The organism is Streptomyces sp. NBC_00328 (assembly GCF_036139655.1).
Classification (GTDB): Bacteria; Actinomycetota; Actinomycetes; order Streptomycetales; family Streptomycetaceae; genus Streptomyces.
Genome location: NZ_CP108013.1, coordinates 3,392,331 through 3,853,703, shown reverse-complemented (window position 1 = coordinate 3,853,703; position 461,373 = coordinate 3,392,331). Strand labels below are relative to the sequence as shown.

Annotated in this window: 376 protein-coding genes, 9 tRNA genes and 9 pseudogenes (1 of these 394 cut by a window edge); 217 read left to right on the top strand and 177 right to left on the bottom strand. The window is 71.1% G+C overall.

What is annotated here, in order from left to right:
• A protein-coding gene (locus OG485_RS16840; RefSeq protein WP_328669183.1) for a D-2-hydroxyacid dehydrogenase family protein crosses the window boundary here: on the bottom strand, positions 1-284 show its 5' portion. It extends 676 nt beyond the left edge of the window; 284 of the gene's 960 nt are visible here — the first part of the coding sequence; the start codon lies at positions 282-284; the stop codon falls past the left edge of the window.
• Between the two features lie 129 nt (positions 285-413).
• Between OG485_RS16840 and OG485_RS16835 the strand changes: the two genes are divergently transcribed.
• On the top strand, positions 414-1,001 hold the full coding sequence (locus OG485_RS16835) for a hypothetical protein (RefSeq protein WP_328669182.1): 588 nt from the start codon (positions 414-416) through the stop codon (positions 999-1,001).
• Positions 1,002-1,032: 31 nt separating this feature from the next.
• Positions 1,033-1,782, top strand: a complete 750-nt coding sequence (locus OG485_RS16830) for a YcnI family protein (RefSeq protein ID WP_328669181.1) — start codon at positions 1,033-1,035, stop codon at positions 1,780-1,782.
• Between the two features lie 97 nt (positions 1,783-1,879).
• Here the strand turns inward: OG485_RS16830 and OG485_RS16825 are convergent, their stop codons facing one another.
• From OG485_RS16825 to OG485_RS16810, 4 genes are all read right to left on the bottom strand, one after another.
• Complete coding sequence (locus tag OG485_RS16825; protein WP_328669180.1) at positions 1,880-3,286, bottom strand: thioester domain-containing protein; 1,407 nt, start codon at positions 3,284-3,286, stop codon at positions 1,880-1,882.
• 257 nt (positions 3,287-3,543) lie between these two features.
• Positions 3,544-4,011, bottom strand: coding sequence for a single-stranded DNA-binding protein (locus OG485_RS16820; protein WP_328669179.1), 468 nt, complete (start codon positions 4,009-4,011; stop codon positions 3,544-3,546).
• A gap of 132 nt (positions 4,012-4,143) precedes the next feature.
• Positions 4,144-6,327, bottom strand: a complete 2,184-nt coding sequence (locus OG485_RS16815; RefSeq protein ID WP_328669178.1) for a YfjP family GTPase — start codon at positions 6,325-6,327, stop codon at positions 4,144-4,146.
• A 5-nt stretch (positions 6,328-6,332) separates the two neighbouring features.
• Positions 6,333-7,979 (bottom strand): dynamin family protein, encoded by a 1,647-nt coding sequence (locus OG485_RS16810; protein WP_328669177.1) that lies wholly within the window; start codon positions 7,977-7,979, stop codon positions 6,333-6,335.
• Positions 7,980-8,250: 271 nt separating this feature from the next.
• On the opposite strand from OG485_RS16810, the gene OG485_RS16805 reads away from it, so the two are divergent.
• Positions 8,251-8,326 (top strand) — tRNA-Arg (locus tag OG485_RS16805).
• A 313-nt stretch (positions 8,327-8,639) separates the two neighbouring features.
• Positions 8,640-9,113, top strand: a complete 474-nt coding sequence (locus OG485_RS16800; RefSeq protein WP_328669176.1) for a GNAT family N-acetyltransferase — start codon at positions 8,640-8,642, stop codon at positions 9,111-9,113.
• Between the two features lie 94 nt (positions 9,114-9,207).
• On the opposite strand, the gene OG485_RS16795 is transcribed toward OG485_RS16800, so the two are convergent.
• From OG485_RS16795 to OG485_RS16775, 5 genes are all read right to left on the bottom strand, one after another.
• Entirely contained in the window at positions 9,208-11,292 is a 2,085-nt protein-coding gene (locus OG485_RS16795) for a TerD family protein (protein ID WP_328669175.1), read from the bottom strand.
• 351 nt (positions 11,293-11,643) lie between these two features.
• Positions 11,644-11,928: a DUF1876 domain-containing protein gene (locus OG485_RS16790; RefSeq protein WP_326790949.1), complete on the bottom strand. Its 285-nt coding sequence runs from the start codon at positions 11,926-11,928 to the stop codon at positions 11,644-11,646.
• A gap of 311 nt (positions 11,929-12,239) precedes the next feature.
• Positions 12,240-14,819, bottom strand: a complete 2,580-nt coding sequence (locus tag OG485_RS16785) for an Ig-like domain repeat protein (RefSeq protein ID WP_328669174.1) — start codon at positions 14,817-14,819, stop codon at positions 12,240-12,242.
• Between the two features lie 371 nt (positions 14,820-15,190).
• The gene (locus OG485_RS16780) at positions 15,191-15,526 is read right to left on the bottom strand and encodes a tyrosine-type recombinase/integrase (RefSeq protein WP_443048711.1); all 336 of its coding nucleotides are present in this window, start codon (positions 15,524-15,526) and stop codon (positions 15,191-15,193) included.
• A 305-nt stretch (positions 15,527-15,831) separates the two neighbouring features.
• Entirely contained in the window at positions 15,832-16,113 is a 282-nt protein-coding gene (locus tag OG485_RS16775) for a hypothetical protein (protein WP_328669173.1), read from the bottom strand.
• Positions 16,114-16,562: 449 nt separating this feature from the next.
• Here OG485_RS16775 and ettA point away from each other — a divergent pair, with 449 nt between their 5' ends.
• From ettA to OG485_RS16760, 3 genes are read left to right on the top strand one after another with little or no spacing between them, the layout of a single operon-like run.
• Entirely contained in the window at positions 16,563-18,227 is a 1,665-nt protein-coding gene (ettA, locus tag OG485_RS16770; protein WP_328669172.1) for an energy-dependent translational throttle protein EttA, read from the top strand.
• A gap of 6 nt (positions 18,228-18,233) precedes the next feature.
• A complete protein-coding gene (locus OG485_RS16765; protein ID WP_328669171.1) occupies positions 18,234-18,644 on the top strand; it encodes an acyl-CoA thioesterase in 411 nt (136 codons plus the stop codon).
• On the top strand, positions 18,641-19,354 hold the full coding sequence (locus OG485_RS16760; protein WP_328669170.1) for a hypothetical protein: 714 nt from the start codon (positions 18,641-18,643) through the stop codon (positions 19,352-19,354). Before OG485_RS16765 ends, OG485_RS16760 begins: the two co-directional genes overlap by 4 nt.
• A gap of 71 nt (positions 19,355-19,425) precedes the next feature.
• Here OG485_RS16760 and OG485_RS16755 read toward each other — a convergent pair whose 3' ends face one another.
• A complete protein-coding gene (locus tag OG485_RS16755; RefSeq protein WP_328669169.1) occupies positions 19,426-19,830 on the bottom strand; it encodes a globin in 405 nt (134 codons plus the stop codon).
• Between the two features lie 130 nt (positions 19,831-19,960).
• Between OG485_RS16755 and OG485_RS16750 the strand changes: the two genes are divergently transcribed.
• Positions 19,961-20,953 (top strand): methyltransferase domain-containing protein, encoded by a 993-nt coding sequence (locus tag OG485_RS16750; protein ID WP_328669168.1) that lies wholly within the window; start codon positions 19,961-19,963, stop codon positions 20,951-20,953.
• Positions 20,954-21,070: 117 nt separating this feature from the next.
• On the opposite strand, the gene OG485_RS16745 is transcribed toward OG485_RS16750, so the two are convergent.
• From OG485_RS16745 to OG485_RS16680, 14 genes are all read right to left on the bottom strand, one after another.
• Complete coding sequence (locus OG485_RS16745) at positions 21,071-22,393, bottom strand: FHA domain-containing protein (RefSeq protein WP_328669167.1); 1,323 nt, start codon at positions 22,391-22,393, stop codon at positions 21,071-21,073.
• An 82-nt stretch (positions 22,394-22,475) separates the two neighbouring features.
• On the bottom strand, positions 22,476-23,822 hold the full coding sequence (locus OG485_RS16740; protein ID WP_328669166.1) for a VWA domain-containing protein: 1,347 nt from the start codon (positions 23,820-23,822) through the stop codon (positions 22,476-22,478).
• Between the two features lie 99 nt (positions 23,823-23,921).
• Positions 23,922-25,364: a protein phosphatase 2C domain-containing protein gene (locus OG485_RS16735; protein WP_328669165.1), complete on the bottom strand. Its 1,443-nt coding sequence runs from the start codon at positions 25,362-25,364 to the stop codon at positions 23,922-23,924.
• Positions 25,365-27,893: a serine/threonine-protein kinase gene (locus OG485_RS16730; protein ID WP_328674499.1), complete on the bottom strand. Its 2,529-nt coding sequence runs from the start codon at positions 27,891-27,893 to the stop codon at positions 25,365-25,367. It abuts the gene before it with no gap.
• A 232-nt stretch (positions 27,894-28,125) separates the two neighbouring features.
• The gene (locus OG485_RS16725) at positions 28,126-29,460 is read right to left on the bottom strand and encodes a hypothetical protein (protein WP_328669164.1); all 1,335 of its coding nucleotides are present in this window, start codon (positions 29,458-29,460) and stop codon (positions 28,126-28,128) included.
• A gap of 69 nt (positions 29,461-29,529) precedes the next feature.
• Entirely contained in the window at positions 29,530-30,567 is a 1,038-nt protein-coding gene (locus tag OG485_RS16720; protein ID WP_328669163.1) for a glutamate ABC transporter substrate-binding protein, read from the bottom strand.
• Positions 30,568-30,581: 14 nt separating this feature from the next.
• A complete protein-coding gene (locus tag OG485_RS16715) occupies positions 30,582-32,018 on the bottom strand; it encodes a hypothetical protein (RefSeq protein ID WP_328674497.1) in 1,437 nt (478 codons plus the stop codon).
• Between the two features lie 331 nt (positions 32,019-32,349).
• Entirely contained in the window at positions 32,350-33,363 is a 1,014-nt protein-coding gene (locus OG485_RS16710; RefSeq protein ID WP_328669162.1) for an N-acetylglucosamine kinase, read from the bottom strand.
• Complete coding sequence (locus OG485_RS16705; protein ID WP_328669161.1) at positions 33,360-34,625, bottom strand: 6-phospho-beta-glucosidase; 1,266 nt, start codon at positions 34,623-34,625, stop codon at positions 33,360-33,362. The genes OG485_RS16710 and OG485_RS16705 overlap by 4 nt, the downstream gene beginning before the upstream one ends.
• Positions 34,626-34,627: 2 nt before the next feature.
• Positions 34,628-35,521, bottom strand: a complete 894-nt coding sequence (locus OG485_RS16700; RefSeq protein ID WP_328669160.1) for a carbohydrate ABC transporter permease — start codon at positions 35,519-35,521, stop codon at positions 34,628-34,630.
• A 3-nt stretch (positions 35,522-35,524) separates the two neighbouring features.
• A complete protein-coding gene (locus OG485_RS16695) occupies positions 35,525-36,466 on the bottom strand; it encodes a carbohydrate ABC transporter permease (protein WP_328669159.1) in 942 nt (313 codons plus the stop codon).
• Positions 36,467-36,476: 10 nt separating this feature from the next.
• A complete protein-coding gene (locus OG485_RS16690; protein ID WP_328669158.1) occupies positions 36,477-37,817 on the bottom strand; it encodes an ABC transporter substrate-binding protein in 1,341 nt (446 codons plus the stop codon).
• An 82-nt stretch (positions 37,818-37,899) separates the two neighbouring features.
• Positions 37,900-39,111: an ROK family transcriptional regulator gene (locus OG485_RS16685; RefSeq protein WP_328452384.1), complete on the bottom strand. Its 1,212-nt coding sequence runs from the start codon at positions 39,109-39,111 to the stop codon at positions 37,900-37,902.
• A gap of 254 nt (positions 39,112-39,365) precedes the next feature.
• Positions 39,366-40,202, bottom strand: coding sequence for a hypothetical protein (locus tag OG485_RS16680; protein ID WP_328669157.1), 837 nt, complete (start codon positions 40,200-40,202; stop codon positions 39,366-39,368).
• 464 nt (positions 40,203-40,666) lie between these two features.
• Here OG485_RS16680 and OG485_RS16675 point away from each other — a divergent pair, with 464 nt between their 5' ends.
• Positions 40,667-41,218, top strand: a complete 552-nt coding sequence (locus OG485_RS16675; RefSeq protein WP_328669156.1) for a hypothetical protein — start codon at positions 40,667-40,669, stop codon at positions 41,216-41,218.
• 248 nt (positions 41,219-41,466) lie between these two features.
• Here the strand turns inward: OG485_RS16675 and OG485_RS16670 are convergent, their stop codons facing one another.
• Positions 41,467-42,582, bottom strand: a complete 1,116-nt coding sequence (locus tag OG485_RS16670; protein WP_328669155.1) for a mechanosensitive ion channel family protein — start codon at positions 42,580-42,582, stop codon at positions 41,467-41,469.
• Positions 42,583-42,852: 270 nt separating this feature from the next.
• Here OG485_RS16670 and OG485_RS16665 point away from each other — a divergent pair, with 270 nt between their 5' ends.
• Positions 42,853-43,389 (top strand): HNH endonuclease, encoded by a 537-nt coding sequence (locus OG485_RS16665; RefSeq protein ID WP_326787747.1) that lies wholly within the window; start codon positions 42,853-42,855, stop codon positions 43,387-43,389.
• 199 nt (positions 43,390-43,588) lie between these two features.
• Here OG485_RS16665 and OG485_RS16660 read toward each other — a convergent pair whose 3' ends face one another.
• The 4 genes from OG485_RS16660 to OG485_RS16645 all read right to left on the bottom strand — a co-directional run bounded on the left by OG485_RS16660 (position 43,589) and on the right by OG485_RS16645 (position 49,547).
• Positions 43,589-44,929 carry an FtsX-like permease family protein gene (locus tag OG485_RS16660; RefSeq protein WP_328669154.1) on the bottom strand — a complete coding sequence of 447 codons (1,341 nt, stop codon included), beginning with the start codon at positions 44,927-44,929 and terminating at the stop codon, positions 43,589-43,591.
• Positions 44,926-45,645: an ABC transporter ATP-binding protein gene (locus OG485_RS16655; protein WP_328669153.1), complete on the bottom strand. Its 720-nt coding sequence runs from the start codon at positions 45,643-45,645 to the stop codon at positions 44,926-44,928. Before OG485_RS16655 ends, OG485_RS16660 begins: the two co-directional genes overlap by 4 nt.
• Positions 45,642-46,175, bottom strand: coding sequence for a PadR family transcriptional regulator (locus OG485_RS16650; RefSeq protein ID WP_328669152.1), 534 nt, complete (start codon positions 46,173-46,175; stop codon positions 45,642-45,644). The genes OG485_RS16655 and OG485_RS16650 overlap by 4 nt, the downstream gene beginning before the upstream one ends.
• A gap of 153 nt (positions 46,176-46,328) precedes the next feature.
• On the bottom strand, positions 46,329-49,547 hold the full coding sequence (locus OG485_RS16645) for a beta-N-acetylglucosaminidase domain-containing protein (RefSeq protein WP_443048710.1): 3,219 nt from the start codon (positions 49,545-49,547) through the stop codon (positions 46,329-46,331).
• 322 nt (positions 49,548-49,869) lie between these two features.
• Here OG485_RS16645 and OG485_RS16640 point away from each other — a divergent pair, with 322 nt between their 5' ends.
• From OG485_RS16640 to OG485_RS16630, 3 genes are read left to right on the top strand one after another with little or no spacing between them, the layout of a single operon-like run.
• Entirely contained in the window at positions 49,870-50,139 is a 270-nt protein-coding gene (locus OG485_RS16640; RefSeq protein WP_328669150.1) for a hypothetical protein, read from the top strand.
• Positions 50,139-52,292, top strand: coding sequence for a 4-alpha-glucanotransferase (gene malQ, locus OG485_RS16635; RefSeq protein WP_328669149.1), 2,154 nt, complete (start codon positions 50,139-50,141; stop codon positions 52,290-52,292). The genes OG485_RS16640 and malQ overlap by 1 nt, the downstream gene beginning before the upstream one ends.
• Positions 52,293-52,348: 56 nt before the next feature.
• Entirely contained in the window at positions 52,349-52,588 is a 240-nt protein-coding gene (locus tag OG485_RS16630; protein ID WP_328669148.1) for a hypothetical protein, read from the top strand.
• A gap of 86 nt (positions 52,589-52,674) precedes the next feature.
• Here the strand turns inward: OG485_RS16630 and OG485_RS16625 are convergent, their stop codons facing one another.
• Positions 52,675-53,163: a DUF1203 domain-containing protein gene (locus tag OG485_RS16625; RefSeq protein WP_328669147.1), complete on the bottom strand. Its 489-nt coding sequence runs from the start codon at positions 53,161-53,163 to the stop codon at positions 52,675-52,677.
• Between the two features lie 112 nt (positions 53,164-53,275).
• On the opposite strand from OG485_RS16625, the gene pepN (OG485_RS16620) reads away from it, so the two are divergent.
• Positions 53,276-55,855: an aminopeptidase N gene (gene pepN, locus OG485_RS16620; protein ID WP_328669146.1), complete on the top strand. Its 2,580-nt coding sequence runs from the start codon at positions 53,276-53,278 to the stop codon at positions 55,853-55,855.
• A gap of 98 nt (positions 55,856-55,953) precedes the next feature.
• Here the strand turns inward: pepN (OG485_RS16620) and OG485_RS16615 are convergent, their stop codons facing one another.
• Positions 55,954-56,973, bottom strand: a complete 1,020-nt coding sequence (locus tag OG485_RS16615) for an aspartate-semialdehyde dehydrogenase (RefSeq protein WP_328669145.1) — start codon at positions 56,971-56,973, stop codon at positions 55,954-55,956.
• Positions 56,974-57,283: 310 nt separating this feature from the next.
• Here OG485_RS16615 and OG485_RS16610 point away from each other — a divergent pair, with 310 nt between their 5' ends.
• The gene (locus OG485_RS16610; protein WP_326787758.1) at positions 57,284-57,805 is read left to right on the top strand and encodes a sigma-70 family RNA polymerase sigma factor; all 522 of its coding nucleotides are present in this window, start codon (positions 57,284-57,286) and stop codon (positions 57,803-57,805) included.
• 1 nt (position 57,806) lies between these two features.
• Positions 57,807-58,610, top strand: coding sequence for a hypothetical protein (locus OG485_RS16605; RefSeq protein WP_328669144.1), 804 nt, complete (start codon positions 57,807-57,809; stop codon positions 58,608-58,610).
• Positions 58,611-58,788: 178 nt separating this feature from the next.
• Here the strand turns inward: OG485_RS16605 and OG485_RS16600 are convergent, their stop codons facing one another.
• Together OG485_RS16600 and OG485_RS16595 are read right to left on the bottom strand one after the other, a co-directional pair.
• Entirely contained in the window at positions 58,789-62,112 is a 3,324-nt protein-coding gene (locus tag OG485_RS16600; protein ID WP_328669143.1) for a S8 family serine peptidase, read from the bottom strand.
• Between the two features lie 244 nt (positions 62,113-62,356).
• Positions 62,357-62,926, bottom strand: a complete 570-nt coding sequence (locus OG485_RS16595; protein WP_328669142.1) for a CGNR zinc finger domain-containing protein — start codon at positions 62,924-62,926, stop codon at positions 62,357-62,359.
• A gap of 109 nt (positions 62,927-63,035) precedes the next feature.
• Between OG485_RS16595 and OG485_RS16590 the strand changes: the two genes are divergently transcribed.
• The 3 genes from OG485_RS16590 (at position 63,036) to OG485_RS16580 (ending at position 67,325) form a co-directional block, all read left to right on the top strand.
• Positions 63,036-63,944, top strand: coding sequence for a pyridoxamine 5'-phosphate oxidase family protein (locus OG485_RS16590; RefSeq protein WP_328669141.1), 909 nt, complete (start codon positions 63,036-63,038; stop codon positions 63,942-63,944).
• A 299-nt stretch (positions 63,945-64,243) separates the two neighbouring features.
• On the top strand, positions 64,244-66,028 hold the full coding sequence (locus tag OG485_RS16585) for a TIGR03767 family metallophosphoesterase (RefSeq protein WP_328669140.1): 1,785 nt from the start codon (positions 64,244-64,246) through the stop codon (positions 66,026-66,028).
• 91 nt (positions 66,029-66,119) lie between these two features.
• Positions 66,120-67,325 carry a serine hydrolase domain-containing protein gene (locus tag OG485_RS16580; protein WP_328669139.1) on the top strand — a complete coding sequence of 402 codons (1,206 nt, stop codon included), beginning with the start codon at positions 66,120-66,122 and terminating at the stop codon, positions 67,323-67,325.
• Here the strand turns inward: OG485_RS16580 and OG485_RS16575 are convergent.
• The 3 genes from OG485_RS16575 to pepN (OG485_RS16565) form a co-directional block, all read right to left on the bottom strand.
• Complete coding sequence (locus tag OG485_RS16575; RefSeq protein WP_328669138.1) at positions 67,322-67,888, bottom strand: cysteine hydrolase family protein; 567 nt, start codon at positions 67,886-67,888, stop codon at positions 67,322-67,324. The two genes, OG485_RS16580 and OG485_RS16575, sit on opposite strands and share 4 nt — an antisense overlap.
• A 170-nt stretch (positions 67,889-68,058) precedes the next feature.
• Positions 68,059-69,114, bottom strand: coding sequence for a hypothetical protein (locus tag OG485_RS16570; protein ID WP_328669137.1), 1,056 nt, complete (start codon positions 69,112-69,114; stop codon positions 68,059-68,061).
• A gap of 328 nt (positions 69,115-69,442) precedes the next feature.
• Positions 69,443-72,037, bottom strand: coding sequence for an aminopeptidase N (gene pepN, locus OG485_RS16565; RefSeq protein WP_328669136.1), 2,595 nt, complete (start codon positions 72,035-72,037; stop codon positions 69,443-69,445).
• A gap of 192 nt (positions 72,038-72,229) precedes the next feature.
• On the opposite strand from pepN (OG485_RS16565), the gene OG485_RS16560 reads away from it, so the two are divergent.
• Both OG485_RS16560 and OG485_RS16555 read left to right on the top strand, forming a co-directional pair.
• Complete coding sequence (locus OG485_RS16560) at positions 72,230-72,898, top strand: mycothiol-dependent nitroreductase Rv2466c family protein (protein ID WP_328669135.1); 669 nt, start codon at positions 72,230-72,232, stop codon at positions 72,896-72,898.
• Positions 72,899-73,026: 128 nt separating this feature from the next.
• Entirely contained in the window at positions 73,027-73,653 is a 627-nt protein-coding gene (locus OG485_RS16555) for a histidine phosphatase family protein (protein ID WP_328669134.1), read from the top strand.
• Between the two features lie 68 nt (positions 73,654-73,721).
• Here OG485_RS16555 and OG485_RS16550 read toward each other — a convergent pair whose 3' ends face one another.
• The 6 genes from OG485_RS16550 to OG485_RS16525 form a co-directional block, all read right to left on the bottom strand.
• Positions 73,722-74,615, bottom strand: a complete 894-nt coding sequence (locus tag OG485_RS16550) for a TauD/TfdA dioxygenase family protein (protein WP_326787775.1) — start codon at positions 74,613-74,615, stop codon at positions 73,722-73,724.
• 86 nt (positions 74,616-74,701) lie between these two features.
• Positions 74,702-76,087, bottom strand: a complete 1,386-nt coding sequence (locus OG485_RS16545; protein WP_328669133.1) for an LLM class flavin-dependent oxidoreductase — start codon at positions 76,085-76,087, stop codon at positions 74,702-74,704.
• Positions 76,084-76,884: an ABC transporter ATP-binding protein gene (locus OG485_RS16540; RefSeq protein WP_328669132.1), complete on the bottom strand. Its 801-nt coding sequence runs from the start codon at positions 76,882-76,884 to the stop codon at positions 76,084-76,086. Before OG485_RS16540 ends, OG485_RS16545 begins: the two co-directional genes overlap by 4 nt.
• Complete coding sequence (locus tag OG485_RS16535; RefSeq protein WP_443048919.1) at positions 76,860-77,858, bottom strand: ABC transporter permease; 999 nt, start codon at positions 77,856-77,858, stop codon at positions 76,860-76,862. Before OG485_RS16535 ends, OG485_RS16540 begins: the two co-directional genes overlap by 25 nt.
• A 128-nt stretch (positions 77,859-77,986) precedes the next feature.
• On the bottom strand, positions 77,987-79,087 hold the full coding sequence (locus tag OG485_RS16530; RefSeq protein WP_328669130.1) for an ABC transporter substrate-binding protein: 1,101 nt from the start codon (positions 79,085-79,087) through the stop codon (positions 77,987-77,989).
• A gap of 548 nt (positions 79,088-79,635) precedes the next feature.
• On the bottom strand, positions 79,636-80,877 hold the full coding sequence (locus OG485_RS16525) for an ROK family transcriptional regulator (RefSeq protein WP_328669129.1): 1,242 nt from the start codon (positions 80,875-80,877) through the stop codon (positions 79,636-79,638).
• Positions 80,878-81,441: 564 nt separating this feature from the next.
• On the opposite strand from OG485_RS16525, the gene OG485_RS16520 reads away from it, so the two are divergent.
• Positions 81,442-82,026, top strand: coding sequence for a biotin transporter BioY (locus OG485_RS16520; RefSeq protein ID WP_328669128.1), 585 nt, complete (start codon positions 81,442-81,444; stop codon positions 82,024-82,026).
• A gap of 182 nt (positions 82,027-82,208) precedes the next feature.
• Here the strand turns inward: OG485_RS16520 and OG485_RS16515 are convergent, their stop codons facing one another.
• Positions 82,209-82,928: an LPXTG cell wall anchor domain-containing protein gene (locus OG485_RS16515; protein ID WP_328669127.1), complete on the bottom strand. Its 720-nt coding sequence runs from the start codon at positions 82,926-82,928 to the stop codon at positions 82,209-82,211.
• 230 nt (positions 82,929-83,158) lie between these two features.
• Between OG485_RS16515 and OG485_RS16510 the strand changes: the two genes are divergently transcribed.
• Entirely contained in the window at positions 83,159-85,072 is a 1,914-nt protein-coding gene (locus OG485_RS16510) for a protein kinase domain-containing protein (protein WP_443048918.1), read from the top strand.
• Positions 85,073-85,157: 85 nt separating this feature from the next.
• Here the strand turns inward: OG485_RS16510 and OG485_RS16505 are convergent, their stop codons facing one another.
• Positions 85,158-86,645 carry an amino acid permease gene (locus OG485_RS16505; protein ID WP_328669125.1) on the bottom strand — a complete coding sequence of 496 codons (1,488 nt, stop codon included), beginning with the start codon at positions 86,643-86,645 and terminating at the stop codon, positions 85,158-85,160.
• A 258-nt stretch (positions 86,646-86,903) separates the two neighbouring features.
• On the opposite strand from OG485_RS16505, the gene OG485_RS16500 reads away from it, so the two are divergent.
• Together OG485_RS16500 and OG485_RS16495 are read left to right on the top strand one after the other, a co-directional pair.
• Positions 86,904-87,398, top strand: coding sequence for a ribose-5-phosphate isomerase (locus OG485_RS16500; RefSeq protein ID WP_328669124.1), 495 nt, complete (start codon positions 86,904-86,906; stop codon positions 87,396-87,398).
• 162 nt (positions 87,399-87,560) lie between these two features.
• Complete coding sequence (locus OG485_RS16495; protein ID WP_328669123.1) at positions 87,561-88,370, top strand: Fpg/Nei family DNA glycosylase; 810 nt, start codon at positions 87,561-87,563, stop codon at positions 88,368-88,370.
• Positions 88,371-88,489: 119 nt separating this feature from the next.
• Here the strand turns inward: OG485_RS16495 and OG485_RS16490 are convergent, their stop codons facing one another.
• Positions 88,490-89,719 carry a GNAT family N-acetyltransferase gene (locus tag OG485_RS16490; protein WP_328669122.1) on the bottom strand — a complete coding sequence of 410 codons (1,230 nt, stop codon included), beginning with the start codon at positions 89,717-89,719 and terminating at the stop codon, positions 88,490-88,492.
• Between the two features lie 171 nt (positions 89,720-89,890).
• Between OG485_RS16490 and OG485_RS16485 the strand changes: the two genes are divergently transcribed.
• Together OG485_RS16485 and OG485_RS16480 are read left to right on the top strand one after the other, a co-directional pair.
• The gene (locus OG485_RS16485) at positions 89,891-91,063 is read left to right on the top strand and encodes a PP2C family protein-serine/threonine phosphatase (RefSeq protein WP_328669121.1); all 1,173 of its coding nucleotides are present in this window, start codon (positions 89,891-89,893) and stop codon (positions 91,061-91,063) included.
• A 58-nt stretch (positions 91,064-91,121) separates the two neighbouring features.
• Entirely contained in the window at positions 91,122-91,577 is a 456-nt protein-coding gene (locus OG485_RS16480; RefSeq protein WP_328669120.1) for an HD domain-containing protein, read from the top strand.
• Between the two features lie 87 nt (positions 91,578-91,664).
• Here the strand turns inward: OG485_RS16480 and OG485_RS16475 are convergent, their stop codons facing one another.
• Positions 91,665-92,849 (bottom strand): acyltransferase family protein, encoded by a 1,185-nt coding sequence (locus tag OG485_RS16475; protein WP_328669119.1) that lies wholly within the window; start codon positions 92,847-92,849, stop codon positions 91,665-91,667.
• A 645-nt stretch (positions 92,850-93,494) separates the two neighbouring features.
• On the opposite strand from OG485_RS16475, the gene OG485_RS16470 reads away from it, so the two are divergent.
• The 8 genes and pseudogenes from OG485_RS16470 to OG485_RS16435 all read left to right on the top strand — a co-directional run bounded on the left by OG485_RS16470 (position 93,495) and on the right by OG485_RS16435 (position 100,626).
• Positions 93,495-93,689, top strand: coding sequence for a hypothetical protein (locus OG485_RS16470; protein WP_010986847.1), 195 nt, complete (start codon positions 93,495-93,497; stop codon positions 93,687-93,689).
• Positions 93,690-94,519: 830 nt separating this feature from the next.
• Positions 94,520-95,107: an ALF repeat-containing protein gene (locus tag OG485_RS16465; RefSeq protein ID WP_328669118.1), complete on the top strand. Its 588-nt coding sequence runs from the start codon at positions 94,520-94,522 to the stop codon at positions 95,105-95,107.
• 228 nt (positions 95,108-95,335) lie between these two features.
• A complete protein-coding gene (locus tag OG485_RS16460) occupies positions 95,336-96,112 on the top strand; it encodes a hypothetical protein (RefSeq protein WP_328669117.1) in 777 nt (258 codons plus the stop codon).
• Positions 96,113-96,343: 231 nt separating this feature from the next.
• Positions 96,344-96,645 (top strand): annotated as a pseudogene (locus OG485_RS16455) (transposase); the annotation flags it as partial.
• Positions 96,646-96,958: 313 nt separating this feature from the next.
• On the top strand, positions 96,959-97,990 hold the full coding sequence (locus OG485_RS16450) for an FUSC family protein (protein WP_328669116.1): 1,032 nt from the start codon (positions 96,959-96,961) through the stop codon (positions 97,988-97,990).
• Positions 97,991-98,409: 419 nt separating this feature from the next.
• Positions 98,410-99,255: pseudogene (locus tag OG485_RS16445) on the top strand (replication initiator); the annotation flags it as partial.
• The gene (locus OG485_RS16440) at positions 99,248-99,460 is read left to right on the top strand and encodes an excisionase family DNA-binding protein (protein WP_328669115.1); all 213 of its coding nucleotides are present in this window, start codon (positions 99,248-99,250) and stop codon (positions 99,458-99,460) included. The pseudogene OG485_RS16445 and the gene OG485_RS16440, both read left to right, overlap by 8 nt.
• Positions 99,461-99,615: 155 nt before the next feature.
• On the top strand, positions 99,616-100,626 hold the full coding sequence (locus OG485_RS16435; protein ID WP_328669114.1) for a tyrosine-type recombinase/integrase: 1,011 nt from the start codon (positions 99,616-99,618) through the stop codon (positions 100,624-100,626).
• Between the two features lie 66 nt (positions 100,627-100,692).
• On the opposite strand, the gene OG485_RS16430 is transcribed toward OG485_RS16435, so the two are convergent.
• Positions 100,693-100,766: transfer RNA gene (locus OG485_RS16430), tRNA-Gly, on the bottom strand.
• A 151-nt stretch (positions 100,767-100,917) separates the two neighbouring features.
• Here OG485_RS16430 and OG485_RS16425 point away from each other — a divergent pair.
• From OG485_RS16425 to OG485_RS16400, 6 genes are all read left to right on the top strand, one after another.
• Positions 100,918-100,994: transfer RNA gene (locus tag OG485_RS16425), tRNA-Pro, on the top strand.
• Between the two features lie 201 nt (positions 100,995-101,195).
• Positions 101,196-102,581, top strand: coding sequence for a trigger factor (gene tig / locus OG485_RS16420; protein WP_328669113.1), 1,386 nt, complete (start codon positions 101,196-101,198; stop codon positions 102,579-102,581).
• 504 nt (positions 102,582-103,085) lie between these two features.
• Complete coding sequence (locus OG485_RS16415; RefSeq protein WP_328674493.1) at positions 103,086-103,691, top strand: ATP-dependent Clp protease proteolytic subunit; 606 nt, start codon at positions 103,086-103,088, stop codon at positions 103,689-103,691.
• Between the two features lie 116 nt (positions 103,692-103,807).
• Positions 103,808-104,488, top strand: coding sequence for an ATP-dependent Clp protease proteolytic subunit (locus OG485_RS16410; protein ID WP_328452471.1), 681 nt, complete (start codon positions 103,808-103,810; stop codon positions 104,486-104,488).
• Positions 104,489-104,648: 160 nt separating this feature from the next.
• Positions 104,649-105,935, top strand: coding sequence for an ATP-dependent Clp protease ATP-binding subunit ClpX (gene clpX, locus OG485_RS16405; protein WP_151471405.1), 1,287 nt, complete (start codon positions 104,649-104,651; stop codon positions 105,933-105,935).
• 204 nt (positions 105,936-106,139) lie between these two features.
• The gene (locus OG485_RS16400) at positions 106,140-106,415 is read left to right on the top strand and encodes a hypothetical protein (protein WP_328669112.1); all 276 of its coding nucleotides are present in this window, start codon (positions 106,140-106,142) and stop codon (positions 106,413-106,415) included.
• 75 nt (positions 106,416-106,490) lie between these two features.
• Here the strand turns inward: OG485_RS16400 and OG485_RS16395 are convergent, their stop codons facing one another.
• The gene (locus tag OG485_RS16395) at positions 106,491-107,453 is read right to left on the bottom strand and encodes a hypothetical protein (protein WP_328669111.1); all 963 of its coding nucleotides are present in this window, start codon (positions 107,451-107,453) and stop codon (positions 106,491-106,493) included.
• Positions 107,454-107,590: 137 nt separating this feature from the next.
• Between OG485_RS16395 and OG485_RS16390 the strand changes: the two genes are divergently transcribed.
• The 13 genes from OG485_RS16390 (at position 107,591) to OG485_RS16330 (ending at position 128,466) form a co-directional block, all read left to right on the top strand.
• Positions 107,591-110,215, top strand: a complete 2,625-nt coding sequence (locus OG485_RS16390; RefSeq protein ID WP_328669110.1) for a valine--tRNA ligase — start codon at positions 107,591-107,593, stop codon at positions 110,213-110,215.
• Positions 110,216-110,553: 338 nt separating this feature from the next.
• The gene (folC, locus tag OG485_RS16385) at positions 110,554-112,089 is read left to right on the top strand and encodes a bifunctional tetrahydrofolate synthase/dihydrofolate synthase (RefSeq protein ID WP_328669109.1); all 1,536 of its coding nucleotides are present in this window, start codon (positions 110,554-110,556) and stop codon (positions 112,087-112,089) included.
• Between the two features lie 5 nt (positions 112,090-112,094).
• The gene (locus tag OG485_RS16380; RefSeq protein ID WP_328669108.1) at positions 112,095-112,466 is read left to right on the top strand and encodes a DUF4233 domain-containing protein; all 372 of its coding nucleotides are present in this window, start codon (positions 112,095-112,097) and stop codon (positions 112,464-112,466) included.
• A gap of 294 nt (positions 112,467-112,760) precedes the next feature.
• The gene (gene ndk, locus OG485_RS16375) at positions 112,761-113,174 is read left to right on the top strand and encodes a nucleoside-diphosphate kinase (RefSeq protein WP_108999420.1); all 414 of its coding nucleotides are present in this window, start codon (positions 112,761-112,763) and stop codon (positions 113,172-113,174) included.
• A 440-nt stretch (positions 113,175-113,614) separates the two neighbouring features.
• Positions 113,615-114,634 carry a rod shape-determining protein gene (locus OG485_RS16370; protein WP_328669105.1) on the top strand — a complete coding sequence of 340 codons (1,020 nt, stop codon included), beginning with the start codon at positions 113,615-113,617 and terminating at the stop codon, positions 114,632-114,634.
• A 217-nt stretch (positions 114,635-114,851) separates the two neighbouring features.
• Positions 114,852-115,790: a rod shape-determining protein MreC gene (gene mreC, locus OG485_RS16365; protein WP_328669103.1), complete on the top strand. Its 939-nt coding sequence runs from the start codon at positions 114,852-114,854 to the stop codon at positions 115,788-115,790.
• Between the two features lie 18 nt (positions 115,791-115,808).
• Positions 115,809-116,480 carry a rod shape-determining protein MreD gene (gene mreD, locus OG485_RS16360; protein ID WP_328669102.1) on the top strand — a complete coding sequence of 224 codons (672 nt, stop codon included), beginning with the start codon at positions 115,809-115,811 and terminating at the stop codon, positions 116,478-116,480.
• A gap of 196 nt (positions 116,481-116,676) precedes the next feature.
• Positions 116,677-118,935: a penicillin-binding protein 2 gene (mrdA, locus tag OG485_RS16355; RefSeq protein WP_328669099.1), complete on the top strand. Its 2,259-nt coding sequence runs from the start codon at positions 116,677-116,679 to the stop codon at positions 118,933-118,935.
• A gap of 34 nt (positions 118,936-118,969) precedes the next feature.
• Positions 118,970-120,166, top strand: coding sequence for a rod shape-determining protein RodA (rodA, locus tag OG485_RS16350; protein ID WP_328669097.1), 1,197 nt, complete (start codon positions 118,970-118,972; stop codon positions 120,164-120,166).
• Positions 120,167-120,338: 172 nt separating this feature from the next.
• Entirely contained in the window at positions 120,339-121,850 is a 1,512-nt protein-coding gene (locus OG485_RS16345) for a CYTH and CHAD domain-containing protein (protein WP_328669095.1), read from the top strand.
• Positions 121,851-121,984: 134 nt separating this feature from the next.
• Complete coding sequence (locus tag OG485_RS16340; protein ID WP_328669093.1) at positions 121,985-123,949, top strand: TIGR03960 family B12-binding radical SAM protein; 1,965 nt, start codon at positions 121,985-121,987, stop codon at positions 123,947-123,949.
• Positions 123,950-124,830: 881 nt separating this feature from the next.
• Complete coding sequence (locus OG485_RS16335) at positions 124,831-126,195, top strand: glutamate decarboxylase (protein ID WP_328669091.1); 1,365 nt, start codon at positions 124,831-124,833, stop codon at positions 126,193-126,195.
• A 285-nt stretch (positions 126,196-126,480) separates the two neighbouring features.
• Positions 126,481-128,466 carry a hypothetical protein gene (locus OG485_RS16330; RefSeq protein WP_328669089.1) on the top strand — a complete coding sequence of 662 codons (1,986 nt, stop codon included), beginning with the start codon at positions 126,481-126,483 and terminating at the stop codon, positions 128,464-128,466.
• Positions 128,467-128,557: 91 nt separating this feature from the next.
• Here OG485_RS16330 and OG485_RS16325 read toward each other — a convergent pair whose 3' ends face one another.
• Positions 128,558-129,031 carry a VOC family protein gene (locus OG485_RS16325; RefSeq protein ID WP_328669086.1) on the bottom strand — a complete coding sequence of 158 codons (474 nt, stop codon included), beginning with the start codon at positions 129,029-129,031 and terminating at the stop codon, positions 128,558-128,560.
• Positions 129,032-129,130: 99 nt separating this feature from the next.
• Positions 129,131-129,838, bottom strand: coding sequence for a hypothetical protein (locus tag OG485_RS16320; RefSeq protein ID WP_328669083.1), 708 nt, complete (start codon positions 129,836-129,838; stop codon positions 129,131-129,133).
• Positions 129,839-130,071: 233 nt separating this feature from the next.
• On the opposite strand from OG485_RS16320, the gene OG485_RS16315 reads away from it, so the two are divergent.
• Positions 130,072-130,560 carry a potassium channel family protein gene (locus OG485_RS16315; RefSeq protein WP_328669082.1) on the top strand — a complete coding sequence of 163 codons (489 nt, stop codon included), beginning with the start codon at positions 130,072-130,074 and terminating at the stop codon, positions 130,558-130,560.
• Between the two features lie 33 nt (positions 130,561-130,593).
• On the opposite strand, the gene OG485_RS16310 is transcribed toward OG485_RS16315, so the two are convergent.
• Positions 130,594-132,024: a DUF2252 domain-containing protein gene (locus OG485_RS16310; RefSeq protein ID WP_328669080.1), complete on the bottom strand. Its 1,431-nt coding sequence runs from the start codon at positions 132,022-132,024 to the stop codon at positions 130,594-130,596.
• Between the two features lie 114 nt (positions 132,025-132,138).
• Positions 132,139-132,465, bottom strand: coding sequence for a carboxymuconolactone decarboxylase (locus tag OG485_RS16305; RefSeq protein WP_328669078.1), 327 nt, complete (start codon positions 132,463-132,465; stop codon positions 132,139-132,141).
• A 341-nt stretch (positions 132,466-132,806) separates the two neighbouring features.
• Between OG485_RS16305 and OG485_RS16300 the strand changes: the two genes are divergently transcribed.
• The gene (locus OG485_RS16300; protein WP_328669076.1) at positions 132,807-134,147 is read left to right on the top strand and encodes a hypothetical protein; all 1,341 of its coding nucleotides are present in this window, start codon (positions 132,807-132,809) and stop codon (positions 134,145-134,147) included.
• Between the two features lie 216 nt (positions 134,148-134,363).
• On the opposite strand, the gene OG485_RS16295 is transcribed toward OG485_RS16300, so the two are convergent.
• Together OG485_RS16295 and OG485_RS16290 are read right to left on the bottom strand one after the other, a co-directional pair.
• A complete protein-coding gene (locus OG485_RS16295) occupies positions 134,364-134,537 on the bottom strand; it encodes a hypothetical protein (protein ID WP_326787821.1) in 174 nt (57 codons plus the stop codon).
• 230 nt (positions 134,538-134,767) lie between these two features.
• Positions 134,768-135,499 (bottom strand): hypothetical protein, encoded by a 732-nt coding sequence (locus OG485_RS16290; RefSeq protein ID WP_328669074.1) that lies wholly within the window; start codon positions 135,497-135,499, stop codon positions 134,768-134,770.
• 313 nt (positions 135,500-135,812) lie between these two features.
• Between OG485_RS16290 and OG485_RS16285 the strand changes: the two genes are divergently transcribed.
• From OG485_RS16285 to OG485_RS16230, 12 genes are all read left to right on the top strand, one after another.
• Complete coding sequence (locus OG485_RS16285) at positions 135,813-137,042, top strand: hypothetical protein (RefSeq protein WP_328669073.1); 1,230 nt, start codon at positions 135,813-135,815, stop codon at positions 137,040-137,042.
• Between the two features lie 48 nt (positions 137,043-137,090).
• Entirely contained in the window at positions 137,091-137,879 is a 789-nt protein-coding gene (locus OG485_RS16280; RefSeq protein WP_328669071.1) for a TIGR03936 family radical SAM-associated protein, read from the top strand.
• Between the two features lie 262 nt (positions 137,880-138,141).
• Positions 138,142-142,230, top strand: coding sequence for an Rne/Rng family ribonuclease (locus OG485_RS16275; RefSeq protein ID WP_328669070.1), 4,089 nt, complete (start codon positions 138,142-138,144; stop codon positions 142,228-142,230).
• A 267-nt stretch (positions 142,231-142,497) separates the two neighbouring features.
• Positions 142,498-142,818, top strand: a complete 321-nt coding sequence (gene rplU / locus OG485_RS16270; protein WP_164320786.1) for a 50S ribosomal protein L21 — start codon at positions 142,498-142,500, stop codon at positions 142,816-142,818.
• Positions 142,819-142,834: 16 nt separating this feature from the next.
• Positions 142,835-143,089, top strand: a complete 255-nt coding sequence (rpmA, locus tag OG485_RS16265) for a 50S ribosomal protein L27 (protein WP_037618784.1) — start codon at positions 142,835-142,837, stop codon at positions 143,087-143,089.
• Positions 143,090-143,279: 190 nt separating this feature from the next.
• On the top strand, positions 143,280-144,716 hold the full coding sequence (gene obgE / locus OG485_RS16260) for a GTPase ObgE (RefSeq protein WP_326787826.1): 1,437 nt from the start codon (positions 143,280-143,282) through the stop codon (positions 144,714-144,716).
• Between the two features lie 403 nt (positions 144,717-145,119).
• On the top strand, positions 145,120-146,631 hold the full coding sequence (locus OG485_RS16255) for an FG-GAP-like repeat-containing protein (RefSeq protein WP_328669053.1): 1,512 nt from the start codon (positions 145,120-145,122) through the stop codon (positions 146,629-146,631).
• A gap of 279 nt (positions 146,632-146,910) precedes the next feature.
• Positions 146,911-148,461, top strand: a complete 1,551-nt coding sequence (locus tag OG485_RS16250; RefSeq protein WP_328669051.1) for an alkaline phosphatase D family protein — start codon at positions 146,911-146,913, stop codon at positions 148,459-148,461.
• 81 nt (positions 148,462-148,542) lie between these two features.
• On the top strand, positions 148,543-149,754 hold the full coding sequence (locus OG485_RS16245) for a hypothetical protein (RefSeq protein WP_328669049.1): 1,212 nt from the start codon (positions 148,543-148,545) through the stop codon (positions 149,752-149,754).
• A gap of 193 nt (positions 149,755-149,947) precedes the next feature.
• Positions 149,948-151,447: a bifunctional cytidylyltransferase/SDR family oxidoreductase gene (locus OG485_RS16240; RefSeq protein ID WP_328669048.1), complete on the top strand. Its 1,500-nt coding sequence runs from the start codon at positions 149,948-149,950 to the stop codon at positions 151,445-151,447.
• 169 nt (positions 151,448-151,616) lie between these two features.
• Positions 151,617-153,722 (top strand): hypothetical protein, encoded by a 2,106-nt coding sequence (locus OG485_RS16235; protein WP_328669047.1) that lies wholly within the window; start codon positions 151,617-151,619, stop codon positions 153,720-153,722.
• Between the two features lie 220 nt (positions 153,723-153,942).
• Positions 153,943-155,166, top strand: a complete 1,224-nt coding sequence (locus OG485_RS16230) for a glycosyltransferase family 2 protein (RefSeq protein ID WP_328669046.1) — start codon at positions 153,943-153,945, stop codon at positions 155,164-155,166.
• A 108-nt stretch (positions 155,167-155,274) separates the two neighbouring features.
• On the opposite strand, the gene OG485_RS16225 is transcribed toward OG485_RS16230, so the two are convergent.
• Both OG485_RS16225 and OG485_RS16220 read right to left on the bottom strand, forming a co-directional pair.
• On the bottom strand, positions 155,275-156,444 hold the full coding sequence (locus OG485_RS16225) for a phospholipase D-like domain-containing protein (protein WP_328669044.1): 1,170 nt from the start codon (positions 156,442-156,444) through the stop codon (positions 155,275-155,277).
• Positions 156,445-156,515: 71 nt separating this feature from the next.
• Positions 156,516-157,256 (bottom strand): S1 family peptidase, encoded by a 741-nt coding sequence (locus OG485_RS16220; protein WP_328669043.1) that lies wholly within the window; start codon positions 157,254-157,256, stop codon positions 156,516-156,518.
• A 335-nt stretch (positions 157,257-157,591) separates the two neighbouring features.
• Here OG485_RS16220 and proB point away from each other — a divergent pair, with 335 nt between their 5' ends.
• The 5 genes from proB (at position 157,592) to OG485_RS16195 (ending at position 162,921) form a co-directional block, all read left to right on the top strand.
• Entirely contained in the window at positions 157,592-158,698 is a 1,107-nt protein-coding gene (gene proB, locus OG485_RS16215) for a glutamate 5-kinase (RefSeq protein ID WP_328674491.1), read from the top strand.
• Between the two features lie 365 nt (positions 158,699-159,063).
• Positions 159,064-159,531 (top strand): hypothetical protein, encoded by a 468-nt coding sequence (locus tag OG485_RS16210; RefSeq protein ID WP_387302233.1) that lies wholly within the window; start codon positions 159,064-159,066, stop codon positions 159,529-159,531.
• Positions 159,532-159,592: 61 nt separating this feature from the next.
• Positions 159,593-160,879 (top strand): glutamate-5-semialdehyde dehydrogenase, encoded by a 1,287-nt coding sequence (locus OG485_RS16205; protein WP_328669041.1) that lies wholly within the window; start codon positions 159,593-159,595, stop codon positions 160,877-160,879.
• Positions 160,880-161,115: 236 nt separating this feature from the next.
• Positions 161,116-161,730, top strand: coding sequence for an SCO2584 family spore wall biosynthesis protein (locus tag OG485_RS16200; protein ID WP_443048709.1), 615 nt, complete (start codon positions 161,116-161,118; stop codon positions 161,728-161,730).
• Positions 161,731-161,853: 123 nt separating this feature from the next.
• Entirely contained in the window at positions 161,854-162,921 is a 1,068-nt protein-coding gene (locus OG485_RS16195; protein WP_328669038.1) for an SCO2583 family membrane protein, read from the top strand.
• Between the two features lie 75 nt (positions 162,922-162,996).
• Here OG485_RS16195 and OG485_RS16190 read toward each other — a convergent pair whose 3' ends face one another.
• Entirely contained in the window at positions 162,997-164,169 is a 1,173-nt protein-coding gene (locus tag OG485_RS16190; RefSeq protein ID WP_328669036.1) for a M48 family metallopeptidase, read from the bottom strand.
• A gap of 70 nt (positions 164,170-164,239) precedes the next feature.
• Between OG485_RS16190 and OG485_RS16185 the strand changes: the two genes are divergently transcribed.
• From OG485_RS16185 to OG485_RS16140, 10 genes are all read left to right on the top strand, one after another.
• A complete protein-coding gene (locus tag OG485_RS16185; RefSeq protein ID WP_328674861.1) occupies positions 164,240-164,431 on the top strand; it encodes a hypothetical protein in 192 nt (63 codons plus the stop codon).
• 127 nt (positions 164,432-164,558) lie between these two features.
• Positions 164,559-164,720 carry a hypothetical protein gene (locus tag OG485_RS16180; RefSeq protein WP_037618764.1) on the top strand — a complete coding sequence of 54 codons (162 nt, stop codon included), beginning with the start codon at positions 164,559-164,561 and terminating at the stop codon, positions 164,718-164,720.
• Positions 164,721-164,788: 68 nt separating this feature from the next.
• Entirely contained in the window at positions 164,789-165,520 is a 732-nt protein-coding gene (nadD, locus tag OG485_RS16175) for a nicotinate-nucleotide adenylyltransferase (RefSeq protein ID WP_328669033.1), read from the top strand.
• Positions 165,521-165,537: 17 nt separating this feature from the next.
• Positions 165,538-167,361 (top strand): LCP family protein, encoded by a 1,824-nt coding sequence (locus tag OG485_RS16170; RefSeq protein ID WP_328669031.1) that lies wholly within the window; start codon positions 165,538-165,540, stop codon positions 167,359-167,361.
• Positions 167,362-167,487: 126 nt separating this feature from the next.
• A complete protein-coding gene (gene rsfS / locus OG485_RS16165; RefSeq protein WP_326787839.1) occupies positions 167,488-167,931 on the top strand; it encodes a ribosome silencing factor in 444 nt (147 codons plus the stop codon).
• Positions 167,928-168,614, top strand: coding sequence for a histidine phosphatase family protein (locus OG485_RS16160; RefSeq protein ID WP_328669029.1), 687 nt, complete (start codon positions 167,928-167,930; stop codon positions 168,612-168,614). Before rsfS ends, OG485_RS16160 begins: the two co-directional genes overlap by 4 nt.
• A 116-nt stretch (positions 168,615-168,730) precedes the next feature.
• A tRNA-Ala gene (locus tag OG485_RS16155) sits at positions 168,731-168,803 on the top strand.
• 461 nt (positions 168,804-169,264) lie between these two features.
• A complete protein-coding gene (locus OG485_RS16150) occupies positions 169,265-169,438 on the top strand; it encodes a hypothetical protein (RefSeq protein ID WP_261702676.1) in 174 nt (57 codons plus the stop codon).
• A 3-nt stretch (positions 169,439-169,441) separates the two neighbouring features.
• Positions 169,442-169,675 (top strand): hypothetical protein, encoded by a 234-nt coding sequence (locus OG485_RS16145; RefSeq protein WP_037618755.1) that lies wholly within the window; start codon positions 169,442-169,444, stop codon positions 169,673-169,675.
• 615 nt (positions 169,676-170,290) lie between these two features.
• A tRNA-Ala gene (locus tag OG485_RS16140) sits at positions 170,291-170,363 on the top strand.
• 137 nt (positions 170,364-170,500) lie between these two features.
• On the opposite strand, the gene OG485_RS16135 is transcribed toward OG485_RS16140, so the two are convergent.
• A complete protein-coding gene (locus OG485_RS16135; protein ID WP_328669022.1) occupies positions 170,501-172,117 on the bottom strand; it encodes an NADH-ubiquinone oxidoreductase-F iron-sulfur binding region domain-containing protein in 1,617 nt (538 codons plus the stop codon).
• Positions 172,114-173,397 (bottom strand): cytochrome b/b6 domain-containing protein, encoded by a 1,284-nt coding sequence (locus OG485_RS16130; protein WP_328669020.1) that lies wholly within the window; start codon positions 173,395-173,397, stop codon positions 172,114-172,116. The genes OG485_RS16135 and OG485_RS16130 overlap by 4 nt, the downstream gene beginning before the upstream one ends.
• A gap of 407 nt (positions 173,398-173,804) precedes the next feature.
• Here OG485_RS16130 and leuS point away from each other — a divergent pair, with 407 nt between their 5' ends.
• The 8 genes from leuS (at position 173,805) to holA (ending at position 185,376) form a co-directional block, all read left to right on the top strand.
• Positions 173,805-176,696 carry a leucine--tRNA ligase gene (leuS, locus tag OG485_RS16125; RefSeq protein WP_328669018.1) on the top strand — a complete coding sequence of 964 codons (2,892 nt, stop codon included), beginning with the start codon at positions 173,805-173,807 and terminating at the stop codon, positions 176,694-176,696.
• Between the two features lie 125 nt (positions 176,697-176,821).
• Entirely contained in the window at positions 176,822-177,553 is a 732-nt protein-coding gene (locus tag OG485_RS16120; protein ID WP_328669016.1) for a hypothetical protein, read from the top strand.
• A 72-nt stretch (positions 177,554-177,625) separates the two neighbouring features.
• Positions 177,626-178,471 carry a DegV family protein gene (locus OG485_RS16115; protein WP_328669014.1) on the top strand — a complete coding sequence of 282 codons (846 nt, stop codon included), beginning with the start codon at positions 177,626-177,628 and terminating at the stop codon, positions 178,469-178,471.
• Between the two features lie 129 nt (positions 178,472-178,600).
• Positions 178,601-179,875, top strand: coding sequence for a helix-hairpin-helix domain-containing protein (locus tag OG485_RS16110; protein ID WP_328669013.1), 1,275 nt, complete (start codon positions 178,601-178,603; stop codon positions 179,873-179,875).
• Between the two features lie 251 nt (positions 179,876-180,126).
• Positions 180,127-182,778, top strand: a complete 2,652-nt coding sequence (locus OG485_RS16105; RefSeq protein ID WP_328669011.1) for a ComEC/Rec2 family competence protein — start codon at positions 180,127-180,129, stop codon at positions 182,776-182,778.
• Between the two features lie 4 nt (positions 182,779-182,782).
• The gene (locus OG485_RS16100; RefSeq protein WP_328669009.1) at positions 182,783-183,604 is read left to right on the top strand and encodes an arylamine N-acetyltransferase family protein; all 822 of its coding nucleotides are present in this window, start codon (positions 182,783-182,785) and stop codon (positions 183,602-183,604) included.
• A 100-nt stretch (positions 183,605-183,704) separates the two neighbouring features.
• Positions 183,705-183,950: a hypothetical protein gene (locus OG485_RS16095; protein ID WP_328669008.1), complete on the top strand. Its 246-nt coding sequence runs from the start codon at positions 183,705-183,707 to the stop codon at positions 183,948-183,950.
• Positions 183,951-184,389: 439 nt separating this feature from the next.
• Positions 184,390-185,376 carry a DNA polymerase III subunit delta gene (gene holA, locus OG485_RS16090; RefSeq protein WP_443048708.1) on the top strand — a complete coding sequence of 329 codons (987 nt, stop codon included), beginning with the start codon at positions 184,390-184,392 and terminating at the stop codon, positions 185,374-185,376.
• 381 nt (positions 185,377-185,757) lie between these two features.
• On the opposite strand, the gene rpsT is transcribed toward holA, so the two are convergent.
• Complete coding sequence (rpsT, locus tag OG485_RS16085) at positions 185,758-186,024, bottom strand: 30S ribosomal protein S20 (RefSeq protein WP_261702665.1); 267 nt, start codon at positions 186,022-186,024, stop codon at positions 185,758-185,760.
• Positions 186,025-186,339: 315 nt separating this feature from the next.
• Here rpsT and lepA point away from each other — a divergent pair, with 315 nt between their 5' ends.
• Both lepA and OG485_RS16075 read left to right on the top strand, forming a co-directional pair.
• Positions 186,340-188,208: a translation elongation factor 4 gene (lepA, locus tag OG485_RS16080; protein ID WP_328669007.1), complete on the top strand. Its 1,869-nt coding sequence runs from the start codon at positions 186,340-186,342 to the stop codon at positions 188,206-188,208.
• 225 nt (positions 188,209-188,433) lie between these two features.
• Positions 188,434-190,305, top strand: coding sequence for an AMP-dependent synthetase/ligase (locus OG485_RS16075; RefSeq protein ID WP_328669006.1), 1,872 nt, complete (start codon positions 188,434-188,436; stop codon positions 190,303-190,305).
• Positions 190,306-190,418: 113 nt separating this feature from the next.
• Here the strand turns inward: OG485_RS16075 and OG485_RS16070 are convergent, their stop codons facing one another.
• Entirely contained in the window at positions 190,419-191,006 is a 588-nt protein-coding gene (locus OG485_RS16070; protein WP_328669004.1) for a response regulator, read from the bottom strand.
• A 415-nt stretch (positions 191,007-191,421) separates the two neighbouring features.
• Here OG485_RS16070 and OG485_RS16065 point away from each other — a divergent pair, with 415 nt between their 5' ends.
• Both OG485_RS16065 and hemW read left to right on the top strand, forming a co-directional pair.
• A complete protein-coding gene (locus tag OG485_RS16065) occupies positions 191,422-193,518 on the top strand; it encodes a SpoIIE family protein phosphatase (RefSeq protein WP_328669002.1) in 2,097 nt (698 codons plus the stop codon).
• A gap of 206 nt (positions 193,519-193,724) precedes the next feature.
• Entirely contained in the window at positions 193,725-194,963 is a 1,239-nt protein-coding gene (hemW, locus tag OG485_RS16060; protein WP_328669000.1) for a radical SAM family heme chaperone HemW, read from the top strand.
• Positions 194,964-195,025: 62 nt separating this feature from the next.
• On the opposite strand, the gene OG485_RS16055 is transcribed toward hemW, so the two are convergent.
• Together OG485_RS16055 and OG485_RS16050 are read right to left on the bottom strand one after the other, a co-directional pair.
• Positions 195,026-195,832 (bottom strand): DUF3097 domain-containing protein, encoded by an 807-nt coding sequence (locus OG485_RS16055; RefSeq protein ID WP_328668998.1) that lies wholly within the window; start codon positions 195,830-195,832, stop codon positions 195,026-195,028.
• Positions 195,833-195,901: 69 nt separating this feature from the next.
• A complete protein-coding gene (locus OG485_RS16050) occupies positions 195,902-196,648 on the bottom strand; it encodes an MBL fold metallo-hydrolase (protein WP_328668996.1) in 747 nt (248 codons plus the stop codon).
• Positions 196,649-196,826: 178 nt separating this feature from the next.
• On the opposite strand from OG485_RS16050, the gene hrcA reads away from it, so the two are divergent.
• The 10 genes from hrcA to OG485_RS16000 all read left to right on the top strand — a co-directional run bounded on the left by hrcA (position 196,827) and on the right by OG485_RS16000 (position 207,852).
• Complete coding sequence (gene hrcA / locus OG485_RS16045) at positions 196,827-197,843, top strand: heat-inducible transcriptional repressor HrcA (protein WP_326787891.1); 1,017 nt, start codon at positions 196,827-196,829, stop codon at positions 197,841-197,843.
• Positions 197,844-198,980, top strand: a complete 1,137-nt coding sequence (gene dnaJ, locus OG485_RS16040; protein WP_328668994.1) for a molecular chaperone DnaJ — start codon at positions 197,844-197,846, stop codon at positions 198,978-198,980.
• Between the two features lie 121 nt (positions 198,981-199,101).
• Positions 199,102-200,196, top strand: a complete 1,095-nt coding sequence (locus OG485_RS16035; RefSeq protein ID WP_328668992.1) for a nitronate monooxygenase — start codon at positions 199,102-199,104, stop codon at positions 200,194-200,196.
• Positions 200,193-200,942: a 16S rRNA (uracil(1498)-N(3))-methyltransferase gene (locus tag OG485_RS16030; RefSeq protein WP_328668991.1), complete on the top strand. Its 750-nt coding sequence runs from the start codon at positions 200,193-200,195 to the stop codon at positions 200,940-200,942. Before OG485_RS16035 ends, OG485_RS16030 begins: the two co-directional genes overlap by 4 nt.
• A 51-nt stretch (positions 200,943-200,993) precedes the next feature.
• On the top strand, positions 200,994-201,386 hold the full coding sequence (locus OG485_RS16025) for a VOC family protein (RefSeq protein WP_328452625.1): 393 nt from the start codon (positions 200,994-200,996) through the stop codon (positions 201,384-201,386).
• 145 nt (positions 201,387-201,531) lie between these two features.
• The gene (locus tag OG485_RS16020; RefSeq protein ID WP_328668987.1) at positions 201,532-202,095 is read left to right on the top strand and encodes a hypothetical protein; all 564 of its coding nucleotides are present in this window, start codon (positions 201,532-201,534) and stop codon (positions 202,093-202,095) included.
• Between the two features lie 73 nt (positions 202,096-202,168).
• A complete protein-coding gene (locus tag OG485_RS16015; protein WP_328668985.1) occupies positions 202,169-205,381 on the top strand; it encodes a S41 family peptidase in 3,213 nt (1,070 codons plus the stop codon).
• Between the two features lie 103 nt (positions 205,382-205,484).
• Positions 205,485-205,862, top strand: a complete 378-nt coding sequence (locus OG485_RS16010) for a histidine triad nucleotide-binding protein (RefSeq protein ID WP_328668982.1) — start codon at positions 205,485-205,487, stop codon at positions 205,860-205,862.
• A 6-nt stretch (positions 205,863-205,868) separates the two neighbouring features.
• A complete protein-coding gene (locus OG485_RS16005; protein ID WP_328668981.1) occupies positions 205,869-206,774 on the top strand; it encodes a ribonuclease Z in 906 nt (301 codons plus the stop codon).
• Between the two features lie 85 nt (positions 206,775-206,859).
• Complete coding sequence (locus tag OG485_RS16000) at positions 206,860-207,852, top strand: adenosine deaminase (protein ID WP_328668979.1); 993 nt, start codon at positions 206,860-206,862, stop codon at positions 207,850-207,852.
• Between the two features lie 55 nt (positions 207,853-207,907).
• Here the strand turns inward: OG485_RS16000 and OG485_RS15995 are convergent, their stop codons facing one another.
• On the bottom strand, positions 207,908-209,233 hold the full coding sequence (locus tag OG485_RS15995) for an MFS transporter (RefSeq protein WP_328668977.1): 1,326 nt from the start codon (positions 209,231-209,233) through the stop codon (positions 207,908-207,910).
• Between the two features lie 433 nt (positions 209,234-209,666).
• Between OG485_RS15995 and OG485_RS15990 the strand changes: the two genes are divergently transcribed.
• The 5 genes from OG485_RS15990 to OG485_RS15970 all read left to right on the top strand — a co-directional run bounded on the left by OG485_RS15990 (position 209,667) and on the right by OG485_RS15970 (position 214,137).
• Positions 209,667-210,770 carry a carbohydrate kinase family protein gene (locus tag OG485_RS15990; RefSeq protein ID WP_328668976.1) on the top strand — a complete coding sequence of 368 codons (1,104 nt, stop codon included), beginning with the start codon at positions 209,667-209,669 and terminating at the stop codon, positions 210,768-210,770.
• 141 nt (positions 210,771-210,911) lie between these two features.
• The gene (locus OG485_RS15985; RefSeq protein ID WP_328668973.1) at positions 210,912-211,970 is read left to right on the top strand and encodes a PhoH family protein; all 1,059 of its coding nucleotides are present in this window, start codon (positions 210,912-210,914) and stop codon (positions 211,968-211,970) included.
• Between the two features lie 12 nt (positions 211,971-211,982).
• Positions 211,983-212,480, top strand: coding sequence for an rRNA maturation RNase YbeY (ybeY, locus tag OG485_RS15980; RefSeq protein ID WP_328668970.1), 498 nt, complete (start codon positions 211,983-211,985; stop codon positions 212,478-212,480).
• Complete coding sequence (locus OG485_RS15975; RefSeq protein WP_328668969.1) at positions 212,477-213,781, top strand: hemolysin family protein; 1,305 nt, start codon at positions 212,477-212,479, stop codon at positions 213,779-213,781. The genes ybeY and OG485_RS15975 overlap by 4 nt, the downstream gene beginning before the upstream one ends.
• Positions 213,778-214,137 carry an MmcQ/YjbR family DNA-binding protein gene (locus tag OG485_RS15970; protein WP_328668968.1) on the top strand — a complete coding sequence of 120 codons (360 nt, stop codon included), beginning with the start codon at positions 213,778-213,780 and terminating at the stop codon, positions 214,135-214,137. Before OG485_RS15975 ends, OG485_RS15970 begins: the two co-directional genes overlap by 4 nt.
• 27 nt (positions 214,138-214,164) lie before the next feature.
• On the opposite strand, the gene OG485_RS15965 is transcribed toward OG485_RS15970, so the two are convergent.
• Positions 214,165-215,661, bottom strand: coding sequence for an MFS transporter (locus OG485_RS15965; RefSeq protein ID WP_443048917.1), 1,497 nt, complete (start codon positions 215,659-215,661; stop codon positions 214,165-214,167).
• Positions 215,662-215,865: 204 nt separating this feature from the next.
• Between OG485_RS15965 and OG485_RS15960 the strand changes: the two genes are divergently transcribed.
• Both OG485_RS15960 and OG485_RS15955 read left to right on the top strand, forming a co-directional pair.
• Entirely contained in the window at positions 215,866-216,687 is an 822-nt protein-coding gene (locus OG485_RS15960; RefSeq protein WP_328674486.1) for a helix-turn-helix transcriptional regulator, read from the top strand.
• 43 nt (positions 216,688-216,730) lie between these two features.
• Positions 216,731-217,084, top strand: a complete 354-nt coding sequence (locus OG485_RS15955) for a cytidine deaminase (RefSeq protein WP_328668966.1) — start codon at positions 216,731-216,733, stop codon at positions 217,082-217,084.
• An 88-nt stretch (positions 217,085-217,172) separates the two neighbouring features.
• On the opposite strand, the gene era is transcribed toward OG485_RS15955, so the two are convergent.
• The gene (gene era, locus OG485_RS15950; protein ID WP_328668965.1) at positions 217,173-218,165 is read right to left on the bottom strand and encodes a GTPase Era; all 993 of its coding nucleotides are present in this window, start codon (positions 218,163-218,165) and stop codon (positions 217,173-217,175) included.
• 260 nt (positions 218,166-218,425) lie between these two features.
• On the opposite strand from era, the gene OG485_RS15945 reads away from it, so the two are divergent.
• Positions 218,426-219,733 carry an ammonium transporter gene (locus OG485_RS15945; RefSeq protein WP_328668964.1) on the top strand — a complete coding sequence of 436 codons (1,308 nt, stop codon included), beginning with the start codon at positions 218,426-218,428 and terminating at the stop codon, positions 219,731-219,733.
• Positions 219,730-220,068 carry a P-II family nitrogen regulator gene (locus OG485_RS15940; RefSeq protein ID WP_328668963.1) on the top strand — a complete coding sequence of 113 codons (339 nt, stop codon included), beginning with the start codon at positions 219,730-219,732 and terminating at the stop codon, positions 220,066-220,068. The genes OG485_RS15945 and OG485_RS15940 overlap by 4 nt, the downstream gene beginning before the upstream one ends.
• On the opposite strand, the gene OG485_RS15935 is transcribed toward OG485_RS15940, so the two are convergent.
• The 4 genes from OG485_RS15935 to OG485_RS15920 all read right to left on the bottom strand — a co-directional run bounded on the left by OG485_RS15935 (position 219,962) and on the right by OG485_RS15920 (position 224,367).
• Positions 219,962-220,987, bottom strand: coding sequence for a WxL protein peptidoglycan domain-containing protein (locus OG485_RS15935; RefSeq protein ID WP_328668962.1), 1,026 nt, complete (start codon positions 220,985-220,987; stop codon positions 219,962-219,964). The two genes, OG485_RS15940 and OG485_RS15935, sit on opposite strands and share 107 nt — an antisense overlap.
• Before the next feature lie 123 nt (positions 220,988-221,110).
• Positions 221,111-222,439: a beta-xylosidase gene (locus tag OG485_RS15930; protein WP_328668961.1), complete on the bottom strand. Its 1,329-nt coding sequence runs from the start codon at positions 222,437-222,439 to the stop codon at positions 221,111-221,113.
• A gap of 316 nt (positions 222,440-222,755) precedes the next feature.
• Positions 222,756-223,232: a hypothetical protein gene (locus OG485_RS15925; protein ID WP_328668960.1), complete on the bottom strand. Its 477-nt coding sequence runs from the start codon at positions 223,230-223,232 to the stop codon at positions 222,756-222,758.
• A gap of 292 nt (positions 223,233-223,524) precedes the next feature.
• Positions 223,525-224,367 (bottom strand): helix-turn-helix transcriptional regulator, encoded by an 843-nt coding sequence (locus OG485_RS15920; protein WP_328668959.1) that lies wholly within the window; start codon positions 224,365-224,367, stop codon positions 223,525-223,527.
• 119 nt (positions 224,368-224,486) lie between these two features.
• On the opposite strand from OG485_RS15920, the gene OG485_RS15915 reads away from it, so the two are divergent.
• On the top strand, positions 224,487-225,365 hold the full coding sequence (locus OG485_RS15915; RefSeq protein ID WP_328668958.1) for an NAD-dependent epimerase/dehydratase family protein: 879 nt from the start codon (positions 224,487-224,489) through the stop codon (positions 225,363-225,365).
• 39 nt (positions 225,366-225,404) lie between these two features.
• On the opposite strand, the gene OG485_RS15910 is transcribed toward OG485_RS15915, so the two are convergent.
• The 4 genes from OG485_RS15910 to OG485_RS15895 all read right to left on the bottom strand — a co-directional run bounded on the left by OG485_RS15910 (position 225,405) and on the right by OG485_RS15895 (position 229,453).
• Positions 225,405-226,667: an MFS transporter gene (locus tag OG485_RS15910; RefSeq protein ID WP_328668957.1), complete on the bottom strand. Its 1,263-nt coding sequence runs from the start codon at positions 226,665-226,667 to the stop codon at positions 225,405-225,407.
• Positions 226,664-227,968, bottom strand: coding sequence for a GH1 family beta-glucosidase (locus tag OG485_RS15905; RefSeq protein WP_328668956.1), 1,305 nt, complete (start codon positions 227,966-227,968; stop codon positions 226,664-226,666). Before OG485_RS15905 ends, OG485_RS15910 begins: the two co-directional genes overlap by 4 nt.
• Positions 227,969-228,060: 92 nt before the next feature.
• Positions 228,061-228,327: a protealysin inhibitor emfourin gene (locus OG485_RS15900; RefSeq protein WP_328668955.1), complete on the bottom strand. Its 267-nt coding sequence runs from the start codon at positions 228,325-228,327 to the stop codon at positions 228,061-228,063.
• A gap of 55 nt (positions 228,328-228,382) precedes the next feature.
• Positions 228,383-229,453: a M4 family metallopeptidase gene (locus OG485_RS15895; RefSeq protein ID WP_328668954.1), complete on the bottom strand. Its 1,071-nt coding sequence runs from the start codon at positions 229,451-229,453 to the stop codon at positions 228,383-228,385.
• A 320-nt stretch (positions 229,454-229,773) separates the two neighbouring features.
• Between OG485_RS15895 and leuA the strand changes: the two genes are divergently transcribed.
• The 6 genes from leuA (at position 229,774) to OG485_RS15865 (ending at position 238,170) form a co-directional block, all read left to right on the top strand.
• The gene (gene leuA, locus OG485_RS15890) at positions 229,774-231,525 is read left to right on the top strand and encodes a 2-isopropylmalate synthase (protein ID WP_328668953.1); all 1,752 of its coding nucleotides are present in this window, start codon (positions 229,774-229,776) and stop codon (positions 231,523-231,525) included.
• A 185-nt stretch (positions 231,526-231,710) separates the two neighbouring features.
• On the top strand, positions 231,711-232,406 hold the full coding sequence (locus OG485_RS15885; protein WP_326787922.1) for a TerB family tellurite resistance protein: 696 nt from the start codon (positions 231,711-231,713) through the stop codon (positions 232,404-232,406).
• A gap of 158 nt (positions 232,407-232,564) precedes the next feature.
• Positions 232,565-234,646, top strand: coding sequence for an MMPL family transporter (locus tag OG485_RS15880; RefSeq protein ID WP_328668952.1), 2,082 nt, complete (start codon positions 232,565-232,567; stop codon positions 234,644-234,646).
• Positions 234,647-234,746: 100 nt separating this feature from the next.
• Complete coding sequence (locus OG485_RS15875) at positions 234,747-236,090, top strand: sensor histidine kinase (protein ID WP_443048916.1); 1,344 nt, start codon at positions 234,747-234,749, stop codon at positions 236,088-236,090.
• Complete coding sequence (locus OG485_RS15870; RefSeq protein WP_328668950.1) at positions 236,087-236,764, top strand: response regulator transcription factor; 678 nt, start codon at positions 236,087-236,089, stop codon at positions 236,762-236,764. The genes OG485_RS15875 and OG485_RS15870 overlap by 4 nt, the downstream gene beginning before the upstream one ends.
• A gap of 188 nt (positions 236,765-236,952) precedes the next feature.
• Positions 236,953-238,170, top strand: coding sequence for a sialidase family protein (locus tag OG485_RS15865; RefSeq protein WP_328668949.1), 1,218 nt, complete (start codon positions 236,953-236,955; stop codon positions 238,168-238,170).
• Between the two features lie 53 nt (positions 238,171-238,223).
• Here OG485_RS15865 and OG485_RS15860 read toward each other — a convergent pair whose 3' ends face one another.
• The 5 genes from OG485_RS15860 to OG485_RS15840 are packed head-to-tail and all read right to left on the bottom strand — an operon-like array spanning position 238,224 to position 244,874.
• On the bottom strand, positions 238,224-239,159 hold the full coding sequence (locus OG485_RS15860; protein ID WP_328668948.1) for a dihydrodipicolinate synthase family protein: 936 nt from the start codon (positions 239,157-239,159) through the stop codon (positions 238,224-238,226).
• The gene (locus tag OG485_RS15855; protein ID WP_328668947.1) at positions 239,159-240,259 is read right to left on the bottom strand and encodes an ABC transporter ATP-binding protein; all 1,101 of its coding nucleotides are present in this window, start codon (positions 240,257-240,259) and stop codon (positions 239,159-239,161) included. The genes OG485_RS15860 and OG485_RS15855 overlap by 1 nt, the downstream gene beginning before the upstream one ends.
• A gap of 31 nt (positions 240,260-240,290) precedes the next feature.
• Positions 240,291-242,267 (bottom strand): dipeptide/oligopeptide/nickel ABC transporter permease/ATP-binding protein, encoded by a 1,977-nt coding sequence (locus OG485_RS15850; protein WP_328668946.1) that lies wholly within the window; start codon positions 242,265-242,267, stop codon positions 240,291-240,293.
• Positions 242,267-243,226 (bottom strand): ABC transporter permease, encoded by a 960-nt coding sequence (locus OG485_RS15845; protein WP_328452685.1) that lies wholly within the window; start codon positions 243,224-243,226, stop codon positions 242,267-242,269. Before OG485_RS15845 ends, OG485_RS15850 begins: the two co-directional genes overlap by 1 nt.
• Positions 243,227-243,245: 19 nt before the next feature.
• A complete protein-coding gene (locus tag OG485_RS15840; RefSeq protein ID WP_328668945.1) occupies positions 243,246-244,874 on the bottom strand; it encodes an ABC transporter substrate-binding protein in 1,629 nt (542 codons plus the stop codon).
• A 270-nt stretch (positions 244,875-245,144) separates the two neighbouring features.
• On the opposite strand from OG485_RS15840, the gene OG485_RS15835 reads away from it, so the two are divergent.
• From OG485_RS15835 to OG485_RS15820, 4 genes are all read left to right on the top strand, one after another.
• Positions 245,145-245,885, top strand: coding sequence for a FadR/GntR family transcriptional regulator (locus tag OG485_RS15835; protein ID WP_328674485.1), 741 nt, complete (start codon positions 245,145-245,147; stop codon positions 245,883-245,885).
• 161 nt (positions 245,886-246,046) lie between these two features.
• On the top strand, positions 246,047-246,457 hold the full coding sequence (locus OG485_RS15830) for a protein-tyrosine phosphatase family protein (RefSeq protein WP_328674482.1): 411 nt from the start codon (positions 246,047-246,049) through the stop codon (positions 246,455-246,457).
• A 137-nt stretch (positions 246,458-246,594) separates the two neighbouring features.
• Positions 246,595-247,998 carry a sensor histidine kinase gene (locus tag OG485_RS15825; RefSeq protein ID WP_328668944.1) on the top strand — a complete coding sequence of 468 codons (1,404 nt, stop codon included), beginning with the start codon at positions 246,595-246,597 and terminating at the stop codon, positions 247,996-247,998.
• On the top strand, positions 247,995-248,681 hold the full coding sequence (locus OG485_RS15820; protein ID WP_328668943.1) for a response regulator transcription factor: 687 nt from the start codon (positions 247,995-247,997) through the stop codon (positions 248,679-248,681). The genes OG485_RS15825 and OG485_RS15820 overlap by 4 nt, the downstream gene beginning before the upstream one ends.
• Before the next feature lie 22 nt (positions 248,682-248,703).
• Here OG485_RS15820 and OG485_RS15815 read toward each other — a convergent pair whose 3' ends face one another.
• Both OG485_RS15815 and OG485_RS15810 read right to left on the bottom strand, forming a co-directional pair.
• On the bottom strand, positions 248,704-248,898 hold the full coding sequence (locus OG485_RS15815) for a DUF397 domain-containing protein (RefSeq protein ID WP_328668942.1): 195 nt from the start codon (positions 248,896-248,898) through the stop codon (positions 248,704-248,706).
• Positions 248,880-249,713, bottom strand: a complete 834-nt coding sequence (locus tag OG485_RS15810) for a helix-turn-helix domain-containing protein (RefSeq protein ID WP_328668941.1) — start codon at positions 249,711-249,713, stop codon at positions 248,880-248,882. The genes OG485_RS15815 and OG485_RS15810 overlap by 19 nt, the downstream gene beginning before the upstream one ends.
• A gap of 242 nt (positions 249,714-249,955) precedes the next feature.
• Between OG485_RS15810 and OG485_RS15805 the strand changes: the two genes are divergently transcribed.
• The 5 genes from OG485_RS15805 (at position 249,956) to OG485_RS15785 (ending at position 252,834) form a co-directional block, all read left to right on the top strand.
• Positions 249,956-250,114, top strand: a complete 159-nt coding sequence (locus OG485_RS15805; protein ID WP_328668940.1) for a hypothetical protein — start codon at positions 249,956-249,958, stop codon at positions 250,112-250,114.
• Complete coding sequence (locus OG485_RS15800) at positions 250,111-250,335, top strand: hypothetical protein (RefSeq protein ID WP_328668939.1); 225 nt, start codon at positions 250,111-250,113, stop codon at positions 250,333-250,335. The genes OG485_RS15805 and OG485_RS15800 overlap by 4 nt, the downstream gene beginning before the upstream one ends.
• A gap of 149 nt (positions 250,336-250,484) precedes the next feature.
• Complete coding sequence (recO, locus tag OG485_RS15795) at positions 250,485-251,231, top strand: DNA repair protein RecO (RefSeq protein WP_328668938.1); 747 nt, start codon at positions 250,485-250,487, stop codon at positions 251,229-251,231.
• A 116-nt stretch (positions 251,232-251,347) separates the two neighbouring features.
• On the top strand, positions 251,348-252,193 hold the full coding sequence (locus tag OG485_RS15790) for an isoprenyl transferase (protein ID WP_328452698.1): 846 nt from the start codon (positions 251,348-251,350) through the stop codon (positions 252,191-252,193).
• A gap of 74 nt (positions 252,194-252,267) precedes the next feature.
• Positions 252,268-252,834, top strand: a complete 567-nt coding sequence (locus tag OG485_RS15785; RefSeq protein WP_328668937.1) for a YcxB family protein — start codon at positions 252,268-252,270, stop codon at positions 252,832-252,834.
• 36 nt (positions 252,835-252,870) lie between these two features.
• Here OG485_RS15785 and OG485_RS15780 read toward each other — a convergent pair whose 3' ends face one another.
• Genes OG485_RS15780 through OG485_RS15765 form a run of 4 tightly spaced genes read right to left on the bottom strand, consistent with a single transcriptional unit; the run spans position 252,871 to position 255,992 of the window.
• Positions 252,871-253,287, bottom strand: a complete 417-nt coding sequence (locus OG485_RS15780; protein ID WP_326787939.1) for a Fur family transcriptional regulator — start codon at positions 253,285-253,287, stop codon at positions 252,871-252,873.
• Between the two features lie 58 nt (positions 253,288-253,345).
• A complete protein-coding gene (locus OG485_RS15775) occupies positions 253,346-254,245 on the bottom strand; it encodes a metal ABC transporter permease (protein WP_328668936.1) in 900 nt (299 codons plus the stop codon).
• Positions 254,245-255,030, bottom strand: a complete 786-nt coding sequence (locus OG485_RS15770; protein ID WP_328674480.1) for a metal ABC transporter ATP-binding protein — start codon at positions 255,028-255,030, stop codon at positions 254,245-254,247. Before OG485_RS15770 ends, OG485_RS15775 begins: the two co-directional genes overlap by 1 nt.
• Positions 255,030-255,992: a metal ABC transporter substrate-binding protein gene (locus tag OG485_RS15765; protein WP_328668935.1), complete on the bottom strand. Its 963-nt coding sequence runs from the start codon at positions 255,990-255,992 to the stop codon at positions 255,030-255,032. Before OG485_RS15765 ends, OG485_RS15770 begins: the two co-directional genes overlap by 1 nt.
• Positions 255,993-256,189: 197 nt before the next feature.
• On the opposite strand from OG485_RS15765, the gene OG485_RS15760 reads away from it, so the two are divergent.
• Positions 256,190-257,572, top strand: coding sequence for a glycine--tRNA ligase (locus OG485_RS15760; RefSeq protein WP_328668934.1), 1,383 nt, complete (start codon positions 256,190-256,192; stop codon positions 257,570-257,572).
• 135 nt (positions 257,573-257,707) lie between these two features.
• Here OG485_RS15760 and OG485_RS15755 read toward each other — a convergent pair whose 3' ends face one another.
• From OG485_RS15755 to OG485_RS15740, 4 genes are all read right to left on the bottom strand, one after another.
• On the bottom strand, positions 257,708-258,760 hold the full coding sequence (locus tag OG485_RS15755; protein ID WP_328668933.1) for a chitinase: 1,053 nt from the start codon (positions 258,758-258,760) through the stop codon (positions 257,708-257,710).
• 166 nt (positions 258,761-258,926) lie between these two features.
• Entirely contained in the window at positions 258,927-259,133 is a 207-nt protein-coding gene (locus OG485_RS15750) for a hypothetical protein (RefSeq protein ID WP_328668932.1), read from the bottom strand.
• 115 nt (positions 259,134-259,248) lie between these two features.
• Positions 259,249-260,643, bottom strand: a complete 1,395-nt coding sequence (locus OG485_RS15745; RefSeq protein ID WP_328668931.1) for a M14 family zinc carboxypeptidase — start codon at positions 260,641-260,643, stop codon at positions 259,249-259,251.
• A 233-nt stretch (positions 260,644-260,876) separates the two neighbouring features.
• Positions 260,877-262,307, bottom strand: a complete 1,431-nt coding sequence (locus tag OG485_RS15740; RefSeq protein ID WP_328668930.1) for an MFS transporter — start codon at positions 262,305-262,307, stop codon at positions 260,877-260,879.
• A gap of 101 nt (positions 262,308-262,408) precedes the next feature.
• On the opposite strand from OG485_RS15740, the gene OG485_RS15735 reads away from it, so the two are divergent.
• Positions 262,409-263,446 (top strand): helix-turn-helix transcriptional regulator, encoded by a 1,038-nt coding sequence (locus OG485_RS15735; RefSeq protein ID WP_328668929.1) that lies wholly within the window; start codon positions 262,409-262,411, stop codon positions 263,444-263,446.
• 45 nt (positions 263,447-263,491) lie between these two features.
• On the opposite strand, the gene OG485_RS15730 is transcribed toward OG485_RS15735, so the two are convergent.
• Positions 263,492-264,955: an MFS transporter gene (locus OG485_RS15730; RefSeq protein WP_328668928.1), complete on the bottom strand. Its 1,464-nt coding sequence runs from the start codon at positions 264,953-264,955 to the stop codon at positions 263,492-263,494.
• 96 nt (positions 264,956-265,051) lie between these two features.
• On the opposite strand from OG485_RS15730, the gene dusB reads away from it, so the two are divergent.
• Positions 265,052-266,218, top strand: coding sequence for a tRNA dihydrouridine synthase DusB (gene dusB / locus OG485_RS15725; RefSeq protein WP_328668927.1), 1,167 nt, complete (start codon positions 265,052-265,054; stop codon positions 266,216-266,218).
• A gap of 103 nt (positions 266,219-266,321) precedes the next feature.
• Here the strand turns inward: dusB and OG485_RS15720 are convergent, their stop codons facing one another.
• On the bottom strand, positions 266,322-268,259 hold the full coding sequence (locus OG485_RS15720; protein ID WP_328668926.1) for an amylo-alpha-1,6-glucosidase: 1,938 nt from the start codon (positions 268,257-268,259) through the stop codon (positions 266,322-266,324).
• Complete coding sequence (locus OG485_RS15715) at positions 268,256-269,863, bottom strand: MGH1-like glycoside hydrolase domain-containing protein (protein ID WP_328674479.1); 1,608 nt, start codon at positions 269,861-269,863, stop codon at positions 268,256-268,258. The genes OG485_RS15720 and OG485_RS15715 overlap by 4 nt, the downstream gene beginning before the upstream one ends.
• 161 nt (positions 269,864-270,024) lie before the next feature.
• Here OG485_RS15715 and OG485_RS15710 point away from each other — a divergent pair, with 161 nt between their 5' ends.
• The 5 genes from OG485_RS15710 (at position 270,025) to OG485_RS15690 (ending at position 279,260) form a co-directional block, all read left to right on the top strand.
• Complete coding sequence (locus tag OG485_RS15710) at positions 270,025-271,257, top strand: ROK family transcriptional regulator (protein WP_328668925.1); 1,233 nt, start codon at positions 270,025-270,027, stop codon at positions 271,255-271,257.
• A gap of 653 nt (positions 271,258-271,910) precedes the next feature.
• On the top strand, positions 271,911-274,652 hold the full coding sequence (ppdK, locus tag OG485_RS15705) for a pyruvate, phosphate dikinase (RefSeq protein ID WP_328668924.1): 2,742 nt from the start codon (positions 271,911-271,913) through the stop codon (positions 274,650-274,652).
• Between the two features lie 525 nt (positions 274,653-275,177).
• Positions 275,178-275,618, top strand: coding sequence for a hypothetical protein (locus tag OG485_RS15700; RefSeq protein WP_328668923.1), 441 nt, complete (start codon positions 275,178-275,180; stop codon positions 275,616-275,618).
• A gap of 359 nt (positions 275,619-275,977) precedes the next feature.
• Complete coding sequence (locus OG485_RS15695; RefSeq protein WP_328668922.1) at positions 275,978-277,657, top strand: LCP family protein; 1,680 nt, start codon at positions 275,978-275,980, stop codon at positions 277,655-277,657.
• Between the two features lie 97 nt (positions 277,658-277,754).
• Positions 277,755-279,260 carry a hypothetical protein gene (locus OG485_RS15690; RefSeq protein WP_328668921.1) on the top strand — a complete coding sequence of 502 codons (1,506 nt, stop codon included), beginning with the start codon at positions 277,755-277,757 and terminating at the stop codon, positions 279,258-279,260.
• On the opposite strand, the gene OG485_RS15685 is transcribed toward OG485_RS15690, so the two are convergent.
• Positions 279,227-280,219: a hypothetical protein gene (locus tag OG485_RS15685; RefSeq protein ID WP_328668920.1), complete on the bottom strand. Its 993-nt coding sequence runs from the start codon at positions 280,217-280,219 to the stop codon at positions 279,227-279,229. The two genes, OG485_RS15690 and OG485_RS15685, sit on opposite strands and share 34 nt — an antisense overlap.
• Before the next feature lie 706 nt (positions 280,220-280,925).
• Between OG485_RS15685 and OG485_RS15680 the strand changes: the two genes are divergently transcribed.
• Positions 280,926-281,855 (top strand): oxidoreductase, encoded by a 930-nt coding sequence (locus OG485_RS15680; RefSeq protein ID WP_328668919.1) that lies wholly within the window; start codon positions 280,926-280,928, stop codon positions 281,853-281,855.
• 45 nt (positions 281,856-281,900) lie between these two features.
• On the opposite strand, the gene nirD is transcribed toward OG485_RS15680, so the two are convergent.
• The 3 genes and pseudogenes from nirD to OG485_RS15665 all read right to left on the bottom strand — a co-directional run.
• On the bottom strand, positions 281,901-282,263 hold the full coding sequence (nirD, locus tag OG485_RS15675; RefSeq protein ID WP_328668918.1) for a nitrite reductase small subunit NirD: 363 nt from the start codon (positions 282,261-282,263) through the stop codon (positions 281,901-281,903).
• Positions 282,260-284,878, bottom strand: a complete 2,619-nt coding sequence (nirB, locus tag OG485_RS15670; RefSeq protein WP_328668917.1) for a nitrite reductase large subunit NirB — start codon at positions 284,876-284,878, stop codon at positions 282,260-282,262. Before nirB ends, nirD begins: the two co-directional genes overlap by 4 nt.
• Positions 284,878-285,335, bottom strand: a pseudogene (locus OG485_RS15665) (NAD(P)/FAD-dependent oxidoreductase); the annotation flags it as partial. The gene nirB and the pseudogene OG485_RS15665, both read right to left, overlap by 1 nt.
• Positions 285,336-285,681: 346 nt before the next feature.
• On the opposite strand from OG485_RS15665, the gene OG485_RS15660 reads away from it, so the two are divergent.
• Entirely contained in the window at positions 285,682-286,464 is a 783-nt protein-coding gene (locus OG485_RS15660) for a sulfite exporter TauE/SafE family protein (protein WP_328668916.1), read from the top strand.
• A 169-nt stretch (positions 286,465-286,633) separates the two neighbouring features.
• Here the strand turns inward: OG485_RS15660 and OG485_RS15655 are convergent, their stop codons facing one another.
• From OG485_RS15655 to OG485_RS15645, 3 genes are all read right to left on the bottom strand, one after another.
• The gene (locus tag OG485_RS15655; RefSeq protein ID WP_328668915.1) at positions 286,634-287,257 is read right to left on the bottom strand and encodes a class F sortase; all 624 of its coding nucleotides are present in this window, start codon (positions 287,255-287,257) and stop codon (positions 286,634-286,636) included.
• Positions 287,258-287,423: 166 nt separating this feature from the next.
• Positions 287,424-287,942, bottom strand: a complete 519-nt coding sequence (locus tag OG485_RS15650) for a hypothetical protein (protein WP_326787963.1) — start codon at positions 287,940-287,942, stop codon at positions 287,424-287,426.
• Between the two features lie 713 nt (positions 287,943-288,655).
• Positions 288,656-290,299 carry a M4 family metallopeptidase gene (locus OG485_RS15645; protein WP_328668914.1) on the bottom strand — a complete coding sequence of 548 codons (1,644 nt, stop codon included), beginning with the start codon at positions 290,297-290,299 and terminating at the stop codon, positions 288,656-288,658.
• Positions 290,300-290,474: 175 nt separating this feature from the next.
• On the opposite strand from OG485_RS15645, the gene cutA reads away from it, so the two are divergent.
• The 3 genes from cutA (at position 290,475) to OG485_RS15630 (ending at position 291,729) form a co-directional block, all read left to right on the top strand.
• Complete coding sequence (cutA, locus tag OG485_RS15640) at positions 290,475-290,801, top strand: divalent-cation tolerance protein CutA (protein WP_328668913.1); 327 nt, start codon at positions 290,475-290,477, stop codon at positions 290,799-290,801.
• Complete coding sequence (locus OG485_RS15635; RefSeq protein ID WP_328668912.1) at positions 290,798-291,277, top strand: gamma-glutamylcyclotransferase family protein; 480 nt, start codon at positions 290,798-290,800, stop codon at positions 291,275-291,277. Before cutA ends, OG485_RS15635 begins: the two co-directional genes overlap by 4 nt.
• Positions 291,278-291,537: 260 nt before the next feature.
• A complete protein-coding gene (locus OG485_RS15630; protein WP_328668911.1) occupies positions 291,538-291,729 on the top strand; it encodes a twin-arginine translocation signal domain-containing protein in 192 nt (63 codons plus the stop codon).
• Positions 291,730-291,822: 93 nt separating this feature from the next.
• Here OG485_RS15630 and OG485_RS15625 read toward each other — a convergent pair.
• Positions 291,823-291,999, bottom strand: a pseudogene (locus OG485_RS15625) (molybdopterin-dependent oxidoreductase); the annotation flags it as partial.
• Positions 292,000-292,713, bottom strand: coding sequence for a SanA/YdcF family protein (locus OG485_RS15620; RefSeq protein WP_328674477.1), 714 nt, complete (start codon positions 292,711-292,713; stop codon positions 292,000-292,002).
• Between the two features lie 283 nt (positions 292,714-292,996).
• On the opposite strand from OG485_RS15620, the gene OG485_RS15615 reads away from it, so the two are divergent.
• From OG485_RS15615 to OG485_RS15595, 5 genes are all read left to right on the top strand, one after another.
• Positions 292,997-293,917, top strand: coding sequence for a sirohydrochlorin chelatase (locus OG485_RS15615; RefSeq protein ID WP_328668910.1), 921 nt, complete (start codon positions 292,997-292,999; stop codon positions 293,915-293,917).
• An 82-nt stretch (positions 293,918-293,999) separates the two neighbouring features.
• Complete coding sequence (locus tag OG485_RS15610) at positions 294,000-295,442, top strand: deoxyguanosinetriphosphate triphosphohydrolase (RefSeq protein ID WP_328668909.1); 1,443 nt, start codon at positions 294,000-294,002, stop codon at positions 295,440-295,442.
• A 93-nt stretch (positions 295,443-295,535) separates the two neighbouring features.
• Positions 295,536-296,801: an NAD(P)/FAD-dependent oxidoreductase gene (locus tag OG485_RS15605; protein ID WP_328668908.1), complete on the top strand. Its 1,266-nt coding sequence runs from the start codon at positions 295,536-295,538 to the stop codon at positions 296,799-296,801.
• A gap of 146 nt (positions 296,802-296,947) precedes the next feature.
• A complete protein-coding gene (gene dnaG, locus OG485_RS15600) occupies positions 296,948-298,852 on the top strand; it encodes a DNA primase (RefSeq protein ID WP_328668907.1) in 1,905 nt (634 codons plus the stop codon).
• 226 nt (positions 298,853-299,078) lie between these two features.
• Positions 299,079-300,383, top strand: a complete 1,305-nt coding sequence (locus OG485_RS15595) for an RNA polymerase sigma factor (RefSeq protein WP_328668906.1) — start codon at positions 299,079-299,081, stop codon at positions 300,381-300,383.
• Between the two features lie 236 nt (positions 300,384-300,619).
• Here the strand turns inward: OG485_RS15595 and OG485_RS15590 are convergent, their stop codons facing one another.
• From OG485_RS15590 to OG485_RS15575, 4 genes are all read right to left on the bottom strand, one after another.
• On the bottom strand, positions 300,620-302,548 hold the full coding sequence (locus tag OG485_RS15590; RefSeq protein WP_328668905.1) for an ABC transporter ATP-binding protein: 1,929 nt from the start codon (positions 302,546-302,548) through the stop codon (positions 300,620-300,622).
• The gene (locus tag OG485_RS15585) at positions 302,548-304,281 is read right to left on the bottom strand and encodes an ABC transporter ATP-binding protein (RefSeq protein ID WP_328668904.1); all 1,734 of its coding nucleotides are present in this window, start codon (positions 304,279-304,281) and stop codon (positions 302,548-302,550) included. The genes OG485_RS15590 and OG485_RS15585 overlap by 1 nt, the downstream gene beginning before the upstream one ends.
• 169 nt (positions 304,282-304,450) lie before the next feature.
• Positions 304,451-305,905 (bottom strand): FGGY family carbohydrate kinase, encoded by a 1,455-nt coding sequence (locus OG485_RS15580; RefSeq protein ID WP_328668903.1) that lies wholly within the window; start codon positions 305,903-305,905, stop codon positions 304,451-304,453.
• Between the two features lie 160 nt (positions 305,906-306,065).
• On the bottom strand, positions 306,066-306,371 hold the full coding sequence (locus OG485_RS15575; protein ID WP_328668902.1) for a YtxH domain-containing protein: 306 nt from the start codon (positions 306,369-306,371) through the stop codon (positions 306,066-306,068).
• A 144-nt stretch (positions 306,372-306,515) separates the two neighbouring features.
• On the opposite strand from OG485_RS15575, the gene OG485_RS15570 reads away from it, so the two are divergent.
• The 4 genes from OG485_RS15570 (at position 306,516) to OG485_RS15555 (ending at position 308,620) form a co-directional block, all read left to right on the top strand.
• Positions 306,516-306,588: transfer RNA gene (locus OG485_RS15570), tRNA-Asn, on the top strand.
• 5 nt (positions 306,589-306,593) lie between these two features.
• A tRNA-Asn gene (locus OG485_RS15565) sits at positions 306,594-306,666 on the top strand.
• A 165-nt stretch (positions 306,667-306,831) separates the two neighbouring features.
• Positions 306,832-306,908 (top strand) — tRNA-Ile (locus OG485_RS15560).
• 638 nt (positions 306,909-307,546) lie between these two features.
• On the top strand, positions 307,547-308,620 hold the full coding sequence (locus tag OG485_RS15555; RefSeq protein WP_443048707.1) for a helix-turn-helix domain-containing protein: 1,074 nt from the start codon (positions 307,547-307,549) through the stop codon (positions 308,618-308,620).
• Between the two features lie 93 nt (positions 308,621-308,713).
• Here OG485_RS15555 and OG485_RS15550 read toward each other — a convergent pair whose 3' ends face one another.
• The 8 genes from OG485_RS15550 to OG485_RS15515 all read right to left on the bottom strand — a co-directional run bounded on the left by OG485_RS15550 (position 308,714) and on the right by OG485_RS15515 (position 316,400).
• A complete protein-coding gene (locus OG485_RS15550) occupies positions 308,714-309,493 on the bottom strand; it encodes a D-Ala-D-Ala carboxypeptidase family metallohydrolase (protein WP_328668900.1) in 780 nt (259 codons plus the stop codon).
• Positions 309,494-309,537: 44 nt separating this feature from the next.
• Entirely contained in the window at positions 309,538-309,951 is a 414-nt protein-coding gene (locus OG485_RS15545) for a hypothetical protein (RefSeq protein ID WP_328668899.1), read from the bottom strand.
• 33 nt (positions 309,952-309,984) lie between these two features.
• Positions 309,985-310,377, bottom strand: coding sequence for a hypothetical protein (locus OG485_RS15540; protein ID WP_328668898.1), 393 nt, complete (start codon positions 310,375-310,377; stop codon positions 309,985-309,987).
• A gap of 34 nt (positions 310,378-310,411) precedes the next feature.
• Entirely contained in the window at positions 310,412-311,752 is a 1,341-nt protein-coding gene (locus tag OG485_RS15535; protein ID WP_328668897.1) for a GH25 family lysozyme, read from the bottom strand.
• Positions 311,753-312,071: 319 nt separating this feature from the next.
• Positions 312,072-312,308, bottom strand: coding sequence for a hypothetical protein (locus OG485_RS15530; RefSeq protein ID WP_328668896.1), 237 nt, complete (start codon positions 312,306-312,308; stop codon positions 312,072-312,074).
• Positions 312,309-312,770: 462 nt separating this feature from the next.
• Positions 312,771-313,520: an SDR family NAD(P)-dependent oxidoreductase gene (locus OG485_RS15525; protein WP_328668895.1), complete on the bottom strand. Its 750-nt coding sequence runs from the start codon at positions 313,518-313,520 to the stop codon at positions 312,771-312,773.
• A 132-nt stretch (positions 313,521-313,652) separates the two neighbouring features.
• The gene (locus tag OG485_RS15520; RefSeq protein ID WP_328668894.1) at positions 313,653-315,338 is read right to left on the bottom strand and encodes a GAF domain-containing protein; all 1,686 of its coding nucleotides are present in this window, start codon (positions 315,336-315,338) and stop codon (positions 313,653-313,655) included.
• A 24-nt stretch (positions 315,339-315,362) separates the two neighbouring features.
• A complete protein-coding gene (locus tag OG485_RS15515) occupies positions 315,363-316,400 on the bottom strand; it encodes a rod shape-determining protein (RefSeq protein ID WP_328668893.1) in 1,038 nt (345 codons plus the stop codon).
• Positions 316,401-316,781: 381 nt separating this feature from the next.
• Here OG485_RS15515 and OG485_RS15510 point away from each other — a divergent pair, with 381 nt between their 5' ends.
• Positions 316,782-320,423 (top strand): S8 family serine peptidase, encoded by a 3,642-nt coding sequence (locus OG485_RS15510; RefSeq protein ID WP_328668892.1) that lies wholly within the window; start codon positions 316,782-316,784, stop codon positions 320,421-320,423.
• A gap of 154 nt (positions 320,424-320,577) precedes the next feature.
• Here the strand turns inward: OG485_RS15510 and OG485_RS15505 are convergent, their stop codons facing one another.
• Together OG485_RS15505 and OG485_RS15500 are read right to left on the bottom strand one after the other, a co-directional pair.
• Positions 320,578-321,969, bottom strand: a complete 1,392-nt coding sequence (locus OG485_RS15505; protein WP_328668891.1) for a carboxyl transferase domain-containing protein — start codon at positions 321,967-321,969, stop codon at positions 320,578-320,580.
• Positions 321,962-323,551 carry an acyl-CoA synthetase gene (locus OG485_RS15500; protein WP_328668890.1) on the bottom strand — a complete coding sequence of 530 codons (1,590 nt, stop codon included), beginning with the start codon at positions 323,549-323,551 and terminating at the stop codon, positions 321,962-321,964. Before OG485_RS15500 ends, OG485_RS15505 begins: the two co-directional genes overlap by 8 nt.
• Positions 323,552-323,849: 298 nt before the next feature.
• Between OG485_RS15500 and OG485_RS15495 the strand changes: the two genes are divergently transcribed.
• Positions 323,850-324,494, top strand: a complete 645-nt coding sequence (locus tag OG485_RS15495) for a toxin-antitoxin system, toxin component (RefSeq protein ID WP_328668889.1) — start codon at positions 323,850-323,852, stop codon at positions 324,492-324,494.
• Positions 324,495-324,556: 62 nt separating this feature from the next.
• Here the strand turns inward: OG485_RS15495 and OG485_RS15490 are convergent, their stop codons facing one another.
• The gene (locus tag OG485_RS15490; protein ID WP_328668888.1) at positions 324,557-325,651 is read right to left on the bottom strand and encodes a MerR family transcriptional regulator; all 1,095 of its coding nucleotides are present in this window, start codon (positions 325,649-325,651) and stop codon (positions 324,557-324,559) included.
• 283 nt (positions 325,652-325,934) lie between these two features.
• Here OG485_RS15490 and OG485_RS15485 point away from each other — a divergent pair, with 283 nt between their 5' ends.
• Positions 325,935-326,810, top strand: a complete 876-nt coding sequence (locus OG485_RS15485; RefSeq protein WP_328668887.1) for an ATP-grasp domain-containing protein — start codon at positions 325,935-325,937, stop codon at positions 326,808-326,810.
• 150 nt (positions 326,811-326,960) lie between these two features.
• Here the strand turns inward: OG485_RS15485 and OG485_RS15480 are convergent, their stop codons facing one another.
• The gene (locus tag OG485_RS15480) at positions 326,961-327,590 is read right to left on the bottom strand and encodes a hypothetical protein (protein ID WP_328668886.1); all 630 of its coding nucleotides are present in this window, start codon (positions 327,588-327,590) and stop codon (positions 326,961-326,963) included.
• A gap of 164 nt (positions 327,591-327,754) precedes the next feature.
• Between OG485_RS15480 and OG485_RS15475 the strand changes: the two genes are divergently transcribed.
• The 7 genes from OG485_RS15475 to arfA all read left to right on the top strand — a co-directional run bounded on the left by OG485_RS15475 (position 327,755) and on the right by arfA (position 335,528).
• Positions 327,755-328,528: an IclR family transcriptional regulator gene (locus OG485_RS15475; protein ID WP_328668885.1), complete on the top strand. Its 774-nt coding sequence runs from the start codon at positions 327,755-327,757 to the stop codon at positions 328,526-328,528.
• On the top strand, positions 328,525-329,421 hold the full coding sequence (locus OG485_RS15470; protein ID WP_328668884.1) for an SMP-30/gluconolactonase/LRE family protein: 897 nt from the start codon (positions 328,525-328,527) through the stop codon (positions 329,419-329,421). The genes OG485_RS15475 and OG485_RS15470 overlap by 4 nt, the downstream gene beginning before the upstream one ends.
• Before the next feature lie 231 nt (positions 329,422-329,652).
• Positions 329,653-331,011, top strand: coding sequence for an extracellular solute-binding protein (locus OG485_RS15465; RefSeq protein WP_328668883.1), 1,359 nt, complete (start codon positions 329,653-329,655; stop codon positions 331,009-331,011).
• On the top strand, positions 331,008-331,949 hold the full coding sequence (locus OG485_RS15460) for a carbohydrate ABC transporter permease (protein ID WP_328668882.1): 942 nt from the start codon (positions 331,008-331,010) through the stop codon (positions 331,947-331,949). Before OG485_RS15465 ends, OG485_RS15460 begins: the two co-directional genes overlap by 4 nt.
• Complete coding sequence (locus OG485_RS15455; RefSeq protein ID WP_328668881.1) at positions 331,946-332,809, top strand: carbohydrate ABC transporter permease; 864 nt, start codon at positions 331,946-331,948, stop codon at positions 332,807-332,809. Before OG485_RS15460 ends, OG485_RS15455 begins: the two co-directional genes overlap by 4 nt.
• An 18-nt stretch (positions 332,810-332,827) precedes the next feature.
• On the top strand, positions 332,828-333,796 hold the full coding sequence (locus OG485_RS15450) for an arabinan endo-1,5-alpha-L-arabinosidase (protein WP_328668880.1): 969 nt from the start codon (positions 332,828-332,830) through the stop codon (positions 333,794-333,796).
• 229 nt (positions 333,797-334,025) lie between these two features.
• On the top strand, positions 334,026-335,528 hold the full coding sequence (arfA, locus tag OG485_RS15445) for an arabinosylfuranosidase ArfA (RefSeq protein WP_328668879.1): 1,503 nt from the start codon (positions 334,026-334,028) through the stop codon (positions 335,526-335,528).
• Here the strand turns inward: arfA and OG485_RS15440 are convergent.
• From OG485_RS15440 to OG485_RS15395, 10 genes are all read right to left on the bottom strand, one after another.
• The gene (locus tag OG485_RS15440; RefSeq protein WP_328668878.1) at positions 335,525-338,518 is read right to left on the bottom strand and encodes a beta-galactosidase; all 2,994 of its coding nucleotides are present in this window, start codon (positions 338,516-338,518) and stop codon (positions 335,525-335,527) included. The genes arfA and OG485_RS15440 overlap by 4 nt on opposite strands.
• Before the next feature lie 262 nt (positions 338,519-338,780).
• On the bottom strand, positions 338,781-339,572 hold the full coding sequence (locus tag OG485_RS15435; protein WP_328668877.1) for an intradiol ring-cleavage dioxygenase: 792 nt from the start codon (positions 339,570-339,572) through the stop codon (positions 338,781-338,783).
• Positions 339,573-339,944: 372 nt separating this feature from the next.
• Entirely contained in the window at positions 339,945-341,642 is a 1,698-nt protein-coding gene (locus OG485_RS15430) for a pyridoxal phosphate-dependent aminotransferase (protein ID WP_328668876.1), read from the bottom strand.
• Between the two features lie 161 nt (positions 341,643-341,803).
• The gene (locus OG485_RS15425; RefSeq protein ID WP_328668875.1) at positions 341,804-342,949 is read right to left on the bottom strand and encodes an aldose epimerase family protein; all 1,146 of its coding nucleotides are present in this window, start codon (positions 342,947-342,949) and stop codon (positions 341,804-341,806) included.
• A 56-nt stretch (positions 342,950-343,005) separates the two neighbouring features.
• Positions 343,006-344,250 carry a multiple monosaccharide ABC transporter permease gene (mmsB, locus tag OG485_RS15420; RefSeq protein ID WP_328668874.1) on the bottom strand — a complete coding sequence of 415 codons (1,245 nt, stop codon included), beginning with the start codon at positions 344,248-344,250 and terminating at the stop codon, positions 343,006-343,008.
• On the bottom strand, positions 344,247-345,797 hold the full coding sequence (mmsA, locus tag OG485_RS15415; protein ID WP_328668873.1) for a multiple monosaccharide ABC transporter ATP-binding protein: 1,551 nt from the start codon (positions 345,795-345,797) through the stop codon (positions 344,247-344,249). Before mmsA ends, mmsB begins: the two co-directional genes overlap by 4 nt.
• Before the next feature lie 32 nt (positions 345,798-345,829).
• The gene (gene chvE, locus OG485_RS15410; protein ID WP_443048706.1) at positions 345,830-346,942 is read right to left on the bottom strand and encodes a multiple monosaccharide ABC transporter substrate-binding protein; all 1,113 of its coding nucleotides are present in this window, start codon (positions 346,940-346,942) and stop codon (positions 345,830-345,832) included.
• Between the two features lie 139 nt (positions 346,943-347,081).
• On the bottom strand, positions 347,082-348,083 hold the full coding sequence (locus OG485_RS15405; protein WP_443048705.1) for a hypothetical protein: 1,002 nt from the start codon (positions 348,081-348,083) through the stop codon (positions 347,082-347,084).
• Between the two features lie 85 nt (positions 348,084-348,168).
• A complete protein-coding gene (locus OG485_RS15400; RefSeq protein WP_328668871.1) occupies positions 348,169-349,173 on the bottom strand; it encodes a zinc-dependent alcohol dehydrogenase in 1,005 nt (334 codons plus the stop codon).
• On the bottom strand, positions 349,170-350,327 hold the full coding sequence (locus OG485_RS15395) for a mandelate racemase/muconate lactonizing enzyme family protein (RefSeq protein WP_326788006.1): 1,158 nt from the start codon (positions 350,325-350,327) through the stop codon (positions 349,170-349,172). Before OG485_RS15395 ends, OG485_RS15400 begins: the two co-directional genes overlap by 4 nt.
• A 253-nt stretch (positions 350,328-350,580) precedes the next feature.
• Between OG485_RS15395 and OG485_RS15390 the strand changes: the two genes are divergently transcribed.
• Positions 350,581-351,333, top strand: coding sequence for an SCO2400 family protein (locus OG485_RS15390; RefSeq protein WP_328668870.1), 753 nt, complete (start codon positions 350,581-350,583; stop codon positions 351,331-351,333).
• A gap of 229 nt (positions 351,334-351,562) precedes the next feature.
• On the opposite strand, the gene OG485_RS15385 is transcribed toward OG485_RS15390, so the two are convergent.
• A complete protein-coding gene (locus OG485_RS15385; RefSeq protein ID WP_328668869.1) occupies positions 351,563-352,024 on the bottom strand; it encodes a MarR family winged helix-turn-helix transcriptional regulator in 462 nt (153 codons plus the stop codon).
• Positions 352,025-352,133: 109 nt separating this feature from the next.
• Here OG485_RS15385 and OG485_RS15380 point away from each other — a divergent pair, with 109 nt between their 5' ends.
• The 3 genes from OG485_RS15380 to OG485_RS15370 all read left to right on the top strand — a co-directional run bounded on the left by OG485_RS15380 (position 352,134) and on the right by OG485_RS15370 (position 356,803).
• Positions 352,134-353,156 (top strand): NADP-dependent oxidoreductase, encoded by a 1,023-nt coding sequence (locus OG485_RS15380; RefSeq protein ID WP_328668868.1) that lies wholly within the window; start codon positions 352,134-352,136, stop codon positions 353,154-353,156.
• Positions 353,157-353,304: 148 nt separating this feature from the next.
• The gene (locus tag OG485_RS15375; protein WP_328668867.1) at positions 353,305-354,123 is read left to right on the top strand and encodes an EI24 domain-containing protein; all 819 of its coding nucleotides are present in this window, start codon (positions 353,305-353,307) and stop codon (positions 354,121-354,123) included.
• A gap of 217 nt (positions 354,124-354,340) precedes the next feature.
• Positions 354,341-356,803, top strand: coding sequence for a beta-glucosidase (locus OG485_RS15370; protein WP_328668866.1), 2,463 nt, complete (start codon positions 354,341-354,343; stop codon positions 356,801-356,803).
• An 88-nt stretch (positions 356,804-356,891) separates the two neighbouring features.
• On the opposite strand, the gene OG485_RS15365 is transcribed toward OG485_RS15370, so the two are convergent.
• Together OG485_RS15365 and OG485_RS15360 are read right to left on the bottom strand one after the other, a co-directional pair.
• The gene (locus OG485_RS15365) at positions 356,892-357,866 is read right to left on the bottom strand and encodes an aldose epimerase family protein (RefSeq protein ID WP_328668865.1); all 975 of its coding nucleotides are present in this window, start codon (positions 357,864-357,866) and stop codon (positions 356,892-356,894) included.
• A 10-nt stretch (positions 357,867-357,876) separates the two neighbouring features.
• The gene (locus OG485_RS15360) at positions 357,877-358,779 is read right to left on the bottom strand and encodes an SGNH/GDSL hydrolase family protein (protein WP_328668864.1); all 903 of its coding nucleotides are present in this window, start codon (positions 358,777-358,779) and stop codon (positions 357,877-357,879) included.
• Positions 358,780-359,087: 308 nt separating this feature from the next.
• On the opposite strand from OG485_RS15360, the gene OG485_RS15355 reads away from it, so the two are divergent.
• Positions 359,088-359,582 carry a DUF3145 domain-containing protein gene (locus OG485_RS15355; protein ID WP_326788014.1) on the top strand — a complete coding sequence of 165 codons (495 nt, stop codon included), beginning with the start codon at positions 359,088-359,090 and terminating at the stop codon, positions 359,580-359,582.
• Between the two features lie 108 nt (positions 359,583-359,690).
• Here the strand turns inward: OG485_RS15355 and fabF are convergent, their stop codons facing one another.
• The 5 genes from fabF to OG485_RS15330 all read right to left on the bottom strand — a co-directional run bounded on the left by fabF (position 359,691) and on the right by OG485_RS15330 (position 364,671).
• Positions 359,691-360,962 (bottom strand): beta-ketoacyl-ACP synthase II, encoded by a 1,272-nt coding sequence (gene fabF, locus OG485_RS15350; protein ID WP_328668863.1) that lies wholly within the window; start codon positions 360,960-360,962, stop codon positions 359,691-359,693.
• 127 nt (positions 360,963-361,089) lie between these two features.
• Entirely contained in the window at positions 361,090-361,338 is a 249-nt protein-coding gene (locus OG485_RS15345; RefSeq protein ID WP_261702511.1) for an acyl carrier protein, read from the bottom strand.
• A 75-nt stretch (positions 361,339-361,413) separates the two neighbouring features.
• Positions 361,414-362,445, bottom strand: a complete 1,032-nt coding sequence (locus OG485_RS15340) for a ketoacyl-ACP synthase III (protein ID WP_328668862.1) — start codon at positions 362,443-362,445, stop codon at positions 361,414-361,416.
• 13 nt (positions 362,446-362,458) lie between these two features.
• Positions 362,459-363,376, bottom strand: coding sequence for an ACP S-malonyltransferase (locus OG485_RS15335; protein ID WP_328668861.1), 918 nt, complete (start codon positions 363,374-363,376; stop codon positions 362,459-362,461).
• 89 nt (positions 363,377-363,465) lie between these two features.
• Complete coding sequence (locus OG485_RS15330; RefSeq protein WP_328668860.1) at positions 363,466-364,671, bottom strand: PucR family transcriptional regulator; 1,206 nt, start codon at positions 364,669-364,671, stop codon at positions 363,466-363,468.
• Between the two features lie 162 nt (positions 364,672-364,833).
• On the opposite strand from OG485_RS15330, the gene OG485_RS15325 reads away from it, so the two are divergent.
• Positions 364,834-365,490: a pirin family protein gene (locus OG485_RS15325; RefSeq protein ID WP_328674473.1), complete on the top strand. Its 657-nt coding sequence runs from the start codon at positions 364,834-364,836 to the stop codon at positions 365,488-365,490.
• Between the two features lie 91 nt (positions 365,491-365,581).
• On the opposite strand, the gene OG485_RS15320 is transcribed toward OG485_RS15325, so the two are convergent.
• Together OG485_RS15320 and OG485_RS15315 are read right to left on the bottom strand one after the other, a co-directional pair.
• Positions 365,582-366,403 (bottom strand): serine hydrolase domain-containing protein, encoded by an 822-nt coding sequence (locus tag OG485_RS15320; protein ID WP_328668859.1) that lies wholly within the window; start codon positions 366,401-366,403, stop codon positions 365,582-365,584.
• Between the two features lie 18 nt (positions 366,404-366,421).
• Positions 366,422-366,892: a GNAT family N-acetyltransferase gene (locus tag OG485_RS15315; protein ID WP_328668858.1), complete on the bottom strand. Its 471-nt coding sequence runs from the start codon at positions 366,890-366,892 to the stop codon at positions 366,422-366,424.
• A 96-nt stretch (positions 366,893-366,988) separates the two neighbouring features.
• On the opposite strand from OG485_RS15315, the gene OG485_RS15310 reads away from it, so the two are divergent.
• Positions 366,989-367,456: a MerR family transcriptional regulator gene (locus tag OG485_RS15310; protein ID WP_328668857.1), complete on the top strand. Its 468-nt coding sequence runs from the start codon at positions 366,989-366,991 to the stop codon at positions 367,454-367,456.
• A 138-nt stretch (positions 367,457-367,594) separates the two neighbouring features.
• Here OG485_RS15310 and OG485_RS15305 read toward each other — a convergent pair whose 3' ends face one another.
• The 3 genes from OG485_RS15305 to OG485_RS15295 all read right to left on the bottom strand — a co-directional run bounded on the left by OG485_RS15305 (position 367,595) and on the right by OG485_RS15295 (position 370,902).
• Complete coding sequence (locus OG485_RS15305) at positions 367,595-368,458, bottom strand: DUF4429 domain-containing protein (RefSeq protein WP_328674471.1); 864 nt, start codon at positions 368,456-368,458, stop codon at positions 367,595-367,597.
• 66 nt (positions 368,459-368,524) lie between these two features.
• Positions 368,525-369,733 (bottom strand): alpha/beta hydrolase, encoded by a 1,209-nt coding sequence (locus OG485_RS15300; RefSeq protein WP_328668856.1) that lies wholly within the window; start codon positions 369,731-369,733, stop codon positions 368,525-368,527.
• Positions 369,734-370,233: 500 nt separating this feature from the next.
• The gene (locus OG485_RS15295; protein WP_328674468.1) at positions 370,234-370,902 is read right to left on the bottom strand and encodes a TetR family transcriptional regulator; all 669 of its coding nucleotides are present in this window, start codon (positions 370,900-370,902) and stop codon (positions 370,234-370,236) included.
• Positions 370,903-371,148: 246 nt separating this feature from the next.
• On the opposite strand from OG485_RS15295, the gene OG485_RS15290 reads away from it, so the two are divergent.
• Together OG485_RS15290 and OG485_RS15285 are read left to right on the top strand one after the other, a co-directional pair.
• Positions 371,149-372,768 carry an MFS transporter gene (locus OG485_RS15290; RefSeq protein WP_328668855.1) on the top strand — a complete coding sequence of 540 codons (1,620 nt, stop codon included), beginning with the start codon at positions 371,149-371,151 and terminating at the stop codon, positions 372,766-372,768.
• Between the two features lie 113 nt (positions 372,769-372,881).
• Positions 372,882-373,184 carry a small hydrophobic protein gene (locus OG485_RS15285; RefSeq protein WP_326788025.1) on the top strand — a complete coding sequence of 101 codons (303 nt, stop codon included), beginning with the start codon at positions 372,882-372,884 and terminating at the stop codon, positions 373,182-373,184.
• A gap of 184 nt (positions 373,185-373,368) precedes the next feature.
• Here OG485_RS15285 and OG485_RS15280 read toward each other — a convergent pair whose 3' ends face one another.
• Complete coding sequence (locus tag OG485_RS15280; RefSeq protein WP_328668854.1) at positions 373,369-374,148, bottom strand: potassium channel family protein; 780 nt, start codon at positions 374,146-374,148, stop codon at positions 373,369-373,371.
• An 88-nt stretch (positions 374,149-374,236) separates the two neighbouring features.
• Positions 374,237-376,984: a pyruvate dehydrogenase (acetyl-transferring), homodimeric type gene (gene aceE, locus OG485_RS15275; protein WP_328668853.1), complete on the bottom strand. Its 2,748-nt coding sequence runs from the start codon at positions 376,982-376,984 to the stop codon at positions 374,237-374,239.
• A gap of 465 nt (positions 376,985-377,449) precedes the next feature.
• Here aceE and OG485_RS15270 point away from each other — a divergent pair, with 465 nt between their 5' ends.
• From OG485_RS15270 to OG485_RS15245, 6 genes are all read left to right on the top strand, one after another.
• Positions 377,450-377,878 carry a DUF3052 domain-containing protein gene (locus OG485_RS15270; RefSeq protein ID WP_326788028.1) on the top strand — a complete coding sequence of 143 codons (429 nt, stop codon included), beginning with the start codon at positions 377,450-377,452 and terminating at the stop codon, positions 377,876-377,878.
• 184 nt (positions 377,879-378,062) lie between these two features.
• On the top strand, positions 378,063-378,521 hold the full coding sequence (locus tag OG485_RS15265) for a peroxiredoxin (protein ID WP_328668852.1): 459 nt from the start codon (positions 378,063-378,065) through the stop codon (positions 378,519-378,521).
• Between the two features lie 114 nt (positions 378,522-378,635).
• Positions 378,636-379,211, top strand: coding sequence for a TerD family protein (locus tag OG485_RS15260; RefSeq protein WP_261702495.1), 576 nt, complete (start codon positions 378,636-378,638; stop codon positions 379,209-379,211).
• Between the two features lie 103 nt (positions 379,212-379,314).
• On the top strand, positions 379,315-379,890 hold the full coding sequence (locus OG485_RS15255; protein ID WP_328668851.1) for a TerD family protein: 576 nt from the start codon (positions 379,315-379,317) through the stop codon (positions 379,888-379,890).
• A gap of 136 nt (positions 379,891-380,026) precedes the next feature.
• Complete coding sequence (locus OG485_RS15250; protein WP_328668850.1) at positions 380,027-381,175, top strand: DUF475 domain-containing protein; 1,149 nt, start codon at positions 380,027-380,029, stop codon at positions 381,173-381,175.
• Positions 381,176-381,271: 96 nt separating this feature from the next.
• Complete coding sequence (locus tag OG485_RS15245; RefSeq protein ID WP_328668849.1) at positions 381,272-382,009, top strand: TerD family protein; 738 nt, start codon at positions 381,272-381,274, stop codon at positions 382,007-382,009.
• A 46-nt stretch (positions 382,010-382,055) separates the two neighbouring features.
• Here the strand turns inward: OG485_RS15245 and OG485_RS15240 are convergent, their stop codons facing one another.
• Positions 382,056-382,958 carry a TerD family protein gene (locus OG485_RS15240; protein WP_328452888.1) on the bottom strand — a complete coding sequence of 301 codons (903 nt, stop codon included), beginning with the start codon at positions 382,956-382,958 and terminating at the stop codon, positions 382,056-382,058.
• Positions 382,959-383,138: 180 nt separating this feature from the next.
• Here OG485_RS15240 and OG485_RS15235 point away from each other — a divergent pair, with 180 nt between their 5' ends.
• The 3 genes from OG485_RS15235 to OG485_RS15225 are packed head-to-tail and all read left to right on the top strand — an operon-like array spanning position 383,139 to position 387,732.
• Positions 383,139-384,308, top strand: a complete 1,170-nt coding sequence (locus OG485_RS15235) for an HpcH/HpaI aldolase/citrate lyase family protein (protein WP_328668848.1) — start codon at positions 383,139-383,141, stop codon at positions 384,306-384,308.
• Between the two features lie 44 nt (positions 384,309-384,352).
• Positions 384,353-386,878 carry a phosphoribosyltransferase gene (locus OG485_RS15230; RefSeq protein ID WP_328668847.1) on the top strand — a complete coding sequence of 842 codons (2,526 nt, stop codon included), beginning with the start codon at positions 384,353-384,355 and terminating at the stop codon, positions 386,876-386,878.
• Positions 386,878-387,732, top strand: a complete 855-nt coding sequence (locus OG485_RS15225; protein WP_328668846.1) for an HAD family hydrolase — start codon at positions 386,878-386,880, stop codon at positions 387,730-387,732. The genes OG485_RS15230 and OG485_RS15225 overlap by 1 nt, the downstream gene beginning before the upstream one ends.
• Before the next feature lie 532 nt (positions 387,733-388,264).
• On the opposite strand, the gene OG485_RS15220 is transcribed toward OG485_RS15225, so the two are convergent.
• Positions 388,265-388,492, bottom strand: coding sequence for an FmdB family zinc ribbon protein (locus tag OG485_RS15220; RefSeq protein WP_328668845.1), 228 nt, complete (start codon positions 388,490-388,492; stop codon positions 388,265-388,267).
• 369 nt (positions 388,493-388,861) lie between these two features.
• Between OG485_RS15220 and OG485_RS15215 the strand changes: the two genes are divergently transcribed.
• The 3 genes from OG485_RS15215 to OG485_RS15205 all read left to right on the top strand — a co-directional run bounded on the left by OG485_RS15215 (position 388,862) and on the right by OG485_RS15205 (position 393,589).
• The gene (locus OG485_RS15215; RefSeq protein WP_443048704.1) at positions 388,862-390,895 is read left to right on the top strand and encodes a transglycosylase domain-containing protein; all 2,034 of its coding nucleotides are present in this window, start codon (positions 388,862-388,864) and stop codon (positions 390,893-390,895) included.
• A 93-nt stretch (positions 390,896-390,988) separates the two neighbouring features.
• Positions 390,989-392,284, top strand: coding sequence for a hypothetical protein (locus tag OG485_RS15210; protein WP_443048703.1), 1,296 nt, complete (start codon positions 390,989-390,991; stop codon positions 392,282-392,284).
• 207 nt (positions 392,285-392,491) lie between these two features.
• Positions 392,492-393,589 carry an amidase domain-containing protein gene (locus OG485_RS15205; protein WP_328668844.1) on the top strand — a complete coding sequence of 366 codons (1,098 nt, stop codon included), beginning with the start codon at positions 392,492-392,494 and terminating at the stop codon, positions 393,587-393,589.
• Positions 393,590-393,891: 302 nt separating this feature from the next.
• Here OG485_RS15205 and OG485_RS15200 read toward each other — a convergent pair whose 3' ends face one another.
• Both OG485_RS15200 and OG485_RS15195 read right to left on the bottom strand, forming a co-directional pair.
• Positions 393,892-395,343 carry a hypothetical protein gene (locus OG485_RS15200; RefSeq protein WP_328668843.1) on the bottom strand — a complete coding sequence of 484 codons (1,452 nt, stop codon included), beginning with the start codon at positions 395,341-395,343 and terminating at the stop codon, positions 393,892-393,894.
• 75 nt (positions 395,344-395,418) lie between these two features.
• A complete protein-coding gene (locus OG485_RS15195) occupies positions 395,419-396,228 on the bottom strand; it encodes a DUF4097 family beta strand repeat-containing protein (protein WP_328668842.1) in 810 nt (269 codons plus the stop codon).
• A gap of 340 nt (positions 396,229-396,568) precedes the next feature.
• Here OG485_RS15195 and OG485_RS15190 point away from each other — a divergent pair.
• Positions 396,569-396,643, top strand: a tRNA-Val gene (locus tag OG485_RS15190).
• Between the two features lie 94 nt (positions 396,644-396,737).
• Here the strand turns inward: OG485_RS15190 and OG485_RS15185 are convergent.
• Positions 396,738-397,783, bottom strand: a pseudogene (locus tag OG485_RS15185) (tyrosine-type recombinase/integrase); the annotation flags it as partial.
• Entirely contained in the window at positions 397,783-398,010 is a 228-nt protein-coding gene (locus OG485_RS15180; RefSeq protein WP_328668841.1) for a helix-turn-helix domain-containing protein, read from the bottom strand. The pseudogene OG485_RS15185 and the gene OG485_RS15180, both read right to left, overlap by 1 nt.
• An 828-nt stretch (positions 398,011-398,838) precedes the next feature.
• On the opposite strand from OG485_RS15180, the gene OG485_RS15175 reads away from it, so the two are divergent.
• Positions 398,839-399,480, top strand: a complete 642-nt coding sequence (locus OG485_RS15175; protein WP_328668840.1) for an SIMPL domain-containing protein — start codon at positions 398,839-398,841, stop codon at positions 399,478-399,480.
• On the opposite strand, the pseudogene OG485_RS15170 reads toward OG485_RS15175, so the two are convergent.
• Positions 399,477-400,242, bottom strand: a pseudogene (locus OG485_RS15170) (helix-turn-helix domain-containing protein). The gene OG485_RS15175 and the pseudogene OG485_RS15170 sit on opposite strands and share 4 nt — an antisense overlap.
• Positions 400,242-401,039, bottom strand: coding sequence for an alpha/beta fold hydrolase (locus tag OG485_RS15165; RefSeq protein ID WP_328668839.1), 798 nt, complete (start codon positions 401,037-401,039; stop codon positions 400,242-400,244). Before OG485_RS15165 ends, OG485_RS15170 begins: the two are co-directional and overlap by 1 nt.
• 36 nt (positions 401,040-401,075) lie before the next feature.
• Between OG485_RS15165 and OG485_RS15160 the strand changes: the two genes are divergently transcribed.
• The 5 genes and pseudogenes from OG485_RS15160 to OG485_RS15140 form a co-directional block, all read left to right on the top strand.
• Positions 401,076-401,696 (top strand): TetR/AcrR family transcriptional regulator, encoded by a 621-nt coding sequence (locus tag OG485_RS15160; protein WP_328668838.1) that lies wholly within the window; start codon positions 401,076-401,078, stop codon positions 401,694-401,696.
• Between the two features lie 503 nt (positions 401,697-402,199).
• Positions 402,200-402,700: a hypothetical protein gene (locus OG485_RS15155; RefSeq protein ID WP_328668837.1), complete on the top strand. Its 501-nt coding sequence runs from the start codon at positions 402,200-402,202 to the stop codon at positions 402,698-402,700.
• A 196-nt stretch (positions 402,701-402,896) separates the two neighbouring features.
• On the top strand, positions 402,897-403,400 hold the full coding sequence (locus tag OG485_RS15150) for a hypothetical protein (RefSeq protein ID WP_328668836.1): 504 nt from the start codon (positions 402,897-402,899) through the stop codon (positions 403,398-403,400).
• Positions 403,401-403,593: 193 nt separating this feature from the next.
• Positions 403,594-404,223: a hypothetical protein gene (locus OG485_RS15145; protein WP_328668835.1), complete on the top strand. Its 630-nt coding sequence runs from the start codon at positions 403,594-403,596 to the stop codon at positions 404,221-404,223.
• Positions 404,224-405,626: 1,403 nt separating this feature from the next.
• Positions 405,627-405,929 (top strand): annotated as a pseudogene (locus tag OG485_RS15140) (questin oxidase family protein); the annotation flags it as partial.
• A gap of 36 nt (positions 405,930-405,965) precedes the next feature.
• Here OG485_RS15140 and OG485_RS15135 read toward each other — a convergent pair.
• Positions 405,966-407,128, bottom strand: a protein-coding gene (locus OG485_RS15135; protein WP_328664961.1) for an IS3 family transposase whose coding sequence is annotated in 2 segments (ribosomal slippage) — positions 405,966-406,841 and positions 406,844-407,128 — 1,161 coding nt in all. Because the reading frame shifts where the segments join, the coding sequence is not laid out codon by codon here.
• 71 nt (positions 407,129-407,199) lie between these two features.
• On the opposite strand from OG485_RS15135, the pseudogene OG485_RS15130 reads away from it, so the two are divergent.
• A pseudogene (locus tag OG485_RS15130) lies at positions 407,200-407,904 on the top strand (questin oxidase family protein); the annotation flags it as partial.
• Between the two features lie 333 nt (positions 407,905-408,237).
• On the opposite strand, the gene OG485_RS15125 reads toward OG485_RS15130, so the two are convergent.
• Together OG485_RS15125 and OG485_RS15120 are read right to left on the bottom strand one after the other, a co-directional pair.
• Positions 408,238-409,452, bottom strand: coding sequence for a hypothetical protein (locus tag OG485_RS15125; RefSeq protein ID WP_328668834.1), 1,215 nt, complete (start codon positions 409,450-409,452; stop codon positions 408,238-408,240).
• 766 nt (positions 409,453-410,218) lie between these two features.
• Positions 410,219-410,365 (bottom strand): hypothetical protein, encoded by a 147-nt coding sequence (locus OG485_RS15120; RefSeq protein WP_328668833.1) that lies wholly within the window; start codon positions 410,363-410,365, stop codon positions 410,219-410,221.
• A gap of 370 nt (positions 410,366-410,735) precedes the next feature.
• Between OG485_RS15120 and OG485_RS15115 the strand changes: the two genes are divergently transcribed.
• The 4 genes from OG485_RS15115 (at position 410,736) to OG485_RS15095 (ending at position 414,406) form a co-directional block, all read left to right on the top strand.
• On the top strand, positions 410,736-411,284 hold the full coding sequence (locus OG485_RS15115) for a GIY-YIG nuclease family protein (RefSeq protein ID WP_328668832.1): 549 nt from the start codon (positions 410,736-410,738) through the stop codon (positions 411,282-411,284).
• 705 nt (positions 411,285-411,989) lie between these two features.
• On the top strand, positions 411,990-412,787 hold the full coding sequence (locus OG485_RS15105; protein WP_443048702.1) for a maleylpyruvate isomerase family mycothiol-dependent enzyme: 798 nt from the start codon (positions 411,990-411,992) through the stop codon (positions 412,785-412,787).
• 575 nt (positions 412,788-413,362) lie between these two features.
• Complete coding sequence (locus tag OG485_RS15100; protein WP_328668831.1) at positions 413,363-413,758, top strand: hypothetical protein; 396 nt, start codon at positions 413,363-413,365, stop codon at positions 413,756-413,758.
• A 183-nt stretch (positions 413,759-413,941) separates the two neighbouring features.
• Positions 413,942-414,406, top strand: coding sequence for a DUF6221 family protein (locus tag OG485_RS15095; RefSeq protein WP_328668830.1), 465 nt, complete (start codon positions 413,942-413,944; stop codon positions 414,404-414,406).
• Positions 414,407-414,538: 132 nt separating this feature from the next.
• On the opposite strand, the gene OG485_RS15090 is transcribed toward OG485_RS15095, so the two are convergent.
• The gene (locus OG485_RS15090; protein WP_328668829.1) at positions 414,539-414,829 is read right to left on the bottom strand and encodes a hypothetical protein; all 291 of its coding nucleotides are present in this window, start codon (positions 414,827-414,829) and stop codon (positions 414,539-414,541) included.
• 319 nt (positions 414,830-415,148) lie between these two features.
• Between OG485_RS15090 and OG485_RS15085 the strand changes: the two genes are divergently transcribed.
• Complete coding sequence (locus OG485_RS15085; RefSeq protein ID WP_328668828.1) at positions 415,149-415,373, top strand: cold-shock protein; 225 nt, start codon at positions 415,149-415,151, stop codon at positions 415,371-415,373.
• A 251-nt stretch (positions 415,374-415,624) separates the two neighbouring features.
• A complete protein-coding gene (locus tag OG485_RS15080) occupies positions 415,625-416,719 on the top strand; it encodes a hypothetical protein (RefSeq protein ID WP_328668827.1) in 1,095 nt (364 codons plus the stop codon).
• Positions 416,720-417,049: 330 nt separating this feature from the next.
• Here the strand turns inward: OG485_RS15080 and OG485_RS15075 are convergent, their stop codons facing one another.
• Positions 417,050-417,316, bottom strand: coding sequence for a hypothetical protein (locus OG485_RS15075; protein ID WP_328674860.1), 267 nt, complete (start codon positions 417,314-417,316; stop codon positions 417,050-417,052).
• Between OG485_RS15075 and OG485_RS15070 the strand changes: the two genes are divergently transcribed.
• The gene (locus tag OG485_RS15070) at positions 417,256-417,513 is read left to right on the top strand and encodes a DUF3761 domain-containing protein (RefSeq protein ID WP_328668826.1); all 258 of its coding nucleotides are present in this window, start codon (positions 417,256-417,258) and stop codon (positions 417,511-417,513) included. The genes OG485_RS15075 and OG485_RS15070 overlap by 61 nt on opposite strands.
• 36 nt (positions 417,514-417,549) lie before the next feature.
• Here OG485_RS15070 and OG485_RS15065 read toward each other — a convergent pair whose 3' ends face one another.
• Complete coding sequence (locus OG485_RS15065) at positions 417,550-417,882, bottom strand: hypothetical protein (RefSeq protein ID WP_328668825.1); 333 nt, start codon at positions 417,880-417,882, stop codon at positions 417,550-417,552.
• 254 nt (positions 417,883-418,136) lie between these two features.
• Between OG485_RS15065 and OG485_RS15060 the strand changes: the two genes are divergently transcribed.
• The 4 genes from OG485_RS15060 to OG485_RS15045 are packed head-to-tail and all read left to right on the top strand — an operon-like array spanning position 418,137 to position 421,564.
• On the top strand, positions 418,137-418,601 hold the full coding sequence (locus OG485_RS15060; RefSeq protein ID WP_328668824.1) for a MarR family winged helix-turn-helix transcriptional regulator: 465 nt from the start codon (positions 418,137-418,139) through the stop codon (positions 418,599-418,601).
• Entirely contained in the window at positions 418,598-420,025 is a 1,428-nt protein-coding gene (locus OG485_RS15055) for an MFS transporter (protein ID WP_443048701.1), read from the top strand. The genes OG485_RS15060 and OG485_RS15055 overlap by 4 nt, the downstream gene beginning before the upstream one ends.
• Positions 420,026-420,027: 2 nt before the next feature.
• The gene (locus OG485_RS15050; protein ID WP_328668823.1) at positions 420,028-420,615 is read left to right on the top strand and encodes a hydrolase; all 588 of its coding nucleotides are present in this window, start codon (positions 420,028-420,030) and stop codon (positions 420,613-420,615) included.
• A gap of 37 nt (positions 420,616-420,652) precedes the next feature.
• On the top strand, positions 420,653-421,564 hold the full coding sequence (locus OG485_RS15045) for a LysR family transcriptional regulator (RefSeq protein ID WP_328668822.1): 912 nt from the start codon (positions 420,653-420,655) through the stop codon (positions 421,562-421,564).
• 124 nt (positions 421,565-421,688) lie between these two features.
• Here OG485_RS15045 and OG485_RS15040 read toward each other — a convergent pair whose 3' ends face one another.
• The gene (locus tag OG485_RS15040; RefSeq protein WP_328668821.1) at positions 421,689-422,603 is read right to left on the bottom strand and encodes a ketopantoate reductase family protein; all 915 of its coding nucleotides are present in this window, start codon (positions 422,601-422,603) and stop codon (positions 421,689-421,691) included.
• A 141-nt stretch (positions 422,604-422,744) separates the two neighbouring features.
• Complete coding sequence (locus OG485_RS15035; protein ID WP_328668820.1) at positions 422,745-423,518, bottom strand: MBL fold metallo-hydrolase; 774 nt, start codon at positions 423,516-423,518, stop codon at positions 422,745-422,747.
• A gap of 102 nt (positions 423,519-423,620) precedes the next feature.
• Here OG485_RS15035 and OG485_RS15030 point away from each other — a divergent pair, with 102 nt between their 5' ends.
• Positions 423,621-423,851, top strand: a complete 231-nt coding sequence (locus OG485_RS15030) for a DUF2277 domain-containing protein (protein WP_328668819.1) — start codon at positions 423,621-423,623, stop codon at positions 423,849-423,851.
• A gap of 157 nt (positions 423,852-424,008) precedes the next feature.
• On the opposite strand, the gene OG485_RS15025 is transcribed toward OG485_RS15030, so the two are convergent.
• From OG485_RS15025 to OG485_RS15015, 3 genes are all read right to left on the bottom strand, one after another.
• The gene (locus tag OG485_RS15025) at positions 424,009-424,638 is read right to left on the bottom strand and encodes a DedA family protein (protein ID WP_328668818.1); all 630 of its coding nucleotides are present in this window, start codon (positions 424,636-424,638) and stop codon (positions 424,009-424,011) included.
• 200 nt (positions 424,639-424,838) lie between these two features.
• Positions 424,839-426,509, bottom strand: a complete 1,671-nt coding sequence (locus OG485_RS15020) for a DUF7800 domain-containing protein (RefSeq protein WP_328668817.1) — start codon at positions 426,507-426,509, stop codon at positions 424,839-424,841.
• A 155-nt stretch (positions 426,510-426,664) separates the two neighbouring features.
• Complete coding sequence (locus OG485_RS15015) at positions 426,665-427,309, bottom strand: HNH endonuclease family protein (RefSeq protein WP_328668816.1); 645 nt, start codon at positions 427,307-427,309, stop codon at positions 426,665-426,667.
• 481 nt (positions 427,310-427,790) lie between these two features.
• On the opposite strand from OG485_RS15015, the gene OG485_RS15010 reads away from it, so the two are divergent.
• Both OG485_RS15010 and OG485_RS15005 read left to right on the top strand, forming a co-directional pair.
• Positions 427,791-428,372, top strand: a complete 582-nt coding sequence (locus OG485_RS15010; protein WP_326788064.1) for a TMEM165/GDT1 family protein — start codon at positions 427,791-427,793, stop codon at positions 428,370-428,372.
• Positions 428,373-428,921: 549 nt separating this feature from the next.
• On the top strand, positions 428,922-429,584 hold the full coding sequence (locus tag OG485_RS15005; protein ID WP_328668815.1) for an HAD-IA family hydrolase: 663 nt from the start codon (positions 428,922-428,924) through the stop codon (positions 429,582-429,584).
• 397 nt (positions 429,585-429,981) lie between these two features.
• On the opposite strand, the gene OG485_RS15000 is transcribed toward OG485_RS15005, so the two are convergent.
• Complete coding sequence (locus tag OG485_RS15000) at positions 429,982-431,385, bottom strand: peptidoglycan-binding protein (protein ID WP_328668814.1); 1,404 nt, start codon at positions 431,383-431,385, stop codon at positions 429,982-429,984.
• Between the two features lie 167 nt (positions 431,386-431,552).
• On the opposite strand from OG485_RS15000, the gene OG485_RS14995 reads away from it, so the two are divergent.
• Complete coding sequence (locus OG485_RS14995; RefSeq protein WP_443048700.1) at positions 431,553-433,730, top strand: DHA2 family efflux MFS transporter permease subunit; 2,178 nt, start codon at positions 431,553-431,555, stop codon at positions 433,728-433,730.
• A gap of 3 nt (positions 433,731-433,733) precedes the next feature.
• Here OG485_RS14995 and OG485_RS14990 read toward each other — a convergent pair whose 3' ends face one another.
• The gene (locus OG485_RS14990; protein ID WP_328668813.1) at positions 433,734-434,255 is read right to left on the bottom strand and encodes a GNAT family N-acetyltransferase; all 522 of its coding nucleotides are present in this window, start codon (positions 434,253-434,255) and stop codon (positions 433,734-433,736) included.
• A 180-nt stretch (positions 434,256-434,435) separates the two neighbouring features.
• Here OG485_RS14990 and OG485_RS14985 point away from each other — a divergent pair.
• Positions 434,436-435,056, top strand: a pseudogene (locus OG485_RS14985) (hypothetical protein); the annotation flags it as partial.
• A 272-nt stretch (positions 435,057-435,328) separates the two neighbouring features.
• Positions 435,329-436,141 (top strand): hypothetical protein, encoded by an 813-nt coding sequence (locus OG485_RS44030; RefSeq protein ID WP_443048699.1) that lies wholly within the window; start codon positions 435,329-435,331, stop codon positions 436,139-436,141.
• A 265-nt stretch (positions 436,142-436,406) separates the two neighbouring features.
• On the opposite strand, the gene OG485_RS14975 is transcribed toward OG485_RS44030, so the two are convergent.
• A complete protein-coding gene (locus tag OG485_RS14975; RefSeq protein ID WP_328668812.1) occupies positions 436,407-436,862 on the bottom strand; it encodes a J-domain-containing protein in 456 nt (151 codons plus the stop codon).
• A 120-nt stretch (positions 436,863-436,982) separates the two neighbouring features.
• On the opposite strand from OG485_RS14975, the gene OG485_RS14970 reads away from it, so the two are divergent.
• On the top strand, positions 436,983-437,378 hold the full coding sequence (locus OG485_RS14970) for a hypothetical protein (protein ID WP_328668811.1): 396 nt from the start codon (positions 436,983-436,985) through the stop codon (positions 437,376-437,378).
• Between the two features lie 33 nt (positions 437,379-437,411).
• Here the strand turns inward: OG485_RS14970 and OG485_RS14965 are convergent, their stop codons facing one another.
• On the bottom strand, positions 437,412-438,083 hold the full coding sequence (locus OG485_RS14965; RefSeq protein WP_328668810.1) for an O-methyltransferase: 672 nt from the start codon (positions 438,081-438,083) through the stop codon (positions 437,412-437,414).
• A gap of 159 nt (positions 438,084-438,242) precedes the next feature.
• On the bottom strand, positions 438,243-439,628 hold the full coding sequence (gene proP, locus OG485_RS14960; protein ID WP_328668809.1) for a glycine betaine/L-proline transporter ProP: 1,386 nt from the start codon (positions 439,626-439,628) through the stop codon (positions 438,243-438,245).
• A gap of 443 nt (positions 439,629-440,071) precedes the next feature.
• Between proP and OG485_RS14955 the strand changes: the two genes are divergently transcribed.
• Positions 440,072-442,126, top strand: coding sequence for a bifunctional glycosyltransferase 87/phosphatase PAP2 family protein (locus OG485_RS14955; protein ID WP_328668808.1), 2,055 nt, complete (start codon positions 440,072-440,074; stop codon positions 442,124-442,126).
• A gap of 235 nt (positions 442,127-442,361) precedes the next feature.
• Here OG485_RS14955 and OG485_RS14950 read toward each other — a convergent pair whose 3' ends face one another.
• On the bottom strand, positions 442,362-443,606 hold the full coding sequence (locus OG485_RS14950) for a cytochrome P450 (protein WP_328668807.1): 1,245 nt from the start codon (positions 443,604-443,606) through the stop codon (positions 442,362-442,364).
• A 306-nt stretch (positions 443,607-443,912) separates the two neighbouring features.
• Here OG485_RS14950 and OG485_RS14945 point away from each other — a divergent pair, with 306 nt between their 5' ends.
• The gene (locus tag OG485_RS14945; RefSeq protein WP_328668806.1) at positions 443,913-445,082 is read left to right on the top strand and encodes a steroid 3-ketoacyl-CoA thiolase; all 1,170 of its coding nucleotides are present in this window, start codon (positions 443,913-443,915) and stop codon (positions 445,080-445,082) included.
• Between the two features lie 91 nt (positions 445,083-445,173).
• On the opposite strand, the gene OG485_RS14940 is transcribed toward OG485_RS14945, so the two are convergent.
• From OG485_RS14940 to OG485_RS14910, 7 genes are all read right to left on the bottom strand, one after another.
• Positions 445,174-445,860, bottom strand: coding sequence for a YoaK family protein (locus OG485_RS14940; RefSeq protein WP_328668805.1), 687 nt, complete (start codon positions 445,858-445,860; stop codon positions 445,174-445,176).
• Positions 445,861-446,229: 369 nt separating this feature from the next.
• Positions 446,230-446,649: a transglycosylase SLT domain-containing protein gene (locus OG485_RS14935; protein WP_328668804.1), complete on the bottom strand. Its 420-nt coding sequence runs from the start codon at positions 446,647-446,649 to the stop codon at positions 446,230-446,232.
• Positions 446,650-447,028: 379 nt separating this feature from the next.
• Complete coding sequence (locus OG485_RS14930; protein WP_328668803.1) at positions 447,029-447,889, bottom strand: ECF transporter S component; 861 nt, start codon at positions 447,887-447,889, stop codon at positions 447,029-447,031.
• On the bottom strand, positions 447,886-449,601 hold the full coding sequence (locus OG485_RS14925) for an ABC transporter ATP-binding protein (protein ID WP_328668802.1): 1,716 nt from the start codon (positions 449,599-449,601) through the stop codon (positions 447,886-447,888). The genes OG485_RS14930 and OG485_RS14925 overlap by 4 nt, the downstream gene beginning before the upstream one ends.
• Positions 449,598-450,950 carry an energy-coupling factor transporter transmembrane component T gene (locus tag OG485_RS14920; RefSeq protein ID WP_328668801.1) on the bottom strand — a complete coding sequence of 451 codons (1,353 nt, stop codon included), beginning with the start codon at positions 450,948-450,950 and terminating at the stop codon, positions 449,598-449,600. Before OG485_RS14920 ends, OG485_RS14925 begins: the two co-directional genes overlap by 4 nt.
• Positions 450,951-450,959: 9 nt before the next feature.
• Positions 450,960-451,616, bottom strand: coding sequence for an SCO2322 family protein (locus tag OG485_RS14915; protein WP_328668800.1), 657 nt, complete (start codon positions 451,614-451,616; stop codon positions 450,960-450,962).
• Entirely contained in the window at positions 451,613-452,851 is a 1,239-nt protein-coding gene (locus tag OG485_RS14910; RefSeq protein WP_328668799.1) for a prenyltransferase/squalene oxidase repeat-containing protein, read from the bottom strand. Before OG485_RS14910 ends, OG485_RS14915 begins: the two co-directional genes overlap by 4 nt.
• 310 nt (positions 452,852-453,161) lie before the next feature.
• Here OG485_RS14910 and OG485_RS14905 point away from each other — a divergent pair, with 310 nt between their 5' ends.
• Complete coding sequence (locus OG485_RS14905; protein WP_328668798.1) at positions 453,162-453,824, top strand: phosphotransferase; 663 nt, start codon at positions 453,162-453,164, stop codon at positions 453,822-453,824.
• A 219-nt stretch (positions 453,825-454,043) separates the two neighbouring features.
• Here OG485_RS14905 and OG485_RS14900 read toward each other — a convergent pair whose 3' ends face one another.
• Positions 454,044-455,123, bottom strand: a complete 1,080-nt coding sequence (locus OG485_RS14900; RefSeq protein WP_328668797.1) for an MBL fold metallo-hydrolase — start codon at positions 455,121-455,123, stop codon at positions 454,044-454,046.
• A gap of 193 nt (positions 455,124-455,316) precedes the next feature.
• Between OG485_RS14900 and OG485_RS14895 the strand changes: the two genes are divergently transcribed.
• Positions 455,317-456,774 (top strand): aldehyde dehydrogenase, encoded by a 1,458-nt coding sequence (locus OG485_RS14895; RefSeq protein WP_328668796.1) that lies wholly within the window; start codon positions 455,317-455,319, stop codon positions 456,772-456,774.
• Between the two features lie 2 nt (positions 456,775-456,776).
• A complete protein-coding gene (locus OG485_RS14890) occupies positions 456,777-457,010 on the top strand; it encodes a ferredoxin (protein WP_326788086.1) in 234 nt (77 codons plus the stop codon).
• Between the two features lie 107 nt (positions 457,011-457,117).
• On the opposite strand, the gene OG485_RS14885 is transcribed toward OG485_RS14890, so the two are convergent.
• Entirely contained in the window at positions 457,118-457,819 is a 702-nt protein-coding gene (locus tag OG485_RS14885) for a TetR family transcriptional regulator (RefSeq protein ID WP_328668795.1), read from the bottom strand.
• 239 nt (positions 457,820-458,058) lie between these two features.
• Here OG485_RS14885 and OG485_RS14880 point away from each other — a divergent pair, with 239 nt between their 5' ends.
• From OG485_RS14880 to OG485_RS14870, 3 genes are read left to right on the top strand one after another with little or no spacing between them, the layout of a single operon-like run.
• Complete coding sequence (locus tag OG485_RS14880; protein WP_328668794.1) at positions 458,059-459,525, top strand: glycosyltransferase family 4 protein; 1,467 nt, start codon at positions 458,059-458,061, stop codon at positions 459,523-459,525.
• Complete coding sequence (locus tag OG485_RS14875) at positions 459,519-460,286, top strand: class I SAM-dependent methyltransferase (protein ID WP_328668793.1); 768 nt, start codon at positions 459,519-459,521, stop codon at positions 460,284-460,286. Before OG485_RS14880 ends, OG485_RS14875 begins: the two co-directional genes overlap by 7 nt.
• Positions 460,283-461,365 (top strand): prenyltransferase/squalene oxidase repeat-containing protein, encoded by a 1,083-nt coding sequence (locus tag OG485_RS14870; RefSeq protein WP_328668792.1) that lies wholly within the window; start codon positions 460,283-460,285, stop codon positions 461,363-461,365. The genes OG485_RS14875 and OG485_RS14870 overlap by 4 nt, the downstream gene beginning before the upstream one ends.
• Positions 461,366-461,373: the final 8 nt, after the last annotated feature.

Sequence of the window (461,373 nt, the reverse complement as noted above, 5' to 3'; positions counted from 1 at the left end):
CCGTGCGCCTCGGCGGCGGCGTAGTCGATCGCCGAGTTGCGCATCCCGGAGGCGATCAGCAGCTTCAGCCGCGGCAGCCGGGCCAGCAAGGACGCCGGGAAGGGCACGCGTTCGCGCAGTGTGACGACGATGTCGAAGTCCGCCAGCGCGGCCGCCAGCGCGTCCTCGTCACCGAAGTGCCGGTCGAAACCCGTGACTTCCACGGTGTCCGCGACGGGCGACCAGTCGGCGATCCGGGTCGCGACGCTCTGATAGTCGTCCAGCACGGCACAGCGAAGACGCATGTCGGGTCCCTCCCAGGCTCAGCCGGACCCTACCCGAGCCGTGGTACGCGGAGCCGGGCGGACCACGACGGCGGACCGCGGGGGGAAGCCGCGACGGTCACTCCCTCCCCATGGCAGTATCTGGGCACTATGAATGCGTCGCCGGCGGTACGGAGTCTGCGCGCCGCGGTGTTCGCCGTCCTGTGCGTGCTGCTGGCCGCCGGGGGGCACGCGCTCGCCACCGGGCAGGCGCCGCCGCTGTGGGCGGAGGGCGCCGGACTGCTGGCCGTCTTCGCCACCGGCTGTGCGCTGGGCGGCCGCGAACGGTCCCTGTCCGGGATAGGCGGCGCCATGCTCGTCGCGCAGGCGGGACTCCACCTCGGCTTCGGGGCCGCCCGGCCGCGCATGGCGATGAACATGCACGGGATGCACATGGCGTACCCGGCCGCACACGCCCTGACCCCGCACGCCACGGCCGCGCATGTCGCCGCCGCTCTGCTGGCGACCTGGTGGCTGCGGCGCGGCGAGGCCGCCCTGTGGTCCCTGCTGCGCCGGGCCGTGACGTTCGTCCCGGGGCTCGCCGCATGGTGGAGGACGAGGACGGGACCGTCTCCGGTACGGCCGTACGGAGATGTCGTGCGCCGGAAGGCCGTCGAGCCGTGGCCGCTCGGCCGGCCGCTGCTGCGTCACGCCGTCTCGCGCCGGGGACCGCCGGCAGGGCCCGCTCACACGCCCTGACCACGTTTCCCTTCAGTACGGAGTTCCCCTGATGTCCCCGATCAGCACCACCCTGCGCCGCACCGGCACCGTCGCCGCCCTCGCCGCCGCCGGCGTCCTGACCGCCGCGGGCGCGGCCTTCGCGCACGTGACGGTCCACCCCGAGAGCTATGCCAAGGGAGCCACGGACGGCCTCCTGAGCTTCCGTGTCCCCAACGAGGAGGACACCGCCAGCACCACCAAGGTGCAGATCTTCCTGCCCACCGATCACCCGGTCCTGGGTGTCCTTGTCACCCCGCAGGCGGGCTGGACCGCGAGGGCGACGACCGTCAAGCTGAAGAAGCCCGTCAAGACGGACGACGGCACGATCACCGACGCGGTCTCCGAGATCACCTGGACCGGCGGCCGGATCCGCCACGGCGAGTTCCAGGACTTCCAGGTCGCCTTCGGCCAGCTCCCGGACGACGTCGGTCAGTTGACCTTCAAGACGCTCCAGACCTACTCGGACGGCAAGGTGGCCCGCTGGATCGAGCAGCCGCAGAAGGGCGAGGAGGAGCCGGAGAGCCCGGCTCCGGTGCTCACCCTCACCGCCGAGGGCGCGGCAGAGAAGCCCGCTTCGGCCGGGACAGGGGCCTCCGGTTCCGACTCGTCCTCGTCCTCGGCCGCCGCTGAATCGACCGCGAGCGACAAGAGCAGTGACTCCACGGCACGCGCCCTGGGCACCGCGGGTCTGATCGTCGGCGTTCTCGGTCTGCTCGCGGCGGCCTTCGCCGTCGTACGCATCCGGAAGGCCCAGCCCTAGCCCGTACTGACGCCGCTCCCTTGGTGCGGCCGCCGCTCCGTCGACTTCCGTCGGCGGGGCGGCTGATCACCCCGGTCCCGGCCCAGGTGCCGGGACGTCAGACCTGCGGCGGTGTCTGCTTCCTGCCGACGAGGACCACCACGGCACCGCCGATCACGACGAGGGCGATGGCCGCGCCCGCGATGACCGGAGTCAGTCCGGAGCCGCCGGTCTCGGCGAGGTCGGTGCCCCCGCCGGCGCCTCCCACCGACGCCGGGCTCGGCTCGCTGAAGGTCTGGGCCGAGATGCCGCTCGGACCGCCCTGGGTCTTGCAGTCCAGGATGCCCTTGAACCGCTGCCCGCCGCCGTCCGCGGCGCCGATCGTGAAGTCGTACGCCTGGTCCTCCTGCAGCGGGATGAGGAGCGTCTCGGATATGCCCGCCGCGATGGTGTGCTCGACGCCCATCAGCTCGAACGTGAACGCCGCGTCGCCCTTGTTCGCGGCCGTGATGTCCACACCGCCCTTCGAGCAGTTCTTCTGGGCGGACAGGGCGGGTACCGCACCCTTCGCCGCCCATTTCGCGCTCGCCGTCGCGGAGACGGTGGACTCGCTGGAGCCGGCGAGGATCTGTGTCTGGCTGCGGGTCTCCGAGGTGAAGGTGCGGCCGACCGGCACCGTCGTCGAAGCCTGCACGGTGAGAGAGGTGGAACCGTCCGCGCCGTCCTTCGGCACGTCGAAGAAGAGCCGGCTCCCGTTGATGGCGGAGGTGATCGCCCTGCCGTCCCGGTCGACGACCTTCACACCGCCGGCGGCGATGTCCGTCGGCGGTGTCACCGTCACGCTGCCGGCGTTGGTGTGCACCGTGACCGGGCCGAGCCGCTCACCGGGGTGGCCGGACACCGCCGCGGGGGTGAGCGTCAGCGAGGCCTCGGGCTCCGCCAGGTCCCGCGCGTTCTTGTGCAGATAGTCCGCGAGCTTCTCCGCCTGCGGGTCCGCGGCGTCCACGTCGGCGCCGTCCGAGTACCGCCAGATCGCCACCTGGGTGCCTGCCGCCGCGTCCTGCTCGGTGAGACCGGTGGCACCGGCCTTCTCGGCGAGCGCCGCCAGGTCGTTCACCTGCGGGTAGGAGTTCTCGAGGATCCAGCGGATCCGGCCCGCGTCCTTGTTGCCGCTCAGGGATGTGCCGCTCCAGGAGGTCTCCTGGTATCTGGAGTCCCGCTGCGTCGGGTTGTGGAGGTCGATGCCGTAGGTCTGCAGCATGCCGCCGTTCTCGACGGACATCTCGAACAGGCCGGCCGAGACCCAGGAGTCCTCGCCGTTCTCGTGAATGACCGCCGACCCGTACGTCTTCAGGTCCCCTATGGTGGCGGTCGCTCCGCCCTGGCTCTGCGGGATCTCCTCCGCGACGGCCGTACCGGCTGCGGCGAGCGTTCCCGTTGCGGCGAGCCCCCACACCAGGGCCGCGGCGGCGAGACGGGCTGCCCGTCGTCCGCGCGCGGACAACACCGAGAACGCAGATGACACAGAATTCCCCTTCGCGCAGGACCCTTTGACATGGGGGACGGTCCCGCCAGCAGAATCAGAAGCCCCGAGAGCTGTGTTCGGCATCCTAAAGAAGCGCCGCATCGCTCCCCCCGGTCCTGTCGTCCGATAACCGATCTGACTCGGAATCGTTATCGCGATCACTTCGTGAGCTGCGCCTATCGACAAATCCATAGGGACTGTTCGTCATGTATTTGTCGATAGGCCGCAGTTCGGTCAGGCCGTCGCCCTCGCTGACATCACGTCACCCCGGCCGGTTCCGGACGTGATGGGGACACGCCCTCCGGCGGGGCGTCCGGGACCGACTCCCAACTGGGCTCGGGGTGCTGCGCCGCCGCCGGCTCGCCCTCCTTGGACGGACGCCGGAAGGCTGACGTACCCCGGGAGAGATCGTGGCCGATCGCCACAGCGTCGATGTCCGCCGACGTCCAGCTCTGCCCGTCGCGGGTCTCGGTGCGCACCTTCAGCCTGCCCTGCACGATGACGGGATCCCCCACCGACACCGAGGCTCCCACGTTCGTGGCGAGCGCGCGATTGGCCCACACCGTGAAGAAGTTGGTGTGCCCGTCCGTCCACCCGTTCTTCTCGCGGTCCCAGTACCGCGAGGTCACCGCCAGCCGGAACCGCGCCGACGCGCCGTTCGCCAATTCCCGGTACACAGGCCGTGTCGCCACGTTGCCCACCGCGCACACCATCGTCTCGTTCATCGTGAATCCCTCCCGTGCGGATGCGTCTGCCGCGGCGAACGCATGCGCTGCGATCGCCGCGGGATCAGACTGCCTCCGCCCGGCCGGGCCCGCTGGGCGCTGTGGGCCGACGGACGGTTGTGGAAAACCGCGTCACCCGACCGGGGTACCCGCCGTCGCCGTCCCCATGACCCGCCCGTACTGCTCCCGCACCTCGCGATACCGCAGCAACTCCGCCGCCACGGGATCCAGCACCCGGGCCCTTCCGCAACCGGCGGCCGCCTCGCGCAACCGTCTCTCCGCTTCCAGGCCGTAGCGCCGCGCCGGCCCGCGAGCCGCCATCCTGCCGGCCCACTCGACGGCCGGGCCGCCGACGATGCCCGACACCATCAGCAGCACCGGAACCCCGAGATTCGGAGACATGACCCCGATGATCTGGCCCACCAGCCAGAGCCCGCCGATGACCTGGACGATCGTCATCGCGGCCTGCGCCAGCACCGCGACGGGCCACCAGCCGGGCCTCGGCGGCCGTCCCGCCGGTGCCGCCGCGCGCGCCGCCATGTCGTCCAGCGCCTCGGACAGCCCCTGCGCGCCCCGTACGGCCGCCTCGCGCACCGCCAGCGCCCAGGGCGCGGGAAGCCCGTACGCGGCCCGGTCGGCCACCGTCCGCACCGCCTGTTCGACGCGCTGGCGGGCGGTGGCCTCCTCGTCCGCCGGAGCGCGCACGGGCAGACGCCCGGTCGGGGGTTCGCGCCGCTCCAGATACCAGCGCCACAGCCGCAGCCAGGGCGTGCCGCAGGCGCGGTTGGCGTTGCGGCGCCAGGACCGTTCGGCGGCCTCGCCGGCCGCCACGGCGCCGACCGCGTCCGCGAGCCGGTCCGCGAACTCGTCCCGCGCCTCCTCGCTGAGCCCGACCCGCCATCCCGTCGCGTAGACGGGCCGCAGCCGTGCGGCGGCCGCGTCGAGATCGGCTGAGATCCGTCGTGCGGCGGCGCCGCGTTCCGCCACGAACTGGCCGAGACACTCACGCAGTTCGGGGACCCCGGCCCCGGTGAGGGCGGACAGGGAGAGGACGGTGGCGCCCGGCTCGCCGTACTCGCCGAGCGCGACGCCGTCCTCGTCGAGCAGCCGCCGCAGATCGTCCAGCACCTGATCGGCGGCCTCGCCGGGGAGCCGGTCCACCTGGTTGAGGACCACGAAGGTGACCTCCGCGTGCCCGGCCAGCGGCCGCAGATAGCGCTCATGGAGGACGGCGTCCGCGTACTTCTCCGGATCCACCACCCAGATGACCGCGTCGACCAGCTTGAGAACCCGGTCCACCTGCTCGCGGTGCTGGACGGCCGCCGAGTCGTGGTCGGGCAGGTCCACCAGGACCAGGCCACGCAGCTGGGCCTCCGCCTCCGTGCTCTGCAACGGCCGTCTGCGCAGCCGCCCCGGGATGCCGAGCCGGTCGATCAGGGTGGCCGCGCCGTCGCTCCAGGTGCAGGCGACGGGGGCCGAGGTGGTCGGCCTGCGTACGCCGGTCTCCGAGATCGCCACGCCCGCGAGCGCGTTGAAGAGCTGCGACTTGCCGCTGCCCGTGGCTCCGGCGATCGCGACGACGGTGTGCTCCCCGGAGAGCCTGCGGCGGGCCGCCGCCTCGTCCAGGACCCGGCCCGCCTCGGCGAGCGTTCCGCTGTCGAGCCGGGCGCGGGAGAGGCCGATCAGTTCACGGAGCGCGTCCAGGCGCGAGCGCAGCGGCCCGTCGTACGCGAGGGGCGCAGGCACCGACGGGACGGCGGCCTTGGCCTCCGCCGACGGCGCCTGGTACCGGGCCGGGGCCGTCTCGGTCACGCGTCGCGCGATGAGGCCGTCGTCCCAGACGGGGCCGTCCTCCGGGTGCGCCGGGTCGTCGCCCTCCCCACGCGCGCGGGACTCCGTTCCTGACGCGTCCTGGGAGCCTCCCTGTCCGGCCGTACCGTCGCTCCGCGCTGCCTTGCCGCCGTCGCCCCCCTCGTCACCCCCTCCGGCCTCCCTGGTGCCCTCCAGGGGCCGGGCCCCGGAACCTGCCGCACCGGCCCGGCCGTCGTCCGGGCGGCTTTCCTGAGAACCACTGGCGCCCCCGGTCGCCCCGTCACGGTCGTCGCGGTCGTCGAGGTCGGTGCGCTGGTCGCCCGAGGCGCCTGTTCGGGAAGGGGCGCCCGCTCGGGAAGGGGCGTCTGCTCGTGAGGGGGCGTTTTCGCAGACGCCGTCCTCGGAGTGGTCCTCCGCGGGACGGCCGTTCTCCGGACGACTGTCCTCGGGACGTCCGTCTCCGGGACGGTCGGCTTGATCCGTGTGGTCAGTGACGGCAGTCACCGCGGTCACCTCTCCTTCTGCAGTACGGACAGCGCAGCGATGAGTTCGGCCTGGGGTTCCGGATGGACGTCGAGCGCTTCGAGGGGTGCGAGCCGGCGCTCGCGTTCGGTCTGGAGGGCCTTGTCGATGAGGTCCGTGAGCAGCCGGCCGCCCTTGTCGCGCAGCCGCAGCGCGCCGTGGGCCCCGATCCGCTCGGCCAGTCCCTCACCCGCGCTGCGCGCCCTGCGCCCGCCCAGGAGCGCGGTGGCGACCAGCGCGGCCACCACCGAGGAGTCCGGCGCGACACTCTTGTCGAGGCCGCGCACCTCGTCCTCGGCGTACTCCTCCAGGACGCGTCGCCAGCGTCGTACGGCCAGGCCGATCCGGTGCTCCGCGCTCTCCAGCGCCGGATCACGGTCCGTCAGCCCCGGAGCGCCCGAGGCCGGTTCACGGCGCCAGGCGTCGTCCACGCGTTCGTCGGCGGCCGCGACGGAGCACAGCAGCAGGGCGGACAGGCTTTCCACGAGCGCGTCCAGCAATTCCTCGGCGGTGCAGTCGAGGGGATAGGCGCGCCAGCGCTTGAGGGCGTCCCCGGAGAGCACGGCCCCGGCCTGCAGACGCCCCTTCGCGCGCGCGTGCTCGCTGTCGTACGCCCCGTCGACGGCCGCGGTGAGCCGTGTCGCGGCGGCGTACTGCGCGGCGGTGGCACTGGCCAGTTCCGGCATCCGCGCCTTCAGGGAGTCGAGGACGCCATGGGCCGTACGGGCCATGGCCCCGTGGCGGGCTCCCGGGTCCTGGGCCTGGTGCGTGAGCCACGTACGCAGCGGTGCGACGGCCGTGGCGGGCAGCAGACCGCCGCCCCAGGCGGACTCGGGCAGTTCGGGCACGGTGAAGCGGGGTGCCTCGCCTAGTCCCGCCTTGGCGAGCAGCGCACCGTACTGCCGCGAGACCTCGGACACCACCTGGTGCGGCACCCGGTCCAGGACCGTCACCAGGGTCGCCTTCTGCTCCTTGGCCGTACGCAGCAGATGCCACGGCACCGCGTCGGCGTACCGCGCGGCCGTCGTGACCATCACCCAGATGTCGGCCGCGCAGATCAGTTCGGCGGCCAGCACCCGATTTTCGGCCACCAGGGAGTCGACGTCGGGCGCGTCGAGGATGGCGAGACCGCGGGGGAGCGTGTCGGCGGTCTCGATACGCAGCACCCGTTCCCCGCGTTTGACGCCGGCGGGCAGATCGTCGCCGGGCTCTTGATGGGGCATCCACACGCGCGTGAGCTGGGGCAGTACACGCATGCCGCTGAACCAGTGATGGTCCTCCGGATGGCACACCAGCACCGGGGTACGGGTCGTCGGGCGCAGTACGCCCGCTTCGCTGACCCGGCGCCCCACAAGGGAGTTGACGAGGGTGGACTTGCCGGCGCCGGTGGACCCTCCGATGACGGCGAGAAGGGGTGCTTCGGGTTCCCTCAACCGGGGCACCAAATAGTCGTCGAGCTGTGCGAGCAGTTCGTCGCGGTTGGCACGCGCTCGTGGAGCCCCTGCCAGGGGCAGCGGAAAGCGTGCGGCGGCGACACGGTCGCGCAGGGCGGAAAGTGCGTCGAGCAGCTGAGGCCGTACGTCCAAGGTCACCACATGCGAAGAATGCCCAATTTTAGAGTCTTTCTGAAGCATATGGGTATGTCTGCGCGCCGACAGGACAGACGGGGCGGAAGGGATGACTGGGGCGCAGGCATAACGAGTGCACAACACCCGATGCGCGAGACGCCAAAAGCGGTGCACGATTCGTACCCGCCTGCGATTATCAGGACCGCTTCACTGAACCTCCACATCGAGCCACGGAGGCGCAGTATGCGGGGCAGGGATGCGGGAGCCCTATCCTTGTCCCCGGCAAGGTCACGGATCCGCCCACACCCGGGCACCAGGACACAGGCCGACACACCCGGCCCCCGTAGCTCAGTGGATAGAGCAGGCGCCTTCTAAGCGCTTGGCCGCAGGTTCGAGTCCTGCCGGGGGCGCCAGTCTCCGCCCTCCCTTTGGGGAGGGCTTTTTGCTGGTCAGAGCATGTTTCGCCCGATACGGCGAGACCCCGAACGCCTTCCCGATGATCAAGGGATGGGTCCGGGGTCGCACGGCTGTCACCGGGTTTTCGCGGGTGGCCCTGTCGAACACGTGTCGAAGTTCCCGGCGGGAGACCTCAGTCCGCGGCAGGTGGCTCGGGAAGATCCCCGGCGGCTTCGAGGCGCCTTTTCAGGTCAGGAAGCTGCTGACCGATCCGGCGGGAATCCCGCCTGTCTCTGGATCGAGTCTTTGCTGGGCCTGTAGGTTCCCGGCGTGAGTGATGACGGCAAGACTCGGATCCGATTCGCGGAGAATGCGGATGCAGCCCTGATCGCGCGCATCCACATGACCTCTCGGTCGGCGACCATGCCCTACCTGCCCCCGCAGAAGCGCAGTCACGAGCAGGTGACCAGATGGGTCCAGGACGTCCTGCTCAAGCTGTGTCGCACTTGGGTCGCAGTGCGTGATGCCGAGATCATCGGCTACGCGGCTCTCGACGGCGACATGCTCGAACACCTCTATTTGCGCCCGGACGTCCGCCGGCAAGGAATCGGCACGCTACTGCTCGATGAGGTCAGGCGGCACAGCCCTGACGGGGTGTCCCTGCACGTCTTTCAGCAGAACACCGATGCCCGCGCGTTCTACGAGAGCCACAGTTTCACCGTCCTCGACACCAACGATGGTGATCGCAATATGGAGAACCTGCCCGACATGACGCTTCGCTGGACGCCGAACAGCGTCCAGTAGTGCGTACCGACCGGACGGGCCAGAGGCTCACGCCGCAGCGGACATGGTTGTGCCTGCCGCGTATTGCCGGGGCCGCCCCGTCCGGTCGCTGGGCTCAGCCCGTCGTCGCGCCGTCCTTGGAAGGTGTACGGCGGGATGTCGTACCGTCCAGGTGGACCACCACCCCGGTGTAGAAGCGGTGTACCGCGTCGTCGACGCTGCGGATGAAGCCCGACTCCGCGTTCCCGCGCGTGCTTCCCATGCTCTTGAGGAGGGACAGCCGGAACCCGGTGATCCGGGAGGCGGGCTCCTTGGGCAGCATGTCGGCCGGCTCGGGGCGGAGGCGTTCGAGCGTTCCCCGGGGGCCGGCCGCTTCCCCTTCGACGAGGGTCTCGACGTGAAGATCCGCCGGCGCCTCGGCCAGGCGCCGGACCAGCCGCTTCGCCCACGACAACGGGTAGCCCTGCTCGGGTGCCGGGATCTCGATCGAGGTACGGAGCTTGCCCGTACGCAGGTCCGCGCTGATCGCCAGGACGCCGGGCGTCCCCTCGATGCGCAGCTCCGACTGAAGCCGCCCGTCGAGACAGAGCTGATCCGCGAGAAGGCCGCGCAGAGCCTTGGGATCGGTTCCGCGTCTGGTGCGCTGGACAGGCAGTACCTTCTGGCCCAGTTCGCCGCCCAGCCGCAGGCAGACCTGGCGTACGAGGCGTTCCCAGCTCTCGACGACCTCCAGCGCGCGCGAGTCTCCCTGGCACAGGGTCTCGTCGTCGATCCCTTTGCGTACCGGCACCCAGGCCGGCCCCATGTTCTGGAAGCCGTGGCAGCCGGAGTTCTCGTGCCGCAGATAGTGCAGCAGTTCCTGGAGGAGCCAGGCGTGCGCCGCGTTGCCGACGCCCTCGTGCCTGATCAACAGCTGCGCCTGATGGGCGACTTCCGCCCACGACAGGTGCCACAGGGCCACCTTGTGCTTGCGCCTCTTGTCGATCTTGACTTCGACGAGCGGGCTGCCTTCCAGCGCGACGTCGTTCGACAGGGTGATCACGGCCTCGTAGCCACGGCGCGCGGCGATGTCCATGTACGCCTGGACCTGCTCGGCCTTGAGCGCGCTGCCGTTGGTCTTCGTCTCGACCAGGGCCGTCCACAGCTTGCCGGCCCGTTCGACCCGGATCACTCCGTCGGGGCGACGGGGGGTGTCACCGTGCGGCAGGGTGACCTCGGTGAAGGTCTCCATGCGGCCGGCCGGTGCTCCGAAGGCGGCGGTGAGTCTCCTGCCGAATTCCGGCACCTGAGCCATCACGGACAGCAGTACCGAGGTCGCACGCGTTTCGCGCTCCCGGTCGCTCTTGAGCGCCGACGCAGGGAAGAGCCGCGCGTCCCTCCACGACTCGTTCTCGGCCAGCGTCCTCTTGACCGCCTTGGGCAGGGTGACCTTCTTCTTGGCCGTACGAGGCCGGGCCGTCGCCTTCGTCGGCTGGGTCTCGGTTTCCGGCCGGCGAGGGGAGGGGACCGCCGCCGGCGTGTCTCGCGGCTGGGGTTCACCGGCCGATGCCGATGCCGATGCCGATGCCGATGGCGATACCGACTCCGATGCCGGCGCCGTCGTGTCCGGCTGATCGTCGTCGGCTGCCTCGTCCAGTGCCGCCTCGGCCGCCGCGTCGTCGTCGATGTCGACCCCGAAGTCCGCGGCCAGACCGGCGAGACCCGCGTCGTAACCCTGGCCGACGGCACGGAACTTCCACTCCTCGGCCCGCCTGTACAGCTCGCCGAAGATGATCGCGCTCACCGAGTCGGCGTCGTCGATGGCGAAGTGGAGGAGTTCCTCACCTCCGCCGTCCGCCAACGCCAGCTTCACGCGGTCCAGTTCACCGAAGCGGGCGCCTTCGTAACGGCTGGCGGCCAGGACGATGCGATCGACTTCGGGGGACACCGCGGTCAGGTCGAAGCTGATCCGGTCCTCGTCGCCGTCCGCCGTCGGCGTCTTGCCCAGGAGCTGCACGCTTCCGTCCGCGGCAACCGGGTTGTTGTAGAAGCAGAAGTCGGCGTCGCTGCGGACCTTGCCGTTCGCGTCCAGCAGGAGGACGGACACATCGGCGTCCCCTTCACCGGTCGAGCTTCCCCAGCCCAGGCTGACGATCACCGAGTCGGTGTTCTCGCTCAGAGCGGCGAGCGAAACATTCGACCCTTTGACCATTTCACGCATGAATCCCCCCAGAACAATGCAACTCGGTGTGCCGACACCCCCACCCGGCCGCCTGGTGCCCGGCGTTGCGCGGTGATCGGTGCGCGGGTGACTGTAGTGCCCACGAAACCGTATATGGAGGAGTCGCGCAGAATCTGTGCGGGATTCGTGGAAACGTCCTTAAGCTGTCCGCCCTGGTCGGCCTCGGGGCAGGCGACGATCGGCCTCGGGGGCAGGCGACGCCCCCGGACGACACCCCGGAAAACTCCGGCAGGCCCAGGGGGCCGGAGCGGAACAGCTCGTGACGGGTCGTGCTCGCGCGACAGCTCCGGGGAGTCCAAGGGCTCCGGGGGAGCGGAGGGCGGCCCCCGGTCACCTCAGCGTGTGGGACGTCCTGCCCGATGCCGCGTCGATCTCGTCGTGGGCCTTGGTCAGCAGTTGCATGGCGAGCTCGTTCAGGGCCCTCGCGCCCGCGACCTCCTCGCCGACCCTGGGCTGGTTCGAGTCGGACGGGTGGCGGCTGGCGTATCCGTGGGCGCGTACCTCGCTGCCGTCGGGGAGCCGCAGCAGGGCGGCCGCACGGGTGCGGTGGTCGTCCTCCTGGAATTCCATCTCGACATGCCAGCCGACCGTGGTCCGTGCCTGCATCGCTGTCATCTGTGTCATCGCGATCACCTCCGAAGGCGCTTCCCCCTGGTGAAGCCCTCAGCGGACTGGTTGAGCCCCTGGAAGAGCGGACTGGTTGAGCCCCTAGGAGAAGTGTCCTCCTCGGGCGGGCCGGGCACGAGGCGAGGGCGCGGAGGGTCACACGGGGTGGCGCGCCGGTGCCTGTGCGGCGGCGGCCGGTGACGTTCGGCTACCGGAAACGGCCCCTCGCCAGCGGGTTTCCCGTCGACGAGGGGCCGTGTCGGGCGGCTTGGGCCGTCTCCGGGCCGTCGTGGGTGTGAGCGACGGCCCGGAGACGCAGGTCAGTTGGTGAAGTACATGTACTTCCAGGAGCTGTAGGTGGTGGAGTTGACGTCGTCGCCGGAGGAGTCGTTGATGTAGGCCGACCGGATCCGGACGCGCGTGCCCGCCTTGTCGAAGGTGCCGAGGTCGAGGACGCTCTTGCCGTCGGCGCCCAGTTCGGAGTACTCCTCGTAGCCGCGGATCCACTGGCCCTCGACGTAGACGTCGATGTCCAGCCGGTAGTGGCGGCCCGGGTAGGAGCTCATCGCGGTGGTGAACAGCGGGGCCGTGTTCTTGTGGTACCAGTAGTAGGTCGAGGAGTTCGCGCTGACCTTGGCCGTCTTGTAGTACTTCGCCAGAGAGGTGGAGACATTCACCTTGGCGTACGCGGTGACCTTGACCGACTTCGGGGCCGTGCGGGCGTCACCGGCGAAGACCGCGGAGATTGTGGTGTCCCGCTTCATGTCCACCACGGCGGAGACGTTTCCGCTGGAGTTGACGGTCGCCTTCTTCACCAGGACGTTGGGCTTGTCCGAGCCGTAGGGGTTGGCCCAGATCTCCACCGTGCGGCTCTTGTAGGTGGTGCCCAGGTGCGCGGTGAAGGTGACGTCCTTGTCGTACGAGTACACCGTGCCGTTGTTGTTCAGGCTCAGCGTGGTGGCGGTCCGGGAGACGGCCACCGTGTCGGAGCCCGAAGCCGCGGCGCGGGTCGCGTCGCCCGCGTAGGAGACGGCGTACTTCACGTCGCCGCCGGCCGGCGGGGTGTCGGTGAAGGAGAAGGTGCCGTCCGCCTTGGTCTTCACCGAGGCGAGCGTCTTGCCGGAGGGCGACTCCAGGTCCGTGCGCTTGACGGTGAGTACCGTGCCGGCCGGCAGCGCCTCAGCGTTGGCGACCTTGCCGGTGACGGTCAGTGACTTGGCGCGGGTGGCCGTGGCGGGCGCGCTCACCGTCACCGTGGTGGCGGTGCGGGAGACGGCCACGGTGCGTGTGGTGGACGCCGGGGCGTGGCCGGTGTCGCCCGCGTAGGAGACGGTGTACTTCGCGTCGCCCTCGGCGGCCGGGGTGTCGGTGAAGGTGAAGGTGCCGTCCTCGGCGGTCGTGACCGGGGCCAGTGCCTTGCCCGACGGCGACTGCGTGTCGGTACGGGTGACCGTCAGCGACGTCCCGGCCGGCAGCGGGTCGCCGCCGCTGACTTTTCCGGTGACCGTCAGCGACTTGCCGGGAACCACCGAGGAAGGCGCGCTCACCGTCACCGTGGTGGCGGTGCGGGAGACGGCCACGGTGCGTGTGGTGGACGCCGGGGCGTGGCCGGTGTCGCCAGCGTAGGAGACGGTGTACTTCGCGTCGCCCTCGGTGGCCGGGGTGTCGGTGAAGGTGAAGGTGCCGTCCTCGGCGGTCGTGACCGGGGCCAGTGCCTTGCCCGACGGCGACTGCGTGTCGGTACGGGTGACCGTCAGCGACGTCCCGGCCGGCAGCGGGTCGCCGCCGCTGATCTTCCCGGTGACCGTCAGCGACTTGCCGGGAACCACCGAGGAAGGCGCGCTCACCGTCACCGTGGTGACGGCCCTGGTCGGCGCGTTCAGCGTGTTGAGGCGGTACGTGCTGCCGTTCTCGGTGACCGCGAAGAGGTGGTCGCCGTCCGGCTCCCACGCCAGCCCGTCCGGGACCAGGGTGCCGGAACCGGTGTCGGTGAACTCGTACTTCCGGACCGGCTCGGTGGTACCGGGCTCGAATATGTAGACGTCCGGCTCGTACATGCCGTCGATGCCCGCGGCGACGGTGCCGTCCGCGGCGATGTCGACGGCGTTCGGGTAGGCGTCGGTCGGGTAGCTGCCGACTTCCTTCAGGTCGGTGGTGGACAGGACCTGGTGCTTGTAGGGCCAGCCGCTGGCCGTGACGACCTGGTCGCCGTCGGGGGTCACCGCGAGGTCGCGCAGGTTGCTGCCGGCCTCTCCCTGGGCCAGGAGCCTGGGAGCGTCCGGGCCGGAGACGTCATAGGTCGCCACGGCGGAGGGGCTGAGGCCCGGGACGCCCGCGGCCAGCACGCCGGGCGTGGCCGGGTTGGACGCCAGTCGGGGCGCGTAGTACCAGCGGGTGCTGCTGTCCTGGGCCACGGCGAGGACAGCGTCCGGGCCCGAGAGGTCGAGGGAGCCGATGTTCCCGCTCGCCGCCGTGCCGTAGCCGAACCACAGCTTCCCGCCGGCGCGGGCGAGCGTCGCCGGGGCGTCCGCGGTGCCCGTCGAGTAGCGCGCGGACTCGGTGAGGCCGGCCGTGTCGATCGCCGCGATCTCGTCGCTGCCCGTGACGGCCACGTACAGCGTCTGCGAGTCGGCCGAGAGCTCCAGGCCGCCGGCCTGCGGCAGCGAGCCGAGCGTCCCGACGACGTTGCCGCTGTAGTCGGTGGCGACGACCTTGCCGCCGGTCCGGTCGCTGACGAAGACCCGCTCGTGCACGCTGTCCACGACGACGTCGGCGACGGAGGCGACGGGAAGGACGGCGTCGCCGTCGGCGTGGGCGGCCGTGGACCCGAGGCCCGTCAGCGCCGCGGAACTGAAGAGGACGGCGAGTGCCGTCGCGGTGGAGATCCTGCGGTTGCGCAAGGTGGTTCAAACCCCCATGAGCCGTGGGAGGCCGCGCGTCACCGGAGGCTGGAAGGCGCCGGGCGCGGCATGCTGCGGATGCCTCTGACACGGGTGTGACCATGGAACCGCCGGAATGGTTGTGCGCGGGAAGATGAGACTCCGGGGCTTCTCCCACGGCGGTGACCGTTCCTCACCGGCCCGGCAGACCGATGGCGACCGACAGCGACGGGTGGGCCACGGACGACAGCGGCGGAGCCCCAGGTCGGAGGCACCTGACCGAACGGGTTTCCCCCCGAGGGGTAGCCGTCAGGCAAGATGGGGTGTTACTTGCCGAACGAGAGCATGAAACAGCCCCTCACCAGCGGGTTTCCCGTCGATGAGGGGCCGTGTCAGGCGGCTTGGGCCGTCTCTGGGCCGTCATGGGCGTGACCGGCGGCCCGGTACATCGCGCTGATGGTCCGGGCCCTGGTCTCGCTGCTCGGCATCAGGTGCGTGTACACGCGGAGGGTGAAGCCCGGGTCACTGTGCCCGAGGTACGGACTCAGCGCCTTGACGTTCTCCCCGGCGTCCAGAAGCACCGAGGCGTAGAAGTGCCTCAGAGCGTGCATTCCGTGCTCTCGGGCCGGCGCGTACCGCTGGCCCTTCTTGGGGGTCGGGATGATGCCGGCCGCGGCGAGCGCGGGCTTCCACCGCTCGTCATTGAAGCCGTTGCCAGGGGGAGACACCCTCTGTGGCCGGGGCGGTCGGCTCCACGCCTTTGGGCAGCCACCATGGGGCGAGCCTCGAAGATCATGGCCCCGACGCCGTGCTTTACCGGGCAGGTCCACAGACTGCCCGACTCGCCGGAAGCTTACGGGGCCATGATCACTCGCCCCATGGCGGCTCCCGCCCGAAGCCGTTCCGCCGACCTCATTCCCGAAGGCTCAGGCCGAGGACCTTTCCCCGGGGCGAGTGCCCGCCATGAATCGCGACTCCACCGGTGTAGATGGACGACCCACCCGGCGGAGAGGGAGAAGACCGGTGGCCTGGCTCAGAGCGCCAGGAAGTCTCCGAGCTGCTCCACCGTGTTGATGAGGGCAGCGTTCGATGGGTCGACGATGTTGTTGGCGACAGGGTTGGTGTTGCCGTTGTGGTTGCTGAGCAACCCGTCGTTTCCGCTGTTGGCACCTTCGTTGCTGCTGGCGATCTGGCTGACTCTGACGTCGTCCCCGGGCTTGGGGTAGGGGTCGGCCGACGCGGGTGCGGCAGCGGCAAGGGCGAAGGCGCCGACGACGGCCGCGACTCCGAGGGTTCGACTGAAGATCTTGGTCATGCCCGGGGAACGACTGTTGCGCGAGGATGGACACGGGACTGGGGGACGGATCAGGCAGTCGTCACCTGCTTGGCTCCGTACACCTGGGACTGTGCCCGTGCCCCTCCTGTGCCCGTTCGGGCCACGGTCCTCAACGCCTCGACAACCTCATCGTCAGTCACCGGCTCAGCTCTCAACCCGGGGCGGTGGAGGCCATGGCTTCGAGGGGCGGAGTCAAACGATCACTCGCCGATGCCGGCCGACGCTCGATCGCTGGGCCGTCCCTGGGCCGTGCGAGGGTGCCCGGCAGCGAGCGACGGCGACAGCCAGTGACAGGTGAGCTACGAGCAGGGGCGGCGAACGGCCAGGCCAGGCCCCCGGGACTGAACGCGTTTCCCCCGAGGGGTAGCCGTCAGGCAAGATGGGGTGTATCTGCCCACTGCCGATTTCAAGCGTCCGGACGGTTTCTCTTGGCTGAGTTCATTTACACCATGCGCAAGACGCGCAAGGCGCACGGCGACAAGGTGATCCTCGACGACGTCACCTTGAGCTTCCTCCCGGGTGCGAAGATCGGTGTGGTCGGTCCGAACGGTGCCGGTAAGTCCACCGTTCTCAAGATCATGGCGGGCATCGAGCAGCCCTCCAACGGTGACGCGTTCCTGTCGCCCGGCTTCAGCGTCGGCATCCTCATGCAGGAGCCGGAGCTGGACGAGTCCAAGACGGTTCTGGAGAACGTCCAGGACGGTGCCGCCGAGCTGATGGGCAAGCTCAACCGCTTCAACGAGGTCGCCGAGCTGATGGCGACCGACTACTCGGACGCGCTCATGGAGGAGATGGGGAAGCTCCAGGACGACCTGGACCACTCCAACGCCTGGGACCTCGACGCGCAGCTCGAGCAGGCCATGGACGCGCTGGGCTGCCCGCCCGGCGACTGGCCGGTCACCAACCTCTCCGGCGGCGAGAAGCGCCGCGTGGCGCTCTGCAAGCTGCTGATCGAGGCTCCGGACCTGCTCCTCCTCGACGAGCCCACCAACCACCTCGACGCCGAGTCGGTGAACTGGCTGGAGCAGCACCTCACGAAGTACGCGGGCGCCGTCGTCGCCGTCACTCACGACCGGTACTTCCTGAACAACGTCGCCGAGTGGATCCTCGAACTGGACCGCGGCCGCGCGATTCCCTACGAGGGCAACTACTCCACGTACCTCGACAAGAAGTCCACCCGCCTCAAGGTCGAGGGCCGTAAGGACGAGAAGCGGCAGAAGCGCCTCAAGGAAGAGCTGGAGTGGGTCCGGTCCAACGCCAAGGGCCGTCAGACCAAGTCCAAGGCCCGCCTCGCCCGTTACGAGGAGATGGCGGCCGAGGCCGACAAGATGCGGAAGCTGGACTTCGAGGAGATCCAGATCCCGCCGGGCCCGCGTCTGGGCTCCATCGTCGTCGAGGTCAACAACCTCTCCAAGGCGTTCGGCGACAAGGTCCTCATCGACGACCTCTCCTTCACCCTGCCGCGCAACGGCATCGTGGGCGTCATCGGCCCGAACGGCGCGGGCAAGACCACGCTGTTCAAGATGATCCAGGGCCTGGAGACGCCGGACTCCGGCGCGATCAAGGTCGGCGAGACGGTCAAGATCAGTTACGTCGACCAGAGCCGCGCCAACATCGACCCCAAGAAGACGCTGTGGGCCGTCGTCTCCGACGAGCTCGACTACATCAACGTCGGCCAGGTCGAGATGCCGTCGCGGGCCTACGTGTCCGCCTTCGGCTTCAAGGGCCCGGACCAGCAGAAGCCCGCGGGTGTCCTCTCCGGTGGTGAGCGCAACCGGCTGAACCTGGCGCTGACCCTCAAGGAGGGCGGCAACCTGCTGCTCCTCGACGAGCCCACCAACGACCTCGACGTGGAGACCCTGTCGTCGCTCGAGAACGCGCTGCTGGAGTTCCCCGGTGCGGCCGTGGTCATCTCCCACGACCGCTGGTTCCTGGACCGGGTCGCGACGCACATCCTCGCGTACGAGGGTGAGTCGAAGTGGTACTGGTTCGAGGGCAACTTCGAGTCGTACGAGAAGAACAAGGTCGAGCGGCTCGGCGCGGATGCCACGCGCCCGCACCGCGCCACCTACAAGAAGCTGACCCGGGGCTGATCGACCTTGCGGCACATCTACCCCTGCCCGCTGCGCTGGGCGGACATGGACGCGTACGGCCACGTCAACAACGTGGTGTTCCTCCGCTACCTGGAAGAAGCCCGTATCGACTTCCTGTTCCGCCCGGAGAAGGACTTCAAGCAGGGGTCCGTGGTGGCGCGCCATGAGATCGACTACAAGCGGCAGCTGGTCCACCGGCACGCGCCGGTGGACATCGAGCTGTGGGTGACGCAGATCCGCGCGGCGTCCTTCACGATCACCTACGAGGTCAAGGACCCCGATCAGGTCTACGTCACGGCCTCGACGGTGATCGTGCCGTTCGACTTCGAGCATCAGCGCCCTCGCCGGATCACGGCCGAGGAACGCGACTTCCTGGAGTCGTACCGCGACGACGAGGACGAGGCCGTCGCGGCATGACCGTCCTGCACCTCGCCGACGCGGGGGAGGCGGCGGATCTCGCCGCCTTCCTCTCCCGGCTCGTCCACTACGACCGCGCGGCCGCCGTGCGCCTGAAGGCGCACGGCACCACGCTCGCGGTCTTCGGCCGGCCGCCGTCGTTCGAGGTCCTCGCGATCCGCACGGCACGGCTCGCCAAGCCGTACGAGAACGGGCTCGACGTCACCCTCGACGTGACCGTCTCCGCCGGGGAACTGCTGGAGTCCGTCGAGGAGCAGGCCGCCACCGTCGGTGTCCCGGCCCCCGTCACCGGGCCCCCGTGGGCCGGCGTCCTGCCGCCCCGCGGCGGCTGGCGGCCCGAGCCGGGACTGCCCGGCCCGGACGCCGTGCGGGCGAAGGTCGCCGCGGCGGTGGCCGAATTCCGGTCGCGCACCGAGGAGTTGGCCCCCGAACTGCGCACCCGTGCCGAACTCGACCGGGTCGGGCGGGAGATATGGTCCCGGCCGATCGGTGACACCGGACTTCCCGTGCGGGCCGCGCACGCCGCGCAGGCCCTGGGATTCCTGCGGCCCGTGCCGCCCGCGCCCGCCTCCGCCGGGGGACAGGTCCGCTCGGGCGACAGCCCGTTGGCGCTGTACTCGTCCGGTGCGTGGCTGCGCCTGCGGACGCCGTTCGGCTCGATCGCCGTCCGCCGGGCGGGACTTGGCTCGCTGGGCGTCAGCGTTCACTGATACCTGAGCACCGCGCACCGAGCACCGAGCGCCCCAGTCCGGCCCGCGGTGTCCGGCGCGGGAGCCGGCGGTCAGCCGGCCGTGTTCACCATCGACGCGGCCGCGTACGTCAGGTAGTTCCACAGGGTGTGCTCGTGCTCCTCGGAGAGGCCGAGCTCGTCGACGGCCACCCGCATGTGCTTCAGCCAGGCGTCGTGCGCCGCCTGGTCGACCTGGAACGGGGCGTGCCGCATCCGCAGCCGGGGGTGGCCGCGGTTCTCGCTGTACGTCGTCGGGCCGCCCCAGTACTGGATCAGGAACAGCGTGAGGCGCTCCTCGGCCGGGCCCAGGTCCTCCTCGGGATACATGGGCTTCAGCAGCGGATCCCCGGCGACACCCTCGTAGAAACGGTGTACGAGGCGCCGGAAGGTCTCCTCGCCGCCGACCTGCTCGTAGAAGGTCTGCTCCTGAAGCGTGCCGCGCCGAATCTCTTTCACGTCCCCATGTTCTCAGACGGTGCGACCGAGGACTCAAGGCTTAGGTCCACACATGGCGGTCGGAGGCGGCGGTTCCGGGCCGGGCGGGCCGGCGCTCGCCTCGTGGCCCTTTCGGCAGCACAGTGGAGGTATGGGCGCGCACGCTCTCGAAACCGGTCCCGGCCCCGACGACCTCGCCGACGCGGCGCGGGCGTCCCTGGTGCGCGTGATCGAGCGGAGCGGGGCCTGGGAGAGCGATCCCGTCTGGCGGGAGGCCTTCGAGGCCGTCCCGCGCCACCTGTTCGTGCCGTACTACTACCTCGGCGGGATCGGCGGCTACGAACGTCTGTGGGGCGAGGACCCGGACCCGCTGGTCCGGGACCGCTGGCTGCGCGGCGCGTACGCGGACGCCCCGCTGGGCACCCGGGTACGGGACGGGGAACTGGTCTCCTCCAGCAGCCAGCCCTCGCTGATGGCCAAGATGCTGGCCGAGCTGGAGGTACGGGACGGGGACACGGTCCTGGAGATCGGCGCGGGGACCGGCTACAACGCGGCTCTGCTCGCGTACCGTCTCGGCGACGGCCCGGTGACCACGGTCGACCTCGACGTGGAGATCACGGAGGCCGCTCGCCGGCATCTGGACATCGCCGGGTACCACCCGACCGTCGTCACCGGCGACGGAGCGCGCGGGGTCCCCGAGCGCGCCCCCTTCGACCGGATCATCGCCACCTGCACGCTCACCACGATCCCGCGCCCCTGGCTGGCCCAGTGCGGCCCCGGAGCCCGCGTCCTCGCGCCGCTGGCCACCGGCCTGATCGCGCTGGAGGTCCGGGACTCCGGTCATGCCGAGGGACGCTTCCTGCACACGTCCGCCTTCTTCGTGCCGCTGCGCGGTGCCACCCGGCCCGGACCGGAGCCGGAGCCGGCCCGGACCGGCGGGGTGCCGCGCCGGGCCCGCGGCCACGATCTGTTCCGTTTCCTGCTCGCCCTGACGGCGGGCCGCCTGGACCCGCAGGACGCCTACACGCTGTGGGAGCGCGAGGGGCAGCCGCAGCGTGAGCGGTACGGGGTCACGGTCGGCGAGGAGGGCGCGCGGGCGTGGCTGGACGACCCCGAGGGGCCGTACACCTGGCCGCTGCCCTGAGCCGCGCGCCCGGGGGTCCCGAGCGTCCGGGGTCCCGAGCGTCCGTGAGGCGCTCAGGGGGCGGCCCCTGCACGGGAGACCTGCCGGGCCACGGTGCCGGGCCCGGCAGGACGGTGCTCAGCCGCGCCGGATCGTGATCGTCGTCCAGGCGCCCACGTGCACCCGGTCGCCGTCCTGAAGCGGCACCGGCACGAACGGCTGGATGGGCTCCTCGCCGCCGTTGACCGTGGTCCCGTTCGTCGAGTTCTGGTCGACGACCGCCCAGGTGCTGTCGGGCTGCTGGACCAGGACCGCGTGCTGGTGCGAGACACCCGGGTCCTCCGGGGGCACCGACAGGTCGATGTCCGGGGATTCGCCGGTGGAGTGCCGGCGGCGGCCGATGGTGATCTGGTTGCCGAGGAGCGGACGCTGAAGCTCCGGCGAGTACGCGGGCAGGTTCAGGCCCGCGGCCTCGGGACCGGAGCGCTGCATCATCGCCATGAAGTACTCGCGGTCCGGGGCGATGGTCGCGCTCCAGGACAGCGACTGCTGTTGCTGTTGCTGAGGCTGCTGGTAGCCGGGACCGGGCGGAGCCTGGGTGGCGCCGGGCTGCTGGTAGCCGTAGCCGCTCGCCTGGCCCGGGCCGTTCGGGCCGCCCTGACCGCCCTGACCGCCGGGCGTGCCGGACGACGGCGGGGGGATCACCCAGTCGTCCTCACCGCCGCCGAAGGCCGGGCCGCCGGGCTGCGGGCCGCCCTGCCGCGGCGGTCCGCCCTGGGTGAAGGGCGGCGGGGAGGGCTGCTGGGTGTAGGCCTGCTGCGGAGCACCGGGGCCGCCGGGCGCGGACGGCGCCGCCTGGCGCGAGGGGTCGCCGTAGCCCTGCTGGGGGTCGCCGAAGCCCTGGGGGCCGCCGTACGGCTGGGCCCCAGGGCCCGGCGGGATCGGTTCGGCGGGCCGGTTCATCTGCGAGGGCCGCGAGCTCTGGTACTCGAACGGGTCGTGACCGGGGCCACCGGCGCCCGGTCCGCCCTGCTGTCCTGGCCCGCCCTGCTGTCCCGGCCCGGGCTGCGGGAACCGCGGCGCCGGATTCTGGCCGCCGGGACCGCTGGGAGCGCCGTACGGCGACTGCCCGCCGGGAACGCCCGGACCGCCGGCCGGCGGACGCGGTGCCGCCGGTGTGTACGAGGTGGCGGTGTTGGTCAGGAAGTTCCACCGGCACTCCTCGCAGAACGGCGCGGCGCCCTCACGGGGCGTACGGCACTGCGGGCAGAACTCGGGGTTGGCGTCCGGCACGCCGGACCGGCCGCCGGGGGCCGGCGGCGGCGAACCGGGCGCCGGGTATCCGTAACCGGCGCCGGGCGGCGGCGGAGGGAGCGGGGGCACGGTACCGGCCATGCGGTGACCGCAGACCTCGCACCAATCGTCGGAATTCGACTGGTGTCCGTTCGGGCATGTCGGCATGTCGGTCCTTCCCCCTTCCCTTTTCCGGTCGTATGACCGGGTTTCTCCGGATCCCAGCGGGAACCGGGCTCGCTACTTCCCGCTACTTCTTTACACGAACAGTCTTTGTGGACCGTGTCTCGAGGGTCATCTCGTCGGCCTCCGCGACACGTGCTTTCAATCGCACAGTACCTGCCGCGACGTCGACGACGTCCACCACCTTCGCGAGCAGTTTCGCGGTATCGGCGTTTCCGGAGGCTCCGGCGAGTTGGACGGCCCGTCCCAGCTTGGCCGTTGCTCCGTCGACATCTCCCGCTTTGCGAAGATCCAGACCTTGTTGGATGACCTGTGCCAGTTCGGCCTGACCGGTGTAGTGCGCGACCTGCGGATTGATGGAGGTCGAGGCGGTCATGTCGTCGGTCCACACGGCCCGTACGAGCCCCTGCGCGCCGAGGTTCTGCACGCTGCCGTCGCTCTGCGGGATCACCAGCGAGACCCGGGCGGCCAGCATCTCCTGGCCGATCCCGGCCGTCGGGACCTGGACGCACACGTGGTAGTCGCGGGACTCGTCGCCCCAGGAGCCCGTCGGGTAGTCGCCCGCTCGGGGTCCGGCCTCGGTGCGCCGGTCCGTCAGGTCCCCGACCGTGGGCGCCACTTGCTTGACGAACTTGATCTCGGTGCCGACCGGCGTCCACACCCGCAGGGCCACGTCGGCGACCTCCTTGCCCATGGCCGTCTCCATCATGTGCGTGAAGTCGGCGGAGAGGGCGGCGGGGTCGGCGACGATGTCGGCGGTGCCGAGCAGCGCCGAGGCGATCCCGGTGACCTCCTTGACCTCCCAGTCGGTGCCGACTCCCCGCGCGTCGCAGGTGAAGCGTCCGGCACAGGAGTCCAGCGCGGCCCGCAGGTCCTCGGGCGACTCGTGTTCGTTGCGGCCGTCGGTGAGCAGGATGCCGTGCCGGATCGACACCTCCGCGGAGGACAGCAGCCGGTCGGCGAGCCGCAGCCAGGTGCCGATCGCCGTACCGCCGCCCGCGCTCAGCTTGCGCAGCGCCTGTTTGGCCTGGTCGCGGGTGGAGGCGTCCGCCACGGCGAGCCGCCCGTCACCCGGGTAGACCTCCTTGGCGACGTGTGTGCCGCCGATCACCGCGAAGTGGACCCCGTCGCGCAGGGTGTCGATCGCGGCGGCCGTCGCGTCGCGGGCGTTGCGCATCTTGGCCGGCGGGTAGTCCATCGAGCCCGAACAGTCGACCATGACCGCCACGGCGGCGTCCGGTCCCTGGCCCGGCGTGTACAGGTGCGGCGCGGCGACCGCGCTTCCCACGGTGCCGCCGCCGGTCGCGCTCACCGTGACGATCGCGTTGACCTCGCGACCGCCCTCCGGCAGGTACTCGTTCTGGTAGACGTCGACCGAGAACTGCGGCACGTTCGACTTCGAGAAATTGGCCATGCCTTTTTGTCCCCCTCGGGCCTCCGCCCCCGGCGGAGGTGCTGACTGTGTGCGGACCGGTCCCCTCCGGTCCGCGGCCGCCCCCGTTCGTTCGCGGCCTCAGGCCGATCCTGCCCCCTGGGAGGGGGCGGGGAACGGCAGGACGGCCACTGTTACGTTGTCGTGGCCCCCGCCGTCCAGGGCGTGGCCGACCAGAACCTGGGCGCTCTGCAGCGGCCTCTCGGCCGCGTCGAGGGGAACGGCCTCGGCCATCTCCTCCGCCGACTCCGCGTAGTTCCACAGTCCGTCGGTGCACACCACGACCACACCCGGCCGGTCCGGCTTGAACGAGACGGTGTGCGGCTCCAGTTCGTAGGCGTCGGCGCCGAGCCAGCCGGTGATCGCGTGGGCGCGCTCGTCGGCGTACGCCTCCGCCTCGTTCATCAGGCCCGCGGCGACCATCTGCGCGGCCCACGAGTCGTCCTCGGTGAGCCGGGCCGGCATTGAGGAGCGGTCGACGGGAACCCAGTAGACCCGGCTGTCGCCGACCCAGCCGACGATCAGCAGGGTGGGCGTGACGACGGCGCCGACGATGGTGCAGGCGGGCGCGTTCACGTGCGGAGCGTGCTCGCCCTGCGCGGTGGACGGATCCGCCAGCGCGTTGACGGCCTCCGAGGCCGCGACGATCGCCTCGTGCATGGCCTGCTGCGGGTGCGTGCCCAGCGGAAGGGCCGCGAGGATCGACTCGTTCGCCGCGTGGGAGGCGGCGAGCGAGGCCTCGTCGGGGCGGGTCGCGGAGGAGACCCCGTCGCAGACGATCGCGACGACCACGGGGGAGCCGTCGGGCAGTGCGGTCGAGGAGATCGCGAACGCGTCCTCGTTGCGGTGGTGGCGCAGACCACGGTCGCTGACCGCGGCGACCGCGCCCAACTCCTGTTCCATGTGGTCCCGTTCCCGTGGCTGCGCGTGCCCGCAGTGCTCGCAGTAGCCGTCGGTGTCCACCTGGCCCGAACGGCAGGCCACACACAGCTTGGCGCCCGCGGGGGGAACCGGGAGGTCGCCGGTCCGGGGATCGGCGGGCACCTCGCGTTCCGGGCCGTCGGCCGGAGGGGCGAGCGGGTACTCGTCGGGCTCCGAGGGCCGGTCGAACCGTACGCCCGAGGGCTGCCCGGCGGGCCGCTTGGCTCCGGCCGGCCGGACGGCCGCCGGATCCCCCTCGGGGTGCTCGGAGTGCTCGGGGTGCTCGGAGCTTTCGGGGTGCTCCGGATGCGGCAGTTCGGAACCACCCGAATCGGTGCCCGGGATGTCGGCGGCGCGGTGGACCGGCGCGGGCGTGTCCGTGCCGCCGGCCTCGGGTGCCAGGGGCCAGTCCATGGACGGGGCGGCCGGCGGTGGGCCGGCCGATGTGCCGTTCATGGCGATCGTGGGGTGATCCCGCGGCGGTGCGGACACCGTCGACAGGTCGTAGCCGCAGGCACCGCAGAAACGGTCAGCCGCGTCCAGCGGCTCCTCGCAACTGGGGCACCGCGAAAGGGCCGTCGGCTGGGGCATCTGGGACATCAATCACACCCACGTCCGGGGGCGGTAACGGTTTGCGCGTTCCACCAGGTCGATCCTTTCCTCGCCGCCCCGCGCGAGCCGGGCCAGCGTCCGGTACGAACGTTCGAGGCCGAAACGGAGGCCACGTTCGTCCAACTCGCTGCCGAGCAGCGCGGTTCCGCGTCCGGAAGCCGGAGCGGAACCCTGGCTACCGGAGAGTACCCAGTCCAGCGCGCAGCCGAGGACCTCCGTCGACAACTGCTCGCGCCGCACCGCGTCCAGACCGAAGCCGTCGAGCGCCTCCACCTGCCCGGCCGCCGCCGTCAGATCGTCCAGGAGCGGCGCCGCCGTCTCCGTGACCGGCCGCTGCCGCAGCCGCGCCCGCACGGCGGCGACCCGGGCCGCCGTGTAGTGGATTGACGACTCCGGCACGGATTCCAGGGTACGTACGGCACCACGGCGGTCCCCCGCCGCGAGCTGCACCCTGGCCAGCCCGAACGCCGCGCTCACATAGCTGGGGTCGGTCGTCCACACCAGCCGGTAGTACTCGGCGGCGTTGTCGAGCTGGCCGAGCACCTCCGCGCACACGCCGAGGGCCAGCTTGGGCGCGGGCTCGCCGGGGAAGGCGTCGTAGACCGCGTCGAAGGACAGCGCCGCGATCTCGTTCTCGCCGGTCGCCAGTGCCGTGACGCCGCGGTACCAGACCACCCGCCAGTCGTCCGGGTGATCGGCCTCCAGCGCGTCGACGGCCGAGCCGGCCTCGCTCGGTTCGCCCATCTCCAGGCGGGCCCGCAGTTCCCGCAGCCGCAGCTCCGGGGAGGCGGCCGGCGCCGCCCGCAGCGCGGCGATCAGCTCCGCGGGCGCGGACGCGATGAGCCCCGCGAGGAAACCGGCGTTCGGGTCGCCCGGGTCCACCCGCGGCACGGGCAGGGCGAGCGCGGTGGCCGCCGCCGCGACGGGCCTGACCAGGGTGGCGGAGGCGGGCGGACCGGGCGGCAGCGGCCCGGTCCCGTTCGTCCCCGCGGGCAGCGCGGCCGCGCCCTTCCTCGCCCGTACGGGGACCACGCGGGCCCCCAGCCGCGACACGTCCTCGGCGGCCTTCCCGAACAGCTCGGTGTCGGTGACCCTGGTCTCCGGCCCGAACAGGGTCGACAGCGCCGGCCGCGCCCGCCCCGTCTGGAGCGAGACCACCTCGCGCAGCACGCCCGTCAGCTGCTCGGACATCTCCTGCGCCGAGGCGAAACGGCGGGCCGGGTCGGGGTCGGTGGCCCGGACGAGAAGCCGGTAGAACGACTCGTACTGACGGAAGACCTCGATGTTGTCCGGGTCGGGCAGGGAGTCCACGAAGACGTTCGTGTAGCCCTGGAAGTCGAAGGCGAGGACGGCGAGCGTCCGGGCGACCGTGTAGAGGTCGGAGGCGACCGAGGGGCCCACCTCGGCCACCTCGGGGGCCTGGTAGCCCACGGTGCCGTAGATGGCCGACTCGTCGTCGTCCATCCTGCGCACCGCGCCCATGTCGATCAGCTTGAGCTGGTCCTCGGTCTGGATCGCGTTGTCGACCTTGAAGTCGCAGTACAGCAGGTTGCGGCTGTGCAGATGGCCGAGGGCCTCCAGGGCCTCGATGCCGTACGCGCAGGCCTGCTCCACCGGGAGCGGATCGCGCTTGCCGTCCGCCGTGCGGCGCCCGTTGGCCAGCTCCTTGAGCGACTTGCCGCCCACGTACTCCATGACGATGTACCCGTCCAGCGAACCCGTCCGCTGGTCGAGGTGCTCGACGAAGTTGTAGATCCGCACGATGTTGGCGTGCTCGATCTCCGCCAGGAAGCGCCGCTCGGAGATCGCGGCCGCCATCGCGTCCTGGTCGCCCGTGTCGAGCAGACCCTTCAGGACCACCCACCGGTCGGACACCGCGCGGTCGACGGCGAGGTACACCCAGCCGAGCCCGCCGTGTGCCAGACAGCCCATCACCTCGTACTGGCCGTGCACGATGTCACCGGTGCGCAGCTTCGGCACGAACGAGTACGGGTGGCCGCACTTCGTGCAGAACCCCTCGGTGCGGCCGGGCACCTCGCCGCGTGAACGCCCCACCGGCGCACCGCAGTCGGAGCGCGAACAGAACCGTTTGCGCTCGGGCACCTCCGGGTTCTCCAGGACCATCCCGCGCGGGTCGGGCCGCGGCACCCCGGGGACCTCGACGAGCCCGGCGCCGAGGCGGCCCCGCCCGGAGGAGGACGCCGCCGAGCCGGAGCTGCGCACCGACACCGAACGGCCCGTCGACCGGCCCGACAGCGACCGCGACAGGCGGCCGGAGACCGAGCGCCGCGACTGCGAGGAGCGCGACGACGTACGTGACGACGTACGCGAGCTGGAGGGTGAGCCGCCGCGCACGCCGATGCTGTCGGAGCCACGCGAACCACGGCCGCCCCCGAGGGCGCCGGACGACGCCGGACCCGTCGCACCGGCTCCCGGGCCGCTCCCGGACCGGGAGGACCCCGGCGCCGGTACGGCCGGGGCGAGGCCGCACGTGTCGCAGTACAGCTCGCCGCCTCCCATGTCCTCGTACGACCCTTCGCAACCGGGCCGACCGCACGTGAGCGGCTCACCCGCCGGCTGTCCGCCCGCACCCGCACCCGGTCCCGGCGCCGGTACGGCCGGGGCGAGGCCGCACGTGTCGCAGTACAGCTCGCCGCCTCCCATGTCCTCGTACGACCCCTCGCAACCGGGCCGACCGCACTTGTTCCGCTCACTCACCGGCTGCTCGCTCACACCGCATCCCCTTCAGCGCTCACGCGTCGGGCCCCCTCCGGTCCGCACGGTCCTCGGGCCCGCTCCGCTCGGGCACCTGCGGGCTCAGCAGCTCGGCCGCCGCCCGCTGATAGCGCAGCACCGCCTCCTCCGCCACCCGCAGATCACAGGGGGCGCTCCACAGCATGCGCCGGGCCGCGTCGTAGCGCTCCACCAGGAACGGGTCCTCGGCGAAGCCGTGCCGGGCGACCTTCGCCTTGTACGCGTCGAGGCGGCCGCGCAGCTCCGCACGGACCGCCAGCGGCTGGGTGACCGCCGTCAACGACTCGCGGGCGCGCAGGAGTTCGTCCTCCGCCTTCTCCTCCAGCGCCTCCAGGAGCGGCGAGAGGCGGTGCCACTGCGCGTGCCTGCGGTACTCCGCGGCCGTCGCCAGCTGCTCCTGCAACGCCGTCGGCGGACCGCTGACGGCCGGCACCTCGGAAGCGGCGATCTTCGCGAGGACCTCGCCGCGGGCACTGCGCGCCTCGGCGAGCGTCCGGTCCGCGCGGCTGAGCACGTCCCGCAGCTTCACCAGCCGCGCCTCCGCGTCCTGCCGCACGGTGAGCACCGCGTCGATCTCCCGGCGCACCTCCTCCAGGGCGCGCGCCTCCCGGTCGTACACCGTGGTGTCCGGGCGGCCGCCGCCCGGGGCCGAACTCCCCTGCGCGGGAACCCAGAAGCCGAGCGGGTCGGAGACCACCCGCTCGCGCAGGGCGGTCAGGGTCCGGGTGATCCGCTCCAGGTCGTCGCCCGAGGGGTGCTCGCCGGGACGCACGCCCACGGAGTGCGCGAGCGCGCGGGTGCGCTGGAGCTCCGCGGCCAGTAAATCTATCCGGGCGGGCAGCGCGGACCACACGGCGTCCGCGGTCACGACCATGTCGAGCGAGGCCGCGTACAGCTCGTTCATCCGGTCCACCAGGGCGGCCAGCGAGAACCGCTCGCTGAGCTTGCCCGTGCCGGCCAGGGTCGGCGCGTTCGCGGTGGCCGTGGCCGAACCGGCGACCGTGATGCCCGAACCGCGCAGCAGCTCGGTCAGTTCGACCAGATCCTCACGGCTGGACCAGCGTCTGCGGGAGCGGATCTCGCGCGCGGAACGCAGCGCGTCCGTGTAGGCGTCGAAGTACGCCCACAGCAAGGTGATCGACGCCTCCGCGACCGCCCAGCGCTCCTTGGTCGAGCCGGTGAGTTCGGCGCCTTCCAGGAGTCTGCGGCCCGCGTGGTCCTGAAGGGCGAGGAGCGAGGTCTCGATGGCCTCGTGCTCCGCGCCGAGGCGCGCCAGCGCACGGTCCGCCTCGTCCCGGTCCATCACCGGCCCGGGGGGTCCCGTGACGCCCATCGATCACCTCTCGTTCTCGTGCGGTTCCCGGCGGCTCGGTAGGTGCGGCCGGGTAACTCTCCAGTCGTATCAGGTCGGTTGCCTGTACTGGGCATCGGGCGGGATCTTCGAGGGGGAGTTGGGCCCGAGGGTCGGGGCGAGCCATTTGTCGTACGACTGCCGCCAGCCGTCCTTGCGGTAGTCGGCGAGGACCTGGTTGACCCGGCGTACCAGGTCGTCGTCCGAACTCTTCTTCATCGCCACGCCGTAGAACTCGGTGGTGAAGATGCCGCCCTTGAGCTCGACCGAGGGGTCCTGGGCGGCCTGGCTCGCCGCGAGCGCGCCGTCCGTCACCACCACGTCGGCCTCGCCGAGCTGGAGACGCACCAGACAGTCGAGCTGGTTGGGCACGGGAGGGCTGACGACGGCGGAGGAGACGAGCCCGCCGTGGCCCTGGTCCGCCGTCAGGCGCTCGTTCGCGGTGGACTTCGACGCCGAGCAGATCCTCTTGCCGGCGAGGCTCTTGTCGTACCCGGTGACATCGGAGGTCACCGGGGCGAGCACCTGCTGGCCGGTCTTGAAGTAGGGCGCGGAGAACGCGACCTGCTTGAGGCGGTCGCAGTTGATCGTCATGGTGCGCACGACCATGTCGACCTTGCCGTGCTGGATCGCGGGGATGCGCTGGCTGGTCGGAATCGCCCGGAACTGGACGGCGTTCTCGTCACCCAGGATGTTCTTGGCGATCGCGTGGACCAGGTCGATGTCGAAGCCCTCCAGGTCACTGCCGGACTTCGGGTTGTTCGGGTCGCGGTAGCCCCAGTGGTAGCTGTTCTGGTCGACGCCGACGATCAGCCGCCGGTCCTTGCGGTTCTTGATGGCGTCGATCGTCGGCCCGTCCGCGCCCGACGGGGCCGGGCTCAGGTTCTGCGGGTTCTGCGAGTCGATGCATTCGGGGGCCTTGGCCTGCGTGCCCCGGGCCACGCCCTGTCCGCCGACACCCGTGCCGCCGTCCCCGAGCGTGGAGTCGGGCAGCAGCAGCGCGAGGACCAGGGCCGTCGCACAGGCGAGCGCCATCGCGCCCACGCCGCCCCAGCCCTTCAGGCTCGCCCTCAGACGTCGTGCGATCATCGCCGCTCCCCCTCTCACCGGTACTCCGAAAGCCTGCGGCCGATGCCGAGCACGGCGCCCGCGCCGGCCAGCACGGCGAGGACGGCGGCGCCGACCGGGAGGCCGGTCATGGCGCCGAGGCCGTCGTTCGCCGCCCGCTGGAACTCGCTCTCCTCGTGCGTCAGCGCGTCCCTCAGGTTCGTGTCGACGGCGTCGAAGCACTCACCCGTGGGCTTCTTGTCGGCGGAACCGATGACCCGGTCCAGCGCGAGCTGGTACTCGCCGTTGTTGTCGGCCTCACGGGCTTGCGCGTGACGCTGCTTCCAGACCTTCATGCTGGCTGTCGCGGTCTGTACAGGTTGCTCGCCCGACCGGTCGTCCGCGAGGGTCGCCGCCTCGGCGAGGCCCTGCGTGAGCGCCTTCATGTCCCGGCCGAAGTCGTAGTCGTACAGGTCGACACTTGTCTTGTCGGGCAGGAGCTTGGTCTCGGCGCCCCGGCTGACCAGGGTGAGGTTCTCGTTGCCGCGGGCCTTCAGGGACGCGATCTGGGCGCTGTGCAGCACGTTCAGGGAACGGACCCCGTGGTCGTAGGACTCGTTCAGCCCGGACCGGGCGACCGTGTGCCCGACGGTGAGCCACAGCAGCACGACCAGGGACGCCCCGGTGGCGGCGGCCATGCCCTGGTTCAGCACCCGGTTCGTACGGCGGTAGTTGCGCCGCTGGGCCCAGGCGAGGGCGCCGAGCGCGAGGAGTCCGAGGGCGATCGCCGCCCACGGGTAGGGCTTGGCGTCGGCGTAGTCGGCGCTCAGCCGCTGGTTCTCCCGGTTGTAGAGCTGCTGGGCCTTCGGGAGCATCTCGTGCTGCATCTTCTCGTTCGCGTACCGCAGATACGCGCCGCCCAGCGGGTAGCCCTGCCGGTTGTTGGCGCGGGCCCGCTCGATCAGGCCCTTGTACTGGGGCAGCAGCTCGTTGAGCTGGGAGATCGTCTTGGCCGCGGAGGAGCCCGGCTCGGAGCTGTTGGCCGCGGTGATCAGCTTCGCGGCCGCTGTCCTGATGTCGTCCTCGTAGCGTTTGCGGGTCTCCTGAGACTCCTGACCTCCCGCCAGGAAGCCGCTGGAGGCGGCGGTGTTGGCGTCGGCGAGCGAGCGGTAGATGTCGGCGGCGCTCGCGCTCAGCGGCTGGCTGCTGTGCAGCACGTTGTCCGCGGCGGCCGAACGCTCCGTCATCTGCCAGGCGGTGACCGCACCGAACGCGACGACCAGCAGGGCGAGGAGGGCGCCGATGATTCTCAGCCGCCCCGGCTCCGTCGTCGCCGCGGCGCGCAGCCGGTCCACACCCTCGGCCCACGCCGTGCGCCGAGGTGCCGCGCCGGGAGCCGGGGGAGCGTTCCGCGGGGCCCCGAACCCGCCCTGGGGAACGGGGGATCCGCCCGGCGGCCGGGGAGATCCGGACTGTGCCGGCACGGCCGGCATCGTGGGCGTGCCCTGCCCCGGTGGCGTCGCGCTGCCCTTCGGCGGGTGTGTCACTGTCGACCTCCCCCATGGTCATCCGCTCGGTCGCGCTCACCGCGGAACACGGTGGGCGCGGCCGGCCGGTGTACGTGCACGGCGGCAAGTATCGCCGCCCGTACCGGCATCCGCACAGGCCTTGCCTGGATCTTGTTCGGATCACGGCGCAGCACGATTCCCCCGTGCCACCCCCCTTCTCATGAACACGTGTTCCGGATCCGTTTGGTTCCCGCCCCTTCGCACCAGGTCATGGACGGTCCCGGGGCCCTGGACGCCGGCTGCCCCGCTGACCTCCTCACCCCCGTTCGTAGAACGCCCGTACGCGCGCGTGGATCCCGCCCGCGGCCCGTACGTGGTCCAGGCCCAGGAGTGCCGCGCCCAGGACCGGCGGGGCGGTGACCACCCGGGGGACCGCCTTGGGCGCGCGGACGGCCAGGACCTCGTGGACGCGGTCGTCGAGGAGGGGATGGCGGGCGGCGAGGATGCTGCCGCCGAGGAGGACCGGGGTCTCCTCGGCGAGCAGTCCGAGGCGTGTCAGGGCCACCGTCGCCATCGCGGCCACCTCGTCCGCGAGCCGGTCGACGAGTCCGCGGGCCACCGGGTCGCCGTCCGCCGCCGTGGCGAACAGGACCGGGGTCAGCTCGTGGCGCCGCGCGTTCGGGATGTGCTCCAGGTGCAGCGCCTCGATGAGCGCGTACATGGAGTCCAGGCCGAAGTGCGCGGGCAGGGTGCGGGCCAGGGCGGTGTCCCCGCCGCGGCCGTCCTCGGCCCGCGCCGCGTGCCACAGGGCCTCCTCCGCCAGGCCCCAGCCGCCGCCCCAGTCACCGGAGATGCGGCCGATGGCGGGGAAGCGGGCGGTGCGGCCGTCCGGCCGCATGCCGACACAGTTGATGCCGGCCCCGCAGACCACGGCCACACCGCGCGGTTCGGCGATCCCGGCCCGCAGGACCGCGAAGGTGTCGTTGCGCACCTCCACCCCGGCGCCCCACGCGCGTGCGTGCAGCGCGGCCGCCAGCTGCTCCTCCTCCACCGGCAGATCGGCGTTGGCGAGGCAGGCGGAGACATGGCGGACGGAGGTGACGCCCGCCTCGGCGAACGCCCGCCGTACGGCGTCGGCGACCGCGTCCACCGCCGTCTCGACGCCGACCGCCGGGGGCCGGAACCCGCCCCCGCGTGCCGTGCCTGTCACCGTGCCGTCCGATGCCACCACGGCGACGTCGGTCTTGCTGTTCCCCGCGTCGATGGCCAGCACGAGGCCCGCGGGTCCGGACCCGGCGGCCGTCCCGGCACCGGTTTCCGTCGACGTCATGCCCACGCGAGGTGCTCCCGGTTGTGCGCGATCAGCTGGTCGGTCAGGGTGTCGGCCAGGGCGTACTGGCCGACCAGGGGGTGGGCGAGCAGCGCCCGGAAGACCCGGTCGTGTCCGCCGCGCAGGGCGGCGTCCAGGGCGAGATCCTCGTACGCGGTCACGTTCGCCATGAGACCGGCGTAGAGCGGGTCCACGGCCGGCACCGGCAGCGGGGCGGGCCCCTTGGCGCCGACCGCGGCCTGCACCTCGATCACCGCGTCGTCCGGCAGGAACGGCAGGGTTCCCCGGTTGTACGTGTTCACCACCTGGTAGGGGCTGCCGCCCCCGCCGAGCAGCGCGGCGGCGAGGTCGACGGCCGCCTCGGAGTAGTACGCGCCGCCCCGCTTCGCCAGCAGTTCCGGCTTCTCGTCGAGCGCCGGATCGCCGTACATGGTGAGCAGCTGCCGCTCCATCTCCGCCACTTCGGCGGCGCGGGAGGGCTTGGTGCGCAGTTCCCGGACGACCTCGTCGTGCGCGTAGAAGTAGCGCAGGTAGTACGAGGGGACCACGCCGAGGCGCTCGACCAGGGAGAGGGGCAGGCGCAGGTCCGCGGCGACGGTGTCGCCGTGCTCGGCGAGCAGCCGGGGCAGGACGTTCTCGCCCGCGGGGCCGCCCAGGCGCACACCGGTCTCCCAGGTGAGGTGGTTGAGGCCCACATGGTCGAGATGCACATCGGTGGGGGAGACCCCCAGCAGTCCGGCGAACTTCCGCTGGAAGCCGATCGCCACGTTGCACAGGCCGACCGCCTTGTGGCCCGCCTGGAGCAGGGCGCGCGTCACGATGCCCACCGGGTTGGTGAAGTCGATGATCCACGCGTCGGGGTTGGTGCGGCGGACCCGCTCGGCGATGTCCAGCACCACCGGAACCGTGCGCAGCGCCTTGGCCAGGCCGCCCGCGCCGGTCGTCTCCTGCCCGACGCAGCCGCACTCCAGCGGCCAGGTCTCGTCCTGTTCGCGGGCCGCCTGGCCGCCGACGCGCAGCTGGAGGAGTACGGCGTCGGCGCCCTCGACCCCCGCGTCCAGGTCGGCGGTGGTGACGATCCGGCCCGGGTGGCCCTGCTTGGCGAAGATCCGGCGGGCCAGGCCGCCCACCAGTTCCAGGCGCTCGGCGGCCGGGTCGACGAGGACCAGTTCCTCGACGGGCAGGGTGTCCCTGAGCCGGGCGAAGCCGTCGATGAGTTCGGGGGTGTAGGTCGACCCTCCGCCGACCACGGTGAGTTTCATGGTTAACCCTTCACTCCGGTGAGCGTGACGCCTTCGACGAACGCCTTCTGCGCGAAGAAGAACACGAGGATCACGGGGGCCATGACCAGGACGGTCGCGGCCATGGTGAGATTCCAGTCGGTGTGGTGCGCGCCCTTGAACGACTCCAGGCCGTAGCTCAGCGTCCAGGCGCCCGGGTTCTCGGACGCGTAGATCTGGGGGCCGAAGTAGTCGTTCCAGGCGTAGAAGAACTGGAAGAGCGCGACGGCCGCGATGCCGGGCTTCGCCATCGGCAGGACGACCTTCAGCAGGGTCCGCAGATCCCCGCAGCCGTCGACCTTGGCGGCGTCCAGGTACTCGTTGGGGATGGTCATCAGGAACTGGCGCAGCAGGAAGATGGAGAACGCGTCCCCGAACGCCATCGGGATGATCAGCGGCCACAGGGTGCCGGACAGGTCGAGCTGCTTCGCCCAGAACAGGTACATCGGGATGATCACGACCTGCGGCGGCAGCATCATCATCGAGATGACCAGCATCAGCGACAGATTCCGGCCGCGGAAGCGGAACTTGGCGAGGGCGTAGGCGACCGGGATCGACGAGACGACGGTGAGCACCGTGCCGAAGCCGGCGTAGAGCAGCGTGTTCTTCCACCAGGTGAGGAAGCCCGGGGTGTCGAAGACCTTCTTGTAGTTGCCCCACTCCCAGGTGTGCGGGATCAGGTCGCGGCTGAGCGCCTGGGTGTCGCTCATGAGCGAGGTCAGGAACACGAACACGAAGGGCAGGACGAAGAAGAGGGCGGCCGCGACGCCGAGGGAGTGGACCGCGATCCACTCCAGGAGGGCCCTGCGGCGAGCGGTCCGCTCGGCGGGGGAGACGGCGGTAGTCAACTCCACCGGTGTGTCGAGTACTTGGGTCATCGGTCAGTCACCTGCCTGGATGAGACCGCCCCGGCGCCGCATCAGGAACGCGGTGAACACCATGGACAGGGCGAACAGCACGAGCGCGACCACACAGGCGGAGCCGTAGTCGAAGCGCTGGAAGCCGAGGTTGTAGACGAGCTGGGGCAGGGTGAGCGTCGACTTGTCGGGGTAGCCGGGCTCGAACTGCGTGCCGGCGCCCTGGATGACGCCCGAGGCGACCTTCCCCGCGATCAGCGGCTGCGTGTAGTACTGCATGGTCTGGATGACCCCGGTGACCACGGCGAACATCACGATGGGCGAGATGTTCGGCAGGGTGACGTACCGGAAGCGCTGCCAGGCCGAGGCGCCGTCCAGTTCGGCGGCCTCGTACTGCTCCGTCGGTACGTCCAGCAGGGCGGCCATGAAGATGACCATCAGGTCGCCGATGCCCCACAGGGCCAGCAGGGTCAGGGCGGGCTTGGACCAGGCGGGGTCGTTGAACCAGCCGGGGGCGGTGACGCCGGCCTTCTCCAGGATCGAGTTGACCGGCCCCGTACCGGGGTTGAGCAGGAAGGCGAAGGCCATGGTGGCGGCCACCGGCGGGGCGAGGTAGGGCAGGTAGAACAGGGTGCGGAAGACACCCGTGCCCGTCCTGATCTTCGTGATCAGCAGTCCGACGCCGAGCCCGAACGCCACCCGCAGGGTCACCATGACGAGGACCAGCCACAGGGTGTTGCGCAACGCGGGCCAGAACAGCGGGTAGTTCTCGAAGACGTAACGCCAGTTCTTCGTCCCGCTCCACGTCGGCGGCCTGAAGCCGTCGTAGTGCATGAAGGAGAAGTAGACGGTCGAGATCAGCGGGTAGGCGAAGAAGACCGCGAAACCGATCAGCCAGGGCGACATGAAGGCGAGGGTCCGAAGCGCCGACCTGCGGCGCTTGGAGGCGAGCGTGACAGTACTCATGTCCGTGCGGCTACTTCGCCTGCGCGATGTCCGTGTCGATCTGCTTGGCGGTGGATTCCAGGCCCGCCTTCAGATCCTTGGCCCTGCCGCTCTCGTAGTCGTATCCGAACTGCTGGAGCGTCACGAGGTAGGTGCCGCCGTTGACGGACGCAGGGGTCGTCGTCGAGTCCGGGTTCGAGGCGATGTCCAGGAACGTCTTGAACCGTGGGTCGTACTTCAGCTTCGGCGACTTCAGGGCCGCGAGCGTGGAGGGCACGTTGTGGATGTCGTTGGCGAAGCCGACCACCGCGTCCGTGTCCGTGGCCATGTACTTGATGAGCTCCCAGGCCGCGCCCTGCTTCTTGCTGGTGGACGCGACGCCCGCGATGGTGCCGGTGATGTAGCCCTTGCCGTACTGGTCCGCCCGGTCGTCCGGGACGGGCAGCGGGGCGACGCCGATCTCGAAGCCGGGCTTGGCCTCCTCGGTCATGCCGAGCCGCCACTCGCCGTCGAGCTGCATGGCCACCTGACCGGTGTGGAACGGGTGCTTGGGGCCCCACTCGTCACCGAGCTTGGAACGGTAGGTCTCCAGTTTCCTGAAGCCGCCGAGCGCGTCGACCAGCTTCTTCTGGAGGGTGAACCCGGCGGTGAAAGCGGGGTCCTTGGCGATGTTCGACTTGCCGCTGCTGTCGAAGTACGTCGGCGAGAACTGCCCGAAGTAGTGCTCGGTGGTGGACTCCCAGCCGTGGTAGTTCGGCATGAAGCCGAGCTGGGAGTAGGAGTCGCCCTTGGTGATCGTGAGCTTCTCGGCGTCCTTCTCGAACTCCGACCAGGTCTTCGGCGGAGACGTGATCCCGGCCTTCTCGAAGGCGGTCTTGTTGTAGTAGAGCCCGTACGCGTCACCGAGGAGCGGCACCGTGCAGCGGTTGCCGTCGAACTGGGTGTACTCGTTCATCGCCTTCGGGAAGGTCGCCTCGGGGTCGATGCCCGCCTGCTTGAAGAGGGGGTTCAGGTCGACGAAGGCGCCCGACGAGCAGAACTTGCCCACGTTGTTGGTGGTGAAGGAGGAGACCACGTCGGGGGCCTTGTCGCCGCCCGCGCGCAGCGCCTGGTTGATCTTGTCGTCGGTCATGTTGCCGACGACGTTGACGTGGATGTTGGGGTGCGCCTTCTCGAAGCCCGCGACCAGCGACTTCACGGCCTCGACCTCGTTCGGCGCGCTCCAGCCGTGCCAGAAGTTGATCGTCTGTTCCTTGGAGGCGTCATCGCCGAAGCCCTCGTCGTCGGACTGGCCGGTACAGGCGGTGGCGAGGAGGGCTATCGAGGCGGAGGCGGCGAGCGCGACAGCCGCCTTTCGGGATATTCCGGGCATGGCGAGATCTCCCTGCGAAGGACGGGGCGGGACAGGAGGGGGTGTGGGTTTGGGGCGGTGGGCGTTGCGGGGTGGAGCGGACTCAGCGGGAGGTGTCGAAGACCTCGTCGCGGGTGGCTGCCAGGGCGCTCTCCAACGCGCCGCGCAGCACGGGGTGTTCGTGTACGTCGCCGACGACGAGGCGCGGCCGGGACGCGGCCAGCTCCTCCAGTTCGGCCTGGACCAGGGCGCGCAGCGGTTCGCCGCCCGCGGTGAGCGAGGCGCCGCTGAGGACGACGAGTTCGGGGTCGAGCACGGAGACGAGGGAGGCCAGACCGGTGGCGAGTCCGGTCGCGTACATCTCCAGGAGCCGCCGGTAGGGGCCCGCGTCGACGGCGGCGGCCCGTTCGACGACGGTGGCCGCGACCTCCGTGTACGGGCCCGTGGGCAGGTCCTGGATGCCGAGTTCGCGGGCCAGCTTGGGGATGGCCTGGGAGCCGGCCAGCTCCTGGTAGCCACCGCTGTTGGCCCGGGTCACCTGGCGCACCAGGGGCGCGCCGGGCACCGGCAGGAAGCCGACCTCGCCCGCGCCGCCGGTCCAGCCGCGGTGCAGCCGGCCGCCGAGGACGAGGGCGGCGCCGAGACCGCCCTCGTTCCACAGCAGGACGAAGTCCTCGTGGCCCCGGGCGGCGCCGAGCCGCTGCTCGGCGATGGCGACGAGGTTGACGTCGTTCTCGTACTCGACGGGCATCGGCAGTGCCGCGGCCAGCTCGTCGAGAAGGGCGGGGGAGTGCCAGCCGGGCAGGTGGGAGGCGTAGCGCAGCCGGCCGGTGTTGGGGTCGAAGGCGCCGGGGGTTCCGATGACCAGGCGGCGGACGTCGTCCCGGGCGAGCCCGGCGGCCTTCACCGCGCCGTCGAGGGCGTCGGTGACCTGGCGTACGACGGGCTGGGAGGGGCGGCGGCCGGGGGTGGGCAGTTCGTACGCGCCGACCGTGCGGCCGGTGATGTCGGCGACGGCGGCGAGGACGCGCTCGGGGGTGACGTCAAGACCCGCCGCGTGGGCGGCGCCCGGGTTGACCTCGTACAGCTGGGCGCTGGGGCCCGGCCGGCCCTCGCTGGTGCCGGTGGCCAGGACGAGTCCGGCGGCTTCCAGACGGGCGAGGAGCTGTGAGGCGGTGGGCTTGGACAGCCCGGTGAGCTTCCCGATCCGGGTCCGCGAGAGCGGTCCGTGCGCGAGCAGCAGATCGAGGGCGGCGCGGTCGTTCATCGCGCGCAGGACGCGCGGGGTGCCCGGCGTACCGGCGGATCCTGCCATGTCTGTCGCCACCTGCCCTTCTTGACCGACCAGCTTCCCAGGGGTGCCGTCGGGAAGTCCACCGTAAGATCATTGTTAGGAAAGTTTCCTATTGCTGATGCGAGGAAAGTAGGCCGGAGGAGGCGCGGGCGTCAAGAGCAACCGCCGCCCCGGCGGCGCAGTCGTCGCCGAAACGCACGGAGCCGCCCTCGCGGCGGACGGGTTCGTCTGCTGCGAGGGCGGCTCGGGCGGGCGGGAGGCGGCCCCGGCCTCGGTTACTTCACGTCGACGTAGTCGCCCGTGGCCGTGGCGGTGCCCGTGGTGGCCGTGCCCGCGAACAGGTAGCGGTACGTGCCGTCGGCCGAGGCCTTGACCGTGGTGCTCAGGGCGCCCGCGGTGCCGGAGGTCACCGTCTTGACGGTCTTGTAGGCGGTGGCGCCCTTGGCCTTGAACTGGAGGGCGGCCGGCTGCCCCTTGTAGCCGGTGTACTTGCCGGTCGCCCAGTCGGCGCGGGTCAGCGCGCCCTTGACGGTGAGGGTGGCGCCCTTTTTGACCGGCTCGGGAGTGGCGTTGGCGGTGAGCTTGGCGGCGCGCTTGACCTGCGTGGAGCCGGGAACCCCCCACATGTCGTAGCCGAACTGGATGCCGACGTGGTTGTCGGAGTCGTCGTTGTCCGAGGTGCTGTTGCTGTAGAAGCCGGCCACCTTCCAGGTTCCGGCGTCCGCCGCCTCGTAGAGGTACTCGTCGGGTTCGACGTAGATGGCCTCGGTGCAGGACTGCGTGACGGTCGTGGCCGTTGTGGCCGTCGTGGTGCAGATCGGGGCGTTGTCCGGCCCCAGCTCGTTCTCCTGCCGCGCGAGCGACGCCCCGCGGTACAGGAGGATGCCCGCGACGCTCTTCATGTCGTCGATGACGAGGTCGGCCGGGCGGACGAAGGTGTACGTGACCGGGACCTTCACCGTATTGGTGGTGCCGACGACGATCGCCTTGCCGTTGTTGACCACCACGTTGGAGAAGGTCAGGTCCGGCGTGGCGGCCGACGCGGTCGGCACGGCCAGGGCGGACACGGCCAGGGCGCCGGAAACGGCGGCGCCTATGGCGTACTTGCGCATGGATTCCCCACATTCGAGGCGGGGCCCTGGGCGTTGAGCTCCAGAACAAGGGCCCGCTGTTGGGGCGACAGTAGACGGTTGAACGATGTGGCCGGAATACGGGGGCCGTGTGAAGGAGACCGCGCCCGCGGGCGCGCGTGGGGTGGGTGCGGTGGTGCTGCCGGCGCGTCAGTGGCGGGGCGCTCCGGGGCCATCACGGCTTCGTCACGATCGGCCGGTGTGTGGTGGGACGATGTGCGGGGCTTTGCGGCGATACGACTTCTTGAGAACGGGCGCCCGGCCGCTCGCGTGACGGTGGCTCAGGCGCTCCGGAGCCACCATCACAGGATCTCCTTCTTATGATCCGCCGCATGAAAGCGAACCGTTCGGCGTGGGCTGTGGCGACCTGTCTGGTCGCGGCTTTCGTCGTGTCGTGCGGGGGCGGCGATGGCGTGAATCGTTCGGCTCCAGGGGGACGTTCCCGGGTGGCACCCTCGACGTCCAGCGCCTCACCGGACTGCTCCAAGGCCTCCATACGGTGGGGCAAGGTGACGGTGGGCGAGAAGCTGATCGCCGTGTCGCAGTTGGTGACGGTGAGGGAGGGCCAGAAGCGCGGGTGGTCCGAGATCGCGCCCCATCACGTGCGGACAGTGACGTCCCGTATCGAGGCGGGCAGTACAGATGTGCCGACGCGGCGCATCTTCGCCTCGCTGGAGAAGCGGCTCGGGTACGACTCGCCGACCTTCAAGAGGCCGGGGGCATCGACGTCCGCCCGGCCGGAGAAGGATGAGCTCGGCCGTGTCGACTACCTCGGGCATCCCGGGCGATATGTCGAAGCCGCGGGAGTCAGGGTCGTCGACGCGAGCTTCGCCCTCGACTGCTCGGGCACCCACGGCGTCACCGGCACACCGGTCTACGGCACCCTCACCTCGTGGTACGGGAACAGCGGGGCCTCGATGGAGTGCGGGATCGTGCCGGACGGGACCAAGTGGTTCCGTGAGGCGTACGACATGGTGTGCCCGGGGGGTCACTCATGAATTTGATGAACGGGCGTGGGCTGTCCGGCGACTTCTTGGCCTGCGGAGTGGACCCCAGCGAGGAGCCCTGGTTCCGGGAGGCGTACCAACTGACCTGCGGTCCGCTCAGTCGGTGAGGAACGGGGCCGTGTCGAGGGTCGGGTTTGCGGGTCCGCTCGCATGGACGAAGGGGCGGCACCCGGATCACCCGGGTGCCGCCCCTCTCACGTACAGCCGGAGCTGTCCCGGCCTTTTGACTGCAGCCGGCCCTACTTCGGTGCGCCCGACGGGGCCGGGGCCGAGCCGGGGGCCGGGATGGGCGCGGTCGCCACCGACTGGGCGGACTCCGTGTTGGCGAAGACAGACGGGGCCGCCACCGCGGCCGCCGGGTCGAGGGGATCCTCCTCCGCGGGCGCGGTGGGGCCGCCCACGATGCGGATCTGCGCGGCGTCGAAGGCGCGCTTGATGCGCCAGCGGAGTTCGCGTTCCACGGAGAGGGCCTTGCCGGGCATGGTCTTGGCCGAGACCCGGACCACCATGGAGTCGAGGAGGACGCTGTCCAGGCCCAGGATCTCGATCGGGCCCCACAGCCGCTCGTTCCAGGGCTCTTCCTTGCTGATGGTCTCGGCGACCTCGCCGATGACGGCCCGGACGTGGTCCAGGTCCTCCGAGGCACGGACCGTGACGTCCACACCCGCCGTCGCCCAGCCCTGGGAGAGGTTCCCGATGCGCTTGACCTCGCCGTTGCGGATGTACCAGATCTCGCCGTTGTCACCGCGCAGCTTGGTCACCCGCAGACCCACCTCGATGACCTCGCCGGAGGCCACGCCCGCGTCGATCACGTCGCCGACGCCGTACTGGTCCTCAAGGATCATGAAGACGCCGGAGAGGAAGTCGGTGACCAGGTTGCGGGCGCCGAAACCGATCGCGACACCGGCCACACCCGCCGACGCGAGCAGCGGGGCCAGATTGATCTCGAACGTGCCGAGGATCATCAGCGCGGCCGTGCCCATGATCAGGAAGGACGCGACCGAGCGCAGGACCGAGCCGATGGCCTGGGAGCGCTGACGGCGGCGTTCCACGTTCACCAGCAGACCGCCGAGCGCCGTGCCGTCGACGGCCTGGGCGGTGCGGCTCATCCGGTCGATGAGCTTGGTGATCGCCCGGCGCACGAACACTCTCAGTACGGCCGCGATCACCAGCACCAGCAGGACACGCAGGCCTATGGCCAGCCAGGTCGACCAGTTCTCCTCGACCCAGCTCGCCGCGTGGGTCGCACTCTCCTGGGCGTCCTGAAGCGTGGGGGTCACCGAACCGGTCGACGTCGAGGGGGACGGCGACGGGGCCGGATCGGCGGCCAGGGCCGATAGGACGGGCAGGGACACAGCAGGTACCTCCAGGCGTAGCGGTCTGCCCGCGGCGGGGACAGAAGGGGTGCCGTCCGGGCAGAACCACCACACTAACGGGGCATCGTGTGTGGATCGTTGCCATGTTCAGGGGAGAGACCGTACTCACCTGGGGATGTAGGGGGTGTGGTCGAAAACACTCCCAGCCCGTTACCGGGACATGGTGGCGCCATCACCAGGCATGAGGGGAGACTGACTGCAGATCGTCCCGGCGCGAGCCACGCGCCGCCGGCGTACAAGGAGGCATCCGTGCCGCACGTCCTGGTCCTCAACGCGTCGTACGAGCCGCTCGGCGTCGTACCGCTCCACCGCGCGCTCGTCCTCGTCCTTGAGAACAAAGCCGTCTCTCTCGAGGAATCCGGCGCCTTCATGCACAGCGCGACCGTTACTGTCCCCGCACCCAGCGTGGTCCGGCTGAAGAGGTTCGTTCGGGTCCCTTACCGCGGGCCCGTCCCGCTGACCAGGCGAGCTCTGTTCGCCCGCGACGGCGGCCGGTGCATGTACTGCGGTGGCGTCGCAACCAGCGTCGACCACGTCATCCCGCGCTCACGCGGGGGTCAGCACGCCTGGGACAACGTGGTGGCGTCCTGCCGCCGCTGCAACCACACCAAGGCCGACCGCCATCTGGTCGAGATCGGATGGCGCCTGCGCCACAAACCCGCCCCGCCGACGGGGCTCGCCTGGCGCATCATCGGAACCGGGCACAGGGACCCGCGCTGGATGCCCTACCTGCAACCGTACGGCGCGGACGACGCCATGGCCCGGATCGACGGCATCTCAGCCTGACGATCCGGGCTTTTGTGTTGGCGGCGCCAGCTCCGGCCGCCACCGCTTCCGGTGTCGGGAGGACCCCCGTGCCTCCCGACCGCCGGCACCCGTGCCGCACGGGCGTTCGCGCGTGCCAGGGCGTCGCCCGCCTGCCGGGCGACGCCCTGGCCGCGGGCTTCACGGGAACTCCGGGATGCCCGCGGCAGGGCGCGCGCGGTCACGCGTGACGCAGCTCCGCCGGGCGCACCGAGCGGCGCAGCAGGGGCAGCGACGTGGCCGCGGCCAGCAGACAGGCCGCGTAGACCAGCACGGGCACGGCCAGGGGCAGCACCGGCACGAATCCGGCGCCCGCGAGCTGCCCGTACCAGACACCGATCGCCAGGCCCCCGGCACCGGCCAGCGCGATCGCCGGGGCGAGCGGCAGGGCCGTCTCCAGGAGCAGGGCCCTGCCGAGCACGGCCCGCGGCACCCCGGCGGCGGTCTGCGCGGCGAGGCCTCGGCGGCGGGTGGCCAGCGATTCCGCGGTCCCCACGGCCAGAGCGGACAGCGTGATGGCGAGGGCGACCAGGATCGCGGCGCCGGTGAGGTCGAGACCGGTGGTGTAGAACGACACGTCCACGGGGAGCGAGTTGCGGTCACGCCCGGTGAGGGCGTCGAGCAGCACCTGCCGCACGCCGACGAAACCCGTCCCCACGACGGTCACCAGCAGCACCGCCGCATGGGTACGGGCACCCGCCCAGGGGTCGTCCCGCAGCCGTTCGGCCGCGATCAGGACCGCCGGGTTCCCGGTCCGCTCCGCGAGCACGCGGCCCGTGAACCGGGCGCTCGCCCCGGCCGCCCAGATGGCCCCGGCGCCCGTGACCATCACCACGCCGAACACGAACAGCGGGGTCGTCTCGAACCCGCCGAAAGTGCGCGGAGCGAGGGCGGTCCCGGTGAGAAGCATCACGACAGCGGTCGCGAGGACGGCCAGGCCCGGACGCCGTCCGGCGCTCGGGCGTACCCGGCGCACCCAGCCGAGCGGCGAGGCCACCACCCGGCGCAGGGCGAGGGCGCTCACCAGCGCACCCAGCACGGGCACGGCGAGCGCGATTCCCGCGAAGCCGGCCCAGACGACGGCCGGCGGGTTCTGCCACTGGCGCAGCAGGACCCCGGCGGAGACGGCGGTGGCGACGGCCGAGCCGGTCAGGCACGCGAGACCCGCCTCCAGGGCGGCGATCCGCCGCACCTGTGCCGGGCCGGCCCCCGCCAGGCGCAGCGCGGCCAGCCGCCGGTCGCGGTGCACGGCCCCGACGCGGGCGCACTGGCCGAGGAAGCCGAGCACCGGCACCAGCAGGAGCAGCAGGGTGAGGACCACGCCCGCCCGCTCGCCGGGCTGTCGCAGCAGGGCGTGGGCGGGGGGCATGGCGTACCGCCCCTGGAGCGAGGAGATGGCGACGGCCGCCAGGCAGAGCCCGGTGGCCATGGCCGCCCCGACGGCCGTCAGCGCGATCCGCCACCCCTCGCGTCGGTCCGAGCCGCGGGTGAGGAGCAGGGCGATCCGGAAGTCGGTCCTCACCGGGACACCTCCCCCGCGGCCGCGGCAGCCGGGGCCGCCTGCAGGGTGCCGGAGCCGGTCACGACCCCGTCGCGGAGCGCGATCTCCCGGTCCGCGTACGCCGCCACCTGGGCGTCGTGCGTGATCAGCAGGACCGCTGTGCCGGTTTCCCGGACGGTATGGATCAGGGCGGTCATCACCTGCTCCCCGGCGAGGGAGTCGAGCGCGCCGGTCGGCTCGTCCGCGAAGACGGCCTTCGGGGCCGTCACCAGGGCCCGCGCCAGCGCCACCCGCTGCGCCTGCCCGCCGCTCATCTCGCCGGGCCGCAGCGCCTCCTGCCCTCGTACGCCGAACCGCTCCAGCCACTCGCCCGCCCGCTCCCGCGCTGCCGCGCGGGAGGTGCCGGCGAGCAGCAGGGGCAGCGCCACGTTGTCGGCGGCGGTCAGCTCGGGAATCAACTGGCCGAACTGGAACACCACCCCGAAGTCCGTGCGGCGCAGCTCGCCGAGCCGTTTCTCGGGAAGCAGGTCGAGACGCTCGCCCCCGTACTCCACGGTGCCGCTGTCGGGCTTCACGATGCCCGCCAGGCAGTGCAGCAGCGTGGATTTACCGCTGCCGCTGGCCCCGGTGACGGCGAGGACCTCGCCCGCGGCCAGGTCCAGCGAGGCACCGCGCAGCGCCGGGGTCGGACCGTGCGCCTTGACCAGGTCCCTGGCGGTCAGAAGGGGGGTGCTCATGCTGTGTCGACCTCCGCGGTCAGGGTGGTGAGCCGGGCCGCCGTGGTCGTCATCCAACGGAGGTCGGCGTCGAGGTGGTTGAGGGCGTAGTCGGCCGACAGGACGGTCGCGAGGCCGGCGCCGGGTGCCGTCTTCACCGCCGTGAGCTCGCGCATCCGCGCCATGTGCGCGGCGCGCTGCGCCAGCAGATAGCCGGCCGGGTCGGCCGAGGCGAGGATCGAGACGACGACCTTGGCGAAGATCTCGTTCGTCACGAAGGGCGCGGGCGGTGCGATCTCGCCCGCCCAGCGGGTCAGTTCACGCGTTCCGTCCCCGGTCGAGCGGTACAGGGTCCGCTCGGGACCTCCGTCCGAGTCGGTGCCGTCGACCGCGGCGAGGCCGTCGCGGACCAGCCGCTGCAAGGTCGTGTACACCTGCCCGTAGGCCAGCGGGCGGGCCTGCGGGAAGCGTTCGTCGTGCCGTCGCTTGAGGTCGTACCCATGGCTGGGCCCTCCGGCGAGCAGCCCCAACAGGATGTGACGGGTGCTCATGGAGATCAGTATGCACTCAAGATATGTACTGAGTGAATAGCTGGAGCCGAAAAGCTGGAGCGCGAAAAGCCGGACGCGAGTTGCCGAGGGGTGCTGGGGAACGCCGGGGAGGGCGAAGGACCGCCGGGGAGCGCCGAGAACCGCCGAGGGGCGTCAGTCCGTGACCGCGACCGCGTACGCCTCCGCCGACCACAGCGAGTACCCGTACGCCGTGGCCCGCCGCATCCCCTGGACGCGCAGGTAGCGGACGTCGCTCTCGTCGAAGCGGAGGGACTCCCGGCCGCCGCGGCTGTCGTTCACGGTCGTCGCGGTGCGCCACACGCGGCCGTCGGCGGAGACCTGGACGCGGTACGCGGACGGGTGGGCGTCCTGCCAGGTCAGCACGAGCCGGCCGAGGCGCGCCGGCCCGGCGAACCGCACCTGCCACCAGGCGCCGTCGTCCACGGGGGAGGACCAACGGGTCGCCGGGTCGCCGTCGTTGGCCGCCGAGGCCGGGAAGTCGGGGGTCTCGTCGGCGGACGAGGAGGCCGCCGCGGTGCGGGCGAGGTCGGGGCCCGCCGTGCGCGGGAAGGCACGGACGGTCAGTGTGCGGGTCTGCGAGCCGAAGGCGACCGTCACCTCGTACGTGCCCGACGGCGTTCCCGGCGGGACCGTGACCTCGACGACGCTGTCGACGACGGCGCCGCGCGCCAGGGTCGGCGAGGGCCGTGAGACCTTGACCTTGATGCCCTCGGGGGCCCGCGCGGTCAGCTCACCGCTGACGCCGGTGGGACGAAGTGACGTCAGCCGGGCCGTGATCCGCTCCGTGCCGCCGATCTCCACGTCCGCCGTGGGGCGGGCCAGGTCCAGTGCCGCGGCGGGCGTGTCGGCGAACCACGGCACGAGATGGCGGACCTGCGAACGCGCGGGGCCGACCACCCGCAGCGCGTCCACGAGCACGCCTGCCGTACCGATCTCCGCCGCTCCGAGCTCCGTCGCGCCGCCGGAGGCGAGGGCGCCGAGGTACCGCCAGCCCTCGCCCGGTACGTGCGCCTCGATGAAGCCCGTCACGCCGGGGTCGGTGAGCACGCTCACGTCGGTGAGGGTGCGGGTGCGCGGGAGCTGGACGACGCTGCCGTCCTGCCCGCCGTCCTCCGTCGCGCCGTCGCCCGGCGCGGTCCCGTCGTCGTCCGCGGCGCCGCCGTCGCCTCCGCCGGTCTCCGCCGTGCCCGGGGCACCGGTTTTCGCGCCGCCGTCCCCCGCGGCTCCGTGGCCCTTCGGGGCGTCGTGGCCGGCGGAGGACCCGTCGTCGATGCCCGCCCACTTCACGTACGCCGTGCGGGCCCGCGTCAGGAACGGGTCGAGCACGCCCGTGCCGACCGTCACCTCGCTCGCCGCGAGCTTCGCGCGCAGCCCGTTCAGCGCGCGGTACGCCGTCCACGCCGCCGTCGCGTCACCGTCCGACTGGGCTTCCAGCAGCGCGACGGCCGTCTCACCGGCCTCGCCGTAGCGCGCCAACTGCTCGGTCCAGGGCTTCACCTCGGTGGCGACCGGGCGGCCCGCCAGCCGCTCGGGGGTCTCGCGCATCACCGCGAACGCCGCGCTCAGCCGCTCGGCCGCGCGCTCGCCCGCGGCCCGGTCCGTGCCCGTCCGCGCCTGCCAGAACGCCTCCATGAGCGGGCGCAGATAGGCCGACTCCTGGCCGCCGAGGACGGAGGACGCCTCGTTCCCGGCCAGCGCGCGCAGCGCGTCCGCGCTCCGGGCGTTCCCGCCCGCGAGATCCTCGATCGCGGCCTCCCAGGACTCCTGGGGCCGGTAGTCCCGCGGGTTCCACGCGTAGTCGGCCGCTGTGAACAGCGGGATGCGGGAGGCCTCCGCCTGGGGCATCGCGTTCGCGAGCAGAGCCGCCGAACCCGTGGCCACCGCCGGGTCGCGCCCCTGGTAGGGGCCGAGGAACACCCGGTCCTGCGCGTAGTCGTTGACGGGGTAGTTGTCCATGGTGACGAGCGGGTGGCTGCCGAACACCGAGCGGGTGCGCGCCAGTTCGCCGCCGGTGATGGTCTTCGGCACGACACCGATGCCCGTCCACGCGACCTCGACGTTCCGGTCCAGGGCGCCCGCCAGCTTCCGGCGGTAGTCGGTCGAGCCGTCCTCGTAGTACTCCGTCGGCATCAAGGACAGCGCGGCCACGTCCGGGTGGCGGGCGGCGAGATGCCGGGCCACGGCGTTCGCCACCCGTGCCTGCGCCTTCGCCGCCGCCTCGGAGCCGGAGCCGAACGCGTCCGCGTCCGCCCCGCAGTGCCACTCGGTGTAACTGACGTCCTGGAACTGGAGCTGGAAGGCCCGGAACCCGAGCTCCCACATGGCGTCGAGCTTGCGCGTCAGGGCCTTCACGTCGGCGTCCGAGGAGAAGCACATCGCCTGCCCGGGGGTCACCGCCCAGGCCAGCGTGACGTGATTGCGGCGCGCCCGCTCCGCCAGGTCCCGGAAGCGGGCGCGCTCCCCGGCCGGGTACGGCTCACGCCAGCGCGCCTGCCGGAAGAGGTCGTCGCCGGGCGCGTACACATAGCGGTTCTGCTTGGTCCTGCCCATGAAGTCGAGCTGCGCGAGACGCTGTTCCGGGGTCCACGGGCTGCCGTAGAACCCCTCGGTGACGCCCCGCACGGCGGTGCCGGGCCAGTCGCGGACGACGGCACCGGCGATCCGGCGGTCGGCGCCGAGAAGCCGGCCCAGCGTCTGCACCGCGTGGAACAGGCCGTCCTCGCCGACTCCCGCCAGGGCGACGGTGTCCCGGCCGTCGGTGCGGCCGACGGCCAGCCGGTAGCCGCCGGAGGGGAGATCGGCGCGGGGCGCGGCGCCGAGTGCCGTGAGCGCCCGCTCCAGGGAGCCCGACGCGGCGCGCGCGCCGGTGAGGGAACCCGCGCCCGCCCGGCCGGTGTCCGCCGGTTCCGTGCCCAGGCGCAGCACCAGCGCGTGCGCCGGGAGCGCGTCACCGTCACGCGCCGTCGTGATCGTGCGGGCGCCGGCCCGCCGCAGCAGTGCGCGCAACGCTTCGAGGGCGTACGGGTCGAGGTCGAGGTCGCTGTCCGGGGCGTACGTGGTGATGCTCACGCCGGGGGCGTGCGGGGTCAGGGTGACGCCCGGGGCGTACGAACCCGCCGGGCCCGAGCCGCCGGAGGTGCCCGGCGCCGGGGTGACCAGGACGACCTCGTCCGTGACCGTGACCGCCGTGCCGTTCGCGCGCAGCGACTGCGGGCGGGGCCAGACGGCGGGCACTCCGCTCCCGGTGGTCTCGCGGTCGTCCGCGGAGGCGGCCGGACCGTGTGCCGCCGCGACGGCCGCGGGGGTCGCACCGAACGTGCTCGCGACCACGGCGAACGCGAGTGCGGTCACTCCTTTTCCACGCCCGAGTCGCACGGTTCCCCCTCGTGGCCCGCCATCTCGGCTGCGGCTTAGGTGTGCGGTCGAGCCCACCATTCGGGTGGTGAAGGTGTCAACGAGAGTGGCCGAAGTGCCGGGATTACCCCAGCCTGGAGGCGTGGCCCAGGCCCGTGGGGCGGCGACGGAGTGTGACCGGAAGCACGTTGTCCGCCCGTGTGCGTCTGCCGTCGCGCCCACGGGGTAGGGCTGCGGTGACCGCCAGGGGCATCCGTTTCCGGCACGAACCGCCGGAATGCCCCCGGCCGCCGTATCCGACCTCGACAAGGAGGCCCCCGTGGCCGCATCGGCACACCTGCTCCTCACGGCCCTGTCCGAACACGCGGCGGAGCCGTCCGTCCCCGGCCCCCGCGCGGGCCGGGCGGCCGCCGAGCCCGAGGGCGCCCACCTGTGCCTGCTCAGCTCGGAAGGCGCCTGCTCCGCGGCGCCGCTGACCAGCGAACCCCCGCTGCCCGACGCCGAGCCGCTGACCAGTGAGCCGCCGCTCGCGGACGCCGCGCATCTGACGAGCGAGCCCGTCTCGACCGGCGCCGCGTCGGGGGTCTGATGGCACCCACCTGGCCCGCCGAGCCGCCGTCGGCATCCGAGCCGGCGCCGCGGACGCCCCTGTCCGAACTCGCCGAACTGCACGGTGTCGCCCCCGAATACAGCCCGTCCCCCGGCCGCACCGTCGCGGCCCCGGACACCGCGCTCGTGGCGATCCTGGCGGCGCTCGGCGTCGACGCGAGCACCCCGGACGCCGTCCGGACCGCCCTCGCGCTGCACGAGGCCGAGGCCGCGAAGCGGCTGCTGCCGCCGACCCTGGTGTGCTGGGGCGGACTCGTCCCCGCCGAGGTCGCCGCACTGCCGGACGGCACCCGCCTGCGCGTCACCACCGAACAGGGCGAGTCCCGGACCTCCGCCGAGAACCTCCCGCCCGGCGTCCACGGCCTGCACGCCACCGCCCCCGACGGCCGCGCCGCCACCGCCCACCTCGTCGTCGCCCCCACCCGGCTGCCCGCGCCGCCCGGACGCGCCCACGGCCTGCTCGTCCAGCTCTACTCCCTGCTCTCCCGCCGCTCCTGGGGCATGGGCGACCTCGGCGACCTCGCCGAACTGACCGCCTGGGCGGGGCGGGCGCTGGGCGCCGGATTCGTCCAGGTCAACCCCTTGCACGCGGCCGTACCCGGCGACCCCACCGACCCCTCCCCGTACCGGCCCTCCTCCCGCCGCTTCCCCGACCCGGTACACCTGCGCGTCGAGGACATCCCCGAGTACCCCTACGCCGAGGACCAGGACCGGCTGCGCACGCTGCTGGAGCGCGCCGAACGGCTGCGCGACTCCGTACTGCGCAAGGGCGCGCTCATCGACCGCGACGCCGTGTGGGAGCTGAAGCGCGAGGCGCTCGCCGTGGTGCGCACCGTGCCGCTCGGGCCCGGACGGCAGGCCGCCTACGCCGACTTCCTCGCCGAGGAGGGCCAGGCGCTGGAGGACCACGCCACATGGTGCGCGCTCGCCGAGGCGCACGGCTCCGACTGGCGGAACTGGCCCGTGGCCCTGCGCGACCCCCGCTCGCCCGCGACCGCCCGCGCACGGGCCGAACTGATGGACCGGGTCGACTTCCACAGCCGGCTCGCCTGGCTCACCGAGGCCCAGCTCGCGCGCGCCCAGCGTTCCGCGCGCGACGCGGGCATGTCCGTCGGGCTCGTCCACGACCTCGCGGTCGGCGTCCACCCCGACGGAGCCGACGCCTGGGCCCAGCAGGAGTACTTCGCGGCCGGCATGTCCGTCGGCGCGCCCCCCGACGCCTTCAACGCGCGCGGCCAGGACTGGGGCCTGCCGCCCTGGCGGCCCGACCGGCTCGCCGCCTCCGGATACGCCCCCTACCGCCGCCTGCTGCGCGCGCTCCTGCGCCACGCGGGCGCCCTGCGCATCGACCACGTCATGGGCCTGTTCCGGCTCTGGTGGATCCCCGGGGGGCAGCCGCCCACCGAGGGCTCGTACGTCCGCTACGACGCCGAGGCGATGCTCGCGATCCTCGTCCTGGAAGCCTCGCGGGCCGGAGCGCTGGTCATCGGCGAGGACCTCGGCACGGTCGAACCCGGGGTGCGCGAGACGCTCCAGGAACGCGGAGTGCTCGGCACCTCGGTGCTGTGGTTCGAACGCGACTGGGACGGGGACGGACTGCCCCTGCCGCCCGACGACTGGCGTGCCGACTGCCTGGCCACCGCCACCACCCACGACCTGCCGCCCACCGCGGCCCGGTTCACCGGCGAGCACGTCGAACTGCGCGACCGGCTCGGCCTGTTGACCGGCTCCCTCGACACGGAACGGGCGGCCGCCGCCGCGGACGTCCGCGACTGGCTGGCGCTGCTCTCCCGGCTGGGACTGCTGCGCGGCCCGAGCGGCGGGGCCCCCGCCTCCGTGGAGGAGGCCGAGATCCAGGCCGTGCACCGCTTCCTGGTGCGCACCCCGGCCCGTCTGATCGGCGTCTGGCTCCCGGACGCCGTCGGCGACCGCCGCCCGCAGAACCTTCCCGGCACCTGGGACGAGTACCCCAACTGGCGCCTGCCCGTGGCCGACGCCGAGGGCCGCCCGGTGACCCTGGAGGAGCTGTCCGCCTCGCCCCGGCTGCACGCCCTGATCGACGTGGTGCGGGCGGAGACCGGCCGGACGGCCGCGCCCGGTGGCCCTCCGGACCCGCCGCGCCGTGCCCCGTGACCTCCGTACGGCACCCCGGACGCGCGGCCCGGTCGGGTGTTCGCTACGTTTGCACCGTGGACAAGAAGAACGCTCTGCGCGCCGGTGCCCTGGCGGCCGGTACGACGCTGATGATGCTGCTCATGTCGTCCCCCGCGCTCGCGCTGACCCGCGACGACGGCGACGACCCCGGCTCCGGCCTGAGCGTGATCGAGACGCTCGGCCTCTACGTCGTGCTGCCGATCGCGCTGTTCGCGGGCATCACCGCCCTCGTGATGGTCCTGGACAAGTCCCACAAGCAGCCGAAGCAGGGCTGAGCCCCGCTCGGTCCACACCGGCTCTCCGTCGAGGGAGTCCGCGCGCCCACCGGCGCGCGGACTCCCTCGACGCGTTTCCCGGGGCCTCAGCCCCGCCGCACCTCGTACAGGAAGCAGCCGTACTCCACCGCCCGTACATGGACCAGTGCCACCTCCGGGTCCGCGAACGCCTCGGCGAACGCCTTCGTGAAGGTCTCGTCGAACGCGGACGGCGCCTCGACCATTCGGCCGTCCAGGATGTGCCCTTGGGCCGAGTAGCGGCGGACCGTTCGGTGGGCGTTCGTGAACGGGAGGGCGTCCGTGGCCGGGCCCGCGCACACGTCCGCGTGGACGAAGACCGGGCCCGTCTCGTCGTAGGGACCGGGCTCGGCGCCGGTCCGCTCCGCCCAGCGGCGCAACGGGGCGTAGGAGACCAGGGCGACGCGCTCTCCGGGCTCGCTGCGGCGCAGACAGCAGCGCAACGGGGATCCGCCCTCCTCGTCGGTCAGCGGGACGGGCCGGCGGCCCGCGTCGTCGGTGGCGCGGAGCTCCTTCAGAACGGCCGCGCCGATGGGCTGTGCGGTGTACGTCGTCATGTGTCCAGGCTTGCGCCCGCGACGGCCCGGCACCGGCGGGAAACGGACATCGCGCTGTGTGCGGGTCCCGTGGAAGGATGACGCAACCCACACATAACGAGGAGATGACCGCGTGCCTGGCACAAACCTGACCCGCGAAGAGGCGCAGCAGCGCGCGAAGCTGCTCACCGTTGACTCGTACGAGGTCGATCTCGACCTGTCCGGCGCGCAGGAGGGCGGCACCTACCGGTCCGTGACCACGGTGCGCTTCGACTCCGCCGAGACCGGCGCGGAGTCCTTCATCGACCTGGTGGCCCCGGCCGTCCACGAAGTCACCCTCAACGGCGACCCGCTCGACCCTGCCGAGGTCTTCAAGGACTCGCGGATCGCGCTGCCCGGGCTTCTTCAGGGGCGCAACGTCGTCCGCGTCGTCGCCGACTGCGCGTACACCAACACCGGTGAGGGACTGCACCGGTTCGTCGACCCCGTCGACCAGCAGGCCTACCTGTACACCCAGTTCGAGGTGCCCGACGCGCGACGCGTCTTCGCGTCCTTCGAGCAGCCCGACCTCAAGGCGACCTTCCAGTTCACCGTGAAGGCGCCGAACGGCTGGACGGTCATCTCCAACTCGCCGACCCCGGAGCCTAAGGACGACGTCTGGGTCTTCGAGCCGACGCCGCGGATCTCGACGTACATCACCGCCCTGATCGTCGGCCCGTACCACTCCGTGCACAGCGTGTACGAGAAGGACGGGCAGACCGTCCCGCTCGGCATCTACTGTCGCCCCTCGCTCGCCGAGTTCCTCGACTCGGACGCGATCTTCGAGGTCACCCGGCAGGGCTTCGACTGGTTCCAGGAGAAGTTCGACTACACCTACCCGTTCACGAAGTACGACCAGCTCTTCGTGCCCGAGTTCAACGCGGGCGCGATGGAGAACGCCGGCGCGGTCACCATCCGCGACCAGTACGTCTTCCGCTCCAAGGTCACCGACGCCGCGTACGAGCTGCGCGCCGAGACGATCCTGCACGAGCTGGCCCACATGTGGTTCGGCGACCTCGTGACCATGGAGTGGTGGAACGACCTGTGGCTGAACGAGTCGTTCGCCACCTACACCTCCATCGCCTGCCAGGCCTACCACCCCGACAGCCGGTGGCCGCACTCCTGGACCACGTTCGCCAACTCCATGAAGACGTGGGCGTACCGGCAGGACCAGCTGCCCTCCACCCACCCGATCATGGCCGAGATCCGCGACCTCGACGACGTGCTCGTCAACTTCGACGGCATCACGTACGCCAAGGGCGCCTCCGTCCTCAAGCAGCTCGTCGCCTACGTCGGCATGGACGAGTTCTTCAGCGGCGTCCAGGCCTACTTCAAGGCCCACGCCTTCGGGAACACCCAGCTGTCCGACCTGCTCGGCGCCCTGGAGCAGACCTCCGGACGCGACCTCGGCACCTGGTCGCAGAAGTGGCTCCAGACCGCCGGGATCAACATCCTGCGGCCCGAGATCGAGACCGACGCCGACGGTGTCATCACCTCCTTCGCCGTCCGCCAGGAGGCCCCGGCCCTGCCCGCCGGCGCCCAGGGCGAGCCGACGCTGCGCCCGCACCGCATCGCGGTCGGCCTGTACGAGCTCGACGGCGACAGCGGCAAGCTGGTGCGCGACGAGCGCATCGAGCTGGACGTCGACGGCGAGCTGACCGCCGTACCGCAGCTCCTCGGCAAGCGCCGCCCCGCCGTGATCCTGCTCAACGACGACGACCTGTCGTACGCCAAGGTCCGACTCGACGAGGACTCGCTGGCGTTCGTCACCGAGCACCTCGGCGACTTCGCGTCCTCCCTGCCGCGCGCCCTGTGCTGGGCCTCGGCCTGGGACATGACCCGCGACGCCGAACTCGCCGCCCGCGACTACCTGGCGCTGGTGCTCTCCGGCATCGGCAAGGAGTCCGACATCGGTGTCGTGCAGTCGCTGCACCGGCAGGTGAAGCTCGCCATCGAGCTGTACGCCGACCCGACCGCCCGCGAGGCGCTGCTGACCCGCTGGACGGACGCGACGCTCGCCCACCTGCGCGCGGCCGAGGCCGCGAGCGACCACCAGCTCGCCTGGGCGCGCGCCTTCGCGGCGACCGCGCGCACGCCGGAACAGCTCGACCTCCTGGAGGCGCTGCTCGAAGGCCGCGAGACCATCGAGGGCCTCGCCGTCGACACCGAGCTGCGCTGGTCGTTCGTGCAGCGGCTCGCGGCCGTCGGACGCTTCGACGACGCCGAGATCGCCGCCGAGTACGAGCGCGACAAGACGGCGGCCGGCGAGCGGCACGCGGCCACCGCCCGGGCGGCCCGTCCCACCGAGGAGGCGAAGGCGGAGGCGTGGGCCTCGGTCGTCGAGTCCGACAAGCTCCCGAACGCCGTGCAGGAAGCGGTCATCGGCGGCTTCGTGCAGGCCGACCAGCGTGAGCTGCTGGCCCCGTACACGGACAAGTACTTCTCCGTGGTCAAGGAGATCTGGGACGCCCGCTCGCACGAGATCGCGCAGCAGATCGCGACCGGCCTCTACCCGGGCATCCACATCGCCGAGGAGACCCTCGCGCGGACGGACGCGTGGCTGGCCTCGGCCGAGCCCAACGCGGCCCTGCGGCGCCTCGTCTCGGAGTCCCGCTCGGGCGTCGAGCGGGCCCTGAAGGCGCAGGCGGCGGACGCGCGGGCCGCGACCGCCTAGTGCACTAGCAGGCGGACGCGACGCGTCGCGACAGAACCCGAGGGGGCGGGCACCGGTCGGTCGGTGCCCGCCCCCTCGGGCGTGTGTGGGTCCGGGCGTCAGCCCTCGTTGAGCTCGGCCGCCACCAGCTCCGCGATCTGGACCGCGTTCAGCGCGGCACCCTTGCGGAGGTTGTCACTGGAGACGAACAGCGCGAGGCCGTGCTCGACGGTCTCGTCCGGCCGGATGCGCCCGACGTAGGACGCGTCCTTGCCGGCGGCCTGGAGCGGGGTCGGGATGTCCGAGAGGACGACACCCGGGGCGCCCGCCAGGAGCTCGGTGGCGCGCTCGGCGGAGAGCGGGCGGGCGAAGCGGGCGTTCACCTGGAGGGAGTGGCCGGAGAACACCGGGACCCGGACACAGGTGCCGGAGACCTTGAGGGCGGGGATCTCCAGGATCTTGCGGGACTCGTTGCGCAGCTTCTGCTCCTCGTCCGTCTCGTTCAGACCGTCGTCGACGACCGAACCCGCGAGCGGGAGCACGTTGAAGGCGATGGGGCGCTTGTAGACCTGCGGGTCGGGGAAGTCGACCGCCTCGCCGTCGTGGGTCAGCAGGTCGGCCTCGCCGACGACCTTCAGGGCCTGGCCGTGCAGCTCCGCCACACCGGCGACGCCCGAGCCGGACACCGCCTGGTAGGTGGCGACGACCAGCGCCTCGAGGCCCGCCTCCTCGTGCAGCGGCTTCAGGACCGGCATCGCGGCCATCGTCGTGCAGTTCGGGTTGGCGATGATGCCCTTGGGGCGGTCGGCGATCGCGTGCGGGTTCACCTCGGAGACGACGAGGGGTACCTCGGGGTCCCTGCGCCAGGCGGAGGAGTTGTCGATCACGACGGCGCCCTGGGAGGCGACCTTCTCGCACAGCGCCTTGGAGGTGGCCCCGCCCGCCGAGAACAGCACGATGTCCAGGCCCGAGTAGTCCGCCGTGGAAGCGTCCTCCACCGTGACCCCGTCGACGACCGTCCCGGCCGAACGGGCCGAGGCGAACAGACGCAGTTCCTCGACCGGGAAGTCCCGCTCGACGAGGATCTTGCGCATGGCTGTGCCGACCATACCGGTGGCTCCGACGATTCCGACCCTCACGGCGACTCCCTTGACGTGCGTTCTACGTGGTCCAACGCTTCCATCATGCGTCTGACCCGGGCCCGCGTGTCCAATCCTTTCACCGCGCCGCTCACGACGTGGGACGCCGGGACACGCGCCGAGGTGCCCGATCCTGCGGCCTCCGGGCGTCCGGGTACGAGGAAATCGCCCGGCGACGCGGGGTGACCGCAAGCCGTACGGTGTGGGCGCGGTCACGGCACGGGCCCGGTGTGACGTACGACTCGAACCGGGCCGAACGTTTTGGCCCGCACCGGCGTCGTAGAGGGGACGCGGGGAGGGGAGGGGTGCTGTGCTGCGCAGAAGGACACGTCGGGCACCGGGGGCGGACGACCCCCTGGACGCGACGCAGGAACGCCGGGTACGGGCGGTGCTCGCGCTCGGCGGCGTACCGCAGGCGGACCTGCCGGACGGGGTACAGCAGGTCCGGCTGCGGTTGCTGGAGCGGGCCGCCAAGGGGGACGAGGCGCCGCGGGACGTGTCCGCCTGGGCGGCGGTCGTCGCCTCGAACCTGGCGATGGACTGGCACCGGGCCAAGCGCCGGCAGGAGCGGCTGGGGGAACGGCTCGCCTCGCTGCGCCAGCCGGCGCAGCCCTCGGACGAGGAGTCCAGTGTGCTCTCGCTGGCCGTCGCCCAGGGCCTGGACGAACTGCCCGACCCCCAGCGCCAGGTTCTCGTCCTGCGGTTCTACGCCGACCTGCCGGTGCGGGACATCGCCGACGAGCTCGGCATACCCGAGGGCACGGTCAAGAGCAGGCTGCACACGGCGGTCCGCGCGCTGCGCGCCCGCCTGCACGAGGACGAGGTGGTGTGACGTGGCCGAGTACGAAGGTGTGGACGCGCTGATGGCCGCGATCACGGACGCCGAACTGCCCGAGGGCGCGCGCGACGACATCGTGTTCATGGCCGAGCACCGGTCGGCCGCCGCGGACGTCGAGGTGCTCCGGGAGCAGCTGGTCGTCATCGGTGACGCGCTGGCGGACACCGGGCTGCCGGCCGGGCCGGTCCGGGCGTCCCAGAAGCCGGGGAGGTCCGGGAGGTCCGGGAAGGACCGGCGGGCCGGGGGGCCACGGGCGTCCGGGGGCGGGCGGCCCGGCGGCGCCCCGAAGAAGCGCTTCCGGCCCTCGCGTGCCATGGCCGTCGGCACGCTGGCGGCGGCCGCGGTGGCCACGCTGGTGGTCGGGACGGGCTGGCTGGCCGCGACCGGCGGGTCGCACGGAATGAACCGCAACTCGGCCGCCTCCGACGCCAAGGCGCAGGACAGCGGCGGCTCGGGCTCGCTCAGCGCCCCCGGCTACATCGCCTGCTCCCGGCTCATCGTGGAGGGCACGGTCACCGATGTGGTCGCGGTCCCCGGTGCCGAACAGGACCGGATCACCCTGGACGTCTACCACTACTACAAGCCGGCCACGGGCGGGAAGAAGGTCACCTTCCTGATGGACCGGGCCGTCGACCCGCGGCTGCACCAGGGTGACGAGGTCCTGATCGGCATCCAGCGGCACGCCTCGACACCCGACATCTGGACCACGGGGGAGCAGCAGATCGCCCGCGACCGGTCCTGGATCGTCAAGGCGCTGCCCGAGTCCCGGGGGATGAGGTGCGCCACCGACGAGCGGTGACCCGCGGTCCGGGCCGGGCGGCCCAGCAGGGACGGCGGGCCGGCGGGGGCACGGGAAGGGCGGTCCGGCGGGGGGGGGCAGGGCGGTCCGCGGGCGGGAGGCACGCGAAGGGGCGGGCGTCCGTTCCCGGACGCCCGCCCCAGATCCCCGGCCGCTCGCGCGGCCGGGCGTCACACCGCTACGGCGTGACCTTCTCGATCTTCACGCTGCCGAGGCCCGCGACCGTGCCGCGCGCGTTCACCAGCTGGACCTGGCCGAAGAACTCGCGTCCCTCGGGTGCCGCCGCGGCGGCGGTGACCGAGCCGGACACCGTGGCCGAGGCGCCGGTGGCGAGCTTCACCGGGGTGGAGTCGTCGACCGTGACCGTGCCGAGCGTGCTGGAGAAGAACACGTCCTGGTAGTCGTACGCCGTCGAGCCCGACGGGACCGCGTAGCCCGCGACCTCGATGGTGTACGTACCGGCGGCGGGGGAGGCGATGGAGACGGCCTCCTCCGAGTCACCGTCCGCGGACTGTCCGACGACGGCCCCGGCGGCGTTGTACACCGTCAGGTCGAGGTCGGCGGCGTTGTCCGAGACGTTCCCGATGACCACGTCCAGCGACGCGGCGCCCGCGGGCACCTCGACCGTGGTGGTCTGCGTCGCGCCCTCGGTGATGGTCGGCCGCGCGTTCTTGGAGGAGCCGAGCGGACCGCCCTTCAGCCTGCCGTCGATCGCGGCGAAGTTGTTCGTCACCTTCCAGGAGGCGGTGGCCGGGGTGCCGACCTTGGCCTCGGGGACGGTCACGACGGCCGGGTCGAAGGCCGCGCCGAGCACGGCGACATCCAGCTTGTACGGGTTGTCGAGCAGCGGCGAGGTGCGGCGCGCCTCGACCTCGATCTCCCAGACGCCGGACTGCGGGTCCGCGTACGAACGCACGTCGGGCTTGCAGCCGTTGCCGTCGAGGTAGTTGTTGTAGCAGTACGGGGTGCTGGTGTTGTCGACCGGAACGCCGTACGGGTGGATCGCGATGAACCGGGTCTGGCTCTTGTCCTTCAGCCCGCCGATCGCGACCTCCAGGGACTTGGCGCCCTCGGGGACCGTCACGAAGTACGAGGTGGTGCTGTTGCGCTGCACCGAACTCGACGCGCTGTAGGTGTACTTCAGCGGCGAGGAGACGACGACGGTCGAGAGGATCTGCTTGTCGACGCCCTCGGTGCGCGGGTCGTCGACCTCCAGGATCGCGCTCTTGAGCCCGGCCGACTCCGGCGCGGCCTGGACCTTGACGGTCACCGGCTGGTTCAGCGGGAGGTACACCTCGTCCTTGCCGAGGATCCGGAAGGTGCCGCCGGCGTTGTTCTCGAAGGAGAGCTCGTGCCGGACCGGCCGGGCCGAGCCCGACGTACGGGTGACGGTGATGTCGTACGTCTTGCGCTGGCCCGCCTTGAGGCCGCCCTCGCGGTCGTACAGACCGGTACCGAAGCCCGGTGTCTTCAGCGCGAAGTCGATCGCGGTGTCGACCGGCGCCTTGACGGTGTAGTCGGAAGACGCGGCGTCGTGGGCGGCGGCGCCGTCCTTGATGGAGTCCCAGGCGTCACCGATGTCGATGAGGCCCGCACCCTCCTCGTACGCCTGGACACCCTTGATGTGGTGGGCCGTCGAGGTCAGCGCGGTGCGCAGGGTGGCCGGGGTGAGGCTGATGCCCTTCTGCTTCGCCGCGCTCAGCAGCAGCGCCGAGGCGCCCGCGGCCTGCGGGGACGCCATCGAGGTGCCCTGGAGCATCGAGTAGCCGGCCGGGAGAGTGTAGCCCGCCTCGGCGACCGGGGAGCCCGGCAGCCAGGTCTGGGTGGAGTTGATGGAGGCGCCGGGCGCGCTCAGCGTCGGTGTGAAGCCGCCGTCCTCACGCGGGCCGCGCGAGGAGAAGGGCAGCATCGCGTACTTCTTCTCGACCTGCGAGCCGTAGTTGGCGGCCCAGGTCTCCTTGGAGATGGTCGCGCCGACCGAGATGACCTTGTCGGCCAGGCCGGGGTCACCGATCGTGTTCGCGCCGGGGCCGGAGTTGCCCGCGGAGATCACGAGCTGGACGCCGTAGGTGTCGATGAGACGCGTGTAGAGCTCGGAGCGCGCGTTGTTGCCGTCGTTGAGCGCGGGCAGACCGCCGATGGACATGTTGACGATGTCCACGCCGCGGTTGGCGACGAGGTCGATCATGCCCTCGGTGAGCGCCACGTTGGTGCAGCCGCCGGTCCAGGTGCAGGCACGCGAGGAGACGATCTTCGCGCCGGGCGCGGCGCCGTTCATCTTCCCGCCGAACAGGCCGTTGGCGGAGGTGATGCCCGCGACGTGCGTACCGTGCTCGGACTCGATGACGCCGATGTTGACGAAGTCGGCCTTCTTGCCGACCCAGGTCCCGCCGTACGGGTCCATGGGGACGTCCTTGCGGATCTCCACGACGAACGGCTGCCGCTCGACGACGTCCGTCGCCGGGTTGTCGGTACCGAAGTAGCCGATCTGGTAGCCGTCCTTGTACGGCTTCATCGGCGTGTCGTCGGTGAAGTCGCTGTTGTTGTTCAGGTCGACGGTCACGGTTCCGGCCACCGGGTCGTAGAGCACGCCCCAGACGTCGGTGGTGTCACCGTCGCGGTTCGCGTCGCCCGCGGCGTCGCCGCCCGCCGTCGCCGACTCCCGGAACGTGCTGATCTCGTACGAACCCGCCGGCGCCGTCCACGTCTTCCCGCCGTACGTGAAGGTCGGCCCGGCCACGGGGGTGATCATCGGGCGCCAGGTCGCGTCGCTGTCGAGGATCGGGTCGGTCGAGGTGACCCAGTCGACGATCTTGCGCTCGCCGGTGGTGGTCTTCTGCAGCGCGGGGTGGCCCAGGTCGACGCCGGAGTCCAGGATGCCGATGGTGACGCCCCGGCCGTCCGCCTTCGGGTGGTCGTCGACGAAGTCGACGGCACCCGTCTCGAAGGACGGGTTGTACGGGTTCTCGGCGGGGGTCTTCTTGCCGGGACCGGAGTAGGCGGCGGCCGTCGAGTTGTTGCTGCCGTGCTTGGCCGTGTCGGCGCTCGGGGTCGGGTCGTCCAGCGCGATCTCCTGGCGCAGATCGATCCCGTGCACCGAGGAAAGCTTCGCGGCGGCGGCGATGGCCGAGTCCGCCCTGCCCGTCGGGACGGTGGCGCGGACGTAGCCGAGCTTGTCGTCACTGCGGCCCACCGAGCCGCCCTTGACCGCGTCCAGCTCCTTGGCGACCTGCTCGGTCTGGCCGGGAGCCGTCGCGATCATCATCGTGACGTTCTTGTCGCCGTTGGCCTTGGCCTCGGTCAGGAGGTCGGCGTCGGTCGAACCGAGTTTGGCGGCGGCGGACTTGGTGCCGGGGTCGGCCGTGGGCGCACCCGTGTCCGCGGAGAAGGCCATGGGTATGGGCCCGGCCGCGGAGAGCGCGGCCACCAGGCCCGCTGCCATGGCCAGGCGGGCCACGCGTCTCGCGCCCGATATCGGGGCGCGCTGAGGGTCGGAGGTCATCTGCATCCCTTGGAGGTAAAGGAACGAGCGTGGAACGGCCGGTTCCGGCGGTTCTTGAGGGACCGGTCGCATCAGTCCGGAATGTGAACCCGGATGACCGCTCAGCTTTACCCAAGGGGCAGTTGTTTGGGGAGAGTTGACCGTGGCGGGATACAGCCATGGCGTACTTCCGCCATGCGTCACGTCGGAGATCGTGTGCTATAGGCGGATATCCCGAGGAGAGTGGATGTCTCGCTTTGTCGATTCAGCTCTCTTTTGTGCGCGCGTAGTGGCGGGACGCCTTCGCGCGGTTACCGCAGGCCGCCATCGAGCACCAGCGGCGGGTGCCGTTCCGTGAGGTGTCGAAGAAGTGCAGCACGCACGCCTCGTGGGCACAGCGGCGGATGCGGTCCGGAGCGGCCTGGAGCAGTTCCAGGTAGTCGCGCGCGGCGAGCCAGGCCGGGCCCCAGGCGGGGTCGTCGAACTCCGGTGTCCCGCCCGGCCCTTGGTCGGTCAGCGTCAGGCGGACGCGCCCGTGCGCGAGGACGGCGTCGACGCGGGCGGCGGCCTGCGCCGGGAACCGGGAGCCCGGCCGGCCGGCCTCGCCGTGGGGGGTGTCGACCGCGGCGCGCAGGGCGTCGCGGGCTTCGAGCGTATGCCGCAGGACGGTGTCGTCGGCCGGGAAGCCGAGCCCGTTGCCCGCCAGCCACACCGCGAGGCCCTCGGTGTCGGCCAGCAGGTCCCGTACCGCGCCCTCGTGGACCCAGCGGGTGTTGAGCAGGTCGAGCGAGACCGGCTCGCCGGTGAGGGGGCGGGGGTCGGGGCTGGTGGACATGGGGTCTCCCTTCGCGACTAACCCCTCAAGGGTAGGTCACCGGTTGACGTTCTTCATTCTAACCTCTAACGTGGATGACAAAGGTTAGCCTCTTCCATCTGGAGGCGTCATGACGTATCACTCCGGTTCGCGGGCGATCCAGGACCGTGTCGGCGTCCGGGACCTCGCCGATCATGTGGGCCGGTCCGTAGGCCAGGGCATCCGCCCGGTGGTCGCCGCGTTCCTCGAACTCCAGCCCATGCTCGTCGTCGGCGCGGCGGCCCCCGAGGGCGCGACGGAACGGGAGCGCGGCGCCGGGACGGCGGGCGGCGGGGTATGGGCCTCGCTGCTCACCGGGGAGCCGGGATTCGTACGGGCCACCGGGGCCCATCGGATCTCGGTCGCGGGCGGCCCTGCGGCGGGCGATCCGCTCACCGCCGCGCTCACCACCCCGGGCACCGCCGTCGGCACCATCGCACTCGACCCGCGCACCCGTCGCCGTATGCGTCTCAACGGCCGGGTCGGACCGGCCCCGCGTGGCTTCGCCGTCGAGGCCGACCAGGTCTTCGCCAACTGCCCCAAGTACCTCCAGAAGAGGCAGACGTACGAGACGGTGACCGGCCGCACGCCGGGTGTTGCCCAGCGTGGCAGCGAACTCACCCCCTCCCAGCGGGAGTTCGTCGAGGCCGCCGACACCTTCTTCCTCGCCACGGTCCACGCGCGCGGCGCCGACGCGAGCCACCGCGGCGGCAACCCCGGCTTCGTGCGTGTCGACGCGCCCGGCGAACTGAGCTGGCCCGACTACCCCGGGAACTCCATGTTCCTGACCCTCGGCAACCTCGCGGCCGATCCGCGCGCCGGTCTGCTCTTCCTGGACTGGACATCGGGAACGGTGCTCCAGCTCACCGGTACGGCCCGCACGGAGTTCACCCCCGACGGCGAACGGACCGTCCGCTTCACCCTCGCCCAAGCCGTCGAGACGTCCGCCGCCAGCCCGCTGCGCTGGTCCGCGCCCGCGTACTCGCCGGCGAATCCGTGAACGGGCGGGAGTCGCCGTGAACGGGCAGGCGTGGCCGTGAACGGGCGTGCGCCGCCACCGGATCCACCTCCCCTACCCCGCAAGATGAACGCGGAGTGACCCTCCACCGGCCGTTCGGACAGGACTCCATGGACGCCCAGGGTCCGCGAAGATCGACGTACGGTGATCGGCGTCGCCCGTTGCCGTCCAGTTAACGCGCAGGTCATCCCCAGTGCCAACGATCCAGTACAAGCGGGGAGTTCGCCAGTCGAGCGCCCCGCTGCCACTGCCGACGCGTTCGCACTCGGGGAGACCGCGCCATGCCGCGCATACGCTCTGTCGCCACCGTACCCGCCCTCAACCGCCGCACCCTGCTGGCCGCCACCGGAGCGGTGTCCCTCTCCGCCGGGATCGGTCTGGCCCTGCGCCCGCAGTCCCCGGCGCACGCGGCGACGGCCGCCCAGGCGCCCGTCGCCGACTCCGTCGCCCACGACGAGGGCCAGTTGACCACGGCCGGCCCGAAGGGACCCGCCGCGCTCGCCCCCTACACCCGCGGCACGACCCTGGGCTCCGTCGCCACCCCCCGCTCCGGCTCCACCGGGTACCGCAGACTCGGCGACGGCGCAGGCTGGAAGCGCGTCGTGCGCGACGAACTGGCCGCGGCCAAGACGGGCCGGGCCGACCGGCGCACCGCGCTCGCCGCGTTCGTGCAGCTCACCGACCTGCATCTGATCGACGCCCAGCACCCGCTGCGCCTGGAGTATCTGCGCTCCCAGAACAAGAGCGCCTGGCGCCCGCAGGAGGCGCTGACCGTCGCGGGCGCGGTCTCCCTGATCGAGCGGGTCAACTCCCTGCACGGAGCCCCCGCCACCGGAACCCCGCTGCACTTCGTCATGACCACCGGGGACAACACCGACAACAACTCCAAGACGGAGCTGGAGTGGTTCCTGAAGGTCATGAGCGGCGGCCGCATCACCCCCAACAGCGGTGACCCGCGGCACTACGAGGGCGTCCAGGCCAGCAACCTCAAGACCTACTGGCAGCCCGACGCCGCCCTGCGCGACGCCGACAAGCAGCTCGGTTTCCCGCGCATCCAGGGCTTCCTGGCGGCGGCCGTCCGCGAGGTGCGCAGCCCCGGCCTGAAGCTGCCCTGGTACTCCACCGTCGGCAACCACGACGCGCTCCCGCTCGGCTGCTACGGATCGCGCGGCGACTCCTACCTCACCGAGTTCGCCGTCGGCGGCAAGAAGCTGATGTCGCTGGGCTCGGCGGAGGCCACCACGCTCGCCAAGACCATCAAGAACGGCAGCAGCCCCAAGGGCGACGCGTTCCGCGACCTGCTCAGGGCGCACGCCCGCGAGATGCGCTCGGTCACGCCCGACGAGAAGCGCGCCCCGTTCACCCCCGCCGAGTACATCAAGGCGCACCTCGACCCGGCGAACACCGGACCGGGCCCGATCGGCCACGGCTACTCCTCCGCGAACCTCTCCGCGGGCACCCAGTACTACACGTTCCGGATCGCCGAGGACGTCATCGGCGTCAGCCTGGACACCACCGACCCCGGCGGCCACTACGAGGGCTCCATCGGCACGGCTCAGCTGCGCTGGCTGGAGAAGACGCTGCGCGACAACGCGGACTCGTACGTCATCGTCTTCAGCCACCACACCAGCAAGACCATGCGCAACACCCACGCCGACCCGGCCCACCCGGCCGAGGCGCGGCACGGCGGCAGCGAGGTCGTCTCCCTGCTCGCCCGCTTCAGCAACACGCTGGCCTGGGTGAACGGACACACCCACAAGAACGAGATCATCCCGCACGCCGCCGCCGGCAACCGCTCCTTCTGGGAGATCTGCACCGCCTCCCACGTCGACTTCCCCCAGCTCGCCCGGGTCATCGAGCTGGTGGACAACAAGGACGGCACGCTCTCGCTGTTCACCACCCTCATCGAGTCCGCGGCCCCGCACGCCACGGACTTCTCCGACCTCACCCAGACGGGCCTCGCGGCGCTGTACCGCGAGCTCTCCTTCAACGCCCCCGGCGCCCGCACCGACCTGTCGGGCACCTCACGCGACCGCAACACCGAGCTGATCCTGAAGAAGGGCTGAAAAGGGATCAACCCGCGCGGCCCGGGCAACCTGCCGGCCGTGCCCTCGGGTCCCTCCCGTCGACCGAGTCCCACAGCGAGACGGGGAAGACATGAGGGTTCGTACGGCACTGGTGGGGGCGATCGCCGCGGGGATCGCGGTGACGCAGGCGGGCATCGCCGCGGCGGCGCCCACGAAGGACGGCCACGCGCCGACACGACAGGCACTGGAAGCGGCCGTGCACGACGGTGTGCCGGGGGTGACGGCGACGGCCGTGGACCGGCACGGCACCTGGTCGGCCACCGCGGGCGCCGGAGATCTGAGGACCGGCGCACCGCGGTCCACGGCCGACCGCTACCGCGTGGGCAGCATCACCAAGACGTTCATCTCCACCGTCCTGCTCCAGCTCGAGGCCGAGGGGCGGCTGTCCCTGGACGACACCGTGGACACCTGGCTGCCCGGCGTGGTGCGCGGCAACGGCAACGACGGCACCGGGATCACCGTCCGCCAACTCCTCAACCACACCAGCGGGATCTTCAACTACACGGCCGACGACGGCTTCGGCGCCACGTATCTCACCAAGGACGGATTCCTGCGGCACCGCTACGACACGCTGACCCCCGAACAGCTCGTCGCCGTCGCCCTGTCCCACAAGCCGGACTTCGCGCCGGGCACGTCCTGGAACTACTCCAACACCAACTACGTCCTGGCCGGCATGGTGATCGAGAAGGTCACCGGCCGTTCCTACGCCTCGCAGATCCGCGACCGGATCATCAAGCCCCTCGGCCTGCACGCCACTTCGCTGCCGGGCACCCGGGTCACGCTCCCTTCGCCCAGCAGCAGGGCGTACTCCAAACTGGCCGAGACCGCGACGGGGCCGACCTACGACGTCACCGCGCTGAACCCCTCCTGGGCGTCCTCCGCGGGGGAGATGATCTCCGACGGCTCCGACCTGAACCGCTTCTACACCGCACTCCTGCGCGGCAGGCTCCTGCCGCGCGAGCAGCTCAGGGAGATGCGGACGACGGTCGCCGTCGACGGCGTCCCGGGCATGCGCTACGGACTCGGCCTCCTGGAGGGGGAGCTGAGCTGCGGCGTGCGTGTCTGGGGCCATGACGGCGGCATCCACGGCTCGTCCAGCGTGGCCCTCACCACCGCGGACGGCCGCCATTCCCTCGCCTTCAACTTCAACGGCGACTGGGCGGGCGACGCCGAAGCCGTCGTCGAGGCGGAGTTCTGCGGGAAGCGGCCGCCCGCGACCGGCCCGTCCCCGGACCGGTCCGGGAACCCGTCCCAGGGCCTGTCCGACAGGCTCTAGGCGACGGCTCCGGCGGCGAAGCTCACCTTCGCCGTCTCGACGGTGTCCCCGCGCCGGCCGGGCGCGCGCTGCTCCTTCCAGTACAGGTTGGTGTGGGCGACGACCTCGGCCGGGGTGGGGGCGCCGTACGCGGTGAGGTCCTCCGTGGTGTGGGCGTCGCCGACCAGCGTGACGTCGTACCCACGGGTGAAGGCGCTGTGGAGTGTGGAGCGGACGCACATGTCGGTCTGGGCGCCGGTGATCACGACATGGCCGACCGCACGCTCGGCGAGCAGGTCCTCCAGGTCGGTGGCCTCGAAGGAGTCGCCGTAGTTCTTGTGGACGACGGGCTCCGTGTCCTCGCGGACCAGCTCCGGCACGTACTGCCAGGACTCGCTGCCGTACTTCATCTGATCGTCGGAGTGCTGCACCCAGATCACCGGCACCGCCTCGGCGCGGGCCCGGGCGACGAGCGTGTCGATGTTCGCGATCACGGCCGCGAGATCGTGGGTGCCGTCCACGGCTCCGTGCTGCATGTCGATCACCAGCAGCGCTGTCTTCGGGCGGTCGGGCAGGGTCGTCATCACGCTCTCCTGTCGTTGGTCCGGCTCGTCAGGGCAGGTGCGTCCGGCCAGGGAACTCCTGTCGGCCCCACAGTAGATCGGGGCACTGACAACGCCGCCGGAACGCGGGAGCAGGTCCGCGCGAACAGCACGTGGGCCTCGTTCCTCACCTCCGGGCGCGGCCCTGTCCGTCACGACCGGGGCAGCACCACGACATGCGCGGCCGGATCGCGGTCGTCCGCGGCCATGAGCGCGGTCCGCACGATCGTGGCCTGCTGTTCCATCGCGTCCCTGAGCTTCCGCGGGGTGACGTGGACGACGGTGATGCCCAGCCGCTCCAGGTACTCGCGCCTGCGGGCCTGCTCGGATCCCTGGGCGTCCGCGTCCTGGAGCGGGGTCCGGGTGACCAGCTCGACGGCCACCGCCTGCTCGGGCCAGTACGCGTCGAGGCCACCGAGGTGGGGGCCTCCGGGCAGCCGCAGGTCGACGTTCCAGACCGGGTCGGGCAGTCCGTGCTCGAAGACCATCCGGTACAGACGGTGTTCCGCGATCACCCTGCCCTCCGCCACCAGCGAGTCCACGGCGTCCACCACGTGCGGGCGGTCCAGCAGCCGGGCCGCCGTCAGCTCCTCCACGACCGAACGCGGTTCGCAGTGGCCGCGGCGCACCGCCTCCGCCAGCAGCTCGCGCACCGCCTCCGCGTCGGTCAGCTCCGCGACCGCGTCGGCCAGCGCGCGGGGGACGGCGGCGACCGGGACCCCGGCCACGAACGTGGGCTCCGGCAGCACGGTGGTGCGCACGATGCTGACGCAGCCGGTCGAGCGCACCCGGCGCAGCCGGGGGACGAGCACGTCGATCGTGTTGAGGGAGGGCAGCGGCGGGACACAGGAGAAGCCGTGCAGGGCAAGTGCCGCCAGACCGGTGATCAGCGCGTCCGCGGAGGGCCGGTGGCCGCGCGGTTCCTCGGAGCACGGCTGGACGGGGACGCGGGGTGCCGTGCGGGCGGAGGGGGGACGCGCGGTGTAGAGCAGCGCCGCGTGCAGCCGCTCCTCGGGGGTGGGAGGGCCGGGACGCAGAAGGAAGACGCCGGGAAGGATCCGCTGCCAGGGGCCGCCGGGCCGGCACCGCTCGTTGACGTCCGCGGCCGTCACCTGGCGGTCGCGTAACTGGGCGGTGGTCAGGATCCGGTGCCGTACGGGGGACGAGTGGCGCAGGGTGCGGGGGGAGTTGGGGGTGCGGTTGCTCATGGTCCGGGGTCTTCCGCCGGGGAGCCGTCTTCTAACCGCTGTTACCCGCTCGTCGACGAATCGGGACAAATGCGCCTTCTGGTGCGGCTGTTCGACTACCGGAAGACGCTGGTCCGGAGGCGGATCGGTACGGGTCACGGGTCTGGATACATGCATTTCGTAACCAGTGTGCGCATCGGATCAGCTCACCGCGAAGAGCGCTGGACGTGCCCACCGCGAAGGGCACTGGACGTGCCCATGGCGAGGGGCGCCGGACGTGCCGCCGCGGAGGGCGCCGGACGCCGTGGCGCCGGTGCCCTCCGCGGTGCGGTCCGCGTGGTGCGGGTGATCAGCCCGCGGCGGCGATGTCGCAGGCCTGCCCCCGCAGTGCCCGCGCCAGATCGTCCCGGGACTCCAGCACCAGCCGGCGCAGCGCCGGCGGCGCGTCCTCGTGCGCCGCGAGCCAGGCGTCCGTCGCCGCCAGGGTCTCCGGGGAGTCCTGGAGCGCGGGGAACAGTCCCCTGACCACGTCCATGCCGATCTGGATGGAGCGCTCCGCCCAGACGCGGTCGATGGCAGCGAAGTACTTCGCGGTGTACGGCTCCAGCAGGTCCCGCCGTGACGGCTGGCCGAAGCCGGAGATCGTCGCCTCGACGAGGGCGTTGGACAGCGCGTCGGACTCCACGACGGCCGCCCAGGCCTGGGCCTTGACCGCCGTGGAGGGCCGGGCGGCCAGACAGCGGACCTGGTGCCGCTTGCCGGACGCCGTGTCGTCACGGGCGAGTTCGGCGGCGAGGACGGACTCGTCGGCCACGCCCCGCGCGGCCAGCGGCTCCAGGAACGCCCAACGCAGCTCCTGGTCGACCTCGAGGCCGTCGATCTTCGCCGTCCCCTCCAGCAGACCCTGGAGCAGCTGGAGGTCGGACTTGCCGGAGGCGACGGTGGCGAAGAAACGGGCCCAGGCGAGCTGGTGCTGGCCGCCCGCCTCGGCCAGCCGCAGCTCCTTCAGCGCGCCCTCGGCGAGCAGCGCCTCGCCCTGCTCGCGCCAGTCGGGCGCCGCGTAGTTGACGAGCGCGGAGTTCGCCCAGGCGTGCAGCATCTGCAGGACGCCGATGTCGGACTCGCGGCCCGCGAACCGCAGCACCAGGGCGATGAAGTCCCGGGCGGGCACGATCGCGTCGCGCGTGAGGTTCCACAGCGCCGACCAGCACAGCGCCCGGGCGAGCGGGCCCGTGATCTCGCCGAGCGCGTCCCGCAGCGTGGCCAGCGAGCCCTCGTCGAAGCGGATCTTGCAGTACGTGAGGTCGTCGTCGTTGACGAGGACGAGAGCAGGGGCCTCCGCGCCCGCCAGCTCGGTGACGACCGTGCGCGGCCCGTCGACGTCCACCTCGGCGCGTGCGTACCGCACGAGCGGGCCGTCGCCGTTCTCGCGGCGGTACAGGCCCACCGCCACGCGGTGCGGGCGCAGTTCGGGGTGCGACTCGGGCGCCTCCTGGAGCACCGCCAGCTCGGCGACGCTTCCCTCCGCGTCCAGGATCACCTGCGGGGTGAGGGAGTTGACGCCCGCGGTCTGGAGCCAGGACCGGGACCAGGTGGCCATGTCCCGTCCGCTCGTCTCCTCCAGGGCCGACAGCAGATCGCCGAGGCGGGTGTTCCCGTACGCGTTCCGTTTGAAGTAGCGGCGGGCGCCCTCCAGGAAGGCGTCCTGTCCGGCGTACGCCACCAGCTGCTTCAGGACGGAGGCACCCTTGGCGTAGGTGATGCCGTCGAAGTTCAGCTTGGCGTCCTGGAGGTCACGGATGTCGGCCGTGATCGGATGGGTGGACGGGAGCTGGTCCGCGCGGTAGGCCCAGGCCTTGCGACGGTTGGCGAACGTGATCCAGGCGTCGGTGAAACGGGTCGCGCCGACGTTCGCGAACGTCCCCATGAAGTCGGCGAAGGACTCCTTCAGCCACAGGTCGTCCCACCAGACCATGGTGACCAGGTCGCCGAACCACATGTGCGCCATCTCGTGCAGGATGACGTTCGCCCGCGCCTCGTACGACGTCTGCGTCACCTTGCCGCGGAAGATGTACTCCTCGCGGAAGGTGACGAGACCCGGGTTCTCCATCGCGCCGAGGTTGTACTCGGGCACGAACGCCTGGTCGTACTTCCCGAACGGGTACGGGTAGTCGAAGTGGTCGTGGAAGAAGTCCAGCCCCTGCTTGGTCACCAGGAACACGTCGTCGGCGTCGAAGTGGGGGGCCAGGCCCTTGCGGCACATCGCGCCGAGGGGGATCTCCAGCGTCGTACCGTCGTCGAAGGTGCGGGAGTAGGAGTCCGTCACATAGTGGTAGGGGCCCGCCACGACCGCCGTGATGTACGTGGAGATCGGCTTCGTCTCGGCGAACTTCCACACACCGTCCGCGAGTTCGCCGACGCCGTTGCTCCAGACCGTCCAGCCCTCGGGGGCCCGTACCTCGAAGCGGAACGGCGCCTTGAGGTCGGGCTGCTCGAAGTTCGCGAAGACGCGCCGGGCGTCGGCGGGCTCGTACTGCGTGTACAGATACACCTCGCCGTCCTCGGGGTCGACGAAGCGGTGCATGCCCTCGCCGGTACGGGAGTAGGCGCACCGGGCGTCCACGACGAGCTCGTTCTCGGCGGCGAGGTCCTCCAGCCGGATCCGGGAGCCGTCGAACACCTCACCGGGGTCGAGGTCCCTGCCGTTGAGCGAGACGGCCGTCACACCCGGCGCGAGCAGGTCCGCGAAGCTCGCCGCGCCCGGCTCGGCGCAGCGGAAGCGGAGCGTGGTGACCGAGCGGAAGGTGCGGGGCTCGCCGGCCGCCGCGCCGGGCTCCGGCTCCCCGACGGCCGAGCGCAGGTCGAGGAAGACGTCGTAGCTGTCGACGGACAGCAGTGCCGCCCGCTCCTGGGCCTCGTCGCGGGACAGATTCTCACCGGGCACGGCTGCACTCCCTCATGGCGTCATAGACATGTGCGAACAGGGCCGATCCTGCCATGTGCTCCTTACGGCGGGCGCTGCGACGGCGCAGACACAGGGGAATCCCTAGGACCCGTCGGAATCGCACAGACACACGGGAATGGCGTGGGCGAGTGCCGGTGTTGCCAAGGGAAACACCGCGTTCCTAGGAGAGCCATGCCCGAGCAGACCGCTCAGACCAGTTCCGGCAAGACCCCCGTCGACTTCTGGTTCGACCCGCTGTGCCCCTGGGCCTGGATGACCTCGCGCTGGGTGCTGGAAGTGGAGAAGGTCCGCGACATCGAGGTCCGCTGGCACATCATGAGCCTCGCCGTACTGAACGAGCCCAAGCTCGACGAGCTTCCCGACCACTACCGCGAGATGCTCGCGACCACGGCCTGGCAGTCCGTCCGGGTGGTCACCGCCGCCTGGCAGAAGCACGGCGACGACGTCCTCGGACCCCTGTACACCGCGCTCGGCACCCGCTTCCACAACGACGGCAAGGGCCCGACCAAGGAGGCCATCGCCGGCGCCCTCGAAGAGGTCGGACTCCCCGCGGACCTGATCGACTACGCCGACCAGGCGGACTTCGAGTTCGACGCCGAGCTGCGCGCCTCCCACAAGGAGGGCATCGAGAAGGTCGGCCAGGACGTCGGCACCCCGGTCATCGCCGTCCCCGGCTCCGACGGCGAGCAGCTCGCCTTCTTCGGCCCGGTCGTCACCCCGGCCCCCAAGGGCGAGGAAGCCGCCAAGCTCTGGGACGGCACGCTCATGGTCGCCTCGGTACCGGGCTTCTACGAGATCAAGCGCACCCGTACGGCGGGACCGGACTTCAGCAACCTGTAGGCACCGCGGACACCGGGCCCGGTCCCGCGCGGACCGGGCCCGGTGACGGGCCGTGTCGTGTCCGGCCGGGGGCCGGGACTTCCGTGGCGCACCCACGGGGCCCGGCCCGACCTGGATACTGCGGCCTCATGAGTACAACGAGCCGCAGTACGACCCTCCTCCTGGCCCGGCACGGGCAGACCGTCTGGAACGCGGAGAGCCGCTACGCCGGAGTGAGCGACGTCGGCCTCACCGAGGAGGGCCGCGCCCAGGCGGAGGCCCTCGGCCGCTGGGCCGCCGCGCACCCCGTCGACGCGATCTGGACCTCGACCATGTCCCGCGCCGTCGCCACCGCCGAGCCCGCGTGCCATGCCCTCGGGCTCGCCGCGCAGCGCGAACCCGGCCTGCGCGAATGCGACTTCGGGGTGCTGGAGGGCCGCACGTTCGCCGAGTTCGAGCTGGAGAACCCCGTCCGGGCCAAGGCGTACCGCGCCGACCCGGTGTCCTACCCGTTCCCCGAGGCGGAGGATCCGCGCGCGGCGGCGGCCCGGGGAACCCGCGCTCTGCGCCGCATCGCCGAGACCCACCCCGGCGAACGCGTGCTGGTCGTCGCCCACGACACCCTGCTGCGCCTGGTGCTGTGCACCGCGCTGTCCATCCCGCTGGGCGAGTACCGCCGCGTCCTGCCGGGCCTTGGCAACGCGGCGGTCACCGAACTCCGGGTGGAGGACGGGTCGGCCGCCCTGCTGTCGTTCAACGTGCCGTGCGGGATCTGACGGGACGGCCCCCGCGCGGGGGATCCGCGCGGGGGCCGTCGTCGCCCGTCACATGAGCCGGGACGGCGTCACCCGGCCACCGACGTGTAGTGCGAGGCGTCGCCCGTGATCGAGTGGCTCTCCTTGCCCTCGATGCCGACCGGCACGTCACCGGCGACCGTCACCCGGTGCAGACGGCGCGGCAGGTCGTCGTAGTTGTCGATCGCGTAGTGCTGGGTGATCCGGTTGTCGAACAGGACGAGCTGGTTCGGGGACCAGCGCCAGCGCAGGACGTTCTCGGGCCGGGTGACGTACGCCTGGAGCAGGTCGAGGATCTTGCGGGACTCGCCGACCGACAGCCCGGCGATCCGCTGCGCGAACCCGCCGATGAACAGGCCGCGTTCACCGGTCAGCGGGTGCACCCGGACGACCGGGTGCACGGTGCGGAACTTGATGGACGTGAACTGGGCGCGCTGCGCGGCCTGTTCCTCGTCGATGTTCTCGTCCGGCACCGCGTAGTCGTAGTCGTTGGTGTGCTCGGCCCACAGGGTGTCGGCGAAGGCGCGGAGCGGTTCGGGCAGATCGCGGTAGGCGGCCGCGGAGTTGGCGATGAGCGTCTCGCCTCCGTACGGCGGGACGGTGATGCTGCGCAGCGTGCTGGCCTGCGGCGGGTTGAGCACGAAGGTCACGTCGGTGTGCCAGTGGTTGGCCCGGCCCCGCTCGCTGTCGACGGGCAGCACGTTCGGGGCGCCGTCGACGGCGGGCACGGTGGGGTGCGCGGTGGTGAGGTCGCCGAAGTGGCGGGCGAAGGCCTGCTGGCCCTCGTCGTCCAGGTCGACGTCGTCGAAGACCAGCGCCTTGTGCTCGTTGAGGGCGGTGCGCAGGGCGGCGGCGGTGATGTCGTCCAGGGGCTTGGAGATGTCGACGCCCAGGACACGGGCACCGATGTGCGCGGTGACCTTCTGGATCTCGATGTCGGACATGGGTACGGGTCCTCTCGGTTCGGCGGTTCGGCGGTTCGGCGGTGCGGGGGTTCGTCGGTTCGACGGTTCGGGCAGGTGTGAGTGGGTCAGGCGAGGGCGGACGCGATCGCCGGCACCGGCGCGGGGGGCGTGGGCGCCGTCGTGGTCGCGTACCGGTTGGCGGGGCGCGGGAGGCCGTAGCGTTCCCGCAGGGTCTGCCGGGGCCCGTACTCCCGGCGGAGCAGACCCCGGTCGCGCAGGATCGGCACCACGTGGTCCACGAAGAGGTCGAGCCCCGACGGCAGCACGGCCGGCATGATGTTGAATCCGTCGGCGGCGCCGCCGCGGAACCACTCCTCGATCGCGTCGGCGACCTGCTCGGGTGTGCCGGCGAAGGTCAGATGGCCCCGCCCGCCGCCGAGCCGGCCGATCAGCTCGCGGACGGTGAGCCGCTCGCGCCGGGCGAGCTCCACGACGAGGGTGTAGCGGCTCTTGGCCCCCTCGATCGCGCTCTCCGGCGGCAGGCCGCCGGGCAGCTGCGCGTCGAGGCGGAGGGTCCCCGGCTCCAGGTGGAGCAGGTGCTCCAGACGGTTCACCCCGTGCTCGTACACGATGTGGTCCTCCAGGACCCGCTCGTGGGCGCGCGCCTCCGCCTCGGTCGAGCCGATGACCGGGACGATGCCCGGCAGAACCTTGATGTGGTCCGGGTTCCGGCCGGCCCGCTCGGTACGGGACTTGAGGTCGGCGTAGAAGTCCTGGGCGTCCGCGAGGGTCTGCTGGGCGGTGAACACCGCTTCCGCGTACCGGGCCGCGAACCTTTTGCCGTTCTCCGAGGAGCCCGCCTGCACGAGAAGCGGGTGACCCTGCGGTGTGCGGGGCACGTTGAGGGCGCCCTCCACACTGAAGTACGTCCCCTTGTGACGGGCGGGATGGATCTTGCCGGGGTCGCCCCAGACTCCCGCCGCCTTGTCGGCGACGACGAGGTCGTCCTCCCAGCTGTCCCAGAGCTTGAGCGCCACGTCCAGGAACTCGGCCGCGCGCTCGTAGCGGGTGGCGTGCGCGGGCTCGTCGTCGAGACCGAAGTTGCGGGCGGCCTCCGCGCCCGCCGTGGTCACGATGTTCCATCCCGCGCGGCCGCCGCTGATGTGATCGAGGGAGGCGAGTCTGCGGGCCAGGTTGTAGGGGGAGTTGTAGGACGTGGAGGCGGTGGCGATCAGGCCGATGTGCTCGGTCGCGGTGGCCAGCGCGGTGAGCAGGGTGATGGGTTCGAGCGCCCCGGACGGGCGCTGGCCCACGCTGTTGAAGAGGACCGGGCCGTCGGCGAGGAAGAGGGAGTCGAAGGTGCCGCGTTCGGCGATCCGCGCGAGACGTACGTAGTGGGCCGTCTCGACATGGGCGTACGGGTCGCTCTCCGGGAGCCGCCAGGAGGCCTCGTGATGGCCGGTGTTCATCAGGAAGGCGTTGAGATGGAGCCGGCGAGGGCTGGTGGTCACAGGTGCTTCTCCTTCTGGTGCGCGGACACGTCCTGCCCGGCCGCGCCGTTCGCCGGCGCCCCTGTCAGGTCCTCGGTGACCCCGAGGGCGTTCAGCAGCCGCTCGCGGTATTCGCCGAGCAGCGGATCGCGGTAAGAGCGGGGGTGCGGGCGGTCGATGGTCAGGTCGACGCCGATGCGGCCGTGGTCGAGCACGAGCACCCGGTCGGCCAGCACGATCGCCTCGTCCACGTCGTGCGTGACGAGCAGCACGGACGGCCGGTGGCGCTCCCACAGTTCGCGCAGCAGCACATGCATACGGATCCGGGTGAGCGCGTCCAGAGCTCCGAACGGCTCGTCGGCCAGAAGCAGTTCGGGTTCCCGGACGAGCGAGCGGGCCAGGGCGGCGCGCTGGGCCTCGCCGCCGGACAGCTCGTTGGGCCAGGCCCGTTCGCGCCCCGCGAGTCCCACCTCGGCGAGGGCGGAGCGGCCCTTTTCCGCGGCCTCCCGGCCGTCCGCGCCCAGCAGGACGTTGTCGAGGACGCGGCGCCACGGCAGCAGCCGGGAGTCCTGGAAGACGACGGACACCCGGTCCGGGGCGGTGAGTTCCCCGCTCCCGGCCACGCCGTGGTCGAGGCCGGCGATGGCGCGCAGCAGTGTGCTCTTGCCGGAGCCGCTGTGGCCCAGCAGGGCGGTGAACTGGCCCGCCGGGAGGTCGAGGTCGACGTGGTCGAGCACCGTGCGGCCCTCGAACGACCGGGTGAGTCCGCGCAGTCGGACCGTGTGGGAGCGGGTCAGCTGCTGAGTGTGCGTCGCCACGACAGCACCTTTCGTTCGATGAGACGAACCGCGCTGTCGGAGACGAGCCCGAAGATGCCGTAGATCAGCAGGCCGACGAGGATGATGTCGGTCCGGCCGTAGTTCTGGGCCTGGAACATCATGTAGCCGAGGCCGCTGGTGGCGTTGATCTGCTCCAGGACGACCAGGGAGAGCCAGGAGCCCGTCACCCCGAGCCGCAGCCCGACGAAGAAGCCGGGCAGCGCGCCGGGGATCACGATCTCCCGGACGAAGCGCAGCCTCGACAGCCCCTGGACCTCCGCGAGTTCCACGAACCGGTGATCGATGCCCGACAGGGCGGAGTGCAGGTTCAGATAGATCGGGATGTAGACGACGATGGCGATGATCGCGATCTTGAAGGTCTCGCCGATGCCCAGCCAGAGGATGAACAGCGGTATCAGACCGAGGGTCGGGATCGCCCGGTTGAGCTGCACGGTCCCGTCGATCAGCGCCTCGCCGACCCGGCTGAGCCCGGACGCGAGGGCGAGCAGGACGCCGGCGGTCAGACCGAACGCGAAGCCGTATCCCGCGCGCTCCAGGGACGTCAGCACGTCGGTGGGCAGCGTGCCGTCGGTCCACAGATGACCGGTGGTCTTCAGCACCGTCCAGGGCGCGGGGATCGCGCCGGGATCCAGTTGTCCCGCGGCGGACGCCACGGCCCACAGGGCGAGGAACAGGGCCGGACCGATGAGCCGCGAGGCCGGCAGCCGCTTGCCGGGCGCGAGCCCGCGGCGCCGGGCACGGGGAGCCCGCCGGAACCGGCGACCGCCGGTTCCGGTCCCGTCGGCGGCGTTCGCTTCGAGTACGTCCGTCCCGACCGCTTCCGTCTCGGCCGCTTCAGCCTCGGCCGGTTCCGTCCTGTCCGGTACGGCCGCAGCGGTGGCCGACGGCGATGCGGTGCCGGTTCCGGCGTCGGTCGCGGTGTCGTCCGTGGCAGCCGTCGACGGTGAGGGCAGGGTGGTCCCGGCCGACGGTGAGGGATGTGGGGCCCCGGTCGAGGTCCGGTCCGTGGCGGTGGTCGCGGTCTGGTCCGTCGCGGTGGTTGCGGTCCGGTCCGTGGTCGTGATTCTGGTCGTCATGGCCGTCACCTCCGGTATTCCGCGGTCACGGCCTTGGCCGCGATGCCCTCGAAGCGCCGGTCGAAGAGCGAGTCGACCTTGAACCCCTTCACGAAGCCGCCCTCCGCCAGCAGATCGGCGGTCTCCTGCTCCCACTTGACGGCCTCGTCCCAACTCGGCGGGAACAAGGGCTTGTTGGCGAGCTCGGTGATCGACTGGGCCTGCGCGAGCGTCAGGTTCTGCGTCTTGACGTAGAACTCCTCGTTCCAGGCGTCGGGGTGCTCGTACGCCCACACCTGGCCCTTCGCCCAGCGCGGGATGTACGCGGCGACCGCAGCCGCCTTCGCGTGGTCGGCCAGCACCGACGACGGCGCCCAGAGCAGGTTGAGCAGGTCCACCACGTCGGTGTCGATGGTGTGGGCGCCCTTGGACCCGTACTGCTTGAGATAGGCCGGCGCCTGGCTGTTGGCGAGCGGGGCGATGTCCACCTGGCCCGCCTGGAGCGCGGTGAGGAACTGGTTGCTGGTCAGCGGCACGAGGTTCACGTCGTCGTAGGCGAGGCCTGCCTGCTTCAGGGCGCGCAGCAGCACGACACCCTGCGCCTGGCCCTGGGAGAAGGCGAGCTTCTTCCCCTTGAACCCGCGCACGTCCCGGATGTCGCTGCCGGGCTTGGTGGCGAACAGGTAGTTGGGCTTGCGGGTGAGGTTGATCGCGACGATCTTCGCGTCGAAACCCTGGAAGTGCGCCTGGATCGGCGGGATGCCCGCGTTGTTGCCGACGTCCAGGGACTTGGAGCGGAAGGCGTTGATGACATCGGGACCGGCGCCGATGTTCACCCAGTCGGAGACGGCGAACGGCAGATCGGCCAACCCCGCCAGCTTGAACTGGAGTTCCTGGACACCTTGGTAGGAGGCGATCGAGAGCTTGGTGCCCTGCGGCACCTTGGCGGACAGGGGCGCCGACAGGTCCCCCTGGGACCGGCTGCCGGCCGCACTGGCACCGGCGCATCCGCTCAGTCCGGCCGCGGCCGCGACACCGATGAGGGTGGACAGGAACACGCGCCGGTCGACACCGGACGCGGACAGGGGCGAGGAGGAGCGCGTTGACCGTGCGGACAGTGGTGGCATGGAAGAACTCCGGAGATTCCAAGTGGCGGGAGAGCGCGCGAAGTTCCGGGCAGGGCGAAGCCGGAAGGGACGCAAGCGCGCCGAAAGGACACACGCCGGTGGCGTGGCGGAGGAGACGGGTGACCGAGGCGACGACGGACGGACGGCCCGCGTGACGGAGGGCGTCGGCCGGCCGGCCGGCCCTTGGCGGGGCGGTGTGACGCGTGAACGCGTGACGACGGCCGGGAGACCCTCGGGTCGAAGGCCGCGGAGCACACCCGGGCGCTTCGGCGGACCAGTCGGAGAAGCGGTCGGCCGGAGAAGGGACCGGCCGGTCGACGGATCAGCGCGTCAGCGGATCGGCGTCTCGGAGGATCGGTGACACGGTTCCGCTGACGAAGCGTCAGCGGCGACCGGTCAGCGACAAGGGGTCAGCAACAACGTGTGCGTGCGACCCGCATCAGGTCGACCACACGGCACTTGGTGAGCGGAACCTGCACCCGCGCGCTGCTCATGCCCTTGATGCTCCTGTCCGGGAACGAGCCCTGTCAACATTCCGACTTTCTGAATTAATTAGCGCCTGGTGGGCAGTCCGAAGGGCCCGGCCGCGAGCCCGGGGAACCCAGCGGATCGCGGTAAAGGACGTCGAGAACGACCGACCCGCCCGCCACGGCGAGCACCGAATCGGGGAAGCTGGTGGGGACGACCGCGGACGCCCGCTCCGGACCCACCGCCTCGCGCAGCGCGCCGAGGCAGTCCTCCCGGTGTATGGCCCCTATCTCGGTGACGACGACCGTCTCCGGGTTGAGCACGTCGAGCAGCAGCCCCGCCGCCCGCCCGACCATCCGGGACCGTTCCGTCAGCAGTCCCACGGCCAGCGGATCGCCGGAGGCGGCCGCGGCGACCACATGCATCGGATTCGAGCCGTCCGTGACACCGCGCTCCCGGGCCCGCCGGCACAGCGTCCGTTCGCTCAGCTCGGCCTGGAGGCACCCCGTCCGGCCGCAGTCGCACCGCTCCGACCCGCCCGACAGGGGCAGATGGGCGATCGAGCCGGCCTGCGAGCGAGGTCCGTAGTGCACCTGGTCGTGGGTGGCGAAGGCGGCGTCCACCACGTTGCCGACGAAGAGATGCAGCACGCTCCGGCTGCCCCTGGCCCGACCGAACAGCCGCTCCCCGTTGACCAACGCCCGCGCGTGGCCGTCCACATGGACCGGAAGCCCCGTGCGCGCGCCGACGGCCTCCCGGACGGCCACGTCACGCCAGCCCAGCAGCGGGTGCTCCACGATCGTCCCCGAGTCCGGGTCCACCCAGCCGCCGGCCGCCACACCGATGCCGAGGGCGGTACGGCCGGGGACACCGGCGAGGAGAGCGGTGACGGCGTCGGCGGCGTTCGCGAGAACGAGGCCCGGCTCGGTGCGGTCGTGCCGCAGACGCCTCTCGGCGAGAACCCGTCCGCGCAGGTCGAGCAGCGCTACGGTCGTGTACGGCACGGCCACGTGCACCCCGCCGACCACGAAACGGGAGTGGTCAAGGTCGACCGGGAGATGCGGCCGCCCGACCCCGCCCGACCGCCGGGGTGCTGCGGCCTCCTGGATCAGGCCCCGCTCGGTGAACCGGGCGCAGTAGTCGGTCACCGACGCCGGGGAGAGCCCGGTCAGCCGGGAGATGGTGCTGCGCGCGACCGGCCCGTGCTCCAGCACCGACCGCAGGATCACGCTGGCGCTCGCCCGGCGCCGGTCGAGCACGGGGGAGGGGGAAGGAGAGGGAGAGGGAGTGGATGTGGAAGGAGGTGCCACCGTACTGGCCATGGAGTTCATCCTCGGGAGCTGGTCCGGCCGAGCGCCGTCACGTACGCCACGCCGCAACGGGTGCGGCATGCGCCTGGTGTGGTCCGCTGTGGTCTCGTCCCGGCGGGCCGGATCCGCTCCGTCCCGCCTCAGGAGGGGCGGCGACAGGTGGCAGTGCCCTGGCGTCGCAGGTCGACATAGCGACGCGACGCGAAGTTCAGGGCCTGGGGAACCATGGGGTGAAGGGTAGGGGTTGGCCCGGGGACCTGCCAGGAACGCCCAAGGACCGGACACTCCGCCCGCCCGACGACGCGACGCCCGATGGGGCCTTTGGTGAGTCTCCACAGTCCCGGCCCCGAACCGTCCCGTTGCGCAGACGACTTCACCTCAGTGACCAGCATCACCTTCGGGCAGGTGTACCAGGCACTCTTTGTAAGGAGCCCACCAAGCCCCGGATCCGCGCTTTGTCGATCGCTGACGGTGATCACCCGTGGACCCCTGGGATAGCGTCGCCGTGTTCCCACCTGTCCTTCCCCCGGGTCCTCCCATGGGCCGAGGGGGTAACCCCTGTTCGCCGGAGTCCTCATGAGCACCGCTGTCGCCACGCCCTCCCGACCCGGCGAGGTCCTCGCCGACCTTCTTCCGGCCTCCCGCGTCCGTGACGCCGCCCTCGTGCTCGGCGGTGCCGCACTCACCGGGCTCGCCGCCCAGATCTCGCTGCCCGTCCCCGGTTCCCCGGTGCCGGTGACCGGCCAGACCTTCGCCGCGCTGCTCGTCGGCACGGCGCTCGGCGCGCGCCGCGGCTTCCTCTCGCTCGCGATGTACGCGCTCGTGGGCATGGCCGGCGTCCCGTGGTTCGCGCAGGGCAGCTCCGGTGCCTCGGCGCCGTCCTTCGGCTACATCCTCGGCATGCTGCTCGCGTCGACCGTCGTGGGTGCCCTGGCGCGCCGCGGCGCCGACCGCTCCGTGCTGCGCATGGCGGGCACGATGCTGCTCGGCGAGGCGATCATCTACGTGGTCGGTGTCCCCTACCTGGGCATGGCCACCGGCATGTCGGCGAGCGCGGCCCTCGCGGCGGGCCTCACCCCGTTCCTGATCGGCGACGCCCTCAAGGCCGCCCTGGCGATGGGCATCCTGCCCGCCGCGTGGAAGCTCGTCGACAAGAAGTGACGTCCACGCCGGTGGGGCGACGCCCTCACCGGCCATGACGTCACCGCCCGTCGGATGACGTCACCGCCCGCCCGACGCTCGCGTCCGAGACGCGGCGGCCGCGCGTACGAGGCCCGCCGGGCCGGTTTCCGACCGGACCAGGCGGGCCTTCGCGCGCTCCCGGCGGGTGTCGCGCCCGGCGGTCAGGCTTCCCGTCGCGGCCTGCGGCCGGCCCACCACAGCCCCGCCGCTCCGGCCGACATCAGCGCCGCGCCCGCCATGCCGAGCGGCACGGCCTCGGTTCCGGGACCGGTCCTCGGCAGCCGGTCGCCGCCCGGTGCCACCGGATTGTTGTCGGTGCCCAGCAACAGCGGGGTCGCCGGGGCGTTCGGGGACGGATTCGTCGTACCGAACGGGACCGGGCCCTGCTGCCAGTACGTCTTCTTCCCGTCGCCCGTCTGGACCGGGAGACAGATCCTGCCGGTCCTGCTCAGATCGAACGTCGCCTCGACGTCGTACGATTTCGATTCACCCGCCGCGAGATTCCCCGTGGAACAGATGAAACCGCTGTTCGACCCCTTCGGGAGATTCTTTTCGGCCATGGCGGTGCAGCCTTTTACGTTCTTGACCTTCAGGCCGTCGAATCCGACCACCAGTAGCCTGATATCGCCGCTCTCCTTGGTTCCCTCGTTCTTCACCGTGGCGGTGACAGTCGTCTTTTGAGTACTGTTGTCGACCGAGATCTTCTCCGGCAGCAGCGTGGTCACCTTCACGCCCGCAGGAGCTTCGTCCACCGCCTTTCCGCCCTTGCCGCTCCCCGGTCCCCGGTCGTCCGCCGCGGCGGAGTAGGAAAGAATCATCACGGTCGAGAAGCATGCCGTGAGCAGGGATCCCGTAATGGTGGTCGTCCGACGAGAACTCATGTTCGCCCCCTTGGCTGCGCCTGAATTCGCAGTACTTGAAGAGGTACCACAAGATTTCTCCGCACTATGCTGGTACGGCCTGAAGTGTGACCATTGTGGTTCCGTTGTGACGGGCGATGGTGATTGCTGTGGAGGGGGTGCAGGGATTGTCGGCGAATGTCCAGGGTGGTGTTCCGGGATTATTGGTGACCGGACGTTATCGGCTGGTCGAGAGTATTGGGCAGGGGGGAATGGGGCGGGTGTGGCGAGCCGCCGACGAAATGCTCGACCGGCAGGTCGCGGTCAAGGAAATGCGGATAGACGGACTTGATCCGGAGGACACCCGAACCCGCCGGGAACGCACCCTGCGCGAAGCGAGGGCGACGGCCCGGATCGACCACCCGGGCGTCGTCCGCGTCTACGACGTCGTGGACGCGGGCGAGCGGCTGTGGATCGTCATGGAACTCGTCGCCGGCAGCTCACTCGAACGGATGGTGGTCGAGGACGGGCCGCTGGACACGCGCGAGGCGGCCCGCGTCGGCCTCGAACTGGTCGGGGCACTGCGACAGGTGCATGCCCAGGGTGTGCTGCACCGCGACATCAAGCCGGGCAACGTACTGATCGAGGGCACCGGACGGAACCGTGTCGTCCTCACCGACTTCGGCATCGCCGCGCTTCAGGACGCCGAGGCGCTCACCATGGCCGGCATGCTGGTCGGTTCCCCCGACTACATGGCGCCCGAGCGGATCTCCGGCCGCCCGCAGGGCCCGCCCTCCGACGTGTGGTCCCTCGGCGCCACGCTCTGTGCGGCTCTCGGCGGCCGCTCCCCGTTCTCCCGTTCCACGACCCTCGCGACGCTGCACGCCGTTCTCTACGAGGAGCCCGAACTCCCCTCCGGGTCAGCGGGGTTGCGGGAGATCCTGGCCGCCCTTCTGGAGAAGGACCCGACCGCGCGGCCCGGTCTGGAGGAACTGGAGGCGGCACTCGCGGAGTTCGTCGGCCCGCGGGGCACGAGCGCCCCGAGCCCCGCCGGACCACCGACACTCGTGTCGCCCGAGCACGAGGTGGCCGCCACGTCCGGGCACGGGACCGCGCACGAACGGCGCGACGAGACGAGCGACCTGCGCCGCCGCGAACCCACGACCGTCACGGACCCCGCCGCCGTATCCACCCCGGACCCGCGACCCGGATCGGACCTGCAACCCCTCCCGGACCCGCGATCCGGATCGGACCCGCGACTCGGACCAGTCCAAGGACCAGCCCGAGGACCAGGATCCGAACCCGGACGAGGGTCCCGCCCCGGAAGCGAAGCCGCCGCCAGGGACCCCGGTCCACCGGCCGCCGCCAACGCCTCCACCGAAGTCGCCTCCGGACCGCGCGCGGAGCCCGGCTCGGGCGTTCCCTCCCGACGGCCCACGACACCCGTGCCCGGGGTGGGGGCGCCTGACGAACTCCCGGATCCCGCCGTACCGTCCGGTTCCGCAGGCATCCGGAGCCGGAGTCATGACCGGGACCGGGACCGGGACCGGGGCCGGAGCAGGTTCCGCGTCCGGCGTCGCATCGGATTCGCCGCCGCCGGGGTCGTCGCGGCGGGAGCCGTCGCCTGGGTCGTCGTGGCCATGACCGGCGGATCGCCCGGCGGCGCGGATGCCGCGACGGGCTCGTCCGCGTCGACCGGCTCCGGCACCGGAGGCCCCTCGTCCCCGGCCCCCACGGTCGAGGGCACCTCACGCCCGCCCGGCCTTCCCCCGGGAGCGCACCGCGAAGCCGGCGGCTACGCCTGGGCGACGCCCAAGGGCTGGCGGCGCGATCCGCAGACCGGTTCCGAGGTCCACTACACCTCGCCCGACGGCACCCAGGAGCTGGCGGCCAAGTCGTCCCTCGCCAAGGGGAATCTCCTGGACACCTGGACGACCTCCGAGCGGAACGCCCGCCAGGGGCGGGACTACCGGAAGATCCGGCTGGCGCAGACGACGTTCCGCGGCCGGACCGCGGTCGTCTGGGAGTACACCTTCACGCTTCAGGGCGTGAGTTGGCACGCGCGGCTGCTCGGCTTCGACGCCGACGGGAAGTCGTACCAGATCAACACCTGGTACCACCAGGACATCGAGGACCGGGCCCTCACGGTCTACGACCGGGTCAAGACCAGCTTCACCGTGCTGTGAGTGGAGGCAGGCGTGCGGGAGAAGGCAGGGAAGGGCCCGCGGCGGTCGGCCGCGGGCCCCTCCTCACTCAGGCTTCGGTGGCGGGTCAGGCGCCGACCTCGGCCCGGGTCTCCTCGCTGGAGTCGTTCGCGACCGGCTGCGCGGAAGTACGGGCAGCCGCACCGGTCTTCTGCCGGACGAACGCGATGACCAGCACGATCGCCGCGACGAGCAGCGACAGCAGCACGGTCTCCCGGCCGTCGTGTTCGGTGTCGGTCAGCATGTAGCCGAGCACGAAGACGATCATCGCGGCCGTCGCCCAGGTCAGGTACGGGTAGAGCCACATCCGCACGACGAGCTTCTCCGGAGCCTCGCGCTGGATGATCTTCCGCATCCGCAGCTGCGAGAAGCAGATGACGAGCCACACGAACAGGGCCACCGCACCGGAGGAGTTGACCAGGAAGAGGAAGACCGAGTCCGGGAACTTGTAGTTGAAGAAGACGGCGACGAAGCCGAACACGACCGAGACGACGATGGCGGTCATCGGCACACCGCGCCGCGTGGTCCTGGCGAACGCCTTCGGCGCGTCCCCGCGCTGACCGAGCGAGAAGGCCATGCGGGAGGCGGTGTAGAGGCCGGAGTTGAGACAGGACAGCACCGACGTCAGCACGATGAAGTTCATGATCTGACCGGCGTGGTCGATACCGAGGGAGTCCAGGGCGGCGACGTACGAGCCCTTGTCCGCGATCGACGGGTCGTTCCACGGCAGCAGGGCGATGACCACGAGGATCGAGCCCAGGTAGAAGACGGCGATACGCCAGATGATGCTGTTCGTCGACTTGGTGACGGCCCGCTGCGGGTCCTCGGACTCACCGGCGGCGAGGGTCGCGATCTCGCTGCCCATGAAGGAGAAGACGACCAGCAGAACACCGGTGAGGATCGAGCCGGGGCCGTGCGGAAGGAATCCGCCGTGGTCGGTCAGATTCCCGAACCCGGCCTTCTCGGCGTCGACACCGGGCAGCACACCGAAGATCGCGAGGCCGCCGACGACGATGAACGCGCCGATCGCCACGACCTTGATCCCGGCGAACCAGAACTCGAACTCGCCGTACGAGCCGACGGAGACCAGGTTGGTGGCCGTCAGCACCACCATCACGATGAGCGCCCAGCCCCACTGAGGTACGGCGGGAATCCATCCTTCGAGGATGTCCGCGCCGGCGGTGGCCTCCACGGCCAGCACCACGACCCAGAAGAACCAGTACAGCCAGCCGATGGAGAAGCCGGCCCAGCGGCCGAGCGCGCGGTCGGCGTGCGCGGAGAACGAACCCGAGGTCGGGTTGGCGGCGGACATCTCACCGAGCATCCGCATCACCAGCACCACGAGCGTGCCGACGAGGGCGTACGAGAGAAGGATGCCGGGGCCCGCGGTGGCGATGCCGGCCTTGGAGCCGACGAAGAGTCCTGCGCCGATGACGCCACCGATGGCGATCATCGACAGATGGCGGTTCTTGAGTCCGGCCTGGAGGCCGTTACCGGGTTCTCCGGGGCCTCCGGGGGCCTGAGCGGCCTTCGTGGGGCTCGGCTGCGAGGTCATGAGGGGATTCCTTTGCGCCGGATGAGCAGATTCCCGTACAGAGCGCCCAACCCGTACGAGCGGTGTACGGAGCGCTCACCGGTCCGCTGTGAGGACCGGCGTACAAGTTGGTCCAGTGAAACGGAGGCAATCGAATTCGTGAACCTTTGAATCCAGATCGTTACTTGAGGTTTCCTTGAGGTTCTGTAGGCTGAGTCGCAGTTTTGCGAGGCGGGACCCGGCGCGGCCGACCCGAAACGGCCGTGTCACACTCGGACCATGCGCGTGTATCTCGGATCCGACCATGCCGGTCTCGAACTGAAGAACCACCTCGTCGAGTGGCTCAAGGCCGCCGGCCACGAGCCCGTCGACTGCGGGCCCCACATCTACGACGCCCAGGACGACTACCCGCCGTTCTGCCTCCGCGCGGCGGAGCGCACCGTGGCCGACCCGGGTTCCCTCGGTGTCGTCATCGGCGGCTCCGGCAACGGCGAGCAGATCGCCGCGAACAAGGTCGCCGGCGTACGGGCCGTCCTCGCCTGGAGTGCGGAGACCGCCGCGCTGGGCCGCGAGCACAACAACGCGAACGTCATCTCCGTCGGCGCCCGTATGCACACCGAGGAGGAGGCGACGAAGTTCGTCGAGACCTTCCTCGACACGCCCTTCACCGGCGAGGAGCGCCACGTCCGCCGCATCGAGATGCTCGCGGACTACGAGACGACCCGGGAACTCCCGCCGATCCCGGCCCACCACCCGCAGCAGCCGCAGGCGTAGCACCGACGAGCCGCGGGTCCGCAGGTCCGTAAGTCCGCAGGTCCGCAGGTCCGTAAGTCTGAGCGGCCGGCGAACGGTCGAGCCATCGGGCTGTCGGGTCCGCCGGTTCGCCTGTCCGTCGGGTCGCCCGTCCGTCGTACGAGAGAGACAGCAGGAGGAACGGTGCCCGAGGGGCACACCATTCACCGGCTCGCGGAGGACTACCTCGCCGCGTTCGGTGGCCGAGGTGTCCGCGTCACCAGCCCCCAGGGCAGGTTCGGTGACGCCGCGGCCCTCCTCGACGGATCGGTCCTGACCGCGACGCAGGCCCACGGAAAGCACCTTTTCCTCGGGTTCGGTCCGGAGCGGTGGATCCACATCCACCTCGGTCTCTTCGGCAAGGTCGGATTCGGCGGCACACCCGCCCCGCCGCCCACGGACACCGTCCGCCTGCGTCTCGTGAACGAGACCGCGTACGTCGACCTGCGCGGACCCACCACCTGCGCACTGATCACGGACGACGAGAAAGCCGCGATACACGACCGCCTCGGCCCGGACCCGCTGCGCCCGGACGCCGATCCCGCGGCGGCCTACCACCGGGTCGCCCGCAGCCGTACGACGATCGCCGCGCTGCTGATGGACCAGAAGGTCATCGCGGGTGTGGGCAACGTCTACCGCGCGGAGGTCCTCTTCCGGCACGGCATCGACCCGTACCGTGCGGGGAAGGACCTCGGCACCACGGAGTGGGACGCGATCTGGGCCGACCTCGTGGACCTCATGCGTGAGGGCGTCCGCAACAACCGCATCGACACGGTTCGTCCGGAGCACACCCCCGAGGCCATGGGCCGCCCGCCGCGCGTGGACGACCACGGCGGCGAGGTCTACGTGTACCGCAGGGCCAGCCTGCCCTGCCACATCTGTGGCGGCGAGATCAGCACCGCCGATCTCGCCGCCCGCAATCTCTTCTGGTGCCCGGCCTGCCAGAAAGCCTGAACCCCGACGGACCGCACCGGGCCGGCCAGAGGGCCGGCCCGGACCGGGCCGGACGGATCGCCCCAGGCCAGACCGGACTGGACCGGACTGGACCGGGTCGCCGTCGAAGGTGGCGGGTCCTAGAACCCGTGCGGCAGCCAGGGGGCGACCACCGAGGCGAACGCCGTCGACGCCTCGGCCAGCGCTCCCTGCCGCAGTTCACGCACCAGGCCGGCGGCCGCGAGCGAGTCCAGCGACACACCGCCCAGATAGGCGGCCCCCAACTCCCGCACGGACAGGGCGAGATCCGGGGCGTCATCGGTCCGCGCGCACACCGCTCCCTTGACGTCCCCCGTGAGCCGCCAACGCCCCTCGTTCCAGGGGCAGAAGGAGTCCTCGACCTCGAACACCACGTCCACCGGGGCCTGATAGGTCCGCGCCTCCAGCGCGGCCCCCACCTCGACGAGCCGCACATGCAGCGAGTCCTTCACCCGCAGCTGGCAGCGGCGGATGTCGGAGACCAGGTGCTGCCAGGCCTCGTCCACCGGGCGGCCCCGGGTCCGCAGCGTCGACGTCAGGTCGATGCCGAAGAGGAACCGCCACAGCGCGGCCCGCGCCGCCGGGTCCAGTCCCTCCAGATCCACCATCGTCACCGCGCCGTTGTGCCCGGCCGGGCCCCACTCCGGCTTGACCCGGAAGCGCGTGTACCCCACCACCTCGCCGTCCCGCTCGGCGACCACGCACTGCAACGGCGAGGCACCGTTCCGTTCGCTCGCCGGGTCGAGGACCATGAGCCGCTGCCAGCCGGGCCGGCGGGCCAGCATCCCCGGCCGCCGCGGCACGATCCGCGCGTACACCGCCTCGCACGCCTCCAGCGCGTCCTCGGGCGCCGCGTAGCGCAGCCGTACGTCGTCCGTCCCGGGCGGTACGGACAGTCGTACGCGGGCGGTGTCGATCTCGGCGCTCATCGACGAGGTCGCGATGCCGTAGCCGAACCGTCCGTAGATCATCGGCTCCGACGCGACCAGGACGGCGAGCGCCTCACCCGCGGCCCGCACATCGTCCAGCTGGCGGCGCATCATCGCGGTGAGCACCCCGCGCCGCCGGTGCGTGGCGGCGACGCTCACCATCGTGACGCCGGCCGCCGGAACCGAGGCGCCGCCCGGGACAGTGACACGGAAGGAGAAGGCCCCCGCCGTACCCACACAGTTCTTCCCGTCCCACACGCCCAGCGAACGGTCGTACTCTGTGAGCGCGTTCCACAGTTCGCGCTCCTCGGACGACTCCGCCACACCTCCGAACGCGCGGATCAGGTTCTCGTACCATTCGTCCCAGTCGGCCTGCCGCAGCACCCGAACGTCAGTCGTCATAGCCCATGCCTACCAGGGCAATGCGGTACGAGCGAGGCAATTTCGCCGGGCCGCGACGGCCCCCGACCGGAATGCGCCGGTGCAGTTCTCTGTGAAGTTGAGCGCTAGGAGGGGGGACAAGTGGGACCTCCCGTGCCAAGCGCCTGGTCCGATGGATAGGGTCCCGAACTAATGGCAGCAGGACGAGCGCGGCGCGCTGAAGCCGATACGTTCACGGCCCGGTTGAGGATGCAATGGCACCGGGCCCGCACAGGGCTGCGCAGATCCGCCGTCGACTACTTCCGCGGGGACGGCTCCGACTGGATCGCGCTGGCCGGTCTGCTGATCATGATCCCGGTGATCGCCTCCACGACCCTGGTCAACTCGGTGTGGTGCTCACCCGCCGCCCTGGTCCTGCCGATCGTGGCCGGCGGACTGCTGCTGCGGCCCGCCAGCCTGCTCGGGCTGTACGCGGCCGCCGCCACCGCACTGATAGTGGAGTCCGTGAAGCTCGGGCCGTACACGGAGGGCCCCTCCCGGGTGACGCCCGGAGTGGTCCTGGTGGTCGCGGCCTGCGGCTTCTTCGGACTGCTGATCGCACAGTTCCGCAGCCGCGTGGGTGTGCCCTGGCGGCGCGGCGGCACCATGCTCTTCGACCTGCGCGAACGCATCCGCGTGCAGAGCAAGCTGCCGAAGCTGCCGGTGGGCTGGCACCGCGAGATGGCGCTGCGCCCGGCGGGCGGCCAGTCCTTCTCCGGGGACTTCGTCGTGGCCGCCCGGACGAACGGCGGCCGGACCCTCGAAGTCGTCCTGACCGACGTCTCCGGCAAGGGAATGGACGCGGGCTCCCGTGCCCTGCTGCTGTCCGGGGCCTTCGGCGGCCTCCTCGGCTCCCTGCCGCCGCACGCCTTCCTGCCCGCCGCGAACGGCTATCTGCTGCGCCAGGACTGGGACGAGGGCTTCGCGACCTCGATCCATCTGGTGCTCGACCTCGACTCGGGCGACTACGAGCTCTTCTCGGCCGGACACCCGCCGGGCCTTCAGCTCAGCGCGGGCAGCGGCCGCTGGGAGGAGAAGGTCGCGGAAGGCCCCCTGCTGGGTGTGTACGACGGCGCCCAGTTCGACCCGGTGAAGGGCTCGCTCCGATCCGGTGACGTGCTCATGCTGTTCACGGACGGTCTGGTCGAGACCGCCGACCGGGACATCGTCGAGGGCATCGACCGGCTCACCGGGGAGGCCGACCGCTATGTCGCCGGAGGCTTCCACGGCGCCGCCTGGCACCTCATCGAGGCGGTGGCCAGGGACGTCAACGACGACCGGGCCCTCCTTCTCATCTGCCGCGACGCTCTGGCCCCGGTACGCTGACCGCCCCGTCGATTCCCGCTCCGGAAGCGGCGGCCCGTACCGAGGAGACACTGATCGCGTGACCCGACCTCTCCTGACCCTGGCCGAAGTCGAAGCGCTCGCCCGCGCGGCGCACGCGGCCCAGACGGACAAGGCCGGCCGGCCGTACGCCGAACACCTCCAGGCCGTGGCGGACGGTGTCCGTGAGCGCGGAGGCGACGACGACCAGATCGCGGCGGCCTGGCTGCACGACGCCGTCGAGGACGACGCCCTCACCGAGGACTGGCTGGACGAGGCCGCGCTGAGCCCGGGTACGAAGGACATCGTGCGGGCGCTCACCAGAGTGGACGGCGAGCCCCCCGAGTCGTACGCGCGACGCATCCGCGGCACCCGGGGCGCCCTGCTCGTCAAGGCGTCCGACCTGGCGCACAACTCCGACCCGCGCCGGCTCGCGGTCCTCGACGAGCACACCCGGGCCCGTCTGACGAGGAAGTACGCGACGATGCGGACCCTGCTGGGGCTGCCGCCGGGCTGAGCACGACACGAAGAAGGGCGGGCCCGCAGTATCCGGGCCCGCCCTTCTCGTAGGTGTCTCGTCCGCCGGCCGGCCGCGCCCCGGCGGCTACACGTCGGCCTTGGCCCGCTCCCGGGCGGCTTCCGCCGGGTCCCGCTTGAACGCCCACGCCATCTTCGGCTCCATCGAGAACCGGAAGATCCGCTGGACGGGCCGGGTGCACAGGGCGGTGACGAGCGCGGCCGCGAACACCGTCACGAGCAGCTCGCCGAGCGGCTTGTGCAGCCACCCGTGGTCGAACCAGCCCCAGTACTCGGACGCCTTGACGACGAAACCGTGCAGCAGATAGCCGTACAGCGTGCCCGCGCCGAGCGCCGTGAACCAGAGCGTGCGCCGCGGCACCCAGGCGAAGAAGCACGCGGTGAGCACCAGCGAGCAGCCGTAGAGCGCGAGCGTCATGACGACACCGGCCCACCAGGGGGCACCCAGCTCCTGGGCGCTGTCGCGGTGGAAGAACCAGGCGGTGTTCATCCGGGGAACCGCCCAGTAGCCCACGAGCAGGGCCGCGGCGAGGACCGGCACCGACAGGACGCGCACCTCGCGGCGGCGCACCAGCTGGAAGTGCTCGGGCCTCATGAACAGACCGAGGACGAAGAACGGCAGGAACTGCAGCACCCGCTGAAGGTCCAGGTCGTCACCGATCTCGGGTGAGACGGACGCGAGCAGGGCGAGGCACACCGCCGTCGGAATCGGCCAGCGGACCAGCTTCCACAGGGGAGTCGTCAGCCGCCAGACGAACAGCGCGACCAGGAACCAGGTGAGGTACCAGGGGTCGAGCAGGCTGATCTCCTGGTCCGGGTCGCCCCCGGCGAAGCGGTCGAAGAGCGAGTACGCCGTCTCGAACAGGACATACGGTACGACCACTCCGGTGACCAGCCGCTTCAGGCGGTCGGGGCGCATGTCGAAGCTGCGCGAGAAGTAGCCGGAGATGATGATGAAGGCCGGCATATGGAAGGTGTACAAGACCGTGTACAGCGCTTCCAGGACGCGGCTCTCGCCCTTCAGCGGCTCCCACGCGTGACCCATGGCCACGAGCACGATCGCCAGGTACTTGGCGTTGTCGAAGAAGGCGTCGCGCTGTTTCGCGGGCTTGGCGCCCGGTGTGGTGCCCGTCGCGGCGAGCGCCGTCGCGGACGTCCGGGGCGAGCGCGGGCTCGGCACTCCGTCCGCCGGCCGCTGGGCCGGGGGGAGTGGTGATCTGTAGTGGCCGTGGGGTCGGAGCGAGTTGGTCACAGGCCCTCCCGCCGAGAATTCAGGGGGACGTTTCCGGACCTCGCTGCGCGAACGGGGGGCGTGGCGGCGTGGAACATCTGAGGCACCCTAGCGTCGTCTGTGCGTTCTAGTAAAACGCCCGATGTCATTCCTGCTTATCGTCTGCGCGTACCCAGGATTCGGAGATGTGTGCCTGTCGATCCGCAAGTGGTTCCGTATATCGATTCGCTTACCAGTGAAGGGCGTTCTGTCCTGATTCATACCGACTAAGCGGCGCATAACGCCCGCGGGCGACTCTGGCTATATGTCCGGTTGTGGGGCCTTTGTGTCCTCGTGTGTCACGCTCGCGGTGTGCCTGTGGCAACAATTCGAATTACCTGCGAACAGGATGTGTGGACACGGCAACGGTCGTCGGGAATTCGCCACCGCGGCGCGCCTTCGAATTGCGGCGCGAGGCCGCTTCCCGCCTGGGTCCCGGCGCGGCGCGGGCGGCGCGGGACGGGGCCGCACCGGTGGGCGCCGGCTCGCCCCGGGGCCCACCCCTGGCCGACGATGCGTCACCTGCCGCATACGAGTGGCCGGTTGGTGGCACGATGGTTCTGGCGGGGGTGTGCGGGGCTGCACCCCCGGGCCGGGAGAGTGACCGACCGTAGGGTGTGATCAGTTGTGGCCATTTCGCTGTCAGTGGTGCTGCTGTTGGCGATCATCCTCGTGGTGCTGATCCGAGGGGGATCCATCAAGGCGGGACCCGCCATCGTCGCGGTGCTCTTCGGCTTCTTCCTCGCGTCGACCGGTATGGCTCCGTCCATCAACCGGTTCCTCGACTCGATAGCGGAGACCATCAACTCGATCAGTTTCTGAACGGGGCGCGTCGAAAAGCGCCCGACGCCGGAGTACGGACACGCCCGGCGCGGCCCACGCCGGGCGCGCGCCACCGACCGCACGCGCCGGCCGCGGACATCTCCGCGCCCGAAACTCCCGCGCCCGGGAATCCGCGCCCTCGATACCGGATGCCACGGGCCGCGAGGGGAGCGCGCCGGACCGGAACAGCCCCCGGAAACGACGAGAGCCAGGCGGGGAATCCCCCCTCCGGCCTGGCTCTACGCCATAGGGAGCGGGCGACGGGAATCGAACCCGCGTAGCTAGTTTGGAAGATCGCGTACGAGGGTCCGGGCTGAGCTGGCGAGACGCTGACGTGCTGGTTCTCACACTGATCGCCGACGTTCCCCGTGGCTCCCCGCCGGTCGCCGCCCGATCGGGCACACAGCGGGCACGGCGGTCGACCGCCCTCGTGCCGTGATCGACGTCTCACGCTACTCGGGGACGCACATCATGCGATGGGCCGGCACGACGGGCTCGCCCGGGAGCGGATCGACTCCACGGACCCGTACGGCGACGATGTCGGTGACGATGGGGGATCGGGCCGGGAGCTTCGTCAAACGCCACCGGAAGGGCTCTGGGACGTCCTTGGCGGGCAACTCCACCGTAGCGAGGCTGACCCATCGGTCGTAGTTCGTGGGACATACCTCAAGGCGCGCCGCCATGAAACACCAGCCACGTCCGCGGCGACGGTGCCCTGCGACCGCAGCGGGGCAACTGCCACTGTCAGACCCAGGTGGCAGCATCACCGAGGTGAACGCCCTGAGGCGTCCTCAACTCACCTCCGTAGCCCACGAAGAGGAGCATTCCCCTTGCGACTGCATCGCGTAGCGCCCGGCATTGCCGCGGGCATCCTCGCCCCGGCCCTCCTGCTCGCCACGCCGTCCTTCGCCGCCACGGCGGCACCGACCGCGGTGACGGTGCCCGCGGTGTTCTCGTCCGCGGACGAGCCGGACGCCGACGACCTGAGGGTGGCCATAGTCCGGATCCTCGCCGATCCGGACAGCGGCCGGCGTGTGACACGAGAAGCCAACGCCCTCCTGGACGCCAACGACCCCGAGGCGATGCGCGCCTGGCTGGAGACCGGCTACCGGATCGCCCAGGCCGAGGACGACCGCGTCGCCATCACGCGCCTGCTCGCCGACCCCGACAGCGGCCGGCGCGTCATCGCCGAGGTCAACGCCCTCCTGGACGCCAACGACTCCGACGCGATCCGCGCCTGGCTGGAGACCGGCTACCGCATCGCCCAGGCCGAGGACGACCGCGTCGCCATCGCCCGCATCCTCGCCGACCCGTCCATCAGCCCGGCCCTGCGCGCGGCAGCCAACGCCGCCCTCGACGACAACACACCCGAAGCACTGCGCCACTTCCTGGAAGTCGGCAGGTACCAGGTCGCCTGACCGACACCGCGCCGCACCACAGCGCGTCGCCCGGGTGGCACCCCCTGCCGCACGCCCGGTCGCCGGAACGCCGAGAATCCGGGCGGGGCCGCCTGCACCTCTGTGTGCCGGCGGCCCCGCCCGGCAGGCCCTGTGCCGGCTCGGCGCCCTCCGCAGAGCTCTGTGGTCTCGCCGCCCGGTGCGGCAATGGGCCACTGACACCTCCGACAGCAGAAAGCACATTCTTCGATGACCACACAACTCCTCCGCACCGAGCGCAGCGGTCCGCAGACCGCTTCCGTCGTGACCGAACTGCCGTTCAAGCCTCAGCTCGTCAAAGCGGTGTTCAGGGACGTGACCTCGTTGCACGTCTCCCGGCCGGCCGCGTGGGCCGCCGCGTCGGTGACGCGGACCGTGCTGACGGAGATCATCGACGGCGCGAGAAGCGCGGCGGCCGAGAAGGCCAGGACGAGGCTGATTCCCAAGGACCTCATCTCGGCGATCGACCGGAACGTCGAGGTGGAGGTGGGATCGGCGTGGTACCTGCACAGCCCGACCTTCCACGGCCTGATGGGCGAGCTGCGCAACGCCGATGGTTCGCTCGTGTCTCTTCGTGAGCGCCGCGGGGCGCGTACACCGAGTGGTGTGGCTGGCGCCCACCGGTTCGAGTCCGGGGTGAGAAGGCTGCTGGGGAGCCGGGGGGTGAGGGCCGTCCCGGCGATGGTCCGCGACCTGGACGGAATCGCGAGCGTGTTCCTGACGGACCTGGCCCGGGACGCGGCCAAGGTCGTCCGCGAGGGCGGGGCCAAGCGGTTCGGGACGGTCAGTCTGGTGGTGCCGGGCGGGCCAGCCCCGGCCCCGCTGCTCAAGGACCCCCTCCTCGCCCTGTCCACCCGCCGCGGGGACGGGCGGACTGTTGGCGGGGACGACGTCCTGGCCGCCGTCACGATGCAGCTGTTCGGCGATCTCAGACAACGCGCCATCACCGAGGCAGCCGAGATGACACGGAACACGTCGGCCAACTGATCGGGCCCGCCCCTGCGCTCTGCCCACTGCGCACGGTTCCCACGTGTGCGCGGCTCCCGGAACCTGCCGCCCGCATTCGGCTCCGGTCGGCTCGCGAGAACGGGCTCGTCGCATGGGCGCGGACCGCCGGCCGCAGGCACCCCACGGGGAAGACCTCCCTCACTGATCGTTTCAGAATGAGTTGAGCTGCGGGTCTTGCGCTCAGTGATCTTGGTCGGCAGGGTGTTCGGAGTGCGTGCTGATCTTGTTCCTGACGACTTGTGGGAGCGGGTGCTCCGCTGGTACCGCCCGCTCCCGAGCGGCGCCGACGCCATCCGGGGCGGTTGCGTGTTCCCGACCGAACTGCACTCGCTGGCGTCCTGTACGCCCTGCGGACCGGTGTCGCCTGGCGTGACGTTCCTGCAGAGACTGTGGGCTGCTCCGGGGTGACGGCCTGGCGCCAGCTGCGGGACTGGACCGAGGCTGGCGTCTGGCCCTGCCTGCACGCCGCCCTGCTGAGCGAGCTGCGCCGCGCCGGCTTGCTGGACCTGGACGGTCGCGCTCCTCGATGCGAACTATGGGCGCGACGGTTGTTGAGGTCTGCCGGGCTGGTGAACCGGTCGCCAAGCGCTGGTGGCGGTCGGCTGCGGTCATGCTGGTTGCTGTACTTCGCTGCTGTACAGCAACCAGTTTGGAAGATCGCGTTTGTGAGTGCGGCCGACCTGCGACCGCGCCGCACGCGACCTGCCAGCACCCGAATGCATCAGCGGCGTTCGTCGGCCTGGGATGCCCGGTTGCGTAGGGTGACCGAAGAGCCGGGCAGGCGAGTGAACCGGCCCCGGCCCCGGACGCGAGAAGGGTCGTGCGGTGGGCGAGGCTGAGCACGGGGACGTTCCGAACGGCGGTAAGCCGGACGCGGCAGCGGGCCCGGCCAAGCAGTCGGGCGCCCGCAGGTGGCTGCACATTCTTGGCGCTGTCGTGGTGGCGATCGTGCTGCCGGTCGCGGTGGCCGGGATCGTTGCCGGGCAACTGGGTGCCCGGGCTGTGTTCCTCGGACTGCTCCTCGGCGTTGTCGGGGCGAAGCTGGGCGGAACCCGTCGCATGCTGTACCTCGCCCCCGCGGTGGGGGTCGCGGTCGGCCTGGGCGCGTTCACCGCCTACGGCTGGTGGTGGGTGGCGCTCCTCGCGGTGACCGGTGCCGTCGTGGGGGCGGGGATCGGCTTCGGCTGGTTCCCGCCGCTGCTGACGCTCGCCTTCGCTGCCACGTTCGCGGCACCGACGCCGTCCGGAACCGACGCGCTGATCTCCGGCATCATGGCCGCCCTCGGTGTGGGCTACGGCATCGTGATCGCCCACCGCTTCGGCATCGCCCCCGTCGTCGAAGGCGACCGCCTGCCCGCCGGGGTGGCCGCCGTGGTGGCGCTCGTGTTCGGCGTCGCCCTCGGTGCCGGGGCCGCACTCGGGGTCGCACTCGGGTGGACCGAGCCCTACTGGGTGCCGGAGCCGATCATCATCCTCGCGCTGTACATCGTCACAGGAAAACGCGACCGGATCCGGGGCAAGGCCATCGGCACCGCAGTCGGTATCGCCGCCGCCCTGCCCGTGGCGATCCTCGCCCCGTCCGTCTGGGTCACCTCGGCTATCGCCACCGCTGCGTTCATCGCCGCTCTCACCCAAGCCGCCACGTACTGGCTGATGTACGGCCTCTACACCTTCGCCCTCGTCCTCGCCCTCGCTTCCCCCGGCCAGGTCGCCGTTGAGGCCGAACACCGGGGCTTCGAAATCCTCGCCGGCGTCGCCATCCTCGTCATCGGCCTCGCCGTCGTCCACGCCATCGGCGACCGCCTCCTGCGGCAAAGCCCACAACCCGAACTCGCAACCGGCAATCACAGCATCTGACGGCCAGCCCCACCTCGCTCACCCCTGCGGACCCCAGTTCCCCGTGAGTTTCTGTCCGTTCTGGCACGAGAGTGGCACGGCTCGGAGACCGTCCAGCATCTCGCCTGCCGAGGGCTGACAACGGCGAGAGGTTGGCTCCGAGACTTTGGGCGGGAGCTGCCATGGGGCGAGTGATCATGGCCCCGTAAGCTCATCGCGAGTCGGGCAGTCTGTGGACCTGCCCGTTAAAGCACGACGTTGGGGCCATGATCTTCGAGGCTCGCCCCATGGTGGCTGCCTAAAGTCTCGGAGCCGACCGGCCCATCGGCGTGTTTACCGTTCTCGACTCCTGGCCCGCACTCGCTGCGGCCCAGGCCTTGGCCCCGGCGCCGAAGGCGCAGAGGGGCCAAGGCCTAAGGGCCAGCCCGCGCTCGCGCGGGCACTTGATATACCTCCGCCGGGAGATCGCAAAGTGGGCTGGGCTCACGCAGAAGGACGCTCGCGAACAGTCCCGCGTCTCCTTCGGCAAGGTCGCCGAGTACCAGAAGCGTGGCGCGGGCCACTTCCATGCGGTGATCCGTTTCGACGGGCCCGAGGGACCCGACACCCCGCCCCCGCACTGGGCCACGCTCGGCCTGCTCACCGACGCGATCGGTGCAGCGGCTGCCCGCGTCGCCGTCGACGTGCCGCCCGCGGGTGACGAGCCGGCAAGGACGCTGCGCTGGGGGACACAGCTCGACATCCAGCCGATCAGTGCCTTCGGCGACGGTGAAGAGATCACCGAGCAGGCCGTGGCCTCCTACGTCGCCAAGTACGCCACGAAAGCAGCCGAGAGCACGGGCGCCGTCGACCGCCGGATCGGCAACAAAGAAGCCCTGATCCTCCTCGACGTGCCCGACCACCCCCGCCGGCTCATCGAGGCCTGCCTCGACCTGCACCCGCTCTACCCAGACCGAAAGCTCCGCGACTGGGCCCACATGCTCGGCTTCCGCGGCCACTTCTCCACCAAGTCCCGCCGCTACTCGACCACTCTCGGTGCGCTCCGCCAGGTGAGAGCCGACTATCGCGCCGCACAGCAACGTGCCGCGCTCGGCCTGCCCGACCCCGACGACAACCCGGAGGCCACCACTCTCGTGCTCTCCCACTGGACCTACGCCGGCCACGGCTACACCCTCGGCGAATCCTGGCTCGCCGCCAACATCCGCCGGGACATCCAGCTCAACCGAGAAACCGCACGTGAAGCCCTCGCAGACCTGCACCAGGAAGGGGAGTTCGACCATGGATGAGCGATACCTCAGCGTTGATCAGGTGGCCGAGGTGCTGGGCACGACCGTGCGCTTCCCGCGGCGTCTGATCGAGGAGCGCCGCATCACCTACGTGAAGGTGGGCCGGCACGTCCGCATCCCCGAGAGCGCCGTACGCGAGTTCATCGCCGCCAACACGGTGGAGCCTCGGCGGCGTGGCTCTGCTCTCCGGGCGGTGGCTGCCTGATGGCGGGGAAACGGCAGTTCGGCCGCGTCCGTAAGCTCCCGTCCGGTCGCTACCAGGCTCGCTACCTGGGGCCTGACGGTCAGGATCGGCCGGCTCCGGAGACGTTCCGGACCAAGAGGGACGCGGATGCCTGGCTGGCTGACAAGCAGACCGAGATGCGCCGGGGTGACTGGCACGATCCGGAGGCCGGGAAGGTGCCGTTCGGCTCGTACGCCGCTGCCTGGATTCGGGAGCGTGAGCTGACCGCCACTACCCGGCAGCTCTACGGCTCGCTTCTGCGGCATCACCTGGAGCCGGGCTTCGGCGCCGTCACCGTGGCGGAGATCTCGCCGCCGCTCGTTCGGCGCTGGCGGGCCGACAAGCTTGCCGCGGGCACCGGTCCGACCACGGTCGCCAAGGCGTACGCCCTGCTGCGCGCGATGATGGGCACCGCTGTGGCCGATCAGATGATTCGGCGCAATCCGTGCACGATCAAGGGTGCGAGCACGGTGCACACGCCGGAGCGCCCGACCGCCACGGTGCGGGAGGTCTATGACCTGGCCGATGCCATCCAGCCGCGTTATCGGACGCTGGTGCTGATGGCCGGCTTCCTCGGTCTGCGATGGGGCGAGCTGGTCGGTCTGCACCGCCGGGACATCGACCTGGAGCACGGCTCGGTGCGGGTCCGTCGCGCCGTCGCCGAGTTGTTCAACGGGCGGCAGGAGATCAAGGCGCCGAAGAGTGCCGCGGGCAAGCGCACGGTGGCGATCCCGTCCGCGATCGTCGCCGACATCCGTGATCACTTGGAACGCTACGCGGAGCCGGGGGCCGACGGGCGCGTCTTCATCGGAGCCAAGGGGGCCACCCCGCGTCGCAACCATTTCAACCTGCTGTGGCGCCGGGCCTGCGCGGATGCCGGTATCAACGGCATGCACTTCCATGATCTTCGGCACACGGGCAACACCCTCGCCGCGTCCACGGGCGCGAGCACGCGGGAGCTGATGGCTCGCATGGGTCACAGCACCGCCCGCGCCGCGCTGATCTATCAGCACGCCAGTGCGGACCGTGATCGGCTGATCGCCGACGCGGTGAGCGGTCTGGTGAAAAAGGGGCGCAAACGGGGGGCGCGCCGAAGCAAGAAGAAAGACCTGAAGCCCAACGGGCACGCGGCGGGCACGGAGGACTGATCGGAGCCCCCGGACACGACAAAGGCCAGGCGGAGGATTCGTCCTCTGGCCTGGCCTTACGTCTTTTGGAGCGGGCGACGGGAATCGAACCCGCGTAGCTAGTTTGGAAGACTAGTGCTCTACCATTGAGCTACGCCCGCACAGTGCGCGCCGCAGGTCAGCGACCGCGGTACGGAATGCATCGTAGCGGGTCGACGGCCCGCAATGCACACCCCGTTCCCGTCCGCGTCGGAGCTCGCGAAATGCGGCAGCCGCACTGCCTGCGGGCATGTACCCTACGTGTCGCACCGACGGGGTGTGGCGCAGCTTGGTAGCGCGTCCGCTTTGGGAGCGGAAGGCCGTGGGTTCAAATCCCGCCACCCCGACCACCGGCAGGACCCGTGCAGGATCCGCCCGGACAAGATCACCTTTTGGGGCGTGTACTGCCTGCGGTTACTATGCAAGCTGCGTGCCCGTATGTCTGCAGTGTGTGCGTCTCTCAAGGGCCGCGGAATCCGCCCAGGGCTCTGCCTGGCCGGCAACAGCACGCAGCAGAACCCCCAAGAAGTCAGCCACAAGGAGACCGAACCGTGAAGAGCGCCGTGGAGACCCTGAACCCGACCCGGGTTCGGCTCACTGTCGAGGTGCCCTTCGAGGAGCTCAAGGACAGCCTCGACGCGGCGTACAAGAAGATCAACCAGCAGGTCACGGTGAAGGGGTTCCGGAAGGGCAAGATCCCGGCGCGCATCATCGACCAGCGGTTCGGTCGCGGCGCCGTGCTCGAAGAGGCCGTCAACGACGCGCTCCCGAAGTTCTACACCGAAGCGGTCAACGAGGCTGAGCTGAATGTCCTCGGCCAGCCCGAGGTCGACATCACCGAGCTGAAGGACGGCGAGACGCTGAACTTCACCGCCGAGGTCGACGTCCGCCCGACCATCGAGATCCCGGACTACTCCGGCATCGAGGTCGAGGTCGACGCCATCGAGGTCAGCGACGAGGACGTCGAGAAGGCCGTCTCCGAACTGCGCGAGCGCTTCGCCTCGACCTCCCCGGTCGAGCGCGCCGCCCAGGACGAGGACGTCGTCACCCTCGACCTCGAGGCCAAGGTCGACGGCGAGGTCCTGGAGGACGGTGTCGCCGACGGTGTCTCGTACACCATCGGCTCCGGCGAGCTGCTCGAGGGCATCGACGACGCCGTGAAGGGCCTGGAGGCCGGTGGCGAGGCCACCTTCACCTCCGAGCTCAAGGGCGGCTCCGCGGCCGGCAAGGAGGCCGAGGTCACCGTCAAGGTCACCCAGGTCGCCGCGCGTGAGCTGCCCGAGCTGGACGACGAGTTCGCGCAGCTCGCCTCCGAGTTCGACACCCTCGACGAGCTCAAGGCGGACAGCCGCAAGCGCCTCGAGAACATGAAGCAGTTCGACCAGGCCACGCAGGCCCAGGAGCGCGTCCTGGAGAAGCTGCTGGAGCTCGTCGAGGTGCCGGTCCCCGAGAAGCTGCTCGAGGACGAGATCAACACCCGTAAGCACAACCTCGAGCACCACCAGCTCGGCCAGATGGGCCTCGACCTCGCGAAGTACCTGGAGATCCAGGGCAAGACCGAGGAAGAGTTCGACGCCGAGACCAAGGAAGCCGCGGTCAAGGGCATCAAGACGCAGTTCGTCCTCGACGAGCTCGTCAACAAGGAGAAGCTGAACGTCAACCAGGAGGAGCTCACCGAGCACCTCATGCGTCGCGCGGCCTCCTCCGGCATGTCCCCCGACCAGTTCGCCCAGGCCGTCGTCGAGGGCGGCCAGGTCCCGATGCTCGTCGGCGAGGTCGCCCGCGGCAAGGCCCTCGCGGTCGTCGTCGAGGCCTCCACGGTCAAGGACACCAACGGCGAGATCGTCGACCTGGACGACGAGGAGGACGAGACGGCCGAGACCGTCGAGGCCACCGAGTCCACCGAGGCCGAGGCCGAGGACAAGCCCGAGGCCTGATCGCCTCGCTCGTAAGCGTTGACGGGCCCCCGGGGACTTCGTGTCCCCGGGGGCCCGTCGGCGTCCCAGGGCCCCGGGAACTCCTCCCCACGGGTCCCCGTCGGCGTGCCCGGAGGTGCCGGGGCCTCTTTCCGCGGGTCCCCGTCGAGGTACCCAGGGGCGCGGGGAACCGCGTGGGCCCCACCACCCCACAGCCGCGTCCCGGCCCCCGGGGACCCCGGCGGGTGCGGCCTTTCGGGGGTGCCCGCTACGGCCCCGAGCCGGTGGCGGGAGGGCGCCCGGGACCCCGGTCGGGCCGGCGCGGCGCATGCGCTCACAGCGAACAGTTCCCTCTGCGGGATTCCCCGGAGGGACCCGCGCGTTAGGGTCCATGAATACGAGGGCAGGGGAGTCTCCGGACGCCGTCGGGAGGCGGCGCGGAACCCGGGGTCCCAGGCCCCTGCAGAAGACGTGAGACGGCCCGGCGCCGTCGCAAGACGAGCAGGTGGATACGTGACGAATCTGATGCCCACAGCTGCCGGCGAACCCTTCGGTGGTGGCCTCGGCGACCAGGTCTACAACCGACTGCTCGGCGAGCGGATCATCTTCCTCGGCCAGGCGGTCGACGATGACATCGCCAACAAGATCACGGCGCAGCTGCTGCTCCTTGCCGCCGACCCGGACAAGGACATCTACCTCTACATCAACAGCCCCGGCGGATCGATCACGGCCGGCATGGCGATCTACGACACCATGCAGTTCATCAAGAACGACGTGGTGACGATCGCCATGGGCATGGCGGCCTCGATGGGGCAGTTCCTGCTCAGCGCGGGCACCCCCGGCAAGCGCTTCGCCCTGCCGAACGCCGAGATCCTGATCCACCAGCCCTCCGCGGGTCTCGCGGGCTCCGCGTCGGACATCAAGATCCACGCCGAGCGGCTGCTGCACACCAAGAAGCGGATGGCGGAACTGACCGCGTTCCACACCGGTCAGACCGTCGAGCAGGTCACGCGTGACTCGGACCGCGACCGCTGGTTCGACCCGATCGAGGCCAAGGAGTACGGCCTCATCGACGACATCGTGCCCACCGCTGCCGGTATGCCGGGCGGTGGCGGCACCGGGGCGTCGTAAGCCCCTCCAGCGCCCCCGAGAGCGACGCGGGGCCCCTTTCCGCCCCCAGGTGACACCGGGCCCCCAGCGTGCCCTCAGCCGACCGCTCAGCCCTTTCAGGCTTTTCAGGAGACACAGTGAACGACTTCCCCGGCAGCGGCCTCTTCGCCCGCACGCAGGCCGAGTACACCGGTCCTCGCGCGGAGTCCCGCTACGTCATCCCGCGCTTCGTCGAGCGCACCTCGCAGGGCGTGCGTGAGTACGACCCGTACGCGAAGCTGTTCGAGGAGCGCGTGATCTTCCTCGGCGTGCAGATCGACGACGCCTCCGCCAACGACGTCATGGCGCAGCTGCTGTGCCTGGAGTCGATGGACCCCGACCGTGACATCTCGGTCTACATCAACAGCCCCGGTGGCTCGTTCACGGCCCTCACGGCCATTTACGACACCATGCAGTTCGTGAAGCCGGACGTCCAGACGGTCTGCATGGGCCAGGCCGCCTCGGCCGCCGCGATCCTGCTGGCCGCCGGTACGCCGGGCAAGCGCATGGCGCTTCCGAACGCCCGTGTGCTGATCCACCAGCCCTACAGCGAGACCGGCCGCGGGCAGGTCTCGGACCTCGAGATCGCCGCGAACGAGATCCTCCGGATGCGTGGTCAGCTCGAAGACATGCTGGCCAAGCACTCGACGACCCCGATCGAGAAGATCCGTGAGGACATCGAGCGCGACAAGATCCTCACGGCCGAGGACGCACTGGCCTACGGCCTGATCGACCAGATCATCTCCACCCGGAAGATGAACAACTCCGCGGTCGTGTGACGTATCGCTGTATCGTCTGCCGCTCCTTGGCGCGGTTCACGACAAAGTGAACCGCGCCAAGGGGGGCCCGAACGAGGGGCTCGGCAAGGTACCGTCGGACATAAGGCAGCACCAGGAGCCGCTGGATCCAGGCGGCTCCCAGGCGAAGGGGAAGCACACCGTGGCACGCATCGGTGACGGCGGCGATCTGCTCAAGTGCTCGTTCTGCGGCAAGAGCCAGAAGCAGGTCAAGAAGCTCATCGCAGGCCCCGGTGTGTACATCTGCGACGAGTGCATCGATCTCTGCAACGAGATCATCGAGGAAGAACTCGCGGAGACGAGCGAGGTGCGCTGGGAGGAACTCCCCAAGCCCCGCGAGATCTACGAGTTCCTCGAGGGGTATGTGGTCGGGCAGGAGTCGGCCAAGAAGGCCCTCTCCGTAGCGGTGTACAACCACTACAAGCGCGTCCAGGCCGGCGAGAACAGCACGGGCCAGAACCGCGAGGACGCCATCGAGTTGGCGAAGTCCAACATCCTCCTGCTGGGCCCCACGGGCTCCGGCAAGACACTCCTCGCCCAGACCCTCGCGCGCATGCTGAACGTTCCGTTCGCCATCGCCGACGCGACGGCGCTGACGGAGGCGGGATACGTCGGCGAGGACGTCGAGAACATCCTGCTGAAGCTGATCCAGGCCGCCGACTACGACGTCAAGAAGGCCGAGACCGGGATCATCTACATCGACGAGATCGACAAGGTCGCCCGTAAGAGCGAAAACCCGTCGATCACGCGCGATGTGTCGGGTGAGGGTGTGCAGCAGGCCCTGCTCAAGATCCTCGAGGGCACCACGGCCTCGGTGCCGCCGCAGGGCGGACGCAAGCACCCGCACCAGGAGTTCATCCAGATCGACACGACGAACGTCCTGTTCATCGTGGGCGGTGCCTTCGCGGGCCTGGAGAAGCTCATCGAGTCCCGGGCCGGCGCGAAGGGCATCGGCTTCGGCGCGACGATCCGCTCGAAGCGCGAGCTGGAGTCCAAGGACCAGTTCGAGGCCGTCATGCCGGAGGACCTGGTCAAGTTCGGCATGATCCCCGAGTTCATCGGCCGTCTCCCGGTCATCACCTCGGTCCACAACCTGGACCGCGAGGCCCTCCTCCAGATCCTGGTCGAGCCGCGCAACGCCCTGGTGAAGCAGTACCAGCGCCTCTTCGAACTCGACGGCGTGGAGCTGGACTTCGAGCGTGAGGCCCTGGAGGCCATCGCCGACCAGGCCATCCTGCGCCAGACCGGCGCCCGAGGCCTGCGCGCCATCATGGAGGAAGTCCTCCAGGCGGTGATGTACGAGGTCCCGTCCCGCAAGGACGTGGCCCGCGTCGTCATCACCGCCGACGTGGTCCTGCGCAACGTCAACCCGACCCTGATCCCGAGGGACGCCCGCCGGGGTGGTCCCGGGGAGCAGAAGACGGCGTAGTCACAAGCGTTCTCCGGGGGGCGTCGGCGATCTGCCGACGCCCCCCGATGCGTTTGATCAGGTCGGGACTGTGCCGTTCACGCGGTTCGCATCCCTTGCTCGGAAATGTCGCACGCCGTACGGAACCGACCCCGCCGGACGATCATCTTGTCTACGGCGAGGTCGACCACCTCGTGGCATGAAGACGAAACGGGAGATGCGCGAATGAAGCTGAGGCGTGCTGTGACAGCCCTCTGCCTGGTGGGTGCGGCCGGTGTCGTTCCGCTGGTGACCGCGACGGCCGCACAGGCCAACGCGTCCACTTGCGTCAACTACATAGGCAATCACCACTATCTGGTGGGGCCGAAGGTGAAGGCGGCCTGCAGCCACAAGGCGTTGGACTTCGAGGTCACAAAGGTTGCCAACCCGAACTGTGTCAACGGGCTGGAGCAGATCCACGTCAAGCCCGAGGACGCCGTGGCTGCCTGCGTCCGGGCCTGACGGACTCGGAGCGCACAAGGGAGAGGCGCCCGGCGGGAATGCCGGGCGCCTCGTCGTCTTCTGTCGGGCGGACGGTCACGCCGGGACGCGGATGTCCTTGCGCAGTGCCGCCGTGACCTTGGCCGACTCGTCCAGGCTGACGCCCTGGCCGCCCTTGGCCGCCGCACCGAAGCCGAGCGTGCTGTAGTCGGCCCACATGCATATGTACTGGGTGTCCGTCTTGCCCGTCGCCGAGTTGGGCGTCTTCGCCTGCTGGCACTTCATGATGGCGCCGTCCAGGCCGGGCGGGTTCACGGACTTGGCGTCGCCGATGAACTCGATCTTGGAGCCGGAGCCGGAGTCCTTGGCGGAGTCCTTCTTGATGTTGGCGAGCGAGGCGTCGATCGCTGCCTCGGGGTCCTTCACCTTGCCGTAGAGGCCGGAGAAGGTGATGGCCTTGGACCCGGCAATGGCCGTGGGGTCCTTCAGGGTGTCCGGGTTGTTCAGGTCGACCGTGGAGTAGATGCCCCCCACCGACTTGGCGTTGGTGATGCCGCTGGCGGCCAGGTCCTTCGCGTCGCCGGAGGACGGGTCCTGCGGACCCTGGTCCTTGCCCATCCGCTTGTACTGGCCGTCGATCACCGTCGCCGGCGTCGTCAGCTTGTGGGGGCCGTCGTCGGCCACGTCGGAGCTGCTGCTGCCCCCGAGCACGAGGTACGCGCCCACCGCGATGGCCGCCACCACGGCCACGCCGCCGATGATCAGTGCCGTCTTCTTCTTGCCGCCGGACGGCTCGGGCGGCATCGGGACCGTGCCGTAGGGAGGCTGCTGCCCGTAGGCGGGCGGCTGGCCGTACGGGGGAGTCTGCGGCGGGACACCGGGAGCCTGCGGCGGGTAGCCGTAGCCGGGCTGCGCCGGGGGAGCCTGCTGGGGGTAGCCGTAACCGGGCTGGGAAGCCGGCGGCTGCTGGCCGTAAGGGCCCGGCTGGCCGCCCGGCTGACCGTAGGGTCCGGGCTGCTGGGGCTGCCCGCCGTACGGGCCCGGCTGGTTGTAGCTCATTCCTGGGTTCCCCTTTAGATGCCTTATGTGTTCCTGACATCCTGACGCACAGGTCAAGCCCCCAGGTCCGCAGGGGGTGCACCGTTACGAAGTAATCCCGTTTCGGGACACGGGCGTGACGCCCCTAAACTGATCCCGTGACCGAGAACGCTCAGCAGCAGCCATCAGAGCCCAACACCGAACTGCCGACCCAGTACGCGCCGGCCGATGTAGAGCGGCCGCTGTACGAGCGCTGGGTGGAGCGCGGCTACTTCGAGGCGGACGCGAAGAGTGACAAGCCTCCGTTCACGGTGGTCATTCCGCCGCCGAACGTCACGGGCAGCCTGCACCTCGGACACGCCTTCGAGCACACCCTCATCGACGCCCTCACCCGCCGCAAGCGCATGCAGGGCTTCGAGACGCTGTGGCAGCCCGGCATGGACCACGCCGGCATCGCCACGCAGAACGTCGTCGAGCGCGAGCTGGGCAAGGAGGGCAAGTCCCGGCACGACCTCGGCCGGGAGGCGTTCGTCGAGCGCGTCTGGCAGTGGAAGGCCGAGTCCGGCGGGCAGATCTCCGGGCAGATGCGCCGCCTCGGCGACGGTGTCGCCTGGTCGCGTGAGCGCTTCACGATGGACGAGGGGCTGTCCCAGTCCGTCCAGACCATCTTCAAGAAGCTCTACGACGACGAGCTGATCTACCGCGCCGAGCGCATCATCAACTGGTGCCCGCGCTGTCTCACGGCCATCTCCGACATCGAGGTCGAGTACCAGGACGACGAGGGCGAGCTCGTCTCCATGAAGTACGGGGAGGGGGACGACTCCATCGTCGTCGCCACCACCCGTGCCGAGACGATGCTCGGTGACACCGCCGTCGCCGTCCACCCGGGCGACGAGCGGTACAAGCACCTGGTCGGCAAGCTCATCAGGCTGCCGCTGACCGACCGTTCCATCCCGGTCGTCGCCGACGAGCACGTCGACCCGGAGTTCGGCACCGGCGCCGTCAAGGTGACGCCCGCTCATGACCCGAACGACTTCGAGATCGGGCAGCGCCACAACCTGCCCAACATCGCCGTCATGGACGAGCACGCGATCATCACCGTCCCCGGCCCCTTCCAGGGCCTGGACCGTCTCGAGGCCCGCTCCGCCATCGTCGCCGCCCTGCGCGCCGAGGGCCGGATCGTCGCCGAGAAGCGGCCCTACAGCCACTCCGTCGGCCACTGCTCGCGCTGCAAGACCACGATCGAGCCGCGGCTGTCCATGCAGTGGTGGGTCAAGGTCGGCCCGCTCGCGAAGGCCGCGGGCGACGCCGTCCGCGACGGCCGCGTCAAGATCCACCCGCAGGAGATGGAGAAGCGGTACTTCGACTGGGTCGACAACCTCCACGACTGGTGCATCTCGCGGCAGTTGTGGTGGGGCCACCGGATCCCCGTCTGGTACGGGCCGAACGGCGAGATCGTCTGCGTCGGTCCCGACGACGAGGCCCCGACGGGCGAGGGCTGGCACCAGGACACCGACGTCCTCGACACCTGGTTCTCCTCCGGCCTGTGGCCGTTCTCCACGCTCGGCTGGCCCGAACAGACCGAGAGCCTCGCGAAGTTCTACCCGAACTCCGTCCTGGTCACCGGCTACGACATCCTCTTCTTCTGGGTCGCCCGGATGATGATGTTCGGCCTGTACGCGATGGACGGCACCCCGCCGTTCCACACCATCGCCCTGCACGGCATGGTCCGCGACCAGTTCGGCAAGAAGATGTCCAAGTCCTTCGGGAACGCGGTCAATCCGCTGGACTGGATGGACAAGTACGGCAGTGACGCACTGCGGTTCACGCTCGCGCGCGGCGCCAACCCCGGTGTCGACGTGCCGATCGGCGAGGACTGGGTCCAGGGCTCGCGCAACTTCGCCAACAAGATCTGGAACGCCACCCGCTTCGCGCTGATGAACGGCGCGACGGTCGAGGGCGACCTCCCGCCCGTCGAGGAGCTGTCGGCCACCGACCGCTGGATCCTGTCCCGGCTGAACGCCACGGTCGCCGAAGTCGACGCCCTGTACGACGACTTCCAGTTCGCCAAGCTGTCGGACGCGCTGTTCCACTTCGCGTGGGACGAGGTCTTCGACTGGTACGTCGAGCTGTCCAAGACGACGTTCATGGCGGGCGGTGAGCCCGCGAAGGTCTCCGGCCGGGTCCTCGGCGAGGTCCTGGACGTGACCCTGCGCCTCCTCCACCCGATCGTCCCGTTCGTGACGGAGACCCTCTGGACCACCCTCACGGGCGGCGAGTCGGTCGTCATCGCGGAGTGGCCGAAGGACAGTGGCTTCCGGGACGAGGCCGCCGAGCGGGAGATCGAGAAGCTCCAGCAGGTCATCACGGAGGTCCGCCGCTTCCGTGCCGACCAGGGCCTCCAGCCGGGCCAGCGGGTCCCTGCCCGGCTGAGCCTCGACGGGACCGCGCTGGCCCCGCACGAGGCGGCCATCCGCCAGCTCCTGCGCCTCCAGCCGGAGGGCGAGAGCTTCTCGGCCACGGCGACCCTGCCGGTGGCGGGCGCCACGGTCGGGCTCGACCTGTCGGGCACGATCGACGTCGCCGCGGAGCGCAAGCGTCTGGCCAAGGACCTCGCCGCCGCCGAGAAGGAGAAGGCCCAGGCCAACGCCAAGCTCGGCAACGAGGCGTTCCTCGCCAAGGCCCCGGACAACGTCGTGGACAAGATCCGCGGACGGCTCGCCAAGGCGGACGAGGACATCGCCCGTATCCAGGCGCAGCTGGAGCGCCTGCCCGAGGCGTAGCCGTTCACCCCTGCGCAAACGAAGGCCCCCGGAACCGTCCAGTTCCGGGGGCCTTCCGCCGTGACGGCCAGGCCTTCTTCGCCCCTCCGCCCCTACCCGTCCCGTACCCGGGGGCGCTGCCCCCGGACCCCCGCTCCTCAATCGCCGGAGGGGCTGAACCTTTCCCGGACGGCGCTGGAAAGTTCCAGCCCGTCCGGCGCTTGAGGACGAGGCCGTAGGCCGGAGCGGGGGCTGGGGGCGGCAGCCTCCGGGTACGGGACGGGTAGGGGCGGAGGGGGCGAAAAACCCCACACGGCCCCACACATACCCACACCCCGCCGCCTCCGTAGACTGGCCCCGTGAGCGACCTCCCCCCGCACGACAGCAGCGCGTCCGACGACTCGGAGCGTGATCCGCTCGGTCTCTTCGAGGAGATCGTCGAGGCCGAGACCGGCCGCGACCCCGACCTCGCGGTGATCGAGGCCGGCAGCCGTACTCTGCGCACCCAGGGCGGTGACGGTCCGCAGGCCGATGTGCCCGGGCGTCCTTCCGACCCCGAGGTCGACAAGGCGCTGCGCGAGGTGGAGGCCGAGCTCGCCACCCGCTGGGGCGAGACCAAGCTGGAGCCCTCCGTCAGCAGGATCGCGGCGCTGATGGACATCCTCGGCGAGCCGCAGCGCGCGTACCCCTCGATCCACATCACGGGCACCAACGGCAAGACCTCCACCGCCCGCATGATCGAGGCGCTGCTCGGCGCCTTCGACCTGCGCACCGGCCGCTACACCAGCCCCCACGTGCAGTCGATCACCGAGCGGATCAGCCTGGACGGGGCGCCGATGCCCGCCGAGCGGTTCGTCGAGACGTACAGCGACATCAAGCCCTACGTCGAGATGGTCGACGGGCAGCAGGAGTACCGGCTGTCGTTCTTCGAGGTGCTGACCGGCATGGCGTACGCCGCCTTCGCCGACGCGCCCGTGGACGTCGCCGTCGTCGAGGTCGGCATGGGCGGCAGCTGGGACGCCACGAACGTCATCGACGGGGACGTCGCCGTGGTGACCCCCATCGACCTCGACCACACCGACCGGCTCGGTGAGACCCCCGGCGAGATCGCCACCGAGAAGGCGGGCATCGTCAAGCAGGACGCCACCGTCATCCTGGCGCAGCAGCCGGTCGACGCGGCCCAGGTGCTGCTGAAGAAGGCTGTCGAGGTCAACGCGACGGTGGCCCGCGAGGGTCTCGAATTCGGTGTCGTGGGGCGGCAGATCGCGGTCGGCGGACAGCTGCTCACGCTGCGCGGCCTGGGCGGCGAGTACGAAGAGGTCTTCCTGCCGCTGCACGGCGCCTACCAGGCGCACAACGCGGCCGTGGCGCTCGCCGCGGTCGAGGCGTTCTTCGGCGTCGGCTCGGCGCACGCCCAGCGGCTCGACATCGACACCGTGCGCAAGGCGTTCGCCTCGGTCACCTCGCCGGGCCGCCTGGAGATCGTGCGCCGCTCGCCCACCGTGGTGCTCGACGCCGCGCACAACCCCGCGGGTGCCCGCGCCACCGCCGAGGCGGTGAGCGAGGTCTTCGACTTCAGCCGGCTGATCGGCGTCGTCGGCGCGAGCGGCGACAAGAACGTACGGGGGCTGCTCGAAGCCTTCGAGCCGATCTTCGCCGAGGTCGTCGTCACCCAGAACTCCAGCCATCGCGCGATGGACGCGGACGAACTGGCCGGGATCGCCGTCGAGGTCTTCGGCGAGGACCGGGTGCAGGTCGAACCGCGGCTCGACGACGCCCTGGAGGCCGCGATCACGCTCGCCGAGGAAGAGGGCGAGTTCGCGGGCGGGGGCGTCCTGGTCACCGGATCCGTCATCACGGTCGGCGAGGTCCGACTGCTCCTGGGGAGGGGCTGACTCTCGTGCGTACGCTCTGTGCTTCCACGCTGATCGGCGAGTTCTTCGTCATCGGCTTCGCCGGCCTCGTCGCCATGAAGGAACCCGATCTGTCCACGGCCACGGTCTGGACGGTCTGCGGGGTCCTGATGGCGCTGAGCGTGCTGCTGTGCGGCATGATCACGCGGCCCGGCGGTGTCCAGCTCGGCTGGGCGCTCCAGATCCTGCTGATCGCGGGCGGGTTCGTCGTGCCCTCGATGTTCATCCTCGGCGCGGCCTTCGCCGCCCTGTGGTGGGCCTCGGTCCACTACGGCCGGAAGATCGACGAGGCCAAGGCCAGGTTCGCCGCGCAGGCACAGAGCCCGGCGCAGGGTGAGCCGGGCGGCAACCCGGCGTAGCCGGGCGGGTGCCGGTGGCGAGCCGTCCCCGCCCCTCCGTCGCCGCCCCGCGGTCACCGCCTCTCCGTCGCCCCGCCGTCACCGGCCTGTACGGGCGCGCGCTCGTACAGGTGGCGTACGTACGTAGCCCGCGCCGCCCCCGTGAGGGGCGTGGTACCGGCCGTGGGGCGCGCAGGCGCGTGGCACCGGCGGACGGAGGCGTGGGCCCGTAGCACCTGACACTGTGTGACAGCCACCAGGACACGCCCTGTAGCCTCGGTCATCCGCACCCGTGTGACCCGAAGGAGCTTTCCCGTGAGCCAGCGCACCCTCGTCCTCCTCAAGCCCGACGCCGTCCGTCGCGGCCTGACCGGCGAGATCATCAGCCGTATCGAGCGCAAGGCCGGCTGGCAGATCACCGCGCTGGAGCTGCGGACCCTGGACCAGGACACGCTGGAGCAGCACTACGGCGAGCACAAGGGCAAGCCCTTCTACGAGCCGCTGGTGGCGTTCATGGCCTCCGGCCCGGTCGTGGCCCTGATCGTCGAGGGCGAGCGGGTCATCGAGGGCGTGCGCGCCCTGGCCGGCCCGACCGACCCGATCGCCGCCGCTCCCGGTTCCATCCGCGGCGACTTCGGCGTGATCGTCCGCGAGAACCTGATCCACGCCTCGGACTCCGAGGAGTCCGCCGAGCGCGAGGTGAAGATCTTCTTCCCCGGCCGCGCCTGAGCGTACGGACGACGGCTCCGCGGGGCGTCCGTGTGCACGGACGGTCACGGTCTCGCGTACGGACGGCCTCGCGGAGATCACGGACGGCCTCGCCGAGGTCGTCCGGGCGATCTCCGGAGCACGCCGGACAGTGCATTTTTCAAAGATTTTTCTGAGACTGCGTCAGTGCGACTACGGCAGTCTGACCTGGGACGGCCGTGAAAAATCCGGCCGTCCTGTGGCATATGCGCGCTGATCGAGGGAACGTGTGACCCCGATGGCCCGTCTCCACAAGCGAGTCGCTCCGCCATCTGCAGACAATGGCCAAGACCCTCGCGCAGTGTTCGTGCAGGCGCGTCTACGATGGAAGCGTTCACGTCGCTGCACCAACCTCGCGCCGTCCCTAAAAAGCCGTCAAAGCTCCGTTTGGGAAGGCCAGACGAATCCTGATGGGGAACTCAATGTCGTTCATCGGCCGTGACATGGCTGTCGACCTCGGGACCGCCAACACGCTGGTGTACGTCAGGGGTCGAGGGATCGTACTCAACGAGCCGTCCGTCGTCGCGATCAACACCAACACCGGCGGGATCCTCGCGGTGGGCGCGGAAGCCAAGAAGATGATCGGGCGGACCCCGGGCAACATCGTTGCCGTGCGACCGCTGAAGGACGGCGTCATCGCCGACTTCGAGATCACCGAGCGCATGCTCCGCTACTTCATCCTGAAGATCCACAAGCGGCGCTATCTCGCCCGCCCCCGTGTCGTCGTCTGTGTGCCCTCCGGCATCACGGGCGTCGAGCGCCGTGCCGTCATCGAGGCGTCGTCCCAGGCCGGCGCCCGCCAGGTGCACATCATCGAGGAGCCCATGGCCGCGGCCATCGGCGCAGGCCTGCCGGTCCACGAGGCCACGGGCAACATGGTGGTGGACATCGGCGGCGGCACCACGGAGGTCGCGGTCATCTCGCTCGGCGGCATCGTCACCGCCCAGTCCATCCGCGTCGCGGGCGACGAGCTGGACAACGCGATCATCCAGTACATCAAGAAGGAGTACAGCCTCCTTCTCGGCGAGCGGACGGCCGAGCAGATCAAGCTCACGATCGGTTCGGCGTACGACCTCGACACCGAGGAGCACACCGAGATCCGCGGCCGGGACCTGGTCTCCGGACTGCCCAAGACGGTCGTCATCTCGGCGTCGGAGGTCCGCAAGGCGATCGAGGAGCCGGTCAACGCGATCGTCGACGCCGTGAAGACGACGCTCGACAAGTGCCCGCCCGAGCTCTCCGGCGACGTGATGGACCGTGGCATCGTCCTGACCGGTGGCGGAGCCCTGCTGCGCGGCCTGGACGAGCGGCTGCGCCGTGAGACCGGCATGCCGATCCACATCGCGGAGGACCCGCTCGACAGCGTGGCGCTCGGCTCCGGCAAGTGTGTCGAGGAGTTCGAGGCGCTCCAGCAGGTCCTGGACGCCCAGCCCCGCAGATGAGGTAACACTTCGATTCCGCCGTACGAGATCAGCCCTTCTCGTGCGGCGGATCGTTGGTATGGAGGCATAAACTCCTGCGACATAGAGTCATAACCTCCCCCATAACAGCCACCCCGTCACACCCCCCACCCCAGCCTCATCGCACCCGTGGGCATCCTTCTCGCCCAGGGCGCGCCCCTGTTGACCCAATACGACGAGGAAGGCACGGCCGCCGCACGTGAGGGACACACGAGAGAGCCGGCTGCTCCTGGTGCTGCTGATCGCCATCGCGTTCGCACTGATCACGGTGGACATCCGCGGCGGGCAGGACTCACCGGTCGACGGTGCCCGCCAGGCCGCCGCGACGGTCTTCGGCCCGATCGAGAACGGGGTGGCGTCCGCGGTCGACCCCGTCGGCAACGCGATCTCCGCGGTCCGCGACTCGGGCGAACGGCACGATCGCGTCGCCCAACTGGAGCACGACAACGCGGCGTTGAAGGCGAAGCTCGGCAGCGACGCCCGCAACCGCAGCCGCCTCAAGCAGCTCGACAAGATGATCAAGGTGGCGGGCGAGGGCCAGTACGGCATCAAGGGCGCCGAAGTGATCGCCATAGGGGCGGCCCAGGGCTTCTCCTGGACCGTCACCATCGACGTCGGCGCCAACGACGGCATCCAGCGCGACATGACCGTCCTGAACGGCGACGGACTGGTCGGCCGGGTCACCACCGTCGGCCCCGACACCGCGACCGTGCTCCTCGCCAACGACCCCGACTTCACCGTCGGCACCCGCATGGAGTCGTCCGACGAACTCGGCTTCGCCTCGGGGCAGGGCGACCGCCCGCTGCGCGTCGAACTCCTCAACGCCAAGGCGAAGATCAGGAAGGGCGACCGGCTGGTCACCTTCGGCTCGCAGTCCGACAAGCCGTTCGTGCCCGGCGTCCCGGTCGGCGTCGTCTCCCGGGTCGACCCCTCCGGCGGCGACCTGACCCGCACGATCTACGTGACGCCGTTCGTCTCGTTCACCAAGCTCGACATCGTCGGCGTCGTCGTCGCGGCCCCCAAGAGCGACCCGCGCGACACCGTGCTGCCACCCAAACCCAAACCGACGCCCACGCCGACGGTGACCGTGACGGTCACCCCCTCGGCGAGCGCCACCGCCCTCGGCCAGCAGCAGTAGCAGGAGGAGCCGAATCCCATGCGTTTCAACCGGATGCTGCTCTCCGTCACCCTGGTGGTCGTCGCCCTGGTGATCCAGGTGAGCGTCCTCGCCCGACTCCATCTCCCGGGCGCCGTCCCCGACCTGGTGCTGCTGACCGTGCTCGCCCTCGCCCTGGTCTACGGCCATGTCGGCGGCGCGCTCATCGGCTTCGGCGCGGGTCTGCTCTCCGACCTCGCCCCGCCCGCCGACCACGCCGCCGGACGCTACGCCCTCGTGCTCTGCGTCGTCGGCTATCTCGCCGGCCTCGCCAAGCCCGAGAACGGCAGGCTCAAGTCGGCCACCGGACCCATGATCGTGGTCGTCGCCGCCGCGATCGGCTCCACCGTGCTCTACGCGGGCGTCGGCGCGCTCGTCGGCGACACCGCCGCCCGTCACGTCGGACTCAGCAGCCTGCTCGCCACGGCCGCCCTCTACGACCTGCTGCTCGCGCCCTTCGTCGTGCCGGTACTGATGGCGCTGGCCCGGCGGGCCGAGAACGATCCGCTCGCCGACGGCGGTTCGGCCTCCAAGACGGCCGACGTCTCCTCGGGCTGGCTGTCCTCCGGCACCGGCCTGCGCATCGGCAGCCAGCGCAGCGGACTGCGCGTGAAGGCGGCCAAGGCACGGGTCGCCCGCGCCGGACGCATCAAGGGGGTCAAGCGACTGTGACGCGCCCCGCCCGGCGAAGAGCCCAAGCGCCCCGGACGGCACGTGACGTGACCGGCCGCCAGGTCACCGCGCACAGGTTCGCCGTGTACTCGTATGACTCGCATGACTCGTACACGCACTGAGAGGGGGAGGCAGCAGCAGTGACCAACGCCCACCCGTCGCCCACCACCACCCTTCCAGCGGATGGGCCGCGCCCATGACCAACATTCCCGAGACCGGCCGGACCCCACGGGTCCAGATCCGGCTCGTCGTCATCCAGATCCTCGTACTCTCCCTCCTCGGCACCCTCGGCGGACGCCTCTGGTTCCTCCAGATCCGCAACGGCGACGAATACGCCAAGGAAGCCTCCGGCAACCACGTCCAGCAGGTCGTCCAGCCCGCCGTACGCGGCTCGATCCTCGACGCCCGGGGCGTCCCGATCGCCGACAACGAGACCCGGCTCGTGGTCTCCGCCTCGCGCACCGACCTGATGAAGATGGCGGACGACGGCAAGGCCGTCCTCACCAAGCTCGCCGGCGTCCTCGGCCTCAAGCCCCAGGACGTCATCCAGAAGGTCCGCCTCTGCGACGCCAAGACGCCGCAGCCGTGCTGGAACGGCTCGCCCTACCAGCCGATCCCCATCACCGACAAGGCCACCGCGCGCCAGGCCCTCCAGATCCGCGAGCGCTCCGAGGACTTCCCCGGCATCACCGCCGAGCCGGAGGCCGTGCGCCGTTACGCCGCCCCCGGCAAGGCCAACACCGCGCAGGTGCTCGGCTACCTCTCGCCCGTCACCGACGACGAGATCACCAAGGCCAAGGACACCGACTCGCCCTACCTCCGCTCCGACCAGGTCGGCCGCTCCGGCCTGGAGCGCGAGTACGACAAGGCCCTGCGCGGCAAGGCCGGCGTCACCCGCTACGAGGTCGACAACCTCGGCCGGGTCATCGGCAAGGCCAAGGCCGACAAGGCCGAACCCGGCGCCAACCTCGTCACCAGCATCGACGCCCGCGTCCAGCGGGTCGCCGAGTACGAGCTGAACTACGCGATGAAGGTCGCCCGGACCCAGTTCGACAAGATCACCGGCGAGAACTACAAGGCCGACTCCGGTGCGGTCGTGGTCATGGAGGCCAAGACCGGCCGCGTCGTCGCCATGGCCTCCCAGCCGACGTACGACCCGAACGCCTGGGTCGGCGGCATCTCCGGCAAGGACTACACGGCGCTCACCGGCAAGAAGTCCAACTACCCGCTGCTGAACCGCGCCATACAGGGTCAGTCGGCGCCCGGATCGACGTTCAAGGTGGTCTCCACCGCCGCCGCGGTCCAGGCTGGATACGCCTTCGACGGGCACTACCCGTGCACCAGCTCGTACTCCGTCGGCAGCCAGGTCTTCAAGAACTTCGAGGGGGAGAGCTTCGGCCCGATCTCGCTCGGCCGCGCGCTGGAGGTCTCCTGCGACACCGTCTTCTACGGACTCGCCGACAACGAGTGGAAGAAGGACGGCGGAATCAGCCCGAAGAAGACCCCCAAGGACTACTTCTACAAGACGGCCCACCAGTTCGGGCTCGGCCAGGAGACCGGCATCGACCTCCCCAACGAGGTCACCGGCCGCGTCCCGGACCGCAAGTGGAAGCAGGACTACTGGAAGGCGAACAAGGACGCCTGGTGCAAGACCGGCAAGAAGGGCGGCACCTACGTCCAGCAGATCGAGTACGAGAACTGCCTCGAGGGCAACAAGATGCGCGAGGGCGACTCGATCAACTACTCCATCGGCCAGGGTGACACCCTCGTCACGCCCATCCAGGAAGCCGCCATCTACTCCGCGGTCTCCAACGGCGGCACCCTGTACGCGCCGACCATCGGCAAGGCGATCGTCAGCGCCGACGGCAGGACCGTCCAGGAGATCAAGCCGAAGGTCAACGGCAAGCTGCCGGTCACCAAGGCGACGCTCAAGGGCATGAACGAGGCCTTCGCGGGCGTCGTCACCCGCGGTACCGCCGCCTGGAAGTTCGGCGGCTGGCCGCAGGACAAGATCCCGCTGCACGCCAAGACCGGTACCGCCGAGGTCTACGGCAAGCAGACGACGTCCTGGCTCGCCACGTACTCCAAGGACTACGCGATCATCATGACGATCTCCCAGGCCGGTACGGGTTCGGGAGCGTCCGGTGAGGCCGTGCGCAAGATCTACAACGCGCTCTACGGCGTCGCCGCCGACGGCAGCGTCGACAAGAAGAACGCCCTCCTGCCCACCCCGCAGAAGGGCCTGCCGAAGATCCAGACCGACGGCACGATCGAGGCCCCGGCCATCTCCAAGGACCCGGCCAAGGACCAGAAGCTCAGCCAGGCCCCCAAGGACAGCACCACGGACCCGGACCTGCCCGCCGGTACCACCGCCTCGCCCAACACCGCCAACCGCGTCACCCGACGGCGTACGGCCTGCCCGCCGAAGGGGCGGGGGAAGAGGATCCTGACATGACGAGGGCGGCGACCAAGGCACTGAGGATCCTGACATGACCGGAGCCAACAACTTCTCCGTCTCCCGGTACGGACCCGAGCGCGCGGGCTGGACACGGCTGTTCGCCCGCGACTCGATCACCCGAAGGCTCGACTGGCCGATACTGCTGTCGGCGGTCGCGCTCTCGGCGATCGGCGCGGCCCTCGTCTACTCGGCGACCCGCAACCGCACCGAGATCAACCAGGGCGACCCGTACTACTTCCTCATCCGCCATCTGATGAACACCGGCATCGGCATCACCCTGATGATCGGCACGATCTGGCTCGGCCACCGCACCCTGCGCACGGCCGTACCGATCCTGTACGGGATCTCGGTCTTCATGATCCTGCTGGTGCTGACCCCGCTCGGCGAGACGATCAACGGCCAGCGCAACTGGCTCGTCGCCGGCGGCCTGTCGCTCCAGCCCGCCGAGTTCATCAAGATCACGATCATCCTGGGCATGGCGATGCTGCTGGCCACACGGGTGGACGCGGGAGACAAGCAGTACCCCGACCACCGCACGGTGCTGCAGGCGCTGGGTCTCGCGGCCGTCCCGATGGTGATCGTGCTGCTCATGCCCGACCTCGGCACGATCATGGTCGCGGTCGTCATCGTGCTCGGCGTGCTGCTCTCCTCCGGCGCCTCCAACCGCTGGGTGTTCGGCCTCATCGGCGCGGGCGCCCTCGGCGCCGTCGCCGCCTGGCGGCTGCAGGTCCTCGACGAGTACCAGATCAACCGCTTCGCGGCCTTCGCCAACCCCGAACTCGACCCGGCCGGCGTCGGCTACAACACCAACCAGGCCCGGATCGCCATCGGTTCCGGCGGCCTCTTCGGCACCGGCCTCGGCCACGGCTCACAGACGACCGGCCAGTTCGTCCCCGAGCAGCAGACGGACTTCGTCTTCACGGTCGCGGGCGAGGAACTGGGCTTCGTGGGCGCGGGCCTGATCCTGCTGCTCCTCGGCATCGTCCTGTGGCGCGCCTGCCGCATCGCCCGCGAGACGACCGAGCTGTACGGCACGATCGTCGCCGCCGGGATCATCGCCTGGTTCGCGTTCCAGTCGTTCGAGAACGTCGGCATGACCCTCGGGATCATGCCGGTCGCCGGTCTGCCACTCCCGTTCGTGTCCTACGGAGGATCCTCCATGTTCGCGGTCTGGGTCGCGATCGGGCTCCTTCAGTCGATCAGAGTGCAGCGCCCGATGTCGGCCTGAGGCCTGTCCGACGGCAGCGGCGGGCAGCGTCGGCGGGCCCCACGGCGGGACCCCGGGTGTCGCCTCGTGGAATGCGAGGTGACACCCGGCCCAACGGGAAAAGACGGCCTTCGGTCAAGCCAGGGCCGATTGGGTACTGCCCACGGCCCGCAAACGCGTCTAGATTCGGTGCATGGCGGACACGAAGCGCGAGATCGAGCGCAAGTACGAAGGTCCCGCGGCCGACGGTGGTACCGAGATGCCGGACCTGAGCGGCGTCCCCGGCGTCGCGCGCGTCGTCGACAAAGGTGTCGCCGAACTCGACGCCACCTACTACGACACGCCCGACCAGCGACTCGCCACCGCCTCCCTCACCCTGCGCCGCCGCACCGGCGGCGACGACGCAGGCTGGCACCTGAAACTCCCCGTCTCCGAGGGCGTGCGCGACGAGATCCAGGCCTCCCTCTCCGACACGGTGCCCCGCGCCATCACCGGCCTCGTCCGGTCCCGCGTCCGCGACGCCGAACTCGTCCCCCTCGTACGCCTGCGGTCCGCCCGCGACATCCGCCACCTCGTCGACGACTCCGGCGCCCTGCTCGCTGAGGTCAGCCTCGACCGCGTCCGCGCGGACCGGCTCGGCGGCGGCGACGGCACCGCCGAATGGACCGAGCTCGAGGTGGAACTCGCCGACGACGGCGACCCCGCCTTCCTCGACAAGGTCGAGAAGAAGCTCCGCAAGGCCGGCCTGAGCCGCTCCACCTCGTCCTCCAAACTGGCGAAGGCGCTGAGCACGACCGGCAAACACGCCAAGAAGCCCGTCCCCCGGAAGGACCCGGCCACCGCGGGCGACCACGTCCTCACCTACCTCCGCGCCCAGTACGACGCCATCGTCGAACTCGACCCCGCCGTCCGCCGCGACCTCCCCGACTCCGTCCACAGCATGCGCGTCGCCACCCGCAGGATGCGCAGCACCTTCCGCTCGTACGGGAAGATCCTCGACCGCGCCGTCACCGACCCGATCGGCGACGAGCTGAAATGGCTGGCCGGCGAGCTCGGCGTCGACCGCGACCGTGAAGTCCTCACCGAGCGGCTCACCGAGTCCCTCGGCCGACTGCCCCGCACCCTGCTCTCCGGCCCCGTCCGCACCCGCCTGCGCACCTGGGCGCACGCCCGCCACGGCGGCTCCCGGCGGCGCCTGATCGCGGTCCTGGACGGGAAGCGCTACCTCGCGCTGCTGGCCGCGCTCGACGCGCTCGTGACCGACCCGCCGCTGCTCGAGGGGGCCGGGGGCGACCCCGCCAAGGTGATCGCCAAAGCCGTCCGCAAGGACTTCGGAAAGGTCTCCGACCTCGTCGAGCAGGCCCTCGACCGGCCGCCGGGCGCCGACCGAGACCACGCGATGCACGACGCCCGCAAGAAGGCCAAGCGCACCCGCTACGCCGCCGAGGCCGCGGCCCCGGCCCTGGGCGGACCGGCCGCCGGCCTGGTCAAGTCGATGAAGTCGCTGCAGAGCCTCCTCGGTGACCACCAGGACAGCGTGATGACCAGGGAGGCCCTGCGGGAACTGGCCGCCCTGGCCCACGCGGCGGGGGAGAGCTCGTTCACGTACGGGGTGCTCTACGGCCGTGAGGAGCAGCGCGCCGTCGAGGCCGAGGCGGCGCTGCCGGGGACCTGGGAGAAGATCGAGGCACAGGCGGCGGTCTGAGCGCGTCGCCGCAGGCCGGAGCGGGGGTGGGCGGGGAGGCCGGCGCCCGGTGTCCGTCCGGCGGTGCGGCGGGCCCCTCCGGTCGCGTTACGCTAGATGGTCACCCCCACCATCAGCTCACGAAGGTTCGCGAGATGCCTGCCGAAACTGCCGTGTCGGTCTTCCCACAGCTCGAAGCCCTGCTCCCGCATGTGCAGAAGCCGATCCAGTACGTCGGCGGAGAGCTCAATTCCACGGTCAAGCCCTGGGAGTCGTGTGACGTCCGCTGGGCCCTGATGTACCCGGACGCCTACGAGGTCGGCCTGCCCAACCAGGGCGTCATGATCCTCTACGAGGTGCTGAACGAGCGCGAGGGCGTCCTCGCCGAGCGCACGTACAGCGTCTGGCCGGACCTCGAGGAACTGATGCGCGAGCACCGGGTCCCGCAGTTCACGGTGGACAGCCACCGCCCGGTGAAGGCCTTCGACGTGTTCGGCCTGTCCTTCTCCACGGAGCTGGGCTACACGAACATGCTGACCGCCCTCGACCTGGCGGGCATTCCGCTGGAGTCCAAGGACCGCACGCTCGACGACCCGATCGTCCTCGCGGGCGGCCACGCGGCCTTCAACCCCGAGCCGATCGCCGACTTCATCGACGCGGCGATCATCGGCGACGGCGAGCAGGCCGTGCTCGACATGACGGAGATCATCCGCGCCTGGAAGGCGGAGGGCCGCCCCGGAGGCCGCGAGGAGGTCCTCTTCCGCCTGGCGAGGACGGGCAGCGTCTACATCCCGGCCTTCTACGACGTCGAGTACCTCCCCGACGGCCGGATCGCCCGTGTGGTCCCGAACAAGTCGGGCGTCCCGTGGCGCGTGTCCAAGCACACGGTCATGGACCTCGACGAGTGGCCCTACCCCAAGCAGCCGCTGGTCCCGCTGGCCGAGACGGTCCACGAGCGGATGTCGGTGGAGATCTTCCGCGGCTGTACCCGCGGCTGCCGCTTCTGCCAGGCGGGCATGATCACCCGCCCGGTGCGCGAGCGTTCCATCACGGGCATCGGCGAGATGGTGGAGAAGGGCCTGAAGGCGACGGGCTTCGAGGAGGTCGGCCTGCTCTCCCTGTCCTCCGCCGACCACTCGGAGATCGGCGACATCGCCAAGGGCCTGGCCGACCGGTACGAGGAGGACAAGATCGGCCTGTCCCTCCCCTCCACCCGCGTGGACGCCTTCAACGTCGACCTGGCCAACGAACTGACCCGCAACGGCCGGCGCTCGGGCCTGACCTTCGCCCCCGAGGGCGGCTCCGAGCGCATGCGCAAGGTCATCAACAAGATGGTCTCGGAAGAGGACCTCATCCGGACCGTCTCCACCGCCTACGGCAACGGCTGGCGCCAGGTGAAGCTGTACTTCATGTGCGGCCTGCCGACGGAGACGGACGACGACGTCATGCAGATCGCCGACATGGCGATGAACGTGATCGCCGAGGGCCGCAAGGTCTCCGGCCAGAACGACATCCGCTGCACGGTCTCCATCGGCGGCTTCGTCCCCAAGCCGCACACCCCCTTCCAGTGGGCTCCGCAGCTCTCCGCCGAGGACACGGACGCCCGCCTCACCAAGCTCCGCGACAAGATCCGCGGCGACAAGAAGTACGGCCGCTCGATCGGCTTCCGGTACCACGACGGCAAGCCGGGCATCGTCGAGGGCCTGCTCTCCCGCGGCGACCGCCGCATCGGCTCCGTCATCCGCGCCGTCTACGAGGACGGCGGCCGCTTCGACGGCTGGCGCGAGCACTTCTCGTACGCCCGCTGGATGCGCTGCGCCGACAAGACGCTCCCCGCCTTCGGCGTGGACGTCGACTGGTACACCACCCGCGAGCGCACCTACGAGGAGGTCCTGCCCTGGGACCACCTCGACTCGGGCCTCGACAAGGACTGGCTCTGGGAGGACTGGCAGGACTCCCTCGACGAGACAGAGGTCGAGGACTGCCGCTGGACTCCGTGCTTCGACTGTGGCGTGTGTCCGCAGATGGACACCCAGATCCAGATCGGCCCGACGGGCAAGAAGCTGCTGCCGCTGACGGTGAAGAACGGAGCCCCGGCGCCGAGCGGTCACTCTCACTGACGTGAGCGGGGCGCTCGATCGGGTGATCGAGGCGCTGGCATGGGTGAAGCGAGGACGATGTGGCGGCTGCGCTCGCCGCGGCGCGGTCTTGGAGCCCCCTCTCTGTTCGGGAGGGGGCTCATCGGTGGTCAGGGGAAGTTCGGCGCCGTGGTGACCGGGCGTCGTACGTTCGCAGATCGGTGTAGGGTGAACCTTTGCGAAGGGGAGTAGCCCTGAGACACCAGTCGTCGACACACTGGAACCCGGTTTCGGGTTCCCGGTGGCTGGGCCCGCGGTCGTTGCAGCGCGGGTGGGCGAGACCTTCGGCCCGTTGTCGACGACGTATGCGTGTCGGCGGGGTCGAAGCTGCCGCCTCTCCTTACGCGGTCGTCCTCGATGGCCCCGCCGGTGCGGGAAAGCCGGAGGACCCGTCATCTCTGCCGCGGACGATCCCACCTCGCCATGCTCGCGCAGGCGTCAGCCGTCGAACGCCTTCGTTCCCGCGCGGGACTGCTGGATCTGCGCAGTCGTCCACAGCGTCGCCGAAGCCGCTTGGCACGGCGAGGAAGGGCTGACCCTGCGTCACTGGTTGTCCGTGACCGCCAGCGGCATGCAGCACCGCATGCGAGATCACGGCCTGTCCCCGCGGGGCCATCCGCAACCCGACTGACGTGCGCTTCAGGGAGTAGTCCCACGACACCGCTGGTCGACGCGCTGGACAGCGGCCACGTACGACCCCGGTCCGCGCAGTCGTGCGGGCCGGTCCGTCGTGCCGGGCCGAGAGGGCCACGGTCGTCCCGCCGGGTGGCGGAGGTTCCAACCGGGCCGGCAGTTGGTTCGCAGCCGCACCGGTGCGGCGTGTCCGCCGTCGCGGCGGGCTCCGCCGCTGTTTGAATCGCAGCATGAGCAAGCGTGACGATTCGGTCCTTTTCGGTAACCGGTTCCTGACCGCGCCCGCCCCCTCGAGAACCTTCCCCGACGAGGGCATGGCCGCGACGGACGCAATGAGGCTGCTGGACGCGGACCTTGCGATGGAGGGTGACCCGCAGCGCAACCTCGCCACGTTCGTGACCACCTGGATGGAGCCGGAGGCTCAGCGGATCATCGCCGAGAACCTCCACCGCAATTTCATCGACCACGCGGAATACCCGATCTCCGCCGAGATCGAGCAGCGTTGCGTGCGCATGCTCGCCGACCTCTTCCACGCGCCCGGCGACACGACCGGGTGCCGGACCCAGGGCTCTTCCGAAGCGATCATGCTCGGAGCCCTGTCGCTGAAGTGGAAGTGGCGGGAGCGCCGCCAGGCGGCCAATCTGCCGGTCGACCGGCCCAACCTGGTCTTCGGCGGGGACGTCCACGTCGTGTGGGAGAAGTTCTGCCGCTACTTCGACGTCGAACCGCGGATCCTTCCGCTGGCCGAGGACAAGTACACCATCGGCCCGGAGGACGTGGAGCCCCACCTCGACGAGAACACGATCGGTGTCGTCGCCGTTCTCGGCACCACGTTCACCGGCCACAAGGACGACATCGTCGGGATCGACAAGCTCCTGCGGGACGTCCGCAAGAAGCGGGACCTCGACATTCCGATCCACGTCGACGGCGCCAGCGGAGCGTTCGTGTGGCCTTTCCTCTACCCGGACTCCAAGTGGGACTTCCGCCTGGAGCAGGTCCGCTCGATCAACGTCTCAGGACACAAGTACGGCCTGGTCTACCCCGGCATCGGCTGGCTGGTCTTCCGTGAGGAGTCCGACCTGGCCCAGCACCTCGTGTTCCACGAGAACTACCTGGGCAAGACCGACGCCACGTTCACGCTGAACTTCTCCACCGGCGCCTCGATGGTGCTCGCGCAGTACTACAACTTCGTTCGGCTCGGTCGCCAGGGCTACACGTACGTCATGAAGATGATGCAGGAGAACGCCCAGGCGCTGGCGGACAACCTGCGGAGCGGCGGTCGCTTCGAAGTGATCGGCAGCGACCTCGAACAGCTGCCGCTGGTCGCTTTCCGTCTCGCGGGCAAGCACGCCTACGACGAGTCCGACGTGGCCTGGCAGCTCTCGGCCGAGCGCGGCTGGATGGTGCCGGCGTACACGCTCCCGCCCAACGCGGAGCGGGTGAAGATCATGCGTGCCCTGGTCAAGGAGACGCTGAGCCGCGAGCAGATCGACCGCCTGGGCCAGGACATCGCCGACGCGTGCCGGACCCTGGACGACAAGGGCGCGACCCACGAGATCGAGCGGGGCCAGGTCAAGCGCGGCACCGGCTACTGACGTACCTCCGCCTCCGCCCCGGTCGCCCACACCTGCCGGCTCTGAGGGTGTGGCGGGGTGGGGGAGAAGGCTCGGGACCGGACCGGCCTGCCCACTCATCTGCCGCGCTCGGAGTGCCCACCGCGAGACGCGAACGTAGCGTGCCCGTATGAGCGCGACGCGTAGCTGTCAGGCCGGAACCGGTGGCGTCTCCCGGAGGCCTGGGCTACCGGTTCGACGCGGGCTCGGCCGACCTGGGCGCGGCCCGGGCCGGCCGTTCGGCGTGGGGCGGGTGGTGTTCCCGTGATGAAGAAGATCCTGGCCGCGCTCGGGATCGTGCTGGTCCTGCAAAGCCTCTTCGCGCTCTGTCTGGTCAGTTCGCTGCAACTGCTCGTGCTGCGCAACGCCCCGATCGGCGTGACCGGCCCGTCCCTGGTCGTGAAGGCGGTGACATCGAAGGTCTCCCTCCAGACGCTCAGCTACCAGGACGAGTCCGATGTGCTCGACGCGATCGGCCAGAGCAAGCTCTACGGCGCCTACCTGCCCGGCCCCAGGAGCGACACGCTGATCGTCGTCCCGGCCAAGAGCTTCTTCGGCCGCGTCGAACTGGAAGCCGCCTTCGGTGACGCCGCCAAGAAGCTCCACCGGCCGCTGACGGTCAAGACCGTCAAGCCGCTGCCGAAGAGCGACCGGCTCGGCGGGGTCTCCGGACTGCTCCTGATCCCGCTGCTCATCGGCGGCTATCTCGCCGCCGTCCTGGTGCTCAAAGCGACCAGAACGGCCGCCGCGCCGTGGCATGTCGCGATGCTCCTCGGCTACTCGACCGTCGGCGCCGTCCTGACCGACCTCATCGCCGGACCGGGTATCGGCGCCTACGAGAACAGCCACTTCTGGCCGCTCCTACCGTGCTTCATACTGATCGCCGCCTCCGTCACCCTCGCCGCCGCGGCCTTCCAACGTCTGGTCGGACCCCTGGGCACGCTCTTGGTGGCGACCCTGTTCATCATCGTGGGCGGCTCGGCCGCCGGCGGGGTCGGAGTCTCCCTGCTGCCCGTCTACTGGCAGCACATCGGTGCCATCTTCCCGCCCCAACAGGGCATCACCCTGCTGCGCAACGTCCTCTACTTCGACGGCAACAACATCACCACGCCGCTCATCGTCCTCGGCCTGTACGCGCTGGCCGGGGGCGTCATCATCGGCTACCTGGGCCGCTGGCGGCCCGTCAAGAAGATCGGTGGGAAAGCTCCCTCCCACCGGGCGGACTCCGCCCCCGCGGCATCCTCCGGGCGCCCCGTCGTGGCCGTCCTGGCGGCTCTGGCCGTCGCCGCGGTGATGCAGTGCCTGTTCACCGCGAACTACATGAGCTCCGCCCACGAGCCCGTCGCGACCGACCTCCCGATCGGTGCCACCGGAGCGTCCCCGATCCTGAACGCGGCCCGCAAGAACCTCTCCCTCAAGGTCACCCAGTACCCCGACGAAACCGCCGTGAAGGACGCGATCGACCAGGCCAAGATCTACGGCGCGCTCATCCCCGGAACGACATCGAACACGCTCCTCGTCGTCCCCACCCTCAGCGATGTCGCCCCTCTCGACCTGGCGGGCAACTTCGAGGAAGCCGCGAAGAAGCTGCGACAGCCCCTCCACGTCGAGCAGTACGCGCCCCATCCACTGGCGAAGAAGGACCCTTTCGGGCTGGTCGAATCGCTGATGCTGATCCCGCTGCTCGTCGGCGGATACATGGGAGCGACGATGCTCAGAGCGACGACAGGGACCTCCGTCGGACGCTGGCGCCTGCCCGCACTCGCCGGGTTCGCCGTCCTCGCTGCCCTGTTGGTCAACCTCGTCGTCTGCACCTGGCTCAAGGGCTACCCCGCGCAGAAGTTCTGGATCGTCTGGCCGATCCTCGCCCTGGTCATCGCGGCGGTCGCCCTCGTTGCCGCCGTCCTGCAGAAGCTCCTCGGAGCCGCCGGAACCCTCGTGACCGTCATCGTGGTCATGCTCTTCGGCAACCCGTCATCAGGCGGAGCCAACGGAGTCCCCTACCTCCCGGCGTTCTGGCGGGCCATCGGCCCGTACCTGCCACCCCGCAACGCCTACATCCTGCTCCGCAACACGATCTACTTCGACGGCCACGGCACCACACAGGCCCTGATCGTCCTGCTGCTCTACCTCGTCGTCCCCGCCGTGGCGCTCCTCCTGCTCTACCGCTTCCGCACACCCGACAGCCACGTGACCCCGGAGACCGAGGCCGAGGCAACCGCGTTGACCGTCCCTGTGGGCGGCCTCCCGTAACTCCGCGGCCTATTGAGCCCCTCCCGTCCGGGAGGGGCTCTCGGCGTGGCGGTCGGCCGCACGACGACGCGCACGTGCGGAACGCGGTGGGTCAGGCGGGGGCGTCGGCGGCGTCCTGCGCGGAGGCCGCGAACTCCTCGGGGCCCTGCTCCACCGCCGCCGGGTCCATCCACATCACCTGCCAGCCGTGGCCGTCGAGGTCGTAGAAGCTGCGTGAGTACATGAAGCCGTAGTCCTCGGCGCCGTCCGCCTCGGAGCCGCCCGCCGCGAGCGCGGCGGCGCTGACCGTATCGACCTCGTCGCGGGACGACACGCTGAAGCAGTACAGCGCCAGCGTGTGCGTGGTGGGATCGGCCATCGGCAGTTTCGCGAACTCCGCGAACTTCTCGCGGCTGAGCAGCATGACGAAGGCGTCCTCGCCGACCAGCATGCAGGCGGAGCTCTCGTCGGTGAACTTCGGGTTGAAGCCGAACCCGAGCTCGGCGAAGAACGCCTTGCTGCGCTTCAGGTCCGCTACGGGGATGTTCACGAACAGCATGCGGCCGGGGTGTGCGGGGTTGGTCATGGCGGGTCTCCAATCGGTGGTTCGGTGGCGTACGTCCTGGTAGACCGGCGCGGCCGGTGGAACTCATCGGTGGATCGCGGCCAGGTCGCGGTCGCTCGCCTATTTCGTCACCGGCGGAGGCGCGGCCTTGGGAACGGTCAGGGCGGACGGTGCCAGTACCCAGAGCAGCGCCCGGCCGGTCAGGGGTGTCGTGGCGATCAGGGTCAGGTAGATCTCGACGAGCGATCCGTCGCCGGTGAGGACGTCGAGGTCGGCGGTCAGGCGGCCCAGCAGGTAGATGACGGCGTCGACGATCAGCCAGGAGGCCAGGTTGGCTCCGATCCACCAGGCCCAGCGTCCGGTGACCTTGCGGAGCACCATGGACTGCGACAGGCCGAGCAGGGGGCCGAGGGCCAGGCTCTGGCTGGCGGCCAGCAGGTAGGTCGTCGACACGTCACCGTCGGTGTCCTGGGCGCTGATCACCGCGGGCATGATCACGAGGAGCCAGGCCAGCAGCGCCGGGCCGATGTTGGCGGTGATCCACACCTTGCGGGGGACCGGCACCCGCTGCCGGACGACCAGCCATTGCAGCGCTCCCAGAACACCCCCGAACAGGATGGCCCCGAGGGTGGCGATGAGGAGTGACACCAGGACGTGGCCGCTGGCGAGATCGAGGTGGAGGGCGTCGCTGCCGAGCAGCGCCAGGACGAAACCGGCGGTCAGGACGGTGACGAAGGCGATCGTGTTGTAGCCGATCCACTGCCAGTACAGGCGGGTGTTCCAGCCGTTCGCGGAGGTCGTCGCCGGTCCGGTACCGGAAGCGGGCATCGTCCATTCCTCCGGTGTCGGCGGCCCCCTCCGCGGCGGATCTCCTCAGTGTGTTCCCGGGCGGGCAGCGTGTCCACACGGGCCATTTCGGTGAGTTTGTGGTGTGCCGTCCGTACGGCAACGGGACCGCTCGGCGAGAGTGGCTGTCCAGGAGCCGGCCGGGGTCGTACGGCATCGGGTGCGTCCGAGAGGGGATCGTGGACAGGGAGCGGCGCGGTGGACGTCGTACGGTCGTGCTCACGACGGTGCGGTGCGTCCTTGTCGCGGCCGCCCTGGTCGCCGCCTACTACCTGCTGCCGCTGGACTCGGCCTTCACGGCGACGTCCGTCCTCGTGCTCCTCGGCGGGCTGGTGGCGGTGGCGCTGCTCATGGGGTGGCAGGTGCGCGGGATCGTGAGTTCCGAGCGCCCCAGGCTGCGTGCCATGGCCGCTCTGGCGACGGCACTTCCGCTGTTCCTGCTGCTCTTCGCCACGACCGACTACCTGCTGGATCGCAGCGCACCGGGCAGTTTCAGCGAAGCGATGTCGAGGACCGACGCCCTCTACTTCACGATGACCGTGTTCAGCACGGTCGGATTCGGCGACATCAGCCCGCGCAGCGAGCCGGCCCGCCTCCTTGTCACGGGACAGATCACGGCCAACCTTCTGCTGCTCGGCGTGGCCGCCCGGGTCCTGGTGAACGCGGTCGAAGAAGGCCGGCGAGCGCAGGGCGGGGCGAAATAGGCGGCCGGCCGCGCCGGGCGTCCGAGGGGCCGGTCAGTCGGCGGGAACGTCCTCCGCGGGCAGTCGTCCCGCTTTCACCGCGTCGACGAGTGCCTGGTGGTCGCGCTCGTTCTGGTCGGCGTACGCCTCCGCGAAGGTGACGAGGGCCCGGTCGAAGGAGTCTTTCTTCCCCAGGTAGGAGGCGATCGCGATCCGGTCGCCGGACCGTGCGTGCGCGCGGGCGAGGGTGAGGCCGCAGACGCCGCCGAAGGTCTCCAGCTGAAGGGGCGACATCGTCTCCGGCATCGCGATGCCCTTCCAGTCGCGCAGCTGCCGGATGTAGAAGTCGCGGCGCTTGCCGTCGACGCCGTCCACGCGTTCCCAGCCGAGGAACATGTCGCTCGCCGCCTGCATCAACCGCTGTCCCGCGACGACGCGTTCGCCCTGGTTGCGGTACTGGCTGGCCCCGACGTGGTCGGCGAGGACGGAGGTGTCGGCTTCCTTGGCCTGCAGGAACAGCGGGTCGCGGCCGTCCCGTCCGAGGAGCAGGATGATCCAGCACCGGGTGCCGACGCTGCCGACCCCGACCACCTTGCGGGCGACGTCCGCGAGTTGGTAGTCGTCCAGGAGGGCGCGGCGGTCGGACGGCAGGGTGATCCCGTACCGCTCGATGAGTCCGCGGAACTGGCGTTCCAGCGTGGTGCGTTCGGTGTCGGGGAGCAGGTCGGCGATGGGGACCAGCAGCGGGGGGTCCGGAGCGATCCTCGGTCGGCCGTCGACCTGGCGCGTGAGTTTGTCGAAGACCTGCACGGTGTCGCGCGAGCGCGCCTTTGTCAGGGCGCGGTCGAGTTTCTTCTGGCCGCTCTTGCGGAGCTGGTCCGTCGTGAGGTCCTGGAGGCGCTCGGCGTCGATCTTCGCGTACCAGACATCGAGGTTGCTCATCCCGGCGAAACGGCGCATGGCCTCCCGGTACGAGCGCACGGTGCCGCTCACGATCCGGGCACGCTCGGCGTCGTCGAAGCCGTTCGCGCGGGCGGCGATGACGAAGCTCGCCGACAGCCGCTTGACGTCCCACTCCCAGGGACCCGGCAGGGTCTCGTCGAAGTCGTTGATGTCGAACATCAGTTTCCGCTCCGGCGAGGCCAGCAGCCGGAAGTTGAGCAGATGGGCGTCTCCGCACAACTGGGCGTTGATTCCCGAGACGGGACTGCCGGCCAGGTCGGAGGCCATGATCGCCGCGGCGCCCCGGTAGAAGCGGAACGGGGACTCGGTCATCCGGCTGTACCGGATCGGCACCAACTCCTGCACCCGGGCCGCGGACTGCTCCTCCAGGATCGCCAGCGGGTCCGGTCTCTTCGGACCGGGTCTGTACACCGCGTGCTCCGACCGTGGACAGCGGACACGCGCCTCCTTGCCGAGGGCCGCGCGCTCCGCGGGTGTCGCGTGGGGCGACGTACGCATCGCCGTGGTCGCGTGCTTGGGCATGGGCGGCTCTCCTGTCCGGTTCTGCTGCCCCCGGGGACCACGGCGTCGGAGTGCTGCCGTGGTCCCCTCACCTGGTGTGCCGTGCCGATCGGCTGTTCCTGGTGGCGTCGGTTCTCAGCCCTGCTCTTCGATCCCGGCTTCGGCGACAGCGATGGCGATGCCGAGTGCCGCTGTGATGTTGCCCGCTGCCGTCATGACGCGGGCTGTGCCCACGATGGGGGCGATGGCGACCAGCACGTCCTGCAACTGGGCCGCGGTGATGCCTGTTTCCATGGCGGGGCCGATGTGGGCCATGTAGGAGATCGGCGGAGCGTCCGAGGCGGCCAGGGCCGCGATGCGCGTGAGCAGCAGCATGTCCGGGGCCAGCCCGCACCGTTCGATCGAGTCGACCGTCATCGCGGCGAGCGTGTCCAGGACAGGGGTTTCCGACGCAGTGGCCATGTCTGGGTGCCTTCCGGTGGACTTCCGGCGCCGGTGGGCAACGGTGGCGGTGCATCGAGCATCCGCGAGCGCCGGGTTCCCCTCAACGGTAGGTCCGTCCCGGGTGCCCCGCATGGCGGCGCGGATCGCCCCCGGTCAGCGCAGGCGCCGTGGGCCGAGCACGGACAGATCGGCCGCCAAGAGGTCGGAAGCGCGGGCTCCGACGACTACCGGGCCTCGGCGGACCGGCCCCCCTCTTGCCCGGCCACTCCTCTCGCCCGTACGGCCCGTCTGGGCGTGCCGTCTCGCCGTGCAGCGACGGAAATGGAGACAGGCCGCCCCCGATGAGCCCCGGAGCATCCATGACCAGCCCCCGCGATCCGTCCGAGCCCGACGCAGTCCCGGAGAAGGACGCGGGTGACGGGGTGGGGAGTGCACACAAGGGCGGCTCGACGGCTGCGCGGATCGCCAGGAACACCGCTTCTGCGGCGCTCATCGTCCTCACCTGCATCCTCGTACCGATCGCGCTGCTCACCGTGTGGGTGCACGACATCGCGCTGGACACCGACCGGTACGTGGCGACGGTCTCCCCGCTCGCCTCCGACCCCGCGATCGAGGACGCGGCGATCAAGCGCATCACCCATGCCGCCGACGTGCGGGTCAACGGCAACAAGGCGGCCTCCGACATCGCCGCGTGGCTCCAGGCGCAGGGCCTGCCGCCGAAGGCCGCGGAGGCCGTGAAGGGGCTCGGTCCCCAGCTCGACTCCGCGGTCAACGACACCGTGCAGAAGGTGGCCACGCGCTTCGTGCGGAGCGACCGCTTCGAGAAGATCTGGACGGGCGCCAACCGCGAGGCCCACGCCGCTCTCGTACACGCGCTGACCGGCCAGGGCCGGGGCGCCATCGGCGTGAACGGCGGAACGGTCACCCTGAACGTCGGCGAAGCAGTCGACCAGGTCAAAAAGTCGCTCGTGGACGCCGGCCTGTCCCCGGCGGCGGCCATCCCCGACGTCGACAAAACGATGGTGCTCCTCCAGTCCGACCAACTGGAGAAGATCCGCGGCGGAGCTCATCTGCTGGACGTGATCGGGAACTGGCTTCCCGTGCTGGTCGTGCTGATCGGCGCCGCCGGGGTGCTGCTGGCCCACCGACGCCGACGAGCCCTGGCCCGTACGGCGCTCGGCGCGGCCTTCGCCTGCCTGATCGTGGCCATCGTCCTGGTCGTCGCCCGCCGCTACTACCTGGACCACCTCCCCGCCCAGGTCCAGTCGGAGGCCGCCGCGGCGGCGGTCTTCGACACGCTGCTCCACTTCCTGAAGGTCAGCCTCCGTACGGCGATCGTGCTCGGCGTCGTCATCGCGCTCGGCGCCTACCTCATCGGTCCCGGGCGGCTGCCGATCGCGGTCCGCGGCACGTCCGAGCGCGCCGCGGACTCCGCGGCCCAGTGGGCGTACGCCCATCAGGTCCGCACCGGCCGGGCCGGAACCTGGGCCCAGGCGCACCGCCGCTGGATCGCCCTGGCCGCGCTGCTGATCGTCGCCCTGGTCTTCGCCCTCTGGAACCACCCCACGGTCCTGACGATCCTGCTGCTCGTCCTCATCCTCCTGGCCCTGCTCGCGCTCCTCGCGCTCCTCGCGGCCTCCGGGCGCGCCACGACCGAGGCGGAGAAGGCCGCGCCACCGGCGCCGGAAGGCGGCCGATGAACGCTCGGCCACCCCTCGGCCACCACTTGGCCACCGAGGGCCGGTCGGACGGTCGGAAGACCCGAATGCCTTTCGTGGGATGCGAGGTCCACCTCGGCGGGCCCACCTCGGCGGGTGGAACCCGTCACCGGCATGGTCCGCACGATCGCGGAGGCCGAACGGGGCCTCCTCCGGGCCCGGCGACCGGTCCGAGGCATCACGCGAGCGGCGGAGCTGTCAGCGGTCGAAGGTTCCCTTGGCCTGTTCCTTCGTGCCGCGCATCCTGCCCCGTGTCTCCAGTGCGGCGCCCTTTGCCGCGAGGGTTTCCTTGTGCAGCGCGTGGGCCGCTTTTCGCACGGTCCTGCCGACGACCTGTTCGGCCTTTGCCTTGGCCCGTTCTCCGGCACTCATCGCAGTACCTCCGCACATCTCACCGGCCGGGTTCCCTGGTGGGAGGTGGGAAAACCGGACCACGCCGGTTCGCCGGTGAGGCCGGGACATCCGGGCGGGCGGCTTCGTCATGCCGGACCGGCACGGCACGCTTCCGGGGGCCTCGGGGGAGTGACCGCCGGACGGCATGCCGCGAGGGGTGTCCGAGTCGGCGCCGGTCGCCCGCCGTCGGACACCCCTCCGCGTGTCGGTCATGCCCCTCCGTTGAGGGCGTCGGGCGTCGGCTGCCGGGCGACCAGGATCCAGGGCTTGGGACGGCCCGTGCGGTCGGCGCAGTTCAGCGTCGCGGGGTGGGTGGTGGTGAACGCGACGCAGGCGGCTTCCCAGACCTGACCGGTGGTGGTGATGACGTCGAACTTGATGCGCTTCACCGTCTCGGACCGGTTGTGCGCGTTGACCGTGACGTCGCAGGGCAGGCCGGCCGCGCCGCCCGCGGGGTAGTCGGGACGGGCGCTGAGGTCGGTCCACAGGAGCGTCTGCTGCTCGCCCACCCGCTGGTCGCGGATGCCCGCGTACGTCCTTCCGCCGGTCAGCGCGAGACGGATCTCGAAGTCCGCCGATTCCTGCGCGGCGTCGATCCCGACGCAGGGGCCCGTCGGGCCCACCGGGCCGGTTTCGCCCTGGGGGCCGATCGCGCCGGTTGCGCCGGTGGCTCCGGTCTGGCCGGGCGGGCCCTGGGGCCCGGCGGGCCCGATCGCGCCCCTGGGGCCCCTCGGCCCCCTGCACGGGCGGTGCGGTCTGCATCCGTCGCTGCCGTCCGGGGCCGCCGCCGTGCGATCGGACGGGGTGAGGTCCGCCGGTGTCGCGGGGCCGACCACGCCCGACGCCGTCACCAGTGCCAGCGAGGCGACCACACCCGCCCTCTTGAACCGGCCGCGGGCCGGCGGGCCCAGCAGGCGGGCGGTCCGGGAATCGGGATTCATACGGGGGCGCTCCTTGTGTCGATCGGTGGGAAATTCCAGAAGCCGATCGCGAGCTTTACCCGTCGACGCCGGTCGGACCGGTGCATTCCGAAGAACTCGCCATACATATCATCAGATCAGCTCAATTCGGGAACATCTGGTGACCCCGGCTCAACTGTCAGCCGGTGATCAAAAGTTGGACCTGCCGCGCCCTGAGGGTCTGCTCGGCCGGGCGAAGGCGTCGGTGTGCCACGGAGCGCCAATACGCCGAGGGCCGATATGCCGAGTGCCGATATGTCGCATCCAATGTGGCGGCCGGTGCGTCTATGCGGGTATGGATCTGGAAAAGCCGTCCGCCGCCCCGCCCGGTACGCAGGCCGAGGGATGTCTCGCCGTCGCGATCCGCGTTCCGGTGCGGATCGTGGTGCTCGTCCTCGTCGTGCCGGTACGGATGGTGTGGGACGCGCTCGTCGTCGGCGGAAGGTTTCTTCGGGACACGCTGCTCCGGCCGCTGGGGCGAGTGCTCGGCCAGGTTCTCGGGTGGGTGGGGCGGGCGCTGTTCGTGTGGCCCTGGGTGGCGCTGTGGCGCTACGTCGCCCTCCCGATCGGCCGCGTACTGGCCCGGCTCGGGCAGGTGCTGCTCGTCGTGCCGGCGGTCTGGCTGTACCGCACGGTCCTGACCCCGGTCGGGCATGCCCTCGCCTGGGCGGCCCGGGGGACCGGTGCCGTGCTCGCTCTGGTGTTCAAGGGGGCCCTGGCCGCGCTCATGTGGTTCGTCGGCGGCGTCCTGACCGCACTCGACTGGGTCCTCGGTGGTGTCGAGGCCGCGTGCGGCTGGGTGTACGCGCGGCTGCTCACGCCGGTCGGACGCGCTGTCGCCTGGCTGCTCAAGGGCGTCGGCATGGTCCTCGCGGCCGTCGCGATCGGGGTGTACACCGTCCTCGCCTGGCTGGCGCGGTATCTGCTGGTGGTCCCCGCCCTGTGGCTGTACACCTGGGTCCTGGCCCCCGTCGGCAGGGCGGTCGCCTTCCTGGCCGACCGGTTCGTGCGGCTCGTACGGATGATCTTCGTGGGCATCGGAACCGCGCTCCACTGGACCGCCCGCGTCCTGCTGGTGCTTCCCGCTCTCGCCGTGTGGCGCTGGATTCTCGTGCCCGTCGGGCGGGCCCTCGCCGTCGTGGCCAGGGAGATCGGCGAGGCCCTCGGGCACGCCTGGCGGATCGCCGGGTACGTCTCGCTCGCCGTCGGACGGTTCCTCGCGCGTCTCTTCCGGTGGACTTTCGTCGAACCGGCGCGCTGGGCTTACCGGACCGTGCTGACACCGGTCGGGCACGCCGTGCGCGATCTGGTGCTGAAGCCCGCGGCCGAGGCGGCGCGCGGGATCCGGCGGACGGCGCGGCAGGCTCTGGAAGCCGCCCGGGACAGTGCGCGGCAGGCCCGCGCCGACTTCCGGCGGATGCTCTTCGGAACGCCTCCGGAACCACAGCCGGTCGCCCGGCGGGAACCAGCGGCCCCCGACACACGTACTCTAGGTAGCAGTACGACCGCACTCATGAAGGACTGAGCGACACTGGGCAAGCGACAGCCCGAAGGCCCGCCGCCCGCACCCGCGGTGCAGCGCATCCGACTGCGCTACACCAAGCGCGGCCGCCTCCGGTTCACCAGCCACCGTGACTTCCAGCGCGCCTTCGAGCGTGCCCTGCGCCGTGCCGCCGTACCCATGGCGTACTCGGCAGGGTTCACGCCGCATCCGAAGGTGTCGTACGCCAATGCCGCACCCACCGGCACCGGCAGCGAGGCGGAGTACCTGGAGATCGCGCTCACCGCGAAGCGCGACCCCGAGAAGCTGCGCGAGCTCCTCGACGAGTCGATGCCCCAGGGGCTCGACATCATCGAGGCGGTCGAGGCTCGCGTCTCGGGTCTCGCCGACCGGCTCACCGCTTCCGTGTGGGAGATGCGCCTCGACGGCGTGGACCCGGCGGACGCGGAGCGCGCGGTGGAGGCCTTCAATACGGCCGAGACCGTCGAGGTCAGCCGCAAGACCAAGAACGGCATGCGGACGTTCGACGCCCGCGGTGCCGTGGCGAGCCTCGAAGCGACCTCCGAGACGCACAGTCCACAGGCTGATAGGCCGACCGACCAGCCCTGTGCGATACTGCGGCTGGTTGTTCGGCACGTGACGCCTGCCGTTCGACCCGACGACGTCCTGTCCGGTCTTAGCGCCGTGGCCGACCTGGCGCCGCCGGTCGCCGCAGCGGTGACCAGGCTGGCGCAGGGGCTGTTCGATGAAGAGACCGGCACGGTGACCGACCCGCTCGCGCCCGACCGCGAGGCAGTCGCAGCCGCCCCAGCCGATCGCACAGGGGCCGCCGAAACTGCCGCCGCGAAGGCGTCGGCGTAAGGAAGGTCCCGCGTAAGGACAGATGTCGTAGCGCCGCCCTCGTATCCGGGAGCCACCTGGGTCGGGCAGCGCACCGACCTTAAAGACTTTCGCCAGGCCGTACGCACACATGGTGTACGGAACCGGCGAGACAGGACTAAGAGAGCTCCCGTGCGGCGCCCGCGCCCCGGACGGCGGCACCGCGCATCGCGCGAGCCGCGGACGTCACCGGCATCGCCGGACCAGGCGCGGCGCCCGGGAGCCTGACGGGAGATCCACCCGCATGCTCGAGCCCACCGAACCCACCGAGGGTTCCGACAACAACACTCCCAGCGACACGCTGCCGCCGCGGCGCCGCCGCCGTGCGGCGTCGCGCCCCGCCGGTCCGCCGACCGCCGCCACCGAGGCCGCGGCCGAGACCACCGCGCCGGCCATACCGGCCGTGGCGTCCGCCGACCTCGCGGCCGAGGACGCCCCCGCAGGGGCCGTGACCTCCGCGGACGCCGAGGCCGAGGAGACGGACGAGACCGAAGAGGCCGTCGAGACGGCCGCGGCCGAAGCGGCCGAGGAGGCCCCGGCCGAGGTCGAGGCCGCCGCCACCACAGCTTCCGACGACGCCGCACCGCGCCGTACGCGCCGTCGCGCCACCCGTCGTGTCTCCGCTCCCGCCGGAGCGCCCGAGACGGACGGGACCGCCCAGGCCGACGAGACAGTCGAGCCCGCCGCCGTCGCCGAGCCCGAGAGCCGGCCCGTCGAGGAGGCTCCGGCCGCGGTCGAGGAGACCGCGCCCGCCGGCCGTACCCGCCGTCGCGCCACCCGCCGGGCCTCCGCGCCCGCCGGAGCGCCCGCCGCGGCCGAGGCCGCCGAGGTCGTGACGACCGCCGCCGAGCCGGTGGCCGCCCCCGCCACCGCGGAGACCGAGCCCGAGGCACCCGCCGCCGAGCCCGTCGCCGAGGAGGCCGCCCCGCGCCGCACGACCCGCCGTCGTGCCACCCGCCGGGCCACCGCACCCGCCGGAGCGCCCGAGGGCGACACCGCCGACGAGCGTGTGGAGGCGCCCGTGAGCAGCGAGAGCAAGTCCGAGGAGACCGCGCAGCCGCAGGCCGTCGAGGCCGGGCCCGCGCAGACCGAGCCCGCGCAGCCCGAGGACGGCGGCCCGCGCCGTAGCCGCCGCCGTGCCACCCGCAAGGCCGCCGTCGGTTTCTCCGCGCCCGCGCCGAAGGAGACCGAGGGGTCCTCGCGGCGCCCGGCCCGTCCGGCCGTCGCCGTGTTCCAGGCGCCGGTGTTCACCGAGCCGATGTTCCAGACGCCCGAGCGGGCCGCCGCCGCGGCCGCCGCCGAGGCGGCCGAGGCCGCTGAGGCTCCCGAACCGGCCGAGACCGTCCAGGAGCCGGCCGCCGGCCGCAGGCGCCGGCGTCGCCGGGGCTTCGAGGACGAGCCGCAGGCCGTGACCGAGGAGACGCAGGAGCCCGTCGAGGACGCGGAGCCCGTCGAGGACACGGAGCCCGTCGAGGACGCGGAATCCGCCGAGGACGCGGAGGACGCCGTCGAGGGCGACGAGGGCGAGGAGGAGTCCGCGGGCTCCCGTCGCCGTCGCCGTCGCGGTGGCCGCCGTCGCCGCCGCGGAGAGTCCGCCGAGTCGGACGCGGACGGCGAGGCCGGTGAGGACGACTACGTCGCCGAGCAGGCCGCGCAGGACGCCGAGGACACCGCCGAGCAGACCGAGGAGGACGCCGAGGAGGACGACGAGCGCGAGGAGTCGGGCGGCTCCAGCAGCAGCCGTCGCCGTCGTCGCCGTCGCCGTCGCGCCGGTGACTCCGGTGGCGAGGCCGAGCAGCCCGGCGAGAACGACCCCGAGCGCACCGTCGTCAAGGTCCGCGAACCGCGCGGCAGGCGCGAGGAGCAGCCCTCGGACGAGGTGCAGTCCATCAAGGGCTCGACCCGCCTCGAGGCGAAGAAGCAGCGCCGCCGCGAGGGCCGCGAGCAGGGCCGCCGCCGTGTTCCGATCATCACGGAGGCCGAGTTCCTGGCCCGCCGCGAGGCCGTCGAGCGGGTGATGGTCGTCCGCCAGAGCGGTGAGCGCACCCAGATCGGTGTCCTCGAGGACGACGTGCTCGTCGAGCACTACGTCAACAAGGAGCAGGCGACCTCGTACGTCGGCAACGTCTACCTGGGCAAGGTCCAGAACGTGCTGCCGTCGATGGAGGCCGCGTTCATCGACATCGGCAAGGGCCGCAACGCGGTGCTCTACGCCGGTGAGGTCAACTTCGAGGCGCTCGGCATGGCTCACGGGCCGCGCCGGATCGAGGCCGCCCTCAAGTCCGGCCAGTCGGTCCTGGTGCAGGTCACCAAGGACCCGATCGGCCACAAGGGCGCCCGTCTGACCAGCCAGGTCTCCCTCCCGGGCCGCTACCTCGTGTACGTGCCCGAGGGCTCGATGACCGGCATCAGCCGCAAGCTGCCCGACACCGAGCGCGCGCGTCTGAAGACCATCCTCAAGAAGATCGTCCCCGAGGACGCGGGCGTCATCGTGCGCACCGCCGCCGAGGGCGCGAGCGAGGACGAGCTGCGCCGTGACGTCGAACGTCTCCAGGCGCAGTGGGAGGACATCGAGAAGAAGGCGAAGAGCGGCAACGCCCCGACCCTTCTCTACGGCGAGCCGGACATGACCGTCCGCGTCGTCCGCGACATCTTCAACGAGGACTTCTCCAAGGTCATCGTCAGCGGTGACGAGGCGTGGGAGACCGTCCACGGCTACGTCTCCCACGTGGCGCCCGACCTGACCGACCGGCTGTCGAAGTGGACCTCCGAGGTCGACGTCTTCGCCACGTACCGGATCGACGAGCAGCTCATGAAGGCGCTGGACCGCAAGGTCTGGCTGCCCAGCGGCGGCTCGCTGGTGATCGACAAGACCGAGGCCATGATCGTGGTCGACGTCAACACCGGAAAGTTCACCGGCCAGGGCGGCAACCTCGAGGAGACCGTCACCAGGAACAACCTGGAGGCGGCCGAGGAGATCGTGCGTCAGCTGAGGCTGCGCGACCTCGGCGGCATCGTCGTCATCGACTTCATCGACATGGTCCTGGAGTCCAACCGGGACCTGGTGCTGCGGCGCCTGCTCGAATGCCTGGGCCGTGACCGTACGAAGCACCAGGTGGCCGAGGTGACCTCGCTGGGCCTCGTGCAGATGACCCGCAAGCGGGTGGGCCAGGGTCTGCTGGAGTCCTTCTCCGAGACCTGTGTCCACTGCAACGGCCGCGGTGTCATCGTGCACATGGAGCAGCCGACGTCCGTCGGTGGCGGCGGCAAGCGCAAGAAGCGCGGCCGTGGCGGTGCCGAGCAGGTCCAGGACCACGACCACGACCACGAGCACGAGGTGGCCGAGGAACTGGAGACCGAGACCGAGGCGGAGGTGGCCGCCGAGGTCGCCGCGCCCGTCGCTCTGGTCGAGACCGAGTTCCAGCCGGACGAGGAGTTCTACGGCAGCGCCGCCGAGGCGGAGGCCGCGGCCACCCGTGGCCGCTCGCGGCGCCGTGCCTCCCGGCGCGCGTCCGCTCCCGCCGGTGCGCCGAAGACCGAGGAGCGCGCTCCCCGGACCAGGCGCGAGGAGCGCGCCGAGCGCGCCGCCGCCCGGTCCCGTGAGGCCGTCGAGGCCGAGCCGTTCGCGGCCGAGGACCCGGTCGTCGAGGCGCCGGCCGCCGAGCAGCCGGTGTCCGAGCAGCCGGTCGTCGAGGCTCCGGCCGAGACCGTCGAGGCCCCCGTGGCCGCCGTGGCGGAGGCCGAGGCCGCTCCCCAGGGCCGTACGCGCCGTCGTGCGACCCGCAAGGTGTCCGCGCCGGCCGGTTCGCCCAGGTCGGCCGAGGAGGCCGTCGTGACGGTCACGGTCACGGAGCCGGTCGCGGCGCCCGTCGCCGAGGCCCCCGCGCAGACCGCCGACGAGACGGAGACGGCGCCCGAGCCGGTGGCCGAGGCCCCCGCCGAGAGCGCCGCGCCGGCCCGTCCGCGCCGCCGTGCCGTGCGCAAGGCCACCGCGCCCACCGCGTCCGCGGAGGCCGCCGTCGTGGTCGTCCCGTCGGCCGCCGCGGAGCCGGTCGCCGAGCCCGAGGCCGAGCCGGCGGCCGAGCCGGAGGCCGTCGAGGCCGACGCCGAGGCCCCGGCCGCCAAGAAGACGGCCGCCCGCAAGACGGCCAAGAAGGTGACGGCGAAGAAGGCCGCCACCAAGAAGGCCGTGGCGGCCAAGACGACGGTCGCCAAGAAGGCCACGGCCAAGAAGGCGACCGTGAAGAAGGCGGCCGTCAAGTCCACGGCGAAGAAGACCGCGGCGGCCGAGCAGACGCTCTCCACCGTCACGGCGTCCACCGACGAGAGCTGAGGCTCCACGCGTCGTCCCCGGCCCGCGCATCCGCCGGGCCGGGGACGACGCGTGACCGGTGGCACACCCGCGGGGCCCGGCCTGGTTTGACCCTTTCGGCCGTGGCCCCGTAACCTTGACCGTCGGCGTGTCCCCTGACGCGCCGCACCCCCGTAAACCTCTTCCTCCTGGTGTTGCGAGCTTCGTGCTCAGCGTTCCGGGAGAGGCCGCTCGCGCGAGTCGGCGGCTGGACTGCGGGGTCCCGTTCCGAGCGAAAGAGAGATCCGCGTGTACGCCATCGTGCGCAGCGGTGGTCGCCAGCACAAGGTTGCTGTCGGCGACATCGTTGAGGTTGACAAGATTCCCACCGCCAAGGTTGGCGACACGGTCGAGCTCTCGACCCTGCTCGTTGTCGACGGCGAAGCCGTGACGAGCGACCCCTGGGTCCTCGCGGGCATCAAGGTCCAGGCCGAGATCGTGGACCACCACAAGGGTGTCAAGATCGACATCCTTCGCTACAAGAACAAGACCGGCTACCGCCGTCGTCAGGGCCACCGCCAGCAGTACACGGCGATCAAGGTCACTGAGATCCCCGCGGCTGCGAAGTAAGGGTAGGGACTGAGACATGGCACACAAGAAGGGCGCATCGTCCACTCGGAACGGTCGCGACTCCAATGCTCAGCGGCTCGGTGTGAAGCGCTTCGGCGGTCAGACCGTCAACGCCGGTGAGATCCTGGTCCGCCAGCGTGGCACCCACTTCCACCCCGGCGTCAGTGTCGGCCGTGGCAAGGACGACACGCTGTTCGCGCTGGCCGCCGGTGCGGTCGAGTTCGGCACGCACCGTGGCCGCAAGGTCGTGAACATCGTTCCGGTCGCCTGATCGAGTCCCGTCGAGGCTGATCCGGTTCCACGCGGACCGGGCCGGGTGCCTCGGGGCCCAGGCTCCGTAGAACAGAGTTCCTCGCGAGGCGGACCTCACTTCCCCCACGGGAAGAGGGTCCGCCTTTCGCGTGTTACGTAAGAGACATTCCGTACGTACTGATGTAACCGAAGTGCTGGAGGCACCCCACATGACCACCTTCGTGGACCGCGTCGAGCTGCATGTCGCCGCGGGTAGCGGAGGTCACGGCTGTGCCTCCGTACACCGGGAGAAGTTCAAGCCGCTCGGCGGCCCGGACGGCGGCAACGGTGGCCGTGGCGGTGACGTGATCCTGGTCGTCGACCAGTCCGTCACCACGCTGCTCGACTATCACCACTCGCCGCATCGCAAGGCGACCAGCGGCAAGCCCGGCGAGGGCGGCAACCGCTCCGGCAAGGACGGCCAGGACCTCGTCCTGCCCGTGCCGGACGGCACGGTCGTGCTCGACAAGGCGGGCAACGTCCTCGCGGACCTCGTCGGACAGGGCACCACGTACGTCGCCGCCGAGGGCGGCCGCGGAGGCCTCGGCAACGCGGCGCTGTCCTCGGCCCGCCGCAAGGCGCCCGGCTTCGCGCTGCTCGGCGTGCCCGGAGGCATGCAGGACATCGTCCTGGAGCTGAAGACCGTCGCCGACGTGGCCCTCGTCGGCTACCCGAGCGCCGGCAAGTCCTCGCTCATCTCGGTCCTGTCCGCCGCCAAGCCGAAGATCGCGGACTACCCCTTCACGACCCTCGTCCCGAACCTGGGCGTGGTGACGGCGGGCGAGACCGTCTACACCATCGCCGACGTGCCCGGTCTCATCCCCGGCGCCAGCCAGGGCAAGGGCCTCGGCCTGGAGTTCCTGCGCCATGTGGAGCGGTGCAGTGTGCTCGTCCACATCCTGGACACGGCCACCCTCGAATCCGAGCGTGACCCGATCTCCGACCTCGACATCATCGAGGAGGAGCTGAAGCAGTACGGCGGCCTGGACAAGCGTCCGCGCATGGTCGTCCTCAACAAGATCGACGTACCGGACGGCAAGGACCTCGCGGAGATGGTCCGCCCCGACCTGGAAAGCCGCGGCTACCGCGTCTTCGAGGTGTCCGCGGTCGCCCACATGGGCCTCAAGGAGCTGTCCTTCGCGCTCGCCGAGATGGTCGCCGCCGCGCGTGCCGCGAAGCCCAAGGAGGAGGCGACCCGGATCGTCATCCGTCCGAAGGCGGTCGACGACGCCGGCTTCACCGTGGCACAGGAGGAGGACGGCCTCTACCGCGTGCGCGGCGAGAAGCCCGAACGCTGGGTGCGCCAGACCGACTTCAACAACGACGAAGCCGTCGGTTACCTCGCCGACCGCCTCAACCGTCTCGGTGTCGAGGCGCAGCTGATGAAGGCGGGCGCCCGCTCGGGCGACGGCGTCGCCATCGGCCCCGAGGAGAACGCGGTCGTCTTCGACTGGGAGCCGACGGTCATGGCCGGTGCGGAGATGCTGGGCCGCCGTGGTGAGGACCACCGCCTCGACGAGCCTCGCCCCGCCGCCCAGCGCCGCCGCGACAAGCAGGCCGAGCGGGACGAGTCGCAGAAGGAGTACGACGAATTCGAGCCGTTCTAGGGTCTGCCTGACCATTCCCGTCTGCGGGCGACGACGCGAATTGTCGGACAGGGCCGAGGCCGCGTTCGGCGGGCCGCGTGCCCGCCGCCGGGTGGTCCCGGTTGAACGCCAGGCAAAGTCCGGGCGGGCGCAGGGCAACCAAACAGCTGGGCCGTGAGTCGTAGCGGGCGCGGAGAGGATCTTCCTCTCCGCGCCCGTTGTGCATTCCGGACACCCGGACCGGATGTCCCGGAGCCCGGACGGGTGAGGACGCGCCGGGCGGTCGCCCTCGCGATCACCCGGCCGGCCGCGCCCGCCCGTGCCGGCATGTCCGCTCCGCCGGCCATCCCTGCCTCTCCCTTCCGCCGGAGCGGCTGCTCCAGGCCGCTCCGGGAGCCGTCGTTCCCTTCAGGTCAGGACCCCCATGCCGCACCGCCGTTCTCTCTTCGCCCGCCGCAGACCCTTCGTCATCGGTGCCGGTGTCGCCCTGGCCGCGGGCGCGCTGGCCGTGCCCGCCGTCAACGCCGCGACCGTGCCGACGACCGCCTCCGCCACGCCGAGCGCCAAGCGGCTGCACGACGACTTCAACGGCGACGGCTATCCGGATCTCGCGATCGGGGCGCCGGGCACCACGGTGGGCGGTCTGAAGAACGCCGGGTCCGTCAGCGTGCTGTACGGCGCCTCCGGCGGACTGTCCACCGCGCGCAAGCAGGTGCTGACCTGGCCCGGACGCGTCAACAGCGACACTCCCGAGTACGTCTACGGCTCCGGGTTGCAGAGCGCCGACCTCGACGGCGACGGATACGCGGATCTGCTCTCGGCCGTCGATGTGTCGAGGATGGACATCGACGACGGCTACGCGGTCGTCGTCAACTGGGGTGGCGCCAAGGGGCTCTCGGCGACCGCCACGGCCCTCGCATGGAGTCCGGGGGCCGAGTGGCAGGGACAGTTCGCCGTCGGTGACGTGGACGGCGACAAGCACCCGGATCTGGTGACGGCGGGCGCCGAGCAATGGCTCTCCGACGACCCGGACGTCCAGCCCGAGGAGGACGGGACGGTGCGGCACGGCCCGTTCACCCGCGGCGGTGGCAACGCCGGGAGGGACCACTTCACCGTCGACCCGCAGAAAGCCCTGTTCAACCCGGTGATGGCGGCCGGCGATGTGACCGGGGACGGTGTGGCCGACCTCGCGGTGACCACCGGGGACACGGGCTCGCGCACCACGGCGCTGCTCGCGGGCGGCAGGGACGGCTTCACCGACAAGGGCCGGCTGCACGACGCCCAGGGGCGTGCCGTCGCAGGCGAGGACATCGCGATCGGAGACCTGGACAAGGACGGATACGGCGACGTGGTCGTCGGCCGCTCGGCCGTGGGCGGCACCGGATCTCCGGCGAAGGGCGGCGCGGTGGGCGTCGTCCACGGCGGCCCCGGAGGCGTCTCGACGACCCGGAAGCCGGTGTGGATCAGCCAGGACACCCCGGGAGTGCCCGGCACTGACGAGAAGGGCGACGGCATGGGCGCCGGCCTGTCCGTCGGCGACACCGACGGCGACGGCTACCTCGACGTGGCGACCGGCCTGCCCGGCGAGGACGTCGGCACCACCGTCGACGCGGGCGGTGTGCTCGTCCTCAGGGGCAGCGCCTCGGGCCTGACCGGTACCGGTGCCAAGTCGTTCACCCAGAGCACCTCCGGCGTGCCCGGCACGGCCGAGCGGATGGACCGGTTCGGTGCCGAGACGGCCCTGGCCGACGGCAACGGCGACAAGAAGGACGGCCTGATCGTCGGCGACCCGGACGAGAACGCGGGCAACGGTGCCGTCTGGACCTTCTCCGCCGGCTCCGGCGGCATCACGGCGAGTGGTTCGGCCTCCTTCGGCGGATCCACGCTCGGCCTTCCCGCCACGGGCTCGGGCTTCGGAAGGTCCCTCGACGACTGAGCCCGGCCCGTTCCATCTTCGGCGCGGGCACGCCGGGCACGGTGGCTACGGGCGCCCGGCCGGACAGATCTTCGCCTGCTGAGAGGGCGTCAGGCCCGCCGTGACAGTGGACGGTTCCGCCGGAGAGCGCCGGAGGAACACCGAAATCCCCTGTCGCGGCGGGTCGTTCGTTGCTCGTGTGTTCGTCATGCGTACGATGCGCTCTGTTCAAGAGGTGGGCCGCTGTGCCGTGTGGGCTTCCCGGTGTCCAAGAGGCAACCGACGCAAGGGAGTTCGCCCATGTCCGGCCCCGTCTCACGCGATCGTCGCCACTTTCTCACCGCCTCGGCCGCCGTGCTCGGCGCCGCCGCCTCCGCCCAGCTCTGGCTGCCGGGCAGCGCCCGTGCCGCCGAAACCCCGCTGCCCGACGCCGTGTTCAGTCTCGGCGTGGCTTCCGGCGACCCGCTGCCCGACGCGGTCGTGCTGTGGACCCGGCTCGCCCCCGACCCGCTGAACGGCGGCGGCATGCCCGACCGCGCGGTGCCGGTCGAGTGGGAGATCGCCGCGGACGCCCGCTTCCGCAAGCCGGTGCGCCGCGGCACCGCGTACGCGCGTCCCGAGTACGGCCACAGCGTGCACGTCGACGTCCGCGGGCTGCTCCCGGACCGCGTGTACTGGTACCGCTTCCGCGCGGACGGCCAGCTCTCCCCGACCGGGCGCACCCGTACCGCGCCGCACCCCTTCCGGGCGGGCGGCTCCCTGCGCGTCGCCCTCGCCTCCTGCCAGAACTGGCAGAACGGCTACTTCACCCCGTACGCCGACATGCTCGACCAGGACCCCCACGTCGTCCTGTTCGTCGGCGACTACATCTACGAGTCCTCACCGTCGGCGACGGCCGTGCGCCGCCACGAGGGCACCGGGGAGCCGTACACCCTCGTCCAGTACCGCAACCGGTACGCCCAGTACCGCAGCGACCCGCACCTCGCGGCCATGCACGCGAACGCCCCCTGGGTGGTCACCTTCGACGACCACGAGGTCGACAACGACTTCGCCGGGGAGATCCCGCAGGACCCGGACAAGCAGACGCACGACGCGTTCACGGCCCGGCTGACCGCCGCCTACCAGGCGTACTACGAGCACATGCCGGTCCGGGCCACCGCGATCCCGGACGGGCCGCACATCCGGATGTACCGGCGCCTCGACTTCGGACGCCTCGCCCGGCTGAACGTCCTCGACACCCGCCAGTTCCGCAGCAACCAGGCGACCGGCCAGGAAGGCGCGCAGGATCCGGCGCTCACCATGCTCGGCGCGGCGCAGAAGGACTGGCTGCTCCACGGGATGCGCCACTCGCCCGCCCGCTGGAACCTGGTCGCCTCGCAGATCATGATGGCCGAGACCGACCTCCAGGTCGGCGAGGGCAAGCTCTGGTACTACGACGCCTGGGACGGTTACCAGGCCGAACGCAACGCTCTCATGGGGGAGTTCGCGGACATCCGCAACCCCGTCGTCCTCACCGGCGACCGTCACCTCACGATGATCAGCGACCTCAAGTCGGACTTCGCCGACCCGGACTCCGACGTCGTGGGCGCCGAGTTCGTGGGTACGTCCATCTCCAGCGGCGGCGACCAGGACCAGGCCGCCTTCCACAAGGAGTGGGACGCGCGGATGCCGGACAACCCGCACTGGAAGTTCATCGACGCCCACCGCGGCTACCACCTCTTCGACATCCGGCGGGACGGCATCGACGCCCAGGTGCGCGTCGCGGAGACGGTGCTGAAGCCCGACGCCGCCTCCAGCACCCTGGCCCGCCTGCGGGTCGACGCGGGGGAGCCGGGCGTGCGGCTCGTGTGACGCGGGCATGCCCTGGGACTCACCGGAGTCCCAGGGCATTCTCAGGCTGCGCTCAGCATCCGTCCTTATCGTCCTCCCACCATGGAGACCGACTGTTCGACACCTGATACGACAGCTCCCGTGACGCCCGGGCCGCTGCCCGCCGGGACCCGGCTGCTGCACATCGGCCCGCACGAAACCGGCACCACCTCGGTCCAGGGCGCGCTGTTCGCCGCGAAGGACGCGATGGCCGCCCACGGCGTCCGCTTCCCCGCGCACAGCAGACATCCGATGGAAGCCGCCCTCGCGGTCTGCGGCCGTCCCGGGATGACGGGCGACGCCCGCCCGGCCGAGCGGCACTGGCGGCGGCTCGCCGACGCGGTGCACGCCACCGGCGACCGGACCTCGCTGATCAGCAGCGAGTTCTTCGCGGACGCCCCCGACGACGCGACCGTCGCGCGGATCGTCGACGAGCTGGGCCGCGACCGCGTGCACGTCCTGGTCACGCTGCGCCCGCTGGCGAAGATCATGCCCTCGCAGTGGCAGCAGTACGTCCAGAACGGGCTGCGCATGGGATACGAGGACTGGCTCGACCACATGCTGCGCAGGGCTCCGTACGAGAAGCCCAACCCGAGCTTCTGGCGGCGGCACCGGCACGACCGGCTCGTCGAGCGCTGGGCGCGGGTCGTCGGCGCGGCGAACCTCACGGTCGTGGTGGTCGACGACCGTGACCGCGGTGGCCTCATGCGCACCTTCGAGTCGCTGCTCGGGCTGCCCGGCGGTCTCCTCGAAGAGGTTCCGGACCCGGCCGATCGCTCCCTCACACCGGCCGAGACCGAAATGCTGCGGATCCTGAACAGGGAATTCCGCGGCAACGGGCTGCCGGACGAGATCTATTCGAAGCTCGTGCGGGGCGGCGCGGTCCCGCGGATGAAGAACGTCCGCCGTCCGGCGTCGGACGACGACCGGATCAGCACCCCGGAGTGGGCCCTGGAAGCGGCCGCGGCCATCGGCGCGGAGATGGCCGGGCGGATCGGCGGCCTCGGCGTACGGGTCCTGGGCGACCCGGCGCTGCTGTCCGCTCGGCCGTCGCCGTCGCCGTCGCCGTCGCCGTCGCCGTTGCCGGCCGCTGACGTGCCCGACGCGCCGCGGATCGACCCCGAGACGGCCGCCCAGGCGCTCTACGGAGTGCTGGCCGCGGTGGCCGCCGAGCCCGCCCGTACCGCCGGGATCCGCTCGGTTCACCGGACGACTTCGGGGGAACTCGTGCGTGTACTCGGTCACCGGGTGCTGAGGCGCCTGAGAAGAACGTGAGGAACCCGCGCGGGACGTGTGGAGTTACTCACAGCAAATCCGGACAATTCGGCCAGGTGTCCCCGAAGTCGCCTGTGTGCAAGGTGAATGCCCGGTTGCGCGCACATATGCAGCGGACGGCGCTCACCTTGCATGGCGGTAACCGTAGGTGGGACCATTCCCGCGTTCCCTGTCGCCCCAAGGTAGGTCACCTGTGTCTGAGCACATTGCCAAGCCCCGTACCACCGCAGTGATCCTGGCCGGCGGGACCGGTCAGCGCGTGGGTCTGTCGATTCCGAAGCAACTGCTGAAGATCGCCGGCAAGGCGGTCATCGAGCACACGCTGACCACCTTCGAACAGGCCGACTCGATCGACGACATCATCGTGCTCATGGCCCCCGGCTACGTGCCGGACGTCGAGAAGATCGTCGCGAAGGCGGGCTTCACGAAGGTGACCCGTGTCATCGAGGGCGGTTCGACGCGGAACGAGACGACCGAGCGCGCCATCGCCGCCCTCGGCGAGGGTCTGGCCGAGGGCGAGGACGCCAACGTCCTGTTCCACGACGCCGTGCGCCCGCTGCTGTCCGAGCGCGTCATAGACGACTGCGTCAAGGCCCTGGAGCGCTACCAGGCCGTCGACGTCGCCATCCCGTCAGCGGACACGATCATCGTGACCCGCACCCACGGCGACGACGGCGAGTTCATCACCGAGATCCCGGACCGCTCCCGGCTGCGCCGCGGCCAGACGCCCCAGGCGTTCAAGCTGTCCACCATCCGGCGCGCCTACCAGGTCGCGGCCGGCGACCCCAACTTCCAGGCCACGGACGACTGCTCGGTCGTGCTCAAGTACCTGCCGGACGTGCCGATCCACGTCGTGGCGGGCGACGAGTACAACATGAAGGTCACCCAGCCCGTCGACGTCTTCATCGCCGACAAGCTCTTCCAGCTCGCCTCCACCACCGCGCCCGAGCAGGCCGACGAGGCCGCCTACCGCGAGCTGCTCACCGGCAAGACCCTCGTCGTCTTCGGCGGCTCGTACGGCATCGGCAAGGACATAGCCGAGCTCGCCGCGAGCTACGGCGCGAAGACGTACGCGCTCGGCCGCTCCACCACCGGCACGCACGTCGAGAACCCCGAGGAGGTCGACGACGCGCTCTCCACGGCGTACGCGGAGACCGGGCGCATCGACTACGTCATCAACACCGCGGGCGTGCTGCGCATCGGCAAGCTGGCCGAGACGGACAACGCGACCATCGAGGAAGCGCTGAAGGTCAACTACCTGGCCCCGGTGCAGATCGCCCGCTCCTCGTACAAGTACCTGGCCGAGAGCAAGGGCCAGCTGCTGCTCTACACCTCCAGCAGCTACACCCGCGGCCGCGCCGAGTACAGCCTCTACTCCTCCACCAAGGCCGCCATGGTGAACCTCACCCAGGCGCTGTCGGACGAGTGGGCCGGGGACGGCGTCCGCGTCAACTGCATCAACCCCGAGCGCACCGCGACCCCCATGCGCACCAAGGCGTTCGGCCAGGAGCCCGCGGGCTCGCTGCTGTCCTCCGAGGCCGTCGCGCGGACCTCGCTGGACGTCCTGCTCTCCGAGCTGACCGGTCACGTCATCGACGTCCGCCAGCAGGACCCGACGGCCGGCGCGGGCCGCGCCACCGGTTTCGAGGCGGCTCTGGCCGCCGTCCTGGACCGCCAGGACGGCGTGGCATAATCAAAAACGAATAGTCTTTCGGAATTCAGGCCTTTGTGTCCGCGCGTTCGCCGCGTATTCACAAAGGCCTGAGTCCGTAAAGTTAACATTTCGCTTTTTGGTTCTTCTTCGGTATCAAAAGACCTTTTGGTATCAAACCGGCACTCACCCCTCAAGAGCAGGTTTCTCCGTGATTTCCACCGCTATTCGCGTTGCCCGGGTGGGCAGCGCGGCCGAGCTGGCGGCGGCGGCCCTCATGATGCTGGGCTTCCCCTGCCTGATGCTCGCCGCGCTCCTGCCGAGCGTCGGGGCCTTCGCGGCCGCGGCCGCCGTCACGTACCTGGCGGACCACTTTCTGCACCGGCGCGGCAGCTATCTGGTCAACCGCCTCAGCAAGGTGCGGGCCGGTCTGTCCATCAGGTTCCTGATCCGGCAGCTGCTGCTCGTCCTGCTCCTGGCGCGACTCGACCTGTCCGGCAGCCTGGTCTTCTACGCGGCCATCGCGTGCTTCCTGGCCTTCTACGGCTTCCAGGCACCGCACGGCGCGCTGATCACGCTGATACGGCTGCGCCGCAAGATGCCCGTCGCCACCCGCAACGTCGACCTGGCCTCGCGCGTGCGCATCCCGGACGCGCCGCCGCGCCCGCTGCTGTCCCGGTCCGCGGAGAAGATGCTCCACCTCGACCTGGTGGCCGTCGTCGGCCTCCTGGTCGCCGGGGCGACCGACGACAGCGTCTACGGCTTCGCGGGCGTCGGCGTGACGCTGCTGCTGGCCTTCGGCTACGTCGCGGCCCTCGTCCCGTTCGTGCGCGGCCGGAGGGTCCCGCCGAACGCCCAGAAGGTCCTGGCGGCGGTCGACGGCTGGCTCGGCGAATACCGTCCGGAGACGGTGCTCTACTTCTCGGGTTCCAAGGACTCCGCCTACCAGGTCAACATGTGGCTGGAGACGATGGAGCAGCTGGACACCCGGCCGCTGATCATCCTCCGCGAACGGGCGATCCTGGAGCGCATGGCGCCCACCACGGTGCCGGTCATCTGCGTGCCCGGAGGGGTGCACCTGATGAACATGGACCTGTCGACGGTGCGGGTCGCGCTCTACGCGGCGAACGTGGGCAAGAACATCCACATGCTGCGCGTGCCCACCATCCAGCACGTCTTCATCGGCCACGGCGACAGCGACAAGCTCGCCAGCGTCAACCCGTTCAGCAAGGTCTACGACGAGGTGTGGACCGCGGGCCGCGCGGGCCGCGACCGCTACGCGATAGCCGACGTCGGCGTCCGTGACGACGACATCGTCGAGGTCGGCCGCCCGCAGCTGGCCCCGATCCAGACCTGGCAGGGCGTGCCGGACGGCCGTATCCCGACGGTCCTGTACGCGCCGACCTGGGAGGGCTGGGACGGCAACCCCGGCAACACCTCGATCGTCCTCGCCGGCGAGAACATCGTGAAGAAGCTGGTCGCGGCCGACCCGCCGGTCCGTGTCCTGTACAAGCCGCACCCCTTCACGGGCACCGTCAGCGCCGAGGCCGGGGCCGCGCACAAGCGCATCACCGCCCTGGTCGAGAAGGCCGCCGTCGAGCGCGCCGGCGACTCCCGCTTCACCGCCGACGCGGCCGCCCAGGAACGGGCCAAGTCCGAGCTGACCCGTATCGAGGCCCGTATCGCCGAGCTGTCCGGCACCGGCGGCGAGAAGGGCGACGAGGCCGAGGCCACCCGTGACGGCATGATCGACGCGGCCCGCCACAAGGAGGCCGCCCGGCTGCGCGCCGAGTGGAACGACGCCTACTGGCGTTCCTTCAACACCGCCGAGCACCGTGTCATCACGGGTGCCGAACCGCGCCTGTACGACTGCTTCAACGTCTCGGACGCGATGGTCTCGGACATCTCCAGTGTGGTCTCCGACTTCATCGCGAGCGGCAAGCCGTACGCCGTCACGGACTCCGCGGAGCTCGGCGTCGAGGAGTTCAAGCGCCAGAACACCGCGGTGCGTGCCGCGGTGATCCTGACGAACTCGGCCGCCGAACTGGGCGGGCTGCTCGCGGCGGTGGCCGACCCGGCCGCGGACGCGCAGGCGGAGGGCCGCCAGGAGCTCAAGCGCTATCTGCTCGGCCCGGACGAGCCGGCCTCCATCGACCAGTTCAACTCCGCGGTGCGGGAGCTGGCGCGGGAGTCCGAGCGGCGCAACCGCGGCCAGCAGAGCGAGACGTCGGCCGAACTCGTGGACGTCGACCTCGCGAGTACGGTTCCCGCCCAGCGGGTGACCGGCGAGACGGACGGAGCCGCGGTCACCGGCTGATCCGGTCCGCACGCACACACGGGCATGGCCCCGGGGATCCTCTCCCCGGGGCCATGCCCGTTTCTTACGCCCACGACCGTTTCTCTTACGTCGTTCTGTGAGCCTTCACGGGTAAGTCGCCTGCTGTTCCTGTGACCCGGGTCACAAAATGAGTCGTTCCGGGCAACCATCCCGTACTTCCAGTCGTCTTCCAGGTAGCGATTGAGGTGATAAGAGGGAAATGTGCTCGTCACATTTCCTGAAACAAGGGGGAAACGTGACGCAACCTGACGTGACCATCGTCATCGGGGCGTACGAAGCGATGCCGTACCTGGTCAAGTGCCTGGAATCCGTGGAGGACCAGACGCTCGGCCCGGAACGCATCGAGATCATCGCCGTCGACGACGGGTCCACGGACGGCACGGGGGAGTACCTGGAACAGTTCGCCGAGCGTGCGGCCATGTCCGTGACGGTGATCCGGCAGGCCAACTCGGGCGGCCCCAGCGGCCCGCGCAACGTCGGCCTCGGCAAGGCGCGGGGACGCTACGTCTTCTTCCTCGACGCCGACGACTACTTCGGCCCCGAGGCCCTGGAACGCATGGTCGCCATGGGCGACGCGCAGGGCACGGACGTCGTGCTCGGCAAGGTCGTCGGGGTCAACAGGTCGGCTCCGAAATCGATGTGGGGCAAGAACCAGCCCCGTACCGACGTCTTCTCCTCGAACATCAAGTTCACGCTCAGCGCGCAGAAGCTCTTCCGCCGTGACTTACTCACCCGGCACGGGATGGTCTTCGACGAGTCGCTGAAGACCGGCGAGGACGCGCTGTTCACGATGGAGGCATACCTCCGCGCCGACGGCGTCTCCGTGGTCGCCGACTACGACTGCTACCACCTGGTCGGCCGCGACGACGGCAAGCACGTGACCAAGAGCGGCAGTTACGCCCTGCGCTTCGACTCGGCCCGCGCCCTGATGGGCCTCATCGCCGAGCACGTGCCGGCCGGGCCCCGCCGCGACAACCTGATGGTCCGGCCCTTCCTGATCACTCTGCTCCCGCAGTTCGGCCCGGGCTTGCTCAAGGAGAGCGAGAAGGTGCGCGGCCACAAACTCGAACTGGCCAAGCCGCTGATGGACGCGTACTGGCACGAGGGTGTCGCCCGCCGCCTCAAGGTCCACGAGCGGCTGCGGCTGCATCTGGTGGCCCGCGGCCGGGGCGATCTCCTCCTGGACGTGGTCGAGTTCGTCAAGTCGAAGAAGGCCCCGGGGATAGTGCTGGAGTCGCGCGGCCGCAAGGTCTACCTCGCCTACCCGCACTTCCGCGACGCCGCCGCGGGCATCCCGGACAGCTGCTACGTCCCGACGACCCGGGAGACGGTCACCATCGAGGGCTTCAAGCCCCGTCCCGCACGGTTCCGGCGCCTGCGCGGGATGGCCCGGAAGGTTCTCGGCCCCCGGCGCCCGGCCTGAACCTCCGGGGAGCCCCGCTCTCCCCGAGGCGCCGCCCGGCGGCGTCCGTCGCGCAGACGCCCGTACGACGCAGGCGCACCGCGGCCGGAGAGGCCGCGGTGCGTCCGCTCATTGCGCGGTGGCCTGCTGGAACATGCTGGTGAAATTGTGCAGGTACGCGTTATAAGGAGCTGCCCCCTCCAGCCGAAGCAGCGCCTCGTCGTTCTCGCGGAGTGACGAGAAGTCGAGGTTGTGCGAGCCCGTGAAGGTCCACTTCGTGTCGGTATGGCCGGCGTAAGTGCCCTCGATCAAGAGGTACTTCGAGTGCACGAGATAGCCGTCACTGCTCTGGAGCTGGCGCAGCTGTACGTTCTTCTTGCCGGCCAGTTTTGCCACGTCATTGCTCTCGTTGTAGACAATTCTCACCGTGCAGCCCTGCTGGCCGAGAGAAACCAGTGCTGCGACGACTTCGTCTCGTTGCAGAGCGAAGGCCGACACGCTCACGACTGATCCGTCGGCGCACGAGACGTTCTCCAGAATGTCTACGACTACATCGCCGGTTTGTTGGGGGAAGAAGTAGTACTTCACATCTCCCGCTTCGCCGCTGCGATAGTAGTCGGCGTTTTTCTTCATGCTGGCGAGATCGTTGAAATAGCTGACGTAGGCGGTGTAAAGGGCAGTATTTCCGACGATCGTGTAGGCATTGTTCCAGTACTTTGCGACATTGACGTCGGTTTGATTCGCCGATGTTTGGATGACGACATCCTCGGCCTCTCCCGCGTTGCCGATCCGTGAGAAAGTGAAGAACTTGTTGTGGTTGATGGCATTTACGCCGCCGTCGGCGATGCAGGCCGCGTCAACGGTGCATCGCGTGACCCACGAGGTCTGGGTGCGGTCGGTGCCAAGTTCCGCGACCAGGTTCTGGGTGGCGGGAGAATCCCAGAATGACGCGTCCAGCACGACCCGGATGTCCACTCCGCGGCGGTGGGCGGCCACCAGTGCGTCGGTGTAGCCCTGGTCCTTGAGCGCGTAGAGCGATGCTCGAATCAGACGGCCGCTCTGCGTGTTGCCGATGGCCTTGGTGATGTGGTCCTTGATGGCGTTCTTCTGCTCGGTGGTCCCCTTGGGGTCGTTGAACACCGCCCCTGTGACGATCGGCGGTGCATCGGCCGCCGATGCGGCCGGCGGAAGCGTGAGTGCAAACAGTGAGGTAGCCGCGACCACCGCTGCCCAGTACGGCCACAGGCGCCCCGTGCGCCCGAGGGGTGTTCTGTCAATTGAAAGGCCCAACTCAGTCACCTCTGAACGGGATTCGTGAAGTCAACGGGCCGTGCCCCGCCGCAGTGCGGCGGGGCACGGTGTTCGTCCGATCAGAGCCCGGCGACCTGGTTGATCCAGTCGAGGCTCGTAGGCACGCTCGCGTACCTGTTGAAGCTGGTGCAACCTGTGCCCACGGTGGACAGGACGCCTACCTGGTAGCGCAGCCCGTCGACGAGCTTGAACTCCGGGCCGCCGGAGTCGCCGTAGCAGGCCAGCCCGTTGATCTTGGTGCTCTGGATGGCCCTGCCGCCGAAGTAGTCAACCGAGTCGACATCCGTCACCTTGACGGTCGAGCGCTTCAGCTTCTCGGAAGAGGAGCAGGATCCGCAGGTGGCTCCCCAGCCGAATATGTAGTTCGTGGTGCCCTCCACCGGGTGGGCGGACGCCAGTCGGACGTATTCGGCGTTCGCCGAGCGGTTCAGGTGAAGCAGCGCAATGTCGTGGTTGGTGCGAACCTTGGTGTCGTCCACGGTCACCATGCCGCCGCCCTCGGTGCGATCCAGGCTCTTGACGCGTACGGACATGGACCCGCTGACACAGTGCTTGGCGGTCAGTACCCATCTTTCCGCGATGATCGAGCCGGAACACGTGAAGCTGCCGTTCGAGAAGACGGCGGCCATTCCGCTTGAGGAATCGGCGTATTCCCCATTCACCATGGCCGGGTCTTCCGCAGTTCCTTCGAGCTGGGCCAGCGGCGTGACGACGTCTTCCTCAGCGAAGGCATTTCCGGCAGTGCCGAGCGATGCCAAAAGCGCCATACCTACGGCGACAACACCCAAACGGATCCTCATGAACCCCTCCCGATCCCGGATGATCTTGCTATGGATTCGTCATAATTACAGCCCGGGGTGTTCGAGTCAACCGTTTCTTTACCTGCTGATTTATTTTTGGTTACCATGCCGAGTGAAATGGCAGATTTATTATCATTGTCGGCATTTATTGCTTTGCCTGGAATGCTGGATATTTTCGCCGGAGGTGTGTGGCGGGTGCCCCCCCGTGTCCGACGGCTGGAACGGGAACGCGGGGCGGGTTCCGGGTCCCGTAGATTGATGGCACTCGGCTAGGAATGTGGGGCAGGTACGTGGCAGCGGCAAGGCAGACCGAGACGCACGCCGACAGGGACGCTGTGGCGCAGGCCCGCAGGATCATCGTCAAGGTGGGCTCCTCGTCGCTCACCACCGCCTCCGGCGGCCTCGACGCCGACCGGGTCGACGCCCTCGTGGACGTCCTCGCCAAAGCCCGTGACGGCGGCGAGAAGGAGATCGTCCTCGTCTCCTCCGGCGCCATCGCCGCAGGTCTCGCGCCGCTCGGACTGCGCCGCCGCCCCAAGGACCTCGCCCGCCAGCAGGCGGCCGCCAGTGTCGGCCAGGGCCTCCTGATGGCCCGCTACACCGCCTCCTTCGCCCGCTACGGCATCCGCGTCGGGCAGGTGCTCCTCACCTCCGACGACACCAGCCGGCGCGCCCACCACCGCAACGCCTCGCGCACCCTGGACGAGCTCCTCGCGATGGGCGCCCTTCCGGTCGTCAACGAGAACGACACGGTGGCCACCGACGAGATCCGCTTCGGCGACAACGACCGCCTCGCCGCCCTCGTCGCCCATCTCGTACGCGCCGACCTGCTGATCCTGCTCTCCGACGTGGACGGGGTCTACGACGGCGACCCCGGCAAGCCCGGCACCTCACGGATCGCGCAGGTGCGCGGGCCCGCCGACCTCGCCGGCGTCGAGATCGGCAGCGCGGGCAAGGCGGGCGTCGGCACCGGCGGCATGGTCACCAAGGTCGAGGCGGCCAGGATCGCCGCCGCGGCCGGCATCCCCGTGGTGCTGACCAGCGCCGTCCACGCTGCCGACGCCTTCGCGGGCCGGGACACCGGCACCTTCTTCCACGCCACCGGCAAGCGGTCGGCCGACCGGCTGCTGTGGCTCCAGCACGCCTCCACGCCGCAGGGCGCGCTCACCCTGGACGACGGCGCCGTGCGCGCGGTCGTCGAGCGGCGCACCTCGCTGCTGCCCGCGGGCATCGCGGGCGTCGAGGGGGAGTTCACCGCGGGGGACCCGGTCGAGCTGCGCGACAGCGCGGGCCGGGCCGTCGCGCGGGGGCTGGTGAACTTCGACGCCAAGGAGATCCCCCAGCTGATCGGCCGCTCCACCCGGGAGCTGGCGCGCGAGCTGGGCCCCGCGTACGAGCGCGAGGTCGTGCACCGCGACGACCTCGTCCTGCTGAACCCGTAGGGCAGGCGCTCCCCGCCGGGTCCCGCCGACCCCCTGGAACGCGTGCCGTACTGGGCCCCGCCGAACCCCTGGAACGCGCGATACCGAGTCCCGCCGAACCCGTGGACGAAGCGTCCGGCCGGGCGCGTCGGTGGGATCCGCTTCCCGGCCGGTGGATGGCACGGCGGCCTCGTCCGCCAGGGGCCGGTCCCGGCGCCCCAGGGGTACCGCCGGGACCGCTGTCCGCTACATCCGTAAACGGCCGAATCCCCCGCCCCCACCGGTGGACGTTCCGTAAAACCGCCACACGGCGGCTTCTCACCTGCTCAACTTTGTGGCAGGGAGAGTCCGGGATTCGGTACGACCATCGGGTAAAGGAGGCCGTCGTGAGACGAGTGCGCCCTGGGGTGGCGGCGTCCCGCGGTGGTCCCGCCTCCCGCGCGGTGGGCGAGGAGCGGGCCCTCACCAGTGTCGCGGCCGGCGACACCTACGAGGGCGAGCAGCCCGCCGACCTGCCCCGGCTGTGGCACGTGACGCTGAGCGTGTCCGGCGGCGAGGCCCCGCTGACCGAGGTGCGGCGCGGTCTCGAACAGCTCGCCCACGACCACCCCTTCCTGCTGACCAGCCGGTACGCCAACGACCACGCGGAGATCCGCTACTGGGAAGAGGCCCGCGACCTGCACGACGCGGCGGCCGTCGCGCTGCGCCTGTGGGGCGAGCACCGCCAGACCGCCCAACTCCCGCCCTGGGAGATCGTCGGCCTGGAGGTCATCGACCGCGAGACGTACCACCAGCGGATCGCCGAGGGGTACGGACCGCTGCCCGCGACGCCTGTGGGAGTTCACCCGTTTTGAGCCCGTCTCGTCGTATGGGACGACCGCGGGCCCGGCTCTCCGGGCGCACTACCCTTCCCTCATGACCACGCTCTCGCCGTACGACTCCATGTCCCCGGTCGCCCAGGCCGCCTATCGCGCGAAGTCCGCCGCCGCCGACCTGGCGCCGCTGCCGCGGGCCGAGAAGGACGACGCGCTGCTCGCGATCGCGGACGCGCTGGAAGTGCGTACGAGCGAAATCGTCGCCGCCAACGCCAAGGATATCGAGCGCGCCCGCGAGGCCGGGACCAGCGAGACCGTCATCGACCGGCTCACGCTCACCCCCGAGCGCGTGCGCGCGATCGCCTCCGACGTCCGCGACGTGGTGGCGCTGCCCGACCCGGTCGGCGAGGTCGTCCGCGGCTCGACCCTCCCGAACGGCATCGACCTGCGCCAGGTCCGCGTCCCGCTCGGCGTCGTCGGCATCATCTACGAGGCCCGGCCGAACGTGACCGTCGACGCGGCCGCCCTGTGCCTGAAGTCCGGCAACGCGGTCCTGCTGCGCGGCTCGTCCTCCGCCTACGAGTCGAACACGGCCCTCGTGCGGGTCCTGCGCGACGCCGTCGGCGGCGCCGGACTGCCCGCCGACGCCATCCAGCTCGTGCCCGGCGAGGGCCGCGAGTCGGTCCGTGAACTGATGCGCGCCCGCGGCCTGGTCGACGTCCTCATCCCGCGCGGCGGCGCCTCCCTGATCCGCACGGTCGTCCAGGAGTCCACCGTCCCGGTCATCGAGACCGGCACCGGCAACTGCCATGTGTACGTCGACGCGAACGCCGACCTCGACATGGCGATCGACATCCTGATCAACTCCAAGGCCCAGCGGCCCAGCGTCTGCAACTCCGCGGAGACCCTCCTGGTCCACCAGGACATCGCCGCCGCGTTCCTGCCGCGCGCCCTGGACGCCCTCGCGGACGCCGGGGTCACCGTGCACGCCGACGAGCGCGTCCTCGCCTACGCCGAGGACTCCAAGGCCACCGTCGTGGAGGCCACGGCGGAGGACTGGGACACCGAGTACCTCTCCTACGACATCGCGGCGGCGGTCGTCGACTCGCTCGACAAGGCCGTGTCGCACATCCGGCTGTGGAGCTCCGGCCACACCGAGGCCATCGTCACCACCTCGCAGCAGGCCGCGCGCCGCTTCACCCAGCTGGTCGACTCCACGACCGTCGCCGTGAACGCCTCGACCCGCTTCACCGACGGCGGCCAGTTCGGCTTCGGTGCCGAGATCGGCATCTCCACGCAGAAGCTCCACGCGCGCGGTCCGATGGGACTGCCGGAGCTGACGAGCACCAAGTACATCGTCACGGGCGACGGCCACATCCGCCGCTGAGACACCGGCGGGGGCGCGGCCACGGCGGCGTCCCCGAAGCCGGAGGCGGCCCCGTGAGAGCCCTGGAGCCCCGGTCCCGCCCGAGGTCCGCCGGGGCGCGCGGGCGGCGCGGCGCCGGGCGCCGGGGCGCGCGGCGGACCGTTCACGGCCCGCGGTCCACTGAGGCGCTGTCCCGTCCTGCGGTCGAATTTCCGTACCGTCTGCCCAAATTGACCCCTCAGGTCTACTCTGGATCCGTGCCGGAGGACGTGGGGGGCACGCCGTTCCCTGACGGCTGGGAGCCCGACGACGACCACGACCGCGGGGGCGCGGACGAAGAGTTCGCCTCCGTGGTCTTCGACGAGGACTTCGTAAGGGCGGCGGCGTTCCATGAACCGACCGCCGTGGAGCGGCTGCTCGCGGCCGCCCAGGCCCGCGCGGAGGCCTCCGAGGCCGAGGCCCGCCGGGCGCGTGCCCGCGGCGCCCGCGGCGACGACGAACGCTACGAGGACGGCTTCGGCCCCGACGACCACGGCGACTTCGCATACGATCCCGACCTGGACGATCCGGACGACTCCGAGGTCCTGGAGGGCCGCCACGGCTTCCCGGGGATGTACGGCCGGCCCTACGGCAGGCAGGCCCGCTGGCACCGCCACGTCGCCTGGCTCCTCGCCCTCGTCATGGGCATCGGGATGGTCGCCCTCGCCTTCACGGCGGTCTACCGGGGCGCTTCCTCCGACGGCCAGGACCAGGTCCCCTCACCCGCCTCCTCCGGCCTCGAACAGGGCCAGGAGAAGATCACCGGCCCGGGCCCCTCCGCCTCCGTCGGCGATTCCCGTCCTGCGGTGTCGGCGGTGCCGCGCACCCCCTGACACCGGTCTCCCCACCGAGGCAGCGACGTTCGCCGCACAGCGTGACCACCCTGGTGGGAACCTGTCAGAACTTGTCGCGCACCACAGCGTTTACCGGAGCCCCCGGAGACCTACTCTGAAGGTATGGGCGGGCCTGGAGACCCACCTGAGGGGACACCCGAGGGTGCTCCCGCCGGTGGCGAGGACGAGTACCGATCCGTCGTCTTCGACGAGTCGTTCGTCCGCGCTGCCCGCCTCCAGGAGTTCTCCGCCCGGGAACGCATGGCCGACCACAGCCCGGCCGTACGCCGCCGCCCGCCCCTTCAGCGCGGGCTGTCCCGGCAGGCACTGATCCTCGTCCTGCTGATAGCCATCGCCTTCGGCACCGCGATCTACATGGGCGTACACCACCCGTACCCGACCACCGCCACCCGGTCGGCCGAACCGCTGCGCATGACGGTGATCCCGCTCGCTCCGGGGACCGCCGTCCCGGGCTCGGCCAGTACCGACGAGCTGTTCACCGGCAGCCCGGCCGCCCAGTTCCGCACCGGGGCCGACGGCATCACCATGCCCGCCGTCCGGCGCACCGCGCACTTCTCCGACAGTCAGGTCGTCACCGCCCTGACCACCGCCAAGGACTACCTCGTCGAGTCCTCCCTCGACCCGAGCGTGCTGACCGGAGGCGCCACCCGGCCCGTACGGATCCTGCTCGACCCGCGGCAGCTCGACCAGTTCGACCGGAGCTTCGACCACCCGGCCGCCGACGGACGGCACGCCCCCACCGGCTGGCTGATTCGCTTCGACGCGACCCGGACGCAGCTCGCCGACAAGGGGATCCGGGTGCAGGGAACCCTCCAGGCGGCCGAGTCCGACGCGAACACCCTGGAGGTCGTCGCCGACCACACCTTCGTCTACGCGCTGAAGCCGACGGGTGCGAACGCCGGGGCCAAGGCCTCCCTGTTCACCGTGCGGCGCGAGCTGACCTTCCGCTTCGACCGCGACGACCTGCGCATGCACCAGGCCGAACTGGTGGTGTCCTATGTCCAGGCGGGCCCGCTCGCCTGCTCCGACGACCCGGTGAGCCGGCTGCGGCCGCTGCTCGCGGGCGAGACGGCCAAGGCGGGCGGGCCGGCCGGTACCGACCCGTACGCCACCGGCAGCGCCACCGCCGTGTGCGGTTCGCTGGCAAGAAGCGCGCAGCCGAGGGTGTGACCGGACCGCCGGGCGCCGCCGCCCGGCGGCGGCCGGCGGCACCCCCGGCGCGGCGGCGCGATCCGGCGGGGGCGATCAGTCCTGGCCGTCGGTGCCGGTGCCCTCGTCCTCGGAGCGGTCCTTGGCGCGGTCCTCGCGCGGCGCCTGCCCGGTGCCGCTGCCGGTGCCTGCGGCGTCCCCGTCGGCCGCGCCGTCCTTGGGCGCGCCGCCCGCGAAGCCCCCGAAACCGCGCCGTACCCGGCCCCCGAGGTCGCCCGCGCCGCCCGCGATGTCGCTGACCAGCTTCATCAGCGGGTCCTTGGAGTTCTTCATGTCGCTGGCGTAGCTGGCCGCCGACTGCCGGAAGGAGTCCGACACCGAGGTGTCCTTGTCCGCGTCGCGCCGCGGATAGTGGCCGTCCATGATCCGCTGGTGGTCGCGGGACTCCGCCCACTTCTTCAGCTCGGCCGCGCGGACCGCGGTGAAGGGGTGGGTGCGCGGCAGCACGTTCAGGATCTTGAGCACGGAGTCCCGCAGGTCGCCCGCCGACTCGTACTCCTCGGCCTGCGCGAGGAACGCGTCCACGTTCATCTCGTGCAGGTGATTGCCGCCCGCGATCTTCATCAGACCGCGCATCGAGGCCCGCAGGTCCTGTCCGACCAGCAGCCCCGCCCGGTCCGCCGACAGCTCCGACTTGCGGAACCACTCACGCAGCGCGGTCACGATCGCCATGATCGCGAGGTTCCCCAGCGGGATCCAGGCGACCCGGACCGCGAGATTCGTGAGGAACAGCAGGATCGTGCGGTAGACGGCGTGACCGGACAGCGCGTGGCCGACCTCGTGGCCGATGACCGACCGCATCTCCTCCTCGTCGAGGAGCTCGACGAGCCCGGTCGTCACGACGATGATCGGATCGTCCAGCCCGATGCACATCGCGTTGGGCTGCGGGTCCTGGTTCACGTACATCGGCGGGACCTTCTCCAGGTCCAGGATGTAACAGGCGTCCCGCAGCATGTCGTTGAGGTGCGTGAACTGGGCGTCCGAGACGCGCACCGAGTCGGACAGGAAGAGCAGCCGCAGACTGCGCTCGGGCAGCAGACCGCTCAGTGCCTTGAAGACCGTGTCGAAACCGCTGAGCTTGCGCAGGGCCACCAGGGCCGAGCGGTCCGCCGGGTGTTCGTAGGCCCGCGAGGAGATCCCCTCGAAGCGCCTGCGCTGCCTGCTCGGCACGTTCTCGTGCCCGTTCCGTCCCTGGTCGCCGTCGGACATGTCTTCCCCCATGTGCGTCTGAGTGCCTTCTGTCCCCCCGAGGCAGAGCCCAGCCTAGGCGGAGATACCGTTGACGGGCAGTACAGAGAAGGAGTCGTACGACATGGAGCACATCCCCGCAGCCACGTGGCTCACGGAAGCCGCCTCGGCCGCAGACAGGCAGGGTCCGGGCGATCTGCTCCGCGTCGTGCTGATCGTCATGGTCGTCGGCGTGGTCCTGACGGCCTGGTTCCTGCTGCGCGGCTACAAGCGCGACGACTGACGACCGGCCGCGGACCGACGGGCGGAGCGCCGTCCCCAACGGCGGAGTCGGCGTGTTCGCTGTGTGGGCGCCCGCATACGATGGGCCGACATCTTTATCCCGCACCCACTGGATAGGTTCTGCCGAGATGAGCTTCCAGCACACCGCCGCACAGTTGGCCACCGTCGTCGCCGAGGGCGAGAACGGCGGCAACCACGAGAGCCTCAGCCCGTATCTGACCGGCGGCGGGGCGCTGTTCATCCTGCTCCTGCTGCTGTGGATCACCACGCGCTTCAACCGCGACCGCTGAGCCTCCCGGGCCCGCTCGGGGCCCCTGTCGGCCGGAGCCCGTCGGCCGGGCCGGTAGGGTCTGCACGCATGGGAGAGCAGGACATGCCTACCGGTCCGGCGAGTGACACGGAGAGCGGCGCCGTCGGCGGCGCCACGGGCGGCGCGGGCGCGGCGGCCGGCGGCGCGGTGAAGCGCCTCGTGACCGGCACCGGCCACGGCCCCTCGAACCCGGGCAAGCGCCGGCTCGGCGTCATGGGCGGCACCTTCGACCCGATCCACCACGGACACCTGGTCGCGGCCAGTGAGGTCGCCGCGCAGTTCCACCTCGACGAGGTGGTGTTCGTGCCGACCGGGCAGCCGTGGCAGAAGACCGACCGCATGGTCACGCCCGCCGAGGACCGCTATCTGATGACGGTCATCGCGACCGCCGAGAACCCCCAGTTCTCGGTCAGCCGGATCGACATCGACCGCGGCGGCCCGACCTATACGACGGACACCCTGCGCGACCTGCACGCGCTCAACCCCGACGCGGATCTCTTCTTCATCACCGGCGCGGACGCGCTCGGCCAGATCCTCACCTGGCGCTACACGGAAGAACTGTTCTCCCTTGCGCACTTCATCGGGGTCACCCGGCCCGGTCACACCCTGACCGACCCGGGGCTCCCGGAGGGCGGTGTCTCGCTGGTCGAGGTTCCCGCGCTCGCCATCTCGTCCACAGACTGCCGTGCGAGAGTCGCCAAGGGCGACCCCGTCTGGTATCTGGTGCCGGACGGTGTGGTGCGCTACATCGACAAGCGTGAGCTGTACCGCGGCCAGTGAGCCGAGAGGGGCACCCGGTGAACGACCGATACGACGGATACGCGGGCGGCGGCGACCAGCAGTACGTACTCGTCGGCTACGACGAGTACGGGCAGCCTGTGTACCGGCAGATCCCGCAGCAGCCCGCCCAGGGGTACGACGGCTACGACGCCGGGCAGCAGCCTGGCTACGGCTACGACCCCTATGCGACGGGCCGTCAGGAACCCGTCCGGCCCTACGACACGGGCCACCAGCCACCTGTGTCGTCCTATGACACCGGTCAGCACGAGACGGTGTCTCCCTATGACACCGGCAGGCAGGAGACGGTGTCGCCGTACGACACCGGTCAGCAGCCGGCCGCCTCCTCGTACGACTCCTTCGACCCGTTCGGCACGGGTGCGCCCCGGGCCGGCGGAACCGGGACCGGGACCACCCGGACTCCGTACGACGGTTACGGGCGGAGCGCCGACACGGCGGGCGCCGCGAGCACCGGCCGCCAGCCCCGGGTCGCCGAGCAGACCGCCCGCATCCCGCAGCAGGCCGGGCCGGCCGAGGACGACGCTCCCCGGGCCGACCGGGACTACGGCACCGAGCAGTTCGCCTTCGTCGAGGACCAGGAGACCGAGTCCGAGGACGTCATCGACTGGCTGAAGTTCACCGAGAACCGCACCGAGCGCCGCGAGGAGGCCAAGCGCCGCGCCCGCAGCAGGATCGTCGCCCTGGTCGTGGTCGTGGCCCTGGTCGTGGTCGGCGGCGCGGGCTACCTCTGGTACGCGGGCAAGCTTCCCGGCACCGCCGAGGACGCCAAGCCGGGGGCCACGACGCCCGTCGCCGCGCAGAAGCGCGACGTGGTCGTCGTCCACCTGCACAACACCAAGGGCGGCGGCACCGCCACGGCCCTGCTCGTCGACAACACCACCACCGAGCAGGGCACCACCGTCCTGCTGCCCAACTCCCTCGCCCTGACGGACGACGACGGCTCGACGACCACGCTCGCCAAGTCCGTCGACACGGACGGCTCCTCCGGGACACGGGAAGCGCTCGACACCGTGCTGGGAACCAGCATCCAGGGCACCTGGCGGCTCGACACCCCCTACCTGAACAACCTCGTCGAACTCGTCGGAGACATCGAGGTCACCACCAACACCGACGTTCCGGACCCCGCCTCCAAGAAGAAGAGCGACCCCCCGCTCGTCAAGAAGGGCGAGGACCAGACCCTCAGCGGCAAGATGGCCGTCGCCTACGCCACCTACCAGGCCGCGGACGAGGCCCAGAACGCGCAGCTCGAGCGGTTCGGACAGGTCATGCAGGGGGTGATGCGCAAACTGTCCTCGGACAAGCAGGCCGCCACCACCACTGTGCAGACGCTGGCCCAGATCCTCGACCCGTCCCTGACCGACCAGGACCTCGGCGCCTTCCTCGCCAAGCTCGCCGACCTCGCCAAGGGCGGCGACTACAAGACCGCGCTGCTGCCCGTGCAGCAGGACGGCACGCTGACCGCGAGCACCTCCGACAGCGTGATCAAGAACGTCCTGGGCGGTACGGCGAAGAGCCCCGAGGCGGGCTCCGCGGTGCGCGTCGGCATCGAGAACGCCACCGGCGTCAAGGCGGCCACCGGCCAGGCCCGGATCGCCCTGGTCAACGGCGGCTACACGTTCCTGGACTCCGGCACCTCGGCCGCCGCCCGGAGCGTGTCCCAGATCACGTACAGCGATGCCGCCAGAAAGGAAGACGCCGTCGAGGTCGCCAAGACCCTGGGTCTGCCCGGCAGCACCGTGAAGAAGGGCAAGGCCGCCGGCAACGCGGACGTGTCCGTCGTCCTCGGCCAGGACTACAAGATCACCAGCCGCTCGACGGGGTGACCCGCGGGTGACCGGCATCACGCCCCGGGGCCCGGCCCCGGGGCGTGGCCCCGGAAACGCGTGGGGTGTCCTCGGCGGTCCGTGAGACCCTTGAGTCGTAACCGACCGCCGACGGAAAGCCGCGTAGTGACCGCCACGGACCGCTCCATCGAGCTCATCAATGCCGCCGCACAGGCGGCCGCAGACAAGCTCGCGCACGACATCATCGCCTACGACGTCAGCGATGTGCTCTCCATCACCGACGCCTTCCTGCTGGCGTCCGCGCCCAACGACCGTCAGGTCAAGTCGATCGTCGACGAGATCGAGGAGCGCCTGAACAAGGAGCTCGGCGCCAAGCCGGTGCGCCGAGAGGGCGACCGCGAGGCGCGCTGGGTGCTGCTCGACTACGTCGACATCGTGGTGCACGTCCAGCACAGCGAGGAGCGCGTCTTCTACGCCCTCGAGCGGCTGTGGAAGGACTGCCCCGAGCTCGACCTGCCCGCCGAGGCCAAGGCGACCCGCGGCAAGGCCGCCGAGCACGCCAAGTTCCAGGCCGAGGAGGACTCCGTCGGCATGGAGGAGCTGCGGTGACCGCCGAGGCCCGCGAGACCGCGGGCGCGACCGCCGAGGCGAAGCCGGGCAGGGGCCGTCGGGTCATCCTGTGGCGGCACGGCCAGACCTCCTGGAACGTGGACCGCCGCTTCCAGGGTTCGACGGACGTCGAGCTGACCGAGACGGGCGTCGGGCAGGCCGTCCGCGCCGCCCGGCTGCTCGCCTCCCTGAGGCCCGACGCCATCGTCGCCTCGGATCTCCAGCGCGCCGCCGCGACGGCCGCCGAGCTGGCCGTCCTCACCGGCCTCGACGTCACCCACGAGGAGGGCCTGCGCGAGACCTACGCGGGCGTCTGGCAGGGGCTGACGCACGAGGAGATCATCGCCCGCCACGGCGAGCAGTACGCCGCGTGGAAGCGCGGTGAGCCGGTGCGGCGCGGCGGGGGCGAACTGGAGACCGAGGTCGCCGACCGCGCCGCCCCCGTGGTGCTGCGGCACGCCGACAAGCTGCCGGACGACGGCACCCTCGTCGTCGTCAGCCACGGAGGCACGATCCGCACCACGATCGGCCGTCTGCTCGGTCTGGAGTCCCAGCACTGGGAGAGCCTCGGCGGTCTGTCCAACTGCTGCTGGTCCGTCCTCGGCGAGGGCGTCCGCGGCTGGCGGCTGCTGGAGCACAACGCCGGAACGCTGCCGGAACCGGTCCTCGGCGACGACGACTGAGGGGGCCGGACGGCTCTCCGTCCGGTCGCGCGGGCCCGGGAGGACCGGATTTCACTTTCCGGCTGGTCGCAGGCTAAAGTTCTTCTTGTTCGGCCCGCAGGGCGGGAAGAACGCAAGGGGCTATAGCTCAGTTGGTAGAGCGCCTGCATGGCATGCAGGAGGTCAGGAGTTCAATTCTCCTTAGCTCCACAGACCGACTCTCTCGAGTTGTCGGACAGCGTCATGAAAGATCCCGTTCCCGTGAGGGAGCGGGATTTTTCGTTGCTCGCACCGGAGTTGGGGTCCGGCCTCGGAAGAACGCGCCGAGGCGGGCGCAGTTGGGCGGACGGACTCCGAAAGCGTGTCGTGGACCACCCCGGACGCGTCGCCCCGGCAGCCTCCGTGACACCGTCAGGAGCCGCGCGCCCTCTCTGGCTCATGGGGGGCCGTGGTCTTGGGCACACTCATCTCGAACCCGCTTGAGTCACTTGGGGTCCCTGGGGCGTATACCTTTGCGGACGCGCTCCTGGCGTGCTCGTATGCGCCGGTCGCCAGGGCCGTGCTGGGTGCCCGTGTCCGGACTGGTACGAAGGCGTCGCTGACCGTATTGCTCCGGCCGTGGCAGAATCAAACGGCCGGAAGGGGGCGCGGCCCGACGGGAGGGAGTAGCGATGCCTGCCAGCATCCTCGAGGAGGTCGACGATCTCCTCGAAGTGGCACTGAACCGTAAGAAAGCCACCCTCCTCGACTGCCCTTCCTGCGGATCGGTCCACGTTGCCCAGGTTCTCGGTGACAATGGTGGAATCTCCTACGTGTGCACGGCCTGCGGCCACAGCTGGAGCTGATTGATGGGTGCACACAGGCGGAAATGCGATTGGTGCGGCAGTGGTACGCCGATCGTCCGCGACATGGAACCGGTCAACCACGACTACCAGTACTGGTGCGAGGAATGCGCGCGGGCGCTGATCATAAAAGGCGACCCGATCGAGACGTACCGCGAGCTGGAGGGCGAGCCGATCTACGCACGGCTCCTCGACGAGCACTGCACGCTCAAGCGCTTCTATTCGTTCGCCACGGCCTGACCCGGGGACCACGTGCCCCCGGGGCCGTGTGACCCCGGCGCTGTACGACACCGGGACGGCCTGGCCCTGTGCCCGCCGGCTCGGCGTCGGCCCGGACCGGGGTCCGTCCCGCCGCGGGGCGGTCCGGCCCCGGTCGGCCCGACGGGCGCGGATTCCCTCTCGGCGGGCCGGCGGCGTCAATCCGCTGCCGTTCCGGCGCAGTTCCCGCCCCGCACGCACCGTGCCGACACCGCACCCGCCCCGGTGCGTACGCGCGAGCGGGACACCACAGCCGCCCTGGAGCGGCCTCCGCGCATCGTCCGCGCCCCGGAAGGCCGGGCGGAGTCCGCTGTGCCCCCTGAAGCCCGTCAGAAGCCGTGCAGCGGCCCCGGGTGGCGTCCCTGTCCGTCGTTGTCCGGAGAAACCCGCCCCGCGCCTCCTCGAACCCCGTTCGGCCCAGTGGTCGTATCCGGGCGGACATGGCACGTGGCGGGGCCCGCGCTATGCGACATGAAGCCCGAATCGGTACAGACGGGAAACGATTTGGTGGTTCACCAGGGGGACCGTGTAATGTTGGCGTCGCCGCCGGGGAAACCGGCGACACGGTGAAAACGCGGTCTCGCCGCGTGGCCACAAGGGGCTATAGCTCAGTTGGTAGAGCGCCTGCATGGCATGCAGGAGGTCAGGAGTTCAATTCTCCTTAGCTCCACAGACGTTGAAAGCGGGCCACCCGATCAGGGTGGTCCGCTTCTTCGTTTTCCCGTGCTCTCGCGGAACGGCCGGCCGGCAACCGCGCGGAATGTATCGGAGGCGGGCCACCGGTTCCTGGTGGCCCGCTCCTTCGTGTCAGCGGCCGCTGCCGAGCGCGCGGCGCCCACGCCCCTGCGAGAGGACCGGCAGGTTGCGCGAGGGCGCAGAGCCCCGGGTGTCCTCCTCGATGCGCAGGGCGAGCGCCGGGCAGCGGCGCACCGCGCGCAGGGCCTTCGCCTCGGCGAACTGCGGCACCGGAGCCTGCGCGACGGTGGGGAAGCCGTCGGCGCCCAGTTCGAAGACCTCGGGAAGGAGATCGGCGCACAGGCCGTGCCCGCGGCACAGCGTCCAGTCGACGAAGATCTTCTGGCGGCTGGGACCCGCCTCCTGCTCGCTCTGGCCGCCCATGATGCTCAGGGGCAGCTGGCCGTCCTCGAAGAGCGGCAGAACGCCTTCCACGGGCCTTCCGCAGCCGTTTCCGAGGACATGCGCGGCCAGGTCGTCCGTGAACGCCTTGAGGGTCGACTCGATGAACATCGCCGAGCCGTCCGGGTGGGAGCAGGCGCCGCGCCGCTTCACGGACTTGGCGACCTGCTTCACCGCTTCGAGCGCCGCCGGTCCGCCGCCGTTGAGGATGTCCGCCAGGCCGCGCGCCGCGGCGGGCAGACCCAGGTAACAGGGACCGCACTGTCCCGCGCTCTCGTCGGCCAGCCACTGCGCCACGCGCAGCGACTCGCCGAGGGGGCAGGTCTCCTGGGTGATGGGGAGGATCGCGCCGGCGCCGAGCGCGCCGCCCACCGCGGCCAGGGAGTCCCGCGAGATGATCGCCTCGTTGACCGTCGCCGCGTCCAGCCACTTGCCGTGGTAGCCGCCGGTCAGGACGCCCTGGGGCATCGCCGGGGCGCCGGCCAGCTGGAGCACGTATCGCAGGGGTACGCCGGTGGGGACCTCGATCACCATGGGGCGCGCGACCGCGCCCGAGACGGTGAGCATGACGGTGCCGGGCTCGTCGTACAGGCCCGTGTTGCGGTAGCGGTCGGGGCCGATGCGGGCGGCGATGGCCAGCTGCGCGAACGTCTCGGCGTTCGACAGGAGGGTGGGAGCGCCCCCGACACCCGACTGGGAGGCGCTGACCTTGCGGCCGGGCGGCACGGCCGGGCCGCCGTCGATCGAGCGGATCAGCGACGCGGCCGCGCCGGTCACCATGCGTACCGGATTGCGCTGCACGCGCGCGCGAAGGGGTGACCCCCTGCGGTTGCTGAGCCCCCGCTCGGACAGCGCCGCTTCCATGGAGCGCTGGGTGGACTCGCGGGTCACGCCGATCACGAGCTGGCGGGCGCCCATGGCCTCCGCGACCAGGAGAGCGCCGTCGAGGATGAGGTGCGGGGCACGGTTGATGAGCACCGTGTCCTTGCGGCAGGCCGGTTCGTCCTCACTCCCGTTGACGACCACCACCGGGCGGATGCCCTTCTTGATGGCTGATTCGGCGACCGAGCGCAGTTTCTTGCCGAACGGGAAGCCCGCCCCGCCGCGGCCCTTCAGATTGATGTCCTCGGCGAGGCTCGCGAGTTCTTCTCCGCCCAGGGGTTCGAGCGGACCGTGCACCTTGAGGTGCATGGGCAGATCAAGACGTTCAACCAGGTCGAAACCCGACGTGAGCTGCGGAAGTCCGACTACGCGGACTTCCGGGACGTCGGGCAGGGCCTCGTTCACTTAAAGCCTCCGGAAGGGGCATTCCATGATTCACCGGAGCCAGGAGCGTCGAAGGCGCCCGGCAGTACGTCAGTCGTGGGACCGCTGTCGTACGTGTCATTGGTGTTGTACGTGCGGTAGGACGCGTTCGTCTCACCGGTGTTGTACACATCACTCGTGCCGTAGTTCCCGGCAGGCGGATTGCCGTAGACGGGGACGGTGTATCCGGTGTCGTTGAGCGGGTCGTACGCCGATGCCGGGGCCTCGCCGACGGGGGCCGACGTGGGAACGGGCCAGCCGGCCTGCCCGCCGCCGTTGCCGACGCGGGGAAACGTCTCGGCGGGCTGCGCGTTCATGGGCATCTGGAACTGCTGGGTCTCGGGAGCCGCAGGTGCGTCGCCGGGTGTCGCCACGGTCCGGTAGGCCGCCGCGAAGCCGGAGTCCGCGGGGTCGGGGGCGCCGCCGAACTGCGGGGACGAGGGCTCCTTGCGCTCCTTGCGCGGGGACGGGACGGAGTCGGCACGCCGGTCGGAGCGACCCGCGGAACCTCCTTGCGGCGACTCCACCGCGGCGGCGCGGGACGCCTCCAGGTCCTCGCGGAACCCGCGGGCGCTGCCGCCGCCGGTGAGCGCCAGGATCCGCGCCGCGACCTTGTACTTGACGGCGTTCGGGGCGGCACGCAGCACGAGGGCGGCCATGACGCCGACCAGGCACAACTCGTACGAGACCATGAAGAAGGTCTTCGCCGGGCGCCCCGCGAACAAGCCGTGGACCAGGGCCGCGCACAGTGCGGGGTAGGCCAGCATGTGCATCGCGCGCCAGCGGGCTGCGACCACGGCCGGCGCGGCGAACTGATTGCGCAGCGCGCCGGTGATGCCCACGAAGATCATGAGCAGGCCGGCCAGCGAGCCGAGGCCGATGAGCCCGCCGAGGCCCGTGACGCCCAGGCTGAAGGGGATCAGCGCGGCGATCAGGACGGTGTGGTCCAGTGCCAGCTTGACGGTGATGTGCACCAGGAGGAACGCGATCGAGCCGACGGCGGTCACGCGGTGGACGCCCTGCGCGATGATCCGCTGACGTGTGTCGAGGAGGAGCCGGTCCTGGGCGACCAGGCCCCAGATCACCGAGCAGGTCAGGGAGACCAGCGACAGGACGCCGGCGCCGAAGTTCAGGAAATCTTGAACCGCGGTGCCTCCCACCAGCACGATCACGGGTATGAGGAGCAGGGCGGCAGCCGAGGCCACCCCGTAGGCCGAACGGCCCGTCCGGGGAAGCGAGCTGTTGTTACGACGAGGGTTCATGAGGGGTACTCCCTACGGTTCGGGGAAGCGGTCCCGAAGGCGCACTCTAGGTCGAGAAATGGCGCCGAGCTCCACGTTTGAGTTATTGCCTTGTTACCAAAGGGCAATGAGGTCTTTGTGTTGTCCGCAAGCGTCCGTTAAGCGAAGTAAAATTTGAACATTAGTCAACAATTTTTTGCCGTCCGTCCCGGCGGTGCGCGGTGCCGACAGGCCCGAAAGCTCGTCGCGGCCCGCATGGGCCCTGCGGTACCCTGACGCCATGCGTGCCGTACGCCTTCTGCTTAGCGAGCCGCGCTGATCAGTCCCGACCGCTGACGCATCGTGGTCGGCATCAGCGCGGCGTCCCCTCCTGTGCGAGGGGTTTTTTCATTTCTGCTGGCAGAGACGATCGATGGAGCTTTGAGGACATGAGCGAGACGAACACCGCTGCCGCTACCGCCGAGCCGGCCGCGCCGCACCGCTACACGGCCGCCCTGGCCGCCGACATCGAGGCACGCTGGCAGGACTTCTGGGACGCCGAGGGCACGTACGAGGCCCCGAACCCCACCGGCGACCTGGCCGGGGACCCCGAGCTGGTCGCCCGGCCCAAGAAGTTCATCATGGACATGTTCCCGTACCCCTCGGGTGCGGGACTGCACGTGGGTCACCCCCTGGGCTACATCGCCACCGATGTGTCCGCCCGGTATCAGCGCATGACGGGTCACAACGTCCTGCACACCCTGGGCTTCGACGCCTTCGGCCTGCCCGCCGAGCAGCATGCCGTGCAGACCGGCGAGCACCCCCGGGTGACCACCGTGGCCGCCATCACGAACATGAAGTCCCAGCTGCGCGCGCTGGGCCTGGGCCACGACAAGCGCCGGTCGTTCGCCACGATCGACCCGGAGTACTACAGGTGGACCCAGTGGATCTTCCTGCAGATCTTCAACTCCTGGTACGACGAGGAGGCCTCGAAGGCCCGCCCCATCGCGGCGCTGGTCGCCCAGTTCGAGAGCGGTGAGCGTGGCGTCCCCGCCGCCGGCGGCACCACGCGCGCGTGGAACGAGCTGAGCGCCGTCGAGCGCGCCGACGTCCTGAGCGGCTACCGCCTGGCGTACGCCTCCGACGCGCCGGTCAACTGGTGCCCCGGCCTGGGCACCGTCCTGGCCAACGAGGAGGTCACCGCCGACGGCCGTTCCGAGCGCGGCAACTTCCCCGTCTTCAAGGCCAAGCTGCGCCAGTGGAACATGCGCATCACCGCCTACGCGGACCGCCTGCTGGACGACCTGGACGCGCTGGACTGGCCCGAGGCCATCAAGCTGCAGCAGCGCAACTGGATCGGCCGCTCCGAGGGCGCGCGCGTCGACTTCCCGATCGACGGCGAAGCGATCACGGTCTTCACCACCCGTCAGGACACCCTGTTCGGCGCCACCTACATGGTGCTGGCGCCGGAACACCCGCTGGTCGAGAAGTTCACCCCGGCCGCCTGGCCCGAGGGCACCCACGAGGTGTGGACCGGCGGTCACGCGACGCCCGCCGAGGCCGTCGCCGCCTACCGCGCGCAGGCCGCCTCGAAGTCCGACGTCGAACGGCAGGCCGAGGCCAAGGACAAGACCGGCGTCTTCACCGGCGCGTTCGCGACCAACCCGGTCAACGGTGAGAAGGTCCCGGTCTTCATCGCCGACTACGTCCTGATGGGCTACGGCACCGGCGCGATCATGGCCGTCCCGGCGCACGACACCCGCGACTTCGCGTTCGCGCGCGCCTTCGAACTGCCCATGCGCTGCGTGGTCGAGCCCTCGGACGACCGCGGCACCGACGCCTCCACCTGGGACGACGCCTTCGCCTCGTACGACGCGAAGATCGTCAACTCCGCCGGCGACGAGATCTCCCTGGACGGCCTGGGCGTCGTCGACGCCAAGGCGCGCATCACGGAGTGGCTGGAGCGCCGGGGCATCGGCGAGGGCACCGTCAACTTCCGGCTGCGCGACTGGCTGTTCAGCCGCCAGCGCTACTGGGGCGAGCCCTTCCCGATCGTCTACGACGAGGACGGCGTCGCCCACTCGCTGCCCGAGTCGATGCTGCCCCTGGAACTGCCGGAGATCGAGGACTACTCGCCGCGCACCTTCGACCCGGACGACGCGAACACGTCCCCGGAGACCCCGCTGTCGCGCAACGAGGACTGGGTCGCCGTCACCCTGGACCTGGGGGACGGCCGCGGCCCGCGGAAGTACCGCCGCGAGACCAACACCATGCCCAACTGGGCCGGTTCCTGCTGGTACGAGCTGCGCTACCTGGACCCGCACAACGACCAGAAGCTGGTCGACCCCGCCATCGAGCAGTACTGGATGGGCCCGCGCGAGGGCCGGCCGACCGGCGGCGTCGACCTGTACGTCGGCGGCGCCGAGCACGCCGTGCTGCACCTGCTGTACGCCCGCTTCTGGTCGAAGGTCCTGTTCGACCTGGGCCACGTCTCGTCGGCCGAGCCGTTCCACAAGCTGTTCAACCAGGGCATGATCCAGGCCTACGTGTACCGCGACAGCCGCGGTATCGCCGTACCGGCCGCCGAGGTGGAGGAGCGCGACGGCGCGCACTACTACCAGGGCGAGAAGGTCTCCCGGCTGCTGGGCAAGATGGGCAAGTCCCTGAAGAACGCGGTCACCCCGGACGAGATCTGCGCCGAGTACGGAGCGGACACCCTGCGCCTGTACGAGATGGCGATGGGTCCCCTGGACGTGTCCCGCCCCTGGGACACGCGCGCGGTGGTGGGCCAGTACCGCCTGCTGCAGCGGCTGTGGCGCAACGTCGTCGACGAGGCGACCGGCGAGGTCACGGTCGTCGACACCGAGCCGGACGAGGACACGCTGCGTGCCCTGCACAAGGCGATCGACGGTGTACGCCAGGACCTGGAGGGCATGCGGTTCAACACCGCCATCGCCAAGGTCACCGAGCTGAACAACCACCTGACCAAGGTGGGCGGCCCGGTCGCTCGCCCGGTCGCCGAGGCCCTGGTGCTGATGGTCGCGCCGCTGGCCCCGCACATCGCCGAGGAACTGTGGCGCAAACTGGGCCACGCCGACACGGTCGTCCACCAGGACTTCCCCGTCGCCGACCCCGCGTACGTCGTCGACGAGGCCGTGACCTGCGTCGTGCAGATCAAGGGCAAGGTCAAGGCCCGCCTGGAGGTCTCCCCGTCGATCACCGACGCCGAGCTGGAGAAGGTGGCGCTGGCCGACGAGAAGGTCGTCGCGGCGCTGGGCGGCGCGGGGATCCGCAAGGTGATCGTGCGCGCGCCGAAGCTGGTGAACATCGTCACGGCGTAGCCGACCGGCTCGGGGTAGTCCCCTACGGGCAGGTTCGGGGTCCTTCCGGAACTCCGAACCTGCCCGCAGCGTTTACCGTTGAGAGCGCGGCGAAAGATGCCGCGGCCGGTCGGAGGAGGAGTGTGATGGGTACCGTGATCACCGTAATCGCCTTGCTCTTCCTGCTGTTCGTGGTGTTCGGCGCGTATGCGACGGTGAAGGTGATCGGTGCCGCCAAGCGCGGTGTGGACCGCACCATCTCGCAGGCCCGCCGCACGGTCGAGGACACCACCCTGCGCGCGAAGACCTTCGCCCAGTTCGGACCCCAGGGCGAGCTCGCCCAGCTCAGACTGACGCTGCGCACCTCGATGCGCGCCACCCAGGACGCGCTCCAGGCGAGCGCGGTGGAGGACGAGTCCCTCAAGGAGTCCCTGAGCCTCTTCGAGCGGCTCAGCGCCCACGGGCACGAGCTGGACGCCGAACTGAAGCGTCTGGAGGCCGAGCCCGACCGGGACACGCTCGCCACCCGGCTCCCGGGTCTGCGTGAGCGTACCCAGCGGATCACGCAGTCGGCGGACTCGCTGCGCTGGGCCGCCCGCGACCGGGCCCACCGCTTCGCCGGTGACGACCTGGACACACTGAGCGCACAGATCGACGTGGAGGCCGGCGCGCTGCGCCACTGGACCAAGGAGCCCGGTCCGGCCACGTCCTGGCCCGACGCTCCCGCCGCGGACACGGGCACCTCCGACGGACAGAGCGGGCCTCGGAGCCCGCAGTCCCGTTCCGAGGACGGGTCGAGGCCTTCGGCCATCACACCGCCCGGCCAACGGCCCACCTACCCTTGGCAAAAGAAGCCCCGCCCCGAGAGCACGACATGATCCGGCCGTCGCGACCGCAGGTGGAAGGGGTCGGGCTGCCGCGCACCCGTCCCGCCAGGTAATCTCCAGATCATGTCCCGCCATGTCGCGATCGTCACCGATTCAACGGCCTACCTGCCGCCGCGGACGATGGAGCGCCACGGCATCACATCGGTTCCCCTGACCGTGGTCCTCGGGGACCAGGCGCTCGAAGAGGGCACCGAGATCTCGGCGCGCTCCCTGGCCCTGGCACTGCAGAAGCGGCGCCCGGTCACGACGTCCCGGCCCAGCCCCGAGACTTTCGCCGCGACCTACCGCGAGGTCGCCGAGTCCGGCGCCACCGGGATCGTCTCGCTGCACCTCTCCTCGGAGTTCTCGGGCACCTACGACGCCGCGGTGCTCGCGGCCCGCGACGCCCCGGTGCCGGTGCGTGTCGTCGACACCGGAATGGTCGCCATGGCTCTCGGGTTCTGCGCGCTGGCCGCCGCCGATGCCGCCGAGGCGGGCGGGAGCGTCGACGACGCGGTCACGGCCGCCGAGAAGCGGGCCGCGGGCATGTCCGCCCACTTCTACGTCGACACTCTCGACTACCTCCGCCGTGGCGGCAGGATCGGGGCCGCGCAGGCGCTGCTGGGTTCCGCGCTCGCGGTGAAGCCGCTGCTGCAGCTCCGCGACGGCCGCATCGAACTCCTCGAAAAGGTCCGGACCTCGTCCAAGGCGATCGCGCGCCTGGAAGAGATCGTCGTCGACCGGGCGGGCAGCGCACAGGTCGACATCGCCGTTCACCATCTGGCGGCCCCCGAGCGGGCGTCGGCCCTCGCGGACCGGCTGCGGGCCCGGGTGCCAGGCCTTGCCGAGCTGCATGTGAGCGAGGTCGGCGCGGTGATCGGAGCGCACACCGGACCCGGTCTGCTGGCGGCGGTCGTCTCGCCTCGATGAGGAGGCCGGCACCTGCGTCACTCGCGTGCGTCGCTCGTGCGGGTGACGGGGTTATCCACAACTGGGGTGCTTTCCACCGGAATTGAGCATGATCATCGCGAGGGCGGCGGGTTGCCGCATCCTCGCCGCATGGCACTTCGATCGAGCTCCCGCACCGCGACCCCGACCAGTGGACCGGGTCGTGGCCCCCACTCCGACAGCCGCAGCCGCCATCGCCGTCGCGACGGGCGAACCCGGACCCGTCGTCACGAGGCTTCGGCCGCGGCCCTTCGGCTGCGCGCCGACGCGCTCTTCACCGAACACGCCCAGGGGCGGCGCGAGTCGGGGAACGGCCCGCCGTGGACGGACCGCGATGCCGGGGACGTCCCCAGGGCGAACACGGCAGCGGGCACGGGCTTTATGGCCGATCCGGTCCGGGACCCCTGGAATCCCCGGACCGAGGCCCACGGCCGCGACACGGTCCCGGACCCAGGACGGACCCTGCGGGCAGAAGGCTGGACGGCCGACAGGACGGCGCCCCTGAGCACACCGACGGCGAGCACTCCGACGGCGAGCGCGCGGACCGTGAGTGCCTGGACCGCGAGCGAGGCGCCCGACGGTGGGCCGGTCCCCGCCACCGCGGGTGTCCCGGCCTCGCATGATCCGGCCGGGGAAGCGGGCGTGTGGCGAGACCGGGCCGGGCTCGCCGTGCGGGAGCGGCTCCCGTTGTGGCTCCAGTCGCGGTGCGGTCTGGAACGCAGGAGCGTGGCCGCGCTGACCGTGCTGCTGGTCGTGGCCGCCGCCTTCGCCGTGCAGCACTTCTGGGCGGGCCGGACGCGACCGGTCCGGGCTCCGGAGGTGGTGAGCGCCACCGCACCGTACGGCGGGAAGCACGCACCGGGCGACGGGCCGGGCTTGGAATCCGGTGCCCCGGCCGGAGTTTCGAGCGCCGCCGTCGGCGGGGGTGTGGTCGTCGTGGACGTGGGCGGAAAGGTGCGCACGCCCGGACTCCAGCGCCTGCCGGCCGGGTCCCGCGTCGAGGACGCCCTGCGAGCCGCCGGCGGGTTACGGCCCGGCACGGACACCGACGGCCTCAACCGCGCCCGGATCCTCGTGGACGGTGAACAGATCGTGGTCGGCGCGTCCGCGGCCCCGACGGGAGCCGGACCGGGCGGCTCCGGAGGCTCCGTGGCCTTCGGTGCCGCAGGATCCGCGGCGGGAGCGGTGCCCTCAGCGCCGATTCCCCTCAACACGGCCACCGTCGACCAGTTCGACAGCCTGCCCGGCGTCGGGCCCGTCCTCGCCCGGCACATCATCGACTACCGCACGGCGCACGGCGGGTTCCGCTCGGTAGACGAGCTGCGCGAAGTGAACGGGATCGGAGACCGCCGCTTCGCCGATCTCCGGCATCTGGTGCGGCCATGAGCGGTTCCGGTACCGGGAGGAGGGGCGAACGGGCGGGCCCGGCGCTGAGCGGACTGTCCGGCGGGCCGGTGAGGATGCCGGAGGAGTCCACGTCCTCGGCGGCGAGAGGCTTGGGCGCGCGTCTCATGACGGTGGAGTCCGGACCTCGGCCGACGATGGAGCCCCGGTCCCGACCGGCGACGGGGGCCGGGGAGGCGCGAGGTTCCCGGACGCGCGCCGCCGGATTGCCCGGCGCCACCGGCCGGAGGCCCGTGCACGCGGCCTCTGGGAGGCGGCTGGGAGCCTCGCACCCCAGGGTGGAGGGTCCGATCGATCTCCGGCTCGTGGCACCGGCCGCGGCGGTCTGGCTCACGGCGGCCGTGAGTGTCGGAGCGTCGCCGGGCCGGGTCGCGGCTGTCACGGCCGTGTCCCTGGTCGCGGCCGGCGCGCTGTCGGTGGCGGGGCGGAGAGTCGCGCGGACGGGACGGGGAGATGGAGATACGGGTACGGGGCCGGCGCCGGAAGGCTCCGGCGCGGGGCGGGGAGAAGCGGGCCCGGAGCGGGGCACAGGGCGGGGAGGTTCCGGCTCGGGGCAGGGGCAGGGGCGTGGAGTGGTGCGCCGCGGGTTGTGGGTGTCCGTCGCCGCCGTGCTCCTCTGTGTCGCCGCCGCCGCGGCCTCCGCCGGGCTGCACGCGGCGGATCTGCGACGCGGGCCTGTCCCAGCGCTGGCGGAGAGGTACGCCGAAGTGACCGCGGAGGTGGAGATCACCTCCGATCCCCAGCTCACCCGGCCTCGGATCAGCGGGGACCACGTCGCTCCGACGGCCCTGCTGTTCGACGCCGACATCACGCGGGTCACCCAGGCGGACGGCACGGTGCTGGCCACCCGGACACCGGTGCTGGTGATCGTCGACGCCCGCTCGCGACAAGGTGCGCCTCGGGGGTTCGGGGGGCGCTCGGGACGCGGTGCTACCCGGGAGACCGGCCGGCGCTCGCCCTGGCTGTCGCTGCTGCCGTCGACCCGGCTGCGTGTGGCCGCGCGGGTCGTGCCCGCCCTGTCGGACGGGGAGGACATCGCGGCGGTGCTGCGCGTACGGGGGAGCGCGCCGCCGGACGTGGTCGGAGCGCCGTCCGGTCCGCAGCGGTTCGCGGGCAGGCTGCGCGAAGGGCTGCGAAAGGCGACCGACGGCCTGGACGCGGACGCGCGGGCGCTGCTGCCGGGGCTGGTGGTGGGGGACACCTCACGTGTCACGCCGGAGCTGGACGCCGCCTTCGAGGCCACCGACCTCACACATCTCCTCGCCGTCAGCGGGGGCAATCTCGTCATCGTCCTCGCGCTGTTCATCGGGCCGCCGGGCCTCGCCCAGCGGGTGGAGCGCCGGGGCCTCGCCGCGCGGCTCGGAGTTCCGCTCCGGGCGACCGCCCTGCTCGGCGGAGGGCTCACCCTGGCCTTCGTCATCGTCTGCCGGCCGGACCCCAGCGTGCTGCGGGCGGCGGCCTGTGGAGCGATCTCGCTGCTCGCCATCGCGACCGGGCGCCGCAGATCGCTGATCCCGGCGCTGGCCGCCGCGGTTCTGCTCCTGGTGCTGTACGACCCCTGGCTCGCCCGCAGTTATGGGTTCCTGCTCTCCGTCCTCGCGACCGGGGCCCTGCTCACGCTCGCCCCGCGCTGGAGCGCGGCACTCCAGCGACGCCGGGTGCCCGCACACGTGGCCGAGGCGCTGGCCGCGGCCGCCGCCGCTCAGGTCCTGTGCGCGCCGGTGGTCGCCGTGCTGTCGGCGCGGGTGAGCCTGGTGGCGGTGCCGTGCAATCTCCTCGCGGAGTTCGCGGTCGCTCCGGCCACGGTGCTGGGGTTCGCGACGCTGGCGGCCGCCCCCTTGGCGATGCCCGTGGCCGAGGTCCTGGCGTGGTGGGCGAGTTGGCCGGGCCGGTGGATCGCGGACATCGCGCGCACGGGGGCGGCTCAGCCCGGTGCGGGCGTGGACTGGCCGGACAGCTGGACGGGCGCAGTGCTGCTGGCCCTCGTCACGGTCGTCGCCGTCGCCGTCGGCCGACGGCTGCTGAGACATCCGCTGCCCAGTGGGATCGGCGCGGTGCTGCTCCTGCTGTTCGTGGTGCAGCCGCCGCCGCTCACCAGGGTGATCACGGGATGGCCGCCGCCCGGCTGGAGGTTCGCGATGTGCGATGTGGGGCAGGGCGACGCGAGCGTGCTCGCGGTGGGGGACGGCAGCGCGGTGGTGGTGGACGCCGGGCCCGACCCGGTGCTGGCCGACCGCTGTCTGAGCACGCTCGGGGTCACCAGGATCCCGCTCGTCGTCCTGACGCACTTCCACGCCGACCATGTCGCGGGCCTGCCCGGTGTGCTCCGGGGGCGTTCGGTGGGTGCCATCGAGGCGACCGGCTTCGAAGAGCCTCTGGAACAGGCCGAGTTCGTACGACGGGAGGCGCTCGCACGGCACATCCCTCTGACCCGGGCCGTGGCGGGGGAGCGGCGGAGCGCGGGAGACCTCGACTGGCGGGTGCTGTGGCCGCCGCCGGATCCGTTCCCGCCGCCGGACGGCCCGAACGACGCCAGTGTCACCCTGCTCGTGCGGTCCGCGGGGCTGCGGCTGCTGTTGCTCGGCGATCTGGAGCCGCCCGCCCAGCGGGCGCTGGCGAGATCCCCGGCCGCCGCCGAGCTGGCCGGTGTGGACGTGCTCAAGGTCGCCCATCACGGATCGGCGTATCAGGATCCTGAGCTCATACGCAGGGTGGCTCCGCGGCTCGCCCTCGTCTCCGTAGGCGGCGACAACCCTTATGGACACCCTGCTCCGAGCACGGTCGCGGCCCTGCGGGCCCGGGGCGCGGTGGTGCTGCGGACCGACGAGGACGGTGATCTCGCCGTCACCGGTGAGGGCGAAGGGCTGGGGGTGGCGCGACACTGAACGCATGAATTCCGCACAGGCCGACGCCTACCTACGCCGCATCGGGGCCCAGCACCCGGCGTGGCCCACGTCCGATGTGCTCCGTGACCTTCAGCTGTGCCATCTGCGGACGGTGCCGTTCGAGAACCTGTCGATCCACCTCGGCGAGGAGATCGTGCTGGAGGAGGAGAGGCTGCTGGACAAGGTGGTGGGCGCGCGCAGAGGAGGGTTCTGCTACGAACTGAACGGCGCGTTCGGGGCGTTGCTGGGTGCGCTGGGCTTCGACGTGACGCTTCTCGCGGCGCGGGTGTACGGGGACGAGGGGAAGCCGGGGATCCCCTACGACCATCTCGCGCTGAGGGTGCGGACGGTGGACGGGGGCGACTGGCTGACCGACGTCGGTTTCGGGGCCCACAGCCACTACCCGCTGTCGTTCGCGGAGCGGGGCGAACAGCGGGACCCCGGAGGGATGTTCCGGGTCGTGGAGTCGGCGCCGGACGCGGCGGGGGTGCGGGGAGCGGGCGGTTCCCGGGAGTGCGAGGACCTCGACGTGTTCCTGGGTGACAAGCGCCAGTACCGGCTGGAGGTACGGCCGCGTGCGCTCGGGGACTTCGTGGCCGGCGCCTGGTGGCACGCCACCTCGCCGCTGTCGCACTTCACCAGGTCGCTGGTCTGCTCACGGGTCACCGAGGACGGAGGCCGGATCACGCTCAGCGGCCGCAGGTTCACCGTGTCGACGGCCGACGGGACCAAGGAGGTGTCGGAACTGGCGAGCGACGAGGAGGTGCTGGTCATGTATCGCGAGCGGTTCGGGATCGAACTGGACCGGGTGCCGGAGGTCAAGTAAGCCCGGTAGCCGCGGCCGTGGTCCGGCAAGCCGCGTAGATCACACGCTTCGGACCCGGATCCCGGCGTCGGCCGCGCCGGGCGTACCGGAAAATGTTCGGGTGAGCGACGTGAGACATGTACTGGTGCTGCCCGACCGTGACGCAGCGGAAGAGGCGGCGGAGGCCGTCGGTGACCGGTTCGGGCTGCTGGAGGAGCCGCAGCTCGTCCGGGACGCCCTGGCGGGCGAGGACGATGCCGAGGACGCGCAGTGGCTGGTGGTGCTGGCGGACCCCGAGGCACGGCTGGACCCGAAGGACCTGGACGCGTTCGCGGCCGAGTGGGACGGCTGGCACGAGGAGCCGTAGACCAGACCAGACCAGACGAACAAGCTCGGCTGATCCGAGCCCAGACCAGCTCGGCTGAGCCGAGTCGCGCCGGGCCGCCATATGCCTGGTCCGCGACCGGCTGAGCTGCGGCAGGCCGCGCCGGGCCGCTCCGGGCAAGGCTGCGCCGGGCAAGGCTGGGCAAGGCCGCGCCGCCCCGCTCCATGCCGAGCCGTGCCAGGCGTGCCAGGCCGGCCGGGCCGTGCCGTGCCGCTCCATGCCGAGCCGTGCCAGGCCGGCCGGGCCGAGCCGTGCCAGGCCGGGCCGGGCCGGTCAGCCAGGCCGGCCCCGCGAGGTCGAGTCGGCCGCGCCGCCCGGACCGGTCGAGTCGGTGACGCCGCGCGAGGCCGGCCCAGCCGGGCCGGTATCGGGTTGTGGCTCGCGGCGCTTGGTGTCAGTGGCGCGTGGGATGCTTTCGGTGATGGCCAAGAAGACCGCACAAGACGACCCTCTCGCCCCTGTCACGCTGGCAGTCGGCCAGGAGGATCTCCTGCTCGACCGTGCCGTGCAGGAGGTGGTGGCCGCCGCCAGGGCCGCCGACGCCGACACGGACGTACGGGACCTCACCCCGGACCAGCTTCAGCCGGGCACGCTCGCCGAGTTGACGAGTCCCTCGCTCTTCGCCGAGCGCAAGGTCGTGGTCGTCCGCAACGCCCAGGACCTGTCGGCCGACACGATCAAGGACGTCAAGGCGTATCTGGGGGCTCCCGCGGAGGAGATCACCCTGGTGCTCCTGCACGCGGGCGGGGCCAAGGGCAAAGGGCTGCTCGACGCCGCGCGCAAGACGGGCGCCCGGGAGGTGGCCTGTCCCAAGATGACCAAGCCGGCGGACCGGCTGGCGTTCGTGCGGAGCGAGTTCCGGGCGCTGGGCCGGGCTGCCACTCCGGAGGCCTGCCAGGCGCTGGTGGACTCCATCGGGAGCGATCTGCGGGAGCTGGCGTCCGCCGCGTCGCAGCTGACCGCGGACGTCGAGGGGACGATCGACGAGGCCGTCGTCGGGCGGTACTACACCGGGCGGGCCGAGGCGTCCAGCTTCACCGTGGCCGACCGGGCCGTGGAGGGGCGGGCCGCGGAGGCGCTGGAGGCGCTGCGATGGTCGCTGTCGACCGGCGTGGCTCCCGTCCTGATCACCAGTGCGCTCGCGCAAGGGGTGCGGGCGATCGGAAAGCTGTCCTCGGCGCGGGGCGGCAGGCCCGCCGACCTGGCCCGTGAGCTCGGGATGCCGCCGTGGAAGATCGATCGCGTGCGCCAGCAGATGCGCGGCTGGACGCCGGACGGGGTCGCCATGGCGCTCACGGCCGTCGCGGAGGCGGACGCCGGGGTCAAGGGCGGCGGGGACGATCCCGAGTACGCCCTGGAGAAGGCGGTCGTGGCCGTCGCCCGGGCCGCCCGCTCCGGCCGACGCTAGCCCTAGCCCCGCGGCAGGCGCCCGCACCGGCTACTCGCGGCAGGCAGGCAGGCAGGCACCGGCACTGGACTCGCGGCAGGCGGCAGGCGGCGATCGGCACCGGCGCTCGCGACCGGCAGCTGAGGTGCCGCATGGAAATCCCTCAGCGCAAATCCCTCAGCGCAAATCCCGCAGCACGAATTCCGCAGCACACCGAAGGCCCCGCTCGTTCTCCCGGGGAAGGGAGGAGCGGGGCCTTCGGTTCAAGCCGGTGGATTCACGCCCGCGTGGCGAACGCAGATCGTGCGTGAATCCGGGGTGTCGGTCGGGAGCGGGAGAGAGGGCCCGCTCGGGTCCGCCGACGGTCAAGTCAGGGGTTGAGCCCCGGAGAGCTCAGCCGACTCAGCCCTTGAGCGCGGCGACCTTCGAAGCAAGCGCCGACTTCTTGTTGGCGGCCTGGTTCTTGTGGATGACGCCCTTCGAGACGGCCTTGTCGAGGGCGCGCGACGCGGCGCGCGTGTACTCGGTGGCCTTCTCGACGTCACCCGCGGCAGACGCCTCGCGGGCCTTGCGGATCGCGGTCTTCAGAGAGGACTTGACGGCCTTGTTGCGCAGCCGCGCCTTCTCGTTGGTCTTGATCCGCTTGATCTGGGACTTGATGTTCGCCACGAATGAGCCTTTACAGGTTCAGGCGCGCGAGACAGCACGTCTCACTCGCCGTTTGATTTTCTTGGGTGCGTCTCCTGCAGAGAGGGCACGAGACACAGCCACCCAGGCTACCAGTCCCCGCACGACCGGCCCAAACCGGCCTTGCGACCCCGGCCCGGACACCGGTCGCCGATGCCCTGGTCACGGCCTTCGGGCCGGCCGCCGCCGTCCCGCTCACGCGGCCCGAACCGGTCGCAGCCCGCCGCGCGTGGGACCATGGAACCTACGTATCGATCCGACCCGAGGCGACAGGCGCCTCAAGAGACAGGACCCTGCGTGCCCGCGACCCCTAACAATGTGCCCGAGCCGAGCCGTACCGACCCGGCTCTGATCCGCAATTTCTGCATCATCGCGCACATCGACCACGGCAAGTCCACGCTCGCCGACCGCATGCTCCAGCTGACGGGGGTGGTCGACGCGCGGCAGATGCGTGCTCAGTACCTCGACCGTATGGACATCGAGCGCGAGCGCGGCATCACGATCAAGTCCCAGGCGGTCCGGCTGCCCTGGGCGTCGACCGAGGACCCGGGCAGGACCCACATCCTCAACATGATCGACACCCCCGGGCACGTCGACTTCACGTACGAGGTGTCCCGGTCGCTCGCGGCCTGTGAGGGCACGGTCCTGCTCGTCGACGCGGCCCAGGGCATCGAGGCGCAGACTCTCGCCAACCTCTACCTGGCGATGGAGAACGACCTCAAGATCATCCCCGTACTGAACAAGATCGACCTGCCGGCCGCCCAGCCGGAGAAGTTCTCCGAGGAGCTCGCCAACCTCATCGGCTGCGACCCCGAGGACGTTCTCAAGGTCTCCGCCAAGACGGGTCTGGGCGTCGAGGCGCTGCTCGACAAGGTCGTCGCCGAGATCCCCGCCCCGGTCGGCGTCCAGGACGCCCCCGCCCGCGCGATGATCTTCGACTCGGTCTACGACTCGTACCGCGGTGTCGTGACGTACGTACGTGTCATCGACGGGCAGCTCAACAAGCGTGAGCGCATCCGGATGATGTCCACCGGCGCGACCCACGAGCTGTTGGAGATCGGTGTCTCGGCCCCCGAGATGAAGGCGGCCGACGGGCTCGGTGTCGGCGAGGTGGGTTACATCATCACCGGCGTGAAGGACGTCCGTCAGTCCAAGGTCGGTGACACGATCACCACCCTGCACAAGGGCGCGACCGAGGCGCTCGGCGGGTACAAGGACCCCAAGCCCATGGTCTTCTCGGGCCTGTATCCGCTGGACGGGTCCGACTACCCCGAGCTGCGTGACGCCCTGGACAAGCTCCAGCTCAACGACGCCGCGCTGGTGTACGAGCCGGAGACGTCGGCGGCGCTGGGCTTCGGCTTCCGCGTCGGTTTCCTCGGGCTGCTGCACCTCGACGTGATCCGTGAGCGGCTGGAGCGCGAGTTCGGCCTCGACCTCATCGCGACCGCCCCGAACGTGGTCTACCGCGTCGAGATGGAGGACCGCAGCGAGCACATCGTCACCAACCCGAGCGAGTTCCCCGAGGGCAAGATCGACAAGGTCTACGAGCCTGTCGTGCGGGCGACCATCCTCGCGCCCTCGGAGTTCATCGGCGCGATTATGGAGCTGTGCCAGACCCGGCGCGGCACCCTGCTCGGCATGGACTACCTCTCCGAGGACCGGGTCGAGATCCGCTACACCCTGCCGCTCGCGGAGATCGTCTTCGACTTCTTCGACCAGCTGAAGTCCAAGACCCGGGGTTACGCCTCGCTGGACTACGAGCCCACCGGCGAGCAGACCTCCAGCCTGGTCAAGGTCGACATCCTGCTGCACGGCGACAAGGTCGACGCCTTCTCGGCGGTCACGCACAAGGACCAGGCGTACGCGTACGGGGTCCGGCTGGTCGCCAAGCTGCGCGAGCTGATCCCGCGGCAGGCCTTCGAGGTGCCCATCCAGGCGGCCATCGGCTCCCGGGTCATCGCCCGCGAGACCATCCGAGCCATCCGCAAGGACGTCCTCGCCAAGTGCTACGGCGGTGACATCTCCCGTAAGCGGAAGCTGCTGGAGAAGCAGAAGGAAGGCAAGAAGCGGATGAAGATGGTGGGCTCTGTGGAGGTTCCGCAAGAGGCCTTCATCGCCGTGCTGTCCAGCGACGACAGCGGCCCCGCGGCCAAGGGCAAGAAGTAGTCACGCCGAATCCCGGTTTTTCAGGGCCCGTCGCGCTTCGGCGCGACGGGCCCTGTGCTTGTCTCAGGGGTGTGTCCTGCGGGAAGTGACCGGGAAGTGACCGGCCGCCGCCTCTTACGCACCGGCCGGACGCGCTCTAGTCTGATCTCTGCTCGGTAGTTACTCGCGAGTTAAACAACAGCCGCAATTGAGCCAGCCGCACTGCCGCGGGCCCCGGAGGATGTCGTGAGCGACACACAGACCCTGATCGAGAACCGTCCGCCGTCCGTCGCCGCACTCTTCCTGGAGCGCGTGGCGGCCACACCCGACGCCGAGGCATACCGCTACCCGGTACCGGCCGCGGGTGACGGGCCGGACACCTGGAAGTCGCTGACCTGGGCGCAGGCCGCAGAGCGGGTCTACGCCATCGCCGCCGGGCTGATCGAACTCGGCGTCCAGCCGGAGCAGCGCGTCGCGCTCGCCTCCTCGACCCGCGTCGAGTGGATCCTGGCCGACCTCGGCATCCTCTGCGCGGGCGCGGCCACCACGACCGTGTATCCGCAGACCAACGCCGAGGAGTCGGCGTTCATCCTCTCCGACTCCGCGAGCAGGATCCTCATCGCGGAGGACGCGGCCCAGCTCGCCAAGGCCCGGGAGAAGCGCGCCGAGCTCCCCGAGCTCACGCACGTCGTGGTCATCGACGCGGAGGGCGTGGAGACCGAGGACTGGGTCCTGACGCTCGCCGAGCTGGAGGCGCGCGGCTCCGCGTACCTGGAGAAGCACCCCGAGCTGATCAAGGAGCGTGTCGGCGCGATCACCGCCGACCAGCTCGCGACCCTCATCTACACCTCCGGCACCACGGGCCGCCCCAAGGGCGTCCGGCTGCCGCAGGACAACTGGTCGTACATGGCCAAGGCGATCGCCGCGACCGGCCTGGTCAGCCAGGCGGACGTCCAGTACCTGTGGCTCCCGCTCGCGCACGTCTTCGGCAAGGTCCTGACCTCCGGCCAGATCGAGGTCGGGCACGTCACCGCCGTCGACGGCCGCGTGGACAAGATCATCGAGAACCTTCCGGTGGTGCAGCCGACGTACATGGCGGCCGTGCCGCGCATCTTCGAGAAGGTCTACAACGGGGTCGCCGCGAAGGCGCGGGCCGGCGGCGGCGCCAAGTACAAGATCTTCCAGTGGGCCGCCGAGGTCTCCCGGGAGTACGCGAAGGCGAGCCAGGACAACTTCCGCCGCACGGGTTCGGCCTCGGTGCCGTTCGCGCTCGGCGCCAAGCACAAGGTCGCCGACGCGCTCGTCTACGCCAAGATCCGCGAGGCCTTCGGCGGCAACCTGCGTGCCTGCATCTCAGGCTCCGCCGCGCTCGCGCCGGAGATCGGCTACTTCTTCGCCGGCGCCGGCATCCACATCCTGGAGGGCTACGGACTCACCGAGTCCTCCGCCGCCTCCTTCGTGAACCCGGGCGAGGCCTACCGCACCGGCACGGTCGGCAAGCCGGTGCCCGGCACCGAGGTGCGTATCGCGGACGACGGCGAGATCCTGCTGCGCGGCCCCGGCATCATGGAGGGCTACCACGGGCTGCCCGAGAAGACCGCCGAGGTCCTGGAGGCCGACGGCTGGTTCCACACCGGAGACATCGGCGAGCTGTCCGTGGACGGCTATCTGAAGATCACCGACCGCAAGAAGGACCTCATCAAGACCTCGGGCGGCAAGTACATCGCCCCCGCCGAGGTCGAGGGCCAGTTCAAGGCCGTCTGCCCGTACGTCTCCAACATCCTCGTGCACGGCGCCGACCGGAACTTCTGCACCGCGCTCATCTCCCTCGACGAGCCGTCCATCCTCGACTGGGCCAAGGACAACGGCCTGGGGGGCAAGTCGTACGCGGACGTCGTCGCGGCGCCCGCCACGGTCGCCCTCGTCGAGGGCTACGTGAAGGAGCTCAACGCGGGCCTGCAGCGCTGGCAGACCATCAAGAAGTTCCGTCTGCTGCCCCGCGACCTGGACGTCGAGCACGGCGAGATCACCCCGAGCCTCAAGCTGAAGCGCCCGGTCGTCGAGAAGGCGTACAAGCACCTGATCGACGAGATGTACGCGGGCTCACGCGAGGCGTAGCCCGGGCCATCGGCCATCGCCCGTACGGGGCGGGGGCGCGCAGGACCTCTCCGCGACCGAGCGGCGGAGCTCCCGCGCGTCCCCGCTCCCGTCGGAGTCCCGCGCGGTCTCTCCTATCCGTCTTCCCGCCCGTGCCGCATGCTGCTCAGCAGTTCGTCCATCCGCCGTAGCTGGTCGCGGAGTTCGGGTACGTCCGGGGCGGCGCCAGCCGACAGGTGCGTGTCCATCCTCCTGAGGCGGGCGGCGAGTTCGTCGAACTGGTCCTGCTCGCGGGCGAGCAGACACTCCAGCTGACGGTTCTTGCGGTGCAGGTCGAGAAAGACGCTGCCCTTGGCGCGCAGGACCCACGGGTCGAACGGCTTCGCCAGATAGTCGGCGGCACCCGTCGCGTACCCGCGGAAGGCGTAGCCCGCGTCGGCGTCCGTGCCCGTCAGGAAGATGATGGGCACGTCCTTGGTCTGGTCGAGCCGCTTGATGTTCGCGGCCGTCTCGAATCCGTCCATGCCCGGCATCCGGATGTCGAGCAGGACGACCGCGAACCGCTGACGCAGCAGCGCCTTCATCGCCTCCTCGCCCGAACACGCGCGCACCAGCGGCTCGTTGAGGGAACGCAGGACGGCCTCCAGCGCGACCAGGTTGTCCTCCATGTCGTCGACCAGGAGGATGCTCGCTCCCTCGTCGGTCGTCGTCTCGGCGCTCATGATGACGGTGCCTCACTCGGTCCGTGGTTTCTCGGTGCCTCGCGGTCCGGCGACCGGTCCATGACCCGCCCCGGGCGCCGTGCCGAAGCCGCCGTGCAGAAGTGGCCGTGCCGTGTCGCCGCCCCGTGTCGCCGTCGTCGCGGCGGGCGGTGGACGCGGATCGGATGCTCGATTCTGTCCGTCTTCGAGCACATCCATACCACTGTTCTCACTCATGCCGGTCCACTTCGGTGACTCGGCGCTTATGAGCGCCGCCAGTCTGTCACCCTGGCCGCATCGTCCGAGGTGTCTTCGTCCGAACTGCCCAGGGAGCCGCACAGTGGGGGCCATTCCGACGCAACGGGAGTCCACGCCATGCGCACCGGAGGCGCTCGCGCACCACCCCGCCGGCCGGGACGTCGTGTCACGTACATCGTTGCCCGGCACTCCGCTCGCCCCCGCGGCCGCGCGCCGATTCCTCCGCGACACACTCCTGAGCTGGGCCGAACTGGCCCTGCCCGGCACCGAGATCATCGACGACCGGCTCACCGGCGACGCGGCCGTGGTGGTCAGCGAGCTGGTCACCAACGCCGTCGTGCACGCGGGCACCGACGTCGAGCTGCTGTGCCGCCTGGAGTGCCCGGCCGACGGCCCGCCCGGACCGCTGGTCGTCGAGGTCTCCGACCGGCATCCCTCGCGGGCCATACGGGAGGACGGTGCCGAACCGGCTTACGGGACACCGGAGTACGGGCGGGGCCTGCGCCTGGTCTCCGCGCTCTCCGAGGCCTGGGGCATCACCTATCGTCCGGGCGTCAAGACGGTGTGGTCGAGGCTGCTGGTCGACGGGGCCGCCGGCGCTCCGCCGGGTGCGGGCGTCTTCGCGGACGCCGACGACCCGCGCCGGCCGGGCCGCTTCGACGACGTGAGCGGACTCGCCGGACCGGGCGGGTTCGCGGACGACGACGGCCTTTCCGGGCCCGGGGCATTCGCGGCCGCGGGCGGTCCTGCCGGTCCGGGGGGATTCGGGGACGCCGACGGGCTCGCGGGAACGAGCGGGTTCGCAGGGGCCGACGGGCTCACCGGCGCGGCGGAGGACTCGGAGCCGACCGGGGCCGGGGCGGCCGCGTACGCCGAGGGGCCGCTCCCCGGATACGGGCCGGGGGCCGGCGCCGAGCCGTACCGCGCCCTGTCCGCCCCGGGGGCGAACCGGAGCACCGGGTCGGGCCACGACTGGCTCGACCGGGGAGCCCTCTCCTTTCTCGCCGAGGCCTCCGACCTGCTCGCCGGACAGCTCGACGAGGACCTGGTCGCCGCGCTGGCCGGTCAGCTCCTCGTCCCGCGCCTCGCCGACTGGTGCGCCGTATGGCTGGAGGACGAGGCCACCGACCGGGCCGGCGGCCTCGGTCTGGCCCTCGGTCCCCGCCTCGCCCGCGTCTGGCACGGCAGCGAGAACCTCATCGAGGGACTGCGCCAGGCCCTGGAGAAGGACCCGCCCCGGCTGCCCGACGCGGTGCGCTCCCGAGCCGTCCCGGTGCCCTGGCCCGGCGAGGCACTGGGCGCCCGCGGGGCGAGCGGGGCGGCACTGGCGTACCGGCTGATCGCGGGCGGTCGGCCGCTGGGCACGCTCGTCATCGGGCGGGCCGGACCGCCCGACTTCCCCGACGAGGTCACCGGACTGGTCGAGGACCTCAGCCGCCGTATCGCCCTGGCCATCGGAGCGGCCCGCCAGTACGCGCGCCAGGCCACCATCAGCCGGGTCCTGCAGCGCGGGCTGCTGCCGGGCGCGGTCGCCGAGATCCCCGGGGTGCGCAGCGCCCTCGTCTACGAGCCGCTCGACAAGGGCGGGCCGAGCGGTGACTTCTACGACGTGTTCCCGGCGGGCGACGGGCGCTGGTGCTTCGCGGTCGGTGACGTCCAGGGCAAGGGGCCCGAGGCCGCCGTCGTGATCGGCCTGGCGCGGCCCTGGCTGCGGCTGCTGGCGCGGGAGGGCTACGACGTCGCGGACGTCCTCGACCGTCTCAACCAGCTCCTCCTCGACGACGCGACGGAGGCCGCGGACGCGGCGGCCCGCGCCCTCGTGGCCGCGGGCGGACCCGGGCTCGGCACCGACCTCGGCCCGCAGACGCGCTTCCTGTCCATGCTCTACGGCGAGCTGGTCCCCTTCGACGGCGGAGTGCGCTGCACCCTCGCCTCGGCGGGGCATCCGCTGCCGCTGCTGCTGAGCCCCGACGGCGGTGTACGGGAGATGGCCCGGCCGCAGACCCTGCTCGGCGTCTTCGAGGACCCCCAGTACGCCTCCGAGTCCTTCGAGCTTTACCCCGGGGACAGCCTCCTGTGCGTCACCGACGGCGTGACGGAGCGGCGCGACGGGTCCCGTCAGTTCGACGACGACGACGGTCTCGCGCACGCCCTCGCGGGCTGCACCGGCCTGAACGCCGAGATGATCGCGGAACGGATCCGCGGGCTGGTGCACGCGTTCGGCAGCCGCCCGCCGGAGGACGACATGGCCCTGCTGGTGCTGCAGGCCGACTAGCGGGCCCGCCGCGGCCCGGGGACTCCGGACCCCGTCAGGCCGTGTGCAGTGCCCTGCCCGCGCCCCTCAGACGTGTGCGGTGGCCGACTCCCGCTCCGGTGCGGGCACGCCCCTCACCCGCGCCGGACGTGTCCCCCGCCCCCGCCCGGCAAGCCCCCCGCCCGCGCCGGACGTGTCCACCCCGGCCGTGCTGGACAATGGAACGCATGCCTTCCGCACTTCCCGACGGTGAGCCCGTCCCCGACGACGGGGCGCTGCCCGCGCACGCCCTGGACGGGGCGGCCGATCGGCCCCTCGGGTTCTACCTCCACGTGCCGTACTGCGCGACCCGCTGCGGCTACTGCGACTTCAACACCTACACGGCGACCGAGCTGCGCGGCAGCGGGGGCGTGCTCGCCTCCCGCGACAACTACGCGGACACCCTGACCGACGAGATCCGCCTCGCCCGCAAGGTCCTCGGCGACGACCCCCGCCCGGTCCGCACGGTGTTCGTCGGAGGCGGTACGCCCACGCTGCTGGCCGCCGACGATCTCGTACGGATGCTGGGCGCGATCCGGGACGAGTTCGGGCTCGCGGACGACGCCGAGATCACGACGGAGGCGAACCCCGAGTCCGTGGACCCGGAGTACCTCGCGACCCTGCGCGCCGGCGGCTTCAACCGGATCTCCTTCGGCATGCAGAGCGCCCGGCAGCACGTCCTGAAGGTGCTCGACCGCACGCACACCCCGGGCCGCCCCGAGGCCTGTGTCGCCGAGGCCCGCGCGGCCGGCTTCGCACATGTGAACCTTGATCTGATCTACGGGACACCGGGGGAGTCGGACGACGACTGGCGGGCGTCGCTCGAAGCGGCCCTCGGCGCCGGTCCCGACCACATCTCCGCGTACGCGCTCATCGTCGAGGAGGGCACCCAGCTCGCGCGCCGGATCCGCCGCGGTGAGGTCCCCATGACGGACGACGACGTGCACGCGGACCGCTATCTCATCGCGGACGAGGTGATGTCGGCGGCGGGCTTCGACTGGTACGAGGTGTCGAACTGGGCCACCGCAGGCTCGTCGGACAGCCGCTGTCTGCACAACGAGCTGTACTGGCGCGGCGCCGACTGGTGGGGAGCGGGCCCCGGCGCGCACAGCCACGTCGGCGGCGTTCGCTGGTGGAACGTGAAACATCCGGGGGCGTACGCGGCCGCGCTGGCCTCGGGCCGCTCGCCGGGCGCGGGGCGTGAACTCCTCTCCGACGAGGACCGCCGGGTCGAGCGGATCCTCCTCGAACTGCGGCTGCGCGAGGGCTGCCCGCTCTCCCTGCTCCGCCCCGACGGCCTCGCCGCCTCCCGTCGCGCTCTGTCCGACGGACTCCTCGAAGCCGGTCCGTACGACGCCGGCCGCGCCGTCCTCACCCTGCGCGGCCGCCTCCTCGCGGACGCCGTCGTCCGGGATCTGGTGGACTGAACACCTGTTCCCGTGCGGTTCTCGGCCATGATTTCCGACGGACGAAACCGGCCGCCGGCCGGTCACTCCGGCGCGGTGACGAAGTCGATCAGTTCCTCCACGCGGCCCAGGAGCGCCGGTTCCAGGTCCCTGTAGGAGTGGACCCGGGACAGGATGTGCTGCCAGGCCGCGCCGGTGTTCTCCGGCCAGCCCAGGGCCCGGCACACGCCCGTCTTCCAGTCCTGGCCGCGCGGGACCCGGGGCCAGCCCGGAATGCCCACGGAGGACGGCTTCACGGCCTCCCAGACGTCGATGTACGGGTGGCCGAGCACCAGGGCGTGCTCGCTCGTGACCGCCTCGGCGATCCGGGACTCCTTCGAACCCGGGACCAGGTGGTCCACGAGGACGCCGAGCCGGGCGTCCGGGCCCGGGGCGAACGCGTCGACGACCGCCGGGAGGTCGTCGACGCCCTCCAGGTACTCCACGACGACGCCCTCGACACGCAGATCGTCGCCCCAGACCCGCTCGACCAGTTCGGCGTCGTGGCGGCCCTCGACGTAGATGCGCCCGGCGCGCGCGACCCGGGCGCGGGCGCCGGGTACCGCCACCGAGCCGGAGGCCGTACGGCTGGGGCGTACGGGAGCCGCGGCCGCCGGGCGGACCAGGGTCACCGCCTTGCCCTCCAGGAGGAAGCCGCGCGGTTCCAGCGGGAACACCCGGTGCTTGCCGAAGCGGTCCTCCAGGGTCACCGTGCCCGCCTCGCAGCGGATCACCGCACCGCAGAAGCCGGTGCCGGGCTCCTCGACGACCAGACCCGGGTCCGCCGGGACCTCGGGCACGGACCGGGGCTTCTTCCACGGCGGGGTCAGGTCCGGAGAGTACTGGCGCATTCGGATGACGATAGGAGAAACCCGGCGCCGCTCACCACGACACGCCGGAATCCGCCGTACCGGACGCGCTCAGCCGGAATCCGCCGTGCCGGAACCCGGCGTGCCGAAGCGTGCCGCCAAGGTGTCCCGTTGGGTCCGTACGAACGCGGCGTCCACGACCGCCCCGTGCCCGGGGACGTACAGCGCGTCCTCGCCGCCCAGTGCGAGCAGCCGGTCGAGAGCCGCGGGCCAGCGCGACGGTACCGCGTCGGGGCCCGCCTGAGGCTCGCCCGACTCCTCGACCAGGTCGCCGCAGAACACCACCGCCGGGTCGCCGGGCACGACGGCCACGAGGTCGTGGGCGGTGTGGCCCTCGCCCGTCCGCACCAGCCGGACCTCGACGCCGCCGCCGAGATCCAGGTCCCAGCCGCTCCGGACGAAGCCGCGGGGGCGTACGAGAGTGTCGGCCGCCTCCTCGGCCGCCCTCGGGTCGAGACCGTTGCGCACCGCGTCCGCGCACAGCTCGTCGCGGCCGTTCCCGTACGCCTCGGACGAACCGTCCGCGACGAGGATCCGGGCGCCCGCGAACGCCGCGGCACCGAACACGTGGTCGAAATGTGGGTGGGTGAGCGCGATATGAGTCACACGCCCGCCGGTGAGGGCCCGCGCATCGGCGCACAGCGCGGCGCCCTCCGCGAGGCTCGACCCGGCGTCGATCATCAGCGCCGCCCCCTCGCCGACGACGAGCCCGGCCGTGCAGTCCCAGCCCGGAAGCCGCCGTCGCCCCACCCGGGGCGCCAGCCTTTCCCACCCGAGCCCTTCCCAAGTCAGCCTCATGCGGCGACGCTAACGGTGACCAGGTGCCGTGCACGACATCGCAGGCCCGCCCTTGCCCGGCGCGTGCCTCACCGCCGTACACTGAGCTGGGGAACGTTGGCACTCGCGTGCGCTGAGTGCCAGACGAAAGCCACGAAGGCCACGAAGGCCACCGAGTCGACTCCTGGAGGTGTGCGCGATGCTCAGCGAACGCAGGCTCGAGGTGCTGCGCGCCATCGTCCAGGACTACGTGGGCACCGAGGAGCCGGTCGGCTCCAAGGCGCTCACCGAGCGGCACCGGCTGGGCGTCTCGCCCGCGACCGTCCGCAACGACATGGCGGTCCTGGAGGACGAGGGGTACATCGCCCAGCCGCACACCAGTGCCGGGCGCATCCCCACGGACAAGGGCTACCGCCTCTTCGTCGACAAGCTCGCCGGCGTCAAGCCGATGACCGCGCCCGAGCGCCGCGCCATCCAGAACTTCCTGGACGGTGCCGTCGACCTGGACGACGTCGTCGGCCGGACCGTGCGGCTGCTCGCGCAGCTCACCCGGCAGGTCGCCGTCGTGCAGTACCCCTCGCTGACCCGCTCGACCGTGCGCCATGTGGAGCTGCTGTCCATGGCTCCCGCACGGGTGATGCTCGTGCTGATCACGGACACCGGCCGGGTCGAACAGCGCATGATCAACTGTCCGGCGCCGTTCGGTGAGACGTCGCTGGCGGACCTGCGCGCCCGGCTCAACAGCCGGGTCGCGGGACGCCCCTTCGCGGACGTCCCGCAGCTCGTCCAGGACCTCCCGGACGCCTTCGAGGCGGAAGACCGGGGTACGGTCTCGACGGTGCTCTCCACACTGCTGGAGACGCTCGTCGAGGAGACCGAGGAGCGGCTGATGATCGGCGGTACCGCCAATCTGACGCGATTCGGACATGACTTCCCTCTCACCATCCGGCCGGTGCTCGAAGCGCTGGAGGAGCAGGTCGTGCTCCTCAAGTTGCTTGGAGAGGCCGGGGATTCGAGCATGACCGTGCGAATCGGGCACGAGAACGCGTACGAGGGACTCAACTCCACGTCCGTGGTCTCCGTCGGCTACGGTTCGGGCGTTGAGGCAGTAGCCAAACTCGGCGTGGTCGGCCCGACCCGCATGGATTACCCGGGAACGATGGGAGCGGTACGAGCGGTGGCACGGTACGTCGGACAGATCCTGGCGGAGTCGTAAGTGGCCACGGACTACTACGCCGTACTCGGCGTGCGCCGCGACGCGTCCCAGGACGAGATCAAGAAGGCGTTCCGGAGGCTCGCTCGCGAGCTGCATCCGGACGTCAATCCCGATCCGAAGACGCAGGAGCGGTTCAAAGAGATCAACGCCGCGTACGAGGTGTTGTCGGACCCGCAGAAGAAGCAGGTCTACGACCTCGGCGGTGACCCGCTGTCCCAGCAGGGCGGCGCGGGTGCCGCCGGCTTCGGCGCGGGCGGCTTCGGGAACTTCTCGGACATCATGGACGCGTTCTTCGGCACGGCGTCGCAGCGCGGACCGCGCTCGCGCACCCGCCGGGGCCAGGACGCCATGATCCGGCTGGAGATCGAGCTCGACGAGGCGGCCTTCGGCACCACGAAGGACATCCAGGTCGACACGGCCGTCGTCTGCGCCACCTGCAACGGCGAAGGCGCGGCGCCCGGGACCTCCGCGCAGACCTGTGACATGTGCCGCGGCCGCGGCGAGGTGTCCCAGGTGACGCGGTCGTTCCTCGGCCAGGTCATGACCTCACGGCCGTGTCCGCAGTGCCAGGGCTTCGGCACCGTGGTCCCGACCCCGTGCCACGACTGCGCGGGCGACGGCCGGGTCCGGTCCCGTCGCACCCTCACGGTCAAGATCCCGGCCGGTGTGGACAACGGCACGCGGATCCAGCTCGCGGGCGAGGGCGAGGTCGGCCCCGGCGGCGGCCCCGCCGGCGACCTGTACGTCGAGATCCACGAGCTGCCGCACTCGACCTTCCAGCGGCGCGGCGACGACCTGCACTGCACGGTCACCCTCCCGATGACCGCGGCGGCCCTCGGCACCAAGGTGCCGCTGGAGACCCTCGACGGCATGGAGGAGGTCGACATCCGTCCGGGCACGCAGTCCGGCCAGTCGATCCCGCTGCACGGCCGGGGTGTCACCCACCTGCGCGGCGGCGGCCGCGGCGACCTCATCGTGCACGTCGAGGTCACCACGCCGACCAAGCTCGACGCGGAGCAGGAGCGGGTGCTGCGCGAGCTCGCCATACTGCGCGGCGAGGAGCGGCCCACCGGTCAGTTCCAGCCCGGTCAGCAGGGCCTCTTCTCCCGGCTGAAGGACGCGTTCAACGGCCGCTGACCCAAGCGGGGCACGGGGCGGGGCACGGGGCGGGACACGCCCCGTGCCCTCCATGTCGGAGGCACTATTCGGACCGGCGACCGGTTTCTGACTTGTCCGGCGGACGTGACAACATGCCGTCATGTCCTCCGCGCTGACCGATCTCTTCCCTCACCCGATCGTGCAGGCCCCCATGGCGGGCGGAGTCTCCGTCCCGCAGCTCGCGGCCGCCGTGTCCGAGGCCGGCGGGCTCGGCTTCCTCGCGGCGGGGTACAAGACCGCCGACGGCATGTACCAGGAGATCAAGCAGCTGCGCGGGCTGACCGGCCGTCCCTTCGGCGTCAACCTGTTCCTGCCGCAGCCCGAGCACGCGGACGCGGCCGCGGTCGAGGTGTACGCCCACCAGCTCGCCGGCGAGGCCGCCTGGTACGAGACCGAGCTCGGCGATCCGGACAGCGGCCGCGACGACGGCTACGACGCGAAACTCGCCGTCCTCCTCGACAACCCGGTGGCGGCGGTCTCCTTCCACTTCGGCGTCCCGAAGCCGGAGGTGCTGGAGTCGCTGCGGCGCGCGGGCACCCTCACCCTGGTCACCGCCACCACGGCCGAGGAAGCCCTCGGCGTGCAGCGGGCCGGCGCCGACGCGGTCGTCGTCCAGGGCATCGAGGCCGGCGGACACCAGGGCACCCACCGGGACAACCCGGAGACGGACGGCACGGGCCTCGGCCTGCTCACGCTGGTCGCGCGGGTCCGCGAGACCGTGGGGATCCCGGTCGTCGCGGCCGGCGGCATCATGCGCGGCAGTCAGATCGCCGCCGTCCTCGCCGCGGGCGCGAACGCGGCCCAGCTCGGCACCGCCTTCCTCGCCACCCCCGAGTCCGGCGCGAGCGCCGTGCACAAACAGGCGCTGACCGACCCCCTGTACGTACGCACGGAGCTCACCCGCGCCTTCTCCGGACGGCCGGCGCGCGCACTGGCCAACCGCTTCATGCGCGAGCACGGCCCGTACGCCCCCTCCGCCTATCCGGAGGTCCACCACCTCACCCTGCCGCTGCGCAAGGCGGCCGCGAAGGCGGGCGACGCGCAGGGCATGGCACTGTGGGCGGGACAGGGCCACCGCATGGCCCGCGACCTGCCCGCCGGGCAGCTCGTGGAGGTACTGAACGCAGAAATCGCGGCCGCCGAGACAGCGTTGTCGGCCGCCGCCGAGATCCCGGAAGAGGGTGCGGCCCGATGACGGCACCGGTGTTCCTGGTCGAGCACTTCGACACGGACGGCGAGGGACGCCATGTCCTCGACGGACCCGAGGGACGGCACGCCGTCTCCGTGAAACGGCTGCACACCGGCGAGGACGTCGTGCTCACCGACGGGGCCGGGCGCCGCGCCGACTGCGTGGTCCTCGCCACCGAGGGCAAGGACCGGCTGATCGTACGGATGGGCACGGTCACCGAGGAAGCCCCCGAGGAGCCGCGCATCACGGTCGTCCAGGCCCTGCCCAAGGGGGACCGGGGCGAGCTGGCCGTCGAGACCATGACCGAGACCGGCGTCGACGCGATCGTTCCCTGGGCCGCCTCCCGCTGCATCACGCAGTGGAAGGGCGAGCGGGGTCTCAAGGCGCTCTCCAAGTGGCGGGCCACCGCCCGGGAGGCCGGCAAGCAGTCCCGCCGGGCGCGCTTCCCGGAGGTCGCGGACGCGATGACGACCAAGCAGGTTGCCGCACTTCTCGCCAAAGCCGATCTCGCCGCCGTGCTCCACGAGGACACCGCCCTCGGCACCGAGCCCTTCGCGACCGCCGCGCTGCCCGGCTCCGGGGACATCGTCCTGGTGGTCGGCCCCGAGGGCGGGATCTCCGCCGAAGAGGTCGCGCTGTTCACCGAGGCCGGCGCGAAGACCTTCCACCTGGGGCGCACCGTACTGCGCACCTCGACGGCCGGGACCGTGGCCACCGCGCTGCTGCTGGCCCGCACCGGCCGCTGGTCCTGACCCGCCGGCCCGCCGGCCCGACCTCACCGTCCGCACCTCACCGGGGAATTCATGGAACTCGCTCAGGTACGACTGCTCGTCTCCGACTTCGCCACCTGTTACCGCTTCTACTCCGAGGTCCTCGGCCTCAAGCCCCAGTCGGGCGCGGCCGAGGGACCGTACGAGAAGTTCAGTCCGGTCACCGGGTCGGCGGGCATCGCGCTTCAGGACCGGGCCATGATGACGGAAATACTGGGTGAGCTCGGCGACGCCGTGGCCGGACACCGGTCGCTGGTGGTGCTGCGGGTGGACGACCTCGACACCTACTGCGAACAGGTCGTCTCGCGCGGCGCGACCCTGCTGCACGGCCCGGCGCCCATGACGGAACGCATGCGCGTCGCCCACCTCAAGGACCCCGAGGGCAACCTGGTGGAACTCCAGGAGTGGCTGCTGCTGCTCGGCTGACGGGCGGTCGGAATCCCGCCCGGGGCCGGGGAACCGGGAACCTTACGGCTTCCCCGGCCCGCCGGGCGACTCCTTCGGGTGGTTGTGCCCCCGATGGCCGCATGCGGTCTACCGCGCGTCGCCGTGCGGTGGGACGCTGCCGTCCATGGGGGCTTTGAGATATTTCAGAGGCCGCGCGAGGCACGGGCGGGTCCTGGTGGCCGTCGGGCTGGGCGCGGCCGGAGTGTTCACGGTGACCGGGTGCCAGCCCGTGGACGGACTCAGCACCGCGACCGTGGCCTACACGACCGACCAGACGGCGACCGGAGAACTGAAACGGCAGCACGTGGACGTGAGCTGGCTCACCTGCACCGCCCGCCTGGGCAACGCGGGCAAGGCCTACACGCCGGGGAAGTCGCCCTCGCCGAGCGAGAACACCGTGGCGACCGTCGACTGTCAGGGCCAGACCGGCGACGGCCGGGACATCGTCGTCAAGGGCAAGGTCACCCGTGCCGTCAACGGCGCCTGCGTACGCGGCGATCTGCGCGCCACCGTCGGCGGCAGGCAGGTCTTCCGCGTCAAGGGCCTGGGCGACTGCGACGCGGGACCCACCCCGCCGGTCACGTACCACCCCACGAACGGACAGCCCAACCCCACCGTCACCGTCACCGTGACCCGCACGATGTGGTGCAAGGGCGACCCCACCTGCTGGCCCTCACAGGGCAAATGACCTGCCGGACCGTACACGGATCAAGAGATCCAAACCCCTGTCGGGCCACGCGCGCGCTGCGTAGGGTGACCGGGTGACTGAGCCCGCAGCCTCCGCGTACATCCGGTTTCCGCATCTGCACGGCGAGTTGGTCGTCTTCACGGCCGAGGACGACATCTGGGCCGCCCCGGTCGACGGCGGGAGCCGCGCCTGGCGGGTCAGCGCCGACAACGTCCCGGTCAGCCATCCGCGCATCTCCCCGGACGGTACGACCGTCGCCTGGACGTCGACGCGGGACGGAGCCCCCGAGGTCCACGCGGCCTCCCTGGACGGCGGTCCCGCGAAGCGGCTGACCTACTGGGGCAGCGCGAAGACCCAGGTGCGCGGCTGGACCCCCGACGGACAGGTGCTCGCCCTCAGCACCCAGGGACAGGCCAGCCTGCGCCGCACCTGGGCCCGCTCCGTCCCGCTCGACGGGGGCCCCGCGACGACCCTGCCGTACGGGCCCGTCGGTGATGTCGCCCACGGCGAGGGCGGTGTCGTCCTGCTGTCCGCCCCGATGGGACGCGAGGCCGCCTGGTGGAAGCGGTACCGGGGCGGCACGGCCGGCAAGCTGTGGATCGACCGGGACGGCGACGGCGAGTTCGTCCGCCTGCACGAGGACGTCGACGGCAACATCGAATACCCCTTCTGGGCCGGAGAGCGGATCGCGTTCCTCTCCGACCACGAGGGCGTCGGCGCCCTGTACTCCTCCCTCGCCGACGGATCAGGCCTGAGCCGCCACACGCCGCTGGACGCCTTCTACGCCCGCCACGCGGCCACCGACGGCACCCGCGTGGTCTACGCGTCCGCCGGTGAGCTCTGGCTCCTCGACGGTCTCGACGGCGCCGAGCCGCGCCGCCTCGGCATCCGGCTCGGCGGCCAGCGCGTCGACCAGCAGCCGCAGCCCGTCAGCGCCTCGCGCTGGTTCTCCGCCGCCGCGCCCGACCACACCGGACGCGGCAGCGCGGTCTCCGTGCGCGGTGCCGTCCACTGGGTCACCCACCGCTCCGGCCCCGCCCGCGCGCTCGCCGCCGAACAGGGCGTCCGCGCCCGGCTGCCCCGCACCTTTCGCGCCGAGGGCGAGGAGCACGTGGTGTGGGTGACCGACGCGGAGGGCGACGACGCCCTCGAATTCGCCCCCGCCACCGGCGTCGCCCCGGGCGCCACCCCGCGACGGCTCGCCGCCGGCGCCCTCGGCCGGGTCCTCGGCCTCGCCGTGGCGCCCGACGGAAGCTGCGCCGCCGTCGCCTCGCACGACGGGCGGGTACTCCTCGTCGAGCGGGAGAGCGGCGAGGTCCGCGAGGTCGACCGCAGCGAGGACGGCGACGTCACCGGCCTCGTCTTCTCGCCCGACTCCGCGTGGCTCGCCTGGTCGCACCCCGGGCCGCGCCCGCTGCGCCAGCTCAAGCTCGCCAACACCACCGACCTGTCGGTGACCGAGGCGACCCCGCTGCGCTTCCGGGACTACGCACCGGCGTTCACCCTCGACGGCAAGCACCTCGCCTTCCTGTCGGCCCGCGCCTTCGACCCCGTCTACGACGAGCACGTCTTCGACCTGGCCTTCGTCGGCGGCTCCCGGCCGTATCTGATCACCCTGGCCGCGACGACCCCGTCCCCCTTCGGACCGCAGCGCCACGGCAGGCCCTTCGAGGCCCCCGACAAGGACGAGACACCCGACAGCGAGGGCGCCCCCAGCACCCGTATCGACCTGGACGGACTCGCCGACCGGATCGTGCCGTTCCCCGTCGAGGCCGCCCGCTACTCCACGCTGCGCGCCGCCAAGGACGGACTGCTGTGGCTGCGCCACCCCGTGCGCGGCGTGCTCGGCGCCTCCCGTGCCACCCCGGACGACCCGGACCCGAAGACCGAACTGGAGCGGTACGACCTCGCCCAGCAGCGCATCGAGCACCTCGCCGCCGACGCCGACCACTTCACCGTCACCGGCGACGGCAAGCGGGTCCTGCTGTGGACCGACGGCAAGCTCAAGGTCGTCCCCAGCGACCGGCGCGCCTCGAACGACGACGAGAGCGACACGAACATCACCGTCGACCTGTCGCGGGTGCGCCAGAGCGTCGACCCGGCCGCCGAGTGGCGCCAGATGTACGACGAGACCGGCCGCCTCATGCGGGACAACTTCTGGCGCCCGGACCTGGGCGGTGTCGACTGGGACGCCGTCCTCGACCGGTACCGGCCGGTCCTGGAACGGGTCGCGACCCACGACGACCTCGTCGACCTGCTGTGGGAGGTGCAGGGCGAACTCGGCACCTCGCACGCGTACGTCACCCCGCGCGGCGGACACCGCGGCGGCGACCTCGCCCAGGGGCTCCTCGGCGCGGACATCTCCCGTCACGAGGACGGCAGTTGGCGCATCGACCGGATCCTCCCCTCGGAGACCTCCGACCCGGACGCGCGGGCCCCGCTCGCCGCGCCCGGCGTCGCGGTGCGCGCCGGGGACGCGATCGTCGCGGTCGGCGGCCGGCCGGTGGACCCGGTGGCCGGGCCCGCACCCCTGCTCGTCGGCACCGCGGGCAAGCCCGTCGAGCTGACCGTCTCGCCCTCGGGCGGCGGCGATCCGCGTCACGCGGTCGTCGTACCGCTCGCGGACGAGGAGCCGCTGCGCTACCACGCGTGGGTGGCAGACCGGCGCGCCTACGTCCACGAGCGCTCCGGCGGACGCCTCGGCTATCTGCACGTGCCGGACATGGTCGGCGCCGGATGGGCGCAGCTCCACCGCGATCTGCGGGTCGAGGTGGCCCGTGAGGGCCTGGTCGTGGACGTCCGCGAGAACCGCGGCGGCCACACCTCCCAGCTCGTCGTGGAAAAGCTCGCCCGGCGGATCGTCGGCTGGGACCTGCCCCGCGGCCTGCGCGCCTACAGCTACCCGGAGGACGCGCCGCGCGGCCCCGTCGTCGCCGTCGCCAACGAGTTCTCCGGCTCCGACGGCGACATCGTCAACGCGGCGATCAAGGCACTCGGCATCGGACCCGTGGTCGGCACCCGCACCTGGGGCGGCGTCATCGGCATCGACAGCCGCTACCGCCTCGTCGACGGCACCAGCGTCACGCAGCCCAAGTACGCCTTCTGGATGGAGGGGTACGAGTGGAACGTCGAGAACCACGGCGTCGATCCCGACGTCGAGGTCGTCCAGGCGCCGCAGGACCACGCGGCAGGCCGTGACACCCAGCTCGACGAGGCGGTCAGGATCGCGCTGGCCGCCCTGGAGGAGAACCCGGCGAAGACCGCGCCCACGCTGCCGCCGCTGTGACCCGGCGCGGGCGGTTCACGGGCGGGCGGCGACGCGAGCCGTCCGCGCCGTCGGGCCGCTAGCATGCGGAGGTAATGATCGGCTGGCGTGAGGAGGCACACGCATGGCGCAGGAGCCGAGGCGGGACACGGGCGGGGAACCGCAGGACGACTGCCTGTTCTGCAAGATCGTGGCGGGGCAGATCCCGGCGACGCTGGTGCGCGAGAGCGACACGACCGTGGCGTTCCGCGACATCAACCCCCAGGCGCCGACCCACATCCTGGTCATTCCCAAGGTGCACTACCCGGACGCGGCGTCTCTCGCCGCCGCGGAGCCCGCCGTCGCGGCGGACGTCCTGCGCGAGGCCGGCGAGGTCGCGGGCGAGGAGAAGCTGGAGAGCTACCGCGTCGTGTTCAACACGGGCAGCGGTGCCGGACAGACCGTCTTCCACGCGCACGCCCACCTCCTGGGCGGCCGCGGCATGCAGTGGCCCCCCGGATAACCGGCCTTGTCCGCACGCGAACTGGTGGTCCTCGGCACCGCCAGCCAGGTTCCGACCCGGCACCGCAACCACAACGGCTATCTGCTGCGCTGGGACGGTGAGGGCCTCCTCTTCGACCCCGGCGAGGGCACCCAGCGCCAGATGCTGCGTGCCGGGGTCGCCGCGCACGACCTGCACCGCATCTGCGTCACCCATTTCCACGGCGACCACGCGCTCGGACTCGGCGGGGTGATCCAGCGCATCAACCTCGACCGCGTTCCGCACGAGGTGACCGCGCACTACCCGCTCTCCGGGCAGCACTTCTTCGAGCGGCTGCGGTACGCCACGGCCTACCGCGAGACCGTCCCGCTGACCGAGGCGCCGGTCGCGGACGACGGTGTCCTCGTGACGACCCCCGCGTACACCCTGGAGGCCCGCAGGCTCTCCCATCCCGTCGAGTCCTTCGGGTACCGGCTGGTCGAGCCGGACGGGCGGCGGATGCTGCCGGAGCGGCTCGCGGAGCACGGCATCAAAGGGCCCGACGTCGGGGGGCTGCAACGGGAGGGCTCACTGCGGGGCGTCACCCTGGACGACGTCAGCGAGATCCGGCGGGGACAGCGGTTCGCGTTCGTCATGGACACCCGGCTGTGCGAGGGAGTGGACGCGCTCGCCGAGGGCTGCGACCTGCTGGTCATCGAGTCGACCTTCCTCGACGGGGATCACCGACTGGCCACCGACCACGGGCATCTGACGGCAGGTCAAGCGGGCCGGGTGGCCAAGGAGGCGGGGGTGCGGCATCTCGTCCTCACCCACTTCAGCCAGCGCTACGCCGACCCCGGCGAGTTCGAGCGCGAGGCCCGCGCGGCGGGGTTCGACGGGGAACTGACCGTGGCGCACGACCTGGTGCGGGTGCCGGTCCCGAAGCGGCACTGAGGACACGGCGGACAGGGGCCGGGACGCCCGGTGCCGGGAAGGTGCCGTTTTCGATACCTCGGGGGAGGGGCCGTACGATGCTTCGATGTCCCTCCCCAAGGCTGAACTGCACCTGCACATCGAAGGCACTCTCGAACCCGAGCTGGCCTTCGCGCTCGCCGCGCGCAACGGCGTCACCCTGCCGTACGCGGACACCGAGGAGCTGCGCGGGGCGTACCTCTTCGACGACCTCCAGACCTTCCTGAACCTGTACTACGAGCTCATGGCCGTCCTGCGGACGGAAGCGGACTTCGCCGACCTGGCCGACGCCTACCTCGCCCGCGCGGCCGCGCAGGGCGTACGGCACGCGGAGATCTTCTTCGACCCGCAGGCGCACATAGCCCGGGGCGTGCCGATGGGGACGGTCGTCGAGGGGCTGTGGCGGGCGCTCGGGCGCAGCGAGGAGACCCACGGCGTCTCCACCCAGCTGATCATGTGCTTCCTGCGTGACGAGTCCGCGGAGTCCGCCATGGACACCCTTGAGGCCGCGAAGCCCTACCTCGACCGGATCACCGGCGTCGGCCTCGACTCCGCCGAGGCCGGCCACCCGCCCGTCAAGTTCCGCGCGGTGTACGAGGCCGCCGCCGGGCTGGGGCTGCGGCGCGTCGCGCACGCCGGGGAGGAGGGGCCGCCCGCGTACATCACCGAGGCCCTCGACATCCTCGGCGTCGAGCGCGTCGACCACGGGCTGCGCTGCATGGAGGACCCCGAGCTCGTCGAACGGCTGGTCCGGGAACGGGTGCCGCTGACCCTGTGCCCGCTGTCGAACGTACGGCTGCGCGCCGTGGACGTCCTGGCGGAGCACCCGCTGCCCGCCATGATGGACGCCGGGCTGCTGTGCACGGTCAACTCCGACGACCCCGCCTACTTCGGCGGTTACGCCGGCGACAACTTCGGCGCCGTGCGCGAGGCCCTCGGCCTCGGCGAGGAGCGGCTGCGGGAGCTGGCCCGCAACTCCTTCGAGGCGTCCTTCCTGGAGCACGACGAGGAGCGGCGCGCGCGGTACATCGCCGAGGTCGAGGCGTACGAGTTCACGTAACCCGTCGAGCGCCCGCCCACCTCCCCTCCTCGGGGCGGGCGGGCGCTCGCGGGAGTCAGACGCTCACGGGGCCGGATGCGGGCGCGGCCGCCGTGCGCAGGGGCCCCGCCGTCCGGTACGCCGCCCGCTGGGCGGGCACGCCCTCCAGCGGGATCTCGACCACAGGGATCTCGACCACAGGGAGTTCGGCCACGGTCGTCTCCACGACGGGGAGTTCGGCCACGGGAATCTCGACGACGGGGATCTCCACGATCTGGCCGGTGCGGCGCGGGCGCAGGGCCACGAGCGTCATCGGGACGCCGACCAGCAGCAGGCCGGCCGCCAGGACCGTTCCCATCGCCGGGTAGCCCGCCGACGCGGACAGCAGGCTGCCGGTGAGCGGGCCGCACGCCGTGCCGAGCGAGGAGGCGGAACCGACGAGGACCGCCCACCGGCCGCGCGGGTCCATGGACGCGGCGAGGCCGATCACGTACGACAGCACGACCGGGTACAGCGCGTTCCAGGCGATCTCGCCCGTCGCGAAGGACGTCAGATCGGTGGCCGCCGCGCTCAGCGCGATGCAGCCGGCGATCAGCGCCGTGCCCAGACCGATCGGCAGCGCCCGGCCGAGCCGCGGGCCCAGCGTGCCCGCGCCGATCGTCCCGAGCAGCCCGGCGCCGAGCGCCACCGCGAAGACCGCGCCCACCTTCACCTCGGTGAGCCCCGCCTGCGTCAGGCCTATCCGGCCGCTCACGCCCCACAGGGAGTTCTGCGCGAGGGACCAGAAGAGCATCGCGCCGGCGAGCAGCAGCCCGGAACGGCGGTGCGGGAGCGGGGCGGTGGCGCGCACGGCGCGGTCGGCCGGTGCGCGGGCGGGAAGCCGTCCCGTCAGGCACAGCGCGAGCAGCGCGGTGCAGGCGATCGCGGCGAGCGGGAGACCGTGCCCCGGGCCCAGACGGGGGATGGTCAGGTACAGCGCGCCCGCGAGGCCGGAGACGCCGAGCAGACCCAGCGTGGTGACCCGGTGGGGATCGCGCCGGCCGGCGATCCCGGTCGCGGCGACGGTGGTGGCCGTACCGGAGCCGAAGCCGCCGACGACCGCCCCGGTGACCACCAGGGGGACGGCCGCCGAGAGCGCGGCGGTACCGAAGCCGGCGGCCGCGAGGAGCAGCCCGGCGCGGGCCAGCGCGCGCGGGCCGAAACGGTCGACGCGGGAGGCGAGCAGGAAACCGGCCGAGGCCGAGCCCAGCAGCAGGACGCTGCCGACGGCTCCGGCCTGGGTGGCCGACAGCGGGAGTCCCGCGTCGAGGCGGCCGACGGTGGTGGGGAGCAGATACGCGGCGAGGTACCCGGCCGTGAAAAGGGCGACGAGGGGCCAGGGCGTGGGGGTGCGGGCGGACACGGGCGTTCCCAGGGCAGGCGAGAGCGGCTCAAGAAGAGAGGGGGAGGGGCGGCTGTCGACGGACAGGAACGCGCGGGCAATTTGTATCAAGGTGGGGGGTCCGCGAAGAAGGTGTGACGGTGTGATCTGAGGCACTTCTCGTTTGCGGAGACGGACCCGGGGTAGCCCCGCCCCCTTCGGGGTGCCGGACGCGGAGCGGAGCCCGTCGCCGGGCCGCTGCCCTCGCCGTGCGCGCGGGCGGACGCGGAGGCGTCCGGGCAGGTGAGCGGGACGGAGCGGGCCCCGGACGCGGGACGGGCGGGCCACGGGCGCGCGGCGGGCGGGACGTGCCCCGCACGCCCCACGGACCACGGATACCCCCCGCGTGAAGCACGGCCCGCGCGGCCGGTGTGGTGCACACTGGCCAGATCCGTACCATCCCAGGGAGCGCACCGTGATCAACGGCGAGGGACCGTTCCTCCAGGCCCATGTCGACCCGCTCGCCGGGCTGCGCACGGCCGGCGACCCGCCCTGGGACGTCTACCTGACCGGCACGGTCTTCCTGGACATCATCTTCACCGGGCTCGATTCCGCCCCCGTGCGCGGGACCGAGTCCTGGGCGCGGGGCATGGGTTCGAGCCCCGGGGGCGTCGCGAACATGGCGACCGCCCTCGCCCGGCTGGGCCTGCGGACCTCCCTCGCCGCCGCCTTCGGGGACGACCACTACGGCGAGTACTGCTGGGACGCCCTGGAGCAGGGCGAGAACATCGATCTGTCGCCGTCGCGGACCGTGCCCGGCTGGCACTCGCCGGTCACCGTGTCGATGGCGTACGAGGGCGAGCGGACCATGGTCAGCCATGGGCACGAGGCACCCACGGAGGAGTCCGCGCCGGACTCCCCGCCGCACGCGCGTGCCGCCGTCGCCTCGCTGACCCCGGGGGTCACCGCGCCCTGGATCGAGCAGGCCGCGAGCCGGGGCACCCGGATCTTCGCGGACGTCGGCTGGGACGACACCGGCCGCTGGGACCTGGCGGGCCTCGCCGATCTGGCGCACTGCGAGGCGTTCCTGCCGAACGCCGAGGAAGCCATGCGCTACACCGGCGCCGACTGCCCCCGCGCGGCGGCGCACGCGCTGGCCGAGCACGTGCCGCTGGCGGTCGTCACCCTCGGCGCCGACGGCGCCTACGCCGTGGACGGGCGCTCCGGGGAGAGCGCCGAGGTCCCGGCGATCGCCGTCGAGGCACTGGACCCCACCGGCGCCGGGGACGTCTTCGTCGCCGGCTTCGTCACGGGGACCCTGGCCGGCTGGCCGCTCGCCGACCGGCTCGCCTTCGCCGGGCTGACCGCCGCGCTCTCGGTCCAGGAGTTCGGCGGATCGCTGTCGGCGCCCGGCTGGTCGGAGATCGCCGCCTGGTGGCGCCGGGTCCAGTCGGTCGCCGACCAGGACCCCGCGGCCCTGAGCCGGTACGCCTTCCTGGAGGGCCGGCTCCCCGAGGTCACCCGCCCGTGGCCGCTGCGCCGGGCGGTGCCGACGATCGGTTTCGGCCGTTCGGCCTGAGCGTCCTCAGGTCACGACCTCGTCACCGCGAGAAAAGCCCTACGGGTCCGTGAGCGCCGCGACGTACGCTGGGAAACGCAAGGCTGCCCGTGTGGCAAGCGTGCCGACCGAGGAGGATACGCAGGCCTACAGAGCCGGCCCATGACTCAGACACCCACAGCTCACGGCCCCGCTCAGGGGCAGGCGCGCGCGCACTTCACCGTCCCGGCCAAGCACCCCATGGTGACCGTTCTGGGTTCCGGAGACTCGCTGCTGCGCGTGATCGAGAAGGCCTTCCCGGCGGCCGACATCCACGTCCGGGGAAACGAGATCAGTGCGGTGGGCGACGCCGGTGAAGTCGCGCTCGTCCAGCGCCTGTTCGACGAGATGATGCTGGTGCTCCGCACGGGGCAGCCCATGACGGAGGACGCAGTGGAACGCTCGATCGCCATGCTCAGGGCGAGCGAGAACGGGGAGGGCGACGGCCAGGAGACTCCGGCCGAGGTGCTCACGCAGAACATCCTGTCCTCGCGAGGCCGCACCATCCGCCCCAAGACGCTCAACCAGAAGCGCTACGTCGACGCCATCGACAAGCACACCATCGTGTTCGGCATCGGTCCCGCCGGTACCGGCAAGACGTACCTCGCCATGGCGAAGGCCGTCCAGGCGCTCCAGCACAAGCAGGTCAACCGGATCATCCTGACCCGCCCGGCGGTCGAGGCCGGCGAGCGGCTCGGCTTCCTGCCCGGCACGCTCTACGAGAAGATCGACCCGTATCTGCGCCCGCTCTACGACGCGCTGCACGACATGCTCGACCCGGACTCGATCCCGCGCCTGATGGCCGCGGGCACGATCGAGGTCGCGCCACTGGCGTACATGCGCGGACGCACCCTGAACGACGCCTTCATCATTCTGGACGAGGCTCAGAACACGAGCGCCGAGCAGATGAAGATGTTCCTGACCCGGCTCGGCTTCGACTCGAAGATCGTGATCACCGGTGACGTGACGCAGGTCGACCTCCCGAGCGGTACGAAGTCGGGTCTGCGGCAGGTCCAGGACATCCTGGAGGGTCTCGACGACGTCCACTTCTCGCGGCTCACGTCCCAGGATGTCGTCCGGCACAAGCTGGTCGGCCGTATCGTCGACGCGTACGAGAAGTACGACAGCGAGAACGGCACCGAGAACGGCTCCCACAAGAGCCGGGGCCACAAAGGGAAGTAGACCAGCACCGCCATGTCGATCGACGTCAACAACGAGTCCGGAACCGAGGTCGACGAGCAGGCGATCCTCGACATCGCCCGCTACGCGCTCGCACGGATGCGCATCCACCCGCTCTCCGAGCTCTCGGTGATCGTCGTGGACACCGACGCCATGGAGCAGTTGCACATCCAGTGGATGGACCTGCCGGGGCCGACGGACGTCATGTCCTTCCCGATGGACGAGCTGCGTCCGCCGTCGAAGGACGACGACGAGCCGCCGCAGGGACTGCTCGGCGACATCGTGCTCTGCCCCGAGGTCGCCGAGCAGCAGGGCAAGGACGCCCCGACGCAGCACACCATGGACGAGGAGCTCCAGCTCCTCACCGTCCACGGCGTGCTGCACCTGCTCGGCTACGACCACGAGGAAGCCGACGAGAAGGCCGAGATGTTCGGCCTGCAGGCCGCCATCGTGGACGGCTGGCGTACGGAGAAGGGCATCACGGGTCCGTCTCCGGCCCCGACCGTGTCATGAGCCCACAGCTGGTCATCGGTGCCATCGTCCTGGTCGTCGTCGCCTGGCTCGCCGCCTGCGCGGAGGCGGGCCTCGCGCGGGTCTCCAGCTTCCGCGCCGAGGAGGCGGTCCGCGGCGGCCGCCGGGGCAGCGCCAAGCTCGCGCAGGTCACCGCGGACCCGACGCGCTATCTGAACGTGGCGCTGCTGGTCCGCGTGGTCTGCGAGATGGCGGCCGCCGCGCTCGTCGTCTTCGCCTGCCTCAAGGAGTTCGACAAGACCTGGCAGGCGCTGGCGGTCGCCATCGCCGTCATGGTCCTCGTGTCGTACGTCGCGGTCGGTGTCTCGCCGCGCACCATCGGCCGCCAGCACCCGCTGAACACCGCGACCGCGGCCGCGTACGTCCTGCTGCCGCTGGCCCGGATCATGGGCCCGATCCCGCCGCTGCTGATCCTGATCGGCAACGCGCTCACCCCCGGCAAGGGGTTCAGGCGCGGCCCGTTCGCCTCCGAGGCGGAGCTGCGGGCGATGGTCGACCTCGCCGAGAAGGAGTCGCTCATCGAGGACGAGGAGCGCCGCATGGTGCACTCCGTCTTCGAGCTCGGCGACACCCTCGTGCGCGAGGTCATGGTGCCCCGCACGGACCTCGTCGTCATCGAGCGCTACAAGACGATCCGGCAGGCCCTCACCCTGGCCCTGCGCTCGGGCTTCTCGCGCATACCCGTCACCGGCGAGAACGAGGACGACATCGTCGGGATCGTCTATCTCAAGGACCTGGCCCGCAAGACCCACATCAGCCGCGACGCCGAGTCCGAGCTGGTGTCCACGGCCATGCGGCCGGCCACGTTCGTGCCGGACACCAAGAACGCCGGCGATCTGCTGCGCGAGATGCAGCAGGAGCGCAACCACGTCGCCGTCGTCATCGACGAGTACGGCGGCACGGCCGGCATCGTCACCATCGAGGACATCCTCGAGGAGATCGTCGGCGAGATCACCGACGAGTACGACCGCGAGCTGCCGCCCGTCCAGGACCTCGGCGACGACAGCTTCCGGGTGACCGCCCGCCTCGACATCGGTGACCTCGGCGAGCTGTACGGCTTCGAGGCCTACGACGACGAGGACGTGGAGACCGTCGGCGGGCTGCTCGCCAAGGCACTGGGACGGGTGCCCATCGCCGGCGCCTCCTCGGTGGTCGAACTGCCCGACGGACGCCGGCTGGGGCTCACCGCGGAGGCCGCCGCGGGCCGCCGGAACAAGATCGTCACGGTGCTCGTCGAGCCGGTCGGCCCGGCCGGGCCGACCGAGGAGTCGAAGCCGGAGTGACCCCGCAGCAGCTGCGCGCCTTCTGTCTGTCCTTCAACGCCGCCGTCGAGGACTTCCCCTTCAACCCCGAGACCTCGGTCTTCAAGGTGCTGGGCAAGCTCTTCGCGCTGACGAACCTGGACGGGCGCCCGCTCACGGTCAACCTGAAGTGCGACCCGGACGACGCGATCCGGCTGCGCGAGCAGCACCCGGGACTGATCGTCCCCGGCTATCACATGAACAAGCGGCACTGGAACACGGTGACCGTCGCCGGCGAGCTCCCGGACCGCCTGGTCCGGGAGCTCGTCGAGGATTCGTACGATCTCGTCGTGGCCGGTCTGCCGCGGGCCGAGCGGCTGCGCCTCGACCGTCCCTGACCGACCCCTCGCGGGCCGGCGCCGCCCTCAGCGGGTGCGCGCCGTCCCCCGCCGCCCGAGTCCGACCGCGACCAGCGCGGCCGCCACGAGGACGATCGCCGCGTCCAGGGCGAGGACCGTGTGGACGCCGGCCAGCAGGTCGTCCGACGTGGTCGCGAGGACCCCGAGGAGCGGGATGCCGACGGTGATGCCCACCTGCTGGGTGGAGGTCACCAGGCCGGTGGCCAGGCCCTGCTCCTCGTCGGGGACGCCCGAGGTGACGGTCAGGCCGTACGAGATGATCGCGCCCAGGTGGAACATGCTGGCCAGCGACACCCCGGCGGTGGCGATCCAGACGGACCAGGTGTGCGCGTTCAGCAGCAGCATCCCCGCCACGAACAGGCCCTGGCCCGCCAGTGAGCCGGCCAGGGTGCGCCGGGCGCCGAAGCGGCCGATGACCTTCGGGGCGTACATCCCGGCGACGGCCGACAGCACACCCTGCACGCCGAAGACCAGGCCGGTCTCGAGGGCCGAGAGCCCGAGCGTCTCCTGGAGGTACAGGGTCAGCGCGAAGACGACCGTCGACATCATCGAGAAGGTGACCAGGCCGCCCAGGTTGCCCCACGCCACCGTGCGGCGGCGCAGCATCCGCAGGCTGACGAGCGGGGCGTCGGCACGGGACTCGATCCGGACGAAGGCGCCGAGCAGCAGCACGCCCAGGGCGAGCGTCGTGACGACGTCAGCGCCGCCGAAACCGCGGTCCGCGGCCGTCGAGAGCGCGTAGATCAGGGCCAGCAGGCCACCGGTGACGGTGACCGCGCCGGGGATGTCCAGGCGCGGGCGGTCCGGGGCACCGGCACCGGCCGCGTCCGTGTGCCGCGGGCCCGACGAGGGCAGCAGGCCGGTGGCGAGCGGCAGGACGACCAGCGCGAACAGCGACAGCAGCCCCATCGTCGAACGCCAGCTCAGCACGTCGGTCAGGACGCCGCCCGCCACCATGCCGACGGTGAAGCCCAGCGACAGGAGCGTGCCGGAGATGCCCAGCGCGCGGTCCCGTGCGGGACCCTCCGGGAAGGTCGTGGTCAGCAGCGACATGCCGGTCGGCACGATCGCCGCCGCGCCGAGCCCTTGCAGGGCCCGTCCGGCCAGGAACGACGCCGGGTCCCAGGCGAAGGTCGCGAGCAGCGAGGCCGCCCCGAACACGGCCAGCCCGGCGAGGAAGAGCCGCCGGCGGCCGAACAGGTCACCGATACGGCCGAAGAGGAGCAGGAAGCCGCCGGAGGGCAGCGCGAAGGCGGTGACCGCCCACTGGAGCGCGGACGGGCTCATGCCGAGGTCCCGGCCGAGCACGGGCAGCGCCACGTTCAGGACGGAGAAATCCAGCGCGACCATGAACTGGGCGGCGCACAGCACGAAGAGCACGAGGGCGTCGCGCCGCGACAGGCGGTCCGGGCGCGGTGGCCCGCCGTCCTCCGGGCGGGCGGCGGAAGCGGTGGAGGTGTCGGCCCGGGGGCCGTTCGTGGTGCCCGGATCGATGCCCGGCATGCCGGTGCCGGGGGTGCGGCCGGTGGACTTCGTGGTCGTCTTCGTGGTCGTCTCTGCGGTCATGGCAAGAGCGTGCGGCGGCCGGAATATCCGTGGGGAGCCGCAACTTATGCTGGTGGCCCCACCACCAGTCACCGAAGGGGGAGACACGTGGCGGAGGATGCGACGAAGACCCAACGGCGCCCGGAACTGCGCGAGTTCCTGATGAGCCGCCGGGCACGGGTGTCACCGGCCGAGGCCGGGCTCCCGGGCGGAGGCGCCCGCCGCCGCACACCGGGGCTGCGCCGCGAGGAGGTCGCCGTCCTCGCGGGCGTGGGCGCCTCCTGGTATCAATGGCTGGAGCAGGGGCGGGACATATCCGTGTCGCCGCAGGTCCTGGACGCCGTCGCCCGCGTGCTGAGGCTCAGCAACACCGAGCGGCGCCATCTGTACACCCTGGCCGGACTGAACCCTCCCGCGCCCGAAGTCGCCCCCGGAGACCGGGACATGTGCGACGGGCTGCGGCGGCTGATCGACACGTGGATGCCGTTCCCGGCGCACATCATGGACCCGTACTACAACTGCGTCATGTACAACGACGCGGCCGCCGTGGTCCTCGGCATGCGTCCGGAGAACACCCAGAACTGCATCGTCGACTTCTTCACCGACCCGCTCTACCGGGGCCGTTCGCGCACCTGGGAGCACAACGCCCGTACCGTAGTGGCCCAGTTCCGCGCGTCGTGCGCCGCCGCGCCGGACGACGAGGGGCTCCGCGAGGTGCTGGCCCGACTGACCGAGGCCAGCGCCGAGTTCGCGGAGCTGTGGGAGCGGCGGGACATCGAGGACGCCGGGCAGATCCGCAAGGAGCTCGACCATCCGCTCGTGGGCCTGCTCGCCGTCGAGTCCACCGCGATGAAGGTGCCGGTCCGGCCCGACCTCACGATCGTGCTGCACACGCCGCTGCCGGAGGCGAACACGGCCGCGAAGCTGGAGTGGCTCGCCTCGCCCGAGGGGCGCCGGGGGTCGATGTATCCGGTGGCCGGCTGACCCTTCGGAGGGAGAGGGTGCCGGCACTTCGTATGCTCTGGTCATGACCGACAGCAGCGCGCTCGACCCCGAGGACCGCAAGATCGTCACCCTGGCCCGTTCCGCGCGGGCCCGCAACGGTGTGCCCGAGGGCGCGGCCGTACGCGACGAGACGGGACGTACCTACGTCGCCGGGACCGTGGAGCTGGAGTCCTTGCGGCTGAGCGCTCTGCAGACGGCCGTGGCGATGGCCGTGGCGTCCGGGGCGAAGTCCCTGGAGTCGGCGGCCGTGGTGTCCGAGGCCGGAGCCGTCGCCGACGTGGACCGGGCGGCCGTACGGGATCTCGGCGGGCCCGCGACGCCGGTGCTGCTGGCCGGGCTCGACGGTGCCGTGCACACGACGGTGACCGCGGGCTGAGAACCGGTCTCCCCGGGGGCGGAGCCGACTCGCTCCCCCCGGGGCGGAGCTGCCCCCGGGCGGAGCTGATTCCCCCGGGGCAGCCCTCTCAGAAGCCGAGCTTGCGGAGCTGCCGGGGGTCGCGCTGCCAGTCCTTGGCGACCTTCACATGGAGGTCGAGGAAGACCGGCGTGCCCAGCAGGGCCTCGATCTGCTTGCGGGACTTGATGCCGACGTCCTTCAGGCGCTTGCCCTTGGGGCCGATGACGATGCCCTTCTGGCTGGGGCGCTCGATGTACACGAAGGCGTGGATGTCCAGGAGCGGCTTGTCGGCCGGGCGGTCCTCACGCGGCAGCATCTCCTCGACCACGACGGCGATGGAGTGCGGAAGCTCGTCGCGGACGCCCTCCAGGGCGGCCTCGCGGATCAGCTCCGCGATCATGACCTGCTCGGGCTCGTCCGTCAGGTCGCCCTCGGGATAGAGGGCGGGCCCCTCCGGAAGCAGCGGGACGATCAGATCGGCCAGCAGACCCACCTGGGAGTCGCCCACCGCCGACACCGGCACGATCTCGGCCCACTCGAAGCCGAGCTCCCGGCCGAGCTGGTCGATCGCGATGAGCTGCTCGGCGAGCGTCTTGCTGTCGACGAGGTCGGTCTTGGTGACGATCGCGATCTTCGGCGTCTTCTTGATCGACGCCAGTTCCTTCGCGATGAAACGGTCACCCGGGCCGAGCTTCTCGTTCGCGGGCAGACAGAAGCCGATCACGTCGACCTCGGCCCAGGTCGTGCGGACGATGTCGTTGAGCCGCTCGCCCAGCAGAGTGCGCGGTTTGTGCAGGCCAGGGGTGTCGACAAGGATCAGCTGCGCGTCGGCCCGGTGCACGATGCCGCGCACGGTGTGCCGCGTGGTCTGCGGCTGGTTCGCGGTGATCGCCACCTTCTGGCCGACCAGAGCGTTCGTGAGGGTGGACTTGCCCGCGTTGGGGCGGCCCACGAAACAGGCGAAGCCGGCGCGGTGGTCGCCCACCGCGTCGAGGGGGCGCGAGGTGCCCCTCTCCTCGGACGGCTCGGATGACTGGTTGCGAACGCTCATGGCGCCCATTGTCCCTGATCGTCGGGTGCCCGCCGTACCAAGCCTGTTCGACAGCCGTGAAGCGGTCGCCCCCGCACACGTGAAGCGATCGTTCCGGTTCTTGGGTGCGAGGCGTTCCGGAGCCGTGCGCCATGTGTCCTCACGGTGAGGAATCGGAAATGACGGCGCAATGAAACACATCGGAAACGCGGGCGAACGCAACCGGAAACGCGCGCCCACGACGCTCTGACGGCGCCCCCACCTCGTGCCCCCACTCCGTTGGAGAGACCGTGACTCTGGCCGCTTCCCGGATCGACAGCGGCGACACAGCCTGGCTGCTCGCCGCCACCGCGCTCGTGCTCCTGATGACCCCCGGCCTCGCCCTGTTCTACGGCGGCATGGTCCGCGCGAAGAGCGTGCTCAACATGCTGATGATGAGCTTCGTGTCGATCGCGCTGGTCACCGTGGTGTGGCTGACCGCCGGATACTCCCTCGCGTTCGGTCCGGACGCGTTCGGAGGGCTCGTCGGCGGTCTTGAGCACGCCGGGATGGCCGGGCTCGGGCCGGACAGCGCCCGGGGGAGTGTCCCCACCCTGCTCTTCGCCACCTTCCAGCTCACCTTCGCGATCATCACCGCCGCGCTGATCAGCGGGGCGGTCGCCGACCGGGCGAAGTTCGGGGCCTGGCTCGTGTTCGTGCCCGTCTGGGCCCTGCTCGTATACGTTCCCGTCGCGCACTGGGTGTGGGGTCCGGGCGGCTGGATCCGCGAGGGACTCGGCGCCCTCGACTTCGCGGGCGGTATGCCGGTCGAGATCACCTCGGGAGCCTCCGGGCTCGCGCTGTGCCTGGTGCTCGGACCGCGGCTCGGCTTCAAGAAGGACGCCATGCGGCCGCACAACCTGCCCATGGTCATGCTCGGCGCCGGTCTCCTGTGGTTCGGCTGGTTCGGTTTCAACGCCGGGTCCGCCCTCGGCGCCAACGGTCTGGCCGCCGCGGCCTTCCTCAACACCCTCGCCGCCGGCTGCACGGGCCTGCTCGGCTGGCTCCTCGTCGAACAGCGCCGCGACGGCCACCCGACCACCCTGGGCGCGGCCTCGGGAGCGGTCGCCGGCCTGGTGGCCATCACCCCGTCGTGCGGGGTGGTGTCCCTGCTGGGCGCGCTCGCCGTCGGGCTCGCCGCCGGCGCCGTCTGCTCGTACGCCGTGGGCTGGAAGTTCAAGCTGAACTACGACGACTCGCTGGACGTCGTCGGTGTCCATCTGGTCGGCGGGGTCATCGGCACGCTGCTCATCGGCGTCTTCGCCGTCCACGGGATGACCGGCGGGGCCGAGGGGCTGCTGTACGGCGGAGGGCTCGGACAGTTCGGCCGGCAACTCGCCGGGGTGGCGGCCGTCGGGGGGTACGCGTTCGCCGCCACGTACGGCATCGGCACGGTGATCGACCGGCTCATGGGGCTGCGGGCGGAGGAGGAGCACGAGCGGACCGGCCTGGACCTTACGGTGCACGCCGAGAGCGCCTACGATCACGGGGTCCTGGGCCACGGCGCCCCGGTGTCGTCGTCCCTTCCCGCCACGCAGAAGGTCAAGCCCCGGGCATGAAACTCATCACCGCGATCGTCAAGCCGCACCGACTCGACGAGGTCAAGTCCTCCCTCCAGGAACTCGGTGTGCACGGGATGACCGTCACCGAGGCCAGCGGGTACGGGCGTCAGCGCGGGCACACCGAGGTGTACCGCGGCGCCGAGTACCAGGTCGACCTGGTCCCGAAGGCCCGGATCGAGGTCGTCGTCGAGGACGCGGTGGCCGACGCGGTCATCGACGCGGTGGTCAGGGCCGCGCAGACCGGGAAGATCGGGGACGGAAAGGTGTGGTCCGTACCCGTGGAGACGGTCGTGCGGGTACGGACGGGCGAACGCGGGCCCGACGCACTCTGAGCGTCACCACGGCCGCGGCGGTCGCGGCCGCCGCCAGCACGGCCACGAGCCACGGCAGCGCGAGGAACGACACCCGCGCCGACTCCCTGGTCCCGGCCGCGCTGGCCGTCAACGTCACGTCGCCCCAGTCGAGTTGGGGCGCCCCGTGCCAGGGCGCGGTGAGCCCGACCCGCTGGCCGGGGAGCAGTTCCGAGGGGATGCCGTCGAGCTCGCGGGACAGCAGGGTCCGCCCGAAGAGCCCCTCGGCCCTCAGCCGCACCCTCGGGTTCAGCGTGACGTTGCCCGTGTTGTGGAGGGTGTACGAGACGGTGGCCGTGCCGGAGCCCGTGCCGGGGATGAGCGGCTGGTGGTGGGTGAGGCGGACCTTCTCCACCGCGAGGGCGGGAACCGTCGGCCCGCCGACCCGGAGATAGACCCGGGCCGCGACGGCGCGGCGAACCCCGACCGAGAGGGAGCCGGAGCCCTTCTCGATCCGTTCGTCGAGTGCCACCAGCGCGCCCGGATGATCGCCCGGTTCGGCCCGCTCCGGAACCCGCAGGGTGAACGGCACGGTGACCTCGCCGTGCGCGGGCACGGTGACCCGGGAGCGCGCGGGCCGGGCCCATGCCCCCACCCCGCGCTGCTTCTCCGCCAGGGTGCGCACGGCGAAACCGCCGTCGCGGGCGGTGTTGTAGGCGTCGGCGGCGTACAGCCGGAACGTCAGCGGTCCACCGGTCTTGTTGGCGACGGTGACCTTGTCCCGGAGGGTCTGGCCGGGGTCGGCGGAGAGATAGAAGTACGGCCGCGCGGCGATGCGCGAGGAGACGGGGTAGACCGACCAGCTCCCGTTGTCGGCCGCGTACGAGGGCGTGGCCATGAGGGTCACGAGAGCGGGCAGGACCAGGAACACGCTCAGGAGGAGGGCGTACGGCTTGCGCATGGGTGCGGACCCCCGCGGACGGCATCGGCGGACTGGCGGCTGTCGTCGTGACAGCCCCTGCGTGGACGGGCGGGTGCGCGCCCGGCCACCGGGGTGCGGACGACCGGTCGAGGTGCGGACCGGTCAGCTGAGCGTCAGCGTGAGCACACCGGAGTAGGAGCCGGGAGGCGTGAACTCCGGTACGTTCAGCGACAGTCCGGCGTCGACGGTGAACTCACCACCGGTGAGGGTTCCGTTGGGGGTGGACGCCAGGGTCGCTCCCGAGAGGCCGACCGTGCCGGACGAGCCGGACTGGCAGGTGCTCGGGCTGCCGGCCTTGGTGGCGCAGGCCGGGGTCCAGCTCAGGGCACCGGCGCCGATCTTCGCGCCGGGGCCGGTGAAGTCGGTGACCTTGCCCGTCAGGGACCAGCCCGCGGGGCCGCCGCGGAAGTCCTTGACCGTCACCGTCCGCAGGGCGCCCGTGGAGGCGCCTCCCTTGCCGTAGTCGACCGCCGACAGCGCGACGGCGTCCCCGGCCTGGGTCATCGACAGGGTTCCCGCCCTCACCGTGGTGGTGAGTTTCTGACTTCCGTCAGGGACGGGCGTGTTGTCGACGACGACATACGCGGCGGGACCCGCTCCGGTGTCCGGGTCCCAGCTTCCTCCCTCGTACGCGACCACGCCGGTCGTCGTCTTGTCGTTGACGACGAGCGAGCCGCTGAAGGAGCCCTGGGCGTTCGCGGTCACGGTCGCCGTGTCGGCGGTCTGGGTGGTCCCGGACCGTCCGGCGAGGGTGACGCTGGCACCCGGGGTGAAGTCGCTTCCGGTGACGGTCACGCTGTCACCGGGGTTCCCGGAGGCCGAACCGAGCTGGATGGCCCGGGTGTTGGTCTGTCCGCCGCCGGTCGCGGTGACCGTCTCCGACACCGGGGCGGGCGGGTTGGTGACCGTGCACGGGGTGTCCAGTTCCAGGATGTAGCTGGTGTGGATGTTGTAGTCACCGGGCGAGAGGGTGATCGCCCCGGGCGCGGTGACCGTGAACGTGCCGGTCATGGAGAACGACGGGAAGGCGCCCCGCCCCGGCACCGGGTCGTTCTTCTTCGGCCCCGCGACCGTGACGCTGCCCGTCTGCGCCCCGCCGACGGTGACCTTGCCGGTCGGCGTCATGATGTCGGCCGGCAGGGCGAGGTCGGTGGGGTTGCTCGCGGCGGGTGTGACCACCGTGTAGGTCACGGTGACCGTGTCGCCGACCTGGGGACTCGCGTTGTCCACCGTGATCTTCGCGGTGGTGGTGCCGTCGATCGGGGGGAGGCCCGCGATCGCCGGCGGGATGCAGTGCGTGGCGAAGTCCACGTTCACGGAAGCTGCGGAGGCCGGGGAGGCCAGCGCACCTCCCGCGGTGAGCGCGAGTACGGTCGCCCCGAGCAGTGCCGCGAGGCGGCGTCTTCGGGTTGTCGGACCCGTGGTTGACATGGCTGTTGCCCCCTCCTGAGGGATGCGGGCGCAGCGGCTCTTCTGCGCCGCCAGGGGGACATTGATGTGCCGGCCGTGTGAGAAGTCAATGGAGTCCCGGTGCAGTGACTGATGGCCCATCAGTTTCTGTCATGGTCGGCAACCGGGTTCGCTGGATGCGGAGTCGGTGAATCGCGAGACGGCCGAGGGGAGTCGAACCCGGTCGGGCCGAGGCGAACCTGTCCGGGGCGGGCCGGCCGGGCCGGGTCGTGTCGGACCGGGCCGGTGTCGCTGCGCGCGGGCGGCACCGGCCCTCTTCGCGTCGGGGCTCGGTGGATCAGTCGAAGACGAACGGGCCCGGGGACTGCGGCGCGTCCGCCGTACAGGTGATCGTGATCCCGTAGATGGTCATCTTCAGCGAGCCGCCGTAGAACTCCAGGCTGTCACCGGAGGCCACGGTGCCGTCGAGGGGGCCCACCGACACTCCGCTGCCGGCGGCCATCGCCGGGTTCTTCTTGCCGCTGAACGCGGTGGTCCCGCCGTTCGCGTCCACCAGGGAGAGGGTCGAGGTGACCGAGTCCGCGGCGATGGGGATCGGGGCCGTGACGGCGGTGGAGCTGAGGGTGATGGTCGCGGCCGTGCCGTCCTGGGTGGCCGTGAGGGTGGCCGCACCGCCGCCACCGATGGTGCAGGTCGCGTTGATGGTGGCCGACTGGGGAGTGACGGCCGCGGCGGCCGGCGCGAAGGCCAGACCGGTCACGGCCAGGGTGCCGGCGGCTAACGCCGAGACCGTTGCGAGTCGCTTGCCTCTCATCGAAATCCCTTCCCTTGTGGGGGAATTGCCATGTGGGGATGGTCGGGACGGAGCCGTCCGCCCTGGTCCGGGCACACGGGCTCCTCACCTCTGTGCCCGGTGAGGGTGCGGGGAGACGTGTACGCGGACCGTCCGCTCGTGGGGTGCGGGACGCCGTGCGGAGGCGTAACTGACGGTCCGTCGGAACGTGCGGTTCCATTGAGTCGCGGGTGCCTCACGATTGCAAGGGAAGGGGACCCTTTCCTTCAACGGTTGTGAAAAGTGGCCGAAGTTGGCTCCCGGGTCCAGGAGTTCAGCGGTGACCGGTGGCCGGGGCCATGTTCTGCAGGCCGACCACGCGCAGCAGCCGGAGACGCTCGTGGGACTCGGTTCCCGGCCGTGCCGTGTGCACGACGAGGAACTGGTGGTCGCCGGAGCTGAGCAGCAGCTCGCAGTCCAGTTCCAGCAGACCGACCACGGGGTGCAGGAAGCGCTTCGTCGCGGACCGCCGCACGGCCACCTCGTGGGACTCCCAGAGGGTCGCGAACTCCTCGCTCGTGGAGCGGAGTTCGGCCACCAGGGCGGCGGGCGCGGGGTCGTCGGGGCGGGCCGCCGTGACCGCGCGGAGGTTGGCGACATGCGAGCGGGCGTGCTCGGGACGGTCCTCGGGAGGGAAGAGCGTGTGGCCCCGCGGGTCGGTGAAGAACCGCCGCACGAGGTTCTCCCCGGGTTCCGTCCCGCCCGTCAGCGCCGCCGACATCGCGTTCTGCGCGAGCAGTTCGCCGTAGTCGGTCACGACGTGGGCGGGCGCGTCGTGCAGCCGGTCGAGGATCAGCAACAGCCCGGGGCGGACGTGCGGCGACGCGCTCATGGCCCGCGGCGGCTCCTCGCCGGCCAGGTGGAAGAGATGGTCCCGTTCGTCACCGGTGAGGCGCAGGGCCCGCGCCAGCGCGCCCAGCATCTGGCGGGAGGGGTGCGGCCCGCGCGACTGTTCGAGCCGGGTGTAGTAGTCCACGGACATGCCCGCGAGCGCCGCCACCTCCTCGCGGCGCAGGCCGGGGGTGCGGCGCCGGGAGCCGGCCGGGAGCCCCACGTCGGAGGGCTCCAGACGGGCGCGGCCGCGGCGCAGGAAGTCGGCCAGCTCGGTTCGGTTCACCTCTCCAGCGTGACGCAGACCGCCGGTCCCATCCAGGGACCGCCGGTCCCTGGATCAGGAGGTCTCTCCCGCTCCGCCCGGTACGGGGGGACGGTGGAGGCCGACGAGAGGAGCAGATCATGCTGACACTGGTGACCGGAACCACCGGCGAGGTCGGACGCCGCTTCGTGCCCCGCCTTCTGCAGCAGGCACCCCCCGGCGACCGGGTACGGGTCCTGGTCCGCGACGAGTCCCGGGCCGCGGCCCTGGCGGACGTCACCGGCCCGAGCGGCCTCCGGCCCGAGATCGCCCTCGGCGACCTGCGCGACGCCGAGGCGCTGGGCAAGGCCCTCGCGGGGGTGGACACGGTGGTGAACATCGCGGCCTCCTTCCGCGGGGTGCCGGACGAGGAGGCCTGGGCGGTCAACCGCGACGCCGCGCTGGAACTGGGCCGCGCCTCCGTCACCTCGGGCGTGCACAGGTTCGTGCAGGTCAGCACGAACCTGGTGTACGGGACGGGCCGGGACCGCCCGCTGACCGAGGACGACCCGAGCGTGCCCGGCGGCGGGATGTGGGGTGCCTACCCGGCGGCCAAGGCGGAGGCGGAGCGCGGCCTGCTCGCGCTGGAGGACGACATGGACGTCCGCGTGGGCCGTCTTGCCTTCGTGTACGGGGAGGGCGACCCCCATCTCGCCGCGTCGATGACGTGGGCCGCGCACTGGGCCGCCGGACAGCGGCTCCAGATGGTCCACCACGCGGACGTCGCCCAGGGGCTGCTCCGCCTGCTGTACGCCCCGGGGGTGGGCGGCAACCGGATCTACAACATCGCGGACGACGCCCCCGTCACCACCGTCGACCTCCACCGGATCAACGGAGTGGAGGTACCGCCCGCCCTCTACGAGCGCACCGACCCCGACCCCTGGCACGGCATCGTGTCCACCGACCGCATCCGCCACGACCTGGGCTTCCGCCCCGTGTACCCGTCCCTGTGGACGGCCCGGGACGCCGGGGCCCTGTGACCGGGCCCGGCGGCCGTCCCGGGGATCCGGGCGGGTCCCTCAGTCCACCCCCTTGATCCGCACCACCAGCACCGCCCCCGCGAGGCCGATCACCGCCGCGACCAGGTACAGGACCCGGTAGCCCCCCAGGTACGTCACGATCGGGGCCGCCAGTACGGGGGCCGCGACCTGGGGGAGGGCGTTGGCGATGTTGATGACGCCGAGGTCCTTGCCGCGGTCGAGGGCCTTCGGCAGGACGTCGGTCATCAGGGCGAAGTCGACGGAGGTGAAGACGCCGAAGCCGATGCCGAGGACGGCCGCGGCGGCGATCGCCCCGGGCCAGGTCTGCCAGGAGGCCAGCGCCGCCGTGGCCACCGCCATCAGGACGCCGGACCAGATCACGAACGGCTTGCGGCGGCCGAGCCGGTCCGACCAGACCCCGCCCACCACGACGGTGGCGAGCAGCGTGATCCCGTTCACCGCCGTGAGGACCAGCACACCCTGTTCGGGGTCGTCGAGACGCAGCCGGTCCCGCAGGTAGTAGAGCAGGTACAGCAGCACGAGGGCGTTGCTGAGGTTGATCAGGAAGCGGGTCAGCCAGGCCCATGCCAGGTCGGGGTGTTCGCGCGGACTCAGCCGGAAGGAGGCGAGGAACGCCCGCCCCGACCAGGGCGGCCGGGCCGACACCGGCAGACGAAGGTCCTCGTGGCGCAGTACGTACGGCAGGACGCCCACCAGGGTGAACACCGCGCACGCCGCGTACCCGCCGCCGATGCCCCCGGCGACCGTCGCGAGCCCCGTGCCGCCGACCACGCCGAGGATCTGCGCGGCGCCCAGCCAGCCGCCCACGGAACCCCGTTGCAGCCGCGGCACCCGGTCGGGGACGGCCGCGGTGACCGCGGCGAACGCGGCGTTCAGGGTGAGCTGGACCAGGCACCAGCCCGCCGCCATCGTCCACACCCCGCCCGCGCCCGCGAGGAGCAGCAGGGACAGCGCGCCCCCGGCCGCTCCGGCCACGATCCACGGCGTGCGGCGCCCCCACCGCCCGGTCGTACGGTCGGACAGCGCGCCGAAGAGCGGGTTGGCGACCAGCGAGACGACCGCGCCCGCACCGGTCACCCAGGCCAGCACCGTCTCCTTGGACATGCCGGTGCCGGGAGCGAAGTCCTCCGCCTGGGAGGCGAGGAGGATCTGCAGCGGGCCGTACCAGCCCACCCAGATCGCCCCGTTGGCGAGGGAGAGCGACGAGGTCCAGCCCCGGCCGACCCGTTCGACGGGCTCGGCGAGCGCGGACAGGGGCAGGGCCCGGTCGGCCGCGGTCATCTCCGCGCCCGCAGGGCGTCCCGCAGCCAGTGGTACGAGGCCTTGGGAGTCCGCTCCAGCGTGTCGTAGTCGACGTGCACGAGACCGAAGCGGCGCTCGTACCCCTCCGCCCACTCGAAGTTGTCCATCAGCGACCAGACGAAGTAGCCGCGTACGTCGACGCCCTGTTCCGACGCCCGGTGCAGCGCCCGGACATGACCGTCCAGGAAGGTGATCCGCTCCTGGTCGTCGATGCCGTCGTAACTGCAGCCGTTCTCGGTGATGACGACGGGCGGGAGCCGGTCGCCGTAGCGCTCGCGGAAGCCGACCAGCAGTTCGGTGAGCGCCTCGGGCACCACCGGCCAGCCGAAGTCGGTGACCGGGTATCCCTCCAGTTCCTTGACGGTGAAGGGCAGTTCGGCGGGCAGGGTGAGTCCGCCGAACTCGATCTCGGCTCCCTCGGGGGCGCCTACCTTCGTCGGCTGGTAGTAGTTGATCCCGTACCAGTCGACCGGCTCGCCGATGATCTTCAGGTCCGACTCGACGTCACCGGGCATCAACTCCCCGATGCCGTCGGGGTAGCGGCCCAGCAGGACGGGGTCGGCGAAGAGCCGGTTGAGCAGGAGGTCGTAGAAGTCGGCCGCCTCCACGTCCTCGGTACGGTCCGAGGCCGCCCAGGTCGGGCCGTGCGAGTTGGCGATCCCGATGTCGCCCGCCCCGGCCGCGCGCAGCGCCCGTACGGCCAGACCGTGGGCGAGGAGCTGGTGGTGGGCCACCGGCAGGGCGTCGAACAGGAGCCGCTTGCCGGGGGCGTGCGCGCCGAGCGCGTGGCCCAGCAGGGTGTGCTCGGCGGGCTCGTTGAGGGTGATCCACTTCTTGACGCGGTCGCCGAGGCGGCCGGCGACGACCGAGGCGTACTCGGCGAACCGCTCGGCGGTGTCCCGGTCCATCCAGTCCAGCTCCGCCGGCAGATCCCAGTGGAAGAGGGTCGGCACGGGCCGTATGCCGGCCGCGCACAGCGCGTCGGTCAGGCGGTCGTAGAAGTCGAGGCCGCCGGGGGAGTTCACCCGGGGCCAGGAGATGGAGAAGCGGTACGCGTCCACGCCGAGGCCGGCGAGGAGCGCCACGTCCTCGGGGTAGCGGTGGACGTGGTCGCAGGCGACCGCCGCCGTGGAGCCGTCCTTGATGTGTCCGGGCCCGGCGGTGAAGGTGTCCCACACCGAGGGGGCGCGTTCGTCCACGGCGCCCTCGATCTGATGGGCCGAGGTGGACACGCCCCAGAGGAAGCCGTCCGGGAACTGCGGGAGGGGGTTCGTCGCCATGGGCGATCATCTGTACCCGCGGTAACGGAAGTCAACGGTTCGGCGTGAACCCGCGGTCGGCTGTGTTCAGCCCCCTCCTTCAAGCCCCTCCTTCAGGCCCCCTCCTTCAACACACGGGAGATCAGCTCGCGCTGGTCCTCCGTGAGTGCCGGGTCGGCGGCGTGGACGGTCCTGCCGTCCACGGTGATCTCGTAGTGGAAGCCGTCCGGGACGCCGGCCGGGGGCGTGTCCCGTCCGGCGGCGAGTGCCCGCTCGGCCAGGGCGTGCCACTCGGGGGCGTCGGGCCGTGCCGAGGTGTCCACCCCGGCACGGCGCTCGATGCCCGCGAACCCGCCCGTACGCCGCACTTCGATACGCATGGGGTCCTGTCTAGTACGAGTCGGGCGCCCGGGGCTACGGAGCTTTCCGCCGGGCCTACGCGGACGGCACTCCGACCTGTTCCCAGGCCTTCGTCACCGCCTGCAGTTCCTCCCCCTCGTTGTACCGGGTCCGCGCGGCGGCGAGCGTGAGCCGCGCGAAGTCCGAGAAGAGGGCCTGCTCCGGCAGCTCCCCGCCGGTCAGCACGTCGTACCAGATCTGTCCGGCCCGCTCCCACGCGTGGCCGCCGAGGGCCTGGGCGACGAGGTAGAAGGCGTGGTTGGGGATGCCGGAGTTGATGTGGACGCCGCCGTTGTCCCGGCCGGTGCTGACATAACCGTCCATCGTCCCGGGCTGCGGGTCCCTGCCGAGCACGTCGTCGTCGTACGCGGTGCCCGGCGCCTTCATGGAGCGCAGGGCGGTGCCGGTGACCCGCGAGGCGAGCAGCCCGGCGCCGATCAGCCAGTCGGCTTCGCCCGCGGTCTGGCCGAGCGTGTACTGCTTGATCAGCGAGCCGAAGACGTCCGACATGGACTCGTTCAGGGCGCCCGGCTGGCCGTAGTAGGTGAGGTTCGCCGTGTACTGGGTGACGCCGTGGGTCAGCTCGTGGCCGATGACGTCGACCGGGAGGGTGAAGTCGAGGAAGATCTCGCCGTCGCCGTCGCCGAACACCATCTGCTCGCCGTTCCAGAAGGCGTTGTTGTAGTCCCTGTCGAAGTGCACGGTGGCGTCGAGCGGCAGGCCCTCACCGTTGATCGAGGTGCGTCCGTAGGCGTTCAGGTAGAGGTCGAAGGTCGCGCCGAGGCCTGCGTACGCGCGGTTGACCGTGGCGTCCTTGCCCGGCTTGTCGCCCTCGCCGCGGACCTTCTTGCCCGGGAGGTCCTGGCGGTGGCGGGCGTCGTAGATCGTGCGGTGCGGCGCGTTCTCGGGGGCGCCCGCGGGCGGGGCGACGGCGGGCGCGCCGATGACGGTGGTCAGCCGGCGGTGGGTGCGCTCGTAGGCGTCGCGCTCCAGGGTCTGGCGCGCGGGGCCGGAGAGCGCGGGGTCCTCGTGCCGGGCGAGCCGGTCGAGGACATGGGGCGGAACGATGGTGCAGTGGACGGGCTCGAAGCCCCCGTTGGTCGTCATGCCCGGCACCCTTGCACTGAGTGATCTGCATGTCACTACGTGCAACCATGATTGGTGAAATGGGGGGATAAGGAGCCGGGGATTCCGGCTGGAAGTGGTATGGCGCACGTTTTGTCCCTTTCGGGGCGCGCGATCCCGCATACTGATACAGCCCTCCGTACGGAGCGCGGCTCCGCTAGGCTGCGGAGCATCATGCGTTTCGGGCTGCTTCTCCTTAGCTGCCGCGGCGAGGGCCTGTAGTCGAGGCCGACCCCCTCCCCGCGGAGTCTGGCGTTGCGCCGTCGGCCGTCCTTTCGGACATCCTGAGGAGCCCACGCATCATGGCGAACAGCCACAGCAGCGAGCAGACCCGCGCCAACCGTCAGCGTCCCACGTCGATGCCCGTCCACAAGTACGGCCGGTACGACCAGGTCGACATCCCCGACCGCGACTGGCCGAACAACCGGATCACCGTCGCCCCCCGCTGGCTCTCCACGGACCTGCGCGACGGCAACCAGGCCCTGATCGACCCCATGTCGCCCGCGCGCAAGCGTGAGATGTTCGACCTGCTGGTGAAGCTGGGCTACAAGGAGATCGAGGTCGGTTTCCCGGCGTCGGGCCAGACGGACTTCGACTTCGTCCGCTCGATCATCGAGGACGAGACCGCGATCCCGGACGACGTCACGATCTCCGTACTGACCCAGGCCCGCGAGGACCTGATCGAGCGGACCGTCGAGTCGCTGAAGGGCGCCAAGCGCGCCAACGTGCACCTGTACAACGCGACCGCCCCGGTCTTCCGCCGCGTCGTCTTCCGCGGCTCCAAGGAAGACATCAAGCAGATCGCCGTCGACGGCACGCGTCTGGTCGCCGAGTACGCGGAGAAGCTGCTGGGCCCCGAGACCGAGTTCGGGTACCAGTACAGCCCGGAGATCTTCACCGACACCGAGCTGGACTTCGCCCTGGAGGTCTGCGAGGCGGTCATGGACGTCTGGCAGCCCGGTCCGGGCCGCGAGATCATCCTCAACCTGCCCGCCACGGTGGAGCGTTCGACCCCCTCCACGCACGCGGACCGCTTCGAGTGGATGGGCCGTCACCTGTCCCGGCGCGAGTACGTGTGCCTGTCGATCCACCCGCACAACGACCGCGGCACCGCCGTCGCCGCCGCCGAACTGGCCCTGATGGCCGGCGCCGACCGCGTCGAGGGCTGCCTGTTCGGCCAGGGCGAGCGCACCGGCAACGTCGACCTGGTCACCCTGGGCATGAACCTGTTCTCGCAGGGCGTCGACCCGCAGATCGACTTCTCCGACATCGACGAGATCCGCCGTACGTGGGAGTACTGCAACCAGATGGAGGTCCACGCGCGCCACCCGTACGTGGGCGACCTGGTCTACACGTCCTTCTCCGGCTCCCACCAGGACGCCATCAAGAAGGGCTTCGACGCCATGGAGGCCGAGGCGGCCGCGAAGGGCGTCACCGTCGACGACATCGAGTGGGCCGTCCCGTACCTGCCCATCGACCCCAAGGACGTCGGCCGCTCCTACGAGGCCGTCATCCGCGTCAACTCGCAGTCGGGCAAGGGCGGTATCGCGTACGTCCTGAAGAACGACCACAAGCTGGACCTGCCGCGCCGGATGCAGATCGAGTTCTCGAAGATCATCCAGGCGAAGACCGACGCCGAGGGCGGCGAGGTCACGCCGAAGGACATCTGGGCGACCTTCCAGGACGAGTACCTGCCCAACCCGGGCAACCCGTGGGGCCGTATCCAGGTCAGGACCGGCCAGTCCACCACCGACAAGGACGGCGTGGACACCCTGACCGTCGAGGCCACGGTCGACGGCGCCGACACCGTCCTGAGCGGCACCGGCAACGGCCCGATCTCCGCCTTCTTCGACGCTCTGCAGTCCATCGGCATCGATGTCCGTCTGCTGGACTACCAGGAGCACACGATGAGCGAGGGAGCCTCCGCGCAGGCCGCCTCCTACATCGAGTGCGCGATCGGCGACAAGGTTCTGTGGGGAATCGGCATCGACGCGAATACGACACGCGCCTCGCTGAAGGCCGTCGTCTCCGCCGTCAACCGCGCCGCCCGCTGACCTCTTCCACCTGGCTCTTTCCGGCCCCGTCCGCCTTTCGAGGCGGGCGGGGCCCGGTCGTATCCCGGCCAATCCATGTGCAGGTCACGAGCAGGTCTCGTCCTAGGTACTGACTACACCTCAACAATGTGGCTAACATCACGCCAGCGCGGCGATGTTGCCGTGGCGTTACGGAGGTGTGCGACGTGCTGCCAGGATGGGGACGAAACGGTCGTGCAGTTCAGGTTCCCCGCATCCTGGGCACCCGTACGGCGTGGAGCACCGTCGGCGACGGGGAGTTCTTCTGCCCCGGCTGCGGGGGCGACCGCAACTATCAGCGGCTCACCGGCCGGCGCCGCTTCACCCTTCTGGGTGTCCCCGTCCTCCCGCGCGGCGAGACGGGGCCCGTCGTCGAGTGCGCGGCCTGCGGCAGCCACTACGGCGCCGACGTCCTCGACCACCCCACCACCACCCGGTTCTCCGCGATGCTCCGCGACGCCGTCCACACCGTCGCCCTCGCGGTCCTCGCGGCCGGCGGCGGCTGCGCCCGCGCGTCCCTGGAGACCGCCGCCGCGACCGTCCGCTCGGCCGGCTTCGACGACTGCACCGAGGACCAGCTCGGCGCCCTCGTCGACGCCCTCGCCGCCGACACGGGCCGCTTCTTCGGCGAACCCTGCGGAGCGAGCCTGGCCATAGAGCTCCACGAGGCCCTGGACCCGCTGGCCCCGCACCTCGCCCCGACCGGCCGCGAGGCCATCCTCCTCCAGGGCGCCCGCATCGCCCTCGCCGACGGCCCCTACACCCCCGCCGAACGGGACGCCCTCGCCACCGTCGGCGCGGCCCTGACGATCTGCTCGGACGACGTGACCCGCCTCCTGGCAACGGCCCGCACACCGTCGTAGCCGCCCGCCGCCGCACTACTCCCCAGGGAGTAACGACAGCCCCGGCACACCCGGCGCAGTAGGGCCCGGCTCGGTCCTTCGAGCGACGAAAGGGATCTCCCCCTCCGGAAGTCTGGAACACGGAAAACAGACAACCGGAGCGAAGGGAGGCCCTGTCCATGGGGGCCGGAGAGACAAGTACGCGGGCGCGCCGACGCGCCGTGCCGTGGGCGGTGCTCGCGCTGTGGATCGGGCTGCTGGCCGTGGTCGGCCCGTTCGCGGCGAAGCTGTCGGACGTGCAGCACGACCGTGCCGTCGACTATCTGCCGTCGAGCGCAGACTCCACCCGGGTCGCGAAGACCGAGGACAGCCTGCCCGGCGGCGAGAGCACCGAGCTGGTGCTCGTCTACCACCGCGACGGAGGGCTGCGTCCGGCCGACCGGGACACCGCGGCCCGCCAGGTCGCCGCGATCACCCGGGCGAACCCGCTCACCGGCACCCCTCGTGCCGTGCCGTCCGACGACGGCAGCACCCTGATGTACCCGGTCGCCAGCACCGCACCCGGCACCGACGAGAAGAAGCGCGACGCGTTCGTGAACGACGTCCGCGACGTGGCCCGGCCGACGGACGGGATGAACGTCGTCGTCGGCGGTCCCGGCGCCCTGGCCACCGACGCGGGCGAGGTGTACGACTCGCTCGGCGGACCGCTGCTCTACACCACCGTCGCCGTGGTGGCGATCCTGCTGATCCTCATCTACCGCAGCCCGCTGCTGTGGCTCGTGCCGCTCGCCGTCGCCGGCGTCGCCGACTATCTGTCGATGGGCGTCGCCTACGGCCTGCACCAGGCGTTCGGCACCAGTGTCTCCGGCCAGAGCTCGGGCGTGATGACGATCCTCGTCTTCGGCGCCGGAACCGACTACGCCCTGCTGATCATCTCCCGCTACCGGGAGGAACTGCGGCGCGTGGAACGGCCCTACGACGCCATGAAGGAGGCCCTGCGCGGCTGCGGGCCCGCCGTGCTCGCCTCCTCCGGCACCGTCGCCGCCGGACTGCTGTGCCTGCTCGCCGCCGACCTCAACAGCAGCCGGGGCATGGGCCCGACGGGCACCGTCGGGGTGCTCTGTGCCCTCGTCGCCATGCTGACCCTGCTGCCCGCCGTACTCGTCCTGCTCGGGCGCCGGGTGTTCTGGCCGCTCGTCCCCGTCCACGGCTCCGAGCCCAGGCAGCGGCGGAGCCTGTTCGCCGCGATGGGGACCTCGGCCGGACGCAGGCCGCTCGTCGTCCTGGCGAGCGGAGCGGCCCTGCTCGGGGCGCTCGCCCTCGGCACCCTGAACCTGCCCGGACCGCTCAAGCAGCAGGACTCCTTCGCCCACCGGCCCGACTCGGTCACCGCCATGGAGACGCTCGCCCGCGCCTACCCGGGGCGGGGCACCCAGCCGATCACCGTGATCACCCCGACCGGACGGGCGGACACGACGCTGTCCGCCGCCCGCGGGCACGCCGGGGTCGCGAGCGCCGAACGCGGACGCAGCGGCGGAGGCTGGACGGAGATCTCCGTCATCGCCCGCGGCGCCCCGCAGTCGGCGGCCGAGACCGCCACGATCAAGTCCCTGCGGGCGGACCTCCACGGATCGTACGTCGGCGGCCCGAGCGCCCAGCAGATCGACCTCCAGGACACCAACGCCCGCGACCGGCTCGTCGTCGTCCCGGTCGTGCTCGTCTCGGTGCTGCTGATCCTGGTCCTGCTGCTGCGCTCGCTCGTGGCGCCGCTGCTGCTCGTCGCCGCCGTCATCGCGGTGTGGGGAGCGGCACTCGGCATCGGCGGCCTCGTCTTCGGCCCGCTGCTCGGGTTCGAGGGCACCGATCCCGGCCTCGGCCTGCTGTCCTTCGTGTTCCTGGTAGCCCTCGGCGTCGACTACGGAATCTTCCTCATGCACCGGATGCGGGAGGAATCCCTGTCCGGCGCCGAACCGGCCGCCGCCGCGCTCACCGCGCTGCGCACCACCGGGGGCGTGATCGCCTCGGCCGGCCTCGTCCTCGCGGCCACCTTCGCGGTGCTCACGAACATGGGGCTCCTCCAGCTCGTCGAGCTCGGCTTCGTCATCTCGGTCGGGGTCCTGCTCGACACCTTCCTCGTCCGCACGTACCTGGTGACCAGCGCGAGCGTGGCGCTGGGGCGGAAGATGTGGTGGCCGGGCGGCCTCTCTCGCGAGCCGGACACCGAGGCGGCCGGGAAGCAGGAGCCCGTCGCCGTAGGCTGAGCGGTCCGGCAGCCCCCTGCGCAGACAAACGGACATCGGGCGCCCCTCTCTCCCGGAGGGGCGCCCCCTCACGGAGGACGAAGCGGTGGACGTCAAACGCATGCTGCACCTCACCGGCTTCGGACACCGGGGGAACGTCGACCCGGCGCGGATCCTGCGCCAGGACGCGCTGCTCGCCGGCGTGCTGCTGATCCTTGACGTCACCGTGGTGCTCACCGTGCACGCCGACGGCCGGAGACCGGACGCGCTCGGCTGGACCCTGCTGATCGCCGCGCACCTCGCGGTGACCTTCCGGCGGCACGCCCCGCTGGCCGCGTTCCTCGCGCTCGTCGCCTGCGTCGGCCCGTACCACGCGCTCGACTACGACCACAACGCGCCGCTGCTCGTCTCGATGACCGCGCTGTTCACCGTCGCCGTCACCGGGAGCCCGCTGCGCTCCCTGGTCATCGGCAGCGGTGTCATCGGGATCATGCTCGCGGTCAAGTTCGGGCATGGCACCGCCGAGGGCACCGAGGCGCTGCGCGTCACCGGCTGGATCGTCGCGTTCATCGTGCTCGGTGTGTACGTCCGGGCGCACGGGCAGTACTTCGCCGAGGTCGTCGAACGTGCCGAGCGCGCCGAACGCACCCGTGAGGAGGAGGCCCGCCGCCGGGTGGCCGAGGAACGTCTGCGTATCGCCCGGGACCTGCACGATCTGCTCGCCCACAGCATCACGTTGATCGGGGTGCAGACCTCCGTCGCCGCGCACGTGCTGGCCGCCGACCCCGACCGCCTCGACCGCAAGGCCGTCGCCGAAGCCCTCGACGACATCGCCGAGACCTGCCGGACCGCGCGCGGCGAACTGCGGACGACACTGGAGGTGCTGCGCGACTCCGAGCACGGCGGCAGCGACGGGCGGGGGCCGCTGCCCGGCCTCGACGCGGTGGCCGATCTGGTGGCGGCGGCACGTTCGGCGGGCACGAACGTGGAGGCGCCGTCCGCGGTGGGCGCCGACGGGGTTCCCACCGCCGTGGGCGCCGCGGCCTATCGCATCGTCCAGGAGGCATTGACCAACGCCGTACGGCACGCGGGCCCCGGGGCGAGCGTCCGCGTGGACCTGGACACGGACGGCTGGGCGCTGCGCGTGAGGGTCACGGACGACGGCATGGGCGACACGGGCGGCCCGCCCGGCTTCGGCCTGGTGGGGATGCGGGAGCGGGCCCGCAGTGTGGGCGGCACCGTGGAGACCGGGACGCGGGAGGAAGGCGGATTCCAGGTGGTGGCGGTACTGCCCCTGCGCACGACGGTGCCCGATCAGCGGCCGGAGCCGCGGCGCCGGACCCCGGCGGACGGCGCGGACCCGTTCGGAGCAGCGGCCTCCTCCGATCCCGTACGGGATCCCGGATCCGTACGTGACAGCGGTCCCGCGGTCGTGGCCGGGCCGGGAGAGGGCGGGGTCCGATGACCATCCGGGTGGTCCTCGCCGACGACCAGAACCTCGTACGGGCCGCGTTCGCCATGCTCGTGGAGACCGCGCGGGACATGGAGGTGGTCGGGCAGGCGGCCACCGGGCGGCAGGCCGTCGAGCTGGCGCGCAGCGAGCGGGCCGACCTGATCGTGATGGACATCCGTATGCCCGACCTGGACGGCATCGAGGCGACCCGGCTCATCGCGGCCGACGAGGACCTCGCCGGGGTCAGGGTGCTCGTGCTCACCACGTACGACACCGACGAGCACATCGTGGAGGCGCTGCGCGCGGGCGCCTCCGGCTTCCTGGTCAAGGACACCCGGCCCGCCGAACTCCTCGACGCGATCCGCACGGTGGCCGCCGGGGACGCGCTGCTCTCGCCGGGCCCCACCGCCCGCCTCGTCGCCCGCTTCCTGCGCGCCCCCTCCGCTCCCGCGCTCGCGGCGGGCGGTCCCGAGGGGCTCTCCGGGCGTGAGCGCGAGGTGCTCGCCCTGGTCGCGCGCGGCCTCAACAACACCGAGATCGCGGCGGCGTTGGGGCTCAGCCCGCTCACCGCGAAGACCCATGTCAGCCGCATCATGGGCAAGCTCGGCGCCCGCGACCGGACCCAGCTCGTCATCGTGGCGTACGAGTCGGGCCTGGTGACCCCGGGAGACACGGGCCGCACCTGAACCGGCGGCGGCCGCCCACAGTGCGGTGCGAGGAACTGACGTCACCTCAGCATGCCGTGAGAACACGGGTATTGCCGCGGCTCCCGGGGCACATTAGGTTCACCGGGACGTCCCACGTCCCATGTTCCATGTTCCATCTCCGATGCAGTCGACGCAGTAGATGCAGTCGACGTAGTCCAGGGAGTGTCATGGCCAGCATGAGCCGCATGGTCGCGTTCGCCGCCACCGGACTCCTCACCGCCCTCACCGCCCTCACCGCCGCCGGCGGCACCGCCTCGGCCGCGCCCCGGGGCGGCGGGGACTGCGCCTCCTCCGTCCCGTACACCGCGGGCCAGGACGGCTACGACACGTACCGCATCCCGGCGACCGTCACGACCAGGGCCGGCACGCTGCTCGCCTTCGCCGAGGGGCGGCACAGCGGCGCGGGCGACACCGGGAACATCGATGTCGTCCTCAGGCGCTCCTACGACGGCGGCTGCACCTGGGGCCCGACCCGGGTCGTCGCGTCCGGGGGCGGCGACACCCGCGGCAACCCGGCACCGGTGGTGGACCCCCGGACCGGCCGGATCGTCCTGCTCACGTCCTACAACAGCGGCGCGGTGACCGAGGCGCAGATCATGCGCGGCGAGGTCACGGCGGAGCAGAGCCGACGCGTCTTCGTCCAGACCAGCCGGGACGACGGGCGGCACTTCACCGCCCCGCGGGACATCACGGACCAGGCGAAACTGCCGGACTGGCGCTGGTACGCCACCGGGCCCGGCCACGCGGTCGCCCTGCGCCACGGACCCCACGCGGGGCGCCTGGTCGTGCCCGCCAACCACTCCGCCGCCCCGCCCGCCGGGTCCGCCGACACCGGCCAGGAGTCCAGGTACTACGGGGCGCACGCGCTCTACAGCGACGACGGCGGGCTCACCTGGCGGCTCGGCTTCGTGGACGACTCCTACGACGGGCTCGACAACGCCAACGAGAGCTCGGTGGCCGAACTCCCCGACGGACGGCTCTACTTCACCTCGCGCGACCAGAACGGCACGAGTACCGGCAACCGCCTCGACTCCTACTCCAGCGACGGCGCCGAAACCCTGGACCGCCCCTTCGCCGTCCAGCCCGCCCTGAACGACGTCCCCGTCGTCCAGGGCAGCGTCCTCCAGCTCACCGGCCCCTTCGCCCCGCTCCTCTTCTCCGGTCCCTCCGTCCCCACCGTCCGCCAGTCCATGGCCGTCTGGCGCAGCACGACCGGCGGCGCGACCTTCGAGAAGGCGGCCACCCTGTCCACGCAGCGGGCCGCCTACTCGGACCTCGTCCAGCTCGGCGCCTTCCGGGTCGGCATCCTCTACGAGACCGGTGTCACGGGACCGTACGAGTCCATCGAGTTCCGGCGGCTGCCGCTCAGCGGGCTGCTCGGGTAGCGCGGTGCCCGGCGGGCCGCAGGACAGCCCCAGGGACAGCCCAGGGACAGCCCTCAGAGCAGACCCGCCGACGCCAGGTACTTCCCGACCCGCTCCACCTCGCCCTGCGACAGCGGCACCTGGGGTTCCGCCGTCGCGGGGCAGGCGATGACACCCCGCAGGGACAGCGCGGCCTTGAAGGCGCCGAGGGCCGAGGAACTGCCGCCCATCCGGGCCGGGTCGCCGACGCCCACCATGGCGAACAGCTCGCACAGCCGCTCCTGCTCCGCCCGCGCCCGCTGCCAGTCGCCCGCCGCGCACAGGTCGTACAGCCGTACGTAGCCCGCCGGGTCCACATTGGCCAGGCCGGGGACCACGCCGTCCGCACCGAGGGCCAGCGCCGAGTCGACGACCACCTCGGAGCCGGTGAGGGTGCTGAAGCCGCTGATGCCGGGGCGGCTGCGAGCGCCGGTGACGACCGTGCGGAAGGCGCCGAGGTCGCCGCTGGAGTCCTTGAGCCCGGCCAGGACACCGTCGGCGGCGAGTCCGAGGACCAGCTCGGGGCTCAGCTTCGTATGGACCGAGGCCGGCAGGTCGTACGCGAACACGGGGAGCGAAACGCGGGCGGCGACGAGGCGGAAGTGGCGGTCGACCTCCGCGGGATGGGTGCGCGTGTAGAAGGGGGCCGTGACGACGACCGCGTCCGCGCCCGCGGTACGGGCGGTGCGCGCGTGGTCCAGGACGCGCGGCGTCGTCATGTCGATCGCACCGGCGAGGACGGGGAGCTGACCGGCGACGTGCCCCGCCGCCGTCTCCACCACCAGCCTGCGCTGCGCGTCCGTCAGATAGGCCACCTCGGACGTCGAGCCGAGGACGAACAGGCCGTGCACCCCGCCGTCCACCAGATGGTCGATCAGCCGGGTGAGCGACGGGACGTCCACCTCGCGGTCCGGTGTCAGGGGCGTGCAGACGGGCGGTACGACACCGGTCAGCGGGGCGGGGAAGGTCATCAAGGCTCCCTGATGTGCTGCTGGAACGGAACGTCGGCCAGGGCGGCGGCCTCCGCGGCGCCCTCGGCCTGCGCGACCAGGGCGCGCGTCGACCGGCCCTCCTCGACAGGATGGTGACACCGGAAGCGGTGGCCGGGCGCCGACGCGGCCGTGAACTCCGGCATCCGGGTCGCGCACTCCCCGTCCGCCTTCCAGCAGCGGGTACGGAACGGGCAGCCGCTCGGCGGGCGCGTCGCCGAGGGGACGGGCCCGGTCAGCGGAATCGGCTCGATCGGATCCAGCAGACCCGGAGTCGCCGAGAACAGCGCCCGGGTGTACGGGTGACGGGAGCGGTCGGTGACCTCGTCGGCCGGGGACTCCTCCACGATCCGGCCGAGGTACATCGTGATCACCCGGTCGCTCATCCGGCGGACCGTCTGGATGTCGTGGGACACGAACACCAGGGCGAGGCCCAGGCGTTCCCTCAGGTCGAGCAGGAGATTGAGGATCTGCGCGCGCACCGACACGTCCAGCGCGCTCGTCGGCTCGTCGGCCACCACCAGGCCGGGATCCAGGGCCAGGGCGCGGGCGATCGCCACCCGCTGGCGCTGACCGCCGGAGAGCTGGCCGGGCAGCGCGTCCGCGAGCGCCCGGGGCAGGCCGACCAGGGACATCAGCTCCTCGACCCGGTCGGCCCGTTCGGCCGCCGTGCCGCGCCGGTGCACATCCAGCGGGTCGCGCAGGATCCGGCTCACGGGCAGCCGGCGGTTCAGGGCCGTCGAGGGGTCCTGGAAGATCATGCCCGTGCTCGCGCCGACGGCCGTGCGCCGCTCGTCCGGCTTCAGGGACCACAGGTCGCGGCCGTGGAAGGTCACCGTGCCGGAGGTCGGCCGCTGCACCCCCACCAGCACCTTCGCGAGCGTCGACTTGCCGCAGCCCGACTCGCCGACGACGCCCACCGTCTCGCCGGGCGCGACGGTGAGATCGGCGCCCGTCAGCGCGTACACCCGGTCCCGGGTGAACACACCGCCGCTGCGCGCCTTGTGGACGACATGCGCGTCGGTGAGCCGGACGAGCGCGTCCGTCCGGCGGTCCCCGGCCTCCCGCACCGGCGCGGTCATGTGACGGCCTCGGTCGCCGTCGGCGGAATCCTCACGTCACGGCCTCGCTCTCCGCGGTCACCAGGTCGACGGCCGGGTGGTGGCAGGCCGCCGTGTGCGTGTGCGTGCCGACGAGGTCCGGCGCCGTCGTCCGGCACACCTCGCCCGCCATCGGACACCGGTCGGCGAACCGGCAGCCGGCCGGGAAGTCGGCGGGGGAGGGGACGACGCCCTTGATCTGCGTCATGCGCTCCGCCGCCGACTCCAGGGACAGCACGCTGCCCAGCAGCCCGCGCGTGTAGTGGTGGGCCGGGGACTCCACCAGGTCCGCCGTCACCCCCGTCTCCACGATCTGGCCGCCGTACATCACGACCACCCGGTCGGTGACCGCCGAGATCAGCGCGAGGTCGTGCGAGACGAGGACCAGGGCGAAGTCCAGTTCCGCCCGCAGGCGCAGCAGCAGCTCCATGACCTGCGCCTGGACCGTCACGTCCAGGGCCGTCGTCGGTTCGTCCGCGACGATCAGCGCGGGCTCGCGGGACAGCGCCATCGCGATCAGGACGCGCTGGCGCTGTCCCCCGGAGAGTTCGTGGGGGTAACTGCGCAGGGTCCGCTCGGGATCGAGGCCGACCAGGGCGAGCAGTTCGGCCGCCGTGCGCCTGCCGCCGCGCCGTATCACCTGCTTGAGCTGTGCCCTGATCGTCATCGCCGGGTTCAGGGACGACAGCGCGTCCTGGTAGACCATCGCCATCTCGTGGCCCAGCAGCCGGCGTCGTACCCGCATCGGCTCGCCGACCAACTGCCGCCGGCGGAACCGGACCTGGCCGCGCACCCGGGCGCCCTTCGGCTCCAGGCCCATCACCGTCAGGGCCGTCAGCGACTTCCCGCAGCCCGACTCGCCGACCAGGCCCAGGACTTCGCCCGGGTACACCTCGAAGCTGATGCCGTCGACGATGTCCACACCGCCGTGCCGTTCGTCGAAGCCGATGGCCAGCCGCTCGACGGCGAGCACGGGCTGCCCGTCCGTGACCGGCGGGCGGGCCCGCGCGCGCAGCCGGGCCGCGGCCTGTGCCAGTCCCGGCAGTTCGACGACCGTGCCGCTGCCCGGCTCCGGGGCTTCCAGCCGGTCCTCGGCGGGAGGTACGGACACCTCGCGGGCGGCCGGCGCGGCCCACGCGTCGGAGACGCCCTCGGAGAGGATGTTCAGCGACAGCACGGTGACCAGCATCAGCAGGCCGGGGAAGACGGTGGCCCACCAGCCGCCGGTCAGCACCATGTTCTTGCCGTCGGCGATGACACTGCCCCAGGACGGGTCCGGGGGCCGCACGCCCGCGCCGATGAAGGACAGCGAGGCCTCGAACACGATGGCCTCGGCGACCTGAACGGTGCAGAACACCAGGACCGGGGCCGCGCAGTTGACGGCCACGTGCCGCAGCACGATGTGCGGGGTGCGGGCGCCGATCACCTGCTCGGCGGTGACGTAGTCCTCGCCGTACTGGTCGAGGACGTTCGCCCGTACGACCCGGGCGACGGGTGGGGTGAACAGGAACGCGATCGCGCAGATCAGTACGGTGATGCCGCCGCCGAACACGGCGACGAGAACGGCGGCGAGCGCGATGCCGGGGAACGCCATCACCACGTCCAGACAGCGCATCAGCGTCTCGTCGACCGCCTTCCGCGAGGTCGCGGCGAGGGCGCCGAGCAGTGCTCCCACGACCAGGGCCAGGGCGGTGGCGCCGAGACCGATGGCCAGGGACCAGCGTGCCCCGTACATCAGCCGGCTCAGGATGTCCCGGCCGAGACTGTCCTGCCCCATCCAGTGGTCCGCCGAGGGATGCCCGGTGCCGTCCGCCTGCGGCTGCTGGTCGAGCGGGTCGTGCGGGGCGAGCAGCGGGGCGAACACCGCCACGACGAGCACCACGGCCAGGAAGCAGACCGCGATCCTCGACAGCGGCGGCAGCCTGCGCCAGCCGCGCAGCCGGACGCCGGGCCGGGCGAGGGCCCCCGCGAGATCCTTCCGCGTGAACATCAGGTCGCCTCCCTCAGCCGTGGGTTGACCAGCAGATACAGGATGTCGATGACGAGGTTCACGACCACGAAGCCGATGGCCGTGGTCAGCACGACGCCCTGCACGACGGCCGGGTCCCCGTTCTGCACGGCGTCGATCATCAGCTTGCCCATGCCGGGCAGCGAGAAGATCGTCTCGATGACGACCGCCCCGCCCAGCAGATAGCCCACGCGCAGGCCCAGCACGGTGAGCGGGTTCATCAGGGCGTTGCGCAGGACGTTGCGGCCGACGACCACCCGGGGCGGCAGCCCGCTGCCGATCGCGGTGCGCACGTAGTCCTTGTCGAGCTCCTCGACCACGGACGTCCGGACGATCCGGGTCAGCTGGGCCGCGACCGGCAGGGAGAGCGCGAGAGCGGGCAGTGCCATGGTCTTCAGCCAGCCGGTCAGCGAGTCGGCCGGGTTGATGTAGCCGCCGGTCGGGAACCAGCCCTGGTCGACGGCGAGGTACTGGATCATCAGCAGGGCCAGCCAGAAGCCCGGTGCGGCGACCCCGGTCAGGGACACCACCCGGATGATCTGGTCGGGCAGCCGGTCGCGGTGGATCGCGGCCGTGACCCCGCCGAGCAGCGCCAGCACCACCGCGATGCCGAGCCCCAGGAAGGTGAGCTGGAGCGTGAGCGGCAGCGCGGTGGTGACCTGTTCGACGACCGGCGCCCTGGTGAGCGCGCTGGTGCCCATGTCGCCGTGCAGCAGGTCCGCCACGAAGTCGAAGTAGCGCACGGGCAGCGGGTCGAGCAGTCCGTTGCGTTCCCTGAAGTCGTGGAGCTGCTGCGGGGTCGGGTTGGCGCCCTGGAAGAACGCGGACGCCGGGTCGACGTCCGAGAACCGCATCACCAGGAAGACGAACAGGACGATCCCGAGCATCAGCGGCACGAGCAGCGCCACGCGGCGCAGCAGGATCCTGACGATGGCGACCACGTACGAACTCCCTTGTCGCCTAGACCCACTTGGCTTGCAGCAGGTTGATGCCCGGATAGGGCTGAGGCCTTATCCCCGCGAGCCGGCGCGGATTCCACGCCGTCATCAGCTCGTTGTGCACGACCGGGTAGAGCACGGCCTGTTCGGCGACGACGTCGATGTAGTCCTGGATCATCGCCTTCTTCCTGTCGGCGTCCGGTTCCTGGGTCGCCCGGTCCATGTCCTTGAAGAGCTGCTTGGCGACCGGGTCGCCGGCCCAGCGGGCGTAGCCCATCCAGAGGTTCTGGGGGCCGTAGTTGTAGTGCATGATCAGGTCGGCGTCGAGGCCGAACTGGTTGGGGTTCGAGGCGGCGGCGACGACCTGGTAGTCCTGCTTCTGGTCCATCTTGGTGAACACGGCCGTGGTCTCCTGCGGGGCCAGCGTCGTCTGCACGCCGATCGCGTCCCAGGACGCCTTGACGGTCGGCAGGCAGTCGACGATCCAGCTCACGTTCACCGACAGGATCTCGATCTTCAGCCCCTTGACCCCGGCCTCCTTCAGGAGTTTCTTCGCCTTCTCCGGGTCGTAGGCGTAGACGGTCTTCGCGGGCCGGTAGGAGGGGTTGGCCTCGTTGAGGAAGGAACTCGACGGCTTCCCGTGTCCCCTGAGCGCGACCTGGACCATCTTGTCGGTGTCGATGGCGTAGCGCAGCGCCTGCCGGACGCGCACGTCGTCGAACGGCTTGTGCCGGGTGTTGAACATCAGGAACAGGTTGTTCATGCCGGCGCCGCCCTGGACGGTCATGCCGCCCTCGCGGAGCCGCGCGATGTTGGCGTACGGGACGTTGTCGGCGATCTGGGCCCCGGCGCTCGCTCCGGAGATCTTCGCGACGCGGGGCGCGGCGTCCACTATGGTCAGCCAGTTCATCTTCTTGAACGCGGGTCTGCGCGGCCCGTTGTAGGCGGCGAACGCCTCGAAGGTGGTGTTGGACTTCGGGTGGTGCGCGGTCTGCCGGTACGGTCCCGAACCGATCGCCTTGCCCTTGATCGCGTCGTCCCAGGCGCCCGGCTGCGAGAAGACGTGCTTGGGCATGATCTTCGCCAGGGTGAGCCGGGAGACCCCTTCCGGGAAGGGGAACTTGAGGACCAGCTCGACGTTCTGCGCGTCGATCCTGCGGACTTCCCTCAGCCAGCTCGCGAAGAAGCCCTTGGCGAGCGTCTGGGTCTTCGGATCGAGGATCCGGTCGAAGACGAAGACCACGTCGTCGGCGGTGACGGGCTTCCCGTCGTGGAAGGTGGCACCGGCGCGCAGCGTGAACTTCCAGGACGTGCCGGTGAGGTCGGCGGGCACCTGGGTGGCGAGCGCGGCGTAGGGCTCGCGGGAGATGGGGTCGGTGTCGAGCAGGCCCTCGTAGATGTGGTTGTTGGCGGCCATGCAGAAGGCGGACGCGGTCTGCGTCGGATCCCAGCTTCCGTCGTTCCCGTAGCCGATCACGGCCGTCAGGGTGGCGTTCTGTCCGCCGCCCGAGCCGCCGGTGTCGTTCGTGGACTCCGGCCCCGACGAGCAGGCGGACAGGGACGAGGAGAGGGCGGCGGCCGCGCCCAGGGCCCCGGTGTACTTCAGGAACGACCGGCGGTGCGGCGCCGGAGTGCGGTTCACGTCGCGCACGGTTCCTCCAGCAAGGAGTGGTCCAGTTGAGCGGTCCGGTGAGGCGGTGGAGCGGTCGGTGCGGCCGGCCCGGGAAGCAGGAGATACGACGTCCTACGTCATGGGGGGCAGCGCGACCATAGGAGGGGGCGCGGAGGGGGTCAAGGGCCCGCACACGAATGGCGTATCTTCCACAGGTGCGACCAATGGCGGTATGAAACAGGGGCAGTTGGCCGAACTTGGCGTTTAATCAGCCCGGAGGTGGGACGTCCGATGTCCAGCGAGCGTACGATGCGGCGCATGCCTGAGGAGACCGGGAACCGGCGCCGGCCCGAGCGCCGGGTGAGCAGCCAGATCCAGCGCGAGGTCATGCAGTTGATCCTCGACCAGGGGCTTCGGGCCGGTGCGCCGCTGCCCACCGAGACCGAGCTGATGAACGATCTCGGCGTGAGCCGCAATTCGGTCCGTGAGGCGCTCAAGGCCCTTCAGGCGCTCGACATAGTCGAGATCCGGCACGGCTACGGCACCTATGTGGGTGAGGCGTCCATGACGCCGTTCGTCGACGGACTGACCTTCCGCACACTCGCCCGTCCGGACGATCCGACCGCGGCGCTGGCCGAGATCCTCCAGGTCCGCGAGGTGCTGGAGGCGGGGCTGATAAGCCGGGTGGCCGAGTTGCTGACCGAAGAGGAGCTGGACCGGCTCGAAGCCGTCGTCACGGAGATGGAGACGGCGGGCGACGACGGCCGCTCCTTCCCCGAACTCGACAGCCGGTTCCACGAGTTGCTGTACGCCTCGCTCGGCAACCCGCTCGTTCCCCAGTTGCTCGGCGCGTTCTGGACCGTGTTCCGGCGGGTCGCCGTGGTGCGCGGCTGGACCGACGACATCACCCCGGAGGTCACGGCCCGCCGCCACCGCGACATCCTCACGGCCCTGCGGGTACGGGACGTCGAGGGCGCCCAGCGCGCGATGGCCGACCACTTCCGGGGCATCGAGGCGCGCGCCGCCCAGGGCTCCCGCGGCGTGAGCTGACCGAAGCCCCCGTCCGCCTCCGCGCCCGGTCCCGGCCCCACGCACCGTCTTACGCTGGTCCCGTGGCCGAAACCGAACCCGAAACCGAAGCCGCCCCCGAACCCGGCGCGCGAGCAGGCACCGGCGCCGACGGCGGTACCTGGGACCCGGACGGCGCCGGGGTGCTGTCGCTGCCCTCCGGACGGCTGATCCGGGGCCGGGCGCTGCGCCGGCCGCTTCCGGCCGACGGAGGCCCCGAGCCGGCGTACGCCGTGTATCTGCTCGGCAAGGAGCCGCCCCCGGTCCCCTGGGAGGCGCACTGGCTGCGCTGGCCGGACTTCCGGCTGCCCGCCGACCGGGCGGAGGCCCGCGAGGTGCTCGCGGAGGCCTGGCGGCGGTCCGCCGGCGAACGCGTCGAGATCGCCTGCTTCGGCGGCCGGGGCCGCACCGGCACGGCCCTGGCCTGCGTCGCGGTCCTCGACGGCGTACCGCCCCGCGAGGCGGTGGCGTACGTGCGCGGGCACTACGACCGGCACGCGGTGGAGACTCCGTGGCAGCGCGCGTACGTAGGCCGCTTCGGCGCCCGGGACTGATCCGGACGGCCGTCCCGGCCCCGGGCCCAGGGGGCGGGGGAGGCAGGACGACGTGGAGTGAGCCGGAGCGTTGTCGACCTCGGTTGTACGTCCCCGGTCCGATGTCCGCGCCGCACCGCCTGCCTACGATCGGGCGCATGCATGTCACGCCGTCGCTTCCCCCGCTCAAGCGTGTCCCGCCCGGCGCCTGGGTGGCCCTGGCCTGGTGCGCCAGTACCGCGTTCACCTTCCTCGCGCGGATCCGGCTGCCCGGCCAGGGCGGGCCGGACGAACTGGCCGCTGCCCAGCTCTACCGCTGGGACGGCCTGCTGTTCCTCACCGTGGCATGCGTCCTGGCCCTGGCCGGCGGCGCCTGGCTCGGGCGCCGTCCCCTGACCGCCCTGACCCTGCTGCTCGCGGCGGGCGCCCTGCTCACCACCAGCCTCGGCGTCGGAGCGATCCAGCTCGCCCAATACCTGGCCGTTGACGTCGCCCTCTACTTCATCGCGGCCACCCACCCCCGCCGCACCGGAGTCACCGGGCTGGCCATGGCGCTCGCCGTCCTGGTCGCCTGGCTGTCGGTACGGCTGTTACAGGGCTGGGGTATCGGCACCCTCGTCGAGCTGACCGTGGCGCTGACCGTCGTCGTCTCCTGGCTGCTCGGCGACGCCTCCCACCGCACCCGTGTCCACGCCGAGCAACTGCGGTTCCGGGCGGCGGGCCAGGCCGTCACCGACGAACGTCTGCGCATCGCCCGCGAGATGCACGACATGGTCGCCCACAGCATCGGCATCATCGCCCTCCAGGCCGGGGCGGCGGCCCGGGTCGTGCACACCCAGCCGGAGGCCGCCCGCGAGGCGATGACAGCGGTCGAGACGGCCGGCCGCGAGACCCTCGCCGGGCTGCGCCGCATGCTCGTCGCACTGCGTGAGGCGGACCACGGGGACCAGGCCGGCGGGACGGAGGGGGGTGAGCGGCCCCGCTCGTCGGGGTACCCGGACGCGCGCGGCGGCCTGTCCGACGCGCCGGACTGCCCAAGTGGCGACGGCGAACCGGACCCGCAGGGCCGGACCCACGAACACGGCACCGGAGAGACGGGAAGTCCGCCGTCTTCCGGCGAGGACGGGTCCCGCATCGCGCGGGCCGTGCCGCTGAGCCCCGCCGAGGGGCTGGCGGACCTGGACCGGCTGGCCGCCGCGGCGACCGCGGCAGGGGTTCGCGTGGACATCCGCTGGACCGGCGAGCGGCGTCAACTCCCGCCGGACATCGACCTGTCCGCGTTCCGGATCGTCCAGGAGTCCATCACCAACGTCCTGCGGCACGCGGCGACGACCATGTGCCGGGTGACCGTCGACCACAGGGACACAGAGATCGCGGTCGAGATCACCGACGACGGCCGGGGCAGGGGCAGCACCACGGACACGGGGTTCGGTCTCATCGGCATGCGCGAGCGGGCCGCCCTGATGCACGGCGAGTTCACCGCGGGCCCGCGGCCCGAGGGCGGATTCCGGGTGAGCGCCCGCCTTCCGCTCCCGGCCACGGGCCAGGCGGGCGCCCGATGACGGTGCGTGTGGTCCTCGCCGACGACCAGCAGCTCATCCGTACGGCCCTGCGCATGGTCATGGCCGACATCGAGGACATCGAGGTGGTCGGGGAGGCGGAGAACGGCGAGGAGGCGGTGGCGCTCGCCGGTCGACTGCGCCCCGATGTAGTCGTCATGGACATCCGCATGCCCGGCATGAACGGCATCGAGGCGACCCGCCGGATCACCGCGGACACCACGGGGCCGAACGGTGAATCGAGGATCGTCATCCTGACCACGTTCGACGACGACGATTACGTGTACGGGGCGCTGCGCGCGGGCGCGTCCGGTTTCCTGGTCAAGGACATGGGCCTGGACGACATCATCGCGGCGGTCCGCGTGGTGGCGGCCGGGGACGCACTCATCGCCCCCGCCGTCACCCGTCGGCTCATCCAGGACTTCACCGCCGCCCGCCCGGAACTCGCCCGTGGACGATCCGAGTTGAAGGGCGTCACCGACCGCGAGCGCGAGGTCCTGACACTGGTCGGCAGCGGGCTGTCCAATACGGAGATAGCCGAGCGGCTCTTCATCAGTGTGGCCACGGCGAAGACGTACCTGACCCGCCTGCTCTCGAAACTGAACGCACGGGACCGCGTCCACCTGGTGATCATCGCGTACGAGGCGGGACTGGTCTCGGTGAACCGCCCGACGCGAACCCTCTGAGTCCTGTCGGGGGCGCCTTCGCTCAGCCCTCGACGCAGGCCACGAACGCGGCCCAGGCGCCGGCGCCGATCAGCAGCACGGGGCCGTCCGGCAGCTTGCTGTCCCGGACGGGGACGACACCGGTGACTCCGTCGGCGACTTCGAGGCAGTTGCCTCCTTCGCCGTTGCTGTGACTGCTCTTGCGCCAGCGGGCGTTGCTCAGGTCGTGGGCGCGCATCGTCTGAAGTCCTCCGCCGTCGCCTCGATCAGGGCAAGGGACGCCTCCGGCGACAGCGCGACGGCCCTCAGCAGATCGTAGGTGTGCTGTGCGCGCTTCACCACAGCCGGATCGTCGACGAGCGTTCCCGAAAAGGACGTCTCCGTATAGGCGGTCGGCGGAGCGTCCTCGAACTCCATGAGCCGGAGATCCCCGGTCATGAGCGCGTGCGCCCCGGCCGCATACGAGATCACCTGTACGACGGCCGTTCGCTCCCGCACCACGCCCACGAGGTGGGAGAGCTGCCCGGACATCGTCGCCGCCCCGCCCACCGGGATGCGCAGCACGTTCTCGTGCAGCACCGCCCAATACATCGGCCTTGTAGCGTCGGCCAGTACGTGGGCCCGGTCGAGCCGGGCGGTCACCTTCTCCTCCACGTACGCGTCCGTCGCGAACGGATTGGCGGCCAGGGTCACGGCCCGCGCATACCCAGCCGTCTGCAACAGACCCGGCACCAGCGCGGGCGCGAACTCCGCGATCTTCGTGGCCGTCCGCTCCAGTTCGACCACGGCCGCGAAATACCCCGCGTACCGCTTGTCGTCGATGAGCTTGTGCCACATGCGCTCGAAGAAGCCGTCGCTGCGCAACAGCGTGTCGATGCGCTGGGCCACGTCCAACTGAGGCTTGCGGATGGCCTGTTCGAACTGGCCGATATAGCCGCCGGAGACGAAGACCCGAGCCCCGAGTTCCGCTTGGGTGAAACCCGTGCCCTCCCTGCGTCGTTTCAGTTCTGAACCGAAAAACTCCCAGGCAGCCTGCCGCGAACCGTTGGCCATGGGCCAACCCCCTTGCACTGCACCGTGCTTGTAGCGAGCGGGACCCTGCCGATTTTAGATGCGGAGCGTCACGATGAGGATGCGAAGCGTGAAATCGACAAGGGCCGGTGGAACAGGTGAAGGAAGAACACGCACGAGGACAAGCGCCAACGCACGGACGAACGCACGGACGGACCCACGTACACACGCCGCCTGACGGTCGGCGGGACTCGGCGCACCGCGTCGAAGAGGCGGAGGAAACTGTGCTGGACTTACGGACGGCGCTCGCACGGGCCGGAATCACCTTGCCGTCCCTGCGGGTCGACCCGGCGAGCGTGGCGCGCGACACACCCTGTCCGCTGATCGTCCTGGGCGGCTGCTCCGTCGAGGTCGCGGCCCGGCTCGCGGCGGCCCTGCGATGAAGGCGGTCCAGCCGCCGACCGGCTCCTGCGCCGTCGACACCCGTACGGGGAGGGTCGGCGTGGTCATGGGGTACGAGGGGCCGTACGTGCAGCTCAGGCCGCTCGGCGGCGGCAGGGAGTGGGACTGCGTGCCGGAGGCGGTCCGGCAGGCGACCTCGGCGGAACGGATCAGCGCGGCGACGGCGTACGTCAACGCCCGCAGCCGCGGCGAGGTGCTGTGAACCGGTCGGGGCGCCGTGAAGCGCAGGGGTGTCCCCGGGGCGCTCCCGGGGTGCGGTGAGGTGTCCCGGGCGGCGCTCCGGAGAAGGCCCCGGGCGCAAAGCGACCCATCCGGGCCGGGGCGCGTGCACCGTAGGCGAGAATGGGCCGCATGAGTCTGTTCCGCGACGACGGCATCGTGCTGCGCACCCAGAAGCTGGGTGAGGCGGACCGGATCATCACGTTGCTCACGCGCGGTCACGGCCGCGTACGGGCGGTGGCGCGCGGGGTCCGGCGGACCAAGTCGAAGTTCGGGGCGCGCCTCGAACCCTTCTCCCACGTGGACGTGCAGTTCTTCGCGCGGGGCAGTGAACTCATCGGCCGCGGACTGCCCCTGTGCACACAGAGCGAGACGATCGCTCCGTACGGTGGCGGGATCGTCACCGACTACCCGCGTTACACCGCGGGCACCGCGATGCTGGAGACCGCCGAGCGGTTCACCGACCACGAGGGGGAGCCCGCGGTGCAGCAGTATCTGCTGCTGGTCGGCGGGCTGCGCACCCTCGCCCGGGGTGAGCACGAGCCGCATCTCGTGCTCGACGCCTTCCTGCTGCGCTCCCTCGCGGTCAACGGCTACGCGCCCAGCTTCAGCGACTGTGCCAAATGCGGCATGCCGGGACCGAACCCCTTCTTCTCGGTCGCCGCGGGAGGAACCGTCTGCGTCGACTGCCGGGTGCCCGGCAGCGTCGTACCCTCGCCTCAGGCCCTCGAACTTCTCGGCGCGCTGCTCACGGGAGACTGGGAGACCGCGGACGCGTGTGAGCCGCGGCACGTCCGGGAGGGCAGCGGGCTGGTGTCGGCCTATCTCCACTGGCATCTGGAGCGCGGACTGCGCTCCCTGCGGTACGTGGAGAAGTAGGCGCCGTCCGGCAGGCCGGGGCGGCGACAGCGCACCGGCGCGGCACAACAGCACAGACAGCAAGCAGAGCGAGACGAGCGCCCGGCGCACGCGAGCAAGAGGGAGACGAGAAGCACATGGTCGTACGCGGGATCCTGGGCAGCCGGCGCCGCGAGTACAAGGCGCCGGAACCGCACCCCTCCGGTGCCCGCGCGCCCAAACTCCCCGGCGAGCTCATCCCGAACCATGTCGCGATCGTCATGGACGGGAACGGCCGCTGGGCCAAGGAGCGCGGGCTGCCCCGCACCGAGGGGCACAAGGTCGGTGCCGAGCGCGTCCTCGACGTGCTCCAGGGCGCGGTCGAGGTCGGCGTCGGCAGCATCTCCCTGTACGCCTTCTCCACCGAGAACTGGAAGCGCTCGCCCGACGAGGTGCGCTTCCTGATGAACTTCAACCGCGACTTCATCCGCAAGACCCGCGACACCCTCGACGGCCTCGGCATCCGGGTGCGCTGGGTGGGCCGCATGCCCAAGCTGTGGAAGTCGGTCGCCAAGGAGCTCCAGATCGCCCAGGAGCAGACCAAGGACAACGACGCGCTCACGTTGTACTTCTGCATGAACTACGGCGGCCGCGCCGAGATCGCCGACGCGGCGCAGGCGCTGGCCGAGGACGTGAAGGCCGGCCGCCTCGACCCGTCCAAGGTCAACGAGAAGACCCTCCAGAAGTACATGTACTACCCGGACATGCCGGACGTGGACCTGTTCCTGCGCCCGAGCGGCGAGCAGCGCACCTCCAACTACCTGCTCTGGCAGAGCGCCTACGCCGAGATGGTCTTCCAGGACGTGCTGTGGCCCGACTTCGACCGCCGTGACCTGTGGCGGGCCTGCATCGAGTACGCACAGCGCGACCGCCGCTTCGGCGGCGCCGTCCCGAACGAGCAACTGCTCGCGATGGAGCAGGCCATGCGGGGCGACGGCTCTTAACACCCGCCGCCCGCAGGGTTGTTCGAATCCGGCGTTACGATCACGGCTCATCACCACCGAACTGGGGAGGGGCCGTGGTCGAGGACCAGGGCGCTGCGCTGCAGCAGAAGTCGCCGGAAGAGCCGCGGGGGGCCGGGGCGGACGTCGTGGAGCTGGAGTACACGCCGGTCGTAGCGGACTTCACGTCGGCGCTGCGGGCGCGCAAAGGGGCCAGCAAGGCCGGCCGTAGGCAGTACTGGGTGATCGGTGGCGTGGCCGTCGCGGCGGCCGTACAGGTCGCGGAGGTGGTGTCCGGACACGGAGGGTCCCCGTTTCTCGGGGTCTGGCTCGCCGTCTTCGTGCCGCTCATCCTGCTGTCGCCCTGGCTCATGGCCCGCCAGTTCCTCCGGCTCGCGGAGCGACAGGGCACGTTCCGCGTGAGTGTCACGGACGCCGGGCTGACGGTGGCGACGGACAACTCCACCACGGTGCTCAACTGGGTCGCCCAGCCCCGCTACCGGGAGACGAAGGACGTCTTCGTCATGCTCAGCCCCGACAAGAACGCCGTCGGCTTCACCATGCTGCCCAAGCGCGCCGTGCGCACCCCCGAGGACGTGGACCGGCTGCGGGCGATCCTCGACCGCAACCTGACCCGCGTCTGAGGGGCCGCGTCTGAGGGCCCGCGCCCCGGAAGGGGCTCAGCCCTTCGCCGCCGCGCACTCCGCGCACGTGCCGAAGATCTCCACCGTGTGGGCCACGTTCACGTAGCCGTGCTCCGCGGCGATGGCCTCGGCCCACTTCTCCACCGCGGGGCCCTCCACCTCCACGGCCTTGCCGCAGACGCGGCAGACGAGGTGGTGGTGGTGCTCGCCGGTGGAGCAGCGCCGGTAGACGGACTCGCCCTCCGAGGTGCGCAGGACGTCGACCTCGCCGGCGTCGGCGAGGGACTGGAGCGTGCGGTAGACCGTGGTGAGCCCGACCGAGTCGCCCTTGTGCTTGAGCATGTCGTGGAGCTCCTGCGCGCTGCGGAACTCGGTCACCTCGTCGAGCGCGGCCGCCACGGCGGCGCGCTGCCGGGTGGAGCGGCCCCGGACGGGCGATCCAGCGGTTGTCACCGTTGCCTCCTCACGTCTGCACTTGCCCGGCCATTGTGCCAGTCCGGGCTGTGCCCGGTCAGACGCCGACGGTGCTCTCCGGTCCGCGGGTGGCCGGAATCGCGCACTCCGCCGGATCCCCGGCGGCCTGGGCGGCGGCCAGCGCACGGGCCCGGCGCCGGGCCAGCGGTGTCGCCAGCGCCGTCAGCGCGATGAACGCGCCGATCGTCAGCAGCACGATCGTCGAGCCTGGCGGCACGTCCTGGTAGAACGACGTCACCGTGCCGCCGATCGTCACGCTCACCCCGATCGCCACCGCGACGGCGAAGGTCGCCGCGAAGCTCCGGGTGAGCTGCTGGGCCGCCGCGACCGGCACGACCATCAGCGCGCTCACCAGCAGCAGGCCGACCACGCGCATCGCGACGGTGACCGTGACCGCCGCCGTGACGGCCGTCAGCAGGTTCAGGGCCCGCACCGGCAGACCGGTCACCCGCGCGAACTCCTCGTCCTGGCTGACCGCGAACAGCTGCCGGCGCAGTCCGAGCGTGACCACCAGGACGAAGGCGGCCAGCAGGAAGATCGCCGTCACGTCGGACTCGCTCACCGTAGACAGCGAGCCGAAGAGGTACGAGGTCAGGTTGGCGGTCGAGCCGCCCGCGAGGCTGGTGAACATCACGCCGCCCGCCATGCCCCCGTAGAAGAGCATGGCCAGCGCGATGTCCCCGCGCGTCTTTCCGTACCAGCGGATCAGCTCCATGAGCACGGCGCCCAGCACGGACACGGCCGTCGCCATCCACACCGGTGACGTGGACAGCAGGAAGCCGAGGCCGACGCCCGTCATCGCCACATGGCCGATGCCGTCGCCCATCAGGGCCTGACGGCGCTGGACGAGGTAGATGCCGACGGCGGGCGCGATGACGCCCACCAGGACGGCGGCGAGCAGTGCCCGCTGCATGAAGGCGTAGTCGAGGATGTCCATCAGCTCAGCAGTCCCGTCCGGTGGGGTTCGGCGTCATGAGCCGCGTGCGGGTGTACGTGGTCGTGGCCGGGCAGGGCGTGCTGGCCCACCGCCCGCGGTGGCGGGCCGTCGTGCAGGACGCAGCCGTCCCGCAGGACGACGGCGCGGTCGATCAGCGGCTCCAGGGGGCCCAGCTCGTGCAGGACGAGCAGCACGGACGTGCCCTGGGCGACCTGGTCGCGCAGGGTCGCGGCCAGCACCTCCTGGCTGGCGAGGTCCACGCCCGCCATCGGCTCGTCCATGATCAGCAGTTCGGGTTCGGAGGCCAGCGCGCGGGCGATGAGGACCCGCTGGTGCTGTCCGCCCGACAGGGCGTTCACGGAGTCCTTGGCGCGGTCCGCCATCCCGACGAGCTCCAGGGCCCGTCGTACGGCCGCGTGATCGGCCTTGCGCAGGACGCCGAGGCGGGCGCGGGACAGCCGTCCCGAGGCGACGATCTCGGTGACCGTCGCCGGCACACCGCCCGCGGCCGTGGTCCGCTGCGGGACGTAGCCCACCTTGTGCCAGTCGCGGAAGCGGCGGCGCGGAACGCCGAAGATCTCGATCTCGCCGGCGCTGACGGCGACCTGGCCGATGACGCTGCGCACGGCGGTCGACTTGCCGGAGCCGTTGGCGCCGAGCAGCGCGACGACCTCCCCGCGGCGCACGGTCAGGTCCACGCCGCGCAGGACCGGGCGTGAACCCAGCTCCGCCCGGACACCGCGCAGGGTTACGACGGACTCGCTCACGACGTCCTCCACAGTGATCACTTCGTTCCGAGAGCCGTCTGGAGGGCCTTCAGGTTCGACCGCATGACCTGCATGTAGTCGCTGCCCCTGGACTTGTCGGTGATGCCTTCGAGGGGGTCGAGGACGTCCGTCCGCAGGCCCACGTCCCGGGCGATGGTGCCGGCGGTCCGGTCGCTGACGAGCGTCTCGTAGAACACCGTCGTGACGCCGTCGGCCCTCGCCAGGTTCTCCAGGGCCTTCACCCGGTTCGCGCTGGGCTCCGACTCGGGGTCGAGGCCGTTGACGGCCTCCTCGGTGAGCCCGTAGCGCTCGGCGAGGTAGCCGAACGCGGCGTGGGTGGTGATGAAGGTCTTGGTCCTCGTGTTCGCGAGCCCGTCGCGGAAGTCCTCGTCCAGCGCGGTGAACTTCGCCCGCAGCGCCGCCGTGTTCTTCTCGTAGTCCGCGGCGTGCTTCGGGTCGGCCTTCTTCAGCGCGGCCGACACGCCCTCGGCCACCTGGCCGAAGCGCACGGGGTCGAGCCAGACGTGCGGGTCGGCGGCGCCGGTGTCCTCGCCCTCGCTGTGGTCGTGGGCGGCGGCGTGCCCGCCGACCTCGTTGCCGTGCCTCTCCAGCGTCGTCAGCGAGGCCGCGTCGACCTTGGTCTTCACGCCGGACTGGGCCACCGCGTCGTCGACGGCCGGCTGGAGGTTCTTGAGGTAGAGGACGGCGTCGGCGTCCTGGAGTCGCGCGGTCTCCCGGGCGCTGATCTCCAGGTCGTGGGGTTCCTGGCCGGGGCGGGTCAGAGTCGTGACGCTCACGTGCGACCCGCCGATCTCCTCGGCGAGGTACTGGAGCGGGTAGAACGACGCGACGACGTCGAGTCTGCCGTCGTTGCGGGCGTCGGCCGAGGCGGAACCCGAGCAGGCTGTGAGGGCGCCGAGGCCGAGGGCGGTGGCCGCAACGGCAGCGGACCCCGGTATGAGGCGTCGTCGTACGTTCATGACAGTCATTTTCAACAAATTTGGAAACGATTGTCAACAAGCCCTCGTGGGGGTGCCAGCGCGCTCTCCGGCAACGGGTATCAAGCGGATCCAATCGGCAGGAAGCGGCCTACCGCGGGAACCGATTTGATGCGGGGGTGGCTGGCGCCGGTAACCTGAAGCATTCGCTGCCGTCCGTTCGTAATGAAGAGAGCACCGTGGCCGCCGACAAGATCGATTCCATCGTCAGCCTGAGCAAGCGCCGTGGCTTCGTTTTCCCCTGTAGTGAGATCTACGGCGGACAGCGTGCCGCCTGGGACTACGGCCCGCACGGCGTGGAACTCAAGGAGAACCTGAAGCGCCAGTGGTGGCGCTACATGGTCACGTCGCGCGAGGACGTGGTCGGTCTCGATTCGTCCGTGATCCTGGCCCCCGAGGTGTGGGTCGCCTCCGGTCACGTCGCCACCTTCACGGACCCGCTGACCGAGTGCACCTCGTGCCACAAGCGGTTCCGCGCCGACCACCTGGAGGAGCACTACGAGGCCAAGCACGGCCGCCTCCCGGAGAACGGCCTGGCCGACCTGAACTGCCCGCACTGCGGCAACAAGGGCACCTTCACCGAGCCCAAGCAGTTCTCGGGCCTGCTCTCCACCCACCTCGGCCCGACCCAGGACAGCGGCTCCGTCGCCTACCTGCGCCCCGAGACCGCCCAGGGCATCTTCACCAACTTCGGCCAGGTGCAGGTCGCCTCGCGCAAGAAGCCGCCGTTCGGTATCGCCCAGATGGGCAAGTCCTTCCGCAACGAGATCACGCCCGGCAACTTCATCTTCCGCACCCGCGAGTTCGAGCAGATGGAGATGGAGTTCTTCGTCAAGCCGGGCGAGGACGAGCAGTGGCAGGAGTACTGGATGGAGCAGCGCTGGAACTGGTACACCGGTCTCGGCATGCGCGAGGAGAACATGCGGTGGTACGACCACCCGAAGGAGAAGCTCTCCCACTACTCCAAGCGCACCGCCGACATCGAGTACCGCTTCCAGTTCGGCGGCAACGAGTGGGGTGAGCTGGAAGGCGTCGCCAACCGCACCGACTACGACCTCGGCGCGCACTCCAAGGCCTCCGGCCAGGACCTCTCCTACTTCGACCAGGAAGCCGGAGAGCGCTGGACCCCGTACGTCATCGAGCCCGCCGCCGGTGTCGGCCGCGCCATGCTCGCGTTCCTCCTCGACGCCTACATCGAGGACGAGGCCCCGAACGCCAAGGGCAAGATGGAGAAGCGCACGGTGCTGCGCCTCGACCACCGTCTCGCCCCGGTGAAGGTCGCGGTGCTGCCGCTGTCCCGCAACCCGGAGCTGTCCCCGAAGGCCAAGGGCCTCGCCGCGGCCCTGCGCCAGAACTGGAACATCGAGTTCGACGACGCCGGCGCCATCGGCCGCCGCTACCGCCGTCAGGACGAGATCGGCACCCCGTTCTGCGTCACCGTCGACTTCGACACCCTGGACGACAACGCCGTCACGGTGCGCGAGCGCGACTCCATGAAGCAGGAGCGTGTCTCGCTCGACCAGATCGAGGGCTACCTGGCCGGCCGCCTCGTCGGCTGCTGACGTCTGCCTGTGCGTTCACGAAGCCCCCGGTTCCCGAGCAGGGAACCGGGGGCTTCGCGTTGTCCCGGACCATGGGGTGTCCGGGCGTCGGTGCGGCCGGCGGGGGCGGAATGCCGTCCGGCGGCGCGGCGGGCCTCAGCGGCCCTGCAGTGCCTTCACGTTGTCGCCGAAGGTCCAGTTCTTCGAGCCGTCCCAGTTGACCGACCACGTCATCAGGCCCTTGAGGGAGGTGCCGTAGTGGCGCCAGGCCTGGGAGACGAGGCTCGGCGTCATGTAGCCGCCGCCCGCGCCGGACTGGGCGGGCAGCCCCGGGACCTGCTTGTCGTAGGGGACCTTGACGGTGGTCCCCTGCACTACGAGCCCCTTGTCGAGACAGTCGGTCTGGGCGGTGAAGCCCTGCACGGTGCCCGCGGAGTAGGAGTCACCGGAGCAGCCGTACATGCTGCCGTTGTAGTACTGCATGTTCAGCCACCACAGGCGCCCGTTGTCCGCGTACTTCTTCACGATGGGCAGGTAGGCGCCCCAGATCGACCCGTACGTGATGCTGCCGCCCGTGACGTAGGCGGTCTCCGGCGCCATCGTCAGCCCGAAGTTCGACGGCATCCGGGACAGCACCCCGTCGATGATCCGGATCAGGTTGGCCTGTGACGTGGAGAGCTGCCCGATGCTGCCGCTGCCGACGAGACCGGTCTCGATGTCGATGTCGATGCCGTCGAAGTTGTACTTCTTCAGGAGGGGCACGATCGTCGCGACGAAACGGTCGGCGACCGCGGTCGAGCTCAGGTCGATACCGGCGGCCGCTCCGCCGATGGACAGCAGGACCGTCTGCCCCGACGCCTTGGCCGCGCACATCTCGGCGGGCGTGGCGACCTTCACCCCCGTGTCCATCCCGTCCTCCCACAGCGCGGTGCCGTCCGAGCGGATGACGGGGAACGCCGCGTTGATCACGTTGTAGCCGTGCGCGGCGATACGGGAGTCGGTGATCGGCGTCCACCCGAAGGGCGGGTGCACTCCGTTGGCCGAACCGTCCCAGTTCTCCCAGTAGCCCTGGAGGACCTTTCCGGCGGGACGGGACTTCACCGCGCAGGTGTCCGCGGCGTAGGCGCCGGGGGCGCCCGCGATCGACAGGGGGGTGAGGACGGCCGCGGCCAGCGCGACGGCGAGCAGACGCAGTTTCCGACGGATCATGCGAGGCCTCCCGGTGGGGGTGCGGTGAGGTGTCGTAGGCATGACAGTCGCGCGGTCCAGACCTTTCGTCAATAGGTCTGGACCAAAGTGATGGCGGGCCTCACGTCCCCTTCGCGCCGCCCCCAGGCCTCTTCGGGGTCGCCCTCACGCCCCTTCGGTGCCGCTCTCAGGCCTCTTTGGGGTCGACCGTCGCCTGGTGCTCCTCGGCCAGGTGCTCCTCCGCCTTCAGCCAGGGCAGGAACTGGGTGTTCTTGCGCCAGCCGCACGTCTCGCACCGGATGGTGCGCTGGACGCCCGCCCGTTGCACGTGAACGGTGTGCTCGCGGCCGTGCTGGTCCCAGCGGCTCACTTTGCTCGTGTTCATCTGAAGCATGACGCCTCCTGGTTCTCCCGCTTCGTCTGCGCAGCAAGGAGTGTGCAGCATGGCGAAGATCAACGGGGGTTCTTCGGCGGTGAGTTCGCCGGGCCCGGCGCGGGTGCCGTCGCGGTCAGGACGGGGCGAGGTGCCCCTCGGCGGCCTCCACGGCGGCCGTGGTGACGTTGACCTGGTGTTCTATCTGCCGGTCCACCGGTACCCAGGTCGCCGTGAAACTCGCCGCGTAGGCGGCGCACCAGCGCGCGACGAGGGCTTCCAGCTCGGTGCGCTGGGACGCGGTCCCCGGCGCGGGCGCGTACTCCTCCAGCAGGCGCAGCAGCATGGCCGCGGCCCGGAGCGGGGTTCGCCGGGCGAAACCCTCGATGCTGGCCGTGCGGGCGCGGGTGAGGCCGGGGAGCGGGGTGAACGACGGGTGCGCGGGGTCCCAGCTGTCGGCCAACGGGCCGCACACACGCAGTGTTTCGGCCACGGCCCTGCGCATGCTGAAGCCGGGGTCCGGGCCGGGGGCCGGGAGATGGGGGCGGGCCCGTTCGTAGTGGCCGCGGACGGTGTGGGCGTAGTCCCGCAGCCGCTCCGCCCAGTGCCCCAGCCGTTGTTCCGGAGCGGGATGGGGCGCGAGGTCGGCGAATCCGGCGGCGGCCCAGACCGGCACCTCCAGCACCGCGGTGAAGCCACCGTGGGCGTGCGGGGCGAGCCAGGTGGAGCGGTGGGCGTTCTCCGGGAAGGCGGTGGGGCGTTCGGGTGCTCCGGGCGGCGGCAGGACGAAGACGCCGGGAGCGCTCGGGGGCCAGTGCAGGGCGTCCAGCGGGGCCCGCTCGACCGGGATGCCGAGCCGTTCGGCGGAGGCCGCGAGGGTCCGGTCGAGGCCGGGGACGTCCCGGGTGAGCTGGGCGAAGGTGCCGCCGATGTCCGTGCCGTGCAGGGAGATCTGGATGTAGGGCCGCAGCCGGTGGATGACGTCGAGCAGGGCGCGGCTCTCCGGCAGGAACCGCGGGCGGGGAAGGGCGGGGGCCCATTCGGGCTGTTCGTCGGCGGTGGGGCGGAAGAAGGACCGGTAGTGGCCGAAGAGGGTGTCGGCCCGGTGCCCGCCTTCGTTGAGGCGTGCCCCGTCCGGGTCGAGGCACAGCACCAAGTGCCATACGGTTCCCGGCCGTTCGCCGCCCAGTGCCCGGTGGGCCAGCTCCAGGAGGGTGCCTCCGCCGACGTACTCGTTGGGGTGTGCGCCCGCGACCACGAGGGCGTGCCGTGGCCCTCTTCCGACGCTCAGCATCCGCAGCGGGACGCCGTGCCGGGAGTGGCCGATCGTGCTCAGCCGGCACAGGCCGGGATACCGGGCGGTCAGGGCCTCGGCGGTGCGGGTGACGTCGGCGGGTGTGGGATAGCTCAGTGTCCGGAACCGCTGTCGTCCCGGGTCCTTCTCCGGTCCAGCGCGCGGATCTTGATCTCGGCCACGGAGTCTCCTCGGATCGTGGATCGCGGGTCGGCCGGACGGAACGCGCCGGGCCATCGCCGGGCGCTCTCCGTTCGACTTCGGTGCGACTCAGTACGACATGACGCACCACTGGTGTCAACAGCCCCTGAGGGGAAGGCTGCAGGCTCATGGCCAGTGCATATGCCGGTGGCCGTAAGGAGGTCGGGCGCCGGACGACCGGCCGGCGCGGCCGGTGAGTCCGGCGCGGGCGGAACGTCCGGCGAGGACCCGCGAAGGCCCGCGGCCGGCCTGCGCCGCGGGCCGGACCCTCAGCCGATCGTGCGCGGCAGCCGCAGACTCAGCGCGGTGGTCAGGGCCACGCCGGCCAGCTGGACCAGGAGGGTCGTCACCAGGGCGGCCCGCATCCCGTGGGACGGGACGAGGGACAGGAACAGGGTGCCGAGAGTGGCCACCCCGACGGCGAGCGCCGCCTGCTGGGTGGTGGCCATCACGCCGCTGCCCACGCCCGCCCGCGCGGGCGGCACCTCGGAGAGGACGATCCGGATCAGGACGGGCAGCTGGAGCGCCTGGCCCGCGCCGGCGACGGCAGCTCCGGGCAGCAGTTCCGCCACCCCGAGGTCCGGCCAGGAGCGCCAGGCGGCCAGCGCGATCAGGGCCAGACCCACCCCTTGGATCAGCCCGCCCGCGGTGACCACCCGGGTGCCGTACCGGGCGATCAGCCGGGGTCCGCACAGGGACGTGACGAAGAAGACGAACGCCATCGGCGCGAGGGCCAGCCCCGCCGGGACGGGACCGAGCCCCTCGCCGCGTTGCAGCGCCACCGCGATCACGAACATGAAGCCGCTGAAGCCGATGGAGAACGGCACGATCATGATCAGGCCCCGGCGCAGCGAGGTCAGCTCGAACAGGCTCGGCGGGACCAGCGGGGTGCGGCCGCGGCGGTCCGCTCGGCGTTCGACGAGGTAGAAGGTTCCGGCCGCGAGCGGGAACAGGGCGAGGGACACCCAGGTCCACAGCGGCCAGCCCGCGGCCCGGCCCTCGGTGAGCGGGGCGAGCAGGGCCAGCAGGGCGACCGCGAGCAGGATCGTGCCGGGGGTGTCGATCGGCTCCGGGCGCTGCGAGCGCGTCTCGGGGACGGCGCGGCGGGCCAGGACCAGGCCGAGCACGACGACGGGCACGTTCACGAGGAAGACCGAACGCCAGCCGGTGCCCGCGATGTCGGCCGCGACCAGCAGGCCGCCGAGGATCTGCCCGGCCACCATGGACAGGCCGGCCGTGGCGCCGTACAGGCTCATCGCCTTGGCCCGGCGGGGTCCGGAGGTCGCCGACTGGATGGTGGCGAGGACCTGCGGCAGCATCGCCGCGGACGCCGCGCCCTGCGCCACCCGCGCCGCCACCAGGGTCCAGGCGGTGGGCGCGAGGCCGCAGGCGAGCGAGGTCAGGCCGAAGGCCGCCATGCCGCCGAGGAAGAGCCGGCGGCGCCCGAACAGGTCGCCGAGCCGTCCGCCGAGGACGAGCAGGACCGCGTACGCGACCCCGTAGCCGGCGACGACGAGTTCGAGGACGGCCTCGCTCGCGTTCAGGTCATGCCCGATGGTCGGAAGGGCTACGTTGACGATGAAGAAGTCGATCAGGGGGAGCGCCGCGCCGAGCAGCACGGTGAAGAGTCCGAGGCCGCTGAGCGCGGGTGGCGCCGTGGGGGCTCGGACGGTGGTCGTGAGAGTTCCGGTTTCGGTCACGTCCTCCAGACTTCTCCCGTACTCAGACGGGTACCAGAGTCTTCTTATCCTGGTACAAGCACTACCTGGCAACAGGCTGCGCCGGGCGGCAGGCTGGAGGCATGAAGACGATGGCACGCGAGACGGCCACGAGCGCGGTGCCCGCGCGACCGGCGGCCACAGGCCAGGGCCCGGACCCGGTGCCGCCGGCCGGCGGCGGGGTGGCGCCGGGCGCCGGTGCGGCGTCCCGTGCGGGGGAGATCCGGCGGCACGAGCTGGCCACCTTCCTGCGCAGCCGCCGCGAACGCATCACGCCCGAGCAGGTCCAGCTTCCCCGTGGCCGCCGACGGCGCACGCCGGGCCTGCGCCGCGAGGAGGTCGCCCAGCTCTCCGCGGTGGGAGTCACCTGGTACACGTGGATCGAGCAAGGGCGCGACATCCAGGTCTCCGAGCAGGTCCTCGACGCCCTGGCCCGCACCCTGCTGCTGGACACCAGCGAGCGGGCCCACCTCTTCCAGCTCGCCGGAACGGTCGACCCCACGCCCGCCGCGCAGTGCGCGGTGATCACCCCGGCGCTGCGCCGGGTCCTGACGCAGCTGGAACCGGTCCCGGCCTGCATCCAGAACAGCCGGTACGACATCCTGGCGTACAACCGCACCTACGCCCGGCTGATGATGCGCGACCTCGACTCGGTCCCGCCCGCCGACCGCAACTGCGTGCTCCTGGCCTACACCAACGCGGAGTGGCGCTCCTCGATCGTCCTGCTCGACGAGACCACGAGGCTGATGGCCGCCAAGCTGCGCGCGTCGATGGCCGGGCACCTGGGGGAGCCCGCCTGGAAGACGCTGCTGAAGCGGCTGCGGGCCGAGTCGGCCGAGTTCCGAGAGAACTGGGACCGGTACGAGGTGGCCGCCACCCGCGGCAAGACCAAGAAGTTCGCGAACCCGTACGTCGGCCTGGTCACCGTCGATCACACGGACCTGTGGCTCGCCCCCGACCTGGGCGCCCGGATGGTGACGTACCCGCCTCACGACGAGGAGAGCCGCGAACGGCTGGAGAAGCTGCACGCGATCGTGCTGGAGGCCGAGGCCGAGGCGCGAGCGGAGAACGGGGTCCCGGCCGGAACGCGGTCCCGGGTGGAGGCGGCGGGGGCGGTCTGATCGGGGGACGGCCCCGTACCGCCGGTCCAGGTACCGCCGGTCCGGTCAGGCGGCGGAGGTCTCCTGGGCGCGTACGCCCGCCGTGTCCCGGATCTCCGGGGCCTCCAGCAGGCGGGCCGTGTCCTCGGCCGAGGCGCGGGCCCGGCGCCCGCTGCTGAGCCAGCCGAGGACGAGGACGGCGACACCGCAGGCGGTGATGATCCACCAGCCGGGACGGGAGGCCGCGACGAAGGTGTCCCGGTAGGCGGAGGCCTGGATGCCGGAGGCGAGGGCCGCGCCGATGACGGCGACACCGAGGGTGCCGCCGATCTGCCGGCTGGTCGAGGCGACGGCGGCGGCCACGCCCGCCTGGGCGCGCGGCATGCCGGAGACGGCCGTGTTGGTGATGGGCGCGTTCACGAAGCCGAAGCCGATGCCGAAGAAGACGTAGCCGATGACGAGCGTGACGTTCGACGTCTCCGCCTCGAACGCGGCGAACAGCACCCCGCTCACGGTCATCGCGACACCGGCGATCAGCAGCGACGGCCGGGGACCGCGGTTGCCGACCAGGCGTCCCGACACGGGCGCGCAGACGAAGCACAGGAACGCCATGGGCAGCATCCACAGGCCCGCGTGCAGGGCGTTCAGACCGCGCACGTTCTGGAGGTACAGCGTCGACAGGAACAGGAAGCCGCTGAGCGCGGCGAACGCGCTCACCGCGATGACGGTGGCCCCGCTGAACGGCACCGAGCGGAAGAAGCGCAGGTCGATGAGGGGTTCGTCGCGCCGGGGCTCGTACCACAGGAGGCCGAGGAGGGAGGCGAGGGCGATGGCGCCGAAGGAGAGGGTGTGGACGATCCCGGAGGTGGGCGCCTCGATGATCGCGTACGTCAGGGAGCCGAGCAGGGCGATGACGAGGAGCTGGCCGACCGGGTCGGGGCGGCGGGCCTTCGGGGCGCGGGACTCGGGGACGAAGCGCAGGGTCAGCAGGAGCGCGGCGAGGCCGACGGGGAGGTTGATCCAGAAGATCGACCGCCAGCCCACGGTGTCGACGAGCAGTCCGCCCACCAGCGGTCCCGCGGCCATCGAGATGCCGACCACGGCGCCCCAGACGCCGATCGCGCGGGCCCGTTCGCGCGGGTCGGTGAAGGTGTTGGTGATGATCGACATCGCCACCGGGTTGAGCATCGAGCCGCCGACGGCCTGGACCATCCGGAAGACGATGAGCGTGTCGAGGTTCGGGGCCAGCGAGCAGAGCACCGAGCCGATGGTGAACAGGACCAGGCCCGTCATGAACACCTTGCGCCGGCCGATGCGGTCGGCGGTGGAGCCCGCGAGCATCAGCAGGGACGCCAGCACCAGGGTGTACGCGTCGATGGTCCACTGCATCCCCGCGACGCTCGCGTGCAGCTCCTGCTGCATCGAGGGCAGGGCGACGTTCAGAACCGTGACGTCGAGGCTCACGATCAGCAGGCTCATGCAGCAGATCGCGAGCACCAGCATCCGGTGACGGTGGCTGAGCTCAGGCATGCCGACAGGGTACGTCGTTGTCGATAGTGTGTCTAACTAATGACCTCTACACGATCTTCCGCGCGAGCATCCGGCCCGGTACGCCACAATGGGGTAATGCCCACGCCCACGTCCACGGTGGACTCCACGCTGAACTCCTCGCTCTCGATCGGCCCCCACACGGCGCAGCCGCCCGTCGTCCTGGCCCCCATGGCCGGGATCACGAACGCGCCGTTCCGCACGCTGTGCCGTGAGTTCAGCGGCGGCAAGGGCCTGTTCGTCAGCGAGATGATCACCACGCGGGCGCTGGTCGAGCGCAACGAGAAGACCATGCAGCTGATCCACTTCGACGCGACCGAGAAGCCGCGCTCGATCCAGCTCTACGGGGTCGACCCCGCCACCGTCGGCAAGGCCGTCCGCATGATCGCGGAAGAGGACCTCGCCGACCACATCGACCTCAACTTCGGCTGCCCGGTCCCCAAGGTCACCCGCAAGGGCGGCGGCTCCGCCCTCCCGTACAAGCGCAACCTGCTGCGTGCGATCCTGCGCGAGGCCGTCAGCGGTGCCGGGGACCTGCCCGTCACCATGAAGATGCGCAAGGGCATCGACGACGACCACATCACCTTCCTCGACGCGGGACGGATCGCGGTCGAGGAGGGCGTGACGGCCATCGCGCTGCACGGCCGTACCGCGGCCCAGCACTACGGCGGCACGGCCGACTGGGACGCCATCGCCCGGCTGAAGGAGCACGTGCCCGAGATCCCCGTCCTCGGCAACGGCGACATCTGGTCGGCGGACGACGCGCTGCGCATGGTGCGCGAGACCGGGTGCGACGGGGTCGTCGTCGGGCGCGGCTGCCTCGGCCGGCCGTGGCTGTTCAGCGACCTGGTGGCCGCCTTCGAGGGCCGCCCCGACGCCTACGCGCGGCCGACGCTCCGTGAGGTCGCGGCCGTCATGGTCCGCCACGCCACCCTGCTCGGCGAGTGGATCGGCGACGAGGCGCGCGGTGTCATCGACTTCCGCAAGCACGTCGCCTGGTACCTCAAGGGCTTCTCCGTCGGCTCGGAGATGCGGGGGCGCCTCGCGATCACCTCCTCGCTCGCCGAACTCTCCGACGGGCTGGCCGAGCTGGACCAGGACCAGCCGTGGCCGTCGGGCGCCGACGGGCCGCGCGGCCGTACCTCCGGCAACAACCGGGTCGTGCTGCCGGACGGCTGGCTCAAGGACCCCTACGACTGCGCGGGCGTGTCCGAGGACGCAGAACTGGACACCTCCGGCGGCTGATCCGCCGACTGATCCACCGGCCGTCCGGTGCGCGCCGCCCACGCGCGCACCGAACGGCCCGGGCGCCGCCCCCCGACGCCCGTCTTCCCGGCGCGGACAGGCCCTAGGCCCCGCCCACCGCCGCGAGCAGGGCCAGCGGTGCCGCCGCCGAACGGGACTCCCGTACGCAGGCGTGCGGGTAGGGCACCGGCTCGGCATGGGTGTCCCTGCCGTAGCCCGCGATGACCTCGGGGAGGCGGTGCCCCGCGGCCGTGGCCGCGTCCACGAGCCCGTGCGCCACCGTACGGGCCTCGTCGTGCAGTCCGTACCGCGCCAGCCCCAAGGTGATCAGGGCGTTGTCGTGCGGCCAGACGGAACCACGGTGATACGACAGCGGGTGGTACGCGGGCTGGCCCGAAGCGAGCGTGCGCACTCCCCAGCCGGAGAAGAAGTCCGGTTCGAGGAGCCGCCGGCCGACCAGTTCGCCGTACTCCTTGTCCAGCAGGCCGGACCACAGCAGATGACCCGCGTCCGAGGCGAGCGCGTCGACATGCCGGCCCTCGCCGTCGAGCGCCAGCGCGGGGAAGGCGTGCTCGTTCATCCAGAAGTCCCGCTGGAAACGGTCGCGCAGATCGGCGGCGGCCTGCTCCAGGAGCGCCGCGTAGACCTCGTCGTCCCAGACCGCGCGGGCCAGTTGGGCGGTGCGGCGCAGCGCGTCGTACGCGTACCCCTGCGCGCCCGCCGCCATCACCGGCCCGGTGGGGCGGCTGCCGTCGGCCGAGCAGATGGCGCCCGGGGAGTCCTTCCAGTTCTGGTTGGCGAGGCCGCCGCCGTCCGCGCGGTAGACGAGATAGCCGCGCGAGGTCAGCCCGCCGTGGTCCAGCATCCAGCCGATCGCCGCACGGGCGTTGGGCTCCAGCCGGCGGGCCAGGGCCGTGTCGCCGGTGTGCTCGGTGTAGGCGCCGAGCAGCACCAGGAACAGCGGAGTCGCGTCCACCGAACCGTAGTAACGCCCGTACGGCACCTGCCCGAAGTGCGCCAGCTCGCCGTGCCGCACCTCGTGCACGATCTTCCCGGGCTGGGCGACCGCGCCCGCTCCCACCTCGACCGCCTGGGTGGCGGCCAGCGCGGGCAGGGTGGCGGCGGCGAGCTGAGGCCGGTAGGGCAGCGCGAACAGCGAGGTGAGCAGGGCGTCGCGGCCCAGCAGGGTGAGGAACCAGGGGACCCCGGCCGCGGGCACCCGCAGCTCCTCGCCGTCCAGGCCCGTGGCCGGCACCTGGAGGACGGCCAGATCGGACAGGCCGCGCGCGCAGGCCGCGGCCAGCTCGGGCCAGCCGGTCGGGAACGGCACCCCCTGCGCGAACTCGCCCTCCAGGGCGAGGAGCCGCTCGCCCGCCGCGGCGGGCGAGGCGGGAACCCGTGGCTCGTGCGTGGCGCCGTGCGGACGGGCCGCGACGCGCAGCGCCAGCTCCGCCGAACCGTGCGGTTCGAGGTCGAGGGTCCAGACGAGCCGCCGCGCGCCCGTGCCCGTCTCCTCCACCCCGTCCGGCGCGGGCTCGGAGGTGACCGTCGTACGGGACCGCCACTCCCCGCGCCGGTAGCTGAACTCGACCCCGTCGTCCAGGACCTGCCGCTGGCGTACGACGCCCGTCTTGGCGTACGTGCGGTGGTCGGAACGCAGTTCGAACTGATCCGTGAAGTCGGCGTCCGCGGTGACCGCGATCCGCACCGTCGTGGCCGTCGGACGGTTGCTGGTGACGCGCAGTGCCTCCACGAACGAGCCCTCGGCGACGGCCTGTTCACGGAAGAGCGTGTAGGCGGGCGGTTCGTTGCGGCCGCCGCGCGGCACCAGGACACAGCGTGCCGTGTCACCGTCCGCGACCGGCGTGAGTGCCTCGGGCACCGCGCCGTCCACCGTGAGCTGCCAGCGGCTGAGGTGCCGGGCGTCCCGTACGAATAACCCGTCCGGAGAGCTGCCGCCCCGCACTCCGCTGATGTCCCCGCCGTCGCCCACGGCGGCGAACGTTCCACCGTGCACGAGCAGATGATGCCGGTCCGTCATCCCCGGTCCTCTCCCTTGACGTCCGCCCCGAAATCGAATGCGCGCTGTCCCGCCCCGTCGGCGCCGGTGCCGAGTGCCGTGTCGGTCAACGCGTCGCGCCCCTGAGGGGACACGACCGATGGTGCCCCGGAGGGCTCGTGCAGCAGATCGAGCGTCAGTGCCGCCGTCCAGCTGAACCCGAGCGCTCCGCAGGCCTCGCCGGTGAACGGGTCCACGTACTCGGCGAACCCGGACTCCCCGGCGGTGTCCAGCAGGGCGGCCCGCAGCGCGTCCGCCCGTCCGTGCTCCCCGTGCAGCCGCAGCCCGCGCTCCAGCAGCCAGTTGGTGTTGAACCAGGCGGGCCCCCGCCAGTAGCGGTGCGGATCGAACGCCTCGCCGGTCAGGTCGTAGCTGGGCACGAGGCGCGCCGCTTCGCCCAGCCCGAAGTGCGGCCCGCCCGCGGTCCGTACGAGCGTGGCGGCGATGTCGCGCGGCAGCGCGGGCAGGATCAGGGGCAGCAGCCCGGCGACGCTGCGCTCGGGAATCAGCACCCCACGCCCGCCCCTCCCGCCGCTTCCACCGGCTCCGCCGCCCGCGCCGGCCCTGCCGCCGTCGCCGCCGCCGCTCCGCTCGTCGCGGCAGAAGAACATGCCCTCCGCCGGGTCCCACAGCCGCTCCACCAGCGCCGCCGTCAGCCGCTCCGCGCGCGCGTGCCGGGCCGTCCCCGTCGCGCCCAGTTCCCGCGCGATCTGTGCCAGCGCGTGCTCCGAGGCGATCAGCAGGGCGTTGAACAGCGGGTCCTCGACGGCGAACTCGCCGCCCCCGTCGGTGTATCCCCGGTCCCGGTAGTCCGCGGCCAGCCGTACGTACCGCCCGTAGTCGAGATCCGTCGGCCGGTCCTCGGGAGCGCCGTGGTCGAGGTCGGCGCGCCGGAAGGAGCGGGCCGGCGCCGGGGTGACGCGGCTGAGCGGGGCGTCCCAGCAGGGGCTGTTGTCCATGCCCTGCTCCCAGGGATGGACCACGCTGGCGAGGCCGCCGCCGCCCAGGTCCCGGCGGTGCAGGAGATAGCGGTGCCAGGCCGCCAGGCGGGGATACATCCGGGAGAGGAACGAGCGGGCCCTGGACAGTCCCGGGTCCGCCCGGTGCACCAGCCACACCGCGAGCGCGTGCACCGGTGGCTGCACGATGCCCGACGTCTGTACCGTGCGCGGGGCGCCCGCGGCGCGCCCGGCGGTGGAGGAGCGCCAGAAGTCGGGGCTCGGGAAGTACGCGTCGAGCGGGACGGAGGGGTTGAACACGATGTGCGGCACACGCCCGTCGGCCCACTGTGCGCCGAGCAGGGTCTCCAGCTCCGTCTGCGCCCGCAGCGGGGACAGATGGCGCAGGCCGATCGCGATGAACGCGGAGTCCCAGGACCACTGGTGCGGGTACAGACCGCGGGAGGGCACCGTGGACGTTCCGGTCCAGTTGCCGTCCAGCACCCGGGAGGCCCTGAGGTGCAGCGACCCCGGCGGTCCGCCGGGATCGTATACGGGTGCTCCGCTCCGGACGATCTCGGCCGCATGCTGCGGGGAGGGCGGGCCGGAGGCGCGCGAGGGAATCCCGGTGGTGCTCACAGGAGCCATGGGGCCCCTGTGCAGGGCGGTGAGCTGGGTTGTGCTGTCCACTCAGGTCTCCCCGAAGACGTCCGGCCGGCCGGTTCGGCAGTAGCTGCCGTAGGGTTACGTCTATTTAACACGCAAAACTCAATATGTAATGCAGAGTTGGGGAACGCAAGAGGGTGCGCATGACAGAAAGGCGGGGAGTGACCGTGAAGACCGGGAACCAGGCAAGCGCCGGAGAACTGCTCGAACTGGTGCGCAGCGGCCGGGCCACCACGCGCGGGGCGCTCCAGCGGGCCACCGGTCTGTCGCGGGCCACGGTCGGCCAGCGCCTGGACCGGCTGTTCCGCGCGGGCTGGCTCCGCGAGGGGGCCGGCGGCCCCGTCGACTCACCCCTCGGCGGCCGTCCCTCCATCGCCCTGGAGTTCGACGACGAGCACGCCGTCGTCCTCGCCGCCGACCTCGACACCCGGCACGGCCGGGCCGCCGTCCTCACCCTGACGGGCGAGATCCTCGCCGAGCACGCGGGACCCCTGGTGATCGACGACGGCCCCGAGGCGGTCCTCGGTGAGCTAGGACGCTGGTTCGCCGAACTGGTCGGGAAGTCCGGCCGGCCGGCCGACGCCGTCTGCGGCATCGGGCTCGCGGTGCCGGGACCGGTCGACAGCGACACCGGCCGCGTGGTGCAGCCGCCGATCATGCCGGGCTGGGACGGCTACGACATAAGGGGCCGGCTGGGCCGCGCCTTCGCCGAACACGCGGGCACCGGCGCCGGCACCGCCGGCGTACCCGTGCTCGTCGACAACGACGCCAACCTCATGGCGTACGGGGAGCAGCGCGCCGGCTATCCGGACTGCTCGGCGTTCGCGCTGGTCAAGGTCTCCACCGGTATAGGTGCGGGCATGGTCGTCGGCGGCACCGTCTACCGGGGGGTCGACGGCGGCGCGGGCGACATCGGGCACATCCGGGTCGGTGCCGACGCGCTGTGCCGGTGCGGCTCGTACGGCTGTCTGGCCGCCGTGGCCAGTGGCGGCGCGGTGGCGCGCCGGCTCGCGGAGTCCGGGGTCCCGGCCGCGTCCGGCTCGGACGTGCGCGAGCTGCTGGCGGCCGGCCACCCTGAGGCGACGGCGCTCGCGCGGGAGGCGGGCCGCCGGGTCGGGGACGTCCTGGCCACCGTGGTGACGCTGCTCAACCCGGGCGTGCTGATGATCGCCGGGGATCTGGCCGGAACCCCGTTCCTCACGGGCGTACGGGAGCTGCTGTACCAGCGGGCGCTGCCCCGTTCCACCGCTCACCTGGCCGTGGTGACCTCCCGGCTCGGCGAGCGGGCCGGCCTCGTGGGCGCGGGCGCGCTGGTCGTGGAGCACCTGTACGCGCCGGAGCGGGCCGAGGAGCGGCTGGCGGCTCTCGGGGTGTGACGGGCGGGGCCGCGTTCCGGGGTGATCCGTTCCGGGGTGATCAGTTCCGGGTCACCGTACGGGCATCGCGGCGCAGGGTCAGTCGTGCGGGGGTCGCGGCCGGGCCACTCGTGCAGGCATCAGGGCCGGGGGCCACCCGTGCGGGGACCGCGGCAGGCGTCGCTCGCGCGGGCATCGCGGCCGGGGTCGCCCGTGGGGGTGTCGCGGCGCGGCATCCGTGTGAGACATCCGCGGGCCGTGCTCGTACCTCCGTGTGTCGCGCCCCGGATCGTGGTCCGGATGATGGAATCTGACTTCTCCTGGTGGCGTGATTCTCGCCACCCTTGATAGGGGTCACGCTCAGATGAGCGGATCTTGTGCGACTGCACTTCCCTAAGGGGTGGCACTCAGTGCCACTCTCTGATCGTTCATCGATTAAACTCAGACGTGCCCGAGCCTGCTCACCTGAGCGAAAAGCGCGGTCTGTGGACGTTGATTCGTTCAAGAAGTGAAAACATGGGCACTCGATGACTTGCCAAGCCTTGACTTTGGATCTGGTGGCGGACGAATGGTTACAGGCACATGACGCGCAAGTGGACGTACCCAGGTGCCTTCGATCTGGGTATGTTCCCCGTCGTCAGGGCAGCCACCGCGACGTCGAGGAGTCGAGACTCGTGTCGGAAAACAAAGATCCCCACGTAGCCGAAAGCGGCGTTGGTGGAGCGAAGTTCGTTTATGACTTCACCGAGGGCAACAGGGACCTCAAGGACCTGCTCGGGGGCAAGGGTGCCAACCTCGCCGAAATGACCAACCTGGGTCTTCCCGTCCCGCCCGGCTTCACCATCACCACCGAGGCGTGCAAGACCTACCTCGACAGTGGCGAGGAGCCGGCGGCACTGCGTGACGAGGTGAGTGCGCACCTCGAGGCCCTCGAAGCCAAGATGGGCAAGAAGCTCGGCCAGGCCGACGATCCCCTGCTCGTCTCCGTCCGCTCCGGGGCCAAGTTCTCCATGCCCGGCATGATGGACACCGTCCTGAACATCGGCCTCTCCGACAAGTCCGTGCTGGGCCTGTCCCGGCAGGCCGGCGACGACCGCTTCGCGTGGGACTCCTACCGCCGTCTCATCCAGATGTTCGGCAAGACGGTCCTCGGCGTGGACGGCGAGCTCTTCGAGGAGGCTCTGGACGCGGCGAAGGACCTCAAGAAGGTCACCGTCGACACGGACCTCGAGGCGGCCGACCTCAAGAAGCTCGTCACCAAGTTCAAGAAGATCGTCAAGACCGAGGCCGGCCGGGACTTCCCGCAGGACCCGCGCGAGCAGATGGACCTCGCCATCCACGCGGTCTTCGACTCGTGGAACACCGAGCGCGCCAAGCTGTACCGCCGCCAGGAGCGCATCCCGCACGACCTCGGCACGGCCGTCAACGTCTGCTCGATGGTCTTCGGCAACCTCGGCCCCGACTCCGGCACCGGCGTCGCCTTCACCCGCGACCCCGCCTCCGGCCACCAGGGCGTCTACGGCGACTACCTCCAGAACGCCCAGGGCGAGGACGTCGTCGCCGGTATCCGCAACACGGTCCCGCTCGCCGAGCTGGAGTCGATCGACAAGAAGTCGTACGACCAGCTCATGCAGATCATGGAGACCCTGGAGAACCACTACAAGGATCTCTGTGACATCGAGTTCACCATCGAGCGCGGCCAGCTCTGGATGCTGCAGACCCGGGTCGGCAAGCGCACGGCGGGCGCGGCCTTCCGCATCGCCACGCAGCTCGTGGACCAGGGCCTGATCGACGAGGCCGAGGCGCTCCAGCGCGTGACGGGTGCCCAGCTCGCGCAGCTGATGTTCCCGCGCTTCGACGAGGAGGCGAAGGTCGAGCAGGTCGGCCGGGGCATCGCCGCGTCGCCGGGCGCCGCCGTCGGCAAGGCCGTCTTCGACTCGTACACCGCGGTGAAGTGGTCCCGTTCCGGCGAGAAGGTCATCCTGGTCCGCCGCGAGACGAACCCCGACGACCTGGACGGCATGATCGCGGCCGAGGGCATCCTCACCTCGCGCGGCGGCAAGACCTCCCACGCGGCCGTCGTCGCCCGCGGCATGGGCAAGACCTGTGTCTGCGGTGCCGAGGAGCTGGAGGTCGACACCAAGCGCCGCCGGATGACCGTGCCCGGCGGGCACGTCGTCGAGGAGGGCGACCTCATCTCGATCGACGGCTCCAGCGGCAAGGTGTACCTCGGTGAGGTCCCCGTCGTCCCGTCCCCGGTCGTCGAGTACTTCGAGGGCCGGATGCACGCGGGCGCCGACGACGCCGACGAACTGGTCGAGGCCGTCCACCGGATCATGGCCTTCGCCGACCGCAAGCGCAGCCTGCGTGTACGCGCCAACGCCGACAACGCCGAGGACGCGCTGCGCGCCCGCCGCTTCGGCGCCCAGGGCATCGGTCTGTGCCGTACGGAGCACATGTTCCTGGGCGACCGCCGTGAGCTGGTCGAGCGCCTGATCCTCGCGGACACCGAGACCGAGCGCGAGGAGTCGCTGAAGGCGCTCCTGCCGCTCCAGAAGCAGGACTTCGTGGACCTGTTCTCGGCGATGGACGGCCTCCCGGTCACGGTCCGTCTCCTGGACCCGCCGCTGCACGAGTTCCTGCCGGACATCACCGAGCTGTCGGTGCGTGTCGCGCTCGCCGAGTCCCGCAAGGACTCCAACGAGAACGACCTCCGTCTCCTCCAGGCGGTGCACCGCCTGCACGAGCAGAACCCGATGCTGGGCCTGCGCGGTGTGCGTCTCGGCCTCGTCATCCCCGGCCTGTTCACCATGCAGGTGCGGGCCATCGCGGAGGCGGCCGCCGAGCGCAAGAACGCCAAGGGCGACCCGCGCGCGGAGATCATGATCCCGCTCGTCGGCACCGTCCAGGAGCTGGAGATCGTCCGCGAGGAGGCCGACCAGGTCATCGCCGAGGTCGAGGCGGCCACCGGCGTGCACCTGAAGCTGGCGATCGGCACGATGATCGAGCTGCCGCGCGCCGCGCTGACGGCCGGCCAGATCGCCGAGGCGGCGGAGTTCTTCTCCTTCGGCACGAACGACCTCACCCAGACGGTGTGGGGCTTCAGCCGCGACGACGTGGAGGCCTCCTTCTTCACGGCGTACCTGGAGAAGGGCATCTTCGGCGTCAGCCCGTTCGAGACGATCGACAAGGACGGCGTCGGCTCCCTGGTCAAGTCCGCGGTGAAGGCAGGCCGCGAGACGCGTCCCGACCTGAAGCTCGGCGTCTGCGGCGAGCACGGCGGTGACCCCGAGTCGGTCCACTTCTTCCACGAGGTGGGACTCGACTACGTCTCCTGCTCCCCGTTCCGCATCCCGGTCGCCCGCCTGGAAGCGGGCCGCGCGGCCTCCAGCTCGAAGGGCAGCGACCACCGCTAGCCCCCGAGCACCGGACCCCGGGGCCGCCGCCCGTCCCCGACCCTCAACACCGATGGGCGGCGGCCCCGGCCCACGAGAAAGGGCGGCACCCTGTGCGGGGGTGCCGCCCTTTCGGGCATGGTCTGCGGGGTGCCCACGCCGTCGACGTCCGCCGCGATGACGCGCGCCCGCCGCACCTGCCCGCGCTGCCAATGAGATGTGGGCTACTGCATCCCGCGGCATATGCGGAAGATGTCTCGCCACTGAAGAGAACTCGGTCCGGTTCGACTCAGAAGAGACTGCTGACCAGGGCAACGGCCCACATGCCGTAGGTCTTCCAGCGATGTGACATGCGGCAGTACAACCGTGGCTTGCGTCGCCCTGCCTGGTTGATGTGCGTCTCACACCATCGGCATGGCAGTTCCCCGTGGTACCGGCCGTCGTCACTCAGATGAGCCCCCATGAGCGGGACCCTAGCCGCTCGATCAGGCACTCAAAAGGACGTTCGCTCGCCGTCCACGGAACTTCCGAAGTTATCGTGGCCGCGTGCACCGAACCACCCTGAAAATATGCGCCGCCCTGGCACCGTTCCTGCTGGTCGCCGCGTGTGTCGGCAGTCAGCCGACCACCAAGGTCACGGCCGACCGCATCACCGGGAACTGGGTGGGACCGCACGGCGAGAAGTTCACCATTGCCGCCGACCGGACGTTTACCGCCAATGGTCTCGATTCGGAGAACCTCGCCGCCGTAACGTGCCCCGGCAAGCCCTCCAAAGGCGGCTGGGCGTTCTATGCCGCGGAGGGCCATGGCACCGAAATCGGGGAGAAGACTGCCAAGTCCGGTTCCTGGATCGGTCTTTCGTTTCACGGCGCGGCCGAGAACTGCCAGTTCGACCTGGCGGTGGTGGACGGAGGCAAGGCGCTGTGCGCGACGGACGACCGGGACTTTTCGTGCGGACTGGACGTGAAGTTCACCAGGGAGTCGTAGGGGTGTACGGCTCACCTCTTGAGCGCAGCCATGACCCGCCCTGAGTGCCCTGAGAGTGCCCTCAGGTGCGAGGGAAGGGCTGACTTCCCGGCCAGGAAGTCGGTCAGCCGTACATCCTGTGCGGAGAGGTGCCGCCCTTTCGGATGTTTCAGTCCGTACGGCCCTTGTGCCCCGTTGTGCCTTCCGGGGCGGCTGGGTTCCGTCAAGCCTCTTGTCCAGTAGGGCTGTTGTGTGTCGCCCGAGTGCAACCATCGACCGCATTCGAATGTCTGAACGGTCATCCCGAGGTCGGCCGCGGGGTGGATCCGGCACGGGTCGGGTGGCAGGGCCCCGGGGCGGCGGAGCACAGACGGAGGACCGTGGACACGCAAGGCGGCAGCAACATCGACCCCGCGGACCAGTGGGTCCTCGACCCGGAGACCGGTGAGTACCGGCTGCGGACAGGAGCCGATGGCGCTCCGGCCGCCACGGTGCCGGGGCAGCGAAGGAGTCGCGCGCGCGGCGAGGGGGAACGGCGGCCCGTCCCGGAGCCGGGCGAGGGCACTCGCCGCGGCGGCGCGGTGAGGTCCCGCAAAGCCAAGCGGTCCACGAAGCGGAAGGTCCTGACATGGACCGCGGGGACGCTGGGCTTCGTGCTGCTGGCGGGCAGTGCCGGGGCCTACATGCTGTACCGGCACTTCAACGACAACATCAGCACGGTGGACGTCGGCACGGCGGGCAGCAAGAACGCGACCAGCGACGACGCGGTGAACATCCTGGTCATCGGCACCGACAGCCGAATAGGCCTGGGCGGGAAGTACGGGGACGCCGGCAGCGTGGGCCACGCCGACACCACGATCCTCTTCCATGTGGCGAAGGACCGGTCGAACGCGACGGCGATGAGCATTCCGCGCGACATGGTCACCGGCATCCCGGCCTGCCCGACCAAGCAGAAGGACGGCTCCACCGAAACGATCAAGGGGACGCCCAAGGCGCCATACAGCCCGCGCTTCAACGAGAGCCTCGGGCAGGAGGGCCGCGATCCGGGCTGCACCATGCGGACCGTCACCGCGCTCACCGGCCTGCCGGTCGACCACTTCATCCTGGTCAACTTCGAGGCCGTGAAGACCCTCTCCACGGCTGTCGGAGGCGTGCCGATCTGCCTCACCCATGACATCGACGACACGGACGAGCGGGGTCAGGGCTCCCATCTGCGCCTGCCCGCCGGCCCGCACACGGTCCAGGGCGAACAGGCCCTGCAGTTCGTCAGGACCCGTCACTCGCTGAAGAACGGCAGCGACCTGGACCGCATCGACCTGCAGAAGCAGTTCCTGAGTTCGATGATCCGTCAGATGAAGTCCCGCAACACCCTCACCGATCCCCGGAAGCTCTTCAAACTGGCGAACGCGGCCACCAAGTCGCTCACGGTGGACACCGGCATCGGCGGTGTCGACAAGCTCACCGCCCTCGCCAAGGACCTCAACCAGGTCGATCCCGAGCACATCACCTTCACGACGCTGCCGGTCGTCGACAACCCGGCCGAGGGGAAGAACCACAGGACCGTCGTGGTCGACGAGACCAGGGCGCCCGCGCTCTTCACGGCGCTCAAGAACGACGTCTCGCTGACCGAGGTCGCGAAGAAGCCCACGGCCTCCGACGCCAAGCTGAAGGGCCCCAAGGCGGACCCGTCGCAGGTCCGGGTCACCGTCTACAACGGCGGCGGCCCCCAGGGCTCGGCGCAGACCACCCTGGAGTGGCTGCAGAACACCAAGGGCGTCCCCCACTCCACCAACGGCGGCAACGCCCCAGAGGGGCAGCAGGACCGTACGACCCTGGCCTACGCTCCCGGCCAGGCCGACCAGGCCCGGGCCCTCGCCGCGATGATGGGTCTGTCCGCCTCGGCGCTCCACCCCGGCAAGGACGGCTCAGGGGCCGGGACCGACATGACTCTCACCCTCGGACGTGACTTCAAGGGCCCCGGAGTGCCTGTCACCGGCCCGGCCGAGCCCCCGGCCGGCGTCCCGCAGTCGCATGCCGACAAGAACGTGTGCGTCGGCTGACAGCGGGCAGACGCGCGGGCCGCACCCCGGGTGCTCCGGGGAGCCGAACGGGGTAGCTCCGCGTGCACCGGGTCGTCGCGGGTTCCAGCCTGGGTCCATGAGCATCCGTCCCTGGGTCGTTGTCGAGCCGCCGGACAGCCGTGGGCTGCGGCGGGTCGTCGTGGGCGGAGAGGCGGTGGGCCATGCCTGGTCGGCATCCGGACTGCGGAGGATCCTCGGGCGCCTCGGTCACCCGGAGGACCTGGATCTGGAGGATCCGGCAGCCGTCTGCTGGCGCGGAGGCGACAGCGGGACGTGGCCCGACCGCGCGGGGAGACGGCACGCGGTCACCGTGCTCATGGTGGCCGGGCTGCTCGCGTCCATGGTCCTCAGCGCGGTCATCGGGGGGCCCGACGCCTTCGGGGCCCTGACCTTCGCGCAACGGCTCAACGGGATCGTGTTCGTCCTGTCGGGTGCGGTGCAGGGCGCGGCGGCCGTCGCGGCACTCGACTACGGGGGGAAACGGCAGTTCCGTGCCTCCGGGGCGATCGTCCTGCTCGGCGTGCTCATCGCGCTGGCCACCGACAGTCTGCTGCTGTTCATGTGGCTCGAAGAGATGGAGTTCACGCCCTATCTGCTGGTGTTCATGCCGCTTTGGTGCTGGTCTCTGTGGGCCCTGTGCCTTCTTGTACGGAACAGATCGTGGAAGGAAATCCCCCAGCCCAAGAGGTTCGCGGCCGGAGTGGTCGCCACCGCGCTCCTGACCGGCGTCAGCCTGGCGTATTCGACCATGTACCAGCCTGCGGCGGCCCCGATGCACCTCACTCTGAAGGTGGAATTCGGGAGATCGCGGGTGGACCGTTCGCTCGGGTTTCTCCAGGTCCCGCTGACGCTTTACATGAAGAACACGGGAGGGATTCCGGTGTACATCCTGAACGACAGCTACACGGTCTCCGGCAGAGGGGGTGCGTACTCCACAGACCCTGCCGACAGGGCCCTCATGCGGGAGTGGCGAGAGAGCGCGGGCCGGCGGGGCGAGGACTCGGGGGAAGCGGAGCGCTATGTCGACCACCTCGTGTACACCACGATCAGCAGCGGGCATTTCTACGGCCCTGGCGAGCGGCTCGAAATCGGGGAGGAGTATGCGCGCAAGCACGTGGTCCAGCTGCCCAAGGATGCCAGGTACGACATCCTGAGCGTCGACCTGACGATCTCATACATGAGGAAGGACCGAGGGAAGATCGACGTGGAGGAGTTCAAAACGCCTCATTATTCATGGGATAAAGATGACAAGCGATACTACTGCTCTCCGGAAAAGGGGTGCTTTCAGCAGATCTATTACCACGGGAGAGTGTGGCACAACGACAACCTCGTCAATCTGACGCGAAAGCCGCGCTATGTGACGGCGTTCTGGTCCCCGGGACGCATCCCCGATTCGTTGATTTCTCCGTACGATTTCAAAGGGGAGACGGGCGGAGTGCAGAAGGAGAAGAGGGAGCGGGGAAGATACGGGGCCGCGCGGGCGCATATGAGTTACGAGGTCTCCCTCGCGGAGCTGCTTGCTCCGCCCCCTGTTCTGCTGCCACCGGGTTACTCGAGCCAGGTGCCGACGGCGACCCCGTAGTCCTCGTCGAGGTAAGCGGCGGTCGACTGGCAGTAGGAAGCCCGCTGGCCGATGGTGGACCACAGATCGTCCCTCGGAACGACCTTGGCGAGCTCGGTGATGAGCGGTGCGATCTTGATCGGTGCGTGGACGTTCGCGTTGTTCTGCAACTCGGCGAGGACGTCGAGCAGGATGTCGCTCTTTTCCTTGCTCTTCCAGAAGTCCTTGACTCCTTCCGGACGCCAACTGCCGGGAACCAGGTCCTTCAGCTCCTCGGGGAGTTCATTCCCCGCCGACGATCTGAATATGGCGTTGGTGCAGGTCTCGGCCGCCTTGCCGAGAGGGTCCTCCGGCCGTCCCTGGGCCGAGGCCGCCTCCTCCTGCTTGTCGCTGATGTGAGCGGACTGATCCCGCATGTCCTTCTCGGCTTCGGCCCGGTCCTTGGACGACGACTCGGGATCGTTGAACACCCGCAGCTTCTTGTTCTGCTCGTACACGGCCTGAACGAGCGCGTACCGGTGCTTCGGAGGCATGGCCGCGGCGGTACTCTCCGGGGACGTTTCCGGGGTGGCGGCGTCTGCCTGCGCGACGCCCATCTGTTCCTCGAACCCCCGGAGCGAGGCCGTCTGATGGCCCCCCGTCACCGCGCTGCTCAACCCTCCCGTAATCGCCAGCAGCTGTCCTCGCAGCTCCGCTGGTGTCCGGGAGTCGCAGATCATGTCCAGCGCGGACGTCGTGCGCGTCATGACCAGGAGAACGGAGGACCGTGTCTCGGACGGCACCTGCGCGTCGTGCCCCAGCTTCAGGGCGGAGGACACCTGCTTCACGAGTGCGGTCAGCTGTTTCCGGAGCTGCGGAGGCGTGCTGTCGTCACCGGTGGCCTTCAGCGCGACGGTCAGATGGTCGACGCTCTCGATGACCCCTTGCCGGTCCCGCAGCGACGTCCCGGGGTCCTTGACCGCTTCGAGCGTGGTGGTCAATTCGTCGACAGTCGGCGCGAGTTCCCCGGGAACGCTTCCCTTCGTCTCGTTCAGGCGCGTCGCGGTTTCGTCGATTTGTTTCTTTTGTTCCGCGAGAGGGTCGGTATCCCCTCGGCCCGTGTCACCGGAACCCGGCGGCTGTGACGACTGGTCAGAGTTCGGTGGCTGTTCCTGATCCGACGACGCACCCGTCGATGCGGAGGTGGTGCCGCTGGGCGTAGGTGTGCCGCTCGGTGCGGAGGTCGTGCCGCTGGGTGTCGGCGTGTTGCTCGGCGTCGACGAGGGAGGCGGACTGTCCCCCGGTGTAGGAGGCGGTGTTGTCCCGACCGCTGACGTCCTGCTCGTGCCGGGGGCCTGGAGCGCTGCGGTCGCACTTGCCAGACCGGCTGGAAAAGCGAGCGTCGCCGCCAAGAGGGATGCGTTGACGCTGTGGACGGCGCGTCGCCTGAAGGTTCTGGCCATGGGGGTTCCAGATGCGCTTCGCGGGGTGCTTGCTTCATCCGTTGCGGACCGGGCCCACATTCCACTCTTCACCTGGTCGGTGCCCCCCGCAACGCGGGCGCCGGGCTCGGTGTCGTCCTCACGGAGCGCGGGACTTGGAAGGTGATCGGGGCGGGCGCGCGGTACGGGATCCGGAGGGGTGTGTACCGGGCGGAGCGGCGTCCGTAGGGTGGGGCCGACGGTGAGGCAGCGGGAGGAGCGGGGCATGGGTGGCTGGGGTGCGAAGGACATGCCCGGGCAGCGGGGGCGGGTCGCCGTCGTCACCGGGGCCAACAGCGGGCTGGGGCTCGTCACCGCGCGCGAGCTGGCGCGCGGCGGGGCCCGGGTGGTGCTCGCCTGCCGCAGCGAGACCCGCGGCAGGGAAGCGGCCGAGCGAATCGCCGCCGAAGTCCCTGGCGCCGAGGTGGAGTTCGGTCGGCTCGACCTCGGGGACCTCACGTCCGTAAGGGAGTTCGCGGACTCCTTCTCCTGCGACCGCCTCGACCTGCTCGTGAACAACGCGGGCGTGATGGCGCTGCCGTACGGAACGACGGCCGACGGATTCGAGACGCAGTTCGGTGTGAACCACCTCGGGCACTTCGCCCTCACCGGGCTGCTGTTCCCGGTGATCGCGAAGACCTCCGGAGCGCGGATCGTCACCGTGTCGAGCATGGTCCACGCGCTCTCGGACATCGACCTCGACGACCTCGACAGCGAGAAGCAGCCGTACCGCAAGTGGATCGCCTACGGCCGGTCCAAGAGCGCCAACCTCCTCTTCACGCACGAGCTCGCGCGGAGGCTGTCCGCCGCCGGGTCCGATGTCGTCGCGGCCGCGGCGCACCCCGGGTACGCCTCCACCAACCTGCAGACCGCCGGGCCCCGGCTGGAGGGGCGCAGGCGCGCCGAGCGGCTGATGGAGATCGGCAACCGCGTCTTCGCACAGAGCGCCGAGGCGGGCGCCCTGCCGTCGCTGTACGCGGCCACCGCCCCCGGCGTGCGGCCCGACACCTTCGTCGGACCGTCGTTCGCGATGTGGCGCGGCTCGCCCGCGACCTCCTGGCGGGCCGGCCGGACCCGCGACGACACCAGGGCGGAGCTGCTCTGGGCCGCCTCGGAGCGGCTGACGGGTGTCACGTACGAGGGACTCAAGGGCTGACACCGCGGCCGCACCCCGGGGAGACCCGGACCGGACCGGACCGGGTCAGGCGGCCCGCACCTCGTACGTCGCCACCCGTACCTCGTCGTCGTCCAGGCACCGCCCGGACTCCAGGTCGAAGCGCTGCTTGAGCAGCGGCGAGGCGACGAACGGGCGGCCCCGGTGGGTTCCGGTCAGCCCGCGGGAGAGCACCGCGGCCCCGCTGAACGGATCACGGTTGTCGATCGCGTACGTCCGTCCCGCGCGGTCGGTGAACAGGGCGACCTGGCGGCCGTCCGGGAGGAGGGCGGCGACGCCCCGCCCGGGGGTCAGCAGGGACAGCTCGCAGACCGTGAACCAGTCGTCCTCCAACAGGAGCTGGAGCGTGAGGGCCGTCGTCGGCCGGGTCGTCTCGGGTGCCAGGGTCATCGCTGGGCACTTCCTTCCAGGGCTTCCAGGGGGCGGTGTCCGATGGTCAGCAGCGGCAGGTCGGGCTTGATCTGGTCGCGCTCGGGAACGAAGCCGACGACCGGGTCCGGGGTGTCGGGGGCGTTCACGAACGACACGAACCGGCCCAGCTTCTCCGGGTCGTTGATGGTCTCGGCCCACTCGTCCCGGTAGTTCGCGACATGCGCGGTCATCAGCGACTCCAGCTCCTCGCAGATGCCGAGTGAGTCCTCCACGACCACCTCGCGGACGTGGTCGAGGCCGCCGGGAATCCGCTCCAGCCAGGTCGAGGTGCGCTCCAGGCGGTCCGCGGTGCGGATGTAGAACATCAGGAAGCGGTCGATCAGACGGATCAGTTCGGCGTCCGACAGGTCCTGGGCCAGCAGGTCCGCGTGGCGCGGGGTCGCGCCGCCGTTGCCGCCGACGTAGAGGTTCCAGCCGCTGGAGGTGGCGATGATGCCGAAGTCCTTGGACTGGGCCTCGGCGCACTCGCGGGCGCACCCGGAGACCGCCGACTTGAGCTTGTGCGGGGACCGCAGACCCCGGTAGCGCAGCTCCAGGTCGATCGCCATCCGCACCGAGTCCTGCACTCCGTACCGGCACCAGGTCTGCCCGACGCAGGACTTCACCGTCCGCAGCGACTTGCCGTACGCGTGCCCGGACTCGAAGCCGGCGTCGACCAGCCGGGCCCAGATCAGCGGGAGTTGTTCCACCCGAGCGCCGAACAGGTCGATGCGCTGACCGCCGGTGATCTTCGTGTAGAGCCCGAAGTCCCGTGCCACCTCGCCGATCACGATGAGCTTCTCGGGAGTGATCTCGCCGCCGGGGATGCGCGGCACGATCGAGTACGAGCCGTTCTTCTGGAGGTTGGCGAGGAAGTGGTCGTTGGTGTCCTGGAGCCCGGCCTGTTCGCCGTCCAGGACGTAGCCGTCGGCGCCGATCGTGGGCGCGAGCGAGGCGATGATCGAGCCGACGGCGGGCTTGCACACCTCGCAGCCGTCACCGCCCCGGGCGTCCTCGCGGCCGTACCGGTCCAGCAGCGTCCGGTACGAGGCGATCCTGAGCGCCAGGACGATCTCGTACAGCTCCTCGCGGGTCTGCCCGAAGCAGCCGCACAGGCCCTTGTCGACCTCGACGCCGCTCGCCTCCAGCTCGGCGGTGACCAGCTGGCCCAGCACCTTGACGCAACTGCCGCAGCCCGTACCGGCCTTGGTGCACTTCTTGACCTCTGGCACGGTGGTGCAGGAGTGCTCGGTCACCGCGCCGCGGATCGTGCCCTTGGTGACGTTGTGGCAGGAGCAGACGACCGCCTGGTCCGGCAGCGCGGACGGGCCGAGCTGCACGGGGGCGCCTGCCCCCGCCGGCAGGACCAGGGACTCCGGGGAGACCGGCGGGACCGAGCCGGTGAAGGCGCGCAGCGTTCCGTACGCCTCCGCGTCGCCGATCAGGATGCCGCCGAGCAGTGTGCCGTCCCGGCCGATGACCAGCTTCTTGTACAGGCCCGCGCGGGAGTCGGAGTAGACGACGTCCAGGCAGTCCTCGGTGGTGCCGTGGGCGTCGCCGAAGGACGCCACGTCGACGCCGAGCAGCTTGAGCTTGGTGGACAGGTCCGCGCCGGTGAACGCCCTCTCGTCCTCGGCGATGGTCGCCGCGGCCGTCTCCGCCTGCTCGTAGCCGGGCGCCACCAGGCCGTACACCCGGCCGTCCGCCGCCAGCGCGCACTCGCCGATCGCGAACACCTGAGGGTCGGTGACCGTACGGCACTGTTCGTCGACGGTGATGCCGCCGCGCTCGCCGACCGTCAGACCGCAGTCACGGGCCAGTTGGTCGCGGGGGCGGACACCGGCGGAGAACACCACCAGGTCGGTGGCGAGTTCGGAACCGTCGGACAGCTTCATGCCGGTGACCGCGCCGTCCTCGCCGACCACGATCGCCTGTGTGCCCACGCCCGTGTGGACGGACAGGCCCATGTCCTCGATCGTGCGCAGGAGCGCGGCCCCGCCGCCCTCGTCGACCTGCACCGGCATCAGACGGGGCGCGAACTCCACGATGTGGCTGGTGAGTCCGAGGCCCTTGAGCGCACCCGCGGCCTCCAGGCCCAGCAGACCGCCGCCGACGACGGCTCCGGTCGTCGCCCGCGACCTCGCGTACTGCTCGATGGCGAGCAGGTCGTCGATCGTGCGGTAGACGAAGCAGCCCTCGGCGTCCTTGCCGGGGACCGGCGGAACGAAGGGGAAGGAGCCGGTGGCCAGAACGAGGGTGTCGTAGCCGACCGTCAGACCGGACCTGGCCGTCACGGTGCGCGCGGCCCGGTCGACCGAATCGGCCGGGTCGCCGACGTGCAGCTCGATGCCGTGCCCGCGGATGAACTCCATGTCGGTCAGGGAGAGGTCCTCGGGGGTCTTCCCGGAGAAGTACGAGGTGAGGGCGACGCGGTCGTAGGCGGGGCGCGGCTCCTCGCACAGCACGACCACGCGGTGTGTGGCGGTCAGACCGCGTTCGGCGAGCGCTTCGAGGAAGCGCTGGCCGACCATACCGTGGCCGACGAGCACGATCGTGGGGCGGGGCCGGCCCCCGTCGGTAGCGGTCGTGGACATCAGGAGCCTCCATCGTTGGTGAGCAGGTGGAGCAGGGGGCGCCGTCCGCGGGGAGCGGCTCGGCTCCCTCCCGGGCGCGGGCGAGCGCGCCGACGGTGCCGAGTTCGCCGACGAGAACCCCGCCGACCGGGCGGTCGTCGCGGCCGACGACCTTGCGGTAGGTGCCACGGGTGGTGTCCGTGAGCTGGACGACGTCGTCGCCCGGGCGTGGTTCGGTCTCGCCGAACGCGGCCAGGTCGAAGGGGGCGAGACCGGAGGGGGTGAGTCCGGAGGGTGTGCGTCCGGTGGGGGCGTCCCGTCCGGTCAGGGTGAGCCGGGTCAGGGAACGGGTGCCGGAGGAGCGGGCGTTCGCGTCCCCCGCCAGCAATTCGGCCGGCAGGTCCGCCTGTTCGAGGGCGGGGGCGGCGAGACCGTAGACCGTGCCGTCGTGCTGGGCGCAGTCGCCGAGGGCGCGGATGTCACCGAGCCGCCGGGCGAGCCGGACGCCCGCGAGGCCGGCGCCGATCACCACCACACGCGTATTCGAGGTCATGACCACACCGTGCGGTGCCGGTGTTACCCGGTGGCATCACCTCTGTTTCCCGGGGGGAACGCTGCCCTCAGCCGGGGCGGGGCTGCGGTGTGAGGGCGCGGGGGAGGGTACGGAGCGAGGTGTCGGGCCAGGTGTGTCGGGCCAGGTGTCGAGCGAGGTGTCGGGGGAGCGGGCCGGCGGACGTGGTGATCCGCCGCGCGAACCTCTGGAATCGCTCAAGTTTCACGGGGTCCGTGCATCGCGCATCCACCCGCCCCTTAGGGTCGCGATCATGCCCGACATATCGCTGACCATGCTTCTTGTGCTCTGTGCCGCCGCTCTGGCCGCAGGCTGGATCGACGCGGTGGTCGGCGGCGGAGGGCTGCTCCTGCTGCCCGCCATGCTGCTCGGACTGCCCGCCGGCACCTCGGCGGCGTACGCGCTCGGCACGAACAAGGCGGTCGCGATCGTCGGCACCACGGGCGCCGCGGTGACGTACGCGCGCAAGACAACCGTGGACGTGCGGCTGGCCGTACGGATCGGCCTCGCGGCCCTCGCCGGTTCGACCGGGGGCGCGTTCGTCGCGGCCGGGCTGAGCACCGACGTGCTCAAGCCGGTCGTCATGATCGTGCTGCTCGCCGTCGGTACCTTCGTGATCCTGCGGCCCGCCTTCGGCACGGCGCCGCCGACCACCCCGGTCAGCGCGCGCCGCGTCCTCGCCGCGATCGGCCTGGCGGGCCTCGGCATCGGCTTCTACGACGGGCTCATCGGCCCCGGCACGGGCACGTTCCTCGTACTCGCCCTCACCGCGCTGCTCCACCTCGACCTGGTGACGGCCTCCGCCACCGCCAAGATCGTCAACTGCTGCACCAACCTGGGCGCCCTCGCGACCTTCGCCTGGAAGGGCACGGTGTTCTGGGAACTGGCCGCCCTGATGGCGGTGTTCAATCTGGCGGGCGGCATGGTGGGGGCGCGGACCGCGCTCAAGCAGGGCAGCGGGTTCGTCCGGGCGGTCCTGCTGACGGTGGTGTTCGCGCTGGTGGCGAACATGGCGTATCAGCAGTGGCTCGCCTGAACCCGGAACCTCGGCAGTCGTCAGTGGCCCGTCCGAACCCGGCCTCGGCAGTCGTCAGTGGACTGCCTGAGCCCTCGGCGGTAGTCCGTGGCCCGCCCTGGACCGCAGGCGGCGGCCCGCGGCCTGCGATCCGCCCGCCCCCCGGCGACGCTTCGCGGCTCGCCCCGGGCTACCGGCTGCTGCCGGTGAGATGGGCGAAGACGACCACGTTCCCCTGGTAGCCCGTCGTGGGCGAGTAGCCGCCGCCACAGGTGATGACCCGCAGCTCGGGCCGGCGCGCGGCGCCGTACACCTTCGCGTCGGGGAAGGAGCGGGAGTCGTACACCTCGACGGCGTCGACGGTGAAGACGGCCGTTCTGCCGTCGAGCCGGCCCACCTCGACCTTGCTGCCCGTGCGGAGCGAGCCCAGGTCGTAGAAGACGGCGGGGCCTTCCGCGTTGTCGACGTGCCCGGCCACGATCGCGGTGCCGCGTTCACCGGGGCTGGTCCCGGCCTCGTACCAGCCCGCCAGGTTCTTCTTCCGCGCGGGCGGCACGTCCAGGCTGCCCCGCGGGGTGAGGCCGAGGCCGATCAGGGGGGCGTCCACGCCGATCGCGGGGATGCGGATGCGGTCCGGCGGGGAGTGGGGCATCGCGGGGCCGGTGGACCGCGCTCTGTCTCCGGCGGTCGCCGACTGCGCCGCGGACGGCTGGGGAGGCGGGTGCGCCTCGGCGCCGCTGCCCAGCAGCCAGGCACCCGAGCACAGGGCGACGACCGTGACCGACGCTATGACGGCATTGCTGACCCGGCGCACGCGAGCCTCCTCACGGGTTCCCTTCCGGGGTGGGACCGGCCGGCGCCCGCGACGGCCGTGGGGTGTTCGACGATGCCGGTCCCTTCCCCCTCCGGGCCGCGAGGGGCGTCGGGCCACGGAGGGGGAGGGACGGCGGTACCGGCGGACGGACAGCGGAGGGTGTCCGTCAGATCCCGTCGCCTCTCGCCCGGCGATGCAGGAGCCAGGTACCGCCCGCGGCGGCGACGGCCAGTGCCGCCACTCCCGCCGCGGTCTGAACGGGGTCGGGGCCCAGCGCGCCGCCGACACCCGTGTCCACATGCCCGCGCGGCTGGACCTGCTCGCGCGTGGCGGCGAGGGTCACCAGGAGGTCGCCGGTGACGCGCCGGCCGTGGGAGCACGTCGCGACGATCTCGTACGTTCCCGGCTGCGCGCTCGGCGGCACCTGGAACTGGCCGATCGCGTCGTGCTCGTGCGCGCTGGCGGCGAGCGTGAAGGAACCGCCGCCCACCGCGCCCGCGTCCCCGCTCGCGGTGCCGTCCGAGCCGCACGCGGCCGTGTTGACGGTGACGTCCTCGCCGGGGACGACGCTGGAGGGGAACACCTCCAGACTTCCGGTGTCCCCGCCGTACACGGGCGCGGCGGCCAGCCCCGCGACGGCGACGGCGAGCGCGGTACCGGTCAGCAGACGGGCGGTACGTCGCATCGTGCCAGCTCCTCCGAGGGGGCACGGCCCGCGGCACCCCCAAGTGCCGCAGCGTCGGTCGCACCCCTGCCCTTCCGAGGTAAGTGGCACATGACCGCGGCCGCTCTCTGATGGAGCGTCAGAAATGATGTGAACGGGTGTCAGGCGGGACGCCGGGTGGGGCGGGAGCCCCGGCATTCCGGCAGGTCACCGGTGTGAACCTGGTTTACCGCGCACGGGAATCCGAAGGAGCCGGGGCGCGGGTGTGAATGGGTGACCCGGGGCTTGTCCGCCGGGTGCCCGGGGCCGTCCGCAGAGGGCGTGGGCTCGCTCGCCGGGGAGTCCGAGTTCGCCCGCCGGAAGTACGGGCCTGTCCGCCAGGAGGCGGGATCGTCCGTCGGCGGCGGCCCGGACCGGCCCGCGGGTACCCCCGGCCCGGCGGCCCGCAGGTGCCCTCGGCCCGGCGGCATGCTCGTCGGCCCGCCCGCCGGCCGAGGGGGCGGTCTTCCCCGAGGGCCGGACGAAACGCCCGCTCGAACACGTTTCCACCGTCACCGCGAAGACGGGTGTGGATGTGAGTGCGCACCGGTCGGTGCGGGAGGACTATCGGCCGCCGGGGGCGGACATGCTCCCAGGGAGCCGTGGGCAGGCGAACCTGACGGCGCCTGCCCACGGCGACCGGGGAGCTCCGGACTCTTCGTGACTCTTCGCGGCCGGAGGGCGTCCGGCGCGGGTCAGCCCACGGAGACCGCCGACCAGGCCGCCGCCACGGCGGCGTACTCGGCGCTGCCCGCTCCGTAGAGGTCCTTGGCCGCGTTCAGCGTGGCGGTGCGCGCGCCCGCGTACTTCGTCGACGAGGTCATGTAGACCGTCAGCGCGCGGTACCAGATCTTGCCCACCTTGTCGTGCCCGATGCCCGACACCGTGGAGCCGTTGCAGGTGGGGGAGTCGTAGCCGACGCCGTTGACGGTCTTCGCCCCGCTGCCCTCCGAGAGGAGGTAGGCGAAGTGGTTGGCGACGCCGGAGGAGTAGTGGACGTCCAGGTTGCCGACCGAACTGCTCCAGCAGTCGGCCGAGTTGCCGTCCTTGGAGGGCTTGTCCATGAAGCGGAGGGCGGGCTTGCCGAAGCCGGAGCGGACGATCTCCTCGCCGATCAGGTAGTCACCGGCGTCCGAGGAGTTGTTCGCGTACCACTCCACCATCGTTCCGAAGATGTCGGACGTCGCCTCGTTCAGGCCGCCGGACTCGCCCGAGTACGTCAGCGCGGCCGTCTTCGAGGTGACGCCGTGCGACATCTCGTGCCCGGCGACGTCCAGCGCGACGAGCGGCCCGAACGTCGAGCCGTCCCCGTCCCCGTACGTCATGCAGAAGCAACTGTCGTCCCAGAAGGCGTTGTTGTAGTTGTTGCCGTAGTGCACGCGGTTGTACGAGCCCTTGCCGTCGCCCGCGATGCCGTTCCGCCCGTGGACGTTCTTGTAGTAGTCCCAGGTCTCGTTCGTGCCGTACTGCGCGTCCACCGCGGCGGAGGAGCGGTCCGAAGTCGCGCCCGTGCCCCAGTGGTTGTCGGCGTCGGTGAAGAGCGTCGCGGGCGCCCTGCTGATGCAGATCCCGAAGATGCACAGGTCCGTCTTGTTCGCCGCGTCGCCCGTGTACGTGTTCCCGCGCGTCGGGTCCTTCAGCTGATACGTCGATCCGGACTGCGTCGTCTCCAGCGGGACCGTGCCGCCGTAGAGCGAGTTGCCGTCGCCCGTCGCCGTCTCGACGCTGTCCCACGCGTCGATCCGCGCGCCGGTGCGGGCGTCGGTCAGCACCGTGCGCGCGACCGGGTTGCCGAGCCGGTCCTGGCCCACGGCGTCGGTGCGCCAGGTCAGCCGGGGAGTTCCGTGCAGGGCGTCGACGATCAGCCGCGGTCTCGCCGTCACCTTCTTCAGCGCCTCACCGGGGTTGGCGGCGCGCAGCGCGTTCACCGCCAGGCCGGCCGCCTTCGCGCCGGAGAGTTCCGGGGTGACGTCGGCCAGCGAAATGGCCTTGCCCGTCGCGCGGTTCGCGCCTCGGTACGAACCGTCCGGAGCCAGGTGGACCACGAAGTCGCCGCCCAGTACGGGCAGTTCGCGGTAGGTCCGGTCGTAGCGCACGTGCTGGGTGCCGTCCTTGTCGACGACGACGTCCCGGACGGTGGTGTGCTGAGCCGCGGTGAGACCCAGGTCCGCGGCGTGGGCCGCCAGTACCGAGGCCGCGTTCTCGACGGCGGTCGCCCGGGTCGGCCCGCTGTCGGCGTTCGCGGCCGGGGCGAGCGCGGCGGCCAGCAGGGTGGCCGCGGTCACGGCGGCGCCTGCGGTGGCGAGAGAGGAACCTCGGATGTGCCGTATTCGACTCATCGGTCTCCTTGGAAAGGTGCCTTGGGGAGGGCGTGTGGGGGGTGGGGCCCGTGGGGGAGGCGCTGGGAGCTGCATCCGATTTAAAGGTGCATGACATGTCATGTCCATAGCGCCTGCCTGGTGCGTGCGGGATGCGGCGAGAATCGTTTCCGTACCCTCACGAATGGAGGCGATCATGGAACTGCCGGCCTGCCTGGCCGTCCTGACCACGACGGACGCGGCGGAGAAGGCCGAGGCGCTGGCCCGGGGCGCGGTGGCGGCGCGGGTCGCGGCCTGTGCCCAGATCTCGGGGCCGGTCATCTCCGTCTACCGCTGGGAGGGCGCCGTGGAGACGGCCTCCGAATGGCGGATCCAGTTCAAGACGACCGCGGCGCGCTACCCGGCGCTGGAGGCGTATCTCCTGGACGCCCACGATTACGACACACCCGAGATCATCGCGACCCCGGTCGTGGCGGGAAGCCCGGACTATCTGCGCTGGCTGGAGGAGGAGACGGCCCCTTGAGCCCGGTCGGCCCCCGTGGCGAAGCGGAGTTGCCCTTCTTCGTCTACGGCACCCTGCGGCCCGGCGAGCACAACCACGACCTGTTCCTGCGCGGCCGTACCCGCTCCGAGGAGCCCGGGCGGATGCGCGGGCTCGCGCTGTACGCGGGGCCCGGATACCCGTACGCCGTCGACGAACCCGGTGGCGCGGTGTGCGGCGAGATCGTGACCGCCCGGCCGGAGGCCTACGAGCAACTGCTGGAGGAGCTGGACGAGTTGGAGGAGTACGTGCCGGGCGACGCGCGCAGCCTGTACGAACGCGTCGCACGCGACGCCGTGCGGGCTGACGGCGTCACGGTCGTGCGGGCCTGGGTGTACGTCGCCGGGCCCGCGGTCGCGGCCCGCCTGCGGTCCGGCGGCAAGCTGATCGAGGACGGGGACTGGCGCGGGGACGGGGGCGGGGGCGGGGGAGACGGTTCGGCGGGCGGGGCCGGCTGAAGCGCGCCCGTGCGGCGGGGGAGCGGGCGGGATGTGCCGGCCGTGCCCCGGCGCGCGTGGGCGGGGGGAGAGAGGTCCGGGGTGTTCCCGTCCGTGCCCGGCGCGCCTGTGCGCCTGTGCGGGGCCGGGGTGCGCCCGCTGTTCCCCGGGTGCACCCGTGCGGGGCCGGGGTGTGCTTGCTCTTCCCCGGGTGCACCCGTGCGGGTGGCCGTTCCGTGCGCCCCCGGAGCTGTGGCCCGTCCCGCCCCTAGGGTGCGGCCATGGCCGACCGCGACTTGACCCGACGACGTCTCCTCGCGCTCAGCGGGGCGGCCGTCGGCGCCACCCTGGGCATCGGACTCAGCTCCTGCTCGACGCAGGCTCCCAAGCCGGGCAAGCACCCCGGCTCGGGTTCGACGGAAGCACCCGGGACCGCCGGGAAGTCCGGTCCGGAAGGCCCGAGCGCCCGCTGACAGGCCCGAGCGGCGGAGCGCCCACCCCGGGAGCGGCGCCCGATGGCGATGTCCCCCGCGCCCGCCATGCCCGTTGGCCTGCCCGGTGAGACAGCCGAGGACGTAGGCCTTCTCGTCCATCAGTCCGCCGCCGAACACCCCGCAGGCGTCCGGCCCGTGGTCCGCGCGCGTGCGGGCCAGGCCCCCGGCGATTCGGGACAGGGCCTCGTCCCAGCCCGCGGGCCTGAGGACGTCCCCGGTGCGCACGAGCGGCGAGGCGAGCCGCGCTCGTCAGCGGGCCGCCGCCAGAGCGCGGGTCACCCCGTGCTCCTTCGGGCCGAGGAAGTGCGGATCCGGCTCGAACACCGCGTCCAGCGCGGCCTTGCCCGCCGCGAAGATCTCCCGGGTGTTGCCGTAGTACCAGGTGGTGTCGTGCTTGGCGGCCACGCCGATGCCGTACGAGCGCACCCCCGCCGCCCGGCACAGGGCGAGAGCCCGGCGGATGTGGAAGTCCTGGCTGATCAGGACGGCCTCGTGGACACCGAAGATCTTCCGGGCACGGACGCAGGAGTCCCAGGTGTCGAAGCCGGCGTAGTCGCTGACGATCCGCCGGCCGGGCACCCCGTGCGCGGTGAGATAGGCGCGCATCGCGTCGGGCTCGTCGTAGTCCTCGCGGCTGTTGTCGCCGGTGACCAGGACGGCCTCGATCCGTCCGGCCCGGTACAGCTTCGCGGCGGCGTCCAGGCGGTGGGCGAGATACGGGGACGGCTCGCCGTCCCACAGGCCCGCGCCGAACACGATCGCGACCTCGGTGCGCGGGGCGTCCGCCGTCGTCCGCAGCCGGTCGCCCGTCGACACGTACAGCCAGGTCGCCGGGAGCAGCGCCAGTACGCACAGGAGCATCAGCGCCTGCACGGCCCGCCGTTGCCCCCTGCGCGTACGCGGCAGGCGCGGCAGACGGGGCCTGCGGAAGCTCGGGCGCTTCGGGCGCGGCAGACGCGGCATGATCGATGTCCCCCAGGTGTCGTCACTCGCGACGGCGCGCGGGCCCGTGTCCCCGGGAGGGCCGGCGCCGGATTCCGCGCCGGGTCCCGCGTGCCCGTTCAGCAGATGAAGACGCATCGTAGGACCCTTCGGTTCGCCCGGATGTCCCGGCCTGGGCTTTCCGGCAGGAGAGAGCCGCAGGTGGGAACCCTCACAGCGCGCCGCCGCCGTTCGGTGGACCGCTGGAAAACGTCCGACATACCCACGCAACGGCCCGGCAACTTCCTCCCGCCAGGATCGACGTATGACGGCCTCGAACCCCTCTCGCGACGCGTTCTCCCACGGCCTCGGCGGCCCGCCGCCCCGCGGCGCCGACCTCGAAGGCCACCTCGGCAACGCGGCGCAGCTCCTGAACCGGATCGCCGGCCAGCTCGGCAGCCGCCTCGCTCTCGTCTCGCCCGACGGCACCCGCCGGCCGCCGCCGCCCGCCCTCGTCCTGGTCGCCCACGGCAGCCGTGACCCACGCGCGCTCGCCACCGTACGCACCCTGATGGAACGCGTCCGCGAGCTGCGCCCGCACCTGCCCGTGCACCTCGGCCACATCGAGCTCAACGAGCCCCTCCTCGCTGACACGCTCGCCTCCCTGGCCGGCCGGCAGGACACCGTCCTCGTACCGCTGCTGCTCGGCCGCGGCTACCACGTCCGGCGCGACATCCCCGAGACCGCCGCCGCCGTCCCCGGCTTGAACGCCCGTGTCGCCGGCCCGCTCGGTCCGCACCCGCTGCTCGTGGAGACGCTCTACGCCCGCCTCGTGGAGGCCGGATGGCGCACCCGGATGAGCGACGCGGCCCGCCGCGCGAGCGCCGTCGTCCTCGCGTCCGCCGGATCCCGTGCCCCGGACTCGGCCGCCGACACGCGCCGCACCGCCCAGCTCCTCGCCGAACGCCTCGGCGTCCCGGTCGTCCCGGCCTACGCCTCCGCCGCCGCGCCCACCGTCCCCGCCGCCGTGCGCGCGCTGGCCGCCCGGGGCCGCCACCGGATCGCCGTCGCCTCGTACTTCACCGCCCCCGGCCGTTTCGCCACCCAGTGTGCCGAGCAGGCCCCCTGGATCTGCGCCCGGCCGCTGGGCGACCACCCGGCGATGGCCCGCCTCGTCCTGCACCGCTACGACCAGGTCGTAGCGGCCCCCGAGCCCTCCCCGGAGCGCACCCTGGTCCCGGCCTGAACCCGGCGCTTCTCCCCGCGCCCGGCACCGCGCCGACGTCGCCGCCGCCCCGATTGTCACCGCCTGCGTCTAGGGTCGGTGCATGGAAGGCATGGCACCGAGGACCGAAGACACCGCACGACAGGCACCCGAAGACACCGCATCACAGGCCCACGAGAACCACACGGCCCACGACGAGTACGACCTGTCGGCCGTGGAGCGCTGGGCCGCCGAGCCCGACAAACGACCGGGCCGCACCGCCTTCCAGCGCGACCGCGCACGCGTGCTGCACTCCGCGGCCCTGCGCCGCCTCGCGGGCAAGACCCAGGTCGTCACGCCCGGAACCCTTCCCCAGGTGCTCGGCGCCGCCGGATCCGGCGGCGCGCCCATCCAGGTGTGGGACGCCAGTCCGCGCACCCGGCTGACCCACTCCCTGGAGTGCGCCCAGGTGGGCCGCGAGCTGGGCGCCGCCCTGGGCTGCGACCCGGACCTGGTCGAGGCGGCCTGCCTCTCGCACGACCTGGGACACCCTCCCTTCGGACACAACGGCGAACAGGCCCTCAACGAATTCGCCGAGGACTGCGGCGGATTCGAGGGCAACGCCCAGTCGCTGCGCCTGCTCACCCGGATCGAGCCCAAGCGCTTCGTGCGCAGCCGCATGGTCACCTCGGCCTTCGCCGGCGCGGGCGACGACCTCGTCAGCGTCGGCCTCAACCTCACCCGCGCCGCCCTCGACGCCGCCACCAAGTACCCGTGGCCGAGAGGCGCCCGTCCCGCCGATCCGAAGTCGCCGAAATTCGGGGTCTACGAGGACGACCGGCCGGTGTTCGACTGGATCCGCAAGGGCGCGCCCGGCACCCGTACGTGCTTCGAGGCCCAGGTGATGGACTGGGCCGACGACGTCGCGTACTCGGTGCACGACGTCGAGGACGGCCTGCACGCGGGCCACATCGACCCCGCCAGCCTGTACGCCGGACCGGAACGCCGGGAGATCTTCGCCGTGGCCGTCGGGCGGTACGTGCCCGGGGACACCGATCCCGCCGAGCTGGCCGAGGCCCTCGACCGGCTCCTCGGCCAGGAGTGGTGGCCGCACGGGTACGACGGATCGGCCGTCGCGCAGGCCCGTCTGAAGGACGCCACCAGCCAGCTCATCGGCCGTTTCTGCCTGGCCGCGGAGGGCGCCACCCGTGCCCGGTACGGCAGCGGACGCCTCACCCGGTACGCGGCGGAACTCGTCGTCCCGCGGGCCGCGAGGCTGGAGTGCGCCGTCCTCAAGGCGGTCGCCGACCGGTACGTGATGCAGCGCGCCGAACAGGAGCTGCTCCGCGCCGACCAGCGGGTCGTCGTCGCCGAACTGGCCGAGGCGCTCACCGCCCGCGCCCCCGAGGTGCTGGATCCGCAGTTCCGGGCGCTGTTCGACCAGGCGGCCGACGACCGTGCCCGCAAGCGCGTGATCGTGGACCAGATCGCATCGCTCACCGATGCCTCGGCGCGTTCCCTGCACCTCAGACTCACCACGCGTTCCCATGGGGGCGGACAAGTGTGACCCTGCGTGGCCTGATCGGGCCACTACCCCTTCCCGCATCACGCTCCGTGCGGGAGGCTCGCATATGGCGACATCCTTACGAGGAGGCATCAAGTGGTCGACGCGGATCAGACATTCGTCATCGTCGGAGGAGGCCTGGCAGGCGCCAAGGCGGCCGAGACGCTCCGAGCGGAGGGCTTCACCGGCCGCGTGATACTGATCTGCGACGAGCGCGACCACCCCTACGAACGTCCGCCGCTGTCCAAGGGCTACCTCCTCGGCAAGGAGGGACGCGACAGCGTCTTCGTGCACGAACCCGCGTGGTACGCGCAGAACGACATCGAGCTGCACCTCGGCCAGACCGTCGACGCGATCGACCGCGCGGCCAAGACCGTCCGCTTCGGTGACGACGGCACCCTCGTCCACTACGACAAACTGCTCATCGTGACCGGCGCCGAGCCGCGCCGCCTCGACATCCCGGGCACCGGCCTCGCCGGCGTCCACCACCTGCGCCGCCTCGCCCACGCCGAGCGCCTCAAGGGCGTCCTCGCCGCGCTCGGCCGGGACAACGGCCACCTCGTCATCGCCGGAGCCGGCTGGATCGGCCTGGAGGTCGCCGCCGCGGCCCGCGAGTACGGCGCGGAGGTCACCGTCGTCGAACCCGCGCCGACCCCGCTGCACAACGTGCTCGGCCCCGAGCTGGGGGAGCTCTTCACCGAACTGCACCGCGAGCACGGGGTGCGTTTCCACTTCGGCGTCCAGCTCACCGAGATCGTCGGGCAGGACGGCATGGTCCTGGCCGCCCGCACCGACGACGGAGAGGAGCACCCCGCCCACGACGTCCTCGCGGCCATCGGGGCCGCCCCGCGCACCGGCCTCGCCGAGGCCGCCGGCCTGGAGATGGCCGACCGCGCGCACGGCGGCGGCATCGCCGTCGACGAGCAGCTGCGGACCTCCGACCCGGACGTGTACGCCGCCGGAGACGTCGCCTCCTTCCACCACGGCCTCTTCGACACCCGGCTGCGCGTCGAGCACTGGGCCAACGCCCTCAACGGCGGACCGGCCGCCGCCCGCTCGATGCTGGGCCGCGGGGCGGTGTACGACCGCGTGCCCTACTTCTTCTCCGACCAGTACGACCTGGGCCTGGAGTACTCGGGCTGGGCACCCCCGGGGACGTACGACCAGGTGGTGATCCGCGGCGACGCGGCCAAGCGGGAGTTCATCGCCTTCTGGGTGAAGGACGGCAGACTGCTCGCCGGGATGAACGTGAACGTGTGGGACGTCACCGATCCGATCCAGCGGCTCATCCGCTCCCGGTCCCAGGTGGACACCGAGGCGCTGGCCGACCCGCACGTCCCGCTGGAGAGCCTGGCCCCGTGACGCCGCCGGACGGCTCCGCGAGGGCCGCGCCGGCCGGCTCGCCGACCGTCCGCCGTGCCGGGATTTCCGGGGGTGCGCCCCGGACCCCGGCACGGTGGCCGTCCACCTGCCCCGGGAGTGTCGGCGCGGCCCCGTAGAATCACCACGTGGCAGGCAGGATCAATGACGAGGACGTGAAGGCTGTTCGGGACGCGGTCCCGATCGACGCCGTGGTGTCCGAGTACCTCCAGCTGCGCAACGCGGGCGGCGGAAACCTCAAGGGCCTCTGTCCCTTCCACGACGAGAAGTCACCGTCGTTCCAGGTCAGCCCCAGCAAGGGCCTCTTCCACTGCTTCGGCTGCCAGGAGGGCGGCGACACCATCACGTTCGTGATGAAGGTCGACCACCTCACCTTCTCCGAGTCGGTCGAGCGCCTCGCCGGCCAGGCCGGCATCACCCTGCGCTACGAGGAGGGCGGGTACAACCCCGCCCACCAGCGCGGCGAGCGCATCCGCCTGGTCGAGGCGCACAAGGCCGCCGCGCAGTTCTACACCGCGCAGCTCGACACCAGCGCCGAGGCCGACACGGGCCGCGCCTTCCTCGCCGAGCGCGGCTTCGACCAGGCCGCCGCCGCCCACTTCGGCGTCGGCTACAGCCCCCAGGGCTGGGACCACCTCACCCGCCATCTGCGCGGCAAGGGCTTCACCGACAAGGAGCTGGTCCTCTCCGGCCTCGCCCAGGAGGGCCGCCGCGGCCCCATCGACCGCTTCCGCGGCCGTCTCATGTGGCCGATCCGCGACATCGGCGGCGAGGTCGTCGGCTTCGGCGCCCGCAAGCTGTACGAGTCGGACAACGGCCCGAAGTACCTGAACACGCCCGACACCGCGATCTACCGCAAGTCCCAGGTCCTGTACGGCATCGACCTCGCCAAGAAGGACATCGCCAAGAGCAGCCGGGCGGTCGTCGTCGAGGGCTACACCGACGTCATGGCCTGCCACCTGGCCGGGATCACCACCGCCATCGCGACCTGCGGCACGGCGTTCGGCGGCGACCACATCAAGATCCTCCGCCGTCTCCTGATGGACAACGGCTCGGCCCGGGTGATCTTCACCTTCGACGGCGACGCGGCCGGCCAGAAGGCCGCCCTGCGCGCCTTCGAGGACGACCAGAAGTTCGCCGCCGAGACCTACATCGCCATCGCGCCCGACGGCATGGACCCGTGTGAACTGCGTCTGGCCAAGGGCGACGAGGCCGTCGTCGACCTGGTCGAACCCCGCACCCCGCTCTTCGAGTTCGCACTGCGTCAGATCGTCCTGCGCTACGACCTGGAGACCCCCGCCGGACGCGCGGCCGCGCTCGACGAGGCCGCCCCGGTCGTCGCCCGCATCAAGAACAGCGGCGCACAGCACGAGGTCGCCGTGCAGCTCGCCGGCATGCTCGGCATCCTCGACACCCAGTTCGTCGTCAAGAGGGTTGCCCAGCTCGCCCGTTGGGCCCGCGACCGAGGCGGCATGGGACCGGCCCCGGCCGGCGGCCGCCCCCAGCAGACCTACACCGCGATCCAGGCGCCCACCGGCGGCGGCCCGGCTCTCACCCTGCGCAACCCCGTCTTCGCCACCGAGCGCGAGCTGCTCAAACTCGCCCTCCAGCGGCCGGAGTTGGTCGCCCCGGCGTTCGACGCCTACGGCATGGACGAGTTCACCGCCCCGCCGTACGCGGCCGTGCGCCAGGCTGTCATGGACGCGGGCGGCACCGAGTACGGCGTCCAGGACCCCCAGGAGTATCTGATCCGGGTCCGCGACGCCGCCCCGGACGACGCGGTGCGCGCGATGGTCACCGAGCTGGCCGTCGAGGCGATCCTGCGCAAGACCGTCGACGAGACGTACGCGGGCGACCAGCTCGTCATGGTCCGCCGCCGCGCCGTCGACCGCCGCATCCGGGACGTCCAGGGCTCCCTGTCCCGCCTCAGCGCGGGTGGCGACCCGGCCCGACTGGCCGCCGTACAGAACGAGTTGTGGGTGCTCCAGCAGTACGGTCAGGCACTGCGCGAGCAGGGCGCCGAAGCCCTCTGAGGCCGCACTACGGGCCTTCGGGGATGGTCCGGGAGTGGCCCGGCGGGGCGTGACGGGCGGCCGGAGCGGCCGGCGCACATGCCAATCCCGCATCCCCTTTGAAGGTTTCGTCTCCGCTGAGCTGCGCACTCGTCCTGGACAGTAACCACGCGGTCACGGACCGGACGCAAAAAGTCACCGCACGCCCCTCGTGGCGGCGATGTGTCGTACTCCACACTGGGTTCCGGTGCCTGAGTCCTCGGAGCGCGGCCGACCCGCACGCGACGGGTTCCCGATCCCCGCGGTTCCGCCAAACGACTGCGGGATGGACAGCGGCGAGGCCGTCGACCCCATCCCCGACGTACCGCTGCCGCACGTCTCAGCAGCGACATTCCTGGAGGTCGCCCCCGTGCAGACCCAGACCCTCGCCCAGACCGACAACGCCACCGACACGGACGCGGACCCCGACGTCGTCGGGGCGGTCCCCGCGCAGCGGCGTGCCGCGCACCATCCCGAGGGCGGCCCGGAAAGCCCTCCCGAGGCCCTCGGAGAGGCTCCGGAGGCGGAGGCCGAGGTGGAGGTGGAGACCGAGGCCCCCGAACCCGTGGAACCGGCCCGGAGCCGCGCCGCCGACACCGGTGGCCCCTCGTCCGACCTGTTCCGCCAGTACCTGCGGGAGATCGGCCGGATTCCGCTGCTCACGGCGGCCGAGGAGGTCGACCTCGCCCGCCGCGTCGAGGCCGGGCTGTTCGCCGAGGAGAAGCTCCGGCTCGCCCCCGACCTGGACAGCCAGCTCGCCCTGGACCTCGACAAGATCGTCGTCATGGGCCGGATGGCCAAGCGCCGGCTCATCGAGGCGAACCTGCGGCTCGTCGTGTCCGTGGCCAAGCGGTACGTGGGCCGCGGCCTGACCATGCTCGACCTGGTCCAGGAGGGCAACCTCGGCCTGATCAGGGCCGTCGAGAAGTTCGACTACGCCCGCGGCTACAAGTTCTCCACGTACGCCACCTGGTGGATCCGGCAGGCCATGTCGCGCGCGCTCGCCGACCAGGCGCGCACCATCCGCGTCCCCGTGCATGTGGTCGAGCTGATCAACCGGGTGGTCCGCGTCCAGCGGCGGATGCTCCAGGAACGCGGCTACGAGCCCACGCCCGAAGAGGTCGCGGCGCAGCTCGACCTGCCCGGCGAACGGGTGAGCGAAGTCCTGCGGCTGGCCCAGGAGCCGGTGTCCCTGCACGCCCCCGTGGGCGAGGAGGACGACGTGGCCCTCGGTGACCTCATCGAGGACGGTGACGCGACCTCTCCGGTGGAGTCCGCCGCGTTCCTCCTGCTCCGGCAGCATCTGGAAGCGGTGCTCTCGACCCTCGGGGAGCGGGAGCGCAAGGTCGTCCAGCTTCGGTACGGGCTGGCGGACGGGCGTCCGCGCACGCTGGAGGAGATCGGCCGCATCTTCGGTGTCACGCGCGAGCGCATCCGGCAGATCGAGTCCAAGACCCTCAACAAGCTGAGGGACCACGCTTTCGCGGACCAGTTGCGGGGCTATCTGGACTGAGACCGAGGGGGCTCGCCGGGCAACGGCTTTCTTCGCCCCCTCCGCCCCTTCCCGTCCCGTCTCGGGGGCGCTGCCCCCGGACCCCCGCTCCTCAAACGCCGGAGGGGCTGGGTTTTCCGGGAGGGCGCTGCCCCCGGACCCCCGCTCCTCAAACGCCGGAGGGGCTGATTTTCTCGCCGGAAGGGTGATTTCCAGCGGGGGTCCAGGAGGTGGTCACCTCAGCGGGATGCGGTGGGTCAGTCGACCTCGGCCACCGCCTGGGCGAACTGGGCCTGGTAGAGGCGGGCGTAGGCGCCGCCGGACTCCAGCAGGTCCGCGTGGGCGCCCTGTTCCACGATGGACCCGTCCTCCATCACGAGGATCGTGTCCGCGTCCCGGATGGTCGACAGACGGTGGGCGATCACGAACGACGTCCGCCCGTGCGCCAGCTTCGCCATCGCCTTCTGGATCAGCACCTCGGTGCGGGTGTCGACGGAGCTGGTCGCCTCGTCGAGCACCAGGATCACCGGGTCCGACAGGAACGCACGGGCGATGGTGATCAGCTGCTTCTCGCCCGCGCTGACCCCCGATCCCTCGTCGTCGATCACCGTGTCGTAGCCCAGGGGCAGCGTGCGGATGAACCGGTCGGCGTGCGCCGCGCGCGCCGCCTCCTCGATCTCCCCGCGGGTGACGTCCCGCGAGGCCCCGTACGCGATGTTGTCGGCGATCGTGCCCCCGAACAGCCAGGTGTCCTGGAGCACCATGCCTATCCCGGACCTCAGTTCGTCCCGGGACATGGAGGTCACATCGATCCCGTCGAGGGTGATCCGGCCGCCCGTGACGTCGTAGAACCGCATGAGCAGGTTCACCAGCGTCGTCTTGCCTGCGCCGGTCGGGCCGACGATGGCCACCGTGTGGCCCGGCTCCACCTTCAGCGAGAGGTCCTCGATGAGCGGCTTCTCCGGGTCGTACCGGAAGGACACGTTCTCCAGCGCCACGCGCCCGCGCAGTTCCTCGGGTCGGGCCGACACCGTCGGGTCCGACTCCTGCTCGTCCGCGTCCAGGACCTCGAAGACCCGCTCCGCCGACGCGACACCCGACTGCACCAGGTTCGCCATCGACGCGACCTGCGTCAGCGGCATCGAGAACTGGCGGGAGTACTGGATGAAGGCCTGCACGTCACCGATCGACAGCGAGCCCGAGGCCACCCGCAGACCGCCGACGACGGCCACCAGCACGTAGTTCAGGTTCGACACGAACATCATCAGCGGCTGCATGACGCCGCTGTTGAACTGTGCCCGGAAACCGGCTTCGTACAGCTTCTCGTTCTGCTCGGCGAACTGCGCCGCGGACTCGTCCGCCCGCCCGAACACCTTCACCAGGTTGTGGCCGGTGTACATCTCCTCGATGTGGGCGTTGAGCTTGCCGGTGGTGCGCCACTGCTGCACGAAGTGCGGCTGCGAGCGCTTGCCGATCCGGGTGGCCACGACGAACGACAGCGGCACCGTGACCAGCGCGACGAGCGCGAGCAGCGGCGACACCCAGAACATCATCGCGAGCACGCCCACGATGGTCAGCAGCGAGTTGACGAGCTGGCCCATCGACTGCTGGAGCGTCTGCTGGATGTTGTCCATGTCGTTCGTCGCGCGGCTGAGCACCTCACCGCGCTGGCGCTTGTCGAAGTACGACAGCGGCAGCCGCGACAGCTTCGCCTGGAGGTCCTCGCGCATGCGGTAGACCGTCTTGTTGACGGCCCGGTTCACGAGCCGCGTGGCCACCGCCATCAGCAGGCCTGCCAGCAGGAACGTGCCGAGCGCGAACAGCAGGACGTGCCCGACGGCGGTGAAGTCGATGCCCTGGCCGGGGGTGAAGTCCGTCCCCGAGAGCATGTCGGCGACGCCGCCCTTGCCGCTCGCGCGCAGCGAGTCGAGAGCCTGGGCCTTCGTGGTTCCGGCGGGCATCTGGCGGCCGACGATCCCCGAGAAGACCAGGTCGGTGGCCCTGCCGAGGATCTTCGGCCCGACCACCGAGAGCCCGACGCTCAGCACGACGGCGACGAGCATCACGTACAGCGTGGCCCGCTCGGGCTTGAAGTGGGTGAGGAGCCGTCGGCCCGACACCTTGAAATCCATCGAGCGCTGGTCAGGGCCGCCCCCGGCCATCATGCGCCCCATCGGCCCGGCCATCAGGCGGCCTCCGCTTCCGTCAGCTGCGAGAGCACGATCTCGCGGTAGGTCTCGTTGTCCGCCATGAGTTCGTGGTGGCGTCCGGTGCCGACGACCCGGCCCTCGTCGAGGACCACGATCCGGTCGGCCTCCCTGATGGTCGACACCCGCTGGGCCACGATCACCACGGTCGCCTCGGCGGTCTCCTCGGTGAGCGCCGCGCGCAGCGCCGCGTCGGTCGCGTAGTCGAGGGCCGAGAAGGAGTCGTCGAACAGGTAGATCTCGGGGCGCTGCACGAGGGTGCGGGCGATCGCCAGGCGCTGGCGCTGGCCGCCGGACACGTTCGTGCCGCCCTGCGCGATCGGCGAGTCCAGCCCGTTCTCGAGCTGTTCCACGAAGCCCTTGGCCTGCGCCACCTCCAGCGCGTGCCACAGCTCCTCGTCGGTCGCCTCCGGGTTGCCGTACCGCAGGTTCGTGGCGACCGTCCCCGCGAACAGGTAGGGCTTCTGCGGGACCAGTCCGACCGTCCTGGCCAGCAGCTTCGGGTCGATCGTCGCGACGTCCACGCCGTCGACGAGCACCTGTCCGTCGGTGGCGTCGAACAGGCGGGGGATCATGCCGAGCAGCGTCGACTTGCCGCTGCCCGTCGAACCGATGACCGCGGTGACCTCACCGGGCCGCGCGACCAGGTCGACGGACCTCAGGACCGGCTCCTCGGCGCCCGGGTAGCGGAAGCCGGCCTCGCGGATCTCCAGGTGGCCGTGCCGGCGCAGCTCCAGGACGGGCGCGACGGGCGGGACCACACTGCTCTCGGTGTCCAGGACCTCCTGGATGCGCTCCGCGCAGACCTCCGCGCGCGGCACCATCATGAACATGAAGGTGGCCATCATCACGGACATCACGATCTGCATCAGGTAGGCCAGGAACGCGGTCAGATCGCCGATCTGCATCTCGCCGCTGTCGATGCGGTGAGCGCCGAACCAGACGACCGCGATGGACGACAGGTTCACCACCGTCATGACGATCGGGAACATCAGGGCCAGCATCCGGCCGGTGGCCAGCGACGTCTCCGTGAGCTCGGTGTTGGCGCCCTTGAAGCGGTCCTTCTCGTAGCCGTCGCGCACGAACGCGCGGATCACGCGGTTGCCGGTGATCTGCTCGCGCAGCACCCGGTTCACGGTGTCCAGGCGCACCTGCATGGTGCGGAACAGCGGGCGCAGCCTGCGCACGATGAGCGTCACGCAGATGCCGAGCGTCGGCACCACGGCGACGAGCACCGCGGACAGCGGCACGTCCAGGCCGAGGGCCAGGATGATGCCGCCCACACACATGATCGGCGCCGACACCAGCAGGGTGAACGTCATCAGCGCGAGCATCTGCACCTGCTGGACGTCGTTGGTGGTGCGGGTGATCAGCGACGGCGCGCCGAAGTGGCCCACCTCACGTGCGGAGAACGACTGCACGCGGTCGAAGACGGCGCCCCGGATGTCCCGGCCCACCGCGGACGCCGTACGGGCTCCGTAGTAGACGGCCCCGATGTTGCAGACGACCTGGGTCAGCGAGATGCCGATCATCAGGGCGCCGAAGGTCAGGATGTAACCCGTGTCACCCTTCACGACACCGTTGTCGATGATGTGCGCGTTGAGGGTGGGCAGGTAGAGGGTGGCGCAGGTCTGCAGGAACTGCAGCAGCACCAGCAGGGCGATGGGTTTCTTGTACGGACTGAGGTGGGTCCGCAGGAGTCGTATGAGCACGCGGGGTCTCTCGGAATCGTGGACGGCGGGGGTGACCGACGGGCTGTGCATGGTGCACGCACCACCCCCTATCGTCTGACACTCCCCCCGCGTTACCTCAACCGATTAACCCAAGTGCGGTCCAAAAATGGACGCCGCCTCCGCCTTCGGTCGTACGCCCTCGGAGGGGTTACGGCCGGAACGCCCCGGGATGCGTCTGTTCGCGCACGGTGACGTACTGCTGCCGTACGGCCTGTCCCACGGCGAGTTCGTCACCGGGCTCCAGCACCTGGGCGACCGGACCCTGCCACAGGGGCGGGGTCCGCGGGTCGAGCGTGCCCCGCGCGACGCCGAGGGCCCAGGCGGCCTGACGGGCGGCGCCGAGCGCCGCGTAGTCCGCGGGCTGCGGTACGACGACCTGCGCGCCGAACAGCGCGGGCGCCACGGCCTGGACGGCGGGCAGCTCGGCGGCCTGGCCGAGCAGGAAGATCCGGCGTACGTCGACACCCCGGCCGCGCAGGACGTCCAGCGCGTCCGCGAGCCCGCACAGCATGCCTTCGAAGGCCGCCCGCGCCAGGTGCTCGGGCTTCATCGACTCCCGGCGCAGACCGGCCAGCGTCCCCGCCGTGTGCGGCAGGTTCGGCGTGCGCTCGCCCTCCAGGTACGGCAGCAGGACGAGCCCGTGCGAGCCCGGCGTCGACTTCATCGCCAGCTCGGACAGTCCCTCCAGGTCGGGCACGCCGAGGAGCTCCGCGGCCCCGCGCAGGGCCCGTACGGCGTTGAGCGTGGTGACGACCGGGAGGTGCATGCCGGTCGCGTCCGCCAGGGAGGTGATCATGCCGGTGGAGTCCGCCAGCGCCTCGACGTGGACGGCCATCACGGAGCCCGAGGCGCCCAGCGACACCACCGCATCGCCGAGCCCGATGCCGAGCCCGAACGCCGCCGCCATGGTCTCGCCGGTCCCGGCGGATATCAGCAGGCCCTCGGGCGTGGTCCCCGCGGCCTCCGAGGGGCCGAGCACGTCCGGCAGCCCGGCCTGGTGGCCGAGAGCCAGTTCGACGAGGTCCTGCCGGTACGCGCCGGTCGCCGCCGACCAGTACCCGGTCGCCGAGGCGCCGCCCCGGTCCGTGGTCCTGCGCACGGGCCGTCCGAGAAGCTGCCACACCAGCCAGTCGTGGGCCTGGAGCAGCATGCTGGTGCGCCGGGCGGCGTCGGGTTCGGTCTTGCTCAGCCAGCGCAGCTTGGTCACCGGCTGCGCGGCCTGCGGGACACTGCCCACCGCCTGCGCCCACGCCTCGCGACCGCCGAGCGCGTCGATCAGATCGGCCGCCGAGACCTGCGCCCGCTTGTCGCCGCCGACCATCGCGGGGCGCACGGTGTTGCCCTGCGGGTCCAGCGGGACGAGCCCGTTCTGCTGGGCGGACACGCCGATGGCCTGAACGCCTTCGAGCAGCCCGCCCCCCGCGGCCTCGCCCAGGGACAGCAGCCAGGCCTGGGGGTCCACGTCGGAAGGACGGCCGCCACCCTCGCCGCTGTCGACCGGATGTGGCGCATACCCCTGCCTCAGCACGGCACCCGTGTCTGTGTCGCAGACGACGATGCGAGTGAAATCGGGCGCACTGTCCAGCCCGGCGACTATCCCCATGGCGGGAATTCTGCCGTACGGCGGGAGCCGGTGCCGCCGGGCCGTCCCAAGGGCGGGCGGCACCGGCCTCCCTGGGGTCTGTCGTCCGGATCAGGCGGGGCCGGGGCGCGGTGCCTTGCCGGCTGCCCCGCGTCCCGCCCCATGATCCGAACGACACGCCCTAGGTGTTGCTGGTGCCCCAGTCGTCCTCGCCGGAGCCGGCCGCGTTCCGCTCGCGCAGGGAACGCACCCGGTTCGTGACCGAGTCGGGGACGCGGTCGCCCACCTTCTCGCTCACGGTGTGCAGCGCCTTGCCCGCGAGCTCGCGGCTCTGGTGGGCCGCGGTCTCGGCGGTGTTGCGCACCGCGGGGTTCTGCGCGACCTGGCGCATGGATTTCTTCAGCTGTTCGTAGCGCTCGTGCCCGGCCCGCGTGCCGAGCACGTAACCCAGGGCCAGTCCGGCGACGAACGTGAGCCGGTAGCGCATGACGGCCACCCTTCCCTTGCGTCGGCATCGGTGTGGAGGGAACCGATTGGCGGAGCACCCCCCTGCTTGCGCTAATGTATGTGTCGCAGCAAGCGCACGCCCCCTGGCGAATACCCAGGTGGGTGCGTTCGATGCAAAGATCAATCCCCTGTAGCTCAATTGGCAGAGCAGCCGGCTGTTAACCGGCAGGTTACTGGTTCGAGTCCAGTCGGGGGAGCTCGATCTCCTGTAGCTCAATTGGCAGAGCAGCCGGCTGTTAACCGGCAGGTTACTGGTTCGAGTCCAGTCGGGAGAGCAACGAAAGAGGGCCCTTCGGGGTCCTTTTTCATGTCCGCGGGAACCGCCCAGGGCATGCCGAAGGCCGGCTGGTCGCGCGAAGCCGACCAGCTGGAGCAGGAGATCGTATGAGCGGCTATGCTGCGGCAGACGGCGCGCACAAATGTGCGCGGCGCGCCGTAACGGGGCGGTAGCTCAGCCGGTTAGAGCAGCGGACTCATAATCCGTCGGCCGTGGGTTCGAGTCCCACCCGCCCCACCACGCAGGCATCCGATCGGCGAATCGCCGGTAGTGAGAACGGCCTCGACCCGCACGGACAGCTCGTTCCGCAGTCGGGAGCACGGCCGCCGCAGGCGGCCCCTGTGGGCGGTGACGCGGTCGTCGGGGACAGCACCCGGGCCAGGCTGACAGAGGATCACCCCAACGGCTTGTCCTGCCCTCGCCCGCCGTCCGGACGGCGACCTTCCGTGTCCGCCCCGCCAAGGGCCTCACCTCACCCGAGGGCCTGGGACTCCAGGGGTGAGCCGACCCGCGCGAGAGTGCCCCTCGCCGGCCGTCCGAGACGTACGGAGCCCGTCCGCCGCCCTCACCGGCCATCGCAGGTCGGTGAACGCGGTGGCGTTCAGCCCGGACGGGCGGCTGCCGGCCGGCGGCGGCGCGCCGCCAGGACGGTGATGTTGTGGGACACGTGTTGACGCGCTTTTCGGCGCGGCGACGGACCTGTCGAATGACGATCTGTCACATACGGTCGTTCGCGGGGCCGTTGACGATCCCATTCCGGCACCCAAAGGGCGCCCACAGTTTCCGCGGTGTAGCTTCTACCCGTCAGTAGAGGCTTGAGCAAGGGTGGATGCGTGGCTGCCCCTTCGCAAACCGAAAAGTTCGCCGCCTGCCTTCGGATGCTGAAGGACCGCAGTGGCCGGGGCTACGACCGCCTCGGGAAGGAAGCGGGCGTCAGCGGCTCCAGTCTGCATCGCTACTGCTCCGGCCTCGGCGTCCCGACGGACTACCGGGTCGTGCACTCCTTCGGCAAGGTGTGCGGAGCCAGCCCGGAGGAACTCCGCGAACTCCACCGGCTGTGGGCGCTGGCGGACACCGACCGGAACGCACCGGCCGTGAGCGCCGTGACCACCGAGGGCGGCCCCGAACCGGAGCCGACGCCGGACGGTCCTGTCGTGACCGCGCGGACGACCTCCGGTTCCGACGCCGCCGCCCCGCCGGAGACCGCCCCCGCCGGGACCGGGAAGCCGCCACGGTCCCGGGTGCCCGAGAAACTGTCCTCCCGCTTCGCGGTACTGGCCGGCGCGGTCGTGGTCGTGATGGGTCTGGTGGCCGGTTTCGTATGGATGCCGGCCGACGCCCCGCCGTCGGCCGAGGACGGCCTGCTGTACTCCTCCGCGTGCAAGTCGGTGAGCATGGGGCAGCACGACGAGTGCGTGCGCGAGGTCCAGACCCTGCTGGTGCGGGCCAAGGGCAGGCTCGCCGTCGACGGTGACTTCGGGCCCGAGACCCTGCTCAGGCTCACCGCGTTCCAGGTGCTGGCGGGCATGCCGGCCAGCAGCGTCGTCGACGAGGAGACGAAGAAGGCGCTCTACGCGCAGAAGGTGAGCATGGCGACCTGGTCGCGGGACAAAGTGGCGAAGCGGATCCGGGAGGTGTTCGCCGAGGACCCCGGCACCGCCGTGGCCATCGCCCGCTGCGCCTCGTTCCTCGACCCGCTGTGGGTGCTGCCCAACACCAACGGCAGCCGCAACTGGGGCGTGTTCCAGATCTCCGACGTCCGCCTGCGGGAGCTCGGCGGCACCCCGCTGCGGGCGTTCGACCCGGAGTGGAACATCCGGGCGGCCCACCGGCTGTGGAGCGCCCGGCACGACTTCCACGACTGGCCCTCCTGCGAGGCGGCGCTGAAGGACTCCAAGAACTCCAAGAACTCCAAGAACTCCAAGGACTCCAAGGACACAGTGAAGAGCTGAAGCCGGAAGGCCGCTCCGGAGAGGTGGAACACGGAGGTACCGGGTACTGCCCCGCGATACCCGGGACCTCCGCGTTCCGGATCGCCGGGAGCGTCAGACCGTGCCGCTCTCCCACCACCAGTCGCGGCCGAGGTCGGCCCGGCTGTCGACGTGCTGGTGGTCGACGGTGTACCGCTCCAGGCCGGAGAACCCGCAGGTCTCCGCCTTCTGGTAGACGGTCTTGGTGGCCACGCCGGGCACGTCGAGGTCGGCCGCGGTGCCGTACAGGTGCATGCTGTCGCTGGCCCCGCCGATGTCGGCGTTGTGCTCGATGCTGCGGAAGCCGGAGTTGACCGTGATCGGCTTGTCGCCGAGCTTCTTGCGCAGCGCCTCCAGCTTGTACATGCAGCGCCGGGCGTTCTCCTTCACCTGCGCCGCGCTCACCTTGCCGCCGTTGAAGGTGCCGCTCGCCTGGTCGTAGAACTCGCTCCAGTTGAAGTGGGCCGTGGAGCCGTCCGACTGCTCCAGCGCGTTGAGTTTGGCGTGGGTGTTGGGACCGGCGATCCCGTCGTCTTCGAGACCGTACGCCGCCTGGAACCGCTTGACGGCCGCGGCCGTGCCGGGACCGAAGTCGCCGTCCAGGCCGACCCGGGTCTGGCTCGCGCTGTTGGCAGCCCAGCCCGAGACCCGGATCTGCAGCTCCAGCACGTCGGCGCCGTTGTCACCCTGCTTCATGGTGCGCGACCACGAGTAGGCCTGCGCGGTACCGGAGAGCAGCAGCGGGCCGAACGCCAGGCCGGCGCCGACAGCCAGCGTGCCGCGCAGCATGCTGCGGCGGTCGAGGGAGCGGCTGCCGACGGAGCGGCCGGCGGCGGAGCGGAAGAGGAAACTCATCGTCGTCCTTTCGGAACGGTGGTGCGAGAAGGAGCGGAAAGAGGTCAGTAGGCGAGCTGGAAATCCACGTTCTGCGCGTCGGTGTCATAGGGGCCGACGCGCAGGACGAAGCGGGTGCCGTCCTTGACGTCGGTGGCGACGGTCGCCCACGGGGTGCCGTGGAGGGAGTACGTGTTGTCGTGGTTGCACTTGTCGGTGTGGTCGATGAACACCACACAGGCGTACAGGAACCCCCCGTCGTCCGTGGTGAGCCGCATGTTGATGTCACCGCACCGCGAGGACGCGGTGTAGGGGCCGTACTCCTTGGGTCCCACCTGGTAGCGGTAGTTCAGGTTCTTCGCGCCGCCGTAGCAGCTGGTCGCCGCGGCCGAGGACTGTGCGGAGGCGGGCGCGGCACCCGCGCCCAGCAGTGCGGCCACGGTGACGAGAGCCGAGGCGAGGGCCCTGGTCTTGATCATGGTGGTCTCCGTTCGGTGAGGTGGGTGAGGGGGTCAGAAGGCGATCTGGATGGTGGCGGAACTGCCTTCCAGGTCCACGCCGTTGGGCACGGTGAACTTGGTCCCGTCCAGGACGTCGGTGGCGATGGTCGTCCAGCTCCAGCCGACTTTGGTCCAGCGGTTGCAGACGCCGGTCTTCTCGAACTGCACACAGGCCCAGACGAAGTCCGCGTCGCCGCCGATGACGCGCATGTTGATGTCGGTGCAGCGGCTCGTGGTCCGGTACGGGCCGAAGTCCCGCACCTCCCCGTAGTGCACCGTGACCGCCCCGCCGTAACAGCTCGTGGCGGCGGCGCCGGCCGTGGCGGCCGAGGCGGGCGCCGGAACGGTGAAGCCCAGGGCGACGAGCAGCGCGACGAGGGACGCGCGGGCGAACCGGCCGGTCATGCGGGTCCTCCTCGATACGTCGATACGTCCGGGATCACCGGTTGGCCAGCCGGTCCAGATCGGCCTGGGTGCCGTTGAACACGTCCCCGGTCGCCGGCGCCCGGACGCCCGGGAAGATCGCGGCGTCGGTGTACTGCCACATCGCCCAGGTCGTCGAGCCGTTCGGCACCGGCGGCTGGGTGATCGACTGGCGGTAGTCCGCGAGTTGCAGCGGATACCGGGCGAAGGCGGTGGTCGACCCCATGCAGTCGTCCAGGAAGGACTTCTGGGTGTAGATCATCGGGACCCGGCCGAAGGCGCTCTCCACCCGGTCGAGCCAGGCCTTGGCGTCGGCCACCGTGCCGTAGGTGGGACAGCGCCCGCTGCCGTCGTCCATGCGCTCCAGGTCGAAGATCGGCGGCAGGTCGCCCGCCCGCTTCCCCGTGTAGCCGGTCGCCCGCACCGCGGCGATGAACCGGTCGGCCTGCGCGGCACCCGTGTCGGCCGCCGTGCCCGTGTAGAAGTGGTACGGCGCCACGGCCAGCCCCGCCGCCCTGGCCCCTTCGAGGTCGGTGGCGAGGTATTCGTCGGTGACGTTCATGCCCCGGGTGGCCTTGACCGTCGCGAACTCGGCACCCGAGGCCCGTACGGCCTTCCAGTCGATCGGCGCCCCGCCGGGGTGCTGGTACTTGGCCGTGTCCAGACCGTCGATCGGGTGACCGGCGGGGTGGGGCGGCGTGCAGTACGCGTCACGGCTGGACCAGTCCACCAGCTTGGCCCAGGTGTTCGGGCCCACGGTGCCGTCGGCGCTGAGGTTGGCGCAGTGCTGGAGCTCGATGACCCGGTCCTCGGTGCCGCCCCCGAAGTCGCCGTCGATGGTCAGCGGCGGATAGTGGAACGGCTCCATGGCGAGGTTCAGCCGGCACTGGACCTCCTTGACCTCATCGCTCTTCGTGCCCTTCTTGAGGGTCGGGCGCGCGTCGGTGTGGCCGCACACGGTCGCCTGCGCCGTGCCCGCCGTGCCCTGGGTCGCGCAGGTGTGCGGCTGGGCGGCCCAGGAGTTCAGCGCCGCCCAGGTCTGCGGGCCGAGCACGCCGTCCGCGCTCAGCCCGGCGCACCGCTGGAACTCCTTGACCCGCGTCTCCGTCCCCGGTCCGAACGAGCCGTCCGCCGCGATCGGCGTGTACCGGCTCGGCTTCGTGGCCAGGTCGAGTTCGCACTGCGCCTCGACCGTCGCGTCCCCCGTGGATCCCTGCTTCAGCGTGGGCTGCTCGCTCGTGTGCCCGCAGACCGCGACCGCGGCGGCCGGTGCCGCCTGCACCGCAGCGGGTCCGCACAGGGGCAGGACCGCTGCCACGGCGAGGGTCAGGCCCCGCAGTAGCGTCCTTGTTCCCATCTGGTGTTCCCCCTCTGATGATCAGAGCCGGGAATCCCCGGCCGCCGCCATGCTGGCAGCGCCGGTTCCCGCGGGGGATCCTCTTGATCGGGATCGGGACGTCGGGACAGTCCCACGCATGTGACCTGGGGGAACGCATCACCTCTGGGACGGGCGTGGGACACGGGCGGCGACGGAACCCGGTCCGGGCGCGGGCATGCGGATCGGCGCCGTCCGGCGGCCCCACCGGGGAGAGGGGGAATCGTGGTCCTCGGGGACCGCCGGACGGCGTCTTCGCGCGCTGTCGGCCTGTCGGTGTCTCGGTCCGCGGGGCGGACGGTCAGGTGTTCGCGGACCGCTTTTCGGCGAGGAACTCCACCAGCTCCCCGGGCACGAGGTGCCCGGCTTCCGGCTCCTCGTGCTGGACGGGATGAATGCCGTGGTCCGTGAGGCCCCGCACGAACCGCTCGGGCAGTCTGTCGCCCTCGGCCAGGTGGAGATCGAGGAGGGCCTTTTGCGCAGCGGGATCCAGTGCTTCCCACCACTGCGTGACGCGCGCGCTGTGTCTGCTGTTCATGCGCCCAGGTGAACACGGACAAACGGCCGTGAACAACCGAAAACGCCGGTCGCGCCGGACAGGTCGGGATGGGGCGTGCCGATCTGGTGGATGACAGAACATCCTGCTCGGAGGGTAGGAGGGGCGCATCCGTGGGCACCATGCGTCTATGCGCGTCGACGAGGACGCCGGTCTCATCAGTCATGAGGAGGGGTCATGAACCGTCAGATCCGGATTCGCGTCAACCGGCGGCCCGCCGCTCCGCGCGAGACGCCGATCGACCGCAGGACCCCGTCGGGACGTCTCCTGCCGTACTGATCCACGCGCCCTGACCCGTCCGCACCGACTCACCTGTACGTGCGGAAGCCATGGCCCGCCGGGCGGATGCCTGGCGGGCCGTGGCATGTCCGGGGTGTGGTCCGGGTCGTCGGTTCCGGGCCGCGCGGCGGCGTACGACGAGGACCGCGCCCGCGCCGGCGGGCCCTAACGGCCCAGTGCCGCACCGCCGTTGATGTGCAGCAGCTGACCCGTCAGGTACGCCGCCTCCGGGGACGCGACGTACCGGATCGCGGCCGCGATCTGCGCGGGACGGCCGGGCTGTCCGGTGAGGGACTGGGCCACGCGGGCGGCGGTGAACTCCGGGGTGGCGCGGTCCCCGAAGAACTCGGTGTCGCCGACGAAGCCGGGAGCCACCGCGTTCACGGTGATGCCCTCGGAGCCCACGCGCTGGGCGAGATCGTAGGTGTACGTGTTGATCCAGCCCTTCGAGCCGCCGTACGAGCCGGGGCCGCGCAGCGAGGCGATCGAGGAGAGCTGCACGACGCGGCCCCCGGGGCGGCGCATGTGGGGGAGCAGTGCCTCGGTGAGCAGGACGGCGGTCAGCACGTTGGCGTCGAAGTTGCGCCGGTAGCTGTCGGCGACGGAGGCGAGGCTGCCGTCGTGCGTCACGGCGACGTTGCCGCCCGCGTTGGCGACCAGGACGTCCACCGGAGTGCCGTCCGCGACGATGGAGTCCCGGGCCGCGCCGACCTGCTCGGGGTCCGCCAGATCCACCGCGTGCCAGGACGCGGCCGCGGGCCCGAACCGCTCGTTCAGCGCGTCGGCGGCCTTGCGCAGAACGTTCTCGCGGCGGCCCAGGAGCACCACCCGGTCCCCGTCCGCGGCGAACACCTCCGCCGTCGCCAGCCCGATCCCCGTACCCCCGCCGGAGACCACCACATGCCGTCCACCCATGTCCGCCCACCCCGTCCCGGTATTCCTGGATGTGAACCTCAGTCATGTACAGATATCGATCGGGAGGCTACGGAGGGTCTGAAGCGACGTCAAGTGGCCCGGCTGTTCGCTCGGTTGACCTGCGGAGGACCGCTACACCGGTGACTGCCAGACGACGTTCGTGCCGGGGGCGCCCATGTCGTCTCCGCCGCCCGGCGCGCTCTCGGCCGAGGTGTCCGAAGCCTCGGAGGCGCCGTTCGGGGCGCCGTCGTCGTGGACCGTCAGGCGGACGCCGGGACGGCCGTCCGGCAGGGTCACCGTCACGTCGACGACGACCTCGATCCGCGACACCCCGGGGCGTCGCGAGGCGGCGGCCAGGGCGCGCCGCAGTGCGGCGAGGAGCCGGCCGGCCACCGGCTCGGTGATCCGGTTCTCCACCGGGCCCGCGAACCGGGTGGACGGCTGGACCCCGAGGACCGCCGCCGCGCCGGCCGTCTCGCGCAGGACCCTGCCGCGCAAGGTGGTGGGGGCGTCGGCGGGCGGCTGCTGCAGCGCGAAGATCGCGGTGCGTACCTCCTGGACCGTGGCCTCGAGTTCGTCGACCGCACGGCCGAGGGTCGCGGACACCTCCTCGGCCTCGCCGTCACCGCCGTCCCCGTGCGCGGCGTTCCTGCGCTGGGTCGACTCCAGCATCATGCCGGTCGCGAAGAGGCGCTGCACGACCAGATCGTGCAGGTCACGGGCGATGCGGTCGCGGTCCTGGTACACCGCGAGGAGTTCACGGCTGTGCCGGGCGTCGGCCAGGACCAGGGCGAGCGCGGCCTGTGAGGCGAACTGGGTGGCCAGCAGGCGTTCGACCTCCGTGTACGGGCGGTCGCCCCGCCCGCGCGGCAGGGCCAGCGTGCCGATGAGCCGGCCCTCGGTCTGCAGGGGCAGCATCATGCTCGGCCCGAACCGGGACCGTACAGGGGTCGTCATCCGCGGGTCGGTCGCCGAGTCCTCGATGAACACCGGCTCCCCGCCGAGGAGTTGTTCGAGCACGGGGCTGCCGGGCGCGATGGTCGTACCCACGATGCCGGCGGGGTCCCCGGGGGTGGAGGCGACCACGATCTCCATGCCGCCCTCGTCCGTGGGCTTGAGGATGATCCCCGCCGAGGCTCCCGCGAGAATCCGGGCGCGTTCGGCGACCGTCGTCAGCGCGTCGGCTCCGGTCCCGCCGCTGAGCAGGGTGGTGGTGACGGCGGCGGCACCCTCGATCCAGCGCTCCCGCTGCCGGGCCGTCTCGTACAGCCGGGCGTTGGCGATCGCGATGCCGGCCTGCGTGGCGAGCAGGCGCACCAGCTGTTCGTCCTCAAGGGTCACCGGCCCGGTGGACTTGTCCGCCAGGTAGAGGTTGCCGAACACCTCGTCGTCGACCCGGATGGGAACGTCCAGGCAGATGTCGGGCTCGGGGGAGTCGGGGTGTCCGGGGGAGTCGAGGTGCTCGGGGGAGCCGGGGTGCCCGGGAGTGCCGGGGCGCCCGGAAGCGACAGGGTGTCCGGGAGTGCCGGGAGACCCGGAAGAGCCTTGCGCCTCCGGCTCCTCGGGTGCCGTCGGCTCCGCAGGTGCTTTCGGCTCCGCGGACCGAGGACCCGTCTCCGGGATGTGCGGTCCCGCCGTGCGGATCCGTACCAGCCCGTCCCGTCCCGGGTCCCGCATCCCCAGCGCCGCGTACCGGGCCCCGGTCAGCTCGGCGGCGGCGTCCACGATCCGCTGGAGGGTCGCGCGCAGTTCGAGCTCGGTGCCGACGCTGAGGACCGCTTCCAGAAGGGGTGTGAGACCGGGCGCGGGGTCGGTCATGCGAGGCCCTCGGACGCCGGTCCGTCAGTTCGCCAGCGGGTTCAGGACCATCGGCTCGATCTTGCCCTCCAGCATGTAGCCGAGCCCCTGGACGGCACAGACGTCGGGCCGCTCGGCGATGTGGACGGGTACACCGGTCGCCTGCCGGAGCATCTGGTCGAGCCCGGGGAGCAGCGCGCTGCCGCCGACCATCATGATCCCGCGGTCGGCGACATCGGCCACCAGATCGGGCGGGCAGGACCGCAGCACCTTGCCGACACCGTCCAGCACGGCGGTCAGCGGTGTCTCGATCGCCAGGCGTACGGCGGCGGTGTCGACCTTCACGGAACGCGCCAGCCCGGTCGCCACGTCCCGCCCGTGGATCTCGGTCAGGGCCGGTCCGTGCGGGGTCAGCCCGTTCCCGGAGAGGGCGAGCTGAAGGGGCCGTACGGCCTGACTCGGCAGCATCAGCTCGTGCTCGTGGCGCAGGTGCTGGACGATCGCGTGGTCCACGGCCTCACCGCCCACCGGGATGCGTTCGGCGGTGACGATCGAACCCAGCGACAGCACGGCGAGCTGGGTCGCGGCGGCCCCGCAGACCATGATCATGGTGGCTTCGGGCCGCTCGACGGGCAGCCCGCAGCCGACCGCCGCGGCGATCAGCGTGTCGACGAGCTCGACCCGCCGCGCCCCCAGCCCGACCAGCGTCTCGATCGTGGCGCGCTGCGCCAGCGGGTCCGCGTCGTGCGGCGTGCAGGCCGCGGCCCGAAGCCGGGGCTTGCGGCGCAGGGTGCGCCGGACCTTGTCGCCGAGCAGATTGCGCAGCATCCGCTGGGCCATGTCGATGTCGACGACGGTGCCGCCGGACACCGGGCGCACCACCCGGATGTAGTCGGGCGTACGGCCCGTCATCCGCTCCGCGAACTCCCCGACCGCGATCAGCGCGCCCGTCTTCGTGTTGATCGCCGCGACGCTCGGCTGATCGACGACCAGACCCGCTCCCCGCACCCAGACACGGGTCCGCGACGCGCCCAGGTCGACGGCGAAGTGACAGCGGCGCAGCTGCTCCAGACTGGCGGTCATGGCAGGTCCTCCCGAGAGCGCAGACCGTGGGGCTCCGCCGGGCGGCGGTCCTCTCTCGCATCCTGCGCGCGCGGGGAGCGACGCGCCCCTTTTGAACGGCCGGGCGAGGTGCCGCCGGACGGGTGGTCCGACTCGATCCCCGGCCCCGGACCCGGCCTGATTCCCGGAATCGCCCCACTCGGTCCCTGAACCCGGTCCGGCCACTTGGAGCTGTCCCGGTTTCTGCGGCTCCTACCGGCATGTCCTGGCGGGAAGCCGCCAGGGCGCCTTCCCGCCAGGCTTCGTCGGCGCCTTGGCGGCACGAGCCCCCCGACACTCTTCGCAAGTACCGGGCGCCACCCCCTGCCCGGCGCGCGCACGGCCGACGAAGAGAGGCCATGAATGACCAGAGGACCACTGATACGTCCGGCGGCGCTGCTGTCGGCCGGTCTCGTGCTCGCCCTGCTGCCCACGGGGCGGGCCGGCGCCCTCGCCGCCGGGGACGCCGCGGACCCCGGGACCACCGGCACCCCGGCGAAGGCGGGAGCCGCCGGTGCCGCGCACACCGTCACCCTCGTGACCGGCGACAAGGTGACCGTCACCGACGTCGGCGGCGGAAAGAAGACCGTCTCCGTCGTACGCCCCCGCGGGGCCACCGGGGCCGTGCGCACCCAGGTCGCCGACGGCACCGTCACCGTCGTACCGGACGAGGCGCTGCCGTATCTGGAGGCCGGAACCCTCGACCGGCGGCTGTTCGACGTGAGCGAGCTGATACGGCAGGGGCTCACCGACCGGCAGACGGGCGAGCTGCCGCTGATCGTGACGTACGACCCGAAGGCGCGGACCACGGTCCCGGGCGGGGCCGAGCGGACGCGCTCGCTGCCGAGCATCCGCGGCGCGGCCGTCGACGCGGACAAGGGCCGGACCTTCTGGAAGGCGATGACCCGTCAGGCGGGGATCGGCAAGGTCTGGCTCGACGGGCGGGTCAAGGCCGACATGGCCGGGAGCAACGCGCAGATCGGCACGCCGAAGGCCTGGGAGGCCGGGCTCACCGGCAAGGGCGTGACCGTCGCCGTCCTCGACACCGGCGTCGACACGGGCCACCCCGACCTGGCCGGCCGGGTCGCGCGGACCAAGAGCTTCATCGACGGGCAGGAGGTCGCCGACCGCAACGGGCACGGCACGCACGTCACCTCCACCGTGGGAGGCACCGGCGCCGCCTCCGACGGCCGGGAGAAGGGCGTCGCGCCCGAGGCCACGCTCGCCGTCGGCAAGGTGCTCAGCGACCAGGGTTCGGGCAGCGAGTCGCAGATCATCGCCGGCATGGAGTGGGCCGCGCGCGACGTGCACGCCAAGGTGATCTCGATGAGCCTCGGCTCGACCGAGCCCAGCGACGGCACCGACCCCATGGCCGCCGCCGTCGACACCCTCTCGAAGGAGACCGGCGCCCTCTTCGTCATCGCGGCCGGGAACACCGGCGCGCCCTCCTCCATCGGCTCGCCCGGCGCCGCCGACTCCGCCCTGACCGTCGGAGCGGTGGACTCCGCCGACGAGGCCGCGTACTTCACCAGCGCCGGACCCCGCTACGGCGACAACGCGCTCAAGCCCGACCTCTCCGCACCCGGCGTCGGCATCCTCGCCGCCCGCTCCCAGCTCGTGAGCGGCAGCGGCTACTACACCTCCATGAGCGGTACGTCGATGGCGACACCGCACGTCGCCGGTGTGGCCGCGCTGCTCGCCCAGGAACACCCCGACTGGACCGGCGCCCGGCTCAAGGACGCGCTGATGTCGACGTCGAAGCAACTCGACGCCTCCGCCTACCAGTTGGGCGCGGGCCGGGTGAGCGTCCCGGACGCCGTCGACGCGAAGGTCACCGCCACCGGCAGCGCCGACCTCGGCTTCTACGGCTGGCCCTACGAGGACGACAAGCCCGTCACCAGAACGGTCACCTACACCAACTCCTCCGACGCGGCGGTGGAGTTGACGCTCGCCGCGGAGGGGGCCGGCGAGGGTGTCGCCACCCTCGCCGACACCACGCTCACGGTGCCCGCGCACGGCACCGCGTCCACCTCGGTCACCGGCGACGGCTCGAAGGCGCCGGTGGGCGAGACCTCGGGGCGGATCGTGGCGTCGGTGGACGGCACGCCCGTCGCGCACACCGCGTTCGGGCTGGTCAAGGAGGAGGAGCGGTACACGCTCACCGTCCACGTGAAGGACCGGGACGGCGCCCCGACCGCGGCCTACCTCGCCGTGCAGCAGCTGGCGCAGGACGTCGACGCGTACTCCGCCTCCGTCGGAGACTCCGGCACCCTGGAACTGCGGCTGAGGCCCGGCACGTACAGCCTCACGTCCTTCCTCGACGTGCGCGGCGGCCGCGGCGCCGACTCCCTCGGCATCGGCTTCCTCGCCGCACCCCAGATCGCTCTCGACCGGGACCGCGAAGTCACCCTGGACGGGCGGACGTTGCGGGAGATCGGCGCGAAGGTCGACCGGCGCACCGAGACCCGGCAGCTGCTCATGGAGTACGACCGCGACGGCGGCGGCTCCGATCTGTTCGGCGCGGTCCAGGTACCCGTCAAGTACGACAGCATCTTCGCCGCGCCGACCCCGAAGGTCACCGAGGGCACCTTCGACTACCGGACCGTGTGGCGGCTCGGGAAACCGCTCCTCGAGGTCGCGGGCGTCAAAGCGGCGCTCGCCCAGCCGGGCGGCACCCTGATCGAGGGCCGCAGCAGGCTGCCGCTGGCCGACGTCGGGGACGGGCCGTTCACCGGGGTGAGCGGCAAGGCCGTCCTCGCCCGGCTCACCGACGGCGTCGACCCGGCCGCGCTCGCCCAGGCGGCCCAGGACGCGGGCGCCAAGGCCCTGTTCGTCACCGACGACAAGGCGGGACGCCTCAACGCCTGGTTCGGCACGGACGACAACGAGAACCGGCCGCTGCAGATCGCCACCGTCGACGCGGCGGACGCGGCACGGCTGCGCGCGATGCGGACCGTCGGCATGACCGGTACGCGCAACACGCCCTACATGTACGACCTTTCGCACGGCTACAAGAACGGTATCCCGGACCGGAGCCTCACCTACGAGCCCGGCCGCGGTGAACTGGCCGTGCTGGACGCCAGGTTCCATGCCGTGAAGCCCGTCTCGGGCAGCGAGTTCCGCTACTCGATCGCCGAGCCCTTCCCCATCGGCCTCGGTTTCCAGGAGCGGATCGACTACCCGGCCGAGCGGACCGACTACGTCTCCACCGGCCCCGGACAGACCTGGACGGAGTCCACGTACGTCGGGGACGGCGCGCTGGAGGAGCGCAGCGGCCTGGTCCCCTACCGGGGCGGCAGTCACGGGACCCTGAACTGGTTCAAGCCCGTCCTGCACCCCTGGCTCGGCACCGGACTGGGCTGGGGCCAGCAGCGCGCGGGCAACGACATCCGGTTCAACACGCCCGGCTGGGGCGACTCAGGGCCCGACCACACCGGCTTCGGCGACGTGTGGAGCGACGGCACCGGGATGACGCAGTTCACCGAGGTCTATCAGGACGGTGTCCTGGTCGACCGGGGGAAGAGCTCCGCCGGATACGTCTGGGACGCGCCCGCCGACGAGCACACCTACAAGGTCGTCACGGACACGACCCTCGACCCGGAGCGCTGGAAGCTGTCCACGAAGGGCCACACCGAGTGGACCGTCCGGTCGGCGGCCACCCCCGAGGACCACTACACGTTCCTCCCGCTCATCAACCTCGGCTACGACATCGACACGGACCTCGCGGGCGACGTGCGCGGCGGCCGGGTCCCGGTGAGCGTCTACGCCGAGTACGTGAAGGGCGCGTCGGACACCGGCACCCTCGGCGGCGGAAAGCTGGAGGTCTCCTACGACGACGGGACGACCTGGAGGACGGTCCCGCTCACCGGCGGCGGCAAGGCCCGCTGGCAGGGCACGCTGAACGTTCCGCGCGGCGCCGGGTTCGTGTCGCTGCGGGCCTCCGCCCGCGACGACCGGGGCGGAACGGTCGGCCAGGAGACCATCCGGGCGGTGGGCGTCCGGTGACCGGCCGCCGGGCGGCGGGCTCCCCGGGGGAGAGCCCGCCGCCCGGCCCACGTCCCCGCGAACGCCCGATCAGGACGGCCACCCTGGTGGTGGCCCACCGAGCGGACGGCCGTCGGTCCCTCTTGGGAGGGAGGGACCGACGGCCGTCGTCCGTTCACCCTCCGGTGCTGTGCGGCGAGATGCCCCGGATCACTCCCAGGTCCAGCAGGTCCTGCGGCCGGAGCCGCAGTTGAGCCGCCGTGGCCCGGACCTCGTCGGCCGGCCGCTTGAGGATGGCGGCCGCCGACTCCGGCGCGATGACGGAGAAGTAACTGTCCGGCGTGGCCCAGGTGTTGCCCGGAGCCGCCAGGGCCAGCGCGCCGCCCGAACCGCCCTCGCCGATCACCAGCGTGGTGACGGGAGTCCGGGCCGTGGCGACCGCCGCGAACAGGTCCGCGATCGCCGCGCCGGCCCCCTGCCGCTCGGCGAGCGCGTCGTTCGCGGCGCCCGGGGTGTCCACCAGCGTCAGGACCGGGATGCCGAGCCGTCCGGCCATCCGGACCAGCCGGGCTGCCGTGCGGTATCCGGCGGGACGGGTCGGGGTCCCGCGCTGTGCGGCGTACGCGACGGTCCGCCCGTCGTGCGCGCGGCCGAAGCCGCACAGCACGCCGTCGTCGGTGCCGCCGCAGCGGTCCCCGCCGATCGCGGCCCGGCGGGTGAAGTATGCGTCCAAGTAGGCTTCGGCGCGCGGCCGTTCGGCGGCCCGGGCGCGCCGCACCGCGTCCCAGCCGGTCGCGGGCAGATCGGTCGCCCCGCCCAGCGCGGCCGGGACGGGCGCCGCCCCGCCGGCGGGCCGGGTGAGCAGGTCCAGCCACAGGGCGAGCGCCTCCCGCAGCCCGTCCTTCGGTACGAGGGCGTCGACCGAGCCCGCCGCGACCTGCGCCTCGGCCGTGTACGCGGCCGGGTCCGCGTCGGGCGGGCGGACCCGGGAGCCCGCGAAGGCGACCTGGGCGCCCGGCAGGGCCAGGGTCACATCGGCACCCGCGCCGAGCGTGGCCCAGCCGCCGCCCGTCGTCGGGTCCCGCAGGACCGCGATCTGCGCGAGTCCCGCCTCCCTCGTGAGCGCCGACTGCCGTGCCACCCGCTGGAGCTGGGTCAGCGCGAGCATGCCCTCCTGCATCCGGCTGCCGCCCGTGGCGACGAGTGAGACGACCGGCAGCCGGTGCGTACGGGCATGGTCGTAGGCCGCCTCCAGACGGTCCCCGGTGCGTTCTCCGAGGGAACCGCCGAGGAAGCCGAACTCGAAGGCGACGAGGACGGCGGTGACCGGACCGAGCGGAGCCCTGCCGTCGATCGTGGTGCCGAAACTCGCCGTCCCGAAGGTCGCGGTGCCGCAGACGACGGACTCCTCCTCGCCGGTGCGGTCGGCCGCGTGCGCCCGCGCCTCGCCGTACCCCTTCCAGGAGAGCGGGCCGTCGGGCGGGAACCCGCCGTCGGAGGAGGGGAGTTCGGCGAAGCTGTCGGTGACCAGGGCGATGGCCTCACGGGCCGAGATCCGCTCAGTCACGCGGCAGCTCCCGCTTGAGGATCTTGCCCATGTCGTTGCGGGGCAGCTCGTCCAGGAAACGCACGGTGCGAGGCCGCTTGTGCGGGGCCAGCAGACGGGCGACGTGGTCGGCGAGCGCGTCCGCGGACGGCGGCGCGTGAGGGTCGAGCGGGACGATCCAGGCCGCGACGCGCTCACCGAGGTCCGCGTCCGGTTCCCCGGCGACGGCGGCCTCGCGCACCCCCGGGTGTTCGAGGAGCGCGTTCTCGATCTCGCCCGCGCCGATCTTGTAGCCGCCGCTCTTGATCAGGTCGGTGGCCTTGCGGCCGACGATACGGACCGAGCCGTCGGGATCGAGGACCGCCATGTCGCCCGTGCGGAACCAGCCGTCGGCGGTGTACGCGGCGGCGGTGGCGTCGGGCCGGTTCAGGTACTCGGTGAACAGATTCGGCCCGCGCACCTGGATCTCGCCGACGCTCACGCCGTCGTACGCGCCGGTCGGGGTGCCGTCCGCCTCGTACCCGGCGATCGTCGTCCCGTCCTCCTCGACGAGCCGCAGACCGACGCCGGGCAGCGGCACGCCGACCGTGCCGGGGCGGACCTCCCCGTCCGCCCGCACGCTGGTGTTCATCAGGGTCTCCGTCATGCCGTACCGCTCGACGACCCCGCGACCGGTCGCGGCCCTGATCCGCTCGTGGTCGTGCAGGGGCAGCGCCGCGGAGCCCGACACCAGCAGCCGCGCCCGGCCCAGCGCCCCGGCGAGCCCGGGGTCCTCGCCGAGTGCCTCGGCGAGCCGGTGGTACATCGTCGGCACCCCGAACACCATGGTCGCCCCGGCGTCCAGCTCCCGCGCCACGCCCTCGGCGCTGAACCGGCCCAGATGCCGTACGGACCCGCCGCGCCGCAGCGGGCCCAGGATGCCGATGATCAGCCCGTGCACATGGAACAGGGGCAGACCGTGCACCAGCACGTCGTCGCCGGTCCACTGCCAGGCGTCGGCCAGGGCGTCCAGGGTCGCGGCGATCGCCCGGCGCGGGATGACCGCACCCTTGGGTGGACCGGTGGTGCCGGAGGTGTAGACGACCAGGGCGGGGGCGGCGGGGTCGGTGACGGTCCCGGGGGCCGTGGCGGGGGCGGCGGGCTCGGTGGGCGCGGCGGAGCCCGGGGACCCCGCGCCGCCGGGGACCCCGGCCGCCGTCCCCGCTCCCCCCTCCGTGTCCGCCTTCGCGTCGGCTTCCGCATCCGCGTCCACCTCGACGTCGATACGGTCCAGCGTCCCGAGCGGAGCGGGAAGGACGTCCCCGGGGGCCGCGAGCACGAGGGACGGCGCGCTGTCCCGCACGATGTGGCCGAGCTCCGTCTCCCCGGACTTCGGGTTCAGCGGTACGGCCGGCACGCCGGCGAGCAGCGCGGCGACGACGCCGACGGCCGTCTCCAGGGTCGGCGTCGCCCAGACGGCGACCCTCCCGGCACCGTCGAGCCGTACGGCCAGCGCTTGAGCGGAGGCGGCCAGTTCCGCGTACGTCAGGGACCGATCGCCGAAGCGCAGCGCGGACCGGTCCGCGACCGAACCGCCCACCAGGGCCGGGAAGAGGGAGAACACGAGGACTCCTTGCCGAGAGGACTTCACCGGGAGGGACAGGCTCTTCCTACACGATCGGGCTCCGGGATCGGGTGGCCTGCCGCACGATCGCGCCGAGGACGTGGAGGGAGCGCGCAGGCGCCGTAAGGATCGTTCCGAAACCGGGAACGATCGCCGGGGAACCGTGGCGTGGACGGACCCGGACACGTAGTGTCGGCCTCGCGTCACAACTTGACGAGTCAACTGCCGGGAGACCTTTGGTGAGTGAGTCCCCGTCGCTCTTTCCCGGCGTCCTGCCCGACGGCGAGGGGGCGGAGCGATGACGACGAAGCCGTCCGGCTCCGTCGGAAGGTTCGTGGCGGCGCTGCGTCCGCGCGGAGCCCGCTCCGAGATGCGGGCGCTCGCGGTGGAGCTCGGCCGGGTGCTGCGCAGAAGGATCGATACGCCCGTCGACATGAGGGAGCTGGCGCAGGCCCTCTGCGAGGAGATGAGCCGGCGCCGGGGCGGCCGTCCGGTCCAGCTCCGCTTCGAGCGATTCCCCGACGAGATCGAAGTCACCGGTCTGTGGATGGAGTTCGGCGACTTCGACCTCGTCGTCGTCGAGGAGCGCGCCGAGACGGTGCAGCAACTCGTCATCCTGGGGCACGAGTTGTGGCACATGAAGGAAGGCCACCGAGACCACCACGTGGACGGCGCCAGGGCCGTCGCACGGGCGGCCCTGGCGGACCGTTCCGGCTGGCACGACTCCGGCCCCCGGGCGACGCCGTTCCGGCAGGAGGTCGCCCGCGCCGTCGCCGCCCGCGACGGATCACGTCAGGCGGACGAGGCTCAGGCCGAGGCCTTCGGCCTGCAACTGGCGAGCGTCTTCCGCACCTGGGTGACCGGCCCCGGCGACAGTGCCCCCGTCGACCCGGTGGGCCGCGCCATCGAGACCTCCCTCGGCTTCCGCAGGCCCCAGGACTGACCCACGGGTCCCCGTACCTGTCCGCTCCGACAGGCACGGGGACCCGTACGGTCCGACAGGTCCTAGCCGACCCGGAGTCCGCCCGGACGGGCCGCTGCCTCGACCACGTCCGCGACGACGCAACTGACGTTGTCCGGCCCCCCGGCGTCGTTCGCCGCCCCGATCAGGGCCCGGACGGCCGCGTCGGGACCGGGAGCGGAGGCGAGAAGCCGCTCGATCCCCTCGTCCGGCACGACGGTGGACAGGCCGTCCGAGCAGAGCAGGTAGCGGTCGCCAGGCCGGACGTCGTGCAGCCGCAGATCGGGTACGTTCGCGTCGCTGCCCAGCGCCTTGAGCAGGATGGCGCGCTGCGGATGCGTGGTCGCCTCCTCCGGGGTGAGGCGGCCCTCGTCGATCATTGACTGGACCACCGTGTGGTCGTGGGTGATCCGGAGCAGCCCGCCGTCGCGCAGGACATAGGCCCGGGAGTCCCCGATGTGGACGAGAGCGAGCTGGGAGCCGGTCCACACCAGGGCCGTGAGCGTGCTGCCGGTGCCGCCTCCGTCCGTGGCGGGTCGCGGCACCAGGTCCGCCACGGCCTGTGCCGCGCCCTCCACGGCGTCCTCCAGCAGGTTGAGCACGCCACCGGCCGACAGCGGCTCGTCGTCCAGGAACGTGAGGGCCCGTACCGCCGCCGTGCTCGCGGGGGCGCCGCCGGGCCCCCAGCCGTCGGCGACCGCGAGGACGCGGGCGCCCGCGTGGACGCTGTCCTGGTTCGCGGCACGGACCCGACCGGTGTCGGAGTGTGCGGAGTAGCGGAGTTCCAGCATGCTGGTGTCCTTTCCTGGGGACGGTGACAGGTGGTTCACGAGGAACGCCGCCAGATCCCGGCGGGCGGCCGTCTCGGCCTCGACCCCGGCCCAGTACGCGCCGATCTCCCGCGCGGCCGGCTCCGGTTCCAGGGCGCACACCCGCCGGATCCGGGCGAGCGGCATGCCGAGCCGCCGCAGCCACGCGACCAGCCGGGCCTGTCGGAGCTGCTCGGCCGCGTAGTAGCGGTAACCGGTCTCGGGGTCCACCCGGGCGGGGCGCAGCAGCTCCAGCTCGTCGTAGAGCCGCAATGCCTTGGGCGACAGCCGGGAGGCCTTCGCGAAGGCCCCGATCGTCAGCATGTCCACGCGTCCACTCCGTCGCTCCGTGTCCGGGTCGTACCTGGTCCCGGCCCTGGTCCTGGTTCCTCGTTCCGTCACCGATGCTGGGCCCTGCCCCTTGGTGAAGGTCAAGTGCGGCCCGTCAGGGGCCACGTGCGGTTGTTACCCTGCGGCGGGGTCTGCCCCGGGACGGCGTCCCGACGGGGTGCGCCCGAGGCTGTGCACTGATGCCGAGCACTGATGCCGAGCACTGATGCCGTGCAGCGGTGCCGTGTCGCGGTGCCGGTGCCGTACGAGGAGGGAGTCCGAAGTGGCCCGTATCGCGCTCGTCACCTACGACCCGGGCGAGGAGCCCGGCGCCGACCGGGATCTGCCGGTGCTGAGGGGAGCGCTGGAGGACGCCGGGGCGGTGGCGGAGATCGTGCACTGGGACGATCCCGCGGTCGACTGGGCGCGGTTCGATCTGGCGCTGATCCGGTCGACCTGGGACTACAGCCTGCGCGTGGCGGAGTTCGTGGGGTGGGCGGAGCGCTGCGCGGGGCTCACGCGGCTGATGAATCCGGCGCCGGTCGTGCGGTGGAACACGGACAAGCGTTACCTCGGGGACCTCGCGGACGCGGGGGTGCCGGTCGTGCCGACCCGGTATCTCGCGCCGGGGGACCTGGTCGACCTGCCCGGCGAGCACGAGTTCGTCGTGAAGCCGACGGCGGGTGCGGGGGCGCGCTACGCGGCCCGGTACACGCCGAAGGAGCGGGAGACGGCCCTCGGGCAGCTCGCGCGGATGCACGCCGAAGGGCTGACCGCCATGGTCCAGCCGTACGTGACGGACATCGACATCCGGGGCGAGCGGGCGCTCCAGTTCTTCGGCGGACGGCTGCTGCACGCCAGCCGCAAGGGAGCCGTGCTGGAGCCGGGGACGCCTTACGACGGGGACAAGACGCCCCACCCGCGCCTGGAGGCCTGGGAGCCCACTGCGGCCGAACTGGCCGTCGCCGAAAGGGCGTTGGCCGCCGTCCCGGGAGGCGCGGACCGTGTGCTCTACGCCCGGGTGGACCTCGTCGACGGCGCCGACGGCGAGCCCTGGCTGATGGAACTGGAACTCGTCGAGCCGAACCTCTTCCTGTGGCTCCACCCCGGGTCGCTGCCCCTTGTCGTGGACCGCATCATCGAGGCCGCCGCTCCCTGAGGGGGTTCGCCCCGCAGCCCTCGGTCGCGTCGGTACCCCTCCCCGGACCGGCGACCGCCCGGGGACCGGCGATCCCAGCGCCCTCCGGGACCGGCGACCGCCCGCGGACCGGCGAACCCCGAGGAGCAGCGACCGCGGACGTGCCCGCGACTACCGCCCGGGGCCCCCGGGGTGTTCCGGCACGGGCCCCTTGACGCCCACCCGCTGCAGCAGCCCCCAGGTGAACTCCGCCGCGCACGCGTGCGGTACGCCCGACGCGTCGGGTGCCGTGAACGCCAGACCCCACCGGGTCGGGGCCGTGCCCTCCAGGGGCCGGGCGGGGGCGAAGGCGCGGGCCGCCTCGTCGACCGTGCAGCACCACGGGGCCAGGTCCTCCAGGGTCTCCAGCGCCGGGGCGGGGGCGCCCGGGGCCCGTACCAGCCATTCGTTCCAGGCGACGCCGTTCGGGGCGAGCAGGACCTCGAAGCGCAGACCGGGCCACAGCGGCACCGGCCATTGCAGGGCCTCGCAGGTCAGATCGCCGGTCCGGCGCTCGCGTGCGGACTCGGGGGCCCCGAGGACCGAGCGATAGCGCGAGGCGGTGGACCGTCCGCGCGGGGAGTGCAGCATCGCCTGCCAGCGTCGGTTGGCCTCGCGCATGTCCGCGATGGACACCCCCAGCTCGTGACGGGCGTCCTCGACCAGGCCGGGGTTGTGGTCGGCCATGCGGCGCAGCAGGACGAGCTGGAAGTCGAGCGGGGTGAAGGGGGTGGCGGGGCGTTTGGCCGGCATGCGCTCCATCGTCGCGCACCCGGCTCCCGGCGGGGCGCGGCCCGTCGTGGGCCGGCGCGGGGGCGTGCGAGCGGGGCCCCGTAAACCATTGCCCGCCCCCGGGCGAATGACTAGCCTGTGTTCGTCATCCCGATCGTCTGTTGAAATTTCGAACAAAAGAGAGGGGGCCGGTTGTGGGACGCCTCGTACCTGCCGTGACCCGGGCTCTGGACATACTGGAGCTCTTTCTCGACGGGGACGGGACGCTCTCCGCCCCCGACATCGTGCGCAAGCTCCAGCTGCCGCGCACGACCGTGCACGAGCTGGTGACCACGCTCGCGGCCCGGTCGTACATCGTGCAGGTGCCCGGCCAGCCCGGACGCTACCGGCTCGGCGTGCGCCCGTACCAGCTCGGCAGCCGTTACGCCGAGCAGCTCGACCTCGCGGCCGAGGGCCAGCAGGTCGCCCGTTCCGTCGCCGAGACCTGTGACGAGACCGTACACGTGGCGATCCTCGAAGGCACGGACGTCATCTACATCGCGAAGGTCGACTCCACGCACGCGGTGCGCATGGTCTCGGCGGCCGGGCGCAGGCTTCCCGCGCACTGCACCTCCGTCGGCAAGATGCTGCTCGCCTCCCTCTCCGAGCCGGAGCTGACCTCACGCGTCCCGGACGACGCCGACCTCGTGGCGATGACCCCGAACAGCATCACCGAGCCGGGCGCCCTGCGCGAGGCCCTCGCCGAGATCCGCAGTCGCGGGATCGCCGTCGAGAGCCGTGAGTCCAACCCGGACGTCAGCTGTGTCGCCGCCCCCGTGCGCGACCGGGCCGGACACGTCGTCGCCGCGCTCTCGATCTCCGTGCCGATGATCCGCTGGAGCGACGAGCGCCGCGTCGAACTGGAGCAGCTCGCGGTGAAGGGCGCCGCGGACCTGTCCGAGCGGCTCGGCCACCGGAACGCGCGGTGAGCGCCGTCGAGGTCGCGGTCCAGGCGCACGCGGCCCTCGGCGAGGGCCCGACCTGGGACGCCCGGGCGGGGCGGCTCATCTGGGTGGACATCCTCGGCTCCCGGATCCACACCTACGACCCCGTCTCCGGCCGCCGCACGGTGCTGGCCACCGAGCAGCACGTGGGCGCGGCCAAGCCCCGGGCCGGCGGCGGACTGGTCGTCAACCTCCGTGACGGAGTGGGCCTTTACGGGCCGACGGGCTCCGGCGAGTCTCCCGCGGCGGCGGGATCCACCGGGACCGCGCCGGCCGGCGGCTCGTTCCGCTGGCTGCACCGGGAACCCGTGCCCGGCCGGCGGGCCAACGACGCGGCCGTCGCGCCCGACGGCTCGCTGTGGTGCGGCACCATGCGCTACGACGAGGCACCCGGCGGAGGCACGCTCTCGCGGATCGCCCCCGACGGCACGGTCCGCCCCATCCTCGACGACGTGAGCGTCAGCAACGGCATGGGCTGGACCCCCGACGGCCGCCGTGTCTACTACATCGACTCGCCGACCCGACGCATCGACGTGTTCGACATCGGTGACGATCAACTGCCGGTCGACAGACGTCCGTTCGTCACCGTGGAGGACGGATTCCCCGACGGTCTGACAGTGGACGCGGAGGGCGGCGTCTGGGTGGCCCTCTGGGACGGCGGAGCGGTCCGCCGCTACACGCCGGACGGCGAGCTGGACCGGGTTCTCGAACTGCCCGTCCGCCGCCCCACCGCCTGCGCGTTCGGCGGCGCCGACCTCGCCGACCTCTACATCACCACCGCGCGTACGGGCCTCGCGGCACCGCACCCGATGTCCGGCTCCCTGCTCGTGGTCCCCGGCGCGGGCAAGGGACTGCCGCAGCCGGAGTTCGCCGGATAACCGAACGCCCGCGAGCCCCCGCCCGGTTGACGACCACCGGGCGGGGGCTCGCTCTTTTTGCGCGCCCACCGTCTCCAGAGTCACCGTCTCCGGCGCCCTCCGTCTCGCGCACCCGACGCCGTTTCGAGCGCACGGTTTTTGCGCAAACCATTGACGAGAAAGCGCTTCCTATCTACGGTCCCGTTCGAAGTTGCGATCATCCTCCGAAATTTCGAACAGTGGAGGCAAGGTATGGGACGACCTGGCCTGACCCGCAGGCAACTCCTGTCCACGGTGGGCGGACTGACGGTCGCGGGCAGCCTCGGCTTCGCCGCGCTCGGCACCGGAGCGGACGCGCTCGCCTCGGGCGCGAACACCCGGGTGCGGTACTGGAACCTCTTCACCGGGGGCGACGGAGCCAACATGGTCGCGATGGTGGACGCCTTCCGGAAGGAGCATCCCGGCATCGCGGTCAAGGACTCCACGCTCACCTGGGGCGACCCGTACTACACGAAGCTCGCGATGGCCGCCGCGGGCAACCGCGCGCCGGACCTCGGCGTCATGCACCAGGGCCGCGTCCCCGGCTTCGCGCCCGGCCGTCTCCTGGACCCCTGGGACATGGACCTGCTCACCAAGTACGGCGTCCGGGAAGCCGACTTCAACCCCGTGCTCTGGAAGCGCGGCATCGTCGACGGCAAGCTCTACGCCCTTCCCCTCGACATCCACGTCCAGCTGAGCTTCTACCGCACGGACGTCTGCCGGAAGGCGGGCCTGCTCGACGCGGACGGGAGGCTGCCGACCGCGAACTCCACCGGCGAGTGGTTCGCCCTCCTCAAGGAGGCCAGGAAACAGCTGAAGGACGGGCAGCAGACCCTCGGCCTGCACGCCTTCGACCAGAACTTCTCCTGGTGGTTCTTCGTCGCCTTCTACCAGCAGCTCGGCGGCGGCTACTTCAACGACGACCGGACCGACGTCACCTTCGACACCGACAAGGCCACCCAGGTCCTGGAGTTCTTCCACCAGCACGTCGCCGACGGCTACACGACCGTCGGCCAGGCCGACGGCGAGGCGTTCCTCGCCGGATCGCCGTTCGTGTGGGAGGGAAACTGGTCGGTGCCGTACTTCAGCGGCGAGAAGGTCGGCTACGGGGCCCAGCCGCTGCCCCCGGTCTTCGGCACCCCGGCCACGCACGCCGAGTCGCACTCCTTCGTCCTGCCGCACCAGGCCGACCGCGGCGGCGCGGCCAACGAGGGCGCGCACCTGCTGGCCGCCTACATGGTCAAGAACGCCACCGCCTGGGCGGGCGGCGGCCATGTCCCCGCCTATCTGCCGACCTTCGAGGACCCGGCCTATCTGAAGCTGGCCCCGCAGAGCGAGTACTCCCGCCCGGCCATGGAGCACCCGGCCACCGAACCGCGCATCTGGTTCGCCGGCTCCACCGGCACCCTCGCCAAGCGGATCGGCCCGGTCGTCGCGTCGTCGAACGTCGGCTCCGCGAAGCCGGAGGCCGCCGCCCGCCGGATGAGATCCGTCCTGGAGGAACTGCTCGCCATGCGGAATCCGATGGACGGCCGGACCGCCGCCCAGGAGCTGAAGGGAGCCGCCGCATGACCACGACCCTCGCTCCCGCCACCGGCCTGCGGCCCCGCGCGGCCACCGCGACGGAGTCCGCCCGCGCCCGCTGGGGCCGCCGGTTCCAGCACGGCGGCTGGTTCGTCGCCCCGTTCTTCGTGCTCTACGGGCTGTTCGTCGTCGTCCCCGTCGTGCGCGGCCTCTACCTCAGCCTCACCGACGCCAACATCTCCGGCGACCACACCAGCTTCGTCGGTTTCGACAACTACCGCGAGGCGTTCCAGGACCGCCTGGTGTGGAACTCCCTGGGACACAGCGTCCAGTTCACCCTCTACGTCGTCCCGTGCATCGTCGTCGTGGCCCTGCTCATGGCCCTGATCGCTCACCACATCACCCATCTCAAGTGGCTGTGGCGGCTGTGCTTCTTCGCGCCGTTCCTGCTGCCGTCGGCCGTGGTCGGCAACCTGTGGTGGTGGCTGTTCCAGCCCACCAACGGCATGGTCAACCACGTCCTGGGCGTCGACACCCCCTGGCTCACCCAGAAGTCCACCGCCATGGTCGCGGTGGTCGTCGCGACCCTGTGGTGGACGGTCGGCTTCTCCTTCCTGCTCTACCTGGCCGCGCTCCAGAACATCCCGCACCACCTCTACGAGGCGGCCGAACTGGACGGGGCGAACGCCTTCCAGCGCATGCTGCACATCACCGTGCCCAACCTGCGCACCATCACCGGCCTGGTGCTCGCCCTCCAGATCCTCGCCTCGCTCCAGGTCTTCGACCAGGCCGTCGTCATGTACCAGTTCGGCCCGGGACCCGAGGAATCGACCCGCACCTTCGTCCAGTACACCCTCGAACAGGGCTTCACCAGCTACCGCGTCGGCTACGCCTCCGCGATCTCCTTCATCCTGTTCCTCATCATCGCGGCCGTCGCCCTCGGGCGGATGTGGCTGCTGCGGCTCCGCGAGGAGGACGCCCGATGACCACCGCCCACCCGACTCCCGTACCGCGCAAGCCCCGTGGCTCCTGGACACCGGCACAGATCGCCCTGACGGCGGTCGCCGCCGCCCTGTCCCTGGTGTGGATGGCCCCGCTGGCCTGGGCCCTGTCGACCTCGCTGAAGACCCCCACCGAGTCGGTGACCTCCCCGCACTGGATCCCGCGGCACCTCACGGCGGCGTCCTGGAAGGGCGTCATCGAGGCCAGCAACATCCCCAACTGGTTCGTGAACTCCCTGGTGGTGTCCGTCTGCGTCACCTTCGTCGTGCTGCTCGTCGCGGCCCTCGCCGGATACGGCTTCGCCCGCACCGAGTTCCGCGGCAAGACCGCCCTGATGGCCCTCACGATGGCCGGCCTGATGTTCTCCCCGGCCGTCCTCGGCGTCCCGCTCTTCGCGACCGTGCAGTCGCTCGGCATGGTCGACACCTACTGGGGCATGATCCTGCCGCAGTGCGCCCCGGCGGCCATGGTCTACATCCTGTACAAGTTCTTCCAGTCGCTGCCCCGTGAACTGGAGGAGGCCGCGTTCATCGACGGCGCGGGCCGCTGGCGGATCTTCTTCACCATCGTCCTCCCGCTCTCCAGGCCGTCCCTGTCCGCGGTCGGGATCTTCACCTTCATCGCCTCGTGGAACAACTTCCTGTGGCCGTACATGGTGACCAGCAATCCTGACCTGATGACCATGCCGAACGGCATCGCCACCGTGCAGAACTCCTTCGGCATCATCTGGCCGCAGCTCATGGCGGGCGGTCTGATCGCGGGCCTTCCGCTGATCGTTGTGTTCGTCTTCTTCCAGAGCCAGATCGTGCGGGGCATCGCCCACACCGGTCTGGCCGGTCAATGACCTGACGAGGAGCCTCAGTTGACCGGACGCAGAACCGCAGCGCTGATCGTCGCGGCCGTCGTCGCCCTGCTGCCGACCACCGCGCAGGCCGACGTCGGCTACCCCGACCCGGAGCCCGTCACCGGACAGCAGATCATCCATGACCCGACCGTCATCCAGCTCAAGTCCGGTGGATACGTGGCCTATTCGACCGGCGGCGTGATCGGCGCCCGTCTCTCCCGGGACCGGACCCAGTGGGACGACGCGGGCAACGCCTTCTCCTCCCCGCCGAGTTGGTGGTACGAGTACAACGCGACCGGCGACCCCTGGGCCCCGGACCTCTCCTACCGCGCCGGCCGCTACTGGCTGTACTACGCGGTCTCCTCCTGGGGCACCAACCACTCCGCGATCGGCGTCGCCACCTCCCCGAGCGGTCTGCCCGGCACCTGGACCGACCACGGCAAGGCCTTCGCCTCGGACACCGACGACACCTGGAACGCCATCGACCCGGCGGTGACCGCCGCCGACGGCAGACTGTGGATGACGTTCGGCTCGTACTGGACCGGCATCCGCATGGTCGAACTGGACCCGGTGACCGGCAAGGCCGTGGCGGACGCGCCGGTCCACCACCTGGCGACCCGCCCGGACGCCCCGTACGCCGTCGAGGGCCCGTACGTGGTCCGACACGGCCGCTACTACTACCTGTTCGCCTCGTACGACGCGTGCTGCGCGGGCGTGGACTCCACGTACAAGATCCGGGTGGGCAGGTCCACGTCGGTGACGGGCCCGTACGTGGACAGCGCCGGCACGCCGATGCTCGACGGCGGCGGCGACCTTCTGCTCGCCGGGCACGGCCGCTACATCGGACCCGGCGGCGAGTCGGTCTTCCGGGACCACGGCCAGGACTGGCTGGCGTACCACTACTACGACGCGGACGACAACGGCACACCCAAGCTGGGCCTGAACCGGCTGACCTGGACCACGAACGGCTGGCCGAGCCTGGGCTAGGGCCTGTCGTTCGGACCATGCGGCGGGCGCGGGGCAGACCCTGGGCCGCCGCACTCGACCGGCACTCGCTCACGGACCGCACCCGACCGGCACCCCTCACGTGCCGCACCCGCACCGCTCACGGGCCGCACCCGCACCGCTCACGGGCCGCGCCCGCTCAACGGGCCGCACCGCACCCGCCGCCCCCGCGGCTGGACCCTCCCACCCTCCGGCGCCCCGAAAGGACACCATGCGCACCGCCCGCTTCGCCCTCGACCCCGCCTTCACCATCGGCGAGGTCGACCCCCGTCTCTTCGGTTCCTTCGTCGAGCACCTCGGCCGCTGCGTCTACACCGGCATCTTCGAACCCGGCCACCCGGCGGCCGACGCCGACGGCCTGCGCACCGACGTGCTGGAGCTCGTCCGCGAGCTCGGTGTCACGGCCGTCCGCTACCCCGGCGGCAACTTCGTCTCCGGCTACGACTGGGAGGACTCGGTGGGCCCCGTCGAGGAGCGGCCCCGCCGCCTCGACCTCGCCTGGCGCTCCACCGAGTCCAACCGCTTCGGGCTCAGCGAGTTCATCGGCTTCGTGCGCAGGATCGGCCCGGGGGCCGAGCCGATGATGGCCGTCAACCTCGGCACCCGCGGGGTCGCCGAGGCCCTGGCACTCCAGGAGTACGCCAACCACCCCTCGGGGACCGCCCGTTCCGACCGGCGGATCGCGCACGGGGACAAGGACCCCTTCGGCATCCGGCTGTGGTGCCTCGGCAACGAGATGGACGGCCCCTGGCAGACCGGCCACAAGAGCGCGGAGGAATACGGCCGGCTCGCCGCCGAGACCGCCCGCGCGATGCGGCAGATCGAGCCCGGCCTCGAACTCGTCGCGTGCGGCTCGTCCGGACAGGGGATGGCGACCTTCGCCGAGTGGGAGGCGACGGTCCTCGCCGAGACGTACGACCTCGTCGACCACATCTCCCTGCACGCCTACTACGAGGAGACCGACGGCGACCGGGACTCCTTCCTCGCCTCCGCCGTCGACACCGAGTCGTTCATCGAGAACGTGGTGGCGACCTGCGACCACGTGGGCGCCCGGCTGAAGTCCAAGAAGAAGATCAACCTCTCCTTCGACGAATGGAACGTCTGGTACCAGAGCCGGCCCAACCCGCACCCGGTCGAGGACTGGCAGGAGGCCCCGCGCCTGCTGGAGGACGTCTACTCCGTCACGGACGCGGTCGTGTTCGGCTCGCTGCTCATCGCGCTGCTGCGGCACGCGGACCGGGTGCGTGTCGCCTGTCTCGCCCAGCTCGTCAACGTCATCGCGCCGATCATGACCGAACCGGGCGGCCCCGCCTGGCGGCAGACGACGTTCCACCCGTTCGCGCAGGCCTCGGCCCACGGGCGCGGGCAGGTCCTCGACGTCCGGGTGGACTCGCCGACGTACGAGACCCGCAAGTACGGCGAGACGGACCTGCTGCACGCCACCGCGGTACGCGCCGAGGACGGCTCGGTCACCGTCTTCGCCGTCAACCGCGGCCGGACCGAGCCGCTGCCGCTCGAAGTGGCCCTGAACCGGATGGGACTGACGACGGTCGTCGGGCACAGTGCGCTCGCCGACGCCGATCCGGACGCCGTCAACAGCCTGCACGACCAGGAGCGGGTCACCCCGCACCCGGTCCAGGGGACCACGCTCCAAGACGGCACGCTCAGCGCCGTCCTGGAGCCGCTGTCCTGGAACGTGATCAGGCTCGCCTAGGACCCGCGCTGTGCGGTCGTGGGGCCGGGGGAGGCGACCGGTGTCACCGGCACTCCTCCGGCCGCGCTGCCCAGCAGCGTCAGTTCCACCCGGCCGGGGCCGGCGGGCGTGGTCCCGTCGGACAGCACCGCGAGGGCCAGCGTGTTGTGCCCCCGGGTGCGCAGCACCCCGTTGGGGAGGACGAACGTGTGCTGCGGGCCCACGTCGTTGATGTACTGGCCCATGTTCCAGCCGTTCAGGAAGATCTGGACACGATAGGCGCGGGCCGGATCGTCCGTGAGGGTGAGCCCGATCGACGCGTCCAGCCCGCTGTCCACACCGAGCCGGAATCCGGTGCGGTACCAGGTGACACCCTGGCGACGCTCGGCGCGCGGGAGGCCGACGGCCTTCCAGCCGCCGTCCGCGAAGCCCGGCAGATGCCAGCCGTGCCGTTCCCCGTGCAGACCTCCGGCGTTGAGCGGTCCGCGCACCGGGTCGGGGGCCGCCTCGCCCTGGATGCGCCAGCGGACCGTCGGGGAGGCTCCGGTGAAGGTGACGGCCGTCAGTCCCCGGGCCGCCTTGTGCGTGTCGTCGGCCCTGCCGTCCTCGTCGTGCTGCATCCGCCGGACCAGGACGGACAGCACATGGGAACGCCGCTCCCGCGGCCGGACGGGGAAGGTGGCGGTAGCCGCCCAGGTCCCCTTGCGCACGGTCTTCTTGTCCGGCACCGGCATCCGGTGCGTGCCCAGCGGTTCGCCGTCCAGCCAGGCCATCAACAGCCCCTGGGTACCGGCGACATAGGCCAGCGATACCGAGTCCGCGTCGTCCGCGCCGTCGAAGTGTCCCCGGTACCAGACGTCTCCGTAGTGGAAGCCGTAGTCGTCGGCGAACAGCACGGGCTGCCCGGCGGGCACCGGGGTGACGCTGTACGAGGACGTCCTGTCGGCCGCCCGCCATCCGGTGTCGTCGTGATCGGGGGCCGACTCGGGATTCCCCTCGGCCCGGCGCCAGCCGGTGAGCGCGGGCAGCCGCACCCGGCCCGGTCCGGCCAGCGGCCGCTCGGCCCGCAGACTCCCGGAGGAGGTGGCGTGGGCTTTCAACGCGTGCTCGTTCCAGACGAGTTCGGTCACCCCGCGCGGCCCCCACACCTCCAGGTCCGCCGTCCCCGCCGTGTCGCCGGTGAGACGTGCGGCCGTGCCGCGCAGGACGGCCGTGCGCAGCAGCGCCGGGCCGCGCACCAGCACCGGACCCGACGGGGTGTCGTGGCGCCACAGCAGACGGGAGCTCTCGTCGTCGGCGAACAGCAGCAGGAGGGGAGCCCTGACCCCGCCGCCCTCCACCCGGACCCGGGTGATGCCGTCGAGCACGGTGTCGATCCGCAGGACCCCGTCCTCGTAGCCGTACCCGGCCTCCCCGTCCAGCACGGTGACGTTCGGCTCGCTCGTGGCCTCCAGACAGGTGTGCGTGGACTCGCCCGCCCGGCCGGTGAACACGGCGATGTCCTGCCGTCCCGCGGTCAGCCACAGCATCGGCTGGGCGGAGGACCAACTCAGCTTCCTGTGCCCCAGGGAGATCCCGGCGGCGAGCAGCCGTGCGTCGAGACCCGGCACCGGCACCTCGACGGCCGTTCCGGCGAGGGCCACGGTCGCGACGGCCTCGGTGGGGGAGTCGTTGCGCAGCACATGGAAGCGCGCCTGCGTGTCCGGATTGACCAGGTGGTACGCCGTGATGCCGGGGCCCGCCGCCATGTCGTCGCCGGGGAGCGGCTCGGCGCGGTCGAGCTTGGCCAGGTCGGGCACCGACTGCAGCAGCCGGCCGATCTGGTGCATGGGGAGGAGCTTCTCGGTCGGCCGGCGTGCCTCGTCGATGGCGGCCCCGTAGTCGTACGACGTGTAGACGATCGGCGCGGGCAGCCAGCCCCAGGAGGTGCCGCCGAAGGTCATGTAGACGTTGTGGACCGTGATGCCGTTGGCGAGGTTGGTGAGGTAGAAGCGCCGTTCGTAGGCCGCGTCCCGGGTGCGGCGGGACTCGGCGTATCCGAGGCCGTCGAACTCCGTCCCGCCCCACGGATCGAACCAGCCGCCGCCGAACTCGGGGATGAACCCCGGGGTGTCCGGGCTGGCGGTCGAGCCGCCCTTCATGCCGCCGGGGCCGAAGTACCCCCAGTCCGGAGGTGTCCTGAAGGGGGAGGGGTAGCCGTCGAAGCCGTACAGGTAACGCCCGCGCTCGCCGCCCGTGTCGAAGGTGCCGGGGGCCCAGTGCCCGTTCCTGCCCTTGTCGTTGTGGAAGAGGGGGACGTCGATGCCGTCGGCGCGCACCTTGGCGTACAGGTGAGCCATGTAGTCGCGGCCCGCGGGCTCGTCCACATGGTTGTCGTACTCGTTCTCCAGCTGGTACAGGACGATCGTGCCGCCGCCGTCGGTGTGGAGGTGGCGGGCCGCGATGCGGTCGACTGCGGTGAGCCATCTGTCGACGTGCTCCAGATAGGTGGGGTCGGACGTGCGGGCCACTCCGGGGGTGGCCGTCAGCCAGCCGGGGAAGCCGCCGGCGTCGACCTCGGCGTTGATGTACGGGCCGGGGCGCAGGATGACGTACAGCCCGGTCTCGGCGGCGGTGCGCAGGAACAGGTCGAGGTCGCGGACCCCGGTGAAGTCGTGCTGCCCGGGTGCGGGGGAGTGGTAGTTCCACGCGACGTAGATGCTGACCGCGTTGTAGCCGTGGGCGCGCATCTTCTGCAGGACGTCCCGCCACAGGGACGGGCTCGGCAGCCGGAAGGGGTGGAACTCGCCCGACCAGATCACCAGGCGCCTGCCGTCGATCAGCATCGAGTAGCGGTCGAATCCGACCGTGTGCTTCCCGCCGTCGGCGGTGGGCGGTGCGGGCGCGGGTCCGGTGGGTGCGAGGGGCGCCCTTCCGGCCGCGCACGCCGCGTCGCTCCCGGAGCCGCTCACTGAGAGGCCGAGGGCCGCGGTGCCGGCGAGTGCGTTGAAGGTACGTCTGCTCAACACCATGCGGGTTCTCCCGGAGGACGGCGACGGGGATCCCCCCGCTCGGTCCGAGCCCGAGAAGCCGGGGGAAGGTGCGGCCATTGTCCACAGGGGCAGGTCATCTGATGGTCGTATGACGACTCCGGCGCGGGGGATTACGCGAGATGGCCGTGAGCGGAGCGGGCGGCATGCCGGATGCGGCGGCTTCGTCGTCCCGACGGTCGCGGCCGGGGGCGGCCCGCGGGTGCGCGGACCGCCCCCGGCCTTCGTGGGAGGAGGGTCGGGGTCAGCTCGTCTCGACGCCGAGCGTCAGGGTGCCGGTGTAGCCGGCGGAGGTGGTGCTGCCGAGGGCCGTCAGGGTCAGGAGGCCGGAGGAGGCGCCTCCGTCGTCGTAGATGGAGTCCTGGGCGAGGGTGGTGCGGGTGACCGTGTTGGTGGAGTACGGGGACACCCTGGCCATCGCCGTGGTGATCGTCTCGCTGCAGAAGAGCTGGCCGGTGTGGAGTTCCCTGCCGCCGGTGAAGGAGCCGTCGGAGGTGAGGGTGACGCCGGTGTGCACCTTGACGTGGATGTGCACGCAGCGGCCCCGGTACCAGCCGGGATAGACCGTGGTGATGTTCGCGACGCCGGACGTGTTCGTCAGGACGCCGCCGCGCAGGAACGTGCCGTCGTCCGGCTCGCTGTGGCCGTTGTTGCCGACGAAGCCGGAGTACTCGCCGAGCGCGTCGCAGTGCCAGATCTCGACGAGGGCGTTGCTGATCGGCACGCAGGTGTCGTCGTCGACGACGGTGAGCACCAGCTTGAGCGGGGCGCCCGCCTTGCCTTCGGTGACGTCGGCGCGGACGAGCTGGCCGTCGAGGTAGTAGGGGCCTTCGGTCATCTCCTTGGTGAGGGTGCAGACGGCCGCCGCGGCGGGGGCGGCGTCCGCCGGGTCGGCGACGGGGGCGGGGGTGGGGGTGGCGGCGACGGGTGCCGCGGCGGCCACGGCGAGTGCCGCGGCCGAGGCGCCCGTGGCGATCAGTACGGTCCGGCGCCCGAGAGGGGCCTCTGACGTGTCTTTCGTGGGGGAATCTGTCATGAACACGGCACCGTAGAGACGGTTGCTGTCGGACGGCTGTCAGTTCCGTAAAGCCACAGCGCGTCAAGTTCCATGTCGGACACGTTGTCCGGCCGCCTGCCGCACCGGGATGAGGCAGGGCGGGGACATGGAAGAAGCGGAGACGCCGGGGGTTCGGTCCGCCCGGCGCTCCGCCGTGTGGTCCGGCGCCGGAACGCGGCGCGGGACACGAGGGTCCTCGGGCGCCGGGCGGGGACGCAGCTGCCCCTGCCCGCGCCTTCGGTCGTGGCGGTTCCCCGCGGCCGGCCCGTGGGGAGGCCGGCCACGCGGGGATCCCGCCCGGCCTGTGGGGAGGCCGGCCGCGCGGGGATCCCGCGCGGCGGTGTGAGTGGCCTAACCGGCCTGGTTGTACAGCATGGCGCCCACGGCTCCCCAGCCGCCGTTCGGCTGCGGTGGGGGAGGTTCCGGCTGTGTCCTGCCGCGGACCTGGGCCGCCGTCAGGCCGCCCTGCGCGCCCATGGGGGCGCCGCCCCCCATGCCGGGCATACCCGTCTGGGCGGCCGGCTGGAGTCCGGGCGAGGGGGCCGGTGCCTGCATGGCGGCGGGCGGCATCTGGGCCGGCATCGCCCCCGGGCCCTGGGGCGGGGCCGGCCAGCTGGCCGGCCCCGGGGCGGGGTAGCCCTGGGCCGCCAGGGGCTGCTGCGGGGCGGGATAGCCCGGGGCGGCGGCGGGCTGCTGGGCAGGGTAGGGCGAAGCGGCGGCGGGCCGCGGCTGGGGGGCGGACGGCAGGCTGGGCTGCGGGGCGGCGGCGGCCACCGGCTGGGGGGCCGCCGGGGCGGGCTGTCCGGGCCACGCGTTCGCCTGCGCGGCCAGCCCCTGCATGCCGGCTCCGTTGGTGGCGCCGACGAGACGGTCCACCATGGCCGTACCCGAGCCGTAGCCGCCGCCGTTGCTCAGCTCGGGGACGGCGGTCTCCTGTCTGGACCCGTAGAGGACCTGTTCCAGGCCGGCCACCAGGCGGCGTACATCCGACTGGGGGCGTACCACGAGTCGCAGGAAGCGGCTGGACGAGCCGACCTTGTTTCCGCACTCGCGGACCAGGATGCGGTGCTCGGTGAGCAGTCGGTCCCGGACCACGGTGCCTTCGGCGCCGACGGGAAGACGTACGAACAGGAAGTTGCCCTGCGAGGGGTAGATCGTCAGACCGGGCAGCGCGGAGAGCTGGCGGGCCATGTCGAGCCGGTCGCGGCGGACCATGTGCAGGCTCTCCATGTACTCCTTGCCGTGGTTCTTGAGCATGAACACCACGGTCTCCGCGAAGGAGTTGAGGTTCCACTTCGGCAGCATCGAGCGGACCTTGCCCGCGAGCGAGGGGTTGGCGACCATGTAGCCGAAGCGGATGCCGTGCAGGCCGAAGTTCTTGCCGAGACTGCGCAGCACGATGACGTTGGGCCGCATGACCGCGTCCTCGACCACGCTGGGCTCCGACTCGGCGTCGGCGAACTCCAGGAAGGACTCGTCGATGACGACCAGGTCCAGGTCGGCCATCGCGTCCATGAACTGGATGACCGACTGGCGCGGCAGGAAGCCGCCGTCGGGGTTGTTCGGGTTGCAGATGACGGCGACCTTGGTACCGCGCGAGCGGATGAACTTGGCGTACGAGGCGAGGTCGAGCGCGAAGCCGGTGGACTCCTGGAGCGGGAACATGTCGACCCGCTTGCCGGTCTCCATGGGCTGGTCGGTCCAGCGGCCGAACGTGGGGACGGGTATCGCGAGGGACTCACGGACCAGCAAGTGATCGATCCAGGTGATGAGTTCGGTCGAACCGTTGCCCATCGCGACGCACTGCGGCGGAAGTTGGAGCAGCGAGCACAGCTCACTGGTGATCGTGTCGGCGCTGCTCGGGTAATAGGTGATGATCTCGCGCAGCCGGCCCGCGAGTTCGTCGAACATCGCGGGCGTGGGGAAGTACGGATTGCAGGGGATACAGAAGTCCACCGGGCCGGCTCCGTCGCCCTCCCGCGTCAGTGCGGCCATCGACGGGCTGTGCGCCGCGGTGCCGCGAAAGAGCGAGGTGACATTGCCGGCCATGGAACCTCCGTATAAGGCGAGCCCGCTGGGGAGGACGGGCCCCCGTTCTTTGGGTGGCCCGCGCGGGGGAGCACGGGCCGCCCTCTCATACGGATACGGATGTGGCGCTGTTCAATCGTTGTGAGGTCGTGCGGATTTTGTGAACCGACTGTGAGGTCGTGTCACGCGCCGAACGAGTGGACCGTGCTGGTCCGGTAGGTCTGCCCCGGCCGCAGCACCGTCGAGGGGAACGACGGCTGGTTCGGGGAGTCCGGGAAGTGCTGGGTCTCCAGGCACAGGGCGTCGCCCTGACGGTAGATGTGACCGCCGGTGCCGACCAGGGTGCCGTCGAGGAAGTTGCCCGAGTAGAACTGGAGGCCGGGCTCGTTCGACGCGATCGTCAGGGTGCGGCCGGAGGAGGGGTCGCGGAGCGTCGCGACCTGCTCGGGCCTCGCCGTGATCCCCTTGTCGAGGACCCAGTTGTGGTCGATGCCCTTGCCGTACAGGAGCTGCTGGTGGGCCACCCGGATGTCCCGGCCCACGGTCTTGGCGCGGCGGAAGTCGAAGGGGGTGCCGGCGACCTTCGCGAGTTCTCCGGTGGGGATCAGGCCCGAGTCGACGGGGGTGTAGCGGGAGGCCGCGATCTCGAGCTCGTGGTCGTAGATCGAGCCGCTGCCCTCACCGGCGAGGTTCCAGTACACATGGCTGGTGAGGTTGACGACGGTGGCCTTGTCGGTGGTGGCCTCGTAGTCGATGCGCCAGTCGCCGTGCCGGGTCAGGGTGTAGGTGACCTTCGCCCTGAGCGTGCCCGGGTAGCCCATCTCGCCGTCGATGCTGGTGTAGTGCAGGACGAGTCCGACGTCGGAGCCGGAGGTGAAGCCCTCCACGTCCCAGACGTGCTTGTCGAAGCCCTTGGCGCCGCCGTGCAGGCTGTTGACGCCGTCGTTGACGGAGAGCTGGTGGCTCGTGCCGTCGAGGGTGAACTGCCCCTTGCCTATGCGGTTTCCGTACCGGCCGATCAGGGCGCCGAAGTACGGGGTCCTGGCGACGTAGTCGTCGATGTTGTCGAAGCCCAGCGAGACGTTCCTGTACCGGCCGTGCCGGTCGGGGATCTCCAGGGACTGGACGATTCCGCCGTAGGACAGGACCTTGAGCCGTGTCCCGCCGTTCGCCAGCGACCACCGGTGGATCTTGGTGCCGTCGGCGAGCTTGCCGAAGAGTTCCCTCACGGGCTTGCTGCCGCCCGCTGCGTGCGCCGTGCCGATGGTGGCCGCGGTTAACCCCGCTGCCGCCGCCGCTGCGATGACCGTACGTCTGCTCGTTTCCATTTTGCGGCTCCTGCCCAATGGAGGGGGCCCCGCCTTCTGGCGGGGCCCCGGCTGACTTACGAACCGACCTTGCGCTTGTTCCACACGTCGAACCCGACCGCGGCCAGCAGGACGAATCCCTTGATGACCAGCTGGTAGTCGCTGCCGATGCCGACGAGGTTCATACCGTTGTTCAGCACGCCCAGGACGAGACCACCGATGATCGCGCCGAGGATCGTGCCCACGCCGCCACTCATCGACGCGCCGCCGATGAACGAGGCCGCGATGGCTTCGAGTTCGAAGTTCAGACCCGCCTTCGGCGAGGCCGCGTTGAAGCGGGCCGCGAAGACCAGGCCCGCGAGAGCGGCGAGCATGCCCATGTTGAGGAAGACCAGGAAGGTGACCTTCTTGTCCTTCACACCCGACAGCTTGGCCGCCGGAAGGTTGCCGCCGATCGCGTAGATGTGTCGGCCGATGACCGCGTTGCGCATCAGGTAGCCGAAACCGGCGACCAGGACGCCGAGGACCAGCAGGACCACCGGGGCACCCTTGTAGCTGGCGAGCAGCATGGTGACGGTGAGCACCGCGGCGACCAGCGCGACGAGCTTGAGCAGGAAGAGGTTCTTCGGCAGGACCTCGAGCGAGTACTCCTGCTGCCGCTTGCGGTCGCGGACCTCCTGGAGCACCACGAACGCGATCAGACCGAGGCCGAGCAGCAGCGTGAGGTTGTGGTAGTTGGTGGTGGGTCCGACCTCGGGCAGGAAGCTGTTGGCGACCTTCTGCAGGCCCTCGGGGAACGGGCCGATCGTCTGACCCTCGAGGAAGATCTCGGTCATACCGCGGAAGATCATCATGCCCGACAGGGTCACGATGAACGACGGCATGCCGAGATACGCGATGAGGAAGCCCTGCGCGGCGCCCGACGCGGCGCCGATGGCCAGACACAACACCAGGGCTATGGGCCAGGGGATGTCGTGGTTGACCATCAGCACGGCACCCACCGCGCCCACGAACGCCGTGAGCGAGCCGACCGACAGGTCGATGTGGCCCGCGATGATGACGAGCATCATGCCGATCGCGAGGATCAGGATGTAGCTGTTCTGCAGCACCAGGTTGGAGACGTTGCGCGGCAGCAGCAGGTCGCCGCCGGTCCACACGGCGAACAGCACCACGATCAGACCGAGGGCGAACAGCATGCCGTACTGCCGCATGTTGCGGCGCATGCCGTCCAGCAGCAGCCGAAGCAGGCTCTCGTCCGGGTCCGAGCCGCTCTTGCCGGCCGGCGCCGGGGCCGGCGTCTTGGCGGTCACATCCGTGCTCATCGGGTTACCTCTTTGTCCTTCGTCATCTGGCGCATCAGCGTTTCCTGCGAGGCTTCCGCCCGCGAGAACTCACCCGTCAGCCGCCCCGCGGCCATCGTGTAGATGCGGTCGCACATTCCGAGCAGCTCCGGCAGCTCGGAGGAGATGAAGACGACCGCCTTGCCCTCGGCCGCCAGCCTGTCGATGACCGTGTAGATCTCGAACTTGGCCCCTACGTCGATCCCGCGGGTCGGCTCGTCGAGGATCAGCACCTCGGGCTCCGCGAAGATCCACTTGCTGAGGACGACCTTCTGCTGGTTGCCGCCGGACAGCTTCCCCACCGGCTCGAAGACGGTCGGAGCCTTGATGTTCATGGAGGTGCGGAAGCCCTCGGAGACCTGCCGCTCCTCGTGCTCGTCGACCACACCGCGCTTCGCGACCTTGTTCAGGGAGCTGAGCGTGATGTTGCGGTTGATGGTGTCGATGAGGTTGAGCCCGTAGTGCTTACGGTCCTCGGTGACGTACGCGATCCCGCGCTTGACCGCTTCGGACACGGTCTTCGTACGGACCTCCTCGCCGTCCCTGAGCACCGTGCCGTCCGCGTACCGGCCGTAGGAACGCCCGAAGACGCTCATCGCCAGTTCGGTGCGGCCGGCGCCCATGAGTCCGGCGATCCCGACGATCTCGCCGCGCCGCACGGAGATCGACACGTCGTCGACCACCTTGCGCTGCTGGTCGATCGGGTGGAACACGGTCCAGTCGCGGATCTCCAGGGCGGGCGCCGCGCCCGCCTCGGGCTCGTGCGGTGTCCGCTCCGGGAAGCGGTGTTCGAGGTCGCGGCCGACCATGCCGCTGATGATCCGGTCCTCGGTGGTCTCCGGGGCCTTCACGTCGAGCGTCTCGATCGTCCGCCCGTCGCGCAGGATCGTCACCGAGTCCGCGACCCGCTCGATCTCGTTCAGCTTGTGCGAGATGATGATCGAGGTGATGCCCTGAGCCTTCAACTCCAGGATGAGGTCAAGGAGTTTGCCGCTGTCCTCGTCGTTCAGGGCGGCCGTCGGCTCATCCAGGATGAGCAGTTTCACCTTCTTCGACAGCGCCTTCGCGATCTCGACGAGCTGCTGCTTTCCCACGCCGATGTCGGCGACGCGGGTCTGCGGGTTCTCGTCGAGCCCGACCCGCCGCAGCAGCTCGGAGGCGTGCCGCAGCGTCTCGGTCCAGCTGATGATTCCGCGCGTGGAGTGCTCGTTGCCGAGGAAGATGTTCTCCGCGATGGAGAGGTAGGGCACCAGGGCCAGTTCCTGGTGGATGATCACGATGCCGTGGTTCTCACTGGCCCTGATGCCCTTGAAGGAGCAGACCTCCCCCTCGAAGAGGATGTCCCCTTCGTAACTGCCGTTCGGGTGAACGCCGGAGAGCACCTTCATCAGGGTCGACTTGCCGGCCCCGTTCTCTCCGCAGATGGCGTGGACCTCGCCCTGCCGGACGGTCAGAGTGACGTCCGAGAGCGCCTTGACGCCGGGAAAGGTCTTGACGATCGAGCGCATTTCCAGGACGGGTCCCGCCATGGTCGTGCCTTCCAATCACTAGGGGGTGGCGGTTACTTGAGGTCGCTTTCCTTGTAGTAGCCCGTGGTGACGAGCTCCTTCTCGTAGTTGGTCTTGTCGACGCCGACCGGCTGGAGCAGGTAGGCGGGGACGACCTTGGTGCCGTTGTCGTACGTCGTGGTGTCGTTGAGCTCGGGCTTCTTGCCCTTGAGCGCGGCGTCGACCATGTTCCCGGCGACCTTCGCGAGCTCGCGGGTGTCCTTGTAGACGGTCATCGTCTGCTCGTCCGCGATGATCGACTTCACCGACGCGAGTTCGGCGTCCTGGCCGGTGACGATCGGCAGCGGCTTGTTCTTGGAGCCGTAGTCGTCCGACTTCAGCGCGGAGAGGATGCCGATGGAGATGCCGTCGTAGGGCGAGAGCACCGCGTCGACCTTGGCGCTCTTGTACGACGAGGTGAGGATGTCGTCCATGCGCTTCTGGGCGGTGCCGCCGTCCCAGCGCAGGGTGGTGACCTGGTTCAGCGCGGTCTGGCCGGACTTGACGACGAGCTGCTTCTTGTCGATGTACGGCTGCAGGACCTTCATCGCGCCGCCGAAGAAGTACTTCGTGTTGTTGTCGTCGTTCGAGCCGGCGAAGAGCTCGATGTTGAACGGGCCCTTCTTGGAGCCGTCCGCGAGACCGAGCTTCTGCAGGATGTAGTTGCCCTGGAGCTCGCCCACCTTCGAGTTGTCGAAGGACGCGTAGTAGTCGACGTTCTTGGTGCCGAGGATCAGGCGGTCGTAGGAGATGACCGGGATGTTCGCGTCGGCGGCCTGCTGGAGCACGTTGTTCATCGACTTGTTGTCGATGGCGGCGATGATCAGGGCCTTCACACCCTGCGTGATCATGTTCTCGATCTGCGAGACCTGCTGGTCCGGGTCGTCCTCACCGAACGCGAGCTTGGTCTTGTAGCCCTTGGCCTCAAGGTTCTTGACCACGTTGTTGCCGTCGCCGATCCAGCGCTCGGAGGACTTCGTCGGCATCGAGATGCCGATCGTGGCTCCCTTGGTGTCTCCCGACTTGTCCTTGCTGCCGCCGTCGCCGTTCTGGCCGCAGGCGGTCAGGGCGAGGGCGAGGGACGCGGCTCCGGCTATGGCGGTGAGGGCGGCTCTGCGGTTACGCATGATCATCATCCTTGATGTCTTGGACCGGGCTCGGTCTCGCGGAACTCGAACGCTCCGTGAGGGTGGAGAGGAAGGCCGAGAAGGTGTGTTGGATTGTGCGCGACTGTGTCGGCTTCTGTGAAGGGGGTTTGTCCGAACGTTATGAGGGAGTGTCGAACCGGTTCAGAGCGCCGGGCAGACGGGTGCCCAGCGGCGCCATGTCACCGTCCGCTCCGTGCCGTGCGAGCAGGTCAAGGGCGAGCCGGCCGCGCCGCACCCGTTCCCGGGCCGTGCTCAGGGTCAGGTCCCGCAGATGGTGTCCGTACGGGTAGATCCCGGGGGTCTTGGACAGCCCGAACTTCAGATACAGCGGTGCGCCGCGCCGGATCAGCTCGGCGACCTCGTACATCCGGATGTACCCGCCGAGATCGTCGGGGGCCTCGATGTACATGTCCATGGGGGCGGCGGAGACCCGCCGGATCTCGGTGAGGTGATCGAGCGTCAGATCGCTCGGCACGTTCAGCGAGTCGGCGCCGAGGTTCTCGTACACGGCGTACGAGGCCGGATTGACCGGACCGATCAGCGCCGAGACCTTGAACGTCGTGTCGGCCGGAAGGATCCCGGCGACGCGCGCCCGGTGCAGCGTCCACAGCACGCCCTCGTCGGCGACGAGCAGGCACTTGACGCCCAGCTCGGTCGCCCGGACGGCGTCCTCGACACAGCCGGCCACCCCGTCGTGGCCGCGGGCGCGCAGCCCGCCGCCGCGTGAATCGGTGCGCGCCGAGGCGCCTATGTCCCAGATGCCGCGCGGGCCGGTGAACAGGCAGAGTTCGATGTCGCGTTCGCCGGTGGCCTCGACCATCTCGGTGATCTCGGCGTCGGTCAGCATCCAGACACCGCTGCCCTGGCTGATCCGGTGGATCGGCACATCGAGCCGCGAGGCTTCCTTGAGGACCACGGCGAGCGCCTCGGGCCCCTCCACGGAGGGAACCTCGGTGCGCCAGCGGCCGCCTCCGGGGAAGGTGTGCGGCGAGGCGTCGTCGGGGGAGAGGGCGGGCGCGGCCAGGCCGAGTGCGGCCAGGGCCGGCTCGCCGGGGCGACGGGGCGCCGTGGGAGAGGCGTCGGTCACAAGCTGTCCTTCATTGTTCGATATTTCGGGCATGGTTCGTGATGTTGGGCGCGCGGGGCCTGGTGTGCGCCGGTACGGGGCCGTCAGGAAACTCCGTACCGGCGCACGGCTCGGAGGGTCACGGCCTCAGCAGGACCTTGCCGACCTTGGGATCACCGGAACCCACCAGGTCGATGGCCTCCGGGAACGCGGCGAGCGGCAGCTCGTGCGTCACCAGCGGCGACGGGTCCAGCAGCCCCGCCCCGAAGACCCGCACCGTGTGCGCCCAGGCCTCCGGCGGCGCCCCGAACACGGTGTGCACCTCCAGCTGCCGGACGACGAGATCGGTCGGGTCGAGACCCTCGGCACCCGGCGCCGGGATCCCCGTGAGGACCAGGCGCCCGCCGCGCCGCAGCAGGGAGGCGGCGGTGCGCGCGGCGGACGCGGACCCGGCGGTCTCGATGACGACGTCGAAGTCGTCGGGGAGCTGCTGCTCCCTGGTACGGAACTCGGTGGCGCCGAACTCCCTCGACAGCGCGGCCCGGTCGGGGCGGGTGCCCACCACGAGCAGCTCGGCCGGGGAACCCGCCTTCAGGAACTGCACGGCGAACATCCCGAGCGTCCCGGTGCCCACCACGGCCACGCGCTCGCCGGGACGGGCGTTCGCCTTGAGCGCGGCGGCCGCGATGCAGGCGGCCGGCTCCAGCAGGGCGGCGGCCGTCAGATCGGCGTCGTCGGGCAGCACGTGCAGCAGCCGGGCCGGCAGCGTCAGCGTGCCCGCCATGGCACCGGGGACGGTGAAACCCGTCTCCTCGTACCCGGCCGTGCACAACGTTGTCTCGCCCGCGTGGCAACGGTCGCAGACCTGGCAGTTGCGGAAGCCCTCGCCGACGACCTTGCGGCCGACCAGCGTCGCCGGGACACCGGCGCCGACCTCCTCGACGGTCCCGGACCACTCGTGGCCCGGGGTCAGGGGGTAGCGGACGTACCCCTCGGGCCGGTTGCCCTGGTAGACCTCGCGGTCGCTGCCGCAGATGCCGACCGCGTGCACCCGCACGAGCGCCTCGCCCGCCGACGGCGGGACCGGCTCGTGCGGGGCCAGGCGGTGCTCGCCCGGGCCCTCGACGACGACCGCGGTGCTCACTTCGCCCCCTTGGGCTTGCGCTGCTCCCAGCCGTCGGCCCACAGGTCGAACCGGGCCTGCTGCTGGGGGAACTCGGCCGCCGCGTCGACGTCCAGCTCGACGCCGAGCCCCGGCTCGTGGGACAGCTCGAAGTAGCCGTCCACGACCTGCGGGGCGCCCTTGACGACCTTCTTGATCTCCGCGTCGGCGAAGTCGTTGAAGTGCTCCAGGATCTTGAAGTTCGGCGAGGTGAAGCCGACCTGGAGGGAGGCGGCGGTCAGGACCGGGCCGCCGACGTTGTGCGGCGCGACCAGGACGTAGTGCGCCTCGGCGGTGGCGGCGAGCTTGCGGGTCTCCCAGATGCCGCCGATGTGGCCGACGTCGGGCTGGATGATGTCGACCGCCTGGCTCTCGAAGAGCTCGCGGAACTCGATGCGGTCGTGGATCCGTTCGCCCGTGGCGAGGGGCATGTCGACCTTGGCGGCCACCTTCTCCAGCGCCTTGAGGTTCTCCGGCGGCACCGGCTCCTCCAGCCACGCGGGCTTGAAGGGCGCGAGCTCGCGGGCCAGCCGGACGGCGGTGGCCGGCGAGAAGCGGCCGTGCATCTCCAGCATCAGCTCGGTCTCGGGCCCGATCGCGTCGCGCACCGCCTCGATGAGCGACACCGAGTACAGCGTGGCCTCGTGGTCGAGCTCGAAGTGCCCGGTGCCGAAGGGGTCGATCTTGAGGGCCTTGTAGCCCCGCGCGACGACCTCCTGGGCGGCCTTGTGATAGGCCTCCGGGGTGCGTTCGGTGGTGTACCAGCCGTTGGCGTACGCCTTGACCCTGTCGGTGACCTTGCCGCCGAGGAGCTGCCAGACCGGCACCCCGAGCGCCTTGCCCTTGATGTCCCAGCAGGCCATCTCGATGACCGCGATGCCGGACATCACGATCTCGCCGGCGCGCCCGTAGTCGCCGTACTTCATCCGGCGGACCAGGTCCTCGACGGCGAACGGGTCGGAGCCGAGAATATGGTTGGCCTGTGCCTCGTGCAGGTAACCGAGCAGCGCGTCGGTGTGGCCCAGCATGCGGGTCTCGCCGACGCCGGTGATGCCCTCGTCGGTGTGCACCTGGACGTAGGTCAGGTTCCTCCAGGGTGTCCCGACCACGTGTGTGGTGATTCCCGTGATGCGCACGGCAGATGCCCCCTGTGCTTTCAGCTCTGTTCGAAATTTCGTCACACGTTCGAAATGCTGGCGTGACAGTAAGGACGCGGCCCGGGGGGTGTCAATGGGTCGCGCGCATAACGGTTTCGATGCGATGGGCGCAGGATGGCGGGGAATGGTCGGGGGTGTCGGTGTCCGACGGACCGGAATACTGGATTCCGCACAACATCTTCACAACTGCGCCTAGGAACGTTACCGGCGGTGACCCTAGTCTTCCCGCGTCATGGACTACTGCCACGTGTGCCGCAGGCACCTTAACGGCGCCCTCGCCTGTCCCGGGTGCGGTACCCCGGTCGACGAACTCGGCGCGGACACCGACGAGGCCGGCGCGCGCCCGCCGACGGGCGCGGACGCCGACGCGCGCCACGGCGCGGACGGTGACGTCGAGTGGCGCTCCCGCCGGGCCGCGCGGCGGCGCGGGGGCCGTGTCCTGGACGCGGAGGCCGGGAGTCCGGGTGACCCGCAGGCTCCGGCCGGCGCCAGCCGGCGCGACCGCAAGGCGGCCGCGCATCGCCGACGGCGCCGCCGCACCCTGTACATGGCCGTGGGTTTCGTCCTCGCGGCCGGCGGTCTGAGCCTCGCCGAACTCGGCGTCGACGCGCCCGGTCTCGGCCCCAGCCCCGCGGCGGCGGAGTCGCCCGACGGCTCGGCCTCGCCGGCGGCGTCCTCGCTCCCGAAGAAGGCCCCCTCCGAGTCCCCCTCGGCCGGCCGCACGCCCAGCTCCTCCGCGTCGGCCTCCCGGTCCCCCTCCGCCTCCGCCTCCGCGTCTCCCGCCGCGGCGAGCGGGAAGAGCGCCGAGGGTTCCGGATCCCCGACCCTCGGCACCCGCCCGGGTCACTCCGCCTCGGCCCCGGCGACCGCCTCCGCGGGCTCGGGCGCGTCGGCCCCCGCCGGCACGGACCCGACGGCGTCGGCACCTGCGCCGACACCCTCGTCCTCGGACGACTGCAACCGTTTCCTGTGGTGGTGCTCGTAGGCGGGTCGCCCGGTACGGGGTGATCCCTTCGGGGTGTCCTCGGCGCTCGCGGCCGCCGGGATCGGCGGACATCGCCTCGCCGCGGGTTCCGGTTCGCGTGCGGTGACGCGTTCCGGTTTCCGTGGCGCGAGGTGTTCCGGCCCGCCTCTCCGGGCCCGCCGCACCCCGGCAGGCTCGCCGTCGAGGGCGCCGGGTCTCGGTCACCCCCCCCCGCCGGGGGTGCCGCGTCTCAGTCGCCGGCGCCGACGGTGCCGGGGGCCTCGCCCAGCATGCGGAGCAGCAGGTCGCGCAGGGACAGCCGTTCCTGGTCCGAGAGCTCCGCCAGGGGCTCGCGGGCGAAGTCGAGCGAGTCGCGGAGCCCCCCGGCGATTCTGCGGCCCTCGGCCGTCGCCGCCGCCAGTTTCACCCGGCGGTCCACCGGGTCGGGGCGGCGCTCCACCAGCCCCCGTGTCTCCAGCCGGTCCACGATCCCCGTGACGTTCGACGGCTCGCACCTCAGCTTCTGCGCCAGACGGCGCATCGGCAGCGGCTCCAGCGAGAGCAGGCTCAGCAGCCGCGCCTGCGCGCCGGTGAGGGCGTGCGCGGCGGCCGCGTCCTCGTACTCCTCGTGGTAGCGGGCCACGACCGTGCCGATCAACTCGACGACCTCCATGGTCAAGGGGTCGATCCGTGGTCTCTTGTGGGTGGCCATGCCTTGATCCTACCGCGTTACTTGACATCATGAAATATTCAGGCGCATGGTTGTTTCAGGTACTGAAGCATTAGATCCGCTCACCGGTCACCGTGAAAGGCGCACCCTCATGTCCGAGACCCCGCAGCTTCCCTCCACAGGCCGTGAATGGCACCTGGTCAGCCGCCCGGTCGGCTGGCCCCAGCCCGCCGACTTCGCCCTGGTCGAGGCCGAGGTCCGGCAGCCGGGTCCGGGCGAGGTCCTGGTCCGGAACGCCTACGTCTCCGTCGATCCGTACATGCGCGGCCGGATGAGCGCCGCCAAGTCCTACGTCGCCCCCTTCGAGCTCGGCAAGACCATGCAGGGCGGCGCGGTCGGCGAGGTCATCGCCTCGAACGCCGAGGGCATCGAGGCCGGCGACCACGTGCTGCACTTCCTCGGCTGGCGCGAGTACGCCGTCGTGGACGCCAAGCAGGCCGTCAAGGTGGACCCGGGGGCCGCGCCGCTGTCGACGTACCTCGGCGTCCTCGGCATGACCGGCCTCACCGCGTACGCCGGTCTCCTGCGCACCGCCTCCTTCAAGGAGGGCGACTCCGTCTTCGTGTCCGGCGCCGCCGGTGCCGTCGGCAGCCAGGTGGGCCAGATCGCCCGGCTCAAGGGCGCCTCGCGCGTCATCGGCTCCGCAGGGTCCGACGACAAGGTCAAACTGCTCCTCGAGGAGTACGGCTTCGACGCCGCCTTCAACTACAAGAACGGCCCGGTCTCCCAGCAGCTGCGCGATGCCGCCCCCGACGGCGTCGACGTCTACTTCGACAACGTGGGCGGTGACCACCTGGAGGCCGCCATCGGCTCGCTGAACCGGGACGGCCGTATCGCCGTCTGCGGCATGATCTCCGTCTACAACAACACCGAGCCCGCCCCCGGCCCCCGGAACCTGGCCCGGCTGATCCAGACCCGCGGCCGCATCCAGGGCTTCCTCGTCGGCGACAACTACGACCTCCAGCAGGAGTTCGTCCAGGAGGTCGGCGCCTGGATCCGCTCCGGCGAGCTGAAGTACGCCGAGACGGTCGTCGAGGGCATCGAGAACAACCTGGAGGCGTTCTTCGGCGTCCTGCGCGGCGACAACGTGGGAAAGATGATCGTCAAGCTCTGACCGGAGCCGACGCCGGGCAGCCCGGGACGGCCCGGGGGCGCCCCCTGGACGCCCGGGACCGCTCGGGCCGCCCCGGGCTGCCCGGGGCGGCGAAGGCCGCCGCCACCGCGGGCTGTGGCCCGGCGCGGCACCCCGATAAGGTCTCCCCATGCGCGATCTTGGGGTGGGTTTCGGCTATCTGCTGCGCGGCCAGAGATGGGTGGCCCGGCACGGGAAGAGTTTCGGGTTCGGGCTGCTGCCGGGGCTCATCACGCTCGTGCTCTACGCGGCGGCGCTCGTCGCCCTCGGCATGTACGGGGAGGGGTTCGTCACCTGGGCGACGCCGTTCGCGGACGACTGGAGCAGCCCCTGGGAGGGTCTCTTCCGCGGCTTCCTCACCGCCGTCCTGTTCGCCCTGGCACTCCTCCTCGCCGTTCTCACCTTCACCGCGGTCACCCTGCTCATAGGCCAGCCCTTCTACGAGAACCTCTCGGAGAAGGTCGACCGCGACGTGTCCCCGGACGGCACGGCCCCCGAGTCCGGTCTGCCGCTCTGGCGCGAGCTGTGGATCTCCGCGCGCGACAGCCTCCGCGTCCTCGCGCGGGCCCTCGTATGGGGGGTCCTCCTCTTCGCGCTCGGCTTCGTCCCGCTCGTCGGCCAGACCGTCGTCCCGGTGCTCGGATTCTTCGTCACGGGCTTCTTCCTCACCGAGGAACTCGTCGCCGTCGCCCTGCAGCGCCGCGACGTCGACCTCCGGGCGCGCCTCGCGCTGCTCCGCTCCCGCAAGACACTGGTCTGGGGCTTCGGCACCCCGCTGGGTCTCGCCTTCCTCGTCCCGTTCGTCGCGGTGTTCCTGATGCCGGGGGCCGTCGCGGGCGCCACGCTGATGGCCCGGGACCTGCTCGGCGAGGAGATCCGCGAGGGCGACGCGGACGAGGACGACACGGCCTCCGACGGGGCGTCCGAGGAGCACAGCGCCACCTCGTGACCGGGACGCTCCCCGTCGCCGTCACACCCGCTCCGGAGCCCGCTGCCCGTGATCGGACGGGTCGGACGGGTCGGACGGGTCGGACGGGAATCCTCGCCGCCGACTCGCGAGGCGCGGCCAGGACGCCCGCCCGGCCGGCATAAGGGCCCCTACCTCACAGCGTCGCGGCGTACGACGATGGGGCGGACCCGACGGCTAGCGACGAGGAGATGCCGCCATGGCGGACACTGCGGTGGGGACGGCTGGGGACCGGAAGGACGCGGAGGCGGACGCGGCCCGCGAGGCCGTCGTCGAGGCGGCCCTCGCCCGCCTCGGCCTGGACGCGAAGGCCCGGCTGCTGTCCGGCCGGAACATGTGGACGCTGCCCGCGCTCCCGGAGATCGGACTGAAGTCCCTCGTCATGTCCGACGGGCCCATCGGCGTCCGGGGTGTCCACTGGACCGCCGACGACCCCTCCGTCGCGCTCCCCTCGCCCACCGCGCTGGCCGCCACCTGGGACCCGGACCTGGCCCGCCGAGCCGGCGTGCTCCTCGCCCAGGAGGCCCGCCGCAAGGGCGTCCACGTCCTGCTCGCCCCCACCGTCAACCTGCACCGGTCACCGCTCGGCGGCCGCCACTTCGAGGCCTACAGCGAGGACCCGCTCCTGACCGGCGCGATCGGCGCCGGCTATGTCCGGGGCGTCCAGTCCGGCGGGGTCGCCACCACCGTCAAGCACTTCGTCGCCAACGACGCCGAGACCGACCGCTTCACGGTGGACAACCTCGTCTCCGAACGCGCCCTGCGCGAGCTGTACCTGGCGCCCTTCGAGGCCGTCGTCTCCAGCGCCCGACCGTGGGGCGTCATGACCGCCTACAACTCCGTCAACGGCACCACGATGAGCGAGCACCGCCGTCTCGTGAACGAGGTCCTGCGCGGCGAATGGGGCTTCGACGGCTTCAACGTCTCCGACTGGATGGCCGCCCGCTCCACGAAGGCCGCGATCGAGGGCGGCCTCGACGTCGCCATGCCCGGCCCACGGACCGTCTACGGAGAACCGCTCGCCGCCGCCGTGCGCGCCGGCGAGGTCGCGGAGGCCACGGTCGACGCGGCCGTGCGCAACGTGCTCCGTCTCGCCGCCCGCGTCGGCGCCCTGGAAGGCGCCGAACCCGTCGTGACCGAGCCGCCGGCGACCGTGGACGGGGAGGCGCTGGCCCGCGAGGTGGCCCGCCGCGGCTTCGTCCTCGTCCGCAACGAAGGCGCCCTGCCGCTCCCCGAAGGGCACCGGGTCGCCCTCATCGGCGCCGCCGCCCGCGACGCCCGCGTCCAGGGCGGCGGCTCCGCCACCGTCTTCCCCGCCCGGATCGTCTCGCCCCTCGACGGACTCACCGCCGCCCTCCCCGAGGGCGGTCCGACGTACGCGGTCGGCGCCGACCCGGCCGTCGAACTCCCCGTCGCCGACGCGGGGTTCGAGCTGCGCGCGGTCTGCCGCGACGCCGCCGGCGAGGTCATCGCCACCGCTTCCGTCCCGAACGGCCAGATCAAGTGGATGGGCGACGACCTGCCCGCGGGGGTCACCGGAGACACCCTCCACAGCGTCGAACTCACCGGCAGCCTCACCCCGCGCGAGTCCGGCCCGCACACCTTCGGCATCAAGGGCCTCGGCGCGTTCACCCTCACCGTCGACGGCACGACGTACTTCGACGACGTCCAGAGCGCCGACAGGGACGACCCCTTCGTGACGTTCTTCGGCGCCCCCGTCCCCCACGGCCGGGCCGAGCTCACCGCGGGCGAACCGGTGGAGGTCTCCCTCACCCATGTCGTCACGGTCCCCGGCAACGCCCCCCTGAAGGCCGTCGGCTTCTCGCTCGCCCATCAGGAGCCCGTGCGCGACGCGGACGAGCTGATCGCCGAGGCGGTCGAGGCGGCCCGCGCCGCCGACACCGCCGTCGTGGTGGTCGCCACCACCGACCGCGTCGAGTCCGAGGGCTTCGACCGCGAGGACCTCAGGCTCCCCGGCCGTCAGGACGAGCTGGTCCGCGCCGTGGCCGCCGCCAATCCGAACACCGTCGTGGTCGTCAACTCCGGCTCCCCGGTGGAACTCCCGTGGCGCGACGAGGTCGCCGCCGTGCTCCTGAGCTGGTTCCCGGGCCAGCAGGGCGGCGCCGCCCTCGCGGACGTCCTCACCGGCGCCCACGAGCCGGGCGGCCGCCTCCCCACCACCTGGGGCTCCCTGGCCGACGCCCCGGTCGCCCGGGTCCGCCCGGACGGTGGTGAACTCCCGTACACCGAGGACGTCTTCATCGGCTACCGCGCCTGGGAGAAAGCGGGCAGGACCCCCTCGTACCCCTTCGGGCACGGCCTCGGCTACACCGACTGGACGTACGAGTCCATCGAGATCGAGGACCTGACCGTCACCGTCCGTGTCCGCAACTCCGGCCGGCGGGCCGGGCGCGAGGTCGTCCAGGTCTACCTCGCCCCGGCGGAACCCGGCACCGGCCGGCCCGCCCGCGCGCTCGCCGGTTTCGCCGGGGTCGAGGCCGCGCCCGGTGAGAGCGTCGAAGCCGTCGTGGAGCTCCCGCGCCGCGCCTTCGAGATCTGGGACACCGCCGCGGACACGTGGGCGTTCGTGAAGGGTTTGTACGAGGTTCAGGCAGGTCGTTCCCTTCTGGACCGCCGTCTGAGCACGATCATCGAGGCGTAACCTTCGCGCCCCCTTCGGCCGGCCCCGGCCCGGAACCTGACCTCCGGACCGGGGCCGGCCGACAAGCACTGGGGCTTGTCGGACAGGCCTAGGACCGCACGGAGAACCCGTACACCGTCTGCGACCTGTACACCGCGCCGGGCCGCAGCTCGGTGCTCGGGAAGTCCGGCCGGTTCGGGGAGTCGGGGAAGTGCTGCGTCTCCAGCGCGATGCCGTCGTTGGGGGCGAAGGGTTCGCTCAGGTGGTCGGCGGTGTAGAACTGGAGACCGGGTTCGGTGGTCGCGACCGTGAGCACCCGCCCGGACGCCGGGTCGTACAGCTCGGCGACCTCCACGGGAGCGTCGGTGAGCCCCTTGTCGAGCACGTAGTTGTGGTCGTATCCCGCGCCGGTCTTGCGGGGCTCGCGGAAGTCGAAGCGGGTGCCCTCGACCGGGTCGAGTTCCCCGGTCGGGACGAGGTCCTCGTCCACCCGTGTCAGCCGCGAGGCGTCGAGCCGGAGCTCGTGTCCCAGCGCGCTGCCGGAGCCGCCGAGGTTCCAGTACGTGTGGTTCGTCAGGTTCACCACGGTCGGCGCGTCGGTGACCGCCTCGTAGGCGATCCGCAGCGCGCCCCGCTCGTCGAGCGTGTACGTCGCCGAGACCTCCAGACGCCCCGGGAAGCCCTCTTCGCCGTCCGGGCTGACCCGGGAGAGCCGGACCCCGTGTTCGAGCGGCTCCGCGTCCCACACGCGCTTGTCGAAACCGCCGTCGCCGCCGTGCAGCGTGTTGGGGCCGTTGTTCGGCTCCAGGCGGTACGTCACCCCGTCCAGCGGGAAGCCCGCGCCCCCGATCCGGTTCGCGTACCGCCCGACCAGCGCGCCGAGATACGGCTCGGGATGGGACGTGTACCCCTCCAGGGCGGGGAAGCCCAGGGTCACGTCCACGGCCCGCCCGTCCCGGTCCGGCACCTCGGCCGACTGCACGATCCCGCCGTACGTGAGCACACGCACCCGGACACCGGCGCGCTCCAGCGTCCAGCGGTGGACCCGGGTGCCGTCGGAAAGTGTGCCGAAAAGTTCGCTCATGAGGAAAAGCCTAGGTCACGGGTTCGCGTGCCGTCACAGTCCGGTAGGCGATCTCGGCGAGTCGCGCCTGGCCGTCCCTGCTCGGGTGGAACCAGTCCCAGTGGCTCAACTGGTCCGTGCCGAAGCGGTAGTCGAACACCGCGTTCCCGTCGAAGCGGCAGCGCCGGTCCTTGGCGCACACCTCGCGCAGCACCTGGTTGTACTCCTTCACCCGGTCCTGCACCTGCCCGCGCCGCAGGGTCGCCGCCGCGTTCAGCGAGTCCGCGTCCCCGAGCATCGAGGGGCAGATGCCCAGTTTCCAGACCTGCTTGCCCAGCGGGTTGCCGCGCCCCTGGGACCAGAGCCGTTTCAGGTCCGGCACGCTCGACACGTACACCTGGGTCTTCGGCAGGGCGCCGCGCAGCGTCTTCATCGCGTCCTGGAACTCGGCGCGGAAGTCGGCGACGGACGTCATCGCCGAGGCGGAGGACCGGCAGGCATCGTTGGCGCCCGCCATCACCGTGACCAGCTCCGGCCCGCGGGTCGCCGCCTGGGCCATCTGGCCGGGAAGGTCCGCCATCCGCGCCCCGGTCACCGCGTAGTTCCAGCTGCGCTCGGCCGCCCCGGCCGTGCCGAGCAGCCGTACGGCAAGACTGTCGACCTGCGGATCGCTGCCGGTCGCCCACGACACCTCGGGGCAGTCGGACAGCACACTGCACGCGTCGAAACCGCGCGTGATGGAGTCGCCGACCGCGGCCATCGAGTCCGGGCTGCGGTCCCAGACCGGCGTGGGTCTCGGGGACGGCCGGGTCCCCGCCGACCCGCTGGACGCCGGGGAGTTGCCACCGGTGGCGTCGCAGGCGGCGATGCCCAGGAGAGCCGCCGTCGCGGCGACGGCGAGGACGGCCCGCGAACGGTGGCTGCGATTCCGCATCCCCTGGTCTCCTCGTTCGTTGTACAGGGTTGGTCGGCACCCGCTCCGCGCGGTCGGTCGCACCACGTCGTACACGGTCGGTCGCACCGCGTTCCCGCGGTGTGGCCGTCTTGCCCGGGAGACGGGCCCGGACCCCCGGCGAGGGAGTCCGGACACGTCCCGCCGGGTGAAACCTCGGAGGTTCACGGCGCTTGGACCGACGGTACGTCACACTCCTTGCGCCGCCGCAGGGTAGCCTCGCCACGTGGCCGCCCTGCCACTGCCGTTCCGCTAAGTTACAAGATGTCTCGCTCTGTCCGGAGGCCCCAGTGACGACACGTGGAGTTCTCTACGTGCACTCCGCGCCCCGCGCGTTGTGTCCGCATGTCGAGTGGGCGGTCGCGGGGGTGCTCGGCACGCGCGTCAGCCTCGACTGGATCCGGCAGCCCGCCGCCCCCGGCACCTGGAGATCCGAGTTCTCCTGGAAGGGCGAGGTCGGCACCGCCTCCAAGCTCGCCTCCGCGCTGCGCGGCTGGCATCTGCTGCGCTTCGAGGTCACCGCCGAGCCCTGCCCCACCGCCGAGGGCGAGCGCTACAGCTGCACGCCCGAGCTCGGCATCTTCCACGCCGTCACCGGGATCCACGGCGACATCCTGATCCCCGAGGACCGGCTGCGCGCCGCGCTGCTGCGCTCCCAGCGCGGCGAGAGCGACCTGGAGGCCGACCTCGCCAAGCTCCTCGGCAAGCCCTGGGACGACGAGCTGGAGCCCTTCCGCTACGCGGGCGAGGGCGCCCCGGTCCGCTGGCTGCACCAGGTGGTGTGACACCCCGTCAGGGGCGCGGCACCGCAACCGAGGAACGTACGGCGTGTGGCCCGTACCCCTGGTTCCAAGGGGTACGGGCCACACGCCGTACGGAACGGACTACCGGCGTCAGACGGAACGGAACGCCAGCACCACGTTGTGCCCACCGAAGCCGAACGAGTCGTTCAGCGCGGCGATGCGGCCCTCGACGGGCAGCTTGCGCGCCTCGCCGCGGACGATGTCGGCGGCGGCCTCGGCCTCGGGGTCGAGGTTCTCCACGTTGATGGTCGGCGGGGCGAGACGGTGGTACAGGGCGAGCACGGTCGCGACCGACTCGACGCCACCGGCGCCACCCAGGAGGTGACCGGTCATCGACTTCGTCGCGGAGACCGCGAAGTGGTCGGCCTCGTCGCCGAACACCTTGCGCAGCGCCTTCAGCTCGGCCACGTCACCGGCCGGCGTCGAGGTGGCGTGCGCGTTCACGTGCACGATCTCGGTCGGGTCCAGGTCGGTGTTGTCGAGCAGGTTCTGCAGGGCGTGCGAGATGCCGCGGCCCTCGGGCTCCGGCTGCACGATGTCGTGCGCGTCGGCCGAGATGCCCTGGCCGACCGCCTCGGCGTACACCCGGGCGCCGCGCTTGGCGGCGTGCTCGGCGGACTCCAGGACGAGGACGCCCGCGCCCTCGCCCAGCACGAAGCCGTCACGGGCGACGTCGTAGGGGCGCGAGGCACCCTCGGGGTCGTCGTTGTTCTTGGACATCGCCATCATGTTGCCGAACGCGGCGATGGGAAGCGGGTGGATGGCCGCCTCGGTGCCACCGGCGACGACGACGTCGGCGCGGCCCGTGCGGATCATCTCGATGGCGTAGCCGATCGCCTCGGCGCCGGAGGCGCAGGCGGAGACCGGGGTGTGCACACCGGCGCGGGCGCCCACGGCGAGCCCCACGTTGGCGGAGGGACCGTTCGGCATCAGCATCGGGACGGTGTGCGGGGAGACGCGGCGTACGCCCTTCTCCTTCAGCACGTCGTACTGGTCGAGGAGGGTCGTCACGCCGCCGATGCCGGAGGCGATGACCGTGCCCAGCCGGTCGGGGTCGACGCTCGGGTCCTCGCCCGCCTTGTCGGTGAAACCGGCGTTCGCCCAGGCCTCCTTGGCCGCGATCAGCGCGAACTGCGCCGAGCGGTCCAGGCGGCGGGCCTGCGGGCGGGGGATGACCTCGCCCGGCTCCACGGCGATCTGCGCCGCGATACGGACGGCCTGGTCGGCGGCCCACTCCTGCTCGAGAGGGCGGACGCCGGAACGTCCGGCGATCAGGCCCTCCCAGGTAGAGGCTGCGTCGCCACCCAGCGGTGTGGTTGCGCCGATACCGGTGACGACCACGGTGCGATTGGTCGGGCTCACGGGAATTCTTTCTCCAACGGATACGAGGATTCAGCGGCGCCACCGCCGGGTGGCGGGGCATCAGCCCAGGGCAACCAGGGCACTAGGCCCCGGTGAACCCGGACGGTCGGCCCAGGTGACCGAAAGGTCAGGCCTGGTTCTTGAGGATGTAGTTCGTCGCGTCGCCGACGGTCTTGAGGTTCTTGACGTCGTCGTCCGGGATCTTGACGTCGAAGCGCTCTTCGGCGGCGACGACGACCTCGACCATGGACAGCGAGTCGACGTCCAGGTCGTCGGTGAAGGACTTGTCCAGCTGGACGTCCTCGGTGGGGATCCCGGCGATCTCGTTGACGATCTCGGCGAGACCTTCGACGATCTCTTCCTGAGTGGCGGCCATGTCAGGCGCTCCTTCGGTGTGTTTCCAGAGGGGTGGCGGTATTCCGTACGGACCGGATGATCCGGTACGGAGTGCCTAGGGGAGGGTAACGACCGTCGCGGCGTACACGAGACCCGCCCCGAAGCCGATGACGAGCGCGGTGTCGCCGCTCTTCGCCTCACCGGTCGCCAGGAGCCGCTCCATCGCGAGCGGGATCGAGGCGGCCGAGGTGTTGCCGGTGGTGCGCACGTCACGCGCGACCGTGACGTGACCCGGCAGTTTCAGCGTCTTCACCATCGAGTCGATGATCCGCTCGTTGGCCTGGTGGGGAATGAAGACATCCAGGTCGTCCGGCGAAAGTCCGGAGGCTTCCAGCGCCTCCTTGGCGACCTTCGCCATCTCGAACACGGCCCAGCGGAACACCGCCTGGCCTTCCTGCGTGATGGCAGGGAACTTGATCTCGCCCTTGGAGTCGAGCGGAAGCTGGGAGACATCGCCGACCTTGAAGCGGTCCCACGGCACGGTCTGCTTGATCGTGCCGGCCTTGTCGCCCTCGCTGCCCCAGACCGTGGGGCCGATGTGCGGCTCGTCGGAGGGACCGACGACGACCGCGCCCGCGCCGTCGCCGAACAGGAAGGCCGTCGCGCGGTCCTCCAGGTCGGTGAGGTCGGACAGCCGCTCCACGCCGATGACGAGGACGTACTCCGCGGAACCCTCGACGATCATGCCCTTGGCGAGGGTCAGGCCGTAGCCGAAGCCCGCGCAGCCGGCCGAGATGTCGAAGGCCGCGGCCTTGTTCGTGCCGAGCTTGTCGGCGATCTCGGTGGCGATGGCCGGGGTCTGGGAGAAGTGCGACACGGTGGAGACCACCACGGCGCCGATCTGGGCGGCGCTGATGCCGGCGTCGGCGATGGCCTTGCCGGACGCCTCGACCGACATCGCGGCCACGGTCTCCTCGTCGGAGGCCCAGTGCCGGGTCTCGATGCCGGAGCGCGAACGGATCCACTCGTCGGACGAGTCGATCGTCTCCAGGATCACCTCGTTGGGCACCACCCGGACGGGACGGTAGCCGCCGACGCCGAGGATGCGCGCGAACGGAGCGCCCTTGGGTGCCTTGATCTTCGACATGCTCTCGGGCTCCTCAGGCAGCGCCGTGCTCGGCGATGAGCTCGCGAGCCGCGTCCAGGTCGTCGGGGGTCTTCAGGGCCAGCGTCGTGACACCGGGCAGCGCGCGCTTGGCCAGACCGGTGAGCGTGCCGCCGGGGCACACCTCGATCAGCGCGGTCGCGCCGAGCTTCTGGAAGGTCTCCATGCACAGGTCCCAGCGGACCGGGTTGGCGACCTGGCCGACCAGGCGGGAGACGACCTCGGTGCCGGAGGCGACCGTCTGGCCGTCCCGGTTCGAGACGTAGGTGACCCGCGGGTCCGCCGGAGTCAGGTCCTCGGCAGCCTTGGCCAGCGCCTCGACCGCGGGGGCCATGTGGACGGTGTGGAACGCGCCCGCCACCTTCAGGGCCACGACACGCCGGACACCCTCGGGCTTGTCCGCCTCCAGGGCGGCCAGCTGCTCCAGCGTGCCGGCGGCCACGATCTGGCCCGCGCCGTTCACGTTCGCCGGGGTCAGCCCGAGCTTCTCCAGGTGCGCGACCGTCGTGTCGGGGTCCCCGCCGAGCAGCGCCGACATACCGGTCTGCGTGATGGCGGCGGCGTCGGCCATCGCGAGGCCGCGCTTGCGTACGAGGGTCAGCGCGGCGGTGTCGTCGAGCACTCCCGCGAACGCGGCGGCGGTGATCTCGCCGACGCTGTGGCCGGCGACGGCACCGGGGGTGACGTCACCGAGTGCCGCGGCGGACAGGAGACCGGCGGCGACCAGGAGCGGCTGGGCGACAGCCGTGTCGCGGATCGCGTCCGCGTCGGCCTGCGTGCCGTAGTGGGCAAGGTCCAGCCCGAGGGCGTCCGACCACGCGGCGAGGCGTTCGGCGGCGCCGGGGAGGTCGAGCCAAGGAGTCAGGAAGCCGGGCGTCTGAGCGCCCTGGCCGGGAGCGACGAGTACGAGCACTCTCACACTCTCTCTTGTGGACGGCCACGGCCGCCCGTGGGGACAGGGACGAAGAACACGAGGGGGAATTGTAGGTCCCCGACAAAAGCCTAGGTTTGCGGATCTCCATCGGCCAGACGCCCCAGGATCAGCGCGATCCGCAGCGTGAACGCCGATCGAACATCCGAGGGCGACCAGCCGGTGACGTCAGTCACACGTCGTAGCCGGTAGCGCACGGTGTTGGGATGGACGAACAGCATCCGGGCCGCGCCTTCGAGGCTGCTCGCCTGCTCCAGGTAGACGGCCAGCGTCTCCAGGAGCGCGGAGCCCGCTTCCTCCAGCGGTCTGTAGATCTCCTCCACCAACTGCTCGCGGGCCGACGGGTCTCCGGCGATCGCGCGCTCCGGCAGCAGATCGTCCGCCAGTACCGGGCGCGGGGCGTCCTGCCAGGCGAAACACGCCTTCAGCCCGGCCGCCGCGGCCTGTGCCGACCGGGTCGCGGCCAGCAGATCGGGCACGATCGGCCCGGCCACGACCGATCCGGCGGCGTACGGACCGATCAGCGACTTGGCGACGGCGAGCGGGTTGTCGCTGCCGCCCGCGATGACGACCAGCCGGTTCCCGAGCACCCCCGTCAGCACCTGGAGCTTGGCGTGCCGGGCCGCCCGCCGGATCGCCTCGACCGTCAGCTCGCTGTCGCCGTCGGGCGCCGTGCCCAGCACCACGCAGACATGGTCGGGCGAGTTCCACCCGAGCGCGGCGGCCCGGGAGACGGCGCCCTCGTCGGCCTCGCCGGAGAGCACCGCGTTCACCACGAGCGACTCGAGCCGGGCGTCCCAGGCACCGCGTGCCTCCGCGGCCTGCGCGTACACCTGGGCGGTGGCGAAGGCGATCTCGCGGGCGTAGACGAGCAGCGCCTCACGCAACACGGATTCGTCGCCGGGCGCCGCCACCTCGTCGATGGCCGATTCCATGACCTCGATTGTCGTCCGCACCATCTCCACCGTCTGGCGCAGCGTGATGGCCCTGGTCAGCTCGCGTGGCGCGGTGCCGAAGACGTCGGTGGAGATGGCCTGCGGCGCGTCCGGGTGCCGGAACCACTCCGTGAAGGCCGCGATACCGGCCTGGGCGACCAGCCCGATCCACGACCGGTTCTCCGGTGGCATGGCCCGGTACCACGGCAACGTCTCGTCCATCCGCGTGATGGCCTGGGCGGCGAGACTGCCGGCCGACTTCTCCAGCCGCTTGAGGGTCGCGGTGTGCGAGTCGACTTCGTGCGCTGGGCGCTCGGTGTTGCTGGCTTCGGGTTCGGGCACGGGACAAGACTGCCTTATCCGGACGGAGCTGTGCGGCGGCGGGTCGCAAGTAGGCGGGAGGCGGGCCGCCGGGCCGGGGCCGGGGCCTGTCGTCCGGACCATGCGGCGGGACGTACCTCGGTGCCGCCCGATCGGGACGCCAGGCCCTACCGTGGGGGAGTGATGGACGTCCGCCGCGCCGACGAGCGCTACCGCGGAGGGGACCCGGCGGCCGGGATCTCCTCGCTCCACGCCTTTTCCTTCGGCCCGCACTACGACCCCGACAACCTCCGCTTCGGCGCGGTGATCGCCTGCAACGAGGAGCGGCTCGCCCCCGGCGCGGGCTTCGACGAGCACCCGCACAGCCACACCGAGATCGTCACCTGGGTGGTGGAGGGCGAACTGACCCATCGCGACTCGGCGGGGAACGAGTCGGTGCTGCGCCACGGGGACGTCCAGCGGCTGAGTTCGGCGGGAGGCGTCCGCCATGCCGAGCGCAACGACGGCGAGCTGCCGCTGGTCTTCGTCCAGATGTGGCTGGCCCCGGTGGAACCGGGCGGCGACCCCGCGTACGAGACCGTCCGCGGCATCGCCGACTCCACTCCGTACGCCGTTCCCGAGGCGGGAGCCATGCTCCATGTGCGCCGGCTGACGTCGGGCGAGCGCACGGCCGTCCCCGACGCGCCCCACGTCTACGTCCATGTCGTGCGCGGCGAGGTCCGGCTGGACGGCGTGGAACTGGGGGAGGGGGACGCGGCCCGGGTCACGGACGCGAAGGACCTGGAGCTGGTCGCCGGGGCCCCGGCGGAGCTGCTGGTGTGGGAGATGACGGTCGGCTGACGCCGGGGTTGGGCGCGAGGCGAGGCCTCCCGCGGGCCGACCGGACGCGGCGGTCTTCCCCGGCCCGCTCCGAGGCTGCCGCCGGCCCGCGTCAGGAGGCGAGTTCGGCCAGCACCGCGTCCGTGAAGGGCGTCCACGCCTCGACGGCCCAGGGGCCGAAGTTCCGGTCGGTCAGCGCGACGCAGGCGGCGCCCACGGCCGGGTCGACCCACAGGAACGTACCAGCCTGGCCGAAGTGGCCGAAGGTGCGCGGCGAGGACGAACTCCCCGTCCAGTGAGGTGACTTGGAGTCGCGGATCTCGAAGCCCAGCCCCCAGTCGTTGGGGTTCTGGTGGCCGTACCCCGGAAGGACGCCCTTGGTGCCTGGGTACTGGACGGTCATCGCCTCCGCGACCGTACGCGGGTCAAGCAGCCGCGGCGCCTGGAGCTCGGCGGCGAAGCGGACGAGGTCGTCCACGGTCGAGACACCGTCCCTCGCGGGCGAACCGTCCAGCGTCGTCGCGGTCATGCCGAGCGGTTCGAGAACCGCCTGGCGCAGATACTCCGCGAACGGCATGTCCGCCGCCTTGGCGATGTGGTCCCCGAGCACCTCGAACCCGGCGTTGGAGTACAGCCGCCGCTCCCCGGGCGTGAAGGTCGCCCGGTGCTCGTCGAAGGCCAGACCCGAGGTGTGCGCGAGCAGGTGCCGGACCGTCGAACCGGCGGGACCGGCGGGTTCGTCGAGCTCGATCGCCCCCTCCTCGTACGCGACGAGCGCGGCGTACGCGGCGAGCGGCTTGGTGACGGACGCCAGCGCGAACCGGTGCCCGTCCGGCCCGTGCGAGCCGGCCACGGTGCCGTCCGCGCGGACGACCGCGGCCGCGGCGGTGGGAACGGGCCAGTTCGAGATCAGCGCCAGGCTCTGCAAGGACATGCCCCGAGCCTAAGCGGCTCAGAGGCGCAGGCGCATCGAGGGGTCGGGCTTGCGGACGAACCCGAGGGCCGCGTAGAGCGGCTCGGCCTCGGCGGAGGCGTTGAGGTCGACCTGGGCGACACCGCGCTCACGGAACCAGCCGAGGAGCGTCTCCATGCAGGCGCGGGCGTAGCCGCGGCGCCGGGCGCCCGGATCGGTGGCGACGCTGAAGACGTACCCCACAGCACCGTGCGGATTGTCCGCCCGCCCGATCCGGTACTCGACCGTCCCGGCGACGAGCGCCGCGAGGGAGCCCGGCCGCTCCGGGTGGTCGACCACGAAGGCGGCGAAGGATCCCTCGGCATCGGCGAGCTTCGCGCGTACGGTCGGCAGCGACGCGGCGTGCCACTCGCTGGAGGAGCCGGCGTCGAAGACCGCATCGATCATCACCTGGCGCAGGCGCAGCACTTCCCGGGCGTCCTCGGGCGTGGCACGGCGTACGAGACTCATGATCCGCACGGTAGCCACCGCATCCCGGCCACGTCCTCGCATTTTCGGCGGATTCGGCTTGCTTGGAGTGCACTCCAAGGTTTTAGCGTGGGGGTCATGACGGTGATGGAGACCACAGCCGGGGCCACCGGGACCGACGCGTGCGCCGGGCCTCCCGAGCAGGAGCGGCGCCCGGACGGCCGGGACAACTACACGATCAGCGAGGTCGTCGCCTTCACCGGCCTCAGCGCACACACCCTGCGCTGGTACGAGCGCATCGGGCTGATGCCGCACATCGACCGCTCGCACACCGGCCAGCGCCGCTACAGCAACCGCGACCTGGACTGGCTGGACCTCGTCGGCAAGCTCCGGCTCACCGGGATGCCGGTCGCCGACATGGTCCGCTACGCGGAGATGGTGCGCGCCGGCGACCACACGTACATGGACCGCTACGAGCTCCTGGAAGCGACCCGGCGGGACGTCAAGGACCGGATCGCGGAGCTCCAGGACACCCTCGCGGTGCTCGACCGGAAGATCGGCTTCTACGGGGACGCGACCAGCGTCCTCGCCTCGGAGCCGTCCTGACGGCGGAGGCCCGGCCACGGCCGGGCACGGCCGGCACCCGAGGGCACCGGCCCGCTCCAGCCTGTCCGCCGACGCAGTCTCGCCGGAGCCGGTCCCCGGGAGCCGGCCCGTCGGCTCGGGCCCGCCGGAGCCGGCCCGCTAGAGCTGGGCGAGCAGTTCCGCCTTCTTCACGGAGAACTCCTCGTCCGTGACGAGCCCCGCCTCGTGCAGTTCCCCCAGATGCCGGATCCGGTCGGCGATGTCGGCCGGGTCGCGGTGCGGCGCCGCGGCTGCGACCACCGGCGCGGGGCTCGCGGAGCGCGCGGCGGCGAGCACGGCCGCGGCGAACGGCAGCGACTCGTGGACGGGCCCGTACCCGAGCCCGAAGACGACCGCCGCCGGGTCCTGGTCCGCCTGCGCGGGATGGGCCGGGGCGGGATCCCGCCGCAGCAGCCGCAGATGCCCCTCGAACACCTCGGGGGAGCGCCACTCGACCCCGCACAGCGAGGAGACCGGGAAGGTCTGGTCGCCGGCTTTCCACTTCGCCGAGGACGCGCCCGTCCAGAACCACCGGAAGGACACCGTCTTGCCGTCGAAGGTGGCCTTTCCGTCGTAGGCCTTGAAGGTCAGCGGCCCCTCGGGCGGCTTCACGAGAAAGCGCTCGGCGGGCTCGTCGTCAGTGGTGAGCTGTCCGCGCAGCTCGTCCGCGTAGTACTCGGCGAGCGTCTCGCGTTCGGCGGGCAGCACCAGCCGATAGGGGTCGCACCCCTCCTTGAGCTGTCCCGCGGCCGCTTCCATCAGCGGATCGGCGCCGGGTCTCGGCACCGCACGCAGAACGACCGTGCCTCGCTTCCCGGGCGTCAGCGTCACCGCCGCGAGCGCCTCCAGGGGGACACGGCGTTCGCCGAGCGCCTGGAACAGCTTCGGTGTACGGATCCCCCGTTCGAAGCGGATGAGCACGGAGTCGGACTCGAACTCCCAGGCGGCATGAAATCCGGCCAGTACGTCACCCATGCGGGCCATCGTATGCGGCACGCAAGCCTCCGTCGCCTCTCTGGGCGGACCGCAGTTTTTCGTCCTCTACGCGCGTCAGGCCGACGCGCCGACGGACAAACCCGTCCGGCAGGCGTCGTCATCACGCGCGCAGCTGACAGCGCGGTACGCGCCGATCCCGATCTCCGCGAAGTTGCGGAGACTCTCCGTGCCCGGCTCGAAGTAGCCGGCGTGACCCTTCGCCCCCTCGGCCGACAGGACGCGCGCCCCGAACCCGTTCGACACCGGGTCCGCGCCGTGTCCGAGGCCGCCGACCTCCATGTGCGGCACGTCCTGGATCCAGTCGTCCGCGTCGCGCATCGCCCAGACCCGGGCCGTGGTGTGCAGGTTGGCCGCCTTCGCCGCCCGCATGCCGGGGCTGCCCGCCACCGCTATGTCGGACACCCGGGAGGGCAGCGAAGAGGCCGCCACCCCGCACAGGACCGAGCCGTAGCTGTGGCAGTACAGCGCCACCTCCGAACTGCCCGGCAGCGCCCGCACCAGCGCGTTCAGCCGTACCGCGCCGTCCTCGGCCCGCATGGCGGTGGCCGAGTCGATACCGAGTCCGCTGGGCGTCGTGTAGTCGGCCCACGCGATCACGGCCGTCCGCATGCCCGGGTCCGCCGAGCGCTCGGCCCTGTACAGCGAGCCCGCCATGCCGACCGGCGCCGAGTACTGCTTGTACGTGCGCTGGAAGGTGAGCAGGTCGGTGTCGACACCGGGGACCACGACCGAGACCCGGCGGGCCTTGTCGAGGTCGCCGAAGACCTCGGCGATCCGGCCCGAGCCGTTGGGGTCGAAGGCCAGGATCCTGCGGTCCTTGTGCAGCAGCGCTTCGTAGCGGTGCATGCGGCGGCCCGCGTCGTACTGGCCGAGCGAGGACAGCCGGTTGTCGTGCATGCGCCCGCGCTCGACCGTGCGCTCGTGCTTGAGCGCCAGACGGTTCGCCGCGTAGCGCAGGGTCACCGGCGCACCGTTCATGTTGCCGACCGCGAGTGGATAACGGTGGGCGAGCCGCGAACGCTGCTGCGCGTCGAGCGTGGTGAAGAACTGGGACAGCGAAGCCGGAGCGGAGTCCGGGTCGGGCAGCTTGTGCCCGGCGATGCTGCCGCGTTCCCACGCGGAGCGCGACGCCTGGAGCGGAGATGCTGTCCGGTGGCTGTGGAGCGCGGTCCAGCCACTGGTGGCCAGCATCACGAACACCACGGCCAGCGCGAGCAGTGCGCGCCAGACGTTGAGTTGGGGGGTGGTGTCGAAGGAAGTCACTGAGAGGACACCCTAGGAGAAGTGAAGAGCCTCCCGTTAAACGAGTGACTGGGATCACGTTTCTGATGGGGTAATTAGGGCAAACCGGGTTCAGTTTGAGTTAAATAGTGACGCTGTGTACGTGCTTTTCCGCTATGCGTGTGCGATATGTGACGCTCTGCGTGGGGGTGTTGTGATGGTCCGGCGCCTTCGCGGAGCGTCTCGCGCGGGCGTCGTCCGTACAACGAGCGCGGGCGTGCGCGAGGTTCCGTACGCGGGCGGGCGCCGGCTCGAGTACGGGTTCTGCGACAGACCGTGTACGCGGGAGGGCGTCGTATTCCGTACGCCGGTCCGAACCGGCTCTCCCGCCCGGGGGCGGGTACCGGGTGTCGCGCCGGGGCTTCCAGGGGGTGTCGCGCCGGCTTCCAAGAGGTGACCCGGCGGGCTTCCGGAGGGTGACCCGGCGGGCTTCCAAGGGGTGATCCGGCGATACGAAGCGTCACCGGGGCATCACCGGATCGTCACCGCGGCGCGCTGCCCCACTTCTCCGCCAACGCGGGCCCCACCTGGTCGAGATAGGCCGCGGTCAGCTCGCGGATCGCCTCGACGCTGGTGTCCTCGCCCGCGCCCCACAGCCGGCCCGTCACCCGCATCACCCCGCCGAACACCGCGACCGCGATGCGCGGGCGCGGGTCCGTATCCACGTCGAGGCCCTCGCGCTCGGCGATGAGCCGCGCGATCTCCTCCTCGATCTCCTCCGAGCGGCGCAGATGCGCGGCGAGCAGCGCGGGGGTCGACTCGATCAATTGGTAGGTGCGCATGTGCAGTTCGATGGGCACCACCTCCTCGATCGCCTCGCCGATCGTGTCCCAGCTCTCCAGGACGGCCCGGCGCAGTGCCTCCAACGGGGCCTCGTGGGGCGGTCGTTCGCGTACCGCGTCGATGAAATGTGCCTCCGTGAGCCGCTGGAGGAACAGGGCGGCGTCCTCCTTGCCCGCGAAGTAGCGGAAGAAGGTGCGCTGGGAGACGTCGACGGCCTCGGCGATCTCGTCGACCGTGGTCCGCTCGTAACCCTGGGTGGTGAACAGTTCGAGGGCGGCCCGCAGCAGGGCGTCCCGGGTGCGCTGCTTCTTGCGCTCCCGCAGCCCGGGGCGTGCCACCACCGACTCCGTAGACGCCACCGACGCCATGGGCTCCGCCGATGCCGTCGCGCCGACAGCCGACGCCTCCGTCCCGGCCGTCGGCTCCGCCGTTCCGGCCGCGTCCGCCGCGTCCGCCGCGTCTGCCACGCCTGCCGTGTCCACCGTTTCCGTCATGTGCCGCGTTCTCTCCCAACCGAGCCGTTCGCGCAGTTCAGCCTATCTGTGAGCGACGTGACAGTGACCGACTTGTGAATCGGTTTGTCAATTGTCAGCGGCTGTCACTAGCCTCGAAAAATGACTAGTCAGACCACCATCGACAAGACGGGCCCGGAGGACAAGACTCCGGACTCCCCGTTGGACCGGGCTCCGTCCACGGGCCTGCGCGGCCATCCGTGGTTCACCCTCATCACCGTGGCTGTCGGGGTCATGATGGTGGCCCTGGACGGCACCATCGTGGCCATCGCCAACCCGGCCATCGCCAAGGACCTCGGCGCGACCTTCTCCGACGTCCAGTGGATCACCAACGCCTACTTCCTCGCCCTCGCGGTCTCCCTCATCACCGCGGGCAAGCTCGGCGACCGCTTCGGACACCGGCAGACCTTCCTGATCGGCGTGACCGGCTTCGCCGCCGCGTCCGGCGCGATCGGCCTGTCGCACAGCATCGCCCTCGTGGTCACCTTCCGCGTGTTCCAGGGCCTGTTCGGCGCGCTGCTCATGCCGGCCGCGCTGGGCCTGCTCCGCGCGACCTTCCCGGCCGAGAAGCTGAACATGGCGATCGGCATCTGGGGCATGGTCATCGGCGCCTCCACCGCGGGCGGCCCGATCCTCGGCGGACTGCTCGTCCAGCACGTCAGCTGGCAGTCGGTGTTCTTCATCAACGTGCCGGTCGGCCTGATCGCCCTCGTGCTGGGCCTGCTGATCCTGCTCGACCACCGCGCCGAGAACGCCCCGCGCTCCTTCGACATCCTCGGCATCGTGCTGCTGTCCGGCGCGATGTTCTGCCTGGTGTGGGCCCTGATCAAGGCCCCGGCCTGGGGCTGGGGCGACGGCAAGACCTGGCTCTTCCTGGGGCTGTCGGTCCTGGGCTTCGCGCTGTTCTCCTTCTGGGAGACGCGGGTGAAGGAACCGCTGATCCCGCTCGCCCTCTTCCGCTCCGTCCCGCTCTCGGCGGGTGTGGTGCTGATGGTGCTCATGGCCATCGCCTTCATGGGCGGACTGTTCTTCGTGACCTTCTACCTCCAGAGCGTCCACGGCATGAGCCCGGTCGACGCGGGCCTGCACCTGCTCCCGCTCACCGGCATGATGATCGTCGGCTCCCCGCTCGCGGGTCTGGCCATCACCAAGCTCGGCCCGCGCATCCCGCTCGCGAGCGGCATGGCGGCCACCGCGATCGCCATGTACGGCATGTCGACGCTGGAGGCCGACACCTCCAGCGGGGTGATGTCCGTCTGGTTCGCCCTGCTCGGCTTCGGCCTCGCGCCGGTCATGGTCGGCGCGACCGAGGTCATCGTCGGCAACGCGCCGATGGAGCTCTCCGGCGTCGCCGGCGGTCTCCAGCAGGCCGCCATGCAGGTCGGCGGAAGCCTCGGTACGGCCGTCCTGGGCGCCGTGATGGCCTCCAAGGTCGACAGCGCCCTCCCGGGCAACTGGACCGACGCCAAGCTGCCGCCGCTCACCCCGGCCCAGCTCGACCAGGCTTCCGAGGCGGTCCGGGTCGGCGTCGCGCCGGTCACCAAGGACACCCCGGCCGCGATCGCCGCGCAGATCACCGACGTCGCCCACGAGACCTTCATCTCCGGCATGAGCCTCGCCTGCCTCGTCGCCGCGGGTGTCGCCGTCGTGGCCGTCTTCGTCGCGCTGCTCACCAAGCGGGGCGAGAACGCGGAGGCCGGCGCGGGCGTCGGCCACATCTGACCCTCTCGCCTCCGACAGACCCGTCCGGGCCCGGGCGGGTCTGTCGGCGTGAAACGGGGGTACCCGGTCCATCGACCCGAACCGACCGACAGGTCACGGGAGTTCAGGAGCGGATGATGGCGGGTTTCGGAAACGGTACGCGCAGGCACCCCCGTTCACGTGGCCGTACAGGATCACGGACCGGGCCGGACAGCGCGACCCTGGGGATCGTCGGCACCGTGTGCGCGGTGGCCGGGTTCTTCACGCTGGGGATCGTCCTCGGGCCGGCCGCGATGGTCTGCGGGTGGCTCGCGATGGGCCGCCGCTGGACCGGCTCGGGGCCGGTGCCGGCACTGATAGCCCTGGTGCTGGGAGCGATCGACACACTCCTGGCGGTCATCTGGCTGGGCGGCGGACCGGGCAACGGCCTGCTCTGACACCGGAGGGGCCGGACCGGATACGGGCCCGTGTGCCGCCTGAGCGGCGCGCGGGCCCGTCGGCGTGTTCGGGGCGGGCCCACCCGGTCTGTACGAGCGGCCCACCTGTCCGTACGAGCGTGTCCACCAGCCTGTACGACCGAGCCGCCGTCCCCCACCGTTCCCCACGCTCCCCGGACAGGTCCTAGGTGGGCGAGTGTTCCTCCGACCCCGCCGACAAGGGATGCGGCAGGATTCCCGGGCCGCCGGTCAGGGCCGCGACCTCGGCCCGCAGCGCCTGCACCTCGGCCGTCAGCGCCTCGATCGCCGCGGTCTGCCGCCGCTCCTCCACGTCGTCCTTCTCGAACCGGGAGATGAACCAGGCGGCGATGTTGGCGGTGACCACACCGAGGAGGGCGATCCCGGAGAGCATCAGGCCGACCGCGAGGACGCGGCCCATCCCCGTCGTCGGGGCGTGGTCCCCGTACCCCACGGTCGTCATCGTCGTGAACGACCACCACACCGCGTCACCCAGCGTCTTGATGTTCCCGTTCGGCGAGTCCCGCTCCACCGAGAGCACGGCCAGCGAGCCGAACATCAGCAGGCCGACGACCGCGCCCCCGACGTACGTCGTCAGCCGGATCTGCGAGGCCATCCGCGCGCGCCGCCCCACCAGCATCAGCGTGGCGACGAGCCGCAGCAGCCGCAGCGGCTGGAGGATCGGCAGGATCACGGCGCACAGGTCGAGCCAGTGGCCGCGGACGAAGGACATCCGTCGCGGTGTGAGGGCGAGCCGCACGAGGTAGTCGGTCGCGAAGGCCCCCCACACCACCCACTCCACCACCGTGCAGGTGAACGCCACGGTTCGGCCGGCGTCGCTGTCCACGATCGGCACGGCGTACGCGAGGGCGAACGCCACCGCGAGGACGAGCAGGGGCCGCTGGGTGCGCAGTTCCCAACGGGCCTGTGCCGAGTCTTCCTTCATGCCCGCATCGTAGAAAGAAAACGGGCGAGGGGCGGCGGGCCCACGGCCCGTCGCCCCTCGCCCGTCGTACCGGCGGCCAGGACCTGCCCTACGCGTCGCCGCCCGCCGCGCCCGGGTCGGCCGCCCTCACGTCGAGGAGCTGGTAGCGGTCGACGGCCTGCTTCAGCACCGAGCGGTCCACCTTGCCCTCACGGGCCAGCTCGGTCAGCACGGCGACCACGATCGACTGCGCGTCGATGTGGAAGAAGCGCCGGGCCGCGCCGCGCGTGTCCGCGAAGCCGAAGCCGTCCGCGCCGAGGGACTGGTAGGTGCCGGGCACCCACCGGGCGATCTGGTCGGGAACCGACCGCATCCAGTCGGAGACGGCCACGAACGGACCCTGGGCGGAGGACAGCTTCCGCGTCACGTACGGGACGCGCTGCTCCTCCTCGGGGTGCAGCAGGTTGTGCCGCTCCACGTCGACCGCCTCGCGCCGCAGCTCGTTCCAGGAGGTCGCCGACCAGACGTCGGCCCTGACGTTCCACTCCTCGGCGAGGATCCGCTGCGCCTCCAGAGCCCACGTGACGCCGATACCGGACGCCATGATCTGGGCGGGGATGGTGCCCGAGGTGCCCTCGCTGAAGCGGTAGAGGCCCTTCAGGATGCCCTCGGCGTCCACGTTCTCCGGCTCGGCCGGGTGCTGGAGCGGCTCGTTGTAGACGGTGAGGTAGTAGAAGACGTCCTCGCCGTGCGGGTACTCCTCGGACGAGCCGTACATGCGGCGCAGACCGTCCTGGACGATGTGCGCGATCTCGAAGCCGAACGCCGGGTCGTAGGCGACACAGCCCGGGTTCGTCGAGGCGAGCAGCTGCGAGTGGCCGTCCGCGTGCTGGAGACCCTCACCGGTCAGCGTCGTCCGTCCGGCGGTCGCGCCCAGGACGAAACCGCGCGCCAGCTGGTCGGCCATCTGCCAGAACTGGTCACCCGTTCGCTGGAAACCGAACATCGAGTAGAAGACGTAGACCGGGATGAGCGGCTCGCCGTGCGTGGCGTACGCCGAACCCGCGGCGATCAGCGAGGCCGTGCAGCCCGCCTCGGAGATGCCGTCGTGCAGCATCTGGCCGGTCGGCGACTCCTTGTAGGCGAGCAGCAGTTCGCGGTCCACCGACTCGTACTGCTGGCCGAGCGGGTTGTAGATCTTCGCGCTCGGGAAGAACGAGTCCATGCCGAACGTGCGGTACTCGTCGGGCGCGATCAGCACGAACCGCTTGCCGATCTCCTTGTCCCGCATGAGGTCCTTGAGCAGTCGCACAAAGGCCATGGTCGTGGCGATGGACTGCTGACCCGAGCCCTTCTTCACGCTCGCGTACGTCTTGTCCTCGGGCAGCACCAGCGGCTTCGACCGCACGACGCGCGTCGGGACGTACCCGCCGAGCCCCTTGCGGCGGTCGTGCATGTACTGGATCTCCTCCGAGCTGCGGCCCGGGTGGTAGTACGGCGGCGCGCCGTCCTCCAGCTCCTTGTCGGAGATCGGCAGGTGCAGCCGGTCGCGGAAACCCTTGAGGTCGGCGACCGTCAGCTTCTTCATCTGGTGCGTGGCGTTGCGGCCCTCGAAGTTCGGGCCGAGCGTCCAGCCCTTGACCGTCTGCGCCAGGATCACCGTCGGCTGGCCCGCGTGCGCCTTGGCCGCCGAGAACGCCGCGAAGATCTTCTTGTGGTCGTGACCGCCGCGCCCCAGGTGCAGGATCTGGTCGTCGGTCATGCCCTCGACCATCGCGCGCAGCCGGTGGTCGTCGCCGAAGAAGTGGTCGCGGATGTACGAACCCGTCTCCGTGGCGTACGTCTGGAACTGGCCGTCCGGCGTGGTGTTCAGCCGGTTGACGAGCACCCCGTCGCGGTCCTGTGCGAGCAGCGGGTCCCAGGTGCGGTCCCAGACGAGCTTGATGACGTTCCAGCCGGCGCCCCGGAACTGCGACTCCAGCTCCTGGATGATCTTGCCGTTGCCGCGTACGGGGCCGTCGAGGCGCTGGAGGTTGCAGTTCACGACGAAGGTCAGGTTGTCCAGGCCCTCGCGTGCGGCGATCGAGAGCTGGCCCAGCGACTCCGGCTCGTCCATCTCGCCGTCGCCGAGAAACGCCCATACGTGGGACTTGGAGGTGTCCGCGATACCGCGCGCCTCCATGTAGCGGTTCATCCGCGCCTGGAAGATCGCGCCGAGCGGGCCGAGGCCCATCGACACGGTCGGGAACTCCCAGAAGCCCGGCATCAGCCGCGGGTGCGGGTACGAGGACAGCCCGTGGGGCGCCTTCGACTTCTCCTGGCGGAACGCGTCGAGCTGCTGCTCGGAGAGCCGGTCGAGGAGGAACGCGCGGGCGTAGATGCCCGGTGAGGCGTGCCCCTGGAAGAAGATCTGGTCGCCGCCGTCGCCCTCGTCCTTGCCGCGGAAGAAGTGGTTGAAGCCGACGTCGTAGAGCGAGGCCGAGGAGGCGAAGGTCGCGATGTGGCCGCCGACGCCGATGCCGGGGCGCTGTGCCCTGGAGACCATCACGGCGGCGTTCCAGCGGGTCGCGTTGAGGATCTTGCGCTCGATCTCCTCGTTGCCGGGGAAGAACGGCTCGTCCTTGGTCGCGATCGTGTTGACGTAGTCCGTGCTGCGCATCTCGGGCACGGCCACGCGCTTCTCACGGGCTCGCTCGATCAGCCGCAGCATCAGATAGCGGGCCCGCTCCCGGCCGCGCTCGTCGACGGCGGCGTCGAGGGAGTCGAGCCACTCCTGAGTCTCCTCAGGGTCGAAGTCCGGGACCTGGCTGGGAAGGCCGCCAATGATGATCGGGTTGCGATCGGATCCGGAAGCCACGCTGTTCCTTCGCTGTCAGAGGGCTGTCTTCGGTGGGTTTTCCCTGCATCTGCACCGATCCCCATCGTGTACCCCGCGAACGAGTACGTCATCTCTACCAGGGGGTAATGGAGACGCTCGTGCGGACCGTTGGGACGGTCTCGACCAAAACGTAACGATACGCTCAGGGCGTGACGCGTTCCGCAAAGTCGTTCGGCTTTCGCACGCTCCAAGGGTTCCGAAGGGAACAAATGGGGCAGAAGTGTGTGGTGCCCGTCACGCGGCGTCATGATGGCCCGTCGGGAGTTGCGTCGGCACTGCCAGGATCGTCACCGTTTCGACGGTCTCGGCGGCCGGGTACTTGCGCGATCCGCTCCGCCCGTGTGGACTACGGCCAACGCTTCGCGTACGCGCGTGGCTGAGATCCCCCGGCTCTGGACGAGCAGGGGGAGACCCCAATTCCGAAACATGATCAGGAGGCAAGCCGTGAGCGCGACCGCGGACCACGCGGAGGAGCGGACCAACCCGGCCGCCAGGCTGGGGTTCGAGCCCGGACAGGTGGTCCAGGAGATCGGCTTCGACGACGACGTTGACCACGAGCTCCGTGAAGGCATCGAATCGCTGATCGGCCAGGATCTGGTCGACGAGGACTACGACGACGTCGCAGACGTGGTGTTGTTGTGGTTCCGGGACGAGGACGGCGATCTCACGGACGCACTGGTGGACGTCATCGGTCTCCTTGAGGACGGCGGCCAGATCTGGCTGCTGACCCCGAAGACCGGCAGGGACGGTTACGTCGAGCCCAGCGACATCAGTGATGCCGCACAGACAGCCGGCCTCTCCCAGACGAAGAGCATCTCCGTCGGCAAGGAATGGTCGGGCACCCGCCTGGCCACCCCCAAGTCGAAGCGCTGAGCTGCAGCCCCGTCTGCAAGCAGGGCATCCGTGAGGCCCCCGCCGAGCCACCTCGGCGGGGGCCTCACGCATGCCCCGAACCGGCACCCGGGGGACCCGGTGGGGGTCGCGCCGCCGCCGGGAGTCGATCAATGCGTACGCTGGTCGTCACCCGAACGGACCCTTGGAAGGGAAGCGAGTGACTATGGCCATCGAGGTCGGCACCAAGGCCCCGGACTTCGAGCTGAAGGACAACCACGGCGCCACCGTGAAGCTGTCCGACTTCCGTGGCGAGAAGAACGTCGTACTGCTCTTCTACCCCTTCGCTTTCACCGGCGTGTGCACCGGCGAGCTGTGCTCCCTGCGTGACAGCCTGCCGCAGTTCACGGACCGCGACACCCAGCTCCTCGCGGTCTCCAACGACTCCATCCACACCCTGCGCGTCTTCGCCGAGCAGGAGGGTCTGGAGTACCCGCTTCTCTCCGACTTCTGGCCGCACGGCAACATTTCGCGCGCGTACGGCGTCTTCGACGAGGACAAGGGCTGCGCCGTGCGCGGCACGTTCATCATCGACAAGGAAGGCGTCGTCCGCTGGACGGTCGTCAACGCGCTGCCGGACGCGCGTGACCTGAACGAGTACGTCAAGGCGCTCGACACCCTGTGATTCTTCGGTTCCAAGCCCTGCAAGGCACGGGAACCCGTCACTAGGATCGAACCGTTGATCCGATACCAACGCACCTACGGGGCTCCCCGCCCCTGAACACCATTGGGAGGACTCGTGGGAGTCAGCCTCAGCAAGGGCGGCAACGTATCGCTGTCGAAGGAGGCCCCGGGACTGACCGCGGTCATCGTCGGCCTGGGATGGGACGCCCGTACCACCACCGGCGTGGACTTCGACCTCGATGCCAGCGCCATCCTCACGAACGCGGACGGCAAGGTCAGCTCCGACCAGAACTTCGTGTTCTTCAACAACCTGAAGAGCCCGGACGGCTCGGTGGAGCACACCGGCGACAACATCACCGGTGAGGGCGAGGGCGACGACGAGCAGATCAAGGTCAATCTCGCCACCGTTCCCGCCGACATCACGAAGATCGTGTTCCCGGTCTCCATCTACGAGGCCGAGAACCGCCAGCAGTCCTTCGGGCAGGTCCGCAACGCGTACATCCGCGTGGTGAACCAGGCCGGCGAGGCGGAGATCGCGCGCTACGACCTCTCCGAGGACGCCTCGACGGAGACCGCGATGGTCTTCGGCGAGCTCTACCGCAACGGCGCCGAGTGGAAGTTCCGTGCCATCGGCCAGGGCTACGCCTCGGGCCTGCGCGGCATCGCGCAGGACTTCGGCGTCAACGTCTGAGTCCGCAGGCCCTCGGGCATCCCGGTCCGGTGCCGCACCGCTTCGGTGCGGCACCGGACCGGCCGTACCAAATGAAGATCGAACCTCGGGGAGGACCAGCATCATGGGCGTCACGCTCGCCAAGGGGGGCAATGTCTCCCTCTCGAAGGCCGCACCGAACCTCACACACGTGTTGATCGGGCTCGGCTGGGACGCGCGCTCCACCACCGGAGCCGACTTCGACCTCGACGCCAGCGCCCTGCTGTGCAGCGGCGGCCGGGTGCTCGGGGACGAGTGGTTCATCTTCTACAACCAGCTCAAGAGCCCGGACGGCTCCGTGGAGCACACCGGCGACAACCTCACGGGTGAGGGCGAGGGCGACGACGAGTCGATCCTGATCGACCTCGCCAAGGTCCCCGCCGTGGTCGACAAGATCGTCTTCCCGGTTTCCATCCATGACGCGGACAATCGCGGCCAGACGTTCGGCCAGGTCGGCAACGCCTTCATCCGTGTCGTCAACCAGGCCGACGGCCAGGAACTCGCCCGTTACGACCTCTCCGAGGACGCCTCCACCGAAACGGCGATGATCTTCGGCGAGGTCTACCGCTACAACGCCGAGTGGAAGTTCCGTGCCGTCGGCCAGGGGTACGCGTCGGGCCTGCGGGGGATCGCACTCGACTTCGGGGTCAATGTTTCCTAGACCCACCTGTATCAGCCGAAGGCGGCCCCTTAGACTTCGTGGTCAACAGTAGGTAAAGCCGAGTACGGCACGGGGGTTGCGCACTTCCCGAGCCACCGCTTGGGGGTGCCCCCACCACACGATGATTGGGTAGCCAGTGCTTCTGAAAACCTTCGGCTGGTCGTTCGCGATCACCGCGCTAGGTCTGGCCGCGGCGGCCGTCTACGGGGGGTGGACCGCCTTCGGCATCGTGGCGATCCTGGCCGTCCTGGAGATCTCGCTGTCCTTCGACAACGCGGTGGTCAACGCCGGGATCCTGAAGAAGATGAATGCCTTCTGGCAGAAGATCTTCCTCACGGTCGGCGTCCTGATCGCCGTCTTCGGCATGCGCCTGATCTTCCCCGTCGTGATCGTCGCCATGAGCGCCAAGATCGGCCCGATCGACGCGGTCGATCTCGCTCTCAACGACAAGGACCAGTACCAGCAGCTGGTGACCGACGCCCACCCGTCGATCGCCGCCTTCGGTGGCATGTTCCTGCTGATGATCTTCCTCGACTTCATCTTCGAGGACCGGGACATCCAGTGGCTGCGCTGGATCGAGCGGCCGCTGGCCAAGCTCGGCAAGGTCGACATGCTGTCGGTCTGCATCGCTCTGATCGTCCTGCTGATCACCTCCATGACCTTCGCGGTCCACGCTCACCAGCACGGCGGCGGCCACGTCGACAAGGCGCAGACGGTGCTGATCTCCGGCGTCGCGGGCCTGATCACGTACATGATCGTCGGCGGCCTCTCCGGCTACTTCGAGGACAAGCTCGAAGAGGAGGAGGAGCGCGAACACGAGGCGGAGGAGGAGGCCGAGCGGACCGGCAAGAAGAAGCCGGCCGTCGTCCTCGCCGGCCAGGCCGCGTTCTTCATGTTCCTGTACCTGGAAGTGCTGGACGCCTCCTTCTCCTTCGACGGCGTCATCGGCGCCTTCGCCATCACCAACGACATCGTGCTGATGGCGCTCGGCCTCGGCATCGGCGCCATGTACGTCCGGTCGCTCACGGTCTACCTGGTCCGCCAGGGCACCCTCGACGACTACGTCTACCTGGAGCACGGCGCGCACTACGCGATCGGCGCCCTCGCCGTGATCCTCCTCGTCACCATCCAGTACGAGATTCACGAGGTCATCACCGGCCTCGTCGGCGTCATCCTGATCGCCTGGTCCTTCTGGTCCTCCGTGCGCCGCAACAAGGCGCTCGCCGAGGCCGAGGGAAAAGCCCCGACCTCGGACGAGAAGGCTGAGGTCTCGTCCGGGGTGTGACACCCCTCCCGCTGAGGAACGCTCTGAGCGGGGCGGCTGTCGAGGACGGGTCCTCGACAGCCGCCCCGCCGCATACCGACGGACGTGGGGGGCCGAATGGGCATCTGGCAGGACCTGTGGCGCGGCCGTTCGGCGGACTTCGACTCCGGCAGCGCGGCGTCCAACTCCATCGAACTGACCAAGCGCAACCACACGGTCTCACTCACCAAGCAGGGCGCGGCCAGCGGCAACCTCCGCATCAACCTGTCCTGGCGGATGCGCACCTCCGACATCGGCGGGCCGCAGCGCGGCAGCCTGCTGCGCCATCCCTTCCGCACCTTCAAGCCGGAAGTGGTCCAGGCGCACACCCAGAGCATGGTCAACGTCGACCTCGACCTCGGCGTCATGTACGAGCTGACGGACGGCACCAAAGGCGTCGTCCAGCCGCTCGGCAGCTTCTTCGGGGAACTCAACGCCCCGCCGTTCGTGAAGCTCAGCGGCGACGACCGCTTCGGTTCCGGCTCGGGCGAGACGGCCTACGTCAACCTCGACCACCGCGACGACATCAAACGCCTGCTGGTCTTCGTCTACATCTACGACCAGACCCCGGCCTTCGACCGTACGCACGCCGTCATCACGCTCTATCCGAGCAACGGCCCGCGCATCGAGATCGGCCTGGAGGAACGCCATCCGCAGGCCCGTTCCTGCGCCGTCGTCATGATCGAGTGCAACAAGGGCGAGGTGACCGTACGCCGCGAGGTCAGGTTCGTGTACGGCTTCCAGGCCGAACTCGACCGTCTCTACGGCTGGGGGCTCCAGTGGGGCCGCGGCTACAAGTCGAAGGCCGGCCGTTAGCGGCCGGCCGGGTCCGGCCGGCCGCTCGTGCTCACGTCCGCCGGACTCAGCGGGACAGGAACTGCGGCCCCTGCGGCGGCAGCCGGAAGTCCGGGTCCGGTCCGGAGCCCACCGCCTGCGGGAAGCCGTACGCGGGCTGCGTGGCCGGCGCGCTCTGCGGCTGCGGGTAGCCGTAGGCGGAGGGATCCGCCTGCCGGCCGGCCGGCTGCGGGTAGCCGTACGCCGGGCCGGTCGCGGCCGGGGCGGCGGGCCCGGGATAGCCGTAGGCGGGCTGCTGCGGGACGGGGGCCGGCTGCTGGGTGACCGGGGCGGAATGCTCGGGCGGCAGCGGCTGCGAGGTCTCGGGAGCCGTGGCGGGCGAGGCCCAGGCGGTCGGCTCCGGCGCGGAGGCGGCCGCGGCCGCCTCCGACTCGTCCACCGAGATCCCGAAATCGGTCGCGAGCCCCACCAGACCGTTGGAGTAGCCCTCGCCGAGCGCCCGGAACTTCCATCCCTCACCGCGCCGGTACAGCTCGCCGCAGATCAGCGCGGTCTCCGCACCGGTCTCCGGCTTGATGTCGAAGTACGCCAGAGGTTCACCGTCCGCGACGGCCGCGTCGTACAGCAGAATGCGCAGATCACGTACGCGGTCGAAGGTGACGTCATCCGCCGATGCGACCAGGAGAATCTGTCCCACGCCGGGCTCGACACCCGTCAGATCCGTCTGGATCGTGTCGGTGAGGCCCTCGGCACCGCGCTTCTTGCCGAGCCGCCACACCTTGCCCGACGGATGGCGGGGCTGGTTGTAGAAGACGAAATCCTCGTCGGATCGCACACGACCGTCGGGGCCGAGGAGCAGCGCGGAGGCATCGACATCGGGGACACCCTGCCCGGGCGTCCAGCGCAGGACGGCGCGCACCGCTGTGGCGTCCAGCGGGACGTTCGACCCTTTCAGCATCGCGTGCGTCATGCGGTCATCCTGCCCTGTCGGTCCTGGTCACGACAATGCGGGGTCGTTCGCGAACCGGCCGGTGTTGGACATGGCGCAGTTACCTGAACTTCACGCCCGGTGGGAATCCCTGACATGGATAAGTACGTACTATTACCGGCCACATCACATTCGGCCACCTAGCCGCCGCGGGGGAGTCCCATGCGTCATTTCGGTCACGTCACCCCGGTGGAGCGGCAGCGCCTCTTCCACCGCGAGCCCGGAGTCTTCACCTCCGACTCTCCGGCCAGAGTGCTCGCCGCCGCCCTCGGCGCGACGCTGTACAGCCCGGCGACCCGGCCGACACTGGCCGACGACATCGTCAAGCAGACCACGCGCGGTGTGGTCTCGATGGTGCTGTGCCTGGAGGACTCGATCGACGACTCCGAGGTCGTGGGCGCCGAGGAGAACCTGGTCCGCCAGTTCACCGACCTCGCGACCCGCCCGGACGCCGGCGAACCGCCCCTGCTGTTCGTCCGCGTCCGCCACCCCGAGCAGATCCCCGACCTCGTACGGCGCCTCGGCCCCGCCGTCCGGCTGCTGTCCGGCTTCGTGATGCCGAAATTCACCGAGGACCGCGGCACTCCCTTCCTGGAGGCCCTCGCCGACGCCGAGGCGGAGAGCGGCAGACGGCTGTTCGCCATGCCCGTCCTGGAGTCGCCCGAGCTGCTCTACCGCGAATCGCGCGTGGAGACCCTGGAGGGCATCTCCCGCGCCGTCGACAAGTACCGCGACCGCGTGCTCGCGCTGCGCCTCGGCGTGACGGACTTCTGCTCCTCGTACGGACTGCGCCGCGCCCCCGACATGACCGCCTACGACGTCCAGGTGGTCGCCTCCGTGATCGCCGACGTGGTGAACATGCTGGGCCGGGCCGACGGCACCGGCTTCACCGTCACCGGGCCCGTGTGGGAGTACTTCCGCGTCCAGGAACGCATGTTCAAGCCGCAGCTGCGCCGCAGCCCCTTCCTTGAGGGGGAGGCGGAGGAACTGCGCGAGAGGCTGCTCGAACACGCGATGGACGGACTGCTGCGCGAGATCGCCCTCGACCAGGCCAACGGCCTGATGGGCAAGACCTGCATCCACCCCTCGCACGTGCTGCCCGTCCACGCACTGTCCGTGGTCAGCCACGAGGAATTCAGTGACGCCCAGGACATCCTCAGGCCCGAGCGCGGCGGCGGGGGTGTACTGAGGTCGGCGTACACGAACAAAATGAACGAGGTGAAGCCGCATCGCGCCTGGGCCGAGCGCACCCTGCTGCGCGCCGAGGTCTTCGGGGTCGCCCACGAGGACATCGGCTTCGTCGAGCTGCTCACCGCCGGACTCCCGGCGTGAGCCGGCCCGGCCGAGCCACGCGCACCCCCGACAGCAAGGAACAGATGAACATCCCCGCTCATGACCCGAACCACCCCGACGGCGGCAGCGGCCCGGACGGCACGAACAGCCCGGACCCCGATGACGCCACGGGCGCCACGGACGCCGCGGTGTGGACCGGGACCTGGGTCGCCGAGCGGCTCGGCGTCGAGCTCGTCGGCGACGAGGGGCTGAACGGCCTGCTGGGACTCGCGCTGCGGCGCAACCCCAAGCGGGCCCACCTGCTCGTCTCGAACGTCCTCGGCAAGCACGTGCCGCAGTCGCCGGCCGTGGTCCACGGGTACGGCGTCGAGCTCGGCCGCCGGGTACGTGAGCTGCTGGGCACCGAGGACGCCCGCGCGGCCGTCGTCCTCGGGTACGCCGAGACGGCCACCGGGCTCGGCCACTCGGTCGCGGACGGGATGGGCGTCGCGCCGTACCTCCATTCCACCCGGCGCCCGGTCCCCGGCGTCCGGCAGGCGGGCGGCTTCGAGGAGTCCCACTCGCACGCCACCTCGCACCTCCTCCTCCCCGAGGACCCGGGCCTGCTCGCGGGCTCCGGCCCGCTGGTCCTCGTCGACGACGAGTTCTCCACCGGCAACACCGTCCTCAACACGATCCGCGACCTGCACCGGCGCTACCCGCGCGAGCGGTACGTCGTCGTGGCACTGGTCGACATGCGCTCCGACGCCGACCACGCCCGCTTCGAGAAGTTCGCCGGAGACATCGGCGCCCGCGTCGACCTGGTCGCGGCCGCCTCCGGCACGGTGCGCCTGCCCGAGGACGTCCTGGCCAAGGGCACCGCCCTGGTCGCCCGGCACGAACCGGCGGCACCCGAGGCCCCCGCCCCCGCGAGCCCGGCCGTCCGCGTCGGCCTCGGCTGGCCGCACGGCCTCCCCGACGGCGGACGGCACGGGTTCACCCCCGGACACCGAATACGCCTGGAGGCGGCCCTGCCCGCCATGGCGGCACGGCTCGCCGACGCCCTGCCCGACGGCGCGAGCCGCGTCCTGGTCCTGGGCTTCGAGGAACTGATGTACGCGCCGCTGCGACTGGCCGGTGAGCTGGAGCGGGCCGTCCCCGCCGAGGTGCGCTTCTCCACCACGACCCGCTCCCCGGTGCTCGCCCTCGACGACCCCGGCTACGCGATCCGCAGCCGCATCGCCTTCCCGGCCCACGACGACCCGGACGACGGCCCAGGCGAGCGCTACGCCTACAACGTCGCGGGCGCCGGCTTCGACGCCGTCGTGGCGGTCGTCGACTCCACCGCCGACACCCCCGAACTGCACGCACCCGACGGCCTGTTGGCACAGTTGGCGGCGCACACCCCGCACGTCCTGCTCGCCGTCGTGCCCTCGTACGTCCCCGTACGGCCGTCCACCGAAAGGCCCTCCATGCTGCCCGAGCCCCTCCGCGGCCCCGCCTTCTCCTCGTACGCCCCCGACGAGGTCGGCTGGCTGCTCCAGGACCTGTCGGACGTGACGCTGGAGGCGCCGACCGAGGAGCGCGAGGAGGCGATCCAGAGCGGCGGCGCCCACTACGCCGAATCGCTGCCGGTCGAGTACCAGCCGAGCGCCGAGTACCAGGAACTGTTCCGCGCCGCCCTCGACGCCTCCGCCGCCCGGATCGCCGAGGCCGTCGGCGCCGTGACCGAACTCGTGCTCGCCGACCGGTCCCCTCGTCCCGTCCTGGTGTCCCTGGCCCGCGCCGGCACCCCCGTCGGCGTCCTGATGCGCCGCTGGGCCCAGCACCAGCACGGCCTCGACCTGCCGCACTACGCCGTCTCGATCGTCCGCGGCCGAGGCATCGACGCCAACGCGCTGCGCTGGCTCGCCGCCCACCACGACCCGGCCGACGTCGTGTTCGTCGACGGCTGGACCGGCAAGGGCGCCATCACCCGCGAACTCGCCGACGCCATCGAGGAGTTCGAGGAGGCCGAAGGCATCACCGGCTTCGACCCGGAGATAGCGGTGCTCGCCGACCCGGGCTCCTGCGTGCGCACGTACGGCACCCGCGAGGACTTCCTCATCCCCTCCGCCTGCCTCAACTCGACCGTCTCCGGGCTCATTTCACGCACGGTCCTGCGCTCCGACCTGGTCGGCGAACACGACTTCCACGGCGCGAAGTTCTACCGCGAGCTCGCCGGCTCCGACGTCTCCGTCGAGTTCCTGGACGCCGTCGCCGCCCACTTCCCCGACGTCGCCGAATCGGCCCGCGACCGGGCGAAGGAACTCCTCGCAGCCGACCGCGAACCCACCTGGGAGGGCTGGGCCGCGGTCGAGCGGATCAGCGAGGAGTACGGCATCCACGACGTGAACCTCGTCAAGCCGGGCGTCGGAGAGACCACCCGGGTGCTGCTGCGCCGGGTCCCCTGGAAGATCCTCGCGCGCGCCGGAGCGGGCGCCGACCTCGACCACGTCCGGCTGCTCGCCGGGCAGCGCGGGGTACCCGTCGAGGAGGTCGAGGAACTCCCGTACACCTGCGTGGGGTTGATCCACCCGAAGTACACGCGTGGCGCGACCGGTGCCGACGGCAAGGCGGTGACCCTCTGATGTCCGCGCCCAAGGTGCTCGTCGCCAGCGACCTCGACCGCACGCTCATCTACTCCGCCGCCGCGCTCGCCCTCACCATGCCGGACGCCCGCGCGCCCCGGCTGCTCTGCGTCGAGGTGCACGAGAGCAGACCGCTCTCCTTCATGACGGAGACGGCCGCCGCACTGCTCACGGAACTCGGTGACCTCGCGCACTTCGTGCCGACCACGACCCGCACCCGCAAGCAGTACCAGCGCATCAACCTGCCCGGCCCGGCCCCGAAGTACGCGATCTGCGCCAACGGCGGGCATCTGCTCGTCGACGGGGTCTCCGACCTCGACTGGCACACGGTCGTCAAGGAGCGGCTCGCCTCCGAGTGCGCGCCGCTCGACGAGGTGCGCGAGCACCTGGAGGCCACCGCGGACCCGGAATGGGTGCGCAAGCACCGGGTCGCCGAGGACCTGTTCGCCTATCTGGTGGTGGAGCGCGAACTCCTCCCCGAGGAGTGGGTCAAGAACCTGGCCGTGTGGGCGGAGGAGCGCGGCTGGACGGTCTCGTTGCAGGGCCGCAAGATCTACGCCGTGCCCAGGCCGCTCACCAAGAGCGCGGCCGTGCGCGAGGTCGCCCGCCGCACCGGAGCCGCCCTCACCCTCGCGGCCGGGGACTCGCTGCTCGACGCCGACCTGCTGCTCGCCGCCGACCGCGGCTGGCGTCCGGGCCACGGTGAACTCGCCGAGGACGACTGGACCGCACCGGCGGTCACCGCGCTGCCGGAGCGGGGTGTCGCGGCGGGGGAGCGGATCCTGCGCGAGTTCGTGGGCATCTGCGGGAGCGGCCGTGGCCCCGGTGCCGGTGGCGTCCCCGGAGCGGTCTGACAGGCACACGGAACCCGGTTCCGGTCCGGTGCGAAGGCGCGGGTGTGCCGGGGGAGTTCCCTCCGGCACACCCGGCCGGGCACGCCCGCGGCACACCCGGCCGGGCACACCCGCTTTCGCACGCCCCCGGCACAGCCGCCGTCGCGCGCCCACGGCACACCCGCCTTCGCACGCTTCTGGCACACCCGCTTTCGCACGCCCCCGGCACAGCCGCCGTCGCGCGCTTCTGGCACAGCCGCCTTCGCGCGCTCCCGGCACACCCGGCCGGATTCCTGAAGTGGCCAGATTTCAGCGCTCACTTCCCGCGCCCGGTTCATGGGCGAGTGAGCGGTATTCCGAACTTCGTGCGATGCGGGCGAATCGAGGGCCTGTGGGTCGTTTCGCGGGCGACGCGCCCGGTTCGGGGCGTCCCGGGGGATGTGCGGAACTTGGTCCCGGCACCGTCCTGTTGGTGTGACCGAGACCATGGCGCGGCGAACGCGCCGGTGCGGATTCGGGCGTTGGCGAAGAGTTGGTGAGAAATCCCCCGCGATCAGCCGCAGCAGCCTCCGCCGCAGCACCCGCCTCCGCCGCCGCCCGAACGCGGTGCGGGCGTCGGCGCGGATGCCGAACCACCCCGGGCGACGGCGACCGCCGACAGCAGTTTGACGGTGTCGTCATGCCCGGCGGGGCATGCCGCGGGAGCGGCCGATTCGGCCATGGGACGGGTCAGTTCGAAGGTGTCGCCGCAGGTCCGGCAGCGGTACTCGTAGCGAGGCATGCGCACAGGCTATCCGGAACGGGCCGCCGTCCGGAGGGCTCGGCGGCGTTCGCCGTGCGTGGCGCGACGAGGCTTCCGGAGAGGGAGTGACGGCCGCTCGCACAGGGTGAGCCAGTGAACTCCGTTGACCTCTGAGCTTTTTTGTCTCGTCACTGATCGAAGGGATTGCATTGGTCGCTGATAATTTAATAGGGCCGCGACGAGCCGCAAGGTCGGGGAGGGGGGCTCGCAGCCGCGAAAGCGGCCGCTGCAACTACCCGCGCGCGCAGATCCGGAGTGCGGAGGGAGACGCAGTCGTGACCAGGACCCGGCATCGCAACGATGCCTCGAATCCCCTGTCTTTGGGCCGCCGAGGCGCGGGAGTGCGCCGTGGCTAACGCATCCGGACCGCAGCGCGGTCGCGGCAGCCGTCGCAAGCCCTCGCAGCCCTCCGCGCCGGCCCGGCTGGCCGCACGCCTCACGCCGTACGCCCGGCGCCTCAAGCCCGCCTATCCACGCCCCGGCCGGACCGGCCTGCGGCGCTGGCTGCCCTCCTGGCGGCAATGGCTCGGCGCCTTCGCGCTGTCCATAGGCCTGAGCGGTTCGCTGCTCGTCATCGCCTACGCGGCAACGGACATACCCCAGAACCTGAACACATATGCCACCCAGCAGGACAATGTCTACTTCTGGTCGGACGGCAGCCCGATGGCCCGTACCGGCTGGGTGCGACGCCAGGACATGCCGCTGAAGGACATACCCGAGGACGTGCGCTCGGCGGTCCTCGCGGCGGAGAACGAGAGCTTCTACAGCGACCCCGGCATCTCCGCCAAGGGACTGGCCCGCGCCCTGGTGAAGACGGTCGGCCAGGGGGACACCCAGGGCGGCTCCACCATCACCCAGCAGTACGTCAAGAACGTCTATCTGACCCAGAACCGTTCGGTGACCCGCAAGTTCACCGAAGCCATGATCGCCCTCAAGCTCGACAACAAGATGAGCAAGGACAAGATCCTCGAGGGCTATCTCAACACGAGCTGGTTCGGACGCGGCACCTACGGTCTCCAGCGCGCCTCGCAGGCCTACTACGGCAAGGACGTGAGCCGCCTCAACGCCAGCGAGGGCGCCCTCCTCGCCTCGCTCCTCAAGGGCGCCGGCCTCTACGATCCGACCCTGAGCAAGGCCAACCACAAGCGCGCCGAGGAACGCTGGTCCTGGATCCTCGACCGCATGGTCAAGACCGGCAAGCTCTCGGCCGCCGAGCGGGCCAAGTACACGAAGTTCCCCGAGCCGATCAAACAGACCGGGAGCTACGACACCGGAAAGCAGACCGACTACCTGGTCCAGCTGGCGACCCAGTACGCCAAGAAGGCCGGGCACATCTCCGACCGGGACTTCGACCTCGGCGGCTACCAGATCTACACGACCTTCGACCGCAAGCGCGAGACCGCGCTCACCGACGCCGTCGCCAAGGCCCGCAAGCAGGCGGAGAAGGACGACCCGGCCAACGCGAAGGCCGCCCACTACGGTGCCGCCTCGATCGCCGACGACGGCCGGATCCTCGCCGTCTACGGCGGCCCCGACCACCGTAAACAGGGCTACAACGAGTCCAACGCGACCACCGTCTCCGCCGGTTCGGCCTTCCTGCCCTTCGTCTACGCGGCCGCCCTGGAGAACGGCGTCCACAAGACCCGCGAGGGCGCGGCCACACCGGTCACCCCCGAGACGCTGTACAACGGTGACGACGGCGTCCCGGTCAGCACACCCGAGGGCCCCTACTGGGACCGCGGCGGCAAGAAGGTCGCCGCCCACAACGAGGGCAACCGCAACTACGGCCAGATCTCGCTGCGTTCGGCGCTCGCCCAGAACGTGAACACCCCGTTCATGCAGCTCGGCATGGACGCCGGCCTGGACAAGGTGCGCGAGACCGCCGAGGCGTCGGGCCTGCTCCCCTCCAGCATCGGACCGCAGGTGCCGGGCATGTCCCTCGGCGCCGCCACCCCCAGCGCGATCCGCATGGCCAACGCCTACGCCACCTTCGCCGCCGACGGAACGCACTACGAGCCGTACTCGGTCCGCCGCATCACCCGCAACGGCTCCCGCGTCCGGCTGGACATGCCCGCACCCCACCGCGCGATGCGCGCCGAGGTGGCCCGCCAGGTCACCGAGGCACTCGCGGACTCCTTCCGCATCGGCCACCCGGGCGCGGCCCCCCTCTCGGTGAAGGTGGCCGGCAAGCGGGGCGCCACGCTGGACGACAAGGCCGCCTGGTACACGGGCTCGAACGATTCCGTGTCGACGGCGGTGGTCCTGTACCGCATCGACCTCACCAAGAGCCTCGAACCGCTCCCGCTCAAGGGGATCGCCGGCGCACCCGTCGCCGACGTGCCGTACGGCATCTGGTCCGGTGCGATGAGCCCGCTCCGCTGATCCCGTCGGCCGACCGTCCGGCTCGGCCCCCGCCGACGGCCACCCGGTGGCCGCGCCACGCTCCTTCCGTCCCCCTCGCAGAATGTGCCCCGTATGAACTCGAAGCACAGCCGGCGCCGACGCCGTGAGTCCGATCCCGCTTCCGCCGCCGCCTCCGCACGCCAGGGCTTCGCGGCCATGACGGCCTTCCTCGTCGTCACCTCCACGGCCGCCACCTACCTGGCCCTGAACACCGACCACACCACCCCGGCCGCGTCCGCCCGCGCGCACGGTCCGGCCACCAAGGCGAAGAAGGAACCGGTCTGGGACGGCAAGACCCATGTACTGGGCGACGGCTCCACGTCCTACACCGGCCCGCAGAAGGGCGAGTTGAAGGCCGTACCGCTCAAGTCCGGTGAGAAACCGCCCCAGTTCGTCGTCTTCTCTTGGGACGGCGCCCTCCAGGGCGACGACGGACTCTTCTCCCACTACCGGGAGCTGGCGGCGCAGTACAACGCCCACATGACGTTCTTCCTGACCGGCATCTACCTGGTGCCCAAGGACAAGAAGGCGCTCTACGAACCGCCGATGCACTCGCCCGGCTCGGCGGCCATCAGCTACGCCACCGACGAGCACATACGCGGCACGCTGGAGGAGCTCGGCAAGGCGTGGAAGGCCGGCAACGAGATCGGCACCCACTTCAACGGCCACTTCTGCGGCGACAAGGGCGGCGGGGACTGGAGCGTCGAGGAGTGGGAGAGCGAGATCAACCAGTTCTTCTCCTTCGTGGAGAAGTGGAGGACCAACACCGGCTACACCGACCTGGCGTCGCTCCCCTTCGACCCGGCGAAGGCCATCAGCGGCGGGCGCGCGCCCTGCCTCGAAGGGCAGAAGAACCTGCTCAAGGCCATGAAGGCCACGGCCAAGAAGTACAACTGGCGCTACGACGCCAGCTCCGCGGGCGACTTCCAGATCTGGCCCAAGAAGAAGGAGGGCGTGTGGGACTTCCCGCTGCAGATGCTCCCCTACGAGAACGGCAAGTACCAAGGCCTGTCCATGGACTTCAACTTCCTCTACAACCAGTCCGACGGTGAGACCGAGGGGGACCCGGCCCAGTACCCGCAGTGGGAGCAGCAGACCGTCAACTCCTACATGGCCGGCTTCAACCGCGTGTACTACGGCAGCCGGGCACCGCTGTTCATCGGCAACCACTTCGAGGACTGGAACGGCGGCATCTACATGAGGGCCATCGATCAGGTCATCAAGAGTGTGTGCACGAAGAAGGGCGTCAAGTGCGTTTCCTTCCAAGAGCTGTCCGACTGGCTCGACGTGCAGAAGCCCGAGACCCTGGAACGCCTGCGCGGCCTGGACCCCGCTCAGTCGCCGGACTGGTCGACCGTGGTGAAGTAGGGCCCGCTGCCGGGCCGATGACCCGGCGGCAGCGCATTGAGATCAACTTACCTCCGACATATGGGACTTGGTTGCACTCGGCGCGAACTCCCCCCGGATTCACCACAGTTGAGTGGGACATGTAAAGATTCCCTTCCCTGGAGTCCGACCGGGGATCAAGGAGAATCACCAGTGACACCGAAGAACTTAAGCCGCAGTTGTTCCGTCGTGGGGGCGATCACCCTCTCCACCCTCCTGCTGCCCCTGTCCGCCGCCCACGCGGCGGCCCCCGCCCCCCGGGTGACCGCGTCGACGGCCGATGCCTTCGGCCGCGTGGCCGACGCCGTCTTCACCGACCGCACCGCCGCCCTGCTGGACCGGGCCCCGACGGCCCGTACGGCCCTCAAGGCGACCACCGCGGGCATACGGGTCCCCGGCACCCTCGCCCGCACCGAGAACACCGCTCTCTCCTCGCTGCGCGGCACGCGGTCCCGCCTCGCCGCCCTCGGTGAGGCCTACAGCGACGCCGACACCGAGGTCGCCGTGGACCGGACCCGGGTGACGGGCCGGCTGGCCACCGCCTGGGTCACCGAGACCACCACCCTCACCTACCGGAAGATCCGCGGCGACGAACCCGCCACCACCGGCTTTCGCGCCCACCACGTCCTGACCTTCGCCGCCCAGCCGGACGGCACCTGGAAGCTGACGGGCGAGCGCTCGACGGACAAGGGTCCCCGGCAGGTCAACGAGCCCGTCACGACGGCACCGCGCAGGACCACGATGGCCGTTGTCGACGCCCCCCGGGCAGCGACCACGTACCCCGCGCCCGCCAACCCCAAGACGCTCACCGGCGGCCCGTACGACTACGCGGGCATGGCGACGTACGCCGAGAAGTACTGGAAGAACTACAACCCCGCCTACCGCAGCTTCAACTCCGTCGGCGGCGACTGCACCAACTACCTGAGCCAGTCCCTGAAGGCGGGCGGCTGGGCGACGGTCGCCGGTTCCGACGAGGAGTACGGCACCTGGAACTACACCTCGTCCACCCAGACCGACACCTGGGTCGGCGTCAACGAGTGGTCCTGGTTCACCCAGACCGCCCAGCGCTCCACACCCCTGGCGAACGTCTACCAGATGGACATCGGTGACGTGATGCAGATGGACTTCGACAAGGACGGGTCCAAGGACCACTCCATGATCACGTCGTACCGGAGCGCCACTGGGGTGCCGTACCTGACCTACCACGACACCGACACCTACCGCCGCTCGCTGTCGAGCCTCCTCGCGGCGTACCCGAACGCGGCGTACTACGGGTACCGCACCTGATCGGACCTGGTGGATCCGATCGGCCCCTGACCGGTCGGTGATCGGCCGGTGGCAGGGCGGTGCACGAGGACTCCTGAGAGGACTCCTGAGGGGCTCCGAGGAAGGCGCGGTGGCTCCGGGGAACCGCCAGGGCTCTGGGGAAGCCGCGAGGGCTCCGAGGGCGGCCCAGGCGCCCTCGGAGCCCTTCATGGCTTTCCGCTCTGCAACCTCGGGGCTTCCGCCCCCTCGGGCTCTGAACCTCGGGGGCTTCCAGGCGCCGGGGGTTCCCGGTTCCCTCGGGGATTCCGATCGCGCGGGGCGTCTCAGGCGCCGCCGCGCTCCTCGCGGATCTGCGCGACCACGCGGGCCACCGTCTGCCGTACGGCCTCCGTCTCGGTCAGGAAATGCCAGTAGTCGGGGTGCCGGCCCTCCAGCGTGGCCACGGCGCGGTCGAGCCGGCTGACGGATTCGTCGAGCGGGCGGGCCTGCCGGGGGTCGGGCGTCGAGCGGCCCGCCATGGCCAGCCGCTGCGCGTCCCGGATCGCGAACCGGGTGCGGTCGATCTCCTGCTGGGGATCCTTCTGCACGGCGTTCAGCCTGCGCAGCCGGTCACCGGCCGCGGACACCGCCTCGTCCGTGCTGTTCAGCAGCGCGCGCACGGTCGCCAGCAGCGAGGTCGCGTCCGGCCAGCGCTGCGCCTCCCGCGCGGCCCGCGCCTCGTTCAGCTTCGCCTCGGCCTGCCGTACGTTCTCCGCGGCATGGTCCGGCACATGCTGGAGGTCCTGCCAGCATGCCGCCGAGAACCGCCGCCGCAACTCGCTCAGCACCGGCTCCACCTGCCCGGAGCGGGTCGTCAGCGCCTGCGCCCGGGTCCGCAGCGAAACGAGCCGGTGGTCGATCTCGGCGGCCCGCTCCGGCAACCGCTCCGCCTCCGAGCGCACCGCCGCCGCCTCGCGCGACACCCGTTCGGCCCGCTCCAGCGTCTCCGGCACGCCGTGCTGCCCGGCGCCCTGGTTGAGCTTGGTCAGCTCGGGGCCGAGAGCGGCGAGCCGGGCGGCGAGATCGTCGGCCTTCAGCCCTGACTGCCGTACGGAATCGAGGGCGTTGGACGCTGCCATCAGTGCCTGGCGGGCACGTTCGACGGACGGGGCCAGCCGGGCGAGCTGGGTCTCGGCCTTGCCGAGCAGCGGCCCGAGGCTCTGCTCGAACCGGTCCAGATCGGCCTTCACACGGCCGAGTTCGTCCTTCGCGGCGACGAGTTCGGCGCGGGCCCGCTCCGCGACCGACGCCTCCAGCTCGTCCCGGTCGAGATCGTGGGCGTCGACGGCGGTGATGTACTTCTGGCTGGCCTCGTCGATCCGCTGTCCCAGCGCCGCGAAGTCGGAGACCACGCGGCGGGCGGCCGGGGAGTCGTCCACGGCCGTGATGGTCTCGATCGAGATCCGCAGGTCGCGCTGGGCGGTGTCGAGTTCGTAGAACGCCGCCGCCGCGGCGTCCTTGGCGGCCTGTGCCTCGGCCCGCTGGCTCTCGGACCGCCCGCCGAACCAGCGCCGGGTACCGCCTCCCGCGAAGGCCGCGGGCAGCGCGAGGGCGGCCAGCAGGGGCAGAGCGACGAGCGTGAGAACGTCACGGACAGCGACGTACGTACGAGGGGGGCGCCCCGACCGTGCCGGCCGGACCTGCCGGAAGCCTGGCGAGTGTGGGGGCAGCCGTGGGTGTGCAGGCCGCGCGGGTCCCGCGAACGGCGAATACGGCCGCGAAGGTGTCGCCGTCACATCCCTCTCCCGTGCTGTCATCCGCCTTGCCCGGCTGTCATTCTCCCACCGGTTGAAGACGAACACACGGGCCGGTCAGTTCGCTGTTCGTACCGTGATCTTTCCGTCGTCGGTGTGCGCGGAGACCCGGTGGGAGCTGGAACCGTCGCGAGGCACGTCCACGTGGACCGAGCCGTCACCGCTTCCGGCCGTCACCCGGTAGGTGGCCCGGGGCAGCACGATCGAGACGGAGCCGTCGCCGCTGCGGGAGTCCACCAGGTCCGGCACGGTGCCGAGTTCGAGCTGTACCGAGCCGTCGTCGGTACGGGCCCGGACGCTGCGGGCGTCCACGCCGACGGCCCGGATGGAACCGTCGCCGCTGCGCAGATCCAGCGCTCCCGAGGAGTCGCTGACCCGCACAGAACCGTCCGCCGTACGAATGCTGAGCGCTTCCTCGAAGCCCCGCGCGCTCACCGACCCGTCCCCGTCCTCCACCTTGACGGCCACCCCGCGCGGCACCACGATCCGGTGCCGGGCCGAGCAGTCGGCGACGACACCCGAGCACTTCATCCGCAGCACCAGCCGGTCGCCGCCCTTCATGGCCCAGGTGACCTCGGGGTCCCCGCCGAGGGTGACGTGCCCCTGGAACCACCGGGTGACCCGGACCTCACCGGAATCGGCGGAGTCCGACACCACCAGATCGAGCGCGGAGTCGTCCGACTCGACGGTCAGGGTCCGCCCGTGCAGCCCGAAGGACCGCGTCTCGGGCTCCTTGTCGTCCCCCGCGGACGCCCCGCACGCGCTGACACAGGCGACGAGCGCGAGCGCGAGGGCGGCGGGGCGGGTGGCGCGGGTGGCGCTGTGGGTACGGTTCCTGCTGGTGACGCGGGTGCGCGTGCGGGCCATGACGATCTCCCCCTGGGACGGTCGGTCGGAACTTCGCAAACGCCGAGCCCGGATGCCGGATGCGGGATGCGGGATACCGGACACCTGGGCACCTCGACCGGAACCGGTCGGCGAAGCCTCTTCGACGGTAGGCACCCACGGAGCCCCGGACGATCCGGGCCGCTCCCGAATGAAGGGTGGGGATAACCCCCGGACCACGGCCCCGAGCCCCCGTCGACCCCTGCCACGGACCGGCCTGGCGGGCCCCGCCACCCCGAGCCTTCGTCGCCCCCGCCACCCGCTCGCCCGATACGGGTTTGCGGGGCATCCCCCCGGGCCATGTAGGCTGTCGAATCGTCCTGGGCGCGTAGCTCAGCGGTAGAGCGCCGCCCTTACAAGGCGGATGTCGGCGGTTCGAAACCGTCCGCGCCCACCAGGAAAAAGGCCCCCAGCCGATCATGGCTGGGGGCCTTTGACATCCGGATCTGACATCAGTGCCGCCGCTACTCGCGCTGTAGCCGCCGCGTGAGCAGCCGATCCATCACGACGCGGGGCGCCACGCCGGCCGCGGTGGGCAGGGTCGCGCAGCCGTGCCGGGCGTCGTGCAGCCGGATGACCCGAAGGCCCGCGTTCCCGGCGACCCGGGTGAAGGAGCGGTAGACATCGCGCGGCTCGATCGGGCGCCCCGTTCGCGTGGTGAAGACGTGGCCGCTCTCCTCCCAGCGATCTCCTGCCCGCTCGCGCATCGCCGTTTGCCGCATGCGCTGGTACCGCAGAGGCGCCACGCAGATGGCCGGCAGCGGTAGCACCTGCCTACGGCGTCGCCCCTTGGGATCGTCCTCGTACGCCTCCCCTCCGACCCTCTGTCGCTGCTTCCGAATCCGGATCTCGCGCTTGTCGAGGTCGACGTCCTGCCACCGGAGCCCGATGACCTCCCCACGACGGAGACCGAGCGCGATGGAGAGCACGAAGGCCGGGTAGAGCGGATCGCGCCGGGCGGCGGCGAGGAAGTCGAGCGTTTCCTCCAGGCTCCAGGGATCGAGGCTGCGGGACTCGACCCGAGGCGCGTCGACCAGGGTGACGACGTTCCTGGCGATCAGCTCCTCATGGCAGGCGGCCGAGAGGGCGGTGCGGAGAACCTTGTGCGTCTCCTTCGCGGTGGACGCGGTGGCCGCGGTGGTCTGCTGTCCAGCCGGACGAGGAAGCGGCGGACGTCGGCGACGCTCAGGGACTCCAGCTTCTTCGTGCCGAGCATGGGCACCAGGTAGAGCCGGACGTGGAACTCGTACTTGGCGTACGTGGTCCGCTTCCGCCGAGGCTTGATCATGTTCTTCAGCCAGTAGGGCAGCCACTCGGAGAGATTGGCCGACCGGGTGGGCACGGGCACGCCCTGGTCGACCTTGGCGAGCAGCTCGCGCCGCTTGGTGTCGCACTCGGCCCAGGTCTTGCCGTAGGCGAACTTGCGGGCCCGGGTGCCGTCCGGCTGGAGCACGTAGACCGCGCACTGGAAGCGGCCGTCCTTGCGCTTGGTGATCGTGCCCGCCCCGTTGGGGTTGCGCTTGCGCTGGTCGGCCATCAGGCAGCCTTCTCGATCCGGCCGAGGATGAAGTCCCGTACGGCGTCGGCGGGGATGCGGCGGGCGCCGTCAATCTTGATCGAGGCCAGGCGGCGCGAGCGGATCAGGTCGTAGACCTTGGAGCGTCCGATTTCATCAAGTGCCCGCGCGAGCGCGGGCTGGCCGCTGGGGCCCGACCCCTCTGCGCCTTCGGCGCCGGGGTCGGCCCCTGGGGCCGCAGCAAGCAACGGCCCATGAGTAGAGACCCGGACATGAAGTCCGCCGGCCAGAACGTGCCTCCGGCGGGGGCGCTCAGGCTCCGAGATGGGAGCCGGGGAGAGTGGTGGGTGACGTCAGAGCAGAGGCGCGCCTAACCCCTTGGTGATCAGTTGGCCGCCTGTTTTACTTCGCGCATGATTACGGCGGTATGGATCCTGGTTGGCACGGTGATCGGTAGGCTGCTCGTGGCGTGGCGAGCCCGGCGGACAGCTGCTCGGGCCGAAGCAGGGGAAGCAGTCTTCTTCCAGGTCGGGGCCAACCTGCCAGGTAAGGGGCGCCGATACAGCCTTGGTCGGGTACAAGCTGGAAGCGAGTTCCGGTGGAGGCCTCGCCGATCGTGGGCGCGGCTGCGTGAACTTCCGACAGATCTGCGCTATGTCCACACACGCGAAGCGACCTTCCGTGAATCATGGTGGCTCCCGACTGGCGCGCTGGTGATCGAGTGCGAATCGTCCGCGGGATCTGTACGACTATGCGCCCGCGCGGAACATGTAGTGCGCGTTGTGGGGATGATCCGGCGTACAGGTACCCCGAACTTGACGAAGCCTTAGTCAGGTACGGCCGCAGTTGCTCGCCGAGGACAGCAAGGCCGTGCCCCTGACGTGCCCGGTAGGCCGGGAACTCAAGGGAAACAGCGGTGGCCAACGAGCAGCACCCACGTCAACGGCCGCTGACCGATTTACCTGGTCAGCGGCCGTTGACGTGCGGTGGGTGTGGGATTTGAACCCACGGTGACTCGCGCCACGACGGTTTTCAAGCCTGTTGCGGCGGTGGGGCGTTACTGATTCGATCCTCGAATGACAGAGATCAAGGAGCCCTGGGGGCTCAGCGTGCTCGGTGCAGGGCACGTGTCGGCGGAGCCCCGGCTCGCCCAGGCAAAGCTTGCGGTTGACCTCCTGGCACCGACACCCAAAGAAGCCTTTGAACAGGCTGGAGCAGCAGTCGTCAGGCTGCGGACTGTGCTGCGTGAGCATGGAATACCCGACTCCGACGTATCTGGATCACGGCTCGCCCTCCAGTCGGAATTCAAGGGCTATGGCGCGGATCGTACGTTCCTCGGCTATCGCTGCGTGGCGACGTACACCGTCCAGACCGAAGTGCTTGACCGGCTCGAACTTCTGATAGAGGACGCTGTCCGGGCCGGCGCGAACCGAGTCGACGAGGTGCACTTCGACGTGCTTGACAAGCCTGTGCTCCGAGACGAGGCCCGCCGCAGGGCAGTCGGGGCTGCACGGCGCAAGGCTGAGGTCTACGCGGATGCCTGCGGTGTGCGGCTTGGCCCTGTGGTGCACGTTCAGGACGTTGATCCGGAATCGGTCGGACTGCGCAGTCATGGGAGTCGCATTGGAGGCGATCCCGAATCTGACGGTGTCTTCGCTCCTGGGACGGTGCGTGTCGAGGCCGCTGTGTTGCTCGGCTTCAGTCTGTTGCCTGACTAGGTGTATGAGGCCATGACGTTGGTGACGGTCTGCCTGAGTGTTGCTGCGGGTGCTTGTCCGCCGAGGGCGGTGTGGGGTCGGTGGTAGTTGTAGTGGATGTTCCACACCGCCAGCGCTTGGGCGCGCTGGGTTTCGGGGCTTTTCATCCGGCGAAGGTTCCGTGTAGGCGAGGCGGGTGTGCCCGTCGACCGCGGAGCGTAGGTACACGTACCCTCCACGGCCGGTCTTCTTCTTGTTCCGGCTGGCTGCCCGGGAGTGGTCGCTGTTTCGGCCGTGGGCTCGGCATCCGCCGCCGTCAGGTATCCGTCCGACCTTCTTCACGTCGATGTGGACCATGTGTCCCGGCCGGCGAGCAGTGATTGTGCGTGGTTTCCGAGTGGTGTGGCCGTCGGGGTCGATGAATCGTCGTCTGCTCAGACCGAGATGGGCGAGGTGCCGGGTGATGGTGCGACGGCTCACGGCGTGAACGGTTTGGCTGAGTTCGAAGGCGATTCGCCCTGCGGACCACTTGTGGTTTCGGCGCATCTGCTCGATCCGCTCCACTACCTCGCCTGGTGTGGCGGTGGGTTGGCGGTGCGGTGTGGAGGACCGGTCGTGCGGGCCGAGCTCGCCATGACGGCGGTACCGGTTGACCCACTTGGAGGCGCATGCCCTGGAGATGCCCATCTCCGCAGCAACGTGGGCGATCGGACGTGACTGGCATCGCTCGACCAGTCGCCTGCGGCCCTCAACGGAGAGCGGTGCGTTGGCGTGGGTGCCCATCAGATCGCGGCGAGGCTATTGAGCAGGTGGCCCAGCTCTGCCGGCGCCTGAATGTGGGCCAGGTGGCCCTGGCCAGGGAGTTCGTGGACTTCTGCGTGCGCGACGTGCTGCCGCACGTGATCGAATGACGTTCCGTAGGGGGCCGTTCCGCGATTGCGCTGGCCGATGATCAGGTCTGCTTGCTCTGCCTGCTGCGCCATCAGATCCGGAGGTGGCTCCGCGTTGAGGGCGCTGAGTTCGGCGTACAGCGGTCCGCTCAATCGACGCAGTGTCGCCCAACTGTGGGGATCGGCCCGAAGGTCGTCGATATGCGCTGCGGAGAAGCCGGAGATCTGCCGATTGACGATCTCGACGCAGCGATCCCAGTCCGCCGTCCCCTCTGCGGCCTTTAGGTCCGGCAGTGCATGGCGTCCGAATGGCTGCATCACCGGCTCGTAGGCGATCACCTGGGGAATCGGGCGCTCGTTGGCGGCCAGCAAGGTGATCAAGCCGCCGTAGCTCCAGCCGAAGAGCGTCCTCGCGCTGTCGAACTCGTCGAGGACCACGCCGAGGTCCTCGACCTCTGTCCGCAGCGAGTACGAGTTGGTCAACGCTCCCGAGGGCGCGCGGCCCCGGCGGTTTACGACTACCACCGAGGGCCAGGCGTCGACGGCGCCCGCAACGTGGCGCCACGTGTGCGCATCGCTCATCACGCCGGGGACGACGACGAGGCCCGGAGCATCCGGCTCCCCGTACACATCGACCGTCACCCAACTGTTCCCGCCGACCGGCAGCCTCTTCTGGATCGTTTGCTCCATAAATTTATTATGGAGCAAACGATCTATAATGCAAGCGTGACTGGACGAAACCGTGGGCGACCACGAGCCTTTGACCGTGACCGCGTGGTCCTTGATGCAGCTCGCCTCTTCTGGCGACGCGGCTACTCCGGCACTTCGACCCGCGCCCTGACCGCGGCCCTCGGTCTGTCCACCTCTAGCCTCTACGCAGCCTTCGGCAGCAAGGCTGGACTGTTCGAGGAAGCGGTTCGGACCTACGCCGAGCGGTACCGCGAGATCTATCAGCAGGCGGTCGCCGAGAACGACATCCTGACCGTGATCAAACGCATCCTCGCCGACTCGGTGCACGAGTTCACCCAGCCAAGCGACACACACCCCGGCTGTCTCATCAGCAGTGCCGTGATGAGCGACAGCACGAGCACGCTCGACACCAACGCCTACGTCGCCGAACTGCACAGCTCGAACGAGCAGGCCCTCCTCGCGCGCATCGAACGAGCGATCCAAGAAGGGGAACTAGCCGCCGGCACCAACGCGGCGGTCCTGACCGGGCTCGTCCAATGCGTCTGGCACGGATTGTCAGTGCGATCCAACGGCGACACATCTCGCGAGGACCTGCTCGCGACGGCGCAACTTGCTCACCATCTGATCTGCCGACAACTCACGTCACCAACGTCCTGACCCGCAACAACTAGGATCTTCCAAACCGGTGCTCCAGGTCGACGAGAAAAGCCACGCCTGTCAAGACCGCGTGTGGCAACTGGCACCAGCGGCTGACACCAACAAGCGCGAACAGCGGCGGTAGACGCCGGACCGCAATGGACGATCGACCGAGGCTCAGGACTGGTTGGTCGACCTCGACGGTTCTCCAGATCGACCTGACAAGGATGGGGCCAGACCTCAAAAGTTGGGTACCGTGCGCGGGGCGCCACCTTCTGCAACCACAGCAACGGAACGCCCGCCCGGGGTCGTCTCGAGGCCGTGGAGGGGCACTCAACGCCGACAACTGCTGACAGCTCAGGGGCCTACTTCTGCAGCAGGGGACAGGCTAAGATCCCGCCATGCCGATCAAGGGTGGGGATCTGGCGCGTGCATACTGGGCTTTCGACCGTGCCATCGGAGGGCAACGGCCTCCGACTAGATCTCAGATGTTCTCAGCGAGGCGGCCACTCGTTGTCTGGCTTGTGGCAGGGATCTTCCTCTGGGGCCTCTTCATCCTCGTCTTCGATGGCGACGTTCTGCTCGCGTTGGGCGTGGGCACGCTGCTCGGCGGATGGTTCGGGTTGATGGCCCGGTTCGAAAGAGCCCGCCAGCGCCGCCTCGTGCGCCTGGGAGTCTGGGACGGTATCCACGCCCACTCGGTTGGCGAGACTCGCGCCATGGGCAAGCAGCGGATATACGGCGAGAATCTGCGGCCCCTGTGCGAGGTGTTGGCGCACTTCGCCGAACACGACTTCGGGGACTCCGAATGGGAGGTCGTCGAGGCGGCCCTGCCGGGAACGGACATCGAGCGTGATGCCTGGTACAGCCACCGGCTGACCGGCCGACGCACGTTCACCGTGCGGATCGCGGCAGTGCCGGATTCGACAGACGCCTTCGTCGAGATCTACGGGGAGTTGGGCGGCCGCGGAAAGTTCCTGATGGGAGGAGTGGTGCACGTGCTCAGTAGGTATCGCGTGAGCTGATCTTCCACCCGGGCCACGTCACCACGTGGAAGCGCCACTCGATCACGGTCCTCACCCGGGCCGGTGTCCACCGCCGATCCGGTCAGCCATGCGACCGGCCCTTCCGACCGCCCGGTACAGCACAGAAGTACAGCAACCGACGTGACTGTTATGAGACCGGGTGGTTATCGGCATGTTTATCCTTGATCGCCTGCGGGTGAGCAGGAAGGTCGTACTCCTGGCGTGCACTGCGCTCACGCTCACCACCATGGTTGGGTGCAGTCCGCCGGAGCGCCCCCTGATCGCCGTCTACGCGGCGCAGGGTGGAGAGGTTCGGGCTCTTTTGCGGGCGTGCCCGAACTCCGCCGTCACCTCGATGACGCTCATGCGCATGGACGGGAAGGAGTCCGCCGGCGCGGCGACGCAAGGGGTGGAGTACTGGGTGGGGGCGCCTCCCGAGCCGTTGAAGGGGGAGCAGGACATCAGCCTGGTGTCCCTTCCCGTGGGCTGGGGGGCCAGCCGACTGGGAACCGGAGAGCTGACCGCCGGAGCGTTCTACTCGCTCAGCTTCACCTCGGGTCACGACGACTCTGTCGACTACCACGGAATCGGCGGCTTTCGCACTTCGGACATCGAGAAGCTCGCTCCGGGAGACGTTTGGGCCGACGGCAAGAGCATGTCCCTGAAGGAGTTCCGGAAGAAGGCCGACGGCTCGTGCTGACCTGACGCTTCCGCTGCAGCAGACCCCACAGTCGTTCGTACAGTGGCGCGCTCCACCTCGACGCCAGGAACCAGGCCCGTTCCACGGTGCGTGGGTCGACGGCGGACGGGATGGAAGCTGGGGCGAGTGCTGGGTTAGAGATCTTGTCAGGCGTGTCCGGTGCAGCGCGGATGGACTCACTAAGATCACTGTCATGAACATGGGTACGGAGGAGAGTGCTGGAGTCGGAAGTAGAGCCAGGACGAATGTCGACTGGCTCTCCGAGCCCAAACCGCAGCCACTTCGGCGTTTGCTGAGAGAGACCGCATGGCTCTTGGCTGCAGGGGGATTCACCGTAGGGCTCTTTGCAGCGAGTCATTGGCTTTCCCTCAGCCCGGAACATTCTGGCGATCCTCGCGACTACGACCGCTCGGGCGGCGATGTGTGGCGTGGGGACGGATCGCTCGAGACGGTGCTCGCGCACTACGAGATAGCACTGCCATGCCACGCGACTGACGTGCACTTTCACGATTTTGAGTCGATTGTCGGGTCGGAAGGGATTCTGCTTCTGCGCTTCGACACCTCACGGACATGCTTCGGCAGCTTCGCGCGCGGTGCCGACTTGAGCTTGAAGGAGGGCACTTCAGATGACTGGCAGGCCGACGACACATTCAACAGCAACGACTTCGTCGGGGATGACGCCCGGGGATACGGCTGGAGCTTCCCGACTTCCCACACGCTTCTTTGGGGCACGTACACGGCCTCGGACGCCGTCTCCGTCAGGGTGGTCGTTGACCGGCACGCTTCCAGCGACACCGTCTATCTCGTCGGCAATTACGGCTGAGATCGCCAGGCGTGGGCAGTTCCGTCGAGTGCGGTACTGAGGGGGAGCAGCTCAGGAGTGGATCGATGTCTCACATCAGCGCGTGACACCAACGCCCTGAACCGGCCGCTCACGAGTGCCAACCGTCACGGTGTCAGTGGCTCCGGGCAGGTCCACAGACTGCCCGACTCGCCGGAAGATTAAGGGGCCATGATCACTCGCCCATGGCAGCTCCCGCCCAAAGTCTCGGAGCCAACCTCTCGCCATCGTCGACCGCAGGCCGGCTGTCCGAGCTGGAGTGCGACTCGATCATTGAATGTCCCAGACACAGGCTCTCCAGGCTCCTGAACCCGCTGCTTTCGACGCTTGGCTAAGCCTTGAGTGAACCCTAGACTCCGGCCTGTGCCCGCCCTCCAAGACAAGCTTAAGCGCGCCTTCTGGTCCATGGATCGGATATTCGGCGGACAGCAGCCACCGACTCGATCCCAGCGCTTCTCCGCTCGCCATCCACTCGCCATCGGCCTATGCATCGGGGTGCCGATCGCGGCCCTCGGCTCCGCGGCCGCACTCGGGGATCATCAATCGTCGGGCGAGGTGTTGCTCGTGGGAGGCTTGGGCGCAGCTCTGGGGGCCATCTTCGGATTGACGGCCTTGGGGGAGCGCTACAGGCAGCGCCGTCTCCAACGTCTGGGGCTCTGGAGCGCTCCCTCGAGCGGTCGTCCAGGCGGCGGATAGACAACCCGGAGCCGTTGGCAATACAGCAGCGAAGTACAGCAACCTCGCTGACCGCAGACGACCTGAGCTACCCGCCATCGGCCAAGCAGTGACTTCTATGACCGTCGATGACCCATCCACGTAGAACTACGGATCAGAAGGTTGCACCAGATGGAGACTGCCTGACGCCGCGCCAGGCCGTCTCGGTTTCCGTCTCATTCGGCGACGTTCACCGTCGTTCAGGCGGGTCCATCAGCAGAAGACGTCCCGGCGTTCATCCGCTCATGAACGCAGGTGAACGCTCCTGCACACCGCTCCGCAGCCCACCACCACGGTTGGAAACTGTGCACACGGTGTTTTCGGCGGGATGTATGAGAGCCAGTGGAACGGCGGATTCTGGAGCCACGTTGGGCCATCCGTGAGGGGAATGGACAACGGCACAGCATCATGATCGGCGGCGGAAACGGGAGCCGCCCCTATCGGGTGACTTCGGCCAGCCCCGTTTGCGTGCGGGAGTGTCTGTGGTGGGGATGTGGCCTTGGGCCGGTAGCTTGTGGGCCCCGGGCCCTGCCGGTTTGTGTCCCTGACAGGCGCGGTCGGGGAGGGCCCGGCCTCGTTCTGCGGTGGCGAGTGGTGGGTCGGAGGTCCTAGGTCGGGCTTACGTCTCCAGCCCGTTACGCCACCGTGGCGTCCTGCCTACTATCCATGTCATGGATACGACAGGGACTCTGGATGAGGCGCTTGAACGACTGCACAACTCGGGGCCCGAGCGGCTTGGACGGCTCACCAATCACGCGCCGATGGCCGTCGAGGCCCTCGCTGCTCGCGGACAGGCACATTCGGTGCACCGCTGGCTCGACCTGTACGCACGCAAGCTTGAGGAGTTCCCGTCCCGTGTCGAGCCAGTCACGGACGGCAGTTGGTTTTCCGCGCTTGGCGATCCGCGCCGTGCGGCCGACTGGATTGGCTACTTCGAGCGCGAGATCGCCGAGCGTCCGTGGCGCGAGGTGCTCACTCGGGTCTGATGCAGGGTTGGGTGACAGGTTGGGTCACGCGGCCTGGAGGGCCGGTGTGGTCATGACGGTCTCGAATTCGACGGGGGTCAGCCGGCCGAGGGAGGCTTGTCTGCGGCGTCGGTGGTAGGTCCGCTCGATCCAGGTCACGATCGCGATCCGCAGTTCCTCGCGGGTGGCCCACGCCCGGCGGTCGAGGACGTTCTTCTGCAGCAGACTGAAGAACGACTCCATAGCCGCGTTGTCGCCTGCCGCCCCGACTCTCCCTATCGAACCGGTGATCTGGTGCCGGTCGAGCGCCTGGACGAACTTCCGTGACCGGAACTGCGATCCACGATCGCTGTGCAGAACACACCCGGCGACGTTCTCTCGGCGGGCCACGGCGTTGTTCAAGGCTGCGACGGCCAGGCGGGACTTCATCCGTGCGTCGATGGAGTAGCCCACGATCCTCTTGCTGAAGACATCCTTGACCGCGCAGAGGTACAACTTCCCCTCACCCGTGGCGTGTTCGGTGATATCGGTGAGCCACAGCCGGTTCGGGCCGTCGGTGGTGAAGTCCCGGCGGACGAGGTCGTCGTGGACCGGCGGGCCGGCCTTCTTGGTCCGGCCGCGCTTCTTGCCGAACACGCTCCACCAGCGGTTGTCCCGGCAGATCCGCCAGGCGGTCCGGTCCGCCATGCCGGATCCCGCGCTGCGGGCTTCGTCGGCCAGGAAGCGGTAGCCGAACTCCGGATCCTCACGGTGGGCGTCGAACAGCGCGTTCGCGCGAGCGGCCTGCTCGAACTCGGCATCGGTCACCGGCCGCTCCAGCCAGCGGTAGTAGGGCTGTCTGGCGAGCTTCAGGACCCGGCACGTCACCGTGACGGGCACACCGTCCCCGGCCAGCTCTTTCACGAGCGGGTAGATCCTTTTCCCGGCAGATGTGCCTGCGACAGGTAGGCCGCGGCCCGGCGCAGGACCTCGTTCTCCTGCTCCAGCAGCTTGATCCGCCGACGTGCTTCCCGCAGTTCTGCGCTCTCCTGGCTGGTCGTCCCGGGCTTTGTCCCGTCGTCGATGTCCGCGCGGCGCATCCATTTCCACAGCGTCATCGCGTGGACTCCGAAGTCGGCGGCCACCTGCTCCACCGTCACGCCCGGGCCGCGGTTCCTCGCGACCCGCACGACGTCCTGGCGGAATTCTTCCGGATAAGGCTTGGGCACAGCGACATCCTTCCCACCCGCCCCACAGGGCAAGCCACTTCAGATGTCACCCGATCGTGCAGCAGACCCCTCAGTGGTGGCCCCGTCTTCTGCCCGGCATGTACGGCGGCTCGACACATCCGGTGATTCGGGTGGGCCACGCCGTGCGCACATTGCTGTCCGGCGAGGTGACCGAACCTCGTCTGGCTGAACTTGCTCACGGTCTCGGCTACTGGGCCGCGCGCCACCGCACCGTTGCGGTTCTTGCCCCGCTGACCGGCGCCGACAGCGCAGCCGCCGCCCTCGACACGATATCGCCCATCGCCATACAGGACGGTGGCTTCTCCGCCCGGCTGGACCGCGTCACGGCCCTGCCGGTGTGGGCGGCCTCGGTAACGGAACCGAGCGACGCATACGGCCACCTCGCCGAATTGGTGCGGGCGGCGACACACCGATATGCCACCCACGGCCACGGCGAGGAAACGATGCTGGTCCACGCGGCCACGGCTCCCAACGCTGTCCTGCGCACCCTGCCCGCGCTCCCGCACGCTCTGTGGCTATCGAGCCTGCGGGCAGCCTGGACGGCCTCCGCGGCAGTGACCGCGATGTACGCACCGGCCACCTCGGTTGCATACGCCCCGCCCGGCACCTTCACTCCCGAAGAGGTTTTTGAACGGGCCTTGGCGCACGGCGATGAACACGTCATCAAGCTGACAGATACAGCCCTCGATGTCGGCGATGAACCGGCCCTTGCGGCGGCTTTGCGTTCCATAGAGCTGAGCGCCCCGTTGGGATGAGCGCAACCGCCTGCACCGGGTGCGGAGGTGCATGCCACGGACATCACCGTTTCTTGCTCTGGCCGACGCGCCGGAAGCTTACGGGGCCATGATCACTCGCGCCAAAGCAGCTCCCGGCCAAAGTCGCTACGCCGACCGCGAGATACCCTCACCGCCCATATAGGCAGGCCACAGAGCCGCAGGAGGGGAGAAGCCGTGCAGCTCACCGTGCACTGGGGGGACCTAGAGGCATCTGTTTTGCTGATTGCCCTCTAAGGCGCCACCGATCAAGGCAGCGCGGAAGCCCCGGACCAGAGGCCCGGGACGGGTGCCACCGTTCGCGTCGGACGGTTGTCAGCTCAGGTTCCGGGCCCGGCGGCGCGCGATAAGGAGCGTGCCCGCCCCCGTGACCACTGCCGCGGCAGCCGCGCCCGTGATCGGCAGTGTCGAGGAGCCGGTCTCTGCCAGGTTGCCGCCGTTCGTCGTCGTTGCGTCGTCACCGGTCGACGACGACCCGCCGGCCGAGCCATCGGTCGAGCCGCCCGTCGAACCGTTTGAGCCACTGGTCGAGCCGCCCGTCGAACCGGTAGACCCCCCACCCGTCACGTCCAGCGTGATGTCGGCCTTGTCGTTGGCCTTGTTGTGGTCGAACGGCCGCGGTTCGGTGGTCAGCGCGATCGAGCCCTTGGCGCCCGCGATCCGCTTGTCGATCTTCAGCTTGAAGGTGTAGGCCGTCTGGACGTCCTCAGCCATGTTCATACCGAAGTGCGCGGGGCAGCGATACGTCCCGCGCTCGGCGTGGCAGTAGTAGTCGCGCTTGATGACCGAGGTTCCGGCGGGAGGCGTGATCATGATCTGGACGCCCCGCTCCACTTCCTCTTCCAGAAGCCAGGCGGGCCCGGCGTTGGCGAACTTCACCTTCATCGTCACCGTGTCACCGACCCGCCCCCTCAACGCGGCACCCGTCACCTGGTAGTCGGCCGTGTTGACTGAGGTGACCGACACCTTGACACGTTCCGCGGAGCCCTCGCCCCCGGCCGGTTGCTCGACCAGTTTCACCGCCGGCGCGGTCCCCGCCACCGACGGATCTCCGTTCTCGTCGTCCATCGGGGCGCCGCCGTCCTCGACACGCACACGCAGCCTGTCTATGTACGCGCGGTCCAGTACCTTGACACGGAGAAGCTTCTCGGGCGTGTAGACGACGCCCGGCTTCACTGCCTGGTCGAACGCGCACGTCGCGGCCCAGTTCTCGGTCATCTCGTCGTAGGTCTCAATGTGCTGTACACGGCAATTGGAGGGAACGTCCACGAAGTCGAGCCCCCGGGTGACGGAGTAGGAGACCCACACCTTCTCGGCGGTCCCGGTGCCCTTGTTCGCCACGGTGACCGGCAGGTCGAAGGTGTCCCCCGGTTTCAACCCGTGGATCGGCTCGATGCCTCCGACGACCAGTTCGGATACGGCTCCATCGCCGAAGGCGGCGGGAGCCGCGGCCAGCACGATCAGGCCGGCAGCGCCGAGGGCGGCGACTACGGCACCGGAGGCGCGACGGTTGTGTGGGGGTATCGGCACGGAGAGATCCTCTGCTGGGACGCGGGTAAACGGACGGTGTCTTCCGGGGGAACAGTTCTTCGATCGCTAGACCCTTGCCGATCTCCAACGGTTGTACGTCCGGCGCCTCCTCCGCCTCGGGATCACACCTGCCGGAAGCCGTGAACCCCGCCCCGACGCCAGCACCGCTTGCCAGTGCGGGGGCGCCGGAGACGGACCGGTGCCCACCGGCTGAGCCACTGTGGCCCGCCAACTGACGTGCTCACCCGCCAGATGAAGCACTCAGCCTCAACAACCCCGACTGGACTCTCGTGCACCACATCTGGGCGGCTGTGGTGAGAATGTGGAAGGCGGTTCCGTGGGATGAATCCTCCGATTCGAGATTGGTGCCGGGGAAGCCCCGCAGCACTGACCCCTACCAGGGCTTCGGCCAACGGAGTCGAATGCGTGTCGAAGTCCGGTCGATGTGACGCCAGGTAGGGGAAGAGAGGCAGGTCAGCATAGGGGTGCTACTCGTCCTGCCAGGCGCCTTCTAAGCGCTCGGCCGTTCCGAACGTGCCACAGCCGTGCCACATCGTGCGGTCAACCACGGTCAACGACGGCCCGCCACAGTCGAGATGCGCCGTTCTCCTGGGCTGCCGCTACAGCCGGAACGACCTGGGGAACTCCACCGCCGACCACGGCCGCCCTTACAAAGCGGTGGTGTTCGGTAGCGGCCCCCGGCTGCCGTCGTCAGCCAGTGATCTCCTTGAATCTGATGCTTCAATCCTGGCGCTGGTTCCTACAATCACACGATGCTGCGACGCAGAGGGAAGACGAGGACGAGCGCGGGGCGCCCGTCGGGGGACGGGTCGTTCGACGAGACGAGCTGGTGGTGGGTTCCGGTCGGTGTCGTAGTGGGGTTGGCTGTGAGCTGGGGTATCGCCGGGCTCATCGAGGGTGGCTGCGGGCGGGGGCTGCGCGGCGGCTGTGTGGCAGCGGACGGTTACGAGTTACACGGGTGGGTGCTCTTTCTTGTCGGAGTGCCGGCGATGGTGGTGGTGATCGTAGGAGTCGCCACCAGCTCCTGGCCGCCCGCGCTGGGTCTTGTCGGCGGCGGTGCGGCTGGTGGGCTGTACGCACTTGCTCAAGGTCTGACGGAACCGCACGTGACCAGTGCGGGCGTCTTCTTTGCGCTTGCCGTCGCGGCACCCACTGCGACCCGGCGGCGCCGACGAACCCGCGATGGCGGACAGGAGTGATCACCGTTGAGGAAACCTCAGTGGCCTGAGACCGACAGCCCCTTTGGCGACCTTGGAGGCTCCGTGGCTCATGCTGCTCTCACCGAACCGGATCGGCTGTGGTCGGCGCAGGAGGCCTTGTTGCGTCCGAGCCCGGTGCCGGCGGCGGCAGGGGTCTACGGGTGGCACTTCGAGAAGGCTCCCGGCGCAGACCTCGCGCCCGGGTGCCTGCTCTACATCGGTATAGCCCCGCGATACATGGCGAACCGGACCAGCAAGCAGAACCTGCGCAAGCGCGTGCAGTACCACTACCGGGGCAACGCGGCCGGATCGACGCTCCGCTTCACACTCGGTTGCCTGCTCGGGATCGAGCTGCGTCGAGTAGGCAGAAGTGGGACGCGCATGACCTTCGGCAAGGCCGGGGAAGCCGCCCTCAGCCAGTGGATGGCGGAGAACGCCCGAGTGTGCTGGATCGAGCACGACGAACCATGGACCCTCGAGTCGGAACTCATCACTCAACTCGACCTGCCGCTGAACCTCGACCAGAACCGCCACAACCCGTTCCACAGCCGACTCAAGGAACTGAGGGCCCAAGCCCGGCAGCGCGCACGCGAGTTGGACGTCAGCGCATAGACCGTCCGTGGGTCTGACATCACCAGCTGACATCAACGACGGCGAACGGCGGCGACTGGAGCCGGATGGGCGAGCGGCCAGCGGGCCCCGTTCCGGCAGGCCGCACCGCACCACGAGCGAACTTACAAGGCGGATGTCGGCGGTTCGAAACCGTCCGCGCCCACCAGTCTCAGGACACGAACAAGGCCCAGGTCAGCCGGTGTGAATCCGGACGCCTGGGCCTTGATCTTTTTCGGCTGCTCGGGGCCGCCGTGCCACGCACGTGCCAGATGGACCGCGCGGAGGGCGCCGCACCTTCCTGATCTGGCCGTCCACGTAGTCGGCGATCTGGTGGTCGCGTCCGTTGACGAAGTGCTGATAGACCAGCGCGGCCCGCACCGACGAGTGGCCCATCCGCTGCATCAGCTCACGGGTGGTGGCGCCGCCGGTCGCGGCGAGGGTGTTTGGGTCGAAGGCGGACGGGATGGCAGCAGGGACAGTCGTGGTTCCTGTCGGAGCCAGACCCGCGAGTCAAGCGGAAACCTCAAATTGGGCACGGTAAGAGCGGCTGGTGAGGCCTTGCCGGTGCGGCGTTGCGTGACTCACTGATCGTTTCAGAATGTGGGCACGGCGTCATCTGAGAGCGCCCGGCCCGTGCCGCGCGCTCGCCGCCTCGGCTGTGAAAATCACTGTCCGATTGTCGGAACACGGTGATAGAGAGTCCATGTGACAATGACACTTACGTTCCCCGTTCTGTTGCGACTGATCGACGAACGGTCGAGCGCCTTCCGCGCCGCGGTCGCCTCCGCGCCCAGTCTCGACGTACAGGTGCCGACCTGCCCCGAGTGGACGCTGTTCGATCTGGCGCAGCACATCGGCGAGGGGCGCCGCGCCTGGGCCGCCACCGTCGCCGCAGGGCCTGCTCCGGCCAAGTCCGTACCAGAGGGCGCCCCGGCTGCGCCTCGGGAGCGCGAGGCCCTGCCGGCCTGGTTGGCGGAGTCCACGGAGCAACTGCTGGAGGCATTGGGGAAGGCCGGCCCGGATCGCGGTTGCTGGACGTGGTGGGGTGCGTCCCAGTCGCCGCAGACCTGTGGCGCCGTCGCCCGGCACCAGCTCCAGCAGATGGCGGTGCACACCTACGACGCCCAGGTCACTGTGGGTGCGCCGGAGCCGCTGCCGGATGAGGTGGCACTCGACGGTGTCGAGGAGTTCCTGTTCACCTGCGTCGCAACGACGAGTGCCTGGCCGCACAAGCCCACTGCCTTCGACTTCCACGCCACCGAGGGCCATTCCTGGCGCCTCACGGTCGATGGCGACGGCGCACGCTCCACCCGTATCTCCGCGCCCGGCACGACGCCTGTCGCCGCTGCCGACGAGGGACCGAACGCGGCTGGCGTCTCCGTTCGCGGCACGGCCAGTGAGCTGGTTCTCTTCGTGTACGACCGTATCCCGGCGGACTCCCTGCAGGTCGAGGGAGACGCAGGTTTGTTCGACCTGCTCCGCGCGTGGGACCCGGAGGAGTAGGACGGGTGCTGTAGAGCGGTGAAGTAAGCCTTGTCAAGACTGCATGCGGCGTCTGACACCAGCGGCTGACACCGACAAGCCGCAGGTGAGCTTGCTCCCGCCAGCGTGAGTAGCCCTCACACCGAGCCCCCGCTCGCGCTGCCGCAGACGGGGACTCCGCCCTGGGCGTTAGTTCTTCCGACGACGCCCCTGCGCATAGGGGCCGTGGCGATCATGTTCCCGCCATTCCTCGTCATGAGGGTCACGGTCTTCGGCGCCCGCATTGTCTCCGGGAGCCGAGATGTGTTCCCCCGTACTCCGGTATCGGTGTGCGCAGATCCTTCGCGGGCACCTCGGGTGTGCCTCCGGGCATGATGGCTCCTCAAGCGTACAAAGATCGACGGGACACCGCAGGCGCAGGCACGTTAGTACCTGCCACCGACAACCCATGCGACAACAGCCGTCTCATCACACCCCCTTGGGCCGAGGACGCGCTGTCCGGAGATCTGGGGTGGATCACGGCTTGCGAACCGGCCCGCCGAATCCTCATCGCCGAATTGGGCGGGTGCGCGGCGTCACCATGTCATCATCGGCCCATGCTGACCGAGGGGGACGCGCGCCAACTGGTGCTTGCCGAGATCGAAGGCGTGCGAGGCTGCGTCGAGTACGACCTTCAGATCCTGCGTGTGGAGGCCTTGCCGTTCGGGTGGATCTTCTACTGGGGAGCGGTCTGGGACGGTCAGAGCGGACAGCGCCCTCGATTGGGAGGCAACGGTCCCTTCTTGGTGGATCGCGACAATGAGCGGTTGATCCGAACTGGTACCGGCGTCCCCGTGGCTCGTCAGATCGCCGACTACGAGCGGCGACTACGACGCGAAGCTCACGCCCGGAACGCGGCAGCGAAGCGGGCTGCACAGCAGCGCAGTAGCGCAACCCCCACGACCGCCCCTGTCCGCTGCCGTCCCTCCGAGGCCTCGAAGCGACCGGAATGACCGTCGCCGAGCGAACTGGCTGGAGCTGCGGCCCAGAAGGCTGCCCGGACGGAGACGGTCTGGCCTCGTGCCAGGCCGTCTCCGTTTCCGTCTCATTCAGCGACGTTCACGACGCTTGGACGTGCGTGACGGGAGTGCCGTAAAGGGAGTGCCGGCGCACGGCCCATGGTCGAGGATGCCGCCATGACCAACGAACTCGTGGCGTTCCTCAAGGCGCGCCTGCACGAGGAGGCCGACCTGGCCCGTCGCTGTGACGGAGCAGGGGTGCCCGCCACGTGGACCGCGCACGGTGAGGCAGTCGACTTCGGCCAAGGGGATCTCACCGGATTCCATACCGTGATCGCACAGCACGTGGCCCTGCATGATCCCGTCCGCGTCCTGCGCGAAGTCGAGGCCAAGCAGCGCGTGCTGAACCGGCACACGCTCAGCCCGGCCGAAGGCGACCCCGAGCGACCTTGGGACGACCGTGACGACTGCCGGTTCGACGGTGACCTCTGGCCGTGCGACGACCTACTCGACCTTGCCTCCCCCTACGGGGAGCACCCCGACTTTCCCGAGCGCTACAAGCCGAACCGCGCAACCGAGGAACACGGCGACCGCACCGCAAGCGCACCTGACAGGGCGGCGAACAGCGGGGAACCCTGGTGACGACAACCGAGCCCGTCGAGACTGCTGAAATCCGTACGTGACGTCAACGACAGCGGACTTCCGCAGACTTGAGCCACCAGTCACCAGCCACGTCAGTAGGGAATCGTCAAGCGCTCGCGGCACGACAGGCCCCTACGCTGATCTCTTCACCGCATCCGACCGGACCTCGAAGAACTCGCGCACTGCGTTGTCGACGCCGAACATGATTGAGGTGTCGAGTTCGAGCGTGCTGCTTGTGGAGCAATCGACTGGCTCACTCTTGAAGTTGGAGGTGAACGGGACGACGACCTGGTCACCACCGGGCATGGTGAGCGTAAGTGGCGGCGCTCGATGGGGTCGTGGCGCCAGCTCGGCCAGCTCGACCAGTGCACCGGCGATGTTCTGGGCAGGCACAAAGATCTCGTAGCTGTAGTCAAGCCCCATGAATTCCACCCCCTGTAGGTCGGAACCGAATCCTCGCATGACGTGTCGTATGGGGCCTGAGCATTTTCCGGAAGGTATGCCGGCTTTCCGGCTAGTAATTGTCATTCCTGCGGCTCGGTTGAGGTTGTTCAGGCTGCGTGGACGTCGGAGCGTTCGACGAGGTGGCCGCGTTCGAAGCGGGCTCCTGCTCGGACGACAGGGGAACAGCGGAAACCCCACCGACCGTCCATCAGACATCCGCACGACAGGTGGGCCGGAGCGCCGCTCCTGGAGTCCGTGTGCGCAGCACCCTCCAGACAGAGCCCATAGGGTGCTGCCCATGGTGACTGCGACTGTCCGCGAGTGGGACGACGAAGAAGGGTGGGGCGTGCTCGACTCCCCCGAGACCCCCGGCGGCTGCTTCGGCCACTACTCCCACATCCAGATGACCGGCTTCCGCACGGTGTCGCCCGGACAGCAGATTGACCTCACATGGGAAGCCCCTGGCTTCAAGCAGGACGGGTACGACTACCGCGCCGTGAGCATCGTGCCCCGGCCCGCCTGACATCCGTTCCTGACATCAACGGCGGCAGATGCCGCGGCCCCGGTAGTCCGCTACGCCGCCGCACCCTTTGCCGCCACATGCGGTAGCGCCCCATGGATCGAACTCCTGAAACGGTGCTCAACTCGGTGCAACGGCAGGAGCCCTCGGAGATCCACCAGTGGCGATCATGGGCTCAAGTCGAGCTGTGTGATGATGCGCTGAACATGGCCGGTCCGGGGAGGGCCGGGCGCGCGAGAGGGGTGGGGCCCGTCGTGGGCAAGGGTGGGGAGTCCATACCGGACGAGGAGTGGGAGCGCTTCCTTCGCGAAGCCGAAGCGGGGGCCAAGGGCGCGCCCAAGGAGCCCTCGGCGCGAGCCCGTATGGTGGCGCGGCGCTTGGAGGAGACCGCCCGACCGGAGCCGTGGCGGAGTCATCAGCCGGCCCGGCGGCAAAGAGGCAAGGGCTGGTACGCCGTCGGTCTGCTGGCTGCGGTCGCCTTGCTGGTCGTGGCCCTGGATCCCGGGCGGGTGACGGGATGGCTCGGAGGCGGGGGCGGCGACAGTACGCCGCTCGCCGTGGAGTCGCAGCGCCCGGATCAGCCGCCGCCGACGGAAGCGGTAGCCCGACAAGCCACCTTGGACGAGCCGTTCAAGGGGTCGCCCGCGGTGCGGTGGGGTGACGGGACAGACGGGATCGGACTGTCCGAGGCGCAGGCGACCGGGTGGATGAGCAAGGGGCAGGTCGCACAAGCGCTCAGAAAGACCCGGGACTTCCTCGACGCGTCCAGTCTGGATCCTGGTGTGCTGCGCGGGGAGATGCCGAAGAAGGCGATCGCGTTGATCAATCCTCATCAGCAGGATGTCCAGGACTTCCTGGCGACCGCGTTCCGTTCGCCGAGCCGTGAGAACGATCCTCTGCTGCTGTTCAGCCGGTTCGAGAAGTCGAAGGTCCGGCTTGTCGGGGATGTGGTCAAGACGCGGGGGCGGATCACCTACCGAGAAGGCAAGCGCGGTGCGGTCGAGGTGACCACCGATGTCACGTACGTATATCCGGTCGTACGCGCTGCGGCGGGAAGCGACGAAGTCGTGCGTACGATCGTGCGCCGCGAGGTCGTGATGAGTTGGGACGATCCGGCGAAGGTCGTCATCGAGCCGGGTACGTTCTCCTTCGTCTCCTACAAGGTGGACAGCACCAACGGCGGCTGCGACACCTTCACCGGCTACCTCACCCCCAAGTTCGAGGCGGAGCGCGCGACTTCGAGCCCAGGAGACGGTCCTGAGGTCGACCCCTACAACCGGAGCAAGTCGATGGAGACGCGCATGCGGGAGGCCGGCGACGCGGGGTGCGGAACGGCCACGCGAGAATGACCGGCGCTGACGACTGCTTGCGGTGCATCAGTTCGCGGGTGGTGGCGCCCCCGGGGGCAGGGAGAGTGCTGCCGGTGTGCCGGAGATCGTGAGCCCGGGGCTGGCCCCTGCGTGCTTGCTCCGCCAACTCTCCGGTTTCTGAAAGAACATGAAGCCGGGAGTCGTGGCCTTGGTCGTCCGTCGCGAGCCGTCGGCCCGCATCGAGGGCACGCCGGGCGAGCCCAACTGTCGTTGCCCGGCCTATGCCCGACGAGGTTCAGGAGCGCACGCGCCGAGCACCGTGACCGGCGTGCCGACTGGAAGCAAAGCAGCAGCTCGCACAGTGCGCTTTCAGCGGGTCAACGTCACCAGACCCAGAATCGCCAACCCGGTTCCCACGAAACCGCATTGCAGTCTCATGCGTCCGAGGCTCTTCCAGGGCGTCCCCCAAGCGGTCCGGTAGCGCGGTGAGAACGTCACGTCCGCCCAGTTCCATACCCACACGTCCAGGCCGCGGTAGCCACCGGCCACCACGAGGAGCGCGCCGCCCGCCGTCAGTGCGAGCACGCCAACAAGAAGCACACGTTTCCCCTTCCTCGCCAGGATCGGCGTCAGCACCGCTGCATTGTCGCAAGGCACCGACTCGAAGACGTCGAACGGTCGGGCGGACGCCGGCGTCGGGCGGCTCGCAGCAGGCGCCCGTCGGCGCCACCGCCCTGTGCGGCGACGGTACGTACAGCTATTCCGCGCACCGGCGAGGTACGTGCTCGCATCACGGCGGTGTGGCCGGCCGGCTTGCCGGAGCACCCTCGTAGGGGAAACGGACCCGCGACGACCCGGCCCGCGCCGCCTCAAGGCGGAGTGTCGCGGGTGTGCTTCAGCCGCATCCGGGCGTCCACCTTGTCCGGAGAGGCGATCTCCGACCAGAAGCGGTGGCCGGACACGAACACGGTGAGCTCGCGCTCGCGCTGCCGGAGCTTTTCCACCTCGGCCTGTTCGTCGTCGGTCCAGCCGGGGGAAGCGGGGCGCTCCACCTTGCGCCAGCCACCGGTGTCACTGAAGCCGTCCAGCGGCTCCACCGACCAGGGGAGTCGTTTCAGCAGGGCCAGCAGCTCGGCCCGGACCTGGTGCAGCTCCTCCTGACCGGCGAGGAGGTCACTTGGAAAGTCATAGGTCGCAGCCACGCGGCAATGCTACGCCTGTTCGATTTTGAGGTGCGAGTTCCTTCCGGGACTTCACGCGAACGGGTGTTCCGAACGCGTGTTCCAGGTGGGCTGGAAATCTCGCCTGCGGCAAGGGTGGTGGACGGATCGCGGATCTCGCCCGTGGCGCGGGTGGTGGACGGTGGATCCCGCCCGCCGCGGGGGATGCAGATTGAACAGGCTGGACTGCACAGTTTGAACTGGACAGTTTGGGCTGGCTGATCTACCGTGGCGGTATGGATGTGAGCGGCAAGGGGCCGAACGAAGCGGGCGTCTCGGATTCCGCGGCGCGGGCCGCGCAGGATCTTCGGGTCGCGTTCAGCCTGCTCCGGCGGCGGATCCGCGAGGTGTCCGAGGCGCAGGACCTCACGCCCTCCCAGATCTCCGCGCTCACCCTGGTGAGCAAGAGCGGGGCCGCCACGGCCAGTGCGCTGGCGGCGGCCGAAGGGGTGCGCCCGCAGTCGATGGCCGCCACGCTCGCGGCCCTCGACCAGTTCGGACTCATCCAGCGCAACCCCGACCCCGGGGACGGCCGGCGGCAGCTGGTGACGCTCACGGATGCCGGCCGCGAGCGCGTCGAAGGCACCCGGCAGGCCCGTTCGGAGTGGCTCGCCCGAGCCTTCGAGGAGCGCTGCACGGAGGACGAGCGGCAGACCGTCATCGAGGCCATGGCGCTGCTGGAACGGCTCACCCGGTCGTGACAGCCGCCCTCCGCGACTGGCTCCAGCGCCGGATCACCCCCGCACGTCACCGACCGCCCGACCGCTTCGACCGCCGGCTGATCGCCCCGATGGTCCTCGGGTCCGTACTGAACCCCGTCAACTCCTCGATGATCGCCGTGGCGCTGGTGCCGATCGGCAGGGCGCTCGGAGCGTCCCCGGCGGAGACGGCGTGGCTGGTCTCCGGGCTGTATCTGGCCACCGCGGTGGGGCAGCCCGTCATCGGACGTCTCGTCGACCTCTACGGGCCCCGCCGCCTCTACCTCGCCGGTACGGCCATGGTGGGCGTCGCCGGACTCCTCGGCGCACTCTCCCCGAATCTCGGCGCGCTGGTCGCCGCCCGGGTGCTGCTCGGATTCGGCACCTCGGCCGCGTATCCCGCCGCGATGCACCTGACCCGGAGCGAGACGGAACGCACCGGGCAGAGCAGCCCGGCCGGCGTGCTGACCGCGCTCGCCGTCTCCGCGCAGACCGTCGCCGTGGTCGGGCCGACGCTGGGCGGCCTGCTCATCGGCGTGGGCGGCTGGCGCACCATCTTCCTCGTCAACGTGCCCCTGTCCCTGGCCTGTCTGGTCCTCGGAGCCCTGCGGCTGCCGAAAGCCGTGAAGCCGACACCGGCGGAGCCACCCGCGTCCGCCTCGCGCGGTGTCGACCTCGTCGGCATGGCCCTGTTCACCGCACTGCTCGTCTCTCTGATGCTGTTCCTGATGAGACCGCGGGCCACCGACTGGTACCTGCCGGTGCTCGCGCTCGTCGCCGGGACCGCCTTCGTCCGGCGGGAACTCCGCGTTCCGGCCCCGTTCATCGACCTGCGGGTGCTCGGCGGCAACGGACCGATGCTCACCACCTTCCTGCGCCAGTTCCTCAGCTACACCACCGCGTACGCCTTCCTCTACGGGTTCACGCAGTGGATGGAGGAGGGGCGCGGGCTGCACGCGGCCGGCGCCGGGCTGGTCCTGCTGCCGCTGTCGTTGAGCGGACTCGTCGTCTCCGGCGTCACCGGACGGCGGGAAGCCGTCCGCGGCAAGCTCGTGGTCGGCGGTCTCGTCCAGATCGCGGGCTGCCTGGTGCTGCTGACGATGAACTCGACCAGCGCGATCTGGCTGCTGGCCGGCGTCGGCGCCCTCATGGGCGTTCCGCAGGGTCTCAATGGCCTGGCCAATCAGAACGCCCTGTACCGGCAGGCCGACCCCGCCCGGATGGGCTCCGCGGCCGGACTGCTGCGCACCTTCACCTACCTGGGCGCGATGGCCGCCTCCGCCGCCGACGCCGCCTTCTTCACACACGGCGCCGACACCGGCGGCCTGCACCATCTGGCCCTTTTCATGCTCGCCGGAGCGGTGCTGCTCCTGGCGGTGACCCTCATCGACCGATCCCTTCGCGATCTCACCCCCCGAAAGGCCTGACCATGGCAGTCACCACGCTCGACCCCCGCACCGCGCTCGTCCTCATCGACCTTCAGCACGGCATCGTCGGCAACCCGGGCCTCGCCCCGCACGCCGCCGCCGACGTCGTGGAGCGCTCCGTACGGCTCGCGGACGCCTTCCGCGGCCACGGCCTCCCGGTCGTCCTGGTCCGGGTCACCGCCGCCGCCGACGGCGCGGACGCCGTTCCCGGCCGGATCGACGGCCAGAGCCACGGCCGCTCCTTCCCCGAGGGCTGGGACGTCCTCGTCGACGACGTGACCGGGCACCCCGAGGACATCACCGTGACCAAGCGGAACTGGGGCGCCTTCTACGGCACGGATCTCGACCTCCAGCTCCGCCGCCGCGGGATCACCCAGATCGTGCTGGCCGGCATCGCCACCAGCATCGGCGTGGAGTCCTCGGCCCGCGCCGCCCACGAACACGGCTACCACGTCACCCTCGCCACCGACGCCATGTCCGACCTCGACCCCGAGACGCACCGCAACAGCGTCGAGCGGATCTTCCCCCGCCTCGGCGAGACCGGCACGACCGAGGAGATCGTCGAGCTGCTCGACAAGACCCGAGCCTGAGCGGCCGACTCCACCGGTCCGCAGGTACCTTGGGGCCGTGACCCTGGATGATCTTCGTGTGTTCGTCGCCGTCTGCCGGGCCGGGAGCCTCAGCGCGGTGGCCCGGGAACTGGGCTGCACGCAGTCGGCGGTGAGCCAGCACGTACGCCGCCTGGAACGCGAGGTCGGGCTGGGGCTCGTCGAGCGGCAGGCCCGGGGCGTGGTGCCCACCCGCGCCGGGCGGCTCCTCGAACGGGCCGCCGCCGACGGCATCGCCGGGCTCGACCTCGCGCTGCGCGGGCTCGACGAGCTGGCGCGCGGGGGCGGCGGTACGGTACGGATCGCCACCGGCGGCACCACCGTGCGGCACTTCATGGCCGAGGCCGTGGTCGAGTTCCGGGGGCGGTACCCCAAGGTGAGCCTGGAGTTCCAGACCGAGAACTCCAGCCGGAGCTGCTTCGACGCGCTCGCCGACCACGGGCTCGACCTCGCCTGGGTCACCCTCGGCCCTCCCGTACGCGGGGTCGAGCAGAGGGTCGTCGCCGAACTCCCCTGGGTGCTCGCCGTACACGCCGACCACGAACTCGCGGCGCGGGAACGGATCGAGGCGCGGGAGCTGGCCGGACTGCGGATCGTGGGTCTGCCCGAGCGCTCCACCTCCCGTGCCCATCTCGACTCCGCCTACCGGGAGTTGGGGATACCCACGGGCACCTCCGACACCAGTGTCGCGGACTGGGACACCGCGATCCTGCTCGCCGAACTCGGGCTCGGCCACGCCGTCGTCCCCGCCCTGCCCGGCCTGCCCGGACCCGGCCACCCCTGTCTCCGCTTCCTCCCCGTACCGGCCCTGCCACCTCTCGCGGTCGGCTGGGCCGTCCGCCGCTGGGACGCCCTGTCACCCGCGGCGCACGCCTTCGCCGACACGGTGGCCCGGCACTGCTCGGGCGCCGGGACGGTGGCGGGGGACTGACCCCGCCACCGGTCCCACGACACCCGGACGCCGTCGGGCACCGCCCCCGCCGTCCCTGTACGGCACCCTCGCTCCCGGCCCCGCCGTACGGCCGCCGTAGGGATGCTTTACCGCCGTAGCGCCGTCAGTTGCCGTTGCCGGCGATCGGCGTCAGGTGCCCGACCAGTTCGCTCGCCACCGGTACCGGCACCCCGGTCCGCTCCGCCGCTCGTAGCAACGCGCCGCCGATCGCGTCGAGTTCGAGTGTCCGGCCCGCCTCGTGGTCCCGCTGCATGGAGGACTTGGTGGCCGCCGGGAAGGCGTCGTAGCGGGCGAGGGCGGTCGCCGGATCGGTGGCGGCTCCGCACGCACGGCCCACCGCGGCCGTCTCCTCGACGAGAGCGGTCAACTCCTCGCGGTGCAGCGTGCGTACGTCGCCCACCGGTACCCCGTACCGCGTCGTCAGCAGCGCGAACGGCGCGAGGAACGACATCTTCGCCCAGAGCGTCGCCGACTCCCCGTCCTGGACCCGGGCCCGCGCTCCGGCCCACTCCAGCGCCCCGGCGAGTGCCCCGACCCGCGCTCGGGGCGCGGTGTCGGCGGTCAGATCGAGCTCGGCGAACGGACTGCCGTGCTCGATCACTCCCGGGGCGACCCGCGTCGACTCCACGCGGATCACCGCGGGGGCCACCTGCTCGGAGCGGTAGCGCTCGCGCAGCAGCGCCGGATGCTCGACACCGTTCAGGAGCGGGACGATCAGGCCCTCCTCACCCAGGGCCTTCGCCGGGAGGCGCTCCAGCGCGGAGTCCAGGGCCGTCGCCTTGACGGCGATCAGACACACGTCGGCCGGCTCGCGCAGTTCGGTGTCCGCCTCCACCCGCGCCGTGAAGTCGCCGAAGTGGCCGCTGCGCACCTCGATGCCGTCCGCGGCCAGCTTCCGCACGGTCTCGTCACCGGCGAGGCAGATGACCCGGTGACCGGCGCGGGACAGGAGTGCCGCGAGCAGCCCGCCGACCCCTCCCGGACCCAGCACAGCCACCGTCAGCGCGTCGTTCGCCATGGATCCTCGCTTCTCTCCACGGGACCCGAACGGCCCCCGGAGATCGTCACAACTCGCGGCGATCCGAGTCAATCCTCGGAGAAGCTTGTCGAACTCCAAGCATTCGCCAGGGTGTTGCGGCGAACCGGACCGCGCCCACCACTACGGCACCCGTACCGAGGCCCCGGGCTCCAGCAGTCGCAGCCGGTCCGTGAGCCCCGCTCGCGCGAACGCCGTCGTCAGCGTCGAACCGTCCTCGGTGAAGTGGCCCCAGTGCTCGAAGTGCAGCGGGACCACCCGGACGGCGCCGAGGATCTCCGCCGCCCGTGCTGCGTCCTCGCTGGTCAGGGTGAGCGGGGCGTCCGGCACCAGCGGGGTGCGCGCCGCGCCCGCGAACAGCACGGCCACGTCGAAGGGGCCCTCCTGGTCCGCGATCTCCCGTACGACGTCCAGGGACGCGTTGTCACCGCTCACGTACACCTTGGGCAGTCCGTCCCCGGACAGCACGAAACCGGTCACCTCTCCGACGAGGGGCAGCGAGCCGTCGGGTCCGTGCTGCGCCGGAACGGCCGTCACGCGCAGGGCTCCGCCGTCCGGGCGCGCCAGTGCGACGGACTCCCAGGGGCCGAGCGCGCGCACGGGCGCGCCGATCCGCTCGTACGCCGATGCCGTCGACAGAGTCACCGGGGCGCCCTGGAGATACCCGCGCCCGGACGCGTCCAGGTTGTCGGGGTGCTGGTCGTGCGATAGCAGGACGGCGTCGACCGGTCCGAGCTTCTCGGCCGGGAGTGCGGGTCCTGCGGTCTTCACCAGCTTCCGCGCGCCGACGGGGTACTCGCCGGGGGCGTCGAAGGTCGGATCGGTCAGAAGCCGCAGGCCGCCGATCGCGATGAGGGCGGTGGGACCGCCGACGTAAGTGATCTCCACTGAGGTCATGTTCCGATCAATCCACGGATCCGGCGGCGGTATTCCCGGCCGTGGCGGGCCGCCTTGCGCGAGGGGTGACCGGGACGGCGCCGGACGCGCGAGACTGGACTCATGTGCCGCAGCATCAAGACACTTCGCCCGCCCGTGATCCCCGAGGAAGCGACCGAGGAGGAGATCCACGCCGCCGCCCTCCAGTACGTCCGCAAGGTCTCCGGGTTCCGTGCCCCGGCCGCCCACAACCGTGAGGTCTTCGACCGCGCCGTCGAGGCGGTCGCGGCGGCCACGGCCGAGTTGCTCGACCACCTGGAGGTGCGCGGGGCGGCGGCCCAGCGCGCCGGATGACGCACCCGTCGCCCGGAACCCGACCGCCGCCCCGGGCGCACGCACCCCGCGCGGCACGCGAGCCACGGGCTCACGGACACGGGCTCACGGCTTCGGCCGCACCCCGTGGTCGGCGTGCCCCTGTACCCGTGACGCCGGTGCCGGCCTGCGCGGTGGCTCAGGCGCCGGTTTCCTGACCCCGCAGCGCGGGCCGGCGTACGACATACGCCGCGCCCGCCCCCGCGACGAACAGCGCCCCCACCGAGATGGCCGTCGTGAGCCAGGTGGCACCCAGCCACTGGCCGCCGAAGTAGCCGAGGGCCACGCTGTAACCGGCCCACGCCAGGCCGGCGAGGACCGACCAGGGCAGGAAGTCGCGGACCCGGCGGTGCGCGGCGCCCGCGCCGAGCGAGACGACCGAGCGGCCAGCCGGCGCGAACCGGGCGACGACCACGATCACACCGCCGCCGCGCGCCAGGACCTCGCCGAGACGTTCCTGCGCCCGGGTCAGGCGGCGGGACCGGGCGATGGCGCGATCCAGACGGTCGCCGCCACGCCAGGCGAGGCGGTACGCCACCAGGTCGCCGAGGACCGAGGCCGTGGCCGCGCAGAGGGTGAGCACCAGGATGTCAGGCACGGCGTGGGGAACGGCGCCGGTCGCCGTGGCGGACCCCGCGGCGGCCGTCGCCGCCGTGATGACCAGGACGCCACTCGGCAGGACGGGCAGGAAGACGTCAAGAACGATGGACACGGCGATCACCGCGTAGATCCATGGGCTGCTTGTCAGCGACCCCACACTCTCCAGCACCGGACTCTTCCCCCGACTCCCCCGTAAGCCCGGCCGCGCCGCTACTCGCGGGGAGTGGCATGGCAGCCTGTGACAGCCATACAGCGTACGCCGCGGATGGGTCGGAAGATCCTCCGGGGACGCATGTGTCGGTCACATCACGTTCCCGCCTCCGCACGCTCCGGTACGCCGTACGGCGCCGGCAACCGCAAGGAATGGACCTATTCCGGGGTGATCCGTGACTCCACCACCGTCGTCAGCCGGGCCGCTCGGCCCGTACGCCCGGTGCCTGCGCCCCGCACAGGCCGCGCCTGTTCGAGGCGCAGGGAGGCCGAACGGCCGTGCAGGGTAAGGGTCATGAGCTGATTGCCGAACCAAGGGCCGCCGGTTTTGCGCCAGTCGACCGGCGGGTGTCCGCAACGGCCGTGCCGGGCAAGGAGGGTGCCGAGCAGCCGGGCCGGGCGGCTCCAGCCGAAGCGGAAGCCGAGCCGTACGGAGAGCGGGATGGAGTTGTGGACGGGGGAGCAGGTCAGCTGGAGCACCCGGGCGGAGGGCTGCTCGGCGGGGTCGGCCCAGACCGGATCGGCGACGTAGGCGTGATGCACGTCTCCCGACAGCACGCACACGGTCGCCGGTGCCCGCTCGCCCGAGCCGGCCTCGGCGATCAGCTCCGCCAACTCCCCGAACGACTCCGGGAACGCCGCCCAGTGCTCCAGGTCGGCTGCGCGCCGCAGCCGCTCGCCGAACCGCGCCCAGCGCCCGCCCCGCTCGCCCCGGCACAGGGCGGCGTCCCACGTCTCCACGTGATGGATCAGCGGGGGCAGCAGCCAGGGCAGCGACGTGCCTATCAGCAGGTGGTCCCGGGAGCCCGGCGCCTCCAGGGCCTGCTCGCGCAGCCAGGCCGCCTCCCCGGGATCGAGCATCGCGCGGTGCTTCTCGTCCAGGACGCGGGCCGCGCGGGTGTCGAGCATCAGGACTCGGGTCCGGCCGAAGTCGCGGCGGTAGCTCCAGCGGACCGAGGCCGGGTCGGCGTCGGCCTGGGCGGCGAAGGCGCGCAGCACGTCCGTGCCGTCGGGGGTCTCGCGTACGGCCGCGTACAGGAGGTCCGCGGAGAGCTCGGCGGGGGAGAGGTTGCCGAGGTGCTGGTGGACCCAGTACGACATCAGACCGCTGAGCACCCGCTCGCGCCACCACGGGATCGCCCGGATCTCCGCCAGCCAGGCCTCGCTGGTGTTCCAGTCATCGATGATGTCGTGATCGTCGAAGATCATGCAGCTCGGCACGGTCGACAGCAGCCAGCGGATCTCGGGGTCGAGCCAGGATTCGTAGTAGAGGCGGGTGTACTCCTCGTAGTCCGCGACCTGATGGCCCGGGGGGTCCGCCAGACCCCTTCGTGCCGCGATCCACGCGCGGGTCGCCCTGGAGACCTCGTCCGCGTACACCTGGTCGCCCAGCAGCAGGAGCACGTCCGGGCGTTCGGCGTCCGGAGCCGAGGCGATCCGGGCGGCGAGGGTGTCCAGGGCGTCGGGTCCCACGGCGTCCTTCTCGTCCGCGGGCGGCGAGGCCCAGCGGCAGGAACCGAAGGTGACACGGACGACGGCGTCCTCGCCCTCGGGGGTGCGGACGACCGAGGGGGGAAAGCGTGAGTCGGGCAGCGGCCACACGGGCGCGCCGTCCAGCAGGATCTCGTACGGGGTGTCCGTGCCCGGTGTCAGTCCGTTCACCGGCACGAGCGCGTAGTGATGGCCCGCGACCTGGAAGGTGCGGGCCCGTCCGCGGGTGCCGTCCGCGCAGCGCACCTCGGCGGTGCACGGGCGGCTCGCCTCGACCCAGAAGGTCGCCGACGAGCCGTCCACATACCTCAGCAGCGGTCCCAGACGCAGCTCGGCCATGGTGATCCCCTCCTCCGTCGTCCCGTACGGTACGGAACGACGGAGGCCTGTGGGGAGGTTCCGGAGACCGTGGGAACACCGTGGGGGGACGGTGTCCGGAACCCTGGCGGCTCATGGCCGCCGGTCTGGGCCGAGGGTGCGGGTCGGGAGGGCGGTCAGCAGCCGGCCAGGACCGAGCTCAGCTTGGTCTTCTCGGCGGAGTCGATCTTCAGGTTGTAGTAGTACTTCACCTGGACCCAGGCGCGGACGTAGGTGCAGGCGTACGCGGTGCGCGAGGGCATCCACGTGGCCGGGTCCTGGTCGCCCTTGGACTGGTTGACGTTGTCCGTGACCGCGAGGAGCTGGGGGCGCGTCACGTCGTTGGCGAAGGCCTGGCGCTGGGCGGTGGTCCAGGCGCTGGCGCCGGAGTCCCAGGCCTCGGCGAGCGGTACGAGGTGGTCGATGTCGACGTCGGAGGCGGCGGTCCAGGTGGCGCCGTCGTACACGGAGTACCAGCTGCCGCTGGTGGAGGCGCACGCGGAGTCGGTGACGACGTTCGAACCGTCGCGCTTGAGGATGTACTCACGGGTGTTGCAGGTGCCGCTGATGGTGATCCAGGTGGGGAACAGATCACGGTCGTAGCCGGTGCGGCTCTCCGTCGCGACGGAGAGGGACGCGAGGTAGGTGCGGGCGGTGGCCGCGCTGACCGGGGTGGGGAGGGCGGCGGAGGCGGTCGGGCCGGTGAAAACACTGGCCATGGCTATCAGACCCGTGATGCCTGCGAGTATGCTCAGCCGTCGACGCGCGTAGACCTTTGGCATGCGAACTCCCTTGTGGTGTGGGGGTGTTGGAGTGCGGGCGAACGAATGCTCGCGGCGTCGTGTTGCCGTGAGGTAAGTGCGCGGTTAGAAAATAATGACGCGTGCATGACATAACAAGGTTCATGACAGAACTTTCTCCGGCGTGAGGGCGTCCGGGCCCGGGGACTTTCGGCTCTGTGGGGCCGCCGTGCGGGTCGCGTACTATGGATGGCGCAGAAGGGGAGTAGCTCTTCGCCGGACCGTCGACATACTGCTCAGCTCGTCTGAGCCGGCGCCCGGAGGCAGGCCTCGATCACGAGACCGGCCAGCGAGACCTTCGGCAAGCAGTGCACTTGCCCTGCCGGGCCTTTCCGGCGTGGGCGCTTGTGCCCGCGCCTCCCGGTGCGGGCGTTGCTGTGTGCTGCCGTGCCGAGGTGTCGCGCAGTCACAGCACGCGCAATCGCAACACTCTCGGCGGGGCAGCCCGACCGATTGAGGGATTTTGATCAGCTTCAGCGTGATGGCGCTCGTTTTCGGTGTCGTCTTCCTTGCCGAGCTGCCGGACAAGACCGCGCTCGCCGGCCTTGTCCTCGGCACGCGCTACCGCGCCTCGTACGTCTTCGTCGGTGTCGCCGCCGCGTTCGCCGTCCATGTGGCGCTCGCCGTCGCGGCGGGCAGTGTGCTGACACTGCTGCCGCAGCAGATCGTGCACGCCGTCACCGGTGTGCTCTTCCTCGGCGGCGCCGCGGTGCTGCTGATGAAGAAGGACGAGGACGAGGAGGAGGTCCGCAAGCCGGCGAACCAGAGCTTCTGGAAGGTGTCCGGGGCGGGCTTCATGCTCATCCTCGTCGCCGAGTTCGGCGACCTCACGCAGATCATGACGGCGAACCTCGCCGCGCGGTACGACGACCCGCTGTCGGTGGGGCTCGGCGCGGTGTTGGGGCTGTGGGCCGTCGCGGGGCTGGGGATCGTGGGCGGCAAGGCGCTGATGAAGCGGGTGCCGCTGTCGTTGATCACCAAGGTGGCGGCTGTGCTGATGCTGGGGCTGGGGGCTTGGAGCCTGTACGAGGCTGTGGCTGCCTGAGGGTTCGCTGCGCTGGCTTCATCAGGGGTTGGGGGTGTTGCCGGGGCGGTGTCTGTGCGGGTTCGCTTGCGCCGGCGTCTGCGGGTGTCGGTGCCGGGTGCGTTGTGGGTCGGGGCCGTGCCGGTGCATCAGCCCGTCGCCGTTGGATGAGGCGTGGCCGTCGGTGGCGACGGGCATCGATGTACCGGCACGGCCCCTCCCGCGCGCGGCCGACTGCGGGTGCGAGATCCAGTCCGTCCGGGCCAGTTTTTTGGCCGCGGGGCAAGATCCAGCCCCTCCGGCGTTTGAGGAGCGGGGTCTGGGGCGGAGCCCCAGGTACGGGACGGGCAGGGGCGGAGGGGGCGAAAACCCTGCGTCCGGACTTGTTCCCGTCGCCCCCCGGAGGGGAGTGGGGCCGGTGTCTGGGGTGGGGCCGGTGGCGCTGGGCGGCGTTGTTTTGTATGTTGTAGGAACAAAGTGGTTCCCGTCCGCACTCCCTGACCGGCGGGCGGGGCCGCCTTGTTTCCCGGGGGTGCTTTTGTCCCCCTGTCTGCGTTTTGGAGCCTGCCGATGACCACGGCCACCACAGTTCTGACCGCCCGCGCCCTCCTGCTCGACATGGACGGCACCCTCGTCAACTCGGACGTCGTCGTCGAGCGCTGCTGGCGCGGCTGGGCCGACCGGCACGGGCTGGACGGGGACGAGGTCATGAAGGTCGTTCACGGCAGGCAGGGGTACGCCTCGATGGCGGTGCTGTTGCCGGACCGTCCCATGGAGCAGAACCACGCGGACAACGCGCGGATGCTGGCCGAGGAGACCGCCGACATGGAGGGCGTCGTCGCGATCCCGGGTGCGCCGGAGTTCCTCGCCTCCCTGGCCGGAGTGCCGCACGCGCTCGTCACCTCGGCGGATGTGGCGCTGTCCAGCGGGCGGATGGCCGCGGCCGGTCTCGGACTTCCCGATGTCCGTGTCACCGCCGAGTCCGTCGGTGCCAGCAAGCCCGATCCCGAAGGCTTCCTGAAGGGGGCGGCCGAGCTGGGGATCGCGCCCGAGGACTGTGTCGTCTTCGAGGACTCCGGAGCGGGGATCGCCGCGGGGCTGGCCGCCGGGATGCGGGTCGTGGGGGTCGGTCCCCGAGCAGGGATCCACGGGCCGGATGTGCTCGTACGCGATCTGACCGAGGTCCGCGTCGAGGTTGTCGGAGACGGGACCGTCCGCCTTCACATCGGCTGAGGTCCTTCGTACCGGCTGAGGGTACGGATCCCCTCCGGGGGTGACGGGAGCCGGGCTGGGCGCAGGGTTTTTCGCCCCCTCCGCCCCTACCCTCCCCCAAGGTCTCGGCTTCGCTCGACCAGGGGGACCCCCATCACCCCTGGGGCTCCGCCCCGGACCCCGCTCCTCAAACGCCGGAGGGGCTGAAAATCACGCACGTGAGGGACGGCACCCAAGCGGCCGTGCACCCGCAGCCGGGATCCGGCGGAAGGGGCCGTGCCGGTACATCGATGCCCGTCGCCACCGACGGCCACGCCTCATCCAACGGCGACGGGCTGATGTACCGGCACGGCCCCGACCCACCCACCGAACCCGCACCGCAAACGCCGGCGCAGCGAACCCGCACGGACCTCCCGGGCTACGGCTGCGACGTCTCCGACTCCAGGCTCGCCCGTGTGGCCGGGCCGTACACCCCGGGGTCGTCTCCTGAGATGCCCCGCGTCCACTGGTACCAGCGCACGGCGTCTTCGAGGTGGCGGTCGAACTGGCCGTCGGCCTTCCGCATGTACATCCTCAGCTGGCTCAGCCGGAGCTGGAGCTCGGTCACCTCGGACCCGCTGTCGCCGCGCCGCAGGGTGGGCCCGGCCACTTCGTTCGAACCGCCGCCCCCGGTGGACGCCACGGATCCCGTCGCGGTCGCTGTCGGGCTCGGGCGCGCGGACGCCGCCGACGCCGTGGCCGACGAGGACGGTGACGCCGACGTGTCCGACTCGGACGCCGACGGCGACGCGCTCGTGCTCGTGCTCGATGAGGCCGACGCGGACGCCGAGGCGGACTCCGACGAGGACGCGCTCGCCGACGGCACCGCGGAGGCTGTGTCGGACAGGACGTCCGGGGCGCTCGCCCTGACGTCCTTCGCCTGACCCTCGTCGCGCGCGGGAGGGTCGTGGGAGAGCAGACCGCTCGCCACCCCCGCCGCGGCCATCACGGTCACCACGACTCCGGTGACGGCCAGGACACCGCTGCGCCGGCGACGCCCGGCCCGGCCCGCGGGCGAGGCCTCCTGGCCGGGCCCCGAGGCGCGCGCGTTCTCGTGGAAGAGGCGGACGTCGGTGGCGCGCGCGTCCGAGGGGAGCGCCTTCAGCCGCATGGTCGCGTCCGCCGGCATCGGTGCCGACGGCGTGGCCACCTCGGGCGGCAACGGTGCCGAGCGCGGGGCGGCGTCCGCCGGTACCGGGGCCAGCCGCATGGTCGCGTCCGCCGGGATCGCGGCGAGCTGCATGGTCGAAGCGGCCGCGTCCTCTCCGTCCGCCGGCATCGGCATCCCGCCGACCGGCTGGGCGCCGGCCATGGAGCCCGTCGGCTCGACGCCGCCGGCCGGGGTGCCGCCGTGGAAGCGCGGGTCGTCGCCGTTCACCGGCGTGGCAGCGGCCGCCCAACCCCCGCCGCCCGGAGACGCCCCCTGGGCGCCCACGGGTGCCCAGGTGCCCTCCGGCGTCCAGGTGCCCGCTTCGGCGGCCGCCCAGGGCTCTCCGGCCGTCGGGGCGGCCTGCCAGGGGCCCATGGCCGTGCCGGCCGGACCCGGTGCGCCGGCGCTCTCGGCAGGCTCCCAGCCCCCTCCGATGTGCCCGGAGTACTCCGGGCCCAGTTCTACGTAGGGCCGTATGCGCAGCGGGTTGAAGTCCTCCGCCGCCGCGGCCTCCGCCGAGCGCTCGTCGCGCAGGGCGTCGGACGCCCTGCGGGTGCAGGCGCAGGACGGGGTGCCGTCCTGCGCCCGGTGTGCGGCGCACTCGGGGCAGACATGCCCGGTCGGTTCAGTCACGAGTGGGTCCCTCCCCCCTGAAAGCTCCAGTGATTATGCGGACGACCTTCATACAACCTTCAAGCAGCCCCCCTGAATCGCGGATTCCGGTTGGCTCGACAGGCCATAACCGGACACACCGATCAGGATGGAGGGTGACCTGGACCCTCGGTGCTCAGGGAGGCCGCATGACCGGGGACGCGCACGGTTCCGACACACCGTCCGGCCAGGGGCCGGAAGGCGTGGAGGCGTCGGCGGGCGGCGGCACGGGCGAGCCGCCCGGACTGCACGACTCGGTCGAGGTGAGCGAGTCGGCGGTGCGCCGCCGCAGCGCGGCGGCGACCGACGCCCGGGACACCGTGCACGGCAGCGGCGTCTTCGTGTCCATCGGCGCCCTGCTGCTCGGCATGCTGCTCGCCGCGCTGGACCAGACGATCGTGTCCACCGCGCTGCCGACCATCGTGAGCGACCTCGGCGGCCTGGAGCACCTGTCCTGGGTGGTCACGGCGTACCTGCTCGCGTCGACGGCGGCGACCCCGCTGTGGGGCAAGCTCGGCGACCAGTACGGCCGCAAGAAGCTCTTCCAGACGGCGATCGTGATCTTCCTGATCGGGTCGGCGCTGTGCGGCATGTCGCAGAACATGGGTGAGCTGATCGGCTTCCGCGCGTTGCAGGGACTCGGCGGCGGCGGGCTGATGGTGCTGTCGATGGCCATCGTCGGCGACCTCGTCCCGCCGCGTGAACGGGGCAAGTACCAGGGGCTGTTCGGAGCGGTGTTCGGCGCGACGAGTGTGCTCGGGCCGCTGCTCGGCGGGCTGTTCACGGAACATCTGAGCTGGCGCTGGGTCTTCTACATCAACCTGCCCGTCGGTGTCGTCGCGCTCGTGGTGATCGCCGCGGTCCTGCACATCCCCAGGAAGTCGGCACGGCGCGTCATCGACTACGCCGGTACGTTCCTGATCGCCGCGGTCGCCACCTGCCTGGTCCTGGTGGCCTCGCTGGGCGGCACCACCTGGGACTGGGGCTCGCCGCAGGTCATCGGGCTCGTGATCCTCGGCGTGGTCCTCGGTGTCGCCTTCGTCGCGGTGGAGCGGCGCGCGGCCGAACCCGTGCTGCCGCTCAAGCTGTTCCGGGTCCACACGTTCACGCTGTCCGCGATCATCAGCTTCATCGTGGGGTTCGCGATGTTCGGCGCGATGACCTATCTGCCGACGTTCCTCCAGGTCGTGCAGGGCGTCTCGCCCACGATGTCCGGCGTGCACATGCTGCCGATGGTGTTCGGGCTGCTGCTGTCCTCCACGGTCTCCGGTCAGATCGTCAGCCGTACCGGCCGCTGGAAGGTGTTCCCGGTCGCCGGCACCGGCGTCACCGCCCTCGGTCTGCTCCTGCTGCACCAGCTCGACGAGAACAGCGGCACGGGCGAGATGAGCGTGTACTTCTTCGTGTTCGGCCTGGGCCTCGGCCTGGTCATGCAGGTGCTGGTCCTCATCGTGCAGAACGCGGTGTCGTACGAGGATCTGGGCGTCGCCACCTCCGGGGCGACCTTCTTCCGGTCCATCGGCGCCTCGTTCGGCGTCGCGATCTTCGGCACGGTCTTCGCGGGCCGCCTCGGCGACAACCTGACGAAGGCGCTGGGCGGGCAGCAGCTTCCCCCCGGCATCACCACGGACTCCCTGAAGGCCGACCCGAAGGGGATCGCCCAGCTGCCGGCCGACCTGCGGCCGTCCGTCCTGCACGCGTTCGCGACATCGATCACCGATGTCTTCCTGTACGCCGCCCCGGTCGCCCTGCTCGGTTTCGTGCTGGCCTGGTTCCTGCGCGAGGACAAGCTGCGCGGCTCCGTCACGGCCCCCGACGTCACGGAGACGCTCGCCAGCAACCCGGTCGAGCGGTCGTCGTACGACGAGGTGTGCCGGGCGCTGTCCGTGCTCGGTACCCGGGAGGGGCGCCGCGAGATCTACGAGAAGATCACCGCGCGCGCGGGCTACGACCTGCTGCCGGCGGCGAGCTGGCTGCTGCTGCGGATCAAGAAGTACGGGTGGGCCGAACCCGCTCTCCTGGCCGAGCACAGTGCCGTGCCCCTGGACGTCGTCCTGGCCGCCGCCCGCCAGCTGGAGGAACGCCGGCTCGTCCGCCGCGAGGGCCTGGACCTGGTCCTGACCGATGAGGGCCGCGCGGCCGCCGGGAATCTGTCCAGGGCCCGCGAGGAGTCCTTCTCCGACCTCCTCGGCGACTGGTGGACACCGGACCGCCCGACGGACCTCACCCAGCTGGTCGAGGAGCTGAACGAAGAGATGTGCGGCTCCGACGCGGAACGCCCCCACGAGCGCACGCTGCTCGGCCGGCCCGAGGGAGAAATGGGCTGAGCGTCAGCCGGCCAGATCCTTCCGGAACCAGTGCTCGGCGTAGGTCTCGTCGTTGTGCGCCGGGGTCTCCTCGTACCCGTGCCGGGCGTACAGGGCCCGCGCCTCGACGAGGTCGGAGCGGGTGTCGAGGACGAGCTGCCGGGCGCCCAGGTCACGGGCGGCCGTCTCGGCGGCCGCCAGCAGGAGCGGGGCCGCGCCCTTGCCGCGCAGGTCCGCGCGGACGAAGACCCGTTTCAGCTCGCCCGTCGTGGCGTCGAGCATCCGCACCCCCGCCGTGCCGCCGGGCTCACCGTCGTGGCGGGCGACCAGCAGCACACCCGCCGGCGGAGTGAACTCGGAGCCCGTGTGCGCGGCGATCTCGCGCTCCAGCTCGTCGGGATCCGTCGTACGCCCTTCGTACACCCGATACCACCGGTCGCTGACCTCCGTGTAGTACGCCCGCCACAGGGCTTGGGCGGCAGGGGAGTCGAAGGGTTCCGGGGTCACGCTCCAGGAGCCCTGTGTGCCGGACGGAGATCGGGTCATGGGCGCCATTGTCGGTGGGCGCCGCCCCCGGCGCGCAACCGGATAACGAGCTCGTCCGAACAGTGCGACGGGGAAGGGGCGTTGACGGCTCGCGCCGTCACGGGGGCCGTTTGAGGAGCGGGTTCCGGGCAACCCGGTCCAGGAACCGGCCCGTTGGGTCGAGAACCCGGGAAGGCACCCATGTCCACAGGCGTGATCGTCGCTCTGATCATCGTGGCGGCCGTTGCCGTTGTCGCGGCCGCCCTCACCCTCCGCGCCCGAAGGCCGCCGGGCGGGCGCTCCCTGCGGCGGCGCTTCGGACCGGAGTACGACCGGACCGTCGCCCGGCACGACGGCGACACCCAGGCCGCCGAACGCGACCTCAACGAGCGGGTGAAGCGGCACGGCGCACTGCGGGCGCGGCCGCTGGAACCCGCGGCCAGGGAACGGTACGCGGCCGGCTGGACGGCCGCCCAGGAACGCTTCGTCGACTCGCCCCGGGAGGCGGTGGCCGAGGCCGACCGGCTGCTCGGCGAGCTGGCCGGAGCACGCGGATTCCCCGACGGGGACCGTTACGAGGAACAGGTGTCCGCGCTCTCCGTCCACCACGGACACCACGTCCACGGCTACCGCCGCGTGCACCGGGCCGCACTGGCCCGCACCGGCGGCAACGGGAACGGCGGCGTCGACACCGAGAAGCTGCGCGAGGCCATGCTGGAGGCGCGCGACCTCTTCGACGACCTGCTGACCCCGACCCGCGAGGACACCTCGCCCGGCCGGGCGCGCGACACGGACGACGTGAGCGAGCCCCCGGCCGCCCGTCCGGAGCGCAGCGAGCGGTTCGCCCTGACCAAGGACGCCCGGAGCGCCGAGCCCGAGCCGACACCGGCGAACGCCGGGCGCACCGAGCAGGCGGAGCCGACGGAGCGTACCGGGCGCACAGGGCGCGCCGAGAGCACCGGGCACACGGAGAGCGCCGAGAGCGGCGCGAGCAGTGAGAACAGCACCAGGAACTCCACCCCCGACACTCGCTCCCACCTTCCCTGGTCCTTCACCAGGCGTCAGGCGAAGGGGAGTTGAAGAAGGTGAGCACCATGAAGCCAGAACAGGATCCCGAGCGGACCCCGTCCCGCGAGGCCGCTGCCATGAAGGGCCGTGTGACCCCGGTACCCGCCGGGCGTTCTTCGGACGACCGGGCGGACGAGAACCGCGGAGAGGCCGAGGAAGTGTCGCGCCGCGAGGCCCTGAAGGGCCAGGTGGACCCCGTGCCCACCGAGACCGCTCCGGGCGCCCCGGACAGGAACGGCACCCGCGACAGGAACGGCACCCCCGACAAGAACGGCACCCCGGACAGGAACGGCGGCCGTGCCACCGACGGTGACGACCGGACAGTCCGCCCGGCCGGGACCGGTGCGACGGCCCGCGCGACGACGGGCGCCGACATCGACGAGCGAGAGGCCCCGGGCGACGGCCGTGCGGGGCGTACGGGCACCGGCCCCGCATCCCGCGCGTCCGGGGCCCTCGAAGGCCCCGGGCCGCGCCCCGTGCCCCGTGACGCCGGGGGAGCGCTCAGGGGCGGGTCGGCGGACACCCAGGACCGTGCGGGCGACTCCGCCGGGCGGGACGAGCGGATGCTGCCGCTGGACGAGCACGACAAGTTCTCGTTGCGGATGCGGCACGCGGTCGGCGGGTTCGTCGACGGGCCGCAGGCCTCCGTCGAGGAGGCCGACCATGTGCTGGAGGAACTCGCGGGCCGGTTCACGGAAGCCGTGACCCGGCGGCGGCGCGACCTGCGTACGTCCTGGCAGTCCGGCGGCGAGGGCAAGGCGACGGACCCCGACACCGAGCGGCTCCGGCTCGCCCTGCGGGACTACCGCGAGATGACCGAGCGGCTCCTGCGGCTCTGAGCCTGCTCCGACACCCTCCCCGGCGAAAAGTGAGGCCGCGTCCCGGACCATGCCCCGGGACGCGGCCTCACGCCCTTCGCGCCGCCTCACCACGCCAGGCGCAAGCTCTCCCGTCGGCCCGTCGGCCCGTCGGCCCGTCGGCCCGTCGGGCTCAGGTTCGTCCTGCCGTTCGGTCCTGTCCGGGGGCGGCCGCGGGGTTCGTCGTGCCGACGGTGCCGACGGTTCCGGGCCGGACCGCCTCCGGCGTTCCGCCGTCCGTCCCGGCTCATGCGGATCCGGTGGCTCCCCGCTCGTCGGGCCCCGGGCCGCCGGGCCCCGGGCTCTCGCGGGCCGCGCGCCACTCCCCGACGATCTTCTCCACGTCGTACGGCTTGAGCCCGAGCGGAGGCCCGGGCGGCGGCTTGAACATGACCTCGCGGATCTTGGCGTTGATGTCCTCGACGGCCCGCCGTACCGCCCGCTCCGAAGGGAGCGCGGGAATCGCCGCGAGCACGTCCTCCGCCTCCTTGCGCAGGGCCAGTGTGGGCGGCAGGACCGACAGCCCCTCGCGGGCCATCTTCCGCTTGATCCACCAGAGTTCGTCGTACGGGGTGTCGGTGACCTCCGGCAGCGGCTTGCCCGCGCCGGGGAGTTCCGTGAATTCGCCGCGGGCCTCCGCCTGGCGGATCTGTCGGTCGACCCAGGACTCGAAGCTGACACCGGGTGGCTTGCGCTCGGTCATGAGTCCATTGTGCCGGAGGTCACACGGCGAGGGGAAAGGTCGAATTATCATGCGGCGGCGACGGGGCAACGACGTTCCCCGGCGGGACAATTGGACCAGCACCTCACGAAGGAGCGCGCGTTGCTCGAACTCACCATGGCCTCGGTGTCCGGAGGGGACGCCGGAGCGACGGCCGGGATGCAGATGGCCGACGCGCCGAGCGATCCCGGAGCCATGCTGCGGGTGGGCAGGGACCGGGCCGTGTGCCGTCTCGCGACCCCCGACGACTGGCTGTTCGTCTCCCGGGTCCACCTGGAGTTCCAGTGCGGCCCGGACGGCTCCTGGCAGGTCACCTGGCTCCGGGGTTCCCACGCGGAGCCGTCCTCCGAGGTCCGGCTGATCCTGACGGGGCTGCAGCCCCAGCCGCTTCCGTACGGCGGGACGGCCAGACTCCCGGCGGGCGGCTCCGGTGAGCTCGTCATCCAGGACCGCACCGGGCCCAACACCGTGAACGTGGGCTTCTACCACGAACTCTAGGAGCGGTGCGGCGGTGCGGGGCGGGACCGGGGGTCAGGCTTCCACACGGGCCAGGGCGAACCCGTCGTACCCCTTGATGCCCACCGTCTGCAGCGCCGTGCCGTTCAACTTGGGGTGGGAGGCGATCAGTTCGAGCGCGGCCCGGGTGCCCAGCACGCTCGGGTCGGTGCTCGACCCGTCGATGACGGCTCCGCCGCGGACCACGTTGTCGAGGACGATCACGCTGCCGGGCCGGGTGAGCCGGACCGCCCACTCGATGTAGTGGGGGTTGTTCACCTTGTCCGCGTCGATGAAGACGAGGTCGAACGGCTCCGGATTCTCGTCCGCCAGCTTCGGCAGGGTCTCCAGGGCGGGACCCACCCGCACCTCGACGATCTTGTCGAGGCCCGCCCGCGCGAGGTTGGCGCGGGCGACCTCGGCGTGCCGGGGGTCGTACTCGAGGGTGATCAGCCGACCGTCGGCCGGCAGCGCGCGGCCCATCCAGATGGTGCTGTAACCGCCGAGCGTGCCGATCTCCAGGATGCGGCGGGCGCCCTGGATCTCGGCGATCAGCCGGAGCAGCTTCCCGTGGTTCGGCGCGACGTTGATGGGGGGCAGTCCGGCCGCGTCGCTGTCGTGCAGCGCGGCGGCGAGGATCTCGTCGGCGGGGGCCAGGAGGTTGGTGAAGTGGTCGTCGACGTCGTTCCAGAGCTGCGACTCGCTCATGCACCGGGCCTTTCATAGCCTAGGACCTGTCCGGTTGGATGCGCTGAGGACTTCCGGGACCGAACCTAGCCGTCGGCGCTCCCGCGTGCCAGCGGGGGCCGGGGCCGCGCCGACGGCTTTCGGGCCCCGCGCGCCGACGGCTTTCGGGCCGCATGGATGTCAGCGGCTCGCGGGTTCCACGGCGGGTGCCGAGCCCGGCAGCGGCCGGCCCGCCGACTCCGTCATGAACCACACCGCCGCACCGCCGATCACGGCCGCGGCCATCATGTAGTACGCGGGCATCATCATGTTCCCGGTCGCTCCGATGAGGGCGGTGACGACCAGCGGGGTCGTTCCGCCGAAGAGCGAGACGGAGACGTTGAAGCCGATCGAGAGCGAGCCGTAGCGCACCCGGGTCGGGAAGAGCGCCGGGAGCGCGGCCGGCATCGCCGCGGTGAAGCAGACCAGCAGCAGGCCGAGGGCGCCCATGCCGAGCGCGACGGCGAGCAGGCTGCCCTGGCGGATCAGCAGCAGGGCCGGGACGGACAGGGCGAGGAAGCCGGCGCAGCCCGCGGCGATCACCGGGCGGCGGCCGATCCGGTCGGTCAGGGCGCCCGCGAACGGCTGCACGACCATCATCAGCGCCATCACGCCGAGGACCACGAGCAGACCGTGCGTCTCGTCGTACTTGAGCTCGCTGGTCAGGTAGCTCGGCATGTAGGACAGCAGCATGTAGTCGGTGACGTTGAAGACCAGCACCAGGCCCATGCACAGCAGCAGGGTGCGCCACTGGCCGGTGACCATCTCACGCAGCGGCACCTTCGGACGGCCGGCCTCGGACTTCTCGAGCTCCGCGGCGAACGCCGGGGTCTCCTCAAGCCGCATCCGCAGATACAGCCCGACGATGCCCATCGGGCCCGCGATCAGGAACGGCACGCGCCAGCCCCAGGACAGCAGGTCGTCGGTGGACAGCAGGGCGGTCATCAGGGTCACCAGACCCGCGCCGCCGATGTATCCGGCCAGCGTGCCGAACTCCAGCCAGCTTCCGAAGAAGCCGCGCCTCTTGTCGGGCGCGTACTCGGCGATGAAGGTCGAGGCGCCCGCGTACTCGCCGCCGGTGGAGAAGCCCTGCACCAGACGGGCCGCGAGCAGCAGGACCGGAGCGCCGACGCCGATCGTGGCGTACGACGGGATCAGACCGATGGCGAAGGTGCCGGCCGCCATCATGATCATGGTGAGGGCGAGGACCTTCTGGCGGCCGATCCGGTCGCCGAGCGGGCCGAAGACCATGCCGCCGAGCGGGCGGACGAGGAAGGCCGCGGCGAAGGCGCCGAAGGTCGCGAGGAGCTGGGCGGTCGGGTTGCCCGAGGGGAAGAAGACCTTGCCCAGGGTCACCGCGATGTAGCTGTAGACGCCGAAGTCGAACCATTCCATCGCGTTGCCGAGCGCCGCCGCTTTCACGGCGCGCCTGACCAGCGCGGGGTCGGTGACGGTGACCTCGGGGGAGGCGGGGCGGGCGGGAGCGGGGAGGCGTACGGCGGAGGCTGTCGGGGTCGCGGTCGGCAAGGGCCTTCCTTTCGCCGGGGACAGGGACGGGCCCGCCCGGGGGCGGCCCGGGGGCTCGCACAGGTGACCCGTGGGTCGCCCGGGGCGGACCCGGTGGCCCACCCGGAGGCGGGCCGAAAAGCGACCTTAGGCCCGTTCGTCCCCGTCACGTGGTGTATGCGGCCCGCCGCGCAGCGCACATAAAGGCCGCGTACGCAGGCGTGACGGGACGGACGGAGCCGCCCCCACGGAGGCCCGTCTGTGATCCATGTCGCCGGGCCGGCGGGGAACCGGCCCCTTCGCCGACCGTCGACATTCGGACAAAGTGGAGAAGCCGCCGGGCCGATCGAGGGCTCCCGCGCCTTCCGGTGAGGGTGGCCGCGACACGCGAGGTCCTGATATGGGTTGACATAAGGGATCTGTGAGACACGGACCGGTCAATGGGTCAGGAGGGTCGACAAGGCGTGGCGAACGTGGAGCACGGCGGACGACCGGGCGAGAGCCTCGTGGGAGCGCCGGAGACGGTGCGAGCACGGCTGCGCGCCCTTCGCGTCGGGCTCTGGGCCGTCGCCGCGATACTGGCCGTCCGACAGGTCGCCGCCGTCCTCGGCACCCCCAAGGCGGACCGGCTGACGGATCTGGAGACCTGGGTCGGCCCGAACGGCGTACTGCACGTGAAGGGCTCGCTGTACGACTCGACACGGTTCACCGGCACCCCGCTCGGCGGCCTCGTCCTCAAACCTCTCACCCGGTCGGCCGAACAGGCCCTCGGCTGGGGCTGGACCTTCGGCACCCTGCTGCTCGTCGTGGCGCTCGGCCTGGTGGCCGCCCGCGCCCTGCCGCCGCCCGTGGGCCGGCGTACGTCACTGCTCGCCGCACCCGTGGCCGTCAGCCTGCTGATGCTGTCGCTCCCCGTACGCAACGCGCTCTACCTCGGCCAGACCAGCATCATCCCGGTGCTGCTCGTCCTGCTCGGCTGCTTCGTCGTCCGCGGGGAACGCGTCTGCGGGGTCCTCATCGGGCTCGCGGCGGCCCTCCAGCCGACCGTGCTGCTCTTCACGCCGCTTCTCTGGTTCACCGGCCGCCGCCGCGCCGCCGCCTCCACCGGGGCCACGTTCGCCGCCCTCACCGCGCTCGCCTGGGCCGCGATGCCGCACGACTCGAACACGTACTGGGTGCACCACCTGGCGGGCGTCGGCCTCGGCAAGGACGCCGACGACCTCGCCAACCAGTCCCTGCACGGCGCGCTGCTCCGGCTCGGTCTCACCGGACCGCTGGAGGTCGGTCTCTTCCTGGCGCTCGGCGCGGCCGTCGCCGTCGTCGGACTCCGCCGCGCGGTGCGCTACGCCCGTGACGGGCAGCTGCTGCTCGCCGTCGCGGTGACCGGCTGCGTCGCCGTCGCCGTCTCGCCCACCACCTGGCAGCACCAGGTGCTGTGGGTGCTGCTCGCGCTCGTCGGCCGGGTCGGCCGGAAGGCCTCGGACCGCTATGTGTGGCCCGTCGCGGTCATTCTGGTCATGACGCTGCCCGCCCGGATGATGCTGCCGGACATGCCGGTGCTCCAGCCGCTGCGCGACAACGTCGTGCTGATCGCCGCGCTGGCCGCCGCCACCGTCGTACCGTTCCTGTCCCGTACGTCCGCGTGCTACCGCGCCCCGGTCCCCGCCGAGCACGCGGCGCCCGTCCCCACCCGGTGGAGGCGGGTTCCGCTGCTGCCGTCGGGCCGGGTCCTCAACCGTACGAACCTGCTGCTCGAACTTCTCCTGATCCGCGTCGGGTACTCCGCCTACCAGCAGGTCAGGCTGGCCGCGACGGGTGGCACCAACTCCGGCGGCAGGGCCGCCGCCGAGCATCACGGCGAGCAGATCCTCGCCGTCGAGCGGTTCCTGCACCTGGATGTCGAGCACTGGGTCAACCACTCGGTGGTCCAGGTCCCCTTCCTGAGGGATTTCTTCGACTTCTACTACCAGTCGTTCCACTTCGGTGTCCCGCTCACCATCCTCGCCGTGCTCTACGTCTGCCGCCCGGCCGACCACCGCTGGGCCCGCTCCGCCCTCGGCTTCGCCACCCTCCTCGCGCTCGTCGGCTTCTGGCTCTACCCGCTCGCCCCGCCGCGCCTGATGCCGGGCCTCGGCGTGATCGACACCGTGCACGGCGTGCAGGACTTCTCCAGGCCCGACTACGGCACGCTGACCGAGCTGACCAACCAGTACGCGGCGATGCCCTCGCTGCACTTCGGCTGGTCCCTGTGGTGCGGGGTCGTCATCGCGGTGCTGGCGCCCCGGTGGTGGATGAAGGCGCTGGGCCTGCTGCACCCGCTGCTGACGCTCTCCTCGATCGTGGCGACCGGAAATCACTGGGTCCTGGACGCAGGCGGCGGCGCGGCGGTGGTCGCCACGGGCTTCGGGCTGACGTATCTCCTCACCGGCCCGCGGTCCCGGACGCCCGGGGAACCGGCCGAGGCGGGTGTGGAACCGCCGGTCCGTGCGGTGGGCCGGGCAGGCCGGACACAGGGCTGATCCGGTCACGTGCCTGGGCTGATCCGGTGCCGTGTCCGGGGAGGGGGCGGCGGGGTCGGTGTGCGCCGAGGTGCGTGCGGGTGCGGGTGCGGGTGCGGGTGCGTCGTGTGTGGTGAGGGGTGAGGGGTGAGGGGTGTGGGTCTCGGGGGAGGCAGAGGCGGGCGGGGGTGCCCCTGCCTCCCTCGGGACGGGCCGACGGCGCCGGGAGGACGTCGGCCCGAGCGTGCGGCGCCCGCTACGCGTGACGGACCTGGAGTTCCTTGACCCCGTTCAGCCAGGCGGAGCGGAGGCGGCGGGGATCGCCCGCCAGCCGCAGACGCGGCATCGCGTCGGCGATCGCGTTGAAGATCAGGTCGATCTCCAGCGTGGCCAGGGACCTGCCGAGGCAGAAGTGCGGACCGCCGCCGCCGAAGCCGAGGTGCGGGTTGGGGTCACGGGTGATGTCGAAGACCTCGGGGTTCTCGAACACCTCGGGGTCGTTGTTGGCGGAGGAGTAGAAGATGCCGACGCGGTCGCCCTTCCTGATCCGCTGCCCGCCCAGTTCGTTGTCCTGGGTGGCGGTGCGCTGGAAGGCGACGACGGGGGTCGCCCAGCGGACGATCTCCTCGGCGGTGGTCTTCGGCCGTTCCCTCTTGTACAGGTCCCACTGGTCGGGGTGGGTGAGCAGGGCGTGCATCCCGTGGGTGATGGCGTTGCGGGTCGTCTCGTTGCCGGCGACCGCCAGCAGCAGGACGAAGAAGCCGAATTCGTCGGTGGCGAGGTTCCCCTGGTCCTCCGCCGCCACCAGCGTGCTGACGATGTCCTTGGCGGGGCACTGCTTGCGGTCCGCCGCCATGTTCATCGCGTACGAGATGAGTTCGGTGGCCGACTCGGCGCCGATCTCCTCGGTGATCGCGTACTCCGGATCGTCGTACGCCACCATCTTGTTGGACCAGTCGAAGATCTTGACGCGGTCCTCCTGCGGGACGCCGATGAGCTCGGCTATCGCCTGGAGCGGGAGCTCGCAGGCGACCTGGGTGACGAAGTCGAAGGAGCCGTCGGGGGCGGCCTGCGCGAGCGCGTTCGCGACGATCGAACCGGCGCGGGCGCGCAGCGCGTCCTCCAGCGAGCGGATGGCGCGCGGAGTGAAGCCGCGCTGCACGATCTGACGGACCCGGGTGTGCTCGGGCGGGTCCATGTTCAGCATGATGAGCCGCTGGACCTCGATCTGCTCGCGCTGGATGTGCTCGTTGAAGCGGATGACGGCGGTGTTGAGGAACGAGGAGAACAGTTCGGGGTGCGTCGAGACGTACTTGACGTCCGAGTGCCGGGTGACGGCCCAGTAGCCGTCGTCCTCGAAGCCGGCGACGCCGGGCTGTTGCGGGATCCAGTGGACCGGCTCGGCCCGGCGCAGCTCGGCGAACTCCGGGAGGGGCACGCGGTGGTGGAGTACGTCGGGGTCGGTGAAATCGAACCCGTCGGGCAGCGCTGGACAGGACATCGGCAACTCCAGGCTCTTTCTCGCACGTGATTCTGACGGGTCATCAGGAACATGGAATCGCCGTGAAGGTAGTAACGGGTTCTACAAGTCGCAAGAGGCGCGGGCCTCCCAATTGCGTGCGGGATTCGTACAGATCACGACTTCGGGAGCTGCACGACCCTTGCGGCGCGGGGGGTTCGCTCAGCAAACTGCACGCAGAACTGGTACGCGTTCTAGTTCTGCGCGGTGGGTGGGCCGGGACGCCCCGCGCTGCGCGGGTCAGCTGGGCCTGACCGTCGGGCAGGCCTGAGGAGAGGACGAGCCCCCATGGCCGCGGAACCCGTGATCGTCGAAGCCGTACGGACGCCCATCGGCAAGCGCGGTGGCGCGCTCGCCAATCTGCACCCCGCCTATCTCCTGGGCGAGACCTACCGTGAACTCCTCGGCCGCACCGGCATTCCCGCCGACTGCGTCGAGCAGATCGTCGGCGGCACGGTGACCCACGCCGGCGAGCAGTCGATGAACCCCGCGCGCACCGCCTGGCTGACGGTGGGACTGCCCTACGAGACGGCGGCGACGACGGTCGACTGCCAGTGCGGGTCCTCGCAGCAGGCCTCCCACATGGTCGCCAACATGATCGCGGCGGGCGTCATCGACGTCGGGATCAGCTGCGGTGTCGAGGCGATGTCGCGGGTGCCGCTGGGTTCGGGGTCCAAGCACGGGCCAGGCAAGCCGTTCCCCGACGAGTGGAACGTCGATCTGCCGAACCAGTTCGAGGCGGCCGAACGGATCGCGCGCCACCGCGGACTGACCCGCGAGAACGTCGACTCCCTCGGGCTCATCTCGCAGGAACGGGCCGCTGTGGCCTGGGCCGAGGAGCGCTTCAAGCGCGAGACGTTCGCCGTGCAGGTGCCCACCACCGAGGACGAACAGCGGGCGGGGCAGGGCATGTGGCGGCTCGTCGACCGGGACGAGGGGCTGCGCGACACGTCCATGGAGGCGCTGGCGAAGCTGAAGCCCGTGATGCCGACCGCCGTTCACACCGCCGGCAACTCCTCCCAGATATCGGACGGTTCGGCGGCCATCCTGTGGGCGTCCAAGCGGATGGCGCGGGCGCTGAAGCTGCGGCCGCGGGCGCGGATCGTGGCCCAGGCGCTGGTGGGTTCGGACCCGCACTTCCATCTGGACGGTCCGATCGACGCCACCCGGGCCGTGCTCGGCAAGGCCGGGATGTCCCTGAGGGACATCGACCTGGTCGAGATCAACGAGGCCTTCGCGTCCGTGGTGTTGAGCTGGGCGCAGGTCTTCGAACAGGACCTGGAGAAGGTGAACGTGAACGGGGGCGGGATCGCGCTCGGGCATCCCGTGGGGGCCACGGGGGCCCGGCTCATCACCACGGCGCTGCATGAACTGGAGCGTGCGGACAAGGAGTTCGCGCTGATCACGATGTGTGCGGGTGGGGGGCTGGCGACCGGGACGATCATTCAGCGGCTGTGAGGGGCTGTGGCTGGGCTTGCCTTGCTTCGACTTGGCTTGGCTCCGCTCGATTCGACCCGGCTCCGCTCGATTCGGCTCGGCTCTGGTGGGTTCACTCCCTGCCGGAGGTCGTCACGGCCAGTGCCGCCGGGACGAGCGCGGCGATCAGCAGGGGGAGGGCGAGGCCGTGGTTCAGGACGAGCCACGCGCCTAGCAGGGCGCCTGCGGCCATCGCCAGCACGGAGGCGGTCCGGCGCGGGGAGTGGTGGCCCGCGCCGCCGCCGAGGCGGGAGTCGGCGGCCAGGCCCGTGAGGGTCATCGTCAGGACGGTGGTCGTGAGGTCGGCGATGCCGAGCCTGCGTACCGTCGCGTTGCGCAGGCCCATCGCGAAGGCGGTGACGGCGATCACGGTGTAGGTGGTGGCGGTGGCGCCCGGGGCGGCGAAGGCCGCCGCCGCGCAGGCGAGCGTCAGGACGGCTTCGGCGGCGAACGCGGTGCGGGCCCAGGTGCGGCGTGAGCCGTCGCTCATCCGCACCGCGGTTCGTCCGCCGGTCGCGGCGCCCGCCACGAAGCAGCACAGCGAGGTGAGGGTGTGCGCCACGGAGAAGCCGGGTGCTCCGGCCGCGGCGAAGCCGAGCACCACCACGTTGCCGGTCATGTTCGCCGTGAAGACGTGGCCCAGGCCCAGGTAGCTCACCGCGTCGATGAGTCCGCTGACCACGGTCAGCGACAGCAGCGCGGGCACGAGGCGGAGGCCTCGTGACTCAGGGTCGTGGGGCTTGTCCGTCCGGGTGGTCATGGGGGTCAGTCCACCACGGGGCCCGGGCCGGGTTCCGGGTTCTGCCGGTGGGTGGGTCGGGGCCGTGCCGGTGCTCAGCCCGTCGCCGTTGGGTGAGGGGTGGGCGTCGGTGGCGACGGGCATCGATGTACCGGCACGGCCCCTCGCGTCGGGTCCCGTCTGCGGGTGCGTCGTGGGTCTGGGAAATTTCAGCCCCCAGCCCCTCCGGTGTTTGAGGAGCGGGGTCTGGGGCGGAGCCCCGGGGTGGGGCGGAGGGGGCGAGAGTCGCTTGTGGCTTTGCCGGGGGCCGGGGCTCGGGAGGAGAAGCGGGGTACGACAAAGGCGGCAGCCCCGGGAAACGGGGTGCCGCCTGTGTGTGCTGGGGGCTGATCAGTACCAGCCGTTGGCCTGCCAGAAGCTCCAGGCGCCGGCCGGGCTGCCGTAGCGGGAGTTCATGTAGTCCAGGCCCCACTTGATCTGGGTCTTGGGGTTGGTCTTCCAGTCGGAGCCGGCGGAGGCCATCTTCGAACCGGGCAGGGCCTGGACCAGGCCGTACGCACCGGACGAGGAGTTCGTGGCGTTGATGTTCCAGCCACTCTCGTGCTCGACGATCTTGCTGAAGGCGTTGAACTGACCGGCGTCCGGAATCATCGAGTGGGCGATCGACTTCGCGGCGGAGGCGCTGGTCGGCGTGGCGGCCTGGGCGGGCGCCGCGGCCAGGACCATACCGGCGGTGGCGGCGGCCACGGCGGTACCGGCGAGGGCCTTCTTCGGGGAAGAAACGATGCGGCGGATGACGGAGACGGACACGGAGAACCTGTTTCCTCGGGGACATGGAGTCGCTCGTACGTCGTGACCACGTGGTGTGTGGAAGGAGCGGCGTACGTCGGCGCCGCGGCCCGTGGGGGCTCGTGGTGCCTGGCGACGTCCACAAGACAAACAGGATCCGAGCCCGTCCGCAATGACCCTTTTTACTAGTTGTGGTCGCATCCGGGGTGAAGGTCCACTGTGTGACGGGGCTCTCAATCCCCAGGTCAGAGGGCATGACGACGCGTGCATGCCACGCCCGTTGATCTACGAAGCCGCTTCGTATGTGACGTGGGCCCTGTGGGCCGCTTCACCCCGTGGCTGACGGACGGTACGGGGCGGGCCACGCGGTGCTGCGGGGTGATGTGACGTGGGTCGCGGATCAGCGGGGTTCGAACGTGACCGGGCTCTCGAAGGCCGCCCGCCGCGTGGCCCGGCGCAGCGCCTTCAGGAGGGTCGTGCCGATCGTCAGGGTCAGGACGACGGTGACGACCGCCCGCCCCAGGTCCCAGCCGAGGGAGGTGGCCAGGCAGTAGGCGAGGAAGCGGGCGAGGTTGGCGGGGACGGCGGCGTGCGGGTCGAAGGCGATGTTCGAGGCCAGCGCGTCCATGAAGGGCCAGCCGGCCAGATTCATGACGGTGCCGTACGCGAAGGCGGCGAGGAAGCCGTATCCGGCGAGCATCAGGAGCTCCGCGCGGCCGCGCAGCCGGTCCGCCCCCGGCAGGAGCCCGGCCCCCATCGTGAACCAGCCCATGGCCAGCATCTGGAAGGGCATCCAGGGCCCCACCCCGCCGGTCAGCAGCGCCGACGCGAACATGGTCACGGACCCGAGCACATAGCCGAAACCAGGCCCGAGCACCCGCCCGCTCAGCACCATCAGGAAGAACATCGGCTCGATGCCGGCGGTCCCTGCCCCGATCGGGCGCAGCGCGGCGCCGGTCGCGGCCAGCACGCCGAGCATGGCGACCGCCTTCGGGCCGAGGCCCGACTCGGAGATCGTCGCCGCGACCACCGCGACCAGCAGGACGAGGAGCCCGGCGAACAGCCAGGGCGCGTCCTGGGCGTGTGCGCTGACCTGTGAGCCGGGACCCGCGAAGAGCGGCCAGGCGAACCCGGCGGCCCCGGTCGCGCTGACCAGGGCCAGGGCGGCGACGGAACGCGGGCCGAGGCGCACGGCTCGGGCCTGGGGTTGAGGCTGGGCCTGGGGCTGCGGGCGGGCGGCGGACGCGTCGGCGGTGGTCATGCGAGGGCCCTTCTGACCTGGGCGACGGTGAGCCATGGCGCGGGGGCCAGGATCTTGGCGACCTGCGGGGCGAAGGACGGGGACGCGACGACCACCTCGGCGGTGGGACCGTCGGCGACGACCTCGCCGTCCGCGAGGATCACCACACGGTCGGCGAGTTCGGCGGCGAGTTCCACGTCGTGGGTGGCCAGCACGATGGCGTGCCCCTCGGCGGCCAGTCCGCGCAGCACCTTGACCAGCCGGGCCTTGGCCGCGTAGTCGAGGCCGCGGGTCGGCTCGTCCAGGAGCAGCAGTGGGGGGCGGGCCGTCAGGACGACGGCCAGCGCCAGTGCCAGCCGCTGCCCCTCGGAGAGATCACGGGGGTGGGTGCCGTCCGCGATGTCCGGCAGCAGTTCGGACACCAGCGACCGGCAGGTTCCGGCGGAGGCCCCGGCGTCCTCGTCGGCCGCGGCGCACTCGGCGGCCACCGTGTCCGCGTACAGCAGATCCCGCGGCTCCTGCGGTACGAGTCCCACCCGCCGTACGAGGTCACGCGGCGCCAGGCGATGCGGCGCCGCACCGCCGACCCGTACGGAACCGGCGGTCGGCTCGACGAGCCCGACCAGCGCTGCGAGCAGCGTCGACTTCCCGGCGCCGTTGCGGCCCATCAGCGCGATGGTCTCGCCCGGCCCCGCCGTCAGATCGACCCGGCGCAGAGCCTCGACGCGCCCGCGCCGGACGGCCAGCGACGCGACGACGGCCGCCTGCGACGACGACGGGGCGGCGGCGGGGCCGCGGCCGCGACCGCGGAGGAGACGGGAGAGCGGGGAAGGGGAGGCGGCCGGGCGTTCCGGTGCCTCGGGAAGGGGCAGGGGCGGGCCGAGGGGAGCGGCGGGTCCGGCCGGAGCCGGAGCGGTGGTGGTGAGGCGCTCGCGCAGTGCTCCCGCCCCGCGTCGCGCGTCGCGCACGGTCAGGGGGAGCGGGGACCAGCCGGCCAGGCGGCCGAGGTCCACCACCGGCGGGCAGACCGGGGAGACGGCCATGATCTCGGACGGGGTGCCGAGCGTCAGCGGCGCTCCCGGCGCGGGCAGGAGGGCGAGCCGGTCGGCGTACTGGACGACGCGTTCCAGGCGGTGCTCGGCCATCAGGACCGTGGTGCCGAGGTCGTGGACCAGGCGCTGGAGGACGGCGAGGACCTCCTCGGCGGCGCCGGGGTCCAGGGCCGAGGTGGGTTCGTCGAGGACCAGGACCCGCGGGTGCGGGGTGAGCACCGAACCGATCGCGACCCGCTGCTGCTGGCCGCCGGACAGGGTGGCGATCGGGCGGTCGCGCAGGTCGGCCAGCGAGAGGAGGTCGAGGGTCTCCTCGACACGGCGGCGCATCACGGCCGGTGCCAGGCCCAGTGACTCCATGCCGTAGGCGAGTTCGTCCTCCACCGTGTCCGTCACGAAGTGGGACAGCGGGTCCTGGCCCACGGTGCCGACCACGTCCGCGAGTTCGCGCGGCTTGTGGGTACGGGTGTCCCGCCCCGCGACGGTGACCCGGCCGCGCAGCGTTCCGCCCGTGAAGTGCGGGACCAGTCCGCTCACCGCGCCCAGCACCGTCGACTTGCCGACCCCGGACGGGCCGACGAGCAGGACCAGTTCGCCCTCCGGCACCTCGAAGTCCACTCCCCGGACGGAGGGTTCGGCCGCGCCGGCGTACGTCACGGAGACATCCTCGAAGCGGATCACGAAGACTCCTCGGGGGCAGGGGTTCGCCGGGCGGCCGGGGCCGCGAAGGCGGGGAGCAGGCCGAGCAGGACGACCGCCGCCGGCCGGAGCGGGAGGGTGGGGGAGACCAGGGGGACGACGCCGGGGCGCAGCGCGGCGGGGTCGCTCGACGCGGCCACGATCATCAGGGCCGCGACCGCCACGCCCGACCCGGCGACCAGCCAGGCCCGGACGCCCCAGAGGTCGGGCCGGTACCGCGTCCGCGGTGTACGGCGGCCGCCCAGCCACAGGCCGCCGAGCGCCGCGCCGAGCCCGGCCAGCAGGACCGGCAGGCCGTAGCTGTCGCCCGCCGCGGTCAGCAGTCCGTAGGTGCCGGCGCAGACGCCGAGCAGCCCGCCCAGGGTGAGGGTCGCGGTGGTCCGGCGGACGGCGGCCGGGACCTGCGCCGTGCGCCCGTACCCGCGCGCGTCCATCGCCGCGGCCAGCGCGACCGAACGCTCCAGCGCGCCCTCCAGGACGGGGAGTCCGACGTGCAGGAGGCCACGCAGCCCCCGGTCGGGACGGCCGCGGAGCCGGCGCGCGGCGCGCAGCCGCTGGACGTCGGCGATCAGATGCGGCGCGAAGGTGAGCGCGACGACCACCGCGACGCCCGCCTCGTACAGCGCGCCCGGCAGCGACTTGAGCAGCCGTGCCGGGTTGGCGAGGGCGTTGGCCGCGCCGACGCAGACGAGGAGGGCGGCCAGCTTCAGGCCGTCGTAGAGCGCGAAGAGCAGGCCCTCGGCGGTGACCCGGCCACCGACGCGCACCCCCTGTGCCCAGTGCGGGAGGGGGATCTCGGGGAGGGTGACGATCACGTGCGTGCCGGGGATCGGGGAGCCGAGGAAGACGGCGAAGGCCAGGCGGATGACGAGGACGGCCGCCGCCAGTTTCACGAACGCGGTGTAGGAGCGGGCCCAGGGGGCGTCGGTGCGGTGAGTGGCCACCACGAACCCCGCCACCGCCATGAGCAGCGCGAGCAGAAGCGGATTCGTGGTGCGGGAGGCCGCCGTACCGAGCCCCAGCGCCCAGATCCACCAGGCCCCGGGGTGCAGGGCGTCGGCCCGCTTCGCCACGGAGACGGTACGCGAACCGCTCGTACCGCTCGTACGGCTGCGACGGAGGGAGAGGGAGAGGGGGAGAGCGCGGGGGCGGGGGCGGGAGGTGGGCGACGCACCCGCCGGGTCGGTGCTCGGCGGGGGCGTCGTCTCGTCCGGGTCCGGGCGCCGGGGGCCCGACACCCGGGGTTCCCGGTCCCGTTCGGGCGGGGCGGAGCCCCGTCGCGCCGTGGGGCGGTCGCCCGTGGAGGCGGTGGGGCGGTCGGACTTGGTCATGACCTGCGCCTAGCCCCTGCGCCGACGGGCCTGCCAGACGGCCGCCGCGCCCAGCACGGCCACCGCGGCCGCTCCCGCCAGCAGGCCCACCGAAGGGCCCTGCCGGGCCGGTGCGGAGGTGTGAGGGCGGGCGGACGCGGTGGGTCCGCCCGCCGCGACCGGGTCGCCGCAGCCCGTCCGCGGATAACCCGTGATGGCGCACAGCAGGGCGTTGGTGTCGTAGCGCAGGGGGCCCGCGACCGCGGCCAGGGCCTCCGCGGTGCTCGCGTCGGGGGCGACCTGGGCGCAGGCGGTACGCGCGGACGGCGGCCGCTCGCCGGACGGCGCGTCGGCGGCGGTACCCGGGTCGATGACCAGGGCCACCCGCTTCTTGCCGTGCAGGGCGGGCGTCTTGGCGCATATCGCGGCGAACTCCCGCTCCCCGCGCGGCTGTACGGCGTGCTGGGAGTCCTCGCTCACCGCGAAGCGGAAGCCCTGGACGTCGCCGTCGGACGGCCGCGCGGTCGACGGACCCTGGGTGGCGTAGGTCCACTTCCCGCCGGTCAGGTCCCAGAAGGACCAGTAGCGGTAGCCGACGGCTCCGGCCTGCCCCGCGCCGCCGAGGACGAGGAGCAGGAGAGCCAGCGCCAGGGCCAGAAGGGGCGCGGTCGTCCGACGGGCGGTCACAGCTGGCGCTTCTTGTTGCGGCCGCTGATCAGGAAGCCGATGCCGATGCCCGCGACCAGGCCGACGCCGACGATCCACCAGACGCCGAGCCCGTTGCCGTCGTCCTTCTTCTCGTCGTTCTTCTTCTCGCTCGGGCTCGCCGAGGCACCCGCCGCGGCCGGCGCCGGGCCCGTGGCGTTGAGCTGTGCCACGAGGTCCTTGCCGCCGAAGTCGCGCGGGTCGGTGCCGGTGGCGTGCGCGGCGAAGATCAGCTGCGCGTACGCGGCGGGACCGGACTTGGCCGCCCAGTCCGCGGAGTTCTTCTCCAGCCAGGCGAGCGGCTTCTGCGCGGGCTTCGTCGCACCGATGGCCGACAGGGCCACGACCGCGTCCGCCGTGTTGCCGTAGTCGGGCTGGTCCTTGGCACCGGGGAGCGCGGACTTCAGGTACGAGGTCTTCGCCAGCGCCTTGGCGAGATAGCCGGCGCCGTTCCCCGCCGCGGTCGCGATGTCGGGAGTGTCGAGGGTGTGGCAACCCGTGAGGTCGAACGCGTAGCCGGTCGCCGCCACGAAGCCCTGGCCCATGCCGGCCGTCACGCCCGCCGCGGTGGCGTCCGCGTTCGCCGCCAGCTTGCCCTTCTTGTCGGGCTGGTAGGCGAAGGCGCCGTCTCCCTCGCTGTCGCAGGTCGTCGACAGCTTCAGCAGGGCGTCGAAGGGGGACTTGCCGTCCTTGGAGACGCTCGCGGGCTTCTTGCCGACCGCCTTCAGCGCGCCGATCACGACGGACGTCGAGTTGGTGTCGCTGGGTCCGCCGGCCATGTAGCCCCAGCCGCCGTCCTTGTTCTGCGCGGACGTGAGCCAGGTCGTGGCCTTGCCGGTGGCGTCGTCGTGGCCGCCGAGTGCGGCGAGGGCCTGGACGGCGGCCGCGGTGCTGTTGGTGTCGACCTGCGTCTTGGCGTCGCACGCGGCACTCGCGTCGGCGCGGTACGCGGCGAAGGCACCGTTCGCGCACTGCTGGCCGGTCAGCCAGTCCACGGCCTTCTCGGCGGGCCGCACACCGACGGTGTGCTGGGCGAGCAGCGCGAGCGACTGGCGCCACACGCCGTCGTAGGTCGGGTCGCCGGCGCCGAACAGGCCCGAGGGCAGCGCCACCGAGGGCGACGGCGACGGGGAGGAGTCGGCGGAGGCGGCCGGTGCGACGACCGCCCCGATGACGGCGGTGGCGGCCAGTACCGCTGCGGTGCGGCGAACAAACATGACTCTCCCTGCGGGGAGCCGGGCAGCACCGGGCACGCTGAGGTATCCGGGCGGCTCCGGCTCCGTATCCCTCGACGATGCCGGCCGTCGGCGGGCTGCCGAGGGCACGAGCCGGTCACGTCCCGTGCGAGGCGATCCGGCTCACCACCGAAGTGGATCACGGTTGCGGGTCAGCGCCGGATTCGCACCGGCTTCTCCTCGTAAGGGTGTGATGACGACGCGCACACTCTACCGGCCGCCCGGATTCCGCCGGGTGTTGCCTGGGGCACGGGCCCGGAGTGACCTGGGCGACATCCGCTAGGTTCGGGTCATGCGAACGGGGAGACTGCTCGGCTCGGGGCGTTCGGCGGATGTCTACGAGATCGACGAGGCGTGGGTGCTGCGGCGGGACCGCGAGGGCTGGGGAGATGCGACGGCCGAGGCGGCGGTGATGCAGCACGTGCACGCGCACGGTTATCCGGTGCCGGGGGTGCGGGCCGCGACCGGCGGGGACCTGGTGATGGAGCGGCTGTCCGGGCCGACCATGCTGGAGGCCTTCGGCCAGGGTCTGCTCTCCGCCCAGGAGGCGGGCCTCACCCTGGCCCGGCTGCTGCGCAAGCTGCACATCGTGCCCGCGCGGCTCTCCGCCGACCCCGCCGTCCGTGTGCTGCACCTGGATCTGCACCCCGACAACGTGATGCTCACCCCGGACGGGCCGAAGGTCATCGACTGGTCCAACGCGGAGGAGGGGGCACCCGGTCTCGACTGGGCCATGTCCGCCGTGATCCTCGCCCAGGTCGCCGTCGGCGGCGAGGCGATCGGGGACGTGGCCGAGGAGACGCTGGAGGCGCTGCTCGACGGCAACGAGGACCAGGTGACGGAGGAGGGGCTCGAGGAGGCGGGATCGCGCAGGGCGGCCGACCCGACGATGAGCACGCGTGAGGCCGGACTCCTGGGTGAGGCGGACGCGTTGATACGGGAGCTGCTGGGCTGAGCGACCGGCTGGGCGCGGGAGTTGCTGGGCTGGGCGACCGGCTGGGCGTGGGAGTTGCTGGGCTGGGCGATCGGCTGGGCGCGGGAGTTGCTGGGCTGGGCGATCGGCTGGGCGCGGGTGACGCCTGGCCGGGTGATCGGAGTGCGTGGGGCTCGGTCGGGCTGGAGGCTCGGCGGGTGTGGGTTCGACCGGGCCGGGTGATCGGTGGGTGGGGCTGTGTCACACCGCCGTGTAGGTCACCGGGTCGCTGCCCGTCACCGCTTCCGCCCGGCCCAGCTTCACCAGTCGGCGGATGTGGGCCTCGGCCTCGGAGACCGCGATGTTCCGTGATCCGTAGGGGATGTCGGCCCAGGGGCGGTTCCACTCCATGCGTTCGGCGAGCTGCCAGGGCGTGAGCGGTACGGAGAGCAGCGCGAGCAGGCCGGTCAGCCGCTCCTCGTGGTGCGCGAGCAGCTCCGCGACCCGGGACGGGGCGTCGGTGAACACGTGCTGGTGGGCCGGGAGCACCTCGGCGGGGGCGAGGCGTCCGACGCGCTCCAGGGAGTCGAGGTAGTCGCCGAGCGGGTCGGCGATCTCCCCGAGGCCCTCGATCCCGTTCGCGTAGGGAGGGCGCCCGTGGGTGTCCGGGTCCTCGTAGAGACCGATGTGCGGGGTGATCCTCGGCAGCAGGTGGTCGCCGGAGAACAGGCGTCCGTTGCCGGGCAGCCGGTCCGGGTGGGCCTCCTCCAGGTGGAGGCATACGTGCCCGGGTGTGTGGCCGGGGGTCCAGACGGCGCGCAGCCGGCGGCCGGGCAGGGGCAGGAGTTCGCCGGGGACGATCTCGCGGTCGGGCAGCGCGGGGGAGAAGCCGGGCAGGGTGCTGGGGCGGCGGAGCGAGCGGGGTGCCTCGCGGAGCGGGGCGACATGTTCCTCCGGGGCTCCGGAGGCCTCCAGTTTGGCGGCCATGTAGGCGAACCAGCCCTCGGGCCGGGTCTCCCGGGTGCGCCGGACGATCGCCGCGTCGGCGGCGTGCATCGCGATCCAGGCACCGGACGCCTCCCGGACCCGGCCCGACAGGCCGTGGTGGTCGGGGTGGTGGTGGGTGATGACCACGCCGTGGATCTCCGCGACCGAGGTCCCGCAGCCGGTGATCCCCTCGACGAGCGTGTCCCAGGAGGCCGGGTCGTCCCAGCCGGTGTCGACGAGCACGGGCCCCGCGTCGGTGTCGACCAGGTACACCAGAGTGTGGCCGAGGGGGTTGTCCGGGATGGGGACGCTGATGGACCGTACGCCCCCGCCGTGATCGGTCACCTGCGTCATGCGCTTCCACCCATCGCCGATTCCCGCCACTATAACTAGAACGGGTTCCAATGGGAGCCCGAGCCGACTGTTCCGTCCGGGCGGACGGCGGTGTCCGTGCCGTGGACTCATGTGGCGGGAACTGGTATCAGTTCTCGTATCTGATGCACCGTCAGACATGGTGCCGGAGAGCGCCCTTGGGAGGCAGTCGGCCATGACCGAGCTCGTGGAACACGGACAGCTGTTCATCGGCGGGGAGTTGACCGACCCGCTCGGCAAGGACGTCATCGAGGTGATCTCGCCGCACACCGAGGAGGTCATCGGCCGGGTGCCGCACGCCTCCGCCGCGGACGTCGACCGCGCCGTCGCCGCGGCGCGCCTGGCGTTCGACGAGGGACCCTGGCCGCGCATGAGCCTCGACGAGCGGATCGCCGTCGTGACCCGGATCAAGGACGCCATCGCCGTACGGCACGAGGAGATCGCCCGCGTCATCTCCTCGGAGAACGGCTCCCCCTACTCCTGGAGCGTCCTCGCGCAGGCCCTCGGCGCGATGATGGTGTGGGACACGGCGATCACGGTCGCGCGCGGCTACACGTACGAGGAGACCCGCGACGGAGTCCTCGGCCGGATCCTCGTCCGCCGTGAGCCGGTGGGCGTGGTGGCGGCCGTGGTCCCGTGGAACGTCCCCCAGTTCGTGGCGGCGGCCAAACTCGCGCCCGCCCTGCTGACCGGCTGCACGGTCGTACTGAAGCCGTCCCCCGAATCGCCCCTGGACGCCTATCTGCTCGGCGAGATCGCGAAGGAGGCCGGGCTGCCCGAAGGGGTGCTGTCGATCCTCCCGGCCGACCGCGAGGTCAGCGAGTACCTGGTCGGACACCCCGGCGTCGACAAGGTCTCCTTCACCGGCTCGGTCGCGGCCGGCAAGCGGGTGATGGAGGTCGCCGCCCGCCATCTCACCCGCGTGACACTGGAGTTGGGCGGCAAGTCGGCGGCCGTGGTGCTGCCCGACGCGGACCTCGGCACCTCCGTCCCCGGGATCGTCTCGGCTGCCTGGATGAACAACGGCCAGGCCTGCGTGGCCCAGACCCGCATCCTCGTGCCCCGCTCGCGCTACGACGAGTTCGCGGACGCCTTCGCCACGGCGGCGAACGCGCTGGTCGTCGGTGATCCGCTCGACCCTGCCACCCAGGTCGGACCGCTGGTCGCCGAGCGGCAGCGGCGGCGCAGCCTCGACTACATCCGCATCGGACAGGAGGAGGGCGCCAAGATCCTGGCCGGCGGCGGACGCCCGCAGGGGCTGGACCGCGGCTGGTACGTCGAGCCGACCCTGTTCGGGGACGTCGACAACACCATGCGCATCGCCCGGGAGGAGATCTTCGGCCCGGTGATCTGTCTGCTCCCCTACGGCGACGAGGCCGAGGCGGTGAAGATCGCCAACGACTCCGACTACGGGCTGAGCGGCAGCGTCTGGACGGCGGACGTCGCCCATGGCATCGACATCGCCCGCCAGGTCCGTACCGGCACCTACTCGGTCAACACCTTCAGCCTCGACATGCTGGGCCCCTTCGGCGGCTACAAGAACTCGGGCCTGGGGCGGGAGTTCGGGCCCGAGGGGTACGGCGAGTTCCTGGAACACAAGATGATCCACCTGCCGGCCGGCTGGGAGGCCTGAGGATGGGCGACCGCTGGCAGGTCGAGGTCGACCGTTCCGTCTGCATCGGCTCGGCCCAGTGCGTCCACCTCGCCCCGGACGCCTTCCGCCTCGACGCCGGCATGCAGTCCCATCCCGTCGAGCCGGAGACCGACGCCAACGAGAAGATCCTCGAAGCGGCCGAGGGCTGCCCGGTCGAGGCCGTCATGATCTCGCTTCTGGCCGGCGGCGAGCCCGTGTTCCCGCCCGAGGAATAGGGCCTGTCGTGACCGCTTCGGCCGGCCGGGGTGTCCCGGGCCTTCCGGTCCTCCCGGCCGGCCAGGGCGTCCCGGTCTTCCCGGTCGTCCCGGTCGTCCCGGAGGGGCTACCGGCCGTTCGGGTCGGTCAGGTCGATCAGACGGCAGACCGTCTCGATGTCTATCTTGACCTGGGCGATCGAGGCACGGCCGGAGAGCCAGGTGATCAGGGCCGAGTGCCAGGTGTGCTCGATGACGCGGACGGCGGAGAGCTGGGCCGGCGTCGGGTCGGCGAGGCCCATCGCGTCCAGGACGATCACCGTGGTCTGCCGCGAGACCTGGTCGACCTCGGGGCTGACACTGCGGTCCGCGAACGTGAGCGCGCGGACCATCGCGTCGGCCAGATGCGGCTCGCGCTGGAGCGCGCGGAACGCCCGCATCAGTGTCTCCGCCACCCGCTCCGCGGCCGTGTCCCCGGCCGGCGGCTTCTTGCGCAGCGTCCCGTGCATGTGCTCCAGCTGGTCCTGCATCGTGGCGACCAGCAGATGCACCTTCGAGGGGAAGTAGCGGTACAGGGTGCCGAGAGCGACCTGGGACGACTCCGCGACCTCGCGCATCTGCACGGCGTCGAAGCCGCCCCGGCTGGCGAGCTGCGCGCTCGCGTGCAGGATCCGGCGGCGGCGCGCCTCCTGCCGCTCGGTGAGCGGCGCGGAGGCGGGATGCGACAGGGAGTGCGGCCGGGTGTGCGCGGCACCGGAAGGCACGGCGGGCGTGCCGCCCCCCGGCGCCGGTCGCGCGTTCTTCGAGTCCGCCTTGGCTTCCGCAGGCATGGGTCCGTTCCGTGACATCAGCGAGAGGGAGCGACGAGCCGGCCCGCCAGGGGGTGACACCACCGGGTGGACCAGCTGATCCCGCCGCCCGTCGTGGCGTGAATCACCTGATCCACCGCTCACAGCGGCGCTACCTGCCGGTAGATTCAGTGCTCCGTGAACGATCAAGTCTGAAACTTGTTCTAGATTAGCGTCCCGGCGTAATCTCGCGGGAAAGTGCAGGGAGAAGGGGACCGGAAGTGACCGCTGAGGCCATGGAGGCGGACCCCGGGAAGGGTACGGCAGCCGACGGGGAACCACCCCTGCGCATCGCGCTTCTCACGTACAAGGGAAACCCGTTCTGCGGCGGCCAGGGTGTCTACGTACGGCATCTCTCGCGCGAACTCGCCCGCCTCGGCCACCGTGTCGAGGTCATCGGCTCCCAGCCCTACCCCGTCCTCGACGAGGGCCTTCCCGGGCTGAGCCTCACCGAGCTGCCCAGCCTGGACCTGTACCGCCAGCCCGACCCCTTCCGCACCCCCGCGCGCGACGAGTACCGCGACTGGATCGACGCCCTCGAGGTCGGCACCATGTGGACCGGCGGCTTCCCCGAGCCGCTGACCTTCTCGCTGCGCGCCCGCCGTCATCTGCGGGCCCGGCGCGGAGAGTTCGACGTCATCCATGACAACCAGACGCTCGGCTACGGACTGCTGGGGGACGTCGGCGCCCCGCTGGTGACCACCATCCACCACCCCATCACCGTCGACCGGCAACTGGAACTGGACGCCGCCGAGGGCTGGCAGCGCCGGGCCTCGGTCCGCCGCTGGTACGCCTTCACCCGCATGCAGAAGCGCGTCGCGCGCCGCCTGCCGTCCGTCCTCACCGTCTCCGGCACCTCCCGGCAGGAGATCGTCGACCACCTGCGGGTGGAGCAGGACCGCATCCACGTCGTCCACATCGGCGCGGACACCGACCTCTTCTCGCCGGACCCCTCCGTGCCCCAGGTGCCGGGCCGCATCGTCACCACGTCCAGCGCCGATGTCCCGCTCAAGGGCCTGGTGTTCCTCGTCGAGGCGCTCGCGAAGGTGCGTACCGAACACCCGGGCGCGCACCTCGTCGTCGTCGGCAGGCGCGCCGAGGACGGGCCGGTCGCCCAGGCCATCGAGCGGTACGGCCTGGAGGGCGCCGTCGAGTTCGTCAAGGGCATCTCCGACGCCGAGCTCGTCGACCTCGTCCGCTCGGCCGAGGTCGCCTGCGTGCCCTCCCTGTACGAGGGCTTCTCGCTGCCCGCCGCCGAGGCGATGGCCACCGGTACCCCGCTCGTGGCCACCACCGGCGGAGCGATCCCGGAGGTCGCGGGACCCGACGGCGAGACCTGCCTCGCGGTTCCCCCGGGCGACCCGGGAGCGCTGGCCGCCGCCCTCGGCCGGCTCCTCGGTGACCCCGCACTCCGGGCACGGCTCGGATCCGCCGGGCGCGAGCGTGTCCTCGCGCGCTTCACCTGGGCCAGGGCGGCCGAGGGTACGGTGGCCCACTACCGTGCGGCGATGGCCCTTTCCGCGTCCCGGCTCCGCCCGCGCGGGGCCGCGGACACCGACGGGCGCGGCGGCGCGCCGGACGCCGGCTCCCCGGCGACCCCGGGACCCGACCGCGCCGAGGCCGCGGAAGCCGCTCCCGCCGCCGAAGAACTAGTTGCAGCCAATCGCGAAAGCAGGGCCACGTGCTGACCGTCGACTTCTCCCGGTTCCCGCTCGCCCCCGGCGACCGCGTCCTGGACCTCGGATGCGGTGCCGGCCGGCACGCCTTCGAGTGCTACCGGCGCGGCGCGCAGGTCGTGGCGCTGGACCAGAACGGCGAGGAGATCCGCGAGGTCGCCAAGTGGTTCGCGGCGATGAAGGAGGCCGGGGAGGCGCCCGCGGGTGCCACCGCGACGGCCATGGAGGGCGACGCGCTCGCGCTGCCCTTTCCCGACGAGTCCTTCGACGTCGTGATCATCTCCGAGGTCATGGAGCACATCCCGGACGACAAGGGCGTCCTCGCCGAGATGGTCCGGGTGCTCAAGCCGGGCGGGCGTATCGCCATCACCGTGCCGCGCTACGGCCCGGAGAAGGTCTGCTGGGCGCTGTCCGACGCCTACCACGAGGTCGAGGGCGGCCACATCCGCATCTACAAGGCGGACGAACTGCTCGCGAAGATCCGCGAGGCCGGCCTGCGGCCCTACGGCTCCCACCACGCGCACGCGCTGCACTCGCCGTACTGGTGGCTGAAGTGCGCGTTCGGCGTCGACAACGACAAGGCGCTGCCCGTGCGGGCGTACCACAAGCTGCTCGTCTGGGACATCATGAAGAAGCCGCTGGCCACCCGGGTCGTCGAGCAGACGCTGAACCCCCTGATCGGCAAGAGCTTCGTGGCGTACGCGACCAAGCCGCACCTGCCGAAGCTCGCTGGGACGTCCGCGAAGGCCGCTTCCGAGGCGGACGCCACGTGACCACTCCCCGGCGGACCGAACACCTCGTCCTGCCCGGGGTCCTCACCGCCGAGGAGGCCGCCGCCACGGTGCGCGGGATCCTCGCGGTGCAGCGCCCCGACGGAGCCATCCCGTGGTTCCGCGGCCACCACCTCGACCCGTGGGACCACACCGAGGCCGCCATGGCGCTCGACGCGGCCGGCGAGCACGAGGCCGCCGAGCGGGCCTACGAGTGGCTGGCACGGCATCAGAACGAGGACGGGTCCTGGTACGCGGCCTACGCGGACGGGGACTTCGAGGACGTCACCGACCGCGGCCGCGAGACCAACTTCGTCGCGTACATCGCGGTGGGCGTCTGGCACCACTACCTGGCGACCGGCGACGACATCTTCCTGGACCGCATGTGGCCGACGGTCTACGCGGCCATGGAGTTCGTGCTGCGGCTCCAGCAGAGCGGCGGACAGATCGGCTGGAAGCGCGAGGACGACGGAACGGCGGTCGGCGACGCGTTGCTGACCGGGAGTTCGTCGGTCCATCACGCGCTGCGCTGCGCCCTTGCCATCGCCGAGCAGCGCGAGGAGGCGCAGCCCGACTGGGAACTGGCGGTCGGCGCGCTGCGGCACGCGATCCGGCTGCACCCGGAGCGGTTCCTCGACAAGGGCCGCTACTCCATGGACTGGTACTACCCGGTGCTCGGCGGCGCGTTGACGGGTGCCGAGGCCAAGTCCCGTATAGAGGAGGGCTGGGACCGCTTCGTGGTGCCCGGTCTCGGGGTGCGCTGCGTGGTTCCCAACCCGTGGGTGACCGGCGGTGAGTCGGCCGAACTCGCCCTGGCGCTCTGGGCGGTGGGTGAGTCGGACCGCGCTCTGGAGATCCTCCAGTCCATCCAGCACCTGCGTGATCCGCAGTCCGGTCTGTACTGGACGGGCTATGTCTTCGAGGACCGGGCCGTCTGGCCCGAGGAGCTCACCACCTGGACGGCGGGCTCCCTGCTCCTGGCGGTCGCCGCACTGGGCGGCGACGAGGCCACCTGCGCGGTCTTCGGCGGCGAGCGACTGCCGGTCGGCCTGAACCCCGACTGCTGCACGCCCACCCGCTGAAGGTCCGG

Excerpts from the sequence above, each read along its gene's own strand:
- OG485_RS16835 (WP_328669182.1), top strand. The coding sequence starts at position 414 with ATGAATGCGTCGCCGGCGGTACGGAGTCTGCGCGCCGCGGTGTTCGCC.
- OG485_RS16830 (WP_328669181.1), top strand. The coding sequence starts at position 1,033 with ATGTCCCCGATCAGCACCACCCTGCGCCGCACCGGCACCGTCGCCGCC.
- OG485_RS16820 (WP_328669179.1), bottom strand. The coding sequence starts at position 4,011 with ATGAACGAGACGATGGTGTGCGCGGTGGGCAACGTGGCGACACGGCCT.
- OG485_RS16810 (WP_328669177.1), bottom strand. The coding sequence starts at position 7,979 with ATGCTTCAGAAAGACTCTAAAATTGGGCATTCTTCGCATGTGGTGACC.
- OG485_RS16795 (WP_328669175.1), bottom strand. The coding sequence starts at position 11,292 with ATGCGTGAAATGGTCAAAGGGTCGAATGTTTCGCTCGCCGCTCTGAGC.
- OG485_RS16790 (WP_326790949.1), bottom strand. The coding sequence starts at position 11,928 with ATGACAGCGATGCAGGCACGGACCACGGTCGGCTGGCATGTCGAGATG.
- OG485_RS16775 (WP_328669173.1), bottom strand. The coding sequence starts at position 16,113 with ATGACCAAGATCTTCAGTCGAACCCTCGGAGTCGCGGCCGTCGTCGGC.
- OG485_RS16760 (WP_328669170.1), top strand. The coding sequence starts at position 18,641 with ATGACCGTCCTGCACCTCGCCGACGCGGGGGAGGCGGCGGATCTCGCC.
- OG485_RS16750 (WP_328669168.1), top strand. The coding sequence starts at position 19,961 with ATGGGCGCGCACGCTCTCGAAACCGGTCCCGGCCCCGACGACCTCGCC.
- OG485_RS16745 (WP_328669167.1), bottom strand. The coding sequence starts at position 22,393 with ATGCCGACATGCCCGAACGGACACCAGTCGAATTCCGACGATTGGTGC.
- OG485_RS16740 (WP_328669166.1), bottom strand. The coding sequence starts at position 23,822 with ATGGCCAATTTCTCGAAGTCGAACGTGCCGCAGTTCTCGGTCGACGTC.
- OG485_RS16730 (WP_328674499.1), bottom strand. The coding sequence starts at position 27,893 with ATGGGAGGCGGCGAGCTGTACTGCGACACGTGCGGCCTCGCCCCGGCC.
- OG485_RS16725 (WP_328669164.1), bottom strand. The coding sequence starts at position 29,460 with ATGGGCGTCACGGGACCCCCCGGGCCGGTGATGGACCGGGACGAGGCG.
- OG485_RS16720 (WP_328669163.1), bottom strand. The coding sequence starts at position 30,567 with ATGATCGCACGACGTCTGAGGGCGAGCCTGAAGGGCTGGGGCGGCGTG.
- OG485_RS16715 (WP_328674497.1), bottom strand. The coding sequence starts at position 32,018 with ATGCCGGCCGTGCCGGCACAGTCCGGATCTCCCCGGCCGCCGGGCGGA.
- OG485_RS16710 (WP_328669162.1), bottom strand. The coding sequence starts at position 33,363 with ATGACGTCGACGGAAACCGGTGCCGGGACGGCCGCCGGGTCCGGACCC.
- OG485_RS16705 (WP_328669161.1), bottom strand. The coding sequence starts at position 34,625 with ATGAAACTCACCGTGGTCGGCGGAGGGTCGACCTACACCCCCGAACTC.
- OG485_RS16700 (WP_328669160.1), bottom strand. The coding sequence starts at position 35,521 with ATGACCCAAGTACTCGACACACCGGTGGAGTTGACTACCGCCGTCTCC.
- OG485_RS16695 (WP_328669159.1), bottom strand. The coding sequence starts at position 36,466 with ATGAGTACTGTCACGCTCGCCTCCAAGCGCCGCAGGTCGGCGCTTCGG.
- OG485_RS16690 (WP_328669158.1), bottom strand. The coding sequence starts at position 37,817 with ATGCCCGGAATATCCCGAAAGGCGGCTGTCGCGCTCGCCGCCTCCGCC.
- OG485_RS16685 (WP_328452384.1), bottom strand. The coding sequence starts at position 39,111 with ATGGCAGGATCCGCCGGTACGCCGGGCACCCCGCGCGTCCTGCGCGCG.
- OG485_RS16680 (WP_328669157.1), bottom strand. The coding sequence starts at position 40,202 with ATGCGCAAGTACGCCATAGGCGCCGCCGTTTCCGGCGCCCTGGCCGTG.
- OG485_RS16655 (WP_328669153.1), bottom strand. The coding sequence starts at position 45,645 with ATGAGCACCCCCCTTCTGACCGCCAGGGACCTGGTCAAGGCGCACGGT.
- OG485_RS16650 (WP_328669152.1), bottom strand. The coding sequence starts at position 46,175 with ATGAGCACCCGTCACATCCTGTTGGGGCTGCTCGCCGGAGGGCCCAGC.
- malQ (WP_328669149.1), top strand. The coding sequence starts at position 50,139 with ATGGCACCCACCTGGCCCGCCGAGCCGCCGTCGGCATCCGAGCCGGCG.
- OG485_RS16625 (WP_328669147.1), bottom strand. The coding sequence starts at position 53,163 with ATGACGACGTACACCGCACAGCCCATCGGCGCGGCCGTTCTGAAGGAG.
- OG485_RS16600 (WP_328669143.1), bottom strand. The coding sequence starts at position 62,112 with ATGACCTCCGACCCTCAGCGCGCCCCGATATCGGGCGCGAGACGCGTG.
- OG485_RS16595 (WP_328669142.1), bottom strand. The coding sequence starts at position 62,926 with ATGTCCACCAGCCCCGACCCCCGCCCCCTCACCGGCGAGCCGGTCTCG.
- OG485_RS16590 (WP_328669141.1), top strand. The coding sequence starts at position 63,036 with ATGACGTATCACTCCGGTTCGCGGGCGATCCAGGACCGTGTCGGCGTC.
- OG485_RS16585 (WP_328669140.1), top strand. The coding sequence starts at position 64,244 with ATGCCGCGCATACGCTCTGTCGCCACCGTACCCGCCCTCAACCGCCGC.
- OG485_RS16580 (WP_328669139.1), top strand. The coding sequence starts at position 66,120 with ATGAGGGTTCGTACGGCACTGGTGGGGGCGATCGCCGCGGGGATCGCG.
- OG485_RS16575 (WP_328669138.1), bottom strand. The coding sequence starts at position 67,888 with ATGACGACCCTGCCCGACCGCCCGAAGACAGCGCTGCTGGTGATCGAC.
- OG485_RS16570 (WP_328669137.1), bottom strand. The coding sequence starts at position 69,114 with ATGAGCAACCGCACCCCCAACTCCCCCCGCACCCTGCGCCACTCGTCC.
- OG485_RS16560 (WP_328669135.1), top strand. The coding sequence starts at position 72,230 with ATGCCCGAGCAGACCGCTCAGACCAGTTCCGGCAAGACCCCCGTCGAC.
- OG485_RS16555 (WP_328669134.1), top strand. The coding sequence starts at position 73,027 with ATGAGTACAACGAGCCGCAGTACGACCCTCCTCCTGGCCCGGCACGGG.
- OG485_RS16550 (WP_326787775.1), bottom strand. The coding sequence starts at position 74,615 with ATGTCCGACATCGAGATCCAGAAGGTCACCGCGCACATCGGTGCCCGT.
- OG485_RS16530 (WP_328669130.1), bottom strand. The coding sequence starts at position 79,087 with ATGCCACCACTGTCCGCACGGTCAACGCGCTCCTCCTCGCCCCTGTCC.
- OG485_RS16525 (WP_328669129.1), bottom strand. The coding sequence starts at position 80,877 with ATGGCCAGTACGGTGGCACCTCCTTCCACATCCACTCCCTCTCCCTCT.
- OG485_RS16520 (WP_328669128.1), top strand. The coding sequence starts at position 81,442 with ATGAGCACCGCTGTCGCCACGCCCTCCCGACCCGGCGAGGTCCTCGCC.
- OG485_RS16515 (WP_328669127.1), bottom strand. The coding sequence starts at position 82,928 with ATGAGTTCTCGTCGGACGACCACCATTACGGGATCCCTGCTCACGGCA.
- OG485_RS16510 (WP_443048918.1), top strand. The coding sequence starts at position 83,159 with ATGGGGCGGGTGTGGCGAGCCGCCGACGAAATGCTCGACCGGCAGGTC.
- OG485_RS16505 (WP_328669125.1), bottom strand. The coding sequence starts at position 86,645 with ATGACCTCGCAGCCGAGCCCCACGAAGGCCGCTCAGGCCCCCGGAGGC.
- OG485_RS16500 (WP_328669124.1), top strand. The coding sequence starts at position 86,904 with ATGCGCGTGTATCTCGGATCCGACCATGCCGGTCTCGAACTGAAGAAC.
- OG485_RS16490 (WP_328669122.1), bottom strand. The coding sequence starts at position 89,719 with ATGACGACTGACGTTCGGGTGCTGCGGCAGGCCGACTGGGACGAATGG.
- OG485_RS16485 (WP_328669121.1), top strand. The coding sequence starts at position 89,891 with ATGGCAGCAGGACGAGCGCGGCGCGCTGAAGCCGATACGTTCACGGCC.
- OG485_RS16460 (WP_328669117.1), top strand. The coding sequence starts at position 95,336 with ATGACCACACAACTCCTCCGCACCGAGCGCAGCGGTCCGCAGACCGCT.
- OG485_RS16440 (WP_328669115.1), top strand. The coding sequence starts at position 99,248 with ATGGATGAGCGATACCTCAGCGTTGATCAGGTGGCCGAGGTGCTGGGC.
- OG485_RS16435 (WP_328669114.1), top strand. The coding sequence starts at position 99,616 with ATGCGCCGGGGTGACTGGCACGATCCGGAGGCCGGGAAGGTGCCGTTC.
- OG485_RS16415 (WP_328674493.1), top strand. The coding sequence starts at position 103,086 with ATGCCCACAGCTGCCGGCGAACCCTTCGGTGGTGGCCTCGGCGACCAG.
- OG485_RS16400 (WP_328669112.1), top strand. The coding sequence starts at position 106,140 with ATGAAGCTGAGGCGTGCTGTGACAGCCCTCTGCCTGGTGGGTGCGGCC.
- OG485_RS16395 (WP_328669111.1), bottom strand. The coding sequence starts at position 107,453 with ATGAGCTACAACCAGCCGGGCCCGTACGGCGGGCAGCCCCAGCAGCCC.
- OG485_RS16370 (WP_328669105.1), top strand. The coding sequence starts at position 113,615 with ATGTCGTTCATCGGCCGTGACATGGCTGTCGACCTCGGGACCGCCAAC.
- mreD (WP_328669102.1), top strand. The coding sequence starts at position 115,809 with ATGCGTTTCAACCGGATGCTGCTCTCCGTCACCCTGGTGGTCGTCGCC.
- mrdA (WP_328669099.1), top strand. The coding sequence starts at position 116,677 with ATGACCAACATTCCCGAGACCGGCCGGACCCCACGGGTCCAGATCCGG.
- rodA (WP_328669097.1), top strand. The coding sequence starts at position 118,970 with ATGACCGGAGCCAACAACTTCTCCGTCTCCCGGTACGGACCCGAGCGC.
- OG485_RS16345 (WP_328669095.1), top strand. The coding sequence starts at position 120,339 with ATGGCGGACACGAAGCGCGAGATCGAGCGCAAGTACGAAGGTCCCGCG.
- OG485_RS16340 (WP_328669093.1), top strand. The coding sequence starts at position 121,985 with ATGCCTGCCGAAACTGCCGTGTCGGTCTTCCCACAGCTCGAAGCCCTG.
- OG485_RS16335 (WP_328669091.1), top strand. The coding sequence starts at position 124,831 with ATGAGCAAGCGTGACGATTCGGTCCTTTTCGGTAACCGGTTCCTGACC.
- OG485_RS16330 (WP_328669089.1), top strand. The coding sequence starts at position 126,481 with ATGAAGAAGATCCTGGCCGCGCTCGGGATCGTGCTGGTCCTGCAAAGC.
- OG485_RS16325 (WP_328669086.1), bottom strand. The coding sequence starts at position 129,031 with ATGACCAACCCCGCACACCCCGGCCGCATGCTGTTCGTGAACATCCCC.
- OG485_RS16320 (WP_328669083.1), bottom strand. The coding sequence starts at position 129,838 with ATGCCCGCTTCCGGTACCGGACCGGCGACGACCTCCGCGAACGGCTGG.
- OG485_RS16310 (WP_328669080.1), bottom strand. The coding sequence starts at position 132,024 with ATGCCCAAGCACGCGACCACGGCGATGCGTACGTCGCCCCACGCGACA.
- OG485_RS16305 (WP_328669078.1), bottom strand. The coding sequence starts at position 132,465 with ATGGCCACTGCGTCGGAAACCCCTGTCCTGGACACGCTCGCCGCGATG.
- OG485_RS16300 (WP_328669076.1), top strand. The coding sequence starts at position 132,807 with ATGACCAGCCCCCGCGATCCGTCCGAGCCCGACGCAGTCCCGGAGAAG.
- OG485_RS16295 (WP_326787821.1), bottom strand. The coding sequence starts at position 134,537 with ATGAGTGCCGGAGAACGGGCCAAGGCAAAGGCCGAACAGGTCGTCGGC.
- OG485_RS16290 (WP_328669074.1), bottom strand. The coding sequence starts at position 135,499 with ATGAATCCCGATTCCCGGACCGCCCGCCTGCTGGGCCCGCCGGCCCGC.
- OG485_RS16285 (WP_328669073.1), top strand. The coding sequence starts at position 135,813 with ATGGATCTGGAAAAGCCGTCCGCCGCCCCGCCCGGTACGCAGGCCGAG.
- OG485_RS16275 (WP_328669070.1), top strand. The coding sequence starts at position 138,142 with ATGCTCGAGCCCACCGAACCCACCGAGGGTTCCGACAACAACACTCCC.
- rpmA (WP_037618784.1), top strand. The coding sequence starts at position 142,835 with ATGGCACACAAGAAGGGCGCATCGTCCACTCGGAACGGTCGCGACTCC.
- obgE (WP_326787826.1), top strand. The coding sequence starts at position 143,280 with ATGACCACCTTCGTGGACCGCGTCGAGCTGCATGTCGCCGCGGGTAGC.
- OG485_RS16255 (WP_328669053.1), top strand. The coding sequence starts at position 145,120 with ATGCCGCACCGCCGTTCTCTCTTCGCCCGCCGCAGACCCTTCGTCATC.
- OG485_RS16250 (WP_328669051.1), top strand. The coding sequence starts at position 146,911 with ATGTCCGGCCCCGTCTCACGCGATCGTCGCCACTTTCTCACCGCCTCG.
- OG485_RS16245 (WP_328669049.1), top strand. The coding sequence starts at position 148,543 with ATGGAGACCGACTGTTCGACACCTGATACGACAGCTCCCGTGACGCCC.
- OG485_RS16230 (WP_328669046.1), top strand. The coding sequence starts at position 153,943 with ATGTGCTCGTCACATTTCCTGAAACAAGGGGGAAACGTGACGCAACCT.
- OG485_RS16220 (WP_328669043.1), bottom strand. The coding sequence starts at position 157,256 with ATGAGGATCCGTTTGGGTGTTGTCGCCGTAGGTATGGCGCTTTTGGCA.
- OG485_RS16205 (WP_328669041.1), top strand. The coding sequence starts at position 159,593 with ATGACCACGCTCTCGCCGTACGACTCCATGTCCCCGGTCGCCCAGGCC.
- OG485_RS16195 (WP_328669038.1), top strand. The coding sequence starts at position 161,854 with ATGGGCGGGCCTGGAGACCCACCTGAGGGGACACCCGAGGGTGCTCCC.
- OG485_RS16190 (WP_328669036.1), bottom strand. The coding sequence starts at position 164,169 with ATGTCCGACGGCGACCAGGGACGGAACGGGCACGAGAACGTGCCGAGC.
- OG485_RS16180 (WP_037618764.1), top strand. The coding sequence starts at position 164,559 with ATGAGCTTCCAGCACACCGCCGCACAGTTGGCCACCGTCGTCGCCGAG.
- nadD (WP_328669033.1), top strand. The coding sequence starts at position 164,789 with ATGGGAGAGCAGGACATGCCTACCGGTCCGGCGAGTGACACGGAGAGC.
- OG485_RS16150 (WP_261702676.1), top strand. The coding sequence starts at position 169,265 with ATGCCTGCCAGCATCCTCGAGGAGGTCGACGATCTCCTCGAAGTGGCA.
- OG485_RS16145 (WP_037618755.1), top strand. The coding sequence starts at position 169,442 with ATGGGTGCACACAGGCGGAAATGCGATTGGTGCGGCAGTGGTACGCCG.
- OG485_RS16130 (WP_328669020.1), bottom strand. The coding sequence starts at position 173,397 with ATGAACCCTCGTCGTAACAACAGCTCGCTTCCCCGGACGGGCCGTTCG.
- leuS (WP_328669018.1), top strand. The coding sequence starts at position 173,805 with ATGAGCGAGACGAACACCGCTGCCGCTACCGCCGAGCCGGCCGCGCCG.
- OG485_RS16120 (WP_328669016.1), top strand. The coding sequence starts at position 176,822 with ATGGGTACCGTGATCACCGTAATCGCCTTGCTCTTCCTGCTGTTCGTG.
- OG485_RS16115 (WP_328669014.1), top strand. The coding sequence starts at position 177,626 with ATGTCCCGCCATGTCGCGATCGTCACCGATTCAACGGCCTACCTGCCG.
- OG485_RS16110 (WP_328669013.1), top strand. The coding sequence starts at position 178,601 with ATGGCACTTCGATCGAGCTCCCGCACCGCGACCCCGACCAGTGGACCG.
- OG485_RS16100 (WP_328669009.1), top strand. The coding sequence starts at position 182,783 with ATGAATTCCGCACAGGCCGACGCCTACCTACGCCGCATCGGGGCCCAG.
- holA (WP_443048708.1), top strand. The coding sequence starts at position 184,390 with ATGGCCAAGAAGACCGCACAAGACGACCCTCTCGCCCCTGTCACGCTG.
- OG485_RS16070 (WP_328669004.1), bottom strand. The coding sequence starts at position 191,006 with ATGAGCGCCGAGACGACGACCGACGAGGGAGCGAGCATCCTCCTGGTC.
- hemW (WP_328669000.1), top strand. The coding sequence starts at position 193,725 with ATGCCTTCCGCACTTCCCGACGGTGAGCCCGTCCCCGACGACGGGGCG.
- OG485_RS16055 (WP_328668998.1), bottom strand. The coding sequence starts at position 195,832 with ATGCGCCAGTACTCTCCGGACCTGACCCCGCCGTGGAAGAAGCCCCGG.
- OG485_RS16050 (WP_328668996.1), bottom strand. The coding sequence starts at position 196,648 with ATGAGGCTGACTTGGGAAGGGCTCGGGTGGGAAAGGCTGGCGCCCCGG.
- hrcA (WP_326787891.1), top strand. The coding sequence starts at position 196,827 with ATGCTCAGCGAACGCAGGCTCGAGGTGCTGCGCGCCATCGTCCAGGAC.
- OG485_RS16035 (WP_328668992.1), top strand. The coding sequence starts at position 199,102 with ATGTCCTCCGCGCTGACCGATCTCTTCCCTCACCCGATCGTGCAGGCC.
- OG485_RS16030 (WP_328668991.1), top strand. The coding sequence starts at position 200,193 with ATGACGGCACCGGTGTTCCTGGTCGAGCACTTCGACACGGACGGCGAG.
- OG485_RS16025 (WP_328452625.1), top strand. The coding sequence starts at position 200,994 with ATGGAACTCGCTCAGGTACGACTGCTCGTCTCCGACTTCGCCACCTGT.
- OG485_RS16020 (WP_328668987.1), top strand. The coding sequence starts at position 201,532 with ATGGGGGCTTTGAGATATTTCAGAGGCCGCGCGAGGCACGGGCGGGTC.
- OG485_RS16010 (WP_328668982.1), top strand. The coding sequence starts at position 205,485 with ATGGCGCAGGAGCCGAGGCGGGACACGGGCGGGGAACCGCAGGACGAC.
- OG485_RS16000 (WP_328668979.1), top strand. The coding sequence starts at position 206,860 with ATGTCCCTCCCCAAGGCTGAACTGCACCTGCACATCGAAGGCACTCTC.
- OG485_RS15985 (WP_328668973.1), top strand. The coding sequence starts at position 210,912 with ATGACTCAGACACCCACAGCTCACGGCCCCGCTCAGGGGCAGGCGCGC.
- ybeY (WP_328668970.1), top strand. The coding sequence starts at position 211,983 with ATGTCGATCGACGTCAACAACGAGTCCGGAACCGAGGTCGACGAGCAG.
- OG485_RS15975 (WP_328668969.1), top strand. The coding sequence starts at position 212,477 with ATGAGCCCACAGCTGGTCATCGGTGCCATCGTCCTGGTCGTCGTCGCC.
- OG485_RS15965 (WP_443048917.1), bottom strand. The coding sequence starts at position 215,661 with ATGCCGGGCATCGATCCGGGCACCACGAACGGCCCCCGGGCCGACACC.
- OG485_RS15960 (WP_328674486.1), top strand. The coding sequence starts at position 215,866 with ATGAGCCGCCGGGCACGGGTGTCACCGGCCGAGGCCGGGCTCCCGGGC.
- OG485_RS15955 (WP_328668966.1), top strand. The coding sequence starts at position 216,731 with ATGACCGACAGCAGCGCGCTCGACCCCGAGGACCGCAAGATCGTCACC.
- era (WP_328668965.1), bottom strand. The coding sequence starts at position 218,165 with ATGGGCGCCATGAGCGTTCGCAACCAGTCATCCGAGCCGTCCGAGGAG.
- OG485_RS15940 (WP_328668963.1), top strand. The coding sequence starts at position 219,730 with ATGAAACTCATCACCGCGATCGTCAAGCCGCACCGACTCGACGAGGTC.
- OG485_RS15935 (WP_328668962.1), bottom strand. The coding sequence starts at position 220,987 with ATGCGCAAGCCGTACGCCCTCCTCCTGAGCGTGTTCCTGGTCCTGCCC.
- OG485_RS15930 (WP_328668961.1), bottom strand. The coding sequence starts at position 222,439 with ATGTCAACCACGGGTCCGACAACCCGAAGACGCCGCCTCGCGGCACTG.
- OG485_RS15925 (WP_328668960.1), bottom strand. The coding sequence starts at position 223,232 with ATGAGAGGCAAGCGACTCGCAACGGTCTCGGCGTTAGCCGCCGGCACC.
- OG485_RS15915 (WP_328668958.1), top strand. The coding sequence starts at position 224,487 with ATGCTGACACTGGTGACCGGAACCACCGGCGAGGTCGGACGCCGCTTC.
- OG485_RS15910 (WP_328668957.1), bottom strand. The coding sequence starts at position 226,667 with ATGACCGCGGCCGACCGGGCCCTGCCCCTGTCCGCGCTCGCCGAGCCC.
- OG485_RS15905 (WP_328668956.1), bottom strand. The coding sequence starts at position 227,968 with ATGGCGACGAACCCCCTCCCGCAGTTCCCGGACGGCTTCCTCTGGGGC.
- OG485_RS15900 (WP_328668955.1), bottom strand. The coding sequence starts at position 228,327 with ATGCGTATCGAAGTGCGGCGTACGGGCGGGTTCGCGGGCATCGAGCGC.
- OG485_RS15895 (WP_328668954.1), bottom strand. The coding sequence starts at position 229,453 with ATGACGACCAACGGGGGCTTCGAGCCCGTCCACTGCACCATCGTTCCG.
- leuA (WP_328668953.1), top strand. The coding sequence starts at position 229,774 with ATGGCGAACAGCCACAGCAGCGAGCAGACCCGCGCCAACCGTCAGCGT.
- OG485_RS15880 (WP_328668952.1), top strand. The coding sequence starts at position 232,565 with ATGGGGGCCGGAGAGACAAGTACGCGGGCGCGCCGACGCGCCGTGCCG.
- OG485_RS15875 (WP_443048916.1), top strand. The coding sequence starts at position 234,747 with ATGCTGCACCTCACCGGCTTCGGACACCGGGGGAACGTCGACCCGGCG.
- OG485_RS15870 (WP_328668950.1), top strand. The coding sequence starts at position 236,087 with ATGACCATCCGGGTGGTCCTCGCCGACGACCAGAACCTCGTACGGGCC.
- OG485_RS15865 (WP_328668949.1), top strand. The coding sequence starts at position 236,953 with ATGGCCAGCATGAGCCGCATGGTCGCGTTCGCCGCCACCGGACTCCTC.
- OG485_RS15860 (WP_328668948.1), bottom strand. The coding sequence starts at position 239,159 with ATGACCTTCCCCGCCCCGCTGACCGGTGTCGTACCGCCCGTCTGCACG.
- OG485_RS15855 (WP_328668947.1), bottom strand. The coding sequence starts at position 240,259 with ATGACCGCGCCGGTGCGGGAGGCCGGGGACCGCCGGACGGACGCGCTC.
- OG485_RS15850 (WP_328668946.1), bottom strand. The coding sequence starts at position 242,267 with ATGTTCACGCGGAAGGATCTCGCGGGGGCCCTCGCCCGGCCCGGCGTC.
- OG485_RS15835 (WP_328674485.1), top strand. The coding sequence starts at position 245,145 with ATGCGGCGCATGCCTGAGGAGACCGGGAACCGGCGCCGGCCCGAGCGC.
- OG485_RS15825 (WP_328668944.1), top strand. The coding sequence starts at position 246,595 with ATGCATGTCACGCCGTCGCTTCCCCCGCTCAAGCGTGTCCCGCCCGGC.
- OG485_RS15820 (WP_328668943.1), top strand. The coding sequence starts at position 247,995 with ATGACGGTGCGTGTGGTCCTCGCCGACGACCAGCAGCTCATCCGTACG.
- OG485_RS15815 (WP_328668942.1), bottom strand. The coding sequence starts at position 248,898 with ATGCGCGCCCACGACCTGAGCAACGCCCGCTGGCGCAAGAGCAGTCAC.
- OG485_RS15810 (WP_328668941.1), bottom strand. The coding sequence starts at position 249,713 with ATGGCCAACGGTTCGCGGCAGGCTGCCTGGGAGTTTTTCGGTTCAGAA.
- OG485_RS15800 (WP_328668939.1), top strand. The coding sequence starts at position 250,111 with ATGAAGGCGGTCCAGCCGCCGACCGGCTCCTGCGCCGTCGACACCCGT.
- recO (WP_328668938.1), top strand. The coding sequence starts at position 250,485 with ATGAGTCTGTTCCGCGACGACGGCATCGTGCTGCGCACCCAGAAGCTG.
- OG485_RS15790 (WP_328452698.1), top strand. The coding sequence starts at position 251,348 with ATGGTCGTACGCGGGATCCTGGGCAGCCGGCGCCGCGAGTACAAGGCG.
- OG485_RS15775 (WP_328668936.1), bottom strand. The coding sequence starts at position 254,245 with ATGGACATCCTCGACTACGCCTTCATGCAGCGGGCACTGCTCGCCGCC.
- OG485_RS15765 (WP_328668935.1), bottom strand. The coding sequence starts at position 255,992 with ATGAACGTACGACGACGCCTCATACCGGGGTCCGCTGCCGTTGCGGCC.
- OG485_RS15755 (WP_328668933.1), bottom strand. The coding sequence starts at position 258,760 with ATGATCCGTCGGAAACTGCGTCTGCTCGCCGTCGCGCTGGCCGCGGCC.
- OG485_RS15750 (WP_328668932.1), bottom strand. The coding sequence starts at position 259,133 with ATGCTTCAGATGAACACGAGCAAAGTGAGCCGCTGGGACCAGCACGGC.
- OG485_RS15745 (WP_328668931.1), bottom strand. The coding sequence starts at position 260,643 with ATGGCCCGGCGCGTTCCGTCCGGCCGACCCGCGATCCACGATCCGAGG.
- OG485_RS15735 (WP_328668929.1), top strand. The coding sequence starts at position 262,409 with ATGAAGACGATGGCACGCGAGACGGCCACGAGCGCGGTGCCCGCGCGA.
- OG485_RS15730 (WP_328668928.1), bottom strand. The coding sequence starts at position 264,955 with ATGCCTGAGCTCAGCCACCGTCACCGGATGCTGGTGCTCGCGATCTGC.
- dusB (WP_328668927.1), top strand. The coding sequence starts at position 265,052 with ATGCCCACGCCCACGTCCACGGTGGACTCCACGCTGAACTCCTCGCTC.
- OG485_RS15720 (WP_328668926.1), bottom strand. The coding sequence starts at position 268,259 with ATGACGGACCGGCATCATCTGCTCGTGCACGGTGGAACGTTCGCCGCC.
- OG485_RS15715 (WP_328674479.1), bottom strand. The coding sequence starts at position 269,863 with ATGGCTCCTGTGAGCACCACCGGGATTCCCTCGCGCGCCTCCGGCCCG.
- OG485_RS15710 (WP_328668925.1), top strand. The coding sequence starts at position 270,025 with ATGACAGAAAGGCGGGGAGTGACCGTGAAGACCGGGAACCAGGCAAGC.
- OG485_RS15690 (WP_328668921.1), top strand. The coding sequence starts at position 277,755 with ATGAGCATCCGTCCCTGGGTCGTTGTCGAGCCGCCGGACAGCCGTGGG.
- OG485_RS15680 (WP_328668919.1), top strand. The coding sequence starts at position 280,926 with ATGGGTGGCTGGGGTGCGAAGGACATGCCCGGGCAGCGGGGGCGGGTC.
- nirD (WP_328668918.1), bottom strand. The coding sequence starts at position 282,263 with ATGACCCTGGCACCCGAGACGACCCGGCCGACGACGGCCCTCACGCTC.
- nirB (WP_328668917.1), bottom strand. The coding sequence starts at position 284,878 with ATGTCCACGACCGCTACCGACGGGGGCCGGCCCCGCCCCACGATCGTG.
- OG485_RS15660 (WP_328668916.1), top strand. The coding sequence starts at position 285,682 with ATGCCCGACATATCGCTGACCATGCTTCTTGTGCTCTGTGCCGCCGCT.
- OG485_RS15650 (WP_326787963.1), bottom strand. The coding sequence starts at position 287,942 with ATGCGACGTACCGCCCGTCTGCTGACCGGTACCGCGCTCGCCGTCGCC.
- OG485_RS15645 (WP_328668914.1), bottom strand. The coding sequence starts at position 290,299 with ATGAGTCGAATACGGCACATCCGAGGTTCCTCTCTCGCCACCGCAGGC.
- cutA (WP_328668913.1), top strand. The coding sequence starts at position 290,475 with ATGGAACTGCCGGCCTGCCTGGCCGTCCTGACCACGACGGACGCGGCG.
- OG485_RS15630 (WP_328668911.1), top strand. The coding sequence starts at position 291,538 with ATGGCCGACCGCGACTTGACCCGACGACGTCTCCTCGCGCTCAGCGGG.
- OG485_RS15620 (WP_328674477.1), bottom strand. The coding sequence starts at position 292,713 with ATGCCGCGTCTGCCGCGCCCGAAGCGCCCGAGCTTCCGCAGGCCCCGT.
- OG485_RS15615 (WP_328668910.1), top strand. The coding sequence starts at position 292,997 with ATGACGGCCTCGAACCCCTCTCGCGACGCGTTCTCCCACGGCCTCGGC.
- OG485_RS15610 (WP_328668909.1), top strand. The coding sequence starts at position 294,000 with ATGGAAGGCATGGCACCGAGGACCGAAGACACCGCACGACAGGCACCC.
- OG485_RS15590 (WP_328668905.1), bottom strand. The coding sequence starts at position 302,548 with ATGGCCGGGCCGATGGGGCGCATGATGGCCGGGGGCGGCCCTGACCAG.
- OG485_RS15580 (WP_328668903.1), bottom strand. The coding sequence starts at position 305,905 with ATGGGGATAGTCGCCGGGCTGGACAGTGCGCCCGATTTCACTCGCATC.
- OG485_RS15575 (WP_328668902.1), bottom strand. The coding sequence starts at position 306,371 with ATGCGCTACCGGCTCACGTTCGTCGCCGGACTGGCCCTGGGTTACGTG.
- OG485_RS15555 (WP_443048707.1), top strand. The coding sequence starts at position 307,547 with ATGCTGAAGGACCGCAGTGGCCGGGGCTACGACCGCCTCGGGAAGGAA.
- OG485_RS15550 (WP_328668900.1), bottom strand. The coding sequence starts at position 309,493 with ATGAGTTTCCTCTTCCGCTCCGCCGCCGGCCGCTCCGTCGGCAGCCGC.
- OG485_RS15545 (WP_328668899.1), bottom strand. The coding sequence starts at position 309,951 with ATGATCAAGACCAGGGCCCTCGCCTCGGCTCTCGTCACCGTGGCCGCA.
- OG485_RS15540 (WP_328668898.1), bottom strand. The coding sequence starts at position 310,377 with ATGACCGGCCGGTTCGCCCGCGCGTCCCTCGTCGCGCTGCTCGTCGCC.
- OG485_RS15535 (WP_328668897.1), bottom strand. The coding sequence starts at position 311,752 with ATGGGAACAAGGACGCTACTGCGGGGCCTGACCCTCGCCGTGGCAGCG.
- OG485_RS15530 (WP_328668896.1), bottom strand. The coding sequence starts at position 312,308 with ATGAACAGCAGACACAGCGCGCGCGTCACGCAGTGGTGGGAAGCACTG.
- OG485_RS15525 (WP_328668895.1), bottom strand. The coding sequence starts at position 313,520 with ATGGGTGGACGGCATGTGGTGGTCTCCGGCGGGGGTACGGGGATCGGG.
- OG485_RS15520 (WP_328668894.1), bottom strand. The coding sequence starts at position 315,338 with ATGACCGACCCCGCGCCCGGTCTCACACCCCTTCTGGAAGCGGTCCTC.
- OG485_RS15515 (WP_328668893.1), bottom strand. The coding sequence starts at position 316,400 with ATGACCGCCAGTCTGGAGCAGCTGCGCCGCTGTCACTTCGCCGTCGAC.
- OG485_RS15510 (WP_328668892.1), top strand. The coding sequence starts at position 316,782 with ATGACCAGAGGACCACTGATACGTCCGGCGGCGCTGCTGTCGGCCGGT.
- OG485_RS15495 (WP_328668889.1), top strand. The coding sequence starts at position 323,850 with ATGACGACGAAGCCGTCCGGCTCCGTCGGAAGGTTCGTGGCGGCGCTG.
- OG485_RS15480 (WP_328668886.1), bottom strand. The coding sequence starts at position 327,590 with ATGGAGCGCATGCCGGCCAAACGCCCCGCCACCCCCTTCACCCCGCTC.
- OG485_RS15465 (WP_328668883.1), top strand. The coding sequence starts at position 329,653 with ATGGGACGACCTGGCCTGACCCGCAGGCAACTCCTGTCCACGGTGGGC.
- OG485_RS15460 (WP_328668882.1), top strand. The coding sequence starts at position 331,008 with ATGACCACGACCCTCGCTCCCGCCACCGGCCTGCGGCCCCGCGCGGCC.
- OG485_RS15455 (WP_328668881.1), top strand. The coding sequence starts at position 331,946 with ATGACCACCGCCCACCCGACTCCCGTACCGCGCAAGCCCCGTGGCTCC.
- arfA (WP_328668879.1), top strand. The coding sequence starts at position 334,026 with ATGCGCACCGCCCGCTTCGCCCTCGACCCCGCCTTCACCATCGGCGAG.
- OG485_RS15440 (WP_328668878.1), bottom strand. The coding sequence starts at position 338,518 with ATGGTGTTGAGCAGACGTACCTTCAACGCACTCGCCGGCACCGCGGCC.
- OG485_RS15435 (WP_328668877.1), bottom strand. The coding sequence starts at position 339,572 with ATGACAGATTCCCCCACGAAAGACACGTCAGAGGCCCCTCTCGGGCGC.
- OG485_RS15430 (WP_328668876.1), bottom strand. The coding sequence starts at position 341,642 with ATGGCCGGCAATGTCACCTCGCTCTTTCGCGGCACCGCGGCGCACAGC.
- OG485_RS15425 (WP_328668875.1), bottom strand. The coding sequence starts at position 342,949 with ATGGAAACGAGCAGACGTACGGTCATCGCAGCGGCGGCGGCAGCGGGG.
- mmsB (WP_328668874.1), bottom strand. The coding sequence starts at position 344,250 with ATGAGCACGGATGTGACCGCCAAGACGCCGGCCCCGGCGCCGGCCGGC.
- mmsA (WP_328668873.1), bottom strand. The coding sequence starts at position 345,797 with ATGGCGGGACCCGTCCTGGAAATGCGCTCGATCGTCAAGACCTTTCCC.
- chvE (WP_443048706.1), bottom strand. The coding sequence starts at position 346,942 with ATGCGTAACCGCAGAGCCGCCCTCACCGCCATAGCCGGAGCCGCGTCC.
- OG485_RS15405 (WP_443048705.1), bottom strand. The coding sequence starts at position 348,083 with ATGCCCGAAATATCGAACAATGAAGGACAGCTTGTGACCGACGCCTCT.
- OG485_RS15390 (WP_328668870.1), top strand. The coding sequence starts at position 350,581 with ATGGACTACTGCCACGTGTGCCGCAGGCACCTTAACGGCGCCCTCGCC.
- OG485_RS15385 (WP_328668869.1), bottom strand. The coding sequence starts at position 352,024 with ATGGCCACCCACAAGAGACCACGGATCGACCCCTTGACCATGGAGGTC.
- OG485_RS15380 (WP_328668868.1), top strand. The coding sequence starts at position 352,134 with ATGTCCGAGACCCCGCAGCTTCCCTCCACAGGCCGTGAATGGCACCTG.
- OG485_RS15375 (WP_328668867.1), top strand. The coding sequence starts at position 353,305 with ATGCGCGATCTTGGGGTGGGTTTCGGCTATCTGCTGCGCGGCCAGAGA.
- OG485_RS15370 (WP_328668866.1), top strand. The coding sequence starts at position 354,341 with ATGGCGGACACTGCGGTGGGGACGGCTGGGGACCGGAAGGACGCGGAG.
- OG485_RS15365 (WP_328668865.1), bottom strand. The coding sequence starts at position 357,866 with ATGAGCGAACTTTTCGGCACACTTTCCGACGGCACCCGGGTCCACCGC.
- OG485_RS15360 (WP_328668864.1), bottom strand. The coding sequence starts at position 358,779 with ATGCGGAATCGCAGCCACCGTTCGCGGGCCGTCCTCGCCGTCGCCGCG.
- OG485_RS15345 (WP_261702511.1), bottom strand. The coding sequence starts at position 361,338 with ATGGCCGCCACTCAGGAAGAGATCGTCGAAGGTCTCGCCGAGATCGTC.
- OG485_RS15340 (WP_328668862.1), bottom strand. The coding sequence starts at position 362,445 with ATGTCGAAGATCAAGGCACCCAAGGGCGCTCCGTTCGCGCGCATCCTC.
- OG485_RS15325 (WP_328674473.1), top strand. The coding sequence starts at position 364,834 with ATGGACGTCCGCCGCGCCGACGAGCGCTACCGCGGAGGGGACCCGGCG.
- OG485_RS15320 (WP_328668859.1), bottom strand. The coding sequence starts at position 366,403 with ATGTCCTTGCAGAGCCTGGCGCTGATCTCGAACTGGCCCGTTCCCACC.
- OG485_RS15315 (WP_328668858.1), bottom strand. The coding sequence starts at position 366,892 with ATGAGTCTCGTACGCCGTGCCACGCCCGAGGACGCCCGGGAAGTGCTG.
- OG485_RS15310 (WP_328668857.1), top strand. The coding sequence starts at position 366,989 with ATGACGGTGATGGAGACCACAGCCGGGGCCACCGGGACCGACGCGTGC.
- OG485_RS15305 (WP_328674471.1), bottom strand. The coding sequence starts at position 368,458 with ATGGCCCGCATGGGTGACGTACTGGCCGGATTTCATGCCGCCTGGGAG.
- OG485_RS15295 (WP_328674468.1), bottom strand. The coding sequence starts at position 370,902 with ATGGCGTCGGTGGCGTCTACGGAGTCGGTGGTGGCACGCCCCGGGCTG.
- OG485_RS15290 (WP_328668855.1), top strand. The coding sequence starts at position 371,149 with ATGACTAGTCAGACCACCATCGACAAGACGGGCCCGGAGGACAAGACT.
- OG485_RS15285 (WP_326788025.1), top strand. The coding sequence starts at position 372,882 with ATGATGGCGGGTTTCGGAAACGGTACGCGCAGGCACCCCCGTTCACGT.
- OG485_RS15280 (WP_328668854.1), bottom strand. The coding sequence starts at position 374,148 with ATGAAGGAAGACTCGGCACAGGCCCGTTGGGAACTGCGCACCCAGCGG.
- OG485_RS15265 (WP_328668852.1), top strand. The coding sequence starts at position 378,063 with ATGGCCATCGAGGTCGGCACCAAGGCCCCGGACTTCGAGCTGAAGGAC.
- OG485_RS15255 (WP_328668851.1), top strand. The coding sequence starts at position 379,315 with ATGGGCGTCACGCTCGCCAAGGGGGGCAATGTCTCCCTCTCGAAGGCC.
- OG485_RS15245 (WP_328668849.1), top strand. The coding sequence starts at position 381,272 with ATGGGCATCTGGCAGGACCTGTGGCGCGGCCGTTCGGCGGACTTCGAC.
- OG485_RS15240 (WP_328452888.1), bottom strand. The coding sequence starts at position 382,958 with ATGACGCACGCGATGCTGAAAGGGTCGAACGTCCCGCTGGACGCCACA.
- OG485_RS15235 (WP_328668848.1), top strand. The coding sequence starts at position 383,139 with ATGCGTCATTTCGGTCACGTCACCCCGGTGGAGCGGCAGCGCCTCTTC.
- OG485_RS15230 (WP_328668847.1), top strand. The coding sequence starts at position 384,353 with ATGAACATCCCCGCTCATGACCCGAACCACCCCGACGGCGGCAGCGGC.
- OG485_RS15225 (WP_328668846.1), top strand. The coding sequence starts at position 386,878 with ATGTCCGCGCCCAAGGTGCTCGTCGCCAGCGACCTCGACCGCACGCTC.
- OG485_RS15220 (WP_328668845.1), bottom strand. The coding sequence starts at position 388,492 with ATGCCTCGCTACGAGTACCGCTGCCGGACCTGCGGCGACACCTTCGAA.
- OG485_RS15210 (WP_443048703.1), top strand. The coding sequence starts at position 390,989 with ATGAACTCGAAGCACAGCCGGCGCCGACGCCGTGAGTCCGATCCCGCT.
- OG485_RS15195 (WP_328668842.1), bottom strand. The coding sequence starts at position 396,228 with ATGGCCCGCACGCGCACCCGCGTCACCAGCAGGAACCGTACCCACAGC.
- OG485_RS15175 (WP_328668840.1), top strand. The coding sequence starts at position 398,839 with ATGACAGAGATCAAGGAGCCCTGGGGGCTCAGCGTGCTCGGTGCAGGG.
- OG485_RS15165 (WP_328668839.1), bottom strand. The coding sequence starts at position 401,039 with ATGGAGCAAACGATCCAGAAGAGGCTGCCGGTCGGCGGGAACAGTTGG.
- OG485_RS15145 (WP_328668835.1), top strand. The coding sequence starts at position 403,594 with ATGAACATGGGTACGGAGGAGAGTGCTGGAGTCGGAAGTAGAGCCAGG.
- OG485_RS15120 (WP_328668833.1), bottom strand. The coding sequence starts at position 410,365 with ATGAGCCCGGCGATACCCCAGCTCACAGCCAACCCCACTACGACACCG.
- OG485_RS15100 (WP_328668831.1), top strand. The coding sequence starts at position 413,363 with ATGCTGACCGAGGGGGACGCGCGCCAACTGGTGCTTGCCGAGATCGAA.
- OG485_RS15095 (WP_328668830.1), top strand. The coding sequence starts at position 413,942 with ATGACCAACGAACTCGTGGCGTTCCTCAAGGCGCGCCTGCACGAGGAG.
- OG485_RS15090 (WP_328668829.1), bottom strand. The coding sequence starts at position 414,829 with ATGGGGCTTGACTACAGCTACGAGATCTTTGTGCCTGCCCAGAACATC.
- OG485_RS15085 (WP_328668828.1), top strand. The coding sequence starts at position 415,149 with ATGGTGACTGCGACTGTCCGCGAGTGGGACGACGAAGAAGGGTGGGGC.
- OG485_RS15060 (WP_328668824.1), top strand. The coding sequence starts at position 418,137 with ATGGATGTGAGCGGCAAGGGGCCGAACGAAGCGGGCGTCTCGGATTCC.
- OG485_RS15050 (WP_328668823.1), top strand. The coding sequence starts at position 420,028 with ATGGCAGTCACCACGCTCGACCCCCGCACCGCGCTCGTCCTCATCGAC.
- OG485_RS15040 (WP_328668821.1), bottom strand. The coding sequence starts at position 422,603 with ATGGCGAACGACGCGCTGACGGTGGCTGTGCTGGGTCCGGGAGGGGTC.
- OG485_RS15035 (WP_328668820.1), bottom strand. The coding sequence starts at position 423,518 with ATGACCTCAGTGGAGATCACTTACGTCGGCGGTCCCACCGCCCTCATC.
- OG485_RS15030 (WP_328668819.1), top strand. The coding sequence starts at position 423,621 with ATGTGCCGCAGCATCAAGACACTTCGCCCGCCCGTGATCCCCGAGGAA.
- OG485_RS15020 (WP_328668817.1), bottom strand. The coding sequence starts at position 426,509 with ATGGCCGAGCTGCGTCTGGGACCGCTGCTGAGGTATGTGGACGGCTCG.
- OG485_RS15015 (WP_328668816.1), bottom strand. The coding sequence starts at position 427,309 with ATGCCAAAGGTCTACGCGCGTCGACGGCTGAGCATACTCGCAGGCATC.
- OG485_RS15005 (WP_328668815.1), top strand. The coding sequence starts at position 428,922 with ATGACCACGGCCACCACAGTTCTGACCGCCCGCGCCCTCCTGCTCGAC.
- OG485_RS14995 (WP_443048700.1), top strand. The coding sequence starts at position 431,553 with ATGACCGGGGACGCGCACGGTTCCGACACACCGTCCGGCCAGGGGCCG.
- OG485_RS14990 (WP_328668813.1), bottom strand. The coding sequence starts at position 434,255 with ATGACCCGATCTCCGTCCGGCACACAGGGCTCCTGGAGCGTGACCCCG.
- OG485_RS44030 (WP_443048699.1), top strand. The coding sequence starts at position 435,329 with ATGAAGCCAGAACAGGATCCCGAGCGGACCCCGTCCCGCGAGGCCGCT.
- OG485_RS14975 (WP_328668812.1), bottom strand. The coding sequence starts at position 436,862 with ATGACCGAGCGCAAGCCACCCGGTGTCAGCTTCGAGTCCTGGGTCGAC.
- OG485_RS14965 (WP_328668810.1), bottom strand. The coding sequence starts at position 438,083 with ATGAGCGAGTCGCAGCTCTGGAACGACGTCGACGACCACTTCACCAAC.
- OG485_RS14950 (WP_328668807.1), bottom strand. The coding sequence starts at position 443,606 with ATGTCCTGTCCAGCGCTGCCCGACGGGTTCGATTTCACCGACCCCGAC.
- OG485_RS14945 (WP_328668806.1), top strand. The coding sequence starts at position 443,913 with ATGGCCGCGGAACCCGTGATCGTCGAAGCCGTACGGACGCCCATCGGC.
- OG485_RS14940 (WP_328668805.1), bottom strand. The coding sequence starts at position 445,860 with ATGACCACCCGGACGGACAAGCCCCACGACCCTGAGTCACGAGGCCTC.
- OG485_RS14930 (WP_328668803.1), bottom strand. The coding sequence starts at position 447,889 with ATGACCACCGCCGACGCGTCCGCCGCCCGCCCGCAGCCCCAGGCCCAG.
- OG485_RS14920 (WP_328668801.1), bottom strand. The coding sequence starts at position 450,950 with ATGACCAAGTCCGACCGCCCCACCGCCTCCACGGGCGACCGCCCCACG.
- OG485_RS14910 (WP_328668799.1), bottom strand. The coding sequence starts at position 452,851 with ATGTTTGTTCGCCGCACCGCAGCGGTACTGGCCGCCACCGCCGTCATC.
- OG485_RS14905 (WP_328668798.1), top strand. The coding sequence starts at position 453,162 with ATGCGAACGGGGAGACTGCTCGGCTCGGGGCGTTCGGCGGATGTCTAC.
- OG485_RS14900 (WP_328668797.1), bottom strand. The coding sequence starts at position 455,123 with ATGACGCAGGTGACCGATCACGGCGGGGGCGTACGGTCCATCAGCGTC.
- OG485_RS14895 (WP_328668796.1), top strand. The coding sequence starts at position 455,317 with ATGACCGAGCTCGTGGAACACGGACAGCTGTTCATCGGCGGGGAGTTG.
- OG485_RS14890 (WP_326788086.1), top strand. The coding sequence starts at position 456,777 with ATGGGCGACCGCTGGCAGGTCGAGGTCGACCGTTCCGTCTGCATCGGC.
- OG485_RS14885 (WP_328668795.1), bottom strand. The coding sequence starts at position 457,819 with ATGCCTGCGGAAGCCAAGGCGGACTCGAAGAACGCGCGACCGGCGCCG.